The organism is Pseudomonas sp. FW305-3-2-15-C-LB1 (assembly GCF_058787615.1).
The window spans coordinates 1-458,247 of sequence record NZ_JBYSZX010000001.1 but is presented as its reverse complement, the minus strand read 5'-3'; the positions used below and the strand labels follow the sequence as shown (position 1 = coordinate 458,247).

Here is a 458,247-nt window from a genome sequence, read left to right as displayed (position 1 = left end):
CGTCACCAAGAACCTGGTGGTGATCGGCGGCCACGTCACCGACAACGTCTCCACCGACGAGCCCAGCGGCGTGATCCGCGCGTTCGACGTGCACACCGGCAAGCTGGTGTGGAACTGGGACAGTGGCAACCCGGACGACACTACCCCGTTGGCCGAAGGCAAGACCTACACCCGCAACTCGCCGAACATGTGGTCCATGTTCGCCGTGGATGAAAAACTCGGCATGCTGTACCTGCCGATGGGCAACCAGATGCCCGACCAATACGGCGGCGACCGTACCGAAGACTCGGAAAAATACAGCGCCGGCCTGACCGCCCTGGACATCGACAGCGGCCATGTGAAGTGGACCTTCCAGTTCACTCACCATGACCTGTGGGACATGGACGTAGGCGGCCAGCCGTCGCTGATCGACATCAAGACCGAAGCCGGCGTGAAGCAGGCGGTGATGGCGTCGACCAAGCAAGGCAGCATCTACGTGCTGGACCGTGCCACCGGCCAACCCGTGGTGCCGATCCACGAAGTGGCCGTGCCGCAAGGTGCCGTCGCGGGCGACCACACCTCGCCAACCCAGCCGAAGTCGGACCTGAACTTCATGCCGCCGCCGCTCAAAGAGCGTGACATGTGGGGCGTGACACCGTTCGACCAACTGCTGTGCCGCATCGATTTCAAATCCATGCGCTACGACGGTGCGTTCACCCCGCCATCGCTGCAAGGTTCGATCGTGTACCCGGGCAACTTCGGCGTGTTCGACTGGGGTGGCATTTCCGTCGACCCGGTGCGTCAGATTGCCTTCGTCAACCCGAGCTACATGGCGTTCAAGTCCAAGCTGATCCCGGCGGCCGACATCGCCAAGCAAGGCCCGCGCGTCAGCGAAACCGAAGGCGTGCAGCCAAACAAAGGCGCGCCGTACGGCGTGATCCTCGAAGCCCTGCTGTCGCCAATGGGCCTGCCGTGCCAGGCACCGGCATGGGGTTATGTGGCCGCGGTCGACCTGACCACCCACAAAACCATCTGGATGCACAAGAACGGCACCGTGCGTGACAGCTCGCCGGTTCCGGTCCCGCTGACCATGGGCGTGCCCAGCCTGGGTGGCACCTTCACCACCGCCGGTGGCGTCGCGTTCCTCAGCGGCACCCTCGACCAGTACCTGCGTGCCTACGACGTGAAAAACGGCAAGCAACTGTGGGAAGGTCGCCTGCCAGCCGGCGCGCAGACCACCCCGATGACCTACACCGGCAAGGATGGCAAGCAGTACGTGCTGGTCATGGCCGGCGGTCACGGTTCCCTGGGCACCAAGCAGGGTGACTATGTGATGGCGTTCAAACTGCCGGAATAAGCGACACCGGCAACAGAACTGTCACTGTGGGAGGGGGGCAAGCCCCCTCCCGCATTTTTTATCAGTGTTCTATGACTTCACCGCGCATCACCGCCAACCGCGCAATCAAGCGGTTCTGCACCGGCACCGCAATTGCCTCGCTGTCCATCGCCTTGATCAAGTCCTCCACCAACGCATTGAAATCACTGCGGCTCACATTCTGGCCCTTGTGACTCTCGGCCATGCTGTCACCGGTGTAGGTGCACGGCCCACCCGCCTCCACACAGAACTGCTCGATCAGCTTGTTGCGCAGGCGCTGGATATCAATGCGCCGGAAGCGCTCGACGATACGATCATCCCGGGCGATGTTGAGCAACATGCCCTCCACGATCCGCGTGATGCCGGGCATGGCGCCGAGGTCGCGATAGAGGCTGTCGTCCTTGGGCGGTTGCTGCGCGCAGGCGCTGAGCAGCAGGACGAAAACCAGCGGTAGACAGCGCATCAGAAACTCCCCTGCACGGACAAATACGTGCCGTTCTGGTGGTCCAGCGTGGCGATTTCGCCAAGCCGTGCATAAGCCAATACAAACGATACATGCTTGTTGGGGAAGTACCCCACGAACAGATCCGCCCAATCACTTTCGCCGGCAAACGACAGGTTGTCGGGCTTCTCACGGTACTCCACGCCCACCGCCCAACGCGGGTTGAGCAGCAACGCCAGCGAGCCTTCCTTGAGCAGGCTGCGGCTGTCGCGGCGGTCGCCGCCAAAGCCGAGCAAGCCGGTTTCATTGGCCCGACTGTAGCGCAGGCTGCCGTTGACCAGCACGTTGTAGCCAAACGCGGCGCCCATGAACAGGCGGCTGGCGGCCAGGTAGCCTTCGACGTCGCTGTCGCGCCTGGCGCCCACCAGGCTGGGAATATCAAAGTTCGTCTGGTGCTTGTATTCCAGGCCCAGGGAAACCTGGGGCAGCGCGTCGTAGATCACATCACCGAACAGGCGCACCTTGAGGCCGAGCACGTCCTGGCCCAGGTTGTCCTCGGGCAGATTGAGCTTATGCACCAGGCTGCCGAGGTCGAAGCGCTGGCGGGCGAAAGACACCTCGACGCGGTTGTCATAGGCCAGCGCCAGCCCGGCCACGTCCAGCCGATAATCCGGCAGGTTGACCGTGGTCGCGAACGCCGTAGCGCCCCATTCGTGATGTTCGCCGTATCCGGCCAGCACTGCCCAGGGTGTGATCCCTCCGCCCGCCGTGCCTTCGATACTGCTGGCGCCACCGGTAGCGATCAGGCGGCCGTTGTCGGCCAGTGCCGTTTGCAGGGCCAGTGCGCCAAGGCAACCGATCAGGAAAGAAAAACGCACGGTCATGTCACTCAATGAACCAGGGAAGTTTGCGCACTGAGCGGCAAGGCCATCCAGGCTTCGAAGGCGTCGGCACTCAACGGCCGGCTGATCAGGTAACCCTGGGCCGTGTCGCACTGCCAGCGCTCCAGCAGGCGCAGGCTGTGGGCGTATTCGACGCCCTCGGCAACGACCTTGAGGCCCAGGTTGTGGCTCATCTCGATGGTGGAGCGCACGATCACTGCGTCTTCACTGGTTTCATCGAGGTTGCGCACAAAGGATTGGTCGATCTTCAACTCCTGCACCGGCAGGCGCTTGAGGTGCGCCAGTGACGAATAGCCGGTGCCGAAATCGTCCACCGACAGGCCGATACCGCAATCGCGCAGCAAGTTGAGCACCTTGAGGGCTTTTTCCGGCTCACGCATCACCGCGCTTTCGGTGATTTCAAACAGCAGTTGCTCGGCCGGCAAACCATAGCGACACAGCAATGCCGAGACCCGGTGGGCCAGCTCATCGCCGAGCAGATCGTCCGCCGAGATGTTCAGCGACAGTTGCAAGGACAGGCCGCGCCGGTTCCATTCGCACAACTGGCGAATGCCCTGTTCGATCACCCATTGGGTCAGCAACTGGATACTGCCCGAGCGTTCGGCCAGCGGGATGAATTCCCCCGGCGAGACCATGCCGAACTGCGGATGCTGCCAGCGCAACAGCGCTTCGGCCTGACGCACATGGCCCTGGCGGATATCCAGCTTGGGCTGGTAGTGCAGCAACAGTTGACCCTGGTTGGCCGCGTGGCGCAGGTCACGGATCAGGGTGATCTGGCGGCGGTGCGCCAGGTCGCGGCCCTGCTCGTAGATTTGCAGGCGGCCGGGCATTTGCGCGGCGTCCTTCATGGCGATGGCCGCGCGTTCCAGCAAGGTGTGCGGGCTTTCACCATCGACCGGGTACACCGCGATGCCCAGGCGACAATCCAGCGCCAGGTCATGGCCGTTGATGCGCTGGGGACGCAGCAGCAGCTGTTGCAGTTTGTCGGCCATGCCCACCGCTTCGTCGCTGCCTGCCCCTTCGAGCAGCAGCAGGAATTCGTCGGCGATCAGGTGCGCCACGGTATCGCCGGGGCGCAACGCCGCTTGCAGGCGCTGGCTGACCGTGATCAGCAGTTGGTCCACCGCTTCGGGGCCGGCGGTTTCGCTGGCGGCGCGCAGGTTGTCGATGCCCAGGTAGATCAGGGCCACCGGGCGTTGCAGGGCAATCGAACTGCCCAGGCGTTCCATGGCCAGCGCACGGTTCGGCAGGCCGGTGACACGATCATGCAAGGCATTGTGCGCCAGCTGTTGTTCGCGCTCGGCAATGCCGTTCTGCATCGCGTTGACCGCCAGGGCCAGGCGCCCCAGTTCATCACTGCGCGCCAGCACCACCGGGGTCTGATAGTCGCCGCTGCCGATGCGTTCGGCCGCCTGCGCCAAGGCCTGCACCGGACGCGACACCGTGCGCGCCAGCAGCAAGGCACCGATCAATGAAGCGATCAGCGCGACCAGGGCAATCCCGAGAATCTTTTCATCCAACGGCACAAAGGCCTGCATCGCCGCATCCAGCGGGCTTTGCAGCAGGGCCAGGACTTTGCCGTTTTCATCACTGGCCAATACCAGCGATTGACTGAGGAAGCGGTGCTCAAGGTGATCGGTGGTGGACACCCCACGCCGCGTCGAGTCGCCCAGCATCAGCGCGCTGATGCTCTGGCGCAGTGCTTGCGGCTGGGTACTGACCAGCTCGCCGGGGCGGTCATGATCAATCGCCAGGAACGAGACTTCCAGGTTGCTCAACGAACGCAGCTCATCGGCAAATGCCGCGTCCATGCTGAACCCCATTACCACCCGCGCGATAGGCAACGGCGCCAGCACCGAAGCTTCCACCAACAGATGCGGCTCGCCCTGCAACGGCACCATCAGCATCGCCTGACGATTGCGCCGGGCTTCGCGCAGGGCCTGGTCGTAGCGAAAGGTCGAGCCCTCCGGAACGTCCTCCAGGGTGCTGGCCAGGACTTTTCCGTCCATGCCCAGCAGGATCATGTCGCTGGCGTTGATGCGCTTGCCGTGGTTGAGCAGCACCGAGCGCAGGGTTGCCGAATCGCCACTGGCGACCGCATCGCGAAAACCGAAGTCGGCCGCCAACAACTGCACGCCATCGGCCAGGCGCCGACCGCGTGTGTCGAGCAAGCGCTCGAACACCCGCGTGCCCACGTCCAACTGGGCCAGGGCCTGGCCGTGGACCGCCGAGCGGGTGGCGGCCTTGACGCTGAAATACAGCGCGCCGATCACCACCAGTGACAGCACGATCAACACGCAGGCGACCCGCGCCTGGAAGCTACTGCGCAGTTTCATGGGCGGCTCGATTGAAGGCATCGCCAAAGGCGCTGGGCGGCGGCGGCAAATCCGCCGGTGCGGGCTCCAGGCTCAACGTCACACGGTGGCTGAGCCCGGCAGCAGGCATGTGCAAGGTGCCGCCATCCAACGGCTGCATATCTGCCAGTTGCGGATGCCACACGGTGAGGTGGTAGTCACCGGCCGGCAACTGTTCCAGGCGCACACGGCCCTGGGCATCGCTGACGCCGAAACGTGGGTCATCGGTGACATAGATATAGCCGAGCATCCAGTCATGGATATTGCAGCCCAGCACCACCACGCCGGGCCTGTCGAACAGCAGCGGGTCAGTGGGCGTGCCTTCGTAAAGGCGCAGTTCGAAGCGCTTGGCAGCGGAGAACGAATACACCTGATGGCGAATATTGTCGCTGTTGGGGAAGCGCACCTGGGTACCGGTGTGCACTGCCAGTACATGGGGCGCGAAGCGTTGACCGCGCTGGTCCATATCCGCCTTGAGCACGCCTTGCGGCGCCTGCGCAGGGCCGTGCAAGGTGACCACGGCATCGGCAACAGGCTGACCGTCGACCTGCAGGGCCAACACCTCAAGCGTCGCCGCCGATGCGGGGCCGGCCACAGCCAGCAACAGTGCCGTACGAAGTAACGAGTGAAAAATCCAAGCCATGGTCGATCCGCAGGAAATGAGCTGAAAGAGCAGCCTGCCTTGGCACAGAAACATTGAAGTGCATGCATGATGACGCAAACAAGGCCAATTGCCATCATCGGTTTTACAGCAATACATAACCGCCTGTCGGCAAAAAACTATGCATTCGGTCAAGCCTTGTAGAGGTTATCGACGCTGTTTTGAAAATCTGCAGTCGAAGGGAAAGGCTTTTCTAGATCGGCACCCGCTCACGCCGCATCCACATCTCGAACGCCATCGCGTTCAGCGGGCGGCTGATCAGGTAGCCCTGGGCGGTATCGCAATTCCACTGCTTGAGCAGCTTGAGGCTGGGGGCAAACTCCACGCCCTCGGCCACTACCTTGAGTCCGAGGTTGTGGCTCATCTCGATGGTGGAGCGCACGATCACGCCATCGCCGCTGGTGCTGTCGAGGTTGCGCACGAAGGACTGGTCGATCTTCAACTCCTGCACCGGCAAGCGCTGCAATTGCGCGAGGGACGAGTAGCCGGTACCAAAGTCATCCACCGACAGGCTGATACCGCAACCGCGCAGTTGCTCCAGCACGCTGAGGGCCTGTTGCGGGTTGTGCATGATCGCGCTTTCGGTGATCTCGAAGATCAGTTGCCCGGCGTCCACCTGGTACTGCATCAACAGCGCGGTGACGCGAATCGCCAGGTCGTCATCAGCCAGGTCGTCCACCGAAATATTCACCGACAGCTGGATCAGCATGCCGCGGTGCGCCCACTCGGCGATCTGGCGCACCGCTTCTTCGATCACCCACAGCGTCAGGCTGCTCATGCTGCCGGTGCGTTCGGCCAGGGGGATGAACTCGGCGGGAGACACCTGGCCCAGGGTCGGGTGCTGCCAGCGCAACAAGGCTTCGGCCTGACGCACATGGCCGTGCTTGAGGTCGAGTTTGGGCTGGTAGCACAGGAACAACTCGCCCTCGATGGCCGCACGCCGCAGGTCGCGGATCAGGGTGATCTGGCGCTGATGGGCCAGGTCGCGGTCCTGCTGGTAGATCTGCAGATGCCCCGGCAGGCTCGCGGCGTCATGCCGGGCGATGGCGGCGCGGCTGATCAACTCTTCCACTTGCTGGCCGTCGGCGGGGTAAGCCGCGATGCCGATGCTGACTTCGTGGCGCAGTTCGTCATTGCCGATGCGCTGGGGCTCGGTGAGCAGCGCGTAGAGGCGGTCGGCGCGGGCCACGGCGCGGTCGACCTCGGTGTTTTCCAGCAACAGCAAAAACTCACTGCCGGCGATGCGTGCCGCGGTGTCGCTGGCCAACAGGCTCATGGCCAGGCAGCGACTGGCTTCGCGCAGCATTTCCTCGACACCTTCGGGGCCAAAGCCTTCGTTGATCACCCGGTAATTTTCGATCCCCACATACAGCAACACCACCGGCCGGCCTGCGCTGATCGCACTGCCCAGGCGCTCCATCGCCAGGGCGCGATTGGGCAGGCCGGTGAGCGGATCATGCAACGCGTTGTGCGCCAGTTGCCGCTCACGCACAGCGATGCCGCTTTGCATGGCGTTGAACGCACGGGCCAACAGGCCGAACTCATCATGGCTGCGCACCCGCACCGGCGTGCGGTAGTCACCGGCGCCGATGCGTTCGGCCGCCTGCACCAGCGCATTGAGCGGGCGCGACACTCGCCGCGCCAAAAACAACGCGCCGGCCAACGACACCACCAGCACCGCCAGGGCAATCCCGAGGAACTGCCGGTCCAGCGGCGCAAAGGATTCCAGGGCGTGGTCCAGCGGGCTTTGCAACAGCACCCGCACATCATCGCCGTCGCCCGTGTTGGCCAGCGGTAATACCTGGCTGAGCACACGCTGGCCGTAGAACAAATGGATCTGCGGTTCGGGGTCGATATGCCCGTCGCGCAACAGGCTGAGGGTACCGGCCTGGTAGGCGTCCGGTTGCGTGCTGAACAACGGGCCGGGCTTGGCGTCCTGCACGCTGAGGAACGACACCTCCAGGTTGCTCATGGAACGCAGTTCACTGGCGAACAGCTTGTCCATGGGGAACCCCATGACGATGCGTGCGATAGGCAGCGGGTCGAGTACTTCATCCTGCACCAACAAATACGGACGCCCATCCATGGCCACGATCAACATCTGCAGCCCCGTGCGCCGCGCGTGACGCAGGGCATCGTCGTAGGGGAAAAACTGGCCACGGGTGAGGATCGGCAACGTGCTGACCATGACCTTGCCATCCAGGCCCAGCACAAACACCTCGCTGGAGCGGATACCCGTGCCGTGACGGCGCAGCGCAGCAAGGATCGGCACGGTCTTGCCGTCGGCCACGGCTTGCTTGAACGGCAGGTCGGCGGTCAGCCAGTCCAGGCCGTATTGCAGGCGACGCCCGCGCAGATCGAGCAAGCGTTCGAACACCTGGCTGCCGGTTTTCAGTTGGACTTGCGCCTGGTTTTCCACTGCGCGGGCGGTGGCGGTCTTTACCGAGAAATAGGTGGCGGCCACGACTACCAGCAGCAGCAGCGCGAGCACCCCGGCGATGCGGGTCTGGAACGTGTGGCGCCACTTCATCGCAGTGCCCTCTGGCAGCGTTCGCCTCTCTCTGCCACTACGTCCCTTTGTCATGTGCATTCCCTGCGACTGCTGACCTGGCGTCAAAAAAATATCCATTTTGATTGAATATTCGATTTGAGGAGATTAGCTGGGAGTGGGCGTATGTGCACCCAATAAAGACGGGGAACTGGGTGACGGTTTTTTGGCGACAAAGGGTTGGCTGAGGTTTTGAGTTGAGTACATATCCGTTATTTTGATAACGGCGACTTATGGCTCCACTCTTACAGTTGCGAACACTGCAATTGTGGCGAGCGGGCTTGCCCCGCGCTGGGTTGCGAAGCGACCCTGAAGAAGGAATTCGTTGAGTCAGATACTCTTCGGTCGCCGGTTTTGGGGCTGCTTCGCAGTCCAACGCAGGGCAAGCCCGCTCGCCACAGGGTAGTTATCGCCTGCTCTACTTAACGACCTTGATATGAACACAATTACCCACCCCGAGCCCGCATGAAATCCCCCCACCGCCGCACCAGATAATTGTGCTCATCCATCACCGAATTCCACACCGCAATATGCCCCATGCGCTGCTCATACGACCCCCCGTCCCGCACTTCCCCCACATCGATCAACGGCAAACCATCGCTGCCCAACAACTCCTCCCGCGCCGGCAACCCCGCATACCAGTAATCCCATTCGGCACTGCTCAAGTGATCACGACTGCGCGCGGGGTTACCAATGTAGTAACCCTGGCGCGCCATCACCGCCCCGGGCCAGCCGGACAGCCACCAATTCAAGTACGCATACGCCGCATCCAGCACCGGCCCCTTGGCATGCCGCGACAACGACAACCCGCCAAACCACGCGCGATACCCTTCACGCGGCACGGCAAGGCGGTATTTCACCCCTGCGCGATGCAGACGCATCAGGGTCGGCGACCACAGGCTCTGGATATCGATACTCGGGCTGAGCATCAACTGCGCAGCTTCTTCATCGTCGGACCAGAACGCCGCAAAGTGCCCTTCTTTCTGTTTACGCACCAGGATGTCAGCGAGCACGTCGATCTCTTCGATGCTCATATTGCCGATGTCCCTGAAGCTGGCCAGCCCCGCGCCCTGCACCGCCAGTGCGGCATCCAGGGCGCCGATGGCGGCGTCGCTTTGCAGCGCGGTGCGCGCACGCCAAGCCGGGTCCAGCAGCCAGCCCCAGCTCTCGTTACCGTGGCAAAAACCGTCGGGCAAGCGCTCGGGGCGGTAGGCGAAACTGTCGGCGTTGTGGGTCAGCGGCAGCATGCTGATACGCTCGGTGACCGTGCTGCCGAGGCTGCCGTCGTGCTGCACGAACAGCCGCTCACTGGGCACGCTGCCACTGCCCAGGCGGTCGTCGGCCGACAGGCGCCCGCGCTTGGGCAGGTCGTTGATTTCATGCCACAAGGCGATGCGCCGGGTGTCGATAGGCTGGATCGCCTGGGCCGGCCACACAAAGTCGACGTTGTGGAACCACTGGTCGTACAGGTCGTAGCTGTCGGGCTGCATCACCGCAATACGCTGGGCCTGTTCGACATCGTGCACCTGGTACACCAGACGAATGCCCAGCTCTTGTTCGGCACGTACGCGCAGGCATTCAAGCAGGGTCACGGAGGTGCCGAGGACGCGCAGTGTGATCATGTCGCCCACCGCCGCGAAAAGACTTCAAACGAGCGCCTTAACAGCGCAGGGTCTACGCCACGCAGGATAAACACCAGGCGCGATTGGCGATCACTGCCCGGCCACGCCGGCAGATGCACCGGCGCGTGCAGGCAGTGCTGCACGCCATGGATGACGATGGGAGCGTTACTGGCGTTCACGTTAAGCAGCCCTTTGACCCGGAGGATTCGTTCGCCGTGGCATCTTAACAGCATCGACAACCACACCCCGAACCCCACCCAATCCAGAGGCTGGTCGAACGTCAGGCTGCACACTTGCGCGGCGCCGTGAGTGGCAGTGGGGATGCGATGCAACTGCCAGCGACTGACTTCAACGGCGGGCTCGGCGCTGCGCAGGCCTTCGCCGAGCAGCAGCTGGTCACCGCTGTGGATGTCGTGGGTATCGAGGATCGGCGTGCCGGCATTGAGTGCCTGCAAATGGGTACGTAGCGCTGCGCAATCCCCCGCCAGATCGGTCTTGCTCAGCAGCAAGCGATCCGCCGCCGCCACCTGCGCCAGCCATTCCGGGTGCAGGCGTTCTTGCAGGGCTGCGTGGCTGGCGTCGACCAGGGTGATCACCAGGCCGATATGGAAACGCCCGCGCAACTGCACGTCGTTGTTCAGGGTGGCGAGGATCGGTGCCGGATCGGCCAGGCCCGTGGTCTCCAGGATCACCCGTTTGAAGGCCGGGATTTCACCGCGCTCGCGGCGCTGCAGCAGGCCAAGCAGCGCGTCTTTCAGCTCGCCCCGGATCGAGCAGCACACACAGCCGCTGGGTAGCAGCACGGTGTCCGGCGCAACCTCCTCAACCAGCAGATGGTCGATGCCGACGTCGCCGAATTCATTGATCAGCAACGCGGTGTCGCCCAGGCTTTCGCCTTGCAGCAGGCGCTTGAGCAACGTGGTCTTGCCGCTGCCGAGGAAGCCGGTGATGACGTTGAGGGCGATGCTCATACGCAGGCCTCCAGATGATCCAGCAGGCGCGGATCGAGCGGGTCCAACGGACGGCCAAGCAGGGTCTCGGCAGCTTGCCAGAGTTGATCCAGGCCGCTGGCCAATGCCTGTTTACCGGTGGCGCCCAATAGCAGATAGGACGCGCCCTGGAAGTCTTCGACCTTGAGCCGGAACACCGCCAGTACCTGGTTGATCGCCGCAATCCGGCGCAGGCGTTCGCGACGCCGGGGCAATTCATCGCCCAGGGGGTCGCTCCAGTGCAGGTCTTCACCAAGCAATCCACAGAGTCCGCACATGGCTACACCTCACTCATGGCATGACATCGCCGGAGTTCGGGCCCAGGGTCTGGCCAACGAACAGGTTGCCGCCCGGCTCGCTGGCCAGCAGCACCGCGACCGGCGCCACTTCATCCGCCAGGCCGAAACGGCCCAGGGGCAGTTCCCTGGCCTTGGCGCGTTTCCAGTCGTCGCTGATGCCGCCGACCAGGGGCGTCTCGATCGGGCCGGGGGCGATAGCGTTGACCAGCACATTGTCCTTGGCCACTTCCAGCGCCAGGGATTTGGTAAAGCCGATCACCCCCGCCTTGGCCGCTGCGTAATGGGTCAACTCGGCGCCACCCTTGATGCCCAGTTGCGAAGCCACATTGATGATCCGCCCCCAGCGCTGCGCGAGCATGTGCGGCAACGCACGCTGGCTGGCGACGAACACACTGGTAAGGTCGACGCGCAGCATGTCGTTCCACATTTCAAGGGTCAGGTCCACGCAACGCGCCTGGGTGAGCATGCCGGCGTTGTTGACCAGAATGTCGATGCCGCCAAAGTGCTCGACGCAGCGGTCGACACTGGCCTGGGCACCTTCGACGGTACCGACATCGGCCAGGCATTCGAACACCTCGGCGCCGAGGTTGCGGCAGGTGATCGCGGTTTCCGCGAGGCTGGCCGCATTGCGGTCGGCCAGCACCAGGCGGGCACCTTCAGCGGCGTAGGCACGGGCGATGGCGGCACCGATGCCGCTGCCGGCGCCGGTGATCACGGCGCGGCGGTTTGAAAGTTGGGACATGTAAATTCTCCTGAACAAAACACAGGTCCAATGTGGGAGGGGGCTTGCCCCCGATGGCAGTGGTTCAGATAAAACAACGGTGACTGATGCACCGCTATCGGGGGCAAGTCCCCTCCCACACTGGACCCAGTAAACCAGTTAGTCAGTCGGGCCAGCGCACGGTCAGGCCACCGTCGATGACGATGCTTTGCCCGGTCAAATAACTCGACGCCTCACTGGTCAAGAACTGCACCAGCGACGCCACTTCATCCGCCCGCCCTACCCGGCCCAAGGGAATCGCCCGCGCCGCTTTCGCCAAGCCTGCCGGCCCCAGCGAATTCTTCGCATCCAGCGACTGCGGCGTCTCGATCAACCCCGGGATCACCGCATTGCAACGAATCCCCAGCGGCGCCAACTCCACCGCCAGCGACCGGCACAACCCCGGCACACCGGCCTTGGCCGCCGCGTAATGGCTGTGTTCCTGCCAGCCATACACGCCACCGGCAATCGACGAAATCGCCACCAGCGCACCACCTTCAGCCATATGGCGGGTGGCCGCACGGAAGGTGCGCATCACCCCCGTGAGGTCGACATTGAGCATTTCGTCCCACAGCGCGTCGGTCATCTCCAGCAACGGTGCGCGGCGCAGCAGGCCGGCGTTGGCCACGGCGTAGTCCAGCCGGCCGAAATGCGCCACCGCCTGTTCGGCCAGGGCGTCCACCGAGGCGGTATTGCCCACGTCCAAGGGCAGCATCAGGCATTTGCCGCCGGCCTCTTCCACCAGGCCTACGGTGGCCTGCGGGTCATGGGGATCGGCCGGGTAATACCCGCCCACCACCGCCACACCCACGCGGGCATAGGCCACCGCGAGGGCTTGGCCGATGCCGCTGGCGGCACCGGTAATCAAGGCAACTTCAGGGATCATCGATCACTCCTTACTGAACGGTTTCCGGACGCACATGCCGTGCGGCGAACATCAGCGCGCCGGAGAGGAAGCACGGCAGTGCGCCAAACCACAGCGCGGCGGTCTGCCAGTCGCTGCCGGCAGACAACACTTGGGTCGCGCCAAAGCCTGCGACTACAGCGCCGATCGGCCCCATGGCATGGATGATCGCGCCACCGGTGGCGCGGATGCTGGTGGGGAAACTCTCGCTGATAAAGAACAGCGCCGCCGAGTACGGCCCGATCAGGAAAAACAGGCCCAGGCTGTACAGCCCGACCACCATCGGCATATTGCTCGGGCCAAACAGCATCCCGGCAAACGACAGCCCGCCGAGCATCCAGCCCAGGCCGATCACGTTGCGACGGCCGATCTTGTCGCCCATCCAGCCGTGGCTCAGATAGCCGCAATAGCCCACCAGGTTCGACAGCACGAGGATGATCAGCGAGTTCTCGAACGAGATGTGGTGCACGCTGACGATCACCGAAGTGCCCAGCACGCTGAACACCTGGATCGCGGCCCAGTTGAGCAACAGCGCGGCGCCGATCACCAGGGTGGCGCGGCGCGCCGGGCCACGGAAGGCGGCCTTGAGGCCGGCCTTGCTGTGTTCGTCGTAATCCACGCCGTAGGTCACGGCGACGTTCTGCGCTTCTTTCACCGCACCGCTTTTACGCAGCTCGCTGATGCGCTGGTGGATCTGGAACTGCGGGCTCTCCTTGAGCTTGCGCGCCATGATCGCGATGACGATGGCCGGGATCGCGGCAAAGATAAAGCAGCCCTGCCAGCCGATGATCGGCAGCAACAGCGCGGTCAACCCGGCTGCGATCAACGCACCGACCGGCCAGCCGCCTTGCACCAGGCTATAGATAAAGCCACGGCGTTTGGTCAGGCGCGGGTCTTCCGAAGCGCCGTACAGCTCGCTCAGGTAGGTGGCGTTGACGGTCTCCTCGGCATAGCCCAGGCCGCCCAACGAGCGGATCAAAATCAGCGGCGACTTGCCCCACGCACCACCGATAGCGGTCAGCGCCGAACACAGCGCGGAACCCGCCACGGTGAAGATAATGCCTTTGCGCCGGCCCAACTTGTCGACCACCGGCCCAATGGCAAACGCCACCACCGCCGTGCCCACCGCGACCCAGGTCGCGATTTCCGCTTGCTCCACTTCACCCCAGCCGAAGTGCCGGCCAATCTCCGGCAGCAAGGTGCCGAACAGGATGAAGTCATACACCGCAAACACCCAGGCGAAAAACGCGATCCAGGTGGCGAAGCGCACTTCCTGGGACGTCAGTTGCCGGGGTTTCCAGCCAGTCAGGTCAAGCTTGTTGTAGATGGACATGGGTCGCGCCTCAGGGGTGGTTGCAAAGGTTCAGGTACGCGGTTGGCGGCGGATGAAGTCGTCGGCGATTTCGTCGAAGGTGACGAAGCGCACGCCGGCATGGCTCTGGATGTGTTCGATCAGGCGCTCCAGCATCAGCAGCACTTGCGGGCGACCGGACACGTCCGGGTGGATGGTCATGGTGAACACCGCATGTTCGTGTTCGCGGTAGACCCAATCGAACTGGTCGCGCCACATTTCTTCGAGGTGACGCGGGTTGACGAAACCGTGGCTGTTGGGGGCTTTCTTGATGAACATCATCGGCGGCAGGTCGTCGAGGTACCAGTTGGCCGGGATCTCCACCAGGTCGGTTTCTTCGCCGCGCACCAGGGGTTTCATCCAGGTGTCGGGGTGCTGGCTGTAGTCGATCTTGGTCCAGCTGTCGCCCTTGCGTACGTAGTAGGGATGGAAGTCGTTGTGCATCAGGCTGTGGTCGTACTTGATGCCTTTTTTCAGCAGCAGTTCGTTGGTCACCTTGCTGAATTCCCACCACGGCGCGACATAGCCGGTGGGGCGCTTGCCGGTGACCTGGGTGATCAGTTCGATGGATTTATCCAGCACGATTTCTTCCTGCTCGGCCGTCATCGCGATAGGGTTTTCGTGGCTGTAGCCGTGCACGCCGATTTCGTGACCGGCGTCGGCCACGGCCTTCATCTGTTCCGGGAAGGTTTCCATCGAATGGCCGGGGATGAACCAGGTGGTGCGCAGGCCGTAGCGTTCGAACAGCTTGAGCAACCGTGGCGCGCCGACCTCACCGGCGAACAGGCCACGGGAGATGTCGTCCGGCGAGTCTTCGCCGCCGTAGGAACCGAGCCAGCCGGCGACGGCGTCAACGTCGACGCCAAATGCACAGAGGATGTCTTTAGCCATGGTGTGTCTCCTTAAACGTTAAGTACGGTTTCGACGGACAACGCCGCGCGCAACAGGCGAGCGTCTTCTCCGGTGGGGGCGCTGAGCAGCAGCCCGGTGGGCAGGCCCTGGGCATCGCGGCCGCTGGGCAGGTTCACGCAGGCCATGTCGAGCAAACTGCCGGGCATGGTCAGGCGCAGGGTGGCGAAATTGGTTTTGACAAACAGGTCGTCGTCGGCCTCCAGCGGTGCCAGGGCTGGCGCGACATGGGCGACGGTGGGGGTGATCAGGATGGCGCCGTCGAGGTCGTCGATCAGTTGCTGTTGCAGGCGGCGGCGTGCATCGGTCAGGTGGATAAGCTGACTGGCGGGCAGTGCGCGCGCGGCTTCGAGGCGGCGACGTACGCGAGGGTCGAGTTGCTCGGCATCAGGGCCGTCGAGCAGCGCTTCATGCAGGGCAAAGGCTTCGAAGGAACCGAGCCAGCCGTGGTGCTTGATCAGGTCCAGGGTGGCCTGGAAGGTCGCGCATTCACGTTCTTCAACCAGTGCGCCCCGGGCCTTGAGTTGCTCCACGGCGCGCAGCAGATTGTTGCGCACAGCGGGCTCGACGTCCTGTTGCGCCAACACAAAGCGCTGGCCCTTGAGGCTGCGGGCAGTGTGGATCTGGGTACGGCCATGCAGCAGGTCGTCGATGGCCAGTGCATCGCGCACGCTGCGGGTCAGCGGCCCCAGGCTGTCGAGGGTATGGGCCAGGGGGAACACGCCGTCACGGCTGTAGCGTCGGCGGCTGCTGCGGTAGCCCACCAGGCCATTGAACGCCGATGGGATGCGGATCGAGCCCGCAGTGTCGGTGCCCATGGCGATGGGCACGATCCCGGCCGCCACGGCCACCGCCGAGCCGGACGACGAGCCGCCAGGAATGCGCGGCTGGTCGTCGCCATGGGGATTGTGCGGCGTGCCGAAATGCGGGTTCAGACCCAGGCCGGAATAGGCCAGTTCGCTGAGGTTGGTCTTGCCGACACTGACCATTCCGACGCGGCACAACAGGCCGACCACAGGTGCATCGAGCAACGCGGCAGGCGCGTTGCGGCGATAGGCAGCGCCTGCGGTGGTGACGCTGCCGGCCACATCGAACAGGTCCTTCCAGGCCAGCGGCACACCATCGAACACGCTCAATGGCTGCCCGGCGCGCCAACGGGCAGCCGAGGCTTCGGCTTCACGGCGCGCACGCTCGGCAGTCAGGCTGATAAACACGGCCGGGGCCTGGCTGGCCTTATCGAGTGCCTGTTCGAGGGCTTGCACCGGGTCACTGCGACCGCTGGCAAAATCCTCGGCCATGGAAGTGGCGTCTGACATCGGCTTGATCCTCAAAACGTACATATTCATAAAATGTACGTTTTACAAAGGCAGATTCCGTGCCAGTCTGTATCGGCACGTGTGTGCGCGATGAGGGAAGCTTGCCCAGAGCAGCTGGATAGATGCTTTTACACGTCAGGAAAAATCTTGCCAGGACGAGGGAAAACACTTTCAATGAAATAATGTATCTTCTATTAAAAAGTACATTTTGGTGCAGAAAAGTAACATCCTCGCTTTCAAGGCCCCAAAAAAGTGCCACCGACGTGGCGCAGAGTGACAGGCACGACTTATGAGAGAATCCTCGGCCACCTTCCTACAGCCTCCAGAGAAAACGATGAAAGCAGTGTCCGCCTCGGCCTCCCGTTACGCGATGATTCACAAGGTGATGCGTGACGCGATCGTCAACGGCACTGCGCGCCATGGCCTGGTGTTGCTGGAAGCGCCGCTGGCCGAATTGTTCGGCACCAGCCGTGTCCCAGTGCGCAAGGCCCTGGACCTGCTGCATGACGAAGGCCTGATCTGCCGCTTCAACGGCCGGGGTTACCTGATCAATCCCGAAGGCCTGGCCATGGAACCGCTGCGCCTGCCGCTGAGCCATGCACACCTGGGGCTCAACCGTGACGATGAACTGGTGGACACGCGCCCCCTGGGCGAACGCATCGTCGAAGAAATCGGCGCGGCGCTGTCCACCTGCATCGCCTTCGGCCATTACCGCCTCGACGAGCAAGCCGCCGCCGACCACTACGGCGTCAGTCGTGCGGTGGTGCGCGAAGCGCTGATGCGCCTGCGCGACCGTGGCCTGGTGGAAAAGGAGCCCTACTCCCAATGGCTGGCGGGGCCTTTGACGGCGCGGGAAGTCACCGAAGACTACGAACTGCGCGCCTGCCTGGAACCCGAAGCGCTGCGCCAGAGCGCGCCCCACCTCGACCGCGAGTTGCTCGAAGCCATGCTGCAGCGCGTGCTGGCCGCCCAGGACAACCCCCACTGCAGCCTGGAGGCCATCGAACAGATCGAGGACGACTTGCACCAACGCTGCCTCGCCGGCCTGCAGAACCGCAAGATCGCGGCGTTGATCCGCCAGGGCCAGAGCCCCATGATCATCAGCCGGATTTTCTACCGCTTGCTGGGGATCGGCGCGGATCCAGCCATGCTGGCCGAACATCGGTTGATATTGGAGCTGCTACTGCATGGTGCGTTTGATGCGGCGGCGTTGAACCTGCGCGAGCATTTGCAGCGGGCCAGGCAACGTATGTTGCAGCGGTTGAAGGTGCTGTCGGTGTTACCGGAGCAGCCGTTGCCGAGTTATCTGCACAAGATCAGCTGAATTCATGCAATTTGTTGCTAACTCCACCCCGCCATTGAAACCACCACTGCCCCGCCCCATCTAAGCACCATACTTCCTTATGCAGGTGCCCCATGAGCGACCAGCAAGATTTCCCCGATTACGACCTCAACGACTACGCCGACCCCGAAAACGCTGAATCCGCGTCGTCCAATACCGGCCTGGCCCTGCCTGGGCAAAACCTGCCGGACAAGGTCTACATCATCCCGATCCACAATCGGCCGTTCTTCCCGGCGCAAGTGCTGCCGGTGATCGTCAATGAAGAACCGTGGGCCGAAACCCTGGAGCTGGTAAGCAAGTCCGACCATCACTCCCTGGCCCTGTTCTTCATGGACACGCCGCCGGAAGACCCGCGCCACTTCGACACCTCCAGCCTGCCGTTGTACGGCACCCTGGTGAAGGTGCACCACGCCAGCCGCGAGAACGGCAAGCTGCAATTCGTCGCCCAGGGCCTGACCCGCGTACGCATCAAGACCTGGCTCAAGCACCACCGCCCACCGTACCTGGTGGAAGTTGAGTACCCGCACCAGCCCAGCGAGCCGACCGACGAGGTCAAGGCCTATGGCATGGCACTGATCAATGCGATCAAGGAACTGCTGCCGCTCAACCCGCTGTACAGCGAAGAACTGAAGAACTACCTCAACCGTTTCAGCCCCAATGACCCGTCGCCGCTCACCGACTTCGCCGCCGCGCTGACCTCGGCCACCGGTAACGAGTTGCAGGAAGTGCTGGATTGCGTGCCCATGCTCAAGCGCATGGAAAAAGTGCTGCCGATGCTGCGCAAGGAAGTCGAGGTCGCACGCCTGCAAAAAGAACTCTCCGCCGAGGTGAACCGCAAGATCGGCGAGCACCAGCGCGAGTTTTTCCTCAAGGAACAGCTCAAGGTCATCCAGCAGGAGCTGGGCCTGACCAAGGACGACCGCAGCGCGGACGTCGAACAATTCGAGCAACGCCTGGAAGGCAAGGTGCTGCCGGCCCAGGCGAAGAAACGCATTGACGAAGAGTTGAACAAGCTGTCGATCCTCGAGACCGGTTCGCCGGAATACGCGGTGACGCGCAACTACCTGGACTGGGCCACCTCGGTGCCGTGGGGCGTGTACGGCGAGGACAAGCTCGACCTGAAACATGCGCGCAAGGTGCTGGACAAGCACCATGCGGGCCTGGACGACATCAAGAGCCGCATCCTCGAGTTCCTCGCGGTGGGCGCCTATAAAGGCGAAGTCGCCGGCTCCATCGTGCTGCTGGTCGGCCCGCCGGGTGTGGGCAAGACCAGTGTGGGCAAATCCATCGCGGAGTCCCTGGGGCGGCCGTTCTACCGCTTCAGCGTCGGCGGCATGCGCGACGAGGCCGAGATCAAGGGCCATCGCCGTACCTACATCGGCGCGCTGCCCGGCAAGCTGGTGCAGGCGCTCAAGGACGTGGAGGTGATGAACCCGGTGATCATGCTCGACGAGATCGACAAGATGGGCCAGAGCTTCCAGGGCGACCCGGCGTCGGCGCTGCTGGAAACCCTCGACCCGGAGCAGAACGTCGAATTCCTCGATCACTACCTGGACCTGCGACTGGACCTGTCCAAGGTGCTGTTCGTGTGCACCGCCAACACCCTGGACTCCATCCCCGGCCCGCTGCTGGACCGTATGGAAGTGATTCGCCTGTCGGGCTATATCACCGAAGAAAAAGTCGCCATCGCCAAGCGTCACCTGTGGCCCAAGCAGCTGGAAAAAGCCGGTGTGGCGAAAACCAGCCTGACCATCAGCGACGGCGCCCTGCGCGCACTCATCGACGGCTACGCCCGCGAAGCCGGGGTGCGACAGTTGGAGAAACAGCTGGGCAAACTGGTGCGCAAGGCGGTGGTCAAGCTGCTGGATGAGCCGGACTCGGTGATCAAGATCGGCAGCAAGGACCTGGAAAGCTCCCTGGGCATGCCAGTGTTCCGCAATGAGCAAGTGCTGTCCGGCACCGGCGTGATTACAGGCCTGGCCTGGACCAGCATGGGCGGCGCAACCTTGCCGATCGAGGCCACGCGCATCCATACGCTCAACCGCGGCTTCAAGCTCACCGGGCAATTGGGTGAAGTGATGAAGGAATCTGCCGAAATCGCCTACAGCTACATCAGTTCGAACCTGAAGTCATTTGGCGGCGATCCGAAATTCTTCGATGAAGCCTTCGTTCACTTGCATGTGCCGGAAGGCGCCACGCCCAAAGACGGCCCGAGCGCCGGGGTGACCATGGCCAGCGCGTTGTTGTCGCTGGCGCGTAACCAGCCGCCGAAAAAAGGCGTGGCCATGACCGGCGAACTGACGTTGACCGGGCATGTGCTGCCGATTGGCGGGGTGCGTGAGAAGGTCATCGCGGCGCGGCGCCAGAAGATCCATGAACTGATCTTGCCGGAGCCGAATCGCGGGAGTTTTGAAGAGTTGCCGGAGTACCTGAAGGAAGGCATGACGGTGCACTTTGCCAAGCGCTTTGCGGATGTGGCGAAGGTGCTCTTCTGACAGCTATCCAGCGCCTGGTAGGCCCCCTGTGGCGAGCAGGCTTGCCCTGCTCGCCACAACAAGCCCGCTGCCCTGTTGTCACACCTTGTCTCATCTTCGGTTATGCTCGCCCTTCGTCGTGAATGAACGGAGCCCCCATGACCGCTGCCCGCCTGCTTCTCCCCTTGAGCCTTGCCTTACTGGCCGCGTGCGCCAGTGCACCGAAGCAAAACGTCACCGTGGACAACCAGAGCGCCTGTCCGCTTCAGCTTAAAAGCGGGCAAAACCTGACCCTCACCCTCCCGAGCAACCCCACTACCGGTTACCGCTGGGCCATCCAGGATTCCGCCGGCGGCGTACTGCGCGCGTTGAGCCCTGAGGTCTACAGTAGCAGCGAGTCGGGTGTGATCGGCGGCGGCGGCCAATCGACCTGGCGCTTCCAGGCCTTCGCCGCCGGCCAGGGCCGTTTGCGCCTGACCTCCCAGCAACCCTGGGAGCCGGAGGCCGAACCTGTCGAAACCTTTGACTGCGCCATTACGGTGAACTGATATGCCCTGGCTGATTCTTGCGTTGATGGGCGCCGGCACTTTTATCTACGGCCTGAGCACCCATGCCACCTTGCTGTGTCTATTGGTCAAGCCGCTGCCGGTACTTGCGCTGCTGGGCTGGCTGCATGATGCACCGCCCACCGACTATCGACGCTGGATCAGCCTTGGGCTGATTTTTTCCCTGGTGGGCGATGTGCTGCTTGCCTGGCCCGGCGACCTGTTTATCTTTGGCCTGGGGGCGTTCCTGTTTGCGCACCTGGCGTATCTCAAGGCCTATTTCAGTGATTGCCGCCGCCTGGCGCTGCTGCCGCTGGTATTGGCGCTGGGCATGGGGGTTGTGCTACTGAGCATCCTGATCTCGCACGGCCTCGGTGATTTGCTGATCCCCGTGGTGGTTTACGCCGCCGTGATCAGCGCGATGCTCTGGCGAGCGTTGGCACGCCTGGGCAGCGAAGTGCCAAAACGCTCGGCTCTGTTGGCGGCGGCGGGTGCCGTGTCGTTTGTGTTTTCCGACACACTGATTGGCATCAATCGGTTTGTGGTGGCGTTCGATGCGGCCCCGTACTTGCTGATCACTAGCTATTGGCTGGGCCAGTGGGGAATAACAGCAGCGGCATTCTCTCCAAGCGCTACTCAGCCATTCGCGAATGTACCAACGAAAGAACTTATTGATTAGATCAACGCTAATATTTATAGCCAAAACTTCTACAACACTGTCATTACTAACAGTATCCGACCTCTCGAATCAAGAATAGCCTTCCTACTACTCGGCAAGTCAAACCTCATTCACCGAAGATGGGAGTCTTGAATCATGAGCACAGCACAACCTAAAGGACAAAAAGCAACGGGACGCCTTACGGGCACCATTACCAGGAATGATCAACCGACAGCGTTCAATGGTACAGATCACTATATATATAAAGACAACAACGAACTTGAGATTTACTCAGGCGAAGAAACTCCCGGAGGAGCTTGGAAATCAATAAGTTTGAATCTGGACCCAAACATTACAGCAGGCACACATAAGCTAGGTTCTTTTTCAAGTTTTCGGAGCGCCACGGTCGTTCCAGGCAACACTGATGTTCTTCTAAACTACTCGGGCACTCTGGATATAAAACCCGACCATGCAAATCGACATTACACTGGCAGCATTTCTCTCTCTGCAAAAAACAATGGCTCAGATACCTACCAGATAGAGGCAACGTTTGATCTCAAAGAATGAACGTAGCCAACGCCAGCAATCATCCACTTTAAAAACTGTGCTCGCCTCATAAGCGAGTGCAGTTTTTTTCTGAATCGATGATGTCTTTCAGACAAACCGCGCACGCCCCCTTCAACCTGGCTAAAATACTGGCCTTTCCCAGATCAATGCCGGAACAGCCGTGAGCAAAGAACCCGATCGCCTATTCGCCCAGCCCCTGCCCCAGGTGCCGGACTTCGCCTTCAACGAAGACGTGGTGCGGGTGTTCCCGGACATGATCAAGCGCTCGGTGCCCGGTTACCCGACCATCGTCGAGAACCTCGGCGTACTCGCGGCGCAATTTGCCCAGCCCAACAGCGTGCTGTATGACCTGGGCTCGTCCCTCGGCGCCGTCACCCAGGCCCTGCGCCGCCATGTGCGCACCGGCGGTTGCCGGGTGATCGCGGTGGATAACTCGACAGCCATGGTCGAGCGCTGCCGTGAGTACCTCAATGGCCAGGACTCGATGTTCCAGGAGTTGCTGCCGGTCGAGGTGATCGAGGGCGATATCCTCGCGCTGCAATTTGCCCCGGCCTCGGTGGTGGCGCTGAACTTCACCCTGCAATTCATTGCCCCCGATGAGCGCCTGGCGTTGCTCTCGCGCATCCGCCAGTCGCTGTTGCCGGGTGGTGCGTTGATCCTCTCGGAGAAGCTGCGCTTCAACGATGCCGAAGAACACGCGCTGCTCACCGACCTGCACATCGCGTTCAAACGCGCCAACGGCTACAGCGAACTGGAAATCGCCCAGAAGCGCAGCGCCATCGAAAACGTCATGAAGCCCGACAGCCTCGAAGAACACCGCGAACGCCTGCTGGCAGCCGGGTTCTCGAAAGTCGTGCCGTGGTTCCAGTGTCTTAACTTTGCCTCGTTGATTGCCTTGCCATGATTGATCTTTCCCCCCTCGCCCGCCATCTGGTCGGCACTCCCCTGGCCGTGTGGGCCCAGGGCCTGCAAGCGCAGCTCGACAGCAAGATGGAAAAGGGCCATGGCGACCTGGAGCGTTGGCAGAGTGCGTTGGATGCGCTGCCAAAGATCCAGCCCAGTGACGTGGATTTGCTCAACGGCCTGACACTCGATACCGACTGCGACGATGACACCCGCGCGCAGATGCACACTGCATTGATGGGCCTGAGCCCGTGGCGCAAAGGGCCGTTTAACCTGTTCGGCGTGCATGTGGACACCGAATGGCGCTCGGACTGGAAGTGGTCGCGGGTTGCGCCGCACCTGAACTTGAAGGGCAAACGTATCCTCGACGTAGGCTGCGGCAACGGTTACTACATGTGGCGCATGCTTGGCGCCGGCGCTGACAGCGTGATTGGCGTAGACCCGAACTGGTTGTTCTTCTGCCAGTTCCAGGCGGTACAGCGCTACCTGTCCGAGCCCAGGGCCTGGCACCTGCCGTTCCCGTTCGAAGACCTGCCGGCAAACCTGGAAGGCTTCGACACAGTGTTTTCCATGGGCGTGTTCTACCACCGTCGTTCGCCGATCGAACACCTGCTGGCGCTGAAAGACACCCTGGTCAAAGGTGGCGAACTGGTGCTGGAAACATTGGTGGTCGAAGGCGATCAGCAACAAGTGCTGGTGCCGGAAGATCGCTACGCGCAGATGCGTAACGTGTGGTTCCTGCCCTCAGTGCCGGCGCTGATGCTATGGCTGCGCCGTGCAGGCTTCACTGATGTGCGCTGCGTGGATGTGAGCGTGACCACCGTCGAGGAACAGCGCGGGACGGAGTGGATGAAGTACCAGTCGTTGAGTGACTTCCTCGATCCCGAAGATCACAGCAAGACCATCGAAGGGCTGCCGGCGCCGATGCGGGCGGTGATCATCGCCAGGAAATGACGCTGATACCTCACTGATAAAATAGAGTTCCAAATGTGAGAGGGGGCTTGCCCCCGATGGCGGTGCATCAGTCATAAATATGCTTACTGACACACTGCTATCGGGGGCAAGCCCCCTCCCACCTTTTGATTTCCAGCGTCGTTTAGAGAGCAGATTTGGCCCGGCGGGCCTTGAAGAACTCGCTCAAGACCGTCCCGCACTCCTCAGCCAGCACCCCGCCTTCAAACAACACTCGATGATTCAGAAAGCCCTGGGTAAAAAACTGCCCCTGGCTTTGCACGACTCCCGCCTTGGGCTCCAATGCGCCATACACCACCCGCGCAACCCGCGAATGCACGATCAAACCGGCGCACATGCTGCACGGCTCCAGGGTCACATACAGCGTGCTGCCCACCAGGCGGTAATTGCTGATGGCTTGCGCGGCGGCGCGGATGGCGACCATCTCGGCGTGAGCGCTGGGGTCGTTGCCGCTGATCGGGCAGTTGAAGCCTCGGCCGATGATCTCACCGTCCTGCACCAGCACCGCGCCGACGGGCACTTCTCCCAGCGCGGCGCCTTCGGCGGCGAGGGCCAGGGCTTCGCGCATGAAGTCCTGGTCGCGGCTGCGATCAATGATTGCGGTTGGGCGGATCTGGCGCATCACGCCACCTCGATGGCGGCCATCAGGCCGGTTTCCATATGGTCGATCACGTGGCAATGGAACATCCAGACGCCTGGGTTATCCGCCACCAGTGCCACGCGGGCACGCTCGTTCTTGCCCAGCAGGTAGGTGTCGGTGAAATACGGGATCACCTTGTGCCGGTTCGAGGCGATCACCTTGAAGCTCATGCCGTGCAGGTGGATCGGGTGCTGGTACTGGGTCATGTTCTTCAATTCGAAAATGTAGCTCTTGCCCTTCTCCAGCTTGGCAATCGGGCGGTCGGCGCACGTCTTGTCGGTGATGTCCCAGGCCTTGCCGTTGATCTGCCACAGGCTGGGTGGCTTGCCGTTGTCGGTGTTGACCGAGACCGAACCCACCCACTCGAAATTGAAGTTGAGTTTCTCGGCATTGGCCAGGTCCGGTTCGCTGATCGGGTTGGCGGGCAACGCAGGCGGCCATTCGCCGGGCGCATCGGTGTTGGCGACCGAACGGAAGGTGCCGAGGCGTACCGGGCCGTTGCGGATCGACAGTTCCTCACCCACCGGCGGCGCCTTGATCGCCAGGCAGATACGCATGCCCGGGCCCAACCAATATTCCTTGCCCAGGGGGCGTGGCTCGATGGGGTTGCCGTCCAGCGCGTAGATCTGCGCTTCAACATCCGGGATGTTGATGCGATAGGTCAGGGTGTTGTCGAGGTTGAGCAACCGCACGCGGGTGATCTGCCCGGCCGGCAAATCGATCACCGCCTGGGACACGCCGTTGATCGTCGACAAGCGCCCTGCCGTACCGCCCCGGGCCGCCTCACGCGGGATACTGAATGCGACGAAAGCCCCCTCTTCGTCTACATGCCAGCTTTTCAGGCTGAGGGTGCGCTCGTGCTTGAAACCGGTGGGTTCGCGCTCTTCGATGATCAGCGGGCCAACCAGGCCACGGCCAAGTTCTTCGCTGCTGTTCACGTGGGGGTGGTACCAGTAGCTGCCGGCGTCGGGTACGCGGAATTTGTAGTCGAAGTATTCGCCGGGCAGGACCGGCAATTGAGAGACGTAGGGCACGCCATCCATTTCCAGCGGCAGGCGGATGCCGTGCCAGTGAATGGTAGTGGCAACCGGCAGGTGGTTGATAAAGCGTACCCGCAGCCATTCGCCCTGGCGCACCCGCAACTCGGTGCCCGGCGCCGAAGGGCCGAACGCCCAGGCTTCGGTCTTGTGCCCTGGCACCAATTCCACGTCCAGTGGCGCGGCGATCAGCTCGTAGTCGTGCCCCGCCTCGGCTTCGGCAACTTTCCCCAGCCAGTAGCGGTAGCCGCCACCGGCACCGACGCCCACTACGGCCAGGCCTGCAAGACCACCCAGGATTTGTCGACGGGAAAAGGATCGGGACACAACAACCTCACGTATCGGCCGCAGGCCCAAGGCCTGCAAAGGGCAGATACGATACACCTGCAACGGCTAAACAGTAAGGGTTCGCATGTGGGAGGGGGCAATCCCTCCCACATTGCAACTGCATCGTTGTTTAGTGCTTGGCGGCAGCCAGGATCAGGGCTTTCATTTCGGCGACAGCGCCTTTGAAACCGACAAACAGCGCATGGGCCACCAGCGCATGGCCGATGTTCAGCTCGTTGATACCCTTGATCGCGGCCACGGCTTCGACGTTATGGTAATGCAGGCCATGGCCGGCGTTGACGATCAGGCCTTGCTTGAGGCCGCAGCTCACACCGTCGATGATGCGTTGCAGTTCCTCGGCCACTTCGGTGGGCGTGGTGGCGTCGGCGTAGCGGCCGGTGTGCAGTTCGATCGCCGGTGCACCGACACGACGCGAGGCTTCGATCTGGCGCTCGTCGGCGTCGATGAACAGCGAGACTTCACTGCCGATCTTCGACAGGCGCTCCACGGCGGCTTTGATCCGCGCTTCCTGGCCGGCCACGTCGAGGCCGCCTTCGGTGGTCAGCTCCTGGCGGGTTTCCGGCACCAGGCAGATGTGTGCCGGGCGGATGCGCTCGGCGAACTGCATCATTTCTTCGGTAACGCCCATTTCGAAATTCATGCGGGTTTGCAGCACATCCTTGAGCAGCAGCACGTCGCGCTCCTGGATGTGGCGGCGGTCTTCGCGCAGGTGCACGGTGATGCCGTCGGCGCCCGCTTCTTCGGCGTCCAGCGCGGCCTTGACCGGGTCAGGGTAACGGGTGCCCCGGGCCTGGCGCAGGGTGGCGACGTGGTCGATGTTGACGCCAAGAAGAATGCGATTGCTGGTGCTCACGGAAGCGCTCCTGAAAAGGGAAAGAAACGCCGCACAGCATACACGGGGTTGTCAGGGCTTTCGAAACAACTCGCGGCTGACCAGCGGCCGTCCGCCCAGGTGCACGGCCAGGGCCTGGCGCATCAGGCGCTTGGCGGCGGACAAGGCGCCGGGCGCCGTCCAGTCCGCTTCGCTCATGGCCAGCAGCTCGGTGCCCTGGAACAGGCCAGGTTGCAGCAGGTACACGCGCTCCAGGCCGGCGTCCACTTGCAGGCGATACATACCATCGGCGGCGATGGGCTCGCCGTGCAGGTCGTTGGCCAGTTCGAAGCCGTAGCCCAGGTCGTCGAGCAGGCGCCATTCGAACGCACGCAGCAAGGGTTCCAGGGGACGGCCTTCGGCCAGGGCGAGCAAGGTGGCAGCGTAGTGATCGAATACTGCCGGGTGCGGGTCTTCGGCGGGGAGCAGGCGGATCAGCAGTTCATTGAGGTAAAGGCCACTGAACAGTGCATCGCCGTTGAGCCAGGCCGAGGTACCCACGCTTTCCATGCGGCCGACGTTTTTCAGCTCACCCTTGCCGCGAAACTCCACGTCCAAGGCCACGAACGGCCGCGCCAACGTGCCCGCCTTGCCCCGTGCACTGCGCAAGACGGCGCGCAGGCGGCCTTGGGGCGTGAGGAAGTCCACCAGGGCGCTGGTCTCGCGGTAGGCGCGGCTGTGCAGGACGTAGGCAAGTTGGCTTGGGGGTGGGGATTGGGACATGGCTGCTCACTGCTGGAATGCACTTTTGAAAACGACACAAACCTAATGTGGGAGGGGGCTTGCCCCCGATGGCAGTGTGTCAGTCACTTATTTGTCAACTGACCCACCGCTATCGGGGGCAAGCCCCCTCCCACATTTTCAGCCCGCGGTGCATTCAGGACCTTACAGGTCGCCATAGCCCAGGGAACGCAGTGCACGCTCGTCATCGGACCAGCCGCCCTTCACCTTCACCCACAGGTTCAGCATGATCTTGGAATCGAACAGCAATTCCATGTCCTTGCGCGCCTCGGTGCCGATGCGCTTGATACGCTCGCCCTTGTCGCCAATGATGATTTTCTTCTGACCGTCACGCTCGACGAGGATCAGCGCATGGATGTGCAAGGTCTTGCCCTGCTGCTTGAACTCTTCGATTTCCACGGTGATCTGGTACGGCAGCTCCGCGCCCATCTGGCGCATGATTTTCTCGCGCACCAGTTCAGCGGCGAGGAAACGGCTGCTGCGGTCGGTGATCTGGTCTTCCGGGAAGAAGTGCTCGTTCTCCGGCAGGTGCTCGGCGATCACGCGCTCCAAGGCATCGAGGTTGTGGCCATGCTGGGCCGAAATCGGGATGATCTGGGCGTTCGGCAGTTGTTCCTGCAGCCAGCTCAAGTGCGGCATCAGCTCGGCTTTGTCTTCGATACGGTCGGTCTTGTTCAGCGCGACGATCAACGGGCCGGTGACGTACTGCACGCGCTCCAGGACCATCTGGTCTTCGTCGGTCCACTTGGTGCGGTCGACCACGAAGATCACCACGTCGACGTCTTTCAACGCCGCCGAAGCGGTCTTGTTCATGTAGCGGTTCAGGGCTTTCTCGCCACCTTTGTGCATGCCTGGGGTGTCGACGTAGACCGCTTGCACGGTGCCTTCGGTCTTGATGCCCAGCATGTTGTGGCGGGTGGTCTGCGGCTTGCGCGAGGTGATCGCCAGCTTCTGGCCAAGGATGTGGTTGAGCAACGTGGACTTGCCCACGTTCGGGCGGCCGACGATGGCAACATAGCCACAGCGTGTTGCGGTTGAATCAGTCATGGCCATTCTCCACGCCCAGGGCAATCAGTGCTGCGGCGGCCGCTACCTGTTCGGCAATACGGCGGCTCACACCCTGACCTCGGCTTTTTTCGTTCAGTAAGGTGATTTCACATTCCACGAAGAACACGCGGCAATGGGGCTCACCCTGGATATCCACCACTTCGTAGCGTGGCAGTTCGCACCCGCGGGACTGCAAAAATTCCTGCAGGCGGGTCTTGGGATCTTTGTTGGTGTCGACCAGCGTGAGGCTTTCGATCTCGGAAGTCAGCCAGGCAGTGACACGTTCCTTGGCGGCTTCCATGCCGGCATCGAGGTAGATGGCACCGATCAGCGCTTCAAGGGCATCGGCCAGGATCGACTCGCGACGAAAACCGCCACTCTTCAACTCGCCGGACCCCAGGCGCAGGTACTCGCCCAGGCCAAAGCCACGGGCCAGCACGGCCAGGGTCTCGCCCTTCACCAGGCGCGCACGCAGGCGCGACAACTGGCCTTCACGGGCTTGGGGGAAGCGCTCGAACAGCGCCTCACCGGCGACGAAGTTGAGGATGGCATCACCGAGGAATTCCAGGCGCTCGTTGTTACGCCCGGCAAAGCTGCGGTGTGTGAGGGCAAGGACCATCAGTTCCTGGTCCTTGAAGGTGTAGCCGAGCTGGCGCTCGAGACGTGCTAGAGAAACGGTCACGGTTTATCCATATCTAGTTGGTGGCACCGGCGGCCATCGACGATTGACGCAGTGTTCAAATTCAAATCCTGGTTGGTGCCGCATGAGGCAGGACCGATTTGTCCCCACCCCAGAAAAGCATTCGGCGCTGTGATCACAGCGCCGCCTGTATTACTTGATCAGCCCGATCCGCGAGAAGTTCGGCAGGTGGCTGAGTTTGGGTTCCGGCCAGCTCATCCAGACCGCAAAGGCCTTGCCGACGATATTCTGGTCGGGAACCATGCCCAGCAGGTCCTTGGGAATGTTGGGGTCATCCCAGTACCGGCTGTCATTGGAGTTGTCGCGGTTGTCGCCCATCATGAAGTAGTGCCCGGCCGGAACCTTCCACTGCCCATCAGGCTGGGCACGGTAGCGGCTCATTTCCTTGCGGATTTCGTGCTCCACCGCACCGAGTTTTTCCTGGTACAGCTCGGCGCTGCCCAGGCTGTTCGGCTCGGAACCCAGCAGCTTTTCAGCCACCGACTCACCATTGATGAACAGGCGCTTGTCACTGGTGTAGCGAATCACGTCGCCCGGCAGACCAACCACACGCTTGATGTAGTTGACATTCGGGTCGCTCGGGTAGCGGAACACCATCACATCGCCGCGCTGCGGGTCACCGACTTCGATGACCTTCTTGTCGATCACCGGCAGGCGAATGCCGTAGGAAAACTTGTTCACCAGGATGAAGTCGCCCACGTCCAGGGTAGGCTTCATCGACCCCGACGGGATCTGAAACGGCTCCACCAGGAAAGAACGCAGCACCAGCACGATGAACAACACCGGGAAGAACGACTTGCCGTATTCAACCAGCAAAGGCTCTTTGTTCAGCTTCTCGATCACCACGCCATCGGGCTGGCTGACGCTGCCCTGATAGGCCGCGATAGCCGCCCGCCGACGCGGGGCGAAGAACACCAGATCGAGCAACGCCAGGAGACCGCAAACGGCAACGGCGATGACCAGCAACAGCGGGAAATTTAGCGACATAGGACCTAACTATCCAACCTGAGCACCGCAAGGAAGGCTTCTTGTGGAACTTCCACGTTACCTACTTGCTTCATGCGTTTTTTACCGGCCTTTTGCTTCTCAAGCAGCTTGCGCTTACGGCTTACGTCACCGCCGTAGCATTTGGCCAGTACGTTCTTTCTGAGTGCCTTGACGGAGGTCCGCGCAATGATCTGCCCGCCAATGGCGGCCTGGATCGCGACGTCGAACATCTGGCGCGGGATCAGTTCTTTCATCTTCTCGGTCAACTGGCGACCTTTGTAGTGCGCGTTGTCCTTGTGCACGATCAGTGCCAGGGCATCGACCTTGTCGCCGTTGATCAGCACATCCAGTTTCACCAGATTAGCCGATTGGTAACGGTCGAAATGGTAATCCAGCGAAGCATAGCCGCGACTGGTGGATTTGAGACGGTCGAAGAAGTCCAGCACCACCTCGTTCATCGGCATGTCGTAGGTCACTTGGACCTGGGTGCCGAGGAACAGCATGTCGCGCTGTACGCCACGTTTCTCGATGCACAGGGTGATAACGTTGCCCAAGTGTTCCTGCGGCACCAGGATATTGGCGCGCACGATCGGCTCGCGCATGTCTTCGATCGCCGAGAGATCCGGAAGCTTGGACGGGTTGTCGACGTAAATCGTTTCACCGGTTTTCAGCAACAACTCAAAAATAACGGTCGGCGCAGTGGTGATCAGGTCCAGGTCGTATTCGCGCTCGAGGCGCTCCTGGATGATTTCCATGTGCAGCATGCCCAGGAACCCGCAACGGAAGCCGAAGCCCAGGGCGTCGGAGCTTTCCGGGGTGTACTGCAACGACGAGTCGTTGAGGGTCAGCTTCTGCAGGGCTTCGCGGAAGTCTTCGAAATCGTCGGAGCTGACCGGGAACAGGCCGGCGTAGACCTGCGGCTGGATGCGCTTGAAGCCTGGCAGCACGTCGACGTCCGGCGTGGAGCTCAGCGTCAGGGTGTCACCTACCGGTGCGCCGTGAATATCCTTGATACCGGCGATGATGAAGCCCACTTCACCGGCTTTCAGATCAACGGTCGCGGTGTGCTTGGGGTTGAATACCCCGACGCTGTCCACCAGGTGGATCTTGCCGGTGGACTTGACCAGGATCTTGTCGCCCTTCTTCACGCGGCCATGGCGCACGCGCACCAGGGAGACAACGCCCAGGTAGTTGTCGAACCAGGAGTCGATGATCAACGCTTGCAGCGGATCTTCGTAGTTGCCGGTCGGCGCAGGGATGGTGTGCACCAGGCGCTCGAGCACTTCGTCGACACCCAGGCCGGTCTTGGCGCTGCAGGTGACGGCGTCGGTGGCGTCGATGCCGATGATCTTCTCGATCTCTTCCTTGACGCGCTCAGGCTCGGCCTGGGGCAGGTCGATCTTGTTCAGCACGGGCATGACTTCCAGGCCCTGCTCGATCGCGGTGTAGCAGTTGGCAACCGACTGCGCCTCCACGCCCTGGCCGGCGTCCACCACCAGCAGGGCACCTTCACAGGCCGCCAGGGAACGGCTGACTTCGTAGGTGAAGTCGACGTGGCCCGGGGTGTCAATGAAGTTCAGCTGGTAGGTGATACCGTCTTTGGCCTTGTAATACAGAGTAACGCTGTGGGCCTTGATGGTGATGCCGCGCTCGCGTTCGAGGTCCATGGAGTCCAGGACCTGGGCTTCCATTTCGCGCTCGGCAAGGCCACCGCACATTTGGATAAACCGGTCGGCCAGCGTCGACTTGCCATGGTCAATGTGGGCGATGATGGAGAAATTGCGGATATGACTCAAATCACTCACGGATCAACACTCAAAAAGGCTGCAGGCAGATTGCCCGCTGAAAAATAGCCGGGAATTGTACCTGATGCTCAGGCCAGACGTCATCTTTGCTGACCAGAACAAAAATGCCCCGATCTCTCGACCGGGGCATTTTTTGATCATAAGCGCGACATCAGCCAGCTCGACGCAACAGCCAGAACCCGGCCAGGGCGCAGATGCCGGTGGGCACCAGCACCGCAAACAGCGGCGAGAAGCCAAACACCAGGCTCGAAGGGCCAAGCAGGTCCTGGGCGATGCGGAAGGTGAAGCCCACCAGCACACCCGTGAATACACGCTGGCCCAGGGTCACCGAACGCAGCGGGCCGAAAATGAAGGAAATCGCCATCAACACCAGCGCGGCGGTCACCACCGGTTGCAACACCTTGACCCAAAATGCCAGCCAGTAGCGGCCGTTGTTCAGGCCCTGGTCCTTCAGATAGTGGATATAGCCCCACAACCCGGAGATCGGCAGGCTTTCCGGAATCATCACCACGGTATTCAGCAACTCCGGCTTGAGGGCGATATCCCATTCCTGGCTCGGTACGTTGATCACTTCGGTGCTGGCCTTGGTGCCTTGGCCAATATTGCGGAAGTAGGTGGTGGTTACATCGCTGAGTTGCCACTTTTCGCCACCGTACTGCGCACGTTTGGCGAAGCTGGACTCCAGCAGGTGACGCTCCTTGTCGAACGTATAACGGGTCACACCAATCAACAGTCCGCCGGGCTGCACGGCGTTGATGTGGATGAACTCATCGCCCTGGCGGTGCCACAGACCATGCTTGGAGCTTTGCGCATCGCCTGACCCCTGGGCCAGGGCGCGATTGGCCTGGGCAGTGGTTTCGGCTGGTGGCGCGACGTATTCGCCGATCAGCACGCTGCAGGCCATCAGCAGCAGCATGGGCTTCATCACCGCCCAGACGATACGACCAATGGACACGCCGGCAGCGCGCATGATGGTCAGTTCGCTATTACTGGCCAGGCTGCCCAGCCCGATCAGGCAGCCGATCAGCGCGGCCATCGGCATCATGTCATAGAGGCGACGCGGCGCGGTGAGGGCCACGTAGCTCAGCACGTCCCACACGGTGTAGGTGTCGCTGACATTACTCACTTCATCGATGAAGGCGAACAACGACGCCAGCCCGAGGATGATGCCCAGTACCGCCAGGATGGCGATCAGTACGCTGCTACCAATGTAGCGATCGAGCTTAGCCACGAGCCAACTCCTTCTGGCCACGACGGCTCTTCAGTTTCAAACGGATCGGTTCCCAGTAGAGCAGCCCCAGGCCGATCACCAGGAACATCCCGTGCACCACCCACAGGCCCAGGGTCGGCGACAACTTGCCCTTCTCCAGGGAGGTACGGGCGGAAATCAGGATGGTCAGGTAGGCCATGTACAGCAGGATTGCCGGCAACAGCTTGAGGAAGCGGCCCTGGCGCGGGTTGACGCGAGACAGCGGCACAGCCATCAAGGTCACGATGAACACCAGCAGCGGCAGGGAGAGTCGCCATTGCAACTCGGCGATGGAACGCAGTTCCTTGCTGCCCCACAGATCAGTCGTCGGGATGGCATCACGGTCGGTGACTTCGTCGCTGATGTCCGGACGAGCCAGCATCACGCCATAGGTGTCGTACTTGATCGCGCGGTAATCGGCCATGCCCGGGCTGCCGTCATAGCGGTAGCCATTTTCCAGGATCAGGTAGCGGCTGCCATCAGGACGGACTTCCTGGCGCCCCGAATCGGCCACCAGCACGGAAATGCCACGGTCTTTCTTGTCCTGGCCCAGGCGCTTCTCGGAGATGAACACACCGCCCAGGTTGGCGCGGTCGTCGGTCAGGGTTTCGGTGTAGGTCACCCGGGAACCGTCATTGAGCGCCTGGAAGCGACCGGGCTCGAGGGTGTCGAACTCGGTCATCGCGTCCTGCTTGTTCAGCACCAGCTGGAACTGCAGGGCACCCTGGGGCGCCAGACTCAGGCTCAGCCAGGCAACGATCAGCGCGATGCCGGCGGCCGGGATCATGGTCATGCCCAGCAGGCGCTGCTGGCTCATGCCGGTGGCCGAGAGCACGGTCATTTCGCTTTCGAGGTACAGGCGGCCATAGGCCAGCAGTATCCCGAGGAACAGGCCCAACGGCAGGATCAACTGCAGGAAGCCCGGCAGGCGAAAGCCCATGATCAGGAACAGCGAACCCGGGTCGAGGGCGCCGGAGGCAGCCTGGGCCAGGTATTTGACGAAACGACCACTCATGATGATGACCAGCAGCACCGCACTCACGGCACTCAGGGTCAACAGGACTTCGCGGGACAGATAACGGAAGACGATCAAACCAGACACTCCAGGGTTGTCAGGCTAAGGCGGCCAAACAAGCAAGCATACCGAGACAGCCCATTTACACAGGGCCGGCTAAAAAGATGGCGCATTATCCTGTGATTGACCGCGCCTGTCACGGAGCTTGCTCGTGCACACGCACAAAGCGTGCACCAAGGGTTGTCAGGCTCCGTCGGCGAGGTTCAAACTGCGGCCTTTGTCGCCGGCGGCTTACACGGCTGCCTGGTATTAAAGCCGGAGTACAGACTCCTGGCTAACCGACCTTTATAAGGGACCCGAAAATGGAACTGGTTGTAAAAAGCGTTAGCCCCGAAACGTTGAAAACCGCCACCCTCGTGGTCGCCATCGGCGAAGGCCGCAAGCTCGGCGTGGCCGCCAGGCAACTCGACGAACTCAGCGGCGGCGCCATCAGCGCGGTGCTCAAGCGCGGCGACCTGGCCGGCAAAGTCGGCCAGAGCCTGCTGCTGCAAAGCCTGCCCAACCTGAAAGCCGACCGCGTATTGCTGGTGGGCGTGGGCAAGGACGCCGAACTGGGTGACCGTCCGTTCCGCAAGATCATCAGCGGCATCCTCGGCACCCTCAAGGGCCTGGGCGGCAGCGACGCGACGCTGGCCCTCGACGAAGTCGTGGTCAAAGGCCGTGACAGCTACGGCAAGACCCGCCTGCTGGCCGAGAGCCTGGTGGACGGCGGCTATATCTTCGACCAGTTCAAGAGCACCAAGACCGAACCCCGCGCCCTGAAGAAAATCACCCTGCTGACCATCAAGGCCGCCCAGGCTGAAGTCCAGCGCGCCGTGACCCACGCCACGGCCATCGCCAACGGCATGTCGTTCACCCGTGACCTGGGCAACCTGCCGCCGAACATCTGCCACCCGACTTTCCTCGGCGAACAGGCCAAGGCGCTGGGCAAAGAGTTCAAGGGCCTGAAAGTCGAAGTGTTCGACGAGAAGAAGATCAAGGAACTGGGCATGGGCTCGTTCTATGCCGTGGGCCAGGGCAGCGACCAGCCGCCACGCCTGATCGTGATGCAATACAACGGCGGCAAGAAGTCCGAGAAACCTTACGCCCTGGTGGGTAAAGGCATCACCTTCGACACCGGCGGCATCAGCCTCAAGCCGGGCCTGGGCATGGACGAGATGAAGTACGACATGGGCGGCGCCGCCAGCGTGTTCGGCACCCTGCGTGCCGTGCTGGAACTCAAGCTGCCGATCAACCTGGTGTGCATCCTGGCCTGTGCCGAGAACATGCCGAGCGGTGGCGCGACCCGTCCGGGCGACATCGTCACCACCCTGAGCGGCCAGACCGTCGAAATCCTCAACACCGACGCCGAAGGTCGCCTGGTGCTGTGCGATGCCCTGACCTACGCCGAGCGCTTCAAGCCGCAGGCTGTGATCGACATCGCCACCCTGACCGGCGCGTGCATCGTCGCCCTCGGCTCCCACACCTCCGGCCTGCTGGGTAACAGCGACGAGCTGATCGAGCAATTGCTCAGCGCCGGTAAAGCCGCCGACGACCGCGCCTGGCAATTGCCGCTGTTCGATGAGTACCAGGAACAGCTGGACAGCCCGTTCGCCGACATCGCCAACATCGGTGGCCCGAAAGCCGGCACCATCACCGCGGCTTGCTTCCTGTCGCGTTTTGCCAAGAACTTCAACTGGGCGCACCTGGACATCGCCGGCACGGCCTGGACCAGCGGCGGCAAGGACAAGGGCGCCACTGGCCGTCCGGTGCCGCTGCTGACCCAGTACCTGCTGGATCGCGCCAAGGCCTGAAACTGAAGATTCCGGGGCGACGCTTATGTCGCCTCGGTCTCGGGAACCGCAATGACCCAAGTCGACTTCTACATACTGCCCAGCGCCGATCCGCTCGCGCGCCTGGACTTTGCCTGCAAACTCACCGAAAAAGCCTGGCGCATGGGCCACCGCATCTACCTGCATTGCAGCGATGCTGCCCAACGCGATGAGCTGGATGCCCGCCTGTGGCGCTTCAAGGGCGAAAGCTTCGTACCCCACGGCCCCGCCGAGTCTGAACCTGAAGGGCTGGTGGTGCTCGGTTTGGGCGACAGTTGCGGCGATCACCATGACCTGTTGGTCAACCTGGACCTGAAAGTGCCGCCGTTCGCCAAGGCGTTTGCCCGTGTGGCCGAGGTGGTGGTGGAAGATCCGGCTATTCGTCAGGCCGCGCGGGAGAGTTTCCGTTTCTACCGCGAACAGGGCTATCCTCTCCAAGATCACCGGCTACAACGACTTTGAGTAAATGATGGACACGCCAAACTCGCTGAAAAAAGATGACCACCTGCTGGACGACCTGGAGTCGATCCGTCAGTTACTGGGTGATGATGACTTGCAACCGCCGCTGTTGACCGAAACGGTCGAGGGCGAGGTACAGATTCCGCTGCTGTTCGACATGGTCGGCGGCAAACCTGTCGCGCCGGAGCCGGTTGTCGAAGCACCCGCCGTCGCACCTGCCCCCGCTGAAAAAGGGCCCGACGCCCTGCTACTGCACCTGGACAACGAACTGCGCGCCGCCGCACAACTGATCATGCAGGACGTGATCGACGACTTTGCCCCGCACATCGAAACCGAGATCAAGCGGCGACTGGATGCGCGGATGGAGCGGCTGCTCAGCCAGTACCAGTCCTGAGCCTTGCATAATCTCCCTGTGGGAGGGGGCTTGCCCCCGATAGCGATGGGTCAACGACTGCTGCGTTGACTGGCACGCCGCCATCGGGGGCAAGCCCCCTCCCACATTTGATTCGCACAAGTCTTCAACTCGCCCTCAGCTCCCAGCCCCGTTATACTTGCCGGCTTTCCTGAATTAATGCCAACTAGGGTCCCGCCGCGCATGGATAAGACCTACCAGCCGCACGCCATCGAAACTTCCTGGTACAACACCTGGGAATCCGAGAATTATTTCGCCCCGCAAGGCGCGGGCGATTCCTACACCATCATGATTCCGCCACCGAACGTCACTGGCAGCCTGCACATGGGCCATGGCTTCAACAATGCGATCATGGATGCCTTGATCCGTTTCCGCCGCATGCAGGGCCGCAACACCCTGTGGCAACCGGGCACCGACCACGCCGGTATCGCCACCCAGATGCTGGTGGAACGCCAACTCGAAGCCACCGGCCAGAACCGTCATGACCTGGGCCGCGAGAAATTCCTGGAAAAAATCTGGGAATGGAAGGACCAGTCCGGCGGCAATATCAGCCGTCAGATCCGTCGCCTCGGTTCGTCCGTAGACTGGAGCCGCGAACGCTTCACCATGGACGATGGCCTGTCGGAAGCCGTGAAAGAAGCCTTCGTGCGCCTGCATGAAGACGGCTTGATCTACCGCGGCAAGCGCCTAGTCAACTGGGACACCAAGTTGCACACGGCGATTTCCGACCTCGAAGTGGAAAACCACGACGAGAAAGGTTTCCTGTGGAACCTCAAGTATCCGCTGGCCGATGGCGCCAAGACCGCCGAAGGCAACGACTACCTGATCGTCGCCACCACGCGTCCGGAAACCATGCTCGGCGACGCTGCCGTGGCGGTTAACCCGAATGATGAACGCTACCAGGCGCTGATCGGCAAGTTCGTCGAGCTGCCGCTGGTGGGCCGCCGTATCCCGATCATCGCGGACGACTATTGCGACCCAGAGTTCGGCACCGGCTGTGTGAAAATCACCCCGGCCCACGATTTCAACGACTACGAAGTCGGCAAGCGCCACAACCTGCCGCTGCTGAACATCTTCGACAAGAACGCTGCCGTGTTGCCGGCCTGCCAGGTGTTCAATCTGGACGGCACGCTGAACGAAACTGTCGATGGCAAGATCCCGGCTGAATACGCCGGCCTCGACCGGTTCGAAGCACGCAAGCAGATCGTTGCCGCCTTCGACGCCGCGGGTTTGCTGGTGAGCGTTGACGACCACGGCCTGAAAGTGCCGAAGGGCGACCGCTCCGGCACCGTGATCGAGCCGTGGCTGACCGACCAATGGTACGTCTCCACCAAGCCGCTGGCCGAACCGGCCATTGCCGCCGTGGAAGACGGCCGCATCCAGTTCGTACCCAAGCAGTACGAAAACATGTATTTCTCGTGGATGCGCGACATCCAGGATTGGTGCATCAGCCGTCAACTGTGGTGGGGCCACCGCATTCCGGCCTGGTACGACGAGTCGGGCAAGGTCTATGTAGGCCGCGACGAAGCCGAAGTGCGTGCCAAGCACAACCTGGGTGCCGGCGTTGCGCTGCAACAGGACAACGACGTACTGGACACCTGGTTCAGCTCGGGCCTGTGGACCTTCTCCACCCTCGGCTGGCCGCAGCAGACCGAATTCCTGAAGAAATTCCACTCCACCGACGTACTGGTCACTGGCTTCGACATCATTTTCTTCTGGGTTGCCCGGATGATCATGCTGACCATGCACCTGGTGAAAAACGAGGACGGCACGCCGCAGGTACCCTTCAAGACCGTGTACGTGCACGGCCTGGTACGTGATGGCCAAGGCCAGAAGATGTCCAAGTCCAAGGGTAACGTGCTGGACCCGCTGGACATCATCGACGGCATCGACCTGGAAACCCTGGTGCAGAAACGCACCTCGGGCCTGATGCAGCCGAAACTGGCGAAGAAGATCGAGAAGCAGACCCGCGACGAATTCGCCGACGGCATCGCCAGCTACGGCACCGACGCCCTGCGCTTCACCTTCTGCTCGCTGGCATCCACCGGTCGCGACATCAAGTTCGACATGGGCCGTGTCGAAGGCTATCGCAACTTCTGCAACAAGATCTGGAACGCGGCGCGCTACGTGCTGGATAAAGGCGAAGACTGCGGCCAGAACGGCGAAGCCGTCGAACTGAGCCTGGCCGATCGCTGGATCATCTCGCAGCTGCAACGCACCGAAGCCGAAGTGACCCGCCAGCTCGACCAGTTCCGTTTCGACTTGGCCGCACAGGCCCTGTATGAGTTCATCTGGAACCAGTATTGCGACTGGTACCTGGAACTGTCCAAGCCTGTGCTGTGGGACGAGAACGCCCCGATCGAACGCCAGCGCGGCACCCGTCGCACCCTGGTGCGCGTACTCGAAGTCGCGCTGCGCCTGGCGCACCCGTTCATGCCGTTCATCACCGAAGAAATCTGGCAGCGCCTGGCGCCACTGGCGGGTATCGAAGGCAAGACCATCATGCTGCAACCCTGGCCGGTAGCCAACGAAGCGCGCATCGATGAGGCGGCCGAAAGCGATATCGAATGGCTCAAGACCCTGATGATGGGCACGCGTAACATCCGTGCCGAAATGAACATCGGGCCTGGCAAGCCATTGGCGGTGTTCGTGAAGAACGCCAGTGCCGAGGACCTGCGTCGTCTCGCCGAGAACGATGCGCTGCTCAAGAAGCTGGCGAAGCTGGAGTCGATCACCGTATTGGCGGCCGGCGAAGAAGCACCGCTGTCCGCCACCGCACTGGTTGGCGAGATGGAAGTGCTGGTGCCAATGGCCGGCCTGATCGACAAGGGTGCCGAACTGGCCCGCCTCGACAAGGAAATCGCACGCCTGCAAGGCGAAGTGCAGCGGGTGGGTGGCAAGCTGTCCAACGCGGCGTTCGTCGACAAGGCGCCGGCTGAAGTGATCGAGAAGGAACGCGCCAAGCTGGCCGAGGCCGAACAGGCCCTGGGCAAACTGGCGGAGCAACATGCGCGGATTTCCAGCCTGTAAGGATCAAACCGTGTGAAAAAAGAGACCTTCGGGTCTCTTTTTTTATGAAGATCAAATGCAATACGCCTCCTCAGGCCATTAAATTAACTCTCTTCACGTCCCCAAGCGGATCACTGTTCCTAATGACGTCCGCCGACGCTATTAAAGCGATCAACTTAGCACTTGCGAGCATAATGATTATAGAGAGGATAAAGCCACCACTTATAACTTCAAGATATAAGTTTTATAACCGTCGCCACACAACGCATTGCGTAGCCATATTGGAGGCCTGCGTGTCTATAGGAGAAGTAAGTGGGACACTGGCATAAAGAACCTTCATAACTTGGTTCCTTGAAGCAAAAATACTTACAAAAAAATTTGCACTCCATGAAAGATTCTGATCAGGATTCCTCCCTCCAACCTTCCTAAAGTCAAAGGGGCTTTACTTTCCTCGTCCAATACAGGAATCCCCTCATGCCAGTCATCCCGAATAATATTTCATCGTTATCGCCGGCATCTGCAAAAAACACTTACATTGAGCATGATAGTCTCTCGCTTCCCAGCGCCGCAGACAAAAACCCCGCCATTAAAAGCCAAACATTTCGCAGCTGGGAAACAGAGCACACTATTACTCATGACGAAAAAGACCGGTTACATACGCCAGAGGCAAAGGACCCTCGTAACTACCCTAAGACCCATGACAAATATGACCTCGCTTACTTACGAAACTGGAATAAACCCAAAGGCCCTGTTTGCACTGAAAAAGCGGCGAAGAAGTGCAATATCAATCAACTGGCGTTACTCACCCCTCCGAATACCCAGGCGCTCTTCAAGTTATACGACAACAAAGAGGGCTGGGGCGGTGTCCCGGGCTTTATCGATGCATTCTTGCGCGGGGAGCCAGGAGGAAGGACTGAGGGGTTTGGAGCACGGCCCGAACAGTTTTCGACCACGTCCTTTGACCCTCAACTAGGCGGTTTCCTGATATCGCCAAACCCCAGCAACATTCCTGAACGTGGCAAAACGTATACGGATGACGCCACTGCGTTACTTGAAAAGACACGTGGCAAGAATGGCTTCGGGTTGGTTTGCTACTGGATTCCCCCAGGAACCTATGAACGTTACCCTACCTTCCAAAAATTATTTCCACACGTAAAGATTCCAGAATCTTCACCTGCATTCGAAGAACGCGGGCATCTGCCGCCAAACCGACAGGACAGGGATTTCAATACCGAGTCTAATCAACAATACCTCCAGAGAACCGGAAACAGATTTCTATCGGTACCTGTGAACTTGGAGCGCAAACACATCCCCTTGCTTGAAGAGCTGACCAGTACCGTCAATAAGGTTTTGAAGGACGTATATCAAACGGATCCTGAGAAAGAAAAAGTTGAGATATTCACTCACAGTCCTGTATACGATATGGATTCGTGCGGCCTTCATGTACATGTGCGAGTCAATCAAGGGCGCCACCCCCTTGAAGAGGACCTGCGGAATTTGCCTATTGGTCAGTCAAATCCGAATCCGACTGTCATCGCCCCCGACAGTCATTTGAATCATTTCCCCCATAACCGGACTCTGATCGAGCAGTTGGAAAGCAATGGGAGACTCACCGACTTCCCACAAACCAAGAATAAACATTTCATCTCCTATAATATCGCCGCAAAAATGGAAAGAGCCAGAGATAATGGCATTGAGTTTTTAACTGTCCCGAATGTTTTCAAAAATCCAGCCCTCGCTGTCAGCAAGCAAAGCCTTACGCTATCTCCACACCCCTTGATCAATAGAGAAAACGACCCCAACAGTATTCAAATATCAAAAAAATCCGCGGCCAAATATAATTGTCCAGAAATAGGCTTGGTGCCCCCTGAAGGCATGCAAGAACGCATTTCACGTTATGCCAACAATGAAATACTGCCAACGTTCATCTATAACTTCTTTACTAAAGAGGACGACCCGAAGGCAAAGGCATTCCAACAGCACCCAGAACAGTTTCCTGCCACCCACTTTTCCACAGAGGGCGGCATGTTTTTAATGCCCAATACAAAATATGTCCCCGGAAAATCCGAATCCTTTGAGCGTCCGGAGGACATTCTGGCAAGTACCCGCAACACGGGTGGGTTTGCCTTGGTCGGCTATTGGGTCCCGCCTGGTGTTTTTGAAGGCAAAGAACCGTTCAATAAACTCTTTGGCGTAAACACCCAGCGGGCTGAAGGTCCTGAAAGTCGTGAGACCATCGCTGCGTATAACAAACGAACTGACTCATCTTTTATTGTCAACCCGATTGACCTGCAAAAAAAACATATTCCGATGCTCAATGAGTTCAAGGAAATGAGCCTTAAACACTTGCAGGATGTATACGGGGTCCAGCCTGACAAAGAAAAAGTCGATATTTACCTGCACAGCCCGATCTACGGAAACCGGACGGCCGGCCTTCATATTCATGTGCGCATTAACCAGAACCTGCCTGCGGGAGAAATAGATAGTAATCGGCTTGGCTTCGACAAGCTCATGTCCATTTTGAACGATGAAAAAATTTCTGATAGCCACATTCGGGAGCACATTTTGAACAGCGGCCTCAAGACGAACTCTGGAAGCTTTTTGTCATTCAGTTCTGCTTGGGGAAGGCAACAATTCGAAGGTACAGCGACCACCTACGTACCCAACCCATTCCGACGTCCGGACCTCATGACAAGCACATGAAGAGCTAAGTGCATTGGAAGATGAACACCCTCAACCAAAACCGGCAAGCCTCCACCACAGGGGGAGGCTTGCGCATGAGTGCGCCGGTTTGGGTCCACGAGTAACCCTTCCCACTACGACACGCGGTAGCGGTATATGTGTGACAATACCTGCCACTTTTGAAACAGCCTCAGAATCGACGCAGCCAATGACCGCCCCCAGCACGCCAAAACCTCCGCGCAAGAAGCCTAAAACCGCAGCCACGGCCAAACCCGTGGTGCCGCGCAAAGAGGCCACCCTGCATCCGCGCAACCGCCACACAGGCCGCTACGACTTCCCGGCGCTGATCAAGACCACGCCAGAACTGGCGCAATTCGTGATCATCAACCCGTACGGCAAGGAAAGCATCGACTTCGCCAGCCCGGATGCGGTGCGGGTGTTCAACCGGGCGCTGCTGAAGGCGTTCTACGGCATCCAGCATTGGGACATCCCGGCCGACTATCTGTGCCCACCAGTGCCGGGGCGTGCGGACTACGTACACTTCCTCGCCGACCTGCTGGCCAGCACCAATGACGGCAAGATCCCGCGCGGTTCGATCGTCAAGGTGCTGGACATCGGCATGGGCGCCAACTGCGTCTACCCGCTGATTGGCTACATGGAATACCGCTGGAACTTCCTCGGCTCCGAGGTCGACCCTATCGCCGTGGCCGCGGCCAAGGCCATCGTGCAGTCCAACGACCTGAGCAAGGTCATCCAGTTGCGCCAGCAAACCAACCCCAAGCAGATCCTGCTGGGCTTGCTGGAGCCGGGTGAGCGCTTCGACCTGACGATGTGCAACCCGCCGTTCCATGCCTCCATGGACGAAGCCACCAAGGGCAGCGAACGCAAATGGCGCGCCCTGGGCAAGGCCGATCCCAAGCGCAAGTTGCCGGTGCTGAACTTCGGTGGCCAATCGGCTGAACTGTGGTGTGAAGGTGGCGAGGCGCGCTTTGTGACGCAACTGATCGCTGAAAGTGCGCATTTTGCCCACAAGGTGTTGTGGTTCAGTTGCCTGGTGTCAAAAGCGTCGAACTTGCCCGCGATCGAGACGGCGTTGAAAAAAGCCGGCGTGCTGGAAAGCCAGGTGGTGGAGATGTCCCAGGGACAGAAGCAGAGTCGCTTCGTGGCCTGGACCTTCCAGACCAAGAACGAGCAGCAGATCTGGCGCCAGCGCTGGGTGCGCTAGGCACAAATTGCAGGCAACAAAAAACCGTGCCCGGATCGCTCCGGAGCACGGTTTTTTTTGCTGCGGCTTACTTGTTAACAGCGTCGGTCAGGCCTTTGGCCACAACCAGCTTGATAACTTTCTTGGCAGCGATTTCGATGGGGGCGCCAGTCGAAGGGTTACGGCCAGTACGGGCAGGACGCTCGGTCACTTTCAGTTTGCCAATGCCTGGCAGAGTGATTTCGCCGACGGTTTCCAGCTGGTCAGCAACAACTTGGCTCAGTTGGTCCAGCAGAGCGCGCACGGTAGTTTTTGGTGCGTCTACTGCTTCAGCCAGGTCAGCGATCAGTTGGTCTTTAGTAATAGCCATTGTGGTGTTCCTTCCCTATCAAATTCATATGGATTGCAGAGTGCAGTGTCAGCCGTCGAGCCCGACCGTCATGGCCTGGCACCCCAGGCTTATAACCACGGAGATCGCGGTTATAGATGCTTGAAACGGGGATTGGTTCGACCTGACAGATGCTGAATGCACGCTTATCGCCGAGACTTGGCGTAAGACGGGGCAAAACTAGCACAGAGACGGGGAAATATCCGCCTCTACCTACCCATTTGGTCAGCTTTATCGCTCTAAACCGTGAAAAAAAGGCATATGCCCCGTCGGAAGGTGCCCAAAACACCCTTCGAAGCACGTCTTGGCCAATGGTGCGGTACACTTGGCGACTTTTCGGGGAGGCCCACCGCTCCCCTCTCAACCAGCCGAGAAGCCTATGCCGATCCGTCATTGCATCGTCCACCTGATCGACAAAAAACCCGACGGCACACCTGCAGTTCTCCATGCCCGCGACTCCGAGCTTGCCGAGTCGGCCGCCATCGAGAACATGCTTGCCGACCTCAACGAGAGCTACAACGCCAAACAAGGCAAGGCCTGGGGTTTCTTCCATGCCGAGTCGGGCGCGCACCCGTTCAGCGGCTGGTTGAAGGAGTATTTCGACGGTGGGCAGGATTTCACCACCTTCAGCCGCACCGCAGTCGAGCACCTGCAGAAGCTGATGGAAGAATCCAACCTTTCCACCGGCGGCCACGTGCTGTTCGCCCACTACCAACAAGGCATGACCGACTACCTGGCCATCGCCCTGCTGCACCACAGCGAAGGCGTGGCGGTGACCGACGAGCTGGACGTGACCCCGTCCCGTCACCTGGACTTGGGCCAACTGCACCTGGCGGCGCGGATCAACGTGTCCGAATGGCAGAACAACAAGCAGTCCAAGCAGTACATCTCGTTTATCAAGGGCAAGAACGGCAAGAAGGTGTCGGAATACTTCCGCGACTTCATCGGCTGCCAGGAAGGCGTCGACGGCCCAGGAGAGACCCGCACCCTGCTCAAGGCCTTCAGCGACTTCGTTGAAAGCGAAGACCTGCCCGACGAATCCGCCCGCGAAAAGACCAAGACCCTGGTGGACTACGCCAGCAGCCAGGCCAAGCTTGGCGAACCCATGGGCCTGGAAGAACTCTCGGGGTTGATCGATGAAGATCGGCCAAAGGCGTTCTACGACCATATCCGCAACAAGGATTACGGCCTCTCGCCGGAGATTCCGGCGGATAAACGCACCCTCAACCAGTTCCGTCGCTTCACCGGCCGCGCCGAGGGCCTGTCCATCAGCTTTGAAGCACACCTGCTGGGGGACAAGATCGAGTACGACGAAGCCGCCGGCACCTTGATCATCAAGGGCCTGCCGACCCAGCTGACCGACCAGCTCAAGCGCCGTAACTGATGCTGGGCGGGGTCTTCAAGAAAGTCCTGCTGGTATTGCTGGTGGTGGTGGTGATCCAGAACTGGGGCAAGATCGAGCGGGTGTTCAACCCATCGCAGGTAGCCCCTGAACAAGTGCGCGCTTCGGCGCGCGTGGTGCTGTATGCCACCGCGTGGTGCGGGTACTGCAAGCAGATCCGCCGTTTCCTGGACCAGAAAGGCATCCCCTACCAGGCGTTCGATATCGAGAAAGACGCCCAGGCGCGCAAGACGTATGAGGCGTTGGGCGGCGGCGGGATTCCGTTTGTGGACGTGAACGGCACGCTGATTCGCGAATACAGCCCCGAGAAGATCATGGCGGCGCTGAAGTAATCAGCGCACCACGATCATGCGCCCCAGCACCTGGTGCTGTTCAAAACCGAGAACCACCTGCAAGGCATTCAGCACAGCCTGTGGGTCTTTGCTCGGGAAGCTGCCGCTGACACGCCTGGCGCCCATCTCTTCGTTAAGCAACAGGATGCGACCGGGGTAGTAACGGCCCAGGTCCTTCACTACGTCCGCCAAGGGCGCCTTGTAGTAGTTGAGCCAGCCGTCGCGCCAGGCCAGGCGTGATTCGCTGTCGACCCCATGCATTGGTTCGGCAATGCCATCGGCGTAGGCCACTTGCTGGCCGGCGGTAAGAACCTGCTGTTGGCCCTGCTTTGACGGCGTCACGCCAACCCGTCCGGACAACACCGTCACCTGGGCGCCTGCCGGTTGCAGGCGCACTTCGAACTGGGTGCCCAGCACCCGCGCTTCACCGCTGCCCGCCGCCACCACGAAGGATTGCCCGGTGTGGGTCACGCTGAAAAAGCCGGCCCCGCGACGCAATTGGATACGCCGCTCGCCATGGTTGAAATCCACGGCGATGGCGCTGTCAGCGTCCAGGGTGACTTGGGAGTTGTCGGCCAGCGTGACGGTCTTGATTTCCCCGGGTGCCGTCACGTAGTCAGCGCCAAGGTCATCGACCCAGCGCGACGGCTGCCAACCAGCCCCCATGGACACCATCACCACCAGGCAGGCAGCCATGGCCAACGCCCCGGACCAACGCAGCACCCGCGAACGCTTCGGGGTGTTCATCGCATTGAGGTAGCCCTGCAAGGCCATGGCTTCTTCGTCCGCCAGCTTGCGCGCCGGGACTTCGCTCAACTCCCACAGCACCTGGGCCTGGGAATAGGCCTCGACATGTGCAGGGTCGGCCCGCAGCCACTGGCTGAACGTGGCCTGGTCGCCACTGCTGGGCTGGTCGTGCAGCAGGCTCAACCAGGCCAGGGCCGCTTGCTCCTGGGCGGGCGTGGGGATGACGTTCACGGTGCTTTCCCTGGCGTGCGTGGGGATGAGGGGTCGCGAAGGCTGGCTTTGCAGGCTTCGAGGGCACGCATCATATGTTTTTCCACGGCACTTTGGGACAGGCCCATGGCCTTGGCGATTTGCGCGTACTTGCGGCCGTGGATGCGGTTGAGCAGGAAAATCTGCCGCGTGCGCTCGGGCAAACTGCGCAGCGCCGCTTCGACATGGCGCAGATCATTGCCGGCTTCCAGCGCCGCCTGGGGCTCGGAGCCTTGGTTGTCGTGCTGTTCGGGCAGCCAGCCTTCGCTGCTGCGCACCCGCGCGCCTTCGCTGCGCAGGTGATCGATGGCGATATTGCCGGCGCAGCGCAGCAGGTAGGTGCTGAGTTCTTCGACCTGCACCAGCGGCCGGCGCCAGAAGCGCAGGAACAGGTCCTGCACCAGGTCGGCCGCCGTGGCGCGGCACCCCACGCGGCGACTCACCAGGGCCTCCATCTGCGAACGCTGGGACAGGAACACCTGCAGGAAATGCGCACGCCCACCGGCCGCGTCAGCGTGCTGGCTGTCCTGGGGTTCCGGTGGGGTGCTGATCATCATGGACGGGCTCAGAGTGTGGCGAAGGCTGCGACAGGGCTGGCGAGCAGGCCGACACCCGCCAGGATCAGGGCCAGCCTTGGCCGATACGGCAACAGCAGCACCAACAGCAGTGCGCTGAGCATCAACACGGCGCACCACTCCACCAAGCCCTGGCCCCAACCGGCGATGGCCACGGCGGGCCAGATCGACACGGTCAGCAGCAACCACCCGGCCACACGCAAACCCAGGCGCCGGCGAGGCGTGGGTCTACTGTGCAACAGTTCGCCGTGATGACGGTCGGTGGACAAGCACAGCGCAGCAAACCCGGCGTAGCACATCAGCAGTGCAAGCAGCATTCAGTTCGCCTCCTGCTTGAGCGTCAACCCGCGTGTGCGTTCAACCTTGGGCGCAGGCACGGTGCGATGCTGCATCTTCCAGGCGGCCCAGCCGAGGAATATTCCGCTGGCCAGGCTCGTCAGGTCGAAGCCGGCCATGGCCCAGTCTCCGGTGGCCAATGAAACGCCCAGGTGATGCGAGGTGGTCAACGCGTTGAGCAATGGAATGGCGATAAACAGCAATGCGCCGACGCTCAACTGCTCGACCCAACCCTGGCGGCCACGCCGCAGGATGGCGTGCAGCAGGCTCACGCCCCAGGCAATAAAGAAGGTTTGCACTTCCCAGTCGGAACGTTCGGCGAAGGTCACCGGCAGCAGGCGATTGGCCCAGAAAAACGCCGCGATGGCGATCATCAGGCCGGACATGCTGGCGATGTTGAGTACTTCCACAAGACGCAGTTCAAACGGCATCACATTGCTCTTGAGGTGCTTGAGCTGACGCTTGCCAAGCCAGATGACCAGCCCGGTGCCGATCATCGCCGTGCCCGCCAGCCCGCAGATAAAGTACAACCAGCGCAGCACCGGGCCGGCGAAATGGCCCATGTGCAGGCCGTAGAAACTGCCGCCGATGGCCGCCGGCAGCGACTGCCCGCCGCTCACTCGCAACAGTTCGCCGGTGCTGCCATTGAAGGACACGGTACTGCCGAAATCGTGCACTACGCTGTCGGAACCGGCGCGCAATACATTGACCGAGGCGTTCACATCGCCCGGGTTATTCACCGCCACGCGCCCCACATGCCCGCCCGCCCACTGTGCCCGCGCCTGCTCGTACATCGGCACCAGCGGCAGCAATGTGCCTGGCTGGCCCGATGCAGGCGCGTTGTTGGTGTTCGGGAACACCTCGCTGAAAAAAGCGCGGGTGTCGTTGCCATAGGAAGCCAGGATCGGCGCCGGCATCACCATGCTCATGAAGATCACCAGGCTGCTGTAGGTGATCATCAAATGGAAAGGCAGCACCAGCACACCCACCGCGTTGTGCCCGTCGAGCCAGGAACGCTGGCCTTTGCGGGGACGGAAGGTGAAGAAGTCCTTGAAGATTTTCTTGTGGGTGATGATGCCGGTGATCAGCGCGATGAACATCACCATCGCGGCGATGGTCGACAGCCAGCGCCCCCACGGGTGAGGCATTTGCAGTTGGAAGTGGAACCGGTAGAAGAACTCGCCGCCCATGCTTTCACGGGCCTGCACGGCCTGGCCGGTGACGGGGTCGAGGGTTTTCTGGATGAAGTTGCCACGCTTGCCGGGGTCGACCTTGTCCTGCCACATCACCGACAGGCCGGGGTCGCGGCTGTCCGGCAAGGTGATGAACCAGCGCGCGGCGGTGGGTGCGACCTGCTGCAGATAGGTTTGGGCCACGGTGAGGCTGCGCGCATCGTCCAGGGGACGGGCCTGCACTTCGGGCTGCATCCAGTGGCTGATCTCGTCCTTGAAATACGACAGGGTGCCTGTCAGGAAAATCGCAAACAGCAGCCAGCCGAAGATCAACCCGGCCCAGGTGTGCAACCAGGCCATGGCCTGACGGAAACCCTCTTTCATACTCGTGTCATCCACAAGCCCACGCCCGCCAGGGTGGCGAACGCCGCACTTGGCAGCAGCACACCGAACCAGGCGCGTGCGGCACTGCGGCAGGCGAAACACCAGAGCACAGCGAGCAGGTAAAACACGAAGGAACTCATCATTCCGGTGATCACCGCATCGGCGCGAGAGGTAGGCAGCCACAGCGCCAGACAGATGCTGGCCAGGGACGCCATCAGGTAACCGCCCACCACGGCAGCCAGCACACGCGAGGTCACGGCGAGACGATAGGAGACAGGCAGCGAGGTTTTGCTTTTCATGCGGGAGGCGCCAGGTTCATCAGCGCGCAATATTAATGATAAATATTCTCATAAGCAAAACAGAACGGATGAATCACCTGTGCGGATGGATTGCCGAAGCCACTCACGCGCCCTACAATGCGAACAATTCTTGTTCTCTAAAGCATGGCGATGCTTGTGGAGTGTCCCCCGTTGAGCCCGTCCAACACCGTCGAAGTTTTGTACACCGACCATCACCACTGGCTCACCGGCTGGTTGCGACGCAAGCTCGGCTGCCCGGAAAGCGCCGCCGACCTGGCCCAGGACACCTTCATGCGCGTGCTCACCGCGCGGGAAACGCCCACCCTGGTCGAGCCCCGCGCGTTTCTCACCACGGTTGCCAAGCGCGTGCTGTTCAACTTCTACCGCCGCCAGGACCTGGAACGCGCCTACCTCGATGCCCTGGCACACATGCCCGAACACGTGGCGCCATCGGAAGAAGAACGCGCAATCATCCTGCAAACCCTGGTCGAGCTGGACCAACTGCTCGACGGCCTGCCGGTGCAGGTCAAGCGCGCCTTCCTGCTGGCGCAACTGGATGGGCTGACCTACGCGCAAATCGGCGCGGAGCTTGGGATTTCCATCGCCACCGTCAAACGTCACCTGACCAAAGCGGCCATGCGCTGCTATTTCGCCCTATGAACTTCTCCACTCAAGTCGCCGAACAGGCCGTGCATTGGCTGATGGAAATGCAGCAAGGCGGACTCAACCCTCGCCAGCAAGCCGCCTGGCAACACTGGCTGAACGCCCACAGCGAACACCAGCGCGCCTGGGACCATATGCAACGCGTCAACCAGCGCCTGCGCGGCATGCCCTCGCCCCTTGCCCATGCGGCGTTGAACGCGCCAACCTCCACCAGCCGCCGCCAGGCGCTCAAGTTGCTGTTGATCCTCGGCGCCGGTTCGGCCGCCGCCTGGGGCCTGCGCCAGCAACATATCCTGCCGCCGCTGAGCGCCGACTACCGCAGCCCCATCGGCCAACGCCGCAAGGTGCAATTGGCCGATGGCAGCCAGTTGCAACTCAATACCGGCAGCGCGGTGGATGTGCACTTCGATGGCAGGCAACGACTGATCCGCCTGCTTGAAGGCGAAATCCTGCTGACCGGTATCGCCGGCAACACACCGCTTAACGTATTGACCGGCCAGGGTCTACTTACCAGCCAGGCCGCACGCATGAACGTGCGTCAGTTCAACGACCACACCCAGCTGGCGGTATTCGATGGCCGCGTCGAGGTAATGCCCAACACCTACAGCGGCCTGCCGCTGACGGTCGAGGCCGCGCGCCAGGTCAACTTCACCCGCAAAGGCTGGGACACCCCGCGCCCTAGCGACGCCAACAGCGGCGCCTGGGCCGACGGCATGCTGGTCGCAGCCCACATGCGCCTGGAAGATTTCCTCGGCGAACTCGGCCGTTATCGTCGTGGCCAGGTCAATTGCGACCCACAGGTGGCCAACCTGCTGATCTCCGGCAGCTACCCGCTGGACGACAGCGAACGGATTCTGGACCTGCTGGAAGTGAGCCTGCCGGTCAAAGTGCGGCGCTTCACGCGGTATTGGGTGACGGTGCAGGCACGCGCCTGAAATTAATTCAAAACACTGTGAGCCGTTTTCCACACCTCGCGTGACAGAGAAGGAAAGCCCCCTTGATCCTTCCTTCTCAGGACCGCTCTTCATGCCCCAGCAACCCACGCTTCTCGCCCGCACCCTGCGCCAGTTCCTACTTGGCGCCAGCCTGAGTCTTACGGTACTGCCACACGCCATGGCGGCCGATGCCAAGCCGTATCACATCGCGCCGACTTCGCTGGAAGCGGCGTTGAATCAATTCGGACGTGAAGCGGGTGTGCTGATTTCCTTCGGTTCGCAAGTCACCGCGGGCATGCAGAGTCGTGGCTTGTCCGGTAACTATGGCGCCGCCGACGGCCTGCAGAAACTGCTGGAAGGCACCGGCCTGCAAGCCCGCGCCGAAGGCGACAATGCCTACAGCCTGCAACCGGCCAATGCACCGACCACTATTGAGTTGGGCACCTCCAGCGTGGTCGGCGACTGGCTCGGCGACGCAGCGCAAACCAATGTGTTCGAACACCCCGGCGCCCGAGATGTGATCCGCCGCGAAGAGTTCGAACGCCAGGGCGCCACCCAGGCCAGGGACGTGCTCAATCGCATCCCCGGCGTCAACGCCCCGGACAACAACGGCACCGGCAGCCACGACATGGCGCTGAACTTCGGTATTCGCGGCCTCAACCCGCGCCTGGCCTCGCGCTCCACGGTGCTGATGGACGGTATTCCGGTGCCGTTTGCGCCGTACGGCCAACCACAACTGTCGTTTGCGCCGATCAGCATGGGCAACATGGATGCCGTCGACGTGGTGCGTGGCGGCGGCGCCGTGCGCTACGGCCCGCAGAACGTCGGTGGCGTGGTCAACTTCGTGACCCGGGCGATCCCGGATGCGCCCACGGTCAAGGGCGGCCTGCAGACCGAAACCAGCCCGTCCTCCAGCCATGACGGCTTCAAGACCACCAGCAACCTGCTGGCCGGCGGCACGGCCGACAATGGTCTGGGCGGTGCGCTGCTGTACTCCGGCACCCGTGGCGGCGACTGGCGCGAGAACAGCAACACGCGCATCGACGACCTGATCCTCAAGGGTAAATACCAGCTCGACGACGCCAACAGCTTCAACGCCATGGCGCAGTACTACGAAGGCCAGGCCGATATGCCTGGGGGTTTGAACGTTGCGGACTACAAGGCAGATCCGTACCAGTCCACCCGCCCCTACGACAAATTCTGGGGCCGCCGCACGATGTTCAACTTCGGCTACCGCTATGAGCAGGATCGTCGCGAGTTCACCGTGAATAGCTTCTTCACCAAGACCCTGCGCAGTGGTTACCTGGACCAGGGCACCTTCCTCTCGCTGTCCCCGCGCGAGTACTGGGTGCGTGGCATCGAGACCCGCTTCGCCCAAGGCTTTGATGTGGGCCCGACCAGCCACGAAGTAGGCGTCGGCTACCGCTACATCAACGAGGCCGGCCACGAGCTGCGCTATCGCACGCCGATTGCCGCCAACCAGCAGATTCCCACTACCAACAGCCGCAACGACCGCGACACCCGTGGCGGCACCGAAGCCAATGCATTCTTCATCGACGACCGGATCGATATCGGCAAGTGGACCATCACCCCGGGCGTGCGCTACGAGATGATCGAGTCCCAGCAGACCAACAACCTGAGCAACGTCAAATACAAGGGTGACTACAACACCGCGCTGCCGGCACTGAACGTGCTCTACCACCTCACCGACAGCTGGAACCTCTATGCCAACACCGAAGGTTCGTTCGGCAGCGTGCAGTACAGCCAGATGCCCAACCGCGTGACCAGCGGCGAAGTGAAACCGGAAAAAGCCCGCACCTGGGAACTGGGTACCCGTTACGACGACGGCACCTTGCGTGCCGAGATCGGCGCGTTCCTGATCAACTTCGACAACCAGTACGAAAGCAACCAGACCAACGACTCGGTGATTGCCCGTGGCGAAACCCGCCACCAGGGTATCGAGACCAGCGTCAACTACGCGCTCGATGGCTTGAGCCCGGCGCTGGCCGGGTTTGATGTGTACGCCACTTACGCCTACGTCGACGCCACCATCCGCGAGGACGGCCCGAACAAAGGCAACCGCGTGCCCTTCTCGTCCAAGCACAAAGGCACCCTTGGCGTGGGTTACACCGAAGGCCGCTGGAAACTCAACCTGGACAGCAGCTACCAGAGCAGCCAGTTCGCCGACAACGCCAACACCCAGGCCGAAAGTGCCGACGGTGCCAACGGACGTATCCCGGGCTATATGTTGTTCAGCAGCCGTGCCGCCTACGACTTCGGCCCGCAGTTGTCGGATTTGAACGTGGCGGTGGGGGTGAAAAACATCTTCAACAAGCAGTACTACACGCGCTCGTTCGACGATAACAACAAGGGCAAATACGTCGGCGAGCCGCGCACGGTGTACGTACAGACCTCGATTGCGTTCTAACTGCCCGCCAGGCAACTGGGAGTGGCCGCGACCAGGGCGTCGATGGCGCAGCGGGTCTTGGCCGGCATATGCGCGGCGGTCGGCCAGATCACGTGGATCGGCGAGGGTTGCTCACGGTAGGCGGGCAACACCGCTTCCAACTGCCCGCGCAGCACATAGTGTGCAATCAACCAACTGGGCAACCAGGCCAGGCCGACGCCCGCGATAGCAGCGTCCGCCACGGCCTGGAGGTCATCCAGCACCAACGGCGATACGACCCGCGAACGGTGCGGGGTGTTGCTGCGGTAGGCAATGCCGCGGTGGCCGGCAAGGTCATCCGTCGATTCAATCCGTCCCACCCGCTGCAAGTACGCCGGTGAAGCGGCCAGCCCCACGGACTGTTCGCCCAGGCGCCGTGCACTCAAGCGTTCGGTGTCAGGCAAAGCACCGATTCGCACGGCGATATCGAAGCCTTCCTGCACCAGGTCGGTGATACGGTCAGCAAAACACACCTCGATCTCCAGTTGCGGGTAACGGTCCATCAACCCCCATAACGCGGGCGCCGCATAGTGATGCCCGAAGGCCAGCGGCACGCTGGCGCGCAGCCGGCCGCGTGGCAACTGCCGGCCACTCTCCAGCACCGATTCGGCGGCTTCGAGTTCGGCCAGTGCGCGCAGGCAATGCTCGTAGTAAGCCTGCCCGTCTTCCGTCAGACGCTGGCGGCGAGTGGAGCGCTGCAACAGGCAAGTCCCCAGCCGCGCCTCCAGCCGCGCCAGGCCCTTGCCCACCGCCGAGCGCGTCAGGTTCAGGCGTTCGGCGGCTTCCGTCAGGTTGCCGCTTTCGACGATCTGCAGAAAGAGTTCAATGCCATCGAAACGCGCAGTGGCCATGATTTTATTGTCGCCCTTGATTCCCCTGTTGACGGAAAACTTATCACGAATAAAGAAACAGATTCCCCTGAAAATCTAACGACCCCTCGACCTCAGGAGAATCCCATGCCACCCGCCGCCACCTTATCGGCCATCAACCCACCTCGCACCGCCAGAAACGGCCTCGCCCTCACCGCCGTGTGCCTCGTCGCCCTGATGTTCGGCCTGGAGATCTCCAGCGTGCCGGTGATCCTGCCCACGCTGGAGCAGCAATTGGGCACAGGCTTCCAGGATGCCCAATGGATCATGAATGCCTACACCCTGGCCTGCACCAGCGTATTGATGGCAGCCGGCACCCTGGCGGACCGTTTTGGCCGCAAGCGCATACTGGTGCTGTGCCTATGGTTGTTCGGACTGGCTTCGCTGGCGTGTGGGTTGGCGAACGATGCACCGACGCTGATTGCCGCGCGCTTCGTCCAGGGCGTGGGCGCCGGGGCGATGATGATCTGCCAGTTCGCGATTCTGTCGCACCTGTTTCGCGAACCGGCGGCGCGGGCACGGGCGTTCGCAATCTGGGGCGTAATCGCCGGCGTGGGCCTGGGCTTCGGGCCGATGGTGGGGGCGTTGATCCTGGCAGTGGCGGACTGGCGCTGGGTGTTCCTGGTGCATGTACCGCTCACCCTGTTCACCCTGGTGCTGTTGCATGTCAGCGTGCAGGAGTCCCGTGACCCGGCCGGCCATCGCCTGGACATCGCCGGTATGCTCACCTTGACGCTGTCGGTGTTCGCGCTGGTCTATTTCATCACCCAGGGCACCGAGAACGGTTTTGGCACACCGGTCATGCTCGGCTGGGCGGGACTGGCGGTGGCCGGGTTGCTGTTGTTCATCATCGTTGAACGACGCAGCGCCCACCCGATGTTCGACTTCTCGGTATTGCGCATCCAGCGCTTCAATGGCGCCTTGATGGGCTCGATCGGCATGAATTTCAGCTTCTGGCCGTTCATGATCTACCTGCCGTTGTATTTCCAGGCCGGCCTGGGCTACGACACCCTGACCAGCGGCGGCGCCCTGCTCGCCTACACCCTGCCCACACTGCTGGTACCGCCGCTGGCTGAGCGCCTGGCCCTGCGCTATGGCGCCGAGCGCATCATTCCGTTGGGCCTGGGGTTGATGGGTGTCGGCTTCCTGGCCATGGCCGCTGCCAATGGGGTGGCGCAACCCAGTATCCTGCTGATCCTGGGCAGTTGCATCATTGCCGGCACAGGCCTGGCGCTGACCAACTCCCCCACCACCAACACCACGACCGGCTCGGTGTCGACGGACCGCGCCGGCATGGCCTCGGGCATCGACCTCAGCGCACGGCTGATTACCCTGGCGCTCAACATCGCGTTGATGGGGCTGGTGCTGTTGCTGGGGATCAGCGATCAACTGGCCGGTGTGCTGCCCGAAACCACGGCGCTGGATTGGCCGGGCATCAGCCAGAACATTGCGGCCGGCAAGCTCGATGTACCGGCGTTGAACGCCGCGCAGGCCCAGGCCGCACTGCGCCACGGTGCCGGCTGGGCGATGCTGTTTGCAGGATTGGGTGCGTGTGGGCTGGCGCTATCGAGCCGGTACTTTTTCCGACGCGGACAGTAAATGAAAACGGGCCTGCAGTTGCAGGCCCGTTTGTAGGGGGGTGAAAATCGGTCAGCCGTTAATGACAGCGTTTTCGTTTTCCAGGAATTCCTCTTCCAACGCGTCTTCATTCACTTTATTGATTGGCTGGTTTTTCGCGGCAGCGCGTGGCTTGCCTTGCAGTTTGCCAAACAGATGTTCCAACGCATGGTCCAGCTTGGTCGCCGCACCGTCGATGGCCTGTTCCAGCGTATCGGCCTTATGCAGCACCGACAGTGGCTGATGGCCTTTTGGCCGCGCTTCCAGGCGGCAACTCAAATCGTGGGGACCGGGCTTGTCGCCGTTCTCATCCCGCAGGTAGACCTCCACTCGGGTCAGGTCTTCTTCGTAACGTTCGAGCGTGCTCTCAATGGTAGTACGTACCCACTCCTCCAGTCGGATGCTGCTTTCAATATGGTTATCGCTATTGACTTGGATTTGCATAGTTCTTCCCTTATTTCAGCTAGCTCGCGAGAGGTCACAACTGCGACACCGGGGCGGTGAAACCATGACCTCTTGATTACACAATTGAGCAGTCCGCAGAACAATTCAACCCCTTTGCAAAGATAAATCCTACATTACAAATTAAGCCTGACGACGAGCAAAAACGCTGTTAGGGTGGGGAGTTAGTTACATCTTCTTACGTGCAATCAACCTTACAGTTGCCCCTCTCCCAACGGGTGCAATCCGCGAAAGATCTCCGCCTCCTCCACCAGCCAATCATGTACCGCACGCACGCCCGGATGGCTCAGCGCACCCGGCGCATACAGCAGTACGTAGCGTTTATGGTTAGGCACGGCCAGGCCGAAGGGCACGATCAAGGTGCCGCGCTCCAATTCATCGTTGAGCAAGGTGCGGCGTGCGATGGCCACGCCCATGCCGGCGATGGCGGCTTCGATGGTCAGGTGGTTGCGGTTGAAGGTGTGGCCACGGCGCACATCGGCGTCGTGGTAGCCGATGGCATTCAAGTAAAACTCCCACTCCGCATACTCATAACTGCCACGCCAGGCGGTGATGTCATGCAGCAGCGGGAAATGCACCAGGTCGGCCGGCCCATGCAACGGTGGGCGACCGCGTAGCAGGCTCGGCGCGCACACCGGGAAGATCTGCTCGTCGAGCAAGGCGGTGGATAACAGGCCGGGGTAGCTGCCGTCGTTCAAGTCGACGGCCAGGTCGAAGTCGCCCTCATGCAAGGCGATGCTGCTGTCCTCGGCGACCATACGCAATTGGATATCCGGAAAGCGCTGCTGCAAACGCGGTAACCGAGGGGTCAGCCACTTGCCGAGAAACGACGGGATCGAGCGCAGGCGCAAGGTGCCGCTGATCATTCCCGCGTCCAGGCGCTGCAACTCCGCGTCGATGCTGCCATAAGCCTCGCCCACCGTCGCGGCCAAACGTTGCCCCTCGGCACTCAGCTCCACCCCACGGGCGCGTCGATGAAACAGACGAAACCCCAATCGCTCTTCCAACTGGCGGATTTGCTGGCTCACCGCGCCCGGCGTGATGTGCAGTTCTTCGGCACAACGGGTGAACGACAGGTGCCGCGCAGCACAGGAAAAAACGTGCAGCCAGACATACGTCTGGCCATGGAGGGGCCGGATCATAGCGTTTAGTCCTGCTAAAGGGTGTCTTAGGATAATTCGTTGGTCAGTGCCGTGCCAGAGGCTCAGTATCGCGCCAATTGCGCTCGTCCTACAAAACATGGCAGCGATTCCTACTCCATTGCTTGTAAGGGTTTAGCATGGCTATCAGTGTTTTTGATCTATTCAAAGTGGGCATCGGCCCTTCCAGCTCCCATACCGTCGGCCCCATGCGCGCGGCGGCGACCTTTGCCCAAGCCCTGATCGACCAACGATTGTTGAGCGCCACCCGCCGCGTGGAAGTACGCTTGTATGGCTCGCTGTCCGCCACCGGTGTAGGGCATACCACCGACCGCGCCTGTGTGATGGGCCTGATGGGTGAGTGGCCGGACACCGTCGACCCCACCTCGATCAATGCGCGTATCCAGCAACTGCGTGAATCCGGGCGACTGTTACTCGCCGGCCAGCAGGACATTGCCTTCAACTGGCACACCGACCTCCTGCTACTGGACGAAAGCCTGCCCTACCACCCCAACGCCATGTCCCTGCACGCCTACGGTGAAAACGGCCTGCTGAGCGAGCAAACCTATTACTCGGTAGGCGGTGGTTTCATTATCGAAGCCGCCGAAGCCGCCTCCGGCATCGCACCAGCCAGCGATGTGCAATTGCCCTACGACTTCTCCAGCGCTGTCGAACTGCTGGCTTTGTGCAACAAGCACGGCCTGCGGGTTTCCGAACTGATGATGGCCAACGAACGTGCGTGGCGCAGCGACGCCGATATCCGCAGTGGCCTGCTGCATATCTGGTCGGTGATGCGCGAATGCGTGGAGCAAGGCCTGCGCTATGAAGGCATCCTGCCGGGCGGCCTGGATGTGCCACGCCGCGCGGCGAAACTGCACCGCAGCCTGTTGGAAATCGGCAAGCCGAATGTCATCACCTCCACCTTGTCCGCCATGGAATGGGTCAATCTGTTCGCCCTCGCCGTCAACGAAGAAAACGCCGCCGGCGGGCGCATGGTCACCGCGCCGACCAACGGTGCCGCCGGGATCATCCCGGCCGTGCTGCATTACTACATGAAGTTCAACGCCGACGCGTCTGACGACGACGTGGTCAATTTCTTCCTGGCCGCCGCCGCCGTCGGCATCCTCTGCAAGAAAAACGCTTCCATTTCCGGTGCCGAGGTTGGCTGCCAGGGCGAAGTCGGTTCGGCCTGCGCCATGGCAGCCGCCGGCTTGGCCGACGTGCTCGGTGCAACCCCCGAGCAACTGGAAAACGCCGCGGAAATCGGCCTGGAACATAACCTGGGCCTCACCTGCGACCCGGTCGGTGGCCTGGTGCAAGTGCCGTGCATCGAGCGCAACGCCATCGCCGCCGTCAAGGCGATCAACGCCACGCAAATGGCCCTGCGCGGTGACGGCAAGCACTTCATTTCCCTCGACCGGGTGATCCGCACCATGCGCGATACCGGCGCCGATATGCATGACAAATACAAAGAAACTTCACGGGGCGGCCTGGCGGTCAGTTGGGTGGAGTGCTGATTGGCTTGATTGCGCTGTCAGCGATCGTTTTCTCGGGACTGCCCTGAAACAGGTCACCCCACTCAAGCACGACCCAAAACAACGGTGGGAGGGAGATTGCCACCGATAGCGGTCTTCCAGCCAAGTATTCATTGGCTGAAAGTCTGCTATCGAGGGCAAGCCCCCTCCCACATTGGGATACGCGCTCCACACGGCACGGCCTTTGCTGTACAGCTCATGAGGCAAACGGACTTTGTTAAACCTCAACGACGAAGTGGCCGGTGGTCAGGAGACGCGAACTAATCCCGACACCGGTCGTCAATGACTGCATGTTCTTATCAGGCGGTAACACACCATGGACAATCCTTTTCAGATCATCACCGATACCTTCACCCCGCAATACCGCGTCAATCTGAGCATCCAACGCCTGGACGGCAGCATCATGCTGACCCTCTCCAACGAGCAGGGCGTGGTAGCCAAACGCATGATCAGCGCCGAGCAACGCAATGATCCAAAGCGGCTCAAGCGTCTGGTGCAGAGCATCCAGTTCGGCATCGCCATCGAGCAGGGCCACAGCGCCATGGACATCCTCACGGTGATGACGGATGGCGACCACAAAGTGCTACAGCGCCCGCCTGCCCGTACCCTGCCCTTCAGCGTCGGGCTTTAAAGCTCGCCCTTCTCGGTTTCCAGGCTCGCCTCGCCCTTGCGACGCGGGCCTTCGACCTTCACGGAAGGGAATGCCGATGAGGCATAGCGCACCACCAGGATCGAGAACGCCAACAGCAGAATCCCACCGCACAGGTAGATGATGCCTACATCCGGCGGGTTGTGATGGGACACGTTGGAGATCAGCAGACGCGTCAGCGCAGTGATTGCCACGTAGATCAGGAAGCGTACCGGCATGTGGTTGGTCTTGAAGTAAATCCCCACCATCGCGCCCAATTCCAGGTAGATGAACAGCAGCAAGATGTCATCGATCTTGATGTGTCCGTTCTCCAGCATCCCCAGAAACTCCATCACCGCCGCCCAGGCCGTCACCGCACCAATGGCGAACAGCGCCAGGTAGTGGAACGACTCGACGAACAGATTGCCCAGGGACTCGGCCAGACCATGTACTTGCTGGCGCAGCCTTTCGGCCCAGTTGATTTTCACGATGATGCTTCCTTAGGTCGACTCGACCGGATAATGCGGGTTGGACGTGACGGTTGTTCTGCATGCAGAAAAAAGGCCAGGGGCAGGTATAAGATGATGGCGGGGTGATATGAGGCACTCCAATCCCGTATTTCCAGACTACATTAAAAAACTGCTACCCAAACCCCACGGTTTGGCTTACCCTTTTCGCTGTATATAAATACAGTAGTCGCAAAAGACAACTATCGTGAAGGCATGTGAGGTGGTGAATGGCCGTCGAAGTGGTATACCGCAGCAGCCGAGATCTGGAGCGTTTGTTCATGGATAAAGCCGAAGCTGACCGTCATGACAAGATGCTTGAACTCGCCGAGTTGCTCGCAGAAGTGTTGCAAAAAGCCGTGCCGTCCCTGAGCGAGCAGCAGGTGGAAGAAGCCGGGATCTACATGGCGAAGAACCGCGATGTGTTCGCCAAGGCGTTCAAGAGCCAGCCGGACGCGTTGTCCGAGTTGCTGAACGCGGCGGCGGAATAAAGCCCGAATTGAACAGGCCCTGAATCATTGGTTCAGGGCCTTTTTAATACCTGGCTATTGGTAAAGCAGGCGCTCGGCGAGTTCGTCGGCCACGCGGGCGGGTGAGCGTTTTTCGGCCTGGGCGTGGGCGAAGATTTCGGTGAGGCGCGTGCCGATGTTGGACAGGTGCGCGGTGATGGAAGGGAGCTCTGCGCCGCTGTGCCTGAGGGCGACGTAGATCAGCCCTCCCGAGTTGATCACGTAGTCCGGTGCGTAGAGGATGCCACGCGCCTCCAGTTGATCCGCGTTGTCGAGGTGGGTCAGTTGTGCACTGGCGGAACCGGCCACGGCGGCGCAGCGCAGTTGGCCGACGCTCTGGCGGTTGAACACGGCACCGAGGCCGCAGGGGGCGAGGATGTCGCACGGCGTGCTGAGCAAGGCGTCATTGGCGATGGGGTGTGCGCCCAGTTGCTCCATGGCCAGTTGCACCTTGCCGTGGTCGATGTCGCTCACCAGCAGTTCGGCCCCGGCCGCGTGCAGTTGTTCAGCCAGGGCGAAGCCGACGTTGCCCAGGCCCTGGATGGCGACACGCAAGCCTTCGAGGTTGTCGCTGCCCAGGCGTGCCATGGCGGTGGTGCGGATGCCGGCGAACACGCCCATGGCAGCGTGGGGCGAAGGGTCGCCCGCAGCGGTGGTGCTGGTGACGTAGCGGGTGTGCTGGGCGATGCAGTCCATGTCGGCCACCGAAGTACCGCTGTCGATGGCCGTGATATAGCGACCGTCGAGCTGTTCGATGCAACGTCCAAAGGCTTCAAACAAGGCGGCACGGTTTTCCACATGGGCGGGACGCAGGATCACGGCGGTGCCACCGCCCACCGGCAAACCGGCCAGGGCCGCCTTGTAGCTCATGCCTTGGGCCAGGCGCGCGGCATCTGCCACGGCACTTTCGTCGTCGGGATAGGAGAGGTAGCGACAGCCGCCAAGGGCAGGCCCCAGACGGCTGTTATGGATGGCAATGACCGCCTTCAGCCCGGTGACCGGGTCGACGCTCAAGTGCAGCGATTCAAGGCGGGTGCTGTGCATGAGAGCAAACATCGTCAAGCTCCCGAGTCACTTCTGGTAGTGGGCCAAGTATAGGCTTGCGGTAGAAAACTGCCGGAATACGCTGGAATAAGCCGGCCGATTTGGTAGGGCTTGCGACATAAGCGCGCAGGATATTTCCCAAGCCACTGGACGAAAATTCCCAGCAAGGCTAAAACGGGGGCATCCGCCGGAGATTGCAATGAACCCCCGCAAAGCCTTTTTCGCCTGCCTGGAAAGCTCCCCGCCCGCGCTGTTTGAAGCAGCGTTGTGGATTGCGGCCGAGCATGACCCGGCGGTGCAGCCATCCGTGATCCTGCAGGAGCTGACGCTGCTGCAACAACAGGTGAGCATCGGCATGCCCATGCTGCCGGCGGATGAGCTGGGCCAGCCGTTGCTGCGGCGCCTGAATGACCTGGGGTTTGCCCAGGATGAATTCACCCCGCTGCGCCCCGCCGCCGCCTTGCTGGACAAGGTGTTGCAACGCAAGCGCGGACAACCCCTGGCGATGGGGCTGATCGCCATGGAGCTGGCGCGACGGATGGATATCCCCATGGTCGGCGTGAACTTCCCCGGGCATTTCCTGCTGCGCGTACCCGGCGCCGATCACCTCTTGGACCCATGCGGCGGCCGGCGCCTGTATCCCAATGATTGCCGCGACCTGCTGCAACGCCAGTACGGCCCCAACCTCAAGCTGCAGGCCGACCACCTGCACACCGCCGACCCGCGTTCGATCCTGCAGCGACTGTCCCGCAACTTGCGGCAATTGCACCTGTCCAACGACGCCCCGCTCGAGGCCCTGGTCGACGCCGAACGTGTGCTGGAACTAGGCAATGCCAGCGCCGCCGATTACCTGGCACGGGCCAGCCTGTACCAGCGCCTGGACTGCCCCAACGCCGAGCGCTTCGATCTGGAACACGCGCTGATGCTCAGCGAAGACCCGATCCAGCGCCTGCGCCTGACCGAACGCCTGGGGCATTTGCCGCCCAACTCAGTGGTGCACTGAACCCACGACTTGCCACAGCTAGTTCGCTCGCAGTGTCAGTGATTGGCCGGTGCCTTGAGAATATCGCCGGGCATCGCGCTCTTCGGCCCCCCAGCCCCAGGCGAACGCACCTGGATAATCAACAACGCCGCCACTACCGCCGGTATCGCGCAGAAGAAGAAAATCTGCTCCACCGGGATATGCATCGCCAGCAACATGCTGCCAAACAACGGGCCCAGGATTGAACCAAACCGCCCCACCCCCAACGCCCAGCCCGTCCCCGTGGCGCGCACCTGTGCCGGATAAAAATTGCTGGCAAAGGCATTGAGCGTCAGTTGCCCACCGATGATGCAAAACCCGGCTGCAAACACACAGGCCACCAGGTAACGGGGGTTGTCATGGTTCAGGCCGAGCAGGATGGTGCACACCGCCGCTATCGCCAGCACGCCGGACAACAGCCGCACCTTGCTTTTCAAACGGTCGGCGAACCAGGCCATGCCGATGGCGCCCAAGGTCCCGGCAAACAGGAACATCGAGGTCACCAGGTTGGCTTCTTTCAACGCCAGTCCACTTTCCAGCAGCAGCGACGGCAACCAGCTGATCATGAAGTACAACAGGATCAGGCTGACAAAAAAGGTCGCCCAGATCAGCAGCGTCGGTCGTGCATAACCATTGCGGAACAACTCCACCACCGTCAGTTTGCTGCCCTGCTCCTGTTGGTTTTGCGCCTCGGTGGCCAACGGCGGTTGCCAGCCCGGCAACATCCGCGACGTCACGCTTTGCAGCCGCGCATAAGGCGGAGCGTCGCGCAACAGACGTGGCAAGGATTCCGGCAACAGCCACACCAGAAACGGAAACAGCAGCAACGGCGTCACGCCACCGGCGAGAAACACGGCCTGCCAGCCAAACCCTTCGATGAACCCCGCCGCCACAAACCCGCCTGCCGCGCCGCCGAACGAGAAACCACAAGCCGCCAAAGTCACCATCAATGTGCGCAGGCGTGGAGGGGAATAGTCCGACATCAACGCCATCGCACTCGGCATTGCGCCGCCCATGCCGATGCCACAGATGAATCGGGCGGCCATCAACGTGGTCAGCGAGTTGGCGAACACCATCAGCACAGTCAGGGTGGCGTAGATCAGCACACAGCCGAGCAGGATACGGCGTACCCCGAAACGATCCGCCAGCGGGGTGACCAGCAACGAGCCCAAGGTCAGCCCGAGCAGGTTGGCGCTGAACACCGGGCCAAAGGCAGCCTTCTCCAGCCCCCAGTCCTGGGCCAGCGCCGGCACCACATAACCCAGGACCTGGGCGTCGTAGCCATCGGTCACCAGCAGCAGCGCCAGCAACAGGAGAATCAACCACTGGTAGCGCGACACCGGACGGGCGTCGAGTGCCGCGCGAAAGCTGGCAATCTGATTATGCATCGCAAGGTACCTATTATTTTTATAAGGGTGTTGCAGGTCAAAATGTGGAAGGGGCTTGCACCCTTCCACAGTGTGTCCTAAGGCGTGTCAGGTTGATTGGCGGGGTGTGCTTTCACAAACGCCGGATTCTGCGCCGCCAATGCCGCCACCCGCCCGATGCGCGGGTACGCCGCCAATGGCACCTTGAAGCGTTCCGCCGCATACAACTGGGGAATCAGGAACGTATCGGCCAGCCCCGGCTGCTCGCCAAAACAAAACCCCGTGTCGCCGATCAACTGCTCCACCGCGCCCAGGCCCTGGCTGATCCAATGGCCGATCCATTCCAGCACTTGCGCCTCGTCATGCCCCCACTGGCGCAGCAGGTTCTGGGTACTGGAATTGTGCAGCGGATGAATATCGCAGCCGATGATCGAGGCCACCGCACGCTCATGGGCGCGGGTCGCCAGGTCGTTGGAGAGCAGCGGTGCCTGTGGATAACGTTCTTCCAGGTATTCGATGATCGCCGGCGACTGAATCAACAGCTCGCCCTCATCGGTGCGCAACGAAGGCACACGGCCCTGCGGATTGATCGCCAGGTACTCCGGCTGGCGATTGGCACCGCCCGCCGGCACCAGCAGGTTGACCGGTACGGCAGTGAAATCCAGGCCCTTGAGCGCCAGGGCAATGCGCACCCGGTACGACGCAGTGGAACGGTAGTAAGTGTAGAGTTCCATCGCCGGGCCCTCCTAGCGCGCCGCGACCACGGTGCCACGGCATTCGCCGAAGCCGATGGAGGCAAAGCCTTCGCGGCGGCAGCGGGCGCGCAGGATGATTTCGTCGCCATCCTCGAGGAACTTGCGCACCTCGCCGGACGGCAACTCGACCGCCTTTTTGCCACCTTCGGTCATTTCCAACAGGCTGCCGAACTGGCCCGCCTGCGGCCCGGACAAGGTGCCCGAACCAAACAGGTCACCGGCCTGCAACTGGCAGCCATTGACGCTGTGGTGCGCCACCAATTGCGCGACAGTCCAGTACATGTGCAGGCTGTTGCTCAGGGCCAGGCGGAATGCCGGCAGGTTCTGTTCGCGCATCGCGGCGGTGGTCAGCAGCACTTCCAATTCGATATCCAGGGCGCCCGCAGCCTGGTCGCGTTTATCCAGCAAGTACGGCAGCGGTTGCGGGTCGCCTTCGGGGCGCGCCGGTTGCGCTGTGCGGAACGGCTCAAGTGCCTCGACCGTGACCACCCACGGTGAGATGGTGGTGATGAAGCTTTTCGACAGGAACGGCCCCAATGGCTGGTATTCCCAGGCCTGGATATCCCGCGCCGACCAGTCATTGAGCAGGCAGAAACCGGCGATGTGGTCCGCCGCGTCACCAATGGCAATCGAATCGCCCATCTCGTTGCCCTGGCCGATCCAGATACCCAGTTCCAACTCATAGTCCAGGCGTGCACACGGGCCGAAGGTCGGCTCGGTCTGGCCGGCCGGCAGGGTCTGGCCCTTGGGACGACGCACGTCGGCGCCCGAGGCGCGGATGGTCGAGGCGCGGCCGTGGTAACCAATCGGCACGTACTTGTAGTTGGGCAGCAGCGGGTTATCGGGACGGAACAGTTTGCCGACGTTCTGCGCGTGCTCGATGCCCACATAGAAGTCGGTGTAGTCGTTGATCTGTGCCGGTACGTGCATCCGGCAATCGGCGGCACGGTGCAGTACCTGTGCCTCGCGGGTTCGCAATGGGCTGCCTTCGGCCAGCAGTTCCAGCAGACGCTCGCGCAGGGCCACGCGCGGGCCTCGGCCCAGTTCAAAAAATGCGTTCAGTTGACCACCGGCGGTAGCCTCGACGGCGCGGCGGGCATCACCACTGAACTCGTCGATGGCGGCATGCAGATCCAGGATCGAGTCACCAATCGCCACGCCACTGCGTGGCGCACCGCCGTTGATGCTGAACACACCCAGTGGCAGGTTCTGCAAGGGGAAATCGGTGTGACCGTTGGCGGAGGCCACCCAGCTGCGGGTGAGTGTGGGCTGCGTCATGGGTTATCTCCGGTTCGGGTTGAAGGTAGCGGGCAGCGAGGCCCAGCACGCGTCATAAGCAGGTTGCAGTTGCGGGCAGTCCAGGGCGAACTGGGTCGGGCGCAGCACCTGGCTGGTCTCGAACATGAACGCCATGGTGTTATCGATCTTGTGCGGCGCCAGCTCCACGTTGATGGCCTTGGTGCAGGTCTCGCCGTCCGGGCCGTGGGCGCTCATGCAGCTGTGCAGAGATGCGCCCCCCGGCAGGAAGCCTTCGGCCTTGGCGTCGTAGGCACCCTGGATCAGGCCCATGTATTCGTTCATCAGGTTGCGGTGGAACCACGGCGGGCGGAAGGTGTTCTCGGCCACCATCCAGCGCGGCGGGAAGATCACGAAGTCGAGGTTGGCCAGGCCGTGGGTGCTGGTGGGCGAGGTCAATACGGTAAAGATCGACGGGTCCGGGTGATCGAAGCTGACGGTGCCAATCGTGTTGAAACGGCGCAGGTCGTATTTGTACGGCACGTTGTTGCCGTGCCAGGCGACCACGTTGAGTGGGGAATGGTCGAGCTCGCAGGCCCAGAGTTCGCCGAGGAATTTCTGTACCAGCGTCGTCGGTTTCTTCACATCTTCATAGTGCGCAACCGGCGTCAGGAAATCACGCGGATTGGCCAGGCCATTGCTGCCGATGGGGCCCAGGTCCGGCAGGCGCAGGGGGGCGCCATGGTTCTCGGCGACGTAACCGCGCGCTTGCGCGTCCAGCAGCTCGACGCGGAACTTCAGGCCACGAGGCAACACGACGATTTCCAGTGGCCCCACTTCCAACATGCCAAGCTCGGTGGCGATGCGCAGGCGGCCTTGCTCGGGAACGACCAACAACTCGCCGTCGGCGTTGAAGAACACACGCTCCATGGAGCGGTTGGCGCGGTAGTGATGGATGCTGATGCCTGAGGGCTTTTCTGACCCGGAATTAGCCACCATCCCGACCAGCCCGTCGATAAAGTCCGTCGCCTCGCTCGGCATATCCAACGGGTTCCAGCGCAGGCGATTGGGCGTCACCGCGCCCAGCGGACCACCGGCCAACTGTCGTTCAAGCCTGATAAACGCCGGGTGATTGGCCGACGGCTGGATGCGGTACAGCCAGGTACGCCGGGCTTCGCTGCGGGCCATGGTGAACGCGGTGCCGGAGAACAGTTCGGTGTACAAACCGTAGGGCGCTTTTTGCGGGGAGTTCTGGCCGACGGGCAGTGCGCCGGGCAAGGCTTCGCTGGCGAATTCATTGCCGAAGCCCGACAGGTATTCGAGGTTCATGGATCATCCTCTGCACGGAAGTTGTTTTTATCGTAATCCAGTTACGCATAACGTAATTTGATCACCATCGACCGTCAAGCTATAAAGACGCCCATTCATCTCTCGGATTCTCGTCCCTCCATGGAAAAGCCCCGCGACACCGGTAAACAGAAAGTCCGCTCGGCCGAAGTGGGCACCGATATCCTCAAGGCCCTGGCCGAGTTGTCCCCGGCCACATCGCTGTCACGCCTGGCCGAACACGTACAGATGCCGGCCAGCAAGGTGCACCGCTACCTGCAGGCGCTGATCGCCTCGGGTTTCGCCGAACAGAACACCGCCACCAACCACTATGGCCTGGGCCGCGAAGCGTTGCGTGTGGGCCTGGCGGCGCTGGGCAGTATGGATGTGCTGAAAGTCGGCGCACTGCCCCTGGCGGAGTTGCGCGATGAATTGAATGAAACCTGCTTTTTGGCGGTGTGGGGCAACCAGGGCGCGACCGTGGTGCAGATCGAACCGGCGGTGCGCGCGGTGACGGTGGTGACGCAGCTGGGTTCGGTGCTGCCGTTGCTCAGCTCGTCCACCGGGCTGGTGTTCAGCGCCTTCCTGCCGTCGCGGGAAACCGTGGAGCTGCGCGAACGTGAGATCCAGGCCGGCATCGCCCATGCGTTGGCGGACGACCAGGCCTACGCCATCACCTGCGAACAGATCCGCAGCCGTGGCCTGCACTTTGTGCATGGTTTGTTGATGCCCGGCGTCGATGCGCTGTCCGCACCTGTGTTCAACGCCATCGGCCAAGTCGCGGCAGTGATGACCGTGGTCGGCCCCACCTCGTTGTTCCATGCCGATGAAGACGGCCCGGCGGCGCAGCGCTTGCTGGCGGCGACTCGGGCCGTGAGTTGGCGCATGGGTTATCAGCCCTGAACTAATCGTGCCATTGGGTCAGGGCCAACGCCACGCGGTTCTCCAGGGCGCGGATCGGCGCGGCGCTGCTCAGGTAGTTGTTACTGATCATTGAAAACACCAGGCGCCGGCCCTGGGCGTCGCTGATGTAGCCGCTCAGCGACGACACGCCGGCCATGGAGCCGGTCTTGGCGTGCAGGTTGTTTTGCGCAGGCGTCCCACTCAGGCGATAGCGCAGGCTGCCACCGGTCATGCGGTCCGGGTTGCCGGCAATCGGCAAGGCGTTGTACCAGGCGTCGAACCACGGCTGTCTGGCCGTGGCCAGCAGCAGATCGGTGAGGCCTTGGGAAGACACCAGGTTACGCCGCGACAGGCCCGAACCGTCGACCTGGCTGAGAGTCGTCGGGTCCAGGCCCTGGCGCCGCATGAAGTCCGCCACCGCGGCCACCCCCGCCTGCGCCGTGCCCGCATTGGACGTCTTGCGCCCCATGGCCTTGAGCAAGGCTTCGGACATGTTGTTGTTCGAAAGCTTGAGCAGCGGCGTGATCAGCTCCTGCAATGGCGCCGACTGATGTTCCGCCACGACCTTGGCCGTCGCAGGACTGGCACCACCGATCACACGGCGCCCGAGCACTTGGATGCCTTGCTGCGCCAGTGCTTGCTCAAACAGATTCGCCACCAGTTGCGTCGGCTCCCACACGCTCACCCACTGCCGGCTTTGCTTGCCCGGCGCCAACGCGCCGGTGAGTTGCAGCAGGTTGGTGCCGTGCTGGCGGGTGATGCCGTAATTGTTGCCGGGGCCGCTGACAGCACGGTTGTCCAGTTGCACGTAGTCGGTGGACGGACTCACCAACACGCTGACCGGCTGACCCACCACGGCGGGGGCTTTGGCGGTGACCAGCAACGTGCCCGCATCAAAATCAGAATTGGGTGACACGGTCAGCGCCGAAATTTGCGCGCCGTAGTAGGTGCTTTCGTCGTCCTGGGCCCAATCCACGCCCAGGCGTTCGGCGTCGAAAAAGCTATCGTCGAACACCAGGTCGCCCTGGATCTGACGCACGCCCTGGCCGGCAAGCTGTGCCGCCAATGCCTGGTAGTCGGCGAACTGCGTGGTCGGGTCGCCCAGGCCCTTGAGGTACAGGTTGCCGCTGAGACGCTCGCCTTGTTGCGTGCCGTTGCTCAACAGTTGCGTGGAAAAACGATACTGCGGCCCCAGCACATCCATCGCCGCTGCGGTGGTGAGCAGCTTGAGATTGGATGCGGGAATCAGGCGGGTTCGCGGGTTGTGTTGATAGAGGGTGCTGCCGCTGCGGGCATCACGCACCATCAGGGACACAGTGGCGCCGTTGAGGGCCGGGTCGGCCATCAACTGGTCGATGATGGTTGGGGTGGACGTCTGGGAAACACTCGCGCAGCCACCCAGCAATAAGCTCAAGCCCACCAGCATCCCGCTGGTGGATATCCATTTTCCAAAGTACATCAGTAGCGTTTTCCTAAAGCGGTCAGTGGCAGCAACGCTAACAGCTCCCTCCCCCTGTGGCGAGCAGGCTTGCCCTGCGTTGGGCTGCGCAGCAGCCCCCATCAGAACACCGCGCTATACCAGTTATTTCTCACCGACCAGGTTTGGGGCCGCTGCGCGGCCCAACGCGGGGCAAGCCCGCTCGCCACAGAAGCCTGCTCACCACGGAAGCCAGTTCGCCACACAATAGGCGCATCAGAACTCCAGGGTGCTCGACACCGACACCTGACGCGCATCACCCATGGACACAAACAACCGGCTGGCCGCCGAGGTGTAGTAGACGCGGTCGAACAGGTTCTTCACGTTGAGCTGGAACTTGACCTTCTGCCCGTCAATCCTGGTGTCATACGTGGCAAACGCATCCGCCACGGTGTACCCCGGCAGGGTGAAATCGTTGGCGGCATCGCCTGCACGCTCGCCGACATACCGCGCGCCGGTCCCTACCCGCAACTGATCGCCCCCGAACACGTTGCCGAAGTCATAGGCCACCGACAGCGAGCCGGTGTGCTTGGCCACGTTCTGCAGGCGGTTGCCTTCCAGGGTCGGGTCCTTGTCCTTGATGTCTTCGGCGTCGGTGTAGGCGTAGCTGCCGATCAGGCTCCACTTGTCGGTCAGTTGCCCGGTGGCGTCCAGTTCCAGGCCGCGGGAACGCACCTGGCCGGCAATGCTGTAGATAGTGTTCGCGCCGGAACCGACCGATACCAGCACGTTGCGCTTGTCGATGGTGAACAACGCGGCACTGGCCGTGATGCGCCCAGGGATGTCGAGCTTGGCCCCCAGCTCCCAGGACTTGGATTTCTCGGGCGTCAGGTCGCCAGTCAGCGTGCTGCCGTCGGCCAAGGCAGCAATGGTGGAGTTGGGCTTGAACGATTCGGTGTAGCTGCCATAGAACGACAACTCATCGGTGTAGCGGTACACCAGCCCAGCACGCGGCACCCAGGCCTGGCCATTGCCGTTGGTGTTGGCCTTGAACGGTACGCCTTTGCCAGCGTATTGGTCGTACATCTGGTAGCGCGCACCGGCGACAAAAATCCATTGGTCGTTGAGGTGAATCGCATCCTGGAAGAACAGCGAGTCGCTGCGCAGCAGGTCGGTCTGGGCGCTGTCGGCGGGGCTGACGGTGGTGCCCGCCACTTCGTTGCCATACACCGGGTTGTTGTAGTTGAAGGTGCCGCGCGAATTCTGGCGGATCAGGTCAGCGCGGTAGATCTTGCGGTACTCATCATCCAGGCCGAACACCACATCGTTCTGCAGGCCGAACACATTGACCTTGCCTTCCAGGCTTGCAGTGGCGAAACGGTCGGTGGTGATCGCTCCCTTGGTGCCATCCATCTTGCGGGTCAGGGTGCCGTTGGTGTTTACCGCGCTGACGCGCACCTGGCTGGCGTCATAGGTCTCGCGGTTCCAGCTGTAGCCGAAGTGGGCTTTCCAGTCGTCGTTCAGGTCGTGGTCGGCTTCGAAGCGGTAAAGGTCGGAGCGACCTTCCATGTTGTTGAACGGTTCATCCAAACGACGTGTGGCCGGGATGTCCAGCGGGTGGTTGGACTTGTCGATGGCGGTACCACGGTCGAACGGCGTGAGGAACTCGCGGTGCTCATAGGCGAACAGCAGTTGGGTGCTGTCGCCATACCAAGCCAGCGACGGCGCGATCAGGCTCTCGCGGTGGGTGCCGAAGTTGCGCCAGTAATCTTCGTCTTCATGATCGACGATCAGCCGATAGGCCAGGCCGCTGTCGCCAATCGGGCCGGTGGTGTCGAGGCTGCCGCCGCTGCCGTTCTTGCCGTCACCGAAGGTGGAGCCGCGTACGGTCAGGGCGGTGGACTGGACCAGTTCAGGCCTTTTACTGACGATGTTAACCACGCCGCCCGGGTCCTGGATGCCGTACAGCAACGACGCCGGCCCCTTGAGCACTTCGACCCGTTCCGCCGTGGCGTTCAGCGCACGACCCTGCACGATGGGCATGCCGTCACGCATGATCGAGCCGTTACGGTTGTCGCCAAAGCCGCGCAGCATCACCGCGTCCTGGGTGCTGGCCAGAGTGTTGGCCTGGGTGATGCCGCTGATATTGCCCAGGGCGTCATCCAGGTTGCGCGGGGTCTGGTCGCGCAGCACTTGGGCCGGGACCACGTTGACGGTTTGCGGAGTCTCCAGCAGCAGGCCATGGGAGCGCATCACCGAACTGGTGGGTGGTGGCTGGTAGCTGGTGCTGTCCTGGGCCTGGCTGGCACCGCTGATGGTGGTGGCGCCGAGGTTGACCGCGCCTTCGGTGGGCACCGGCTCAAGGGCCAGGGTGCGAGCGTCGATCTGGCGGAAGGTCAGGCCGGAATTGCCCAGCAGGCGCTGCAGGGCCTGGATCGCGCTCATCTGGCCGCTGACCGCCGGGGCTTTGATGCTGTAGGGCGCTTCGTCGGTGTAGATCACGCTGATCCCGGTGACCCGGCTGAAATCGCTCAGGGCCTGGGGCAGCGGCTTGGCTGCCAGGGCAAAGGTGAACTGGGCGCTTTGCTGCTCTTGTGCCTGCGCCATGCTCAAGGGCAGCACCGCCAGCCCCGATACCGCCAATACCGAGGCTCCCAGCCACTGTTTAACCCAACCGCCCGCCGCTGACTTCATGCTGTGAGAACCCGTGTAGAAAACGCTGTTAATGCGAATAGATCGCAGTTTCAAGCACTACACGGTTGCGCGGTGGTTTTACCTCACTTTTATTTGCAAATATTTTTCCCTACTGCGCCTGGATGCGAAAACCGATGCGCGGGAAATGCACATGCACGATGCCCGCGCGCTCGTCGGTGCGGCGCAGGATCAGTTCTTCACGCCCGGCAAACAGCAGTTCGCCGGCGACCGGGTCGGTGCCGTAGTCGGTCGCCGAAATGGTCACCTGCTGGCCTGCCTTGAAGCCGTTCAAGTCTTCAAACAGTTCTTCGGGCAGAGCAGCCGGCGTCGCATTGCGCGACACGTCCAGGGCTTGCTCGGCGCTCATCTGAGTGGAGGTACCGTGGCCGAAACCCAGCACACGATCCAACCAGGCGGCAACGGCGGGATAGGCGTCTACCAAAGGCGACGTCACTGAAGAGCCTTTGAGGAACCACAGGGGATGGGCCAGGGCAAAGTCGGCAATCGACGGCTCGCCGAACAGGAAATCCCCGGCCTGGTGCTGCAGTTGCTGATCGATGCGGCCAACAATCGCCGGCCATTGATGCTTGGCTACATCCAATTGCACCCGAGTCGCCGTGCCGCCGCTGAACAGTTTGCTGCGATCCGCCACCAGCACCTGGAGCATTTCCGGCGGCACCTTGGCGAACTTGACCGCCAGTGATTCCGGCTGGAACACCAGCGCCACCGCATGGGAGAACACCACCGAGTCGGCCCAGGCGGCGAAGCCTTGGGTGACCAGTTCCAGGCCTTGGAGAAACAGGGCCGGAGCGGCTTTTTCCTGTTCCAGACGCCGGGCGATCAGCGCGGTGTCGCAGTAGATATCGGCACCGATTTGCAGCACGGGGGTCTTGCGATAGCCGCCCGTCAGGGCGGTGAGGTCCGGCTTGGGCATCACCGGCGAAATATGCACCGAGCGCCAGGACAACCCCTTGAAGCCCAGCAACAGCCGGGCTTTTTCAGCAAAGGGGGACTGCGGGTAGTGGTGGAGGATCAACTCAGACATGCCAGGCTCCGCGAGAGAAGTGAATCGCTAGCTTAGCCTGCAAACCCTGGCGCGGGCATGATGGGAACTCATCAGTCAAATCAATGAGCCACTTGCCGCCAGGCACTCCTTGGCGCTCTTCTTCAACTTCTTGATCAGCCGTTCCTGACGCAGGGCCTCGCCCTTGCTCGCGCATTGCTCGGTGTACACCAGCGCCACCGCCGGGCTGGACAGGAAAAACCGCGCACCCTTGCCGCTCTGGTGCGAGGCGAACCGGCGCACCGGGTCATTGCTGATGCCGCAGTACAGCGAGCCATTGGCGGCGCGCACCAGGTAGACGAACCAGGGTTTGGCTTCAGGTGTATTCACAGAAAAATTCGGCAATACCAAAGAAGCGACAAGCTTATCAACGACTGGCCTGGAATGCCTTCAAGCCTTTGCGCGCCTGGGCACGCACGGCGTTTTTCACCAGCGGCGTCCACCCCAGCAACAACCCCTTGGCGCCCAAGGCCTGACGCGACCAGCGCCACAGGTCGAAGTGATCGTGGTGTTCGCAGATCCTGCCGTCGCGAAACACAAAGCGCGCCTGGATATCGTTGACCACTGTGTTGCCAGTGGCGCTGAACAGGTAAGTCGCCACCCAGTGAGCGCCACCGCTACGGTCGTCGCTGCGCACATTGTCGAAGGTCAGGGAGAAATCCTTGGCGCGGGTGGTGAGCATGCGCCACATGTCACCGGCATCGCGGCCGCGCAGTTCGCCGAAGGCCGGGTCGCTGAAGACCACATCGTCGGTGTAGCAGGCCGACATGGCCTCGGCGTCCAGGCGCTGGAACGCGCTGTAGAACTCGGTGATCAAGGCGTTGTGGGCATCACTCATGAACAGGCTCCGCAATTATCGGCATAAGGCCAGCACGATAATCCGCGGCGCCTGGAAACACCATGTTCATTCACCCGATGGATAAGCGAGGGTGCGTCAGAGGTAGACGATATCCAGGGTGGCGCTGCCGTCTAACGGGATCTCTTCGGTGATGGCGCCCCGTGGTTTCCGGACCCGAGTCTGGATCGTCAGGTCCATCGCCAGGTTCTGGACCGGCACCGGTATCGCGTCCGCTTCACCAACGGCCCCGACCGACCGCATCCAGCGTGGTTGCCAGGCTTGATCTTCAGTGGCAGGGAACCAGAGTTTCCCGTCCACGGACTCAATCGAAGGGGCCGGGGCGCCATCCACCTGGACGTTCTTCACAAGTAGCCGATACCCGCCCAACCGCCAATTCTCGCCGTGAAAGCCCAAGCCAAATGCCGACTCTGTATCGTACCCATACCAGGCACTGCCGGAGCGATTGTCGGTGGCCTTGACCGCCATCAACGTCGACGCCTCACAGTTGACACTCAACGCCAGCGTGGCCTCAGGCAGGTAAGCGTCGTAAGAAAGATCGCCGATGGAAATCTTGCCATGATCGACCACTCCTGCGCGTGACAGTGCTGGCGTGCAGGCGGAAGGGGTCAATGTACCCACGACGCTCAGGTCTATGGTGGACGCGGCAAACAAGTTCGAACTCGCCGTGATCAGGAGTACGGAGGAAATAAGGGACAGTGAGTATTTCATTGATTCAAGTGCTCGCATTCAAGCCAATACAGATACTTGCATCTTGCCTTATAACAAGACGCTGCTCTGTATTCAGCTCAGTGTTGGACATAGGTATTTTATGTCGCCGATTTATAACTATCGGGCACATGAACACACACTAACCTGCCAACGCTTACCCCCCCATACAACTAATACGAATCACCATCAAGCCTGTAACAAAACTGCAACTTATCCATTATTCACACCAACTAAGGCACCATGCCGCTTTGCCGTGCGTAGGTAAAAAGATCCACATCGGTGGAGATACACAAACGCTGCATGGCCGTGCTTTTCTGCTTGCTGATGGTCGAGATACTGCGGTTGACCCGTGCGGCAATCTGGCTGACGGTCATGCCACTGGCGAGCATTCTGACCACCTCCCGCTCCTTGCCCGACAATTGCGGCTGGGACGGATGCGCCAAGTCGGCTTGCTCCATCTGCAGGCGCAGGCACTCACTGACAAAAGTACGCCCCTCGACCACCGCCCGCAGAGCCAGGGGCAGCTCCCTCGCCGACGCGCTCTTGGCCACGATTGCCCGCGCACCATGGGCAAACGCTTCGCGCAGCGTCACAACGTTGGCGAACATCGTCACCAAAATCACCGGCAATTTGGGGTATTGCCGATGCAACAAGCCCAACAAGCCATACCCATCTGCCTGTTGGTTCCCTGGCATCGCAAAGTCGGTCACGATGATATCGCACGGGATACCGCTCACCAGTGCCAACAACTCATCCGGCCCGTTGGCTTCTCCTACGACTTTGTATTTACCACTTGCCTCGATCACCACTTTTTGCCCAATCCGAACTATAGGGTGATCGTCAGCAATAATTATGCGAATCATCGACACTATCCGTGATGGCAATTTGAATTTACGCAAAATAGCGCGCTCTGCCTCATGTAACAACCTGAAATAACTGGGTGATTGCGCGTTACCCCCCACGTCGCTGGAAGTCGGCATTTAACCCACAAAACAAAAGGAAATTACATACAGATAAATCCTACATATCAGCAAAGAAACTTCTTACAAGCATCTCAGTTTAAAGTTGATGCAACCGCTGCAGATAACACTCGACATCGCGGTGGAATCGCTCCAATGCCTGCCGATTCCTTCCCACCCCATTGGCCTGTACCCGGTCAATCAACACCGCGGCCCGCCGCTCCAAAACCGTCGCTCCCAGAAACGCCACGCTGCCCGCCAGTCGGTGCAAGCGCTGCGAGGTCAGCGTGGCGTCGCCGCTGATACGCGCCTGCACCAGCACTTCTAAGTCGTCGCGGGCCTCTCGCAGCAGGCTTGTCAACATCGCCTCTACCACCGACCAGGAGCCAAAGGTCGCGATGAGGCTGTCACGGGAAGGGAATCGTTCCCGTCGACGACGCGGCGACTGCGGTTGCCGGCCACGGGCGCAGAGCAACGGCGCCGGCGCCAACCACTGCGTCAGTAACTCGTGCAACTGGCCCAGGTTGATGGGTTTGACCAGCCACCCATCCATCCCGGATTCCAGGCAACGGCGAATCTCTTCCGGCCCCAGGCGTCCGGTCATGGCAATGATGGGGATACCAGGCCGGCTCTTGCCGTACTCGCGTCGACGCCATTCACGCGTCATGGCGAAGCCATCCATCACCGGCATTCGGCAGTCGGTAATGACCAAGTCAAAATGCCCCGTCTCCAAGGCGTGCAGCGCCATGCGGCCATCGCCGCAGGCTTCGTGGGCGACCCCCAGCATCTGCAGCAATGACCCGACCAGCAATCGATAGGTTGCATGATCATCGACCACCAGGACCCGGGCCTGCTGCCAGTGGGCGGGAACATCAGCCGGGGGCGAAGCCTTTCGTGAATAACGACGTGGAGCATTGCCCGGCATAACAACCTCATGCAGAGCGATCAGCTCACCAGGCTTACCTGGCGCAAGGAGACGCCTGAAAAGGTTTATGGCCTGTCAGACGATTTCACTCGAACTTTTCGCACAAAGACATTCCGCTTCATTCAAAAGAAGCCGGATCGATTAAAAAAGAGCGCGAAAAATATCCGAACGAATGAGTTTGAGCGATACAACAACTACGACTAAGCCACTTTCCTTACATGTTGATCTGCACATTCCAACAGCAAATCGCAGCGGTATCAGGCAGCGCCATTATCGTAATTGTTGCATTCCAGCCCCCAGGGGAACGGGCGTTAAATATGTCCCGGCTCAAGGCAACAAGAGGCGCGTCGCCGCCTACAACATCCCTCCAATATCGCGACGCCAGCGCCCCGCCCGAGCCACTGACTGCCCTTCGTGCCAACACTTCGCCCAGGAATGCGCTGTTCACATGAAAGCCCAATATGCCCTGCTCTTCACTACCTTGCTGATGACCACTGCAACCCCGTTGCTGGCTGCCAGCAGCACCGACCTGAACGTCTCCGGCCTGATCACGCCAAGCGCTTGTACCCCTTCGCTCAGCGGCGGCGGGGTGGTCGATTTTGGCAAGATATCCGCCGCCGATCTCTACGAACACAGCGCCAAGGCGTTGCCGCCCGCGACGTTGCAATTGGGCGTGGAGTGCGAAGCCGCCACGCTGTATGCCTTCATCGGCCTGGATAACCGCGACGGCAGCTCCATCGGCGGCCCGACCTCCTATGGACTGGGGTTGATCAACCAGACCGAACGGGTAGGTGCCTTTGACCTGGGCCTGAACAACGCCACCGCCGACGGCGTGCAGGTCGCCACCCTCGCATCCAGGGACAACGGTGCCACCTGGCAGCAGAGCAGCGAAAACGCGTTATGGACCCGCGACCGCCTGGCCGGATTCGGCACTGAGGCCGCAGGGACCTGGGCGCCAATCCCGATCCGCGCCTTGAGCAGCGACCTGCGCATCTACGCGGTCATCGCCGCCACCAGCACCCTGACCCTGACCGAGGAACAACCCCTCGACGGCTCCGCCACGTTGGAGTTGCGCTACCTGTAAGCCCCACTGCTTTCCCTTCACACAAGGACCCGTGCCGATGGACAGAAACACCTGCGCCACACTTGCCCTGTTACTGAGTACCTGCGCTCCCGCAGCCTTCGCAGCCAGCACTACCGACCTGAATGTCTCGGGCACCATTACGCCCAGTTCATGCACCCCCAGCCTGTCCAATGAGGGCGTCGTCGATCATGGCAAGTTGACCGGTCGGGACCTGGACATCGATCTGCCGACCCGTTTGCTCCCCGGTGAAATGCAACTGGATGTGCATTGCGAGGGCGCCACGCATTTCACCCTGACCACCGTCGATAACCGTGGCGGAACGTCGGCCATCAATCCGGTGTTCCACGGGCTGGGAGTGGTCAACGATGACCAGATGCTGGGCAGCGTCGCGCTCGGACTGTTCGAACCCGTGGCGGATTCGACACCGGTGCAGGCCATCATGTCGCGGGACGGCGGTGCCAGCTGGGGGCCGTCGTCCTACCTGGGGCACGCCGCACTCACCGCCTTCGCCGCCGCGGGCGCCCCCTATACCCCCATTGCCATCACCGAGCTCAGCGCTCGCCTGCGGGCCTTCACCATCATCGCCCCGGCCCGCGACCTGACCCTGCTGGACGAGCTGCCGATCGATGGCAGTGCCACGTTGCAACTCAAGTACTGGTAACCCTTTTTCCCTTGCCCTTTATATGGAGCCTGACCATGAAACTTTCCTTGAATACCTTGTTCGCCAGCGTACTGCTGGCCGGTAGCGCCAGCGCCTTCGCGGCCTCCAGCGTCGATCTCACCGTCAAGGGCCTGATCACCCCCAGTGCCTGCACTCCAGCCCTGTCCAATAGCGGGTCTGTGGACTACGGCAAGATTTCCGCCAAGGATTTGAATGTCGACCAGGTAACGCCCCTCACCGAGCAAACCGTACAACTGACCGTCACCTGTGATGCGGCTACCCTCATGGCCCTGGACGCCGATGACAACCGTGCCGGCTCGAACTACGGCGGCGACATCACGGAATTCGGCCTGGGCCTGATCAACGGTACGCAGAAGCTCGGGGCCATGGGCCTGAGCCTGAACACGCCGATTGCCGATGGTGTGGAGGGGCGGCCGATCACCTCGGTCGACGGCGGTGTCACCTGGGTCGTTGCGCGCAACTTGACGCCCGACAACCTGATCTCGGTGGCCGACACCGCCGTCGACACGCCCATCCCGGTGCAGGTGCTGACCTCGGACCTGACGGTCAGCCCCAAGATCGCCCCCTCCAGCCAATTGACGCTGACCAACGAGGTGGCCATCGACGGTTCGGTGACCGTGACGGTGCGCTACCTCTAAGCCCACTCGAAACGCACACAGGCAGGTCATGAGACCTGCCTGTGTCCTGCACTGAAACGAAGAACCAGGCAACCGGTGAACCTCCCCATGAAGCACACCTCTTCACGCCTTCTTGCCATGCTTTGCCTGCTCTGTAGCGGGCCCGCAGCGTTGGCGGCCTCCAGTACCGAATTGAATGTGACCGGGATAATCACCCCCAGCGCGTGTACACCGACGCTGTCGGCCAACGGCATCGTCGACCACGGATTGGTGCCGGCACGCAGTCTCAACCAATACGAATTCAGCGTCTTGCCCACCCAGGCCCTGGACCTGAATGTGAGCTGCAACGAGTCAGTGCTGTTTGTATTGGTGGGCTTGGACAATCGCGCCGATTCATCCCTGGGCCCGGGCTTTTACTATGGCCTGGGCCATAACGTCCACGCGCCCACCGAACGACTCGGCACCGTGTCCATTGCCTTTCGCGACGTGATGGGCGACGGCGAGCGCGTACTGGTGCTGGCGTCCAGCAATCAGGGCCTGACCTGGTTCCCGGAAAGCAATGCCTACCCGAACAATTACATGGGGTTCGCTCACCCCGGCACGTTGGTGCCGGAACCCCACCGCCAGATCGCGGCCACGTTGCAAGTCAATACGTCGATCAATGCGGCCGCCTATTTGACCCTCAAGCAGGAAGTCCCTCTGGACGGTTCCATCGTGCTTGACCTGAGGTATCTGTAGCCATGTCCCCCCTGCCCTTTTCAACCCGCGCCTTCACCGCCATTCGCTACGCCGGCCTCTACCTCGGCGCACTGGCCCTGACGTTCGCCGGCCCCTCATGGGTGCTGGCCGACGGCATGGTGCCCGACACCTCGGTGGTCATCGTCAACGAGGCGGACGGCGAAGCCTCGGTGTCCGTGACCAATACCGACGACAAGTTGGCGCTGTTGCACGTGACCCTTGAAGACATCCCCGAGGACAAAGCCTCGCTGTTGTTCGTGACCCCGCCCCTGGCCCGGGTGGAACCGAACAAGAGCCAATTGATCCGTTTCATTCTGCAATCGCCGCAACCGCTGAAAACCCAGCGCCTGAAACGGGTGATATTCGAAGGCATGCCCCAAGGCCGTTCGGCGGCCCAGGCCGGGCACGCACGGGTGGGCGTGACCGTGCGCCAGAACCTGCCGGTGATTCTGCACCCCAAGGGCCTGCCCCCCAACCGCACACCCTGGACCGGACTGGAGTGGCGCCTGCAGAACAACCAATTGAGCGTCAGCAACCCCACGGCCTATGTGGTACGCCTGGCTCAGGAGTTGCGCTTGTTGCCCGGCGACGGTTCGGCCTTGCTGCCGCGTACCTACGTGCTGCCCGGTGAAACCCTGCGCGTGACGGCCACCGGCAGCGGCGCGAGTCGCGTGCAACTGCAACCGGCCACGGTGTATGGCTTTGCCGTGGCGCCCTACGAAGCACCGATCACCCTATAAAAAAGAGTGGCCTGCCAACGCCACCGGAGGGCCTGACTGAACCGCAGAGTCAGCAGGCCACCCCCAGTTGAGAATGACCTTGTGAGCACAGTAATGACTGACCGCCGCGGCCAAGCCGTGCCCGCCGTTTCACCACGCCGCGCGCACACCTTATTGGCAGGGCTGGCGCTGACCCTGGGTGGTTCACTGCCATACGAGGCAGCTTGGGCGAGCGACAACCTGATTGCCGGCGCCTTCGACCCCCAAACCTTGTCCCATCGCGGCATCGATCCGGAGTTGGCCAACCTGCTCCTGCAAACGCCCCGTTTTGCCACGGGCAGGCATGCCGTCAACCTGAGCGTCAACGGCCAACGCCGTGGGCGGGTGGATGTGGAATTCGACCGCCAGGGCAGTCTCTGCTTCAGCCGGGCCCTGCTGGATGCGGCCAACCTGATAGTGCCCGATGAAGTCCAGACCCCAGGCTGCCATCGTTTCCTCGAGCGCTACCGACAAACCGTCATCGAGCAAGACCCGGCCAGCCTGACCCTGGCCCTGGTGGTACCGACCGATGCACTGCGCCCCGCCCGGCAGGATATCTCCGGCTATCAGACCGGTGGTTTTGCCGGCCTGCTCAACTATGACCTCACGGGCCTGCATAACGAGTTCGGTGACGCCACCAGCCGCTTCGGCTCAGCCAACACCGAAGTCGGCTTCAACGCCGGCGACTGGATCGTACGCAGCCGCCAGGTCAAGACCTGGCAAGACAGCCGCTCACGCACCACTCATCTGGATGCCTATGCCCAGCGCACCTTTGCCGAGCAACAGGCAGTGTTCCAGGCCGGCCAGATCAGCCTCTACAACCCGGTGCTGGCGGGCACGCAGATCACCGGCGCCCAAGTGCTGACCGAAACCGCACTGCAAGACCAGAATCAGGGCGCGACGATCAACGGCATCGCCAACAGCCCGGCCCAGGTGGAGGTCCGCCAGAACGGTGCGCTGATTCACTCCACCGTGGTGCCGGCCGGACCGTTCGCGCTGACGGATGTGCGCCGCTTGAACAGCCGCTCCGACGTGGAAGTCACCATCAAGGAAACCACCGGCGAAGAACGCCGCTTTACGGTGCCTGCCGCCATGCTCGGGCTGGGCTTGCCGGCGCCGGGGTATTCCGTGGCGGCGGGCCGCGTGCGGCAGATTGGCGACAGTGACGGCACCGAGCCCTGGGTGGTCAGCGCGGGGTGGAGTGGTGCGATCCATCCGCAAGTCAGCCTCGGCGGCGGTGCACTGATGGCCGATGACTATCGATCGGCGGGCATCAACCTGGGTTGGCTGCCCTGGCAGGACAGCCAATTGCAGGTCTCGGCGCAAGCGGCCCAGGCCAGCCACGAGGGGCGTGAGCGTGGCGTCCAGACGGACGTGTCCTGGTCCCAGCGCTTGAGTGAAAACTGGTCGGTGACCACTGCCGGCTCGTGGCGCTCCCAGGGCTATCGCGACCTCGAGGACTCAACCTTCGTCGGCAACAGTCGCGACCAACAACGTTCGCGCTATCGCGATCAGCAAAGCCTCACCGCGTCCTGGGCGCATCCAGCGCTGGGAGCGTTCAGTGCCGGCGTGTCGCGCACTGCGGCCTATAACGGTGAAAGCAGCAGCCGCGCGTTGGCGTCCTGGGGCACCAGTTTTGGCCGGGTGTCGGTGTCCGCCAGTGCCGAATGGCAGGTGGGCGGCCGCCAGCAAAACGATGACAGCGTTTACCTGAACATCAGCCTGCCGCTGGGTGAAAACCGCCGCGCCCGCACTTGGGCGCGCAGGGCCGGCGGTGAGCATCGCCTGGGCGTGGGGTTGAACGAGCAACTCAACGACCAGTTGAGTTACCGCGTGGGCGTGGAGCATGACAGCCGCGACCGCGAGGTGGAGTCTTCGATCGGTGTCTCGGCCCTGCCGTGGTACAGCCAACTGGACTTCAACTACACCCGCAGCAATGACGAGCACTCCAGTTACCAGGGCGGCGCCCGTGGCGGCGTGGTGGTGCATGGCGACGGCGTGACCTTCTCGCCCTATCCGGTGCGCGACACCTTTGCCGTGATGTCGGTGGGCGAGATGGCGGGGATCAAGGTGGCAACGCCCAGCGGCCCGGTGTGGACCGACTGGCAAGGCCAGGCCGTTGTGCCGCAACTCAACGCCTACGGCCGCAGCCCGGTGGAAGTGCAGACGCGCTCACTGCCGCGCAACGCCGATATCCATAACGGCCTGGCGGTGATTTCCGCCGGGCGCGGCGCGGTGGACAAGGTTGAATTCGGCGTCGCCCTCACCCGGCGCGCGCTATTGAACGTGACCACCGACAACGGTCAGCCGTTGCCGCGCGGCGCGACCGTCAGCACCGCCGACGGTGAATTCATCACTCTGGTGCAGGAGGACAGCAAAGTCTTCCTGCCCGACGTACTCAACCCGCGTCCTCTGTGGATCAAGGCCCCGGGCCAGGCGCCTTGCCGCCTGAGCTACGAATTGGCGGACGACGTCGACCCCGAGGTGTATTACGAAACCGCACCCGCCCGGTGCCACCAACCATGAGGACTGTGACCATGGGCCTGAAACCTGTCTTGTACGTCATGGGCGTGCTGTTCGGCGCCCACGCCCTGGCCGCCGACGAATGCAAACTCAACCTCAGCCAGACGCACATGGACTTTGGTTTGATGAACCGCGCCGTGGCATTGGTGCCCGCCCCCGAGCGCCTGCTGGGAGAGCGACAACTGAGCCTGACGTTGAACTGCCCGCAACCTATCGACATGAGTGTGTTTTATCGTGGGCTGGGCGCGGGCCCTGGGCGCTTTCGCTTCACCGAGCGCGGCAGCTACGGCTTGCAAGTGCGCGATGCAGTGCTCGACGGTCAAACGGTCGAGCTTGGTTTGATTGCAGGCCCGGGGCAGGCGCCATCGGTGGTCGCTGGCCATCTGAATTGGCAGCCCGACCACGGCGTGGTGCCGATGCGTGGTGGCGTCGCGGTGACCGGGCGCAACCTGTCGCTACAGCTGCAGGCCAGTGCCTGGGCCAACGAAGATGCCGCCCGGGTACGCGACGCAGTCACCTGGGACACCTCCGGGCTGTTCGACGCCTTCGCCGCCGGGCGCTCGCGCGAGTTGCACTGGCAGGCACGTTTTGCGCCGGCCGCCTGTACCCCCACCCTGTCCAACGGCGGCCATGTGGAGCTGGGCAAACTTTCGATCGGCGACCTGTCCATCGACAAGGACACCCTTCTGGCGCCACGGCCCCTGTCCCTCAGCGTGACCTGCGATGCACCGACGACCTTCGCCGTACGCATGCAGGACAACCGCCAGGGTTCGGCAACCGGCGCCACGGATGAAACCACCTTTGGCCTGGGCCTGGACGCCAGCCGCCAGAAAATCGGGCGTTATCGCCTGCTGTTCGACCCGTCGCACATCGCTGCCGACAGCTTCGCCCATGTCTTCAACACCTTCTCCAGCACCGGCGGCCTGCCCTGGAGCAGCGCCAGCGCACGCATCACTGCGGTAGGCGCCAATCGCTACCTGGGGTTCAGCAACACCTCCGGCAGTACCGGGGGACCCACTGCCATTCAACACCTCAGCGCCACGTTGAGCCTGGAAGCGACCATTGCGCCCTTGGGCACCCTGGACCTGGGCAACGAGGTACGCCTCGACGGCGCAGGCACCCTCGAAATTCATTACCTATAGGAACGCAACCATGAAAGCGATACTGATCCGACTGACCGCCTGCGTGTGGCTGGCCCACATGCTACAGGCCCAGGCCGCCTCAACCGTCGAGCTGAGTATCAACGGCCTGATCACGCCCAGCGCCTGCGCGCCCGCACTGTCCGAGGGCGGCGTGTATGACTTGGGCAAGATAGCCGCCAAAGACTTGAACAGCGATCGACCCACCCTATTGCCCGCCACCAGCCTGCAACTGGCAATCAACTGTGAAGCCAGGACGCTGCTGGCCCTTGAGCCCCGGGACAATCGCCTCGGCTCGAGTTACAACGATTCACCCAACTCATTCGGCCTGGGGCTGACCGGCAATAACGCCAAGCTCGGCTTCCTGCTGCTGACCCTCGATACCGCGTTGGCCGACGGCGTTGAGATGATACCGATTGGCTCGACGGCGTCCTCGTCCTGGTCCCCCACGAGCATTCTCTCGCACCACTTCCTCACCGCATTTGCCCCAAAAGACGTATTCGCTCCAGTACCTGTGCAGCAACTGACCGCCCAACTGCACGTCGTGCCAGCCCTCGCCCCCGCCAACACCCTGCCACTGAGCGAAGAAGTGCCCTTCGAAGGCTCGGTGACCCTGACCATCAAGTACTTATAGGAGCTGAACCATGAACGCCTCACTGATTCGCGTGGCCGCCCTTGCCTGGCTGGCCAGTATTTCAACCGCCCAGGCCGCGTCCACGGTGGAACTGACCGTGGGTGGCCTGATCACCCCCATGGCCTGCACCCCGGCGTTTTCCGGCGGTGGGTTGATCGACTTCGGCAAGATCTCCCGGCAGGACCTCAACCAGGCCACGGGCACCCGGCTGCCGCTCAAGTCACTGACCCTGACCGTCAGTTGCAACGCCCCCGGTCGCTATGCCCTGCGCATGCACGACAACCGCGACGGCTCGGCTCACGTCAACAGCGAGATTTACTACGGCCTGGGCCTGGACAGCGCGGGTAACAAGATTGGCGTGTACTCGGTGAAATTCGATCCCAAGCAAACGGTGGCCGATGCTTTGCCGGTGACTTATGGCACCGAGTCGACCACGGGTGGGGTGGCGTGGCGTACATCCAACAGCAACCCCATCGATATCGGCTCCAGGAGCCTGCTGGGCTTCACCGATGTGGCCGGCAGCACCGCCGGCCCATCAGCGATCCAGAACCTGACCAGCACCCTGACCCTGGAAGCCGTGATCAACGCCAGGCAAAACCTCGACCTGAGTGTGGAAACGCCGATGGATGGCTCCGCGACGCTGGAAGTGGTGTACCTGTAGGCCGTACGCAGCCCCTGCGTTACCTCGAGGCCGCAGATCAAACCCGCTCGCTGAGCACGCCAACATAGCGTGCTCGGCCGGCGCCGAGCCCTGTGATGATTGCCCCCAGGCCGATCACAGCGAACACCCAGCCGGTGGCGCCCCAGCCGCCGGTCCAGTCATGCAGCACACCCACCGCCAATGGCCCCATGGACGCCAGTGTGTAGCCAAAGCCTTGCGCCATGCTCGACAGGTTGGCCGCCACGTGGGAATCCCGCGAGCGCAACACAATCAAGGTCAGCGCCAGGCTGAAGGTGCCGCCCTGGCCCAGGCCCAGCAGGATCGCCCAGCCCCACAGGCCGTCGAGCGGCGCGTACAGGCAACCGAACAGGCCGCCGAGGGTGAGCAGCATCACCACCACAATCGCCAGCCGTTGATCCTTGCCCCGCGTCGCCAACCACGGTGCCGCCAGTGAGCTGAACAGCTGCACGATGATCGAACCCGAGAGCGCCAACCCGGCCTCAGTGGCGCTCAGGCCACGGCCGATCAGAATCGACGGCAACCAGCCGAACACGATATAGGCCAAGGACGATTGCAGGCCCATGTACAACGTCACCTGCCAGGCCAGCCGGTCGCGCAGCAAGCCCTTCACGCGATAGGCCACGTGGTGCGCACCGTGCTTGTGCCCGACCTGCGGCAACCAGACCAGTGCCGCTACCAACGCCGGCAAGACCCAGAACCCCAGGCCGATGCTCCAGCTGTCGCCGAAGTAATGGCTCAGGGGCACCGAAGCGCCGGCTGCCAATGCCGCCCCCAGGCACAGGGCCATGGTGTAGACGCCGGTCATGGTGCCCGCCTGCCGGGGGAAATCACGCTTGACGATCCCCGGCAACAGTACGCCGATGATGCCGATACTCGCTCCGGCGATCAGGCTGCCGACGAACAGCCCGGCTTCGCCAAATGAACTGCGCAGGATGATGCCGGCAGCCAGGGTCAGGAGGATGCCCAGCACCACCCGTTCGGCGCCGAAGCGGCGCGCCAGCAACGGAGCGGTCGGCGCGAACAGGCCCAGGCACAACACCGGCAACGTGGTCAGCAGACCGGCCCGGGCTGCCGACAGCCCCAGGCTGGCGGAGACGTCGGCCAGCAACGGCGCCATGCTCGACAGTGCCGGGCGCAGGTTCAGTGCCACCAGGACCAGGCCCAGCAGCAACAGCCATGGGCGGCTTACCAACGGTGGCGTGTGCTGCACCACCTCGTCATCGGCTTCGGCGTCGATCAGCAGTTCTTCGAATTCGGTTTTGCGCTGGGTTTCAAGGCTCATTGATCAACTGCCGGCAGAGGGATTTGGCGCGTTCAGGGTTTTGCTGTTCCACGGCGTCGAGCAAGGCGGTGTGCAGGTCGAACACCGCTTGGCGACGCGGTGAAATGTTCAGGGTCTGGCGCAACTGGGCGGCAACGATGCGCGAGAAATACTGGTACAGCTCGCTGAGTGCCGGATTGTGCGCGGCGTCCACCAGATGCTTGTGGAACAACAGGTCAGCGCTGATATAGGCCTCAAGGTCGCCGTGAAACAGCTTGCCACTGGTGTCAAGGGCTTCGCGCAAGGCGATGAGGTCTTGTTCGGTACGACGCATGGCGGCCAACCCGATGGCTTCCACTTCAAGAATCTGCCGCGTCTCCTGCGCCTGCTCCAGGGTGCAGTGGGATAGCGCCCGCATCGTGCCCAGCGGATCGGTCATCGAGCGCAGGTAACTGCCATCGCCCTGGCGGATTTCAATCAAGCCGGAGAACGCCAATACGCGCATGGCCTCGCGCACGGTATTGCGGCTGATACCCAATTCGGCGGACAGCTCGGGCTCGGTGGGCAGGCGTTCACCGATGGCCCACCGGCCTTCGGTGATGCGCAGGCGCAACTGCTCCAGGGCCTGGTCGACCAGGGAGCGTTTGATCAAAGGGGCTATGTCTGTCATGGGCTCCGCGCTTTCGTCCAATCATAGGATGAATTTTCCTACAGCCTATTCGGACTTGCCTACAAAGGCAACGCACTACGGTTCTTAGGCAGGTAAAGGAGCAGTATTTTCGATTGGTAAAATTACCCTTTGAGGGTAATTATGGACTTAGGTGTCTTATGGAAAAGTACACACCTCATTACGATTTGGCGGTGATAAAGGCGGATGTGAGGCGGTTGGGAAGGAAAGCATTCACCCGGACAGCAGAGGAATGTGGCGAGCGTCTTGGATTTGGCATCGAGGAAATGCAGGACGTTATTTATGAGTTGCGAAACTGGATGTTGTACAAGTCGATGACCACTTATGGAGACCATCGAGTATGGCAGGACGTGTACCACACCCACTCGAAAGGTAGGGAGATTTACATCAAGGTCACTTACCGCACAGACGGTAGACCTCCGGTGATCTCCTTCAAGGAGAAAAACCCATGAAAAAGAAAGAGCTGTGCTACATCTGCGGGGCCCCCGATGCATTGAGTTATTACCAGGGCCGCAGCGAAACAATCAGAGTCAAAAATATGGAGCGTCGGATCGACAATCTTTCAGGCTGGGAGTGTGAGGTGTGTGGTGACGGATTCTGGGACCCAGAAAACGACAGTGCAGACCGCTACGGCAAAGCCAAGGAAGAATTGATCCTTGCCTTCCGACAAATCATCGGCGCCGAGATAAAACGCATCCGACGCAAGCTGCATCTTACGCAAAAAGAGGCCGTCGAACTGCTGTCGGGAGGCGGCCACAACGCGTTCTCACGCTACGAACGCGGCGAACTGCTTGCCCCCAAACCCCTGGTATTACTGATGCGCTTGCTGGATCGTCACCCGCATTTGCTGGCTGACGCAAAAACCCTGGCCGAGGGTGCAGACATGCGCGGCGCGTTCACCTACATCAAACACGATAACGCTGAAACGCTCAAAGTGTCCTAGCCCCAAAAATAAACCCGGCGCCAGGCCGGGTTTATCGTTTCAAGCATCGATCAATGCAAGATCTGGCTCAGGAACAACTTGGTCCGATCATTCTGCGGGTTGTCGAAGAAGTCATTCGGCGCCGCCTGTTCCACGATCTCCCCCTTGTCCATGAAGATCACGCGGTTGGCCACGGTGCGCGCAAAGCCCATTTCGTGGGTCACGCACAGCATGGTCATGCCGTCTTCGGCGAGGCCGATCATGGTGTCCAGGACCTCTTTCACCATTTCCGGGTCGAGTGCCGAAGTCGGCTCGTCGAACAGCATGATCTTGGGCTTCATGCACAACGCACGGGCGATCGCCACGCGCTGCTGTTGGCCGCCGGACAGTTGTCCCGGAAACTTGTGCGCCTGCTCCGGGATGCGCACGCGCTCCAGGTAGTGCATGGCGATTTCCTCGGCCTTGCGCTTGGGCATCTTGCGCACCCACATTGGCGCCAGCGTGCAGTTCTGCAGGATGGTCAGGTGCGGGAACAGGTTGAAGTGCTGGAACACCATGCCGACTTCGCGGCGGATCGCTTCGATCTGCTTGAGGTCGTTGGTCAACTCCACGCCATCGACCACGATGCGACCCTGCTGGTGCTCTTCCAGGCGGTTGAGGCAGCGGATGGTGGTGGACTTGCCCGAACCCGACGGGCCGCACAGCACGATACGCTCGCCCTGCTTGACGTTGAGGTTGATGTCTTTCAACACGTGGAACTGGCCGTACCACTTGTTGACGCCCTGCATCTGGATAATGCCTTCAGGGCTCACAGGCTGTTTGATCGCTTCGCTCATAACAACAACTCCTAACGCTTGTGGCCTGTGTCGAGCTTGTGTTCCAAATGAATGGAATAGCGCGACATACCAAAACAGAAAATCCAGAACACCAGGGCCGCGAACACGTAGCCTTCGGTGGCCATGCCCAGCCATTTAGGATCGGCGGCGGCTTGCTTGACGCTGTTGAGCAGGTCGAACAGGCCGATGATGATTACAAGGCTCGTGTCCTTGAACAGCGCGATGAACGTGTTGACTATGCCGGGAATCACCAGCTTCAGGGCTTGCGGCAGAATCACCAGGCCCATGCTGCGCCAGTAACCCAGGCCCATCGCTGCAGCCGCTTCGTACTGACCTTTGGGAATCGCCTGCAAGCCACCGCGCACCACCTCGGCCACGTAGGCCGACTGGAACAGGATCACGCCGATCAACGCCCGCAGCAGCTTGTCGATGCCCATGCCTTCGGGCAGGAACAACGGCAGCATCACCGAGGACATGAACAGCACGGTGATCAACGGCACGCCGCGCCAGAATTCGATGAAGGTCACGCAGACCACCCGAATCGCCGGCATGTTCGAGCGTCGCCCCAACGCCAGCATGATGCCCAGCGGCAAGGCGCCGGCGATGCCGACGGTGGCAATCACCAGGGTCAGCATCAGCCCGCCCCATTGGCTGGTCGCCACGTTGGTCAGGCCGAAGATGCCGCCATGCAACAGGAAGTAGGCGATGATCGGGTACAGCACCAAAAAGCTCAGGCCGTAGATCGCCTTGCGTTGGAAACGCGAGATGAACAGTGGCGCCACGCCAACGATGGCCAGCCACACGGTCAGGTCCACGCGCCAGCGCAGGTCGCCGGGGTAGTAGCCGTACATGAACTGCCCGAAGCGCTGTTGGATAAACACCCAGCAGGCGCCCTCCTTGGTGCAATCGGCCCGCGTGGTGCCGACCCAGTTGGCATCCAGGATCGCCCAATGCAGGATCGGCGGTACCACCAGGTAGATCAGGTAAAACGCCAACAGGGTCAGCAGGGTGTTGAGCCAGCTGGAAAACAGGTTGGCGCGCATCCATGCCATCGGGCCGAACACTTTGTTCGGCGGCGGCATATCCGGTTTGAATGTATGCGTAGTCATGCTGGTTTCCTCACCGCTCGATCAGCGCAATGCGCTTGTTGTACCAGTTCATCAGCAGGGAAATGCTGATGCTGATCGCCAGGTACACGCTCATGGTGATGGCAATGACTTCGATGGCCTGGCCGGTCTGGTTGAGCACCGTGCCGGCAAACAGCGAGACCATTTCCGGGTAACCGATACCGGCGGCCAGGGACGAGTTCTTCGCCAGGTTCAGGTATTGGCTGGTCAGCGGCGGAATGATCACCCGCAGCGCCTGCGGGATGATGACCTTGCGCAGCGTCGGCCCAGGGCGCAGGCCAAGGGAGCGCGCGGCTTCGGTCTGGCCATGGCTGACGGACTTGATGCCCGAACGCACGATCTCGGCGATGAACGCTGCCGTGTAGACGGTCAGCGCCAGGGTCAGTGCCAGCAGTTCAGGGATGAGTACCCAGCCACCGACAAAGTTGAAGCCTTGCAACTTGGGCATTTCCCAATGCAGCGGCGCGCCGAAGATCAAGGCGCACAACGCCGGGATCACGATGAACAGCGCCAGGCCCGCCCAGAACTTGTGGAACGGTACGCCGGTGGCTTCGAAACGTTTGTTGGCCCAACGCGCCATCAGCACGATTGCCACGATGGCGACAACGATGCTGACCACAAACGGCCAGAATCCGTCAGCGGCAATCGCTGCCGGCATGTTCAGGCCACGGCTGCTGACAAAGAAGGTGTCACCGAAGTTATGACTGTTACGCGGCCCCGGCATGGTCAGGAACACCGCGAAGTACCAGAACAGGATTTGCAGCAGCGGCGGAATGTTGCGGAACACTTCCACATACACGGTCGCCAGCTTGTTGATCATCCAGTTCGGTGACAGCCGCGCCACGCCGATGATGAACCCCAGCAAGGTCGCCAGGATCACGCCGATAAAGGTCACCAGCAAGGTGTTGAGCAAGCCGATCACGAAGACCCGGGCATAGCTGTCCGATTCGGTGTAGTCGATCAAATGCTGCGCGATGCCGAAGCCGGCACTGCGTTCAAGAAAGTCGAAACCCGAGGTAATGCCCCGGTGCTGAAGGTTGGTCTGGGTGTTGTTGAAGAGGTACCAGCCCAGCGAGACCACCGCCACTATCGTGATGATCTGGAAGAGCCACGCACGCACTTTAGGGTCGCTGAAGCTGAGCTTCTGCTTGGGTGCGCCGATTTGATTTTGCATGAAGTGCCCCGGAAATAATGGAACAGAACATCACCCGGCGGTTGGCCCACCGGGTGACAGAACCATCAGCGATCAGCGCACAGGTGGTGCGTATTGAATGCCGCCAGCGTTCCACAGCGCGTTCAGGCCACGGTCGATTTCCAGCGGGGTGCTCTTGCCCAGGTTGCGCTCGAACACTTCACCGTAGTTACCGACTTGCTTGACGATCTGTACAACCCAGTCTTTCTTCACTTTCAGGTCTTTGCCGTATTCGCCGTCAGCACCGAGCAGACGCGCAACGTCCGGGTTCTTGGTGGACTTGGCTTCAGCTTCGACGTTTTTGGAGGTGATGCCGGCTTCTTCAGCGTTGAGCATGGCGTAGCCAACCCAGCGCACGATGGCCAGCCACTCGTCGTCGCCATTACGCACGACCGGGCCCAGTGGTTCCTTGGAAATGGTTTCCGGCAGAACGACGTAGTCCTTCGGCGAGGCCAGCTTGCTGCGCTGGGCGAACAGCTGGGACTTGTCGGAGGTCAGTACGTCGCAACGCCCGGATTCCAGCGACTTGGCGCTTTCATCGGAAGTGTCGAAGGTGATCGGTGTGTATTTCAGGCCGTTGCCACGGAAGTAGTCGGAAACGTTCAGCTCGGTGGTGGTACCGGCCTGGATGCAGATAGTTGCACCGTCCAGTTCCTTGGCACTTTTCACGCCCAGCTTGTTGTTTACCAGGAAGCCGATGCCGTCGTAGTAAGTGATGAAGCCTGGGAATTTCAGGCCCATGCCGGCGTCGCGGGAGCTGGTCATGGTGGTGTTACGGGACAGAATGTCGACTTCGCCGGATTGAAGCGCGGTGAAACGCTCCTTGGCATTCAACTGGCTGAATTTGACCTTGGTCGCGTCGCCGAAAACGGCAGCGGCCACAGCGCGGCAAAAGTCGGCGTCAATCCCGAGGATCTTGCCGCTGGCATCCGGTACCGAGAAACCCGGCAGGCCGTCACTCACGCCACACTGCACAAAGCCTTTTTTCTGCACGGCGTCCAGCGTAGCGCCCGCCTGGGCGAAACCACTGACACCCAGTACAGCCGCCGCAGTCACGATGGCCAGGGTGGATTTCAATACCTTCATTCAAACCTCCAGTTTGCTCTTGTTGTGTCGGAGCTCGAACCTCAGCGCACCCTTATGAGGCGATATCGACCCGTGTTGGCTTTTTTTAGGGTCAAGCGGCATGAAGTTGTCGCAGTAATTCCAGTTGCTATCCCACAAGCGGCAGTCACTGATAGTGTTACCGTCCCGGGATAGCGCTGACATCGTTCAACACATAGCAAGCGCCGTACCAGAGTGCCGGCTGAGTCGTTCCAGCCCCCGGTCAAGAGAAAAAGATTCAACCGTGCGACATCTTCTTAACAGATCAACCCATCGCGCACCGTTCCGTCGCACTTAATCGGAGCGCGCGCACATTAATGGAGCAGACATGACCGAACCCTTGATTCTTCAGCCCGCCAAGCCCGCAGACGCCTGCGTTATCTGGTTGCATGGCCTGGGTGCCGATCGCTATGACTTCCTGCCAGTGGCCGAGGCGCTGCAGGAAAGCCTGCTGACCACGCGTTTCGTTTTGCCCCAGGCACCGACCCGGCCGGTGACGATCAATGGTGGCTACGAGATGCCAAGCTGGTACGACATCAAAGCCATGAGCCCGGCCCGTTCCATCAGCCTGGAAGAGCTGGAAGTCTCGGCAAAAATGGTCACGGATTTGATCGAGGCACAGAAGAGAACCGGAATAGACGCTTCGCGGATTTTCCTCGCCGGGTTTTCCCAGGGTGGCGCCGTGGTCTTTCACACCGCATTCCTGAATTGGGAAGGCCCCTTGGGTGGCGTGATTGCCCTCTCCACCTATGCCCCCACGTTCAGCGACGAGCTGGAATTGTCCGCCAGCCAGCAGCGCATTCCCGCCCTGTGCCTGCACGGCCAGTACGACGACGTGGTGCAGAACGCCATGGGCCGCAGCGCCTACGAGCATTTGAAGAGCCGTGGTGTCACCGTGACATGGCAGGAATACCCAATGGGCCACGAAGTGTTACCCGAGGAGATACGCGATATCGGTGCCTGGTTGACCGCTCGCCTGGGCTGAACACCTGCGTTTATGTAGCCGTATGACAGACGCACTACGCCGCGCCCGATTCTTGCATTACACTGGCCGGCGTACATTCCTTAACCAATTAATGAGATCACCGTGCTCAAAGCACTCAAGAAGATGTTCGGCAAAAGCGAGGCTGAGCCGCTCGCGCCTGATTCCAGTGCTCCTGCCCCGACAGCCGGCAGCCGCAATGACGGCAGACAGCCCGACCGGACCGCACCCGCCGCCCAGCCGAAGAAGCCGACGGTGACCCCACCCGAACAGGCCAGACCGGTCGAACCCGTTGCCGCACCGGTGGCACCAAAACCGCGCCGTGAACGTGCGCCAAAACCGCCGGTAATTCCGTGGAAACTCGAAGACTTTGTCGTCGAACCCCAGGAAGGCAAGACCCGCTTCCATGATTTCAAGCTGGCCCCGGAACTGATGCACGCCATCCAGGACCTTGGTTTTCCGTACTGCACGCCGATCCAGGCGCAGGTGCTGGGCTTTACCCTGGCCGGCAAAGACGCCATCGGCCGCGCCCAGACCGGCACCGGCAAGACCGCCGCGTTCCTGATCTCGATCATCACCCAGTTGCTGCAGACGCCACCGCCCAAAGAGCGCTACATGGGTGAACCGCGCGCGCTGATCATCGCCCCGACCCGGGAGCTGGTGGTACAGATCGCCAAGGACGCCGCCGACCTGACCAAGTACACCGGCCTCAACGTCATGACGTTCGTGGGCGGCATGGACTTCGACAAGCAGCTCAAGCACCTCGAAGCCCGTCACTGCGACATCCTGGTGGCTACCCCTGGCCGTCTACTGGACTTCAACCAGCGCGGCGACGTGCACCTGGACATGGTCGAAGTGATGGTGCTGGACGAAGCCGACCGCATGCTCGACATGGGTTTCATCCCACAAGTGCGCCAGATCATTCGCCAGACCCCGCCGAAATCCGAGCGTCAGACCCTGCTGTTCTCCGCGACCTTCACCGAAGACGTGATGAACCTCGCCAAGCAATGGACCACCGACCCGTCCATCGTCGAGATCGAAGCGGAAAACGTCGCCAGCGAAAACGTCGAGCAACACATCTACGCGGTAGCCGGCGCCGATAAGTACAAGCTGCTCTACAACCTGGTCAACGACAACGGCTGGGAACGCGTGATGGTGTTCGCCAACCGCAAGGACGAGGTGCGCCGGATCGAAGAACGCCTGGTGCGTGACGGTGTGAACGCCGCGCAACTGTCGGGCGACGTGCCGCAACACAAGCGCATCAAGACCCTGGAAGGCTTCCGCGAAGGCAAGATCCGTGTGCTGGTGGCCACCGACGTGGCCGGGCGTGGGATTCACATCGACGGCATCAGCCATGTGATCAACTTCACCCTGCCGGAAGTGCCGGATGACTACGTGCACCGCATTGGCCGTACCGGCCGTGCCGGAGCGGCGGGTGTGTCGATCAGCTTTGCCGGGGAAGATGACTCGTATCAGCTGCCGTCGATCGAGGCGTTGCTGGGGCGCAAGATCAGCTGTGAGACGCCGCCGACGCACCTGTTGCGCGCCGTTGAACGCAAGCGTCCGTAAGCTGGAATGCAGTGAAAACTGTGGGAGGGGGCTTGCCCCCGATAGCGATGGCACATCTAACATCTCTGTTGGCTGACCCACTGCAATCGGGGGCAAGCCCCCTCCCACATTTGGTGCTGTGTTTGGCCTAAGACTTCCAGCGATCCGCGGCGGCGTGGTCGCTGTGGCGCCCTTCCACCCAACGCGGCCCCTCGCTGGTATTTTCCTTCTTCCAGAACGGCGCCCGCGTCTTCAGGTAATCCATCACAAACGCGCAGGCATCAAACGCCGCCTGGCGATGGGCACTGGCCGCCCCGACAAACACAATCGGCTCGCCAGGTTCCAGCGCGCCAATGCGGTGCAGCACTTCCAGCTTGAGCAACGGCCAGCGCTGCTCGGCTTCCACAGCGATCTTGGCCAGGGCCTTTTCGGTCATGCCGGGGTAGTGTTCCAGGAACATTCCCGCGACATCCAGACCGTCATTGAAATCGCGTACATAGCCAACAAAACTCACTACCGCACCCACGCCGACATTGGCCGCATGCATCGCGTTGACTTCAGCACCGGGATCAAACGCCTGGACCTGCACACGAATGGCCATGCTCAGCCTCCGGTCACGGGTGGGAAGAATGCTACTTCGTCACCTGCCTGCACCGGCTCATCAAGGCCGCACATCTCTTCGTTGCGCGCACACATCAGGCTGGTTTCGTTGAGCACTGCAAACTCCGGGTCACTGGCCAGCGCCAGACGCACCGCATCGACAGTGGCGAAGTCGCCCTCCATCTCCAACGAATCAAAACCCACCGCTTCGGCGTAACGCGCAAAAAACAATACGTTGATGCTCATGCCTGGTCCGCCTTGAAATGCCCGCTTTTGCCGCCGAGTTTTTCCAGCAGGCGAATGCTTTCGATGGTCATGCCACGGTCCACCGCCTTGCACATGTCGTAGATCGTCAGCGCCGCGACGCTGGCAGCAGTAAGGGCTTCCATCTCCACGCCGGTCTGGCCGGAGAGTTTGCAGCGCGCCACGATACGCACCAAGTCTGCACCCTCGGCGCTCAGTTCGACCTTGACACCCGTCAACATCAACGGATGGCAGAGGGGAATCAGGTCACTGGTTTTTTTCGCGGCCTGGATCCCGGCAATGCGGGCCACGGCAAACACGTCGCCCTTGGGGTGGGCGCCGTCGACAATCATTTGCAGGGTCTCGGGCAGCATGCGCACACGCGCTTCGGCCACCGCCTCACGGAACGTCACGGACTTGTCGGTGACGTCGACCATATGGGCGCGACCTTGGGAATCGAGATGAGTCAGCACAGGGATACTCCTGATCAGGAGCAGCGATTGTAAACCCGTCGGTCAAGATTGCGCACACCTGATTCCCCTTCCCTGAATCACCAGTAGCCAATGCTCGATCAGTGCGACGAATACACCCCATCAGAACAAAGAATTGGCGCCAACAATCCAAGCACCGTAAAACTTGAAAAAAAACGGAATGCCCACTTCATGACCTTACTGTATTTCATCCTGCTCAGTTTATTCGCCGGTTTTGCAGTGCCCTTGCAGGCAGGCACCAACGCAAAACTGGGTAACCTGCTAGGCCATCCTTTATGGGCCACGGCAGTATCTCTATTGGTCAGCCTGGTTGTACTCATTGTTGTCATTATTGCAGTCAAGGCGCCTCGCCCCAATCTTGCCGCCGTGCAAGACGGCCCCTGGTGGATTTGGATGGGCGGTGTTGCCGGCGTTTTTTATATTACCGTAGCCTTATTGATGGCGCCTCGACTCGGCGCCCTCAACTTCATCATGGCGGTATTGATCGGACAACTTATCGTTTCAATTGCGATTGACTATTTTGGCTTATTGGGTTTCCCCAAACAGTCTCTCAACATTAATAAACTGGTCGGCGTACTTGTCGTCATAGGAGGATTCCTTATTACCACTCGCACTTGATTCACGCCTAACAGGGTCACCAAAAACAGAAGACTTCTTCATGTTCCCAGTCAGGGATTGACGACAGCTATTAACTTTAAAAAGGTGAGGCAATGACCACTCAAACTGCAACGGCAACTTACGACGCCATCGGCGAACGCTTCGAAGCTTTCACGGACAGCGCCTCGCAGCGCTCGGTGGAAACCGCAACCTTCTTCAGTATGGTTGGTAATCCCCAGGGCAAATCCGTACTGGACCTGGCCTGCGGTTTCGGTTTCTTCGGACGCGAGCTGTATCGCCAAGGTGCCAGCAAAGTGGTTGGCGTGGACATCTCCGCCTCCATGATTGAACTGGCCCGGGAAGAGTCGGCGCGCAACCAGGAGCCGATCGAGTACCACGTCAGCGATATCTGCGATCTGGGCATTCTCGGCAAGTTCGACCTGATCACCGCCGCCTGGCTGTTCAACTATGCCGATTCGCCAGAAAAACTGGACAAGATGTTCCAGGTCGTCGCCAAGAACCTCGCCCCAGGTGGACGGGTCGTGGCTTACACGGTAGAGCCAACCTTTCAATTGAAACGTGGCAACTTCACCAAATACGGCGTGCACGTACTCACCGAAGAACCCCATGAAGGCGGCTTTCGCCACCACGCCGAATTCGTCACCACACCGCCCAGCGCCTTCACCTTCCATCGCTGGAGCCGCGAACGCTATGAGCTGGCGATCATGAAAGCCGGCTTCTCCCGCCTGCAGTGGCAAAAACCGATTATTTCCGAGGCCGAGCGGGCCAAGCACCCCAAGGGCTACTGGGATGATTTCGAACGCAACTGCCTGCAAACCGGGCTGATCTGCACCCTCTGAAGGCCGGGCACGTACGCCTGGGTGTACGTGCCTTTTCTCCCACGCAGTAGGAAAACGAGCGTTATGACTCCCAAGGGTTTCAACCATTGGCCCGTGTTCGACGGCCCCCTGACCGCCGAAATGACAGACCGTTTCTTGATGGGCCTACCTGAGCATTTCCACGAAGCCGTCAACCTCAAGTTGCCGCTGGCAGCCTGGCGCCTGGTGTCGGAAGAGACCAGCGAACAGTTGGCCGACCGCGTCGAAAACCCTGTCTCGCCGCTGGCCTGGCGCTATGCCGCCGCCCAACTGCTGGCACTGACCCATGACCCCAGGCTCGATGTACTCAACCCCACGATGATTCAAATCAGCGCAGGCACCGTCGAGATCGGTCTGGCCGAATCGGCGGTCGACCAGGTGATGCATGACATGCGCGGCCTGGGCCTGGATCGGGACTGGATCGCCAAGGAAGTCCCTCGTCATCGCGTCCACCTGCGGCCATACGCCATCGGTAAATATCCGGTGACCAACCTCGAATACCGAGCCTTTCTCGAAGCCAACACGCAGGCACGGACTCCCGAAAGCTGGGCCTTCGGACAGTACCCTCACGCACGCGCCAACCATCCGGTCTACGGGATCACTGCCGATGACGCCGACGCCTACGCTGCCTGGCTCAGCGAGGCCAGTGGCCGCAGCTTCCGCCTGCCCACCGAGGCTGAATGGGAATACGCCGCCGCCGGCCCGGAAAACCTCGAATATCCCTGGGGGAATACCTTCCTGCCCGAGCGTGCCAACACCGCCGAACTGGGCCTGTTCGACACCACTCCGGTCGGCTTCCTGGTCGAGGGTGCTTCGCCATTTGGCTGTCTGGACATGGCCGGTAATGTCGAAGAATTCGTCGCTGACGACTACGCCCCCTACCCCGGCGGCACCGCCATCACCGACGACCTCGTCACTGTGGTTGGCACCCACCGCATCGCCCGTGGTGGCAGCTTCACGCGGTTTCGCGACCTGACCCGCAATTGCCGGCGTCACGGCAAGTATCCGCGACAGATTTACGTAATGGGCTTTCGCCTCGCACAAACCCTGTAATCCCTCTTCTGTACCAAAACAATAACGCGTTGATCATTCAAGCACGGAAGGAACCGCCATGAACCGCCTAAGCGTACGCAACCATGTTGATATCCCCCTGGACGACCATTCCAACCCTGGAACTTTCTACACGTTCAGTGGGTTGGACACGGCACACGAACATATCGTGATAAAGCTTGGCCCCGCCAATCCCATCAGCCCGTTGGTGCGTATTCATTCCGAATGCCTGACCGGCGATGTATTCAGTTCACAGCGCTGCGACTGCGGCCCGCAATTAAACGAGTCGATCCTGCGCATGCAGGAAGTGGGTGGCTATCTTATCTACCTGCGCCAAGAAGGCCGCGGCATCGGCTTATATGCAAAGTTGGACGCCTACCGCCTGCAGGATTCTGGCATGGACACGTTCGAAGCCAATACTCATCTGAACTTTCCGGAAGATGATCGCGACTTTTCCATGGCCGCAGGCATGTTGAAAGCGCTGAACATCAAACATTGCCAATTGATCACCAATAACCCGGACAAAGTTCAGGCCCTGGTGGATAACGGCATTGTAGTGGACAACGTTATTCCGACCGGTGTGTTTGTCACCCGACATAACACTCATTACTTGCAAGCGAAAGTCGATAAGAAAAATCACGTGATCAACCTGATGAAACAACCGAAGCGCGCCTGAACACTTTCTTTCGCCCACACTACATTAAGGATGATGACGCATGAGACACTTTGGCCCTATTAGCGGTATCGCAACATTCAACGATACTTACGTTGCAACCGCCGGTTATGACAACCAGGTTATTTTGTGGGATGCAAAAACCAAGACGCCGATCCAGCGCGTGCTCCACGACCACCTGGCCAACCAATGTGCGTTCAACGCCAGCGGCACCCTGCTGGTCAGTGCCAGCAGCGACTACACCGCCCGCGTCTGGGAAATCCCTTCGCTGCGCTTGAAAAGCGTGCTGGTGGGTCACGATGACGACATCGAAATGGCTGCCTTCTCACCGGATGGCCAGACCATCGCCACCTGCTCGCGGGACCACAGCATCCGCCTGTTCGACCTCAGCGGGCGAACCCTGCGGATCCTCAGCGGTCACGATGCCGACGTGATTTCGGTGTGCTGGGCCGCCGATGGCAAGACCCTGGTTTCCAGCAGCGATGACGGTTCGATCCGCCGTTGGGACGCTGCCAGCGGCGAACAACTGGACCTGATCGACCTGGGCGGCGTCGAAACCGACACCGTTGCCCTGTCCCGTGAGGGCATCATTTTCGCCGGTGACGACGAAGGCAAAATCTCCGTGATCAGCAGCAGCGGCACCTACCTGCAAGCTGCCCATGCCGCCGGCATCAAGCGCATCGTATGGAACGACGCGCAGCGCCTGCTGGTCAGCCTCAGCTACGACCGTTGCGTCATGCTGTGGGAGCTGACGCCCGACAACCAACTGGTAAAAACCGCCCAGACTTCACTGCCAAGCATCATCTGGCCACGCAGCTGTGCATTGCTGGGCAACCATCGCATCGCCTTCGTGACCTTCGGTTCCACCTACGCCACCTGGGATTTCATCACTCAGGAATGGGACGTGGGCGGCATCGAGCCGGCCATCAGCTTGAACGCCGTCACGGTGGTCGGCGACGACATCTACAGCATCGGTGATGCCGGCATCCTGCAGATCAATGGCCAGCCCAGCACCAAGGCCGGCAGTCTGTGCAACTTCCTGCTGCCCTTCGGCGACAGCGTGTTGACCGGCGGCCAGATGGGCACGGTGTTCGACGCCAAGACCGGCGACGTCATCTACCAGCACCGCTCACCGCTCAACTGCGGCACCACCTTCGAAAAAGATGGCCAGTTGCACGCCGCAATCGGCACGTACACTGGCGAAGCCTTGATCTTCAATCTGGAACACCAGCAGCCGCGCTTCCTGCGCGAAGTGCGCATGCACGAGAACGCCATCAAGGGCATCGCCGCCGATGAACAGTACCTGTTCAGCGTATGCGCGACAGCGGCCGCAGCGTTCTTCCGGATCGAAGACTTCGAGCTGGAAACCTACCTGGACAAGGCCCACGACCGTATTTCCAACGGCTGCACGCAGATCCAGGGCGGCTTTGCCAGTATCGGTCGCGACCTTAAGCTGCGCCTGTGGCAAGCCGGCAACAGCGAGGTGTATGACACACCTCATAGCCACTCGATCAAGTGCATTGCGATCTCCAAGGACCGCCAGATGATCGCCACCGGCAGCTACGGCGGCACCGTGGCCGTGTTCGACCTGGCCAAGCGCAAATGGGCAAAGGTGGAGAAGATCACCGCCAGCGGTATTTCATGCCTGACCCATGACGCCGAAGGCAGTGGCTTCCTGGCCAGCGCCTACGACGGGCGTATCTACCCGATCACCGCCCACGCTGTTGCAGGGCAACGCCGCCCATGACCCACTTCAGCGAAATCGACTTTCAACATATGCATCATGCATTGTCGTTGGCCGAGCGCGGCAGTCACTCCACCTGGCCCAATCCACGGGTCGGGTGCGTCATCGCCCACGGTGCACACATCGTGGGCGAGGGCTGGCATCGGCGTGCGGGCGGTCCGCACGCCGAGGTCTTCGCCCTGCGCCAGGCGGGTGCCCTGGCCAAGGGCGCCACGGCCTATGTGACGCTGGAACCCTGCAGCCATGTCGGGCGCACCGGTGCCTGTCACCAGGCGCTGATCGAGGCTGGCGTGGCGTGTGTGGTCGTTGCCCATGAAGACCCGTTCGAGCAGGTCGACGGTCGTGGGATCGCCGAACTGCGCGACGCCGGGATCGAGGTTCGCGTGGGCTTGCTCAATGCGGTCGCCCGCGAGTTGAACCGTGGCTTCCTGTCCTCGGTCAAGCGCCAGCGGCCGTGGGTGCAACTGAAGATGGGCATGAGCCTGGATGGCCGCACCGCGCTGAACAACGGGCGCTCGCAATGGATCACCGGCGCCAGGGCGCGCGCCGATGTGCAGTATTGGCGAGCGCGCAGTGCAGCGATCCTCACCGGCAGCGGCACGGTGCTGGCCGACAACCCCTCATTGACCGTACGCGAGATGGCATCCGCCGAAGCCATCGCGCCGCTGCGGGTGATCCTCGACAGCCAGGCGCGGGTGCCGGGTACCGCGAGGGTGTTCGACGACCAGGCGCCAAGCCTGCATGTGGTGCACGAGCAACATCTGCCGCCAGGCGCCAACGCCGAGCGCTTGCTCGGCCTGCCGGGCAACCAGAATGGCCTCGACCTGCATGCCTTGATGGTCCATCTGAGCCAGCGCGGCTTGCATGATGTGATGGTCGAGGCCGGGCCGACCCTGGCCGGCAACCTGCTGCGCGCCGGGCTGGTGGATGAGCTGTTGCTGTACGTCGCGCCGCGCCTGCTCGGCGACCTCGCACGGCCGCTGGTGCATTTGCCGGAGCTGGAAAACCTCACCCACTCCCTGGACTTCACCCTGTACGAAGTGACCCAGTTGGGCCAGGACTTGCGATTACGCCTGCGCCCCGATCAGTCGACCTGCACGGTATGAGCTACCACTTGCTTGACCTGTTCGCGCAACCACGCATGTGCCGGGTCGTCACAGAATCGCTGGTGCCAGATCTGCACAAAGGGAAAGCGCGGAATGCTGAACGGTGGCGGCAATTGCACCAGGTCCGGGTTGAGCAACGTGTCTTCCAGCGTGCGGGTGGCCACGGTAAGGATCAGGTCGGTGTTGTGCAACAGGCTCGGCGCCGTACGCCAGTGCGGCACGCTGACGGCGATGCGACGACGCAAACCTTCGGCACGCAACAGGCTATCGACTTCACCATTGGCACCTCCGTCCATGGACACCTGGATATGCGGGCGCTCCAGGTAGCTCTCCAGATCCAGCATGCCGTCCTTGGACAGGGTCCGCCGGTCGAGCAGGCAGGAAAACGTTTCCTCGAACAACACTTCCATCGACACATCGGGCGTCAGGCTGGGGAACACCCCCAGCGCCAGGTCGATCTTGCCCTGCGCCACTTGCTCGAACATCGCATGCCGGCTGCCCTGGGTCACCACCAGCGTGGTGTTCGGCGCCTCGCTGCGCAGTCGCACCAGCAACTTGGGCAGGATAATCGCCGCGCCGTAGTCCGACATCGCCAATTGAAAGGTGCGTTGGGAACTGGCCGCGTCGAAGTCGATGGATTTGCCGAACAGTGTTTCGATCTGGCTGAGGATGTCGCGCAACGGCACCTGGATATTCTGCGCCAGCGCGCTGAGCACCACTTCGTTACCCTCGCGGATCAGGATCGGATCGTCGAGCAGCACCCGCAACTTACTCAAGGAGTGACTGATGGCCGGCTGGCTCAAATGCAGTCGCGCACCGGTGCGGGTGACGTGTTTTTCAGTCAGCAGTGCATCGAGCACCACCAACAGATTCAAATCGATATTGCGCAGTAGGACCGTGACCATGCTGTGAATTCCATCTCAGGGAGCAACCTTCAACAAGGAGCAAAACCATGCCTCAACTCAAACGAATCATTGAGACCGCGCTGTACGTAGACGACCTCGACCGCGCCAAAGCGTTTTACGCCCGGCACCTGGAGCTTGAGACGATGGTCGAGAGCAACGTACTCGTCGCGTTAAATGTCGGTCAGCAGAATACTCTCTTGCTCTTCAAACGGGGCGCCTCTCTTCAAACCAAATACTTGAGCGGCGGCGAGATCCCTCCCCATGACGCCAACGGGCGCATTCATATCTGCTTTGCCATCGACGCCGACGATCTGCCGACCTGGGAGGCGCGCCTGGACAACGCGAACATTGCCATCGAGGGGCGCACCCACTGGCCCAAAGGTGGATCGAGCATCTATTTCCGCGATCCGGATGAGAACCTCGTCGAACTACTGACGCCGGGCTGCTGGCCCATTTACTGATTGCCGCTCAAGGAATGAAGCTTATGTCACACGTCAGTCGATCCGGACGTGCCGTCTCACGAACCAGCGTGGCGCTGTTGATCGCCGTGGTTGTCCTCATTGCGTTGGCGTGGGCATTGTGGCGCTGGAGCCATCAGGCTGCCGCTGCCTACGCGCCCGCGCCGATCAAAGTCGCGGTGGCGCCGGTCAGCGACGCCCCCTTCACCCGCTACCTGGAAGCCATCGGTGAGCTGGAAGCCGTGCAGCAGGTGAGCGTACCCGCCGAAGTCGGCGGACGTGTGGTGCAGTTGCCAGTGGAATCCGGCCAGCGCGTCGAGCGCGACCAAGTGCTGGTCAGGCTCAACGATGCTCCCCAACGCGGCAACCTGATGCGCCTGCAGGGTGAGTTGGAAAATGCCAAGGTCAAACTGGAACGCTCGCGCACCCTGGTCAAGGTGAACGCCACGTCCCGCGAAGCCTTCGACAATGCCCAGACCGAATACACCACCGCCCAAGGCGCCCTGCAGGAACTGAAGGCGCAGATCGACCAATTGACCATACGCGCACCGTTCGCCGGCACCCTCGGGATCCGCAAGGTTCACCTGGGCCAATTTGTGAACCCCGGCGACAGCCTGATCAACCTGGTCGGCGACAAGGGCCTGTACGTGAACTTCAGCGTGCCGGAGCAAGCCCTGGCCCAACTGAAGGTCGGCAATACCCTGGATGTGCAACTCGATGCCCTGCCGGGGCAACGCTTCAGCGCACGTATCAGCAGTATCGACCCGTTCCTCGACCGCTCGCGCACCCTGAGCGTCCAGGCGCTACTGCAGGCCCCCACCGACGGCGCCCTGCCGCGCATGTTCGCCAAAGTGCGCCTGCCGCAGTCACTGCCCGGCAACACCTTGAGCGTGCCGGAAACCGCCATCACCTATAACGCCTACGGCGAAGATGTCTTCGTGGTGCAGCCATCGACCGATGCCAATACCCCACCCGTCGTCCGCCGCGTATTGGTCAAGACCAGCGAGCGGCGCAATGGCCGCGTAGTGATCGATGCGGGTCTGAATCCGGGTGACCGCGTGGTGATTTCCGGGCAGATCAAACTCAGTGACGGTGCCGCTATCGAGCCCCTCGAACGTACGGTGTTGAACGATGCCAACCCGTCCTCGGGGATGACCATGGCCGGAGAAAACCCGTGAAATTCACCGACCTGTTCGTACGTCGCCCAGTGCTGGCCCTGGTGGTCAGCCTGCTGATCGTACTGGCCGGGCTCAAGGCCTACCTCGACCTGCCTGTGCGCCAATACCCGCTGTTGGAAAGCTCGGTGATCAGCGTGACCACCGATTACCCCGGCGCGCCCGCCGAGCTGATGCAAGGCTTTGTGACCCAACCGATCAACCAGTCGCTGGCCTCGGTGGAAGGCGTGGACTATGTCAGTTCCTCATCGGTGCAGGGCCGCAGCCAGATCACCCTGCGCATGGCACTCAACCAGGACTCGGCCAAGGCGTTGAGCGATGTGATTGCCAAGGTCAACCAGGTCAAATACCGCCTGCCTGAACAGGCCTATGACCCGGTGATCGAACGTTCCGCCGGCGATGCGACAGCGGTGGCATACGTGGGATTTTCCAGTGATTCGCTGTCGGCCTCGGCCTTGAGCGATTACCTGAGCCGCGTGGTACAGCCGTTGTTTTCCACGATCGACGGCGTGGCCAAGGTCGAGACCTTCGGCGGCCAGCGCCTGGCCATGCGCCTGTGGCTCGACCCGCAACGCATGGCAGGCCACGGCATCAGTGCCGCCCAGGTAGAACAGGCGATCCGCGACAACAACTTCCAGGCAGCACCGGGGCAGATCAAAGGCCACTATGTGATCTCCTCGATCCAGGTCAACACCGACCTGAGCAGCCTCGATGAGTTTCGCAACATGGTCATCCGCAACAACGGCGACCACCTGCTGCGCCTGCGCGATATCGCGACCGTCGAGCTGGGTTCGGCTGCCTACGAAACCAGTGCGTTGATGGACGCCAGGCCCGCAGTGCACCTGGGCCTCTATGCGACACCCAAGGGCAACCCACTGTTGATCGTCGCTGACATCAAGCGCCTGTTGCCGAACATCGAGAAAACCCTGCCGCCAGGGGTCAAGGTGGCCCTGGCGTTCGAGACCGCGCACTTTATCGAAGCCTCGATTATCGAAGTCATCGAAACGCTGATCGAGGCCATCCTGATCGTGGTGGTGATCATCTACCTGTGCCTGGGCTCGGTGCGCAGCGTGATCATCCCCATCGTCAGTATTCCATTGTCGATGCTCGGCGCCCTGGGCTTGATGACGTTGTTCGGCTTCAGCATCAACCTGCTGACGCTGCTCGCAATGGTGTTGGCGATCGGCCTGGTGGTGGATGACGCGATTGTGGTGATGGAGAACATCCACCGGCATGTCAAGGAAGGCCGCAGCGCGCTGCAGGCAGCCTTGTTCGGCGCGCGCGAGATCGCTTCGCCGGTGATCGCCATGACCATCACCCTGGCGGCGGTGTACATGCCCATCGGCCTGATGAACGGCCTGACAGGCGCGCTGTTCAAGGAGTTCGCCCTGACCCTGGCCGGCGCCGTGCTGGTCTCCGGGGTGATCGCCCTGACCCTGACCCCGGTCATGTGCGCCAAGCTGCTACCGGGCCAGGAGCATGAAGGCACCATGAGCCGCCTGGCCGAGCGCTTCTTCCACCGCCTGGCACGCCTGTATCAGCGTGCGTTGCTGGGCTCGCTGCGCAAGCGCGGGCTGATCCTGTTGTTCGGCGCCGTGGTGCTGCTCAGCCTGCCCTGGCTGTATGGCCATGCCAGCAAGGAATTGGCGCCCAACGAAGACCAGGGCAACCTGCTGCTGGCGATCAAGTCACCGCAGCACGCCAACCTGGATTATGTAGAGCGCTACGCCTATCAGTTGAGCGGGATTCTCGGCCACTTGCCGGAGACCGTAAGTACCTGGATCATCAACGGCAATGACGGCGTCGCCGCGAGTTTTGCCGGGGTGAACTTCACCGAATGGTCGCAGCGTCAGCGCAGCGCAGCGACAATCCAGGCCGAGCTGCAACAAAGCGTCGATGCCGTGGAAGGCAACTCGATCTTCGTGTTCCAGTTGCCGCCACTGCCCGCCTCCACCGGTGGCTTGCCGGTGCAAATGGTGATGCGCAGCACAGAAGACTACCGCTCGCTGTACCAGGCCATGGAGGCGCTGAAAACCCAGGCGCGGGCCAGCGGGCTGTTTGCGGTGGTCGACAGTGACCTGGCGTTCAATAACCCGGTGACCCAAGTGCGCATCGACCGCAGCAAGGCCAATAGCCTGGGGATTCGCATGCAAGACATCGGCAGCACCCTGGCGGTGTTGATCGGTGAGAACTACACCAACCGGTTCGCCCTGCAAGGCCGCTCCTACGATGTGATCCCCCAGAGCCAGGCCTCGCGGCGCCTCACGCCCCAGGACCTGAATGGCTTCTACGTCGACACCGACACCGGCCAGCAGGTGCCGCTGTCCACCGTGGTGAGCCTGCACAACGTGATCGAGCCGAACAAGCTCAAGCAGTTCAACCAGCAGAACAGCGCGACCTTCCAGGGTATTCCCGCGCCCGGCGTCAGCCTTGGCCAGTCAGTGGCCTTTTTGCAGGAACACAGCCGCCAGTTGCCCGCCAGTTTCAGCCATGACTGGCAGGCCGATTCGCGGCAGTTCATCCACGAGGGCAATGCGCTGATGCTGACCTTCCTGTTCGCGCTGATCGTGATCTACATGGTGCTGGCCGCGCAGTATGAAAGCCTGACCGACCCGCTGATCATCCTGATCACGGTGCCGCTGTCGATCTGCGGCGCGTTGATTCCCCTGGCGCTGGGGCTGGCGACCATCAATATCTACACGCAGATCGGCCTCGTCACCCTGATCGGTCTGATCAGCAAGCACGGGATCCTGATGGTCGAGTTCGCCAACGAGCTGCAGGTGCTGTACCGCTGCACCCCGGCCCAGGCGATCATGCGCGCGGCACGCATTCGGCTGCGGCCGATCCTGATGACCACGGCGGCCATGGTGGTGGGCCTGGTGCCGATGCTGTTCTCGTCAGGTGCCGGCGCCGGCAGCCGCTTCGGGTTGGGGCTGGTGATCGTGATCGGCATGCTGGTGGGCACGCTGTTTACCTTGTTTGTACTGCCGTCGGTGTACACCCTGCTTTCCAGGGCACATAAACCGGCAATCGATTGGGCACAGGTCGAGCAGTCGGCCTGAACACAAAAAACGGGCGTCCCATGGGACGCCCGTTTTAGTCAGTGCCGAGGGTCAGAGATGGGATTCGGCGTATTCGGCCAGGATCGAACGTGGAACACCCTGCAGCGCAATGTGCACGCCGTTCGGGAAATCCTTGAAGCGTTCAGTCAGGTACGTCAGCCCGGAGCTGGTCGCGGACAGGTAAGGGGTGTCGATCTGTGCCAGGTTGCCCAGGCACACCACTTTGGAACCGGCGCCGGCACGGGTGATGATGGTTTTCATCTGGTGCGGCGTGAGGTTCTGGCATTCATCGATCAGGATCAGGCTCTGCTGGAAGCTGCGACCTCGGATGTAGTTGAGGGATTTGAACTGCAACGGCACTTTGCTGAGGATGTAGTCGACACTGCCATGGGTGTTTTCATCATCCATGTGCAAGGCCTCGAGGTTGTCGGTGATCGCCCCCAGCCACGGCTCCATTTTTTCCGCTTCGGTGCCGGGCAGGAAACCGATCTCCTGGTCCAGGCCCTGCACGCTGCGGGTGGCGATGATGCGGCGATAGCGTTTGGTCACCATGGTCTGCTCGATGGCGGCAGCCAGGGCGAGAATGGTTTTCCCCGAGCCTGCGGCGCCGGTCAGGTTGACCAGGTGGATGTCAGGATCGAGCAGCGCGTACAGCGCCAGGCTCTGGTAGATATCACGCGGTTTCAGGCCCCAGGCCTCCTGGTGCAACAGGGGTTCCTGATGCAGGTCGAGGATCAGCAACTTGTCGACCTGGATCTCTTTGATCCAGCCCACGAAGCCCTGTTCGTCGACGATGAACTCATTGATATGTACGGCCGGCAGGTTATCGATCAGCTGCACCTGGTGCCAGGTACGGCCATGGTCCTGACGGGTTTCGACCTTGCTGACGCGGTCCCAGAACGAGCCAGTCATCATGTGATAACCACGGGACAGCATCGACACGTCGTCGACCAGTTGGTCGGTACTGTAGTCCTCGGCCGCGATCCCACACGCTCGGGCCTTGAGGCGCATATTGATGTCTTTGGTCACCAGCACTACGCGCAGGTCCTTGTCACGGGCGTGCAGGTCGATCAATTGGTTGATGATTTTGTTGTCGTTCAGGTTTTCCGGCAGCAGGCTGTTGGGCTCGCTGCGCTTGCTCATCAGAATCGACAGCAAGCCCTTGGGTCCGCTTTTGCCACGCTGGATCGGCACGCCGACTTCGACATCTTCTGGCGAAGCTTCGCCCAATGTCTTGTCGATCAGGCGGATGGCCTGGCGGCATTCGGCGGCCACGCTGTGGTGCCCGCTTTTGAGTTTATCGAGCTCCTCAAGCACGATCATCGGGATGGCGACGTGGTGTTCTTCGAAGTTGAGCAGTGCGTTTGGATCGTGGATCAATACGTTGGTATCAAGCACATAAAGGATTGGCTGGTCGGAAGAAGGGTTACGTCCATGATCATCCATACTCGGTCACCTTTGTGGGAGCCAGTCGACGCAATACCTGGGCGGTGCTGCGCCTCGATTCGACCACCGACTGCACCTGAGTGACGTCAAGCGCAGTGCCCACATGAGGAGTCTTGGAAGACGCCACCTGTGTTGCAGGTTTCGGCGATCTGACTTCGTAATACCGCAAAACGTGTGACAGGAAAAAGCACTTTGACGCTTTTTTGAAGTTTATTTTTCAGGATGACGAATAGCACTAGCCGAGTGCCACTTACCCCGCTAAAGTCGGAAGTCCGCCTGCATCGAAATGTCGCACAAAATTACCCAAAAATCGCCCAAAACCCAACAGTTCCGGGCACTTCAGCGAAACGCCTCCCGGCAGTCCTGCCAACCCAGACCACTCTGCGCCGTCGCCTGCAACAGCATGGGCAAAGCGACCCGTGCCTTGTCCTGGGTGTCGTGGAACACAATCACGCCTTTGCGCCACAACAGCATCAAGGTCAGCACCCGTTGCGCCGACTCGTCGGCCTTGAGCTTGCCCGGTTCATCCTGGGAATCGATGTCCCACAACGCCACCTGCAAGCCTTGCGCCTGGAAGAAGCCTTGGCTGTCCGCGCGGCGCTGGCCATAGGGCGGACGGAACAGCGGCACGTAGTTTTCCGGCATCAGGTTTTGTGCCAGCGAAGCGCTGCGGGTAATCGAGCTCTGCCAGTCCACCCAATGGCTGTGGGAACGGTACTGCCAGCCCTGGGTGCCGACGCACTGGCCCTGGTACAGCGCCTGCACATCGGCAACCGAACTGCGCTCGACACGGGCCTGCAGGCTGCTGCCAAGGGTGAAGAAGGTCGCGCTCATCTTCTGCTTGCGCAAATAGTCGGCGAGCCAGTCGGTATTGCCGCTGACCGGCGCAGGGCCGCCGTCGAACGTCAGCAGGAACAGGCGGTCATTGAACTCGTCGCCATTGCGCTCATGGTCGCCGAAACGTGCGACTTCGCTGCTGATCTGCGGAAACAGCGCGGCCTTGCGCAGCAATTCATCCAGGTAGCGCTCATGGAAGGTATGGCTCGGAGCGGCCCAGCCTATATAGAAGGAGTCTTCGCTCACCTCTAACTTGCCGGCCTGCTCGCGCAGGTCGTCCATGTTCTCCACCAGATAGCAGAACGAGGCGTCTTCCGCGCAGCTCTGCTGGGCGAAGGTGTAGTTCTCCAGCAGGCGCTGCCAGAGCTGGCGGCGCAGGTCGTCGATGGCGGCCAGGTTGATGATCTTCAGGCCCAGGCGCTGCTTGAGCGCGGTTTCGTCCTGGTTCTCGCTGGCCAGCAGGCTGTGGGCGAACATGAGGATTTCGGCACGTGAAGCCACATCGAACAGTGCCGGGCTGCCGAGTTTTTCGGGCCAGGTGCCACGGTCAAGGCTGGCCACATCCACGGGTGCTGCCTGGGCATTCAGGCATAGCAGGCATGCCGACAATAAAAGCGCTATTCGCACACAGGGTCTCCCTCTCCAGAGTCACCGGCCATCATAGCGGATCCCGCCTATCGCCATCATAGGTGGAGTCAAAACGCCCCAGCCCCTAGAATCGCCTCACGTTTAAAGGAGACGACTTCATGCTGATGGTGATTTCCCCCGCCAAGACCCTCGATTTCGAGACCGCGCCGGCGACCCAGCGCTTTACCCAGCCGCAGTACCTGGACCACTCCCAGGAGCTGATCGAGCAACTGCGCACCCTCAGCCCGGCGCAAATCAGCGAATTGATGCACGTATCCGACAAGATCGGCGGCCTCAATGCCGCCCGCTTCGGCAGCTGGACCCCGGCATTCACTCAGGACAATGCCAAGCAGGCGCTGCTGGCCTTCAAGGGCGATGTTTACACCGGCCTGAATGCCGAGACCTTCAGCGATGCCGACTTCAGCTACGCCCAGGACCACCTGCGCATGCTCTCGGGCCTGTATGGCCTGCTGCGCCCCCTGGACCTGATGATGCCGTACCGCCTGGAGATGGGCACCAAGTTGCCCAATGCCCGTGGCAAGGACCTGTACGCCTTCTGGGGCACGCGTATCAGTGAATGGCTCAACCAAGCGTTGGCCGAACAAGGCGACGACGTGTTGCTCAACCTGGCCTCCAACGAATACTTCTCGGCGGTCAAGCGTACGGCCTTGAAGGCGCGGATCATCAACACCGAGTTCAAGGACCTGAAGAACGGCCAGTACAAGATCATCAGCTTCTACGCCAAGAAAGCCCGGGGGATGATGAGCCGCTTTGTGATCGAGGAACGCATCAACGACCCGGCGAAGCTCAAGCAGTTTGATGTGCAGGGCTATCGCTTCAACGCCGAGCAGTCCAAGCCGGATAACCTGGTGTTTTTGCGCGATCACGCACCAGAATAAAGCTCCCGAGAACACTGATGAACAAATGTGGGAGGGGGCTTGCCGCCGATGGCGATGGATCAGCCAGCTTATCTTTAGCTGACCCACCGCCTTCGGGGGCAAGCTCCTCCCACATTTTTAACCGCATTTTAATTCGCGAATCGTCATTTTTTTGACGTCAAAAAATATCCCGACGCATCTCTAACAATTCTTTCACTCGACATTCGTCGATTTTTTTCGTAGTGGCACCACTTTTTTCAAACACTAGTGGCACAAAACTATCCCCGCGCGCCAACTCCCTATAACTACTGGCTCAAATAGCAAGTGCTATCAATATACTACCAGTGCCATCTTTCCTAATATTTCAAGAAATTTCAGGAAACAGGATGAGCGGCCCGGAACTTCGTCTAAACGCACGGCTCATACCACCGGTAACGAAATTCTCTGCTTCTGTAAGAGATGACTTACATGACGACCCAAGGAAGTAGCAAAGTTGCCCCATCAACTTTGACTCACGGGTCATATCATCAACTGATATGAGTTGAGGGCGGCGATAAGGATTAATTGCTATCCCCTATAGGCCAAGGCAGCGCTTACCCAAATGTGTCAGTGACGACACCCAAGATGTTGATAAATAAGGGCCTAAAGCCCCCATCAGGATCTTGTGGCACTGGCGTCGGCACCTTTCCCCAGAAAGGCCGGCTGCATTTCAGGGCAAGCCCCAATAACAAGGCCAAGTTGCGCACAACTTGAGTGCAATTGTTAGTCACTCGCTAATTAACATGCCTGTACGCGGTAAGTTGGCGTCTATTCGCCTAACTTTCGCGGCATCAGTGACGCTTGCAAACATGAACTCCGCCATTAATTGGCATGATTAACACAGTCTTGAAGACAAAGAGGTAAATGCGATGCGCATCAGCATATTTGGTCTCGGTTACGTTGGCGCAGTCTGTGCCGGTTGCCTGTCTGCCCGTGGCCACGAAGTGGTCGGCGTAGACATCTCCAAGGATAAGATTGACCTGATCAATGCAGGCAAATCGCCCATCGTTGAGCCCGGTCTGGGCGAGCTGTTGAGCCAGGGTATCGAAACCGGCCGACTGCGCGGCACGACCAACTTCGCCGACGCCATCCGCGATACCGACCTGTCGATGATTTGTGTCGGCACGCCGAGCAAGAAAAACGGCGACCTGGAGCTCGATTACATCGAAGCCGTGTGCCGCGAGATCGGTTTTGTCCTGCGTGACAAAACCACCCGCCACACCGTGGTCGTGCGCAGCACCGTACTGCCGGGCACCGTGGCCAACGTGGTGATCCCGATCCTCGAAGACTGCTCCGGCAAAAAAGCCGGCGTCGACTTCGGTGTCGCGGTCAACCCGGAATTCCTGCGTGAATCCACCGCCATCGCCGACTACGACCAGCCACCGATGACGGTCATCGGCGAGTTCGACAAAGCCTCCGGCGATGTCCTGCAGTCGCTGTACGAAGAACTCGACGCACCGATCATCCGCAAGGACATCGCCGTTGCCGAAATGATCAAGTACACCTGCAACGTATGGCACGCCACCAAAGTGACGTTCGCCAACGAAATCGGCAACATCGCCAAGGCCGTCGGCGTCGACGGTCGCGAAGTGATGGAAGTGGTATGCCAGGACAAGACCCTCAACCTGTCCCAGTACTACATGCGCCCAGGCTTCGCCTTCGGTGGTTCGTGCCTGCCCAAAGACGTGCGTGCCCTGACCTACCGCGCCAGCTCCCTGGACGTGGAAGCGCCGCTGCTCAACTCGCTGATGCGCAGCAACGAGTCCCAGGTACAGAACGCCTTCGACATCGTCTCCAGCCACGACAAACGCAAAGTCGCCCTGCTGGGCCTGAGCTTCAAGGCCGGCACCGACGACCTGCGCGAAAGCCCGCTGGTTGAACTGGCCGAAATGCTGATCGGCAAGGGCTTCGACCTGAGCATCTACGACAGCAACGTCGAGTACGCCCGTGTCCACGGTGCAAACAAGGACTACATCGAAGGCAAGATCCCGCACGTGTCGTCCCTGCTCAACTCGGACTTCGACGATGTGATCAACAACTCCGACGTGATCATCCTGGGCAACCGTGATGAGAAGTTCCGTGCCCTGGCGCAGAACGCACCACACGGCAAGCAAGTGATCGACCTGGTGGGCTTCATGTCCAAGGCCACCTGTGCCACAGGCCGTACCGAAGGCATTTGCTGGTAACAGCAACGGCAAGTTCCGGGCTGCAAGCGTACCTATCCCCAGCGCTTGCAGCCGGGAGCCTTCTTCACCTTCGGATGACGCTTATGTCCAAGTTAAAACACGTACTGCTCCAATCCGCCGGCTGGCTGTTCTTTTTGAGCCTGCTGATGGGACTCGCCCTGCTCTTGCCGGCGAGTACGTTCGACTCCGAGTCGAAGAATTTTATTTTCCTGATTGGCGCCGTCGGCATCTGGCGCTACTCGATGGGTGCTACGCATTTCTTTCGCGGCATGCTGTTCCTGTACGTGGTCTACCCGCACCTGCGCCGCAAAGTGCGCAAGCTGGGCAAGGCCGCCGACCCGTCCCATGTGTTCCTGATGGTCACCAGTTTCCGTATCGACGCGCTGACCACCGCGCAGGTCTACAGCTCGGTGATCCGTGAAGCCATCGAATGTGGCTTCCCCACCACCGTGGTCTGCTCGCTGGTGGAAATGTCCGATGAGCTGCTGGTGAAGAGCCTGTGGGAACGCATGAATCCACCGGAGCACGTGAAGCTCGACTTCGTGCGCATCGCCGGCACCGGCAAACGCGACGGCCTGGCTTTCGGTTTCCGCGCCATCTCCCGCCACCTGCCGGACGACCGTGCCGTGGTTGCCGTGATCGATGGCGACACCGTGCTCGCCGAAGGCGTGGTTCGCAAGACCGTGCCGTGGTTCCAACTGTTCGGCAACGTCGGCGGCCTGACCACCAACGAGTTCTGCGAAGTGCGCGGCGGCTACATCATGAGCGAGTGGCACAAGCTGCGTTTCGCCCAGCGTCACATCAACATGTGCTCCATGGCCCTGTCCAAGCGCGTGCTGACCATGACCGGCCGCATGTCAGTGTTCCGTGCCAGCGTGGTCACCGACCCGGGCTTTATCGCCGACGTGGAAAGCGACTCGCTGCAACACTGGCGCCTGGGCCGCTTCAAGTTCCTCACCGGCGACGACAAGTCCAGCTGGTTCAGCCTGATGCGCCTGGGCTACGACACCTTCTACGTGCCGGATGCCGCGATCAACACCGTGGAACACCCGCCGGAAAAGAGCTTCATCAAGGCCAGCCGCAAGCTGATGTTCCGCTGGTACGGCAATAACCTGCGCCAGAATTCCCGTGCCCTGGGCCTGGGTGTGCGTCGGCTGGGCCTGTTCACGAGCATCGTGCTGTTCGACCAGCGCGTGTCGATGTGGACGTCCCTGCTCGGCCTGACCGTGGCGATCATCGCCACCTTCAAATACGGCGGCGCCTTCATCCTCGCGTACCTGCTGTGGATCGGCATCACTCGCCTGATTCTCACCCTGCTGCTGTCGTGCTCCGGCCACAAGATCGGCCCTGCGTACCCGGTGATTCTCTATTACAACCAGATCATGGGCGCGCTGGTGAAGATCTACGTGTTCTTCCGCCTCGATCAACAGTCCTGGACCCGCCAGGACACCAAACTGACCCGCGATTTGGCCAGCTTTCAACGTTGGTTCAACACCTGGTCGTCTCGGACCATGACCTTCTCCGCCGGCAGCATCTTCGTTGCCGTGTTGCTGATGATGGTCTGACCCTGCCAAGCCTGAATTAACTCTAGGAAATTGCCCTGATGAACAGCCAAGTAAATGCCAATGTTGTCCACGAATCCGAAGCCCAGCGCCAACATGCCCGCGTAAAAATCCCGGCCAAGCTGCGCTTCTTCAACACCGACCGCACCCAGACCGAAGCACGGGTGATCGACCTGTCCGCCGGCGGCCTGGCGTTCACCGCCACCCAGCCGTTGACCGTCGGCGAAGTGCACAAGGGCCGCCTGCAATTCGTCATCGATAACCTTGGCCTGGCCATGGACGTGGAACTGCAGATCCGCTCCTACGACCGCCAGACCGGCCGCACCGGGTGCCAGTTCCAGAACCTCGACGCCCAGGATATTTCCACCCTGCGCCATCTGATCACCTCGCACCTGTCCGGTGACATCGTGACCATGGGCGACGTGCTGGCGACCCTGCAACGTGACAACTTCACCAAGGCACGCAAGGTCAAGGACAGCGGCAGCAACATGAGCGCCGCCGGCCGCCTGCGCGCCGTGGTGTTCAGCGCGGGTATCTTCATCGTCGGCCTGGCGGCTTTCGGTTTCGTCTTCAAGTCGGTGTACGGCATGTACTTCGTCAGCCATGCCCAGGCCGGCCTGGTGAGCGTACCCGGCATGAACGTGACCATGCCACGCGACGGCACCGTGCAGAGCCTGCTCAAGGGTGACGCGGTCGCCGCCAAAGGGGCGCCACTGGCGACCTTCAGCACCAGCATGCTCGACGTGCTCAAGGGCCACCTGGACGAAGACCAACTGCAACCGGCCAAGGTTGAAGAGCTGTTCGGCAAGCAAATGACCGGCACCCTGACTTCGCCGTGCGATTGCGTGGTGGCGCAGCAACTGGTGGCTGACGGTCAGTACGCCAGCAAGGGCGACGTGATCTTCCAACTGGTCCCACGCGGCAGCCAGGCCAACGTGGAAGCACGCTTCACCTATCGCCAGTTCGCCGATGTGCGCCCAGGTACCCCGGTGAGCTTCCAGGTGGCCGACGAGGAGCAGATCCGCACCGGCACCATCGTCAGCAGCACCAGCCTGAACAGCGCCGACCTGTCCTCCGACATCCGCGTGCAGATCAAGCCGGACGCACCGCTGGACAGCACCTACGCCGGTCGCCCGGTGGAAGTCACCAGCGACCGTGGCCCATCGCTGAACTGGCTGATCGATAAAGCCATGGCTGCGGGTCTTTAATCATGAGCGCCCTTCGAAACCTGCCGGTGCCCCTGGCGCTGGCCATCGCCCTCGCCGGTTGCGCCGGCCTGCCCGACCAACGCCTGGCCAATGAAGCGCTCAAGCGTGGCGACACCGTCACCGCGCAGCAGAATTACCAGCAACTGGCAGACCTGGGCTACAGCGAGGCCCAGGTGGGCCTGGCTGACATCCAGGTAGGCACTCGCGATCCGGCGCAAATCAAACAGGCCGAGGCCACCTACCGTGCGGCAGCGGACACCTCGCCCCGCGCCCAGGCGCGCCTGGGTCGCCTGCTGGTGGCCAAGCCCGGCAGCACCGAAGCCGAACACCATGAAGCCGAAGGCCTGCTGAAAAAAGCCTTTGCCAATGGCGAAGGCAACACCCTGATTCCGCTGGCGATGCTGTACCTGCAATACCCGCACAGCTTCCCGAACGTGAATGCCCAGCGGCAGATCAGCCAATGGCAGGCCGCCGGTTACCCGGAAGCCGGCCTGGCCCAGGTGCTGCTGTATCGCACCCAGGACACCTACGACCAGCACTTGGATGACGTGGAGCGCATCTGCAAAGCCGCGCTGAACACCACCGACATTTGCTACGTCGAACTGGCCACGGTCTACCAGAAAAAAGCCGAGCCGGAAAAACAGGCCGAACTGCTCAAGCAAATGGAAGCCGGTTACAGCCGTGGCACCGTTACCGCACAGCGTGTCGACAGCGTGGCGCGTGTGCTGGGTGACGCCACCCTCGGCCAGCCGGACGAAAAAACCGCCCAGGCCCTGCTGGAAAAAATCGCCCCCGGCTACCCGGCTTCCTGGGTCAGCCTGGCGCAACTGCTCTATGACTTCCCGGAACTCGGTGACGTCGACCAGATGATGAAGTACCTGGACAACGGCCGCGCCGCCGACCAGCCGCGCGCCGAACTGTTGCTGGGCAAGCTCTACTACGAAGGCAAGTGGGTGCCGGCGGATGCCAAGGCAGCCGAAGCGCACTTCGAAAAAGCCGTGGGCAAGGAAGTGGCCGCCGATTACTACCTCGGCCAGATCTATCGCCGTGGCTACCTGGGCAAGGTCTACCCGCAAAAAGCCCTCGACCACTTGCTGACCGCTGCGCGCAACGGCCAGAACAGTGCCGACTTCGCCATCGCCCAGTTGTTTTCCCAAGGCAAGGGCACCAAGCCCGACCCATTGAACGCCTATGTCTTCAGCCAATTGGCCAAAGCCCAGGACACCCCGGAAGCCAATGACCTGGCCGCCCAGCTTGAAGCGCCCTTGACGCCTGAACAACGCGCCCAGGGCCAACGCCTGGTGCAACAGGAACTGGCCGCCCGCGGCACCCTGGCCCAGAGCACGTTGCAACTGCACGCCCTGGATGAAGAAGACGACGGCGAGGAATCCCTATGAAGCTCAACCCATTCGTCAAGGCCGGCATCGGCCTGACCTTCGCCCTGCTGTGGTCGTGCCCGACCCTGGCCGCGCTGACCGAAGCCAAGAACTTCGGCCTGGAAGTCAAAGCCACCGCGCAGTCCGAAGATGACCGCGACCTCGGCACGCAAAAAGGCGGCGACGTCAACGGTATCGGCCTTGACCTGCGCCCGTGGATCTACGGCGAAAGCGGCGCGTGGAGCGCCTATGCCATGGGCCAGGCGGTGGCGTCCAGCGACATCATCGAGACCGACACGCTGCAACAGTCGGCCGATGACGCGAACCAGCAAACCACCAACAACGACCGCAAGGCCAAGAAAAACTACCTGGCCATGCGCGAGTTCTGGGTCGGCTACAGCGGCTTCACGCCCTACCCTGGCGAGATCCTCAAGCTGGGTCGCCAACGCCTGCGCAATGACGACGGCCAATGGCGCGACACCAACATCGAAGCGCTGAACTGGACTTTCGACACGACCCTGCTCAAGGCCAATGTCGGCGTCGCCGAACGTTTCAGCGAATACCGCACCGACCTCAAGGAACTGTCGCCCAAGGACAAGGACCGTCAGCACCTCTACGCCGACGCCGCCTACCAGTGGACGCCCGGTCAGTGGATCGGCCTGCGCGGTCACCACACCCATGACAACGGCAAGCTGGACTACCCGGAACCGGGCGTGCCCACCGACTCGTTGGACAAGCGTGAAAACGGCGACCTGACCTGGCTCGGCATCGAAGCCAACAGCGACGCCTACAACTGGCGCAATACCAACACCGTCAACTACTGGGCCAGCATCACCGGTATGCGCGGCGACCGTGACTCGGTCAATGCCCTGAATGCCGACGGCACCCGCCCGACCAACGCCAAGCGCAGCGACGACGTGAGCGGCTGGGCCACCGACCTCGGTGTGCGCCTGCGCCTTGACCCGCAGTGGCAAGTGGGCGCGGCCTACTCCCGCGCCAGCGCCGAGTACGAGCAGAACGGCCTGCAAAGCAACCGTTCGAACTGGACCGGCACCCAGTCCCGCGTGCACCGCTTCGGTGAAGCCTTCCGTGGCGAAATGAACAACATGCAGGCCATGAGCCTGTTCGGTTCCTGGCAGCTGCGCGAGGACTACGACGCCAGCCTGGTGTACCACAAGTTCTGGCGTGTCGACGGCAACAAGCCGGTGGGCAGCAACGGTATCGATGCGGTGCAGAACAACACCGACGACGTCACCGGCGCGATCCTGTCCAGTACTTCCCTGCCTCTTGAAGATGGCAAGAAAGACCTGGGCCAGGAGATGGACCTGGTGGTCACTAAGTACTTCAAGACCGGCCTGTTGCCGGCTGCGCTCAGCCAGTCGATCGATGAGCCGTCAGCGCTGGTGCGTTTGCGTGCCGGCGTGTTCAAACCGGGCGATGCCTATGGCAGCAACGTCGACTCGTACATGCATCGCGCGTTTGTCGACGTGATCTGGAAATTCTGATGGGAGCCCGCCCAATGAATGCTCAAAGCCTACTCGTCGCGGCAATGCTGTTGGCCAGCGCCACAGCGTTTGCCGATACGGCGGCCAAGGCGCCGACCATCGCCAAGGAACTGCAGCAGGCCAAGACCTACACCATCTCCAGCCCGCCTACCGCGCCGCTGGAAATGGCCAAGCCGGCCCTGCCGGACCTGTCGGGCTACACCGCCGCGGCGATGGAAAAAAAGATCGTAAGAACCAAGCCGGGCAAGATCAGCATCCGCCGCATGATGCAGGAAGACGCGCTCAAGGACTTCATCGGCGGTGACAACAAGATGGCCGAATGGGTGGTGCGCCAGCACGGTATTCCCCAGGCGATCTTTGTCGACGACGGCTACATGAACCTCAAGGACCTGCTGGGCAAGGTGCCCAAGCAGTACCTGAGCGAGACCTCGCCGGGTGTGTTCCTGGCCAAGTTGCCGATCGTGGTCGGGCGCAAGGGCATCCTGGAAATCGACAAGAAGACCCAGGAGCTGCGCCTGTCCCAGGAAGGCGGTTCGTTCCTGATCAACGACGGCCAGCTGTTTGTGCATGACACCAAGGTCACCGGCTGGAGCGAAAAGGCCAACGGCCCGGCGCTGTTCAAGTCGCCCAAGGAATTCCGCCCGTTCCTGCTGGCCTGGGGCGGTACCGAAACCTACATTTCCAACACCAAGATGGCCAGTTTCGGCTACGCCAACAGTAAGTCGTACGGGGTGAGTATTTCCCAGTACACGCCGAACATGGCCAAGGTGCTCAAGCGTCCGGAGCCGACCGGCTGGATCATCGATTCCGAGTTCTCGGACATGTGGTACGGCTTCTACTGCTACGAGACCACGGGCTTCGTGATCAAGGGTAATACCTACAAAGACAACATCGTCTACGGCATTGACCCCCACGACCGTTCCCACGGCCTGATCATCGCGGACAACACCGTCTACGGCACCAAGAAGAAGCACGGCATCATCATTTCCCGTGAAGTGAACGACAGCTTCATCTTCAACAACCGCAGCTACGACAACAAGCTCTCGGGCCTGGTGATCGACCGTAACAGCGTGAACAACCTGATCGCCGACAACGAGATCTACCGCAACCACACCGACGGCATCACCCTCTATGAGAGCGGCGACAACCTGCTGTGGGGCAACAAGGTGATCAGCAACCGCCGCCACGGCATCCGCGTGCGCAACAGTGTGAACATCAAGCTCTACGAAAACACCGCGATGGCCAACGGCCTGACCGGTGTGTACGGCCACATCAAGGATTTGACCGACACCGACCGCGACATCGCCCTCGACCCGTTCGACGCCAAGGTCTCGCTGATCGTGGTGGGCGGTGAACTGGCGGGTAACGGCAGCGGGCCGCTGTCCATCGACTCGCCGTTGAGTATCGAGCTGTACCGCGTATCGATGCTGGCACCGACCAAATCCAGCGGCATCAGCTTCTCCGGCGTGCTTGGCGATCGCCAGGAAGAGATTCTCGACCTGCTGGTGCGCCAGCAGAAAGCCGTGCTGATCGACCCTGTCGAACGCCAGACCGAAATGCAGGACTGAGGATGACCCTTATGCACCCACACATGATCAAACTGCTGAGCCTCTCGGGTCTGACCCTCGGCCTGCTCGCGGCCAGCCAGGGCGTACGCGCCGACGACGTCAAGGCGCCGACCTTCACCGCCGAGCCATGCTGCAGCCTGTGCCCGGCCGCCCACGATGCGCGCAACTACACCACGCGCTATCAGCAGAACTTCACCACCCTGGTGCAAGCCCAGGGCGACTGGTTGTTCCGCACCCAGGAAGACCTGCGTACCGAATTCGACACCACCCCGTCCGGCTACAAGCGCATGCAACAGCTGCACGACGCGTTCAAGGCCAAGGGCGTGGAACTGGTGGTGGTCTACCAGCCGACCCGTGGGCTGGTGAACCGCAACAAGCTCAACCCGGAAGAGAAAGCCAAGTTCGACTTCGACAAGGCCCTGGGCAACTACAAGACCATGCTCGGCCGTTTCGCCAAGATGGGCTACGTGGTGCCGGATCTGTCGCCGCTGACCAACGAGCAACTGCCGGATGAGCTGCCGGCCCACGATTTCTACTTCCGTGGCGACCAGCACTGGACCCCGTACGGCGCCCAGCGCACCGCAAAAATCGTCGGTGCCAAAGTGCGTGCGATGCCCGAGTTCGCGGATATTCCCAAGCGTGAATTCGAAACCAAGCGCTCCGGGCGCATGGGCAAGACCGGCACCCTGCACAACATGGCCGGGCAACTGTGCGGCACCAGCTACGCGATCCAGTACATGGACCAGTTCACCACCGAGCCCAAGGGCGAAGCGGGCGACGGCGATCTGTTCGGCGATTCGGGCAACCCGCAGATCACCCTGGTGGGCACCAGCCACAGCGGCAAGAACTACAACTTCGCCGGCTTCCTGGAACAGGAAATCGGTGCCGACATCCTCAACGTCGCCTTCCCCGGCGGCGGTCTGGAAGGGTCGATGATCCAGTACCTGGGCAGCGATGAATTCCAGAAGACCCCGCCGAAAATCCTCATCTGGGAGTTCTCGCCGCTGTATCGCCTGGACCAGGAGACCATCTACCGCCAGATGATGGCCCTGCTCGACAACGGCTGCGAAGGCAAGACCGCGCAGATGACCGCGAGCACCACCTTGAAACCCGGCAAGAACGAATTGCTGGTGAACAGTTCGAACAAAGACCTGCGTAATGCCAATCACCAGGTCGATATCCGCTTCGCCGATCCGTCGGTGAAAACCCTGCAAGCCACCCTCTGGTACATGAACGGGCGCCACGAGGACATCAAGATCGAGAAACCCGAGACATCCGATACAGACGGGCGTTTCGCCTTTGAACTGCGCACCGATGAAGACTGGGCCTCGCAGAACCTGCTGGCCGTGGAAGTGCAGGGTCCCGAAGCGGGCGCTGCTGCGCAGAAGGTCGAAGCGAAAATTTGCACACGCAACGTATTCCCGGCCGGTGGTCAACAGACCGCTTCAACTGGGAAATGAGGTTACCTATGCAGAAGTTACTGATCCCTACGCTGCTGGGCCTGGCGATGTTCGCAGGCTCCGTCAACGCCGCCGCACCGCTGCGTCCGCCACAAGGCTATTTCGCACCGATTGAAGCGTTCAAGACCGGCGACTTCAAGGAAAACTGCGACACCATGCCGGCGCCCTACACCGGGCCGCTGCAGTTTCGCAGCAAGTACGAAGGCTCGGACAAGGCACGTTCTACCCTGAACGTGCAGTCGGAAAAAGCCTTCCGCGACAGCACCGCCGACATCACCAAGCTGGAAAAAGACACCAGCAAACGCGTGATGCAGTTCATGCGTGATGGCCGCCCCGAGCAGCTCGAATGCACCCTGAACTGGCTGGTGTCGTGGGCCAAGGCCGATGCATTGATGTCCAAGGACTTCAACCATACCGGCAAGTCCATGCGCAAGTGGGCGCTGGGCAGCATGGCCTCGGCCTATGTGCGCCTGAAGTTCTCCGACTCGCACCCGTTGGCCAATCACCAGCAGGAATCGCAACTGATCGAAGCCTGGTTCAACAAGCTCGCCGATCAAGTGGTCAGCGACTGGGACAACCTGCCCCTGGAAAAAACCAACAACCATTCCTACTGGGCCGCCTGGTCGGTGATGGCAACGTCCGTCGCCACCAACCGTCGCGATCTGTTTGATTGGGCGGTGAAGGAATACAAGGTCGGCGTGAACCAGGTCGACGACCAGGGCTTCCTGCCGAACGAATTGAAGCGTCAGCAACGCGCCCTGTCGTACCACAACTACGCTCTGCCGCCGCTGTCGATGATCGCCAGCTTTGCCCTGGTCAATGGCGTGGACCTGCGCCAGGAAAACAACGGCGCGCTCAAGCGCCTGGGCGACAAAGTGCTCGCCGGGGTCAAGGATCCCGAGATCTTCGAACAGAAGAACGGCAAGGAACAGGACATGAAGGACTTGAAGCAGGACATGAAATTCGCCTGGCTCGAACCCTTCTGCACCCTCTACACCTGCGCGCCGGATGTGCTCGAGCGCAAGCATGGGATGCAGCCGTTCAAGACCTTCCGCCTCGGGGGCGACCTGACCAAGGTCTATGACCCGACGCATGAGAAAGGCAACAAAGGTTCCTGACGAAACGCGGTAAAACATGTGGGAGGGGGCTTGCCCCCTCCCACAGTTCGAGTCGGTTTCGTCAGTTGGAATGTTGTACGGCCCGCCCCCGATTTTTCGTGGGGGGGTTTGGGGGGGCTCTGGCCCTTGACTGTTGGTTAAACATGGAGAGATCGGGATGGTTTTCTCGTCCAATGTGTTCCTGTTTCTGTTCTTGCCGATCTTTCTCGGCTTGTACTACTTGAGCGGGCAACGCTATCGCAACCTGCTGCTGCTGATTGCCAGCTACGTGTTCTACGCCTGGTGGCGAGTGGACTTCCTGGCGCTGTTCGCCGCCGTGACGCTGTGGAACTACTGGATCGGCCTGAAAGTCGGTGCCGCCGGTGTGCGCACCAAGCCGGCCCAGCGCTGGCTGCTGCTCGGCGTGGCGGTCGACCTGTGCATCCTCGGCTACTTCAAGTACGCCAACTTCGGCGTCGACAGCATCAACGTGATGATGAAGTCGGCGGGCCTTGAGCCGTTCATCCTGACGCACGTGCTGCTGCCGATCGGTATCTCGTTCTACATCTTCGAGTCGATCAGCTACATCATCGACGTGTACCGTGGCGATACCCCGGCGACCCGCAACCTGATCGACTTTGCGGCGTTCGTGGCGATCTTCCCGCACCTGATTGCCGGCCCGGTACTGCGCTTTCGCGACCTGGCCGACCAGTTCAACAACCGCACCCACACCCTCGACAAATTCTCCGAGGGCTGCACGCGGTTCATGCAGGGCTTCATCAAGAAGGTGTTCATTGCCGACACCCTGGCAGTCGTCGCCGACCACTGCTTCGCCCTGCAGAACCCCACCACCGGCGATGCCTGGCTCGGCGCGCTGGCCTACACCGCGCAGCTGTACTTCGACTTCTCCGGCTACAGCGACATGGCCATCGGCCTGGGCTTGATGATGGGCTTCCGCTTCATGGAAAACTTCAAGCAGCCGTACATCAGCCAGTCGATCACCGAGTTCTGGCGGCGCTGGCACATCAGCCTGTCCACCTGGCTGCGTGACTACCTGTACATCACCCTGGGTGGCAACCGTAAAGGCACGCTGACCACCTACCGCAACCTGTTCCTGACCATGCTGCTCGGTGGCCTGTGGCATGGTGCGAACATCACCTACATCGTATGGGGCGCGTGGCACGGCATGTGGCTGGCGATTGAAAAAGCCATCGGCCTCAACACCGCGCCACGCAGCTTCAACGTCGTGCGCTGGGCCTTCACCTTCCTGCTGGTGGTGATGGGCTGGGTGATCTTCCGCGCCGAAAACCTGCACGTCGCCGGCCGTATGTACGGTGCGATGTTCAGCTTTGGCGAGTGGTCGCTGTCGGAACTCAACCGCGCCAACCTCACCGGCCTGCAAGTGGCAACCCTGGTGGTGGCCTACGCAACCCTGGCGTTCTTCGGCCTGCGCGATTTCTACACCAATCGCCCTGCCGAGAAGACCAAGCCGGCCGACCCGAGCCTGATCAAGGCCGTGCCGGGCGACAACCCCGGCAGCATCCACGAGCCCGGCTTCACCGTGGGCCAGGATGCCGCTGTGCAACCGGCCTACTGGACCGCTGACTGGCCACGCTACGCCATGCGCGCTGCGGTGCTGCTGCTGTTCGTGGCGTCGATTCTCAAACTGTCGGCGCAGAGTTTCTCGCCGTTCCTTTACTTCCAATTCTGAGGGAGCCGACCATGACCCGTTCATTACGCGTCCTCTATATCGGCCTGTTCCTGGTGGTGTTGCTCGCCCTGGGCGCCTGGTCGCTGCGCAGCTTCTTCGGCTTCAGCACCAATGCCGACGCCACCGTGCTCAACGGTCGCTGGACCAAGGCGGTCGAGACCCACTACGACGACCAGTTCCCGATCAAGCGCCTGGGCACCAACCTGTGGGCGGCGCTGGACTACAAGCTGTTCAATGAAGGCCGTCCCGGCGTGGTGCTGGGCCGCGATCACTGGTTGTACAGCGACGAGGAGTTCAACCCCGCCGTCAACGAAGACCAGAACCTGGAAGGTAACTACGCGCTGGTCGAAGGCGTACGCCAGAAGCTCAAGGCCCAGGGCATCCAACTGGTGATGGCGATCGTGCCGGCCAAGGTGCGCCTATACCCGGAACACCTGGGTGAAGTGAAGCCGGCGAGCATCCACGCCAACCTGTACCAGGACTTCCACGCCCGTGTCGCCGCCGACAAGATCATCGCCCCGGACCTGCTCGGCCCGCTGCAACAGGCCAAGCTCGGCGGCAAGCAGGTGTTCCTGCGCACCGACACCCACTGGACCCCGGACGGCGCTGAAATCGCGGCCAAGCAATTGGCCAAGACCATTGCCGCCAAGACCCCACTGAGCGGCGAGCCCCAGCGTTTTGTCACCGAGGCCGAAAGCACCACACCGCACAAAGGCGACCTGCGTCTGTTCCTGCCGCTGGACCCGCTGTTCGAAAACCTGATGCCGCCGCAAGAGCCGCTGCAAAAACGCGTCACGCACCTGGCCGAAACCAAAGGTGACGACGCGCTGTTCAGCGACAGCGAAACCCCGGTGGCGCTGGTGGGCACCAGCTACAGCGCCAACCCCAACTGGAATTTCGTGGGCGCCCTCAAGCAAGCCCTGGGCAGCGACGTGGTCAGCTACGCCGAAGACGGCCACGGCCCGATCCTGCCGATGCTCAGCTACCTGAAAAGCGATGACTTCAAGAACAGCCCGCCCCAGGTGCTGATCTGGGAGTTTCCTGAACGTTATCTGCCCGTGAACAACGAAATCGGTGATGCCGACCCCGCGTGGGTTGCGCAGCTTAAACAAGCCGGTTCGCGCCAACAGAACATGGCCATCAACACTAAATCCGAGACGCCCGACCGGGCGCAAAACTGAAAGAGAGGTAACTCACATGACTTTCACTACAACTCCTCGTCGTCTCGCTAAAACCCTGGCCATCGCAGCCGGTTTGAGCTTCGTATCGATGTCCGCCTTCGCCGGTGGCGACGCTGCCCTGTACGGCCCTACCGCGCCAAAAGGCTCGAGCTTCGTGCGCATCTACAACGCCAGCAACCAGGAAGTCAGCGCTACCGTCGGCGCCACCAACCTGAGCGACGTGGCCCCACTGGCCAGCAGCGACTTCAGCTTCATGCCCGGCGGTGACTACAGCGCCAAGGTCGGCAGCCAGACCGTACCGGTCAAGCTCGCTCCGGACCACTACTACACCCTGGTAAACAGCGGCAGCGGCCAGCCACAACTGATCGAAGAACCGCCGTTCAAGAACAAGCAGAAATCCTTGGTGCGCGTGCAGAACCTCAGCGACAAGGCCCTGACCCTGAAAACCGCGGATGGCAAGACGGATGTGGTCAAGTCAGTGGCAGCCAAGGGCCGTGGCGAGCGTGAGATCAACCCGGTGAAAGTAAGCCTGGCGTTGTATGACGGTGACAAGAAAGTCGGCGATGTGAAGCCGGTTGCCTTGGAACGCGGTGAAGCGGCGGTGCTGTATGTGACGGGCTCCGGTTCGAGCCTCTCGCCAGTCTGGGTCAAGCGCCCAGTGTCGACCCGCTGAAGCATTTTTCCGGGTTGGTTGAGACCAACCCGGACCGAGACAAAAACAAGAGTGAAACGACAAACCTTCGTAGCTCTGACCCATATCGATTCAAGGAGAAACACCCATGATTCCAGTCATCCTTTCCGGTGGTAGCGGCTCACGTCTTTGGCCGCTTTCCCGTAAACAGTTCCCTAAACAGTTCCTGGCCCTGACCGGTGAACACACGCTGTTCCAGCAGACCCTGGAGCGCCTGGTGTTCGAAGGCATGGACACCCCGATCGTGGTCTGCAACAAGGACCACCGCTTTATCGTCAACGAACAACTGGCCGCCCGTAAGTTGGAAAGCCAACGCATCCTGATGGAGCCGTTCGGCCGCAACACCGCGCCGGCCGTGGCCCTCACCGCGATGATGCTGGTCAACGAAGGCCGTGACGAGCTGATGCTGGTGCTGCCCGCCGACCACGTGATCGACGACCAGAAAGCCCTGCAACGCGCCCTGGCCCTGGCCACCGTGGCCGCAGAGCGTGGCGAGATGGTGCTGTTTGGCGTGCCGGCCACCCGCCCGGAAACCGGTTATGGCTACATCAAGTCCACCAACGATTCGCTGCTGCCCGAAGGCGTGAGCCGCGTCGAGCAGTTCGTGGAAAAACCCAATGAAAAACGCGCCGTCGAGTTCGTCAAAAGCGGCGGTTACTTCTGGAACAGCGGCATGTTCCTGTTCCGCGCCAGCCGCTTCCTCGAAGAGCTGAAAAAGCACGACCCGGACATCTACGACACCTGCCTGCTGACCCTGGAACGCAGCGAACAGACCGCCGATACCGTGTCGTTCGACGAAGCCACCTTCGCCTGCTGCCCGGACAATTCCATCGACTACGCCGTGATGGAAAAAACCCAGCGCGCCTGTGTGGTGCCACTGAGTGCCGGTTGGAGCGACGTGGGCTGCTGGGCCTCGCTGTGGGCGGTCAACGACAAAGACGTCCACGGTAACGTCAGCAAAGGCGACGTGGTGATCCAGGACAGCCGCAACTGCATGATCCACGGCAACGGCAAACTGGTGTCGGTGATCGGCCTGGACAACATCGTAGTGGTGGAAACCAAGGACGCGATGATGATTGCCCACAAGGACAAGGTCCAGGGCGTGAAGCAGATGGTCAACACCCTCAACGACCAGGGCCGCAGCGAAACCCAGAACCACTGTGAAGTGTACCGTCCGTGGGGCTCCTACGATTCGGTGGACATGGGCGGCCGCTTCCAGGTCAAGCACATCTCGGTCAAGCCGGGCGCGTGCCTGTCGCTGCAAATGCACCACCATCGCGCCGAACACTGGATCGTGGTCAGCGGTACGGCCGAAGTGACCTGTGACGAGAACGTGTTCCTGCTCACCGAGAACCAGTCCACCTACATCCCGATCGCCTCGGTGCACCGCCTGCGCAACCCGGGCAAGATCCCGTTGGAGATCATCGAAGTGCAATCGGGCAGCTACCTGGGTGAAGACGATATCGAGCGCTTTGAAGATATCTACGGTCGCTCCACACCGGTAGAACGTGGCGTGTCGGTGAAAACTATCGCGCAGTAAAACAGTCGTACAAGAAGCCCTCGCCCAGCCCATTGCGTCCCCTATCCGCAGTGGGTTGGGTGGGGGCTTTTCTCGTTCAAGGGTTCTCTACACCTATCAGCGGACGGCCCCATTGTGTCCCATCGAGTTGACGCCCCAATTTCTTGGGGAAAAGGCGTTGTAATTGCCGCTGGAGTGATCTTTCCCCGCGTTTTTGAATTGATCCTTGCCAAGTTTTTCAGCGGCCTTCCCTCCCCACATAAGCGCCCCACCTGCGGCTTTGGAGGCAAATCCCCCGGAGTTGGACACCGTCTTTCCGAGCACCTTGGCCATTCCCCCGACAACGGTCAGAGCGGCCCCCTGGGCTTTGTCCTTTTTATCGTTGTAGAGCGGTGGAAAGAAGTACGCATTCAGTTTGTCATTGACGCCTTGCAGAACCGTTTGTCGCAGGTTTGTAAGCCCCATGTTTTGCATACGAGGGAATAGGCGCGAGCTGACCTCCTCCCTGGGGGCTTGATCGATTGTTCCCAGCACGACAGGCGCTGGTACGGATGCAGGTACTACAGGAGAAATCTGCGCAGGAGCGAGGATGTTTGGAATGGCCATGGTGGATCTCACTTCGTAAGATGGCAGTAGGGTTACTGAAGGGCTTACAGAGCGTCTGCGTACCCGGTTTTTTGTAAAAAGACTCCACACTGGTTCGTGTCTCGAAGCCAATAAACACCTGGGGTGGTAGGTTTCAGCGGCGTCGGCAGTCCCACTCGGGCGAGCTCCCGAAGGCGATCGTCGGACGTCCTGCAAGATCGAATTTTTCGGCGCCATGCGCTTGGGCAACCTTGCCTCCCACAATCATCACTAGACCCAAGGCTTTGGAGAGAAGGCCACCACTGGCAGCTAACTTTTGCCCAGCCTCCTGCACGGCCATGCCGCCCACGGCAATACCCACACCCTTGGCGCTCATGTCACAGTTACGCGATTGCAGCATGGCTTGCTTCAGGTTTGTCAGCTTCTGAGCCTGCCTACGCGAAAACGGGTGTGATCCTGCCGCATCAATCGTTTGCGTGAGCGATGCAGGGTGGGACTGCTCAGCCACTTTTGAAGATGTGATAAGCGCGGTCGCCACCGACGCTAGGGAAGAGGTAACCTCAGGAGCAAGAAGGGCTGCAATAGTCATCGTTTATCTCACTTGATCAGACTGCGATAAGTACATCCTGGACAATCCGTACTTCCCTGTTATAGCTCTGTGGACAAAATGCGTGGGCCGGTTCCTCGCACAGGAAAACTGATCCTGCGTTAGGCATCCACACCCGCCCGCGAGTAGGATGTTTTATCCGCATATGAGACTGTCATCATGTTTTTTGGCGTTCTACTGATCATCACTTGGCTGGTCCTGCTACTGCGCTACCCGGCCAGAGCCTTGCCGGTGTCGCTGGCCGCCGCCGTGGGCCTGGGTTTCGTGGCGATCTGGGTGGTATGGCTGGACAACCGCGAAGCCTCGCAACTGGCGCGCCTGGAACTGCGCATCAGCTACGCCCCGCAAGAGTGCCCGGCCGACCGCCCGCTAAAGTTGACCCTCAACAACGGCAACGATGTACCGCTGACCGAACTGCGCTGGCGCGTCGCCGCCTATGCACCGGGCGACTCGGTCAACCTGGCCGACAACGTCTACGCCGCCCCCCGCTATCGTGGCCCCGGCGAGTTGCAGGCCAGGGCGACGTGGGACGACTGCCTGCCCACCCCACCCTTGCGCCCTGGCTATCGCCCGCAAACCCTGGAATTTCGTGCCGAGCACCTTCAAGGCCGATTTGCAGACTGAGCCACGGGGACAAGTGAATCAGATTCAGGCCGGATTGATCCGTTTGAGCAACACGCTTTTATGCGGCGAGTCCACAGTTGAGCGCGTGCGAATAACTTTTTGTTCCGCACTCGGCCCTGGATTATTCTTTACCCATTCAAGACGCTCTTTCTCACTGATGAGAGTGGCTTCATACACCTCCAGGATCGCTTCGGGCTCGACGTAGGAGTCAATCAATACCTCCTGCGAGCCTTTAGCAAAATTCATCACCATGTTTAATTCACCTCCAATCGGCTTTGAGCCCGGTGCATCTGCATGCTCCTGCTGCATCGCCGCGCGCCCCTGTTCAGTGGTCAGATCAAAGGTAGTGCTCTCAGCCGGCCTGCGAAACTTCACGACCCTCTTGCTTCCCTCGGCAGCCCATATGCCCGCCACTTTGAGAGAGCGCGTGCCTGAGATCCATCTGGACTTGAGCAGGGCCCTCGTGCCTCTTCGAACATGTTCATACGAACTGGTGAACTTGTCATGCCCGATCGGCGGTCGAAGCCCCCTGAGTTTAAGCCTGGTTTCATCCTTGCGCAGCGCACGATAGAAAATATCCGGATCCTCACTTTCCGATTCTCCTTCCGAATCTGGATGTCGGGCCCTGACTCGGGGTGGGACGCTGGTCACCTGGGACGAAGGCCCTGCCTGGTTGTCCAACCTGGGTCGCTTCGAGGACGAAGCCGAAGATTGTTCGTCCTGGGCTCTTTTCCCTTTCAAGCCATCATCGTCAATAAGATTGACAGGGTTGTTTCCGACCATCCGGTAGAGGTTGGGCCCGTCAATCATCAATTCGGGGTCCGGGCTCAACCATCGCTGTTGCCAAGGTAAGTAATAGCGTCGCTTGAAGTAGTAAAGCCCCGTCGCATCGCACTCCTTGCCCACGTAACCCAGCGTACGATAACTCTCTTCACTGGAATCACCACGCTCCCAAAGAGCTGTAGTGCCAAACGGATGGTAACTTTCGCGACTGACGACCTTCGCCATACCATCCAGCTCTACGGCCCATGATCGCAAATGATCATCCAGGTTGTAGCGGTACTGATCATTTGCCACTCGCTTGGGTCGCGCTGTTTCCCAGTGCAGCACCTGCACTTCACCCACAGTGATCACATGCAACACATTGCCGTGCACATTACGGATCTCCAAATCCGGTAAATAGCGTGTTTCCTGGGTGACAGCACGCGCATTGGTATGGGCAATGCGCACTTTGCGCCGACGCTTACCTTCTGAGTCGTAGACGTAATGCTCACTGTCATTGTCGGTGGATTCGCGCACCACCGGCTCTACGTGGAGCAATTGGTTACGCTGATCCCAATTCAGCGGTCGGCCCTCCAGCCTGAGTAGGTTGCCATTGGGGTCAAACTCGTCGTCGAAATCAGCTTGGGTCAGCGACACACCCTGACTTTCAGGCAAGCAGCGATTGCTGAAGGGAGCCGCCTTCAAAATCCGCCCATGGCTTTGTGGCCCTTGGTGGATCAACTCCAGCAAATTGCCGCCCCTGTCATAGCGGTACGTCTGACAGTATTTGGCTATTGCGAGGGGGTCGGCCACGTGATTCGGCCCTTGGCGAAGACTGCCCGCTTCAAAGCCAGTTGCCCTGACCAATTGACCGATGCTGTCGTGGTGGTAGCAACTGATCGGATCGATACGCTGATTGTTAAAAAACCGCACCGCTAGCGTCGTGTCCTTAATTCTGACAACGTTACCCGCCGGTTCATACTCGTAATGAAGGTCCTGCAAGAGCGCGCCACTGCCGCGATAACTGGACAGCTGGCGTAATCGACCGTCTAGAGGACAGTAATCAAACTGCCTGACCACACCATTGCCCAGGGTTTTGCGTTCTATCTTGCCGTGCGCATCGTAGACAATGGCGCTCACCAGAGTCGTTTGCGCTGACGCCCCCTTGAGCCTGAGCCACGCCTCACGCAATTGGCCGTCGACCGTGTAGCGGAAGCCCTGGTGATTACCTGCCACATCGATCTTTTGCAGCACCCCGCCGAGTGCATCGAGGTAAACCTGAGTGCGCAACCCCTCGCCAGGCTCCAACAAGGCATTGCGCAGGTGCAAGGATTTCGGCCAGTCCGGCATATCCAGGGTCTTCAGGAAATGCTGCACATGATCCAATACGGTACCGCCCATCGCGTACTCGTTGAAATGGCGAGTGCCCGCAGTGTCATCCTGCCGGATGACCTGCCCGCATAGGTTACTGTCGGCATGGACTGGCTCTGCACGCGCATAGGTAAAGCGCTCCGTGCACAAGCCTTGCTCAACCACTGCCAACGGTCGTATCAACTCATCAAATTCGACCTCGCGCTGCGTACCCCGCCCATCCTGCGAATACACGTTTTGCCCGGCTTCACCAAACACGTGGACACGCCACCCAGCGTCGACGCTTTGGGTACTCAGCACCTGGCCGCCCAAGGAGTAAACAGTTGTCAGGTTTGCCGGCACCGTAGGGTCGCCTTCATGCAGTAAATGCAAGCGGGGGTCCCATTGGGCAGTTGCCTGGCCTGCCTTGTTGTAAAGCGTGCGTGTGACTCTCAGGTCTGCCGCCCCCTGCGGATCGCTGCGGCAATAGGCAACTGCGCGGCAGGCCAGGCCGCGCGGTTCAATCGCCGTCAGGTCAGGCGTATGCGTGTGCACCTGGGGATTGAATAATGGCGTGACATCCGCGTACGCCCTGGCTGCTCGGGTTTCTTCATACGTGTCGTTTTCATCCTCCCTGATGGTGTACCAGCAACGGAAAGTCTGACGCCGCAGATGGCCTTCCTTGGCAAGAATAGTATTCGTCGGCCGCCCCAACGGGTCGTAGAGCTGTGTATCGTAGTAGCCGTGCAGGCTGGAGCTGGCGTCGTTGATGCAATGCCAATTCGAGGCAAAGTACGGCCGATACACCCTCACCGCAAGCCCCTTGTTGTTGTACTCGACCCGCTCGCTGACGCGCCAGCGCGGCACATCCGGCAGCGTAATCGGCTTGCCCTCGGAGTCCAGCGCCAGGGTGCCGTCCGACTGCACCTGGTACGCATAGCCATCGTCCACCTTATGCTTGGTTTGCAATGGACGGCCGAATCCATCCCAACAGCGGATCGTCATGCGAATCTGCCGGTCAGGGGCAGTCGGATCATTATCCGCCAGGAGGAGCACACCATGCACCGGTTCGCGCTGCACGTTCACCAGGAGCGCACGCAGGCGCTGGCGTGCAGGCGTCAAGTCTTGCGTCGGTAAAAGCGCATGCGCGCCAGCGCGTATGTGGCCACTGGGCAACAGGTCGCCTTGCTTAACGCACTCGTCAAGCCAGGCCAAGTCCGACCGGTCAACTTCGGGTATGCGGCCCATCCAACTGAACGGGTTTTCGAAATAAGCGGTGGCGGCACCTTGCAGTGCTTGCTCCGGCGCCTCGATCGCGTGGGCGGGGCTGTCGTCCTGTGGCCGTTGATAATTGTCAACGGGGTCGAATCCCACGGCCTCACCGCGCTCCACACCGTAAAAGCTGGTAGCCAGCACCTGTCCGAAAGCGCCATGTAGGACTTCCTGGCTATTTTGATTGGGGTCGAGGATGCGGGCAGGTTGCATCAAGCGGTAATCAATTTTCTCGACCTGAGTCTTACAGCCATCAGGCAAGGTCACCGACGTGTTCAGGCATCGGTGAGGGTCATAGCCCAGTAACGTCACGCCGTGGGCCTGGGTCTGCTGCACCGTCAAGACCTGATGAAAGTCGGACAATGGGGCATAGGTGTAGAAGCCCCGCCTGATCGACCAAAGCGGCTCCGGTTCCAATTGCGGGCCGAGCAGCCAGGGCATGCGGCGGTAGCCGATCTCGGTCAGGCGTGCCGCCAGGTCAAACGGCATATCGCCGTGTTCATTCTTGAGCAGGTCATACGCCTGGAGCGCGGGTTTATCGAGCTCAGCCCTCTCCACATAGTCCGGCAAAGCCTCGAAACCGGCCTGGCCGTCGGGCCATGGCGTGTTACCGGGAAGCTTGCGATAACGCTGCAGCGATTGCCCGACCAGCTGGCGCTGGATGCTGTCATTGAGCGGGTTGTCGGCGCTGGCGGACGTAAAGTATTCGTAGGTAATGTCTTGCGGCATCAGGCCTTTGGGGCCAGCGCCCTTGACCAGCACCATCGCATCGGTGCGTTGCAAATACGGCAGGCCCAAGCGCCAGGCGTCGGGCTCGGTCAGGTTGATGAATCGCGCAAGGGTCTGCGTCAGGTAGTAACGCTGCTGTGCATCATCATGGGTGTCGCACCACCAGCGTTTTTGCGGCGCAAGCGTGTGAGGGTCCAATTGGCACGCCGGATCACTCCGAGCAGTGAGACGCCGGGCGTATTCGACGGTAACGCTGTCGGTCGGATTGCCGACAGCATCCCAGTGCAAATTCAAGGTCTTCTGACACACAGGGTCGGCGCTTTTGCGCTCGTAGCGATAGGTGATGATTTCAACCGGTAATACGTGCAGCACATGATAGGGGGCATGTTTTCCACCGGTGGGACGCTGCAGCCTGCGCAGCAGGTAGCGATGCTGCTCGACGGAATACGGCGTGCCGTCCTCGTCACCAAAGTCAAAGAGTTCACTGCGCAGCACCTGCCCAACCAGTGCATTGCACATTTGTTCCTGTTCCTTGGCATCGGGGACGACCAACTGATCGCAGTCGTCCGCCTCGTGATAATAGCTGTAGAGCGTACCCTTCAAATCGATAGCGTCACTATCCCCGTCGAAGTAGTCCTGGGTGGGTGGGTCCACGGTGTCACCGACGTGATACCAGGTTTTGCGCAACACCGGCGCGCTGTAACCCTCCTCGCGCTGCCCATTTGCCTGCTCTTCGCAGTCGCTCGACAGCTGCAAGGCGAACCCATGAAACTCACGCTCGACGCCTTCGTAGAAGGCCTTTCGATAGCTGAACCGCTGGGTCAATTGGTTGCCGGTGATTTCATCATGCTGTATTTGGACGCTGACCAAGGGCAGCGCAAATGGCAGGTGGCACACCGCTGGTTGTTCGCGGGCCTGGAGGTATTGTTTTTCATCCAACCACTCCTGGGCCGAACTGCGGTACACGACAGTTGCGGCAGCACCGAGGTTATTGTTGGTGCCACACAACAGGTACGGCTTGGCGTGAACCAGGTCATAGCGCCAGTGCCGAGGGCTCATATGGGGCACGGTCAGCACCAGGCTCGAATACCCCTGCCCTTGCAGGTCCGCGGCGCTGACTTGGCAAAATCGGTCATAGTTCACACCGGGTGGCCAAGGCAGGCACAGGGGGACTTCATCAAAACCGTTGCCACCACGGTTCATATAGATCAGCGCACAGTTCGGCCGCAATAACACCAGGTCGACAGCACCAGAGCCGTCGAAATCGGCGAGCAGCACCTGTGACGCGTCGAACTCATCGTAGGTGAAGGGTAACTTGCACCACACAAAACCCTTGCCGAAACGCCCACGCCCCAGGTTAGGCCAGCATTTGAGCTGATCATGGCGCACTTCAACAAGATGCTGCTGGCCGGAACCCAGCACGTCACAGAACGCCACCAGTCGGTCATTCGCGCGACTGAATAGCGGCAGGCAGTCATCGTCGATACTGTGCGCCACTTCCTGGGCGGCTCGATATCCTTCTGCGCGACCGCTCGCATAAAGGCGCACGCTGTGTGGACCGATCATTGCCAGGTCCTGCAGCCCTGCGCCCATCAGGTCCGCCAGTTGCGCCTGAGGATGAAAGAACTCATTGGGCAGTGCCTTCAGCGAGATGAACTGATCCCAGCGGCCATCCGGCCGGTAGGTGAAAAAGCCGCTCCAACCCGGCTTGGCGATGATCCAATCCGGAGTGCCATCACCCGTGATGTCCGCCAGGAATTGCCGCACAGGTTTTGTGCTATCGGCGACGGGAATGCGTTCGAGCTCACGCCACTCGTCATAAACCACCTCATCGGGATGGGTCGGAGCCTCGGCCCGTTTGGGCGAGCGGTAATACCAGCTTTTGTCGCTGCGATAGAGAATGCCTGCCATGCCTTCGCTCAGCAGATCGAACAGATGGTAGCGATCACCATCGTTCAAGCCGGGCATCGCATCGAAAGGTTGGAACCCCGTCACATCTTCAACCGGGGAGAACGCCTGATAAGTAAACTCAATAGGGGGGCGGCTATGAAGCACGCCATTACCGTCACACGCCTGGGAATGGGCTGCGCTCAAGTGGCTGTAGCCCAGGGCGGTAGTGTGGTACTCGAGTAGCAAACGTTGTACCAGGACCGGCTCAGGTCCGAGTTCCGCAAAGCTGTGAAACATCAGGACTTGGTGGCACAAGCGTTGCGTCCACAGTCCGAAGCCATAGCGGTAGTCGGAGTAGGCATCCGTCCGTGCAGTCCAATGTTCTGTTCCAGCATAGGCTGGGACCGCCTCGATCCCACGGGGCCGCTCCCCGTAGTCAAACACCAGATGAAAGTGCCACTGCACATTGGCCCAGCCAGCAACTTTCCAGGCATAAAGGTGCCTATGTCCCTGGGCATTACCGTAATGCACCGCGCTCAAGTAACGCTGGGCACGGCCATCACGGGGCTGGTCGGGGCCTGGCGCGTCGGTGTCACGTTTATATTCATAGGCCACGTGCTCGCCAGCGGGGTTAACTTTTTCATGAATCAACCAAGCGGCTACGTTTGTCTCATCATCAGGACAAGCCAACCGTGAGTCCGCGGTCTTACCGTAAATGTGAAGGCTGCCGTCTGCCGTATGCACCAGCCAGAACATGGTCTGATCGGCGTTTGAGGTCCAGCGCTCAATCAAGGCAAATGCGCCTTCGATGCGGGGCCAGTAACGTGTCACCTGGTGACTGCCGACGTCTAGCCCGCGGTAATGGGTTTCGGTCCTCTGGACTAGTTGTCCATCGCGGTCATCCCGTTCCGGCATCAACACTTCGCCGTCGGGGCCGAGAACCAAGTCCTCATCGGTGTAGGTAGGTACGCCTTGGGATGTGCGCCGACTGATGGCATTAACCGTCTTGCTCCAGCCCATACCGAAGTCGCTGTTGCCCGCATCGCTGCGATAGCTCAACGCAAGGTCCGGCGCAAGGCCGCGTCCAGGGGAAATAGGCAAGGGCAACGCATATGACGCCGTTCCCCTCGCGCCTACGGCACCCAAACCATCCCCAAGACTTCGAATCGCGCCACCGCCCTTCGGCAGGCTGGGTGGAATGATGTTCAGTGAGTCGTCATGGTTCATGAGGGCTACTCCTGGCCGAGTTTAGCGGTGTAACTCAGGTGGAGGATGATGTCTTGCAGCGATTCGATGTGCCGCTCACGTATCTGCGGATTTTGCTCGGTAAATGCCAGGCGCCAACGGGAGACCGAGCCAGTGGGTTCGAAGGGGAGATAGCGCTCGTCATCGCCGGTGAATTGGCCGTCGTCGTTATCCACGTGAGATAAGACAATTTGCAACTGACCTTGCCTTTCCTGGTTTTTTTGAGGCTGCGTCAGTCACCAGGCCTTTTAAAAAACGGGTGTTGAAGACCGGCTTGACTTGCGGTGCTTTCGCGCCGGTCTTGGGTTTGGCTTTCGATTTAGACGTTGTTGGTGGTTTCGCTGTCGTGGATTTCTTATCTTTGGCTTTCACATCCAGTTTGCCCCTGTTGCCCGAGTGAGACTGGATTAAACATAAGCCATTTCACACGATGGTGAACCTGTGAAAGTTGACAGGTTCACGCTCGTTTCCCGCGAAATGTACATGTTTCAATTTGCACCACAGCTACGGTAGGGTGCCTCTCCACAAAGACAGCGACACCGCCAAGGACCGCCCCATGCCCAACGTACTCATCACTGGTTGCTCCAGCGGCATCGGCCGCGCCATGGCTGACGCTTTCAAGGCAGCAGGCTTCGAAGTGCTCGCCAGCGCTCGCCGCGAAGCCGACGTTATCGCCCTCAACAACGCCGGTTTTCACGCCGTGCTGCTGGACGTCAACGACAACGCCGCCCTGCTAACACTGGCCAGCCATGTGGGCGAGCTGGACGTGCTGATCAACAACGCCGGTTACGGCGCCATGGGCCCACTGCTTGATGGCGGCACCCAGGCGCTGCAACGCCAATTCGAAACCAATGTGTTTTCCATCATCGGCGTGACCCAGGCGTTTTTTCCGGCGCTGCGCAAACGCAAAGGCCTGGTGGTGAATATCGGCAGCGTGTCCGGGGTGCTGGTGACGCCGTTTGCGGGCGCCTACTGCGCATCCAAAGCGGCCGTACATGCCCTGAGCGACGCACTGCGCATGGAACTCGCGCCGTTTGGCGTGCGGGTCATGGAAGTGCAGCCCGGTGCGATCAATACCAGCTTCGCAAAAAACGCCGGTGCCCAGGCCGAATTGTTGATCAACGAGCAATCGCCGTGGTGGCCATTGCGCGAAGGTATTCGCGCACGCAGCCAGGCGTCGCAGGACAAGCCGACACCCGCCAATGAGTTTGCGGCGGACGTACTCAAGGCCGTGCAACAGTCGCAACCGCCGCGCCTGCTGCGTTCGGGCAACGGCAGCCGCGCGTTGCCGTTGATGGCGGCGCTGTTGCCCAAGGGGTTGTTGGAGAGGGTGCTGAAGAAGCGTTTTGGTCTGGCGGGCTCACTCTAGCCCTTCATGAAATCAATAAATGCCCGCACCTTGAGCGGCAAATGCCGAGTGTCCGGATACATCGCATAGACCCCTTGCGGAGCGAAGCGATGGTCCGGCAACAGGCGCACCAACCTCCCGCTGTTCAGATCGTCCTGCACCAACCACTGCGGCAACACTGCCACGCCATGCCCGCGCACGGCAAAGGCTTGCAGGACCGCCGCGCTATCGGCCACCAGCGAGGCATTGCCGGGACGGTACTGATGTTGGCCACCTTCGGGGTCGGTCAGGCTTAACTCAGTCAGACGGCCATGTGCCAATTTGGGCAACGGCTCCAATGCCTCCAGCGTGTCAACCCCGGCGAACTCCGGTGCCGCCACGACAAACACCTCGAAGGTGGACAATTGCACCGCGCGGTGATTGGAATCGAGCAGGCGGCCCAGTCGAATCGCCACGTCGAAACGTTCGGAGATCAGGTCGGCATGGGTCGAGGAAGTGGACAAGTGAATGTCCAGGTCCGGATGCAGGCGGCGGAAGGCTTCGACCGCCGGCGCGACCACGGCCAACGCGTATTCGATGGTGGTGGTGATGCGCAACGTGCCTTTGAGTTGGGCATGCTCCGAGCGGGCTTCCTCCACCGCCAATCGAGCTTCTTCGAGCATGCGCGTGCAACGCACGTAGAAGCGTTCGCCGGCATCGGTCAGCGCCAGTTGGCGGGTGTTGCGGGTCAACAGAGTAACGCCCAGTTCCGCCTCCAGGCGCTTGAGGTTGAAGCTGACCACGGCGCGAGTCTGGCCCAACAGGTCAGCGGCAGCGGTGAGAGAGCCGGCCTCGACCACGGCCTTGAAGGTGTCGAATCGGTCCAGGCTGACCATGGGTTGGAGGTCTCTTTGTCAAAATATTTTTGACAAACTAGCAGGCAAACCGGCGTAGCCCAAATGTTGTGTGCGGCCTACCCTGCCCGCTTCATTCGCAGGATTGCGTTCATGACCTACCGCTCGAAAGTCGCCTGGATCTTTTTGCTGGGCTTCGCCCTGGACCTGGTAAACATGTTTGTCGCCACCGTCGCCTACCCGGACATTGCCCGCGAACTGCACGCCTCGGTCACGCAACTGGCCTGGATCAGCAATGCCTATCTGATCGGCCTGACCGTGATCATTCCGCTCAGTGTCTGGTTGGCTGCGGTGATGGGGGAGCGAACGCTGATCGCGGCAAGCCTGTTGCTGTTCGCCGGGGCATCGGTGATGGTGGGCCAGGCGAGTTCGATTGAAACACTGATCGGCTGGCGTGCCCTGCAAGGGCTGGGCGGTGGCTTGCTGATTCCCGTCGGGCAGGCCATGGCTTACCGGCATTTCCCGGCGGCTGAACGCAGCCAACTGACAGCGCGAGTGATGTCGGTGGCATTGCTGGTGCCGGCGCTGTCTCCGGCTCTGGGTGGTTTGATTGTCGACAACGTGTCGTGGCGCTGGATCTTCTACGCCAATCTGCCACTGGCGTTGATGACCCTGCTGCTGACCGTTCTATGGATAAAACCTGACAGGCCGTCGAGCCGTCGTGTGCCACTGGACGTGGGCAGTATTTTCCAACAGATGCGCAGCCCAATGCTGCGCACCGCGATGCTGATCTACCTGTGCATCCCCGGCGTGTTCATCGGTACCAGCCTCATCGCCATACTCTATCTTCGCGGCCTCGGGTACGACGCCACACAGACCGGCGCCTTGATGCTGCCGTGGGCACTGGCGTCGGCACTGGCGATTTTGCTCAGCAAAAAACTGTTCAACCGCTGTGGTCCGAAGCCGTTGTTGTTGGCGGGCATGCTGCTGCAATGCCTGGGCATCCTGTTGCTGAATGGCCCTGCACTGATCATTCCAGCCTATTTGTTGATGGGGTTGGGCGGCAGCCTGTGCAGCAGCACCGCGCAGACCCTGGCCTTTCTCGACATCCCCGCTGAACGCATGGGTCACGCCAGCGCCTTGTGGAATATCAATCGACAAGTCAGCTTCTGCCTGGGCGCCGCTGCACTGAGTGCGCTGTTGTCAGCCTTGGATTCCTTCGCCATAACCTTCACGATGGCGGCAGCCCTGACCCTGCTGCCTCTTTTTGCGGTGCTGCGCCTGGATGCGTCCAGGCTACGTGCACTGCTTCACCCTGCCAGCGAGCCCGACCGATGATTGACTACAGCGATTTTTTTGAAGAAGTGATCCAGACCCACGTCGAGATCGAACAATGGTTTGCCGGTGTCGCACCCGAAGGTACCTTGCAGACGTTGCTCGCCCGCTTTTCGCCGGAGTTCAGCATGATCGCCCCCGCTACCGGCGCACGGGTAAATGCCGCCGGGGTCAATGCACTGTTCACGCGTCTGGGCGGCATGCGCCCGGGGTTGAAGATCACCTTGAGCGAGATGGCCGGGATCGACCGGCATGCTCGTGGGGCGACGGTGACTTACCGCGAACATCAGGTGGATGCCAGCGGCACGCAGACGGATCGCCGCGCTACCGTGGTGTTTGAGAAGCAGGCCAGTGGCGTGCTGTTGTGGCGGCATTTGCACGAGACCTTCATAGCGCAGTGAGATAATTACCAGGCCGCGTCCTACAAAAAACAGCGAACGGCCTGACATCATTACAAGGAAACAATCCCCAGGCTCTTTCACCTCTGTCGACTCACAGGTGAAAGGATGCCCAGGGATTTTCTGCAAAGTGGTGTGCCGCAAGCGCATACCACTACTCGCCAGCGGCTGACCAGTCTGCTGGACCTGCCCAAGCTCTATCGAACCATAGACGCCGACCCGGCCATCGTCGGGGCCGCAGTGGTGCATATCGGCAGTGATTATCAGGTGACGGTACTGCGTGAGTTTGTGCCGCTGTGCAGTATCAGGCCCAAGCGCGTGATGTTGCGGGAAATGACGGGGCCGGTCAGGACGGCAGAAGAATATGCGCAGCTGGCGGCCAGTTCACCGCGTGAGTCGCAGGTGTGGAAAGAAGCATCGGGAGTCGTGAGTTCCTGCGGCGGGGCTGTAATAGGCATCATAATTGCGAAGGCAGGAATCGCGGCGGCACCGTTCAGCGCAGGTACCAGTCTTGCTTTGTCCTACGTTGCTTTGGCCGGCACGGCTGCAAGCGGCGTGCAATGCCTCAACAGTCTATGGCGGACCTACAATGAGTTCGTCAACCCCGCCGAGAACGACTACTACGACTCGTTAGGTTGGTACCAGGCAATGACCGTCGCTCTAGACGGAATCTCACTCGTCGGTGCGGGAAGCACTACGTTTGCCACGGTAAAAACGATTATGGCGATCAAACATTCGACGGGGCGCGAAGTCACTGATGTCTTGAGGCATATGAGTCGTCAGGAACGCGCAAAGCTAACCAGCGAAGTATTACGCCTGAAAAACCCTCATCACCCCAGTGCAATGGTTCGCCTGAAACAGTTGTCTGGGCAGTTGCCCAGACGCTTCAGCAATTCCCAGATACGCCTAAGCATCATGACTCAGATCCAAGACCAAATCGGCGCCACTTTGGCTGTCACGGGCAGCACTCTATCCGGAAACGTCAATCACGTGATCGTTGCACTCTACGAGGAGTTCGACAGCCATGAAATATAGCGTCGACCCCTTCCGGGAGTATTTAATTTGGCGCCGTTATGCGTACCGTTTTTTACCGGTATGGGGTGGCGCCTTACTGCTTTGCTTGAATACGATTGCCGGCAACATGGCGCATAGCCTCTCGTACTACGCAGCGCTCTATCACCTATCGACCGAGTATTCTTTCGGAACCGGCGTAGCACTCTGCTTGATCTTCTACGTGGGCCAAGCGATGTTGTGGGAAGGATCCCGTCATGCATCTCGAGTACTTGTAACTGTGATCATCGCGAATATCTTGCTCTCGATCGCCTATCTGGGCAGCCACGCTGTGACATTGCTCAACCTATTGCCGCTATTCTCGGCTCTGCTTTACATCTTGGTTCTCAACTCAAAAAAACATCGCCGTTTTACCAGCATCTTGAGAGTGAAACGCCGTCGCAAAGTGAGGGCCAACGCACTCCTTCAATAGCCGACCTCAACCACCCGGCAACTTCCGCACAATCACCGTGCAAGTAATCCCCGCCACCTACCCCCGCTTGCGGTAGCCAGCAGCGTTCTATCAGGAAACATCAACCACCTCATCATCACTCTCTATGAGGAGTTCGACAGCCATGAGCACTAAAAACGGCCCGATCCCAGCACCGGGGACATTGCGCAGTGACACCAAGCGTTTCGCTTTCACGGTGGGAACTGCAGTGTCCATGAACTTGGTCAGCAGTTCAGGCAACCTGTCACACAGCCTGTCGTATTACACCCGAATCAACTATCTCCCCAGCGAATACGCGATAGCAGCGAGCCTGATATTGGTGCTGGTAATGTGCATGGGATTAGCCCTGGTGGTACGAGGGTTACGCTCAGGGCCGCCACTACTTGTGTGCACCGCAGCCCTGAATGCATTGCTTGCGGCAGACTACCTGGGGAGCCACCCGGTTTCTATGTTTGCACTGTTTCCCTTGTTTCAATCTCTGGTCTGCCTGCTGATGCTCAATACACGAAATCACCGCCGATACGTCAGCATAATGCGGGTCAGACGGCGACGCGAAGTGCGGGCCAACGCACTCCGCCAATAGCCGACCTCAACCTCCCGACAACTCCCGCACAATCACCGTGCACGTAATCCCCGCCGCCAACAACACCCCCTGCGGCACTTCATCGATATGAATCCGCACCGGCACCCGCTGGGCCAGGCGCACCCAGTTGAAGGTCGGGTTCACATCGGCAATCAACTCGCGGCTCTCGGGATTGTCGCGGTCGTAGATGCCGCGCGAGATGCTTTCTACATGGCCCTTTAAGGTCTCGCCGCTCATCAACTGCATATCGGCTTTGTCGCCGACCTTCACATGGGGCAGTTTGGTTTCTTCGAAGAAGCCGTAGACCCAGAACGAATTCATATCCACCACCGCCATCTTCGCTTCGCCGATGCGTGCGTAGTCGCCTCGGTGCACGTTGAGGTTGGTGACATAGCCGTCCACCGCCGCCAGCACCCGGGTGCGTTTCAGGTTGAGTTCGGCGGCTTCCAGTTGCGCCAACGCATGCTGGTAATCGGCCAAGGCGGAGTCGGCGATGTTGCTGGCGTCGTCACGGTTTTCTTTCGAAATCACCAGCGCATCCAGGTCCGCCCGGCGATGGGCGTTGACCTTGCGCATTTCCCAGGTGGCTTTGCGCGACGCGACCAGCGATTGCGCCTGCTTGACCGCAATGCGGTAGTGCTCGGGATCGATCTGCATCAGCAGGTCGCCTTTTTTGACAAGCTGATTGTCACGCACCGGCACGTCGACCACTTCGCCGGTGACGTCGGCCGCCACGTTGATGATGTCGGCTCGCACACGGCCGTCGCGGGTCCACGGGGTTTCCATGTAATGCACCCACAACGTGCGGCCAATCCAGATCGCCAGGGCCAGTACCAGCAAGGTCGCGAGCAGGCTGAAAAACTTTTTCATCGGGGCATTCTCAACGGTAGACGCTCAGCGCCAGGGCGCCGAACAGGCAGACGAACAGGCTCAGGCGCAGCAACGCCGGGTGCCAGAAAAAACGGTACAGGTCGAACCCGGCCAGGAAGCGATCCACACCCCAGGCCAGCCCCGCCGCGATCAGGAACATCAGGGTCATGGTCGGCATATAGATGCCATGGAAGGCGATTTCACGGGGCATGCGCAGCTCCTTTAAAGGCAGCGAGTGGCGATTGCGGGTCGAGCAATGAAGTGCGGATAAAGTGCAGGTAGCTTTTCACCCGGCGCAGGGCCGACGTGTCGAAGTGCGGGGCGAAGGGTTCGTCGGTAGCCTGTACGCGGCTGATCGCATGGTCGACGGCGATGAGGCCGCGCTCCAGGTTGCTCGCGCTGGGTTGCAGGAACAGCCGCACCAGCGAGCGGCCCATCACGCGGATCGCCTGGCGCCACGGCTGGGACTCGGCGTACGCCGGGTGCACCGGAAGGATCGCCTGTTCCTTGCGCAGCTCAATGATCGCGTGACCGACTTCCAGCACCACGAACATCCAGCGCAGCAGGTCGCGCTGCACTTGCGGCTGGCCGACGGCGAGGCCGTAGGCCTGGTGCAGCAGGTCGCGGGTGCGGCTTTCAAAACTCGAGGCCAGGCCCTTGAGCTTGCCGCTGATCGCATACACCACCTGTTCGCGCAGGTCCTGCTCCAGGCGGCGCCACAACCAGCGGCTGTTGGGCGGCAGGATGATCGCCCCCGCCGCCGCGCACACCAGCATGCCGATGACCATGGCGATGTAGTCGTTGATAAAGGTGTAGGGGTTGTAGACCGTTAGGTTATCCGGCACCGAACCGGTGCTGAAGAAGATCAACAGGCCTACCCCGACACCCGCGTATTGCGGACGTGAAGCGAGAAACGCGCCGAAGATGATCACCGGCGCGAGCATCACGCACAGCAGCGGGAAACCGTCGATCCAGGGGAACACGAAGAACATTTCGACAAAGCCCACCAACGCACCGAGCAACGTGCCGCAGGCCATCTGGAACGCCATGCGCTTCGGGTTCGGCGTGGCGGCGGACAGGCCCACGGTGGCGGCGGCGATCAGGGTCATGGTCGCACCGCTGGGCCAGGCGGTGGCGACCCAGTAACTGCCGAGCACAATCAAGATAAACGACGCGCGAATCCCCGAGGCGACGCAAGCCAACCAGTTGGTCTTCGGGATAAAGGTTTCGTCCCACTGCTCGCGCGCATGGCTGTGATCGGCCAGGGACGCGTGGGTTTGCGCGTAGTTGTGCAGGTCGTCGACGAAACGGTAGAGCAACTCGTAGGCGGTGTGGAAATCCAGCTGCTCGGCTTCGGTGGGATCGCCTTCCTGAAAGGCCGCGCGCAGGCTACGGACCTTGGCGGGCAAGCTGTCCTTGTAGGCACTCAGTTGATTGACCAGGCGCGCCGCGTCAGGGCTGGTGAGCGCACGGCCAGAAAAACCATCGAGCACTTCGGCGAGGTCTTGCAGGCCGGGTTTGATGGCCGCGACAACATGGTCGGCGGCATCGCTGCGCAGGCGCTCGAGCAACTGGTGCAAGGCATTGAAGCGCGTGGTAAGGCTCATGAACTCGCTGTTGAGGCGACTGAGCCGACCATTGCGCCGGCGCATGTGCGGGTCTTCAAACACCGTGACACTGCGCAGCCCTTCCAGGCCCACGGCTTCGGCGATGAAGCGCACGTTGCTGGCCTCGAACCCTTCACGCTGGCTGCGCCCGCGCAGGCCATCGGTGACGAACAGCGCGAACACCCCAAAGCGCTGGTACAAGGCATTGCGCATGGCGGCGCTGGAGGTTTGCGGCAGGATCGCGGCGCTGACCAGCGTGGCGCACAGAATCCCCAGGGAGATTTCCAGCACCCGCCACACCGCTGCCATGAAAGCACCGTCCGGATGCGCCAGCGCAGGCAGGCCGACCATCGCCGCCGTGTAGCCGGCCAGCACGAAACCATAGGCACGAAAGTTACGATTGCGCGTGGCACCAGCGGTGCACATGCCCACCCAGATCGCCAAGGCACCAAGGAACAACTCGGTGTTCTGCGCAAACAAGGCGATCAGCAGCACCATCACCGCCGACCCCGCCAGAGTGCCGAGGAAGCGATAGAAGCTCTTGGCAAATACCTGGCCGCTCTGAGGCTGCATCACGATAAACACGGTGATCATCGCCGTACGCGGTTGCGGCAACTCCAGGCGCATGGCCAACCACAGCGTGAGGAACGCGGCGGCCAGCACCTTGAAGATATACACCCAGGTCACGCCATCGCTGCGTACCCAGTCGAAAAAACCACGGCGCCACTCAAGGGCATGCAGCCAGCGCAGCGGTGCAGGCAAGGGAGTCATCAAATCCTACTCAGTGATCGAACACGGCCAGTGCCGTCGGGGTCTTGCTCGGGAGGGTCTTGGCGTCTTGCGGTACGTCGCTGCCAGCACCGAGGCCGCCGCCCAGGGCGGTGACCAGTTCGGCATGGGCACTCAGGCGGGCGGCCTGCACCTGTTGCTGCACCTGTTGCTGGCGGAACAGCAACGTCTGCGCATTCAGCACATTGAGGTAGTCGGTGAGGCCGCGCTGGTAGGCGATCATCGCGATGTCGTAGGTTTTCTGCGCCGAGGCCACCGACTGCGCGGCGAAGGACGCTTGTTTGTCCATGGACTCGCGACGGATCAACTGGTCGCTGATGCCTTTGAGCGCGTTGACCAGGGTCTGGTTGTACTTGGCGACCGCGATGTCATAACCGGCGCTGGCTTCACCCAATTGCGCACGCAGGCGCCCGCCGTCGAAGATTGGCAAGGTGATCGCCGGACCGACGTTGTAGTTGAATTTCTTGCCCGCCAGGAACTCCAGCATGCCGCCACCGGTGGCCATGTAGCCGAGGCTGCCGACCAGGTCCACGTTGGGATAAAAACCGGCGTGGGCCACGTCGATGCCACGGGCCTGGGCCGCAACTTGCCAGCGGCTGGCGACCACGTCCGGGCGTTGGCCGAGCAATTGCGCAGGCAGTCGCGACGGCAGTTTCAGGGGCGCGGCGAGAGACAGGGTCGGGCGTTGCAATGTCGCGCCCTCCCCCGGCCCCTTGCCCGCCAGCGCTGCGAGTTGGTTGCGGCTCAGGGCGATCTCTTCGTCCAGGGCGTCCAGTTGGCGATGGGTTTCCGGCAACGGCGTTTCGGCCTGGCTGACATCAAAGTGGGTGCCGATCCCGGCGTTCAGGCGTTTGTTGGCCAGGTCGAGAATCTGCTGCTGTTGCGCCAAGGTGGCCGCGACGATATCGCGATTGGCGTACTGCAACGACAGCTGGATATAGGCGCGCACCACGTTGTTCTGCAATTCGAGCTGGGCCTGGCGCGCTTCGGCGGCGCTCATGTGCGCCAGGTCGACGGCACGTTCGCTGGCATTGCTTTCACGGCCCCACAGGTCGAGGGCGTAGCTCAGGCCCAGGGACGCATTGTTATCCCATGTGTTGGCACCGCTCAGCTCGCCCGGCCCGTAGAATTGATCCTTCGGCCAATTGTGACGCTTGAGGGTAGTGTCGCTATTGATCTGCAACGACTCGGCCGACTCGGCAACCCCCGCCATGGCCCGTGCTTCACGCACCCGTGCAACGGCCATGACCATGCTTGGGCTGTTTTCGGTAGCGAGGGCGACCCAGCGGTTCAGTTGGGGATCGCCGTAGGCTTGCCACCAGTGTGCGGTGGGCCAGTGGGCGTCTTGCGCGGCGCTCTGGATGGCGTCGTCGGTAGCCAGGTTATTGGCGTTGAGGGACTGGCCTTGAGGGGCTACTCCTCCGGTTCCGATGCAGCCGCTGATTGCGAACGATAAAGCCCAAACACTGAGAGTCTTGAGCTCTCTGCTGATGCGACGCGGCACTGCTGTGAATTCCTGAGAGGGTGTTGCGGGGAGAGGTGGCGCAATTCTAGGGGGCGGCATGGGGAACGATAAGCTGGCATTCCTGTGAATCTTTGTTACCGTTCAGACGATAATCCGAGCTGGCTCCAAGGATGTAGGGCTATTTATCCCGGCACAGGGACATTCTCCCTACAGCGCGGTGCGCTGCCAGCAAGCACACTAACGAGCATTCCACCCTCTGGAGTGCCCGAATGTTTTCAGTCCTCAACGCACGCCCTTTCGAAGCAGCCATATCCGCCCCTGCACAACAGACCGCTGACGTTCTGCGCAGGCAGCTACACCTCTCGCCAGCACCACTGCAACCCGGCATGCGCCCCCTGGAGCGTGATGTGTGCTGGATTGCGGACAGCGTCCTGGAAAAGCTGATCCCGCTTGCAGACGATCATCGCGATCGAGCGTCAATAGAGGCGCTTCACCACAAGCTGTCCAGCCGAGAGCCGAGCCTTGAGGTGTCGGTAGAGGCATTACCGGACTTTTACGCGTTTTTCAAAAAGGCCGAACACCTGCTTCGCCGGCACCGCACCTCCAGGGACCCGGACATCGAGGCCGACTATGCACTGTGTCGAGCCCTCAAATGGCAGTTCCGGGCAGCCGTCAGTGCTGGCAAACATCTGCGCCTGACGCAAAAGTTATTACCGGCACTCGCCTATGTCCGCAATGGCGGCGAACGCAGCAACCACCGTCATATCGGCTACAACGTTGCATTGGAACCAACGCAACAGACGCGTGCCGGGCCGCAGCTGGCAGCCGACTCCCGCCTGGAGGTCTGCGCCGACCAGCGCATCAGAAGCACGCGCGCCATCAGCCTGCAGGCACAGTTGAAGTCATCGATCGAGAAGCTGTTCCAGACCCACAGCCAACTCGGTATCGGCTATGTTTCGGCTCGCGAATACGAAAACCTGGAACAGTACGCCGATGCGCGCAGCCATTCCGTTCGCACCTCGCTAAGCGAGAGTATCCGTCGCACTGTGAAGAACCTGCCCAGCTTGTTGCGTGATAGCTACAACCTGCAGAAACACCTGGCCTACTCAGCGCTGAGCCAACCCTATGTCAGGGCGGCATTGGCCGACGCAGGCCTGACCGATGTTGAGCTGCCCAGCGTGAGAAACACGTCCCAACCGGTGATCACCGAACGCGGCTTCGCGTTGACGGCCCATAACAAGTCGACGGTGAATGTCTTCAGTGCTCTGCAGGTGAAAACCACGATAAAGCCAACCCTGCAACGCACTCACCGCCACATCACCCTGGATATCCTGAGCCTGTATGAAACGGCGCCGGAGTTGGCGCATCGTCGCCTGGCCTCGCACAAGCACTACAACGACGACCCCCTGGCACTGTTGGCCGACATGAAAAACCACATAGACGCCACCAGCAAACAATTCACCCGGCAGGTCTGCACACCCGTGCCAGCGTCCGAGCTGAACGCCACCCGCCACGCCAGCAACAAACAGGCCCAATCATTGCTGGAGCGCTATGTACTGCTCAAGGCACAGTCGCGCATCGATAGGCCGCTGGAGAATGAAATGTACACGCTGATCCAGCGTCACCCTGCTCAGCTGCGCCCCGATGCGCTGAAAGTCTACAAGCTGACCGCCATCGCCCAGATACAGAGTTTCTCTGCCGGGGTAGCGGCCTCGTCACAGGGCGGGGCGGGCAAAGGCGTGACCATTGAAGTCAGCCAACGCAAGCTCGATGACCCGCACCTGAGCGGTGATTACCTGACAATCGATATTGCCCCTTTAGAATCCCGGCAAGTCGTCAAGGAAATGCTGGACCAAGCACTTGATACCATTGGCGAGCAGACATTCGGCTGGGGACACCTGGTCCGCTCGATCAGCGAATCGCTGCCTGATCCCGCCAGACCGTGGTCCACCCAAGTGCTGGTAAAGATAAAGCACGGCCAACCGGTGATGCTCTATACCCGTCATACGGAGGACAAAGACCGCAATCTGGTACTGCCGCAACAGGTTGAACAGTTCAGCGTCATCGAGGCGCAGTCGTTGCGCACCCGGCAAACCTTGCACAAAGACCGGTTAGGCAGCGACTCACTGGATCATCTGCTGCCAATCGCCCTCCGCTACCTGGAAAACCCCGATGAGAAGCCGGGCTGGGACGATTACGTAGAGCGGCACGCCGATGACTTTCATGCATTGCTCGACACCCTGGGCCGGCAGGCCCACGGTACGTCGCTGACCGCGGAGATTGACGCACTCAAACGCATCAGTCCGGTACTCGCCCGGGCCGCCGAAACCCTGATACAGCGCGCCCACGCCGCCCTCGACGTACCTACCGGTGAAAACCGCGCCCGCGCACAGGCGGCATTCAATCACTTGCTACAGGAATACATGCCGCACTATAGGGCGAAAGTCAGTGAGGCCTGGACGTTGTCCTGACTCTTCGCCACCCACGTCGGGAGGGGACAGCGCCCAGCGGATACACACCTGCGCGCAACTTCATGTCACAATTTGGCATCTCCCTTGAGAACACTCCATGGACACTTTGCAAAACATGCGCGCCTTCAGTTGCGTGGCCGAAGCCGGCAGCTTCACCGCCGCCGCGGTGCAACTGGATACCACCACTGCCAATGTGTCGCGCGCGGTCTCCAACCTTGAGGCCCATCTGCAAACCCGCTTGTTGAACCGCACCACTCGGCGCATTGCACTGACCGAGGCGGGTAAACGTTACCTGTTGCGCTGCGAACAGATCCTGGCCTATGTCGAAGAAGCCGAAGCCGAGGCCAGTGACGCCCATGCGCGCCCCGCCGGGCAATTGAAAGTGCACACCATGACCGGCATCGGCCAGCATTTCGTCATCGACGCCATCGCTCGCTATCGCCGCACCCATCCGGACGTGACCTTCGACCTGACCCTGGCCAACCGTGTGCCGGACCTGCTCGACGAAGGCTATGATGTGTCCATCGTGCTGGCCAGCGAACTGCCGGACTCGGGCTTCGTGTCCCAGCGCCTGGGCATCACCTACAGCATCGCCTGTGCCTCGCCGGATTACGTCAAGGCCAAGGGCTGCGCCCATCGCCCCAATGACCTGCTCAACCATGCCTGCCTGCGCCTGGTCAGCCCGGTGATCCAGCTCGACAAGTGGACCTTCAACGGCCCCGAAGGCCAGGAAAGCGTGGCGATCAATACCTCGCCGTTCCTGGTGAATTCGGCCGACGCGATGAAAACCGCGATCACCAGCGGCATGGGCATTGGCCTGTTGCCGGTGTACGCGGCCATCGAGGGCCTGCGCAACGGCACCCTGGTGCGGGTCATGCCCAACTACCGTTCCCAGGAATTGAACCTGTACGCCATCTATCCCTCGCGCCAATACCTGGATGCGAAAATCAAGACCTGGGTGGAATACCTGCGCGGCTCGCTGCCGGAGATTCTGGCGGCGCACCAGGCGGAACTGGTGGCGTATGAATTGAGTGGCAGCCTCAGCGGTGCGCGCCTGGCGAACTGATCTCTCCCAGGTGATACAGATCAGATGTGGGAGGGAGCTTGCTCCCGATAGCGGTGCGCCAGTCACCAGATGTGTTGACCGGTCCACTGCCATCGGGGGCAAGCCCCTGCCCACTTTAGGTCTGCCGTACCCTGACAACAGTGGCAAGGAATGTTAGCGTGCTTGGCATTCTCCCGTAGTCGATGAGCCCGCCTGCAATGAAAAAGACTGTCCTCGCCTTCAGCCGCGTCACCCCGGCAATGATCGAACGCCTGCAACAGGATTTCGAGGTGATCGCGCCCAACCCCAAGCTGGGTGACATCAACGCTCAATTCAATGAAGCCCTGCCCCACGCCCACGGCCTGATCGGTGTGGGCCGCAAGCTGGGGCGCGAGCAGTTGCAAGGCGCAAGCAAGCTGGAAGTGGTGTCCAGCGTGTCGGTGGGTTACGACAACTACGATGTGGCGTACTTCAACGAGCGCGGAATCATGCTCACCAACACCCCGGATGTGCTCACCGAAAGCACCGCCGACCTGGCCTTCGCCCTGCTGATGAGCAGCGCTCGCCGGGTGGCCGAGCTGGACGCCTGGACCAAGGCCGGCCAGTGGAAAGCCAGTGTCGGCGCGCCGTTGTTCGGTTGTGATGTGCACGGCAAGACCCTGGGCATCGTCGGCATGGGCAATATCGGCGCGGCCGTGGCCCGGCGTGGCCGCCTGGGTTTCAACATGCCGATCCTCTACAGCGGCAACAGCCGCAAGCCGGCGCTGGAGCAGGAGTTGGGCGCACAGTTGCGCAGCCTGGACGCGCTGCTGGCCGAGGCGGATTTCGTGTGCCTGGTGGTGCCGTTGAGCGACAAGACCCGGCACCTGATCAGCACCCGCGAGTTGGGGCTGATGAAGTCCAGCGCGATCCTGATCAATATTTCCCGCGGCCCGGTGGTAGACGAACCGGCGCTGATCGAAGCCCTGCAAAGCCAGCGTATCCGTGGTGCCGGCCTGGATGTGTATGAGCAAGAGCCACTGGCCGAATCGCCGCTGTTCCAACTGAGCAATGCCGTGACCCTGCCGCACATCGGCTCGGCCACCCATGAAACCCGCGAAGCCATGGCCAACCGTGCCCTGGACAACCTGCGCAGCGCCCTGCTGGGCCAGCGTCCGCAGGACCTGGTGAATCCTCAGGTGTGGAAGGAATGATTTTAGCGGCCCATGCCCCTAAAGCATGGGCCGCTCAAGTCGATAACCTTCCATAGATCGTCATCCCTGATCCACAGAAGGTTTTTATGCCCACCACCAAAGCCCGCGCAGACTCACTCTCGCTTCTGCTCTTTACCTTGCGCAGCGGCAAGCTGATGGCTATCAACCTGCTGAAAGTCAGCGAAATCATCCCATGCCCGCCGCTGACCAAGCTGCCGGAGTCCCACCCGCATGTGAAAGGCATCGCCACCCTGCGCGGCAACTCGCTGGCGGTGATCGACCTGAGCCGCGCCCTCGGCGAAATGCCCCTGGCAGACCCGGACGGTGGCTGCCTGATCGTCACCGACGTGAGCCGCTCCAAACAGGGGTTGCATGTGCAGGCGGTGAGCAAGATCGTGCATTGCCTGACCACCGACATCCGTCCGCCGCCCTACGGCTCCGGCGGTAACCGTGCGTTTATCACCGGGGTGACCCAGGTAGAAGGCGGCCTGGTGCAGGTGCTGGATATCGAAAAAGTCATCCATGGCATCGCACCGGCGCCAATCGAAGCGGCGCCCACCGACTTGACCATGGAAGAGGCCGAAGTACTGGGCAATGCGCGCATCCTGGTGGTGGACGACAGCCAGGTCGCGCTGCAGCAATCGGTACACACTCTGCGCAACCTCGGCCTCACTTGCCACACCGCACGCAGCGCCAAGGAAGCCATCGATGTGCTGCTGGAGCTGCAAGGCACAGCCGAGCAGATCAATGTGGTGGTGTCGGACATCGAGATGTCGGAAATGGACGGCTACGCCCTCACCCGCACCCTGCGCGAAACCCCGGACTTCCAGCACCTCTATATCTTGCTGCACACCTCCCTGGACAGCGCGATGAACAGCGAAAAAGCCCGGCTGGCCGGCGCCGATGCGGTGCTCACCAAGTTCTCTTCGCCCGAGTTGACCAAGTGCCTGGTAGTGGCCGCTCAAACCGTGGCGCAAAAAGGCCTGTGAGCGAATACTTCCAACTGCTGCGCCGCGACCTCACCGGCAGCCTGCCTGCCCCGCTGTGGCCCGCGGATACACAGTTGGATCATTATCGTGACGAGCTTGCACCAGCGATTCATGCGGTATTGCGCATGACCCAGGACCAGGGCGGCGGCCGCGTTCCCCACCTGGAAACCTGGCAGCACCAATTCACCACCGACGCCGAGTTCGACCCCACGCTGTGCCTGGTGGCGAGCAACCACGAAGGCATTCTCGCCGTCGCGCAATGCTGGACCAGCGCGTTCATCAAGAACCTCTCCGTTCACCCTTGCGCCCAGGGCCAGGGGCTGGGCCGCGCCTTGTTGCTGCACAGCTTCCAGGTGTTCAAGCAGCGCGGCGAGCCCTATGTGGACCTCAAGGTATTGGAAAGCAACCTGCGCGCTCGGCAGTTGTATGAGAGCGCAGGCATGAGATTTGTCCTACGCGATGTAATGACAGAGGACTGACAGGCACTGGCGTGCAACTTGCTTCCACAGAGACAATACGGTGAACAGAGGTAGAAACCCGTCACCGTTCTTGCGTGCCCTCTGACCTAGCCTGGTGACAGATCCGCCATGAACACTCGATTTTCCTGCGTAGGTTGCGGCAAATGCTGCTCCGATCATCACGTGCCCCTGACCCTCGAAGAAGCCCGCCAGTGGGCGGCAGACGGCGGCAGCGTCATCGTCCTGGTGGAAGGTTTCCTCGGTAATGGCCTGGGCCTGCCCCTGCAACAACGCGAACATGCCGAACGCCGTTCGGTGGTCGTGCCCAGCGGTAACACCGAGGCGTTTGTGGCAATCACCTTTGCCGCCTACAACGCCGGCCCCTGCCGGAATCTTGACGAGGACAACCGCTGCCGTATCTATGAGCGTCGCCCGCTGGTGTGCCGCATCTACCCGATGGAGATCAATCCGCATATCCCGTTGAACCCCGCCGCCAAGGATTGCCCACCGGAGTCATGGGAACAGGGGCCGGAATTGATCGTGGGCGGCCAGCTGATGGACCCTGAACTGGCGCAGTTGATCCAGCGCTCACGTCAGGCCGACCGTGATGATGTGCAGACCAAGGAAGCGGTGTGCGCCTTGCTCGGCATTCGCACTACAGCGCTCAAGGGCGATGGGTTTACCGCTTACCTGCCGGACATGGGCGCGTTTGCCCAAGCGATCGAGTTGGCGGTGGGTCAGCCGTCCGTGGCCAATGAATGGGTGTTCCATGTGTCGGGAATGGACATCGCCGAGCAAGTGCTGGATGCCGGGGCGCAGATTGCCACCGAAGTGCCGGCCAACTATGCGTTTATCTCGTTGCGCGCGGCCTAGACCAGAACTCCCGCGCCAACTGCCGTAGATCCTCCGCCAGTGCGGCCACATCGCTTGAACTGAGCCGGCTCTGCTGCCCAGCACTGACGGTGGCCTCCCCGGCATCACGGATGCCGACGATGTTGCGATTGATGTCCTCGCTCACCGTGCTCTGCTCCTCCACGGCGGTCGCAATCTGCTGGCTCATGGCGGTGATTTGTGTGACGCGCTGGCTGATGCCATCCAGTGCGGCGGCTGCCCGCTGCGCCTGTTTGACGCTGGCGTCGACATGCTCGCCACTGTGCGCCATGGCCTGCACCGCGTCACGTGCGCCGCCTTGCAGGGTGCTGATCATGCGCTGGATTTCATCGGTCGATTGCTGGGTGCGCTGGGCCAGGCCGCGCACTTCATCGGCCACCACCGCAAACCCGCGCCCCTGCTCACCGGCCCGCGCCGCTTCGATAGCCGCGTTCAGGGCCAGCAGGTTGGTCTGCTCGGCAATCGTGCGGATCACTTCCAGCACGCTGCTGATTTCACCGCTGTGGTTTTCCAACTGGTGGATAACCTCCGTGGCCCGCGCCAGCTCCTGGGACAAGCGCAACACCGCATCATGACTTTCATCCACACGCAGGTGACCTTCACGGGTTTCGCTGCCGGCCTGATCGGCCGCCTTGGACGCCTGCTGGGCATGGTTGGCCATTTCGGCCACGCTGGCGGCCATCTGGTGAATGGCTGCCGCCACCTGGTCGGTCCGGGTCTGCTGGCCAAGGCTGCTGGCGTGACTGTTGTCGAGGTGCTGCACCAACCGTGCAGCGTGGCCGGAGAGGCGCTGGGAGGCATCGTCGATACGCCCTACCACTGCGCCGACCTGGGCTTCGAGCATGTGCAGGGCGAACTCGATCTGCCCGCACTCGTCGCGGCGCTCGGTGTAGATCGCCTGGCTCAGCGGGTTGTCGGCCACCCGGCGCGCGCGCTTTTGCAGTTCAGCCAAGGGCCGCAACATCAGCCGCACGCCAGCCGCCCCCACCGCACAGCCCGACACCAACGCCAGTAACTGCCAGACCGGCGCGGAGTCCGTCAGGCCCAAGCCCAAGGCCCAGGTCACCGCGCAAGTGGCGATGACCCATGCCGACAATTTCACACCCATGCCGACGACCGGCCAGGACAGCCGCTTGCCCGCTCGCAAACGCGCATACATCCGCTCCGCCACCGCGATCCTGCGCGCATCCGGCTTGATACGCACCGATTGATACTCCACGGTCGCGCCCTCTCGGGTCACCGGCGTGGCATACGCGCTGACCCAATAGTGGTCACCGTTTTTGCAGCGGTTTTTCACCATGCCCATCCACGACCGGCCGCTCTTGAGGGTTTGCCACATATGGGCGAATGCCTCGGCCGGCATGTCCGGATGCCGCAGGATGTTGTGCGGCGCCCCCAGCAGCTCGTCACAGCTGTAGCCGCTGATATCGATGAAGTCCTGGTTGGCGTAGGTAATCGCGCTGGTCAGGTCGGTGGTCGAAAGGATGTTGGCGTCGGGGGCAAAGTCCACATTCCGACCGGTGACCGGCAGATTGATCTTCATGGAGAAGCGCGCTCGTGATTGTTGGGGGAGTCGGCAGGGCGTCGACTCTAAGCGCACCGAGGGGGCAAATACTGATCCAGCTCATGTTCCGCGCAATTAATTAGCCATCACGGCCGGTCCAGATGATAAGGCGCGACGATCCGCTGGTATTCGCCATTGTGCTTGAGCTGTTCAAGCGCACGATTCAGCTCGACACGCAGCGCCGTGTCGGTATTGCGCAGCGCAATCGCAACACCATTGCCTAACAGCTCAGCACAAACGGCGGGCCCCAGAAAGTCGAAATCCTGGCCGACAGCCGTGTCGAGCAGGGCCTCGCGAATTTCCACAGTGCCCTGCAGGGTCGCATCGATATCGCCTGCCACCAGGCTGCGGACCAGCTCGTCGTTGAGCCAGAAACTCTTGATAATCACGCCTTCGCGCGCCCATTGCGAACGAACAAAGGCTTCGCGATTACTGCCCAGCAATACGCCCACTCGCTTGCCCTTGAGCGACCTTGGTGTCGGCATCAGGCCCGAGCTTCGACGGGCGACAAGACGCGTGGTAAAGGGGTAGAGGTTGTCGGTAAAACTGACCCAACGCCGGCGCAGGGGTGTAGGGGCAATGCCCATGATTGCATCGAATTGCCGCGCTTCAAGACGTCCGAAGTTTTCGACCAGCACCTGGTCGACCCAGGTACAGCGAACATTCAACTGCTGGCAAAGGGCGTTGCCCAACTCGATATTCAAGCCGACCAACTGCCCTTGCGGGTTGCGGCTCTGGAAGGGGGGAAATTGCGCGGCAACGGCGAAGCGGATTTCGCGTCGAGGTTGATCAAGGCCTGCAACGGCATCCACCGCAAGCAACAGGACAAACGCTACACAAAGGTGTATCAGGGCCACAGGAAACGTCCTTTTCCGGAAAGAGCGCCCTCCGCTGCTCCCTGTGGAAAAACCAGGGGTGCAGCGGAAGCTGTGCAAGCTTTCAAGAAATGGTCGCGGGCTTACAAGAAGAAATAGCGACTGGAGCTGTAGGCAACATCCCGCAAATATTACAGTGGATTAATCTTAACGTTTACCCATGGAACGGCGGGTGCCCGGTGGCGCCATGCCCGGGGTCTTGGTGTGGCCATTCCTGGCACCGTTCTTGTACCAGGGCTGGGCGGCATTCTTGGCCCCGGCCAGCTCACCCGGCTTGAAGGGGAATTTGAACGCCGGGATCTCGGCTTTTTCAACGCCTTCGGCGCTGGCCGGATCGACGAGGTCGGCCGCTTCAACAGGGGGTTGTGTCGGGGAAGTCATGGAAGCTCCGGAGCGTGCAAGAAATGACGCGGGGCCGGCTTGCGGGCCACGCTGGCGCGCAGTATACCTGCCCGCCTCGGATCTTTAACCACCACCTGTACGAATGGTCTGCCTTTACTGACAGCGCCGTCAGTTAGCAGTCACCTTGCTGACCGGGTTGGCAGGCTATAAAGGCCTCACACACTTCCAATCCTTTGCCCTGGCGCCTCACCCCATGCACATTCAACGCAAAACCGCCCTGATCGTGGGTGTCCTCGTGGTGTTGGCCGTTGCGGCCTGGGCCTTGACCCGTCCAGCCAAAGCCAGACTGGCGGCGCCCACGGCGATTCCGGTGCGGGTGGTGAGCGTGGTGCAGCAGGATGTTCCGCGCTTTGTCAGCGGGATCGGTTCGGTGCTGTCACTGCACAGCGTGGTGATTCGCCCGCAGGTGGACGGCATCCTCACAAAATTGCTGGTCAAGGAAGGCCAACGGGTCAAGGCCGGCGACCTGCTGGCGACCATCGATGACCGCTCGATCCGCGCCAATCTCGACCAGGCCAAGGCGCAACTGGGCGAAAGCCAGGCGCAGTTGCAGGTGGCGCTGGTCAACCTCAAGCGCTACAAGGCATTGAGCGTCGATGACGGCGTGTCCAAGCAGACCTATGACCAGCAACAAGCGTTGGTCAACCAGCTCAAGGCCACCGCCCAGGGCAACCAGGCCGCCATCGATTCGGCCCAGGTGCAACTTTCCTACACCCAGATTCGCTCACCGGTCAGCGGCCGCGTGGGTATTCGCACCGTGGATGAAGGCAACTTCCTGCGCACAGCCGATACCCAGGGCCTGTTTTCCGTGACCCAGATCGACCCGATTGCCGTCGAGTTCTCCCTGCCGCAACAGATGCTGCCCACCCTGCAAGGCCTGATCGCGGCGCCCACCCCGGCCAGCGTCGACGCCTACCTGGGCGCCGATACCGACGGCCAGACCGGCGATTTGCTCGGCGAAGGCCATTTGAGCCTGATCGACAACCAGATCAGCTCCACCACCGGCACCCTGCGCGCCAAGGCCGAGTTCAACAACGCTTCACAGCGCCTGTGGCCGGGGCAACTGGTGACTATCAAGATCCAGACCGCCCTCGACAAAAACGCCTTGGTCGTTCCACCGACCGTGGTACAGCGCGGCCTGGATTCGCACTTCGTGTACCGGGTCAACGGCGACAAGGTCGAGGTGGTGCCGGTGCAGGTGACGTACCAGGACAGCGACCTCAACATCATCAAGGGCGTGCAGGCCGGGGATGTGCTGGTCAGTGACGGCCAGTCGCGGCTCAAGGCCGGTGCGCAGGTGGAGGTACTCAAGGACCCACCGCAGGTCATCCAGACCGTCGATGCCAAGGTGCAACCATGAGCCGTTCGCCGTCAGCCTGGTGTGTCGACCACCCGGTCGCCACCCTGCTGCTGACCTTCGCCCTGGTGCTGCTCGGGCTGATTGCCTTCCCGCGCCTGGCCATTGCCCCACTGCCTGAAGCGGAGTTTCCGACCATCCAAGTGACCGCCACCCTGCCCGGCGCCAGCCCGGACACCATGGCCTCGTCCGTGGCCACGCCATTGGAGGTGCAATTCAGCGCCATCCCCGGCATGACCCAGATGACCTCCAGCAGTGCCTTGGGCTCCAGCCTGCTGACCCTGCAATTCACCCTGGACAAGAGCATCGACACCGCCGCCCAGGAAGTGCAGGCGGCGATCAACACCGCGTCCGGCAAGCTGCCCAGCGATATGCCGAGCCTGCCGACCTGGAAAAAGGTCAACCCAGCGGACAGCCCGGTACTGATCCTCAGCGTCAGTTCCAACAGCATGCCCAGCACCGAGCTGAGCGACTACGTGGAAACCCTGTTGGCCCGGCAGATCAGCCAGATCGACGGCGTTGGCCAGATCAACATCACCGGCCAGCAACGCCCGGCGATCCGCGTGCAGGCGTCGCCGGACAAACTCGCCGCCATCGGCTTGACCCTCGCCGATATCCGCCTGGCTATCCAGCAATCGAGCCTCAACCTGGCCAAGGGCGCGATCTACGGCGAGAACAGCGTGTCGACCCTGTCGACCAACGACCAGTTGTTCCACCCGGAGGACTACGCGCAGTTGATCGTGTCCTACAAGGACGGCGCACCGGTTCAACTGCGTGATATCGCCAAAGTCATCAATGGCTCGGAAAACGCCTACGTGCAGGCCTGGTCCGGCGACACGCCCGGGGTCAACCTGGTGATCTCACGCCAACCCGGCGCGAACATTGTCGAGACCGTCGACCGTATTCAAGCCGAGTTGCCGCGCCTGCAAGCCATGTTGCCAGCGTCGGTGCAGGTCAGCGTGTTGACCGACCGCACCAAGACCATCCGCGCCTCCTTGCACGAAGTGGAAGTCACCTTGCTGATCGCCATCCTGCTGGTGGTGGCGGTGATGGCGCTGTTCCTGCGCCAGTTGTCGGCGACGCTGATTGTGTCCAGTGTGCTGGGCGTGTCGCTGGTCGCCAGTTTTGCGCTGATGTACCTGATGGGCTTCAGCCTGAACAACCTCACACTGGTGGCAATCGTGATTGCCGTGGGCTTTGTAGTGGACGATGCGATCGTGGTGGTGGAGAACATTCATCGTCATCTGGAGGCGGGCCTCGACAAGCGCGAAGCGGCGATCAAGGGCGCCGGTGAAATCGGCTTTACCGTGGTGTCCATCAGCTTCTCGCTGGTGGCGGCATTCATTCCGCTGCTGTTCATGGGCGGTGTGGTCGGACGGCTGTTCAAGGAATTCGCGCTGACAGCCACCTCGACCATCCTGATTTCGGTGGTGGTATCACTGACCCTGGCGCCGACCCTCGCCGCGCTGTTCATGCGCGCGCCCACCCATCACGTCCACGACAAACCAGGTTTCAGCGAGCGCCTGTTGGCCGGCTATGCGCGCAACCTGCGCCGCGCCCTGGCCCATCAACGCACCATGGCAGCGATCTTTGTGATAACCCTGGCCCTGGCCGTGGTCGGCTATGTGTTTATCCCCAAGGGTTTCTTCCCGGTGCAGGACACCGGCTTTGTACTCGGCACCAGCGAAGCGGCGGCCGACGTGTCGTACCCGGACATGGTCGCCAAGCACAAGGCCCTGGCCGAGATCGTCAAGGCCGACCCGGCGGTGCAAGCGTTCTCGCATTCAGTGGGGGTGACCGGCAGCAACCAGACCATTGCCAACGGGCGTTTCTGGATCGCCTTGAAGGATCGCGGTGATCGCGATGTGTCCGCCAGCCAGTTCATTGATCGCATCCGCCCGAAACTGGCCAAGGTGCCGGGCATTGTGCTGTACCTGCGTGCCGGTCAGGACATCAACTTGAGTTCCGGCCCCAGCCGCGCCCAGTACCAATACGTGCTCAAGAGCAATGACGGCGCGACGCTGAATACCTGGACCCAGCGCCTCACCGAAAAACTGCGCGCCAACCCGGCCTTTCGCGACCTGTCCAACGACCTGCAACTGGGCGGCAGCATCACCCACATCAGCATCGACCGTCAGGCCGCCGCACGCTTTGGCCTGACCGCCACCGATGTGGACCAGGCGCTGTACGACGCCTTCGGCCAACGCCAGATCAACGAGTTCCAGACCGAAATCAACCAGTACCAGGTGGTGCTGGAACTGGACACGCAACAACGCGGCAAGGCCGAAAGCCTGAACTATTTCTACCTGCGCTCGCCGCTGACCAACGAGATGGTGCCGCTGTCGGCGCTGGCCAAAGTCGATCCACCGACGGTGGGGCCGCTTTCCATCAGCCATGACGGCATGTTCCCGGCCGCCAACCTGTCGTTCAACCTGGCGCCGGGCGTGGCGTTGGGCGACGCGGTGCTCATGCTCGATCAAGCCAAGAATGAAATCGGCATGCCAACTACCATCATCGGCAACTTCCAGGGCGCGGCCCAGGCGTTCCAGAGCTCCCTGGCCAGCCAACCGTGGCTGATCCTGGCGGCGCTGGTGGCGGTCTACATCATCCTCGGCGTGTTGTACGAGAGTTTCGTGCACCCGCTGACGATCATCTCGACCTTGCCATCCGCCGGGTTGGGCGCACTGATCATGCTGTCGCTGATGGGCCAGGATTTTTCGATCATGGCCTTGATCGGCCTGGTGCTATTGATCGGTATCGTGAAGAAGAACGGCATCCTGATGATCGACTTCGCCCTTGACGCCCAGCGCGTGCGCGGGCTTGCGCCTGAAGAAGCGATCTACGAAGCCTGCGTCACGCGGTTCCGGCCAATCATCATGACCACCCTCGCCGCCCTGCTTGGCGCGGTGCCGCTGATGCTCGGCGCCGGCCCCGGTGCGGAAATGCGCCAGCCGCTGGGGATCGCGGTGGTCGGCGGCTTGCTGGTGAGCCAGGCGCTGACGTTGTTCACCACGCCGGTCATATACTTGTACCTCGAGAAGTTTTTCCACCGGCCCATACCAACCCCTGCGTTGGCGACCACAGATTGAGGCCCGGCCCTGGAGCAAAAGACTCATGCGCGTCCTGATTATTGAAGATGAAGAGAAAACCGCGGACTACCTGCATCGCGGTCTGACCGAGCAAGGCTATACGGTCGATGTCGCCCGCGAAGGTGTCGAGGGTCTGCACCTGGCGCTGGAGAACGATTATGCGGTGATCGTGCTCGACGTGATGCTGCCCGGCCTCGATGGCTTCGGCGTGTTGCGCGCCTTGCGTGCACGCAAACAGACGCCGGTGATCATGCTGACCGCTCGCGAGCGCGTGGAAGACCGCATTCGCGGCCTGCGCGAAGGCGCCGACGATTACCTGGGCAAGCCGTTTTCCTTCCTGGAACTGGTGGCACGCCTGCAAGCCCTGACCCGCCGTAGCGGCGGGCACGAGCCGGTGCAGGTGACGGTCGCTGACCTGTGGATCGACCTGATCAGCCGCAAGGCCAGCCGCAACGGCGTGCGCCTGGACCTGACCGCCAAGGAGTTCTCGCTGCTCAGCGTATTGGCGCGACGCCAGGGCGAAATCCTTTCCAAGACGGCGATTGCGGAAATGGTCTGGGACATCAATTTCGACAGCGACGCCAATGTGGTGGAAGTCGCGATCAAGCGTCTGCGCGCCAAGCTCGACGGGCCGTTCGACACCAAGCTGCTGCACACCATCCGGGGCATGGGGTATGTGCTGGAGAGTCGCAATGTCGGCTAACTCCATTGCCTTGCGCCTGAGCGGCATGTTCAGCCTGGTGGCGTTGCTGATCTTCCTGTTGATTGGCGGCGCGCTCTATCAACAGGTGGACCGCAGCCTTGGGCTGCTGCCGGGCGCCGAGCTGGATGCGCGCTACAGCGTGCTCGAATCGTCGGTGAACCGCTTCGGTACGCCGGACCATTGGGTGAAGATCAAGGCCAAGCTCAAGCTGCTGGGTGAGGAAGACAAACGCATCCGCTTCTGGGTGGTGAGCAGCGACCCGAACTACGAGTATGGCAACCCCGATGCGCAGATCCGCGCCTTCGCCGAAGGGCGCACAGGCAAGCGCGACTTGCACCTGGCGGGCTACAAGCACCCGTTCAAGGTGTTGGTGAGCCAGTTCCCGGCCAAGGACCAGCGCCCGCCGCTGCGCTTCATGATCGCCATCGACACCGAGAACTTCCGCGCCACCCAGCATCATTTGCTCGTGGCATTGATCAGCCTGGCCCTGGTAGGCGTGGTGCTGGCGTCGTTGCTGGGGTTCTGGGTGGCGCGCATCGGCCTCAAACCGCTGGGCAAACTCTCGGACGAGGCGCAGAAACTCGCGCCACCGAAGCTCTCCGGGCGCCTGCAACTGTCGCCGTTGCCGCCGGAGTTGAGTCAGTTCGTCAACTCGTTCAACTCCACCCTGGACCGCGTCGAGCAAGCCTATTCGCGCCTGGAGTCGTTCAACGCCGATGTGGCCCATGAACTGCGTTCGCCGCTGACCAACCTGATCGGCCAGACCCAGGTGGCGCTGACCCGTGGGCGCTCGGCCGAGCATTATTTCGAAGTGCTGCAATCGAACCTCGAAGAGCTGGAGCGCCTGCGCTCGATCATCAACGACATGCTGTTCCTCGCCAGCGCCGACCAGGGCAGCAAGGCTACCAAGCTGATCGAAAGCTCCCTGGCTGACGAGGTGGCCACCACTCTCGACTACCTGGACTTCATCCTCGAAGACGCCCAGGTCCAGGTGCAGGTCCACGGGGATGCCGTGGTGCAGATCGAGAAGGCCCACCTGCGCCGCGCACTGATCAACCTGCTGAGCAATGCGGTGCAACACACCGCGCCCGGGCAGGTCATCGCAGTGAACATAGAGGTGCAGGAGCATCAGGTCTCGATTGGTGTGACCAACCCCGGCGAAGTGATTGCCAGCGAGCACCTGCCGCGTCTGTTCGAACGCTTTTATCGGGTGGACGCGTCGCGCAGCAACAGCGGGGCCAATCACGGGTTGGGCCTGGCTATCGTCAAGGCGATTGCGTTGATGCATGGCGGCGATGTGTTCGTGCGCAGTGACGGCGGTGGGAATACCTTTGGTATTAGCCTGCCGGTAGCACCATGACTGTTGCGATTTGGGCAACAGTCATTATCTTGTTACACTCTGTATCGCACCGCTCACCTGCGTTAATTTGACGCATCGATGAGCGCGACGGCAAAGACAGCTTTCCCGCTTACCCGCATTTCCCTCGACTTATTTCCAGGGCTCTACACTGGGAATCTGTCTTAAAGCCGCTGACGTTCAGCGGCTTTTTTTTGCCGTCAAAAAAGGCCAGGCACCCCCAACGACACTGGCCGTTTCCGATTGACCAAAGGAGCTCCACCGGTGAAGAACTCGCTGACGTTCACCCCGTTATTCCTCGCAATAGCCGCAACGATTTCCCCCCTTGCCCACGCGGCAGACACTACCCCCGCCGACGGTTTCGTCGAAGGCGCCCACCTCACTATCAACACCCGCAACTACTACATGAACCGCGACCGGCGCGACATTCACACCGATGACAGCAAGGAGTGGGGCCAGGGTTTCATCGGTATCTTCGAATCCGGCTATACCCAGGGCACCGTCGGCTTCGGCCTGGACGCCCATGCCATGCTCGGCCTCAAGCTCGACGGCGGTGGCGGCACCGATGGTTCCAGCATCCTTCCGTATGGTGGTGGCAACGGCAAGGCACCCGGCTCGTTCTCTACCGCGGGTGGCACCTTGAAAATGCGCGCATTCGATACCGAGCTGAAGGCCGGCGACCTGTTCCTCAATAACCCGGTGATCGCCGGCGGCGCGACACGCATGCTGCCGCAGACCTTCCGTGGCGTGAGCCTGACCAACCACAGTCTCGACGGCTGGATGTTCGAAGGCGGCCAGGCCAGTTTCACCAAGCTCTACAACCAGAGCGGCCATCGCCGCATCGGCACCAGCTACGGCGCGCTGCCCAGCACGGCGGACAGCCAGCACCTGAACTGGGCCGGCGTATCGTTCAGCGGCATCGCCGGGCTGACCAGCAACCTCTACGCCGCCGAACTCAAGGACGTGTGGAACCAGTACTACTACGACCTGGACTACACCTACGCGCTGAATGATCTGGTCAGCCTCAACCCGGGCCTGCACTACTACCACACCCAGGACACCGGCCAGTCGCTGCTCGGCGCCATCGACAACAACACCTACAGCCTGCATTTCACCGTGGGCGTGGGCAACCACAGCGTCACCGCCACCTACCAGCGGGTCAACGGCAACACGCCATTCGACTACATCGCCCAGGGCGACAGCATCTACCTGGACAACTCCCAGCAGTACTCCGACTTCAACGGCCCCAACGAACGCTCATGGAAGCTCAAGTACGCCTATGACTTCGTCGGCCTCGGCATGCCGGGCCTGACCTCGGCGGTGTCCTATATCAGCGGCGAGACCGACCTGACCAAAGTTGATCCGCAAAGCCGTGGCTACAGCGCCTGGTACAGCGCCGATGGCAAAGATGCCAAGCACTGGGAACGCGACATCGACGTGAAATATGTGGTGCAGGGCGGCAAGGCCAAGGACCTGGCGGTGCGCCTGCAATGGGCGACCAACCGCGGTGGCAATGGCTACGCGGCGGTGGATCGGGACGTGGACGAGTACCGCGTGATCGTCGACTATCCGATCAACGTGTTCTGAGGGGTGATTTTTTCTTTTTAACCAAGTATTTAATTTTCATCGGGTAGAACTAAACTGCCAGCATCCTCACCGCTGAAGTCTGCCCGATGAGTCCACGCCCTGTTCGTACCTCACCCGCACACCCTGAGTTGTTACTGATCCTGGGCAGCGGGCTCAGCGTCGCCCTGATTGTGATCATTGTCGCGGTGCTGTTGATGCGCGAACACGCCAGCACGCTCGAAGCGGCCAAGCGGTCTACCACCAACATCGCCCAATTGATCAATGCCGACGTGCTGCGTAACGTCGAACTGTATGACATGGCGCTCAACGGTCTGATTGCGGCCACGCAACGCGAAGACTTGTCCCAGGTTGCCGCCAATATCCAGCACCTGGTGCAGTTTGATTTGTCCACGGCGGCGCCTTTCAAAGGCGAGGTCCTGCTGCTGGACACCACCGGTACGGTTATCGCCGACTCCTCCACGCTGCGGCCCACGCCACGTAATTTTGCCAGCCGCGATTATTTCCAGGTGCATGCCAAGGACGCCAACGCCGGCTTGTTTATCAGTCGGCCGTTCAAGGTCCGTTGCGAATGCGACCAGGTCTGGCGCATGGCATTCAGTCGACGTGTGTCAGGCCCCAAGGGAGAGTTTGCCGGCGTGGCGGTTGCGACCATGCGCCTGGCGTATTTCGATCAGCTCTTCAACACCCTGACCATCGGCAACGGCAGCAGCGTCAACCTGCTGAGCAGGAATGGCATTCTCCTGGCCCAGCAGCCGCTGCTCGAACGCGACATGATCGACAAGGACCTCAGTGACCGGCCCAACTTCAAGCGAATACTGCGTGACGGAAGCGGCAGCTTTCAGGCGATCTCTGCCATCAGTGGCAAAGAGCGCCTGTATACCTTTACCAATGTCGGTGAACTGCCACTGATCGTGGTCGTGGCGCTGTCCAGCGAGGACGTATTCGCGCCCTGGAGTCGCGTGGCACTGCTGACCAGTAGTGCCACAGGAGTGCTCTGTGCCGGTTTGTTGTGGCTGACCTGGATGCTACGCCGGGAACTGCGACGGCGGCGGCGCGCTGAACGGGTACTGTCAGAACTGGCAGCCACCGATGCGTTGACGGGCCTGGCCAACCGCCGCGTGCTGGACGAACGCCTGCGCCTGGAGTGGGACCGCGCCCAACGCTCGACCGAGCCGCTCACGGTGCTGATGATCGATGTGGACCACTTCAAGGCGTTCAACGACCGTCATGGTCATCATGGCGGCGATGAGGCACTACGTAACGTGGCCCAAGTGATCGGTACCAACATCCGCCGCCCGGCCGACTTGGCGGCACGCTATGGCGGTGAAGAGTTTGCGGTGGTGTTGCCGTTGACCGATGCCAAGGGTGCCTGGGTGATCGCCGAGCATATCCGCAGCGGCGTCGAGCACTTGCCGCGGGTGGCCGGGGACGAACAGCCGATTACGGTGAGTATTGGCATGAGTACGTGGGACAAGCGCAGTCGCCAGTCGCTGGAGGCATTGCTGTTGAGTGCGGACCAGGCGTTGTATGAGGCCAAGCACAGCGGAAGAAACCGCATTGCCGATTCAGCAACCCTCTGAATAGTGAATCGGATCTAATGTGGGAGGTGGCTTGCCCCCTCCCACACTTGAACAGTGGCAGAGTCAGAAAAAGTGGGTATAAAAAAAGGCCACCCGAAGGCAGCCTTTCAAAACTAAAGAAAGAGAGTTGTTACTTACACCGCCGCAACGGGACGCATGTAAGAGATCGGTGCGGTGCTGGCATCTTCGAAGGTCACGACTTCCCAAGCGTCTGTCTGCTCAATCAACTTGCGCAGCAGCTGGTTGTTAAGGGCGTGGCCCGACTTGAAGCCTTTGAACTCGCCTATCAGGCTATTGCCCAGCAGGTAGAGGTCACCGATTGCATCGAGGATCTTGTGCTTCACGAATTCGTCTTCGTAGCGAAGGCCGTCTTCGTTCAGTACACCATCCGCGTCGACCACAATGGCGTTTTCAACGCTGCCGCCGAGTGCGAGGTTGTGCTTGCGCAGGTACTCGATGTCACTCATGAAACCAAAGGTACGGGCGCGGCTGACTTCTTTTACGAACGAAGTGCTGGAAAAATCCACGCTTGCACTTTGGGTGCGGTCACGGAATACCGGGTGATCGAAATCGATCTCAAAGCTCACTTTAAAGCCTTCGAACGGGACGAAGGTAGCGCGCTTGTCGCCGTCTTCTACTGTCACTTCCCGCAGAATGCGAATGAACTTCTTGGCTGCGTCCTGTTCTTCCAGGCCGGCAGATTGAATCAAGAATACGAAGGGTCCAGCGCTGCCATCCATGATCGGGACTTCGGACGCGGAGAGCTCGACGTAGGCGTTATCGATGCCCAAACCGGCCATGGCCGAGAGCAAGTGCTCCACCGTGTCCACCTTGACGTCACCGTTGACCAATGTGGTCGACATTGTGGTTTCGCCAACGTTTTCCGCGCGAGCAGGAATCTGCACCACAGGGTCCAGGTCGGCACGCACAAACACGATGCCGGTGTCGACAGGTGCAGGCTTGAGGGTCAGGTATACCTTCTCCCCGGAGTGCAGACCTACACCTGTGGCACGAATAATATTCTTCAGGGTGCGTTGTTTAATCATGGCTTGGACCGCTTCAGCGCAAATTGCGAACTGGTATCAACAAAGGCTGGCGATAATAGCAGACCAGACCTTTGCTGAACACCAATCACCTTCATAGCCCTGATACATTCCATCAATCGGCCTGACGACGCAAGAATGCCGGGATGTCCAGGTAGTCCAGATCATCTTGCGGATTCGGGCTACGGGACGCCGCAGCACCGGCCTGAGCCTGGTTGCGCATCACGGTCGGACGGTCCAGGTCACGGTAGTTCACCGACGGCAGTTCCTGGCGCGAAGGCGCTGGAGCAGCAGCCGCCTGGCTGGCGTGGCTGGCTTGGCTGTTGTGCAGGGTGTTGTCGATGACCTTCACAGGCTTCTCGATTTTCGCGCCCAGGCCGGTCGCAACCACGGTCACGTGCAGCTCGTCGCGCATGTCCGGATCGATAACGGTACCGACCTTGACCATGGCGTGCTCGGAAGCGAAGGCTTCGATGATGCTACCCACGTCGGAGTACTCACCCAGGGACAGGTCAGGACCGGCGGTGATGTTCACCAGGATGCCGCGTGCACCTTGCAGGTTCACGTCTTCCAGCAGCGGGTTGCGGATGGCCGCTTCAGTGGCTTCACGTGCACGGTTCGGACCGCTGGCGCAGCCAGTGCCCATCATCGCCATGCCCATTTCGCTCATCACGGTACGGACGTCGGCAAAGTCGACGTTGATCATGCCAGGGCGCTTGATGATGTCGGAGATACCGCGAACGGCACCGGCCAGTACATCGTCAGCCTTGGCGAATGCGGACAGCAGGCTCGCGTCCTTGCCCAGGATGGTCAGCAGCTTCTCGTTGGGGATGGTGATCAACGAGTCGACGCTTTCAGACAGCAAACGGATGCCTTCGTCGGCGATCTGCATGCGCTTGCGACCTTCGAACGGGAACGGACGGGTGACGACAGCCACCGTCAGAATGCCCATTTCCTTGGCCACTTCGGCAATGATCGGCGCAGCACCGGTACCGGTACCGCCGCCCATGCCGGTGGTGATGAACACCATGTTGGTGCCTTGCAGCACTTCAGCGATACGCTCGCGGTCTTCCAGCGCGGCTTGACGGCCGACTTCCGGGTTGGCGCCAGCGCCGAGGCCCTTGGTCACCGCAGTGCCCAATTGCAGGATGGTCCGCGCGCCGATGCTTTTCAGCGCCTGGGCATCAGTGTTGGCGCAGATGAATTCAACGCCTTCAATGTTGCTCTTGACCATATGGTTGACAGCGTTGCCGCCGCCACCGCCGACACCGATCACTTTGATGACCGGGCTTGCGGGGATGTTGTCTACGAGTTCGAACATGTTCCCTCTCCTTTCATTTCTCTAGTTTTTTCGCCTACTGCTTACAACGGTGTTGCGGTGTCGCGGTAAATCGTTAGAAGTTGCCCTTGACCCATGCCTGCAAGCGCTCGAACAACGGCGCCTTGGCCTCGTCGTCGCTGCGGTAGCTGTCACGGTTGCTCGGGCCCGACAGGGAAATGCCGTCGGTCTGCTTTTGCAGCCCGTACAACAGCAAGCCCACGCCGGTGGAATAAATCGGGTTGCGTACCACGTCGCCCAGCCCCTTCACGCCATGGGGCACGCCCAGGCGGACCGGCATGTGGAAAATTTCCTCGGCCAGCTCGACCGCGCCTTCCATCTTCGAGGTACCACCGGTCAGCACGATGCCGGCCGGGATCAAATCTTCGTAGCCGCTGCGGCGCAGTTCAGCCTGGATCAGGGTGAACAGCTCGTCGTAGCGTGGCTCGACCACTTCGGCCAGGGCCTGGCGCGACAGTTCGCGCGGTGGACGATCACCCACGCTCGGCACCTTGATGGTCTCGCCGGCACCGGCCAGCTTGGCCAGGGCGCAGGCGTAGCGGATCTTGATTTCTTCGGCGTACTGGGTCGGTGTACGCAGCGCCATGGCGATGTCGTTGGTCACCTGGTCACCGGCAATCGGGATCACGGCGGTGTGACGGATCGCACCCTCGGTGAAGATCGCGATGTCGGTGGTGCCGCCGCCGATGTCGACCAGGCACACGCCCAGTTCTTTTTCGTCGTCGGTCAGAACCGAGTAGGCCGAAGCCAACTGCTCGAGAATGATGTCGTCGATTTCCAGGCCGCAGCGACGCACGCATTTTTCAATATTCTGTGCGGCGTTGACGGCACAGGTCACCACGTGGACCTTGGCTTCCAGGCGTACGCCCGACATGCCCAGGGGCTCACGTACGCCTTCCTGGTTGTCGATCACGTAGTCCTGCGGCAGGGTGTGCAACACCCGCTGGTCAGCCGGGATCGCCACGGCCTGGGCAGCGTCGAGCACGCGCTCGAGGTCGGCCGAGCTGACTTCGCGGTCGCGGATCGCCACGATGCCGTGGGAGTTCAGGCTGCGGATATGGTTGCCCGCCACGCCGACGAACGCCGAGTGGATCCGGCAACCGGCCATCAGCTGCGCTTCTTCGATGGCGCGCTGGATCGATTGCACGGTGGACTCGATGTTCACCACCACGCCCTTCTTCAGGCCCCGGGACGGATGCGTGCCAATACCGACGATTTCGATGACACCGTCTTCCCCGACCTCGCCCACCAGCGCCACCACCTTGGAGGTGCCGATATCGAGACCGACGATCATTTTGCCGCTTTGCACGTTTGCCATGGGTCCTGCCTCTTCTTAATTCTTCGCGACAGCGGGTTGCGCTGCCGTGGGCGCTGCCGGTTCACGCCAGCCGACGGCAAGGCCGTTGGCGTAACGCAGGTCGACGCTCGCAATGTTCGTAATCTGTTCTTTCAAGGTCTTGTCGTAGATGGCAATGAAGCGGCGCATCTTTTCCACCAAGCGGTCGCGTCCCAGCAACAACTGGATGCCCGGGCCGGAACTGCCTGCCCCGGTCGTCAAAAACCAGCTGCCCCGTTCACGCAGTTCCAGGCGTGCAATGGAGAAGCCCAGTGGCCGCAGCATCTGGCTCAAGGCCTGGTACTGCTGCATCACTTGCTGCTGAGCCCGCTGCGGCCCGAACAGCTGCGGCAGGTGCTCGTAGTTGGCCAGCTCACGCGGGGTGAACGCCTGGCCCTGGTTGTTCAACAGCGCTTCGTCACCCCAACGGGCCACGGGCAGTTGTTCTTCCAGGCGGATCGTCACCTGGTCCGGCCATACGCGGCGGACTTCGGCGTGGGCGATCCACGGCATCTGTTCCAGCTCCGAGCGCATGCCGGCCAGGTCGATGGTAAAGAAGCTCGCCGCCAGGTACGGGCCGATGCGCTGCTGTACCGCTTGCTGGCTGATGTAGCTCAAGTCGCCCTGCACGCTGATCTTGGTGATCGGCCGGTCGGCATACGGCAACAGACGCTGCGCGCCTTCGTAGGTTCCGAAGCCCAGCACCACCAGCAATACCGGCCAGTACAACGCCTTGAGGAAACCAAAGTTGGCTTTCGGCAGGCGCGCCGACATCGGCTCTTTAGCCACCATTCGGCTGGCACCCCGTGGCACCGGCTTGCGGCTCGGTGCTTGAGGGGGCTGATGACGAAGCGATGCGCCTTTCATGTCCTTAGCCTCGTGGCTCAATGCTTGCGGCCAGGATCGCCAGCACCAGTTGCTGGAAATCCAGGCCCGCAGCGCGAGCGGCCATAGGTACCAGGCTGTGGTCGGTCATGCCCGGTGCGGTGTTGACTTCCAGGAACCAGAAATTCCCTTGGTCATCCTGCATCACGTCCGCCCGCGCCCAACCGGCGATACCCAGCGCCTCACAGGCTTTCGCCGTGAGGTCCATCAATTCCTGTTCCTTGGCTGCGTCAAGGCCGCATGGGATCCGGTACTGGGTATCGGAAGCCAGGTACTTGGCGTCGTAGTCGTAAAAGGTGTGGGGCGTGCCCAATGCGATGGGCGGCAATACCTGGCCACGCAGGGTGGCGATGGTGTACTCGGGACCCTGGATCCACTGTTCCACCAACACTTGCGAATCGTAGGTACTTGCCGCTTTCCATGCGTCGATCAATTCGGCAGCCGAGTTCACTTTAGCCATGCCGATACTGGAGCCTTCATGGGCAGGTTTGACGATCAAAGGCAGGCCCAGTTCCTTGGCTGCAGAAATACAATCGTCTTCGCTGCACAGCACACTGTGACGCGGGGTCGGAATGCCCAGGCTGTGCCACACCTGCTTGGTGCGCAACTTGTCCATCGCCAGCGCGGAAGCGAGGATGCCGCTGCCCGTGTAAGGGATGCCGGCACACTCCAGCAGGCCTTGCATGCTGCCGTCTTCACCGCCACGGCCATGCAGGATGATGAAGGCGCGGTCGATCTTCTCGGCCTGCAGGCGGGCGAGGAAGTCATCGCCCACGTCGATACCGAAGGCGTTCACGCCGGCACTTTGCAAGGCTTCGAGCACGGCGTTGCCGGACTTGAGCGACACTTCGCGCTCGGCGCTCTTGCCGCCGAACAATACGGCTACGCGACCGAAGTCGGCAGGCGTGATCGTGGAAAACAGGGAGGCGTAGTCAGTGGTCATTTCGCCGCTCCCTTTTTTGCCGCAAACAGCGGGCTCGCCAGCAATTTCGGCGCAAGGCCACCAATGTCACCGGCGCCCTGGCACAGCAGGATGTCGCCGGCACGCAGCAGCGGCTTGACGATTGGCGCCAGGTCCACGCCACGTTCGATGTAGATGGGGTCCAACTGGCCGCGCTGACGGATGCTGTTGCACAGCTTGCGGCTGTCGGCGCCCGGGATCGGCTCTTCGCCGGCAGGGTAGACTTCCATCAACAGCAGCACGTTGGCATCAGCCAGTACATTGACGAAATCGTCGTACAGGTCGCGGGTACGGCTGTAGCGGTGCGGCTGGTACACCATCACCAGGCGACGCTCCGGCCAGCCACCACGCACGGCCTTGATCACCGCGGCGACTTCAGTCGGGTGGTGCCCGTAGTCGTCCACCAGCATCACGTCACCGCCCTCTACCGGCAACTGGCCGTAGACCTGGAAGCGACGGCCCACGCCGGCAAAGCGCGACAGGCCTTCGACGATGGCTTCATCGCTGACGCCCTCGTCGGTGGCGATGCAGATGGTCGCCAGGGAATTGAGTACGTTGTGGTTGCCCGGCATGTTCACCGAGACATCCAAGGGCTCACGGTCCGGACGCAGCACGGTGAAGAAGGTTTGCATGCCTTCCTGGCGCACATTGATGGCGCGCACGTCGGCGTCTTCGCTGAAGCCGTAGGTCACGGTCGGACGCTTGACCAGCGGCAGGATTTCGCGCACCACCGGATCGTCCAGGCACACCACCGCCAGACCGTAGAACGGCAGGTTGTGCAGGAACTCGACGAAGGTTTTCTTCAGCTTGTTGAAGTCACCGTCGTAGGTCGCCATATGGTCGGCGTCGATGTTGGTGACCACAGCCACCAGCGGTTGCAAATGCAGGAAGCTGGCATCGCTTTCATCGGCTTCGGCGATCAGGTAACGGCTGGTGCCGAGCTGGGCATTGGTGCCGGCGGCATTCAGGCGGCCACCAATGACGAACGTCGGGTCCAGGCCTCCGGCGGCGAACACCGAGGCAATCAGGCTGGTAGTAGTGGTTTTGCCATGGGTGCCGGCGACGGCGATGCCGTGGCGATAGCGCATCAGCTCGGCCAGCATCTCGGCGCGAGGCACCACGGGAATGCGGCGCTCAAGGGCGGTGGCCACTTCCGGGTTGGAGGTGTTCACGGCGCTGGACACCACCAGCACATCGGCCTCGGCGGCGTTCTCGGCACGGTGGCCGATAAAGATCTGCGCGCCGAACGACTTCAGGCGGTCGGTGACCGGCGACTCTTTCAAGTCGGAGCCGGACACCTGGTAGCCCAGGTTCAGCAGTACTTCGGCAATGCCGCACATGCCCACGCCGCCGATACCGACGAAGTGGATGCGACGGATGCGGCGCATTTCCGGTTGCGGCATGGCTTTCTGATTCTCAACCATGGGCCACCTCCAGGCAGATATCGACCACGGTGCGGGTTGCGTCAGGTTTGGCCAGGCGGCTTGCGGTGCTCGCCATGCTGTTGAGTCGTTCCGGTTGCATCAATACCTCGGTCAGGCGTGCGGCCAAGTCGGCGGCGCCAGTCGTTCTTTGCGGCAGCAGGAAGGCAGCGCCCTCCCCGGCCAAATATTCAGCGTTGCGGGTCTGGTGATCGTCGATCGCGTGGGGCAAAGGCACCAGCAACGACGGCAGACCGGCGGCGGCCAGTTCACTGACGGTCAGCGCACCGGAGCGGCAGACCACCAGGTCGGCCCAGCCATAGGCATGGGCCATGTCTTTGATGAAGGGCTGTACGTTCGCCTCCACACCGGCCTCGCGATAGCGCGTGGCGGTGACTTCACCATGATCTTTGCCCGCCTGGTGAAAGACCTCAGGGCGCAACTCCACAGGAAGTTGCGCCAGGGCTTGCGGCAGCAATTTGTTCAAAGGCTCGGAGCCCAGGCTGCCGCCCATGACCAGCAGGTGCGCCTTGCGCCCGGCCAAGGCTTCACGGGCGATGCCCATGAACAGTTCGGTGCGCACCGGGTTGCCAGTGGTGCGCAGCTTGTCCGATGCACCAAAGGTCTTCGGAAAGGCCTCGCACACCCGCGCCGCCAAGGGCACCAGCAGGCGGTTGGCGGTGCCGGCGACGGCGTTCTGTTCGTGCACAATCACCGGCACACCGGCGAGCCTGGCCGCGACGCCACCAGGGCCGGTCACATAGCCACCAAAACCGAGCACACACACCGGCTTCAGTTCACGAATGATCTTGCGCGCCTGCCACACCGCCTTGAGCAACACGAACGGCGCCTTGAGCAGGGACAACTTGCCCTTGCCGCGCAGGCCGGTGACGTTGATCAGGTGCAGCGGCAAGCCGGCATTCGGCACCAATTCGTTTTCGATACCGCGCGGCGTGCCCAACCAGTGCACGGTGTAGCCACGGTTCTGGAATTCCCGCGCGCAGGCCAGGGCCGGGAACACGTGGCCCCCGGTGCCGCCCGCCATGATCAGCACGTTAGCGCCCATGGGTCGGCTCCTCGGCGAAATCGCTTTCGCTGAATTCCATCTCTTCGCTGCCCAGGTGGGTTCGACTCTCCCACTCGATGCGCAGCAACAAGCCCAGGCACGCGCAGCAGATCACCAACGAACTGCCGCCATAACTGAGGAACGGCAAGGTCAGGCCCTTGGTCGGCAACAGGCCGACGTTCACACCGATATTGATCAGGAACTGGCCGATCCACAGGAACGACAAGCCGTACGCCACATAGGCGGCGAAATACTGTTTGGCCTTCTCGGCCCACAGGCCGATGTACATGCCGCGTACACACACGAACACGAACAGCGCGACGGTGCATAGCGAACCCACCACACCGAGCTCTTCGGCCAGTACCGAGAACACGAAGTCGGTGTGCGCTTCCGGCAGGTAGAACTGCTTCTGCACACTGTTGCCCAGGCCCACGCCCAGCCACTCGCCGCGACCGAAGGCGATCAGCGCCTGGGTCAACTGGTAGCCGGAGCCGAACTGGTCGGACCAGGGGTCGGTAAAGGTGATCAGACGCGCCATCCGGTAGGGTTGTGCCTGCACCAGGACCGTCACGGCAGCCACGGCCAGCACCACCATCAGGGTGAAGCGGAACAGCCCCACGCCGCCGAGGAACAGCATCGCCGCAGCAGCGCCCATCATCACGACGGTGGCGCCGAAGTCGGGCTCCATCAGCAGCAGGCCAGCCATGGGCAGCAGCACGATGAACGGCTTGAAGAACCCCATCCAGCTTTCGCGCACTTCTTTCTGGCGACGTACCAGGTAGCCGGCCAGGTAGATCACCACGAACACCTTGGCGATTTCCGACGGCTGCACGTTGAACGCGCCGAAGCCGATCCAGCGCATCGAACCATTCACCTCGCGGCCGATGCCGGGCAGGATCACCATGACCAGCAAGCCGAACGCCCCGATCAGCATCAACCAGCCCAGGCGTTGCCAGGTGGCGATGGGGATCATCATGGTGACGATGCAGGCGCCGAGGCCGATCACCAGGTACACCAGGTGACGGATCATCATGTACAGGGTATTGCCCGACTGCACGGCAGCCACTTCGGACGACGCCGAGGTAATCATCACCAGGCCCAGGCCCAACAAGGCGAGGCAACCGGCGAGCATCGGGAAATCGAGGTCGATACCGCGCCCGGTAATGATCGGCGATGGGTACGGCTTGATGATATTCCGGAAATTCATGCCAAGGCCTCCACGGCGCGGGCGAACAGCTGGCCGCGCTCTTCGTAGTTCTTGAACATGTCGAAACTGGCGCAGGCTGGCGACAACAGCACCGCATCGCCGGACTGGGCCAGGGCCTTGCAACGGGCGATGGCGTCGTCCAGGGACGTGGCGCGCACTTGCGGCACCGCGTCACCGAGAGCGGCGGCGATCAGATCGGAATCGCGGCCCATCAGCACCACGGCGCGGCAATGCTCAGCCACCGGGCCTTTAAGGTCCTTGAAGTCGGCACCCTTGCCGTCGCCACCGGCGATCAACACCAGCTTGCCGTCGATATCGGCGCCAAGGCCTTCGATGGCTGCCAGGGCTGCACCCACGTTGGTGGCCTTGGAATCGTTGTAATAGCTGACGCCATCAAGGTCGCGCACCCACTGGCAGCGATGCTCAAGGCCGCCAAAGCTGCGCAGCGCCGAGAGCATGGCGTCAAACGGCAGGCCGACGGCATGCCCCAGCGCCAACGCCGCCAGGGCATTGGACTGGTTATGGGCGCCACGGATTTTCAGCTCGCGCACCGGCATCAGGTTCTGGAATTCGAAGGCCAGGTATTTCTCGCCGTTCTCTTCGCGGATGCCGAAGGCTTTGAAATCGGGTTTGCCGAGGCCGAAGGTCCAGCAGGGCAGGCCCTCGCCCATCAGCGGACGGCTCAGGGCATCCTGGCGGTTGACCACGACTTGCCGCGCACCACGGAAGATCCGGTGCTTGGCCAGGTGGTAAGCCGGCAGGCCGCTGTAGCGGTCCATGTGGTCCTCGCTCACGTTCAACACGGTCGCCACTTCGGCGCCGAGGTCGTGGGTGGTTTCCAGCTGGAAGCTCGACAGCTCCATCACGTACAACTCGATGTCGTCACTGAGCAGGTCCAGCGCGGGTGTACCGAGGTTGCCGCCCACGGCCACGCGCTTGCCGGCCGCAGTCGCCATCTCGCCGACCAGGGTGGTCACGGTGCTTTTCGCGTTGGAGCCGCTGATGGCCACGATCGGCGCCTTCGCATTACGGGCGAACAGGTCGATATCGCCGGACAGCTTCACGCCACGGGCAGCGGCGGCTTGCAGGGCCGGGGTCGCCAGGGCCAGGCCGGGGCTCACGTAGAGCTCATCGGCACGGCACAGAAACTCGACATCCAGCTCGCCACAACGCACTTCCACGTGCGGGTAGTCACGGCGCAGCGTGACCAGCTCCGGTGGATTTTCCCGCGTATCGGCCACGGCAAACGACGTGCCGCGGTTCGCCAGGAAGCGAACCAGGGACATGCCGCTCTTGCCGAGGCCGACAACGATGCGGAAGTGGTCTGAAGCGATCAGGGACACTCGTTTCTACCTCAGTTTCAGGGTGGCAAGGCCGATCAGCACCAGGATCACCGTGATGATCCAGAAGCGGACGATCACGCGTGGCTCGGGCCAGCCCTTGAGTTCAAAGTGGTGGTGAATCGGCGCCATGCGGAACACACGACGCCCGGTCAATTTGAAGGACGCCACCTGGATGACCACCGACAGGGTTTCCATCACGAACACACCGCCCATGATGAACAGCACGATTTCCTGGCGCACGATCACCGCGATGGTGCCGAGGGCCGCGCCCAGCGCCAGGGCGCCGACGTCGCCCATGAACACTTGCGCCGGGTAGGTGTTGAACCACAGGAAGCCCAGGCCGGCACCGATCAGCGCGCCGCAGAACACAATCAGTTCACCCGCGCCCGGTACATAAGGAATCAGCAGGTATTCAGCGAATTTCACGTTACCCGACAGGTAGCAGAAGATGCCGAGCGCGCCGCCCACCATCACCGTCGGCATGATCGCCAGGCCGTCGAGACCGTCGGTGAGGTTCACTGCGTTGCTGGAGCCGACAATCACGAAGTAGGTCAGCACCACGAAGCCGATACCCAGGGGAATGCTGGCGTCCTTGAGCATCGGGATGATCAGGGTCGTCTCCACCGCGCTTGGCGCAGTGGTGTAGAGGAAGATCGCCGCAGCGAGGCCAAACACCGACTGCCAGAAATACTTCCAGCGGCTTGGCAGCCCCTTGGAGTTTTTCTCGATCACCTTGCGGTAGTCGTCCACCCAACCGATGGCGCCGAACAACAGGGTCACCAAGAGCACCACCCACACATAGCGGTTGTGCAGGTCAGCCCACAGCAAGGTGCTGATGCCGATGGACGACAGGATCAGCGCACCGCCCATGGTCGGGGTGCCGGACTTGGACAGGTGCGACTGCGGGCCGTCATTACGAACCGATTGACCAATTTGCAGGTTCTGCAGGGTGCGGATCATCCACGGCCCCAGGAACAGCGACAAACACAACGCGGTCAGCACACCCAGGATCCCGCGCAGGGTCAGGTACTGGAAGACCGCGAAGCCTTTGTGGAACTGTTGCAGATACTCAGCCAGCAGCAGCAGCATTAATGTTTCTCCGTACTTGAGCCACACAAGGCCGCGACGACGTTTTCCATCACCGCGCTGCGCGATCCCTTGATCAAAATGGTTGTGTGTTTGTCGTGTTCAGCCGCCGCCAGCGCCTGGATCAGCTCGGCCTGGGTCGCGAAATGCAGCGCGCCGGGGCCGAACGCGTTGACAGCGTGAGCCATGTTCGGGCCGACGGCGTACAGCGCGTCGACTTTGCCGGTCGCGTAGGCACCGACTTCACGGTGGGACTGTTCGGCCCAGTCGCCCAGCTCGGCGATGTCGCCCAGCACCAGTACCTTGCGGCCGTCGAAGCCTTTAAGCAGGTCGATGGCGGCGCAGACCGAGGACTGGTTGGCGTTGTAAGTGTCATCGATCACGCGCATGCCATTGGTTGCCAGCTGCGCCACGGTACGGCCCTTGACCGGCTGCACCGCGCCAAGCCCGGTGGCGATACCGAACAGCGACACGCCCAGGGCGTAGGCGGCAGCGGCCGCGGCCAGGGCATTGGCGACGTTATGGTTGCCCAGCAGGTTCAACTGCACGTGCTCATTGCCTTGCGGGGTGTGCAAGGTAAAAGACGGGCAGCCACGGGCATCAACGGTGATGTTGGATGCGTGGAAATCAGCCGCAGCATTGAGCACGGCAAACGTCAGGACCTTGCGACCGGCGGCGCGTACACGCCAGGTCTCGAAGGCCTTGTCATCGAGATTCAAGACAGCGGTGCCGGATGCATCGAGGCCTTCGAGGATTTCACCCTTGGCTTCGACGATCTTTTCCGGGCCGCCGAACTCACCGACGTGGGCGGTTCCGGCATTGTTGATGATCGCCACGTGGGGCTTGGTCAGCGCCACGGTGTAGGCGATTTCGCCGATGCGCGATGCGCCCAGCTCGATCACCGCCGCCGTATGTTCAGGGGCCAGTTCGAGCAGGGTCAACGGTGCGCCGAAATCATTGTTCAGGTTGCCACGGGTGGCAAGCACCGGGCCGCGCGTGCGCAGTACCCCGGCAAGCAACTCCTTGACCGTGGTCTTGCCGCTGGATCCCGTGATGGCCGCAACGGGGTTGGTGAACCCGGCACGGTTCAACGCACCCAATTGACCAAGGGCCAGACGGGTGTCGGCGACCAGCAGTTGCGGCAGTGTGGAATCCGCGACTTCGCGCTGCACCAAGGCACCCACGGCGCCTTTGGCGGCAACTTCATTCAGGTAGTCGTGACCATCGAAACGCGGGCCCGCCAGGGCGACAAACAGTTGCCCCGGCTTGATGTTGCGGCTGTCGATACTCACGCCGTCGAAGCGGCAATCGCTCGACAGCATACGGGCCGACAAGGCCTGGACCAGTTCGCTGAATGTCATCGGTTTAAGCATGGGCAACCTCCCAGGCGGTCAAGGCGTGATCGGCCTCGACCAGATCGGAGAAGGCATGGCGCTCGCCGTTGATTTCCTGATAGTCCTCGTGACCTTTACCGGCCAGCACCACCACGTCGTCAGCACTGGCGCCGGCGATCAATTGGGCAATGGCTGCGCCGCGACCGGCGACGAACGTCGCCTTGGACACGTCTTTGAAGCCGACGCGGATGTCGTCGAAAATCTGGCTCGGGTCTTCACTGCGTGGGTTGTCGTCGGTGACGAGCACGCCATCGGCCAGGCGCTCGACAATCTCGGCCATCAACGGGCGCTTGCCGCGATCACGATCACCGCCGCAACCAAACAGGCACAACAACTTGCCCTTGGCGTGGGGACGCAGGGCCACCAGGACTTTTTCCAGGGCATCCGGCGTGTGGGCGTAATCGACCACCACCAACGGCTGTTTGCCGCCACCCAGGCGCTGCATGCGACCGACCGGGCCTTCCAGCTTCGGCAGCACACGCAGGATTTCGTCGAGGGCGTAATCCAGGCCGAGCAATGCGCCGACGGCCGCCAGGGTGTTGCTCAGGTTGAAACGACCGAGCAAGGTGCTGCGCAAATGATGTTCGCCCTGGGGCGTCACCAGCGTCGCGCGCACGCCTTCGTCATTGAATTGCGCGTCGCGGCAGTACAGGTACGCGCTGGAATCTTCCAGGCTGTAGCTGATCAGGCGCGACTCACGCTCTTCGGCGGCCAGTTGGCGACCGAACTCGTCGTCCAGGTTCACCACGCGGCACTTCAAGTCGTTCCAGGCGAACAGCTTGGCCTTCTCGGCCGCGTAGGCTTCCATGGTGCCGTGGTAGTCGAGGTGATCGCGGGACAGGTTGGTCATCACCGCCACATCGAACGCCAGGGCAGCAACCCGACCCTGGTGCAAACCGTGGGACGACACTTCCATGGCAACCGCCTTGGCGCCGGCCTTTTTCAGGTCGGCCAGGGTCGCTTGCACGGCAATCGGGTTCGGCGTGGTGTGCAGGCCGCTTTGCAGCGCGCCGTAGAAACCAGTGCCCAGCGTGCCGACGATGCCGCAGTGTTGCCCCAGCAGGTCAAGGGCCTGGGCAATCAATTGGGTCACGCTGGTCTTGCCGTTGGTGCCGGTAACGCCAACCAGGTTGAGATGTCGACTTGGCTCGCCATAGAAATGCCCGGCGATGTCCGAGAGCTGTTTGGCCAGCCCCTTGACCGGAATCAGCGGAACATCGGTGATCGGCAACACGGTTGCGCCTTCCACTTCGTAGGCCACGGCAGCCGCGCCACGTTGCAGGGCGTCCGCAATATGTGCACGGCCATCGAACTTGCCCCCCGGCACCGCCAGGAACAGGTCACCGGCGCGCACATTGCGACTGTCCAGACTCAATTCACGGATCAGAAGATCGCGGCCGGCGTGGGCAAAAATCTTGTTCAGGCTAAGAGACATCAGCCGCGCCCTCCATTGGCTTTTACAGCAGCGGCCGGTGGACCGGCGTTCGCTTGTTGGGTCGGCGGCAGGTTGTCCGGCGTGATGTTCATCAGGCGCAGGGTGCCGGACATCACTTTGCTGAACACCGGCGCCGAGACCAGGCCACCGAAGTAACCGGCTTTGCTCGGCTCATCGATCACCACCACGATGGCGTAGCGTGGATCGCTCATCGGGCCGAAACCGGCGAACAACGAACGGTACGAATTTTCCGCGTAGCCCTTGGTACCCACCGACGTTTTACGCGCAGTACCCGACTTGCCGGCTACGTGATACGCCGGCACCTGGGCACGGAATACGCCGCGTGGCGCTTCGATCACTTGTTGCAGCATGCCTTGCATGGTCTTGGCGACGTTTTCCGGTATCACCTGGGTGGCTTTCGGCGCTTCGTCGACATGGATCAGGCTCAGCGGAACCATGCGCCCATTATTTGCCAATACAGAGAAAGCATGGGCCAGTTGGATCGCCGTCACCGACAAGCCGTAGCCGTAGGAAAGCGTGGCGGTCTCGGCCTTTTTCCAGTCGCGGTAGTTCGGCAGGTTGCCAACGCGCTCACCGGGGAAATCCAGGCCGGTGGGCTGGCCCAGACCGATCTTCTGCGCCAGGTGATAAATGGTCTCGCCGCCGATATCGAAGGCGACCTTGCTCATGCCTACGTTACTGGAGTTGATCAGGATACCTGTCAGATCCAGCACCGGGCCTTCGGTACGGGACACGTCACGAATGGTGTACTTGCCCAGCTGCAACGTACCCGGATACACCTCGACCTTGTCGCTGGGTTTCCAGCGTCCGGTTTCGAGGGCGGCACTCATGGAGATGGCTTTCATGGTCGAACCCGGCTCGAACACGTCGATCATGGCTCGGTTGCGCATCATCGCCGGCTGCAGGTTGCGACGGTTGTTGGGGTTGTAGGTCGGCTGGTTGACCATGGCGAGGATCTCGCCGGTCTTGACGTCCATGATCACCAGGCTGCCGGCCTTGGCGCCGTTCTCGATGATCGCGTTACGCAACTCGCGGTTGGCCAGGTATTGCAGGCGCAGGTCAATCGACAACGCCAAGGGCTTACCGGCCTTGGCGTTTTTGGTGACTTGGACATCCTTGATCAGTCTGCCGCGCCGATCCTTGATGACTTGTCGTTTGCCGGGAACCCCGGCGAGCCATTCATCGTAGGCGAGTTCCACACCCTCACGGCCGTGGTCGTCGATGTCGGTAAAGCCGACCATATGCGCGGTGGTTTCACCGGCCGGGTAGAAACGACGGAACTCCTCGATGCCGTAGACACCGGGGACTTTAAGGTCGAGCACCTGCTGGCCTTGTTCGGGGGTTAGGCCGCGGACCAGGTAGATGAATTCTTTATTGGCCTGGGCTTCCAGGCGTTCAGCCAAGGCTTTCGGGTCTTGCCCCAGCGCGGCGGCAAGCGCCGGCCAGCGATCCTTGGCGACCTGCAACTCCTTGGCGTTGGCCCACAGCGTGGTGACCGGCGTACTGACGGCCAGCGGTTCGCCGTTACGGTCGGTGATCAGGCCGCGGTGTGCCGGAATCGGGATGTGACGCAGGCTACGGGCATCGCCCTGGCCGATCAGGAAGTCACGGTCGACCACTTGCAGGTCGATGATCCGCCAGGCGATCGCACCCACCATCAATGCCAGCAAGCCGAGCATCAGGCGGAAGCGCCATGGGTAGAGTGCGCCTTCGAGTTTCATCATGGCGCCACCATGCGGACTTCGGCCGCGCCCGGGATGTGCATTTTCAGTTGTTCAGTCGCCAGCACTTCAATGCGGCTATGGGCTGTCCAGGTGCTTTGCTCCAGGATCAACCGGCCCCATTCCGCCTGGGCTTTGTCGCGCACACTCAATTCCCCGTACAGGGTATTGAGCAACTGGCGGTTGTAGTGGGCGCTGTAGGACACCGCAATCGCGGAAATCAGCACGCCGACAAACAGCAGCAACATAAAGAAGCTGCCGCCCGGGAGGGGCTTGGCGAAAAGCTTGCTCACCGCAACTTCTCCGCGACACGCATGACAGCGCTACGGGAACGTGGGTTGGCCTTGAGCTCAGCTTCGGACGCGAACTGCGCCTTGCCATGGATTTTGATTTTCGGCACAAAGGCTTCGAAACGTACCGGCAGGTTGCGCGGCAGGTTGTCGGACTCACCCTTGACCAGGCGACGCATGAACAACTTGACGATGCGGTCTTCCAGAGAGTGGAAGCTGATCACCACCAGGCGACCGCCCACTTCCAGCGCCTCGAGAGCAGCCTCGAGGCCGGCCTCCAGGTCGCCCAACTCGTTGTTGACGTGAATACGCAGGCCCTGGAACGCACGGGTCGCCGGGTTCTTGCCCTTTTCCCACGCTGGGTTGGCGACTTTCAGTACTTCGGCCAGGTCGGCAGTGCGCTCGAACGGCTGGATTTCACGACGCTCGACCACGGCGCGGGCCATGCGGCCAGCGAAGCGCTCCTCACCGTATTCCTTGAACACACGGGCGATTTCTTCCACTGGCGCGGTGGCGATGAACTGCGCAGCGCTGACGCCACGGGTCGGGTCCATGCGCATGTCGAGCGGACCGTCGTTCATGAAGCTGAAGCCGCGCTCCGGGTCGTCGAGCTGCGGCGAGGACACGCCCAGGTCGAGCAAAACCCCGGCTACCTTGCCCGCCATGCCGCGCTCGGCCACTTCGGCACCCAGCTCGGCAAAGCTGCGCTGCACAACGACAAAGCGGCCGTCTTCGGCCGCTAGCGCTTGCCCGGTGGCAATCGCTTGGGGGTCCTTGTCGAACCCGAGGAGTTTGCCGTCGGGCCCGAGCTGGCTGAGGATCAACCGGCTATGCCCGCCCCTGCCGAACGTGCCGTCCAGATAGCAGCCATCCGCGCGTACGGCGAGAGCCTCAACGGCTTCGTCAAGCAGTACGGTGATGTGGTTAAAGCCGCTATCAATAGTCACAGGATCAAATCACGCAGTTCATCAGGCATGGCGCCCGGTTGTTGAATAGCAGCCAGGTCAGCTGCAGAAACAGCATCCCAGGCATCTTCGTCCCACAATTGGAACTTGTTCAGTTGGCCGACCAGCATTGCGCGCTTGTCGAGCCTGGCGTACTCACGCAAGCGCGGCGGCACCAGGAAACGACCGCTGCCATCGAGCTCGAGGTCGACGGCGTTACCAATCAGCAAACGCTGCAGGCGGCGGTTCTCTTCACGCAATGAAGGCAGGGCGCGCAATTTGGTTTCAATCAACTCCCACTCATCGAGCGGGTAAACACACAAACAAGGGTCAACGGCATCGATAGTGATGATCAACTGCCCGGAACTTCGCGAAATGAGCTCGTCACGATACCGGCTCGGCATGGCGAGACGGCCTTTTGCATCGAGACTGATAGCGTTAGCTCCGCGAAACACAGATGCGTTTCTCCAAATTTTAGCGTTTTACGTTCAAAAAACCCACTTTGTGCCACTTTCCGCCACTTGCGCACACTATAGGAATGCGCCCACCACACCGTCAAGGCGCGGATTCAAGGAAAAGCCTTACAGAACGGAGATTTAGGAGCGTAAAGGGAGGAGAAAACAGAGTTCGGGGATGTTTTTGGCCCAACAAGCGCAAATAGCTCAAAGAGCTATAGGCTAAAGTTAAAGTAATTTATTAAGAGTAAGATTTTTTTGGTATTACGAAGACGCATCTGCCAATGATTCGGCAGGGAGGGATTCTTGCGTTACTACCGGGTTTCTGCTCGAGATTCGGACAGAAGGAAAAAGGTGGAGAGTCGATCTATAAGCCGGGTTCTGTCTTGAACAGTCATTCGTCTACGATGGCCATCACTGGACATCTTTAGCAACCTACCCGGTCCCAGCGCGGGCCACGCCTTGGGACCCTATTTGGTCTTGCTCCAAGTGGGGTTTACCTAGCCACGAACTGTTGCCAGTCGTGCGGTGCGCTCTTACCGCACCTTTTCACCCTTACCGGCACCGAAGTGCTTAGGCGGTTATTTTCTGTGGCACTTTCCGTAGGCTCACGCCTCCCAGGCATTACCTGGCACTTCGCCCTATGGAGCCCGGACTTTCCTCCCCCCCCTAATTTTCATAGAGGGCAGCGACTGTCCAATCGACTCTCCGCCGCGCAGGTTAACGGCACGACGGACTTAGGACAAGTAATAAAAGTTCAGAATTGCCATCACGTTCAGACGGAATACCCCTTTAACCCTGGAACTATTCGCCTTTTTGTTTATCCAGCGCCGCTTGATACAAGAGGTTCTTGCGCACCCCGGTGATTTCCGCCGCCAGGGCGGCCGCACGCTTGAGAGGCATCTCCTTGAGCAGCAGGTCGAGGATGCGCATGGCCTCGCTGCCCACCGCATCTTCGTCCTCAGGCGCGGTCCAGCCTGCGACCAGCACCACACACTCGCCGCGCTGCTGATTGCTGTCACCTTCGACAAACGCACGCAACTCTTCCAGCGGCAGACCCTTGAGGGTTTCGAAGGTCTTGGTCAGCTCACGGGCCAGCAGTGCCAGGCGCGCACCGCCAAATACCAGCTCCATGTCCTGCAGGCATTCGAGGATGCGATGGGGGGCTTCATAGAAGATCAAGGTGCGCGGCTCTTCCTTTAACGCTTGCAGCCGCGCACGTCGCCCAACGGCCTTGGCCGGCAGGAAACCCTCGAAAATAAAACGGTCGGACGGCAGACCCGCCGCCGACAATGCCGCAATCAGCGCGCACGCTCCCGGAACAGGCACTACATTGATACCAGCGGCCCGCGCCTGGCGCACCAGATGGTAGCCAGGGTCGGAGATCAGGGGTGTACCCGCGTCGGAGATCAGCGCCACATCGTCGCCGGCCAGCAGCCGCACGATAAAGCGGCTGCCTTCTTCGCGCTCGTTGTGTTCGTGGCACGCGGCTAATGGCGTGCTGATACCAAAATGCTGCATCAAACGCTGGGAGTGCCGTGTGTCCTCCGCCGCGATCAATTTAACCTCGCGCAACACTTTCAGTGCCCGCGCACTGATGTCGTCCAGGTTGCCAATGGGCGTCGCCACGACAAAAAGCGAGCCTGCAGTGGAATTCAAAGGACCTGGAGCAGTCAAAACGCACACCTCGATGATTGGCAAAAGCGACATTGTAGCGCGTAGGCGCCTTGAAAATATGCCATCACCGCCGATGCCTTTTCAGCCGTTTAACGCCAGTTGCAACATTTGCACGACCTAATTCGACGGTTTCACGCCAGTAACATCGCGCCTGGGCCAGTGCTTGGGTACAATTCCACGCTAATTTGATCGGTATCAGGAACACTTACATGATCGCTTGCCTGCGGCTGCTCTCCGCCCTCTGCCTCGCTGCCTTATTGGCCGCGTGCGCCAGCTCGCCCTCGTCCAGCCTTGGCGACCTTCCACGGACCCCGGACGCCAGTATCGAGCAACTGCTCGAACAGGCCACTACCGCCAAGACGCCAGAAAAGGCCGCGTTGCTGCGCCTGAGTGCGGCAGACATGGCCTACAAGCAGAACAACCCTGGGCGTTCGTCGCAGATTCTTGCGCAAGTGCCCCTGGATGTCCTCAAGCCCGCCGCGCAAGTATTTGCCAGCACCCTGGCTGCCGAACTGGCCATGACGCGCAACCAGCCCAAGGCGGCGCTGACTGCCTTGAGCCACCCGAGCCTGCAAAACCTGAAGGACCTGCCGCCTGAACAGCAGATCCGCACCGCCAGCGTGCACGCCCGCGCTTATGAAGCCGACGGCCAGACCCTGGCTGCCGCCCGGGAACGTGTCGCCATGGCCCCACTGCTCACGGGTGATGCCGCCAACAACAACCACGAAGCCATCTGGGCCTTGATTGCCGCCGTGCCGGCCGAACAGCTGCAAGCCAGCGGCAATCCGGTGCTGGATGGTTGGATCACCCTGGCCCAGTCGGTCAAGGGCGCCGGTACGCTGGAGCAGCAACAGGCGGCCATCGACACCTGGCGCGCACAGAATCCGGGCCACCCGGCTGCCGTGCAATTGCCAACGCCGCTGACCAAGCTCAAGGAACTGGCCAGCCAGCCTCTGAACAAGATCGCCTTGCTGCTGCCACAGGACGGCCCGCTGGCCTCCGTCGGCAAAGCGCTGCGTGAAGGTTTCATGGCGGCGCACTACCAGGCCGAACAAGCCGGGCAGAAGCCGCCGGTCATCGAATTCTATGACAGCTCACGCCTGACCTCCCTCGACGACTTCTACGCCAAGGCCCAGGCCGCCGGTGTGCAATTGGTGGTCGGCCCGCTGGAGAAGCCTTTGGTCAAACAGCTCAGTGCCCGCCCGCAATTGCCGATCACCACCCTGGCGTTGAACTACAGCGAGACTGATCGCAGCCCGGCGCAACTGTTCCAGTTCGGCCTGGCCGCTGAAGACGAAGCCCGCGAAGTGTCGCGCCGCGCCCGTGCCGACGGCCTGCATCGCGCGGCTGCCATGGTTCCGCGTGGCGAATGGGGTGAGCGTGTCTACAAAGCCTTCCGCCAGGACTGGGAAGCCAATGGCGGCCAGGTCATGGGGGTTGAGTATGTCGATCAGCCCGTCGCCCTCGCCCAGCAAATTGCAGATCTGTTCCAGCTGCGCAAAAGCGAAGGCCGCGCCAAGAGCCTGCAAAGCACCGTCGGCACTGATGTCGCCGCGCAGCCGTCGCGTCGCCAGGACATCGAGTTCATCTTCCTGGCCGTGACACCGCAACTGGCCCAGCAGATCAAGCCGACCCTGAACTTCCAATATGCCGGCGACGTGCCGGTATACGCCACGTCCCACGTGTTCAGCGCCAGCGGCGACAAGAACCAGTACCTGGACATGACCAACGTGATGTTTTGCGAAACGCCCTGGTTGCTCAACACTACCGACCCACTGCGCAACCAGGTAGCCGCACAATGGCCACAAGCCAATGGCAGCCTCGGCCGCCTGTACGCGATGGGCGTCGACGCCTACCGCCTGGCGCCGCGCCTGGGGCAACTCAAGGCGCTGCCAGACACCCGTGTCGACGGCCTGTCGGGCAACCTGGGTATCAGCGCCAACCAGCGCGTTGATCGCCAGATGCCTTGGGCCAAGTTTGTCGGTGGCGAGATCCAGCGCCTGCCGGACACTCCGCGCTGATGCCCGAGCGGTCCACTGCACAAAGCGGCAAGGACGCCGAACTGCAAGCCCTGGAGTATTTGCAACAACAAGGTCTGCGCCTGCTGGCGCAGAACTGGTTATGTAAACGCGGTGAGCTTGATCTGGTCATGCTTGACGGCGATACAGTAGTATTCGTCGAAGTCCGCTACAGAAAACACGCACAATGGGGTGGCGCGCTCGCCAGTATCGACGGGCGCAAGCGTCAGAAGCTGATACTCGCGGCGCAGTTTTTCCTGCAAAAAGAGCATCGCTGGGCCGACGCCCCCTGCCGTTTCGATGTGGTTGCCATAGAAAGCACACCGTCTGGTCAGGCTGATCTGAACTGGCTCAAGAATGCCTTCGACAGCTGATTCGCCGGACATCTTCACCACACACTTTTGCTCTTTGCTTTGCGGGCTGCACATTCCTGTGCCAAACAGCCGCGCTACTTAAGGTCACACAGATGGACATGCAATCCCGAATTCGCCAGCTTTTCCAGGCCAGTATCGACACCAAGCAACAGGCGATGGACGTACTTGCACCGCACATCGAGCAAGCCAGTCAGGTCATGGTCAACGCCTTGCTCAACGAGGGCAAAATGCTTTCGTGCGGCAACGGCGGTTCGGCCGGCGATGCCCAGCATTTTTCGTCCGAGCTGCTCAACCGCTTCGAGCGTGAGCGCCCAAGCCTGCCAGCCATTGCCTTAACCACCGACTCGTCGACGATCACCTCGATTGCCAACGACTACAGCTACAACGAAATCTTCTCCAAGCAGATTCGCGCCCTGGGTCAACCGGGAGACGTGTTGCTGGCGATTTCCACCAGCGGCAACTCGGCGAATATTATTCAAGCGATCCAGGCCGCACATGATCGCGAAATGATTGTCGTAGCATTGACCGGGCGCGATGGCGGCGGCATGGCCTCACTGCTGTTGCCTGAAGACGTGGAAATTCGTGTCCCGGCCAATGTCACCGCACGTATCCAGGAAGTCCACCTGCTGGCGATCCATTGCCTGTGCGATCTGATCGACAGCCAACTGTTTGGGAGTGAAGAATGACCGTTAACCGCCTCAGCCTTTTGGCCATCACCCTGTGCCTCGCTATCAGCGGCTGCAGCACGGCCATCACCGCGACTCGTGACACCCCTATTCAGGATGACAAGGGCACCCGCACTTTCGGCAGCAAGATCGATGACTCGCTGATCGAAACCAAGGTCGAGGTCAACGTTGCCAAGGCCGCGCCAGACCTGGGCAATGGCGCTTCGCGCATCGTCGTGACCAGCTTCAACGGCGTCGTACTGCTCGCTGGCCAGACGCCACGCGCCGACCTCAAGGCCCAGGCCGAGCAAGCCGCCGCTGCCGTGCAGCGCGTGAAGAAAGTGCATAACGAATTGCAGGTGATGGACCCGATCACCCTGCTGGCCATCAGCAACGACGCCCTGCTGACCACCAAGATCAAGGCGCAGATGCTCACCGATAACGCGATCCCTGGTTCGCGCATCAAGGTCGTGACCGACAACGGTATCGTCTACCTGATGGGCCTGCTGACCCAGGCCGAAGCCACTCGCGCAGCCAACCTGGTGCAAGGTGTGTCCGGCGTGCAGAAAATCGTGAAGGTGTTCGAATACATCGATTGATGTAATCACGCAGCCACAAAAAAGGGCGCCTTTCACAGGCGCCCTTTTTATTAGCGAATGTTTACTGGTACTGCGAGTACGGGTTGCCCTGGAACTGGTTGTTCTGCTGTGGCGCCTGTTGCTGAGCACCTGGCTGGCCGTACTGCTGGCCCGGGATCGGGCCGAGGTTGACTTCCACACGACGGTTCTGGGCGCGGCCGTTGACGTCGGCGTTGCTGGCAATCGGGTTATCCGGGCCGGCACCGCGTGCGCTCAGGTTGGCACCGTTGACGCCCTGGGACGTCAGGTAGTTGGCTACGCTCTGCGCACGACGCTGGGACAGGTCCATGTTCAACTGACGGCTGCCCGTACTGTCGGTATAACCGACGATCTGGATCGTGTTCTGGTTGAACTGCTTGAGCGAGTTGGCCAGGTTGTTCAACGGCTGGTAGAAGCTGCTGGAGATCGCGTCCGAGTTGGTGGCGAAGGTGATGTTGCCCGGCATGATCAGCTTGATCTGGTCGCCCTGGCGCTGAACTTCAACCCCAGTATTAGCCATGCTCTCGCGCAGTTTCTTTTCCTGCTGATCGGCGTAGTAGCCATAACCTGCTGCGCCGGCACCTGCAACCACGGCACCGATCAGCGCGCCCTTGCCACGGTTGTTATGGTCGATGGCCGCACCCGCCAGTGCACCGGCCAGGGCACCCAAGCCGCCGTACTTGGCGGTCTTGCTCATACCGCCGGATTCATTACTCGCCTGTCCCTGGCTGCTGCCGTCATAAGGATTAGGTGATGCGCAGCCGGACAACAGGGCTACGGCGGTAGCAACAACAAGCAGACGACGCGAAGTGAACATGAAGGAAGCTCCTACTTTTGCATTCTATGGTGCAAAGGACATTGGCAATGGACCTGTGCCGAGTTTGGAACACGACAAACGGCAAAAATTCCGTCGCTACAGCAACCGTAGCAGACGCACGCTGAACACAACCTGAGTTTTTGCTGCAACGCTTGCCTCTGACAGAACAGCCCTACCCGGCAATTAATCTGTCACGCCCGTACAAAAGGGTTCTCACGCATTTCATCACCCAGTCGAGTATCCGGGCCGTGCCCGGTCACCACGGTCGCCCCCTCATCCAGCGTGTATAGCCGCTGCTTGATCGAACGCACGATGGTCGCCTGGTCGCCGCCCCACAAATCCGTACGCCCGATACCACGTCGGAACAGGGTGTCGCCAGCAATCAGCAGCTTGGCATCGGCAAACCAGAAGCTCATCGAGCCCGGCGTATGCCCCGGGGTGTGCAATGCCACGCCACACCCGCAGGCCAACTCTTCATCATGTTCCAGCCAGCGGTCTGGCGAAGGCACCGGGGTGTAGGGCACGCGAAACATCTGGCATTGCATTTCCAGATTGTCCCAAAGGAATTGATCCTCTTTGTGCAAGTACAAGGTGGCACCGGTCTTCTCCTTCAACTGGCCGGACGCCAGGAAGTGATCCAGATGGGCATGGGTATGGATGATACTGACCACCTTGAGGCCCAGGGCATCGAGCCGCGCCAGGATCAGCTCATGGTTGCCGCCCGGGTCGACCACGATGGCCTTTTTGCTGATGGGGTCGCCGATGATGGTGCAGTTGCACTGCAAGGGGCCTACGGGGAAGGTTTCGCGAATCAGCGTGGGAGCCGTGAGCGTCATGGGTGAGCCTCTGAATCGTGATCAATGCAATTAAACTATAGTTCCGAGCCCTGTATCGCCAGAATAATTGCACTTTACAAAGAAATAGAAGTGCTATTATTTTTGCACTTCGCACCAAAAAGTGCAGGAATAATAGCATGGCAAAAAAAGTCGCCCCATTGCTACCCACTACCGAGCACCTGCTTTCGGATTTCGGCGAGCGGATCAAACTTGCGCGCCTGCGCCGAAAAATCACTGCCAAGCAAGCAGCTGAGCGCGCCGGCATGTCCCAGATGACACTTCGAGCCTTGGAGCGCGGCTCTTCAGGAAGCACGATGGGTGCTTACCTGGCGATATTGCAGGTGCTGGGCCTCGAAAAAGACCTTAACGCCGTCGCAGCGGACGATGAACTGGGTCGACATCTGCAGGATTCAACACTGCTAACGGGCAAGGCATCAGCGTCGCGCAGGAATAAGCCGATGGAGACAGAGAAAGTTACAAGAAACAAAGCCACCGCCCGCAAGAAGCCACTACCGTCAAAGCCTACGCCCCCTCCCGACAAGGGCACGATCAGCAGCGACGCACTGGCCGCACTGATCCCACCACGGCAAAGGACAGACACGTAATGACCATGATTGGGGTTTATGCCGACTGGGAAGGTATCGACGGCCCCCGGCGCCTTGGTTGGCTGCACGCAAGAAAAACCCGGCTGACCGAAAAGTTCGAGTACGAAAGCGACCCTCTGGCATTGCAAGACCGGGCGCTGAACGCCGTTCGGATCGACCCGGGCATCGGCCCCTATGCAGGCGCTCAGTTCCCTGTTGAGGGGCGAAACATGTTTGGTGTCTTCAGCGACTCCTGCCCGGATCGCTGGGGGCGATTGCTGATGAAACGACGCCTGGAACGCGACATCCGCGACGGACTATACGACGCGAATACTCGGCTCGGCGAGTCGGACTATCTGCTTGGCGTACACGATCTCTTTCGCGCCGGCGCCCTACGCTACCGGCTGAACGATACCGGCAGTTTTCTCGATGATCAGGACACCATTGCCGCGCCGCCTTTTGTCGAGCTGCATACGCTGGAAAGAGCCAGTCGCGAGCTGGAAAACGACCCGGATAATCGGGCCCCAGAAGGCCGGCAATGGCTACGCATGTTGATTGCACCCGGCGGCTCCCTGGGCGGTGCACGCCCGAAAGCCAGCGTCGCCGACCACGACAACCATCTATGGATCGCCAAATTTCCCTCGACCCGCGACACCTACGATGTGGGCGGCTGGGAGCTGGTCGTCAACGCCCTGGCCAAGGCCTGTGGCCTGAAGGTCGCCTCGGCGATCGGCAAGCGCTATGCCAGCGAGTTTCATTGCTTCATGGTCAAACGTTTCGACCGGACGGCTGCAGGCGGCCGTCTGCACTTTGCATCCGCCATGACGCTCACTGGCCGAGTCGATGGTGACGACGCCAGCTCGGGCGCTAGCTACCTGGAGCTGGCTGAAGTGCTGATGCGCAGCGGCTCGAATACCGACCAGGATCTGCAAGAGCTGTGGACGCGCATCGTGTTCAATATCCTGGTTTCAAACACCGACGACCACTTGCGTAATCATGGCTTTATCCTGGAGCCAGGCAACGGATGGCGCCTTTCGGATGCGTATGACTTGAATCCCACGCCACTGGGAGATGGCCTGAAACTCAATATTACCGAATACGACAATGCGCTGGATCTGGAACTGGCGAGAGAAGTCGCCGGTTTCTTCCGTGTGAACCTCGGGAAGGCGGATGAAATCATCGCTGACTGCATCAACTCAGTCAGCCATTGGAGGACCGTGGCTCAGGCGGTTGGTCTTTCACTGCGAGAACAAGACTACATGGCTGCGGCTTTCGCAAAAGCCCAGGCCTAGCCGATCAACCTCAGCTCCTGCGCCCGTGCCACCGCCTGAGTGCGCCGCTCAACACCCAGCTTGCTGTTGATGTGGCTGGCGTGGGTCTTGACCGTGTGCAGGGAGATAAACAGCCGATTACTGATCTCCTGATTGGAACAGCCCTGAGCGATCAGTTGCAGCACCGCCAGCTCCCGTGCGCTCAAGGCTTCATGGATCGACACTGTCTCCACCACCGAGGCGACGGGCAACAGCGCCAGCAGGCTCTCGTTCAAGAGGCCATGGGGATCTCTGGCGAGTTGCTCGCGCATCCAGTCCGGGTGGTTTTCCAGCAGACGCTGGAAGGGTTGCAACGCGCCACCGGCCCCCGCCTCCAGCGCCTGTGCCAGCAGCGGACGCGCCTTGGCCTCCTGGCCGCTGTCCAACAGTAAATGCGCCTGCTGGGTCAGCGCCATGAGGGCGATCATCTGGCGCCCGCTGTTATGCGCCTGCTGCGCCAGTTCATCAAGGCGTTGCAGCGCCGCAGCGGGCTGGTGGCGCGTGGCGTCCAACGCAGCCTGTTGCAACCCGATATGCTGGGGCAGGTGCGGATGGAATTCTGGCGCGGCGGCGGCGTGTTCGCCGTTGTAGGTCTGCCCCAGGCGGGTCAGCCAGGCGTCGGCCAGGTCGGTGCGGCCCTGGGCCAACCACAGCTCGCACTTGATCAGGGTAATCATCGCCAGGTAGTAGATCGGTGGCACGTCCCAGATATGCATCAGGCGCTCCGCCTCGGCAAGCTCGGCGAACGCCGTGGCGAATTGACCCCGACGCCCTTCGAAACTGGCGATCACGCAATGACCTATCAACACGCTGATATCGCGGCAAGCCCGGGCTTCGGCGAGACCGGCGCGCAAGCGAGCGAGACCGGCTTCAGGCTGGAGGCGCACCAACAGCAAAAAACCTTCGTAGAGCGACAACCGCGCACGCACCGCGTACAAGCGCTGCGGCGCCAGGCCATGCAGGCGCTGCAAACCCTGGCGCACTTCATCCAGGGAACGCAGGATTTCGCCGCGCGCCTGCAACACCCGCGCACGGTCGTAATGGGCCAGGGCCTCGAACAACGGGTTGCCGACCCGCTGCGCCAGTTCCAGGGATTCGCGATTCAAACCACGGGCGCGCCATAGGTCGGCATCGACGATGGCCAGGTTGGAGAGCGTCGACAGGCACATCAGGCGCTGGCCGTAACGCCGTTGCGGCAGGCTTTCCAACGCTTCGCTGCAATAGCGTTGGGTCAACTCACGATCCCCCCTGCCTCGGGCGATGATCCCGCTAAGCGCCAGCCACTGGGCCAGCATCGACTTTTGCGCGGTGGCCGACGGCGCCGGCAGGAAGCGACTGAGGTAACTGGACAATTCTTCCGCCGCGTCCAACTGGCAAGCCAGGCCCAACGCCCAGCTGTACAGCACGATCAAACGTGGCGTGCTGATCAGCAGACTGTCGGGCAGGTCCATTTTCCAGCGCAGCAACATGCCCACGTTTTGCTCGGCCAGCAGTTGTTCTTCGGACAGGTTCTGTACCAGGTTGGCCGCCACATCCAGGTGGCCGGCGCGCAACGCCTGTTCCACCGCCTCATCGATCAAGCCCTGGGCGTTGAACCAGCGGCACGCACGCAGGTGCAGGCTCGCGGCCGGCAGTACATGGCTGCTGGCGCGCCGCGTGCGCAGCAGGTCGGAAAACAGATGGTGATAACGGTACCAGTGGCCCTGCTCGTCCAGCGGCACCAGAAAGACTTGGTGGGCTTGCAGGTAACGCAGGATTTCGGCGCTGTCGTGGGCTTCACGCACAGCATCACAGAGTTCGCTGCAAAAACGATCCTGCGGGGCTGTATCGTACAAAAACGCCTGTACTTCGGCCGGCAGACAGTCGATCACTTCTTCAAGCAGATAGTCGCGGATCAGCCCTTCCCCGCCATTCAGGCTTTGCGGCAAGGTGCCGTCGCTACCGGCCTCGGAGGCGGCCAGCAACCAGAAGCGCAGGCCGGCGACCCAGCCTTCGCTGCGGCGGATCAGGTTGTCGAGGGCTTCGCCGCGCAGGGAGTTGCTGTGGCGATCCAGCACCGCCAGGGATTCGTCGTGCGTCAGGCGCAGGTCCTGTTCATTCAGTTCCAGCAGGTGGCGCGATAGACGCAGCCGCGCCAGATGCCAGTCCGGACGTTGGCGACTGGTCACCATCACCACCAGACCATCGGGCAGATGATTGAGGAAAAACTGCAGGCAGCGGTCAAGCACCGGCCCCTGGGCCAGGTGATAGTCATCCAGTACCAGCAACAGCGGCGCACGGGTGGACAGGTGCACGGCCAGCTCGTCGAGCAGGCCGTCCAGCCATTCTTCAAAGGCAAAGGGTTGATGACGCTGGCGCATTTTCAGCAAGCCCAGGGACTGGGCGCCGAGTTGCGTGAAGAATTGCTGCAAACCATCGAGCAGGCGCTCGAGGAAACGACCGGGGTCGTTGTCCCGCGGACTCAGGCCCAACCACAGGCTTTGCCAATGGGCCGGCAGGCTCTGGCAGAACTCCACCGCCAACGAACTCTTGCCGAACCCGGCCGGCGCGCTGACCAGCAACAGGCGCCCGTCCAGCCCGGCGCTCAGGCGTTCGCACAAGCGCGGTCGCAGCACGTAGCCGTCAGGCAGGGGTGGCCTGTAGAAGCGACCTTCCAGGGTCGGGATTACCGCACTGGCAGGCCCTTGGATTCGGGACAGATCAGTCATCGCCGGGCTCTTGTAGAAGGCTGTGGTCGGCATTGCAGATGTCCGCAGACTAGCGGTAAAAGCGGCGGGTTTGTAGATCTTTGCTACAAATGACTGAAAAAGAACTGCGACAAAAAATGTGGGAGGAAGCTTGCCCCCGATGGCGGCGGATCAGTCAATGCACTGTTTGACTGTCACACCGCTATCGGGGGCAAGTCGAATCGTCGCACCGCCCCTCCCACATTGAGTTACGCGTGCAGCTTAGCGAACACCATCCTGGCGCAGGGCCGCCGGGGTGAAGTCGCTGGTGGTCGCAGTGAAGCCGAAGTCATACGCCTGCTTCTCTTCGTTCTTCATGCCCAGTGCCAGGTAGCGGCCGGACTGCAGATCGTAGAGGGTTTCCAGGGCGTACCACGGCACTTGCTTGTCGTAGTAGTTCTCGGCATGGGCTTCGGCGACACGCCACAGTTGGCCACGGCCGTCGTAGTGGTCAATGACCGCTGCTTGCCAGGTGTCTTCGTCGATGAAGAAGTCACGCTTGGCGTAAATGTGGCGCTGGCCTTCCTTCAAGGTCGCGACCACGTGCCAGACACGGCGCAGCTCGTAGCGAGCCAGGTCCTGGTTGATGTGGCCGGCCTTGATGATGTCGGCGTACTTGAGCTTGGGATCGTCGATCTTGTAGCTGTTGGAGGCGATGTAGATCTCTTTCTTGCCTTCCAGCTTCCAGTCGTAGCGATCCGGCGCACCGTTGTACATGTCGAGGTTGTCGGAGGTACGCAAGCCGTCGGCCGCAGTACCCGGGCCGTCATAGGACACTTGCGGCGCCCGGCGCACACGGCGCTGGCCGGCGTTGTAGACCCACGCCGAACGCGGCTCCTTCACCTGGTCCAGGGTTTCGTGCACTAGCAGCACACCACCGGCCAGACGCGCCGGCGCGGTCACTTGCTGCTTGAAGTAGAACAGCACGTTGCCCGGGTTTTTCGGGTCGAAGTCTTTCATCTTGTCGCGGAACACAAATTGGTCGCGGAAGTACACCAGGCTGTAGGAACCGTTGGTTTGCGGCGTGGCCTGGGTCACCAGGCGGGTCACGCTGCCACCGCGATAGCGGGTGATGTGGTTCCAGATCACCTCGACGCCGCTTTTGGGAATCGGAAACGGCACGGCGGTTTCAAAGTTTTCCAGGCCGTTGCCGCCGGACACCAGGTTGGTGGTGGTGGCGTTCTTCTTGATGGCCGCAAACACATCCGCCGGCACTGTGGCGCCGCGATGGGTCGGGTAGACCGGCATCTTGAAGGTTTCCGGGTAGCGCTTGAACATCGCGTACTGCCCCGGCGCCAGCTTGTCCTTGTATTGCTCGACGTTCGCTGCAGTGATGGTGAATTGCGGTTGCTCACTGGCGTACGGGTTAGCCAGGAACCCACGGGCGTCGACGGCGCCGGCGTTGGTGGGCAGTGGCGACCACTTTGGAATGGTGCCGGCAGCGTTGCCGGCCATTTCGGCGCCCATCGGGGTCAGGGTCGTGCCCAGCTTGGCAGCTTCATCCGCCGAGACTGCCGCCATGACGTTGCTCGCCAGGATCGACAGCCCAAGCACACCCACGTGCAACAGACTTTTGGTTATTTTCATGTTCTGGTCTTCCTGAAATGCAGTGTGCTTAGAAGTTGGCGCCGAAGCTCAAAGCGACAAAGTCGCGGTCATCCACCGTACTGAACTTGCCACCAAAGAAGTTGGTGTAGGCCAGGCTGGCGGTGTAGGTGTTCTGATACTCGGCATCCAGGCCCAGGCTGACCGCCTTGCGACCTTCTTCGAAGTTACCGCCAGGGCCTGGCGAGTAACCTTTGACGTCGTGGGACCACGCCACGTTTGGCTTGAGGTTGACGCCTGCGAACACGTCCGGGTATTCCCAGATGGCGCGGGCGCGGTAGCCCCAGGAGGTGGCGGTGGTGTAACCGTCGTTGTTGCAGTTGGTGTTCAAACCTGCCGCATTGGGAAGACCGGCGCCGGTGGCCGTCGAGTTGTTGAGGGCGTTGCAAAACCCACCTGGCAGACTACCTGGGCCAAACACCGGATCACGACCGTAACGGGCCTCGGACTTGCTTTCCAAGCCGCCCACATGGGTCACACCAATCTCACCGACGGTTGTCAAGCGGCTGGCGCCCATCACCTGATCGAAGAAGTGCGTGAAGGTGGTCTGGAACTGAGTCACTTCCTTGCGGTTATAGCCATGCAAATCCTGGCCAGGCGTCCCTTTCAGCACGGACGCATTGCCAAAGCCCGGAATGGGCGTGACACCGGCATACAGGATATCGGTCGTGCTCAGTTGCACAGGCGCATTCGGCCGGTAGCTCAACTCACCGCTCCAGGCCGTGCCCGTAGGTAGGGTGGTGGAGAAGCTCAGGCCGTAGAGGCGGATATCTTCCGGGTACTCGACGAAGTAGTTCGAGCTACCGGCTACGATCAGCGGACGCAGCGCAGCCAGCGGCCCCAGCGGACGGGTATAAGCGGACGACGGTGCACCTTGAGCACTGAAGATCGGTGCACGGCTGTGATAGTTCATGAAGTAAGCGCCGAACTCGGTATCCAGCGGCTCGAAGTTGTAATGCATGGCCACGCCAAATTGGCCACTGTCCCGCGCATCACGGTCGGGACCACGACGTACCAGTACACCTTCGTTATTGACGTCTACACCCAGGGCATTCAAGGTCGGTAAAGCGGCACCCGGAATGGTCGAGCGCTTGTTGAGCACTCGCAGGTTATCGCTGCAACCGTCAGATATCACGTCAGGCTGCGAGAAGAATGTACCGCAGTTATCGGTAACGGTCTGGTCCCACTCCAACTGATAGAACGCTTCCGCCGACAGGTTATCGGTCAGGGTTTGCGACACGTAGAACATGTTGACCGGAATCAAGCCTTCCTTGATCTCAGCCCCCGGACGACGGAACGCAGACACGTCGATCGGGTTGATGGAGTTGATGCCGCCGCCGATGAAGGTACTTTCACCCCAGCTCACCACCTGCTTGCCGAAGCGCACGTTGCCCGGCAAATCGGCAATGTTGTAGTTGTGGTAGATGAAGGCATCGAGGATCTGCCCGCCAGAGGACTTGGCGCCTTCTTTACGGTTGTTGTCACTGATGTCCTTGAAGGGGCGACTTTCGTCCTTTAGCTCAAAGTCATACCAGTACTTGCCTCGTACAAAAACACCGGTGTCTCCGTACTTCAGTTCCAAATCATGGATGCCCTTGAAGATCTTCGAGAAGGTCTCACCGCGCTTGAAGTTAAGGTGACCATCATCGGAAGTCTGGGACAGGCCACGACCACCGTTGTTCGCACCAATGAGATCTTTGTTGGGCTTGGCCGTCGACCAGCTCGCCCCCACGGAAAGCGACGAGTCAAAGCTCCCTTCGATTTCACCAATGTTGAAACTGACGCCGAATGCGGGCCCGGCGAGCGTAGAAGCGAGACTGACGGCCAGGGGCAGTCTTGCCCGGCGCCAGAACTGGTTTACTGAGGTCATCGACGCTACTCCATGTGCATTTTATTGTTATGGCAGTGAGTTCTTTCTGTGATGCGTGTAACGGCCGGAATACAACGATTCCAATGCCGCTCGGCAGCCGAGCCCCCATGGCCCGAAGCGGAACATCCGTGAAAAACTCTGGAAGGGACTATAGCCAGCAGGGGGTAGTGCTTGATCCCTCTAAAGTGTGATTTGCATCACCGACCCGTCTGCCACGACCCTTTCGCCACGTCGGCGAAGGCCGACGCGGCAAGGATGGCTGAAAATCGGCAAATCACAAGTCAAGGCGCGAGATAGAGCATTGCCGTGCCACAAGGGCGCGGCGAATCAGCTCACAGGGTGGACAGGAACGTGCTGTTGTTGGCCTGCCATTCGATGATGTCGATACGGATACGTTTTTTGTCGAGTTTTCCTACGCTCGTCTTGGGAATTTCAGTAACAACGGCAATCTGGCTCGGAATCGCCCACTTGCTCAAGTGGCCCAGTTCCACGAACGGCTTGAGGTGTTCCTTGAGCTCACGAGCGCCTATCACATGGCCATCACGCACCACCAGCAAGGCAAATGGGCGTTCGCCCCACTGCGGGTCGGCAATGCCCACCACCGCTACTTCGCGTACCGCCGGGTGACGGCTGACCAGGTCTTCGAGGGCCAGGGACGAGATCCATTCGCCGCCGGTCTTGATCACGTCCTTGATGCGGTCGCGGATATCAATCACCCCAAAGGCATCCAGGGTCGCCACGTCGCCGGTGTGCATCCAACCGCCCGCCCACAGCTCGGCGCCCTTTTGCGGCTCGTTGAAATAACCCTCGCTGAGCCACGGTGCGCGCAATACCAGCTCGCCCTGGGACTCGCCATCGGCGGGCAGGAAGTTGCCGTCGCCGTCGATGATCGCCGCTTCTACCAACGGCCCGGGCACGCCGGCCTTGATGCGGTACGTGGTGCGCTCATCCTCGTTGCCCGCCATCAATTCTTCGTTGAGGTGGGCGCAGGACACCAGCGGCCCGGTCTCGGACATCCCATAGGCCGCAGTCAACTGAATGCCACGGGCCTTGGACGCTTCGTACAGCGAACGGTTGAGCGCACTGCCGCCGATGACGATTTTCCAGCCACCGAAATCCACATCCTGGGCGGCCTTGGCGTTGAGCACCATCTGCAGGATGGTCGGCACGCAGTGAGAGAAGGTGACCTTTTCCTTGCGCCACAGCTCCACCAGGTATTCCGGGTCGTAGCGACCGGGGTAGACCTGTTTCAGGCCGAGCATGGTCGCCACATACGGCAGGCCCCAGGCGTGCACGTGGAACATCGGCGTGATTGGCATGTACACATCGTTGGTGCCCAGCAGGCGCACACTGTCGACGCTGCCCATGATGGTCGCCACGCCCATGGTGTGCAGCACCAGTTGGCGATGGGTGAAATACACACCCTTGGGGTTGCCGGTGGTGCCGGTGGTGTAGAAGGTGGTGGCGACGGAATTTTCGTCGAAGTCCTGGAAGTCGTACTTCGGGCTGGCGGCGGCCAGCAGGGTTTCGTACTCGCCCACCAGGTTGGGCAGCTCGGCAGTCTTGGCCTCGCCATCGGTGAGCAGCAGGGTCTTGTCGACGGTGGTGAGCTGCCCGGCAATCGCCTGGTAAAGCCCCACGAACTCGCTGTTGACCAGCACGAAGCGGTCCTCGGCGTGGTTCATGGTGTAGAGGATCTGTTCCGGCGAGAGGCGCACGTTGATGGTGTGGATCACCGCGCCGATCATCGGGATGGCGAACATGCATTCCAGGTAACGGTGGCTGTCCCAGTCCATCACCGCCACGGTATCACCGGCCTTGACCCCGGCTTCAGTCAGCACGTTGGCCAGGCGCGCAACGCGCTCGATCAGGGTCGGGTAGGTGTAACGCAGTCTGTCGCGGTAGATGATCTCCCGGGTCTTTTCATAGCGGGTGCCGGACATCAACAGGCGTTTGATCAACAGCGGGTATTGGTACGCACCTTCGGCGGGCGGGATAACACGGGTCTGCAACATACGAATCCCTTTTCTGACTGCACGGTCTTGGCTTGAAGACCTGCACTTTAGAGACCTTATGTTTCAGCCAAATCAGCCAAAGGAATGATTTGCAGACCCCAGCGAATGCTAGCTTTGCGCCAGTATCCGGCTTATTTCATGCTGGTGAAGGCCAGCTTGACTCCAATCGCAATCAACACCGCGCCCATGGTCCGATCGAACCAATGCCCCATCCGCGCAAACCCCGCACGCACGCGCTGCTGGCTGAACAACATCGCCACCAGGCAGAACCACAGCGCCGTCGCCACCGCCAGGTACACACCGTAACCGGCCTGGATCGCCAGCGGGGTGTGCGGGTTGATCACCACGGTGAACAACGACAGGAAGAACAAGGTGGCCTTGGGGTTCAGGCCATTGGTCACAAAACCAGCAGTGAACGCCCCACGCGGGGTGCGTTCGCCCGCCTCGCGGTGCAACTCACCTTCAACAGGTGGCTTGGCCGGCTGCGCGCGCAGGGCCTTGAAGCCGATGTACAGCAGGTAGGCCGCCGCCGCCCACTTGAGTGCGTTGAACAGCACGATGGACTGGGACACGATCAAGCCGATGCCGAGCAACGAGTAGCCCACGTGCAGGAAAATCGCCGAGCCCACGCCCAGTGCGGTCCAGGTACCGGCGCGGCGGCCGTGGGTCACGCTTTCACGCACCACCACCGCGAAATCCGGGCCGGGGCTGGCCACCGCCAACAAGTGAATCAGAGCTACGGTCAAGAACTCGGCGGCGTACATACTCACTCCATTAAGTAACGGATTATTTCATCTGATAGGCTCGGCAGATTACGCCTTCGAACCCTGTCGCAAAAGGTACAGTTGATGACGAACAATCGCCGCGCCGTCTTCCTTGATCACCCGTCCCTGGACCTGGGGGACCTTGACCTCAGCGAATTGCGCAACAGCTTCAGCGAGTTGCAGTTGTTTACCGACACCACACCGCAGAACGTGGTTGAACGCGTGCAAGGCGCCCACGTGGTGATCAGTAACAAAATCGCCCTCAATACCGCAACCCTGGCGGCCTGCCCGGAGCTCAAGCTGATCCTGGTTTCAGCCACCGGCACCAACAACGTCGACCTCGACGCCGCCCGCGCCCACGGCATCACCGTGAGCAACTGCCAGGGCTACGGCACGCCGTCGGTGGCCCAGCACACGATCATGCTGTTGCTCAACCTGGCGACGCGCTTGAAGGATTACCAAAGAGACGTGAGCGCCGGCAAGTGGCAGGAGGCCAAGCAGTTCTGCCTGCTGGACCACCCGATTGTCGAACTCGAAGGCAAGACCCTCGGCCTGCTCGGCCACGGTGAACTGGGCGGCGCCGTGGCGCGCCTGGCCGAAGCCTTCGGCATGCGTGTGGTGCTGGGTGCGATTCCGGGGCGGCCTGCCCGCGCCGACCGCGTGCCACTGGATGAACTGCTGGCGCAGGTCGACGCGCTCACCCTGCACTGCCCGCTCAACGAACACACCCGCGACTTTATCGGCGCCCGCGAACTGGCGCTGCTCAAGCCCGGCGCGTTTGTGGTCAACACCGCGCGCGGTGGCTTGATCAATGAGCAGGCCCTGGCGGACGCCTTGCGCAGCGGCCATCTGGGCGGCGCGGCCACCGATGTACTGAGCGTGGAGCCGCCGGTGGAGGGCAATCCGCTGTTGGCCGGTGACATCCCTCGGCTGATCGTGACCCCGCACAACGCCTGGGGCAGTCGCGAAGCGCGGCAGCGCATCGTCGGCCAACTGGCGGAAAACGCCCGGAGCTTCTTCAGTGGGGCCCCGCTGCGCGTCGTCAGTTGATAAACTGCGCCCCTTTTCAAGGAGCAGACCATGGATCCGCGCAGTGAAGTACTGCTTCGCCAGGCCGAACTTTTTCAAGGCAACCTGCTGTTGGTGGGCTTGCCCGCCGACGATCTGCTCGGTCGCCTGCCCAACGCCCACGGCTGGAGCTGGCACGCCGGCGACCAGGCGGCACTCGACGCACGTTTCCCTGAGCGCAGCCAGTTTGGCGTGAACGTGCCTGACAGGGCGTTTGATACAGCGGTGATCTTCCTGCCCAAGTCCAAGGACCTGACCGACTATCTGCTCAACGCCGTGGCCGCCCGTTTGCCCGGCGCCGAGCTGTTCCTGGTCGGCGAGAAAAAGGCCGGGATCGAAAGCGCCGCCAAACAGCTAATCCCCTTCGGCAAACCGCGCAAACTCGACAGCGCGCGGCATTGCCAACTGTGGCAGATCACCGTGGTCAACGCCCCCCAAGCGGTCGAGCTGGAGAGCCTGGCGCAGGTCTTCGAAGTGCCATTGACCGAAGGCCCGCTGAAGGTAGTGAGCTTGCCGGGGGTGTTCAGCCACGGCCGTCTGGATCGCGGCACCGAGCTGCTGCTGGAGCACCTGGACAAACTGCCGAGCGGACATCTGCTGGACTTTGGTTGCGGCGCTGGGGTGCTGGGGGCTGCGGTCAAACGGCGCTATCCGCACAACACGGTGACGATGCTCGACGTGGACGCCTTCGCCGCCGCCAGCAGTCGCTTGACCCTGGCCGCAAATGGTCTGGAAGCCGAGGTATTGACCGGCGATGGCATCGACGCGGCACCGATGGGTTTGAACGCGATTCTGAGCAATCCACCGTTCCATGTCGGTGTGCATACCGATTATTTCGCCACCGAGAATCTGCTGCGAAAAGCGGCGAAACACCTGGCAAAGGGCGGCGAACTTCGCCTGGTTGCCAACAGCTTCCTGAAGTACCAGCCTTTGATCGAAGAGCATCTGGGCGTGTGTGCGGTGAAGGCCGAAGGCAACGGTTTTCGCATCTACCGTGCCAAGCGCGGCTGACGGGCGTTTGAAAAAGAAGGCTTGCCGAATGGATTTTGCCTAGGCAGAATCCGCAGCGTCCTAGGGGAGTAGTCTCCCACGAGCGCCACGCTCGTCCGGCATACGTCAACATACTTGGTCAGCAGACCATGGCGTATGCGACCCAGGAGTCCGCACAGACGGACCGGGGTTTGACAAGACCTATGACACGCACACCTTACCCGGGGCGGGAAGGCTGTACGTGTCATAGCCGTGTCGACCCGCCCCTGGAAACCTACCTGATGCTGGATTCATTGCTCGTACCCACCGCAATCGTTGCCTTGGCCGAAATCGGCGACAAGACGCAACTGCTCGCGCTCATCCTTGCCGCACGCTTTCGCAAACCCTGGCCGATCATCGCCGGCATCGTTGCCGCGACCCTGGCCAACCATGCGGCGGCCGGTGCCGTGGGGGCGTGGTTCGGAAGTTTCTTCTCGGATGCGGTGTTGCACTGGATCCTGGCGGCAAGCTTCTGCGCCACGGCGCTGTGGACCCTGGTGCCGGACAAACTCGACGATGACGAAGCCAGCACCACACGCAAATTCGGGCCGTTCCTGACCACGCTGATCGCGTTCTTCCTGGCGGAAATCGGTGACAAGACGCAGATCGCCACGGTGATGCTGGCGGCGCAGTATCCGGAGCTGTGGCTGGTGATCATCGGCACCACCCTGGGCATGCTGATTGCCAACGTGCCGGTGGTTTTGGCGGGGAATTTCGCGGCGGAGAAACTGCCGTTGACGTTGATTCGTCGCTTGGCCGCTACAGCGTTTTTCATCCTGGCCATTGTGGCCGTGTACAAAGCCATGCAAAGCAGCGGGTGGATCTAAGGGTTCCTGTGGGAGGGGGCTTGCCCCCTTCCACATTTAGATCTTCAAAAGGTCAGGATTTCTTGGCCTGCTGGTACAACGGCATCACCTTCGGAATCGCCGCCTGCAACGAGGCGATTCGGCTGTCGGAAGCCGGGTGAGTACTCATGAACTCCGGTGGTGCGCCTTCCGAAGCCTTGGCCATCTTGTTCCACAGCGTAATCGCCGCGTTCGGGTTGTAGCCGGCACGGGCCGCCAGCTCCAGGCCGATCAGGTCCGCTTCGTTTTCATTGCTGCGGCTGTTGGGCAAGGTCATGCCGTAGTTGGCCACGGTATCGGCCAGGGCCAGGCTGTCCTGGCCGAGGCCGAACAACGCACCGGCCCCCTGCTTGGCCATCTCGATCCCGTAGGCCTTGGACATGGCTTCGCGGCCATGCTCACGCAAGGCGTGGGCGATTTCATGGCCCATCACGGCGGCCAGCTCGTCATCGGTGAGCTTAAGGTTGTCGATCAACGCGCTGTACACGAAGATTTTGCCGCCAGGCCCGCAGTTGGCGTTCATCTCATCGCTCTTGATCAGGTTCACTTCCCACTTCCACTGCGCCGCATCCGCACGGAACGTCGGCGCCTGTGCGATCAAGCGGTTGGCGATGGCCTGCACGCGCTTGGCGTTGGCGCTGGTCTTGTCCAGTTGGCCCTTGCTGCTGGCCTCCCCCAGGGTCTGCTGGTAGGACTGGGCATACATCTGGTCGACTTCCTGGCTCGACAGCATGCTGAACATGTACTGCTTGCGCTCTACCCCGACAGCACCGCCGCTGGTGGTATTGACCGACTGACACCCGGCCAGCAGCATCGCCGCGACCAAACCACTTATCACCAATGACTTCTTCATCAACACTCTCCCTGATAGCAAGCCCTTAAACATGGCGCGTATCGTAGGCGCACATTTGTATCGACGCCAGATACACCAGACATGTAACCGCTGATTTTCCGATACATCTCACATGTCAGCGGCGGCGCCGAGCATTCTGTTTGCGACACAGCCCCCTATTTTGCCGGCGCCCTCCTCATGCCCACCTCGCCCTCGGCCGATACACAAGACAGGCCCTCTCCCCTGCGCCCGGAGCTTTCATGAAATTCAAGTCGATTCAATTTTCTGTCGCGGCCCTGGCCGGGGCCATTGTCCTGAGCGTAGTGGCGGTGCTGGTGCTCTACGCCTTGTTTGCCGGCGCGCGCACCCAGGAGATGGTGCAGAAGCGCACCCAGGTGCAGTTCGAACAGATTATCGAACAGCGCCTCACCGCCCTGGCGCAAACCCAGGCCACGCTGATCCAGCGTGAATTGGAAGCGCCGTTGGTAACCGCCAAAAGCCTGGCCACTACCAACGCACTGCTCGGCATGAAAGACGCGAAGGGTGAACCCGCCCTGCAGGTTGGCCGCGAGCAACTGATCAACCTGCTGCACGAAACCGTGGTACGCAATCCAAAAATCCTCGGCGCCTACATCGGCTGGGAGCCCAACGCTATCGATCACAACGACGCGGCCTACGTGAACAGCCCGATTGTCGGCATGGGCGCCGACGGACGTTTCCTGCCGTGGTGGTACCGCAACGCAGATGGCAGCCTGGGCATGGATAAACTGGCCGACGTGGCCGACCAGAAAATCCTCTCCACAGGCGTGCGCGCCAGCGAGTACTACCTGTGCTCCAAGGAAAGCAAAAAGGCCTGTGTCATCGACCCCGCGCCCTACAAGGTGGGCAACGCGATGGTGATGCTGGCCTCGTTTATCGAGCCAATCATGATCGATGGCACGTTCCAGGGGATCGTCGGCGCCGACCTGTCGGTGAACTTCATCCAGGACATGCTGACCGGGGCCGACCAGAAACTCTACAACGGTGCCGGTGAACTGGCGCTGATCTCCAGCAACGGCCGCCTGGTAGCCTACACCCAGGACGCCAGCAAACTCGGCGAAAAGGCCAGCGACCTGCTCGACAGCAATGAACTGGCCAACCTCGGCCAGCTGAAAATCGGCGAAGTGCGCTACGACATCGACAAGGAGCACGGGCATATCGAGTTGTTCCTGCCGTTCAACATCGGCCAGACCGATGCGCGCTGGACCTTGATGATGCAGCTGCCTTTGAGTGCCGTAATGGCCGACTCGCAGAAACTGCAAAGCGACCTGGAAACCCAACGCAGGACCGATATTTTCGGCATGACCATCGCCGGCCTGCTGATCGCCGGTATCGGCCTGCTGGTGATCTGGCTGGTAGGCCACGGCATCGCCCGGCCACTCAAGCAAATGGTCGCGATGCTCAATGACATCGCCCAGGGCGAAGGTGACCTGACGCGGCGCCTGACCAGTGATCGCGCCGACGAACTGGGCGCGATTGCCAACGGTTTCAACACCTTCCTGATCAAGCTGCAAGGCATGATCACCCAGGTGGTGAGTTCGGTGCAGAAGGTCAGCGACTCGTCGGAGCACACCGCTGATATCGCGATCCGTACCAACCAGGGTGTGCATAAACAGATGGTGGAGATCGACCAGGTCGCCACCGCCGTGCATGAGATGACCGCCACTGCGCAAGACGTTGCACGCAATGCCACCCAAGCCGCACAGGCCGCCAGCCATGCCGACCAGGCCGCGAGCCAGGGCATGCGTATTGTGCGTGACACCTCCACCTCCATCGGCACGCTCGCCGAGGAAATCGGCAAGGCCGTCGGTGTGGTGCAAACCCTGGCCAAGGACAGCGAAAACATCAACGCCATCCTCACGGCGATTCGCGGGATTGCCGAGCAGACCAACCTGCTGGCACTCAACGCCGCCATCGAGGCGGCGCGGGCCGGCGAGCAAGGTCGTGGTTTTGCCGTGGTCGCCGACGAAGTGCGCAACCTGGCGCAGAAGACGCAAAAGGCCACTGAAGAAATCCAGACCATGATCCAGCAGTTGCAACAAGGCACGCGGGATGTGGTGCGGGTGATGGAGGACAGCCAGAACCGCACCGATGAAAGCGTGCAACACGCGGCCAAGGCGGCCGAAGCACTGGAGACCATCACCCAGGCGGTGTCGGTGATCAACGACATGAACACCCAGATCGCCAGTGCCGCCGAGGAGCAGAGCGCGGTGGCCGAGGACATCAATCGCAACGTGATCAATATCGGCCAGGTGGCCAATGAAGTGGCGGGCGGCGCGGATGAATCCAGTGCGGCCAGTGCCGACTTGACCAAGTTGGCCGAGCAGCAGCGCCGGCTGATCAATCAGTTCAAGGTTTAAGCCGGGGTCAGGCACTCCGGCCCGTTAAGCTTGGGATCATTGACCATGTTGGCCAGGACCCGCTCGCGCAACGCGCTCGGCTCGCTGGCCAGCAGGCCTTGCAACACATGCAACGGCGTCTCGGGGTCGAGCCAGGCTGCCTGTCCGGCCTCATCCAGAATCAGTGGCCGACGCTGGGCCTGCGCGGCCTGGGTCACTACCGCGGTGCTCAGCCACACCTGTTCCTGCACCGGGTAGGCCTCCCAGATCGCGGCAAAAAACAACGTGGAGCCCTCCCCCGGTGTCAGCCAGTACGGGCGCTTGCGCTGGGTGCCACGCCATTCGTAGAACCCATTGGCCGGTAGCAGGCAGCGACGCTGGCGGAACGCTTCGCGAAACATCGGCTGTTCGGCCAGGGTTTCGGCGCGGGCGTGGGCGGGGGTACGGGAAAGATCGGTCAACCAGGGCGGGGTGAGCCCCCAGCGGGCGCGAGCCAGGGTGCGCTGGCCGTCGGCGGCGCGCTGGATCAGCACAGAATCATTCGGGGAAATGTTCCATTGGGCCTGCTGGTCGGCCGGAAAGCCCGGCAGGGCAGCAAAAGCGGGGGTCCAGCGAAACAGGGCATAACGTCCACACATGGGGTAACACGACTCTTGGGTAAACCGACCGACAGCCTAACAGACCAGCACGTCGGGGAAGCTGTCGGGTTCGTCGCCCGGCAACGGTTGTGCGCCGATATAGGCGGTAATCAACTCGCGGGCGTACAGGGCGCGGTCATTGTCCACCTCCAGGCCCAGCAGGCCGAAGATGGGCAATTCGCCGGTGCCACCGAGCAAATGACGCCCCACCAGGTGCGCCTCGATACCTTCGCTGGCGAGCATCTGTTGCAGCAGCTCGCCCTCCATCAGGTTTTCCGGTTCGTAGATTCGTTGCATCAGCGTCCCCGCTATTCGTTTTCACTACGGGTTTCAAGCATCCATTCTTCGCCATGTACCTGCAGATCGAAAATGATCGGTCGGCAGCACACCTGGCAGTCCTCTATATAAACCTGATCCCCCCCGGACAAATCCACCGTTGTCTCGACCACTTCACCGCAATAAGGACAATCGTACGTCGCGTTTTCCAGCATCGCAGCCTCCAAGGTGACTTGTGCGTATAATCGCCGGTCTATTTACAGGGCTATTTTTGGCCGAGCCCATTACTCGGGCCGCACCCTGGTATTTCCTTTACTTACCCTAGCCGTTTCTAACAAGAGAGCATGATGGGCGAATTCGATACCATCCGACCTTACAACGACAGCGAAGTCCCGGCAGTGCTGGCACGTCTGTTCAGTGACAAGGCCTTTCTGGACATCCTGACCCACTTCCGCTTCCCGCGCTTCGCCGGCGCCCTGGGCTGGCTGCTCAAGCCGATGATCGCCCGCAAACTGCGCCGTGAATTCGCCGGCGTCACCACCGTGGCCACGCTGCAGGACAAAGTCGAGTACTACGTCGACCACACCATTGACCGGGCGACCGACGGCGTGACCTACACCGGGGTCGAGCAGCTCAAGTCCGGCACCGCCTACCTGTTCCTGGCCAACCACCGCGATATCGTGATGGACCCGGCCTTCGTCAACTATGCGGTATACCACGCCGGCCTGCCGACACCTCGCATCGCCATTGGCGACAACCTGCTGCAAAAGCCGTTTGTCAGCGACCTGATGCGCCTGAACAAGAGTTTCATCGTGCACCGCTCGATCACCGGGCGCAAAGAGAAGATGGCGGCGTATCAGCTGCTGTCGGCCTACATCAACCATTCGATCCGCAACGACGGTGCGTCGATCTGGATCGCCCAGGCCGAAGGGCGCGCCAAGGATGGAGATGACCGTACCGAGTCGGCGATCCTCAAGATGTTCCACGTCAGCCGCAAGGACGAGCCGTTTGCCGAGGTGATCCAGTCGCTGAACCTGACGCCGGTGTCCATCAGCTACGAATACGACCCGTGTGATTCAGCCAAGGCCCGCGAGCTGTACATCCGCGCGACCACCGGCACCTACGTCAAGGCGCAGGGCGAAGATGATGTGAGCATTGCCCTGGGCATCACCGGCTACAAGGGTCGCGTGCACATTAACTTCGCGCCGCCGATTACCGAGCGTTTCGAAGACACCAAGTTGCTGGCCGCAGAAATGGACCGGCAGATTCTGGGGGGCTACCGGTTGTTCCCGGTGCATTACCTGGCCTACGCCCAGTGGAGCGACGCCGACCCGCAATTGCAGGTGCCGACGGCGGCCGAAGTGTTCCCGGCTGATGAACTGGCCAAGGCGAAGGCGGAGTGGGAGCGACGTCTGAATGACTGCCCGGCTGAGCACCGGCCGTTCCTGGTGGTGCAATATGCGACGCCGGTGCGCAATCAGTATCGGGTCAAGGCCGGCATTCCTCTGTAAAACACCGCTCCAAATCTGGGAGGGGGCAAGCCCCCTCCCACATGTGCTTTGTGGCGTGTTTAAAGATGGGTGCTGAGCCAGGAGATGGCCAGCGCCACGCCCAGGCAGGCAAACCCGACGCGGTAAGCCAGGCGATGCGCCCGTTCGGTGCGCACATCCAGAAACAACATCGGCTGATCAATTGCGCGATCTTCGCTCTGCGCGGTGAGGTCGGCCATGGCGCGCTGTTCGCGCAGGCGGGTAATGAACAGCAGCGCCGCGCCCGGACAGGCCACGGCCAAAGCAACAACATTGGTCAAAAGTGCGGGCAGCGCCATCGCAAACCTCGGCAAAACAGTGTTTTGGTATCGGTTCAGATACAAACCTGAACGATAGTGGCCTCCGGCGCCTGAAATGCTCCCTCCCCCATTGACGGCTAATGTATCCAGTAATTTACAGCGTCACCTGAACGTCACCTTAACAAGCCACTCTGTTGCCCTTCGACGTTTCAGGAGCTTGTCATGCTGCACGCGCAAAACCAGGATCGGCTGTATCTGATCGCCCCGAGCGATGAGCAGGAAGCGCTGATCGGCGGCCTGGCCTTCAACGTCCAGGACCGCCACTGGCTGGTGTATTGCGCCCTTGGCGGACACCAGCATGCCGACCTGCCGGAGGCCGATCTGTTGACCGGGGTGAGCCTGCTGGATTTCTGTATCGACACGGCTGCATGAAACTGAAGACGAAAAAAAACCGGGCTCAGTGATGAGCCCGGCTTTTTAAGGACCGGTTATTGCGCGCTGAGCAACGAACCGATGCTTGGGTCCTTGAACAGGCGGGTCAAGGCATCGCTCAGCACGTCGCTGACCAATTTGGTGTTGGTTTCCTGGTTCGGTGACATACCGAAACGCTGGTTCAGGGACGCACCGTAGCGGCCGCTGTAGCGACGGGTGCCGGCGGTGACGTCGGACTTGAAGGTGGCGCCGATGGATGCTTCGGTCACGTACAGGCCGTCTTTAGGCGACTGGTACTTCAATTCGGCCAGGGTGATCGTCAACTGCGGAGCACCCGGCGCGTTGGGGCTCGGGGTGAAACCCAGCAGGCGCACGGCAGCTTCGGCCTGGGCCTGCAGCTTGGGCAGTACGTCTTGAGCATTCACCGAGACCAGGGCGGTTTCCGGATACAGGCCGCCGCGCGAACCGAGCGTAGGCGACGGACGACCATCCACCACACGCACCGACACCGGCTGGCCGTGACCCACGGGGGCCAACTGCGTGGTGATTTTTGGTTCCGGGGTCAGTTGTTGCGGGCTGTTGGCGCAGCCAACCAGGGTCAAACTGGTCACAGTGATCAAACCGAACAACAGGCGTTGCAACATGCTCTTCTCTCCAGAAATCGGGTACCGACAGGCGGGCAGTATAGCGGTGCGCCAGTGCCGGGAACTAGCGCCAGTTACAACCTGAGACCTGCACAGACTGTAGCGGTTCGATGTCACTGATATGTCACGGCTGATACACAGAGCCGTCATGCCCGACAGGCAAGCTTGGCCCCAATCCCAAGAGGTCTGTCGCCATGCAATTTATCTGGTCACTGTTCACGCGCAAACCCGCCCTTCGCCAGTTCGCCCTGCTCGATGTGCAAGGCCGTTGCCAGGCCTTCAAAGAGTGCTGCCAGCCTCCTGTAGGCGACGGCTGGGTGGAAATCGATGAAATCCGCCTGAGCTGGATGCACCACCCGCTGCCGGCCAGCGCTCGTGTCAGCCCACGTGCAGCGCAGCCGTCGCGTCACCAACCGTTGGCCGCCTGACCGAACGCCTAATAAAAGTCATAAAACACGCCCATTTCCCTGGCGTTCTTCGCTACAATCTCCCCCCGATTATAAGGACGTCTCCTGATCGGGCCTCGCAGCATCGTTAATGCCTCGGCATTAGCTCCAAGAATCGCCCACAGAGAGCCGCCCACACAGATCGAGTGAAGCTGGCGCGCTTGCTGTTTTCTTTGCAAACCACCCGCCTTTGCCGAATCTGCCAGAGCTGCCATTGCGCTCGGCCACTTGAGTTGTTTGCCCGTTTTGCCGCGTGTCGGCTAGGGGCCAGGTGCCAGGCTGGGGCAGCCCTTTTTTGAGGTTCACGTCTTCAAAAGAGCGTGAAAAAACGGGTTTTCACAACTTCACAAGAGTGTGGCGAGCAAATGAATAGTTTGGCGTTTGTACAAGCACCATCAGCGTCTGGAACAGCCCAACCACACAGGATCGAGTACTCCTCAACAACGGGAGCTTGAGCCTGTCCGCTACGGATTGGTTGCACGAATCGCACGCTTTGACCATAAGTCGAATTGCCACAGGCGCCCATGAATGCGTTCATAGGCAGATTAGCCCGGCAGGAAGCGTGCGCTGAACATGCAAAGAATTGCGAATCGGACATGGCGATCCTGGCCATGGGTAACCTGGGGCAACACGTGAACCGCCCCATCACTCCTGGCAGCCATGCCGTCAATTTGGTGCTGCAGATTTTGGAGACGCGTTAAATGGCGCATAACGAAGCAGTCGACGTAGTACTGGTAGGGGCCGGCATCATGAGCGCCACCCTGGCCGTACTGCTCAAAGAGCTCGACCCCGGCCTGAAGCTGGAAGTCGTTGAGCTGATGGATTCGGGTGCCGCGGAAAGTTCCAACCCGTGGAACAACGCCGGTACCGGCCACGCCGGGCTGTGTGAGCTGAACTACACGCCGCAGGCCGCCGATGGCTCCATCGACATCAAGAAAGCCGTGCACATCAACACCCAATTCGAGGTGTCGAAGCAGTTCTGGGCGTACCTGACCAAAAAGGGCACCTTTGGCTCGTCCAGGTCCTTTATCAGCCCGGTGCCGCACCTGAGCTTCGTGCAGGGCGAAAAAGGCGTGTCCTTCCTCAAGAAGCGCTTTGAAACCCTCAGCCAGCACCACGCGTTTTCGGACATGCACTACACCGAAGACCGTAGCGAGATGGCCGAGTGGATGCCGCTGATGATGCCGGGGCGTCCGCTCGACGAGAAAATCGCAGCCACCCGTGTAATGAACGGCACGGACGTGAATTTCGGCGCGCTGACCAACCAGTTGCTCAGCCACCTGACCAGCTCGGCAGACGCCCAGGTCAAGTACAGCAAGCGCGTCACCGGCCTCAAGCGCAACGGCGCGGGCTGGACCGTAAGCATCAAGGACGTCAACAGCGGCAGCAGCCGCGAAGTCGACGCCAGGTTCGTGTTCCTCGGCGCCGGCGGCGCGGCCCTGCCGCTGCTGCAAGCCTCGGGCATCGAAGAAAGCAAAGGCTTTGGCGGCTTCCCGGTCAGCGGCCAGTGGCTGCGTTGCGACAACCCGGAAGTGGTCAAGCACCACCAGGCCAAGGTCTACAGCCAGGCTGCCGTGGGTTCGCCGCCGATGTCCGTGCCGCACCTGGACACCCGCGTGGTCGATGGCAAGAAGTCCCTGCTGTTCGGGCCTTACGCCGGTTTCACCACCAAGTTCCTCAAGCACGGCTCGTTCCTCGACCTGCCGCTGTCGGTTCGCGCCGGCAACATCGGCCCGATGCTGGCCGTGGCCCGCGACAACATGGACTTGACCAAGTACCTGGTCAGCGAAGTGATGCAGTCCATGGAGCAGCGCCTGGAATCCCTGCGCCGCTTCTACCCCGAGGCGAAAGCCGAAGACTGGCGCCTGGAAGTGGCCGGCCAACGGGTGCAGATCATCAAGAAAGACCCGAAAAAAGGCGGCGTGCTGCAATTCGGCACCGAGCTGGTCGCGGCCAAAGACGGCTCGCTCGCGGCGCTGCTGGGCGCGTCCCCGGGTGCTTCGGTGACCGTTTCGATCATGCTGGAGTTGATCGAGAAGTGCTTCCCGGAAAAAGCCGCCGGTGAGTGGGCTGCCAAACTGCACGAGATCTTCCCGGCCCGTGAAAAGGTCCTGGAAACGGATGCCGAGTTGTATCGCAAGATCAACGCGCAGAACAACATCAGCCTGGAACTGGTTGAGCCTGCCGCCGAGACCGAGAGCTACGCTTGAGGCCTTGAGGCAATAAAAAACGCCCCGTTCTCGGCATGAGAACGGGGCGTTTTTTTTGTGTATCGGATAATCAGCCGCGAGCGTTTTCGATCAGTTCGATGTACTCGTCCGCGTTGCGCTGGTCCTTGATCAGGTCGACGAAGGTCTGGCCATGCGCATCCTTGCCGTCGAGGTCCAGGCCGGCTTCCTTGAAGAAACCCAGGAACCGCTCGAAATCGTCGATACGCAGGCCACGGTAGGCCTTGATCAGCTTGTGCAGGGACGGAGAAGTTGCGTCGACCGGCTCGAAGTCCAGGAACAACTTGATCTGATCGTCGCCGATCTCGTCACCAATCACCTGTTTCTTATCTTTACGCATTACCGACTCCAGCCTGCAGACATTTACACGGGGTTTGAAGTCTACCTGCGGGGCGCGGGCTTGTGTAGGCGGGGCCTACCTGGCTTTAACCGCACCCGTGTGCAAATCCGCCCAGATATGCCCGTTGGCATAACTGAGGAACTGTACATACACCGTGTCATTGCGCAGCAGGTCGACAATCACCCGGTATTGGGCCAAGGGGTAAGACAGCGTCAGGGTTTTGCTGGAGTCGTCATACACCGGCTTTTTCAGGCTTTTGCTTTCGGCGTCGAAATTGAGCACCACCTGGGCGATGGTCGCACCTTTGTTCAGGGACTTGCCCTTGAGACGGATCATCAGCGGCGAGGTCACCGGGATCGGCTGCTGGCTGGACTGGCGCTGGTTGCCCACCACCACCGCGTAGTCGGTGACTTGCAACAGTTGCTGCTGCTCCGGCGCTTCAGCGCGCAGGGTCAGGTCGTCCGAAGGCAGGAATTGGCTGTGCATCGGCGCAGGCGCGGCAGCCAGCGGCAAACTGAGGGTCAGCGCCAGGGCGGCGCAGGTGCGTATCAACAGGCTCATGGGCCGCTCCGGCAAGGTGGGCCCAGCACTGTAGCTCAATCGAACTGGGCAAGCATCCAGCGTTGGTACTCGGCCACACCGGCCTCGCCTTCGCGGGGCGCCCAGTCGGGCTGTTCGCCCTCGCCCACCGGACGATAAGGCCCGGCCTTGCACTCGAACATCACCGTGTCGGGCTCCAGCACCACCAGGCCATGGAACACCCCCGGCGGCAGATCGACACCGGCGCATTCACCGCCAGCCTGCATGACACGCTTGGCAACGACCTCGCCGGTTTCGTTGAAGACCAGCAAGCCCAAGCGGCCCTGCAGCACCAGCAAGGTTTCTGCCTTGTCCGCACTCAGGTGCCGATGCGGCGGTACATAAGTGTCAGGTTGCAGGCCCACCGCCAGGCGATGGCAGGGTTCTTCCATCTGGTGGAAGTTATGGTGGTGCCGGCCACGGGGGTGGATGGCCGCTTTCTCGGCCAGTTCGGCAAACAGCGTCTGATCAAGAAAGCGGGCCATGGCTTACATCCCTTTGACGGCGAAAATGCCATTGGCGTTGCGCCAGTAGCCTTTGTAGTCCATGCCGTAACCGAAGATGTAGCGGTCGATGCACGGCAGGCCGACGTAATCGGCTTTCAGGTCCGGACGCGCCTTGCGGTCGTGGTCCTTGTCGATCAGCACGGCGGTGTGCACTTTGCGCGCGCCGGCATGTTTGCAGAAGTCGATGATCGCGCCCAGGGTATGACCTTCGTCGAGGATGTCGTCGATGATCAGCACGTCGCGGTCGATGAACGAGACTTCCGGCTTGGCCTTCCAGAACAGGTCGCCGCCGCTGGTTTCGTTGCGATAACGGGTGGCGTGCAGATAGGACGCTTCCAGCGGGAATTGCAGGTGGGTCAGCAATTTGCCGGCGAAGATCAGGCCACCGTTCATCACGCAGAAGACCACCGGGTTGGTGTCGGCCATTTCGCGGCTGATGTGTGCGCCGACCTTGGCGATCGCTTCTTCGACTTGCGCTTCGGTGTACAGGCAGTCAGCCTCGCGCATGATTTGACGGATATGCTCGAGATCAGCGGACATGGCGCTCTCCAAGGGGGTGCTGTGGCAAGAAAAGCGGGCGAAGGTACGCTTCTCGTGCGCTCCGAGCAAGCCTTAATGGACTAACGTACTAGATGTCTATAGGACAACACCCTCGGATAGATTAATCTAGGCCGGTTTTTTTGCCCGCCGCCGGAGCCTTTCCCATGCCCACTCGCGAGATCCGCCACCCGCTGATCCGACACAAGCTCGGCCTTATGCGCCGCGCCGACATTAGCACGAAGAACTTCCGTGAGCTTGCTCAGGAAGTCGGAGCGTTGCTCACCTACGAAGCGACCAAGGATTTACCTTTGGAGAGCTACGAAATCCCTGGTTGGGCCGGTCCCGTCCAGGTCGAGAAAATCGCCGGTAAGAAAATCACCGTGGTGCCGATCCTGCGCGCCGGTATCGGCATGCTCGAAGGCGTCCTCAGCCTGATACCGGGCGCCAAGGTCAGCGCCGTGGGCGTGGCCCGCAACGAAGAAACCTTGCAGGCCCACACCTACCTGGAAAAACTCGTCCCGGAAATCAACGAGCGCCTGGCGATGATCATCGACCCGATGCTCGCCACCGGCAGCTCCATGGTTGCCACTATCGATCTGCTGAAAAAAGCCGGCTGCAAGGACATACGCGCCATGGTGCTGGTGGCCGCGCCCGAAGGCATTGCCGCCGTCGAGAAGGCCCACCCGGATGTGCAGATCTACACCGCCTCCATCGACGAGCGCCTGAATGAACACGGCTACATCATCCCAGGCCTGGGCGATGCCGGTGACAAGATCTTCGGCACCAAGCAGAAGGACGCGTGAGCATGCAGGATGAATTCAACGACCCGCTTTGGCGCCAGATCCTGTCTGGCGCACAAATGCTCTTCGTAGCATTTGGTGCGCTGGTGTTGATGCCACTGATCACAGGTCTTGATCCAAACGTCGCACTGTTCACCGCTGGCCTGGGCACGTTGCTGTTCCAGGTGGTGACGGGGCGCCAGGTGCCGGTCTTCCTGGCATCGAGCTTTGCCTTCATTACCCCGATCATTCTCGCCAAGGGCCAGTTCGGCCTCGCGGCGACCATGGGCGGGGTGATGGCGGCGGGTTTCGTGTACACCTTCCTGGGCCTGGCAGTGAAGATCAAAGGCACCGGGTTTATCGACCGGCTGCTGCCGCCCGTGGTGATCGGGCCGGTGATCATCTCCATCGGCCTGGCCATGGCGCCGATTGCCGCGAACATGGCGATGGGTAAAGCCGGTGATGGCGCTGAGCTGATCCATTACCAGACCGCGATGATGATCTCGATGCCTGCGCTGCTGACCACCTTGATCGTGGCGGTGTTCGGCAAAGGCATTTTCCGCCTGGTGCCGATCATCTCCGGCGTGCTGGTGGGCTTCGCCATGTCGTTCTACTTTGGCGTGGTCGACACGGCGAAGATCGCGGCGGCCCCGTGGTTCGCCCTGCCCCACTTCACCGCGCCGGAATTCAACTGGCAGGCGATCCTGTTCATCGTCCCGGTGGCCCTGGCCCCGGCAATCGAACATATCGGCGGCGTGATTGCGGTGGGCAGCGTGACCGGTCGCGACTACTTGAAGAAGCCCGGCCTGCACCGCACCCTGCTGGGTGACGGCATTGCCACCACGGCTGCCGGTCTGTTCGGCGGCCCACCCAACACCACCTACGCCGAAGTGACCGGCGCGGTGATGCTGACCAAGAACTACAACCCGAAGATCATGACCTGGGCAGCGGTGTTTGCCATCAGCCTGGCGTTCATCGGCAAGTTCGGCGCGTTGCTGCAGAGCATTCCGGTGCCGGTGATGGGCGGGATTCTGTGCCTGCTGTTCGGCTCGATTGCCGCGGTAGGGATGAACACGCTGATCCGCCACAAGATCGACCTGGGCGAAGCGCGCAACCTGGTGATTGTATCGGTGACCCTGGTGTTCGGGATTGGCGGTGTGCTGGTCGGCACCGGCACCGGCCCGGATGACTTCGGCCTCAAGGGCATCGCCCTGTGTGCGGTGGTGGCGATTGGCTTGAACCTGCTGCTGCCGGGCAATGATGGTTGGAAGAACAAGAAGTCGGATGAGCCGTTGCTCTAACCAGTACCGCGAAACCCAATGTGGGAGGGGGCTTGCCCCCGATAGCAGTGTGTCAGTCAATGCATTAGCTGACTGATACACCGCAATCGGGGGCAAGCCCCCTCCCACATTTTGCTCTTCAGTGTGGCTTAGAGCTCACCGAGCCCATCGATCAACGCCTGGTTCTGCTCCGGCGTACCGATGCTGATCCGCAGGAACTGGGCAATCCGCTCCTGCTTGAAGTGCCGCACGATCACCCCTTGCTCACGCAACTTGGCCGCCAGGCCCGCAGCGTCGTGCCGTGGGTGACGGGCAAAGATGAAGTTGGCTGCCGAGGGCAGCACTTCAAAGCCTTTCTCTTCCAGTTGCGCGACCAGCTTGTCGCGACTGTCGATCACCAACCGGCACGTCTTCTCGAAATACTCACGGTCCTCGAACGCCGCCGCCGCGCCAACAATCGCCAGGCGGTCCAGTGGATAGGAGTTGAAGCTGTTCTTGACCCGCTCCAGCGCCTCGATCAAGTCCGGGTGGCCCACGGCCAGGCCCACACGCAAACCGGCCAGTGAGCGCGATTTGGACAGGGTCTGGGTGACCAGCAGGTTCGGGTAGCGATCCACCAGGCTGATCGCGGTTTCACCGCCGAAGTCGATATAGGCTTCATCGACCACCACCACCGAATCCGGGCTGGCCTTGAGGATCTGCTCCACCGCGTCCAGCGCCAGCACGCAGCCGGTCGGCGCGTTCGGGTTGGGAAAAATGATCCCGCCGTTGGGCTTGGCGTAATCCGCCACGCGAATCTGGAACTGGTCATCCAGCGGCACCGGGTCGGACTTGATGCCATAAAGGCCGCAGTAAACCGGATAGAAGCTGTAGCTGATATCCGGGAACAGCAGCGGCAGGTCGTGCTGGAACAAACCGTGGAAAATGTGCGCCAGCACTTCGTCGGAACCGTTGCCGAGGAAGACTTTAGCGGCGTCGATCCCGTAATACGTGGCCACCGCCTGTTTGAGCAGGTCGCTGTTGGGGTCCGGGTACAGGCGCAGGTTGTCATTCAACTCGGCCTGCATTGCCGCCAACGCTTTGGGCGACGGACCGTAGGGGTTTTCATTGGTATTGAGCTTGACCAGTTTGGTCAGCTTCGGTTGTTCACCGGGCACGTAAGGCACGAGGTCCTTGACGAAAGGGCTCCAGAATTTGCTCATGTCTCAGTTCCCCTTCTCTTCAAGGATGCGGTATTCGGCGCTGCGGGCGTGCGCGCTGAGGGATTCACCACGGGCCAGCACCGAGGCAGTCTTGCCCAGCTCGGAAGCGCCCTGCGGCGAGCAGAAAATGATCGACGAACGCTTCTGGAAGTCATACACCCCCAGCGGCGACGAGAAACGCGCGGTGCCGGAAGTCGGCAGCACGTGGTTCGGGCCTGCGCAGTAGTCGCCCAGGGCCTCGCTGGTGTGGCGGCCCATGAAGATCGCACCGGCGTGGCGAATCGACGGCAGCCAGGCTTGTGGGTCGGCGACGGACAACTCCAGGTGCTCCGGCGCGATGCGGTTGGCCACGTCGATGGCTTGCTCCATGTCGCGCACCAGGATCAGCGCACCACGGCCATTGATCGATTTCTCGATGATCTCGGCGCGCTCCATGGTCGGCAGCAGCTTATTGATGCTGGCCGCGACCCTGTCGAGGAACTCGGCGTCCGGACTGACCAGGATCGCCTGGGCGTCTTCGTCGTGCTCGGCCTGGGAGAACAGGTCCATGGCGATCCAGTCCGGATCGGTCTGACCGTCGCACACCACGAGGATTTCCGAAGGGCCGGCGATCATGTCGATACCGACCTGGCCGAACACATGGCGCTTGGCAGTGGCAACATAGATGTTGCCGGGGCCGACCACTTTGTCGACCTTCGGTACGCTTTCAGTGCCATAGGCCAGGGCGGCAACGGCTTGGGCACCACCGATGGTGAAAACCCGATCAACACCGGCGATGCAGGCCGCTGCCAGCACCAGCTCGTTGATTTCACCACGCGGCGTCGGCACCACCATGACCACCTCGGTCACGCCCGCCACTTTGGCCGGGATCGCGTTCATCAGCACCGATGAAGGGTACGAAGCCTTGCCACCCGGCACGTACAAACCGGCGCGGTCCAGCGGCGTGACCTTCTGGCCCAGCACAGTACCGTCGGCCTCGGTGTAGCTCCAGGAGTCCTGTTTCTGTTTTTCGTGGTAGCTGCGCACACGCGCCGCCGCCACTTCCAGGGCTTCGCGCTGCGGCGCGGTGATGCGCGTCAGGGCCAGCTCCAGGCGTTCGCGGGGCAGGATCAGGTCAGCCATGGACTTGACGTCAAGACCGTCAAACTGGCGGGTGAAGTCCACCAGCGCCGCATCACCGCGCTCGCGCACGGCCTTGATGATGTCGAGCACCCGCTGGTTGACCGAATCGTCGGACACGCTTTCCCAGCTCAGCAGATGATCCAGATGATGGGCGAAATCCGGGTCGGCAGCGTTGAGTCGGGCAATTGCAGTGGACGTGGTCATAGCGAGGGCCTCATAGGATTGGCAAAAATGCTCAGGCGCCGAAAGTTAGCAGTCGATCCGCTTGGGCACCTGAGAATTCTGGCTATGAGGCGGATAGACGGGCGCGACCCAGGGCCGCGCGGGTAGGTCAACCGCGGTGTCGCGACTCCACTGCCTTGCGCAGCGTGTCGATCAACGCCTGGATACGGGCGTGCTGCATCTTCATCGATGCCTTGTTGACGATCAGACGGGAGCTGATGTCGGCAATGAAGTCCTGCGGCTCAAGACCGTTGGCGCGCAGGGTGTTACCGGTGTCGACCACGTCGATGATCTTGTCAGCCAGGCCGATCAACGGTGCCAGCTCCATCGAGCCGTAAAGCTTGATGATGTCGACCTGGCGGCCTTGCTCGGCGTAGTAGCGCTTGGCGACGTTGACGAACTTGGTCGCCACGCGCAGGCGGCCCTTCGGCTCCACATCACCGACACGGCCGGCGGTCATCAGCTTGCACAGGGCAATACGCAGGTCCAACGGCTCGTACAGGCCCTGGCCACCGTATTCCATCAGCACGTCTTTACCGGCGACGCCGAGGTCGGCCGCGCCATGTTCAACGTAGGTCGGCACGTCGGTAGCGCGCACGATCAACAGGCGCACGTCGTCCTGGGTCGTGGGGATGATCAGCTTGCGGCTCTTGTCCGGATTCTCGGTCGGCACGATGCCCGCTTCAGCCAGAAGCGGCAACGTGTCGTCAAGGATGCGGCCCTTGGACAGTGCGATGGTCAACATGGGAAACGTCAATCCTTTATCAGGCTATTGCGGTCCGGTCGCAAACGGCGCCGGACACAGATCGAGGCCATTACAGCCTCGATTTGAAACAAATCCTGTGGAGAAAGATTACCCTCCCCCACCGTTACAGCTTCCGGGACTAACCCGGTACGCGGCGGATTTTCGCGCCGAGCATCTGCAGTTTTTCTTCAATGCACTCGTAACCACGGTCTATGTGGTAGATGCGGTCGATCAGGGTGTCGCCTTCGGCGATCAGCGCCGAGATCACCAGGCTGGCCGATGCACGCAGGTCGGTGGCCATGACTGGCGCGCCCTTGAGTTTCTCGGTGCCGGTGACGATGGCGGTGTTGCCTTCGACCTGGATCTTCGCGCCCATGCGGTGCAATTCGTACACGTGCATGAAGCGGTTTTCGAAGATGGTCTCGATCACGGCACCGGTGCCTTCGGCAATCGCGTTCAGGGAGATGAACTGCGCTTGCATATCGGTCGGGAACGCCGGGTACGGAGCGGTACGCACGTTGACGGCCTTGGGACGCTTGCCGTGCATGTTCAGCTCGATCCAGTCTTCACCGGTAGTGATTTCCGCACCGGCTTCGCGCAGCTTTTCCAGGACCGCTTCCAGGATAGTCGGATCGGTGTCCTTGACCTTGACGCGGCCACCGGTGACGGCGGCGGCAACCAGGTAGGTACCGGTCTCGATGCGGTCAGGCATTACCTTGTAGGTGGCGGTATGCAGACGCTCTACGCCATCGATGGTGATGGTGTCGGTGCCCGCACCGGAAACCTTCGCGCCCATGGCGTTCAGGAAGTTGGCCAGGTCGACCACTTCCGGCTCGCGCGCGGCGTTTTGCAGGACGCTGCGGCCTTTGGCCAGGGCAGCGGCCATCATGATGTTCTCGGTGCCGGTCACACTGACAGTATCAAAGAAGAAGTTGGCGCCACGCAGGCCGCCTTCCGGCGCCTTGGCCTTGATGTAGCCGCCTTCGACGTCGATAACGGCGCCCATGGCTTCAAGGCCACGGATGTGCAGGTCAACCGGACGCGAGCCAATGGCGCAACCGCCAGGCAGGGCGACTTCGGCTTCGCCGAAACGGGCAACCATCGGGCCAAGCACCAGGATCGACGCACGCATGGTTTTCACCAGTTCGTACGGGGCTATCAGGGTCTTGATGGTGCGTGGGTCGATTTCGACGGCCAGTTTCTCGTCGATCACCGGCTCGATACCCATGCGACCGAACAACTCGATCATGGTGGTGATGTCGTGCAGGTGCGGCAGGTTGGCCACGGTCACCGGGCCATCGCACAGCAGGGTCGCTGCCAGGATCGGCAAGGCGGAGTTTTTTGCACCGGAGATGCGAATCTCGCCATCAAGGCGGGCACCGCCGGTAATAATCAATTTATCCATAAGAATCTCGACGCCTTGGGGGCTCAGGTGCGCTCGGCCCAGGCCGCGCGGCTGAAAAATTTCATAGTGACCGCATGGATGCTGCCATCGGTGATCCACGGGTTCAAATGGGCATAGATCTGCTGCTGACGCTTGACCGGGCTGAGTGCCGCCAGTTCATCGCTAATCACGTTCAGCTGGAAGTTGCAGCCTTCGCCTTCAACTTCAACGGTCGTTTCCGGCAGCTTTCCTTCAAGAAAGCTCTTAACTTCTAGGGCCTGCATGCTCAACCTCTATCGGCGCCCAGTGCGCGCGGGTCGCACATCATACAAAAAAGCCCCGCGCCTGCGAACCCCGCATAGCAGGACTCTGACGGGGGGCCTCTTTAATAATGTGTATTAAGGATGCGCCAGCAGCTCGGTCAGACCGGAAACTTCGGCGATTTCGCGCATGTCTTCGGGCAATGCCCGGATGCTGACCGGCTTCCTGGCCGCCTCAGCATCACGCATGAAGCACAGCAGCAGCGACAAGCCGACGCTGCTGGACTTGGTCACGGCAGAACAATCCAGCACCAACGCGGGCGCAGTGCTGGTTTTGATCAGCGCCTGACCCTGCTTGCGCAGCTCAGGCCCGGTGCGGTAATCCAGCACGCCGCTGAGGAACAACTCACCGGCGTCGCCAAGACGAACAGCCGACTCGGTCATTGCACAGGCTTCCCGGCTTCTTTATCGGATGTTTCCTTGGCTTTGGCGACTTCACCGGCCCAACCGTTGATGGTTTTGTCCAGGTCGTTGCCATTACGCTGCATCGCGTCAGCGAACTGATCACGGAACAGCTTGCCGATGTTGATACCGTTGATGATCACGTTGCGCAGCTTCCACTCGCCGTTGACCTTCTCGAGCGTGTATTGCACAGGGTAGACGGCACCGTTGTTGCCCTTGACGCTCATGTTGACGCTGGTGCGATTACCCGACTCGTCCCCGGCAGGCGCAACGGTAATGCCCTGGTTGTTGTACTCGAGCAGCGCGTTGCCATAGAACTGGAACAGGCCTTTCTTGAAGTTTTCCTGGAAGGTCTGCATCTGCGCAGGCGTCGCCTTGCGCGAATACTTGACCGTCATGATGCTGCGGGAAATGCCTTCGGCATCGACCACCGGGCCGACAATGGCATTGAGCGCATCGTAAAACTTGCTCGGATCTTGCTTGTACTGCTCTTTATTGGCAGTGAGGTCAGCCAGCATTTTGTTGGTCGTGTCCTGCACCAGATCGTGCGCAGAACCTGCCGCGTTAGCTATCAGCGGCAGCGCTGCCAACAGCACCAGCAGGCCACGTCGCAAGGTAGAGATCATGAACAGATTCCTCATTTGGCGTCTTTATTGACCGTATTAAGCAGGAATTTACCGATCAGGTCCTCAAGTACCAGCGACGACTGTGTGTCGTGGATTGTCGAGCCATCCTTGAGCAGGGCTGTTTCCCCACCCACGCTGATACCGATGTATTTCTCGCCCAGCAGACCCGCAGTGAGAATAGATGCAGTGGAGTCAGTCGGCAGATTATCTACCTTCTTGTCCAGTTGCATCGTCACTCGGCCGGTGAAGCTGTCGCGATCCAGATCGATTGCCGTGACCTTGCCGATGGTCACACCGGCCATGGTCACTTTAGCTCTGACAGTCAAACCGGCGATATTGTCGAAGTATGCGTAAAGTTTATAAGTGTCGGCAGTGGGGCTGGCCGACAGGCCGCTGACGCGCAGGGCCAACAAGAGTAAAGCCAGGATGCCAGCCAGCAAGAAAAGGCCGACACCGATTTCCACAGTGCGGTTTTGCATCAGAAATCTCCAAACATCAAGGCGGTCAAAATGAAGTCAAGGCCCAGTACCGCCAGCGAGGCGTACACAACGGTCTTGGTGGTGGCGCGACTGATCCCTTCTGAGGTGGGCTCACAGTCATAGCCTTGGAATACGGCGATCCAGGTGACAACAAAGGCGAACACGATGCTCTTTATGATGCCGTTGAGCACGTCGCCAGTGAACGTCACGCTGTTCTGCATGTTGGCCCAGTAGGAGCCGTCGTAGACGCCCAGCCAGTCCACCGCCACCCACGAACCACCCCAGATCCCGACCACGCTGAAGATCATCGCCAGCAGTGGCAGGGAAATGAAGCCGGCCCACAGGCGTGGGGCAACAATGTACTTGAGCGGGTCCACGCCGATCATTTCCAGGCTGGACAGCTGTTCGGTGGACTTCATGTTGCCGATTTCGGCAGTCAGCGCGGAGCCCGCGCGCCCGGCGAACAGCAGGGCGGTCACCACCGGCCCCAGTTCACGCAACAGCGTCAGGGCGACCATCTGCCCCACCGCCTGCTCCGAACCATAGCTGGACAGGATATTGAAGCCCTGCAACGCCAGCACCATGCCGATGAACACCCCGGAGACCACGATGATCACCAGGGACATCACGCCCACCGAATGCAACTGCTTGACCAGCAGGCCAAAGCCGCCGCCAATGCCGCCACGGCCGAGCAATGCGTGGAACAGGAAAATCGTCGAACGGCCCAGCACTTCGACGATGTCGATGCCCGAGCGACCGAAAAGGCGAACCTTCTCGATAAGAGATGTCTTGCGCATCAGCGCTTCCCCAGAAGATCTGAGCGGTAATCCGCCGCCGGAAAGTGAAAAGGCACCGGGCCATCAGGATCGCCGGTCATGAATTGGCGAATGCGCGGGTTGTCGGCGTTCATCAGCTCTTCGGGCGTGCCCTGCCCCAGCACCTGGCCATCGCCCACTACATAGAGGTAATCGGCAATGCTCGCGGTTTCTGCAAGATCGTGGGAGACCACGATGCTGGTGATGCCCAGTGCATCGTTGAGCAGACGGATCAGACGCACCAGCACGCCCATGGCGATGGGGTCCTGACCGACGAAGGGCTCGTCGTACATGAGAATCTGCGGGTCGAGGGCGATGGCACGCGCCAGCGCCACACGGCGCTTCATCCCACCAGACAATTCATCGGGCATCAGGTCGATGGCGCCGCGAAGGCCTACGGCCTGCAGTTTCAGCAACACAATGTCACGAATCATCTCATCGGACAGCTGGGTATGCACCCGCAGCGGAAAGGCCACGTTCTCGAAAACATCAAGATCAGTGAACAGCGCACCGCTCTGGAACAGCACACCCATGTGCTTGCGTGCATCGAACAGATCGCTGCGCGACAGCGTCGGCAGGTTCTGGCCGTTGACCCACACTTCTCCCGCACTGGGGCGCAATTGCATGCCCATCAGGCGCAGCAGCGTGGTCTTGCCGCAACCGGAAGGCCCCATGATGCCCGTGACCTTGCCGCGCGGAATGCGGATATCGACGTTATTGAAGATGCTGCGCGTCCCGCGCTTGAAGGTCAGTCCCTTCAGCTCGACCGCGTAGGCGTTATCGGCACTCATCTAAACTCCTTGGGATGCAGCCTCTCACTCAGACACCACGCTTGCGACAAACGTTTGCAACCTTTGTGCAATAGTTGGCCACGTGGGCTGGGCGGACCGAACTGGCGGCGAACTATATCACTGCTGGTACAAGGCGCCCAAGGCCGGAACAGTGCTTGTTCAGATTGGGGACAGGGAAAAATCGTTGCTGGGGTTGAATCTCAAGCACATTGCGAACAAACCCTGACGAACTTGCGTGAGGGAATTGATCATTACCGCTATAATCGCCGACTTTTCGTCAGGCTATACGATTTCAGACATGAGCCAATCCAGCGACCTTATTCAATCCGCACAACGCACCATCCGCCTCGAGCTTGAAGCCGTAGAAGGCTTGCTGGCGCATATTGACGCGGATTTCGTACGCGCCTGCGAGATGATTCTGGCCAGCAAGGGCCGCGTCGTGGTGGTCGGCATGGGCAAATCCGGCCACGTCGGCAACAAGATCGCCGCCACCCTGGCCAGCACCGGAACCACCGCGTTTTTCGTGCACCCGGCCGAAGCCAGCCACGGCGACATGGGAATGATCACCAAGGATGACATCATCCTTGCCCTGTCCAACTCCGGCACGACCAACGAAATCGTGACCCTGTTGCCGCTGATCAAACGCCTGGGCATCAAGATGATCAGCATCACCGGCAACCCGGAGTCGACGCTGGCCAAGGCCGCCGAAGTGAACCTGAACGTCCACGTGGACCACGAGGCCTGCCCGCTGAACCTGGCACCCACCTCCTCCACCACCGCGGCACTGGTCATGGGCGATGCCTTGTCCGTAGCACTGCTGGAAGCCCGGGGGTTTACCGCTGAAGACTTCGCGTTTTCCCATCCAGGCGGCGCCCTGGGCCGCCGCCTGCTGCTGAAAGTGGAAAACGTCATGCACTCGGGCGATGAATTGCCTCACGTCCAGCGCGGCACCCTGCTGAAAGACGCGCTGATGGAAATGACCCGCAAGGGCCTGGGCATGACCGTGATCCTCGAGGCCGATGGCCGCCTGGCCGGGGTCTTCACCGACGGCGACCTGCGCCGTACCCTGGACCGCACGATTGATATCCACACCGCCACCATCGACGCGGTAATGACACCCCACGGCAAGACCGCGCGCCCCGAGATGCTGGCAGCCGAAGCCTTGAAGATCATGGAAGACCACAAGATCGGCGCGCTGGTGGTGGTTGATGGCGACGACCGCCCGATTGGCGCCCTGAACATGCACGACTTGCTGCGTGCAGGAGTGATGTAGATGACCAGCGACCTGTTGCAACGCGGCAAAAATATCAAACTCGCGATTTTCGACGTTGACGGTGTGCTGACCGACGGCCGCTTGTACTTTCTCGAAGACGGCAGCGAATTCAAGACATTCAACACGCTGGACGGCCAGGGCATCAAAATGTTGATGGCGGCGGGCGTGCAAACGGCAATTATCAGCGGCCGGAAAACGCCCGTTGTGGAACGGCGTGCACAAAACCTGGGGATTCCTCACCTGTATCAGGGCCGCGAGGATAAACTGGTGGTTCTGGACGAGCTTCTTGGCCAACTCAACCTAAGCTATGAGCAGGTCGCCTACTTGGGTGACGACCTGCCAGACCTGCCGGTGATTCGCCGAGTAGGCCTGGGCATGGCCGTCGCCAATGCGGCGGCGTTTGTTCGCGAACACGCCCATGGCATCACCAGCGCCCGCGGCGGCGAAGGTGCCGCCCGCGAGTTCTGCGAGCTGATCCTGCGTGCCCAGGGCAGCCTTGAAGCGGCCCACGCCGCCTACTTATAGAGCGTTTTATGCCGAGCAAAAAGATTCGCAACTTCCTGTTATTCGGGGTCATCGCCGCGCTGTTCCTGGCGGTGGGCTACTGGAATATCAGCCCGGAGCGCTTTCTCGACCAGCCTGCTGCGCAGGTTGACGAGGGCGCTATCGACTATTACGCCATCAATGCCAAAAGCGTGCAGTTCCTGCCTGACGGCAAGGTGCAATACGAGATGACCTCGGACAAGGTCGAGCATGTGAAGGCCACCGAAGTCACCCTGCTGACCAACCCGGACATGAACATTTACCGCGGTACCGAGTTCCCATGGCACGTCACCAGCAAGCGTGGCGAGGTCAACCCGGACGGTACCGAGGTGGAACTGATCGACTCGGTGCGCATTGCGCGCACTGACGATAAAAGCCGTGAGACCGTGATTACCAGCAGTCGCATGACCGTATTCCCGCAGAAGCAATATGCGCAGACCGAGCAAGACGTTAGAATCGACGGCGCTGGCGGTGTATCGACTGGCAAGGGAATGAAAGCGTATTTGAAAGAAAGCAGGATACACCTGCTATCGAACGTAAGAGGACAGTATGAGGCTCGTTAAAACTCTCCCTATTTTGCTCGGCCTGGGCGCAGCACTGGGAAGCGTGAGCGCCTGGGCTCTGCCGAACGATAGCCAGCAGCCGATCCACATTTCAGCTGACGATGCGCAACTGGATGACAAGCAAGGCGTGGCCACCTACACCGGCGGCGTGATCATCACGCAGGGTTCGATGAAAATCACCGGCAATACCGTGACGCTTACGCGCACCAAGACCGGCGATATCGATGTCGTGACCTCGGTCGGCAACCTGGCTTACTTCGAACAGAAGCAGTCCGCGACCGATACCGGACCGATGAAGGGCTACGGCAAGACCATCCAATACCATGCCCAGCAGAACCGCATCGTCCTGATCGACCAGGCCAAGGTGCTCAGCCCCGATGGCAACTCCACGGAAGGTGAGAAGATCACCTATGACACCGTGAAACAGATTGCAAACGCCGGTCGTGCCAATGGCAACAAGGTCACCGCGCCTCGTCCACGGATCGACATGGTTATCCAGCCGAAGAAGAAGGCCGAGTAATGGCAACCCTGAAAGCCCAGCATCTGGCCAAGGCCTATAAAAGCCGTCAGGTCGTGCGCGACGTCAGCCTGTCGATCGACAGCGGCCAGATCGTCGGCTTGCTCGGCCCCAACGGCGCCGGCAAGACCACTTGCTTCTACATGATCGTCGGCCTGGTCCAGGCGGACCAGGGGCGCGTGCTGATCGATGACCTGGACGTGAGCCACCAGCCAATGCACGGCCGCGCCCGTGCCGGTATCGGCTATCTTCCACAGGAAGCGTCGATCTTCCGCAAACTGTCGGTGTCGGACAATATCATGGCGATCCTCGAGACCCGCAAGGAACTCGACCGTGACGGCCGTCGCAAGGAGCTGGAAAGCCTGCTGCAGGAGTTCCACATCAACCATATCCGCGACAACCTCGGCATGAGCCTGTCCGGTGGTGAGCGTCGCCGCGTGGAAATCGCCCGCGCCCTGGCCACTGCACCCAAGTTCATCCTGCTGGACGAGCCGTTTGCCGGCGTCGACCCGATCTCGGTCGGCGACATCAAGCAGATCATCCATCACCTCAAGGCCAAGGGCATCGGCGTGCTGATCACCGACCACAACGTCCGTGAGACGCTCGACATCTGCGAAACCGCCTATATCGTCAATGACGGCCAGCTGATTGCCGAAGGTGATTCCGCGACAATCCTGGCCAATGAACTGGTCAAGGAAGTGTATCTGGGTCACGAGTTCCGCCTGTAAACACCGTGGTGTCACGGCGTTCGCCAAGGTGCGCGGGAGTCAATGAAAACCTCCGGATTTTTATTGTTACCGCGCTCTAGGCAAAGCACCCGACATCAGGCATATAATTTGCTTATGTTTGGCGCTCACGCGCCCTGTCGTGGATGGCGCATTGCGCCGGCGAATAAGGTGTTAAGCCCCTGCCATGAAACCATCGCTAGTCCTGAGAATGGGCCAGCAGCTGACGATGACACCGCAGCTGCAACAGGCCATCCGCCTGCTCCAATTGTCGACCCTGGACCTGCAACAGGAAATCCAGGAGGCCCTGGAGTCCAATCCGATGCTCGAACGCCAGGAAGAAGGCGACGACTTCGATAATGCAGACCCGCTGGCCGATAACATCGAGCAAAAACCCAATTCCGACGTGCAGGAACCCTCCTACCAGGAAACCGCCCCCACGGTGGACAACCTTGAGGAAGGCGAATGGAACGAACGCATTCCCAACGAGCTTCCGGTCGACACCGCCTGGGAAGATGTCTACCAGACCAGCGCCAGCAGCCTGCCCAGCAACGACGATGACGAGTGGGATTTCACCACCCGCACCTCTGCCGGCGAGAGCCTGCAGAGCCATCTGCTATGGCAACTGAACCTGGCACCGATGTCGGACACCGATCGCCTGATCGCCGTAACCCTGATCGACTGCATCAACAATCAGGGTTATCTAGACGAGACGCTCGAAGAAATTCTTGAAGCCTTCGACCCCGAACTGGATATCGAACTGGACGAGATCGAAGCCGTCCTGCACCGCATCCAGCAGTTCGAGCCTGCCGGTATCGGCGCGCGCACCCTCAGCGAATGCCTGCTGCTGCAATTGCGCCAGCTGCCGGCCAAGACCCCATGGCTCGCCGAGGCCCAGCGCCTGGTCACCGACTACATCGACCTGCTGGGCAGCCGCGACTACAGCCAGTTGATGCGCCGCATGAAGCTCAAGGAAGACGACCTGCGCCAGGTCATCGAGCTGGTACAGAGCCTCAACCCGCGCCCTGGCTCGCAAATCGAGTCCAGCGAAGCCGAGTACGTGGTTCCCGACGTGATCGTGCGCAAGGACAACGAGCGATGGCTGGTGGAACTGAACCAGGAGTCGGTGCCACGCCTGAGGGTCAACCCGCAATATGCCGGTTTCGTCCGCCGCGCCGACACCAGCGCCGATAACACCTTCATGCGCAACCAGTTGCAGGAAGCCCGCTGGTTCATCAAGAGCCTGCAAAGCCGCAACGAAACCCTGATGAAAGTCGCCACCCAGATCGTCGAGCACCAGCGCGGCTTCCTGGAATACGGCGACGAGGCGATGAAGCCGCTGGTACTGCATGACATCGCCGAAGCGGTGGGCATGCATGAGTCGACCATTTCACGCGTGACCACGCAGAAATTCATGCATACCCCACGGGGTATTTATGAACTGAAATACTTTTTCTCCAGCCACGTCAGCACCTCCGAAGGCGGTGAATGCTCGTCCACGGCGATCCGCGCGATCATCAAAAAACTGGTTGCCGCGGAAAATCAGAAAAAGCCATTGAGTGACAGTAAGATCGCTGGTTTACTGGAGGCACAAGGCATTCAGGTCGCCCGTCGAACCGTCGCCAAGTACCGCGAGTCCCTCGGGATCGCGCCTTCCAGCGAGCGTAAGCGTTTGATGTGACGGGCGGGCCACAGCGTTCCAGTGGCAGGCGCCTTTGCCTGCCGCTTTATGCACTGGCAACGAAGGAGAAGCTGTATGCAAGTCAACATCAGTGGACACCATGTAGAAGTCACCCCTCCACTACGCGACTATGTCGAGCAGAAGCTGAGGAAGCTTGAGGGTCATTTCGACAAGATCACCAACGTGCAGGTCATCATGAAGGTCGACAAGCTTCAGCAGAAAATCGAAGCGACTCTTCAGATACCCGGTGGAGAAGTGGTCGCCAATGCCGAACATGATGACATGTATGCAGCAATCGACTTGCTCACCGACAAGCTTGACCGCCAACTCAAAAAGCATAAGGAAAAGAATCTGAGCCTGCTTCAGGGCACAGGTCGTTAACTCTCCCCCCATGATCCGACTTGAAACCATCCTGACCCCCGGCCGTTCCCTCGTGAACGTGCCGGGTGGCAGCAAGAAGAAAGCCCTCGAACAAATTGCCAACCTGATCGCGCGCGAAGTGCAGGATCTGGAGATGCAGGATGTCTTCGACGCGTTGATTGCCCGTGAAAAACTCGGCTCCACCGGTTTTGGCAACGGCATCGCCATTCCTCACTGTCGCCTCAAAGGCTGCGAAACACCTGTCAGTGCCCTGCTGCACCTGGAAGCCCCCATCGATTTCGACGCCATCGACGGTGCGCCGGTAGACCTGCTGTTCGTCCTGCTGGTCCCGCAAGCCGCTACCGATGCGCACCTGGAACTGCTCCGGCAGATCGCCAGCATGCTCGACCGCAAGGAAGTACGCGACAAACTGCGTAGCGCCAGCAGCAATGAGGCGTTGTACCAGGTTGTCCTGGATGAACAGAGCGGGCAGTAACCATGCGCTTGATCATCGTCAGCGGCCGCTCCGGCTCGGGTAAAAGCACCGCCCTCAACGTTCTTGAGGACAACGGGTTCTATTGCATCGACAACCTGCCCGCTGGCCTGCTGCCAGAGTTGGCGGAACGCGCCTTGATCCATACCGAACTGGCCCAACCGCTTGTCGCCGTTTCGATTGATGCCCGTAACCTGCCCAGCCACCTCGAGCGATTCCCGCAATTGCTCGAGGAAGTGCGGGGCAAGCACATTCATTGCGACGTGCTGTACCTGGACGCCGACGAAGAGACCCTGCTCAAACGCTTCTCCGAGACCCGCCGGCGCCACCCCCTCAGCAGCTCCCATCGCTCTCTGGCCGAAGCCATCGAAGACGAAACCAAGCTGCTGGGACCGATCATTGACCTCGCCGACCTCAAGATAAACACCACCAGCCTCAACCTGTACCAGTTGCGCGATGCCATCAAGCTGCGCCTGCTGAACCAGCCGGAGCCGGGCACGGCATTCCTCGTGGAGTCGTTCGGGTTCAAGCGCGGCATGCCGGTCGACGCCGACCTGGTGTTCGATGTGCGCTGCCTGCCTAACCCGTACTGGAAACCGGAGCTGCGTGACCAGTCCGGGCTGGATCAGCCCGTGGCCGATTACCTGGCGGCGCAACCGGATGTGGAGGAGATGTTCCAGGATATTTCCACCTACTTGCTCAAATGGCTGCCACGCTTTGCTGCAAGCAACCGCGCCTATGTCACCATTGCCATTGGCTGCACTGGCGGCCATCACCGCTCCGTCTACCTGACCGAGCGCCTGGGCCAGGTGCTGCAACAAACTCTCAAGAACGTCCAGGTCCGCCACCGCGACCTTAGCTGAAAGGAACACCCCCGCGATGCCCGCTCTGGAAATTGAAATCATCAACAAGCTGGGCTTGCACGCCCGCGCCTCGGCCAAGTTCGTGGGCGTAGCAGGGCAGTTCCCCTGCCAGATCCGCGCCGGGCGTACACCGGAATCCATGGTCGACGGCAAGAGCATCATGGCCATGATGATGCTGGCGGCCGGCAAGGGCACCCGGATTCACTTGAAGACGGAAGGCGAGCAGGAAGACGAAGCAATGGCCGCGCTGGTGGCGCTGATCAACAATTACTTCGACGAAGGTGAATAACCCTCTGTAGAAGCGAGCTTGCTCGCTCCTACAGTAGACTTTACCTACCCCAAAGCGGTGTCCATCACCATCATCAAGCAAAAACCGATGCACAGGCCCAGGCTGGCGAGTTTTTCGTGACCATTGCGTCGCGATTCGGGGATGACTTCGTGGGTCACCACCAACAGCATCGCGCCAGCAGCCAGGGCCAACCCCAAAGGCAACAACACTTCGGCCAGGCTGACCAGCCAGGCGCAGAGCACAGCGAATACGGGCTCCACCAGACCTGATGCAGCGCCGATCAGGAACGCCTTGACCCGCGACATTCCCGCCCCGGCCAACACCAACGCAATCACCAGTCCTTCGGGCACGTCCTGCAACGCGATGCCCATGGCCAGGCTGTCGGCATCCGGCATGCCACCACCGGCGGAAACGCCTACCGCCATGCCTTCGGGGATGTTGTGGGCGATGATGGCGAACACGAACAACCAAATTCGCGGAGGAATTACCGGCTTGTCCGGCGTGCCCACCAGCATTTCCGGACTCGCCCCGGAGACCTTACGGTCAACCAAGTACAACCCGAATGCTCCCAGCATGATGCCAAAGCTGATCAAACCACTGGCACCCCACGGTGAGAGCCCCAGGCTTTCAGCCGCGGCAATGCCCGGGACGATCAGCGAAAACGCCGTCGCCGCCAGCATCACCCCTGCACCAAAACCCAGCAATGTGTCGCTCAGCGCCACCGGCATGCGTCGGATCACCAGTACCGGGACCGCGCCCAGCGCCGTCCCCAGAGCGCAAATGGAGCCGCCTTGCAGGGCGCGCAGGATACGCGGTTCCAGGTTCAGCCAGGCCAGCCCGTGGGCCACCAGCAATGCAGTACCTGCCAATAGCAGCAGCGAGCCAAACGCATAACGAAACATTCGTCCGCTGCTGATCGCCAGTGTGTCAGTCCCCATAGTCGGCCTTAGATCTTGTCGAGGGTGATTTTCAGGCCAAAGCGGCCTGATAGCGGGCGGCAACTTCTGGCCAGTTGATAACACTGTAGAAGGCATTGATGTATTCGGGGCGGCGGTTCTGGTACAGCAGGTAGTAGGCATGCTCCCAGACGTCCAGACCGAGGATCGGTGTATTGCCGTTCATCAATGGACTGTCTTGATTACCACTGCTCTCCACCACCAGAGTCTTTTGCGGGGTGACGCTCAGCCAGGCCCAACCGCTTCCGAAGCGCGTCAACGCGGCTTTGGTGAAGGCTTCCTTGAAACTCTCAAAACCACCCAACTGTTCGTCGAGGGCTTTGCCCAACGCACCTTCGGGCTTGCCACCGCCTTTGGGCGACATCACCGCCCAGAACAACGAGTGGTTGGCATGGCCGCCGCCCTGATTGATCACCGCTGCGCGCAGTTTTTCCGGCAGTTGCTGCACGCTGGACACCAGTTTCTCGACCGGCCAGCCCGCAAACTCGGTGCCTTCGACCGCTGCGTTGAGGTTATTGATGTAAGTCTGGTGGTGCTTGGTGTAGTGAATCTCCATGGTTTGCGCATCGATATGCGGTTCCAGGGCGTCATACGCGTAAGGCAAGGCAGGCAAGGTGTAAGTCATTTCAATGTGCTCCGTAGTGGGGCGTGGCGGGCTGCGCCGCAGTACCGCCCAGCAAGCGATGGGTGCGAGGGTATTCGCCGTGATCGCTGATGAAATTCAACAGTTCGACATAGGTTTTGCTGCTCTGGCGCAGCGCCGCTTCCCGCAACTGCGGGCTCAGGCGCGGGTCCTGCATGGTCTGCAACAGACGCTGGTGGATAGCGCAAAGGTATTCCGCGCTTTCTTCCGGCTGGTTCAGCCGCAGGTGCAGGTCGGCCAGGTTGTGATGGGAAATGACGCAAGCCGCCACTGCTTCGTCGGCATCTGCCCAGCGCTCGAACAGCACTTGGGCCAGGGCCAGGGCTTGCAAGTAAGCCTCGCGAGCGTCAACCAATTCACCCGCCATAAAGCAGCGATTGGCCCGTTCGATCGTGCGTTTCCAGTGCTCCATGGTGAGCCTCCAAAGCAGAGTCGGTGATTACACGCCGCCGGCCGTGAGCTTTTCCGGATCCAGCAGGATTTCCAGTTGGCTGCGCGGCAAGTCGGTGTGCTCAAGGGCGACATCAATCACCGGACGGCCCTGCTGATAGGCCTTCTTGGCGATTTCAGCGGCCTTTTGGTAACCGATGATCGGGTTGAGTGCGGTGACCAGGATCGGGTTGCGCGACAGCGCTTCCTTGAGCTTGGCCTCATTGACCTTGAAGCTGGCAATGGCCTTGTCTGCCAGCAAACGACTGGAGTTGGCCAGCAACTCGAGGCTGCTGAGCAGGTTATTGGCGATGATCGGCAGCATCACGTTCAGTTCGAAGTTGCCCGACTGGCCGGCGACCGTGATGACCGTGTCGTTGCCGATGACTTGTGCGGCCACCATCGCGGTGGCTTCAGGGATCACCGGGTTGACCTTGCCGGGCATGATCGACGAACCAGGCTGCAGGCCTTCCAGCTCGATTTCCCCCAGGCCTGCGAGTGGGCCGGAGTTCATCCAGCGCAGGTCGTTGGCGATTTTCATCAGCGACACGGCGGTGGCTTTCAACTGCCCGGACACAGCGACGGCGGTGTCCTGGGAGCCAATCAGGGCGAAAAGGTTCTTGCCCGGGGTGAATTTCACACCGGTCAGGCTGCTCAATTGCTGACTGAAACGCACCGCGAATTCCGGGTGTGCGTTGATTCCGGTGCCGACCGCAGTACCGCCCTGAGCCAACGCTTGCAAACTCGGCAGAAGGTCCTGCAAATGCCCGATATTGGCCTTGAGCTGCTGCGCCCAACCGTTGAGCACCTGGCTCATGCGCACCGGCATGGCGTCCATCAAGTGAGTGCGGCCAGTCTTGATGAACGGGTGAACCTCTTGCGCCTTCTGCTCGATCACCTGCACCAGATGCAACAGTGCGGGCAGTGTTTGCTCATGCAGCACCAGCGCGGCGCTGACGTGGATCGTGGTCGGAATGATGTCGTTGCTGCTTTGGCCGCAGTTCACGTGGTCATTTGGGTTGACCGGCTCACCCAGCAAGCGGCTGGCAAGGGTTGCAATCACTTCGTTGGCGTTCATGTTGGAGCTGGTGCCGGAGCCGGTCTGGAAGATGTCCACCGGGAAGTGCTGCATGAAGTCGCCTTCCAGCAAGCCTTGGGCGGCATCGACGATGGCCTTGCCCTGCCCTTCGCTGATCTGCTTGAGGTCAACGTTAACCTTGGCAGCAGCTGCCTTTGCCAGGATCAGAGCGCGAATGAATTGCGCGGGCATACGTTGATGACTGATTGGGAAGTTGTTCACCGCGCGCTGGGTTTGTGCGCCATACAAGGCTTCGGCAGGCACCTGCAGTTCGCCCATGCTGTCGCGTTCGATACGGGTGTTACTCATCGTTAGATCCTTGCACCAGGTCAGAAACAGAAATGGAAGGCAGCAATTCGCAGGTCGCCAATTGCCAGGCAAAGGTCTGCCAGCGCTTGAGGCGGCAGGCACAGTGGGAGAGTTTTTCCAGGTCGCGCAGCGGGCGCCAGGCCTGGTCCAGGCACAGGGAACGCCAATGCCACGGCAGTGCAATATCGCTGGCAGTGTCGAGCAACAGGCGGAATGAGGTTTCAGCGATCGTCCACGGATGGGTCGCGGTGCAGCACGCCAGGTATCGACCCTCGTTGAGGTAGTGTTCGATCAGGCGCGGCTCGTTGGGGTCAAGGCCGCAACGAATCTGGCGACTCATCCAGCGCCAGCTCTCCAGGTAAGGATCCTCATGCAGGACAGAACTCATGATCCACGCTCACTCGGTAATGATATTTATTATTAAATGATATTGAGAATCAAAACAATAGTAGCAGGATAATCCTCCTGACACGCAGCCACAAAAAAAGGCGCGCCATCTATAAAGATGGCGCGCCTTCTTGTTGAAGCGCGTCTGAAGGATCAGCTGCCGGCGACGGTCATCCGCTCGATCAACACCGAACCCGTGCGGATATTGCTACGCAACTCCAAGTCGTTTCCGACAGCGACGATCTGCTTGAACATATCGCGCATGTTGCCGGCAATCGTCACCTCTTGAACGGCAAACTGAATCTCGCCGTTTTCCACCCAGAAACCCGCTGCACCACGGGAGTAGTCGCCCGTAACCATATTCAGGCCATGGCCCATCAACTCGGTCACCAGCAGGCCACGCCCCATGCGCCGCAGCAACGCCGCCTGGTCTTCATCACCATGAGTAACGAACAAGTTGTGCACGCCACCGGAGTTTGCTGTGCTTGGCAGGCCCAATTTACGACCGGCGTAAGTACCCAATACGTAGGACACCAATTCCCCGTTCTCGACAAACGGCTTGGCATACGTGGCCAGACCATCACCGTCGAACGCCGAACTGCCCATGGCGCGCATCAGGTGCGGACGCTCATCGATGGTCAGCCATTCGGGGAACAGCTTCTGGCCGATCGCACCTTCAAGGAACGACGACTTGCGGTACAGGTTGCCGCCGGAAATCGCCCCCAGGAAACTGCCGAACAAGCCGCCGGCCAACTCCGCCGAAAACAACACCGGCACCTCGCAGGTTGGCACCGGGCGCGCGCCCAGGCGGCTCGCCGCACGCTGTGCAGCGCGCTGGCCAATGCTGACCGGGTCGGCCAGCAAATCGCCCTGGCGGTTCACGTCATACCAGTAATCGCGCTGCATCTGGCCGTTGGCCTCGGCGATCATCACGCAGCTCAGGCTATGGCGAGTGGACGCATAACCACCGATGAAACCATGGCTGTTGCCATATACACGGCAGCCCTGATGAGTACTCAATGTGGTGCCATCAGCGTTCTTGATGCGGGCATCGGCGTCGAACGCAGCGGCTTCGCAGGTCAGCGCCTGCTCGATGGCCTGCTCCGGCGTGATATCCCAGGCGTGGAACAGATCGAAGTCCTTCAGCTCCTTGGCCATCAGCGCCTTGTCGGCCAGGCCCGAGCTTTCATCCTCGGACGTGTGCTTGGCAATCGCCAGCGCAGCGGCGACTGTCTCGCGAATCGCTTCCGGGCCACTGGCCGAGGTGCTGGCCGAACCTTTGCGCTGCCCCACATACAAGGTGATGCCAAAGCCCTGGTCACGATTGAACTCGACAGTTTCCACTTCCCGCTGGCGCACCGACGTCGACAGCCCCTGCTCCAGCGACACCGACACCTCACAGGCACTGGCCCCCTGGCGCTTGGCCTCGGCAAGGATCTGCTCGACTTGTTCCTGCAGTGCCGGTAACGCTTGCGGACCGACGCTTTGGGCTGCACTCATGGTTTTCTCCACTCAAATTCTGCTTTCGGTTAAGGCCATCGAGCGACCGGGCCGGACAAGCGGCCCCCGACTGGTTATCATGGCGGCGTTTCTTTGCGGACTGCCACCATGGTTGATTCTTACGACGACTCCCTCGATGGGGAGAAAAGCAAAACCCAGGTCAAACGCGAGCTGCATGCGCTGGTTGACCTCGGCGAGCGCCTTACAACGCTCAAAAAAGATTTAATTGCAAAACTGCCACTGACCGACGAAATGCGCCGGGCCCTGGCCGATGCGCCCAAGCACACCGCGAATATCGCGCGCAAACGGCACATCATGTTTATCGGCAAGCTGATGCGCGACCAGGACATCGACGCCATTCTGACTTTGCTCGATCAAACCGATGCCTCCACTCGCCAGTACAACGAACGCTTCCATAACCTGGAACGTTGGCGTGACCGCCTGATCTCGGGCGATGACGCGGTGCTGGAGAAATTCGTGCTGGACTACCCGGACGCGGACCGCCAGCAACTGCGCTCCCTGATCCGTCAGGCCCAGCACGAGCTGGCGCATAACAAGGCGCCGGCCACCAGCCGTAAAATCTTCAAGTACATCCGTGAGCTGGACGAGACTCAACGCGGCCTGCGTTGATGCCCTTCCCCGGGTGGCGGCCTTCGCCACCCGAAGCTCCACCGCTTACGACCCCGTGCCACCCACGGTGATCGCATCAATCTTCAGCGTTGGCTGGCCGACACCCACCGGTACCGACTGCCCATCTTTCCCGCATGTGCCCACGCCGCTGTCCAGCGACAGGTCGTTACCGACCATCGACACCTTGCTCATGGCTTCCGGACCGTTACCGATCAAGGTTGCGCCTTTGACCGGCGCGGTGATCTTGCCGTCTTCGATCAGGTAAGCCTCGCTGGTGGAGAACACGAACTTGCCGCTGGTGATATCCACCTGACCACCCCCGAGGTTGGCGCAGTAGATGCCGCGCTTCACCGAGGCGATGATTTCAGCCGGATCGCTTTCGCCACCCAGCATGTAGGTGTTGGTCATGCGCGGCATCGGCAGGTGCGCATAGGATTCACGACGACCATTACCGGTACGCGCCACGCCCATCAGGCGGGCGTTGAGCTTGTCTTGCATGTAGCCCTTGAGCACACCGTTTTCGATCAGGGTGGTGCACTCGGTCGGCGTGCCTTCGTCGTCGACGCTCAGCGAGCCACGGCGCCCGGCCAGGGTGCCGTCATCCACGATGGTGCAGAGCCTGGACGCAACCATCTCGCCCATGCGCCCGCTGTAGGCCGAACTGCCCTTGCGGTTGAAGTCACCTTCCAGGCCGTGGCCGACTGCTTCGTGCAGCAACACGCCGGACCAACCCGAGCCCAGTACCACCGGCAATGTACCTGCCGGTGCCGGGATGGCTTCCAGGTTGACCAGCGCCTGGCGCAGCGCTTCACGGGCATAGCCCATGGCACGGTCGTCGGTGAGGAAATAACGATAGTCGGTACGCCCGCCGCCGCCATGGCCGCCGCGCTCGCGGCGGCCGTTCTGCTCGACGATCACACTCACGTTGAAGCGCACCAGCGGCCGCACATCCGCCGCCAGGCCGCCATCGGTGGACGCCACCAGGATGCGCTCCCACACGCCGGCCATGCTCACGGTGACCTGCTGGATACGCGGGTCCAATGCACGGGTCGCGGCATCGACACGCTTGAGCAAGTCGACTTTCTCGGCACGGGTCATCACTTCCAACGGGTTTTCCGGCCCGTACAACTGGGTCACATCCTGGGTGCTGAACGCCTGCACCGTGCCGTTTTGCCCGGCACGGGAGATCGAGCGTGCGGCACGTGCGGCCAGGCCCAAAGCCTCGAGGGTGATCGCATTGCTGTAGGCAAAACCGGTTTTCTCACCGGACTGCGCCCGCACGCCCACACCCTGGTCAAGGTTGAAACTGCCTTCCTTGACGATGCCGTCTTCCAACGCCCAGGACTCGGAAATCTGCCCCTGGAAATACAGGTCGGCCGCGTCGATGCCCGGCCCGGCAAGATCGCCCAGCACGGTTTGCAAGCTTTCGATGGTCACGCCACCGGGTGCCAGGAGGTGTTCACTGACTGAGGACAACAACTCGCTCATAGGTATGGCCTTAAATTCATCGTTCCGAAGCAGGTCGCTGTGCGCCCTGCGAGAAAAAGCGCCGATGGCTGACCACCGGCATGCGCGCCCTTATCGACGCCTGTTCACTGCTATCGCGTTCGGCCAGCAACACCGCTTCGCCTTGATCCTGTTGTGTCAGCACGCGCCCCCAGGGGTCGACAATCGCCGCATGACCATAGGTTTCCCGCGGCCCCGGATGCACACCCCCCTGGGCGGCCGCCAGCAGATAGCACTGGGTCTCGATGGCCCGTGCACGAATCAGCACATCCCAGTGCGCAGCGCCGGTCACCGCGGTAAACGCCGATGGCGCGGTAATCAATTCAGCCCCCGCCGCGCGCAATTCGCTGTACAGCTCGGGGAAGCGCAGGTCGTAGCACACGGTCAGGCCCAATCGGCCGACCGGCGTATCCGCCACCACCACATTGCTCCCGAAAGCATAGTCGTCCGATTCGCGATAACGACCACGAGCGTCGGCAACGTCCACATCGAACAGGTGCAGCTTGTCGTAACGGGCAACGATTTCGCCCTGATCATCGATCAACAGCGAGCAGGCGTTGGACTTGGCGTGCGGTTGGTCCTTGGGCGGCAATGGCAAAGTACCGGCCACTATCCATAAGGTGAGGTCGCGAGCAGTCTGTTTCAACCATGGCAGGATCGGGCCTTCGCCCAGCGCCTCGGCGCGGCCGATATCGGCCACGTCACGACGGCCCATGGCGGCGAAGTTTTCCGGCAGTACCGCCAGCTTCGCACCACCAGCCGCCGCGTCTTCCAGCAAGCGACGGGCCTGGGCCAGGTTGGCCAGCACGTCGCTCTGGCTGACCATTTGAATTACCGCAAAGGACATGGGCCGACACTCCATAAAGGGCATGGGGCCATGCTACTCCACAGCCTCTCAGTTTGGCTTTTCAAATGGCTTGTCGAAGGTGATTTTCGGGTCCTTCCACGGGCCTTCGACCTTGTACTGGACACTGGCGAAGCGTGAAACACGGTCGCCGATCAGCTTGTCGATCAGGAACAACGCACCACCAATGGCCGGCGCACCCACGATCAACGCCGCGATCGGCAGGTTGTTGGTCACCGGCAGCGTTACCAGCAGCTTGGCATCGACGCGGTCAGCCACCAGGTCCAGGGTACCGTTGAGCTCGAGGTTGCTCGACGGCCCCGTCATGGTGATCGGTTCGCGGGTCACGAACACGCCATTGCTGGCGGCCAGCAGGCCTTTGACCCGGTCATAGCTCAAACCCTTGCCGAGCAGGTCCGAGAAATCCAGGCGCAACCGCCGCCCGATGGAGTTGAAGTTCAGCAGGCCGAATACCCGCAGGGCCTGGGCTCCGCCTTCCACTTCGACGAACTGGCCGTTGCGGAACGCCGCATCCAGGCTGCCGGAGAAACGCTTGGGCCCTACATAGGCCGGAGAACCAGGCCAACGTCCGTCCACATCCAGATGGAAATCCTGGCTGGTGACGGTCGGCGCATACCCCCACCCCTTGAGTACATCGCCAATATTCTTGCCGTCCAGGCGCCCCTTGTACCAGCTGCTGCTGTCTCCCGCAGCGCCCTCCCAGCCACCCGCACCCTTGAGCTGCATACCCTTGAGGCCCAGGTCCAGGTTGTTGAAGGCCAGGCCCTTGGCGGTCGGGCGGATTTTCAGCGACCAGGCGCCGATCAGGTCCGGGCCCTGGAACAATTGATCAATGGCGATATCCAGCGCCGGAATATCCTTGGGGTCGATGTTCGCCAAGGGGTCCGGCGCGTTTTCATCCGCCTGCACCGAAGGGTCTACCGCCGGCAGCTTCACATACTGCAGGTTGATCGCAATCGGTGCGCCCTTGGCGTCCGGCAGGTTGACCGAGCCCTTGGCCTGCTGGCTGTCGAGCTGCACGCCCCACGCTGCAGGCTTGCGGTCCAGTTGCAAATTGACTCGATCGAACTGCGTGCCGAAACCGGTCAGCTTGCCGATCTTGAAGTCAGCGCCGCTGAGCAATTGCTTGGCACTGCCGCCCGGGTCATTGCCCGCATAACGATCCACCAGTTTCTTCCACGGGTCGATATCCAGCTCCGACAGCACCCCACGAATGCGCAAGCCCTTGGCGCCCGGCAGCACAGCATCGCCATCACCGAGGAACAGCTCGCCGCGCCCGTCATTGAATTTGTCCGGCGGTGCAGCAAAGGTAAAGTTGGCCAGCTCGCCATAATCGAACCAATAGCGGCGCTCGGCGCCCTGCAAGGTCATGCGGAACACACTGTCACGCCCCTGGCTGGCCGGCATGCCGAACGGCGCCGGCAGGTCCACAGCCACGCCCTTGAGGTTGGAGCTGACCATCAGTTGGCTGTCGGCGCCATCCAGGGTCACCTGCAACTGGTACGGAATATCGCCGGATACCGGTAACGGCTGGCTGATTTTCAACCAGTCGGTCAGCCGCTTGACCGTAACCTGACCCTTGGCATTCACACGGGTGCTGATATTGCCCGGCTTGCCGTCGGCAACGATCTGCGCGGTGATCGGCCGATCAAACGCCTGAGCGGTGATGTTCTGGCCACTCAGGCCCTTGGCGCTGTCGAAACGGAACTCGCCCTTGAGCTGGGTCAGGTCCAGGGGCGGCTCGGCCAATTGCAGGCGCGCCTTGTCGGTCTTGAAGTCCACCACGATTTTCGGTTCGGCGCCCTTGGCCAACGGAATATCCAGGTCAAGGCCGCCTTGCAGGTCGCCCTCGCCCTTCCAGCCAGAAAAGGTCGATGCAGTGCCGATCGGCGCTTCCTGAAGGATTTTCAGGCCATCGCCCAAGCCACCGGCAAAACCGCCCGTAAGCAGCAGATGACTGTCCTTGCCCGCAGGTGCATGGGGAATATTGACGTAGATGTCCTTGACCTTGGTATCAAGCAACTGGCCCTTGCTGGCCAGGATGCGCACACCGCTCTCCTCGACAAACACTTCGCCGTTGACCTTGCTCACGTGAGGCCAGCCCGGCTGGAACGCCAGCTCGGCATCATGCACCTTGAAGAACAGGCTGATATTGCGTGAAGCCGGCAGCGCATCGTGGTTCAACGACCCCTGATACTGGAAGAAGCCTTGATCCACCGCGCCCTTGAGAATCGCGGTACGCAGCCATTCATCCAGGGCGGGGCTCAACACCGCCGGCAGGTATTTGGGGGTGAAGCGCCCGTCGCCATCGACCATACCGACCCGCAGGTCCATGTAGTCTTCCTGGTTGTGGTCGAAATGCAGGCGGATCAGGAAGTCGGCGGCGATCTTGCCCTCCTCGCCCAGCACCTTGATGTATGGGGCGATCAGGGTGAAGCCTTCTTTGTCCAGCTTCCACGTCAGGCGTGCATTGGCCTGGAGGTACTGCCAGGGCTTGGCGAAGATCGGGTCGAGGTGCAGGGAAAAGTCCTTGCTGTCCATGCGCAACTCGCCCTGGCCCAGGTCGCCGCTGATGCTGCCGGATACGTTACGCGCAGCCGGTGCGCCGAAGTAGGCATCGAAGCCGATGCGTTCGAGGTTGGCGGCGAAGCTGACCTTCTTATCGGTCGTGTCCTGGGGACGGAAGTCCACCAGCACATTACGCAGCAGACCAGTGGCCTTGAGGTGCTCGACCGTCTTGGCAAAACCTTCCGGCAGCGGCGCCAGCGCGTTGAGCAATGGTGTGATAGGCGTCAGGTCCAGGCGGTCGGCCTGAAGCTTCCAGACTTCCAGGTCCTTGTCGGTGGCCAGGGTCTGCCGCAATTGCAGGCGGGATTCCCAGCGAGTCTCGCCCAGGCTCATCGCCAGCGAGTCGAACAGCACGCTGAGACCGGTGTCACTGCGTTGCAGGTAGGCCGTAAGCGCGAGGTTTTCGATGTGCACCGGCTTGCGCTCGGCGTATTGGCCCTTCACCTGTGGCGAGTTGAGGCGCACTACCGCACTCTGCACGGCACCTTTGGCCCAGGTCAGCCAGAATTCGCCGCCCGCCTTGAACTGCGTGAGCTTCCACTGTTGAGTCAGCTTCGCCGGGATCCACCTGGCCCAGTCACTCTGGGGCAGGCTCAGATAAGCCTGGACTTCGCCGTCCTTCCACTGGCTGGCGCGGATGCGGGTGCGCAGGCTCATGGCGAGGGGCTGGCCATCGGGCAGGGTCAGGCGTGCATCCAGGCGTTGGCGGGTGACGCCGGTGTGCAGGTTCAGACCGACATACGTCAAGGTCACCGGCGCCTGGTCGAACGGTTGCAGTGTCACCTGGCTGTCGAGCAGTGACACGCGCTTGACCTTCTGCATGTTCGTGAGCAACTGCTCAGGGTCCAGCGGCTGATCGTCCTGAACCGGCAGGCCTTGCAAGGCCCACTTGCCGTCCTTGTCTTCCTTGACGCTGAGTTGCAGGCCACTGACTTGCAGGTGGGCAATCCGCACTTCGCGCGCCATCAGGCTGGCCCAGACATCGGGCACCACTTCGACCTGGTCCAGGCGCAAGGCACTGCTGCCCTCGCCCAGCATCACATCATGGGCCAGCAATACCGGCGCGAAGCCGCTCCAGCGGCCTTCGAGGCTGCCGATATGCAAAGGCATGTCCACGGCTGCCTGGGCCTTGGCTTCGACTTCGGCACGGTACTCGGCCACCAGCGGCGTCAATTCACGCCCCAGGCTCACGTACACCGCCGCCAATACCAGCGACAAGGCGCAGAGGCCCAGCCCCCAACGGGTCAAAGCGGCAAAAAAGCGTATCAGACGCTCCATGTCAGGCGACCCTCAAGGCAGTAGTCGGACGGCAGATCAAGGCCTGCCTGTCTCATAAAAGGAAAGCGAATGGGGATCAGAGCAGCACCACGTCGTATTGTTCCTGGGAATACATGGTTTCAACCTGGAAGCGTATCGTGCGCCCGATAAATCCCTCCAGCTCGGCAACGTTGCCGGACTCTTCGTCCAGCAGCCGGTCGACCACTTTCTGGTTGGCAAGCACTCTATAACCTTCGGCCTGGTAGGCACGCGCTTCACGCAGGATCTCGCGAAAAATCTCGTAGCAAACCGTTTCCGGGGTCTTCAACTTACCGCGCCCCTGGCAACTGCTGCACGGCTCGCACAGCACTTGCTCGAGGCTTTCTCGGGTGCGTTTGCGGGTCATCTGCACCAGGCCCAACTCGGTAATGCCGATAATGTTGGTCTTGGCGTGATCACGCTCCAGCTGTTTCTCGAGGGTCCGCAGCACCTGGCGCTGGTGCTCTTCGTCTTCCATGTCGATGAAGTCGATGATGATGATGCCACCCAGGTTGCGCAGACGCAGTTGGCGAGCAATCGCGGTAGCCGCTTCGAGGTTGGTCTTGAAGATGGTTTCTTCGAGGTTGCGATGGCCCACGAACGCACCGGTGTTGACGTCGATGGTGGTCATGGCTTCCGCCGGGTCCACCACCAGGTAGCCGCCAGACTTGAGCGGCACCTTGCGTTCCAGGGCTTTCTGGATTTCGTCTTCGACGCCATACAGGTCGAAGATCGGTCGCTCGCCGGGGTAGTGTTCCAGGCGGTCGGCAATTTCCGGCATCAGTTCGGCGACGAATTGCGTGGTGCGCTGGAAGGTTTCCCGCGAGTCGATGCGAATTTTCTCAATCTTCGGGCTGACCAGGTCGCGCAGTGTGCGCAGGGCCAGGCCCAGGTCTTCATAAATGACGCTGGGCGCACCGATGGTCTTGATCTGGGCGTCGATCTGGTCCCACAGACGCCGCAGGTAGCGGATGTCCATGAGGATTTCATCGGCGCCGGCGCCCTCGGCAGCGGTGCGCAGAATAAAGCCGCCCGCCTCCTTGATGCCTTCGGCGGCTACGCAATCGCTGACCACCTTCTTCAGGCGCTCACGCTCGGCTTCATCTTCGATCTTCAAGGAAATGCCGACATGTGCCGTACGCGGCATGTACACCAGGTAACGCGACGGGATCGACAACTGCGTGGTCAGCCGCGCGCCCTTGGAACCGATGGGGTCCTTGGTGACTTGCACCACCAGGCTCTGCCCTTCGTGCACCAGCGCACTGATGCTTTCCACGGCCGGGCCTTCGCGCAGGGAAATTTCCGAGGCATGGATAAATGCCGCACGGTCCAGGCCGATATCGACGAATGCCGCTTGCATCCCCGGCAGTACACGCACCACCTTGCCTTTGTAGATATTGCCGACGATCCCGCGCTTCTGGGTGCGCTCAACATGGACTTCTTGCAGAACACCGTTCTCTACCACCGCCACGCGCGATTCCATCGGCGTGATATTGATCAGAATCTCTTCACTCATGGCTGGGTCTCGTTCAGGCGTTTTCACAATAGTGACCGATCGCTAAAGGCTGGGCGCTGGAGAACGGCGATCAGCGCGCGGTAAGATTTTGCCAACAGGGTATGCCGAATTGATGGAGCAGTTGTGCGGTTTCGCACACCGGCAGGCCGACGACCGCCGAATAGCTGCCATTGAGCCCGGCTGCAAATACCGAGCCCAGGCCTTGGATAGCATAGCCGCCCGCCTTGTCCTGGGGTTCGCCACTGTGCCAGTAGGTTGTAGCCTCCTCGACAGAAATGTCGCGAAAACGTACACGACTGCTTACACAAATACACTCGCAGCGCTGGCCGTCGGTGAGGGCAATGGCAGTGAGCACCTCGTGCTCACGCCCCGACAAGGCCATCAACATCGCCAAGGCGTCGGCCTGGTCAACGGGCTTACCGAGGATCTGACCATCAACGATCACAGCCGTATCAGCCCCCAGCACACAGGCGCCAGACGTATTTGAGAGCACAGCAAAACCCGCCGCAGCCTTACCGCGCGCCAGGCGCTCGACGTAGGAAACGGCGGATTCATTTGTAAGAGGGGTTTCATCAATAGCGGCGCTGACCACGGTGAAGGGCACACCGATCTGGGTCAACAGTTCACGCCGCCTCGGAGAGCCCGAGGCCAGGTAAAGCGAATTCATTGCAGACTCTCCCTGTAGGGCTCGATAACCAGGCAGAGCCTCGCAATCCATTCAATTGATTTTGTAGCGACGACGCAACCCACGCAGACCGAAGCTGACCCATGGCCACAGCAACGCACTGACCAGGGCCGGCAGCACCAACGCAAGGGTGGGCTGGCGGTTACCGGTCAAGGCACTGAGCCACAGCTGAACCAGTTGTGCCAGGCCGAAGATCACCAGGATCACCAGGCACTGTTGCCACATCGGGAACATGCGCAAACGCTGCTGCAACGACAGCACCAGGAAAGTGATCAACGTCAGGATCAACGCGTTCTGGCCCAGCAAGGTGCCATAGAGCACATCTTCCGCCAAGCCCAGGAACATTGCCGTGACCATGCCGACTTTGTGCGGCAGGTTCAGCGCCCAGAACGCCAGCAGCAACGCCAGCCAGAGCGGGCGCAGGATTTCCATGAACTGTGGCAGCGGCGAAACGCTGAGCAACAGGCCGATGGCAAAGGTCAGCCAGACGATCCAACCGTTACGCGAATGAGTACCGGCCATTATTCTTCCCTCTGCCGCGTGGTGGTCGCAGCGGCCGCTGGAGGCTTGGCTGCAGGCGTGGCGGCCGGTGGCTTGGTCGCCGCCGGTTTGGCCGGGCGAGCGTTGTGGGCGGCCGGCTTGACCGGCGTGGCCACAGGCGCGGCCGGGGCAGCGGCGGGTGCGGGCGGCCCCACGAATGCAGGCTTGGGCACCGTCGCAGGAACGATCGGCGCGATGCCGTTTCGCTTATCTTCTGCTTCCTGGGCCTGGGCGGCGTCGTTGGCGCGCTCTTCCGGGGTGCGGTTGTCGCTGAATACCAGCAGCAGGTAGCGGCTGCGGTTCAGGGCTGCAGTCGGCACGGCACGCACAATGGCAAATGGCTGGCCGGAATCGTGGATCACTTCCTTGACCGTCGCCACCGGGTAGCCGGCCGGGAAACGCTGACCGAGGCCGGAACTGACCAGCAGGTCGCCTTCCTTGATGTCGGCAGTGTCGGCCACATGACGCAACTCCAGGCGCTCGGGGTTGCCGGTACCGCTGGCAATCGCGCGCAGGCCGTTGCGGTTTACCTGCACCGGGATGCTGTGGGTAGTGTCCGTCAGCAACAACACCCGCGAGGTGTAAGGCATCAGCTCGACCACTTGGCCCATCAGGCCACGGGCGTCGAGCACCGGCTGGCCGAGGACCACACCGTCGCGCTCACCCTTGTTGATGATGATGCGATGGGTGAAGGGGTTGGGGTCCATGCCGATCAACTCGGCCACTTCGACCTTTTCATTGACCAGTGCGGAAGAATTGAGCAACTCGCGCAGCCGAACGTTCTGCTCGGTGAGGGCCGCCAGCTTCTGCATGCGCCCCTGCAACAGCAGGTTTTCGGTCTTGAGTTTTTCGTTCTCGGCGACGAGCTCGGTGCGGCTGCCGAACTGGCTGGCCACGCCCTGGAACAGACGTTGCGGCAGGTCGGTGATCCAGTAGGTCTGCATCAACACCAGCGACATCTGGCTGCGCACGGGTTTGAGCAGTGCAAAGCGGGCATCGACCACCATCAGCGCGACCGAAAGCACGACCAGCACCAACAGGCGCACGCCCAATGAGGGGCCTTTGGCGAAAAGCGGTTTAATAAGCCGCTCCTCCCAGGCAAATGTTCTCTTTATTCATACGGCATCTAACCGGCCTGGATGCAGATTGAAGAAGATAAACGCCAACAGGCAGCACTGCAAAGTGCTGCCTGCGGGCGAAACATGGGCTCATCAGCAAAGGCTTATTCGCTGGAAAGCAGGTCCATGGTGTGTTTATCCATCATTTCCAGTGCACGACCACCACCGCGAGCAACACAGGTCAGCGGGTCTTCGGCGACGATCACCGGCAGGCCGGTTTCCTGGGCCAGCAACTTGTCGAGGTCACGCAGCAAGGCGCCACCACCGGTCAGCACCAGGCCACGCTCGGCGATGTCGGAAGCCAGTTCCGGCGGCGATTGCTCCAGGGCACTCTTCACGGCCTGAACGATGGTCGCCAGGGACTCCTGCAGAGCCTCCAGCACTTCATTGGAGTTCAGGGTGAAGGCACGTGGCACGCCTTCGGCCAGGTTGCGACCGCGCACGTCGACTTCGCGTACTTCGCCGCCTGGATAGGCGGTGCCGATTTCCTGCTTGATGCGCTCTGCGGTGGATTCGCCGATCAGGCTGCCGTAGTTACGGCGCACATAAGTGATGATCGCTTCGTCGAAGCGGTCGCCGCCTACACGAACGGACTCGGCATACACCACACCGTTCAGGGAAATCAGGGCGATTTCAGTGGTACCACCACCGATATCCACCACCATCGAACCGCGCGCTTCTTCAACCGGCAGGCCGGCACCGATCGCAGCAGCCATTGGCTCTTCGATCAGGAACACTTCACGGGCACCGGCACCGAGGGCCGATTCACGGATGGCACGACGCTCAACCTGGGTGGACTTGCATGGAACACAGATCAGCACACGAGGGCTGGGCTGCAGGAAACTGTTTTCGTGAACCTTGTTGATGAAGTACTGCAGCATCTTCTCGCAGACACTGAAGTCGGCGATCACGCCGTCTTTCATCGGACGAATGGCAGCAATATTGCCTGGTGTACGGCCGAGCATGCGCTTGGCCTCGGTGCCGACGGCAACGACACTTTTCTGATTACCATGGGTCCGAATGGCCACAACCGATGGCTCATTCAGGACAATACCGCGCTCGCGCACGTAAATAAGGGTGTTGGCAGTGCCCAGGTCAATGGAAAGATCGCTGGAAAACATGCCACGCAGTTTCTTGAACATGGGAAAGGGACCCTAGGCAACGCGTGGGTAAAAAAGTGCGGCAAACTCTAACAACGACAGGGATTTTGGGCAAGGCGCCAATGTGCTAAATTGGCCGACTTTCTGTGCACCTAACCCCACAATCGCGGCCGTAAGACCGTAGAAATGCGGTAGTGTTCCGACAATCTAACACACGGACAGCCTCCGTTCTGTTTTCCACTGGAGATTCCCATGACGCTTGAACGCTCCGACGTGGAAAAAATCGCTCATTTGGCCTGCCTGGGCCTCAATGAAGTCGATCTTCCACAGACCACCGCCGCCCTGAACAGCATTCTCGGGCTGGTCGACCAAATGCAGGCCGTGAATACCGACGGCATCGAGCCCCTGGCTCACCCACTGGAAGCCAGCCAGCGCCTGCGCGCTGACGTCGTGACCGAGAGTAATAATCGCGAGGCCTACCAGTCCATCGCGCCAGCGGTCGAAAACGGCCTGTACCTGGTTCCGAAAGTCATCGACTAAAGGGAAAGAGCCTGCAATGCATCACATGACTCTGGCCGAGATCGCCCGCGGTCTCGCCGACAAAAAGTTTTCTTCCGAAGAGCTGACCAAGACCCTGCTGGCGCGTATCGCCGAGCACGACCCGAAGGTCAACAGCTTCATCAGCCTCACCGAAGAGCTGGCCTTGAGCCAGGCCAAGGCCGCCGACGCACGTCGCGCCAACGGTGAAAACGGCCCACTGCTGGGCGCGCCGATTGCCCACAAAGACCTGTTCTGCACCCAGGGCATTCGCACCAGCTGCGGCTCGAAGATGCTCGACAACTTTAAAGCCCCCTACGACGCCACCGTGGTGTCCAAGCTGGCTGCCGCCGGGGCCGTGACCCTGGGCAAGACCAACATGGACGAATTCGCCATGGGTTCGGCCAACGAGTCGAGCTACTACGGCGCGGTGAAAAACCCGTGGAACCTGGAGCACGTGCCCGGCGGTTCGTCCGGTGGTTCGGCTGCAGCCGTCGCCGCGCGCTTCCTGCCGGCCGCCACGGCCACCGACACCGGTGGTTCGATCCGCCAGCCTGCCGCGTTCACCAACCTCACCGGCCTGAAACCGACCTACGGTCGCGTTTCCCGCTGGGGCATGATCGCCTACGCGTCCAGCCTCGATCAGGGTGGCCCCCTGGCTCGCACCGCCGAAGACTGCGCGATATTGTTACAAGGCATGGCCGGTTTCGATAAACAGGACTCCACCAGCATCGATGAGCCCGTGCCGGACTACAGCGCCAGCCTGAACAACTCGCTCAAGGGCCTGCGCATCGGCGTGCCGAAGGAATACTTCAGCGCCGGCCTCGACCCGCGCATCGCCGAGCTGGTGCACAACAGCGTCAAGACGCTGGAAGGCCTCGGCGCGGTGATCAAGGAGATCAGCCTGCCGAACAACCAGCACGCGATTCCTGCGTACTACGTGATCGCGCCGGCAGAGGCCTCCTCCAACCTGTCGCGTTTCGACGGCGTACGCTTCGGCTACCGCTGCGAAAACCCGAAAGACCTCACCGACCTGTACAAACGTTCCCGTGGCGAAGGCTTCGGCGCCGAAGTGCAGCGCCGCATCATGGTCGGCGCCTACGCCCTGTCGGCCGGTTACTACGACGCGTACTACCTGAAGGCGCAGAAAATCCGTCGCCTGGTGAAGAACGACTTCATGGCCGCCTTTGAACAAGTCGACGTGATCCTCGGCCCAACCACGCCGAACCCGGCCTGGAAACTCGGCGCCAAGAACGGCGACCCGGTGGCTGCGTACCTCGAAGACCTGTACACCATCACCGCCAACCTCGCGGGCCTGCCGGGCTTGTCCATGCCCGCCGGTTTCGTCGATGGCCTGCCGGTCGGTGTGCAATTGCTCGCCCCGTATTTCCAGGAAGGCCGCCTGCTCAATGTGGCGCACCAGTACCAGTTGAACACTGACTGGCACACTCGCACCCCTACCGGCTTCTGAGGAGAACACTATGCAATGGGAAGTCGTGATCGGGCTGGAGATTCATACCCAGCTCGCCACCCAATCGAAGATTTTCTCCGGTAGCGCCACCACGTTCGGCTCCGAGCCCAACACCCAGGCCAGCCTGGTCGACCTGGGCATGCCCGGCGTGCTGCCGGTGTTGAACCAGGAAGCGGTGCGCATGGCGGTGATGTTCGGCCTGGCGATTGACGCCGAAATCGGCCAGCACAACGTGTTCGCGCGCAAGAACTACTTCTACCCGGACCTGCCCAAGGGCTACCAGATCAGCCAGATGGAATTGCCGATCGTCGGCAAGGGCCACCTGGACATCCCGCTGGAAGACGGCACCATCAAGCGCGTCGGCGTGACCCGTGCGCACCTGGAAGAAGACGCCGGCAAGAGCCTGCACGAAGAATTCCCCGGCGCGACCGGTATCGACCTGAACCGTGCCGGTACGCCGCTGCTGGAAATCGTGTCCGAGCCGGACATGCGCAGCGCCAAGGAAGCCGTGGCCTACGTCAAGACCATCCACGCGTTGGTGCGCTACCTGGGCATCTGCGACGGCAACATGGCCGAAGGCTCGCTGCGTTGCGACTGCAACGTGTCGATCCGTCCAAAGGGCCAGGTTGAGTTTGGCACTCGCTGCGAGATCAAGAACGTCAACTCGTTCCGCTTCATCGAGAAAGCGATCAACAGCGAAGTGCGTCGCCAGATCGAGCTGATCGAAGACGGCGGCAAGGTCATCCAGCAAACTCGCCTGTACGACCCGAACAAAGACGAAACCCGCGCCATGCGCAGCAAAGAGGAAGCCAACGACTACCGTTACTTCCCCGATCCGGACCTGTTGCCGGTGGTGCTGGAGGACTCGTTCCTCAACGAGATCCGCGCCACCCTGCCGGAACTGCCGCAGCAGAAACGCGAGCGCTTCCAGGAACAGTTCGGCCTGTCGGTCTACGATGCGAGCGTCCTGGCGTCCAGCCGCGAGCAAGCCAACTACTTCGAAAAAGTCGTGAGCATTGCCGGTGACGCCAAGCTGGCGGCCAACTGGGTGATGGTTGAGCTGGGCAGCCTGTTGAACAAGCAGGGCCTGGAAATCGACGAGGCCCCGGTCAGCGCCGAGCAACTGGGCGGCATGCTGCTGCGCATCAAGGACAACACCATCTCCGGCAAAATCGCCAAGACCGTGTTCGAAGCCATGGCCGGCGGCGAAGGCAGCGCCGACGAGATCATCGAGAAGCGCGGCCTCAAGCAAGTCACCGACAGCGGCGCGATCTCGGCCGTGCTGGATGAAATGCTCGCGGCCAACGCCGAGCAGGTCGAACAATACCGTGCGGCAGACGAAGCCAAGCGCGGCAAGATGTTCGGCTTCTTTGTGGGCCAGGCGATGAAAGCCTCCAAAGGCAAGGCCAACCCGCAACAGGTGAACGAATTGCTGAAAAGCAAACTCGAAGGCTGACAGCGGTGAAGAGACCGAGTGAGACCTCATGCTCAACTCGGCCTACTGTGGGAGGGGGCTTGCCCCCGATGAGGGTGTATCAGCCAGCAATTCTATTGACTGACGCGCCGCTATCGGGGCAAGCCCCCTCCCACATTCAATAGGGGGATAACCTGAAAATGAAGCGTCTACTCGGCCTCCTGGCCCTGTTCTCCCTGTTGGCCGGCTGCGCCAGCGGCCTCATCGACCCCAACGGCTACGACGAAACCGGCACCGCGTCCTACTACGGCGCCAAACACCACGGCAAGAAAACTGCCAGCGGTGAGCCCTTCAACCAGAACGCCCTGACCGCCGCCCACCGGCGCCTGCCCTTCGGCACGCAGGTCAAGGTCACCAATCTCGACAACGACCGATCCGTGGTTGTCCGCATCAATGATCGCGGCCCGCATACACGTGGGCGCTTGATCGATCTTTCACGCAAGGCCGCCCAACAGCTGGGTATGATCGGCAGCGGTACGGCGCGAGTTCGCGTGCAAGCCCTGAGCAATTGAAAACGGAGCCCTGGCCATTTTCGGATTAACCGCCCTCTCGCCCTGGAGCCTGCTGGAATTGGTCAGCGGCCTGGTGCTGCTGATCCTCGGTGCCGAAATCCTGGTGCGTGCCGCCGTGCGCCTGGCCGCTAGCCTCAAGGTGCGGCCACTGATCATCGGCCTGACCATCGTCGCCTTCGGCAGCAGCGCACCGCAAATGACCGTCAGCCTGCAAGCCACCCTGGCCGGCAATACCGATATCGCCGTGGGCAGCGTGATCGGCAGCAGCATCTTCAACATCCTGGTGACCCTGGGCCTGTCGGCGCTGATTATTCCGCTGCGGGTCTCACGCCAGTTGGTGCGCCTGGACATCCCCGTGATGATCCTGGCCGGGCTGCTGGTGTTCACCCTGGCGGCCAACGAAGAACTCACGCCCATCGACGGCCTGGTGCTGCTTGTTGCCCTGCTCGCTTACCTCGGCGTATTGCACTACCAGACGCGCCACTCCCGCCGCCCGCGCACCCTGGACACAGTGGCCAGGGCGCCCTGGCTGAGCAGCGTGCTGCTGATGATCGGTGGTTTTCTGATCCTGGTGCTGGCCGGGCATTTGCTGTTGGGCGCGGCGGTGGATGTGGCGAGCGACCTGGGCCTGTCGGAACGTGTGATCGGGCTGACCCTGATCGGTGTCGGCACCTCCCTGCCCTGCCTGGCGACGTCGCTGATCGCCGCCTTGCGCGGCGAGCGGGACATTGCCGTGGGTAACGTGATCGGCAGCAACCTGTTCAACCTGCTCGGCGTGTTGGGCCTGACTGCCCTGCTCGCCCCGTCTCCGCTGCCGGTGTCGCCCAATGCCCTGGATTTCGACCTGCCGGTGATGCTCGGCGTGGTGGTGCTGTGCCTGCCGGTGTTCTACACCGGTTACCGCGTGACCCGCGCCGAAGGCCTGGTGCTGCTGGGCCTGTATCTGGCGTACGGGCTGCACGTGATGGCGTTCACCACGGGCATGCCCCTGGCCAACAAGCTTGAACAACTGATGCTGTATTACGTCCTGCCAGTGCTGGTGGCTTTCCTGTTGTTCAGCACGCTGCAAGCCTGGCGCCGCCAACACAAGAGGGAACCGCAATGACCGATCAGAAGAAGCCCGGGGTACAAATGCGCCGCCAGGTCATGGGCGATGCGTTCGTCGACCGCGCCCTGGGCAATGCCACCGAGTTCAGCCAGCCGTTGCAGGATTTCGTCAACGAACATGCCTGGGGCAGCGTATGGAACCGCGAAGGGTTGCCGCTGAAGACCCGCAGCCTGATCACCCTCGCCGCCCTGACCGCGCTCAAGTGCCCGCAGGAATTGAAGGGCCACGTGCGCGGCGCACTGAACAACGGTTGTACCGTGGAAGAGATTCGCGAAGCGCTGCTGCATTGTGCGGTGTATGCCGGTGTGCCGGCGGCGATTGATGCGTTCCGTGCCGCCCAGGAAGTGATCGACGCGTATCAGACCGATCAGCAGTGACGGTCAGATAGCTATCGGGGGCAAGCCCCCTCCCACTTTGACTGTGCTCTCCCGTCCAATGTGGGAGGGGGCTTGCCCCCGATTGGCCCTCACAGGCACCCGAGCGTTCAGATCCAACCACCCGCCTGCAACACAAAGATCCCGATATTCGTGGTCACCGCCGCCATCAAGGTGGTGATCACGATAATCGCTGCCGCCAGTTCATGGTTACCCTCCGCCGCCCTGGCCATCACAAAGCTCGCCGCGGCGGTCGGTGCGCCGAAGTACAGGAACAGAATCCCCAACTCCGGCCCGCGAAAGCCCAGCAGCCAGGCGCCCAGGGTGGCGACCACCGGCAGCCAGACCATCTTCATCAGGCTTGCGCTCAATGCCATGTTGCCGCTCTTGCGCAACGCCGCCAGTGACAAGGTGCCGCCGATGCAGATCAATGCCAGCGGCAAGGTAGTGTCCGCCAGGTACTGCATGGATTTTTCCAGCCAACCGGGCAGGCCGATCTGGAAATAGGCGAACGGCGCCGCCGCGATCACGCTGATGATCAACGGATTGGCCAGTACACTCTTGCAGATGCTCCACGGGTCGGACTTGATCACCGGGCTGTACACCGCCAGCACGATGGTCGACAGCGTGTTGTAGAACAGGATCACCAGCGCTGCGAGGATCGCGCCGAGGGAGATGCCGTAGTCACCGTACATGCTGGCGGCCAGCGCCAGGCCAATCACGCCGTTATTACCGCGAAACGCCCCCTGGGTGTAGATGCCCCGGTCTTCACGCGGGCAACGAAAGATCGCCCAGCCCCAGGCCAGGGCAAAGCTGAGCAAGGTGGCGACGGCAAAATAGATCAGCAAGCCCGGCTTGAGTGCCGAATGCAGGTCGGCATGCAGGATGCCGAGGAACAGCAGCGCCGGCATGGTGACGTTGAACACCAGGGACGAGGCCGTGTGGATGAAGTTGTCGTTGATCCAGTTGATGCGCTTGAGCAGCACACCGAGGAACAGCATGGCAAACACCGGCGCGGTGATGGTGAGGGTGGAGAGGAAAATTGCCAGCATGCCGGGGAGAACCTTGGTGAGCGTCGTTAGGTGGCTAATGATAAGCCAGTGTAGGCCGCTTCGTCTGGTCTACCGCTATCGGGGCAAGCCCCCTCCCACCTCTGACGGTGCTCACCGTTCAAAATGTGGGAGGGGGCTTGCCCCCGATGCAGGCGACTCGGTCTCAGGTAATAGGCGCCGGGTTAAACAAGGTGATGTCGTTATGCAGCTTGTGGTGTTCCGCCCATGTCTGCTTCTTGCCGCTGGCCACATCCAGGTAGAAGTGAAACAGCTCCCAGCCCAACTCCTCGATAGTCGCACGCCCGGTGGCAATGCGCCCGGCGTCGATATCGATCAGGTCCGGCCAGCGCTGCGCCAGCTCAGTACGCGTCGACACCTTCACCACCGGCGCCATCGCCAGGCCGTACGGCGTGCCACGCCCGGTGGTGAATACGTGCAGGTTCATCCCCGCCGCCAGTTGCAAGGTGCCACACACAAAGTCACTGGCCGGCGTTGCGCAAAAGATCAGGCCCTTGCCCTTGAAACGCTCACCCGGACCAAGCACACCGTTGATCGCGCTGCTGCCGGACTTGACGATGGAACCCAGGGACTTCTCGACGATGTTCGACAACCCGCCCTTCTTGTTGCCAGGCGTGGTGTTGGCACTGCGATCCGCCTCGCCCTTGGCCAGGTAACGGTCGTACCAATCCATTTCCCGGACCAGCTCCTGGGCAACTTCCTTCGTCTCTGCACGCGAAGTCAGCAAGTAGATGGCATCCCGTACTTCAGTGACCTCGGAAAACATCACCGTCGCCCCGGCCCGCAGCAGCAAGTCCGAGGCATAGCCCAGCGCCGGGTTGGCGGTGATGCCAGAGAACGCATCACTGCCGCCGCACTGCATGCCCAGGATCAGCTCGGACGCCGGCACCGTTTCGCGACGGCGCTGGTCAAGCTTCTTCAAGCGCACCTCCGCCAGCTCCATGATCTGCTCGATCATCTCGGTAAACCCGTGGCTGGAGTCCTGCAGGCGATACAGCCAGGGCTCACTCAGGTCCACCGAGCTGTCGTTGTCGTGCATCACCTGCCCGGCCTGCAATTTCTCGCAGCCCAGGCTGATCACCAGGGCCTCGCCCCCCAGGTTCGGGTTGCGCGCCAGATTGCGCACGGTGCGGATCGGGATGTAGGCGTCCGTCGCGGTAATCGCCACGCCACAGCCGTAGCTGTGGGTCAGCGCCACCACGTCATCGACATGCGGGTACCTGGGCAGCAATTCATCCTTGATTCGCTTGACCGCATGGTCCAGCACGCCCGTGACGCACTGCACCGTGGTGGTGATGCCGAGAATATTGCGCGTACCCACGGTGCCGTCGGCGTTGCGATACCCCTCGAAGGTAAAGCCCTCCAGTGGCGCCTGGGTTTCAGGCACCTCGGTGGACAGCGGCAAGCTGTCCAGCGGCGGCGCGGTGGGCATGCGCAGTTGATCTTCCTGCACCCAACTGCCGCGTGGAATCGGTGCCAGCGCATAACCGATGGTCTGGCCGTAGCGAATGATCTGGCCACCTTCGGGGATATCTTCCAGGGTCACTTTGTGGCTCTGGGGGATGAAATCCACGGTCACCAGGCCGTCCGGGAACTCGGTCCCGGCCGGGACGCCCTGGTCATTGACCACGATCACCACGTTGTCGCGCTCGTGCAAACGAATCGAGCGCGGCGAGTCGGCATGTTCAATCAACTGCATTACATCGCCCCTCAGGAATGCGCTTCGGTTAGGTGGGTCAACTCAGGCCCCTTGGTGGGCGGCTCTTTGAGTACTACACGCTTGATCGGCCCAACGATGACCAGATAGCTGAACACCGCTACCAGTGCGTTGGCGCCGACGAACACCAGGGCCCATTTGAACGAACCGGTGGTGCTGATGATGTAGCCGATGACAATCGGCGTGGTGATCGACGCGAGGTTACCGAAGGTGTTGAACAAGCCGCCACTGAGGCCGGCGATTTGTTTCGGCGAGGTGTCGGACACCACCGCCCAACCCAGTGCGCCAACGCCCTTGCCGAAGAAGGCCAAGGCCATGAAGCCGACCACCATCCATTCGATATCCACGTAGTTGCACGCCACGATGCTGCTGGAGATCAGCAGGCCACCAATGATTGGCGCCTTGCGCGCGAAGGTCAGGGAATGGCCCTTGCGCAGCAGGTAATCGGAAATTACCCCACCGAGCACGCCACCGATAAACCCGCAGATTGCCGGCAACGAGGCGATGAAACCGGCCTTGAGGATGGTCATGCCCCGGTCCTGCACCAGGTACACCGGGAACCAGGTGAGGAAGAAATAGGTGATGCCGTTGATGCAGTACTGGCCCAGGTAGACGCCGAGCATCATGCGGTTGGTCAGCAACTGGCGGATGTAATCCCACTTCGGCCCGTCGGTTTTCTTGCCCTTGCCTTTGTCCTGGTCCATATCGACCATGGCGCCGTTGGCCGCGATATGGTTGAACTCGGCTTCGTTGATCATCGGGTGCTGGCGCGGGCTGTGGATCACTTTCAGCCAGATCAACGAGAAAATGATGCCAATCACGCCCATCACGATAAACACGTGCTGCCAGCCGAAGCGGTAGACAATCCAGCCCATCAGCGGCGCAAACAGCACGGTGGCAAAGTATTGCGCCGAGTTGAAAATCGCCGATGCCGTACCGCGCTCGGCGGTAGGGAACCAGGCGGCCACAATCCGAGCGTTGCCGGGAAAGGACGGCGCTTCGGCCAGGCCCACCATGAAGCGCAGCATGAACAGCGCAACCACGGCGGTGGAGACCCCGAATTCACCGACATAGCCTTGCAGCACGGTGAACAGGGACCAGGTGAAGATGCTCAGGGCATAGACTTTTTTCGAGCCGAACCGGTCCAGCAGCCAGCCACCGGGGATTTGCCCGGCCACGTAGGCCCAACCGAATGCAGAGAAGATATAACCGAGGGTGACCGCGTCGATGCCGAGGTCTTTTTGCAGGCTGGAACCCGCGATGGCGATGGTGGCCCGGTCGGCGTAGTTGATCGTGGTCACCAGGAACAGCATGAGCAGGATCAAATAGCGGACGTGGGTCGGCTTGGTCGCTTGCATGTAGAAGTACTCCCACTAATTATTTTTTTTGCGGGTAATGGTTTTCTGTTTTTAGTGTGGGAGCCGGCAGGCATCCGGCTCCCACAAGGTGATGCGTCTTACGAACCGATGTAACTGGTCTTCACCACGGTGTAGAACTCTTGCGCATAGCGACCTTGCTCACGCGAACCATAGGATGAGCCCTTACGTCCACCGAAAGGAACGTGGTAATCCACACCGGCAGTCGGCAGGTTGACCATCACCATCCCGGCCTGGGAATGGCGCTTGAAGTGGTTGGCGTATTTGAGCGAGGTGGTGGCAATGCCCGCCGACAGCCCGAACTCGGTGTCGTTAGCCATGGCCAGCGCCGCTTCGTAGTCCGCCACGCGCACCACGTTGGCCACCGGGCCGAAGATCTCTTCACGGCTGATACGCATCGCAGCTTCGCTGTCGGCAAACAGCGTCGGTGCCAGGTAGTAGCCTTCGGTGTCGCAGGTCACCAGGCCGCCACCGCTCACCAGCCGCGCACCTTCGCTCTGGCCGATGTCGATGTACTTGAGGTCCTGGTCCAACTGGGCCTGGGACACCACCGGGCCGATGTCCGTGCCGCTCTTGAGTGCATGGCCGACCTTGATCGACTTCATGCGCTCCGCCATGGCCGCGACGAACTGGTCGTGGATGCCGGCGGTCACGATCAGACGGCTGGAAGCGGTGCAACGCTGGCCGGTGGAGTAGAACGCGCTCTGTACCGACAGCTCGACGGCCTGCTTGAGGTCGGCGTCGTCGAGGATGATCTGCGGATTTTTGCCGCCCATCTCCAACTGCACTTTGGCCTGGCGCGAGACGCAACTGACGGCGATCTGGCGCCCAACCCCCACAGAACCGGTGAAACTGATGCCATCGACCTTCGGGCTGTTGACCAGCACATCGCCAACCACGCGACCGCTGCCCATCACCAGGTTGAATACACCGGCGGGGAAACCGGCACGGGAAATGATTTCGGCCAGGGCCCAGGCACAGCCCGGCACCAACTCGGCGGGCTTGATCACCACGCAGTTACCGTAGGCCAGGGCCGGGGCGATCTTCCACGCGGGGATGGCGATCGGGAAGTTCCACGGCGTGATCAGGCCGACCACACCCAGGGCTTCACGGGTGACTTCAACGTTGACGCCTGGGCGTACCGACGGCACGTAGTCGCCGGACAGGCGCAGGCATTCGCCGGCGAAGAATTTGAAGATATTGCCGGCGCGGGTCACTTCGCCGATGGCTTCGGGCAGGGTCTTGCCCTCTTCACGGGCCAGCAGGGTGCCGAGCTCTTCGCGGCGGGCGAGGATCTCGCTGCCGACTTTATCCAAGGCATCGTGACGCGCCTGGATCCCGGACGTAGACCAGGCTGGGAATGCGGCACGGGCGGCATCAATGGCAGTGTTGACCTGAGCGACATCCGCCTTGGCATATTCGCCAATGACATCGGACAACTCCGACGGGTTGAGGTTGACGCAATAGTCGGCACCGGCCACCCACTGGCCATTGATGTAGTTATCGAAACGTTGGGCTTGGGACACAAATCTTCTCCTGACGCAAAAGGCCGCTGATTGCTCAGCGGCCTTGTAGATAGGTTATTGCGCGCCTTGCTTGTCGATCAGCGCGGCCAGGGCTTCGTATTCTTCCGGCAGCAAGTCGGTCAGCGGCGTGCGCACCGGGCCTGCGTCGTAGCCGGCGATTTTTGCACCTGCCTTGACGATGCTTACCGCGTAACCGGCCTTGCGGTTACGGATATCCAGGTACGGCAGGAAGAAGTCGTCGATGATCCTGGCGACGGTGGCGTGATCGTCCTTGGCAATCGCGTGGTAGAAATCCATCGCGGTTTTCGGGATGAAGTTGAACACCGCCGAGGAGTACACCGGCACGCCCAGGGCCTTGTAGGCAGCGGCGTAAACCTCTGCCGTCGGCAGGCCGCCGAGGTAGCTGAAACGGTCACCCAGGCGACGGCGGATCGACACCATCAACTCGATGTCACCCAGGCCATCCTTGTAGCCGATCAGGTTCGGGCAGCGCTCGGCCAGGCGTTCCAGCAGCGGCGCAGTCAGGCGGCACACGTTGCGGTTGTAGACCACCACGCCGATCTTGACCGACTTGCACACCGCTTCAACGTGGGCGGCAACGCCGTCCTGGCTGGCTTCGGTGAGGTAGTGCGGCAGCAGCAGCAGCCCCTTGGCACCGAGGCGTTCGGCTTCCTGGGCGTACTCGATAGCCTGGCGGGTCGAACCGCCGACGCCGGCGAGGATCGGCACGCTGGTGGCGCAGGTATCAACGGCGGTTTTCACCACCTGGGAATATTCGCTGGCGGCGAGGGAGAAAAACTCACCGGTGCCGCCGGCAGCGAACAAGGCAGTGGCGCCGTAAGGGGCGAGCCATTCCAGGCGCTTGATGTAGCCCGCCTGGTGGAAGTCACCCTGGGCGTTGAAATCGGTCACTGGGAAAGACAGCAGACCGTGGGAGAGGATGGACTTCAGTTCTTGTGGATTCATTATTCGAACACCCTGGGCGAAGACTTTCTATCGAAAGGTTGTTGTTGGTTTTGGTGATGTCGTACGTCATCGTACAACTATAAAAAGATTCGTCAACTGCAATTGATCAGACTTCACTCAACGAGGGGTTGAAGAGCGCCGTCTTGACGTAGGAAGCTTTTCCTCTATGCTCAATAAAACTGTATATACATACAGTTATTACGGAAGATTCCTACGACATAGCAAGGAGCTAACATGTCAGGTCTTGATCTCGCAGTATCCGAAAAGAAACCACCTGTCCTGCGTTTCGAAGGGGGTGAACACACCGCCATCGGCGACGACACCTTGCTGCGCTTCGCCAAGGACGCCCCGGCAATTCCCGCCCGCCAAGTCGAGTTGCACCTGCCCAACGTGCTGGCGTTGACTTACGGCCAGGTCATTGCCTTGGGCGGCGACTTTTATGGCATCCCCGGCCAACCCATCAGCGATGGCACCTCCCCGGCCGAACGCGTGCAACGCTTTACCGCTGCTTTCAACACGCTCGCCGTGCTGCCCGCTTCACGGGAAGAAGCGCACAAGATCCTCGCGGTGATGCAAAAGGAGATCAACGCGGTCAAACAGGCGATCAAGGATGGCAAGCAAGCCCATGAAGCCTACGACGCCTTAGGTGATACGTTGTCTGAGGAATGGAACCGCATCACCGGCGGTGGCAGCGCGGTGTCGGCGCTGATTCCACTGGGGCGCTATTTGAAGTTGGCGGCGGACAATGCCGATCACTTCGGCGAATGGGCGCTGTCCGCGTACCTGGCAGGGCATACGGCGGCGTTGCAACAAGCCGTCGTGGCCCATCAGACCGGTACCGACCAGGCACTGGAACTGGCCTATGCGATGAACAGTTTTGCTGATCACTTTTTGACCGACCTGTTTTCTGCCGGCCATTTGCGTGTGCCGCGTAAACAACTCGCCGCCGTGGTGACGCCCGGTGAGTTGGGTTCGCTGATCAGCCGCTTCATGCACGATGAAGACAGCAAATTCGGGCTGAAAGTGCGCAATGCCCTGGGCGATCAATGGCACGCGTATGGGGACAAGCGCTACTTCGATGATATCGATGCGGACAACCGGATGCAGGTCAAACGTGCGGTGCAAGCCTCAGCCGATGAAATCTTCAATACGTTTATCAGTGGTGCCGCACCCTCCCCGGCCAACTTCAAGGCACCGCTGTATGTGCCCGACCTGAATGCGGCACAGAACCCGGCGAACAACTTTTCGCCGCTGTTCAAGATGGAGGGAGACAAGGTGCTGCGCCGCAAGGATGTGAATGACCTGAACGACAAGCGCTGGACGAATGATTGGTGGGGGTGGAGTACGTATTTGTTGCTTAAGGACTATAAGCCCAACACGCCAGCTTGATCACCGCCGCCTGTCGCAACTGTGATTTCTGACAGTTACGCCCAAGTCGGCAAAAACTCATAAATAGCCTCAAGAGCCCCAGGGTGGATTCTTGGGGCTTTTTAATGCAACCCGCTTGCTCGTGCATTTAACGTTTTTATCTCCCTCACGCCATGAGGTTCATATGCGTATCTACTGCCATATCCGATCAACATCCTCAGGTCGCGCCAACAAACCCAATTATTTCGAGCTGGAAAGGGAGGCTCAGGTAGGCGATTTTGTCTATTTCAAGCTGGCGGACTTGTGGGTGGTTATAACAGCCAAATACATTTTCATGGCTGAGGGGGGCGGAGACAGCATTATCGTGCTCGATGCCCTGGCCACTGTTCCGCCAACGACCATTCGCCCACCGGCGGCTTGATCAACCTGCCCGTTCTGCCTCTTCATGGGCATGGCGCAGCCGTTCGCGACTGTTGGTCAGGTGCAAGCGCATCGCCGCCCGCGCCGCATCCGAATCCTGGCGGGCAATCGCCTCATAGATCTCTTCGTGTTCGCGGCTCAAACGGCTCATGTAGTGCTGCTGGTCATCATGGGCCAGGCGCGCCGAATTCAGGCGGGTGCGTGGAATGATGCTGGTGCCCAGGTGCGTCATGATGTCGGTGAAGTAGCGGTTGCCGGTGGACAGCGCGATTTCCAGGTGAAAGGCAAAGTCAGAAGCCACTGCATCGCCGGCGTGGGCCGCGCTTTCATTCAGGGCATCTAACGCCGCACGCATGGCGGCCAGTTGTTCATCGCTGCGGCGCAAGGCGGCCAGGCCGGCGGATTCCACTTCCAGGCTGATCCGCAATTCCAGAATCGCGAGCACGTCACGCAAGGTCACCACGGTCGCCGGGTCGATACGGAAGCCACTCGGGCTCGGCGTGTCCAGCACAAAGGTGCCGATACCATGACGGGTTTCCACCTGCCCCGCCGCCTGCAAGCGTGAGATGGCTTCACGCACCACCGTGCGGCTGACGCCATGGGCCTCCATGATCGCCGACTCGGTGGGCAACTTGTCGCCCCGCTTGAGCTGGCCATCGCGGATCTGCTCGGACAACACCGTGACCAATTCCTGGGCAAGGCTGCGGCGCTTGCGGGGAAGACGAGGGGCGGTGTTGGCGTTTTCCATGATGAATCATCTTTCTCGGTGAACGTGAGCACGCATCATAGCCCATGGTGGTTGTACGATCACCGTCCGGGCGCGACTTTCATCCACATCCTTCACGCAAAAAAATGCCCCGACACAGGTCGAGGCATTTTTTCGACAAACCCCGAGGGGAACGCCGTTTATTTCACCACTTTCAGGCTCGGCCGGCCGCTGGGACGCGGTGGCTCGGAATCCGGTGGCGGTTGATCATCGCCCTGTTCGCTTTCGATCGATTCGTCGTCCTCGAAAGGCGACTCCAGATCGAACACCATGCCTTGACCATTCTCCCGGGCATAGATGCCGAGGATGGCGCCAATCGGCACGTACAGCGTATGCGGCACGCCGCCGAAACGCCCTTCGAAGCTGACCGCTTCGTTGTCCATGTGCAGGTGGCGCACGGCACTGGGTGATACGTTCAGCACAATCTGCCCGTCGCTGGCAAAACCCTGCGGTACCTGAACCGCAGGAAATTCGGAATTGACCAGCATGTGCGGGGTGCAATCGTTGTCCACAATCCACTCATAGAGCGCGCGGACCAGGTAGGGTCGACTGGAGTTCATCAGCGGCTCCTTAAGCCTTAGCGCATATCGCGTTCGACACCAGACAGACTCGCCTGGAAAGCCTCACGCGCAAACTGGCGCTCCATGTAATCAAGCAGCGGCTTGGCTGGCCGCGGCAGTTCAATACCAAGAATCGGCAAACGCCAGAGTATCGGTAATAGGCAGCAATCCACCAAACTTTGTTCCTCACTGAGGAAAAAAGGCTTATCGGCGAACAGCGGCGAAACGCCGGTCAGGCTTTCGCGCAATTCCTTACGCGCCTGTACACGTGCCGCCTCTTTGCTGCGGGTATCCAGAATCAAATCCACCAGCCCGCACCAGTCACGCTGGATCCGGTGGATCAGCAGGCGGCTGTTGGCACGCGCCACCGGGTACACCGGCAGCAAGGGTGGATGCGGGTAACGCTCATCCAGGTATTCCATCACGACGGTCGACTCCCACAACGCCAGGTCACGATCGACCAGGGTGGGCAAGCTGCCGTAGGGGTTCACTTCGATCAGTTTGGGTGGATGACGACCTGCTTCCACACTGATGATCTCGGCGCTGACACCCTTCTCTGCGAGCACGATGCGTACTCGGTGGGAATAGTGGTCGGCGGGGTCGGAGTAACAGGCCAACCGGTTGGTCACGCCCATGGCGGTCCTCCTCGCTTGTTGAAATTATCGAAAGCTCAAAAACGAGCGCGCCCAGAGAGCATCTCTGTAACGCCTGGAACAACCAGACCGCTACGTATTCAGAGATGCCGCTGGGCGCGCAAGATTAACAGCAATTGCTTACGGTTGGATCAATGCACATCCTTCCAGTATTCGCGTTTGAGCAGATAGGCGAATACGAAGAAGAACGCCAGGTACAGCAACACATAGGTACCGATGCGCTGATGCTGCAGTTTGACCGGGTTGGCCGAGTAGGCCAGGAAGGTCACAAGGTTCTTGACCTTCTCGTCGAACTGCTCGTCTGTCAACGAACCTGGGGTTTCTATCTTCAGTTGATCGCACGCTTCATGGGTCAAAGGTGTGCCGGTCAACGGATCGTATTGCTTCTTGCCGTCTTCAACGACCTGAATCTGCTTGCATCCTACCACTTGCTTGCCTTGCAGGCCGACCAGAACGTTAGGCATGCCGACGTTCGGGAACACACGGTTGTTCACGCCATAAGGGCGCGCCGGGTCTTCGTAGAAGGATTTCAGGTAGCCGTAAAGCCAGTCGGTGCCGCGTACACGTGCCACCAGGGTCAGGTCGGGCGGTGCCGCGCCGAACCAGGTCTTGGCGTCGGCGGGCTTCATGCCGATGGTCATGTGGTCGCCGATCTTGGCGCCGGTGAACACCAGTTTCTCCAGCATCATTTCATGGGGGATACCGAGGTCATCGGCCACCCGCTCGTAACGCTGGAACTTGGCGCTGTGGCAGCCCATGCAGTAGTTGGCGAACGTACGCGCGCCGTCTTGCATGGCGGCCTTGTCAGACACGTCGATATCGACTTTTTCCAGCGCCGGGCCACCGTGCTCGGCGGCGAAGGACAGGAGCGGCAGCGCCGCAAGCATCAAAGCAACGAATAACTTTTTCATCAGCCAGTCACCCTTTCCGGAACCGGTTTGGTCTTCTCGAGCCGGGTGTAGAACGGCATCAGAATGAAGTAGGCGAAGTACAGGAAGGTGCAGACCTGCGACAGCAACGTACGCTCAGGGGTTGGCGCCAATACGCCGAGAACACCCAGGATGACGAAGGCAATGCAGAACACCCACAGCCAGATCTTGCTCAGCCAGCCCTTGTAGCGCATGGACTTGACCGGGCTACGGTCGAGCCAAGGCAACACGAACAGCACCGCGATGGCCGCGCCCATGGCGATCACGCCCATGAGTTTGTCGGGGATCGCGCGCAAGATCGCGTAGAACGGCGTGAAGTACCAGACCGGAGCAATGTGCTCGGGCGTCTTGAAGGCGTTGGCCTGTTCGAAGTTAGGCTTCTCCAGGAAATAACCGCCCATCTCCGGGAAAAAGAACACGATCGAGCAGAACACGAACAGGAACACCACCACACCGACAATGTCTTTCACGGTGTAGTAAGGGTGGAACGGAATGCCATCCAGCGGGATGCCGTTTTCGTCCTTGTGCTTCTTGATGTCCACGCCATCCGGGTTGTTGGAGCCGACCTCGTGCAACGCCAGGATGTGCAGCACCACCAGGCCCAGGATCACGATCGGCAGGGCCACAACGTGCAGGGCGAAGAAGCGGTTCAGGGTAATGCCGGAGATCAGGTAATCGCCCCGGATCCACTGGGTCAGGTCGTTGCCGATCACCGGGATCGCACCGAACAGCGAGATGATTACCTGGGCGCCCCAATACGACATCTGGCCCCACGGCAACAGGTAACCCATAAAGGCTTCGGCCATCAACGCGAGGTAGATCAGCATGCCGAACACCCACACCAGCTCACGCGGCTTCTGGTACGAGCCGTAGAGCAGGCCACGGAACATGTGCAGGTAGACGACGATAAAGAATGCCGACGCGCCGGTGGAGTGCAGCAGACGCAGGATCGAGCCGTACTCGACGTCACGCATGATGTACTCGACCGAGGCGAACGCCTCTTCCGCCGACGGCGTGTAGCTCATCGTCAGCCACACACCGGTGACGATCTGGTTGACCAGCACCAGCAGGGCCAGGGAGCCGAAGAAATAGAAGAAGTTGAAGTTTTTCGGCGCGTAATATTTGCTGAGGTGGTCTTCCCACATTTTAGTGGCGGGGAAGCGCGCATCCACCCAATCCATGAACTTGCTCATCACGCGTTCTCCTTATCGAGGCCAATGACAATGAGGTCGTCAGTTTCGTAGGTGTGCGGAGGAACCGGCAGGTTCAGGGGAGCAGGCTGGGATTTGTAGACGCGGCCAGCGAGGTCGTAGTGGGAGCCGTGGCAAGGGCAGAAATAACCGCCGACCCAATCCTTGCCCAGGTCGACAGGGGCCACTTCCGGGCGGAAGGTTGGCGAACAACCCAGATGGGTACACAGACCGACCAGCAGCAGGATCTCTGGCTTGATCGAACGCACTTCGTTTTTGGCGTAGGCGGGCTGGTCGGACTTCTCGGATTTGGGGTCAGACAACTGGCCTTCGATCTTCTTGAGATTCCCCAGGATTTCCTCGGTACGACGAACAATGAACACCGGCTGGCCGCGCCACTCAGCAATCATCTGCTGACCTGGCTCGATCTTGCTGATATTCACCTTCACCGGTGCACCTGCGGCTTTCGCCTTGGCACTGGGAAACCATGACCCCACGAACGGGACCGCAGCCCCCACCGCTCCTGCAGCACCCACCACGGATGTGGCTGCTACCAAGAAGCGACGCCGGCCTGCATTCACGCCGTCATTGCTCATTCAGTCCTCTCCCATCAGCTTTTTGGCCTGTTAAATCAGGCGTCTACTAAGTGTTGAATCTTTACTTATAAAAATTTTGCCGAATGGTAATGAAAAGCCCCACGTCTGACAAGGGAATTGCCCGGGGCTCCGCCTCCAGGCCTTGTAGTATAGGGGGTCTACGGATGTGGCAAGTTGTCACGGCGATTTTTCTGCATAAATCGCAGGCAATAAAAAACGCCCAGCTCCGTGAGGAGGCTGGGCGTTTTTGTGGAACGTAAAGCGAATTAACGCTTCGAGTACTGCGGACGCTTACGCGCTTTACGCAGACCGACTTTCTTACGTTCAACTTCACGAGCATCGCGAGTCACGAAGCCAGCTTTGCGCAGGGCGCTACGCAGGGTTTCGTCGTACTGCATCAGAGCGCGAGTGATACCGTGGCGGATTGCGCCAGCTTGACCACTTACACCGCCACCGATAACGGTGACGTAGATGTCGAACTTTTCAACGGTCTCGGTCAGTTCCAGCGGCTGACGAACTACCATGCGGGCAGTTTCGCGGCCGAAGAAGTTGTCCAGGGAGCGGTTGTTGATCGAGATGTTACCAGTACCCGGACGCAGGAAAACGCGAGCGGTTGCGGTTTTGCGACGGCCAGTGCCGTAATTTTGAGTCGCCGACATAATGAACTATTCCGTTAAAACTTCAGTTCTTGGGGCTGCTGAGCAGCATGAGGGTGTACAGCGCCCGCATAGACTTTCAGCTTGCGAAACATATCGCGACCCAGTGGGCCCTTAGGCAGCATGCCTTTGACCGCGATTTCGATCGGGGCTTCAGGCTTCTTGGCAATCAGGCCTTCGAAGTTGGAAGACTTGATACCGCCTGGGAAACCGGAGTGACGGTAGTACATTTTGTCGCTTGCTTTGTTGCCGGTTACACGAACCTGCTCAGCGTTGATGATCACGATGTAGTCACCGGTGTCAACGTGAGGGGTGTACTCAGGCTTGTGCTTGCCACGCAGACGGCTGGCGACTTCAGTGGCCAGACGACCCAGGGTCTGACCAGCGGCGTCGACGACAAACCAGTCGCGCTGAACTGTTTCCGGTTTTGCAGTAAAAGTTGTCATTCTTTAATAGCCTCAGGGGCCGCCCTGTAAATTAGACGGCGGATCTTACTGAATAGTGCGTACTTTGACAAGTCAAAGGCAGCCGGATACAGACGCTATCGGGGGCTCGGGTCGGCGCGTCCGTTCAACGGCAAGATTCTTCGGCAGGCGGCGCATCACTTCCACTGCAGAAAGAGGTGGGCAATTATGCAGATTGCGAAAAAAAATTCAACCTGCTTTTATGATTGTTTTCCCTGAAGGAGTACCCGATGGATTATCGACAGCTGGGCCGTACGGATCTGAACGTGAGCGCGATAGCCCTGGGCACCATGACCTGGGGCGAGCAGAACAGCGAGGCAGAGGCCTTCGCGCAGATCGAGCGGGCCAAGGGCGCTGGGATCAACTTCCTCGACACCGCTGAAATGTACCCGGTGCCGCCCAAGGCCGACACCTATGCCACCACCGAACGCTACATCGGTAATTACTTCAAGAGCCGTGGCGACCGTGCCGACTGGATCCTCGCCAGCAAGATCGCCGGCCCCGGCAACACCATCGACTACATCCGCGACGGCCACCTGCGCCACAACCGCAAGCACATCGTCGAAGCACTGGACGCCAGCCTCAAGCGCCTGCAGACCGACTGGATCGACCTCTACCAACTGCACTGGCCGGAACGCAGTACCAACTTCTTCGGCCAACTGAGCTACAAGCACAAGGACGAAGACAACCTCACCCCGCTGGAAGAAACCCTCGAAGCGCTGGATGAGCAGGTGAAGGCCGGCAAGATCCGCCACATCGGCCTGTCCAACGAAACGCCGTGGGGCACCATGAAGTTCCTCGCCCTGGCCGAAGCCCGTGGCTGGCCGCGTGCGGTGTCGATCCAGAACCCCTACAACCTGCTCAACCGCAGCTTTGAAGTGGGCCTGGCGGAAGTCGCGATTCGCGAGCAATGCGGCCTGCTGGCGTATTCGCCCCTGGCGTTCGGCATGCTCAGCGGCAAATATGAGAATGGCGCCCGCCCAGCGAAAGCGCGACTGACGGAATACAGCCGCTTCAGCCGTTACTTCAACCCGCAGTCGGAAGCGGCATGCAGCCGCTACGTTGCACTGGCGCGGGAGCATGGGCTGGACCCGGCGCAGATGGCGCTGGCGTTTGTGACGCAGCAACCGTTCGTGACCAGCAACATCATTGGTGCCACGTCGCTGGAGCAACTGGATAGCAACATTGCCAGTGCGGATCTGAAACTGTCGAAAGAGGTATTGGAAGGGATTGAGGCGATTCAGAAGGATCACCCGAACCCAGCGCCTTGATTGATCTTAAGACCGCTATCGGGGGCAAGCCCCCTCCCACATTTTGATCTGTGAATACATTCAAGTGTGGGAGGGGGCTTGCCCCCGATTTGGCCATCAGCAGAACCGCCCAATCAAAGCGCCCGCGCAATGATCTCCTTCATGATCTCATTGGTCCCCGCATAAATCCGCTGCACCCGCGCATCCGCCCACGCCCGGGCAATCGGGTATTCCCACATGAAGCCATAGCCTCCGTGCAACTGCACGCACTCATCGAGCACCTTGCATTGCAGGTCGGTAGCCCAGTACTTGGCCATCGCCGCCGTGGGCACATCCAGCTTGCCTTCCAGGTGCAACGCCATGCACTTGTCGACAAACACACGGCCAATCTGAATCTCGGTGGCCATCTCCGCCAGCTTGAAGCGGGTGTTCTGGAAATCCGCAATCGCCTTGCCGAACGCCTTGCGCTCGCGGGTGTATTCCAGGGTCCACTCCAACGCCGCCTCGGCGGATGACAGCGCGCCAATCGCCACGGTCAACCGTTCCTGAGGCAGCTCCTGCATCAGATAGGCGAAGCCCATGCCGGCCTGACCGAGCAGGTTTTCCTTGGGCACCCGCACATCCTGGAAGAACAGCTCCGAGGTATCCTGGGCCTTCATGCCCACCTTCTCCAGGCGCTTGCCCTTGTCGAAGCCCGGCGTGTCGGCTTCCACCAGGAACAGGCTGGTGCCCTTGGCGCCGGCCTTGGGATCGGTCTTGGCGACCACGATGACCAACTCGGCCAGGTAGCCATTGGTAATGAAGGTCTTGGAGCCGTTGATCACGTATTCATCGCCGTCCAGCACCGCCGTGGTCTTCACGCCTTGCAAGTCGGAACCGGCGCCCGGCTCGGTCATGGCAATCGCCGTGACCAGCTCGCCGGAGATCAACTTGGGCAGGTATTTGTGTTTCAGCGCTTCACTGCCGTAATGCAGGATATAAGGCGCCACAATGTCCGAATGCAGGGAAAAGCCGATGCCGGTCAGGCCCAGCCGGCTGATTTCTTCGATCACCACCGCGCTGTATAAAAAGTCCGCGCCCAGCCCGCCATATTCTTCCGGCAGGTGAGAGCAGAGCATGCCCGACTCCCCCGCCTTGCTCCACAAATTGCGGTCGATGTAGCCCTGTTTCTCCCATTGCCCATGGAACGGCGCGGCGTCCTTTTCGAGGAAGGTGCGCACGCTCTCGCGGAAGAGTTCGTGTTCCGGGCTGAACAAGGTTCTGGGAATCATGGGTCACCTGCATGGATTGTCGGACAAGAGCGAGCCCACAGAGACTATGCCGCGAAGGCAGCACGGGACACTGGACACATGCGACAAAAAATAAGACGATCCAGCCGTCTGGTGACCACTTTCCCCTATAAGAATAAATGAAATTATGTCTAACCAAATCTCCACGCCCTTGCGGCGCGTCAGCATTTTGGCCATTGATCGGGTATTCGCTTCCACCCTCATGCAAGCCAAGGATTTCTTCCACCTCGCCAGCCTGCGTTACGGCAAGCAACAAGGCCTGGGCCTGACGCCAGGGTTTGAAACACGCCTGGTCAGCCCCGATGGGCAATCGGTGTGCAGTTTCAGTGATGTGATCATGCCGGTGGACGGCGGCCTGGAAGACGCCGACATCATCGTGCTGCCGGCCTTCTGGGATGACTTCGACACCTTGTGCGCCCGCTACCCGCAAGTGCTGCCGTGGCTGCGCGAACAGCATGCACGCGGTGCTGTGTTGTGCGGCGAAGCCACCGGGGTATTCTGGCTGGCCGAAGCCGGCCTGCTCGATGGCAAGGAAGCGACCACCTACTGGCGTTTCTTCAATGCGTTCGGCGAACGTTTCCCCAAGGTCCAGCTCAACCAGGACAAGCACCTCACTGACGCCGACAACCTGTATTGCGCCGGCGGCACCACCTCGGCATGCGACCTCTACATCTACCTGATCGAACGCTTCTGTGGCGCCAACATCGCCCAGGCCGTGGCCCGCGATATCCTCTACGAAGTGCAGCGCAGCTATTCGCCAGGACGTATCGGGTTTGGCGGACAGAAGCTGCATCAGGACGTGATCATCCTGCAGATCCAGCACTGGCTCGAAGAACACTTCGCCGACAAATTCCGCTTCGAAGACGTGGCCCGGGAACACGGCATGAGCATCCGCAACTTCATGCGCCGCTTCCAGACCGCCACCGGCGACAAGCCGCTGCACTACCTGCAACGGCTGCGTATCGAGACGGCAAAGGGCCTGCTCTCGGGCAGCCGCAAGAGCATCAAGACCATCAGTTATGAGGTGGGTTACGACGATGCGAGTTTCTTTGCACGGCTGTTCAGGCAGCACACGGAGTTGTCGCCGAACCAGTATCGCCAGCAGTTTCAGCAAGCGGCGTAGGTTCGCCGCTTGACGAAGCAAACGACCCTGTACACCGCAATGGTGCAGGGTCGAATTGAGAACCCTATGCCCGCCTACAAGCCCCTCACCCAATTCCTACTGACGAATAAGATGAAGTCGCTAGGTTGCGCCTTGGGCGCCTGCCATTTTAAACGAGGTCGAAGCCGTTGATTTCTGCCGAGCTACGGTCCGAATGCACAAAGGGCTTTTTCCAAACCGACTTACTTGAAATCAGGACGGAGACTCAATCATGTCATCCATAGGCAGCAACGCTCAATCGTTCAACCCAGCTGTACAACCAAATAAGTTAGACGCAAGTCAATTCAACGAAAATCTGACCGATCAGTTGAATCCACAAATGGATGAGAAAAAGAACAAGGAGGAGAAATATCCGGAGCTGGAGTTAAAAGTAATATTCAAGGGTCCGGACGGCGCGCTCTACGAGTTAAAAAAGGGCGAAATGCTCCTCATAGAACCGGCACCACCCAGCACAGACCAGATCACTTATTAACCAGCGACCAAACTATAAAAGGACCGCAATCGCTGCGGACCTTTTATAGGCGTTACGTCAAGTTACGGCTTGTGCCCACGCGACAGGAACTCATGGGACTGCATTTCCAGCAAGCGGCTCAGGGTGCGCTGAAATTCGAAGTTTAGGCGACCGCCGGTGTACAGGTCCTTCAACTCAACTTCCGCTGAGATGATCAGCTTCACGTTACGGTCGTAGAACTCGTCGACCATGTTGATGAAACGTCGCGCGATGTCGTCGGTGGTAACGCTCATCTGCTCCACGCCGCTCAGGATCACCGCGTGGAAGATCTTGCCCAGTTCGATGTAGTCGTTCTGGCTGCGCGGGCCGTCGCACAGTTGGCGGAACTCGAACCAGGCCACGTCGTCGCAGGTGCGCAGCGCGATGATTTCGCGGTTCTCGATCACCAGCTTGTCGTTTTCCACCGCCTGGGTGCATTCCGGCGTAAGGGCACGGAAGCTCTTTTTCAGGCTTTCGTGGGCCGCCTCATTGAGCGGGAAGTGGAACAGCTCCGCTTGCTCCAGGTGACGCAGACGGTAGTCGACGCCGCTGTCGACATTGACGATCTCGGTATGCTGCTTGATCAACGCAATGGCCGGCAGGAAGCGTGCGCGTTGCAGGCCGTCCTTGTACAAACCGTCGGGCACGATGTTCGAGGTGGCGACCAGGGTCACGCCGTTCTTGAACAGCTCCTCCATCAGGGTGCCGAGGATCATGGCGTCGGTGATGTCGGAGACGAAGAACTCATCGAAGCAGATCACCCGCGCTTCTTCGGAGAAACGCTTGGCGATGATGGTCAGCGGGTTTTTCTCGCCCGGCAGGGTCTTCATCTCTTCGTGCACGCGCTTCATGAAGCGGTGAAAGTGCGTCCGGACCTTTTCCTTGAACGGCAGCGCTTCGAAAAAGGTGTCCACCAGGTAGGTCTTGCCCCGGCCCACGCCCCCCCAGAAGTACAGGCCCTTGACCGGCGTTTGGTCTTTCTTGCCAAACAGCTTGCTGAACATCCCTGGCTTGCTTTGCGAAGCCGCGAGCAGGTCATCGTACAGGCGCTGCAGATGACGCACCGCCGTTTCCTGGGCCGCGTCATGGAAGAATTCAGGGCGTTTCAGATCAGCTTGATATCGTTCTAGGGGCGTCATAATTTCGTTAGCAAGGCAACAAAAACGGGCCGTCACTGTAACGACGGCCCTGGATAATGGCAATCAACCCTTGGTCGGGTTAATCCTCGAGGGGGGTCAACGCGACGCGCAGAGCGGCGATGGCCGCATCGCGGGACGCTTCGTCGGCGAACTCAGCACTGTCCGCCACCGTCACGCCGTCCAACCACACGCTGAAGCCCAGGGCCTCGGTACGCAGGTCCAGCGCGTCGCCGCTTTGCAGTTGCTTGGTCACTGCGCCCGCCGCCTTGCCATCGGCAAAGTTGCGCGACAACAGCAGTTGCTCGCCGTCGGCGGCCAGCAGGCGGAAGCGGAAACTGCCGTCGTCTTCACGGAAGCTCACGAAGCGCGCGGCTTTCGCCGCTTTCTTCTTGGCGGCGACTGGTGCCGCAGCCTGGTTGACAAACGAACGCAGGCCCACCGCTTCACGCAGTTCAGCCAGGAACGGCGCCGCCACGGCACGGGCCTTCTTGGCGCCGATCAGCAGCAGGTCTTCCATGTCAGAAGGGCGCGACATCAGTTGATGGTAACGCTCGCGGGCTTCACCCAACTGGCCGTCCAGCAGGTGGAACAGGCGGTTCTTCGCCTCGCCCCAACCCAGCCCTTGCAGCAGTTCGGCACGGAATTCTTCTTCCTGCGCCTTGGTCGCAAACGCCTGGTACAGGGTGAACAGGTGCGAATTGTCCGGGTCCTTGGCTTCGCCCGGGGCGCGGGAGTCGGTGACGATCCGCGAGATGGCGTCCTTCATGTCCTTGGCGCTGGTGAACAATGGGATGGTGTTGTCGTAGCTTTTCGACATCTTGCGGCCGTCCAGGCCCGGCAAGGTGGCGACGCTTTCTTCGATCAACGCCTCGGGCATGGTGAAGAATTCTTTACCGTTGCCGAACAGGTGGTTGAAGCGCTGGCCGATATCACGGGCCATTTCCACGTGCTGGATCTGGTCGCGACCGACCGGCACCTTGTGCGCGTTGAACATCAGGATGTCCGCCGCCATCAGCACCGGGTAGCTGTACAGGCCCATGCTGATGCCCGCATCCGGGTCTTCGCCGGCTTCCACGTTCTTGTCCACTGAGGCCTTGTACGCGTGGGCGCGGTTGAGCAGGCCCTTGGCGGCCACGCAGGTCAGCAGCCAGGTCAGCTCGGGGATTTCCGGGATGTCCGACTGGCGATAGAACGTCACCCGGTTCACATCCAGGCCACCGGCCAGCCAGGTCGCGGCGATTTCCATGCGCGAGCGCTGGATGCGCTGCGGGTCATCGCATTTGATCAGGGCGTGGTAGTCGGCCAGGAAGTAGAAGGAGTCGGCATTGGCGTCCTGGCTGGCGAGGATCGCCGGGCGGATCGCACCGGCGTAGTTGCCCAGGTGCGGCGTGCCGGTGGTGGTGATGCCGGTGAGGATGCGGGTACGAGTCGTCATGGGTAATCGCTTATCAGACTGCTATCAATTCGAGAGGCGCGGCAGCACCAGATCCTTCAGATCGGTGAGCTTGCCGTGAAAAAAGTGTCCGCATTCTGCCACTTTCAGCAGCTCATGGGGGCGATTCAAGGCGGCGGACCAGTCGTAGACGGTCTGCGGGTCGACCACTTCGTCGGTTTCCGGCTGGATAAGGGTCAGTGGGCAGGCCTGGGGCAGCAGGTCGCTGTCACGCAGGCGCATCACCGCGGCGGCGACCATGAACAGGTGCGAGAGTTTTTCGCCCTTGGCCTCCAGGCGGCCACCCAGGCTGGCGGCCACGTAGCCTCCGAAGGAAAACCCGAGCAAGGTGATCGGCAGGTCGGGGTGTTTTTCCCGCAACCAGGTAGCAGCCGCTTCAGCATCGTCCACTTCACCGGTGCTCATGTCGTGGGTGCCGGCACTCGCGCCGACGCCACGGTAATTGAAACGCAAGGTGATCAAACCGGCATCGCGGGCGGTGCGTTGCAAGGTCGATACAACTTTATTGAGCATGGTCCCGCCCTGCACCGGGTTAGGGTGACAGATCAGCGCCAGGCCACGTGGCTCGGGGTGATCCAGGTACAGGGCTTCCAATTGGCCTACCGGGCCATCGATCAAAACGGGGGTTTCACGCATGAGCAAGGAATGAACTCCGTGACCTCTCAAAGGGTCGACTCGTCTAGCTAAAAGTCTGTGCTTGGCATCATTGCGAGCTTAATCGCGGTATACAGCGCAGGTTTGAGCCGTTAACGTAAAGCAAAGCCGTTTATAGAGGAAGGACTCGTGGAACACTCGCTCTTAGTTTGGTTGTTGCCGACTCTTGCCCTGGTTGCCGGTGTCGCCATTGGTTTCCTGGTTGCTCGCTTGCTGCCGAATGCCGCGCCTAACCGCACGCAGCGTCAGCTGGATGATATCCAGGAACGTTTTGACAGTTATCAGAACGAGGTTGTTACCCACTTCAACAGCACCGCGACCCTGGTCAAGAAGCTCACCCAGAGCTACCAGGAAGTACAGGATCATCTCGCCGATGGCGCCAACCGCCTCGCCCTCGACGACATCACCCGCCAGCGCCTGCTGGCCGCGTTGCATTCCGATGCGCCGCAGCCCCCACGGGAACGCCTGACCCCACCGCGGGAAAACCAGGAGCCGCCACGGGACTATGCGCCAAAAACGCCGAACGCCCCTGGCATGCTGGATGAGCATTACGGTTTGAAGAAGTAAGTCGTCTTCAAGTACAAAAAAAGCCCGGCTGATCAATGATCAGCCGGGCTTTTTTTGGGGCCTACCTGCTCGACTGGAATCGCTGCCGGCCGCTGAAAACGGGGCTTAAATCACAGCCTGGTCAACGCCTCGTGGCTGGACCTATGATTGCAGCCGTCCTGCTTGTTCATCAGATGAATCACCGACGTTGCCAGTCGAGCCAGTGAATTCACGACACTGGCCGCAACCGGCCCGGTACAACCGCTCATGCATCCGCTGTTTTTCTCTTCGGTGGCCATTGCACGGGTAGGCTCAGGCTGGGGAGCGGCTGAAGGTGTGGCACTCTGGGCGGTAGCCGCGTAATAGGAAGGCTGGGTGGTTGAAAAAGCATTCACCGAATTCATAAAAAACCTCTGGATCAGTAGGAAAAATAGGGGATCCCCCCACCCCTTGAGTGAGTGTCCTCCCCAAAACGGTTCCTTTTCTGACCCGGCCTCACATCATACTGGGACTTGTTCCTGCAACTGCCCCCCCTCGATCCGCACATGCCGTCCATGGAAGCGCTTGAGGCTGCTGCGATGGCCGACGCTGACGATGCTCAGCCCCGGCAACTCATCGATCAACGCCTGATACAAGGTCGCCTCATCCTCTTCGTCCATGGCCGACGTCGCTTCGTCCATGTACAGCCATTGCGGCGCGAACAGCAACGCGCGGGCAAAGGCCAGGCGTTGCTGTTCGCCCGGCGAGAGCATGCGTTGCCAGTGGTTGGCTTCCTCCAGTCGGCCGATCAGATGGGGCAGGCGACAGGTTTCCAGGGCCTGTGCATAACGTTCTGCCGGGTAGACGCTGTCGTCCTGTGGATAACTCAACACCGCCTTCAACGTGCCAATCGGCAAGTAGGGTTTCTGCGGCAGGAACAGATAGCGCTCGGCCGGCAGGCGGATATTGCCGTGACCGTTGGGCCACAGGTTGCCCATGGCCCGCAGCAACGTCGACTTGCCGCTGCCGGAACGACCGCTGAGCATCAGGCGCTCGCCCTCGGCAACGGTCAGGTCGGCGCCTTGCAGCAGGTGACGGCCGTCGGCCAGGTCCAGACTCAGGTCCTTGACCTGCAAACCTGCGCCCTGATGCTGCAGGCCAATACCCATGGTGCGCGTTTCGTTGTCTTGCATGGCCTGGCCGAAACTCAGCAGACGATCACAGGTGGCGCGCCAACTGGCCAGCAATGTATAGGCGTCGACAAACCAACTGAGGCTGCCCTGCACGCTGCCGAACGCCTGAGCCACCTGCATCAGCACGCCCAGTTCGATCTTGCCGGCGAAGTAACGCGGCGCCGCCACCACAAAAGGAAAGATGATGGCGATCTGCGAGTAACCGCTGGTGAAGAAACTCAGACGCTTCTTGAGCTGCATGATGCTCCAGAAGTTGCTCCATACCCGTGCGAAACGCGCGCTCAATTGATGGTGTTCGTTAGGCTCACCGTTGAACAGCGCGATGCTTTCCGCGTTCTCCCGCACCCGCACCAGGCTGAAGCGCAGGTCCGCCTCAAAGCGTTGTTGACGGTTGCTCAAGCCGATCAGTTTTCGACCAATCACATGCGTCAGCCAACTGCCGATCACCGCATACACCAGCGCGGCCCAGAACATATAGCCGGGAATCGTGATGCCCCACACTTCGATGCTGCCGGACACGCCCCACAGGATCACCGAGAACGACACCAGGCTCACCAGGTTGCTGATAAAACCCAGCCCCAGGGTCAGGGTGCTGGCGGTAAATGCATTGAGGTCTTCGGAAATACGCTGGTCGGGGTTATCGGTGTAACCGCCGTATTCCAGGTGGTAGTAGTTCTTGTGGCCCAGCCATTGGGCAAAGTAGCGTTCCGTCAGCCAGCGGCGCCAGCGGATGGTGAGCATCTGTTGCAGATAGGACGAGAACACGCCGGTTACAATCGCCACCACCGCAATCACGCTGAAGTACATCAGCAGGTGGGTAAAAGCGTCGTAGTCCTTGTGCTCCAGCGCGTTGTAGAAATCGCGGTTCCAACTGTTGAACCACACCGATACAGCGACGCTGAACAGCGAAAGCCCCAGCACCACCAACAGCAGCAGCCAGGCGATGCCCTTCTCTTCACTGCGCCAGTAGGGCGTAATCAACCCCCACACCCGCCGTAGAAATTGCCCACGCACCGCGTCGTTGACCGCGGAATACTCAGCGTTCTGATTCATTGTTTCGCTCGGCGCAGTAGTGTGAGTGGATCATAAGGTAGGCTTTAGCGCAGCGGGCAATTCGATGTCGCTCATTCAGTCAGCGTTCAGTATTTATTTGACTTACATCGGCTGGCAACCAGTACTCGAAACCGTCCCACTTACTCTCGGCACTTTGGAACACGCTCAGAGAGAAAAATCCTATATGACCCTTCCCACGTCGATACAATTTGTACGCCTGCCCCCACAGACCATACCTACCGTCCAGGAGCAAACCATAGATGACTCCAGACAACTGCCCGCCTCGCCTGGACGGATCACGGAAGTCTATGAAACGGTAGACGCGTCCCACAGTAGCCAAAGCGTTGAACGCCTTATAAAAAATGCCAGCCAAACCATCCTGACGCCGGCACAGGAAACCTCACAAATAATTGCGCAAGCGTTGCGCAAAAAATTCAACCTGCAGCTGAACCCCGACCATACCTATATCGTAACGACCAACTACGACACGACCAAACCGGCACCGTCGGATGGCAAGATACTCAACCAAATTAGCCTGACCGAGGCCGCACTGACCAACGTACGCAGGAAAAACAATGACGATGAATCGCCTACCGGACTGGCGCGGACGCACCCGACAGCCTCAAGACTGTTGAATATTTTTCATTCCTTTCCTCTCGTGTCAGTCATTCAGATGGCCCACGATTTCATGAGCCCGACATACGAGTACGTCGTTCGAGGCACAGGCACCTCAAAGGACTCAGTACCGAATCTGTCGTCAAAGGTCTCGCTTACGCCACAACAATTTCGGGATCTGGTATGGGAAACCGAGCTGATTACGCCTTACAAATCCTACTTGGACACGTTCTGGGCAACCCATGAAAAACCCTACGAGCTACTCACCAAGATAGCCCTCGTTCAAGCTGCCCTTGCACAGCAAAAGGACGGCAGCCTGAGCAATGAAGAAACCCGCCTGGTCCTACGTGCATCGGGCCTTCAACCTGGAAAGCCTTGGTCTGAAACCAGTGTCAAGAACCTGGAAGCCCCGTATGCCAAGGACCCCGACGTCGACGTTGGTCTACTGTCGATCAATGGCGACGTATCTACCGACCTGCTGTACATCATCGACAAAAAGACCCGCCTGGACAGCCACGGCAAACCGATTAAAACCACCCTGCTGCATATTCCGGGCAACTCATCACCGCTGCACAGGTTTGATAACCCCGAAGCCATGAAAACCTGGCTGGCCGACCAGGCGGCTGACCCGATCAAGCGGACGGCGTTGCTTAACCACTTCACCAAGAACGACCAGGACGACAAGTTTTTTTCTGACGGCGTGAAGCAGTCCCTCGTGGGACTGGGGGGCTGGACCGAAGCACAGAAACCCAATGCGCTGGGCTTTACCTCACTCAGTGATTGGGACCCTCAGCGCTATATTACTCTGGAGCCCCTGAACGGCGACCCATTCAAGGCCATGACCCAGCGTCAAAAAGAGCGCGCCTATGCCGACGCCGATCACGACATCACTACCGATGGCGATGTAATCAAGGACGCCGCACTGAAACTGGCAGAGGCCGCTACTGCCACAGCGTTGCTGCTGACCCCGTTGGCGTTTGTCATGCCGGAGGTAGGCCTGGCGCTGGATGCGATCTACACAGGGGCCGGCATTACAGAGGTGGGCGTCGGTATCGATGATCTGGCCCACGGCAAATCCCGCGGGACCGACCGGATCGTGTTTGGCGTGCTCAATGCAGTGCCCGGTATCGCCGGCAGCGCATCCAAGCTCGACAGAGGGACGGCGTCGATTGAATCGGCGGTGGCAGACGAGGCTATCGAAGCACCCAACAACCCTCCAACCGGAGACGTGACAACGCCGGCCCCCACCGAAGCCGCCAATCGCCTGCGCCCCTCTGAATCTAACAACATCAGTGCCCATGCCGTCGAAGACGGCGAAAGGCTTATAGAGCACGCAACGAAGAACGCCAACAACATCTATCACCTCCGTGACGCCGACGGCCTGGACCGGTGGTTCATTCGACACACAGATCATTCGGAGATAGAACGGGTATATGAACTCAAAAGCAATTTTAAACTAACCGATCAGTACGCCGAAATTATTGACCCCACCTCCAGACAATCGATCATGACTGTGCATCTCGACAAGGAGGGCATTTGGGTACAACTGGACAAAGGCGCAGGTATAAATTTCCCATGGAATGCCAGTAACTCCTCTGCCAAAGCTCAACTTGCGCAAGACATCAGCCGGATAGACAAAGACGAAAATGCACTGAGTAGCGCAGAGCGCGAGCGGGTGCTGGACGAGTTGACCCGCTTGACGCAGACGTCCAGGGCTGAAGATTACGAGAGCCTGAATGAGTACACCGAAGCCGGTTCGGGCGAAATCAATGAAATCCTTCGCACGGAGGTCGATCCAAACAAGTACCCACCGAATGTGAGCGAATTCCTGTCCGACCTGGATGAACAAGCCGAATACAGCGGCAAGGCCTATCGCTACGCCTTTGTTACATCAGAGGGCGCTGACAAACTCAAAAACGGTGTCGGGAGAGTATTCAGAGACAGCGGCATCCAATCGGCGTCGACCCAGGCCTTCAACGCCAAGGGCTGGGCAACCTGGGCAAAAGACACGCTGCCCGTAAAAAACCGCCAACCGGTAATTTATATCTTCGATGAGTCGATTGCCAAAAAGAACCTCTCCAGCAGCATCCTCCCCGACCACGTTGCGATCGAACCGCAAGCCTCACTCCAAGTGAGCGCTGCCAAGGTAAAAGACGGTATTTTGTATGTATCCTTCAAAGCCCCGGCCAAGTTGCCGGATCAGCGCTATAACCTGTTCGACGGCAGTGTTGCCTTTCCCTACTGAGTAACCACTCTGGCGAAGAAAAAGCCCGGAAAGTCCGGGCTTTTTTGATCCAGCATTGCTCAACGCCGTACCGGACGCTTCTGCAACTTGCGCTGCAAGGTACGGCGGTGCATGCCCAGGGCGCGAGCGGTGGCGGAGATATTGCCTTCGTGCTCGGTCAGTACGCGCTGGATGTGCTCCCATTGCAGGCGGTCCACCGACATCGGGTTTTCCGGCACCAAGGTGTCGAGGTCGGCGTGTTCGGAGAGCAAGGCGGCCAGCACATCGTCGGCGTCCGCCGGCTTGCACAGGTAGTTGCAGGCACCGCGCTTGATCGCCTCGACGGCGGTGGCAATGCTGGAGTAACCGGTGAGGATCACCACGCGCATTTCCGGGTCGAGTTCCAGCAGCTTGGGCAGCAGCACCAGGCCGGAATCGCCGTCCATCTTCAGGTCGAGCGCGGCGTAGTCCGGCAGGTCGGCCTGGGCGATGGTCAGGCCCTCTTCGGCGGAGCCAGCGGTGCTGACGCGAAAACCGCGGCGGCTCATGGCGCGCGCCATCACGCGGGTAAAGGTGGCGTCGTCATCTACCAGCAACAGGTGCGGCAGTTCTTCGCCTTCGACTTGGATCTCGTCACTCATCGATATCTCCTCGTGCGACACGGGGCAGGCGCAGCTCGGTGAGCGTGCCACCTTCCTCATGACTATAGAGCTTCACTGAGCCGCCCGCGCGGGTCACGCTGGCCTTGCTCAAAAACAGGCCAAGGCCGAAGCCTTTGCCCTTGGTGGTAAAGAAGGGCTTGCCGATCTGCTCGGCAATGGCCAGCGGCACACCTGCGCCGTGGTCGCGAATGCTGATGGTCACGTCTTCGGCATCCCAGTCCAGCTGCACACCCAGGCCTTCAGGGCAGGCGTCGGCGGCATTGTTCAACAGGTTGAGCAGCGCCTGGGTCAGATCCGGTGGTGGCGCCATGCGCGGCACTGTGCCCTGCCCTAATAGATGAAAACGGTAACTGGCTTCGGGGCGCATCAGGTGCCAACGGTTCAGGGCTTCATCGAGCCACTGGGTCACGTCCTGCATCTCCACCGCCAGGCGGCGATTGGCCTCGGCGGCGCGTACCAGTTGCTGCAAGGTCTGCTTGCATTGCTTGACCTGTTCGCGCAGCACGCCGAGGTCTTCCTGCAACGCAGGATCGTGGTGGTCCTGGGTCATTTCGTTGAGCAGCACGCTCATGGTGGCCAACGGTGTACCCAATTCATGGGCAGCGCCGGCGGCCTGGGTGGCGACAGCCAGCAGTTGCTGATCGCGCAGGCCTTCTTCACGGCGAATGGCGCGCAGCTCTTCCTGGCGGCGCAGTTCTTCGGCCATGCGTGCGGCGAAGAAGGTGATGACGGCGGCGGACAGCGCAAAACTCAGCCACATCCCGTAGATCTGCAGGTTTTCCCGGGCGATGGGAAAGGTTTGCAGCGGGTAGAAGCGCGCCAGTAACAGGGTGTAGAGGGTCAGGGCGATGCCCGACAGCACTACCGAATACCGCCACGGCAAGGTCACGGCGGCAATGGTCAAGGGCACCAGGTAATAAGAAACGAATGGATTGGTGGAACCGCCGGAGAAATACAGCAACACACTGTGGATAAACAAGTCGCAAGCCAATTGCAGGGCGTACTCCAACTCGGTCACCGGCCAGGTGGTGCGCAACCGGATGGCGGTGAACACACACAGCACGATGGAGAAACCCAGGGTCACGCCCAGTTGCAGCCACGGCAGCGGCAGCAGGTCGAACCAATAGGCGAGCCCGACGGAGCCGGCCTGTGCGGCCAGCACCAGCGTGCGGATGAACGTCAGGCGCCAGAGGTTCTGGCGGGTGGCGGAAGTCAGTTTTACGGCGGCGAGCATGAGCTCTCCCGGTGAGCGCTGCAGGCGGATCGGCAGGAGTATAAACGAAGCAGACCCACCGGCACGGCGCGTGTGGCTCTTTGCCGCAGGCCGGGCAAATGACCGTTCGTCGGCATCGCTACAACATGTAGGTAATGTGTAAACCCGAAGAACCCGGTGCCACCGTCTACAGTCATACCGAACACGATCACCTCAAGGAGCTTTCATGTCTCGTTTCACTCGCAGTGCAGCTGTTATCACCCTCGGCGTGGCCACCCTGGCCAGCCTTCCGGCCGTGGCCGCCGAAGGACTGAACTACAACCAGATTTCCCTGCGCGCCGAAGTCAGCCAGGAGGTGGCCCGCGACAAGATGATCGTCACGCTGTACACCGAGTCCCAGAACAGCGACCCGGCCAAACTCGCCGCCGAAATCACCACCACCATGAACAAGGCCCTGGGCCAGGCGCGTGAAGTCAAAGGCGTAACCCTGCGCCAGGGCAGCCGCAACAGCTATCCGATCTACGACAACAAGAACCAGAAGATCACCGGCTGGCGCGAGCGCGCCGAGCTGCGCCTGGAAAGTGCGGACTTCCCGGCGCTGTCCAAGCTCACTGGTGAACTGCAGAGCACCCTGAAAATGGAAAACATGGAGTTCTCCATCGCCGACACCACGCGCAAGTCCAGCGAAGATGCGCTGCTCAAAGATGCAGTCGCCGCATTCAAGGCTCGCGCCCAACTGGCCACTGATGCGCTGGGCGGCAAGGGCTACAAGATCGTCAACCTGAACTTCAACACCAATGGCTACCCGATGCCTTACGCCCGTGGCGGGATGATGATGAAGGCCGCGATGGCTGATTCAGCCCCCACACCTGAAGTGGAAGCCGGCACCAGCCAAGTCAACATGAGCGCCGATGGCGTGATTGAAGTGCAGATGCCGTGACCCCTACCTGATAGACCTGAACGGCGTTACCCTCGGTGGCGCCGTTTTCGTTTGGGCAGCTTATATACACCTGCCACTTCAGGGGTCTCCATGGAAAGAATTGCCTTAAAACCGCTCCTCCTCGCCGCCGGCCTGCTGGCCTTCATGCCAGTGGCCCACGCGGCCAGCACCCTGGTCTATTGCTCCGAAGCCAGCCCAGCCGGCTTCGACCCCAGCCAGTACACCAGCGGCACCGATTTCGATGCGTCGGCCGAGACCGTGTTCAACCGCCTCACGCAGTTCAAGCGTGGCGGCACCGAAGTCGAACCTGGCTTGGCGACAAGCTGGGACATCTCCAAAGACGGCCAGACCTACACCTTCCATCTGCGCGATGGCGTCAAGTTCCACACCACCGATTTCTTCACCCCTACCCGCGATTTCAACGCGGATGATGTGCTGTTCACCTTCAATCGCCTGCTGGATGCCGACAGTCCGTTCCGCAAGGCTTACCCCTCCGAGTCGCCGTACTTCACCGACATGGGCTTGAACACCACGATCAAGAGCGTCGAGAAACTTGACGACCATACCGTGCGCTTCAACCTGAACAACGTCGATGCGTCGTTTGTGCAAAACCTGGCCATGAGCTTCGCCTCGGTGCAATCGGCCGAGTACGCCGCGCAACTGCTCAAGCAGGGCAAGGCCGAAGAGATCAACCAGAAACCGGTGGGCACCGGGCCGTTTGTGTTCAAGCGCTACCAGAAGGATTCGCAGATCCGCTACGTGGCCAATAAACAGTACTGGAAACCCGAGGATGTGAAGCTCGACAACCTGGTGTTCGCCATCACCCCGGATGCTGCGTCGCGCTTACAGAAGCTCAAGGCCGGCGAATGCCAGGTCAGCGGCTACCCGCGCCCCGCCGATATCGACGTGATGAAGCAGGACCCGAACTTGCGCGTGCTGCAGCAGGCCGGTTTCAACCTGGGCTTCCTGGCCTACAACGTGACCCACCCGCCGCTGGATCAGCTCAAGGTGCGCCAGGCCCTGGACATGGCCATCGACAAGCCGGCGATTATCAAGGCGGTGTACCAGAGTGCCGGACAATTGGCGCAGAACGCCCTGCCTCCGGCGCAGTGGTCTTATGACCCCACCCTCAAGGACGCGCCCCATGACCCGGTCAAGGCCAAGGCGCTACTAAAAGAAGCAGGGGTTGCACCAGGAACTACCATCAACCTGTGGGCAATGACCGTGCAGCGCGCTTCAAACCCGAACGCGCGCATGTCGGCACAAATGATCCAGCAGGATTGGGAGAAGATCGGCATCAAGGCCAATATCGTCAGCTATGAATGGGGCGAATACATCAAGCGCGCCAAAAATGGCGAGCATGACGCCATGATTTATGGTTGGACGGGCGACAATGGCGACCCGGATAACTGGCTCGGCGTGCTCTACAGTTGTGCTGCGGTGAAGGGCAGCAACTACGCCAAATGGTGTAACCCGGCCTACGACAAATTGGTGCAGCAGGCCAAGGTCAGCAACGACCGCGAACAGCGCATCAAGTGGTATCAACAGGCACAAAAAATCCTTAAGGAACAAGTACCTATAACGCCTATTGCAAACTCGACGGTTTTCCAGCCCCTGCGCAAGGAAGTGCGGGACTTCAAGATCAGCCCCTTTGGCCTGACACCGTTCTACGGCGTGAGTCTAGATAAGTAACAGAAGCGCCCCAACCGAGTGCGCCAGACGCCTCGGCTGGGTCTTTTTGGTGCGACGGATGCACCGAAAAAACCCTCGAAATATACGCAAATATGTCGAAACTTTCATAATTGCGACATTCCTGTACGTTCGTACCACTGTTTCAGCCTCGCAACGGTTCAGCATCTTGCAATGGGTATGGCGCCTGCATAAGTATCCGCAGGCCGACTCACGAGGTCGCCCTCACCACCAAAAATGACAACAAATCATGAGGCCAACATGCTTAAACACGCAGTCATTCCGTTAATTGTTAGCGCTGGCCTTATGGCCGCAGCTCCTTTCGCCCAAGCGGCGACTAACCTGGTGTTCTGCTCCGAAGGGAGCCCGGCCGGTTTCGACCCAGGCCAGTACACCACCGGAACAGACTTCGATGCCTCGGCCGAAACCATGTTCAACCGCCTGACCCAGTTCGAACGCGGCGGCACCGCTGTGATTCCTGGGCTGGCTACCAGCTGGGACGTGTCCCCGGATGGCTTGACCTACACCTTCCACCTGCGTGATGGCGTCAAGTTCCATACCACCCCGTACTTCAAGCCGACCCGTACCTTCAATGCCGATGACGTGCTGTTCACGTTCAACCGCATGATCAACAAGGACGATCCATTCCGTAAGGCCTACCCCACCGAATTCCCGTACTTCACGGACATGGGGATGGACACCAACATCCAGAACATCGAGAAAGTCGATGACCATACTGTCAAGTTCACCCTTGGCACCGTGGACGCCGCCTTCATCCAGAACCTGGCGATGAGCTTTGCCTCGATCCAGTCGGCTGAATACGCCGCCCAACTGTTGAAAGAAGGCAAGGCTGCGGACATCAACCAGAAGCCGGTCGGCACTGGCCCGTTCGTGTTCAAGAGCTACCAGAAAGACTCGAACATCCGCTACACCGGCAACAAGGACTACTGGAAACCTGAAGACGTGAAGATCGACAACCTGATCTTCGCCATCACCACCGACCCGTCGGTGCGCATCCAGAAGCTCAAGAAAAACGAATGCCAGATCACCCTGTTCCCACGTCCGGCCGACCTCAAGGCGCTGGAAGCGGACAAGGACCTGAAACTGCCGAACCAGGCCGGTTTCAACCTGGGCTATATCGCCTACAACGTCATGGACAAGGTCAAGGGCAGCGACCAGCCAAACCCATTGGCTGACCTGCGCGTACGCCAGGCGCTGGACATGTCGGTGAACAAGCAGCAGATCATCGATTCCGTGTACCAGGGCGCCGGCCAACTGGCCGTCAACGCCATGCCGCCGACCCAATGGTCGTATGACACCACCATCAAGGACGCCAAGTACGACCCTGAGAAAGCCAAGTCGCTGCTCAAGGAAGCCGGCGTCAAGGAAGGTACTGAAATCGTTCTGTGGGCCATGCCGGTTCAGCGTCCGTACAACCCGAACGCCAAGCTGATGGCTGAAATGCTGCAAAACGACTGGAAGAAGATCGGTCTCAACGTGAAGATCACCAGCTACGAGTGGGGCGAGTACATCAAGCGCTCCAAAGGTGGCGAGAACCAGGCCATGATCATTGGCTGGAGCGGTGACAATGGTGACCCGGACAACTGGCTGAACGTGCTGTTCGGCTGCGACTCGCTGGCCGGTAACAACTTCTCCAAATGGTGCGACAAGAAATTCGACGGCATCGTCAAAGAAGCCAAGGCCACATCGGATGTCGCCAAACGCACCGAGCTGTACAAGCAGGCGCAACATATCCTCAAAGATGCAGTCCCGATGACACCTATCGCGCACTCGACGGTGTATCAACCCATGCGCAACACCGTACAGGACTTCAAGATCAGCCCGTTTGGCTTGAACTCCTTCTACGGCGTGAGCGTAAGCGGCAAGTAAGAAGCCATGACGGCGACGTTTCATAACGTCGCCGTTATTGCATCCGCCTGGCCCGTAGGAAACAGACCACGCTCGCAATCGTTGCCTCCTACAGCAACGAACTGCGATGCACGGCGCCGTTGCCTACAGGGTCAATCCGATTTGGCGCATTTACTGCGAAGTCCGCGACCCATAACGTCGTAGGACAGCAGAGGCTCCAAACTCGGAAAGGCACTTGCTGCGTGTGGGATCAGTGATGTCCCCCTGGCTGAATGCCGGGGTGATTGCTCGCTGATGACAACTACAAACAAGGATCGGGATCGTCATGCGCCATACCACCGTTCTATCCGCAATTTTTGGTACCAGCCTGCTGGCTGCGGCCACAATGGGCCACGCCGCTGACAAGCGGAGCCTGGTGTTCTGCTCGGAAGGCAGCCCGGCCGGCTTTGACACCGCGCAGTACACCACCGCCACCGATAACGATGCGGCCGAGCCGCTGTACAACCGCCTGGTTGAGTTTGAAAAAGGCGAGACCGGTGTCGTACCCGCGCTGGCAACCAAGTGGGATATTTCGCAGGACGGCCTGACTTACACCTTTCACCTGCGTGAAGGGGTGAAATTCCACAGCAACAAGGAATTCAAGCCGACCCGGGACTTCAACGCCGACGACGTGCTGTTCACCTTCAACCGCATGCTTGACCCCGACCATCCGTTTCGCAAGGCCTACCCCACCGAGTTTCCGTACTTCAACGGGATGAGCCTGAACAAGAACATTGCCAAGGTCGCGAAAACCGACCCGCACACCGTGGTGATTACCCTGAACACGGTCGATGCCGCGTTTATCCAGAACATCGCCATGAGCTTCGCCGCGATCCTGTCGGCCGAATACGCCGAGCAATTGCTCAAGGCCGGCAAGCCCAGCGACATCAACCAGAAGCCCATCGGCACTGGCCCCTTCGTGTTCCAGCGTTACCAGAAAGATTCGCAGATCCGCTATGTGGCCAACAAACAGTACTGGGACCCGAGCAAGGTCAAGCTCGACCAGCTGATTTTCGCCATCAACACCGACGCTTCGGTGCGCGTGCAAAAGCTCAAGGCCGGCGAATGCCAGGTGACCCTGCATCCGCGCCCGGCTGACGTCGACGCACTCAAGGCCGACCCGAACCTGAAACTGCTGACCAAGCCGGGGTTCAACCTCGGCTACATCGCCTACAACGTGCGCCACAAGCCGTTCGACCAGCTTGAAGTGCGCCAGGCGCTGGACATGGCGGTGAACAAGCAGAGCATCCTGAATGCCGTGTACCAGGGCGCCGGGCAATTGGCCGTAAACGCCATGCCGCCGACGCAGTGGTCCTACGACGAGACTATCAAGGACGCCGCCTACAACCCGGAAAAAGCCAAGGAACTGCTCAAGGCTGCCGGCGTGAAGGAAGGCACCGAAATCACCCTGTGGGCGATGCCGGTGCAACGGCCGTACAACCCCAACGCCAAGCTGATGGCCGAGATGCTGCAAAGCGACTGGGCCAGGATCGGCCTCAAGGTCAAGATCGTCAGCTACGAGTGGGGCGAGTACATCAAGCGCACCAAGAACGGTGAGCACGATGTGAGCCTGATCGGCTGGACCGGCGATAACGGTGACCCGGACAACTGGCTGGGCACCCTCTACAGCTGTGACGCCATCGGCGGGAACAACTACTCCATGTGGTGTGACCCGGCGTACGACACGCTGATCAAGCAAGCCAAGGTCGTGACCGACCGCGAACAACGGACTGTTCTGTACAAACAGGCGCAGCAACTGCTTAAACAGCAGGTGCCGATCACGCCAGTCGCCCACTCGACGGTCAACCAGCCGTTAAGCGCCAAAGTCGAAGGGTTCAAGGTCAGCCCCTTCGGCCGCAACGTGTTCTCGGGCGTCAGTATCACCCCATAAGAAAATAACCGGATTGCGCAGGGCGGCCCCCGCCTTGCTGCAAACGCGCGGCCTTTTGTTGGGATTTTTCCTACGCCAAACGTTTGCAATGGCTTGAACGAGTTACACACCCAATAGCCGGATCACCAAAAAAGACCGGCATTAAAAAGAGAACCAAAGGAGCTTCAACCCATGAAACTGAGCAGCAAAGCGCTTCTGGCCCTGGCCATCAGCAGCATCACGGCCACCGCCTACGCGGAACCCGCCAGCCAGGACTTCGTGCCGACCACACTGGCCGGCACCAGCGCGCAAAGCGAGGCCAAGGGCTTCATCGACGGTCAAAGCCTGGGCGGTACCACTCGCAACTGGTATGCGAACGAAATGAAGTTTCGCAACGACCGCTTCAGCTATCGCAAAGACGGCGTGAAGACGCCGATCTCGCGCCGTATCAACTGGGCCCAGGGCACCATCCTCAACTACACCTCGGGCTTCACCCAAGGCACTGTCGGGGTCAGCACTGAAGTCGCTGCCTACAACTTCATCGCCCTCGACCGCGACCGCAAAGATATCGCCGGCGGCTCCAACCGTACCCTGGCGGACTCCGGCGGCGACGCTGTAGGCCAGTGGAGCAAACTGGGCCTGGCCAACGTCAAGTTCCGTGTTTCCAACACCACCTTGACCGCCGGTCGCCAGAACTTCAGCACCGGTATCGTCGACACCATCGGCAACCGTGCGCTGCCTTCGAGCTTTGAAGGTGTGAGCTTCAACAGCGAAGAGTTCAGCAACCTGTCGTTCCAGGGCGGTATCTTCGATCGCGTTTCGCCGCGTACCGAGCAGAGCCTGTCGAAATTCCGTTCCGAATACGGCAATGGCCAGGAAACCGACAAGGTCAAGACCCTGGGCTTCAACTACCAGCCGTTCAAGAGCCTGAAAACCAGCGTGTTCGCCGCCAACGTCGAAGACTTCTGGAACCAGTACTACTTCGGCGCAACCCACGAACTGGGTGATGCTCAGACCCTGGCACTGACCACCGGCCTGAACTACTACAAGACCACCGACACCGGCAGCAAGAAGATGGGCAACATCGACAACGACACCTACTCGTTGTCCCTGGGCTTGACCCACCAGGCCCACAGCCTGACCTTCTCGTACCAGGAAGTGAACGGTGACGAGTACTTCGACTACCTGCACGAAACCAACGGCATCTACCTGGCAAACTCCCTGACTTCGGACTTCAACAGCCCGAACGAGAAGTCTTTCCAGATCGCCTACGCCATCAACATGGCCGAATACGGCGTGCCAGGCCTGAAGTTCAACGTCTACTCGGCGCGCGGTTGGGGCATCGACGGTACTCACTACAACGGCACCGCCTACGGCGAAGCCGGCGCATCGCGTAGCGACCTGCGCCTGATGGACGGCGAGAAACACCAGGAATACGGCGTTGGTACTTCCTACGCAATTCAGAGCGGCCCGCTCAAGGCCACTACGATCCGTGGCACCTACGTGACTCACCGCGCCAGCGCCCAACAAGCTGATGGCAACATCAAAGAGTTCCGCCTGGTCACCACCATCCCGTTCAACATTCTTTAATCAGCGCCAAGTAAGCGGCGGGCTCAGGACGAGCCCGCCGTCTACGTTTGTCTGGTCCCATCGATTGCAGAGGGCTCCGAATGAAATTGCTCCCACTACAAGCCGCCATGGCTGCCGCGCTGTTGAGCGTGGCCATCGGCGTTTCGGCCAAACCACTGGTGGTCTGCACCGAAGCCAGCCCGGAAGGTTTCGACCCGGTCCTGTACACCACGGCCGTGACGGCTGACGCCGCTGCTGAAACCATGTTCAACCGTTTGGTGGACTTCAAGCCAGGCACCACTGAAATTGTTCCCGCGCTCGCCAAGAGCTGGGAAATCAGTGACGACGGCCTGACCTATACGTTCCACCTGCGCGATGACGTCAAGTTCCACACCACCGACTATTTCAAACCCACGCGTAACTTGAATGCCGATGACGTGCTCTGGAGCTTCCAGCGCCAGTTGGACCCGAAACACCCTTGGCATAACAAATCCACCACGGGTTTCCCCTATTTCGAAAGCATGGGCTTCAAGGAACTGCTCAAAAGTGTCGAGAAGACTGATGACCACACGGTGGTCTTCACCCTGACGCGCCCTGAAGCACCGTTCCTGGCCGATGTCGCGATGCCGTTTACCGCCATCCACTCCGCTGAATACGCCGACAAACTGCTCGCCGCCGGTAAGACCGATGAGCTCAATAGCAAGCCGATCGGTACCGGCCCGTTCATCTTCATCCGCTACCAGAAAGATGCCCAGGTGCGCTTCAAGGCCAACCCGGAGTACTTCCGTGGCAAGCCGCCGGCCGATCCGTTGATCCTGGCCATTGCGGTCGACAACAACGTGCGCCTGCAGAAGCTCAAGGCCAACGAATGCCAGGTCGCGCTATATCCCAAGCCCGATGACCTGCCAAGCATCAAGAAAGACCCGAACCTGAAGGTCGATGAACTGGCGGCGATGACCACCGCCTACACCGCACTGAACACCACACACAAGTACATGAGCGACGCGCGGGTGCGTCACGCGATCAACATCGCGTTCGACAAAAAAGGCTACAACGAATCGCTGTACGGCAAAGGCAACGCTGTCGATGCCACCGGCCCGTTTCCCCCCACGCTGCTGGGCTTCAACGACAAGCTGAAAAACCCACCGCGCGACCTCGACAAGGCCCGTGCCCTGCTCAAGGAAGCGGGTGTGCCGGAAGGCACCGAGTTCACCCTGTTCACCCGTAACGGCGGCGGCCCGACCAACCCTAACCCGATGCTCGGCGCCCAGCGCATGCAGGCGGATCTGGCGCAGATTGGCCTGAAGGTGAATATCAAAGTCATGGAATGGGGCGAAATGCTCAAGCGTGCTAAAAACGGTGAACACGACATGGTATCCGCCGGATGGGCGGGGGATAACGGCGACCCGGATAACTTCCTCACGCCGAACCTGAGTTGCGATGCAGCGAAAAACGGCGAAAACTACGCGCGCTGGTGTAACAAAGAGTTTCAAGACTTGATCGACAAGGCGCGCGCTGTGGCTGAACCCGCACAACGGGCTGCACTCTATGAACAAGCCATGGACGTTTTCGACAAGGACCAACCATGGATCCCCATGGCTTACCCGAAAATGTTCACCGCTATGCGCAAGAACGTCGAGGGTTATACCCAAAGCCCTCTGACGAACAATAACTTCGCCACCACCCAGGTGAAGTAAATAAGAAAAACGCTCGGCGCCGTCGACATTGACGGCGCCGGACCTGCCTAACCGGCTGATTGAGGTACACGACAAGATGTTTAGTTTTATTGCCCGCCGACTGGGGTTATTGATCCCCACGTTTTTCGGCATAACGTTGCTCACGTTTGCGTTGATTCGCATGATCCCTGGCGACCCCGTCGAAGTCATGATGGGCGAGCGGCGCGTCGACCCCGAGATGCACGCACAGGCAATGGAACGCCTCGGCCTTAACAAGCCGCTGTATGCGCAATACCTGGATTACGTCGGCAAACTCGCCCAGGGTGACCTTGGCGAATCGCTGCGGACCCGCACCAGCGTGTGGACTGAATTCACCGCCCTGTTCCCCGCGACCCTGGAACTGTCCATGGCCGCCCTGTTGTTCGCCGGTATCCTGGGCCTGTTGGCCGGGGTGATCGCGGCATTGAAGCGAGGATCCCTGTTCGACCACGGGGTGATGGGTATCTCCCTGGCGGGATACTCGATGCCGATCTTCTGGTGGGGCCTGATCCTGATCATGTTCTTCTCGGTGAGCCTGGGCTGGACCCCGGTTTCCGGGCGTATCGACCTGCTCTACGACATCGAGCCGCGCACCGGCTTCATGCTGATCGACACGCTGCTGGCTGACGAGCCGGACGCGTTCTTCGACGCCCTGCACCACCTGATCCTGCCGGCCATCGTGCTCGGCACCATCCCGCTGGCGGTGATCGCGCGGATGACCCGTTCGTCGATGCTCGAAGTGCTGCGCGAAGATTACATCCGCACCGCCAAGGCCAAAGGCCTGTCGCCGACGCGCGTGGTGTTCGTGCACGGCCTGCGTAACGCACTGATCCCGGTGTTGACCGTGGTCGGCCTGCAAGTCGGCACGCTGCTGGCCGGTGCGGTCCTGACCGAGACCATCTTCTCGTGGCCCGGCATCGGCAAATGGCTGATCGAAGCCATTGGCGCGCGGGACTACCCGGTGGTGCAGAACGGCATCCTGCTGATCGCCTGCCTGGTGATCCTGGTGAACTTCGTGGTGGATATCCTCTACGGCTTCGCCAACCCACGCATCCGTCACCAGCGCTGAGATCATGACCATGACCACACCTACTCCAGTGTCAGCAGTCGATCAAAGCCTGCTGTACCCGTCCCCGTACAAAGAATTCTGGCAAGCCTTCTCCAAGAACAAAGGCGCGGTTGCCGGCCTGCTGTTCATGTTGCTGATCGTGTTCTGCGCGATCTTTGCCCCGTGGGTTGCACCGCATAACCCGAGCGAGCAATACCGCGACTTCCTGCTGACCCCGCCAGCCTGGCTGGAGGGTGGGCAGATGCAATTCCTGCTCGGCACCGACGAACTGGGCCGCGACCTGCTTTCACGCCTGATCCAGGGCTCGCGCCTGTCGTTGCTGATCGGCTTGTCGTCGGTGGTGATGTCGCTGATCCCGGGCATTCTGCTGGGTCTGTTCGCCGGGTTCTTCCCGCGCTTGCTCGGCCCGACCATCATGCGTCTGATGGACATCATGCTGGCCCTGCCGTCGCTGCTGCTGGCCGTGGCCATTGTGGCAATCCTCGGCCCTGGCCTGATCAACACCGTGATCGCCATCGCTATCGTGTCGCTGCCGTCCTACGTGCGCCTGACCCGCGCGGCGGTGATGGGCGAACTGAACCGCGACTACGTGACCGCCGCGCGCCTCGCCGGTGCCGGCCTGCCGCGCCTGATGTTCATTACTGTGCTGCCCAACTGCATGGCACCGCTGATCGTCCAGGCCACCCTGAGTTTCTCTTCGGCGATCCTCGATGCAGCGGCCCTTGGCTTCCTCGGCCTTGGCGTACAACCGCCAACCCCGGAGTGGGGCACCATGCTGGCTTCGGCCCGTGACTACATCGAACGCGCCTGGTGGGTGGTAAGCCTGCCGGGTCTGACCATTTTGCTCAGCGTGCTGGCAATCAACTTGATGGGCGACGGCCTGCGCGATGCGCTGGACCCGAAACTCAAGAACGCCGCCTGAGGAGATTCCCATGTCACTGTTAGAAATCAAGAATCTCAACGTGCGCTTCGGCGACAAGACCGCCGTGCCGGTGGTCGATGGCCTCGACATTTCCGTCGACAAAGGCGAAGTACTGGCCATCGTTGGCGAGTCGGGCTCGGGTAAATCCGTGACCATGATGGCGCTGATGGGCCTGATCGAGCACCCCGGCATCGTCACCGCCGACGCCCTGAACTTCGACGGCAAGGACATGCTCAAGTTGAGCAATCGCCAGCGTCGCCAGATCGTCGGCAAAGACCTGGCGATGGTGTTCCAGGACCCGATGACCGCGCTGAACCCCAGCTACACCGTGGGCTTCCAGATCGAAGAAGTGTTGCGCCTGCACCTGAAAATGTCCGGCAAACAAGCGCGCAAACGCGCCATCGAACTGTTGGAAAAGGTTGAAATCCCGGGCGCTGCCAGCCGTATGGATGCCTACCCGCACCAACTGTCCGGCGGTATGAGCCAGCGTGTAGCAATCGCTATGGCGATTGCCGGCGAGCCGAAACTGCTGATCGCGGATGAGCCCACCACCGCACTGGACGTCACCATTCAAGCGCAGATCATGGACCTGCTGCTGGCCCTGCAGAAAGAACAGAACATGGGCCTGGTGCTGATCACCCACGACCTCGCGGTCGTGGCGGAAACCGCCCAGCGCGTGTGCGTGATGTATGCCGGCCAAGCGGTGGAAGTCGGCCAGGTGCCGCAACTGTTCGACATCCCGGCGCACCCGTACAGCGAAGCCCTGCTCAAGGCGATCCCGGAGCACAGCCTGGGCGCCACGCGCCTGGCCACGTTGCCCGGTATCGTACCCGGCCGCTATGACCGTCCGCAGGGCTGCCTGCTGTCGCCGCGATGCCCGTACGTGCAGGAAAACTGCCGGAGCCAGCGCCCCGGCCTTGATCCGAAAACCAACAGCCTTGCGCGCTGCTTCTACCCCTTGAACCAGGAGGTGGCGTAATGGCCGTCGTTCTTACCGCCCGCGACCTGACCCGTCACTACGAAGTGTCCCGTGGCCTGTTCAAGGGCCACGCCACTGTGCGCGCCCTCAATGGCGTGTCCTTTGAGTTGGAAGCCGGCAAGACCCTCGCCGTTGTAGGCGAGTCGGGTTGCGGCAAATCTACCCTGGCCCGTGCGCTCACATTGATCGAAGAGCCGTCTTCCGGTTCCTTGAAAATCGCCGGCCAGGAAGTCGCCGGCGCCGACAAGGCCCAGCGCAAGCAACTGCGCAAAGACGTGCAGATGGTGTTCCAGAGCCCGTACGCGTCGCTCAACCCACGGCAGAAAGTTGGCGATCAACTGGGCGAGCCGTTGTTGATCAACACCAACCTGTCCGCCGCCGAACGCCGCGAAAAAGTGCAGGCGATGATGAAGCAAGTGGGCCTGCGCCCCGAGCATTATCAGCGCTACCCGCACATGTTCTCCGGCGGCCAACGCCAACGCATCGCCCTGGCCCGCGCGATGATGCTGCAACCGAAAGTGCTGGTGGCGGATGAACCGACCTCGGCGCTCGACGTATCGATCCAGGCCCAGGTGCTCAACCTGTTCATGGACCTGCAGCAGGAATTCAACACGGCCTACGTGTTCATCTCCCACAACCTGGCGGTGGTGCAGCATGTCGCCGATGACGTGATGGTGATGTACCTCGGCCGCCCGGTGGAAGTGGGCCCCAAGGAAGACATCTACGCACGCCCGCTGCACCCGTACACCCAGGCGCTGCTGTCGGCCACCCCGACCATCCATCCGGACCCGAACAAGCCGAAGATCAAGATCGTCGGCGAGTTGCCTAACCCGCTGAACCCGCCGCCGGGCTGCGCGTTCCACAAGCGTTGCCCGTATGCGACGGCGCGGTGCAGCAGCGAGGAGCCGCAACTGCGGGCCTTGGATAACCGCCAGGTGGCCTGCCATTATGCGGAGCAGTTCGTCGCGTGATGCTCGGCTGGAGCGGTCTCCCCCACTCCAGCTAGAGGTTGACGCTCCGAGTTCCACAGCCCCTGCCACCAGGTTGCGCATCAGCCTAGCGGCAGGGGCTTTTTATTAATGATTCAAAACACACCACGTGTGTAGTCCATCCTTAAATACTGCTGTTTTCAGTGCAACTTTATTATAGTACGCACGCCTCTATTCCTAAACCTGTAACACCATCTAAGCCTCTATTGTTAATTGCAAAATCAATGATTAGATTCAGTCGCCTCATCATTGAAAATCGATAACGCCATGAAATATCGCCCCGTATCACGTTCTCTTGAGCACTTGCTGAACACCATTTACCAGGACGACGACATCACCATGGGTGAGTTTAAGCGGCTTCAGGCCGAGTCGGATATACGCTGGGAAAACGTAATAAAAGAATTGGGCCACAACAACACTCTGATCTCTTTTCAGAGCGCCATGGATGTAGCCCTGCACCTATTGTATTTGTGTGTCGAACATATCAAGCATCAGGAGCTGAGTGATTTTAACGAGGCCCTTGTGAAAGATGCGGTTCATGCACAAGTTGAGACCGTTCGGGCTGGGGCCAATCTTGCACTGAAACAACTTCAGGTCGGACCAAACACGTTATAAGAGGACGGGAGGTGGCTTGCCACCTTCCATCCTTTAAATCCTCCATAGCCTTGGACACTATGTCTGGCTGTCGCCTTCAGCGTCCGGATCATCGCTGTCCGGCTCGTCGGTGGTGGAGTCATCGTCGTCCTCACTGCCACCCTGGCCCTTGTCGCCAGGCTCCGCCTCGGACTTCGCCAGTTGCAGATCCTGGCAGTGCCCCGAAGCCACAACACCGCTCTGCACCGGGCTATGCGCCCAGGCCGACGACATCCCCAACGACAACAGCACCAGCACTTTTATCAACAGCACAACTCGTTGAAAAATACTCATGGTTGATTCCGTCCAGTCAGTAGGTCAATCCCGCGCGACAGCCGTCTACCGCCGCCAGTATTGACGCTAGCCCCGATGCCGGGTTTACGCCAAGTCTCAGGTCTCACCGTCGTCGAAGGTAGCACTGTCCTCCCCCTCGTTATAGGGATTTTCCGCATCCTCCTTGGGCGCAGGCTGGGCCTGGGGCTGCCAGCTGCCAGAGTTGACCTCCTGCTGCTTTTTCTTGGTGACAGGGCCCGTGTCCTTCCATTGGGGCGTGCCGGCGCCGGCCAGGGCCAATGAGGCGAACAAGCCCAAAGCCCCCAGCAGCACCAGTTGAATGACGCGTTGAGTTATACGCACGGTGGCCTCCTATTCCGTCGATGGGTGAGTGAAATACTTCAAACGCTAGACGGGATGTGGGTTTCTCGCCAATAGCCCTGATCGATGAAGATCAAAATGTGGGAGGGGCGGTGCGACGATTCGATTTGCCCCCGATGGCGGCGTACCAGCCAGCGGATTTATTGATTGACCCACTGCTATCGGGGGCAAGCCCCCTCCCACATTTTTATTTGTGTTTGGCCAATAAAAAGGGCGAAGCCATCACAGCTTCGCCCTGTTCTTTACCGCTCAGACCTTAATGGTGCTCACGGGTCGCGCGGAATTTCACATCCGGCCAGCGTTCTTCCATCAGCGCCAGGTTGACCCGGGTCGGCGCCAGGTAGGTCAGGTGCCCACCGCCGTCCACTGCGAGGTTTTCCACAGCCTTGTTGGAGAACTCTTCCAGCTTCTTCTTATCGCTGCACTCGATCCAGCGCGCGGAGTACACGGTGATCGGCTCATACGAGCACTCCACCTTGTATTCCTCTTTCAAGCGGCTGGCGACCACATCGAACTGCAGCACACCGACGGCGCCGAGGATGATGTCGTTGCTGCGCTCGGGGAAGAACACCTGGGTGGCGCCCTCTTCCGCCAGTTGCTGCAAGCCCTGGCGCAGTTGCTTGGATTTGAGCGGGTCGCGCAGGCGTACACGGCGGAACAGTTCCGGGGCGAAGTGCGGGATACCGGTAAAGCCCAGCGCTTCGCCTTCGGTGAAGGTGTCGCCGATCTGGATGGTGCCGTGGTTGTGCAGGCCGATGATGTCACCGGCGTAGGCTTCTTCGAGCTGTTCACGCTCGGAGGAGAAGAACGTCAGGGCGTCGCCGATGCGCACGTCCTTGCCGGTGCGCACGTGGCGCATCTTCATGCCTTTTTCGTATTTGCCGGAGCAGATGCGCATGAAGGCAATGCGGTCGCGGTGTTTTGGGTCCATGTTCGCTTGGATCTTGAACACGAAGCCGGTGAATTTCTCTTCGACCGGTTCCACGGTGCGCTCGTTGGCAACACGGGCCAGAGGCTTGGGCGCCCAGTCGACAACGGCGTCGAGTACATGGTCGACACCGAAGTTGCCCAGGGCGGTCCCGAAGAACACCGGGGTCAGTTGGCCGTCGAGGAACTCCTGCTGGTTGAACTCGTGGCAGGCGCCCTGCACCAGTTCCAGCTGATCGACAAAGCGGTCGTACTCGTCACCCAGGTGGGCGCGGGCTTCGTCGGAGTCGAGTTTCTCGATGATCTTGGTTTCGGTGCGCTCGTGACCGTGGCCGGCGGTGTAGACAATGATGTAGTCATCGGCCAGGTGGTACACGCCCTTGAAGTCGCGGTAGCAACCGATCGGCCAGGTGATCGGCGCAGCCTTGATCTTCAGGACGGCTTCGATTTCATCCAGCAGCTCGATGGGGTCGCGGATGTCGCGGTCGAGTTTGTTGATGAAGCTGACGATCGGCGTGTCACGCAGACGGCACACGTCCATCAGCGCGATGGTGCGGGGCTCGACGCCTTTACCGCCGTCTAGGACCATCAGCGCCGAGTCCACCGCGGTCAGGGTGCGGTAGGTGTCTTCGGAGAAGTCTTCGTGGCCCGGGGTGTCGAGCAGGTTGACCATATGGTCGCGATACGGGAACTGCATGACCGACGTGGTAATGGAGATACCCCGTTGTTTTTCCATTTCCATCCAGTCGGAGGTGGCATGGCGGTCGGATTTGCGGGATTTCACCGTGCCGGCCACTGCGATTGCCTTGCCCATCAGCAAGAGCTTCTCGGTGATGGTGGTTTTACCGGCATCGGGGTGGGAAATAATGGCGAAAGTGCGGCGTTTCGCGACTTCGGCGGCCTGGTGGGTCATGGGAAATCGCCTGGCAGGTGAGTCAAAAAAGGGCGGCGAGTATAGCGCAAACCCAGGAGGACGGACCACCGTTCAGCCCATTGGGGGTGGCTAAATGCTGCCAAGTGTGGAACCTTTTAAAAGGTAGAGACGTCCACTCCCCTGCTACCGCACTCGGAACAGGGGCTGATAAATCAGCAAGTTAGCCTGACGAGGCTGCGCTCATGGCTCGATCGCATACCGCGTTGCCGGTATCGGCGAGCTGCATTTCGCGACCACATTCAGAGGCAGCCAGGAATGGCATTGCCGCCGGAGAATGTGGGCGCCGACAGAAGAAAAAAGGAGTCCGCCTGTGGCTATTCGCTATGGCAAAGGGCTGATAGGAGGAGCGGTTGTCGTCGCCCTCTTGGCCCTGCTGGTCCACTGGATCGGCATCAACACGATCGAACTGTACCGCGACGATTTGTTGTTTTACCTGCAAGCTCATCTGATCCTCGTTCTTGTCTCCATGCTGGCCGCCCTGATTGTGGGCATCCCCGCCGGTATCCTGCTCAGCCGACCGCACATGGTCGGGCGCGCAGAACGCTTCATGCAGATCTTCAACATCGGCAACACCGTCCCGCCCCTGGCCGTACTGGCCATCGCCCTCGGCGTCCTTGGCATCGGCAGCGGCCCGGCCATCTTCGCGCTGTTCCTCGCCTCCCTCCTGCCTATCGTGCGCAACACCTACGAAGGCCTGAAAAACGTCCAGGGCTCCCTGAAAGAAGCCGCCACCGGCATCGGCATGACGCCGCGCCAAGTGCTGTTTCGCGTGGAATTGCCCAACGCCGTGCCAATCATCGTCGGCGGTGTGCGTGTGGCCCTGGCGATCAATGTCGGTACCGCGCCGCTGGCGTTCCTGATCGGTGCCAACAGCCTGGGCAGCCTGATCTTCCCTGGCATCGCCCTGAACAATCAGCCGCAATTGCTGCTCGGCGCTGCGTGCACCGCGCTGCTGGCGTTGTTGCTCGACGGTCTGGTGACTCTGGCCAGCCGCCTCTGGCTGGAACGCGGGTTGCGTGCGTCTTAAGGAACCGACATGAAAAAACTGACATTGATAATGAGCTGCGTCCTGCTCTTGGTAGGCGTTGCACAAGCCGCCGAAAAACCGGTGATCCGCATCGGCGCCCGGGTGTTCACCGAACAGACCCTGCTCGCCGAAATCACCTCCCAGTACCTGCGCACCAAGGGCTATGACACCCGCGTGACCGGCGGGCTGGGCAGCAACCTGGCGCGCAGTGCCCAGGAAAGCGGGCAACTGGACCTGATCTGGGAATACACCGGCGTGTCGCTGGTGGCCTACAACCATGTCGACGAGAAACTCGACAGTGAACAATCCTACGCTCGGGTGAAAGAACTCGACGCGAAAAAGGGCCTGGTCTGGCTCTCCCCGTCGCGCTTCAGCAACACCTACGCCCTGGCATTGCCGGAGAACGTGGCGAAGGAATTCCCGCAGATCAACAGCATCAGCGACCTGACCCAGGCCCTGGCGGAAAAAACCAAAGGCACACGCCTGGTCGCCCTGGACACCGAGTTCGCCAACCGTTCCGACGGCCTGGCCGGCATGGTCAAGCTGTACGACATGAACCTGACCCGCAAGAACACCCGGCAGATGGACGCTGGCCTGGTCTATACCGCGCTGCGTAATGGGCAGGTGTTCGCCGGTTTGGTCTACACCACCGACGGCCGCCTGAATGCCTTCAAATTGAAGTTGCTGGAAGACGACAAGCATTACTTCCCCGACTACACCGCCGCGCCGGTGGTGCGCCAGGTTTATCTGGATGCGCATCCACAACTGGCCGCCGAGCTCAAGCCGCTGGCCGCGCTGTTCGACGACGAAACCATGCGCCAGCTGAACGCCCGGGTCGACGTCGACCATGAAAGCCCTTCCACTGTTGCCGCCGATTTCCTGCGCCAGCATCCGATCAATCAATAAGAGGAGAAGACATGGAATTCCTGAACGCCTTTTCCCATCTTGATTGGGCCCAAGTCCTGCACCTGACCGGGCAGCACATCACCCTGGTCGGCATTGCCGTGATCCTCGCGATCCTGATCGGCGTGCCCCTGGGCATCCTGATGACGCGCTTCCCGACGCTTGCAGGCCCGCTGCAAGCCAGCGCCACGGTATTGCTGACCGTACCGTCCATCGCCCTGTTCGGCCTGCTGCTGCCGTTCTACTCCAAATTCGGCCAGGGCCTGGGGCCGATGCCGGCGATCACCGCCGTGTTCCTCTACTCCCTGTTGCCGATCATGCGTAACACCTACCTCGCCCTCACTGGCGTGGAGCCTGGCATTCGCGAAGCCGCCAAAGGCATCGGCATGACCTTCGGCCAGCGCCTGCGCATGGTCGAGTTGCCCATCGCTGTGCCGGTGATCCTCGCCGGTGTGCGCACCGCCGTAGTGATGAACATCGGTGTGATGACCATCGCCGCCACCATCGGCGCCGGTGGCCTGGGTGTACTTATTCTGGCTTCCATCAGCCGCAGCGACATGTCGATGCTGATCGTCGGCGCCGTGCTGGTCAGTCTCCTGGCCATCTTCGCCGACCTGCTTCTGCAATGGCTGCAACGCTCGCTGACTCCAAAAGGACTGCTCAAATGATCGAACTTCAAAACCTGTCCAAGACCTTCCAAAGCAACGGCAAGACGGTAACGGCCGTGAACGATGTAAGCCTGACCGTCAACGAAGGCGAGATTTGCGTATTCCTCGGCCCATCGGGTTGCGGCAAGAGCACCACGCTGAAAATGATCAACCGCCTGATCAAGCCCACCTCGGGCAAGATCCTGATCAATGGCGAAGACACCACCGATCTTGACGAAGTGACCCTGCGCCGCAACATCGGTTATGTGATCCAGCAGATCGGCCTGTTCCCGAACATGACCATCGAGGAAAACATCGTGGTGGTGCCCAAGCTGCTCGGCTGGGACAAGCAGAAATGCCACGACCGCGCCCGCGAGTTGATGAGCATGATCAAGCTGGAACCCAAACAGTACCTGCATCGCTACCCGCGTGAGCTGTCCGGTGGCCAGCAACAGCGCATCGGCGTGATCCGCGCACTGGCGGCCGATGCGCCGCTGCTGCTGATGGACGAGCCGTTCGGCGCAGTCGACCCGATCAACCGCGAGATGATCCAGAACGAATTCTTCGAGATGCAGCGCGCGCTGAACAAGACCGTGATCATGGTCAGCCACGACATCGACGAGGCCATCAAGCTGGGTGACAAGATCGCCATCTTCCGTGCCGGCAAATTGCTGCAGATCGACCATCCGGACACGCTGCTGGCGCACCCTGCCGACGAGTTCGTCAGCAACTTCGTGGGCCAGGACAGCACCCTCAAGCGTCTGCTGCTGGTGAAGGCCGAGGATGCTGCGGACAACGCGCCGTCGGTGAGCCCGGAAACTCCAGTGGCCGATGCCCTGGAGCTGATGGACGAAACCGACCGCCGCTATGTGGTCGTCACTTGTGCCGAGAACAAGGCGCTGGGTTATGTACGCCGTCGCGACCTGCACCGTCAGACCGGGACTTGCGGCCAGTATCTGCGCGAGTTCAACGCCACGGCGGCGTACGACGAGCATTTGCGCATCCTGCTGTCACGCATGTACGAGTTCAACCGCTCGTGGTTGCCGGTGATGGATGCGGAACGGGTGTTCCTCGGGGAAGTGACGCAGGAGTCGATTGCCGAGTACCTGAGCTCTGGTAAGTCGCGTGGGGGCAAGACCAGTATCGTGTCGCCAGCTGAAACTGCGTTGGCCTGACACAACACAGGTCAACATGTGGGAGGGGGCAAGCCCCCTCCCACATTTGGCTCTATGGTGGGCCAAGGAAATCCCCCTGATTTGCCCCATTCGGGGAACATCATTCCGTCACACCGGTCGGTTACATAAGTAGCTGCACGCGGCTGTGCGACGAGCGCGTGCAAAAACGCGACATTTTTAGTTGATCTATGGCCCCTCACGTCCTAAAGTTCGCGCCGAACGTCCATGCTGGAAACGATCCATCCGGCTCAAGTACTGACGACGAGACAGCAAGGCCAAGGGAAGCGGTTGATCCCATGGCCTTTTTGCTTTCGGCGACATGCCTTGGGAAGTAGGCGAACCAAAGTGGGGATACGGAGGACGTTCATTTGCACCCATTGACTAAATCAGTTTGCCCTTAGGAGTTCCCAGCATGTCGATCAACGTCGAAGATTATTTCGCGCGCGCCACTTTTGACAAAATGAAGGCGTTCGCCGACAAGCAAGAAACCCCGTTCGTGGTGATCGACACCGCGATGATCAGCCAGGCCTACGATGACCTGCGCGCCGGTTTCGAATTCGCCAAGGTCTATTACGCGGTCAAGGCCAACCCGGCCGTCGAGATCATTGACCTGCTCAAGGACAAAGGCTCGAGCTTCGACATCGCTTCGATCTACGAGCTGGACAAGGTACTGGGCCGCGGCGTCAGCCCTGACCGTATCAGCTACGGCAACACCATCAAGAAGTCCAAGGACATCCGCTACTTCTTTGATAAGGGCGTACGCCTGTTCTCCACCGACTCCGAAGCCGACTTGCGCAACATCGCCAAGGCCGCGCCGGGTTCGAAAGTGTATGTGCGTATCCTCACCGAAGGCTCGACCACGGCTGACTGGCCGCTGTCGCGCAAATTCGGCTGCCAGACCGACATGGCGATGGACCTGCTGATCCTCGCCCGCGACCTGGGCCTGGTGCCGTACGGCATCTCGTTCCATGTCGGTTCGCAGCAGCGCGACATCAGCGTATGGGACGCGGCGATCGCCAAGGTCAAAGTGATCTTCGAGCGCCTGAAAGAAGAAGACGGCATCCACCTCAAGCTGATCAACATGGGCGGCGGCTTCCCGGCCAACTACATTACCCGCACCAACAGCCTGGAAACCTACGCCGAAGAAATCATCCGCTTCCTCAAGGAAGATTTCGGCGACGACCTGCCGGAAATCATTCTGGAGCCGGGCCGTTCGTTGATCGCCAACGCCGGTATCCTGGTCAGTGAAGTGGTATTGGTTGCACGTAAATCCCGTACCGCCGTCGAGCGCTGGGTGTACACGGACGTGGGCAAGTTCTCCGGCCTGATCGAAACCATGGACGAAGCCATCAAGTTCCCGATCTGGACCGAGAAGAAAGGCGAGATGGAAGAAGTGGTCATCGCAGGTCCCACCTGCGACAGCGCCGACATCATGTACGAAAACTACAAGTACGGCCTGCCGCTGAACCTGGCGATTGGTGACCGCTTGTACTGGCTGTCGACCGGTGCGTACACCACCAGCTACAGCGCGGTTGAGTTCAATGGCTTTCCGCCACTGAAATCGTTCTACGTGTAAAACGGCCGCACATAAAAAACCCATGACATGTCATGGGTTTTTTTACACCTCAAGAAAGGCTTACCGCGCGTTGTTGATAGGCACCGGCCATCGCCCGGATCCGCGGATCATTCGCCGCTACCAAGGCCTTGTGCGCCACCCGCAAGAACTTCAGGTTCCCGCCCGCCAACGCCTTGCGCAACCATTCCAGCGCCGCGTCGATCTGACCTCTGTCGGCCAGCACCGCCGCATAGCTGAACTGCCCGCGAAAATCACCGGCCTCGGCTGAGCGTCGATACCAGTCCACAGCGGCGTCCAGGTCCTGTGGGCAGAACCGACCATCTTCCAGGTAACGCCCCAGCAGGTTCATCGACTTGGCATGCCCCTGCTCGGCCGCCCGGCGATAACAGGCCAATGCTTGTCGTTGGTCCTCGGCGACACCGCGCCCCGTGGCCAGCAGATTGGCGTAGTTGTACTGCCCCCAATCCAACCCTGCGTCGGCAGCCGCCCGATATTCCCGCGCCGCCGCCGCCTCATCGACATCACATCCCCAGCCATGCTCGCGGCAACGCCCAACCATGTTGCGGGCCATCAAATGCCCGCTGTGCGCGGCGATCTGGAACCAGCGCAAGGCCAGTGTCTCATCGCGTGCGATGCCGCGCCCTTCGAGCAGGATTTGCCCGAGCAACGCCTGGGCATCGACCACTCCTTCCTTCGCCGCCATCAGGATTGCCTGGGCAGCGCGCACGGGGGAATCGTCGAGCATCGCTTGCAGTTGCTCAACGTTGAGCACCTCTTCCCGACGCAATAAAAAGCCCATGTCAGACCTCGACCCAGCGGCGCAGCAGGTTGTGATACGTACCGGTGAGTTGAATCAGCGCGGGGTGGTCAGGCACATCGGCGGTCAGTTGCTGGATCGCACCGTCCATTTCAAACAGCAGGGTGCGCTGGCTGTCTTCACGTACCAGGCTCTGGGTCCAGAAGAACGAGGCATAGCGTGCGCCACGGGTCACTGCGTTGACTTTGTGCAGGCTGGAGCCGGGGTACAGCACCATGTCGCCGGCCGGCAGCTTCACGCGCTGCAGGCCGAATGTGTCCTGGATTTCCAGTTCGCCGCCGTCGTATTCGTCCGGGTCGCTGAAGAACAGCGTCGATGACAGGTCGGTGCGCACCCGCTCGTGGCTGCCCTTGGGTTGGCGCACGGCGTTGTCGATATGAAAGTCGAAACTGCCGCCCGCCGTGTAGCAATTGAGCAGCGGCGGAAACACCTTGTGCGGTAACGCCGCTGACATAAACAGCGGGTTCTGCCAAAGCCGTTCAAGCATCGCCGCGCCGATTTCCTTGGCCAGCGGGTGGCCCTCGGGCAATTGCAGGTTGTGCTTGGCCTTGGCGGACTGGTGACCGGCGGTGATTTTACCGTCGGCCCACTCGGCGTTTTCCAGGGCCTGGCGGATGCGCTGCACCTCCTCACGAGAGAACAGGCCGGGGATGTGCAGCAGCATGGGGCAGTACCTGAATTCAGAGAGGCGCCAATGGTATTGATTCTTATCCGCCCTGTAAAACGCCAGGACGAACGAGATCGTAAAAACCGTAAGCAAAAAGTGTAAAGAATGTAAATTCAGTGCAATTAGCAATGTATCGCAATTGATAGAAAGTCTTGTTCGCCCTATATTCCGCGACCTCACATCCTTGGGGAAAGGACACGTCATGTCGCGCACCACTACAAAAATACCTGCCGGTTCACCACGCATGCTGGCTTCAGCCATCGGCGTTGCCCTCAGCGCCAGCTCTGTCGCCCATCTGGCACAAGCTGCCGAAGACACTGAACAAAAAGGCCAGCGCAACAGCATTTCCCTGGGCGCCACCAGCATCACCGGGGAAGCGCAGGACAACACCTCCTACCAGGTCGAAAAAGCCTCGTCGCAGAAATACACTGCACCGCTGGTGGATACCCCGCGCTCGGTCACCGTGGTGCCGCAACAAGTCCTCAAGGACACCGCCGCCACCTCGTTGCAGGATGCCTTGCGCACCGTGCCGGGCATCACCTTTGGCGCGGGCGAAGGCGGCAACCCCCAGGGCGACCGCCCGTTCATCCGCGGTTTTGATGCCCAGGGCGACACCTACCTGGACGGCGTACGCGACACCGGTGGCCAGAGCCGTGAGATCTTCGACATCGAGTCGATTGAAGTCAGCAAAGGCCCGAACTCATCGTTCGGCGGTCGCGGTTCAGCCGGCGGCAGCCTCAACCTGGTGAGCAAGACCCCACAAGCGCGGGACTTCACCAATGGCGGCTTCACCTACGGTTCCGACCAGACCCGCCGCTACGTACTCGACGTAAACCGCCAGTTCCTCGATGACAGCGCCGCGTTCCGCCTGAACCTGATGAGCCACGAACAGAACGTGGCTGGCCGCGACGCGGTCAATTACGACCGTTGGGGCGTGGCACCGTCGCTGACCTTTGGCCTGGGCACCCCGACCCGCGTCAACTTCAGCTACTACCACCTGGAAAGCAACGACCTGCCGGATTCGGGGATTCCCTACGGCTATGGTTCGTCGACCGCCACCGCCCATGTGCATGACAAGCCCAACGATGGCGGCGACAGCAATAATTTCTACGGTTTGAAGGACCGCGACTTCCGCAAGACCCGCGCCGATATCAGTACGTTCTCCATCGAGCACGACCTGAACGACACCATGACGCTGAAAAACACCCTGCGCCATGGCAGCACCGGCCAGGACTACATTCTTACCCAGCCGGACGACAGCAAGTTCAACGTCAACCGCTACGGCACCGTGTGGCGTCGCGCCAATAGCCGGGTTTCGACCACGACCACCACCACCAACCAGACCGACCTGTTCGGCAGCTTCCAGGCCCTGGGCTTCAAGCACAGCTACTCCACCGGCCTGGAGTTCACCGGTGAAGAAACCCGCGTCAGCAGCTACACCATCAGCCCCAACGCCAATCCAGTGTGCACCGTGGCCAAAGGCAGCCTGGGCGGCCAGTGCACCTCCCTGAGCAATCCGAACCCGGATGACGCCTGGACCGGCAGCATCGCCCGCAACTACTACGGCACCGCCACCAAGGCCACCAGCCGTGGCGCTTATGTATTCGACACCATCGAGCTGGACCCCAAATGGTTGCTGAACGTCGGCCTGCGCTACGACACCTTCGACACCGTGGCCAACACCGACTCGGCCACCGGCCGCAGCAAAATCAAGGAGGACAGCCAGTTCTTCAACTGGCAGGCCGGCCTGGTCTGGAAGCCAGTGGAAAACGCCAGCATCTATGCGTCCTACGCCACATCGGCGACACCTGCCGGTGGCCTGGTCGGTGAAGGGTCGGACGGCAACCCACTCTCAGCCGGTGCCGCCACCAGCGACCTGCAGCCCGAAGAAACCGTCAACTACGAGTTGGGCACCAAGTGGGACCTGTTCCACGATCGCCTGTCCCTCACCGCTGCGGTGTTCCGCACCGAAAAGAAAAACACGCGCATCCTCGTGGACGCGCTCACCTATCAGAACGCCGGCGAATCCCAGGTCGACGGCCTGGAACTGTCCGCCAGCGGCAAGATCACCGACCAGTGGCAAGTGTTCGCCGGCTACAGCTACCTGGACAGCGAGCTGGTCAAATCCGGCCTCAACGGGCGTAACGGTGTCGTCAGCGCGGGTTCGAACAAAGGCAACCAGATGCCGAATACGCCGAAGAACACCTTCAGCCTTTGGACCACTTACGACGTCACCTCCAAGCTCACCCTCGGTGGCGGTGCGTTCTACGTCGACCAGGTTTATGGCGACGCCGGCAACACCGTCTATGTACCGTCCTACACCCGCTACGATGCCATGGCCAGCTACAAACTGACCAAGAACGTCGACCTGCAACTGAACGTACAAAACCTGACCGACAAGGTTTACTACGACAAGGCCTTCTCGACACACTTCGCCAACCAGGCGGCCGGTCGTACGGCCCTGTTGACCACCAGCTTCCATTTTTAAGCAGCAGCGTCGCGCAGCAGAGGGCCCCACGCATCGGATGCGTGGGGCTTTTGCGTGTAAAACAGAATGTTTCTCGACAAGCCACGGCATAATGCGCGCCGTGCCCTACATATCCGGATAGACGAGGCGGTCAGACGTGTTGAAGAAAACCCTGTTCCAGTTGCACTGGTTCTTCGGCATCACTGCCGGGCTGGTGCTGGCCTTGATGGGGATCAGCGGGGCTGCGGTCTCGTTTCAGGATGAAATACTGCGGGCGCTCAACCCCAGCGTGCTGACCGTGGAAAAACGCGAAGCCGGTGTGCTGCCGCCCGCCGAACTGGTGCGCAAGCTGGAGGCCACCGAAGGCCAGACCGTGGCCATGCTGTTCGTCGAAAGCGAAAGCGGCAACGCCGCCCGCGTGTTCTTCACCGCGCCGCCCGGCGAGCGCCGTGGCCAACTGCGCTATTTCGATCCCTACACCGGCGACTACATGGGCGACGTGCTCGGCCAGGATGTCTTCGGCTTTCTGCTGCAGTTCCACCGTTTCCTGGTGATGGGCGATACCGGGCGCAACATCACCGGCGCGTGCACGCTGATCCTGGTGTTCTTCTGCCTCTCCGGCCTGTACCTGCGCTGGCCGCGCCAGGTGGCGAGCTGGCGGGCCTGGCTGACGCTGGACTGGCGCAAAAAGGGCCGTGCCTTCAACTGGGACCTGCACTCGGTGTTCGGCACCTGGTGCCTGCTGGCTTACCTGCTGTCGGCGTTGACCGGCTTGTATTGGTCCTACGACTGGTACAGCCAGGGCCTGACCAAGCTGTTGTCCGACGCCCCGCAAAACGAACGGGTGCGCAAGCGCGGCCCGGCGCCCGAGGGTGCGGCGCCGGTGGCCAACTACGATGCGATCTGGAGCAGCATCTACAGCAACGCCGGCCCAGGCTTGAGCGCCTATAACATCCGCATGCCAGCGGTCGCCGGGCAACCGGCCATCGTCTACTACCTGTTGAAAAACTCGCCCCATGACCGGGCGCTGAACCAGATCAACCTCGACCCGGCCACCGGCGAGGTCAAGTCCCACGACCAGTACGCCAGCAAAAGCCTCGGTTCCAGACTGCTGACCAGCGTCTATGCGCTGCACACCGGCAGTTACTTCGGCTTGATCGGGCGGATTGTCCTCACGCTCAGCTCGGTGCTGATGCCGCTGTTCTTCATCACCGGCTGGCTGCTGTACCTGGACCGCCGGCGTAAAAAACGCCAGGTGCGAGAGGCGCGCAAAGGCCTCACAAGCAACCCCAGTAACGCCCCGGCCTGGCTGATCGGTTTTGCCAGCCAGAGCGGTTTCGCCGAACAGCTTGCCTGGCAAACGGCCGGGCAATTGCAGGCCGCCGGCCTGCCGGTGAAGGTGCTGCCCCTGGGCAGCGTCAGCCAGGACGACCTGCGCCAGTCGGAAAACGCGCTGTTTGTGGTCAGCACCTTCGGCGACGGCGAAGCGCCTGACAATGCCCGTGGTTTCGAGCGCAGCGTGCTCGCCCAGGACCTGTCCCTCAAGGGCCTGAACTACTCGGTGCTGGCCCTGGGTGATCGCCAGTACGAACATTTCTGCGGCTTTGCCCGCCGCTTGCATTTCTGGCTGACCCATCAGGGCGGCAACCCACTGTTTGCGCCCGTGGAAGTGGACAGCGGCGACACCACCGCCCTGCTCCACTGGCAACAACAACTCGGCCAACTGACCGGCCACGCCCCGGCATCCGCCTGGCCGACGGCCCAGTATGAAAACTGGACGCTCAGCCACCGCTCATTGCTCAACCGCGACAGCAGCGGCTCGGACGTCTACCTGCTGGGCCTCACCTCACCGTCGCCACAAAGCTGGCAAGCCGGCGACCTGGTGGAAGTGCTGCCACGCAATTGCCCGTGGGCCATCGAACACTTCCTCGAAGGCCTGGGCCTGGCCGGCAGTGACAGCGTATTGATCGACGGCATGGCGCATACGCTCGACCAGGCCCTGGCCACCCGCCAGTTGCCGACCCATCGCGCGCACCTGGTCGGCCTGCACGCCCAGGCGCTGGTGGACGCGTTGGTGCCGCTGGGCATGCGCGAATACTCCATCGCCTCGATTGCCAGCGATGGCGTGCTGGAACTGATCGTGCGCCAGGAACGTCACCCCGACGGCAGCCTGGGCCTGGGCTCGGGCTGGCTGACCGAGTACGCCGCCCTCGGTTCGAGCATCAGCCTGCGTCTGCGCCGCAACAGTGCGTTCCACCTGCCACAGGCGCCGGTGCCGCTGATCCTGCTGGGCAACGGCACCGGCCTGGCGGGCCTGCGCAGTCTGCTCAAGGCCCGCATCGCCGACGGCCAGCAGCGCAACTGGCTGCTGTTTGGCGAGCGCAATATCAAGCATGACTTCCTGTGCCAGGACGAACTGCAAGGCTGGTTGGTCAGCGGCGATCTGGCGTTGCTCGACCTGGCGTTTTCCCGCGATCAGCAAGAGAAGATCTACGTGCAGGACCGCCTGCGCGAGTCAGCGGATGTGCTGCGTAAATGGCTGGCCGACGGCGCGGCGATTTATGTGTGCGGAAGCCTGCAGGGAATGGCGACGGGGGTGGACCAGGCGCTGGTGGACATCCTCGGCAGTGAAGCCGTGGCGCGGTTGATCGAGCAGGGGCGTTATCGCCGCGACGTGTACTGACCCCCTGAACGAATAACACTCAACCTGTGGGAGTGGGCTCGCCCCCTCCCACAATTTTTAATGCATTCCAATTCAGGTGGGCTGGAGTTTTTGTTCGAACACCGAGACGCCATCCAGGTCCCGCAGCACCACAGTCAACTCCGCCGTCTGCCCATCAATGTTCACCTCGCCAAAAAACTGAAACCCCGCCAGCGGCGAGGTGTTCTGCGCCGGCGGTGCCTTCTCGAACACCACTTCGGGGCCAAAGGTCTTGTCCAGCGGATTAGGCCCGAAACTCCCGGCGTTCAACGGCCCGGCGACAAACTCCCAGAACGGTTCGAAATCCTGGAACGCCGCACGATCCGGGTGGTAGTGATGCGCGGCGCAGTAGTGCACATCGGCGGTCAGCCACAGGTGGTTGCGCACGTTTTGCGCCCGTAGAAAGCCCAGCAGCTCGGCGATTTCCAATTCGCGGCCTTGCGGCGCACCGGGATCGTTGTTGGCGATGGCTTCCCAGCGCGGCACGCCGGGGCTGACTTCACCGTCGGGCACGCCGAGGCCGATGGGCATGTCGGCGGCGATGACTTTCCACTGCGCCTGGGAGCCCTTGAGTTCCCGCTTGAGCCAGTCCAATTGCGCACGCCCGAGGAAGGGTTTTTCGCCGCCGAGGTTGTCATCGTTGGGCCCGCGATAACTGCGCATATCCAGCACGAATACATCCAGCAGCGGACCGTAGCTGAGCTTGCGATAAATCCGCCCGCCGCCGTCCGCTGCCTGGCGGCGCATCGGTGAGTATTCCAGCCACGCCTGGCGCGCACGGCCGACCAGGGTATTGATGTCCTTGACCCGGTAACGCTCATCCAACTGCTTGCTCGGCGACCAGTTGTTCACCACTTCATGGTCGTCCCACTGCCAGATCTGCGGCACCTCGGCGTTGAAGCGGCGCACGTTTTCATCCATCAGGTTGTAGCGGTAATTGCCGCGATACTCTTCCAGGGTTTCAGCGACTTTACTCTTGGCCTCCGTGGTGATGTTGCGCCAGATGCGCCCGTCTTCGACGGTGAGCTGCGCGGGCACCGGGCCGTCGGCATAGATGGTGTCGCCACTGTGGATAAAAAAGTCCGGCAGACGCAGGCGCATGGCTTCGTAGATACGCATGCCGCCGATGTCCGGGTTGATGCCGAAGCCTTGGCCGACGGTGTCGCCGCTCCACACAAAACGAATGTCACGGCGCTGTTGCGGCACGCTGCGCAGATGGCCGAACCAGGGTTCGCTGGCGATGCCGGTCTGGGCGTCCTCGAAGTGCACGCGGTAGAAGATCGCCTGGTCGACAGGCAGCCCGGTGAGCTCGACGCGGGCGGTGAAGTCGCTGCGCTGGTCGGCCAGCGGCGAAACAAAACGACGAGGGTTGCTGAACACGCTGCGGGTGTCCCACTCCACCACCATCTTGGCCGGGCGGTCGCTGCGGCTCCAGATCATGGCGCGGTCGCCGAGCAGGTCGCCGGACTGCACGCCATCGGTGAGCTGCGGCCGGTCCTTGACCGAAGCGATCACCGCCGGCGCCAGGCCCGGCAACAACAGGCCGGCGCCGACGGCTTGCATCACGCGGCGGCGGCCGAGATCGAAGTGGCTCATGCAGATGCCCTCTTGAGTATCAAAAGGGCCACTAAAGCACGCCCCGATGAAGCAGAGATGACACCTATACAGCGATCAACGGTGGGAGGGGGCTTGCCCCCGATGGCAGAGTGTCAGCCAGCACATTTATGGCTGACCCACCGCTATCGGGGGCAAGCCCCCTCCCACATTTTCAGCACCGCGTCAGACGGTCACAGTCAGTTCTTGCGCTTCGGGGCGTTTGATCAACGCATAGACCAGGCCGGTCAGCAGGCTGCCGGCGACAATCGCCAGCAGATACGGCAATGCATGGTTCATCGCATTCGGGATCACCAGCACAAACAGGCCACCATGGGGCGCCGCCAGTACGCAGCCGAAGTACATGGACAGGGCACCGGTCAATGCACCGCCGGCGATACTGGCCGGAATCACGCGCAACGGGTCCTTCGCGGCAAACGGGATCGCGCCTTCGGAAATGAAGCACAAGCCGAGGATCATCGCCGCCTTGCCCGCTTCGCGTTCGGTCTGGGCGAACTTGCGGCGTGCCAGGAACGTGGCGATGCCCATGCCGATCGGCGGCACCATGCCGGCCGCCATGGTCGCGGCCATCGGCGCGCCGCTGTGGGCCGCCAGCAGGCCGACGGAAAATGCGTAGGCCGCCTTGTTGATCGGCCCGCCCAGGTCGACACACATCATGCCGCCCAGCAGGATGCCCAGCAGTACCGCATTGGTCGTGCCCATGGTGCTGAGAAAATCAGTCAGCCCCACCAGCATGCGCGCGACCGGCGGCCCCACCAGGTAGATCATCGCCAGGCCGGTGAACAGACTCGCCAGCAACGGGATGATCAGGATCGGCTTGAGCGCCTCCAGGCTCTGCGGCAATTTCACTGCGCGGGTGATCAACTTGACGCAATAGCCCGCGAGGAAACCGGCGAAGATGCCACCGATAAATCCTGCACCCAGGGTGCCGGCCAGCAGGCCGCCAATCATGCCCGGCGCGATGCCCGGACGGTCGGCAATCGAGTAGGCGATGTAGCCCGCCAGCAGCGGCACCATCAGCATGAAGGCGCGGTCGCCGACGGTTTTCAGCGCAGCCGCCAGGGTGCCTTCCTGTTCAAAGGCGTGAATGCCGAACACGAACGACAAGGCGATCAACAACCCACCTGCCACCACCATCGGCAACATGAACGACACACCGGTGAGCAGGTGTTTGTACACGCCGGTTTTTTCCGGCTTGGCCACCGCGCCGCTGGCCGCGCTTTCCACCGCACCTTCGGCAAGGGCCTTGTTGAGGGTGGCTTCGGACTGCTTGAGCGCAATACCGGTGCCGCACCGGTAGATCTTCTTGCCGGCGAAGCGCTCGGTGGCGACTTCGATATCGGCAGCCAACAACACCACATCGGCATTGGCGATTGCTTCGGCGCTCAATGGCGTACGGGCACCGACCGAGCCCTGGGTTTCGACCTGCAAGTCATAACCCAGGCGCTTGGCTGTCTGCTGCAAGGCTTCGGCAGCCATGAAGGTATGGGCGACGCCGGTCGGGCAGGCGGTGATCGCAACGATGCGCGGCGCGTTCCTGGCCGGGGCTTCAGCCGCGACATACACCTGCGCCTCTTCGGCGCCACGACGCAATACGGCGTCGACATCCGCCAACGCCTGGGCCGGTGTGCTCTGGAACACGCGCTTGCCGACAAAGCGCTGCATATCCACCGGGGTGCTGCTGACCAGCAACACCCATTCGGCGTCGTCGATGACCGACTGGGACAATTGGCGCTCCGGGCGCTGCACATCCACCACTTCAACGCTGGTACTCCAGCCCTGGCGCTGCGCGGCGGCGTCCAACAAGCGGGCGCACAGCACACTGGTGACCATGCCGTTCGGGCAGGCAGTAACAATGGCTAACTTCATCACAAACCCTCTTATTGTTCTGTCAGCGTGCGCACGTGGACGCCGCTTTCGAGGCGCGCCAACTGCGCGTCATCGCTGATGCCAAAACCGATCTGCGTCACGGCCATGGCGGCAATTGCCGTGGCACGGCGCAAGGTCTGTTCCGGGGTATCGCCGCTGAGCAGGCCGTGCAGCATGCCGGCCAGCAGCGAGTCACCGGCACCGACGGTACTGGCCACCGTCACCTTTGGCGGCGTGGCCTGCAACGCCGCGCCTGGGCGGTACCAAGTGACGCCGGCAGCGCCATCGGAAACCACCACATGTTCCACGCCTTGCCGATGCAGTTGGCTGATTGCATCCGGGGCATGACCCAGGGCATCGGCCAGTTCTTCAGTGTTGGGCTTGACCATCCACGGACCTGCCTTCAAACCGGCGCGCAGTGCTTCGCCGCTGGTGTCCAGGGCGACTTTCAACCCGAGGTTTTTCAGTTGCTCCAACAGCCCCTGGAACCACTGCGGTCTGATGCCACGCGGCAGGCTGCCGGCCACCACCACCGCATCGAATTGCGCACCGATGTCGGCGATGCGCTTGAGCAGCGCGGCTTGCGCCGCGTCACTGACCACCGGCCCCGGCGCATTGATATCGGTGACCCGGCCGTCCTGTTCGGCAATCTTGATATTGCTGCGGGTTTCGCCCGGCACGCGAATGAACGCGTCACCAAACCCACGGCGGGCGATGAGTGCCTCGAAGGCCTGGGGGTTCGCCTCGCCGAGGAAACCGCCCACGCTCACCTGATGGCCCAAATCCGCCAGCACCTGCGCCACATTCACACCCTTGCCGGCGGCATGGGTCAGCAGGGTTTCGCTGCGGTTCACTTCACCCGGTTCCAGGTGCGCCAGGCGCACCGTCAGGTCCAACGCCGGGTTCAGCGTCAGGGTCAGAATCCTTGCCATCTACACGGCCTCCACTAGGGCACGCACTTCGGCGGGCGAGCCCACCGCCAGTGCTTGTTGCGCCAGGCCCCGGGCCTCGCTCAGACTGAATTCACGCACCCGCGCCTTCACTTCCGGAATGCTGCGGGCCGACACGCTCAACTCATCCACACCCAGGCCGATCAGCACCGGCACCGCCAGCGGGTCCGCCGCCAGCTCGCCGCACACTCCGACCCATTTGCCATGGGCATGGGCGGCGCGCACGGTGATGTCGATCAGTTGCAGCACCGCCGGGTGCAGGCCATCGGCCTGGGCGGACAAGGTGGGGTGACCACGGTCGATGGCCAGGGTGTACTGGGTCAGGTCGTTGGTGCCGACGCTGAAGAAATCCACTTCCTTGGCCAACACCGGCGCGAGCAAGGCCGCCGAGGGCACTTCGATCATGATCCCCAGTTGCAGGTCCGCCACCGGGATTTCCAGGCGCAGGCGCTCGGTCATATCACGGGCGGCACGCCATTCGTCGACGCTGCCGACCATGGGGAACATGATGCGCAGCGGGCGGCTATCGGCGGACCGTAACAGCGCGCGCAATTGTGCTTCCATGATCTGCGGGCGTTGCAGGGTGAGACGGATGCCGCGCACGCCAAGGAAGGGGTTTTCTTCCTCGGCAATCGGCCAATACGGCAACGGTTTGTCGCCGCCCACATCGAGAGTACGCACCACCAGCGGGCGACCGCCAAGACCGTCGAGCACGCGGCGGTATTCGGCCTCCTGGGTGGCTTCGTCCGGCGCCTGCGGGTGGGCCATGAAAATCAGTTCGGTGCGCAGCAGGCCGATGCCTTCGGCGCCCTGCTCCACCGCGCCGGCAACCCCAGCGCTTTCGCCGATATTGGCGAACACTTCCACGGCATGGCCGTCGCGGGTCAGCGCCGGTTCATGGCGTTGCGCCGAAGCGGCTTGCAGGCGTTGTTCGCGGGTGTCGCGCTCGACCGTGGCGCGTTGCAGGGTGGCGGCGTCGGGGTCGACATGCAGGCGACCGCGCTGGCCATCCAGCAGCAAGGAGGTGCCGGAGGCCAGCAGCAACACCGCCGGGCCGGCGCCGACCAGCGCCGGGATACCGAGGGCACGGGCGACGATGGCGCTGTGGGCCGTCGCGCCACCTCGGGCGGTGAGGATGCCGGCGACGCGCGCGGGATCAAGACGCGCCACGTCCGACGGACCGACCTCGTCCATCACCAGAATGTAGGGCTCGCTCGGCTCCTGGGCGGTTTCGACGCCGCACAGTTGCGCCAATACACGGCGGCCGATGTCACGCAGGTCGGCGGCGCGCTCGGCGAGCAAGGCGTCCTGCAACGATTCCTGCTGCCGGGCGGCCGCTTCGATCACACTCATCCACGCGGCTTCGGCGCTCTCGCCTTGCTTGAGGCGGGTGTCGACTTCGTCGGTGAGTTCCGGGTCGTCGAGCATTTCCTGGTGGGTGATGAAAATCTCGCGGATCGCCTTGGAAGGGTTGCGTTCGATCAGGCCCTGGATGTCGCGGCGCACTTCGCCCAGGGCGCTGTGCAGGCGCTGGCGCTCAATAGCGGAGGACTCGCCGCGCAGGGGGTAATCGAACGTTTGCTGAACCTGGATATGCGCGGGGCCAATAGCGATGCCCGGTGCGGCGGCAATGGCCTGGACCTGGCTGCCGCTGGTCGGCGCACTGACAACCGGCTCGATATCCAGGGCTGCCGGTTGGGCGCTGACCGTCGGTAGCGGCTCGACCTCTTCACCGAGGCCTTCCTCCACAGCGGCGAGCAACGCGGGCAGCGCATCGCCGGCAATCGTCGGCTCGGCGACAAACTCCAGCACCTGGCCACGCCGTGCGCCGAGGCTCAACAGCTTGCTCAGGCTTTTCACCGACACGGCGCCGACCGGGCCGTCAACGATGCGCACGCGGATGTCGCCGTCAAAACTTTTCGCCAACTGCGCGAGGATCTTCGCCGGGCGTGCATGCAGGCCATGGGCGTTGGCCAGGGTGACGCGGGCGCTGGGCCAGTCCGGAGGCAGTTCGCCGCCAAGCACTTCGAGCACGGCCCGGCTGCTGGTGGCGCGGCCCAGTTCCTGGCCGCGACCTTCGATGAGCAAGGCGCACAGGCGCTCCAACAGCGCTTGGTGGGCTTCACCGAGGCTGGCCAGACAGAACAGGCCATGGAGCGGCTGACCGAGGTAACGCATGGGCTTGTCCGGAGTGACAAACGCCAGGCCCGGGCGCTTGACGGTCTGTTCACTGTGCAACCACCACAGGCCATCGCCCAGGGGCAGCGCGTCAACCTGCTGCAACACGGCGGCGAAACCATTGCTCACACAATCGGCCTGGCGCAACAGGCGTGCGCCGCGCCAGACCAACTCTTCGAAGTCGTCGGCGGACACACCCAGGCTGATCATCTGCGCATCCAGCGCCAGTTCCTGCGGTGCGCCTTGCAGCAGTTTCAGCAGGACTTCGGCGCTTCCGGCACGGCGCAATGCCTGGCCCAGGTCGGTTTCACCAAGGGCACGGGTGAGCAGTTGCAACAGGCGCAGGTGTTCGTCGGATTTGGCGGCAATGCCAATGGCCAGGTACACGATCTGGCCGTCGCCCCAGTCCACCCCTTCGGGGAACTGCAGCAGGCGCACGCCGGTAGAGAACACCTGGTCGCGGGTTTCGGGGGTGCCGTGGGGGATGGCAATACCTTGACCGAGAAAGGTCGAGCCCTGGGCTTCACGGGCCTGCAAGCCACTGAGATAACCCTCGGCGACCAGGCCATCAGCCACCAGTTTGTCAGCGAGCAGGTGCAAGGCAGCAGATTTATCCACAGCCACCTGGCCCATGGAAATCTGCTCTACAGTGAGCTCAAGCATGCCGTTCTCCTAGTTAGTGCGATGACCGCACTAGGTATTGTTTTAAACAAACAGTGTAATGGGTGTGCATCAATAGCTGACTGAGCAGTCAGTTGACAGTAGCTACTCAGTCGCGAACGTCGTAAAAATACGCTGGCTGAAACGTTTAATCTAGAATTTATGGCAGATTACGCGTTAATTGCGCATCCTTGAACAACCACTCGGCACTTGAGCTGAGACATTAGTCGAGTGCTGGAATCGGTTACGATTGGACAAAATGTCGGGGCAAGCTCCAGAAAACAAGGAAATCCCGGTTTGAAACTCAGTGATATCGCCCGTCTGGCCGGTGTGTCCGTGACCACCGCCAGCTACGTCATCAACGGCAAGGCCGAACAGCAACGCATCAGCAACGCCACCGTCGAACGGGTGCGGGCTGTCGTCGAAGCCCATGGCTTTACTCCTAACCCACAGGCCGCCGGGCTGCGCAGTCGGCACACGCGCACGCTGGGTTTCATCCTGCCCGATCTGGAAAACCCCAGTTACGCACGCATCGCCAAGCTCCTGGAGCAAGGCGCACGGGCGCGGGGCTATCAGTTGCTGATCGCCAGCTCCGACGACGACGCCGACAGCGAACGCCAGTTGCTGCAACTGTTCCGCGCGCGGCGTTGTGATGCGCTGTTCGTCGCCAGTTGCCTGCCGGCCAGCGATGACAGTTATCGCGAGCTGCAAGCCAAGGGGTTGCCGGTGATTGCCATCGACCGGGTGATGGGTGCGGATCAGTTCTGTTCGGTGGTCAGCGACGACCGCCAGGCGTGCCAGCAATTGACCAGCAGCCTGCTGCAACCGTTGCCCAAGCAGATCGTGCTGATCGGCGCACGACCCGAGCTGAGCATCAGCCAGGAACGTGCCGCTGGTTTCCGTGAAGCCCTTGCCGGGTTCACCGGCGAGGTGATCGTTGAACACGCAGAAGCCTTCAGTCGCGATTGCGGCCGACAGTTGATGGAGCAACTTCTCCAGCGACTGGGGCATTTGCCTGACGCACTGGTGACCACGTCCTACGTGCTGCTGCAAGGCGTGTTCGACGCACTGCATGACTTCCCGCTCAAGTCGCGCCCGCTGCGCCTGGGAACCTTTGGTGATACCCAGTTGCTGGACTTCCTGCCGCTGCCGGTCAACGCCATGGCCCAGCAGCACCAACTGATCGCCGATACCGCCCTGCGCCTGGCGCTGGCGGCGATCGAAGAAGAACAGTATCAACCCGGCGTGCATGCCATCGGCCGGACGTTCAAGCAGCGTATTCACGAGGCTTGAGCGTGGAGCTGATCGACACCCATACGCACCTGGACTTCCCGGATTTCGACAGCGATCGCCGGGAAGTCCTCGCCCACAGCCGAGCGCTGGGCGTGCGGCGCATGGTGGTGTTGGGGGTGTATCAGCAGAATTGGCAAAGAGTGTGGGACCTGGTGCAAGCGGACGAAGGTTTGTTCGCCGCCTTTGGCCTGCACCCGGTGTACCTCGACGATCATCGCCCAACTGACCTGACGGCGTTGGGCGATTGGTTGATGCGCCTGCACGGCCATCGGCAACTGTGCGCCGTGGGGGAAATAGGCCTGGATTACTTCCTCGAACAACTGGACCGCGAACGCCAGCAAAGCCTGTTTGAAGCCCAACTCAAACTGGCCGTGGACGTCCAACTGCCGGCGTTGCTGCACGTGCGCCGCAGCCACGCCGCCGTGATCGCCACCCTCAAGCGCATCCGCCTGCCCCGCGCAGGCATCATCCATGCGTTTGCCGGCAGCCTCGAAGAGGCTCGCGAGTACATCAAGCTCGGCTTCAAATTGGGGTTGGGCGGCGCCCCCACCTGGCCCCAGGCCTTGCGCATGCACAAGGTGCTGGCGCAACTGCCGCTGGACGCGGTGGTGCTGGAAACCGACTCACCCGATATGGCGCCGGCCATGTTCCCGGGCCAACGCAACAGCCCCGAACACCTGCCGGCCATCTGCACCGCCCTGGCCGAGCGCATGGGCATCAGCCCGCTATCGTTGGCTGAGGCGAGCACACGCAATGCGTGCGAGCTGTTCAATTGGTAAGACTGGCGCGACCACTTGCAGATCCAACGTGATCCGCTGCCGGTAACGGGCATAGCGCAGCGCCAGGAAATGCACCAGCAGCACCAGCAGTGACACGTTGAACTGCCCGACTACCGTGATCAACCCCACCCATTCTGTGACCAGTGCCACGATCAGAACCATGCAGGTGAACACCGCCATGCTCGGCTGCACCAGCGCCCAATGCCCCAACAACTTGAACGCCCGCAATTGCCGAGGGCAACTCAACTGCAAAAACTGCTGGCAATACGGGCAATCGAAGGGCTCTTCGATGGCGATGGCATTCAACTGCCAAGGCTTGAGCTCAAACCTGATATCACAATGGGCGCAATGCCCTTTGATGCCGACCGCAATGGTCATCGCCGTGCTCCCTGAACTTGAATTTGTCTGAAACAAATTCTCACCCATTCACCCAGCCAGAAAAGACACCCACGGAAATCAGGACAAGCGCTACACCGGCAAGCAATACGCCCTACCTACATTTCCTACACTCGAAACGCACCGATCAATTGCTTCAACTCAATCACCTGCATCGACAGCTGCCGGCTCGCCGCTTCGGTCTGGTGTGCGCCCTGGGCCGCATGCTCGCCGGCGCGGTTGATTTCGACGATGTTCTGGTCAATGTCGTGGGCGACGGCGGTCTGTTGCTCCACGGCGGCGGCAATCTGCTGGTTCTGGTCGACGATCATGCCCACGGCGCCAAGAATATTTTCCAGTGCCTGCTGGACCTTTTCCGACTGCCCGACCGTGCCACTGGCCATGGAATGGCTGGTGCCCATGGTTTTCACGGCGGCTGCCACACCGCTGTGCAGGCGGCTGATCATCTGTTCGATTTCTTCAGTGGAATGCTGAGTGCGCCGGGCCAGGGTGCGCACCTCGTCGGCCACCACTGCAAAACCACGCCCCTGTTCACCGGCCCGCGCGGCTTCGATGGCCGCATTGAGTGCCAGCAGGTTGGTTTGCTCGGCAATGCTTTTGATCACCTCTAGTACGCTGCTGATGGACTGGCTGTCAGCGGCCAACTGGTTGATCACCCGTACCGACTCATCGATCTCCGAGGCCAGCCGCGCGATGCTGCCCTGCTGGGATTGCACCAGGCCACGGCCACTGACGGTTTCATCATTGACACTGTGTGCACTACTGACTGCCGCCGCCGCGCTGCGCGCGACTTCCTGGGCAGTGGACGACATCTGGTTCATGGCCGTTGCCACCTGCTCGATCTGGCTACGCTGCCCGGACACCGCCTGGTTGCTCTGAGCCGAGATCGTTTCCACCTGGCCGGCCTGGAGCTCGACCTGGCTGACGGTGTGCCCGACGCGCTCGATCAGGTCATGGATCTTCGCCACGGTGCCGTTGAACACCTGGCCCAGGTCGCCCAACTCATCGCGACTATGCGCAACAAAAGTGACGGTCATGTCGCCGGCCGCCACCTTGTCCATCATCGCCCCCAGGCGCCGCAGCGTGGTGCGGGTGGACGCGTAGAAACCGGCGTACAAATAGAAGATCAGCAAGAACACGGCGCTCAGGGCCGACACGAGCACCACCATGTGCGTGCGGTTTTGCGCCAGGCGTTGCTCCAACTGCTGTCCGAGGAACGCCAGGGTGGCGTCATCCAGCTGATAGGTCTGGGCCATCAACTGGCTGACGCCGTCGTAGAAACCCTGCCAGGGTGCGTCGAGGGTTTCGGCCATCACCACCTGCTCTTCAAACAACTCGCTGCCATGCTTGAGGCTGGCGTTGCTGGCCGTGGCGAGGTTGTCGAGTGCCGCGTGGGCTGCGGTACTGGAGCCCAGGGCATCCTGCAACTTCAGGCCATATTCGGCCTGGAGTTTTTCCAGTTGCTGTAAAAGCTCGTCAAACCGTGTGCTTGACGAAGAATTGAGAAAACCCTGGCCCAGGGAATACGCGCCCATCGCCCGGCCTTCGCCCAGGGCCTGGGTGACTTGCGGGGTGACGCTGGTGATCAGCTCGCCGAGTTGGCGCAGGTCACTCTGGGCGTCTCGGCTGAGCCCGGATTGGCTGGCGACGATCTGGCTGAGCATCTGCGCCTTGTTGAGCAACTTGCCGATCAATGCACTTTTGCTCAGCAGCGACGTTTCCTGTTGCTGGGTCTTGAAGGCCGAAATCAACTCGTCGCGCTTGGCATTGAAAGCCGCAATCTGCTCGGGCTCGGTGGCCATAGCGTTGAGGCCCTGCAGGCGGTTGAGCACGCTTTGTTCCAGGGCGCTGATCTTGCCGTCAAGATCGCCGGCCTTGCCGGACTGGCCGAGGGTGGCGTTGATCTGTACCTGGTTGTTGAGGGTTTCCAGATCGCGGCGCAGGGCCAGGCTGCTGCCAAGTAAATCGAGGCTTTGCAGTTCGACGCGAGTGCCCTGGAATTCACGCCATGAGTCACGCACCAAGTAATAGTTGGTTGCCAGCATCGGCAGCAGGAACAACACGCTGATCAGGCTGAACTTCATGCCGAAGCTCAGGCGATTCATCAAGGCGACGGCGGGATAGAGCAAGCTCTTCACAGGTGAACTCCCTTTCTTTTATTTTTATTGAGGTGCAGGGCGGCAGTTAGCCAGCATCTGTATAGCTCAATTTGAGAGGGAGTTTTGTAACTTAAGGTTAATGGTTGGGGGGCTGCTTCGCAGCCCAACGCGGGGCAAGCCCGCTCGCCACAAGCAAGCCCGCTTGCCACAGGCAAGACTGCTCACTGCGGCGAGCCGGCTTCTACAGGGTCAGGGTAGGACGGTCCAGATGGCGAAGCCGGCGTACCACAGCACCGCTGCGCGTAGCAGCAGTTCCCAGAGTCGGTCCAGGCTGTTGATGCCATCGGGACCGACCGCAGGGGGTGGGATTTCGGCGGCGACCAGGCCGACTTTTTCCACCAGTTGGGCGGCGCTGATGTCCCAGCTCAGCAGTTCATGGAGCATCACACGGCTGACCGCAACGAAATTTCCGACCAGGGCAAAGCTGGCGGCCAGCAGGCGTACCGGCAGCCAATCGAACGCGTGGCGCAGTTGCCCGGCCCGCTCGGCTACCAAAGGGTTTTTGCTGTGTTCACTGGCCAGTGCGAGCAGCCGATAAGCCAGTGCGGCAACCGGGCCCAGCAGGAAGTACCAGAAAATCACCGCGAAAAAACTCTGGTAGGCCTGCCATAACAGATGACCCTGGACGCGTTCGAGCAATTGCTCGCCACTGTCGGCGCTCAGGCTCAGGTCACGTTCGGTCACATGCTCGGCGGCCTGCAGGTCACCCCGTCGCCAGGCATCGCGGAACGGACCAAGCCCGGCAAGCAGGTCACCACGACCCAGGCTGTAGATCACCACCAACAGGTGCACCGGTAGCGCCAGCAGCCCGTACGCCACCGGCTCCAGCACCAGCAGCAACAGCGCCAGCAAGGCCACCGGCAACAACACCAGCAACGCCAGAATCAGCCAGGGCTGCTTGCCCATGCGCGGGCTCGATTCCAGCTTGGCCAGTTCGCGCAACCAACCACCATCTCGCTGCAACCGCTGGCGCAGGGCCGAAAACTTCTCGATCCATACAACCAGCACCAACACCAGAAAACTCATCGTGCGTGTCCTCCATCCTGCAGGGCGCTGCGAAAGCGCGTCCAATCAAAAGCGGGGCCGGGATCGGTCTTGCGCCCCGGAGCGATATCGCTGTGACCACAAATGCGCTCGGGGGTGATGCCTGGGTAAGCCACCAGCAACTGGCGGGTCAGGTCGATCAGTGCGGCATATTGAGCGTCGGTGAACGGCAGATCATCCGTGCCCTCCAGCTCTATCCCCAGGGAAAAATCATTGCAGGTGTCCCGCCCCTCGAAATACGACACCCCGGCGTGCCAGGCACGGTGGATGCAGGATACAAACTGCGTCACAGCGCCATCACGCTCAATCAGAAAATGCGCTGATACCCGTAGGTCGGCAATCCCTTCAAAGTAGGGATGTTCCGTGACATCCAGGCGGTTCTGGAAAAATTCCTGCACTTTGCCGGTGGCGAACTGCGCCGGTGGCAGGCTGATGTTATGCACCACCAACAATGAGATTTCGCCGGCGGGGCGCTCGTTGAAGTTGGGCGACGGGCAATGACGGATGCCCTGGCACCAACCGCTGGTGGGGTCCAACTGCATACAGGTTCCTTGAACGATACAAAGTGTGACCAGTATGCCGCGTTAGACCCTCCGGTTGCGATCACTTGCCGCGATTGAGTTGACGCAGCTTGTCCACCACAGCAGTCAGGGCGCGCTCGAACAGGGGCCCGTCTTCCAGCGTGTGCAGTGCGCCACGCTTGAACGCCATTGCCAGTTGGCCCGCGCTCTTTTCCAACACCTTGAGCCCCGTGCGGCTGATGAACACATAAGTGTTGGCCGGCACCATGATCGCTGTCAGCTTGCAGCGCAGCGTGCTGGCCTGGCCTTCCTGGAAGAGTACCCAGTCGCCCACCTTGAGTTGGAGAGCCTTGTACAGGTCAGGATCGTTACCCGGCAGCTCGGTGACCGGGTCGGGTGACGCCGTACTCAGCACAAATGGCTCACGCACCTCGATCAGCTCATCAACGCCTTCAGGTGCCTGGATATGCAACGCCTGCAAGCGCACAAAGAATTCTCGGGTGCTGAAGGGGTCGAACGCCGCGCTGGTCAAACCGTCGCGCAAGGCCTTGAGCAAACCCGGCAGTTGGTCCAGCAAACGTCGCCCGGCCTCGGTGTCCTGCTGCAGGCCGACGCTCCAGATCAACTCGTCCATGGTGCGCAGCCCAGCTTGCCATTGCACTGACTGCTCGCCGTGCTTGAGGCTCGCCAGCAGCAACACCTGGCTCCAGGCCTGTTGGAGGAACTGCACCACAGGACGCGGCAGGACCTTGCCCAACAGCCGTTTATTCAGCACATCAGCCACACGCTGGCGGGCGGCTTCAGTGCGCACACGCCCGGCTTCGGCATCGCGGGTGTGCTGTTCGAGCAAGTCGCTGCGCCGACGTTCCTCGGCGGCAAACGCGCTGAACTCGGCGAGCAATTGAGAAAAAATCGCCGGATCTTCGACAAATTCGTTGAGCAGGCGCTGCACCACTTGCTCGATGCGCAGGTAGAGAGGGTCGCATGCCTGGCTATCACACGGGCTGCAGCCCATGGCGACGGTCGCGACTTCATTGAGCAGGCGCCGCGCAGGATGGCTGGCGCGACTGAAAAAACTCTTGTCCAGCAACGCCACTTTCAGCAGAGGGATCTGCAAGCGGCCGATCAGGGCCTTGAAGGCATCGGGCACGGTACGATCATTGAGGATGAACTCAAACAGCAGCGCGACCAGATTGATCACGTCTTCGTCCGCGTCCTCCACCACCCGCGACTTACCACTCTTGACGCTGACACGGGTGAGCAATTGTTCAAGCTGGCTGCGCAGGTCGAAATCGTCCTCCGACTCAGGCTCCGGCACGTACTGCTGCAAATGGGAGAGCAGGCGCAGCAGGTCCTGGGTGGAAATGGGCAACGGCTCGGCGCTGGCCTCAAGCGTCGGCGCCACGCTGCCACGCACCGCCGTCAGCAACGGCTGAAGCGCGGCGAAGGCTTCCTGGCCATTTTCGTCACCGGACCGGTCGGCGACTGGCGAAATTGCTTCGCGCGGATGCTCGGGTGCCGCACGCCCATCGATGCGCCGTGACGGTACGGCCTTGAGTTCAGGCAAGACGCCGGTTGCGACCAGCAGTTGATTGGCTTCACCGTATAGCTGGTCGGCGTCACTGAGCACGTATTTTTCAAAGAGCTTGAGCATGACCAGTTTGACGCGGATCTCCACGCCCAGGCTGCGCCCCGCCCGCAGGAAAAACTCACACAGCAGCGCCGGCCCCAGCGGGTTCTCACGATCATCCAGACGGTTGCCCAGTAAAGCGCTCAAGCGTGCCGTAAGTTGTGCAAGAGCCAGGCCGTCACGGTGGCGCACCCGACCCAACATGGCTTCAAGCGCCACGGCTTTTTCCAGGTCGTCCCTGGTCGAACCGGGCACGCCGTCGTAGGAAACCACCGGCACCAGTTGCAGCTCGCCCCGCCCTGCCTGGCCCAGACTGGCAAAAGCGTCGAAAAGACGCTCCATGAACACACGTTCGAAATTCTTGCGCTTGAGGCGCAGATCACGCATGGCTTCAAAGAAAATATGGTGATCGAGGTTGTTGCGCGCCTTGTCGGCCATTTCGAACAGTGTGTCGTCGGCGTTATCGAACAGCTCCTGCAACCCTTGCTGCAACTGTTGCGCCGCTTTGTCGCGAACCTGCAGCAACACCACCGGCAGTCGGGCGAGCGGCGATGGCGTGGCATGCGCCTTCTTGATTGGCACCACCTTTCCGTCATTGTGCATCCTGGCCTCCTGAAACGGCGGTATTGGGCGAGACGTCAAAGCTATGACGCCAATTGCAAGGCGCGAGATTATCTTGCAAACAAGGGGGTTTGCGCCAGCACACTCTGTCATTTGGCGGTAAATGAGCAGGTCGCTGGGTTCAGACGCGCACTGCCCCTATAATCGGGGCACTTTGTCTGTGGAGCCTGTTATGCCGAACCTCCGTCTTGCCGACCTCACCGCCGAAATCGAAGCCAACGTGCGCCGCGCACTGCTGGAAGACATCGGCAGCGGCGACATCACTGCGCAGTTGATCCCGGCCGAACGGCTGGCCACGGCCACCATCATCACCCGCGATGCCGCAGTGATCGCCGGCACCGCCTGGGTGGATGCGGTGTTCCGCCAGCTGGACCCACGGGTAGCCGTGCATTGGCAGGTGGCCGATGGCGAACGCGTCAGCCCCAACCAGGTGCTGTTCCACCTTGAAGGCCCGGCGCGCTCGCTGCTCAGCGGCGAACGCTGCGCACTGAATTTCCTGCAACTGCTGTCCGGCGTCGCCACGCGTGCCCAATTTCTGGCGGACTTTGTTTCCAGCACCCAGGTCAAGCTGCTGGATACCCGCAAAACCCTGCCGGGCCTGCGCCTGGCGCAGAAGTACGCAGTGACCTGCGGCGGCTGCCACAACCACCGCATTGGTTTGTATGACGCTTTTTTGATCAAGGAAAACCATATCGCGGCCAGCGGCGGCATTGCCCAGGCGATTGCGGCCGCACACCGGATCGCACCCGGCAAGCCGGTGGAAATCGAAGTGGAAAGCCTGGATGAACTGCGCGAAGCCCTGGCCGCAGGTGCGGACATCGTCATGCTGGATGAATTGAGCCTGGAAGACATGCGTGAAGCCGTGCGCCTGAACGGCGGCCAGGCCAAGCTGGAAGCCAGCGGCGGGATCAATGAAGACACCCTGTTGCCCATCGCGGAGACAGGGGTGGACTACATCTCGATTGGCGCGATGACCAAGGATGTGAAGGCGGTGGATTTGTCGATGCGCCTGAGTATCTAGACCGTTGCAAGCGGTAGTGAGCGGGGGCAGCCCGCTCACTCACACTTCAGACTACAAGGTCATTCATCTCGCAGTACTCTTCCCATTCGACACCCAGCACTTCGGCCGCCTCTTTGTGCAAGGCCAGTCGTGCCGCTTCGAATTCTTCCGGTGTCGAGGTGTACTTGAGGGTCAGCTCCCAAGGCTGATAGCCCTGGCTCTCGGCTTCATCCTCGAATGCCCACTGGATCTGGTCGCGCTGATCATCGGCGCTCAGGTCCTTGATCTCTTCTTTAAGCTGCGGCGATTCCTCGAGGTATTTTTCGAGGGCTGCTTGATGCCGAACTTCCTGGGTCATTTCAGTCGTGGTCATGTTGTTCTCTTAGATCGAGGAATGGGGATGCATCTGGGTCATCAAGGTTGCGCAGATACAAAAGAGCAGGCTCAAATGCCGGCTCGTCTGGCCTTCAGAACCATTCTGGGATCATCTGAAAACGGTGTTGCCATGGTGCCTTTTTGCCCGAGACAGGAATCGAACCTGCGACCTTCGCGTTACGAGTGCGCTGCTCTACCGACTGAGCTACACGGGCGGTGGGCTAAAGCTAGCACTGCATTGGGAGTCCGGCAACTTGCGGCCTTCAGCGCGCAATCACGCCCTGGGCCCAGAAACGGGGTTGCAGCAGGCCGACATGAGTGTCCAGGTACTGCTGCTGGGCTTGCTTGATGTGAGGCACATCGCGAGCTGCGATAAAAACCAGCAGACCGACGGCCAGCACACTCAGCACTTTCCAGGCTGCCCAGGCCAGTGGCAACGCGGCGGTCCCCGGGGTTTTCCACACATGCAACGCCATCAGCCAGCCCACCACCAGCGCCAGCCAGACCTGGGAATTGGGCATCACTATCACGCCGTCGACCATGGACTGCACCAACGCCCCTACCAAGGCCGCAAACAGGCATAGCCGCAACAGATCAGCACGAGTGTTGGAAAGCGCTCGTTCACGCAATACACCGAACGTCGCCCAGCCGCCTCGCCACGCCAGAGCCACCACGCACAAGGCCGATGGCACCCCCCATTCACTCGCCCATTGCAGGATGGCCTGGTGCGGATGAGCGGCGATTTCATTGGCAATATCGGCAAAATGCATCGGTCCGAAGCCCAACCATGGACACTCCACGATCATATGCCAAGCCTGCCACCAGATCGGACCGCGGCCCGACAGGGAGGTGGTGAGGCGGTCACTGGCGCTCTTGGAGACCTCGACCCCCAGGTAATCCGCCACTACCGTAAACACTAGCCAGTACAGCAGCAGCCCGCCAAACATCGCGGCCAGTTGCCAACCCAGCCATCGTCGCCCCGAGGCGCCAAGTACCGCCAGCACACCCCCGGCCACACACATGCCAAGCCAGGTACCGCGCGTACCACCGGCAATCGCAATCATCCACCACACGCACAGCAACGCGAACACCGCCCCCTTGAGCGGACGCGAGATCACAGGGATCAACAAAGGAAGCACCAACAGCGGCAGCGTGAACGTCTGAAACTGGCCGTAGAAGCGCTTGTTGGAAAAACCGGACAGCAGCAGGTCAGGGTCCAGCGTACGTTCAGCGCTGATAAACACGAGTGTGCCTGCATACAGGTATTGAATCGACTTGATCAAACACAGCAGCAGCACCACCATGACCAAGGCGCGATCCAAAGGCTCACCGCCCTGGCGACGCAGCAAGGCAAACGCCACGGCAATCGACCCGCAACTGACAAACAGCGCCATTTCGGCAAGTGCCCAGAGCGGCTGATGGGCCAGCATGGATGACACCAGGCCAAGCACGATAATCAGTATCAGGCCCAGGGCGGTTGGCCTGTCCAACAATTGGCCGACAGGGACCACGGACACCCCATACAGCACCGCACACGCCCCGATGGCAATCTGCATAGCCCGCTGCAAATCATGCCCACTGAAGGGTGCACATATTCCGGCCACCAGCAGGCACACCACTGTCACCAGGAAAACACTGCCACGCTGCTGTATAGATAAAGCCATCGGCCGCCTCAACTTCCCTGTGGATGGTTCGGCAACTATGCCCCGTCGGCGCCGCAGCCCTTGGCAACATATTTCGCTTCAGCGGTGGTGCTGCATTTCCAACCGGTGGTGGCGTTGCGCGTCAGGCTGATGGTCTTGCCCAACACCGGCGCAGGGGCGTCGAGTATTTCGCAACTGATGGTGCCCGCGCCGGTAGCCACATCCCCTGTCACGTTGATCGTGCAATTGGCGGTGGGGCTAGTGCCGCCGATCAATGCCAAGGTCGGCACTGTGCCCTGGTTGAGGGTGTCTTCATACCCGGGCTTCAACGCGGTGATTTCAGCCAGCCCTGCAGTGAACTTGGCCTTGGCCTGGTGCGTGGTGTACATGGGCAGGCCAATGGTGGCCAAAATGCCGATGATTGCAACGACAATCAGCAGCTCGATCAGGGTAAAACCTTTTTGACGTCTCACATTCACTCTCCAGGATAGAACTCATGACAAGGCGCTTCCTGCGCCCCGTGTTGTGCAGCGGCGCCAGTGTACTCATCCGCAGGCCGTCAATCGCGCACAGGACGCACATTCTGACATTTTATCCGCCACCGCCCGCCTGTCCGAATTCGTCACCTGACTAAGCTATACATCTTCAACGACCTCTGTGCGGAACGGTGACATGGACAACGCTTCAACGATCTACGCTTGGGAAGGCATCAACCGCAAAGGGCGCAGGGTGTCCGGGCACAGCACCGGGCACAACCCTGCCCTGGTCAAGGCTCAGCTACGCCGACAAGGCATCAGCCCAGGGCTTGTACGCAAGCATTCTCCAGTTCTAGCGGGCCTCAAGCCATCTATCAAATCAGCGGATATCACCCTGCTCACGCGCCAATTGGCAACCTTGCTGAAGGCCGGGATTCCACTGCTGCAAGCCCTCGACATCATCAGCGAAGGCTTTGACAACGCTACGCTGCGCGAGCTGCTACAGGGGTTGCAACAGTCAATCGCCGCTGGCACCAGCCTTGCCGACGCGTTGCGCAAGCATCCGCGCTGTTTCGATGAGTTGTATTGCAACCTGGTGGCGGCCGGCGAACAGGCCGGTGCCCTTGAAACCTTGCTGGAGCGCGTAGCGATTCATAGGGAAAAGAGCGAGCAGTTAAAGGCCAGGATCAAAAAAGCCATGACCTATCCGATTACCGTGCTGATAGTCGCCAGCCTGGTCACCGGCGTGCTGCTGGTCCACGTAGTGCCGCAGTTCCAAAGCCTGTTCGCCGGAGTCGACGGCAAACTGCCCGGCTTCACCTTGCAGGTGATCGCTTTGTCCGAGTTCATGCAGCGAGCCTGGTGGGGCGTGGCACTGGGCCTGCTTGCCGCGGGTTTTGGGTTGCGCCACGCCTACCATGCCTTACCGGCTTTCCAGCTGTGGCTGGATGCCGGTTTGTTGAAAGCACCCGTGGCAGGCAAACTGCTGAGAAAATCGGCCGTGGCCCGCTACGCCCGCACGCTGTCCATCACCTTCGCCGCCGGTGTTCCATTGGTGCAGGCGCTGGACTCGGTGGCCGGGGCCGCCGGTTCTGGGCCGTTCAGACAGGCAATCGAGCATATGCGGCACGACGTATCCACTGGCATGCAACTGAATCAATCCATGGCCGTCAGCGGCCTGTTTCCCGGCATGGCCATCCAGATGACGGCCATCGGCGAAGAGTCGGGCACGCTTGACCGCATGCTGGAGAAGGTCGCCAACCATTACGAGGCCGATGTGGAGACCCTGGTCGATCACCTCACTAGCCTGATGGAGCCTCTGATCATGGTGGTACTGGGGGGCATCGTCGGCGCGCTGGTGATTGCCATGTACCTGCCGGTATTCCAACTGGGGAGCGCATTTTGAGCCTGCTGCTGGGCGAGCATCCCTGGGCGTTTGTTGCAATAGCGTCGGTGCTGGGGCTGATCGTCGGCAGTTTTCTCAACGTGCTGGTGTGGCGCCTGCCGAAAATGCTCGAGCGGGAATGGCGCGCCCAGGCCCATGAAGTGCTGGGCTTGCCCGCAGAACCAGCCGGGCCGACCTACAACCTGATGCAGCCCAACTCCTGCTGCCCACACTGCAACCATCCCATACGCCCATGGGAAAATATCCCGCTGCTCAGCTACCTGTTCCTGCGCGGTCGCTGCGCGCATTGCCAAGGGGCGATCAGCATCCGCTACCCCCTCACGGAACTGGTGTGCAGCTTGATCTCGGCCTGGGTGGCCTGGCATTTCGGAGTTGGCTGGCAGGCAGGAATGGTGATGGTGCTGAGTTGGGGGTTGTTGGCGATGAGCCTGATCGACGCCGACCATCAACTGCTGCCGGATGTGCTGGTAATGCCGCTGCTGTGGCTGGGACTGATCGTCAACAGTTTCGGCCTGCTGACAACATTGGCCGACGCCCTGTGGGGCGCCGTGATTGGCTACATGAGCCTGTGGAGCGTGTTCTGGTTGTTCAAGCTGACCACCGGCAAGGACGGCATGGGCCACGGCGACTTCAAGTTGCTGGCGCTGCTCGGCGCCTGGGGTGGCTGGCAGATCCTGCCGATGACGCTGTTGATGGCGTCACTGGTCGGGGTATTTGTCGGCTTGATCCTGATGCGCCTGCGCAACACCCTGGCATCGGCACCGATGCCTTTTGGACCGTATCTGGCGACTGCCGGCTGGATTGCATTGCTCTGGGGTGGTCAAATAAGCGACTTCTATTTGCAGTCTGTCGGTTTCAGATGACCACTCGTGTTGCAACACCCTGGATTCTTGGCCTTACCGGCGGCATCGGCAGCGGCAAAAGCGCGGCGGCTCAACACTTTATCGACCTGGGTATCGACTTGGTGGACGCCGATCACGCCGCCCGCTGGGTAGTAGAGCCTGGTCGGCCGGCATTAGAGCGCATCGCCGAGCACTTTGGTGCTGGCGTACTGCAGCCAGACGGCCAGCTGGACCGCGCCGCATTACGCAAGCTGATCTTTGAAGTACCCGAAGAGCGGCGCTGGCTCGAAGCCTTGCTGCACCCGTTGATTGGCGAGGAGATCCGCAGCCACCTGGCACGCGCAAAATCGCCTTACGCAATACTGGTGTCGCCGCTGCTGATCGAATCCGGCCAGTACAGCATGACCCAGCGCATCCTGGTGATCGACGTGCCGCAATCGCTGCAGATTCAGCGTACCCTGCAGCGCGACGGCATCAACGAGCAACAGGTGCAGGCGATCCTCAAGGCCCAATCCAGCCGCGAAGACCGCCTGAAACATGCCGATGATGTACTGGTCAATGACCAGGACCTTGCCTGGCTGCACAGCGAGGTCGAGCGACTGCACCATTTTTACCTTACTTTGCGTGGAGGCCGATCATGAGCCAACCCTTGACCGTCGACTGCCCGACCTGCGGCGCGCCCGTGGAATGGAAAGCGACCAACCTCAACCGGCCGTTCTGCTCGGACCGCTGCAAACTCATCGACCTGGGCGCCTGGGCCGCTGAAGAACACAAGATTCCCGTAGCCCCGGATGCCGAAGACGAGCTGTTTTCCGAAGACCTGCCGCCGCGCCACTAAGGGCGCATGAAGGCGTATTCCTGCTGGTCGTCGAGGTTCTCTGCAAGGTATTGCAGCTCGTCGGCCAGGTCTTCGAAACTGCGCACCCCCTTGCTCTGCTGCACCACTGCGCTGAGCATGGCGCGCAAGGTCAGGCCTGGGTCAAAACCGATTTCCTGTGCCGCATCCTGGCTTCTGCGCAACTCCTGCCGAGCCCATTCGTACACACTCATGATCCGCGCTCCTGGAAAAATTTCGCAGAGCATGGGCCTGCTCGGCGGCGCGGGATTTGATCCAGGTCAACGCTGCGAATCGTCGTCCTTCCAGGGCGCCGAGAGGTAGCGCGTGCGGTTGAAGGTCTCCAGCCATTCGGGGCAAAACACCACCAGGGCACTGATGACCATGCCGTTGATAAAGGCCTCAGGGAAGATGATCAACCACAGGTAGCCGACGAAATCCTCCAGCCATTCCGGCATGGCGAAACGCCCGTCGAACCACAACAGCCCCAGCCCACACAGCAGGCACAAGAGCGCCGACAGGGCTGCCGCGAAAAAACCGGAACAGAAGATATACACGAAGGGATTGCGCGGTTGGGCACGCTCGACCAGCAGCGCGCAGGTTTCAGTGACCAGCACCGGTAACCCGATAAGCAACAGGCCATTGACGCCCAGGGCAGCGAGATCCTGGCGCCCCAACAGCATCAAGCCCAACTGGGCGGCAAAACCACTGACAATTGCCAGGGGCCAGTCCAGCAACAAGGTCACGGCCGTCATACCGATGAAGTGGTAGGACACGCCGGTATCAAAATCCCGCCGCACCAGCCACAGCATGAACAACGCGAACACCGTGCCGAACAGCAAATGCTGGCGGCGCCGGTCGGCGAACAACTCGACCCACGGCGAACGCAGGATCGCCCACAGTACCACCGGCGCGTACAGGAGCGAGCCGATGCTCATGGTTGTCGGCGCCAACATGGCGGCACTGATCACGGCGTTACTCCCCCGGGTCGAATAGAGTCGGATGATCAGTCTACACCGACGTTTCACAGGGGTACTTCCTGCGGTCATCGTTTGGGCGCTAAGCTGCTAGCTATGGATGACTCAGATTACTTGCGCCTGCTCACCGTAGCGGCCGAACAAGCCAACGCGTTCTTGTCCAATGCCCGCAAATGGGAGCGTGAGCGTTGGGTCTGCCAGCGCCTGCTGCAAGGCTTGAACGTGCCCTACCGTGCCGAAGAATTCCACGCCGCCGGGCAAGAGCCGCCGGACGTGCTGTTTCGCGACGCCAGCTTCGAGGTGTTTTTCGTGCTGGACGAGGGTCGCCGCCTGAATGACGAATGGCGCGATGAACTGCTGCGTCGGCGCAGTGCGTTTTCCCTGAGCCAACTGGTACGGCGCGAAGCCAAGCCGAGGCGCATCCCGGCCCACGAGTTTCTGCTGCGCCTGGCGCCCACGCTGCGCAAGAAGGCGCATAACTATAAAGAGCGCGGAATGGACCTGGGCGAACTGGATATCGTCGCTTTCACCAGCCTCAAGCGCGAAGTGCTCGACCTCAACAGCCATTTTCCGCCGCCCACGGAATACCTGCGCCAGGGCTGGCGCTCGCTGTCGCTGGTGGGGCCGACCTTTGCACGGGTGCTGTTCGCTCACCCCGACGCACCGGATTTCTTGCGCAACAACCTGGGCCGCAGCATAGTGTTCGACGTAGGTATCAGCCTCTGAGCCCACCCGGACTGTAACGTGGCGCCCTTTTGCAACATCTACCTGACGAGGCCTTTATGACCAGCCGCCTGAACCCCGATGACCAACAGCATGTCGAAGAGTACCTGCAACTCTCCCAGAACCGAGTCGAGCGCAAGCCTTTCCGGCCGTGGCTGCTCCTCGGCGTGGTGCTTGCCGTGGTAATCGGCCTCGGCTTGCTGAGTCGCCTTTTGAGTTACCTGACGCTATGAGCTGCCTGGCGCTCGCGGGGGTAACTGCTCCGATTTCTTTTAGCCTTGCGAGATATCCCCATGACCCATCGTATTATTATCGTCGGCGGCGGCGCCGGCGGCCTGGAGTTGGCTACCCGCCTGGGTAAGACCCTGGGCAAGCGCGGCACCGCCAGCATCACGCTGGTGGACGCCAACCTGACCCATATCTGGAAGCCACTGCTGCACGAAGTGGCGGCCGGCTCGCTGAACTCTTCGGAAGACGAACTCAATTATGTTGCCCAGGCCAAATGGAACCACTTCGAGTTCCAACTGGGGCGCATGAGCGGGCTTGATCGTGAACAGAAGAAGATCCAGCTGGCCGCCACCCTCGACGAAGAAGGCCGTGAACTGGTGCCCGCGCGCGTGCTGGGCTATGACAGCCTGGTGATTGCGGTCGGCAGCACCACCAACGACTTCGGCACCGAAGGTGCGGCGCAGCACTGCCTGTTCCTCGACACCCGCAAGCAGGCCGAACGTTTCCACCAGCAGTTGCTCAACCACTACCTGCGCGCCCATGCCGGGCAGACTGACGTAGTGGAAAAAATCAGCGTCGCCATCGTCGGCGCCGGTGCCACCGGGGTCGAGCTGGCCGCCGAACTGCATAACGCCGCCCATGAGCTGGCGGCCTATGGCCTGGACCGTATCAAGCCGGAAAACATGCACATCACCCTGATCGAAGCCGGCCCACGAGTACTGCCGGCCCTGCCGGAGCGTATTGGCGGGCCTGTGCATAAAACCCTGGAAAAGCTTGGGGTGACGGTACTGACCAACTCGGCGGTCAGCGAAGTGACGGCCGATGCGCTGATCACCAGCAGTGGCCAAGTGATCCCGGCCAGCCTCAAGGTATGGGCTGCCGGCATTCGCGCGCCGGGTTTCCTCAAGGACATCGATGGCCTGGAAACCAACCGCATCAATCAATTGCAGGTTTTGCCAACGCTGCAAACCACCCGCGACGAGAACATCTTCGCCTTCGGCGACTGCGCCGCCTGCCCGCAACCGGGCACCGACCGCAACGTGCCGCCACGGGCCCAGGCGGCTCACCAGCAGGCCTCGTTGCTGGCCAGGTCGCTGAAGCTGCGTATCGAGGGCAAGGACCTGCCTTCCTACAAATATACCGACTACGGCTCGTTGATCTCGCTGTCGCGGTTCTCGGCGGTCGGTAACTTGATGGGCAACCTCACCGGCAGCGTGATGCTGGAAGGCTGGCTGGCGCGGATGTTCTATGTGTCGCTGTATCGCATGCACCAGATGGCGCTGTATGGGTTCTTTCGTACGGCAATGCTGATGCTGGGGAGCAAGATTGGGCGTGGCACCGAGCCGCGACTCAAACTTCACTGACAACTCGGCCCCCTCTCACATTTGATTTTCACCGGACTTGAGTTTTGCACGCACAAAAAAAATCCCCGTATCTTTCGATACGAGGATTTTTAATATGGTCGGGGTAAGGGGATTCGAACTCCTGACATCCTGCTCCCAAAGCAGGCGCGCTACCGGACTGCGCTATACCCCGGTAAAAAAAAGGCGACCTCTCAGTCGCCTTCTTCGATCAGTGCTTTTGGCCTCTGATCTTAAGATTCGATTCCAGCGCTAACTGGTCTCAAAAATGGTGGGTCGTGTGGGATTCGAACCTACGACCAATTGGTTAAAAGCCAACTGCTCTACCAACTGAGCTAACGACCCAAATATGGTCGGGGTAGGGGGATTCGAACTCCCGACATCCTGCTCCCAAAGCAGGCGCGCTACCGGACTGCGCTATACCCCGATATTGAAATTGGCTCCGTGACCAGGACTCGAACCTGGGACCCAATGATTAACAGTCATTTGCTCTACCGACTGAGCTATCACGGAACTACATATTTCAAAGTACTACGTTGCTGCTTACTACATTCTCTTCGACTTGCCCGTATCGCTACGTTCATGTCTCTGAGGCGCGCTATTCTACAATCTTAAAAACCCCTGTCAACCCCTTAAATTGCTTTTAAGACAATGATTTGCGCTTGTTTCTGATTTCTTCTTGGGGAGAAGAAACCCGTGGGCCGACGTTGCTGCGGGGCGCACTTTACAAGCCTTTGCCTTACAGTTCAACGCCCTATCGAAAAAAAAGGCCCCGCAATGCGGGGCCTTCCATTTTTGCTTTGCCCTTTGGGCTTAGTGGAAGACGATCTCGTCGTTTTCCACGGTCGCCTCGACGCTGGTGCCCGGCATGAAGCTGCCCGATAGGATCAACTGGGCCAGCGGGTTCTCGATCCAGCGCTGGATCGCACGCTTCAAAGGCCGTGCGCCATACACCGGGTCGTAACCCACCGCGATCAGCTTGTCCAACGCCTCCTGGCTCAGGTCCAGGGACAGCTCGCGCTCTGCCAGACGGCCGCGCAGACGACCCAGCTGGATCTCGGTAATGCCCGCGATCTGATCCCGCGCCAGAGGCTCGAAGATCACCACTTCGTCGACCCGGTTGATGAATTCCGGGCGGAAGTGCGTAGTCAGCGCATCCATCACCGCCGCACGTTGCGCTTCACGATCACCCACCAGCTCCTGGATCTGCGCCGAGCCCAGGTTGGAGGTCATCACGATCACCGTATTACGGAAATCCACGGTACGCCCGTGACTGTCGGTCAGGCGGCCGTCTTCCAGCACTTGCAGCAGGATGTTGAACACATCCGGGTGCGCCTTCTCGACCTCATCCAGCAGGATCACCGAGTAAGGCTTACGCCGCACGGCTTCGGTCAGGTAACCGCCCTCCTCGTAGCCCACGTAGCCTGGTGGCGCACCGATCAAGCGAGCCACCGAGTGTTTCTCCATGAATTCGGACATATCGATCCGCACCATGGCCTCTTCGGTATCAAAGAGGAACTCGGCCAAGGCCTTGCACAGTTCGGTCTTACCCACGCCGGTCGGGCCGAGGAACATGAACGAGCCACTCGGACGGTTCGGGTCGGACAACCCGGCCCGCGAACGCCGTACCGCGTTGGACACCGCCACCACGGCCTCTTCCTGGCCGATCACGCGTTGGTGCAACAGGCTTTCCATCTTCAGCAGCTTGTCGCGCTCGCCTTCGAGCATTTTCGACACGGGAATCCCGGTCCACTTCGAGACGACTTCGGCAATTTCTTCCTCGGTCACCTTGCTGCGCAGCAGTTGGTTCTCAGGCTTGCCGTGCTGGTCGACCATCTGCAGGCTGCGCTCCAGGTCCGGGATCACCCCGTACTGCAACTCGGCCATGCGGTTCAGGTCACCTTTACGGCGTGCCGCTTCCAGTTCCTGGCGCGACTGCTCGATCTTTTGCTGGATCTGCGCAGAGCCCTGCACTTCGGCTTTTTCCGAGGTCCAGATTTCTTCCAGGTCCGAATACTCGCGTTCCAGGCGGACGATTTCTTCCTGGAGTTTTTCCAGGCGCTTCTTCGCCGCGTCGTCTTCTTCTTTCTTCAGGGCCTGGGACTCAACTTTCAGTTGAATCAGGCGTCGATCCAGACGATCGAGCACTTCCGGCTTGGAGTCGATCTCCATGCGGATGCGGCTGGCCGCTTCGTCGATCAGGTCAATGGCCTTGTCGGGCAACTGACGGTCAGTGATATAGCGATGGCTCAACTTGGCCGCCGCAATAATCGCACCGTCGGTGATCGCCACCTTGTGGTGGACCTCATAACGCTCTTTCAGGCCACGCAGGATTGCGATGGTGTCTTCTTCGCTCGGCTCTTCCACCAGTACTTTCTGGAAACGACGCTCAAGGGCCGCGTCCTTTTCTATGTACTGGCGATATTCGTTGAGCGTGGTAGCACCGACGCAGTGCAACTCACCCCGCGCCAGGGCCGGCTTGAGCATGTTGCCGGCATCCATGGAGCCCTCGCCTTTACCGGCGCCGACCATGGTGTGCAGTTCGTCGATAAACAGAATGATCTGCCCTTCCTGCTTCGACAGCTCATTAAGCAGGGATTTCAGGCGCTCCTCGAACTCGCCACGGAACTTGGCACCGGCGATCAAAGACCCCATGTCCAGGGACAGCAGGCGCTTGCCTTTAAGGCCATCCGGCACTTCACCATTGATGATGCGCTGGGCCAAACCTTCGGCAATCGCGGTTTTACCCACGCCGGGCTCACCGATGAGCACCGGGTTGTTCTTGGTGCGACGCTGCAGGACCTGGATGGTACGACGGATTTCATCATCACGGCCGATCACCGGATCAAGCTTGCCCTCTTCGGCGCGCTTGGTCAGGTCGACGGTGTATTTATCCAGGGCCTGGCGCGACTCCTCATGGTTGGGGTCGTTGACCGCATCACCGCCACGCAGGTTGTTGATAGCGTTTTCCAGGGCTTTCTTGCTCACACCCTGGCCCAGCAACAACTTGCCGAGCTTGCTGTTCTCGTCCATGGCGGCGAGCAGCACCAGTTCGCTGGAGATGAACTGGTCACCCTTCTGCTGGGCCAGACGGTCCGCCTGGTTGAGCAGGCGCGCCAGGTCCTGGGACATGTTCACGTCGCCAGTCGGGTTTTGGATTTTCGGCAGTTGGTCGAGCTCTTTGCTCAACTCCTTGCGCAGGCTGTTGACGTCAAAGCCCACCTGCATCAGCAAGGGCTTGATAGAACCACCTTGCTGTTCCAGGAGCGCCTGCATCAAGTGCGCAGGCTCGATGGCCGGGTGGTCGAGGCCCACCGCCAAGGATTGAGAGTCAGACAGTGCCAACTGCAATTTGCTGGTTAAACGATCAATACGCATTAGTCACCTTCCTTTTGAGCAGGCCGGAGCTATAAAACATCCTGAATGAAGAAACCTGCCAGATACCCTTATAGATGGGGTGGATTCTGGAAGATTCAAGCGCGCGACGGCGGATATGGACCGGGTTTGACCCAGATCAAAGGAGTCTAGCGTTCAAGCCAGACAAGGGAGGCAAAACGTCCGGTGCGGGGGCTACGCCGGTAGGAAAAGAAGCGTGGGTCGGTCACGGTGCAGTACCCGCCACCATAGACAGCAGTAACGCCGCGCGCAGCGAGGCGCAGGCGCGCGAGCTTATAGATGTCGGCCATGAACTTGCCTGGGTTGTGGCTGGGCACGAACGCTTCGGCGGTGATCGGCAACGGCTGCATGAAGGCTTGGCGTACTTCCGGGCCGACTTCGAAGGCTTGTGGGCCAATTGCCGGGCCAAGCCACACCAGTACGTCTTCAGGTTCGGCGCCGAGGCTTTCGAAAGCCGCTTCCAATACCCCTGCCGCCAGGCCACGCCAGCCAGCATGGGCCGCAGCCACGCGGGTGCCGGCGCGGTTGCAGAACAATGCGGGCAGACAGTCAGCGGTCATTGAGGTGCAGGCGATGCCAGGGGTGCTGGTCCAGCTGCCATCGGCTTCGGCAATGCGTGACGGGTCAGCCTCGACCACGCTTATCCCGTGGACTTGGCGCAACCAGGCAGGCTGAATATTAAATGCGTCGGTAAGACGGCGGCGGTTTTCGAGGACCGCTTCGAGGTTATCCCCAACATGATCGCCCAAGTTGAGACTGTCGAACGGCGCCAGACTGACGCCGCCCGCTCGAGTGGTGACGCAGGCTTTCACCTGAGCCGGCGCGGGCCAGTCAGGTATCAGCCAGTCACTCATCCGACAAACGCCTCGCGATCCTGCTTGAGCAGCGTCAACAACCAGACCAAATCGTCCGGCAGAGGCGATTCCCAGCTCATCCGCTTACCGCTCGTCGGATGATCCAATTCCAGGAAGCGTGCATGCAACGCCTGGCGCGGGAAGTTTTTCAGCGATTCAACCATGGTCTGGCTCGCCGCCGGTGGAATGCGGAAGCGACCACCGTAGGCCGGATCACCGACCAACGGGAAGTTGATGTGTGCCATGTGCACGCGAATCTGGTGGGTACGGCCGGTTTCCAGCTTGACCCGCACGTGGGTGTGGGAGCGGAAACGTTCGAGTACTCGGTAATGGCTGACGGCCTGCTTGCCACCTTCCATCACCGCCATACGCTGGCGTTGCTGGCCGTGACGACCGATCGGGGCGTTGATCTTGCCGCCGGCTACCACCACACCAATCACAATGCATTCGTAGATCCGGCTGACGCTGCGGCTCTGCAACTGTGTAACCAGCTGCGTCTGCGCCTGAATGGTCTTGGCCACCACCATCAGACCAGTGGTGTCCTTGTCCAGGCGGTGCACGATGCCGCAGCGCGGGACATTGATGATGTCCGGCACATGGTGCAACAAGGCATTGAGCAGAGTGCCATCAGCGTGCCCGGCTGCCGGGTGAACCACCAGGCCTGCGGGTTTGTTGATGACCAGGATGTCGTCGTCTTCGTAGACGATATCCAGCTCGATGTTCTGGGCGACCCATTCTCCCTGGGCTTCCTGCTCGGCAGTCAGCTCAAGAATCGCACCGCCATGGACTATGTCTCGCGGGCGGATAACCGCTCCATCCACAGTCAGGCGGCCGTCTTTGATCCAGGCGGAAAGGCGCGAGCGCGAGTGCTCAGCGAATAATTGTGCGGCGACTTGATCGAGGCGTTGGCCGCCCAATTCGGACGGCACCTCTGCGCGAAGTTCAATTTTATCGGACATGCTCAGACTAGGCGTGGCACAGCCTTTGGTTTCGGCTGCGCGCTTGTGGTTAAATACGGCGTCTTTTGCCCCGAGGCTTTCAACGGGGCGCTCATCATAACAGGACGGCCCCGCCCAAGACAGCGGCCGTCATAGGGACGCAAGCCGCCATGCAAGTGAAACACCTGCTGCTGATCGCCATCCTCGCCATGACTGCTGCTTGCTCGTCAACAAAGGAAGTCGTCGACGAAAACCTGAGCGAAGTCGAGTTGTACCAACTGGCTCAGAAAGACTTGGACAATAATAGCTACACCAGCGCCACAGCGAAGCTGAAGGCCCTGGAGTCGCGCTATCCGTTCGGGCGCTATGCCGACCAGGCCCAGCTCGAGCTGATCTACGCCAACTACAAGAACGCCGAGCCGGAAGCCGCCAAGTCCGCCGCCGAGCGTTTTATCCGTCTGCACCCACAGCACCCGAACGTCGACTACGCCTACTACATGAAGGGCCTGACCTCGTTCGACCAGGACGTTGGCCTGCTGGCGCGCTTCCTGCCGCTGGACATGACCAAGCGTGACCCAGGCGCTGCCCGCGATTCCTACAACGAGTTCGCCCAGCTGACCAGCCGCTACCCCAACAGCCGCTACGCGCCGGACGCCAAGCAACGCATGATCTACCTGCGCAACCTGCTGGCTTCCTACGAGATCCATGTGGCCCACTACTACCTGACCCGTCAGGCATACGTGGCCGCCGCTAACCGTGGCCGCTACGTTGTGGAAAACTTCCAGGAAACCCCTTCCGTAGGTGACGGCCTTGCCGTGATGACCGAGGCTTACCAGCGCCTGCATCTGGACGAACTGGCCAGCACCAGCCTGGAAACCCTGAAGCTCAACTACCCGGACCACCCAAGCCTGAAAGACGGCCAGTTCGTGCCTCAGGTGGCCGAAGCGGACAACCGCTCGTGGCTGAGCAAGTACACCCTGGGCCTGATCGAATCCCGTCCACCGCTGCCGCCGGGCGAAACCCGTGCCAACCAGGACGTGATCAAGCAGTACCAGGACGCCAAGGACGCAATTCCTTCGGAGCTCAAGCCCCACGACGAGAACGGCGACGTGATCGAAGAGGAAGAACCGCAGGCCCTGGGCAATAACCAGGACCGTTCGTGGTTCAGCTACATGACCTTTGGTGTGTTCGACTGATTGCACCCGGCGTCATCAAGAAGGAGCCTTGCGAGGCTCCTTTTTTGTGGGTGGTATTATTGCGCTGTGCGCCTGGCACGTCCTTGGCTAAACTGGCGCATCCCTTGTCGAGAAACTGCCCATCATGCTTCGTCTACTGTTCTGGATTGCCGTCATTGCCGCCGCAGTATGGTTCTGGCGCAAGTTCAAAAGCCCGGCCGCCAGGCAGCAGCGTGCCAGCGAGCCCGACGCGGCCCTGATGGTGCGCTGCGCCCACTGCGGCGTGCATTTGCCGCAGGATCGCGCCTTGAGCTCACGCCAGGAGTGGTATTGCACCCAGGCGCACCTGGAGCAAGGGCCGAAATCTATCCAGCGTTGATCCGACCTTCCGGCGCATAAGGCGCAGGGTCGATGATCGGCGCACGTGCCAGTAGCAGGTCAGCAAACAATTGGCAGGACGCCGGCGCAAGCACCAGGCCGTTGCGGTAATGCCCGCAGTTGAGCCAGAGGCCATTGAAGCCCGGCACCCGGCCTATATAGGGAATGCCTTCCGGCGAACCGGGGCGCAGCCCGGCCCAATGTCCGGCCACCTCGGCGTCCGCCAGGGCGGGGATCAACTCCACCGCTGACGCTTTGAGGCTTTCCAGCGCGGTCAGGGTGGGGGTCTTGTCGAAGCCTTCATGTTCCAGGGTGCTGCCGATCAGAATGTGCCCGTCCCGCCGAGGAATCGCATAGCGGCCTTTGGCCAAGACCATGCTCGACAGGAAGTCCGAGGCACATTTGTACAGAATCATCTGGCCTTTGACCGGTTCGACCGGCAGCGACAGGCCCAACGTGCCGAGCAACTCACCGCTCCAGGCGCCGGCGGCCAATACGACCTGATCGCCGAAGATCGAACCATCAGCTGTGTTCACGCCCACGACATTACCCGCATCCAGGACAAAGCCAGTCACTTCGCACCGTTCATGAATGGTCACGCCAGACAGCGCCAGCAGCGCGGCCTTGAGGGATTTGACCAGGCGCGGGTTGCGTACATTGGCGACATCGGCCATGTAGATCGCCTGGGAGTAGCCGCCACCCAAGACCGGAACGGCGTCATGAGCGGCCGACACGTCCACTTTGCTCAAGGGTCGGCCTTCACGCGCGGCCCAAGCCAGCGCTTCGGCTTCGTCATCCAGGTCCAGCCAGTAGAGCCCAGTGGTGTGAACCTCCGGGTCAACGCCCGTCGCAGCAAACAGACGCTGCGCCAGCTGTGGATAAAAATCCTGGGACCAATGGGCCAGGGCCGTGACCGCCGGGCTGTAGCGCCACGGATACAGGGGCGAGACGATGCCGCCGCCCGCCCAGGAAGACTCCTGGCCCAACCCTGCGCGCTCCAGCAGCACCACCGACTGCCCCTGCGTGGCGAGGTTGAACGCCGTCAACAAGCCGATGACTCCGCCACCGACAATCACTACCTGCTGTTGCTCTGCCATCATTTGATCCAGCCGATAAATAGGAACAAGCGCACCCGGCGCCCAATCGTCGAGCACCCTCATCATTGCCCCCAGCACAGCTTGCGCGACATCTCCGGCGCAGCGCCCGGGTTGGTTCGCGTGCCCGTGCCGGTCAGGCCGAAGTCACCGCAAGGATCGCCAGCCATCACCGAGTCGGTGACCGGTGTGGCCACCAGTTGGAAGTCCTGAGGGTTCAATGCAGCGGTGATTCTATAGTGATCATTGCCTGCACTGACGCCGCCTGCATCAATAAAACTGCCGTTCCTCGCATAAAAACGCTCCAGGTGCTGGGCTTGCTCGGTCAACAGCGCGACGATTTCAGCGCGATAGACTTTTTTCAGATAGCCGGTGTATCCGGGGTAAGCAATCCCGGCCAGAACCGCAATGATCATCACGGCAATCAGTAACTCGATCAGGGTAAAACCCTGGCTGTCCATGCCCATTCCACTACTCCTTATTGAAGTTGTCGCCACGCCACTCGCCGAAACCGCGAGCCACCCTCCTCTTCTACCCGCGCATAGGTACTCTCCAGCACCGTGCGCAATTGCCCGTGCAGCCCGACTGCCGTCACTCGATACACCGCTGCAGGGATTTGCGCTGGCAAATGCGCGAGCCCTACCGCAGGCCCGAGGGATTGAACCCCGTATAAGCCGCCTTTCAGTGCCACCCAACTGATGCCTGAAACAGGGTCCACTCCAGGCCCGACCACCAAAAATGCCGCCTCCGGCGGTGCACAGTCGACGATCGATTGACATAAAGGCAACGCTGCAAATGAACGCTGTATGGCAGATTCCCCGCGCCTCAGGCCACTCTCGGCACTTTGCAGCGACTGATTACGGTGCCAGAAACTACCGGCAATCTTTTGCTGAGTGAGCGCAGCCTGCATCGAGGACAAGCCGATCAGCGATAACAGCAGCAGCAACACCAGGCTGACCAGCAGCACCATGCCTGCCTGTCGTAGACGAAAACCTTCTGCAAGTGTCATGGCAGCCCTACCCCAGCCGGTTCCGCAGCGCCGCCACGACGGCGTAGGTTTGGTCTTTCACCCCGGCAGTCGGGTCTTGCAGCGTCATCACAATGCGCACGCTGCGTATCAAGGATTCGTCGGCCGGGCCGGCGTCGTAGCGCACCACCTCCGTTGACGCAGGCTTGGCCGACACGCCAAAACTGATATCGAACGCCTTCACGTTATCCACCAATACCGCCTTGGCGGGTGATGCAGGTGTACTGAATTTCAACTGCCCTGCTTCGAAGGTGTAGGTAACTTGGCGTAACGCAAAACGGATTTGCCCGGGTGCCGATGCCGGGGCGCTTCCAGCGTAGGCCTGGGCGCTGCCAGTGCAATCGGACAACACAGTCCAGTCAGGCGTGCCGCCCCCAACGGCGACATCCGCGGTCACCAGCGTCAGCGAGGTTGACCCACCTCCGACACGCCAAGCGACAGGCCGGTCAAAAGCGGGCGGGGCGTTGTCGATAAACGCTGTCGCCAGACAGCCGAACATGCCCGCCTGACGGATATCCTGGAGCAGCTTGCCCAGCACAAACCGCGCATCATCCTGCATCAACAAAGCGGCCTGCTGGCTGGCGTTGGTGGCCCTGGTGTTGATTGCCACCTGGCTGGCCCAGAGCACCAGTACCAACCCCATCGCCAAGGCCAGCAGCAACTCCATCAGGCTGAAACCTCGAACAAGACACCTCATTGCGCCACTCCCGGTTCATCGCGGATGCGACTGGTCAGGGTGAAGGTTTCCCGGGCGCCCGGCCTGCCAGTACCTCGACTGTCGTCCCAACTGATGCTGACCGTCACCTCGTCGCCACCGATCGACACCGAGCCTTTGGCGCTCTCCCCGGCAAAACCGCGAATGTTGGCCTCGAAATCATGCAAGTCCAGGTCGCGCACACTGGCGGCAACGTTGCTGGCCAAGGCACGCTCGGTACGCCCCCACGTGTAGTCGGCACCGGAATTGGCACGGATCCGGTCGAGCATATCGTAGGCAATGAAACTGGCCTGGCTGATCATCCTGGAACTGTCGGTGTACTTGAGCGCATTGAGCTGGATCACCGCCGCGCCAAGCAGGCCGATGGTGAGAATCGACACTGCGACCAGCACTTCGATCAGTGTCGTACCGGCTTGGTCGCGGGATAAGGCATTGGGCAAAAAGGGGTTCGTACAGGCAAGCATTACCGTCGTCATCCGTGTCGAGGTCCAAAAAAAGAGCAGTTAAAACCTGCTGTGCGGCCCAAGACTAGCGCCGGTTTTTCACCTGCGCTGCAACCGGAACAAAGGGAAATACTTTGGACATGAAGGCCATCATCCGCCCCCCCAGACGGGACGCTATACCTAGGACTGCACCCAAATCCACGGAGGGATGGCCCATGCAACAACGAGGTTTCACCTTGATCGAACTGCTGCTCGGGCTGATCCTGAGCGGCATCCTGGCCAACATGGCGCTGCCCAGCTTCAAGAGCCTGCTGGAATCACAGCAGCGACAGAGCGCGGCACATGCCTTGGCGCAAGGCCTGCGATATGCACGCACCGAAGCCATCGCACGCAACCGGGCGGTGGTTATTTACGCATTGAAGGACAATTGGGGCCTGGGGTGGCGGGTCATCGTGGACATCAGCGGGCGCGGCCCCCAGGACGATGACAACCCGGTGCTGCTGGAGCGCCAGGCCAGTGGGCAAGTGCTGGTCGTGGGCAATGGGCCGCTCAAGACCCAGGTGCGCTTCAGCGGGCTGGGTGAACCCATCTTTTCAGGAGGAGGCTTCCGTGCCGGCACCGTGCATGTGTGTGCCACGGACCAGGCGCAGAGCCTGCACCAGGTAGTGCTGGCGCCCAGCGGGCGTATCAGCCTGCGCAGCGAGCGTGCCGAGCAGGCATTGTGCCGGAGTTGATCCGGCACACCGGGTCGTCACAGCAGCGAGCGAACCCGCAGCTCCTTGGGCATGGAGAACGTAATGTTTTCTTCGCGGCCAGCCAGTTCATCGGCACCGGTGGCGCCCCAGGCGTGCAACTGCTGGATAACGCCGCGCACCAGCACTTCCGGAGCGGAAGCACCCGCCGTGATGCCAATGCGCTCGACGCCATCGAACCAACTGCGCTGCATATCTTCGGCACCGTCGATCAGGTACGCCGGTGTTGCCATGCGCTCAGCCAACTCACGCAGGCGGTTGGAGTTGGAACTGTTGGGGCTGCCGACGACCAGGACCACATCACATTCGTCTGCCAGTTGCTTGACCGCGTCCTGGCGGTTCTGGGTGGCGTAGCAGATGTCGTCCTTGCGCGGGCCGCCAATGGCCGGGAAGCGACTGCGCAGCGCGTCGATCACGCGACTGGTATCGTCCATGGACAGGGTGGTCTGGGTCACGAATGCCAGGCGCTCGGGGTTCTGTACCTGCAGGTTGGCGACATCCTTTTCGTCTTCCACCAGGTAAATGGAGCCGCCATTGCTGGCATCGTACTGCCCCATGGTGCCTTCGACTTCCGGGTGGCCGGCGTGGCCGATCAGGATGCACTCGCGACCGTCACGGCTGTAGCGCGCGACTTCGATGTGCACCTTGGTGACCAATGGGCAGGTAGCATCGAAGACTTTCAGGCCGCGGCCTGCCGCTTCGGTACGCACCGCCTGGGAAACACCGTGGGCGCTGAAGATGACGATCACATCGTCTGGCACCTGGTCGAGCTCTTCGACAAAGATGGCGCCACGTGCACGCAGGTCTTCGACCACGAATTTGTTGTGGACGACTTCATGACGCACGTAAATCGGCGGCCCGAAGACTTCCAGGGCGCGGTTGACGATTTCGATCGCCCGGTCCACACCGGCGCAGAAGCCACGGGGGTTGGCGAGTTTGATTTGCATGCTGTGCCTCGTGTCTTGCTCGGCAAGAAATTGGATCTTGTGGGAACTGGCTTGCCTGCGATGCAGGCACCTCGGTGTATCAGGTACACCAGGGTGATGCTATCGCAGGCAAGCCAGCTCCCACACAAGCCAGCGCCCGCAGGCGCCGGTTTTGTCAGTTAGATCGCTTTAACGCTGATGATTTCAACGTCGAACGTCAAGGTTTTACCGGCCAACGGATGGTTGAAGTCGATGGTCACTTGCGCGTCATCAAAAGCTTTCACCACACCCGGCAGTTCGGTATTGGCCGCATCGTTGAAAATCACCAGCAGGCCTTCCGACAGGTCCATGTCCTGGAACTGCGAACGCGGGATGATCTGCACGTTTTGCGGGTTGGGCTGGCCAAAGGCGTTTTCCGGCTGGATCTGCAGGGTGCGCTTGTCGCCGGCCTTGAAGCCGAACAGGGCCGCTTCGAAACCCGGCAGCAGGTTGCCGTCGCCGACCTTGAAGGTGGCCGGGGCTTTGTCGAACGTGCTGTCGACCGTGTCGCCATTCTCCAGGCGCAGTGCAAAATGCAAAGTGACTTCCGTGTTCTGGCCGATGCGTTGCTCAGCCAATACCTGATCAGTCATTGACGGTCTCTCCGGTTTTCTTGCTTTTGAACATATCCAGCGCCAGCATGATTGCACCGACGGTGATGGCGCTGTCGGCGAAGTTGAACGCCGGGAAGTAATGGCGGTTCTGCCAATGCACCAGGATGAAGTCGATCACATGGCCCAGGGCAATGCGGTCATACAGGTTGCCGAGCGCGCCGCCCAACACCAGGGCCAGGGCGATGGCCAGCCAGGTGTCATCGCGACCCAGGCGCTTGAGCCACACCACCAGCACCGCACTGACCACCACGGCGATCAGGGCAAACAGCCAGCGCTGCCAGCCACCGCTGTCAGCCAGGAAGCTGAAGGCGGCGCCGGTGTTGTAGGCCAGGGTCCAGCTGAAGTAATCCGGGATCACCACGATTTGCTGGAACATCTGCAGGGAGCCTTCGAAATGAGCCTTGCTGACCTGGTCGATGACCAGGACCAGCACACTCAGTACGAGCCAGCCCAGACGTCCGAAACGACTGGCGTTAGGCATAGTGGCGAACCTCGCCAGCGCCCGAGATGTTGTCGACGCAACGACCGCAGATTTCCGGGTGCTCAGGGTTCACGCCAACATCCTCACGGCAGTGCCAGCAACGGGCGCATTTAGGGAAGGCCGACTTGACCACTTTGAGCTTGAGGCCCGGCACTTCGGTGGCAACCGCGTCCGCCGGGGCCTGGGCGAATGGCGCCAGGCTCGCGGTTGAAGTGATCAGCACGAAGCGCAGTTCGTTGCTCAGCTTGGCCAGGTCGGCGGTGAGGCCGTCTTCGGCAAACAGGGTGACTTCGGCTTGCAGGTTGCCACCGACGGCCTTGGCCGCACGCTGCACTTCCAGCTCCTTGTTCACCGCAACCTTCACGGCCATCACGCCTTCCCAGTACTCGCGGCCCAGTTCGAAGTCAGCCGGCAGTTCGGTCAGGCCTTCGTACCAGGTATTGAGCATCACCGACTCGTTGCGCTCGCCCGGCAGGTATTCCCACAGCTCGTCGGCGGTGAACGCCAGGATCGGCGCGATCCAGCGCACCAGCGCTTCGCTGATGTGATACAGCGCGGTCTGCGCCGAACGGCGCGCCTTGCTGTTGGCGCCGGTGGTGTACTGGCGGTCCTTGATGATGTCGAGGTAGAAACCACCCAACTCCTGCACGCAGAAGTTGTGGATCTTCGAGTAGACGTTCCAGAAACGGTATTCGCCGTAGTTTTCCTGCAACTCGCGCTGCAGCAACAGGGTACGGTCCACCGCCCAACGGTCGAGGGCGAGCATGTCTTCGGCCGCCAGGAGGTCGGTGGCCGGGTTGAACCCGGTCAGGTTCGACAACAGGAAGCGCGCGGTATTACGGATACGACGGTAGGCATCGGCGCTGCGAGCCAGGATCTGGTCCGACACGGCGATCTCGCCCGAATAGTCGGTCGACGCGACCCACAGACGCATGATGTCGGCGCCCAGGGTGTCGTTGATCTTTTTCGGCTCGATCACGTTCTTCAGCGACTTGGACATCTTGCGGCCCGTCTCGTCGACGGTGAAGCCGTGGGTCAGCAGTTCGCGGTACGGCGCATGGTTGTCGATGGCGCAACCGGTCAGCAACGACGAGTGGAACCAGCCGCGGTGTTGGTCCGAACCTTCCAGATACAGGTCGGCACGCGGGCCGGTTTCGTGCCCCATCGGGTGCGAGCCGCGCAGCACATGCCAGTGAGTGGTGCCCGAGTCGAACCACACGTCGAGGGTGTCGCTGATCTTGTCGTACTGCGGCGCTTCATCGCCCAGCAGTTCGGCGGCGTCCAGCTTGAACCAGGCTTCGATACCTTCCTGTTCGACACGCTGGGCCACTTGCTCCATCAACTCGACGGTGCGTGGGTGCAGCTCGCCGCTTTCCTTGTTCAGGAAGAACGGGATCGGCACGCCCCAGTTACGCTGGCGCGATATACACCAGTCAGGGCGGTTGGCGATCATCGAGTGCAGGCGCGCCTGGCCCCAGGCCGGGACGAACTTGGTGTCTTCGATGGCCTTGAGCGAGCGGACACGCAGGGTGTCGCCATTGGTCGGCTCTTTGTCCATGCCGATGAACCACTGCGCGGTGGCGCGGTAGATCAGCGGGGTCTTGTGCCGCCAGCAGTGCATATAGCTGTGCTTGATGGTTTCGGTGTGCAGCAGCGAGCCGACTTCCGACAGTTTTTCGATGATCGAATCGTTGGCCTTGAAGATGAACTGGCCGCCGAAGAACTCCAGCGACGGTGCGTACACGCCGTTGCTCTGCACCGGGTTCAGGATGTCATCGTTGACCATGCCGTAGGCTTTGCAGGTCACGAAGTCGTCCACGCCATAAGCGGGCGCGGAGTGAACGATGCCAGTGCCGGCGCCCAGTTCAACGTAGTCCGCCAGGTAAACTGGAGACAGACGGTCATAGAACGGGTGACGGAAATTGATCAGTTCCAACGCGGAGCCGGTGGTGGTGGCGATGACCGACCCTTGCAGCTCGTAGCGGGCCAGGCAGGCTTCGACCATTTCTTCGGCCAGCACCAGCAGGCGGTCACCGACGTCCACCAGGGCGTAGGTGAATTCCGGGTGCACGTTCAGCGCCTGGTTGGCCGGGATGGTCCACGGGGTGGTGGTCCAGATCACGATGGCGGCCGGCTTGCCCAGGCTTGCCAGGCCGAAGGCCTCGGCCAGCTTGGCGTCGTCGGCGACCGGGAAGGCCACGTCGATGGTCGAGGACTTCTTGTCTTCGTACTCGACTTCCGCTTCAGCCAGGGCCGAACCACAGTCGAAGCACCAGTTCACGGGCTTGAGGCCCTTGAACACGAAACCGCCCTTGACGATTTCGGCCAAGGCGCGGATTTCACCGGCCTCGTTCTTGAAGTTCATGGTCTTGTAGGGGTTATCCCACTCGCCGAGCACGCCCAGGCGGATGAACTCGGACTTCTGTCCTTCGATCTGCTCGGTGGCGTAGGCACGGCACAGTTCGCGGGTCTTATCCGCGCCCAGGTTCTTGCCGTAGGTCACTTCGACTTTGTGTTCGATCGGCAGGCCGTGACAGTCCCAACCCGGGACATAAGGCGCGTCGAAGCCCGACAGGGTTTTCGAGCGCAGGATCATGTCCTTGAGAATCTTGTTCAGCGCATGACCGATGTGAATCGTGCCGTTGGCATAAGGAGGGCCGTCGTGCAGGACGAATTTCGGACGATCCTTGCCAATCTCGCGCAACTTTCCGTACAGGCCAATACTGTCCCAGCGCTGCAGGATCTGCGGTTCGCGCTGTGGCAGGCCGGCCTTCATTGGGAAGGCGGTGTCCGGAAGGTTTAGCGTGGCTTTATAGTCGGTCATTTAAGGCTCTTCGGTTAGCGATGGGCGCTAGGTGCGGCTAGTGCACGGGCGGCGGCGACATCCGCATTGATCGCCGTTTTCAACGCCTCAAGGGAGGCGAAACGCTGCTCTTCACGCAGCTTTTGGTGGAAAACCACCGTCAAACGCCGGTCATACAGATCACCGGCAAAATCCAGCAAATGTACTTCCAGGTGGGCCTTGCCATCACCTGCAACCGTGGGCCTGACGCCTATGTTGGCGACTCCCGGCCACGATTGGCCGTCGATGGCGACGCTTACCAGGTAAACCCCGGTCAGCGGCACACGACGGCGCTTGAGTTGCACGTTGGCGGTTGGCGTGCCCAGTTGGCGCGCCAGCTTCTGGCCGTGCAGGACCCGTCCGGCAATGCGGAACGGGCGACCGAGCAAACGCTCGGCCAAGGCGAAGTCGGCGGCGGCCAGTGCGTTACGCACCTGGGTACTGCTCACGCGCAGGCCGTCCAATTCGACGGTTTGCGCGGCTTCGACGGTAAAACCCTGGTTGACGCCGGCCTGTTGCAGGAAATCGAAATCCCCGACGCGGTCGCAACCGAAACGGAAGTCGTCGCCGACCTCCAGATGCTGTACGCCCAGGCCATCGACCAGGATGCGGTCGACGAACTCGGCCGCACTGAGGCTTTGCAAACGCTGGTTGAAAGCCAGGCAGAGGACGCGGTCCACGCCCTCTTCAGCCAGCAACTGCAGCTTGTCGCGCAGACGGGCCAGGCGTGCCGGCGCAGTCTCGGGCGTAAAGTATTCCCGCGGCTGCGGCTCGAAAATCACCACGCAGCTGGGCACGCCCAACTCGACCGCACGTTCGCGCAGCCGGGCCAGGATAGCCTGGTGGCCACGGTGAACACCGTCAAAGTTGCCAATAGTGGCGACGCAGCCCCGATGCTCGGGGCGCAGGTTGTGGAGACCTCGAACCAGCTGCATAACGCGCTTCTTGCTCATAAAGTGGTCGATTATAACCACACCCGGCCCCGGACGACAGGCAACTGAACAGGCCAAATGGGTCGAATCGATAAAACAACCGTTTTATCGCGGCAAACTCTCTAACCCAGGGACTTGCGATTGAAATCCCGCAATCGGAAGCCTTGCAGCAGCAACATCCCGAAGTACACCACCACACCGGCAACGACCAGCGCACCCAGGCGCAGGAAGCGCTCCAGCATATGGCCCTCATCCCAAGCGGGCATGAAGTGCATCAACCCCAGCAACACGGCCGACATCGCCCCGACCGCCACCAGCAGCTTGAGGGTGAACAGGCCCCAGCCGGCCTGTGGCTGGAACATCTGCTGCTTGCGCAACTGGTAAAACAAAAGCCCTGCGTTGATGCACGCGCCCGCACTGATGGCCAGGGCCAGGCCGGCATGGGCCAGCGGACCGATAAACACCAGGTTGAGCAGTTGCGTGACGATCAGCGTGAAAATCGCGATTTTCACTGGAGTACGGATGTTTTGCTGGGCGTAGAAGCCTGGGGCGAGCACTTTGATCACGATGATGCCGAGCAAGCCGACGGAATAGGCGACCAAGGCATGTTGCGTCATCAGTGCGTCGTGGGCATCGAATTGGCCGTATTGAAACAGTGACACAGTCAGCGGCTCAGCCAGGATCCCCAAGGCCAGTGCGCACGGCAACACCAGCACGAAGCACAGGCGCAGGCCCCAATCGAGGATGCGCGAGTATTCCTGGCGGTCCTTGCTGGCGTAGGTGCGCGACAGGGTCGGTAACAAAATCGTGCCCAGGGCCACGCCGAGCACGCCGGACGGCAGCTCCATCAGGCGGTCGGCGTAGTACATCCACGACACCGAGCCCGATACCAGCAGCGAGGCGAACGCCGTGTTGATGATCAGGGAAATCTGGCTTACGGAAACACCCAGGATCGCCGGCAGCATATTGCGCATCACGCGCCATACGCCAGTGTCCTTGAGGTTCAGGCGTGGCAATACGAGCATGCCGATCTTTTTCAGGTGTGGCAGTTGGTAGAGCAGTTGCGCCAGGCCACCGGCCAATACGGCCCAGCCGAGCGCCATCACTGGCGGGTCGAAGTACGGCGTGAGAAACAGCGCGAAGATGATCATGCTGACGTTCAGCAGGGTCGGCACGAAGGCTGGCACCGAGAAGCGGTTCCAGGTATTGAGGATCGCCCCGGCCAGGGATGACAGGGAGATCAGCAATATATAAGGAAAGGTCACTCGCAGCAGATCAGTGGTGAGCGCGAATTTTTCCGGGGTATTGGCAAAACCGGGGGCCGTGGCCCAGATCACCCAGGGGGCGGCGAGCATGCCAAGGATGGTCACCAGCATCAGCACCAGGGTCAACAGGCCGCAAACGTAGGCGATGAAGGTGCGGGTGGCTTCTTCGCCTTGCTGGGTCTTGTACTCGGCCAGGATCGGCACGAATGCCTGGGAGAACGCACCTTCAGCGAAGATCCGCCGCAGCAGGTTGGGCAATTTAAACGCAATAAAGAAGGCATCCGTGGCCATGCTGGCGCCAAAAATGCGCGCCAGCAGGGTGTCACGCACAAACCCCAGGACCCGGGAGATCATCGTGATAGAGCTGACGGCGGCCAACGATTTGAGCAGATTCATTGAAAGAGTTTGCGCCTTTAGATAAAGAGCAGGCGTACAAAGCGCCCACTTATGCGATACTGCGCGCCTGCAACAGCACAGAGCCAAAGCTCGCGAGTTTACAGGTCAAGCGCCGGAAATAAATCACCCGCCTCTTCAGATCGACCACTCAGCAGTTCGCATCAGCCGCCCTTGACAACCCATCAAGTCATCGGCATGATTCGCGGCCTATTTTGTTTGCTATTTCCTAAAAAGTCTTTCGAGGAGCTCGACGGTGGCCAACACACCTTCCGCCAAAAAACGTGCAAAACAGGCTGAGAAGCGTCGCAGCCACAACGCCAGCCTGCGTTCCATGGTTCGTACCTACATCAAGAATGTAGTTAAAGCCATCGACACCAAAGACGCTGAAAAAGCCCAAGCTGCTTACGTTCTGGCTGTGCCAGTTATCGACCGTATGGCCGATAAAGGCATCATCCACAAGAACAAGGCCGCTCGCCATAAGAGCCGCCTGAATGGCCACATCAAGGCTCTGAGCGTTGCTGCTGCAGCCTAAGTGGTAACAACTGCCACGCAGCCCCGGTTGCGAAACAGTTAAGAAATGCCCCGTACCGAAAGGTCCGGGGCATTTTTGTTGTGGGAGGTGGCAAGCCCCCTCCCACATTTTTTCAAGCGCAAAAAAACGCCCCGAACCAGTCGGGGCGTTTTTGCTACCGATTGATCAAACCACAATCAATGGTGGTGACCGCCTTCACCGTGAACGTGGCCGTGAGCCACTTCTTCCTGGGAAGCGTCGCGGATGGCAACGATCTTCACTTGGAAGTTCAGGCGCTGACCAGCCAGCGGGTGATTGCCGTCGACGGTGACGTCGTCGCCGTCCAGATCACGGATGGTGACGATCTGCATTTGGCCGTCCGGCGCGGAAGCGTGGAACTGCATGCCCACTTCCAGCTCGTCGACACCTTCGAACATGCTGCGGCTCAGGGTGCTGACCAGTTCGGCCGAGTACTCGCCGTAGGCATCTTCAGGTTCTACGGCAACGGTCAGCTCATCACCGACGCTCTTGCCTTCCAGGGCCTTTTCCAGGCCTGGGATGATGTTACCTGCGCCTTGCAGGTAGACCAGCGGCGCGCCGCCGGCTGAGCTGTCGATGACCTCACCAGCGTCGTTGGTCAGGGTATAGTCGATGGAGACAGCCTTGTTAGCGGCGATCGTCATGGGGCGAGACCTTTTGCATAAGAATGAAGAACGGACAAGTCTAAACAAGGATTTGCCCGAAAGCGAACAGAACCCGGACAGACGGGACCGATCAACGGCATCCTTCATCATCGGGTTCCACCAGGACGACGACCAGCACTGGGTTGCCGAGCTGTCCTGCGGCCACACCCAGCACCTGCGCCACCAGCCGCCGTGGCAGTCACGCGCCTGGGTACAGGACCCCGCGCAACGTATTGAAAAAATAGGCCAGCCCTTTGCCTGCGGCTGGTGTGCGCGGGAGCGCGAATAACGATAACCTTGGCGCCTGATTCGCGGTAGACGCTCAGCCATAGAGCGCCACCCAAGCCATGCACCTCCAGAGAATCCGCATGCAGACTTTTTTTATCGCGCCCACCGATTTTGGTGTGGGTCTGACCTCCATCAGCCTTGGGCTGGTGCGTACCCTTGAACGGGCCGGACTGAAAGTCGGTTTTTTCAAGCCGATTGCCCAGCCGCACCCCGGCGACACCGGCCCCGAGCGCTCCACCGAACTGATAGCGCGCACTCACGGCCTCAAGCCGCCGCAGCCGCTGGGCCTTGCCCACGTAGAGCGCATGCTCGGCGACGGCCAGCTCGACGAGTTGCTCGAAGAGATCATCACGCTGTACCAGCAAGCCGCCGTGGGCAAGGACGTATTGATCGTCGAAGGCATGGTACCCACCCGCAGCGCCAGCTATGCGGCGCGGGTCAACCTGCACCTGGCCAAGAGCCTGGATGCGGAAGTGATCCTGGTGTCCGCCCCGGAAAACGAGGTGCTCACCGAACTCTCAGGTCGCGTGGAATTGCAGGCCCAACTGTTCGGCGGCCCGAAAGACCCGAAAGTGCTCGGCGTGATCCTCAACAAAGTGCGCACCGACGAAAGCATGGAAGCCTTCTCGGCGCGCCTGAAAGAACATTCGCCGCTGTTGCGCAGCGGTGATTTCCGCCTGCTCGGCTGCATTCCCTATCAACCGGAACTCAACGCACCGCGTACCCGCGACGTGGCCGACCTGATGGGCGCGCAGATCCTCAACGCCGGCGACTACGAAACCCGGCGCATGACCAAGATCATCATTTGCGCGCGCACCATGCGCAACACCGTGGAGCTGCTCAAGCCCGGCGTGCTGGTGGTGACCCCCGGCGACCGCGACGACATCATCCTCGCCGTCAGCCTGGCCGCGATCAACGGCGTCCCCCTGGCCGGCCTGCTGCTGACCAGCGACACCCTGCCCGACCCACGCATCATGGAGCTGTGCCGTGGCGCGTTCCAGGCCGGGCTACCGGTGCTGTCGGTGAGTACCGGCTCCTACGACACCGCCAACCAGCTCAACAGCCTCAACAAGGAAATCCCGATTGATGACCGCGAGCGCGCGGAAATCATCACGGATTTCGTTGCCAGCCACCTCGATGCGCGCTGGCTGCACCAACGTTGCGGCACACCACGGGAAATGCGCCTGTCGCCGGCGGTGTTCCGCTACCAGCTGATCCAGCGCGCCCAGGCTGCCAACAAACGCATCGTGTTGCCCGAAGGCAGCGAGCCGCTGACCGTGCAAGCCGCCGCGATCTGCCAGGCGCGGGGCATTGCCCGGTGCGTGCTGCTGGCCAAGCCGGCTGATGTGGAAGCGGTTGCCCGCGCCCAGGGCATCGAATTGCCCGAAGGCCTGGAGATTCTCGACCCGGACCTGATCCGCCAACGCTATGTCGAGCCGATGGTGGCGCTGCGCAAGAGCAAAAGCCTCAACGCCCCCATGGCTGAGCAACAGCTGGAAGACACCGTGGTGATCGCCACCATGATGCTCGCACTGGATGAGGTGGACGGCCTGGTGTCTGGCGTCATTCACTCCACCGCCAACACCATCCGCCCTGCCCTGCAGCTGATCAAGACCGCACCGGGCTGCACCCTGGTGTCATCGGTATTCTTCATGCTGTTCCCCGAGCAGGTGCTGGTGTACGGCGACTGCGTGATGAACCCGCACCCGAGCGCCGCCGAACTGGCGGAGATCGCCCTGCAAAGCGCTGACTCGGCGGCTGCGTTCGGCATCACCCCGCGCGTGGCGATGATCAGCTATTCCAGCGGCGATTCGGCCAGCGGCGAGGAAGTGGAAAAAGTCCGCGAAGCTACCCTGCTCGCCCACGAACAGCAAAGCTCGCTGCTGATCGACGGCCCGCTGCAATACGACGCCGCCGCCAACGAAAACGTGGCCCGGCAATTGGCCCCCAACAGCCAGGTCGCCGGCAAGGCCACAGTGTTTGTGTTCCCCGACCTGAACACCGGCAACACCACGCACAAGGCCGTGCAGCGCAGTGCCGATTGCGTGAGCCTGGGGCCGATGCTCCAGGGCCTGCGCAAACCGGTCAACGACCTGCCGCGCGGCGCCCAGGTGGACGACATCGTGTACACCATCGCACTGACTGCGATCCAAGCCGCCAACCGACCTATGGATATCTAAATGCTGGATTTTCTACCTGCCGCCGTGCGCGGGGTGATCGCGTCGCTGTTGTTGGCGCTGAATACGATCCTGTTGTGTTCGTTCCTGTTTATCGTGGCGTTGTTCAAGGCCTTGCCGTTTGCCAAGCGCTTCAGCGAATGGCTGATGAACCACACCCATGAGGCCTGGGTGACCAACAACAAGGGCTGGATGAACCTGGTACGGCGCACCCGCTGGCACATCACCGGGCTGGAAGGGCTGGACTACCAGCACTCGTACCTGGTGACCAGCAACCATCAGAGCTGGGTCGACATCATGGTGCTGCAATACGTGCTGAACCGGCGGATTCGCCCACTGAAGTTCTTCCTCAAGCAGGAGCTGATCTGGGTGCCGGTAATTGGCCTGGCGTGGTGGGCGCTGGGCTTCCCGTTCATGAAGCGCTACACCAAGCCCTACCTGGAAAAACACCCGGAAAAGAAAGGCAAGGACCTGGAAACCACCCGCAAGACCTGTGCGAAGTTTCGCGACAACCCCGTGGGTATTTTCAACTTTGCCGAGGGCACGCGGTTTACTGCCGGTAAACATGCCCAGCAGAAATCGCCGTTCCGCTACCTGCTCAAGCCCAAGGCCGGAGGCATCGCGTTTGTGCTGGATGCCATGGGGGAGCAGTTGAAGTCACTGGTGAACGTGACCATTCACTACCCGGCTGGGCGCCCAGGTTATTGGGATTTGCTGTGCGGGAATGTGCGGGACGTGGTGGTGCACTTTGAGGAAGTGCAGATTCCGGCTGAGTTCATTGGCAAGAATTATGAGCAGGATGGGACGTATCGGTTGGCGTTCCAGGGGTGGATCAATCGGTTGTGGGAAGACAAGGACCAACTGCTGGAAAAGCTGCACAAAGACTTCCCAGGTAAACAGTGATCAAAATGTGGGAGCTGGCTTGCCTGCGAAAGCGGTGGATCTGTTGTAAATATATCAACTGGCAGGCCGCTATCGCAGGCAAGCCAGCTCCCACATTGGCAGTGTGCACATTTGTTAATAGGTAAAAAGCCCGCCACCGATCACTCGGTGGCGGGCTTTTTCGTGGCCGCGAGGGTTAGATCGCGCCGCGCTGACGCAACAGCTCCAGCACTTGCTTGACGCTCTCTTCCAGCGACAGGGCCTGGGTGTCGATCACCAGATCGGCATTCAACGGCACGTCGTACGGGAAGGATTCGCCCGGGATGTTATCCCCACCGGCCGCGTACAGGCCTTGCGGATCACGCTCGGCGCACACCAGTGGCGAGGCCTGCACATAGACGGTCAGCAGGCGATCATCGCCGATCAACGCCTTGGCCTGTTCACGGCCTTCGGCATCCGGCGCAACGAACGCAGCCAGGGTCAGCAGGCCCGCTTCGTTGAACTGACGCGCCACATGCGCGGCACGACGCCAGTTCTCGGTGCGACCGGCACGGTCCTGCGGCAAGCCCCTGTTCAGGTCGTGGCGCAGGTTCTGGCCATCCAGCACAAATACCGCACGCCCCATGTCGAACAGCCTGCGCTCGACCGCATAGGCCAGGGTGCTCTTGCCGGCGCCAGACAGGCCGCTGAACAGTACGGTCGCCGGTTGCTGGCCGAAGCGCAGTGCGCGCTCCTCGGTGGCGACATGCGCAAGGCTGCCGTGTTGCGCAGAGCCGCCATGATTGACCGGCGGCGCGATGATCATGCCCGCAGCCACCGTGCCATTGGTCAGGCGGTCGATAACAATGAACGCGCCAGTGGTGCGGTTGCTGTCGTAGCCGTCCAGGGCGATGGCCGCATCAAGGCTGACCTTGACCCGGCCGATCTCATTCAACTGCAACGAACTCGCCGGGCCTTCAGCCAGGGTGTTCACGTCCACGCGATGCACGATGCTGGTGATGGAACCCGGCACGTAGCTGGTGGCGCGCTTGATGTCGTACTTCTTGCCCGGCAGCATCGGTTCTTCGGCCATCCACACCAGCATGGCGTCGAAGGCGTCGGTCACTTGCGGCACGTTGTCGGCATGTACCAGCAGGTCACCACGGGAGATGTCGATCTCGTCTTCCATGGTCAGCGTCACCGCTTGACCAGGGCCGGCGTGCTCCAGCTCACCTTCGAAGGTGACGATGGATTTGACGCGACTGCTCTTGCCCGACGGCAGCACCACGACTTCATCGCCCTTGTGCACGATGCCGCTGGCCAGGGTGCCGGCGAAACCACGGAAGTTCAGGTTCGGACGGTTGACGTACTGCACCGGGAAACGCAGGTCGGTGTAGTTGCGATCGTTGGCGATCTCGACGGTTTCGAGGATCTCCATCAGCGACTGGCCTGTATACCAGGGCGAACGCTCGCTCTTGTTCACCACGTTGTCGCCCTTGAGCGCCGACATCGGCACGAAGGCCAGGGTGCTCGGCTTGAAGGCGATACCGTCGGCGAACTTCAGGTAGTCGGCCTTGATCTGCTCGAATACGCCTTGGTCGAAGCCATTGATGTCCATCTTGTTGACGGCCACCACGATGTGCTTGATGCCCAGCAACGAGGCGATGAAGCTGTGACGACGGGTCTGGGTCTGCACGCCGTAGCGCGCGTCGATCAGGATGATCGCCAGGTCACAGGTGGAGGCACCGGTGGCCATGTTGCGGGTGTACTGCTCATGGCCGGGGGTGTCGGCGATGATGAATTTGCGCTTGGCGGTGGAGAAGTAGCGGTAGGCGACATCGATGGTGATGCCCTGCTCCCGCTCGGCCTGCAGACCGTCGACCAGCAAGGCCAGGTCGATGTCGTCACCGGTGGTGCCGGATTTCTTCGAATCGCGGGTGATGGCTTCCAGGTGATCTTCGTAGATCATCTTGGAGTCGTGCAGCAGGCGCCCGATCAGGGTGCTCTTGCCGTCGTCGACGTTGCCACAGGTCAGGAAGCGCAACATTTCCTTGCGCTCGTGCTGGCCCAGGTAGGCGAGGATGTCCTCGCTGATCAAATCAGATTGATGCGACATGACAGCCCCTTAGAAATAGCCTTGACGTTTTTTATCTTCCATCGAGCCGGCACCATCGTGGTCGATGACACGGCCCTGGCGCTCGGAAGTTCGCGTCAGGAGCATTTCCTGAATGATGTCCGTCAGCGTCTCGGCTTCGGACTCCACCGCGCCCGTCAACGGGTAGCAGCCAAGGGTACGGAAACGTACTTTCTTTTTGACGATTCGGGCTTTGTCTTCGTCGGACAGGTGCTCGAGGATGCGGTCGTCGTCGATCATGATCAACGTGCCGTTCTTTTCGATCACTTCACGTTCGGCGGCGAAGTACAGCGGCACGATTGGAATGCCTTCCAGGTAGATGTACTGCCAGATGTCCAGCTCGGTCCAGTTGGACAGCGGGAACACGCGGATCGACTCGCCCTTGTTGACGTTGCCGTTGTAGACGTTCCACAGCTCGGGGCGCTGGTTCTTCGGGTCCCAGCGGTGCTTGCTGTCGCGGAACGAGTACACGCGCTCTTTGGCGCGGGATTTCTCTTCATCGCGACGGGCACCGCCAAAGGCTGCGTCGAAACCATGCTTGTCCAGGGCCTGCTTGAGGCCTTCGGTCTTCATGATGTCGGTGTGCTTGGCGCTGCCGTGGGTGAAGGGGTTGATGCCCTGCGCCACGCCGTCCGGGTTGACGTGGGTGATCAGGTCCAGGCCCAGTTCTTCGACCATTTTGTCGCGGAACTTGTACATCTCCTGGAATTTCCAGCGGGTGTCGACGTGCATCACCGGGAACGGCAGCTTGCCCGGGAAGAAGGCTTTGCGCGCCAGGTGCAGCATCACGGCGGAGTCTTTACCGATCGAGTAGAGCATCACCGGGTTGTCGAACTCGGCGGCGACCTCGCGGATGATGTGGATGCTTTCCGCCTCCAGCTGTTTCAGATGCGTCAGTTTGTCGACCATGGTTACTCACGGAAAAACGATCTTATGGACGGCCAGCGGGCCGTGTTCGAGCGGGGCATGCTAGCACAGCACCTGCTTCTATTCAGGCGGCCTACTAGACCGAAACGGTATATGAATATGCCCCCAGGTTTGGCCCTCAAATCGGGTTGGGGCAGTCGATGAACAAATGCTCCAACGCGAAGCGCCGCGCCAGGTAATCGCCCAGCGCCTGTACGCCGTAGCGCTCAGTGGCATGGTGACCGGCGGCGATGAAGCTGATGTCGTTTTCGCGGGCGCTGTGGAAGGTTTGCTCGGAAGCCTCGCCGCTGAGGAACAGGTCGACACCGGCCGCAATCGCGTCGTCGATGTAGCCCTGGCCACCACCGGTGCACCAGCCGACGCGGCGGATCATCTCGCTACCTTCGATCAGCAATGGCTCGCGGCCCATGACGTCCTGCACGCGGCGTGCAAAGTCGCGGGGCGACAGGGGCTCGGCGAGCGAGCCGACCAGCCCGACGATTTTGGGATTGTCCGGGTCCAGCGGGCCCTCGACGGTAATGTCCAACTGACGGGCCAACTGCACGTTGTTGCCGACCTCGGGGTGCAGGTCCAGCGGCAGGTGGTAGGCCAGCAGGCTGATGTCATGCTTGAGCAACGTCTTCAGGCGGCGCTGCTTCATGCCAGTGATGCAAGGGTTTTCGCCTTTCCAGAAGTAACCGTGGTGCACCAGGACCAGGTCAGCCTGGGCTTCGACGGCCGCGTCCAACAGGGCCTGGCTGGCGGTCACGCCGCTGACGATGCGCATGACCTGGGGCCGGCCCTCGACCTGCAGGCCATTGGGGCAGTAGTCGGCAATTTTCGCGCTGCCGAGGTAGCGGTCTGCTTCCTCGACGAGGGTGGTAAGGGGGACGGCCATAAAAGACTCCTAAATATCCGGTTCGCAGGCGTCACAGCCTCGTATAATGCGCGACATTATGGGCGCTCTCCCGCCCCCTGCAACCTGTCAGGACTTACTTGATGCTCAAGGCGCTGCGTTTTTTTGGATGGCCATTGCTGGCTGGCGTGCTGATCGCGATGCTGATTATTCAGCGTTACCCCGAGCTGGTGGGTCTGCCCAGCCTGGATGTGAACCTGCAACAGGCGCCGCAAAGCAACTCGGTGGTGCAAGGCCCGGTGACCTACGCCGATGCCGTGGTGATCGCCGCTCCTGCCGTGGTCAACCTGTACACCACTAAAGTCATCAACAAACCGGCCCATCCACTGTTTGAAGACCCGCAGTTCCGCCGTTACTTCGGTGACAACGGGCCCAAGCAGCGTCGCATGGAATCCAGCCTGGGTTCCGGGGTGATCATGAGCCCCGAAGGTTACATCCTCACCAATAACCACGTGACCACTGGCGCCGACCAGATCGTGGTCGCCCTGCGTGACGGCCGCGAAACCCTGGCCCGCGTAGTGGGCAGCGACCCGGAAACCGACCTCGCGGTACTGAAGATCGACCTGAAGAGCCTGCCGTCGATCACCCTCGGCCGTTCCGACGGTTTGCGCGTGGGTGACGTGGCGCTGGCCATCGGCAACCCGTTCGGCGTAGGCCAGACCGTGACCATGGGCATAATCAGCGCTACCGGGCGCAACCAGTTGGGCCTCAACAGCTACGAAGACTTCATCCAGACCGACGCCGCGATCAACCCAGGTAACTCCGGCGGCGCATTGGTGGACGCCAATGGCAACCTGACGGGCATCAATACGGCAATCTTTTCCAAGTCCGGCGGCTCCCAGGGCATCGGGTTTGCGATCCCGGTGAAGTTGGCGATGGAGGTGATGAAGTCGATCATCGAGCATGGTCAGGTGATTCGCGGCTGGCTGGGGATTGAAGTACAACCATTGACCAAGGAACTGGCCGAGTCGTTTGGCTTGACCGGACGCCCAGGCATCGTGGTCGCCGGGATCTTCCGCGATGGCCCGGCACAGAAAGCCGGCCTGCAACTGGGGGATGTGATCCTCAGCATCAACGGCGAACCGGCCGGTGATGGCCGCAAGTCGATGAACCAGGTGGCACGGATCAAGCCGACCGATAAGGTGGCGATCCAGGTCATGCGCAACGGCAAAGAGATCAAGCTGCTGGCGGAAATCGGGCTGCGTCCGCCACCTGCGCCGGTCAAGGAAGAGCAATAAGCCACCTTGAACAGGTGCCCGCTCTCGGGCACCTGTAAACAGATATTTCAAAGCAATTCATTCTCATTAGGCATGTTATATTGTTTCAATATCGCTATTGGAACGCTCTATCATGCCGTCTCGAAGAATCGCCCCCTTGGCTGGCCTGGCCTTGGGTTTGTTGCTCGACCCCGCCTTCGCCGAAGAAAACACCCTGGAACTCGATACCATCAGCGTCACCACCGATGCCTATGAGTCCACCACCGGCCCGGTCAAAGGCTACCGTGCCACCCGCTCCGCCAGTGCGACAAAAACCGACGCCGCCATTCGCGACATCCCGCAATCCATCAGCGTGATTCCCGCCACTGTGCTCAAGGACCTGGGCAGTACCAGCGTGGAGCGGGCCCTGGAATTTGCCGGCGGCGTGTCCAAGCAGAACAACTTCGGCGGCCTGACCCTCTACGAGTACAGCGTGCGTGGCTTCACCACGTCGGAGTTCTATCAGGACGGCTTCAGCGCCAACCGTGGCTATCCGAGTACACCGGACGCGGCGAACATCGAGCGTATCGAAGTGCTCAAGGGCCCCGCCGCCAGCCTGTATGGGCGCGGCGATCCCGGTGGCACGGTGAATATCGTTACCAAGAAGCCCCAGCCTGAAGCCTTCACAACCTTGCAAACCAGCGCCGGCAGTTGGGACCGCTATCGCACCGCCGTGGACGTGAACACCCCGCTGGACAGCGAAGGCAACGTGCTGTCGCGGGTCAACCTGGCGGTGGAAGACAACCACAGTTTCCGCGATCACGTGCAGAGCAAGCGGGTATTCGTCGCGCCGTCGTTCAGTTGGCAACTGGACCCGGATACCAGTCTGCTCGTCGAGAGTGAATTCGTCCGCCACAGCTCTACCTTCGACCGTGGCATCGTCGACGCCCCAGGCGTATCTCGCTCCACCTTCCTCGGCGAACCCAACGACGGCGATATCGACAACCACAACAACCGTCTCCAGGCCACCCTTGAGCATCACCTCAACGATGCGTGGAAACTGCGCCTGGCCAGCCACTACAAACAAGGCAGCCTGTGGGGTGACGCCTCGGAAAACCGTGCGCTGAACATCGACGGTCATACCGTTAACCGCCGCTACCGCGAACGCTCAACCGGTTGGCACGACAGCATTACCCAACTCGAACTGCGCGGCCTGTTCGACATCGGCAGTTGGCAGCACGAACTGCTGGTCGGCACCGAATACGAGGACTACCGCAAGAAGGAGCGCGTGACCACTATCGCCGGCAGCGCCTACGCCATCGACATCTACAACCCGGTCTACGGCCAACCCAAGCCCAACGGCCTGCGCTCCGGCACCGACTTCTTCGAACAGACCAAGAGCCACGCGCTGAACCTGCAAGACCAGATCGTCTTCACCGATCGCCTGCGCGGCATGGTTGGCGCGCGCTTCGAGCATTTCGAGCAGAGCACCGATGACTTCACGCGCAACCACATCAAGAGCCGGCAAACCCACGACGCCTTGACCCAACGCGCCGGCCTGCTTTACCAGCTCACACCGCAAGTCGGGGTGTTCGCCAATGCCTCCACCTCGTTCAAACCCAACAGCGGCCTGGACGCCAACGGCAAAACCTTCAAACCGGAAGAAGGCGTGGGTTACGAAGTCGGGATCAAAAGCGAACTGTTCGATGATCGCCTCAGCACCACCCTCGCCGCGTTCCATATCGAAAAGGAAAATGTGCTCGCGCTGGACCCGTCCACCAATACCAACCGCGCCATGGGCAAGGCACGTAGCCAGGGCTTCGACCTGCAACTGACGGGGCAAGTGACGGAGGCCGTACGCGTAATAGGTGCCTTTGCGTACATCGACGCCGAAGTCACCAAGGGCGACACGACCATTCCCGCCGGCAGCCGGATTCTCGGCGTGGCCAAGCGCAGCGGCAGCCTGTTGGGGGTGTATGAGTTCCAGGATGGCGCGTTGCGGGGTTCAGACCTGGGGGCGGCGTTCACCTATGTAGGGGATCGCTCCGGCGAGGCTGGCACGGGTTTCGAGCTGCCGGCCTACCACACGGTTGATCTGCTGGCCCATTACAAGGCCACCGACAACATTACCGTGGGCTTGAACCTCAACAACCTGTTTGATGAGAAGTATTACGAGCGGTCGTACAGCAACTACTGGATCAGCCCGGGCGAACCGCGCAATTTCACGGTCAGCCTGACCCTCAACCTGTAACAAAACCAAATGTGGGAGGGGGCAAGCCCCTCCCACACCTTGATCTTCACTTTGTTCGGTTACAGCGCCGTCGGTGCGCGCTCGCAAAGGGTATTGAGCGCCTTCGCCCACTGCGGATCATCATTCAGGCACGGCACCAGCACCAGCTCCTCGCCGCCGGCCTCGCGGAACTGCTCCAGCCCGCGATCGCCGATCTCCTCCAGCGTCTCGATGCAATCGGCGACGAACGCCGGGCACATTACCAGCAGCTTTTTCACGCCCTGCTGGGCCAATGCTTCAAGGCGAGCCTCGGTGTAGGGTTCGATCCACTTGGCGCGGCCCAGGCGCGATTGGAAGGCCACCGACCACTTGTCTTCGGGCAAGCCCAGGCGTGCGGCAAAGTCGCGGGCGACGCTGAAGCACTGCGCGCGATAGCAGGTCTTGAGCACCTCGGCGGACGCATTCTTGCAGCAGTCGGCATCCTTGAAGCAGTGCTGGCCGGTAGGATCGAGCTTGGTCAAGTGGCGCTCAGGCAAGCCGTGGAAACTCAGCAGCAGGTGGTCGTAATCCTGTTCCACGTAGGGCCGCACGCTGGCGACCAGAGCGTCGAGATATTCGGGCTGGTCGTAGAACGGCTGCAGGATCGAGAATTGCACGTCGAGCTTTTTGTCGCGCACCACACGCTTGGCTTCCTCGATCACCGTGGTCACGGTGCTGTCGGCAAATTGCGGGTACAACGGCGCCAGGGTGACCTTGCGGATGCCTTGGGCTGCGAGGCGGGTCAGCATGCTTTCAATCGATGGCTCGCCATAACGCATAGCCAATTCCACCGGGCCTTGGGTCCACTGCGCGGTCATCTGCTGTTGCAGGCGACGACTGAGTACCACCAGCGGCGAACCCTCGTCCCACCAGATGGAGGCGTAGGCATGCGCCGACTGCTCGGGGCGCTTGATCAGGATCAGCGACACCAGCAAGCGCCGCACCGGCCACGGCAGGTCGATCACATAAGGGTCCATCAGGAACTGATTGAGGTAGCTGCGCACATCCGCCACCGAAGTGGACGCCGGCGAGCCCAGGTTGACCAGTAACAACGCGTGATCCGTCATGCAACATCCTATCTTTAGAGGCGGCCGGACAAGTCATCCAAAGCCGCACGCAACTCAGTGAACTGAAAAGTGAAACCGGCAGCCAGCAAGCGCTCGGGCAGCGCCTTCTGCCCGCCCAGCAACAGGCCGGACAACTCACCCAGGCCCACCCGCAATACAAAGGCCGGCAACGGCATGAGCGCCGGGCGGTGCAGCACCTGGCCCAGGGTTTTCGCAAACTCGCGATTGCGCACCGGGTGCGGCGCGCAGGCATTATAGGGACCGCTGGCGTCAGGCTGGTGCAGAAGAAAATCAATCAGGGCGATTTGATCCTTGATATGCACCCACGGCATCCACTGCCGACCACTGCCGATAGGCCCGCCCAGCGCCAGTTTGAACGGCAGCAACAGCCGCGACAAAAAGCCGCCCTGCGCCGCCAGCACCAGGCCGGTACGTACAAGGACCACACGAATCCCCAGGGCTTCGGCGCGCTGGGCGGTTTCTTCCCAGGCGATGCACAACTGACTGGGGAAATCGTCCTGCACCGGGCCGCTGGCTTCGGTCAATTCGCGCTCGCCGCCATCGCCGTACCAGCCCACCGCCGAACCGGAAATCAACACCGCTGGTTTTTGTTCCAGGCCCTCAAGCCACGCCAGCAAGGTCTCGGTAAGGCTGATGCGGCTGCTCCACAACAACGCCTTGCGCTTGTGGGTCCAGGGGCGGTCGGCAATAGGCGCGCCCGCCAGGTTAATGACCGCGTCGACCGGGCCGATAACCTCTTCAAGGCGGCTGACTCCCGACACCTGGGCGCCGCATACCTTCGCGACCTGGTCCGCGTGGCGACTCCACACGGTCAGGCGATGGCCCTGGGTGAGCCAGTGTTGGCAGAGTTGGCGGCCAATCAAGCCAGTACCGCCGGTCAGCAAAATATGCATGGGACGCTCCTCATGTAACGTTCGCCGCCGATCACTGGTCTATTTTATAAACAGGGATCATTTGTTAGCAGGCGTAACGCTGGCTTAAGCCTCAGCTTTAACCATAGGTTACGCCGTTAGAACTGGTACGCCAAAACTTATACCAAAAAACAATATTGTACAGCTATTGGTGTCCGCGTAGTCTGTGCACAACGGTAAAACGAGGCCTCCCATGACTGTTCCCATCGCGATCATCGGCACCGGCATCGCCGGTCTCTCCGCCGCCCGAGCGTTAAGAGACGCGGGGCACGCTGTACAACTCTTCGATAAAAGCCGCGGCAGTGGTGGCCGCATGTCCAGCAAGCGCAGCGATGCCGGCTCCCTGGACATGGGCGCGCAATACTTCACCGCCCGCGACCGGCGCTTCGTCAACGAAGTGCAACGCTGGCAAAGCAACGGCTGGGCCGAGCAATGGAAACCCCAGCTGTACAACTTCAAGTCCGGCCAACTCACCCCGTCTCCCGATGAACAGATCCGCTGGGTCGGCACGCCGCGCATGAGCGCGATCACTCGCGCCCTGCTCGACGACCTGCCAGTGGAGTTCGGTTGCCGCATTACCGAGGTGTTCCAGGGCAAACACCACTGGAACCTGCTGGACGCGGACAGCGAAAACCATGGCCCCTTCAGCCACGTGATCATCGCCACGCCTGCGCCCCAAGCCACCGCCCTGCTGGCCGCCGCGCCCAAGCTGGCGAGTGCCGCCGCCGGGGTGAAAATGGACCCGACCTGGGCCATCGCCCTGGCCTTCGATAAACCCCTGGATACCCCCATGGAGGGCTGCTTCGTGCAAGACAGTCCCCTCGACTGGCTTGCCCGCAACCGCAGCAAACCTGGGCGTGATACCACCCTCGACACCTGGGTGCTGCACGCCACCAGCGCATGGAGCAAGGCCCACCTGGACCTGCCCAAAGAGGCGGTGATCGAGCACCTGCACGGCGCCTTCGCCGAACTGCTGCACAGCGCGATGCCGGCGCCGTCGTTCAGCCTGGCCCACCGCTGGCTCTACGCACGGCCGTCCAGCAGTCACGAATTCGGCGTACTCGCCGATGCCGACCTGGGCCTGTACGTGTGTGGCGACTGGTGCCTGTCGGGCCGCGTGGAAGGGGCCTGGCTCAGCGGCCAGGAAGCCGCGCGACGCTTGATCGAGCACCTGCAATGAACCGCATCAACCCCGCCAAATTGCTGCTGTCGAAATGGACAGCAGCCCACCCTCGCAACAAAGAAAAACACTTTCTGGTCACCGAGCTGTTTCGTGATGAAGAAGGCACGGTGCTCGACATTGAACTGCAAGCCGTGATGACGCACCGCAGCGAACGCCTGCCCTGGCAAACCCTGCAGGATATGGACGCCTGGAAAATCGGCTGGAAATAGATCACCCGCAAAACTTGTACAAATAATTTGACTTGTACAGTATCGAACCTATGATGAGATTTAGTTGTACAGGATTTATATCTTGTACAGGAATCTTGCAGAGGGTTCGTGTATGTCCAGCACCACCAAACCGAAGATCGCCATCAGCGCCTGCCTGCTGGGCGAGAACGTGCGCTTCAACGGCGGCCATAAACAATCCCTGTTGTGCAGCCAGACCCTCGCCGACTATTTCGACTTCGTGCCGCTGTGCCCCGAAGTCGCCATCGGCCTTGGCATTCCACGCGAACCGATCCGTCTGGTGGGCGATCCCGCCCACCCGCAGGCCGTCGGTACCGTGCACCGCGAGCTGAACGTCACCCAACCGTTGGACGAGTACGGCCAGCAGATGGCCGCGGAACATACCGACCTGTGCGGCTATATCTTCATGCAGAAATCGCCGTCGTGCGGCCTGGAGCGGGTCAAGGTCTACCGCGACAACGGCACCCCTGTGGACGGCGGTGGGCGCGGCATCTACGCCCAGGCCTTCTGTGCACGCCATCCCAACCTGCCGGTGGAAGAAGACGGTCGGCTGAACGACCCGGTGCTGCGGGAAAACTTCCTGACCCGGGTATTCGTCTACGCCAGCTGGCAGAAACTGTTGGCCGAAGGCCTGACCCGTCACCGTCTGCTGGCCTTTCATTCGCGCTACAAGTACCTGCTGATGGCCCACAGCCCGGCGCACTACAAGCGCCTTGGCCACCTGCTGGGCAGCATGAGCAAGGATGCCAACCTCGACGAGTTGGCGGCGGGCTACTTCAGCGACCTGATGTCCGGCCTCACCAAGTGCGCCACCCGTGGCACCCACACCAATGTGCTGCAACACATCAGCGGTTACCTCAAACAGGTCATCAGCGCTGATGACAAGCAAGAAATGCAGACCGTCATCGGCCAGTACCGCCACGGCATCGTGCCGCTTGTGGTGCCGCTGACCCTGCTCAAACACCACTTTCGCCAACACCCGGACCGCTACATCGCGCAGCAGGCCTACCTGCAACCGCACCCGGAAAACCTCAGCCTGCGAAATGCGATCTAGACCATGAAAGCTGCCCTGCTAGACGAACCCGGCGACGACATCGCCCAAGCGCTCGAAGACGGCTGGCTGCCGATCCGCGAAGTGGCGCGTCAGACCGGCGTCAACGCCGTGACCCTGCGCGCCTGGGAACGCCGTTACGGCCTGATCGTGCCCCAGCGCACGCCCAAGGGCCATCGGCTGTTCAGCGCCGAGCATGTGCAGCGCATCCATACCATCCTCACCTGGCTCAATCGCGGCGTGCCGGTGAGCCAGGTCAAAGGCCTGATCGACTCGGCCCAGTCTCTTCCCGAGGCGGTGGAAAACGAGTGGCACAGCCTGCGCCAGAACCTGGTGCACGCTATCAGCGAATTGACCGAACGCCGGGTCGATGACGCCTTCAACCAGGCCATGGCGCTGTACCCGCCACGCACGTTGTGCGAGCAACTGATGCTGCCGCTGCTGCGAGCGTTGGAACAGCGTTGGCAAGGCCAGTTCGGCGCGCAGATGGAGCGGGTGTTTTTCCTCTCATGGCTGCGCAGCAAATTCGGCGCACGCATTTACCACAACAATCGCCAGTTGCACGGCGCACCGTTATTGCTGGTCAATCAGTCCGACCTGCCCCTGGAGCCACACCTGTGGCTCAGTGCCTGGCTCGCCAGCAGTGCCGATTGCCCGGTGGAAGTGTTCGACTGGCCGTTGCCCGCCGGCGAACTGGCCCTGGCGGTGGAGCACCTGCAACCGCGGGCCGTGCTGCTGTATTCGAGCAAGGCGCTGCATTTGTCGGGTCTGGAAAAACTTTTGGGCGGCGTCCGTTGCCCAAAATTGATCGTCGGACCAACGGTATGCATCCACCAGGCCGAGTTGGCCGTATTAGCCCAGGACATCCCTGAATTGTTCGTCGCCGAAGAGTTGTTGTCGGCCCACCAGCTACTGATCCAGCGTGGACTCGTTTAAATGCATTTGATCTGGCTGCGCACCGACCTGCGCCTACACGACAACACCGCCCTGACCGCCGCGAGCCAGCGGGGCCCGATCGCCGCCGTGTACCTGATCACGCCCGAACAATGGCTGGCCCATGACGATGCACCGTGCAAGGTGGATTTCTGGCTGCGCAACCTGGATGACCTGAGCAAGACACTCGGCGAACTGAACATTCCCCTGCTGATCCGTACGGCAGCCACCTGGGACCAGGCACCCGACGTGCTGGGCACGCTGTGCCGTGAACTGGCCGTGGAGTCGGTGCACGTCAACGAGGAATACGGCATCCATGAAAGCCGTCGTGATGCGGCCGTGTCCAAGGCATTGGAGTCGGCGGGCATCAGCTTCCACAGCTACCTGGATCAACTGTTCTTCCAGCCCGGCAGCGTGCTGACCAAGACCGGCACTTACTTCCAGGTGTTCAGCCAGTTCCGCAAGGTCTGCTACAGCCGTCTGCACAGCGCCCTGCCCCGGATAGTCCCGGCCCCCAAGGCCCAGGCTGCGCTCAAGCTGAAAAGCGACCCGATCCCAAAGACAGTCGACGGTTTCGAGCCACCCAGCGAGACCCTGCGTGCCCTCTGGCCCGCCGGTGAAGACGAAGCCCGGCGCCGCCTCGACGCTTTCGCCGACCAACAGATCAGCTACTACAAGGACGAACGCGACTTCCCCGCCAAGCCCGGCACCAGCCAGTTGTCGGCGTACCTCGCCGCCGGCGTGGTGTCGCCGCGCCAGTGCCTGCACGCTGCACTGCAGACCAACGGCGGCGAGTTTGAAAGCGGCGACATGGGCGCCATTACCTGGATCAACGAACTGCTGTGGCGTGAGTTCTACAAGCACATCCTGGTGGGTTACCCACGGGTGTCGCGCCACCGGGCGTTCCGCCCCGAGACCGAAGCCGTCGCCTGGCGCAACGCGCCCAAGGACCTGGCCGCCTGGCAGCAAGCGCGCACCGGCCTGCCGATCATCGACGCCGCCATGCGCCAACTGCTTGAAACCGGCTGGATGCACAACCGCCTGCGCATGGTCGTGGCGATGTTCCTGACCAAGAACCTGCTGATCGACTGGCGCGAAGGCGAGCGCTTTTTCATGCGCCATCTGATCGACGGCGACCTGGCGGCCAATAACGGCGGCTGGCAGTGGAGTTCGTCCACCGGCACCGACTCGGCGCCGTACTTCCGGATTTTCAGCCCCTTGAGCCAATCGGAAAAATTCGACAGCGAAGGCGTATTCATCAAGCGCTGGCTGCCGGAACTGGCCGCGCTGAATAAAAAGGAAGTGCACAACCCCGAAGCCGCCGGTGGTTTGTTCGGCGTGGCCGATTACCCGCGTTCGATTGTCGACCTGAAAAAGTCCCGTGAACGCGCCCTGGCCGCCTTCCGCAGCCTGCCCTCGCGACAAGCCGCTGGGGGCGAGTATGAGTGACTTCCTGCGCCGCTTCGCCCAGGCCTTTTCCACGCTGGACAAGCACAACCTGCACCTGCTCGACAGCCTGTACAGCCAGGACATCCGCTTCGCGGATCCACTGCATGAAGTGCAGGGCCTGCCCGCCCTGCACCGCTACTTCGCCGAGCTGTACAGCAACGTCAGCCAGTTACGCTTCGACTTCCACGGTTTCGATCAGGTGACCGAAGGTGAAGGTTACCTGCGCTGGAAAATGAGTTTCTGCCACCCACGCCTGGCCAGCGGCAAGGTGATCCGGGTGGAAGGTTGTTCGCACTTGATGTGGCGTGACAAGGTGTACCGCCACCGCGATTATTTCGATGCCGGCGCCATGCTGTACGAACACGTGCCCGTGCTGGGCAGCGTCGTTGGCTGGCTGAAAAGGAGAATGGGATGAGCGATACATTGCCTCGACGTTATTGGCTGACCGGCGCCAGCAGTGGCATCGGTGCCGCGCTGGCCGTGGAGTTGCTCAACAGCGGCGCCCACGTCGCCTTGAGCTCACGCTCGAAAGGCCCGCTGGAAGCGCTCGCCCACCGTTACCCTGGCCAGGTGCTGGTGGTGGCCGGCGACCTGACCAACAGCCAGACCGTGCGCGAGATTGGTGAGCGCATTGGCGAGGCCTGGGGCGCCCTGGACACGGTCATTCTCAATGCTGGCACCTGTGAATACGTGGATGCCCGACAGTTTGACTCATCGATCATCGAGCACGTGGTGCGTACCAACCTGCTGGCCAGCAGTTATTGCATCGAAGCCGCCCTGCCACTGTTGCGCGCCGGGCGCACCCCGCACCTGGTAGGCGTCGCCAGCGCCGTGACCTACCTGCCGATGCCACGCGCCGAAGCCTATGGCGCGTCCAAGGCGGGTCTGCGCTACCTGTTCGAATCCCTGCGTATCAGCCTGTCGCCGGAAAACATCGACGTCACCGTGATCAGCCCGGGCTTTGTCGACACTCCGCTGACCGAGCGCAATGACTTCCCCATGCCGCTTAGTTGGTCAGCGGATAAAGCCGCACGGCACATTTTCGCCAAGCTGGAAAAGCGCCCTCTGGAAATCGCCTTTCCTGCACTGTTCATCGCCACGTTGTGGCCCCTGTCGAAACTGCCGAACCGTGCGCAACTGATCATCGGCAAGCGCATGTTGCGCAGCCCGCCGCCTAAAAAGGACGACCTGTGAAGATCGCCATTATCGGCAGCGGCATCGCCGGCCTGACCAGCGCCTATCTGCTCAGCCGCCGTCACGACATCACCCTGTTCGAAGCGGGCGACCGCATCGGCGGGCATACCCACACCGTCAATGTCACTGTCGAGGGTAAAAACTACGCGGTCGACACCGGCTTCATCGTGTTCAACGACTGGACCTACCCCAACTTCATCCGCTTGCTGGGGCAGATCGGGGTGGCGTTCAAACCGACCGAGATGAGCTTTTCGGTGTGCGACGAGCACACCCGGTTCGAGTACAACGGCAACAACCTCAACAGTTTGTTTGCCCAGCGTCGCAATATTTTGTCGCCGGGGTTCTGGGGCATGTTGCGCGATATCCTGCGCTTCAATCGCCAGGCGCCGCTGGACCTGCAGCAGCAGCGCATCAGCGCTGACATGACCCTGGGCAGCTACCTCACCGCCGGCGGCTACGGCGAGCGGTTTGTCCGGCACTACATCGTGCCGATGGGCGCGGCGATCTGGTCGATGTCCCTGGCCGATATGCTGAAGTTTCCGTTGCAGTTCTTTGTGCGCTTCTTCAAGAACCACGGGTTGCTCTCTGTGAACAACCGCCCGCAATGGTGCGTGATCGAAGGGGGATCAAGCCGCTACATCGAGCCGTTGACCCGCAGCTTTCGCGAACGGATCCGCCTCAATTGCCCTGTGCATAAAGTGGCACGCACCGACGACGGCGTGGTTATCCACAGCCCGGCCGGCAGTGAGGCATTTGATCGCGTGGTGTTCGCCTGCCACAGCGACCAGGCCCTGGCGTTGCTGGCCGACCCGAGCCAGGCCGAACAGGAGATCCTCGGCGCCATGCCCTACGCCGATAACGACGTGGTATTGCACACCGACACGCGCCTGCTGCCCGACCGCAAACTCGCCTGGGCCAGTTGGAACTACCGGCTGACCGGCAATCGCCAGGCACAGGCGGCGGTGACCTATGACATGAACATCCTGCAAGGCATCGACAGCACCACCACGTTTTGCGTCAGCCTCAACCAGACAACCATGATCAACCCGCTGAAGGTACTGGCCCGTTACACCTACGCCCACCCGCAGTACAGCCTGGCGGCGGTGGCAGCGCAGGCGCGTCGCGAAGAAATATCCGGCGTGAGCAATACCTTCTACTGCGGCGCCTACTGGGCCAACGGCTTTCATGAAGACGGCGTGGTCAGCGCACTGCGCGTGGCCGAAGCCTTTGGGGAAACCCTGTGAACAGCGCCCTGTACAGCGGGTGGATCGCCCATCGGCGGTTTGCGCCCAAGGCCCATGCCTTTCGCTACCGCATCGGCCTGCTGTACCTGGATTTGAGCGAAGAACACCAAGTGCTGGGGCTTTCACCCCTGGCCGGGCGCAGCCGCCTGGCCCCCTTCGGTTTTCGTCAGCAGGACTACCTGCGTGAATGGACGCGCAGCGGCATGAACTTGAGCGATGCCGTGCGCCAGGAAGTCGGCAAGGCACTGGGGCGTACACCCCAGGGCGTTATCTGCCTACTGACCCAGGCCCGCAGTTGGGGCCTGGCTTTTAACCCCGTGAGTTTCTTCTACTGCTTCGAGGCCGACGGACGTCTGGCCGCGATCCTGTGTGAAGTGACCAACACCCCATGGCGCGAACGCTATCACTACGTGTTGCCGGCCCAGGCCCTGGACGCCGATGAACACCAGCATTTCGCCGTGGCCAAGGCCTTCCATGTGTCGCCGTTTCTACCCCGCGACCTGGAATACCGCATGAGCTTCAGCCCTCCCTCCGCCAGGCTGGGCGTGCACATGGCCGATTGGCAGGGCACGCAGAAAATCTTCGACGCCACGTTGAGCCTGGAGAAAGAAACGCTGGATCGCGCCAGCCTGCATCGCTACCTGTGGCGTTTCCCCTGGATGACCGCCAAGACCTGCCTCGCTATTTACTGGCAGGCCCTGCGCCTGTTGCTCAAACGCACGCCGATTTTTTCCCACCGGGCCGCCGATGGCGCCTCTCGCACCGCAGTCGGTTACACCAAGGATCGCCGCCATGAAATCCCCTAGCTTATCGGTCAAGACTCACCGCCTGAACGTCAACGGCATGACCGCCGCGCTGCTGCGCAAGGCGGTGTTGCGCCAACTCAGCCAACTGCGCCATGGCCAACTGGTGGTGATCGAGGACGGCGAGCGCCAAGTGTTCGGCGCACAGGAAGCGCACTTGATGGGGGAAATCCAGATCCTGGACTCTGCCGTGTGGGGCCTGGTGGCGGCCAACGGCTCCATCGGCGCCGGCGAAGCGTTTATCCACGGTTACTGGACCAGCCCGGACCTGACCGCCGTGGTGCGCGTGATGGTCAGCAACCTGGACGTGCTCGATGCAATGGAAGGCGGCCTGGCACGCCTGGCGCGGCCGTTCACCCAGGGCCTGCACTGGCTCAACCGCAACACGCGCAAGGGTTCACAGAAAAACATCGCCGCCCACTACGACCTGGGCAACGACCTGTTCGAAGAATTCCTCGACCCGACCATGATGTACTCCGCGGCGCAGTTTCTGACGCCCGACGACACCCTTGAACAGGCGCAGTTGAACAAGCTGGAGCGCATCTGCCAGAAGCTCGCCCTCAAACGCACCGACCACCTGCTGGAAATCGGCACCGGTTGGGGCAGCATGGCGCTCTATGCGGCGCAGCATTACGGCTGCCAGGTCACCACCACGACCTTGTCCAGGGAACAGTTCGCCTACACCCAACAACGCATCGACGCCCTGGGGTTGCAAGGCCAGGTCACGCTGCTGCTGCAGGATTACCGCGACCTCACCGGCCAATACGACAAGCTGGTGTCCATCGAGATGATCGAGGCGGTGGGCCATCGCTTCCTGCCGACCTACTTCAAACAATGCGCGCGCCTGCTCAAGAACGACGGCCTGATGCTGCTGCAAGCCATCACCATCCGTGAGCAACGCTTTGAACAGGCCAAGCGCAGCGTGGATTTTATCCAGCGCTATATCTTTCCTGGCGGCGCCCTACCCTGTGTGCAGAACATGCTGCACATCGTCAGCCGCGACACCGATATGAACCTGCTGCACATGGAGGATTTCGGCCTGCACTACGCACGAACCCTGCGCCTATGGCATGAGAACTTTCGCCGCGCCCACGGTCGCCTCGCCGAGTTGGGCTACGACCAGTATTTCCTGCGCCTGTGGGAGTTCTACCTGTGCTACTGCGAAGGTGGCTTCATGGAGCGCACCATTGGCACTGCGCAGTTGCTGCTGGCCAAGCCGTCGGCGATCAACCCGCCGCTGCTCGGGCGCTTCAGTGCTTAAGACGCTGGCCAATGCCGTGCTGTTTCAGTGCGGCTGGTTTGCCTGTGTGCTTGGTGGCGACAGCGCGTGGTTAATGGTGGGGCTTGCCGTGCTGGCAGTTCACCTGCTGTGGATAAGTTCGTGGGCTGAAGACGGCAGGTTGATCCTGGCCGTGATGGTTCTGGGCACCCTATTGGACACCACGTTGCGCATGCTGGGGGTGTTTGAGTTCACGGAACCGGGCACGTTGATTCCCTTCTGGTTGATCCTGCTATGGGCATTGCTGGCGACGACGTTGCGCCATTGCCTGGCCTGGAGTGCCCGTCCCTGGTGGCGTGCCGCTGTGCTGGGCGCGCTGGGCGGCCCGCTGTCTTATTACGCCGGTAGCCAACTGGCCGGGGTGCAGTTTGGTTTCGGCTTCGCGCCAACAATGGTTGCGCTGGCGTTGCTCTGGGCGATGGTGTTTGTGGGTTTGCATCGGCTGGCGCGCTGACGTCCGTCAGCCGTATCACACGTGCGTCACCCGCTTGCCTTACACTGCACGCCTATGACCAACATCCCCCACATCCAAATCGCCGAACCCGCCGTCACTTGCTCGACGTGTGCGGCCTGCTGCTGCCAGCTGGAAGTGATGCTGATCACCGACACCGGCGTGCCGGAACGCTATATCGATACCGATGACTGGGGCGGTGAAGTGATGCTGCGCCTGGATGACGGCTGGTGCGCGGCACTGGACCGGGACACGATGATGTGCACGATCTACGAGCGACGACCACTGATTTGCCGGGAATTCGAGATGGGCGCGCCGGAGTGCCTGGAAGAGCGACAGGGTATCGCTACCGCCTACCGCTGATGCTGAATGTGGGAGGGGCTTGCCCACTCCCACATGGGTTTTGCAGTGTTCTGAAGGGTTACAACGGCAAGGTGTAGTGCAACGAGTAGCTCTCTACCCCGTCGTTATTGCTGCTGATACCCGCGTTGGAGTAATGCGTGGCACGAATGCCCACCTCATGCCCACCCGCGAAGCGCAGGCCGAAACCCAGGCGGTCTTCGAACTGAAAGGCCTGGCCGATGTTGTTGTCTTCCAGCTTGGTGCGGGAAAACACCGCCACCCCGATCCCTGCCTCGATATAAGGCTTCACCGATTCCCCGGCAAACTCATACACAAACACCGGCGAGAACGACAGGCTGCTGGCGCTGGCTCGCTTGTCCCCATCCCAATAGGTGTAGGCGCCGCTCCAGTAGCCGGTCAATCGACCGGTATCGCTCTGCCACCAGCTTTTATCCCAGTCAGATGTCAGCCCCAGGCGATAGGTCATGGTCGAATCACTGGTGCTCCCCACCCCGAACTCCAGGCCAGCAGCTTGTGCCGAAACAGAGTGCCCCACTACAGCGGCCGCAATCGCAGCCAAACAGAACAAGCGCTTCATAAGAAACATCCTTTCCGAACGAAGTTATATGGTTGTGTACAGGCTATCTCGCTATAGAAGCTGGCGTGTAGCCAGAAGTTCCAGCTAATAACGCAGGCATTTCACGAAATTTTCACGAGTCGAAGCTTCTCACAACGCCCGGATATTTCCATAGTGTCGGTAGGATATTTCTTAGGTGATACACATCACCGCTGGTCCAGAACTGTGCCGGTGCTGGATTGCCGACGGCCAACAGGTCGCGCTCACCCAGCAAACGCTTGAGTTGACGGGCCACGGCGGCGCCGGTGTCGATGAGGATAATGCTGGGGGGCAGCATCTGCGCCAGGAGCGGCCTGAGGAAGGGATAGTGGGTGCAGCCGAGGATGATGGTGTCGCAACCGGCGCTGAGCAGCGGGTCGATATACCCCTGCAACAACTGGCGCAAGGCCGGGCTGGTCAGGTCACCGCTTTCAATCAGCTCCACCAGGCCCGGGCATGGCTGGGTGATGACCTTCACATCGGTAGCGAAGCGGTCGAGCAACGCGGCGAACTTGGCGCTTTGCAGCGTGCCGGTGGTGGCAAGCACCCCAACCACGCCGCTGCGGGTGGCTGCCGCCGCCGGTTTGACAGCAGGCTCCATGCCCACCAGCGGCCAATCGGGAAAATCCCGACGCAGATCAGCCACGGCGGCAACCGTAGCGGTATTGCAGGCAATCACGAAGGCTTTGGCGCCCTGCGCCTGGAAAAATGCCGCCACCTGCCGGGAGCGCTCAAGGATAAACGCCGGGCTTTTCTCGCCGTAGGGGATGTGCCCGCAATCGGCCACGTACAGCAGTGATTCCTGGGGCAATAGCTGCTGGATTTCATCCAACACGGTCAAGCCGCCGATACCGGAATCGAACACACCGATCGGCGCGCCCTTAACCATGTGGCGCCCCGCACACAGTGCAACCGGGGTCACGCTTGACGCGCAGTTCGCGAAAACGTGTGGCCAAGGCGTCGATCAGCAACAAGCGTCCCACCAACGGCTCACCGAAACCGGCCAGCAGTTTCAAGGCTTCCAGGGCTTGCAGGCTGCCGACCACACCGACCAGTGGGCCGACCACGCCAGCCTCACTGCAGGTGAGTTCGGTATCGCTGCCGTGCCCATACAGGCAGTGATAGCACGGGCTCTCGGCGCGTCGCGGGTCGAACACCGACAGTTGCCCTTCAAGACGGATCGCAGCGCCGCTGACCAAAGGCTTGCCGGCACCGACACAGGCCGCGTTGACGGCTTCGCGGGTGGAGAAGTTATCACTGCAATCGAGCACCACGTCTACCGCTTCGACCGCCGCAGCGAGGGAATCGGCATCCAGCGCACTGCGATGGGCCACCAGTTTGATTTCAGGGTTGAGGGCGTTCAGGCGACGAAGGGACGAGTCGACCTTGGTCTGCCCGACGGCGTCGGTGTCATGGATGATCTGGCGCTGCAGGTTGGTCAGGTCGACCGTGTCGAAGTCCGCCAGATGCAACTCGCCGACGCCGGCGGCAGCGAGGTACAACGCAACGGGCGCGCCCAGGCCACCAAGACCTACGATCAGGGCACGGCCGTTTTTCAGGCGCAATTGGCCGTCTATGTCGACATGCTGCAACAGAATCTGTCGGCTATAGCGCAACAGCTCCTGATCGGTCAGCACGGCCGGCGCCCCAGGGTGATGCGTTCGTGGCCACCGAGGTCGATGCGGCTGTGCACTTCTTCGAAACCTTCACTCAACAGCAGGTCACGCACCGCCGGGGCCTGGTCGTAACCATGTTCCAGCAGCAACCGCCCACCGGCATTCAGGTGGGCCGGGGCCTCCTTGATAATCAGGCGCAGGTCGTCCAAGCCATCATGACCGGCCACCAGTGCGCTGGCTGGTTCGAAACGCACGTCGCCGGCCACCAGGTGCGGATCGTTGGCGGCAATGTACGGCGGGTTACTGATGATCAGGTCATAGCGATGACCTTGCAGCGCGCTGAACCAATGGCTGTTCAGCACCGTAGCGTTAGCGAGGTGCAACCGCTGGCGATTGCGCTCGGCCAGGGCCACGGCTTCCAGCACACGGTCGACGGCGGTGACCTGCCAGGCCGGGCGTTCGCTGGCCAGGGCCAGGGCGATGGCGCCGCTGCCGGTGCCCAGGTCGAGGACCTTGGCGAGGGTGGCGGGCAACAATTCCAGGGCGGTTTCCACCAGCAACTCAGTATCTGGCCGCGGGATCAGCGTGTGAGGCGCGACCTCCAGGTCCAGCTTCCAGAAGCCTTGTTGACCGAGGATATAGGCCACCGGCTCACCGCCACGACGGCGCTGCAGGTAGCCTGCAAAGATCAGCGCATGCTCGCTGCTGACGATTTTCTCGGGCCAGGTGTGCAGGTAGCTGCGGGACTTGCCCAAGGCAGCCGCCAGCAACAATTCGGCATCCAGGCGTGCCGTGGGTGAATCGGGCAGGTCGGCGGCGCGCAGCAGGCTGGCGATGATGGTCATTTATTCACCTATCGCGGCCAGTTGATCGGCCTGGTATTCGGCGAGCAACGGTTCGATCACCGCGTCCACACCACCGGCAAGGATTTCGTCCAGGGAGTAAAGGGTGAGGTTGACCCGGTGGTCGGTGACCCGGCCCTGGGCAAAGTTGTAGGTACGAATGCGCTCGGAGCGGTCGCCCGAACCCACCAGCAACTTGCGCTCGCTGGCAATCGCGTTGGCGGCGGCGCTGGTCTGCTGGTCATTGAGCTTGGCCGACAGCCAGGACATGGCCCGCGCACGGTTCTTGTGCTGGGAGCGCTCTTCCTGGCACTCCACCACGATGCCCGACGGCAAGTGGGTGATGCGGATCGCTGAGTCGGTCTTGTTGACGTGCTGGCCACCGGCGCCCGAGGAGCGGTAGGTGTCGATGCGCAGGTCGGCCGGGTTGATCTCGATGGCCTCCTGTTCGTCCGGCTCGGGCAATACGGCCACCGTGCAGGCGGACGTGTGAATACGACCTTGGGATTCAGTCGCTGGAACCCGCTGCACGCGGTGCGCGCCGGACTCGAATTTGAGCTTGCCGTAGACGTTGTCGCCCTCGACCCGTGCAATCACTTCTTTATAGCCGCCGTGTTCGCCTTCGTTCTCCGACAGGATCTCGACGCGCCACCCACGACGTTCGGCATACCGCGAGTACATACGGAACAGGTCGCCGGAGAAGATCGCCGCCTCGTCGCCGCCGGTGCCGGCACGGATTTCGAGGAACACGTTGCGCCCGTCGTTCGGGTCCTTGGGCAGCAGCATGCGTTGCAGGTCGCCCTCCAGCTCGGCGAGTTTTTCCTTGGCTTCGCGGACTTCTTCCACGGCCATTTCACGCATGTCCGGGTCGCTGTCCTTGAGCAGTGCCTGGGCACCTTCAAGGTCCGCCTGCACTTTCAGCAGGTTTTTATAGGTGGCGACCACGGGCTCAACTTCGGCGTATTCCTTGGAATAGGCACGGAACCTGGCCTGATCGGCGATGATCTCGCCATCGCCGAGCAGGGCGGTCAGTTCTTCGAAACGGTCCTGGAGCACGTCCAGTTTATTGAGCAGTGACGCTTTCATTGCGGTTTTTTATCCGAAGAGCTATCTGACGCGCCCTCACCGAGGGCAAAGAGTTCCTGGGCCATGGCCAGCGCATCGAGGCGGCCTTCGGCGGTAAGCTTTTTCAGTTGCACGCTGGGTGCATGCAGCAATTTGTTGGTGAGGCCACGGGCCAGTTGCATCAGCACTTCTTCGGCGCTGCTGCCATTGGCGAGCAAGCGCTGGGCCTTGATCAATTCCTCGTCGCGCAGGCGTTCGCCTTGCTGACGATAGGCCTTGAGCACGTCCACCGCCGCCAGTTCGCGCAAGCGCACCATGAAGTCTTCGGCGCCGGTGCTGACCATTTCCTCGGCGGCCTGGGCAGCACCCTGGCGGCTCTTGAGGTTTTCGGCGACCACTTCGTGCAGATCGTCGACGCTATAGAGGTAAACGTCGTCCAACTCGCCGACTTCGGGTTCGATATCCCGGGGAACAGCAATATCCACCATGAAGATCGGCTTGTGCTTGCGCAGCTTCAGCGCGCTCTCGACCGCGCCTTTGCCCAGGATCGGCAGTTGGCTGGCGGTGGAGCTGATGACGATATCGCTGCGTACCAGCTCCGCCGGAATGTCCGCCAGTAACACCGCATGGGCGCCGAACTGCTCGGCGAGGATGCTCGCGCGTTCCAACGTACGGTTGGCGACCACGATACGCTTCACGCCCAGGTCATGCAGGTGGCGGGCGACCAGGGTGATGGTCTCGCCGGCGCCGATCAGCAGGGCCTGGCTGCGTTGCAAGTCACTGAAAATCTGTTTGGCCAGGCTGACGGCGGCAAACGCCACGGACACCGGGTTTTCACCGATGGCAGTGTCGGTGCGCACCTGCTTGGCGGAATTGAAGGTGGCCTGGAACAGCCGCCCCAGCAGCGGGCCGACGGTACCAGCCTCGCGCGCCACGGCATAGGCAGACTTCATCTGGCCCAGAATCTGCGGCTCGCCCAACACCAGCGAATCGAGACCGGCCGCCACACGCATCATGTGACGAACTGCCGCATCCTCTTCGTGCACATAAGCGCTGGCGCGAAGGTCATCGAGGTCCAAATGATGGTAATCGGCCAGCCAGCGCAGTACGACATCCGCTGAAAGATGCTCCTGCTCTATATAAAGCTCGCTGCGATTGCAGGTCGAAAGGATCGCAGCTTCGCGACTGTCGGTGAGCCGGCAGAGCTGCTGCAGGGCCTCAACCAACTGCTCCGGCGTAAACGCCACGCGCTCGCGCACGTCTACGGAGGCAGTCTTGTGGTTAATACCGAGTGCGAGGAAGGCCATTCAATATCGCTGATGATGTCGGGAAGCCGACAATTGTCCTACTTCGAAAGATTCAGAACAACCACCGTCGTCTATTGTCCTAATGCCTTGTGTCTATAAAGGCATCAACTGAGACTCGGTTATGTTTGGCCGAAGGCTTGTGTCATGATGATCCGACCGCAGGTTAGTCGTCCTCTTCCTATATGAATAGATCTTCCGCGTTGCTCCTCGCCTTTGTCTTTCTCAGCGGCTGCCAGGCCATGGCTCCCGTGTCGCCGGACGGTACGCCACCGGTGGAAGACAGCGCCCCCGCCCCTGAAAAGCCCAAGGTTTATTCTTCGTTCACCGAAGAAACGGTGTACAGCTTGCTGACTGCGGAACTGGCCGGCCAACGCAATCGCTTCGACATTGCGTTGGACAACTACGTGACCCAGGCCATCAACACCCAGGATCCGGGGATTTCCGAGCGGGCCTTCCGCATCGCCGAGTACCTGGGGGCCGACCAGGCTGCGCTGGACTCCTCGCTGATCTGGGCGAAAAACGCCCCGGACGACCTGGAAGCACAGCGGGCGGCAGCCATTCAACTGGCACGCGCCGGGCGCTATGACGACTCCATGGTCTATATGGAGAAAGTCCTGCAGGGCAAGGGCGACACCCATTTCGACTTCCTCGCGCTGTCGGCTGCCGACACCGACCAGGACACGCGCAATGGCCTGATGAAGAGTTTCGACCGCCTGCTGCAAAAGCACCCGAAGAACAGCCAGCTGATTTTCGGCAAGGCGTTGCTGCTGCAACAGGATGATGAAGCCGACGCCGCACTGAAGCTGCTGGAGCAGAATCCGCCGGAAGAAGGCGAAATCGCCCCGATCCTGCTGCGTGCACGCCTGCTTCAGAACCTCAACCGTGGCAAGGAAGCGATTCCGCTGCTGGAAAAAAGCCTCAAGAAGTATCCGGACGACAAGCGCCTGCGCCTGACTTACGCCCGCATGCTGGTCGAACAGGACCGCATGGAGGACGCCAAAGTGCAGTTCGCCAACCTGGTCCAACAATACCCGGACGATGACGAATTGCGTTATTCCCTGGCACTGGTCTGCCTGGAAGCCAAGGCCTGGGACGAGGCCAAGGGTTACCTGGAAGAGCTGATCCAGCGTGAAAGCCATGTAGATTCGGCACACCTGAACCTCGGGCGCATCGCCGAAGAGCGCAACGATCCGCAAGCCGCCCTGCTCGAGTACGCCCAGGTCGGCCCCGGCAACGACTACCTGCCCGCCCAATTGCGCCAGGCCGATATCCTGATGAGCAACGGCCGCACAGACGAGGCGGAGAAACGCCTGGCCGCCGCGCGGGATGCCGAACCGGATTACGCGATCCAGCTCTACCTGATCCAGGCCGAAACCTTGTCGGCCAACAATCAGGGCGAGCGCGCCTGGAAGTTGCTGCAACAAGCGTTGCTGCAATTCCCGGACGATTTGAACTTGCTATACACCCGCGCCATGCAGGCGGAAAAACGCAATGACCTGGCGCAGATGGAAAAAGACCTGCGCCTGATCATCAAGCGCGATCCGGACAACGCCATGGCCCTCAACGCCCTGGGCTACACCTTGTCCGACCGCACCACGCGCTACGACGAAGCCAAGGTGCTGATCGAGCAAGCCCACAAGCTGAACCCGGAAGACCCGGCCGTGCTCGACAGCCTGGGCTGGGTGAATTACCGCCTGGGCAACCTGGACGAGGCCGAACGCTTGTTGCGCCAGGCACTGGAACGCTTCCCCGACCAGGAAGTCGCCGCGCACCTGGGCGAAGTGCTGTGGGCCAATGGCAAACAGCGTGAAGCACGGCAAATCTGGGAGAAATTCCTCAAGGAACAACCCGAAAGCCCCATCCTGCGCGGCACCATCAAGCGCCTGACCGGATCCGAGACCCTTTAAACCTATGTTTTTGCGCCATGTTGTTATTTTCAGCTTCATCGCCCTGCTCGCCGGTTGTGCGGGCATCGGCAGCCGCGAATCCGTTGAAGGCCAGGGCAACCCGGCGCAATGGAAGCAGCACAAGGACCAGCTCAGCAGCATCGATGGCTGGCAGATCGAAGGCAAAGTGGGGGTTCGCGCGCCGAAAGACTCCGGCAGCGGCACCTTGTTCTGGCTGCAGCGCCAGGACTACTACGATATTCGCCTGTCGGGTCCGCTGGGCCGTGGCGCCGCACGCCTGACCGGCCGGCCAGGGCAAGTCAGCCTTGAAGTGGCCAACCAGGGCCGTTATGAGGCGACCTCGCCGGAAGCGTTGCTGGAAGAACAGATCGGCTGGAAACTGCCGGTGTCTCACCTGGTGTGGTGGGTCCGTGGCCTGCCAGCGCCTGATAGCAAGAGTCGCCTGAGCCTGAACGGCGACAGCCGCCTGGCCAGCCTGGAGCAGGATGGCTGGCAGGTCGAATATTTGAGCTACGTGGAGCAAAGCGGCTATTGGTTGCCCGAGCGCGTCAAGCTGCATGGTCCCGACCTTGATGTCACGCTGGTGATCAAGGACTGGCAACCACGCAAACTGGGGCAATAACGTGTCCGTACAAAAATTGACCCTGCCCTCCCCGGCCAAGCTCAACCTGATGCTGCACATTCTCGGTCGCCGTGAAGATGGCTATCACGAGCTGCAGACGTTGTTTCAATTCCTCGACTATGGCGACGAGCTGACCTTCGCCGTGCGCGACGATGGCGTGATCAGGCTGCATACCGAATTCGAAGGCGTGCCTCACGACAGCAACCTGATCGTGAAGGCCGCAAAAAAACTTCAGGAGCAATCCGGCTGTCCGCTCGGCATCGATATCTGGATCGATAAAATCCTGCCCATGGGTGGCGGCATCGGTGGTGGCAGCTCGAATGCCGCGACAACTCTGCTGGGTCTGAATTACTTGTGGCAACTGGGTTGGGACCATGATCGCCTCGCCGCGCTGGGCCTGACGCTGGGTGCCGACGTCCCGGTTTTCGTGCGTGGGCACGCGGCTTTCGCCGAGGGCGTAGGGGAGAAACTCAGCCCGGAATACCCCGAGGAGCCGTGGTATGTCGTGCTTGTTCCGCAAGTATCTGTAAGTACAGCAGAAATTTTTTCAGATCCGTTGTTGACACGTAACTCTTCTCCCATTAAAGTGCGCCCCGTTCCCAAGGGAAACAGTCGAAATGACTGCTTACCGGTTGTAGCAAGGCGTTATCCAGAGGTACGTAACGCTTTGAATTTGTTAGGTAAATTTACCGAAGCAAAATTAACCGGAACTGGAAGTTGTGTGTTTGGGGGCTTCCCAAGCAAAGCTGAAGCTGATAAAGTCTCGGCCCTTCTTACAGAGACCCTTACAGGGTTTGTAGCAAAGGGAAGCAACGTTTCGATGTTGCATCGCAAGCTGCAAAGTCTGCTCTAAAGGAATCGAGTGTCAGGCACTCGTTGCAACAGATACAGGGGCGTCGCCAAGCGGTAAGGCAGCAGGTTTTGATCCTGCCATGCGTTGGTTCGAATCCAGCCGCCCCTGCCATTTTCCTATACTCATCCAGGTTACCCTCAGCCTCTAGGTACTGCGCGTGTCCAAGATGATGGTCTTTACGGGGAACGCCAACCCCGATCTGGCTCGACGTGTCGTACGTCAGCTGCATATCCCTCTCGGTGACATCTCTGTCGGTAAATTCTCCGACGGCGAAATTACAGCCGAGATCAATGAAAACGTTCGCGGTAAAGACGTCTTCATTATTCAGCCGACTTGCGCTCCGACCAACGATAACCTGATGGAACTCGTCGTGATGGCTGATGCCTTCCGCCGCTCCTCAGCGACTCGAATCACAGCTGTAATCCCTTACTTTGGTTATGCCCGTCAGGATCGCCGTCCGCGTTCCGCACGTGTGGCCATCAGCGCGAAAGTCGTTGCTGACATGCTGACCGTGGTAGGCATCGACCGTGTTCTCACGGTTGACCTGCACGCTGACCAAATCCAGGGGTTCTTCGATATTCCGGTAGATAACATCTACGGCTCCCCCGTATTGGTGGATGACATCGAAGACCAGCGCTTTGAAAACCTGATGATCGTGTCCCCGGACATTGGTGGCGTCGTGCGTGCACGGGCCGTTGCCAAATCCCTGGGCGTGGACCTCGGGATCATCGACAAACGCCGCGAGAAAGCCAATCACTCTGAAGTGATGCATATCATCGGTGATGTCGAAGGGCGTACCTGTATTCTGGTTGATGACATGGTCGACACCGCCGGCACCCTGTGCCACGCGGCGAAAGCCTTGAAAGAGCACGGTGCGGCCAAAGTCTTCGCCTACTGCACACACCCTGTGCTGTCGGGCCGAGCGATCGAGAACATCGAGAATTCCATGCTGGACGAACTGGTGGTGACCAACACCATCCCGCTGTCCGCTGCTGCTCAAGCCTGTTCGCGTATCCGTCAACTGGATATCGCACCGGTTGTTGCCGAAGCGGTTCGCCGCATCAGCAATGAAGAATCGATCAGCGCGATGTTCCGCTAAGGGTCAAACCTTCGGCACATCCCACTGACGAAAAGCGCCCCGCCCCGACATTCTGTTGGGGCGGGGCTTTTTTGCCCATGTCGAGGCCGGCGCTGGTCGCAAACGCCGCTCGATGATGGCTATTTTGGAGATACAAAATGACTGACTTTACTCTGAACGCCCAAGCGCGTACTGACCTGGGGAAAGGTGCGAGCCGCCGCCTGCGTCACGCCGCCAACATCCCAGCCGTTGTATACGGTGGTAACAAGCCTGCTGAATCCGTGACCATCCTGGCCAAGGAAATCGCCAAGCTGTTCGAAAACGAAGCGGCCTACAGCCACGTTATCGAGCTGAACGTCGACGGCGCCAAGCAGAACGTCATCGTTAAAGCGATGCAGCGTCACCCTTCCAAGCAATTCATCATGCACGCTGACTTCGTTCGCGTTGTCGCTGGCCAGAAACTGACCGCTATCGTGCCAGTGCACTTTGTGGGTGAAGAAGCTCCGGTCAAGAAAGGCGGCGAAATCTCGCACGTTGTGAACGAAGTTGAAGTAACTTGCCTGCCGAAAGACCTGCCTGAGTTCATCGAAGTCGACCTGTCGGCCGCTGAAATCGGCACCATCGTTCACCTGTCCGACCTCAAAGCCCCTAAAGGCGTTGAGTTTGTCGCACTGGCTCACGGTGATGACAAAGCAGTTGCCAACGTTCACGCTCCACGCGTTGCTCCAGAAGCTGAAGAAGGCGCTGCAGAGTAATCCACTCTGTATTGCCGGAGCTTGAGGAAACATCGCGGACCGAAACGTAGCGAGAAAGCGGGCGATAACGCGGCGTTTACTCTTGAGTAAATGATGTAGTGTCGTCCACTTTCGCCGCACTCAGGTCTGGCGATGTTATCCACAACTCCAAAGGAAGGGCCCCTGTCGTGACTGCCATTAAACTGATCGTTGGCCTGGGAAATCCAGGCGCCGAATACGAACAGACGCGGCATAACGCGGGGGCCCTTTTTGTTGAGCGCATCGCCCACGCACAAGGTGTAAGCCTTGCGGCCGATCGCAAATATTTCGGCCTGACCGGGCGCTTCTCGCATCAGGGCCAGGATGTTCGTCTACTGATTCCCACCACCTACATGAACCGCAGCGGCCAGGCTGTGGCGGCGCTTGCGGGCTTCTTCCGGATCAAACCCGAAGAAATCCTGGTGGCCCATGACGAACTGGACCTGCCACCCGGCGTTGCCAAGCTCAAGCTCGGCGGCGGGCATGGCGGGCACAACGGCCTGCGCGACATCATCGCGCAGCTGGGTAATCAGAATAATTTCTACCGCCTGCGGCTCGGCATTGGCCACCCAGGCGTCGCCAGTATGGTTTCAAATTTCGTCCTGGGTCGTGCGCCACGCGCCGAACAGGAAAAACTCGATGCCAGCATCGACTTTGCCCTCGGCGTGCTGCCGGATATCTTCGCCGGTGAATGGAACCGCGCGATGAAAAACCTGCACAGCCAGAAGGCCTGACTCTTACCGAGGGGAAACACCATGGGATTCAATTGCGGCATCGTCGGCCTGCCCAACGTCGGCAAATCCACCCTGTTCAACGCCCTGACCAAGTCCGGTATCGCAGCGGAGAACTTCCCCTTCTGCACCATCGAGCCCAACAGCGGTATCGTGCCGATGCCGGATCCACGCCTGGACGCCCTGGCGGCCATCGTCAATCCCAAGCGCATCCTGCCGACCACCATGGAATTCGTCGACATCGCCGGCCTGGTTGCTGGTGCGTCGAAAGGTGAAGGCCTGGGCAATAAGTTCCTCGCCAACATCCGCGAGACTGATGCCATCGCCCACGTGGTCCGCTGTTTTGAAGACGAGAACGTGATCCACGTCTCCAACAGCGTCGACCCGAAACGCGACATCGAGATCATCGACCTGGAACTGATCTTCGCCGACCTCGACAGCTGCGAGAAGCAACTGCAGAAAGTCGCGCGCAACGCCAAGGGCGGCGACAAGGACGCAGTGGTCCAGAAAGGTCTGCTTGAGCAACTGATCGCGCACTTCACCGAAGGCAAGCCGGCACGCAGCCTGATGAAGAACATGGGCGCTGACGAGAAGGCCGTGATCAAGGGCTTCCACCTGTTGACCACTAAGCCTGTGATGTACATCGCCAACGTCGCTGAAGACGGTTTCGAGAACAACCCGTTGCTCGACGTAGTCAAGGCCATCGCCGACGAAGAAGGCGCCATCGTGGTGCCGGTGTGCAACAAGATCGAAGCGGAAATCGCCGAGCTTGATGACGGCGAAGAAAAGGACATGTTCCTCGAGGCCCTGGGCCTGGAAGAACCTGGCCTGAACCGCGTGATCCGCGCCGGTTACGAAATGCTCAACCTGCAGACCTACTTCACCGCCGGTGTCGAAGAAGTCCGCGCGTGGACCGTCAAGGTCGGTGCTACCGCACCACAGGCTGCTGGGGTGATCCACACGGACTTCGAAAAAGGCTTTATCCGCGCCGAAGTGATTGCCTACAACGACTTCATCCAGTTCAAGGGTGAGGCCGGTGCCAAGGAAGCGGGCAAGTGGCGCCTGGAAGGTAAGGAATATATTGTTAAAGATGGCGACGTGATGCACTTCCGTTTCAACGTGTAAGTATTACCTGCCCTCTAAACAGTAAAAAAGCCGATGCTTAGCATCGGCTTTTTTGTGGGCGACTATTTATATATCGCACCGATTAAAAGTTTAAGCCAAACATTCAGAAAGCTTCAGACTTCTCCTATCGCCTCTTTGGCCGTTAGCTAAAACACAAAGCATCAATATTAGAATACAACTTATCTTACGCAGCCTGAGGTACATAAAGACCCAAGGAGCACGTGACAACCGTCTTAAAATTCTATCTACTGAAGCGAGCCTTCGACAGCATTACCTGCAATGACGTAATAGCAATTATGGAGTTATCATTCGATGTCGGCGCTCGACCACATGGAAAATGAGACGGAGTTATACCTGATTGACGACCCCGATATTAGAAGCATGTTGGGTAGCACGGCTACGTTTAACATCGATATCTTATTACTAGGGGAAACCGGCACTGGCAAGGATACATTGGCTCAGCGAATTCATCATCTATCCGGCCGGCGGGGTAACTTCATCGCCGTAAACTGCGCAGCTATCCCTGAAAGTCTCGCCGAAAGCCAATTGTTCGGCGTCAACAGCGGCGCTTATACCGGCGCGATACAATCACGCGCCGGTTATGTCGAGGCCGCCCACCTGGGCACGCTGTACCTGGATGAAATCGACAGCATGCCACTGAGCCTGCAAGCCAAATTGCTGCGCGTACTGGAATCACGCGGCGTGGAGCGCCTGGGTTCGACCCGCTTTATCCCGGTGGACATGCGCGTCATAGCGTCAGCCCAGCATTCGTTGCACGAAATGGTAGAGCAAGCCACCTTTAGGCGCGACCTGTACTTCCGCCTGAACGTAGTCAACATTCAGCTACCTACCTTGCGGGATCGACGCGACTGTATCGTTTCACTGTTTCTGGAGATGATCCAGAAAGAAGCAGAATATTTCAAACTTCCTGCCCCTCCTCCACCCGAGAGCCTGCTGCAGCAGCTGTTCGCTCACTCTTGGCCGGGCAACGTTCGCGAGCTGCGTTCAACGGCGAAGCGATTTGTATTAGGACTGCCAGTGCTCTCAAATTCGCCCACGCCCCACCAGGACAAAAAAACAAGCCTGAAGTCAAGTCTGCAGCAAATAGAGAAAATGCTGATTGAGGCGTCTTTGCGCCGCCATGGATACTGTGTAAATACAGTGGCCACTGAATTAAGTGTTTCCAAGCGTACGCTGTACCACAGGATCAAACATCTGGAAATTTCACTGGCGTGAGGCCAATGTCGTTCGTTTTCTGACTAAAAGGCCACAGTGTTTTAATCATAAACATCCCTGGAATGCCTAGCCTATCAAGGCATTGGCTGCATACATAAATACACTCATTGAAATATACAATTAGAAACATTTAATCCCGGCGCACAGGGAACCCAACCTTCTCGACAGCCACACAGATAACACCCAAGCAATTATATGCTGGGATAACTAAACTCAAATATAGCTAGGAGATCATATGACTAATCCAGTCGGTCAAGGCTACGCTCCCAATTTCCAATACCCTGGTCTAAGTGACGCAGAGGCGGAGAGTAAAATAATAAAGGAGAAGATCCTAAGAGACACCTTAGATAATAACTGGCTAGGCGCCGAGATGAAAAACGTTAACGACATGCTACAAAAAGCCAAAGGTCAGTAAATAATCAGTTGATCTACCGGTTGCCTCTTGTCCCTATGGACAAGAGGTAACCCTGTTGCCAGCCTAAAGGTCACTACATCTGCTCTCATACAAAGTTACTTTACGTAATCAATGAGCCCACATGCCATGCGAATAAAAGAAACTTACTTTTCAGATCAGTCCGATAGCGATGGCGTTACCTACTCAGCATCTGAGCAACCAGTTTCCGGTAGTGATGCTAGTTTTTTTTCATCAATGCTTGAAGGCTCAAGCGATGCGAAGGCAGTGCCCTCAAGGTCGGCTGCCCCGCAGCTTTTTATTGAGGCATCCAATCAGCTCAGCGCCTCAATGAACCGTTTTACCAAACTGGTCCGCGCACCTAAAAAAGAGCTGGATTTTGAAGTCTACAAAACGTTCCCTCGCGACTTCTTCAACGCACAACTTACTCCACATCTATTGACGAAATGCCTCGCCAAGACGACCCAAGGCCTCGACAAAATATGTAACCTGCAGTAATGACAATGAGCCCTTCTCTCCTTGCCGTCATGTTCATTGGTATTGTATCCCTATTAGGCGGATGCAGTGATCGCGTGGAACTTCATCGCCAGCTCTCCGAACAGGAGGCCAATGAAGTCGTTGCCGAATTGGCTGATAAACATATTCGTGCCACCAAATTTCCGGCCAAGGACGGTGTTGTCATCACGGTTAACACCGCTGATATCGGGCGTGCCGTAAGAACGCTGGAAGCCGTAGGACTACCCAGAGTCGCGCGCACCACGCTGGGGGATACATTCCGCAAGGAAGGGGTAATTTCAACGCCGCTGGAGGAACGGGCACGCTACATCTATGCCTTGTCCCAGGAACTTGAGGCCACCTTGTCCAACATTGACGGCGTCATCGTCGCACGCGTGCATGTGGTACTGCCTGAACGCATCGCTCCGGGGGAGCCAGTACAACCGGCATCTGCTTCTGTATTCATCAAGCACGACCCACGGCTGGACCCCGATAATATCAGAGCACGGATCCGCAGATTGGTGGCGAGCAGTATCCCTGGCATGTCTACGGCAGTGGACAACTTGCAGAAACTCTCGGTGATATTCGTGCCTGCGGCGATTTACCAGGAACCTCAACGGCTAGTGTACTTCGGCCCTTTCCTGGTGCCCGGGGATGATCTCGGTTTCTGGCAAACCAGCATGATCGTTTTACTACTCGGCATGGTCTCGCTACCGCTCGCCATATTGTTCCTATACAAACGGCGTCAAAACGGTCTTCATCAGGCGGGCTCAACCGACAAATCAACGGTTTCGACTCATGACGCCTAGTCTCGACCATCAGTTTCATGAACACCTGTCGTGGGCGCGATGGTGGGTGTATCCCTGGCAATCTGCCCACGAAGACTGGAAGGGCGAAGAGTACACTGTGATTGAAACGCTTTTTCGTAGTGGACAGTCAGCACCCGACAACCTCTCAGGTTATGCAGCCTGTTTGCCCGTTGACCCACACCCCACAGTAATCCGCCTGGTTCTGGCCTCGAGGGAACAACTCAACCTAATGTTGGCGTTGGTTCACGACACCTTTAACCCCCAGGACTCAGCCCTCCTGACTAACATTCATCACCAATGGTGCAGGCGTCTTTCCAAGGCGCTGCCCCCCGTGATGCTGCCGCCCGGTTCTGACCCGCTACAACTGCTCTATAGCTGGGTAGAACCCGCGATCTGGCAGCGTCTTAGATTGCGATTCCCCCGTAAATGTGTAATCGAGATTGAGGCAAAACACCCTCTGCACGGAATCACAGGTAACCGACTCGACACACTCTGGCAGGCCGTCGTATGGCGCGCTACTACATCGGAGATGTGATGACATGCCCACCGCAGACACACGTGAGGAGTTCAACAATGTTATGCCGCTCCAACATTGAGTTATCCGGGCGCTCGTCTAGCGTGCCACGCAACATAATCCCTCGGGAAGAGCTAGCAGACTGGAAGCATGCTAATCAGCTGTTGCGTGACACAAGCATTCAAGCTGAGGAGTTGATCAGGTGTGCAGAAAAACAATGTGAGGAGTTGCTGGAAAAGGCCTCGCTTGAAATCTGGCAACGCGCCGACGCTCAGCTCAAGCGGTGGGAACGTAGTAGGCAAACGATGTGCGACAACTTAGAGCATTACGCCACCCAGATCACCAAGCAGGCTATTGGTAGCCTGCTTGACGAGACTGTAGCCTCCCAACGAGTGGCAGCCCTCGTTAAGCAATTGCTGAAAAGCCAAGTCGATGAAATCAGCGCGACACTAATGTGCCACCCACATGACCTTACAGAAGTAACGCACTGTTTAGCCCATCATGGGAGCACGCTCTGGAAGCTTACCGCCGACAATTCAATCCACTCCCAAACACTTGTATTGAAGACAGACGAAGGAGATTTCCGAATCAGCTGGCACGACATGCGCAACGCTCTTTACGAACAAGGCAAAGATCGTTGGATCGATGTCTGACCTCGCGACGCTCCAGTCGTTTATTAATATTCCCTATTTAGCAATGAATTTTCCACTCACTCGACAATCATCAGTCATACAGGTAGATCATGGACTTCTATAGCACCTTCACTTCAGAAGTTACAAGAATCCGGAAGAACGCTGACAAGGAATTCAAGTCTTTTTTCAGTGAAGCGTCACCCGACAATTGGGATGGCGAACTTTTTTTCAGGTTGGCACTTAACAAAGAGATGGCCAATTCGTTTGATCAGGATCACGCAAAACTTGTCAATCAGTCACTCAAAACTACCATTGATTTTTTCACGTAAATGAACCATTCAATTGGCAACTGGCTGTGCAACAAAGAAGAACAAATGACATTATTTGAAGAGGACGGTGACGTCACCTTGACTAATCAGACAAACGTTCTGTTGCTTGGCGCCGAACTGTCTTCAACTCGAACTGACGGCGTCGCTCTACAGTATTGGACGCGCCTGGGTACCGCCAGCCTCGCGCATTTCCAGCGGGCACTGGCTCAGAATCGAAACACGGGTGCGCTATGGCTTACTCAGCGTCTGAAAGGCGAACTGAATGAGGCGCATGTGCTCAACTGTGTGGTCGCCTTGCTCAATCAGCGCGATACATGGCGAGCCATCTTCGCACGTCTTGGGCGCCCCTCCCTGAGCGTCAAGCCCTTCCCACTACGTTCACAGTTGTACTAACCAGAGCACTTTCCATGAATAACAAGACCCGCGAGCGCAGGAGTCTGCGTTTTTATTCGCCCGGCGTTTTATCAAAATGCGCCCTTTGGTGCAGCCTTTGCCTGCTTTGCTCGCTATTGATCCCGCTAAGCAGCACGTTGGCTGCCGTTCCCGCAGAATGGAAAAATACCGCCTACGCCTACGAGGCGGAGCACAAACCCCTACGAGACGTACTCGAGGACTTCGCCCAAACCTTCGGTACTCAATTGCAAATCGAAGGCCTGCTGGAAGGCAACGTCAACGGCAAGATCCGCGCGAATACTCCTCAGTCACTGCTGGACAGACTAGGGATTGAGCATCGCTTTCAGTGGTATCTCTACAACAACACCCTCTACATCAGCACGCTGGACCAACAGGACTCCGCGCGCCTGGAAGTCTCGTCGGAAACGATCAGCGACCTCAAGCAGGCGCTGACTGATATCGGACTGCTCGATAGCCGTTTCGGCTGGGGAGAATTACCGGAAGATGGCGTGGTACTTGTCTCCGGCCCCAAGCGCTACATCGAACAGATCAAGCAGTTCAGCAGTCAACGCCGCTCAGCGGATGAAAAACAGAGCGTACTGAGTTACCCGCTGAAGTTCGCCAACGCAGCTGATCGCCAAGTGGACTATCGCGGCGAAAAACTCAATATCCTCGGCGTCGCCAGCATTTTACGAGGGTTGCTGGAACCACGTTCTGGCTCAGCACTCTCCGCCCTGAGCCAACGCCCCACGCACCAGCCTGCTTTTATCACGCCAAACGTACCTCGGCTGGGCAACCCGCTGCTGGGCCAAATGCTCGGTGCAAACGGCAACACAGGGCAAGTGGACGCAGGGCCGGCGCTGCCCCCACGAGCACCGGTATCCGGCGGCCGAATACGCGTCGAAGCCGATGTGCGCAACAACGCTGTGCTGATTTATGACTTGCCTGAACGCCAGGCCATGTACCGCGAGCTAATCAACCAGCTCGACGTCGCGCGCAAGCTGATCGAAATCGATGCGATCATTCTCGATATCGATCGTACGCAGTTGCGCGAATTCGGGGTGAACTGGGGCTTCCAGAACAGCCGCTTCAAGGTCAACATGGCACCCGGTACCTCATCGCAATTGTCGATTAAGAACCGTGACCGTTTCTACGCCGATATCCGCGCGTTGGAAACAAAGGGACTGGCAACCATGGTCTCGAACCCTTCAGTGCTCACCCTGGAAAACCAACCAGCGGTAATCGACTTCAACCGCACCCAGTACCTCAGTCGTGGCACTGAATACGCAACAATTTTGCCGGTCACCGTGGGCACCAGCTTCCAGGTGGTCCCCAGGGTTACCACCAGTCGCGGCAGTCACCAGATCCATTTGGCAGTGGACATTGAAGATGGCAATTTCGACGAGTCCAACCCTGACCCCAACCACCTTGATGTCCGCCGGGGCAAGGTCAGCACCCAAGCCGTAATGGCGGAAAAGCGCTCGCTGGTGGTTGGCGGTTTCCAGGTCACTGAAAGTGCCGACAAGCAAAGCAAGATTCCCCTCCTGGGCGATATCCCACTGTTGGGCAAAGCGTTGTTCTCCTCGACAGAACGCCAGAACAATCGGCGCGAACGCTTGTTCATCCTCACCCCACGGGTTATCGGCGACCAGGACGATCCGTCGCGTTACTTGCCACAAGCTGACCAAGCCGAGCTGCAAGCCGCCCTCGCACCGCTGGCAAGGCGCTACTCCCCCCATCAACCGGTAGTAAAACGCAGTGACATCATTACTACCCTGGCACATCTGGTCAGTGGGGAAGTGCCCAAACCTTTCAAGGCGGCACCGATGCCCCTGGGACTGAACACTTTATGCAGCACCCGAGATTTGCTCGCGCTGAATACCGGACGCAGCCAATGGTACGCAGGCCCGGAATTCAACGTAGCGGTGGTGGTGTTGCGCAACCAGTTCAAACGTAACGTACGTATCGACGAGAAAGAGTGCAGCACCGCGCAGACCCTGGCGGTCACCGTATGGCCGCGTGCGTGGCTCAAGCCAGGTGAAGAGGCCGAAGTGTTTATCGCCATGCGCACCGTGGTGAAGGATGAACACCTCAGCGTACCCCGCCCTTCCTTGATCACTCCAGCTCAGAAGGCCCAACCATGAAACACAGCCCGTTATGCGTCATCTTGATCGGCCTGGCATTGCTCGTCAGCGGCTGTACGCCCACCTGCAAAGGCGATTCGTGCTCACGCCCGCAATCGACCAAGGACCAGATGGTGATCTGGTGGCCGTCATCCATGCGCGCCGAACCCGGCCCCGCCGGCGAGCGCCCGGACTACCAGACGGTGTCGCTGGAACGATGAGTCGCCAGGAAATGCCTGACGATCAACGCCAGGTGTTTCTGGACAGTCTGGTGAGTGGCTCTGCCACTCACCAGACCCTTGTACCCGGTAGTGTGTGCACTGCGCGCAGGGAACCGCCCCGGCATTGCCTTGCAGGCCGGCCAATTGCAACCCGTGTCGGAGCGACGCTTTGAGCAGGCACTGGCATTCGATGGGTGTTTTGTTTACCTAGACGCCCAGTACACGCTGGTGATCTGGCACGCACTGCCTGCAACCCACAGCACGCTGGACAGAATCCTTAGCCGGATGCTTTAACTGGCCAACCTGCAAGCCTTGGACATTGGCTCAAACCGCTGATCAACGGCGTTCAAGCTCCGGCAGTTCGAGGGTTTCGCGCTTGGCTTCATCATCGAGTTCGCGCAAGGTGCGGTAAATCAGCGCCACCGCCTGCAAGGTCTCGCGAGGGATGCTTGCTCCCAGCTTATTCGTGTAGAGCGTGCGAGCCAGCCATACACATTGGATCACCGGCACATCAGCCGCCTTGGCGCGCTGGATCAGTTGGCGGGCCTCAGCATCCGTGCCTTTGCTGACCAGCAAGGGCAGCGGCGTTTTACCTGGGCGGTAGTACAAGGCGACTGCAAAGTGCGTCGGGTTGACCACCAGCATGTCGGACTCTTCCAGTTTGGGCAGTTTGACCTTGGGTTCTTCCTGAGCCAATTGATACGCCAGTGAACGCCGCTGGCCTTTGACGTGAGGGTCGCCCTCCATCTCCTTGTACTCTTTGACCACCTCGACCTGGGTCATGCGCATGCGCTTGGCGAAGAAGTGCTTCACCATGACGAAGTCGATAAGCGCCAGTACCAGCAGCATGCCAAGGCAGGCATGCAGCAAGTGGCGAAACAGCGCTATCAATGCCAGTAGGTAACTTTGCAGATCACTGGTAGCCAAGTTGATCAGCGTACCCAATGAGGGCCAGATCACCACATACAGAATCAAAGCGATAAGGCAGGCTTTCACGATGCTCATCAGTAGGTTCATCAACTGTTGGGCAGAGAACATTTGCTTGACTTGACTGAGCGGATTGAGGCGGTTGAAATCCAGCTTCAGGGTCTCTGGTGCAAACAGCATCCCGAACTGCATCCAACTGCTGATCAGCTTGGTGGTAATTGCCATTGCGGCCATCAGCAGAGCGAATGAGAAAAACACCACCATCCCTTCAAGCAGCACCTCCTCCAACGCTCGCACAAAAGGCTGAGTCAAACGTGATATCGGCAGCAGCATCAGTTGCTGGAAGCGTTGCAGGCTAGTCTCGGCAGTGAACAGGGCAATCTCGCTGATGGCCGTCAACGCCAGCAGCTTTGACACATCCTGGCTTTGGGCGACCTGGCCTTTCTTACGCTGGTCACGCAGTTTCTTGGCTGACGCCGGGTGCTTTTTTTCGCCGGAATCACTCATGGGATGGCGACCTTGATCAGCAGCCTCAACGAGTGTTTAAGATCGCCCAACAACCCCATGCGCCCGATGATCAGGTCCTGCAACAGCGCAAAGTAGAGCAAGAGGATACCTATTCCCGCCAGGCTCTTGACCGGTGGTGCCAACGTACTCACTTGTAACTGCTGGCTGTAAACCCCAAGTAGCGCGATGCCGAACTCCAGCAACAACAGCACCGCAATAAACGGTGCAGCGTAGAGCATCATGTGCCTAAAGGTGTCGCCCAACAGGTCGATGAATACGCTCATGCCATTTGCTGCCGGCAGCGGGAACCACACCGTGGGTGGCCAGATCAGGTAACTGTCCCAGATCACTTGGGTCAGCGTGCCCAACCCCAGGCTCACCATCAGCAGAAAAATCGCCAACTGCTTGAACAAGTGTCCGATCGGCGTCGCATCCGGCCCCAGCGATGGGTTGAGCTGCCCACCGGCCAAAGCGCCGCGCTGGTTATCGAGCAACGCCCCCACTGACTCAAACATCCAGAACGGCATCGACAGCAGCACACCCATCAGAATCCCCAGGGCCACCTCCTTGAGCACCAGCGCACTCAGCAGCATCGCGGAATAATCCTGACCTGCCAGCGCCGCATGAATACCCGGTGCAGGTATCAATGCCAGGACCATCACGATGGTATGCCGCGGCATGCCCTTTATATGCTGAAAACAGAACGCCGCCACCAGGATGCCACAGGGGTAGATACGCGCCATGCCGACCAAAAGGCTGGGCAAATACTCGAGATACAGCAGCACGGGCAGAGTCTCAGTTCAGGGCCGATCGGCCGATCATGTCAAAGGTCAGGTTGATCAGTTGGATCAGCTCCACGCCAATCCAGCGGCCGGTCATGATCAACGTGATACCCACCGCCACCAGCTTGATGCCGAAGGGTAACGTCTGGTCCTGCACCTGCATCAACGCCTGTACCAGAGACGTCATCACGCCCACCACCACCGCCACGATCAACGGCGGTGCCGATAGAACAACCACCAACAGCATGCCCTGCTTGAACAGCACAATGGGTTCCATAAGCCACTCAGAGATAGGAGAGGAACAGACTGTCAAGCAACCGTGACCAACCGGACACCATCACGAACAACAGTAATTTGAGCGGCAAGGAAATGGTCATCGGCGAGACCATTTGCATGCCCAACGCCAACAGTAGGTTGGAGACAATCAAGTCGATGACAATGAAGGGGATATAGATCAGGAAGCCGATCTCGAACCCCGCCTGCAGTTGCGACAGCACAAACGCCGGGATCAACAGAATCAAGTCTTCGCGTTGCACCTCCCGGGCCAGTTGAGCGGGCCACAGACGTGACGTGTTTTCCAGCAGATGTGTCAGCACATCCGGGTCGACGTTACGCAACATGAAGGCACGCAACGGTTTAATCGCTTCACTTCCCGTCTGCAGAAGCGTCTGCACATTGCTCAGGTCCAGCGGTGCGGCTTTGATGTTCTCAGCTATTTCATACCCCACCGGCGCCATGATAAATAGCGTGGTTGCGAGCGCGATGCCATTGATGGCCATGCCCGGCGGCACCTGCTGCACACCAATGGCGTTACGGGTGATCATCAGCACTATCACGATCTTCAGGAACGCCGTGCAGACGATCAACAGCATGGGCATCAATGACAATGCCGCTAAAAAGACCGCCAGGACTAAGGGGTCCAACCCCTGAAGTATCATCGGCCGAACATCACACGGGATAACTGCAAGCCCAGACGCCCGTCGACTTCAACCAACTGTCCCTGGCCAATCGGTCGATCGCCATAATAGAGGCCAGCCATGCCTGGCGCATAACCGGCGATGCCCAGCACCGCGCCCGGCGCGAGGTTACGCAACTCGCCCAGGGTCAAGTTCAACGTGCCGCAGCGCACGTTCAGCGCCATGCTCAGTTCGTCGAACGGCTCGTGACCGAATACGTCCATCACAGGCTCATCACCCTCATCCCCAGCGTAGTCGGGGGCTAGATATTCTTCGTCCACAGACGTCTCCTCAATTGAAGTAAGGGTCAGGCCTAACGGCCCGCTGTCATCGTCAATGCGCCCATACAGTCGCTGTGTGCCAACCTGTAGGTAGCCGCTGCCCTCGGCCACAAAGAAGCTCTGCTCAAGCACCAGCACATCACCAGTGCGCAGGCTGCGTACCTGGGCGATCGGCAACTGCAGGCGCCCCAGGGTCACTGCAATGGTCAACCGAAACGACGCGGGCATCGGTCGGGCCGTGGCGCGCCATGGGCCGGCGTCGCACAACACCAGAAAACTCTCGGGAGCCAGCCACACATACCCTTCGACCCGGGCGTTACCCAGGGCCACACTGAGCCGGCAGCCAAACGCCTTGGGGAGTTGTTCGGTCTCCAGCAATCGCACATAGCCCAACACGGCTTTCACCTGAGGGCTCAGGTAAAACTGGAACAACGCCCAAAACCAGGAATCCGGATCGTTGCCGGAGGGGGCTAACGTCACGGGGCATTCACCCAGCAGGCTGAGCAACGGCCCAGCTTCAGCGAGAGCCAGCACGCCACACGCGGTTTCGAAGAACATCGCCTGGCCACCGGCGGGAGCACGTCCAGGTTCGAGCAGCATCTGACCTGCCTGCCCGGCCACATGGAACACCAAGCTCATGCCGCGTCCCAGTCGACGTCGCGCAGCAGCTATGTCGCCGTTGATCGAAGGTAATGTCAAAAGCGGCACTATCATGTGCTGCCGATAGTAGGTAGAGACAGGCTGACCGACCGCCCCAGCGTCAGTGCAAACCGATCTTCACACTGTTGCCGTACGCCGCTAAGCCAGCGTGCGGTCGCCTCCTCTTGCGCTTCCAGATCGATACTCCAGCTACTCTGTTCGCGGCGCACACTGGCGTTGATCCGCCCCAGGCGGGGCAAGTACAACACAGCTTGGAGCGGCCACTGCGAAGTGGCCTGCAGACGAGGCACCAGTTGCTCGGTCAGCGCCTCAATCATGGCCGTGCCGCCCGAGGCTTTTGTTCCCCGCAGGGAACCTCGATCGCCTGACCCCTCATCGTCACCGGCCCAGAACTGGGCGAACAACCGCGTCAATTCCGCCGGCACCACGCCCGCAGTTCCCGGCTCTCGTTCCTCTCGTGACTCATTCGAGCGTGGGCGTTCAGCAGGTTTGTCTGATACCTGGTTCATGTTGGCTCCTGTGCCAGTAAAAGAGATAGTTCCTGGAGTTTTTCCACCTGTCGCAGGCAATCGGTCACCTTTTTCTGAGCAGTGCCAACGCGGGCTTGCTTGTCTTCCCGCTGGTCTTGCAATGCCGCCAATTGCCCCATTTCTCTGCGGGTAGTGGCGGACAACGAGCGCTCCTGAGCACTCCAGGATTTCAGGGCCTTAAGGGTCAATACCTGACCCTGATGCTGATCGAGCAATTGAGTACTTCGTCGAGCCTCCTCCTGCCGAGTCTGCTCAAGTGCATCCTCGGCCTGCCGGATATGCGCAAACAGCGCCTGTTGGGCCCGCTTGGCCTCACGCAAGGCACGCTCTGCCCGGTCCGCTCGGTGGCGGCGCAGGCGTCGCAGCGTCTCGACTTCACCGAGCAGCACATCAGAATGGGACATAGGCAGTCAGCTCCTTGAGTTGATCCAGTGTCGCGGTCATCGGCGAAGGCTCACGCAAGTCCTGGCGCAAGAAACCATCGACAGCCTGGCGACTCTCCACGGCAAGGTCGGTCAGGGCATCACTTCCAGACTGGTACTCCCCCAGCTTGAGCATCAGCTCGATCTGCTGATACGCCGACAACAAACGTCGCAACGCAGTACCCGCCTGGATATCCGCAGGCTCGGCGACGTTGCTCAAGATCCGCGACAAGCTCGCCAGCACATCGACCGCAGGATAGTGCCCACGCTCGGCCAACTTACGGGACAGCACGATATGACCATCGAGCAACGAGCGAACTTCATCAGCCACCGGGTCGTTCATGGAGTCCTGCTCGATCAGCACCGTATAGATCGCCGTGATCACGCCCTCATTCGTTAACCCGGCGCGCTCTACCAGCCGCGGCAACAGGCTGTAGACAGAAGGAGGAAGGCCGCCGCGACCAAGGGGTTCGCCAGCCGCCAGGCCGATTTCACGCTGGGCCCTGGCAAAACGGGTCAGGGAATCGATCAGCAGCAACACACGCTTGCCCTTGCGGCGAAAACCTTCAGCCAGCGCGGTCGCCGTAAATGCTGCACGTGCTCGCTCCATGCTGGAACGATCGGACGTGGCACACACCAGCACCGCCTTGGCACGCAGTTGTGCATCGAGCTCATGATCAAGAAACTCGCGCAGTTCGCGACCCCGTTCGCCGATCAGGCCAAACACGATGACGTCGCACTCCACGTTACGGGCGATTTCGGCCAACAGGGTTGTTTTGCCACACCCTGCCCCCGCGAACAGTCCTACACGCTGTCCTTCGCCCAGCGTCAGCAAACCATCGATCGAGCGAACACCGGTTGCCAGTGCACGGTTGATCCGTGGCCGTTCGGTGGGCAATGGCGCCTCACACAGGACTGCGCTGGTATCCGCCAAGTCAGCTTCGACAAACGCGCTGGGCCCATCTCCCGCGATCGCCCGCCCGAAACCGTCCAGCACCTGGCCCAGCAGTGCCTCGCTGACCCGTACCCGATGGGATACCCCTAGGCGCTCGACACCAGCGCCCACCTGTACACCTTCCAGGTTGCCCAAGGCGCTGAGTACGGCATCCTGCTGGTCAAAACCGATGATCTCGGCGAGCATGCAGTCGCCTGGCCTTTTCTCCACCTGGCACAAATCCCCGATACGCGCCTGGGGCAATCGGCACTGCAGCAACATGCCATTGACACGCTGGATCCGCCCACGCATCGACACGGGCGCGAAGGCGGCCAACGACTGGACCTGATGCTGGTGCCAAGCGTCGAGACGCGCCTGTACTTCCGTGCTCACCAGCGCACCTCATAACGCTGCGCGCCGTCGAACACCACTTTGCCATTGTCGATCAGCACCAGGCGCAGGCCATCCACTTCATCACCAACAAACAGCCGGCTACCTTCCTCCAGCACGACGTGACCATTGGCTCCTCCCACAATCTGCACAATCTTGAACGGCAAGGCTCCATCGCGCGCGCGCACACGGCTGATCACCGGTACCGCGCTGTCGTATTGTTCGCCAAAACGGTTGAGCATGCGTGCGACCAGCTCTACATCGTCCTGGGAAACGTCGCCATCGAGCGCGACCTGGCCATTGATCACCTGCAAGTTGACGCGCTGGCTCAACTCGCGTTCGTTGAGCATCTTCAACAGCTGTTGGCGCACGTCGAACGGTGAGGCCAACGCCTGCTTCTGCACCACCGGCGGCCTCAAGGACGCCTTGGCCTCCGGGTCCCCGGTGTAGGCCATGCCCACCACGATGAAGATGACCGTTATCGCCAGCACCAGGCTGACCAGGCGCTTTTGCTGGGAGTGGGAGATGGTAGACAAGTTGAGTTGCCGCGCCGGCTCATTGAGCGCGGGCGGTGCTACCGGTGCAGGAGCGGGTGATTGAGGCCAGGGCTCATCGGCCAGACTGACACACAGACGCACGCCTCCCACTGAAAATACATCGTTGAGCGCCAGACGCGCGATCTGAGCCAGCACCTGACCATCAGCCCCGCGCAACAACCCGGCCTCGGCCTGCACCGACCAGTTCGCATCAATGAGCCTCAGCCTTGCATGCTGCTCGGCGATACCAGGATCGTGCAGTAACAGATCGGCGTCGGTGTGAGCACCGATGCTCCACTGCTCCCCAAACAAAGGCAGCGCTGCCCCCTGGTGCAGTCCATCAAGCACGCGTAACTCAAACATCATCAAGCCCTCATTCCACAGCACCACGCATCAACTCATGCTGACCGAAGTCGAAACGCCCCAGTACTTTGACCTTTGAGGTGCTGCTCAGCTCGGCAAAGGACAACACCGGTACGTAGTTGAACTCTTCCAGCAACAAGGTACGCAGAGGGCTGCGTAAATCCTGCGCGACCAGCATCACGCTCTTGAATTTCGGGCGCACGGAAAAGGCTTGATTGAGCAGGTTGACCAACGCCGCGCTATGCTCTTCGTCGAGTGCGAAGAACACGCCGGTCTGGGTCTGGCGCAATGCCTCACGCAGGATGTTTTCACTCTGCGGCGACAGCAGCCACGCGTGCAGGCCGTCTGCTTCCCTGTACTGATGGTAGATCTGTGCCTTGAGCGCAATGCGCGCGTAGTCGGCCAGCGCCTCCGGTTCACGCTCATGCTGGCCGTACTCGATCAGTGACTCGACAATCAGCCGCACCGCCCGCAACGGCACACCTTCGCTGGCCAAGCGTTGCAACACTGCCGAAAACCGCGACAGCGGCATGATCCGCTGGAGCTCCTGGACCAATTCCGGTTGGTTGTGCTCCAGCCAGCCGAGGATCGACTTACTCTCTTGAATCCCCAGGAACTGTGGCCCGCTGAGCATCATGGCCTGCTTCATGCGTTCTACGATCAGGCTCGCCGCAGTGAAGCGCTCCAACTGCGGATCATCGAGCAACGGATCATCCGGCGGCACCCAGAGCCAATCCTGCTCATCGCGCTCCGCCTGCCCCGCTATGGCGTGCGCAGGCTCAATGGTGAATGCCTTGCGCTCAATTGCAACCAGGCTGACGACCGATGCCCTGACCATTGGCACCTCATGCACACAAAAGCGCATTTCATCGTCGGCCAGCGTGTCATCGAGTTCCACCTCGAACGATGGCAATGTGAGGCCGATATTGGTGACCAGCGCATTTCGCGCCTGGCGAATCGCATAAATAAGATCGGCCACCTCGGGCGTGCCGCGCAGCACCGGAGAGAACTGCAGCAGGTAGGGCCTTGTGGGGTCGAACCCACGCAAATCCTCATGGCCATTCTCTTCGGGGCGCACCGCTTCCTCGGCTCCAGCGTTGGGTTGTTCCTGCCGTTGGCGCTGGCGCATCAAGTAATACCCCAGGCTTCCAGTGACCAACGCTATCAGGATAAACACCACGGTAGGCATGCCAGGCACCGCCGCAAAGGCGAGCATCCCAACCGAAGCGATCACCCAGCTCTTGGGTTCGCTCGTCATCTGCCGGGCGATTTCGGCGCCCATGTTCGTGATGCCTTTGCGACCATCCGGCGCCACACGGGTGATGATCATGCCGGCGGTGAGAGAAATCAGCAGCGCCGGGATCTGCGCAATCAGACCGTCGCCGATGGTCAGCACCGAATACAGGCTGATAGAGTCGGAAGCACTCAAGCCATGCTGGAACATGCCTGTGGCGAAGCCGCCCAACAGGTTGACCACGACAATGATCAGGCCGGCGATAGCGTCGCCCTTGACGAACTTCATCGCACCGTCCATGGCCCCGAACAGTTGGCTCTCGCGAGACAACTGGTCTCGCTTGTCCCTTGCCTGCATGCCGTCGATGAGGCCGGCACGCAGGTCGCTGTCGATGGACATTTGCTTGCCGGGCATGGCATCCAGGCTGAAACGCGCAGCCACCTCGGCCACCCGCTCCGAGCCTTTGGTGATGACCAGAAAGTTGACCAGCGTCAGGATCAGGAAGATCACCATCCCCACCGCCAGGTTGCCGCCGACCACGAAATTGCCGAAGGCCTCGACGATCTCACCGGCGTCCTGCTCCAGCAGGATCAGACGTGTGGTTGCAATCGACAGCGCCAGGCGGAACATAGTGGTCAGCAACAGAATCGACGGAAACGATGAGAACGCTAATGGCCCCGGCAGGTACAGCGCCAATACGATCAACAGGCACGAGATACAGATGTTGAGCGCAATCAGGATGTCCACCAGCCAGGTGGGCAGCGGCACGATGAAAATGAACACGACGGCCATCACCACCACGGCGCCCAGCACTTCGGCGCGCTGCGCGACTTTCAGCAAAAAACGGTTGATGGCCGAAAGCGCAGTCACGCAAGAGTCTCCGGCGTTGCCGTGGCTTGCAGGTACTCACGCTCCATTTTCGTGAGTTCCCCCATTCTTACCAACAGGTTGTGCAGAAGCTGATCACGCGTCCGGTTGTCAAACCACAATGCCAGAGGGAACTTGTTGAATACCGAGTAAATGGCATTGAGGGCTATCAGGGTGCGGCTGAGTTGGCTGCCCGCTTCCAGTTCCTCCAACAGTCGTTGAAGTTCCTGGGAGTCGATGCCTGTAGTGGTGTAACCCAACAAGCGCTGCATCAGCTTCGACGTAACGCGCTCTATCCTCAGACGCTCGATCAATGCCTGGCACAGGACAAATACTCCACTCAACTGCCAACAGCTTTGCAGGCCCAGGAGCAAGGTACGCAAATGCGCCGAGGGCAATGATGACACCTTCGCCGCGATATCGTCCGCCAAGGCTTTTTGCATCACCTTGAGCCCTTTTGAAAACCGTTCGTCACCGTATACATCCAGCAGTGCCTGCAGGATCTTCATCAGGGATTGGCGCGAAACCACGTTGGTGTAATAGAGCATTCGCAGCGCCTGACGCTCTTGCAGGTCGGCACATCCCGCCCGAAGTGCAGCCGCAGTATTCAGACCTGCCTGGATCTCCCCTTTGAAACGCGCCTCAAGCTTGATGATTGCATCGCGTGCCAAGGTTGCTTCGGTGCCCGACTGGGCTTCCACATTCTTGAGCACAATAAAGGTGAGAGCGGGGTCGCCCTCGCAAAGCCCCAGCAACTTTTCAACCCCGACAAGCATTCGCAGCTGCTGCTTGAATTGCAATATGGCCATTGCCAACGTCTTCTTGGCGGGATGACCCCATTGATCATAAAGCTGATTAAGCAACTGAACCGCAGCCACAGGCAGGATGAGCTGCCGCCGATTCAGTGCCCGGCTGCTGGCTCCCACTTCCTCGTTGAACAGAAGAGCCAGGTCATCGGCTACCTGGCTTGCAGTAGGTGTGGAGGTATGACTGACACTTGGCCGATCCTCGTTGCGAATTTTTTGCAGTTCGGAAGGGAAATCAACCATGACTGGACCTGAACAGGAAGAGTATTTCCCTGTGTGGCAAAAGCAGCCAAAGCGGTTCCATCAACAAATGGTCCACTGCACATTTGAAAAAACTTGCACAAGCCTTCAACGCTTTCTGCAAGCACTTGCACAAAAGCGCGCCAACAAAAAATTTTTATGCATATAAATCAATAGATTATGAAATTTTTCCGCCTGGCACAGCCAGTGCAAATGGGGTTCTCGTCGACACCTTTCGACTGCGTCTACTCCAAGGAAAAATCCATGAATATCCCTATTGAAGCTTTAGCGCACCTGGTTGGCAGCTCGCCTCAATTCATGCTTCACCTGACAGACGACCAGCAAAAAAAACTTCGGCGCTTCATTCACAAGCGCGTACTCAACCCCGAAGATGCAGACGACCTGCTGCAATTGACGTACCTGGAAGCCTGGCGTAACCGTGAACGTTTCAGCGGGAATGCCACGCTCAGCACTTGGATGTGCGGTATCGCGCAAAACCTCATACGCAACCACTTCAGGCGCTTGTATGCCAAACCCGTGCATTGCGAATTCGACGAGTCGCTGTGGCACGGCCAGGAAGACAACCACAATCTGGACTGGGAATTTGAAATCAATCGACGCCTGGAGAAAACCTTGAGCGCCATCGACCACCTACCCATAGAGATGCGCAAGACGCTCTACGCCTCACTGGAAACCGACGGTAGCTACCAGGAGACCGCCGACGCACTGGAGATTCCGATCGGCACGGTCCGCTCGCGCCTCTCTCGGGCGCGCGAACAGCTTAAACGCGCCACTCACAACTCGACGCGTTCTTAAAATCAGACGTTGCGCTGGACGGCAGGGATATCTGCCCACCGCGATCAGGCTTTTCTGACTGCGCAGGCGGGCGAATCGCGAACCACTCGTCGCCCGATCCGGCAATTTCGCTTAAACAGTTGAAAGCGTAGATAAAATTCAAAATAAATACTTGACGCATTGCCGTTCTACGCGAATAATGCGCGCCACTTGGCTACATAGCTCAGTTGGTTAGAGCATAGCATTCATAATGCTGGGGTCCGGGGTTCAAGTCCCTGTGTAGCCACCAAGTACTAAAAACGGCTTACCGAAAGGTAGGCCGTTTTTTTATGCCTGGAGAAAAGTGCGGGGCATACTCGAAGCGCTCCTCCCCCTACGGCCCAGAGTTGCGCCCGAAAAAAGGCGCCATCTGTATTTTGACGCTCCCTTGACCCGCTGTTAGTGTCCAGCCTCCCCTCTAAGCACGGAGTGCTCCACGGTGAAACTGGACATCTACCAAGTCGACGCTTTCAGCCAGTCCCCCTTCGGCGGTAACCCCGCGGCAGTCTGCCCGCTCACCGAATGGCTCAGCGATGAGCAACTGCAAGCCATCGCCGCCGAAAACAACCTCTCTGAAACGGCCTACTTTGTACCTCGCGGCGAATTCTACGAATTGCGCTGGTTTACGCCCGAAATAGAAGTGGACCTGTGCGGCCATGCCACGCTTGCGGCGGCGTGGGTGTTGATTCACCAACTGACGGACGCGCCAGAGGTATTGCGCTTTGCCACGCGTAGCGGCGAACTTCGGGTGACGCGCAATGGTGATGAACTGTCGATGGACTTCCCCGCCAAGCAACCACAACCCTGCGAACCGCCCGATGGCATGTTGAGCGCGCTCGGCATTGAACAGGCCGACGTGTTCAGCACTGATGACTACATCGTACTGCTGGAAGACGAAGCGCAAGTCGCCGCACTGACACCAGACTTCGCCCACCTCAAGGGCCTGCCCAAACGCGGCATCGCCGTGACGGCCCAAAGCGCGAGGTTTGATTTTATCTCCCGCTGGTTCGGGCCGAATGTGGGTGTGAATGAAGACCCGGTGACCGGTTCGGCCCACACTTCATTGGCGCCATTCTGGGCTGAGCGCCTGGGCAAGAACCGGTTGACCGCCGAACAGGGCGGCAAGCGCCGTGGCCAACTGCGCTGCGAGCTCAAGGGTGATCGCGTGATCATTTCCGGCCACGGGGTGCTCTACCTGCAAGGCACGATTTACCTGTAAAAAGCACTACCCCAAGGACAACAGATCATTCTCAAAATGAACGGAGTTCAGCGCGTGTTTTCGATTTCCCGCCGTCAACTGTCGGTGATTGCCGCAGCCCTCACCCTGGCTGCCTGCCATACCCCGGTCAACCAACAGCCTCCGGCACCGGAGCTGGGTTCCGGCTATCGCACCGACCTCACGACTCAACACGCCGAGCGCCATATGGCCGCGGCGGCCAACCCGCTGGCAGCCGAAGCCGGACGCGAGATGCTGCGCATGGGCGGTTCGGCAATAGATGCGGCGATTGCAATGCAGGCAGTGTTGACGCTGGTGGAGCCGCAGTCCTCCGGCATCGGCGGCGGCGCGTTCATCATGGTGTGGGACGGGAAAAACGTACACGCGTATGACGGCCGTGAAACCGCGCCGGCCGGGGCCACCGAGCGTTTGTTCCTGAGGGGCGACGGCACACCGATGGCGTTTGCGGAGGCGCAGATTGGGGGACGCTCAGTCGGTACGCCTGGAGTATTGCGCGCGCTCGAAATGGCGCACAAGAAGACTGGCCGGTTGCACTGGGCCACGCTGTTCGAGCCGGCAATCCGCCTGGCGGAACAGGGCTTCGCCATTTCTGCGCGCTTGCATAGCCTGATCGCGGCTGACCATAACATCCCGCAATCACCAGATATGGCGGCGTATTTCCTGAATGCCGATGGCACACCGAAAGCCACCGGCACCGTGTTGAAAAACCCGGCGCTGGCCAATGTGTTCAAACGCATCGCCAAGGAAGGCCCGGACGCGCTGTACCAAGGGCCGATTGCCGATGAGATCGCACGCAAGGTGCAAGGTCATCGCAACGCGGGCAGCCTGTCCCAGGCAGACCTCAAAGGCTATAGAGCCAAGGAGCGCCCCCCACTGTGCACCGATTACAAGCAGTGGAAAGTCTGCGGCATGCCACCGCCGTCGTCGGGCGGGATCGCCGTCGCGCAAATCCTGGGCACCTTGCAGGCCCTGAAAGCCCAGGACATCGCGGCGATGCCTCCGGTAAAAAGCGCATCGCCTGCCGGCCTTGAACCAACGCCCGAAGCCGTGCACCTGCTGGCCGAAGCCGGGCGCCTGGCCTTCGCTGATCGCGGCCTCTACGTCGCGGACGCGGACTTCGTGCCCGTGCCGGTCTCGGGCCTCGTCGCACCGGAGTACCTGGCCAAGCGCGCCGCCTTGATCGGCGAGCGCAGCATGGGCATCGCCAAACCGGGCGTACCAGCGGGTATCCAGGTGGCCTATGCGCCGGACCGCTCGCCGTTGCGCATCTCCACCTCACAAGTGGTGGCGGTGGATGACCAGGGTGGCGCCGTGTCGATGACCACCACGGTGGAAGCGGCGTTCGGCTCTCATCTGATGGTGCAAGGTTTCTTGCTCAACAACCAGATGACCGACTTCTCGTTTATCCCCGAGGAAAACGGCCAGCCGGTGGCCAACCGCATCGAGCCCGGCAAGCGCCCGCGCTCGGCGATGGCGCCGACCCTGGTGTTCGATCGCAACAGCGGCGAGTTACTGGCCACGGTCGGCTCGCCCGGTGGCTCGCAAATCATCGAGTACGTCAGCAAGTCCCTGGTGGCGATGCTTGACTGGAAACTTGACCCGCAAGCGGCCATCAGCCTGCCGAACTTCGGCAGTCGAAATGGTGCCACCGAGCTGGAGACCGGCCTGTTCAGCCCTGCACTGAAACAGGCCCTCAAGGACAGAGGCCATGCCCTGAGCGAGATCGATATGACCAGCGGCATCCAGGCCATCGTTCGCATGCGGGATGCCCAGGGCAAGGTGTCGCTCAGTGGCGGCGCCGACCCTCGGCGTGAAGGCAAAGCGGTCGGCGACTGAACACTTCAAACATCGGAGAAAGCGCTCGTGCAACAGGCAGATAATCTCGGCGCCATCCCTGGCGTCGACCACGGTTTTTGTTCGATCAATGATCCGCTGCGCCCCGATGGGGTGTTCATCTGCAAGCAGGTGCATAGCGCCTCAGTGATCGAGTGGCAAGCCGACCAGGTACCCAATACCGTTGAAGCGGACGGGGTATGCACAGGTGAGCACAAGCCCATCGCGGTGATCACCGCTGACTGCCTGCCCCTTCTGATTGCCGCGCAGAACGGCGAAAAGGTCGCTGCGGTGCATGGAGGATGGAAGGGGCTGCAAAGCGGGATCATCGCCAATGCAATCAAGCGTTTTACCGACGAAGGGATTGCAGTCGACCAGTTGCGCGTGGCGATCGGACCGTCGATCAAACCGTGCTGCTATGAGGTGAGCGAGGGGTTTGTTGCGCAGTTCCAGGCTGACCAGGGGCACCTGTGGGCAACCGGGCGGGCGCCGTGGAGCGCAGCGCAACCCGCACCGTTATTGCCCGCGCAAATTGCACCGCCCCACGCCAGGCAAGCAGCAAGCGCGTGGTTTGACTTGAGCGGGTATGGCGTGATGTTGCTGCAAGCGGCCGGCATCCGGCGTGAACAAATCGAGGTGAGTGAGGTGTGCACTTACTGCACCTCCCCCACCTTTGCCAGCTACCGCCGAAGGACGCATCACCCGGAGGAAATGAAGACGTTGATCTATTCGTGGATTGCTCGTACGCAGCGGTGAGAGGCAGCTTACCAAGCACGGTCCCAGGCCCTACTCATATCGCCGACACGCAAAGTACCATGTCATTTTTTGCGATAAAACGCACCTTGAGCAGTACCCGTTATCCTGCGATTTTCTGGCCCGTCCGTTCTTGCCAGAGGCTACGTCAAAGACGTAGAATTCCGCGTGTTAACGATAATAGAATCGCCTCTGTTCAGCAGGTTATGGCCTGACTATTGGACCGAAGAGGAAAGAGGCATTTTCATGGCTTTTCTAGCCAGTCATCCTGAAGCAGGGAACGTTATACCCGGCTCAGGCGGACGTCGAAAAATACGCTGGAGCCTGGAAGGTCGAGGCAAAAGTGGATCGGTACGAATAATCTACACCACACAATTGGCTTGCGGGGCCTTGGTAGCGCTACTGATATATGGCAAGGGCGCGACCGACAGTATTCCAGCGCACACCCTGTACAAAATCGCGAAGGAAATGAACCATGCCACTCACTGAGAAACAGCTGCAAGAACGGGATGCCAAACGCAACATTGGCGAAGAGCTGCTTGCCACTGTTCAGGATGTTAAAGCAGGACGATACGGCTCGGTGAAACAGGTCGAAATCACTCAAGCCGCCGAAGCAAGAAGCAAGACCGGGTTGTCGCAACCCAAATTTGCTGAGCTTCTGGGCGTTTCGGTAAGAACCCTTCAAGAGTGGGAGCAAGGGCGTCGCTCCCCTTCTGGCGCAGCACGCTCCTTGCTGCATATCGCTGCAATCAGACCGGACGTCTTTCGGGAAGTCCTCAGTAACGCCTGATGGCGTTACTGAGCCACTGATGAACGACTACCGACTGATCTTCAACCCCTTGCGCCCCGCATGCCGCTCCAGCGCCAGCTCGATCAGGCGGCTCAGCAGTTCGCTGTAGCTCATGCCCGCCGCCTGCCACAGCTTGGGGTACATGCTGATGCGGGTGAAGCCGGGCAGTGAGTTGATTTCGTTGATCAACACCTCGCCATCGTCGGTAAGGAACACATCGACCCGTGCCAGGCCGGAACAGCCCAGCACCTCGAAAGCCTCAATGGCCAACCGGCGAATACGCTCGCTGGCGTCATGACTGATATCGGCCGGCACCACCACCTGGGCGGCCTGGTCGTCGATGTACTTGCTGTCGTAGGAATAGAAACCACTGCTCACCACAATCTCGCCGCAACCACTGGCGATGGGGTGATCATTGCCCAGCACGGCGCATTCGATTTCGCGGCCTTTTACCGCCGATTCGAGCAGCACTTTTTCATCGAAGCCCAGGGCCAGTTCAACGGCAGCATGGTACTCGGCTTCGTCGCCGACTTTGCTCACGCCCACCGATGAGCCTTGGTTGGCAGGTTTGACGAACATCGGCAGGCCGATCTTGTTCACTGCGGCCTCAAACGAAGTACGCGCCGCATTGCTGCGGGTCAGGGTGATGAATGGGGTGACGGCAATCCCGGCATCGCGCAGCAAGCGCTTGCTGATGTCCTTGTCCATGCACACCGCCGAACCGAGCACGTCGGAACCCACGAAAGGCAGGTCGGCCATACGTAACAGGCCTTGCAGGCAACCATCTTCGCCGAGGGTGCCGTGGACGATGGGGAAGATCACGTCGACATGTTCCAGCAGACCGCTGCCGGAAGTCTCCACCAATTGCTGGCTGGCCTTGCCGGGCACCACCGCCAGTTCGCGGTTGGACTGGTTGAGGGCGATCAGAGCGGGATTTTCCTGGTTGAGCAGGAAGTTCGAAGTATCGTTGAGGTGCCAATGGCCGGCCTTGTCGATACCGATCAACACCGGCTCGAAGCGCGAGCGGTCGAGCGCATCGACGATATTGCGCGCCGACTGCAACGACACTTCGTGCTCAGCCGAACGGCCACCAAAAATAATACCTACCCGCACCTTGCTCATGACCCGACCTCACTGTTGAACGTAAGGCTTCTTACCACGGGCCGTCAGCGATTCGCTACCAGATGTGCGCCGAACAACACATAGCAGCCACCGGCAAAGCGGTCGAGCCACTTGCGCGACCGGCTGTAGAGCGTGGCCATGCGTTCGCTGGAAAACACCAGTGCCACGCTGGAATACCAACTGAACGACAAGGTGGCCATGGTGATCACCGCCAGGGTCAGCAGCATCGGCGACGGCGAAGGCGGCATGGTTGACGCGAAGATGGTGGCAACAAACAAAGCGGCCTTGGGGTTGGACAGATTACCCAGCAACCCCAGGCGCCACGCGGAAAACAGCGAGCGCCGGGCGTCATCCGGCAGCACGTTCTGGCTCATGTTCGGTGAAGACCGCTTGAACAGTTTCAACCCGAGGTAGATCAGGTAGCAGCCGCCGATGATCTTGAACGCCAGATACAGCATCGGTGCCGCCGTAAACAGCGACTTGATGCCCAGGCCACCCGCCAGGCCCCACATGATCGTACCCGTGGCCACTCCCGCCGATGCCACCACACCATGACGGCGCGAACAGCTGGCGGCCAGTTGCGCCGTGTTGAAAAAGTTGGGGCCAGGCGTGACCACCGCGACGGTCCACAGCAAGGCCAGGGAAACCAGGGGCGTCACATAGGCCGGGTTGAGAAAATCCATGGTGGGCAGCTCCATCAGCGCGAGGCACGAGCGACGATCATAGGCCTCTGCCCTGCCCTGCACAATCGTACAAGACCCCGGCAGACAAGGGATGCAGACTGGGTTAACGTATTTCCCTCTCTTTTTTGTGACCCCTTACCATGGGCAAACCCACCGCCACCCTCGACTGGTTGCACCGCGCGCCCCATGCCAGTGGCCTGGACCGTATCGAGGCATACTTTGCCGGCTTCGCCTTCGACCCGCATCGCCACGACACTTACGCCATCGGGCGTACGTTGACGGGCGTGCAGAGCTTTCACTACCGCGGCGACATGATCCACAGCGTGCCGGGCACAACCATGGTGCTTCACCCCGATGAAACCCACGACGGCCACGCCGGCAGTGAAGAGGGCTTCAAATACCGGATGATTTACGTAGAGCCGTCGCTGATCCAGCAGATTCTCGGCGGCAAACCGTTGCCGTTTATCCCGGGCGGCCTGTCTACCGACCCCAGGCTGTTGCGCGCCAGCGAAGTGCTGCTGCAGAACCTGGACAACCCCATCGACCCATTGCAGGAACAGGACGCCCTGTTCGACCTCGCCCATGCGCTGAACAACGTCTCGGGCGGGATCATCAGCCGCAAGACTTTCGACTACGTGGCCGCCGAGCGCGCCCGGGAGTTCATCCACAGTGCGCTGGGCCGCAGCATCACTCTGGATGAAATGGCCGACCACGCCGGCCGTGACCGCTGGGCCTTGTCGCGGGATTTTCGCCTGCTGTTCGGCACCAGCCCCTATCGCTACCTGACCATGCGCCGCCTGGACCTGGTGCGCAGCCTGCTGGCCCAGGGCCAATCGCTGGTGGACGCGGCGATGACGGCCGGCTTCACCGACCAGAGCCACATGACCCGGCAGTTTCGCAGCACCTACGGCATGCCGCCGTCGCGCTGGGTAAAGATGCTCGGGCGCTGACTAGGCTTAGAGCGCGTGCCCATCAATCGGCTGGCCGATGGTGAGAAAATGCCCGCCCGCCACATGGTGCAAGGTGCGCAGTTCATCATGCCCTTCGAAGTGCCAGCGGCCGTCGCTGAATACGCGTTCGTCGGCATAGGCCGCGACCACTTCACCCAAAAACAGATCATAGGCCTGCTGGTTATGAGGCTCGGGCAGCAGTCGGCATTCCAGCCAGGCCACGCAACCTTCCAGCAGCGGCGCGTCGATGTGTTCACCGCGGAACGTGTGCAAGCCGTAGGCGGCAAACTTATCCGTGTCGGCACCGGTGGTGTTGCCCACGGTTTGCACAAGGTCGGCCTGGCTCGCGCAAGGCACCTGCAACACAAAGGTGCCGGCGCCTTCCAGCAGTTGGCGGGTCCAGGTGGCCTTGTCCAGCACCACCGCTACCTTCGGCGGTTCGAAATCCAGCGGCATGGCCCAGGCCGCGGCCATGATATTGCGCTGGCCGTTGTGGGCAGCGCTCACCAGCACCGTAGGGCCGTGGTTGAGCAAGCGGTAGGCCTTGGACAGCGGGACGGGGCGACGGTGGGTAGGGCTCATGGACAGTCGACTCTTGATACCAGAAAGCCCCTACGATACCTGAAGCCCTACGCTCAACTCGACAGTTGGTTGGCGAACTGGCCCACCGCGCTGACCACCTTCTGCGCCCCGTCCTGGATCTCCACGATCACCGTGCCCGCTTCGGCAGCCAGCGCCAGGCCCTGTTCGGCTTGCAGGCGACCGTCGGTCATCAGGGCGACCGCGTCGCGGGCCATGTCCTGGTTCTGACGGACCACGCCGACAATTTCCTCAGTGGCCTTGCTGGTACGCGAGGCCAACTGCCGAACTTCATCGGCGACTACCGCAAAACCACGACCTTGTTCGCCAGCACGCGCCGCTTCGATGGCGGCGTTGAGCGCCAGCAGGTTGGTCTGCTCGGCAATGCCGCTGATGGTCTTGACGATGGTGCCGATCACTTGGGATTGGGCGTTGAGCGCCTCGATACCGTCACCGGCCTGTTGCATGTGCCTGGCCAGGTCGCGCATCACATCCACCGCCTGGGTCACCACGGTGGTGCCGCGCTGGGCGCTGTTGTCGGTTTGCAACGAGGTGCTGTAGGCAATGTTCGCCGCGTCGGCGACCGCCTGTTCCTGGTTGACCTGGTCGGTGATCACCGTGGCGAACTTGACCACTTTGTACAACCGGTCATTGGCGTCCAGCACCGGGTTGTAGGTCGCTTCCAGCCACACCACGCGGCCATGGCTGTCGACCCGTTTAAAGCGTGCCGCGACGAACTCACCGGCGTTCAAGCGCTTCCAGAAGTCCTGGTACTCGGTGCTGTTGTATTCCTCTGGCTCGCAGAATATCCGGTGATGTTTGCCCTGGATCTGCGCCAGGCTGTAACCCATGCCCCCGAGGAAACGGTCATTGGCGCTCAGCACGTGCCCGCCGAGGTCGAACTCGATCACGGCGGTAGAGCGCACCAGCGCGTTCATGAGGTTTTCATGCTCGCGGGAAGCCTCGATGGTGCGGGTGAGGTCGCTGGAATAAATCGAAAAATGCTTGATGCGCCCCTCGGAGCTGCGCACCGGCTGCAGAATCGAACGCAGCCAGGCTTCCTGGCCATTGCCCCGCATCAGGCGCACGGTGCCGGCGAAATGCTCGCCGCGCACCAGGGCGTTCTTGAAGCGTTGCTGGAACTCATCCCTGCGCACGTGGGCTGGCTCCAGGTCTTCGATCGCACGCCCCAGCAGTTGGCCACTCTGGTAGGCCAGCTCCTGCAGGAAGTTGGCATTGGCCCATTCCACCCGGCCTTCGGCGTCCAGCGTCAGGCACAGCATTTCACTTTCCAGGCTCTCCTTGACCTGATTCAAGCTGGACAACTCTTCGCGAAGAGCCGACAGCTCCTGCTTCAAACGGGTGTTGAACATGGGGCACCGAGGATCAAATGAGGGAGATGAATCCGACCTGCATCGGCGCTGCCGGCATTTTCTTAAGCGAGCTTGAGGCCCTCGCCCAAGTATTTTTTCGGCCACATCAGCTGCCGTTGTTTCGGCACACGCCCATCACTTGATACTCAAGGGTCTTGAGCTTGCCGCTGGAGTCTTCATAGGTCATGCGCGACGGCACCGCGTTGCACGAGCGGATCGGCGGCGTGACGTTGACCACCTTGGCGATGTCCAGCTTCATGCCATAGCGATACGCCTGCACCTCGGGCGCCGGCTTGCCCTTTTTGGCGGCGTACTCGGCCATGGCTTTTTCATTGCGCTCCATCATCAGTGCGAACGTACGGTCCCCCCCACCTTCGGCCAACGCACCGAACGACAGGATGGCGGTTAAAACACCCAGCGCGACTTTATAAAACTTCATGATTAGTTCCTCGACTGAAAGATTCAGTGCGCAGACTAACCAACTGACCCTGACGCAAACTTCACCAGAGCATTACTTATTTGTTAGATAAGTGTGAGTTTCCAGAATTGTAATCTTCGTGCCACTTCTTCGTTATCTGCGGTTTGCAACTATCAGCCCGGGCCAGATCAATAAGAACGCCCGCTCTCATAAGAAGCTGAAACTGCCAAGCACCAGGAGCGAACCATGCGTATCCGTCACTACAGCCTTCCCCTTTCACTGTGCGCCGCTTTCCCGCTGGCTGCCGTGGCCGTGGAGGACCCGCCCGAGGGCTTTATCGAAGGCAGCCGCTTCAATGTGCTGGCGCGTAATTTTTACTTCAACCGCGATGATCGCAAAGGCCAGTCCAGCCCCACCGGCAATGGCTATTCAGAGGCCTGGGCACAAGGTTTGATCGGCCGCTTCGAATCTGGTTTTACCCAAGGCACCGTGGGCTTTGGCGTGGATGCGTTTGCCATGGTCGGCATAAAGCTGGACTCGGGCACCGGCCGCAGCGGCGGCAAAGGCTCGTTCGGCGTGCAGCCGGTGGACAGCGAAAACCACCCCGAGGACACCTACAGTAAAGTCGGCGGCGCCGCGAAACTGCGCATGCTGGATACCGTCATCAAGGCCGGCGACGTATTCCCGCTGACCCCCGTCGTGGCCTACGGCGATTCACGCGTGTTGCCGGAAAGTTTTCGTGGCGTGACCGCACAGAACACCAGCCTCGAGGGCCTGACCCTGCAAGGCGGGCGCTTGAGCGGCATGAGCCAACCGAGCGAGAGCGGCATGAACAAAGGCTTCGCGACCTTTTACGCAGGCCCGGTCGACTCGCCCTGGGTCGGTTATTTCGGCGGTGATTACACCGTCAACCAACACCTCAGCGTCAGCCTTTACGGCAGCCGCTTGAAAGATGCCTGGGACCAGTACTACGTCGGCAGCGCCGTCAGCTATCCGCTGGGTGAAGATGTCTCGCTGTTCGGCGACGTCAACTACTACAAGGCGGTGGACGAGGGCCGGAAAAAGCTCGGTGAATTCGATAATGCCATCTGGAGCGCCCGGCTCGGAGTGAAGGTCGGCGCCCACAGCCTGGCCCTCTCCCACCAGCGCAACAACGGTGATGACGACTTCGACTACCTGCGCCAGTCCGACTCGATCTTCCTCAACAACTCGATCCAGTACAGCGACTTCAACTCGCCCAAGGAACGCTCATGGATGGTGCGCTATGACCTGGACATGCAGGCATTCGGCATCCCCGGCCTGTCGTTCATGACCCGCTACGGCAAAGGCACTGGCGCCGATTACAGCAACGCCAACGCGGTGTACATGCGTCGCGATGCAGCCGGCGCCCCACTGACCGACCAACGCCGCTGGGAGCGGGATATCGAGGCCAAATATGTGGTGCAAAGTGGAAACTTGAAGGATTTATCACTGCGGCTGCGCCAGGCGACCGTGCGCTCAAGTGCATTCGAGTCGGACTTGGAAGAAGTTCGGCTGATTATCGAGTACCCCATTGCGGTGCTTTAAGGTAGGCCAATTACATTCACTTGCCGATGCGCTACATCTCTTCACAGGTTGAAGTCTGTCAGAACTGTAATATTGGTCTCACCTTCTCGTTAAGTTGCACTTTCTACACTGCACACCGAACACCTCTCATCTCTGCGGCTTTCGTGTAGCTCCTTTGGAACAGAGATGAATTTTTGCGCCCCGGTCGGGGCGTTTTTTTTGTGTGCAGGCTCAGTGACGAATCGTCGCACCTGTCTGACATGGCTTGACCCTAAAGCTACTTCACGGTCCAGAGTTTTCCTACAGCCTCCCCCGCCTCGCCATGAGGCCATGCCCTTTTCGTTTTCTTTAAAGGTAACTCCCCATGCGTATCCTTGTGGTTGAGGACGAGCAAAAAACCGCCGACTACCTGCAGCAAGGCCTGACCGAAAGCGGTTATGTCGTCGATTGCGCCGCCAGCGGCATCGATGGCCTGCACCTGGCCCGGCAGCACAGCTACGAATTGGTGATCCTTGATGTGAACCTGCCCAACACCGACGGTTGGGAAGTGCTGGAGCAACTGCGCCGCGACGGCAATCAGCGCGTGATGATGCTGACCGCACGCGGTCGGCTGGCCGACAAGATCAAGGGCCTGGACATGGGTGCCGATGATTACCTGGTCAAACCCTTTGAGTTTCCCGAACTGCTCGCTCGCGTGCGTACGTTGCTACGGCGCAGCGAGCACATCCCGGTGCCGGACGTGCTGCGCGTCTCGGACCTGGAACTGGACCCGCGCCGGCATCGCGCCTACCGCGGCAACCGCCGGATCGACCTGACCACCAAGGAGTTCGCCCTGCTGCATGTGCTGATGCGCCAGTCCGGCGAGGTGATGACCCGCACGCAGATCATCTCGCTGGTGTGGGACATGAACTTTGACTGCGACACCAATGTGGTGGAGGTCTCCATCAGCCGCCTGCGCGCCAAGGTCGATGACCAGAGCGAGGTGAAGTTGATCCACACCATTCGCGGCGTGGGGTATGTGCTGGAGGCGCGGCCATGAAGACCAGCAGCCTGTCGATGCGCCTGGGGTTGACCGTCAGCCTGATGGGCGCCGGGCTGGTTTTGCTGCTGGCAACCCTGGCGTACCTGGCCCTGACCCACGAATTGGACAAGCTCGCGCGCAAGGGCCTGGAAAACAAAATGGAGCAACTGGCCCATACCCTCGGCCAAGGCCTCGATGAACACCGCATCACCAACCGCCCCCATTCACTGCTGGACCTGGTGATGGGCCACGACAATATCTACCTGACCATCATCGGCGCACGGCCCGATGCACCGGTACTCCTCAGCGTCGGCGCCAGGCCCCAGCAACCGCTGTTGCTCGACGTGCCCACCGGCAAGAACCTGGCCTATTTGAACTGGGTCGATGGCCAGGGCAATCGTATTCTCAGTGCGACGCGCCTGATGCCCCTGCAAGGGGGCGAATACGTACGCGTGTTGTTGTCGCTGGACCGTTCCGATGATGAAGCGTTGCTCAGTGCCTACCTGCGCTCCACGGTAATCGCCCTGCCGATGCTGCTGATCCTGATCGGCATGGGCGCCTGGTGGCTGGTGCAACGCGGGCTTGCGCCCTTGCAGCAGTTCAGCCGGGTGGCGGCCAAGGTCAGCACCCAGGACCTGACCCATCGCCTGGCCCTGGACAACCTGCCCAAGGAACTCGGCGAATTGGCCCAGGGCATCAATTTCATGCTGCATCGCCTGGACGCCGGGGTGCAGCAGCTGTCGCAGTTCTCCGACGACCTGGCCCACGAACTGCGCGCCCCGCTGACCAACCTGATGGGCAAGGCCCAGGTGACCCTGTCCCGCGAGCGGCCCTCGGCGGAGTACAAGGCCGGCCTGGAATCCTGTACCGAGGAAATGGAGCGTCTGTCGCGCATCGTCTCCGACATGTTGTTCCTCGCCCAGGTCAGCCACCCGGCGGCACGGGCCGGGTTTGCCCCGGTGTCGCTGGCCGAGGAAGCGCAACGGGTGATGGCACTGTTCGCGCTCAGCGCCGAAGACAAGCACGTGACCCTGAGCCTGCGCGGCGATGCCTGGGTAACGGGCGACCGCTTGATGATCCAGCGCGCCATTTCCAACCTGCTGTCCAATGCCATTCGCCACACCCCCTGCGACTCCAGCGTGTTGCTACTGGTGGAAAGCTACGACCGGAGCGTGGCGCTGTCGGTCGGCAACCCTGGGCGCGGTATCGAGGCCCATCACTTGCCCCACCTGTTCGAACGTTTCTACCGCGCCGACAGCAGCCGTACCCGCGCGGAAGGCGGCACCGGACTCGGCCTGGCGATTGTGCAGTCGATCATGCACCTGCATCAGGGGCACGCCGAGGTCAGCAGCCAGCCGGGCCGGTTCACACGGTTCAGCCTGGTGTTTCCTCTTCCTTGCGATGGGCCCACTGATACAGGGCCGGCAGCACCAGCAGGGTCAGCAATGTTGAGGAAATGATCCCGCCGATCACCACCGTCGCCAAGGGCCGCTGCACTTCGGCACCGGTGCCGGTGGCAAGCGCCATGGGGATAAACCCGAGGGACGCCACCAATGCTGTCATCAACACCGGACGCAGTCGGGTCAGCGCGCCTTCGTTGATCGCCATCGACAACGAGCGCCCTTCCTCACGCAGGTTGCGGATAAAGGCGATCATCACCAGGCCGTTCAGCACCGCCACGCCGGACAAGGCGATAAAGCCCACCCCCGCCGAGATCGACAGCGGAATATCCCGCAGCCACAGCGCCATGATCCCACCGGTCAAGGCGAACGGAATCCCGGTGAACACCAGCAGGCCGTCCTTCAGGTTGTTGAACATCATGAACAACAGGCCGAACACCAGCAGCAATGCCACCGGCACCACGATGCGCAGGCGCTCGGAGGCTTCCTTCAACTGTTCGAACTGGCCGCCCCAGGTGGTCCAGTAGCCCGCCGGTACTTTCACCTGGGCGATCAAGGCAGCCTCGGCCTCCTCGACAAACGAGCCGATATCCCGGCCCCGCACGTTGGCGCTGACGATCACCAGGCGCTTGCCATTCTCGCGGCTGATCTGGTTCGGGCCGAGCACCAGGTCCAGACTGGCGACCTGGGACAAGGCGATAAACCCCAACTGGCCAGCCGCATTACCCGGCACCGGAATCAACAGCCGAGACAGCCCGTCGATATCGGTGCGCAACGCGTCGGACAAACGCACGACCATGTCGAAACGCCGGTCACCTTCATACAACGTACCGGCCTGGCGCCCACCGACAGCGACGGCAATGGTGTCCTGCACATCGCCCACATTCAGGCCAAAGCGCGCAGCCTTGTCGCGGTCGATATTGATGGTCAGCACCGGCAGGCCGGACGTCTGCTCAACCTTCACTTCCGAGGCGCCATCAAGCGTCTGCAAGGTCTCGGCGATTTCCCCGGCGGTGGTGTTGAGCACGCCCATGTCATCGCCGAACACCTTCACCGCCACATCACTGCGCACCCCGGAAATCAGTTCGTTGAAGCGCAGTTGGATCGGCTGCGACAACTCGTATGCACTGCCTGGCACAATCGCACTGGCACGCTGGATATCAGCGATTAACGCTTCCCGGGACTTCTTCGGGTCGGGCCATTGGTCCTTCGGCTTGAGCATCACGTAGCTGTCGGAAATATTTGGCGGCATCGGGTCTGAGGCAATTTCCGCGGTGCCGGTACGTGCAAACACCCGCTGGATTTCCGGCACCTGGGCCATCAAGGTTTTTTCCAGTTGCTGCTGCATCTGCACCGATTGCGTCAGGCTGGTGCCGGGCACGCGCAAGGCCTGCTGGGCGAAGTCGCCCTCACTGAGGCTGGGGATAAACTCGCTGCCCATGCGGCTGGCAAGAACGCCGGAGGCGACGATGGTCAACACGGCCAAGCCGAACACCAGCGGTCGGCGCGCCATCACCCAGTCCAGCACCGGTGCGTAGACCCGGCGCGCGGTGCGCATCACACTATTTTCTTCTTCCTTGACCTTGCCGGTGACGAACAGCGCAATCGCCGCCGGCACGAAGGTCACCGACAGGATCATCGCGCCCAACAGGGCGATCACCACGGTAAACGCCATCGGGTGGAACATCTTCCCGGCCACCCCGGTGAGGGCGAAGATCGGCAGGTACACCACCATGATGATCAGTTGCCCGAAGATCAGCGCCCGCCGCGCTTCCTTCGCCGCCGCAAACACCTCATGCAGGCGTTCGCTGCGGGTCAGCAGGCGGCCGTGACGTTGTTGCGCATGGGCCAGGCGGCGGATGGCGTTCTCGACGATCACCACTGCGCCATCGACGATAATGCCGAAGTCCAGCGCGCCGAGGCTCATCAAGTTGGCACTGACCTTGTTGGTGAACATTCCGGTAAAAGTGAACAGCATCGCCAGGGGAATCACCATGGCAGTGATCAGCGCAGCGCGGATATTGCCGAGGAACAGGAACAGCACCGCGACCACCAGCAACGCACCTTCGAAGAGGTTTTTCTTCACGGTGGCGATGGCTTTTTCGACCAGGTGGGTGCGGTCGTAGACCGTGACCGCCACCACGCCTTCGGGCAGCGAGCGGTTGATCTCTTCGAGTTTTTCCGCCACAGCCTGGGACACGCTGCGGCTGTTTTCACCGATCAACATGAACACCGTGCCGAGCACGACTTCACGGCCGTTTTCGGTGGCGGCGCCGGTGCGCAGTTCGCGGCCGATCTCGACCTGGGCCACATTGCGCACGCGAATCGGTGTGCCGTCCGAGCTGGTGATAACGATATTGGCGATGTCGTCGATGGACGCCAACTGGCCCGGTGCCCGGATCAACAGTTGCTCGCCACTGCGCTCGATATAGCCAGCGCCGACGTTGGCATTGTTGCGCTCCAGCGCCGTGACCAGGTCATTCAGGGTCAGGTTGTAGGCCGCCAGGCGCTTGGGGTCGGGGGCAATCTGGTACTCCTTGGCGAAGCCACCAATGGTGTTGATCTCGGCCACGCCCGGCACGTTGCGCAGTTGTGGCTTGATGATCCAGTCCTGGATGACCCGCAGGTCGGTGGGTGTGTAAGGCGTGCCATCGTCTTTGCGTGCGCCGTCCTCGGCCTCGACGGTCCACAGGAAAATTTCCCCGAGGCCGGTGGAAATCGGCCCCATGGCCGTTTCGATGCCGCTGGGCAATTGCTCGCGGGCCACTTGCAGGCGCTCGTTGACCAGTTGCCGGGCGAAGAACAGGTCGGTGCCGTCCTTGAAGATCACCGTTACCTGAGACAACCCGGAGCGCGACAACGAACGGGTCTGCTGCAATCCGGGCAAACCGGCCATGGCGGTTTCGATGGGGAAGGTGATGCGCTGTTCGGTTTCCAGCGGTGAATACCCGGCCGCCGCCGAGTTGATCTGCACCTGTACGTTGGTGATGTCAGGTACCGCGTCGATGGGCAATTTCTGATAGCTGGTGATGCCGACACCGGCCATCAACAGCACCGCCAGCAGCACGATGATGCGCTGCTCGATGGCAAATTGGATAAGGCGCTCAAACATGGGGAATCACTCGCAGGATCAATGGGCGTGCTCGGCCGAGCCTTTGCCCAGTTCGGACTTGAGGATGAAGCTGCCGACCGTGGCCACCTGCGCCCCGGCATCGAGGCCCTGGCGCACTTCGACGTAGCCGTTTTCGCTCGCACCAAGCTCCAGGTGACGGGTGATGAAGCCCTCCGGGGTACGTACGAATACCGAGGGTTTGTCCTCGACGGTCTGGATCGCGGCCTGCGGGACGGTGACCTTCGCCTGGTAAGAATCCGTCGCCAGTTGCACGCTGACAAACAGCCCAGGGCGCCAGGCGTCATCGGGGTTGGGCACACTGATGCGCACGGTGGCCGTGCGCGTCTGCTCACCGAGCAGGTTGCCGACGTAAGCCACAGTGCCCTGCACTTGGGTGCCCATTTCGGTGGAGCTGACGGTGACCGGTTTGCCCACCCTGACCTTGTTCAAGTCCTTGGGAAACACACCGAAGGTCACCCACACCTGGGACAAGTCCGAGAGGGTGAAAGCGTTGCTGGTTTCGCTGACGACTTCACCGACACCCAGGTGTTTTTCCACCACCACACCGGCGAACGGGGCGCGCAACTCGTAGCGATTGCCGCCAACCAGCACAGCGCTGCCGCTTAATGCGGTCATCTTTTGACGAGCGTTGTTCAGGGCAATCTCAGCTTCCTGCAGGGCCTGGCGCGCCAGCAGGTAATCCTGTTCGGCGGAGATCTTGTCCTGCCACAACTGGCGTTCACGCTGAAAGGTGGTACGCGCCAATTCAACCCGGCGCTCGCTGGCGGCCAGCTCACTGCGCTGGTCGGAGATCTGCTGGCTGGCAATCACCGCCAACAGCTCACCCTTCTTCACCGATTGGCCGAGGTTGGCCTTGACCGACTCCACCACACCCGCCACACGCGGGATGATATGGGAGGTGCGATCTTCGTCGAAACGCACCTCGCCCGGCAGTACCAGCATCGTGCTAAGGGTGCGGGGCTCGGCCTGGGCCAGTTGAATGCCAGCGGCCTGGATCTGCTGCTCGGTGAGTTCGAGTGTGCCTTCTACTTCATCGGCCCAGGCAACGCCGGACAGCATCAGGCCCAGGGCAATGGCAAGTGCCACACCGTGTCGGTTGTTCATAAAGGACTCCAAAGACAATCAAAACCGGGCGAGGTCGCCGTAGATCCGTTCGATACGCACCCAGGCGTCAGTGGCCTGGGCGGTGGCGGTGAGGTACTGGGTGCGCGCAGCGATCAGGGTGCGCTGGGCGTCGAGCACGTCGAGGTAGCTGAACTTGCCCATCTCGAAACAACGGGTGGCGCTGTCCACTGCACTTTGCGCGGCGGGCAGGATCTGCTGGTTGAACGCGCGCACTTCGGTATTAGCGGTTTGCCACAGGTCCAGCGCCTGGCGGGTTTCAGTGCGCAGGCGCAGTTCGGTGGCGTTGCGCAGGTCACGGGCCTGGTCGGCGCGGCGGGTGGCGGCGAGCACGTTGCCCTGATTGCGGTTGAACAGCGGGATCGGCATCGACACGCCCACCAGGTTCACGCGCTCGCGCACGCTGGCGTCGTACTGGCTGCCGATGGACACATCGAGGTCGGGAATGCGTTGGGCTTTTTCCAGGCCGACGCTGGCTTCGTTTTGCAGAATGTTCAGCTCGGCCAGGCGCAGTTCAGTGGTCTGCTCAAGGCGCGTCAACAACTGTGCAAGCGGCGGCAGGGGCGGTGTGGATTGGGACGGTGTAGCGACGGCCTGGAAATCCGCGCCGGCACTGCCGGTGCTGGCGGCCAGGCGGCGAAAGGCGTCGGCGAGGCCGACCTGTGCGCGGTTCAATTCCAGGCGCATTTCCGATAGTTGCACCTGCGCACGGGTTGCCTCTACCGGCGACGCTTTGCCCGCCGTGACGCGACCATTGGCAACGCCCAGGCCGCGCTCGGCCACGGCCATGGAACGCTGCGCCAGGTCGAGGCGTTCCTGGGCACGCAGCGCGCCGTAGTAGTTGTCGATGACGTCGGCGCGCAGTGTGTTGCGGCGCTGTTCCAAGGTCAGGGCGGCGGCGTCCTGGGCACGGCTGGCCACGTCAATGCGTGCACCACGCTTGCCGCCCAACTCCAGGGCCTGGCTGAGCTTGATGGAGGTGGTGCGAGAGTTGCGACGGGTGTCTTCGGCGTCCCAGGAGAGCACCGGGTTGGGGATCAACCCGGCCTGCTGGCGGCCGCCCTGGGCGATGTCGACTTCCCATTGTGCAGCCGCCAGGTCAGGGTTATTGGCGAAGGCGGTCTGCAAGGCTGAATCGAGTGTGAGGGTCTGTGCCTGGGCCGCGCCGGCAACCAGCCACAACACACCCGCCCCCATGAGTTTTCTAACGGAAATTGCCATAACGAGAGTTCCACGCCCATGAAGTACAAGCGCAGGCAATGTAGCGGCCGCGACTTATCAGGGCGGTGGAGCAAAGATTACAAATCCGACAGCAATGGCTCTGCGGCGGGCATTTCGACCGCCCGCCGCTGATCGCACCAAAACGGTACATAAGCACTTGGCCAGCGCGGTATCGGGTATGCTTTTCGGGCAGGAAACAAAAAGAAACAATTTCCCCAACCTGTTCGATAAGGAGTCCCGCCTTGGAGTTATCGACTGCCGCGTGGATGGTTCACGACACTCGCCTTATGTTTTGTGTACTGCTGGCCATCGCCAGCATCATCGTGCTGATCAGCGCGACCAAGTTGCCGCCATTCCTGTCGATCCTGATCGGCACCTTTATCGCCGGTGTCGGCGCCGGCCTGCCGCCGGAAGAAGTGGCCAAGGCCTTCAGCAAAGGCGCCGGGGCGATCCTCGGTGAAGCCGGGATCATCATTGCGCTGGGCTCGATGCTCGGCGCATTGATGGCCGAATCCGGCGCGGCCGACCGCATTGCCACCACCTTGCTCGGGCTGGGCAAGGGCAAGTCATTGCCGTGGGTAATGGCGCTGGTGGCGATGGTGATCGGCCTGCCGTTGTTCTTCGAAGTGGGCCTGGTGATGATGGTGCCGATCATCTTTGTGATGGCCAAGCGTTCGAACCAGCCACTGCTGAAAATCGCCATCCCGGCACTGGCCGGCATGACCACCCTGCACGCTCTGATGCCGCCGCATCCGGGGCCGCTGATTGCGGTAGGCGCCTTGCACGCCGACCTCGGCCTGACCATGTTGCTGGGTTTCTGCCTGGCGGTGCCGGCGGTGATCCTGGCTGGTCCGATCTATGGCAACTGGCTGTCCAAGCGCCTGCAGGTGGATGAACCGGCGGACATCGGCGCACTGTTCAGCGCACCGCCCAAGGCGCCGCGCCAGCCGAGCTTTACCGTGTCGTTGCTGATCATTCTGTTACCGGTGATCCTGATGCTGGGCAGCACGCTGGCCAAGGTCGCGCTACCGGCCGACAGCAGCGTCGGCCTGACCTTGAAGTTCCTCGGTGAACCGCTGATCGCCCTCGGCCTGGCCGTGATCGCCGCCGTGATCTGCCTGGGCTGGGCCGCCGGCATGCCAAGAGCCGACGTGGGCAACACCCTGCGCAAAGCCCTCGCCCCCATCGCCGTCTTGCTGCTCACCATCGGCGCCGGCGGCGGCCTCAAGCAAACCCTGCTGGATGCCGGCGTGAGCCAGACCATCAGCAAGGTCGCCGAAGGTGCGCACATGCCGTACCTGCTGCTGGCGTGGCTGATCGCGGTTGCGCTGCGCCAGGCAACGGGTTCGGCGACAGTCGCCACCACCACGACGGCGGGCATTCTCGCGCCGATGATGGCCGGGTTGGCGGTGACGCAAAGCTCGTTGGTCGCGCTGGCTATCGGCGCCGGCTCGGTGTTCTTCTGCCACGTCAACGACGCCGGGTTCTGGATGGTGCGTGAGTACTTCGGCTTGCAACTGAAGCAAACGATCTGGGTGTGGTCGGTGTTGCAGACGATTGTTTCAGTCGTCGGTCTGGTGGGGACGCTAGTGCTTTGGCATTTCCTGACCTAAAAACGCCGTACTGAGGGGAAGAGCTCTTCCCCTCAATGGTTTTACTGATGCAAAACAAAACGAGCATCGAGCTTGCCAAGCAACTCAAATGTATTCATGTAAGGCACACCGAACAGTGAGCAAACATTGGGTCAAATCGTCATTGCCCCTGGCGAGTTCGTCCCTGACGGGCACGATACTGGCTATCTCCAAAGCCTGGTGCTGCTGAAGAATCCATGCCCAGTAACCTGGGCAAACCGTCATTGCGTAATAGCGGTTCTTGGCCTCGATCAGCGTGTTCGAATCCAATAGATGCTTCATGCCGATAGTTTCATCCCATAAGTCTTCAACTTGGCAGGCTGCACACCCAGCAGTTTCCCCGCTTCTCGCAGCAGAATCCGCCCGCTCTGCGCTTCTGCCAGAACAGCCTTGCTCAAACGGGTGCTGTTTCTGATTGCCGCGGTGCGGTAGTAGTCCCCTCCACTGCCGTCCTTATCTCGATACGCCTGCAAGATACGACGGTAATAGGCGCCATATTCATCACTGCTGATGTAGCCAAGATCACGGGCACGACGGGCAATCACCAAAGTGCTGACGCGAAAGCGTCCGGCCAAGGGAGCCAGGTTTCCTTCCCAGTGAATATTCGAATCCCAGTGCCCCCGAAAAACCAGCTCCGGCGCCAAGAACTCTCCCGCGACAGCATTGCAAAAAGCTTCTTCCTGGCGGGCACTGTGACTGTTGCCATCGGAGACACCCGTGCTGCCAATCCAGATATGCGCCAGCTCATGCATCAATGTAAAAAGCCGCGCCGTGGGTGCGTCCGCACTGTTGATGAACACCACGGGAGCCATCGCGTTGCTGATCGCAAATCCTCGAAACTCACTCACATCAAGTTTTCGGTGGGTGTTTCCCATGGCAACACCGCTGCGCATGACGAGAATGCCAGCGTCCTCGGCGCCACTTACCAAGGCCCTGAAATAGTCCTCATAGCTCATACGGGCAAAGTCATCCGTCACACCGAGGACGCGACGAATATCTGCAACCACGTCCTTGATGGGCGAACGACTGCTGAAACTTCCCACGAAAGGCAGCGGAGAACGCTCGTGGTCCTGCAAGTACTCCAAATACCAGTCTTGTTTACGGAGCACGTCTATCACGGTGTCTATTAGATTCAAGCTGGGTTTGTCAGGAAAAACACCCTCCCCAGTACGCAGATCGGGGATAGAAAGATGATCCTGCGGCGGAACCTTGAGGAAAAGAAAACCAAAAGGGATATGTGCAATAACGGCCCATTTTTGCGCTTGGTTAAACGTAGGAAGGCTCTGACCTACTTCCCACTCCCTGACACGCCCCAGATGCACCGTGAGACTTTTGGCAACCTTTGCCTCAGACAAACCCGCCCGCTGGCGAGACCAGGAAAGGATCGCGGGATTGATAAAAGCCGTCTGGTTCATAAGGTTCTGAATGCTGTTCAGGGGTGGCCAGGACTATAGAAACGGCGGCAAATCCGGTCAATTGATGGCCCTACGTGGCATTTGTAACAGCATCCACAGCGTGCTGTTTTCCAAACAACGCCACACTCCCCACCCCCACCGCCCCCATCACCACGCAATACCCCACGCAGATCCACGGGCTGGTCGGCATCAACGCAATCAGCAGCAGCGGCGTGGTGCTCGCCCACAGCGCGTAGGCAATGTTGTAGGTAAAGGAAATCCCCGACACCCGCACCTGCGCCGGAAACAGGCCGACCATCACCGACGGCACCGCGCCAACTACGCCGCAACTGAGGCCCGCCACGGCATATGCCGCGCCCAGCCAGATCCCGCCGTTGATCAGGCTGGCGTACAGCACCGCAATCCCCACCGGCAGCATCAGGCTGTAGACCAGCACCGCGCGCCAGGCGCCGATGCGGTCCACCAGCAGGCCGGCCAGGACGCAGCCGATGTTCAGGAACACGATGCCCAACGCGCTCAGGGCGAAGGTGTGGCTGGGGCTCATGCCGAAGGTTTTCTGCATCATGGTCGGGGTGATCACTACCAGTACGACTACGGCGGAGGTGAGTACGCAGGTGAGGATCATCGCGGGCAGCAACACCGCGCGATGGTCACGCAGCACGGTACGCAGCGGGAGTTCGGCGGCAGCCTGGCGGCGGGCCTGCATTTCGAGGAACACCGGGGTTTCGCTGAGCCAGCGGCGCAGCCACACGCCGATCACGCCGAACACACCGCCGAGCAGGAATGGGAAGCGCCAGGCGTAGTCGAGGATTTCTGCGGGGGTGAAGACCTGCGCCAACAGCGTGGCGGTGAGGGCGCCGAGCAGGTAGCCGAAGGTCAGGCCGGCTTGCAGGAAGCCCAGGGCATAGCCGCGATGGTGGGGGGGCGCGTGTTCGGCGACGAAGGTCCAGGCGCTGGGCACTTCACCGCCGACCGCCGCACCTTGCAGCACGCGCAGCACCAGCAGGATCAGCGGGGCGAAGTAACCGATTTGCGCGTAGGTCGGCATGATCCCGATCAGCAGGCAGGGCAAGGCCATCATCAGGATGCTCAGGCTGAACACGCGCTTGCGTCCCAGGTGATCGGCGAAGTGCGCCATCAGGATGCCGCCCAGCGGGCGCGCCAGGTAGCCGGTGACAAAGATGCCGAAGCTTTGCAGCAGGCGCAGCCACTCAGGCATTTCCGGCGGGAAGAACAGCTGGCTCAAGGTCAGCGCGAAAAACACGAAGATGATGAAATCGTAGATTTCCAGGGCACCGCCGAGGGCGGCCAGGCCCAGGGTTTTGTAGTCGGAGCGGGAAAAACGCTGCGCCTGCGTAGGAAAGGTGGCAGTCATGTGGAGGCTCGGCAGACAAACAAAATGGCGTGCAGGTTATGAGCTGAGCCCAATGATGGCAATCGCGACAGATATATTTGTTTTCCTCATGGATCGATGAAGATAACTGCATTCCCATATCAATGGCCGTAGCGGAACATGCCGGAAAATCGCCTGCACCCTAATAACTATAAGAGGAAAGACTCATGGCCGATGCTATCGAAGAAAGCCGCTATGCCCGATTTGCCCTGCGTTGTTCCAATTTCGCCGAGCGCTGGTTTCCAGACTCCTGGGTATTCGCCGCCCTTGCGGTGATCATCGTTGCCGTGGCGACCCTGGGTATGGGCGCCGCACCGACCGAGGCCGCCAAGGCCTTTGGTGATGGGTTCTGGAGCCTGATCCCGTTCACCATGCAGATGGCCTTCGTGGTGATCGGCGGTTATGTCGTCGCCAGCTCGCCGCCCGCCGTGAAACTGATCGACCGCCTAGCGCGTATCCCAAAGAATGGCCGCTCGGCCGTGGCCTGGGTGGCGCTGATCTCGATGGTCGCCTCGTTGCTGAACTGGGGCTTGTCCCTGGTGTTTGGCGGTTTGCTGGTGCGGGCGCTGGCGCGTCGCACGGATCTGCGCATGGATTACCGTGCTGCCGGTGCGGCGGCGTATCTGGGGCTCGGCGCCGTGTGGGCGTTGGGGTTGTCGTCATCGGCGGCACAGTTGCAGGCCAACCCGGCCAGCCTGCCGCCGTCGATTCTGTCGATCACGGGAGTAATCCCGTTCACCGACACCATCTTCCTGTGGCAATCCGGCGTGCTGTTGCTGGCATTGATCGTGGTGTCGCTGATCATCGCCTACGCCACCGCACCCGGCCCGAACAGCGCCCGCGATGCCAAGGCCTGTGGGGTCGACCCGGCGTTCAACCTGCCCAAACTGCAAGCCCCCGCCCGCCCGGGTGAGTGGCTCGAGCACAGCCCCTTGCTGACCATTCTGCTGGCATTGCTGGCGGCCGGCTGGCTGTTCCATGAGTTCTCGACCAAACCGGCGATCAGTGCCATTTCAGGGCTGAACACCTATAACTTCCTGTTCATCATGACCGGCGCCCTGCTGCACTGGCGCCCGCGCAGCTTCCTCGATGCGGTGGCGCGTGCGGTGCCGACCACCACCGGCGTGCTGATCCAGTTTCCGCTGTACGGCTCGATCGCCGCGCTGATGACCGTGGTCAAGGGTGGCGACGGCCAGACCCTGGCGCACCATATCTCCACCTTCTTCACCTCCATCGCCTCCCATGACACCTACGCGCTGCTGATGGGCGTGTATTCGGCGGTGCTGGGCTTCTTTATCCCGTCGGGCGGCGGCAAGTGGATCATCGAAGCGCCATACGTGATGCAAGTGGCCAATGACCTGCAATACCACCTGGGTTGGGCGGTGCAGATCTACAACGCCGCCGAGGCGCTGCCAAACCTGATCAACCCGTTCTATATGCTGCCGCTGCTGGGGGTGTTGGGGCTCAAAGCGCGGGACCTGATTGGCTTTTCGTTCGTGCAGTTGCTGGTGCACACGCCGCTGGTGTTGTTCCTGCTGTGGGCGCTGGGGACGACGTTGAAGTATTTGCCGCCGGTAATGCCCTGACCAATGGATGAAGCATCTGTTGCTGCAACAGGTGCTTCATTCAGGCGCAACAGGAAAACATTCCAATAGATCAGGCAGGGCGCTCTGGATCGTGTCCCAAACCACATCAAGGTTGATATCGAAATAACCGTGGGCAATTCGGTTACGCATTCCGCGCATGCTACGCCATGGGACTTGCGGGTGACTTGACGCAAAATCCGGATACTGGTCCATGATTTTCGTCGAAGCTTCACCAATGATGATCAGGCTCATGATCACCGCTTGCTGAGTACGCTTGTCTTCCAGAAAAACCTCTTTACCCAAGCCATCAACAAAGGTGATCGCATCAGTGGCAGCTCTGCGGATGTGACTCAGATAATCCTCAAGACGGTTCGTTGTCATACCGGCCGCGCCTCGGCCAAGACTTTTGCGCGAAACGTCAAAGGCAAATCGGCCGGCGTCAGTAAATCCACATTTACGCCAAGCAGATCCTCAAGTTCTACCTGCAGCCCACCAAGATCAAAAAGAGTGGTTCCCGGCGGAGCATCGACCAGCAAATCCAGATCGCTGCCCTCTTGGTCGGTACCCAGTAATACAGACCCAAATACTCTCGGATTTGAGATGCGAAAACGGCCTACCACTTCTCTGACGGCGGCTCGCTGTAGGTCAAGGGCGGTTGAAGGTTTCACGGTTCACCTCAGTGGTATCCATTGCAGGTCCAGTCTAGCAGCGCTGACCGTCTGTAGACACATGCATACGGCGCTTTGCGGTGTTACCAAGAGACTCGATACTGCCCAAACATTTGATCCTTATAAACACGGCACATGTCTGATCGAACGCGTGGGCTTATCTCACGCGGATGAATGGCAATCTCTGGCTTCACCCACCAATACCTTTGATTAACCTGACTCGGACTCCTACTCACCTAGCAACAAGGAACTCCGATGACGCCCCTATCCAAATCACTGGAAGAGTTGATCACTGATATTTACCAGGACGGCAACGTTTCAGTCGCTGAATACAGGACCTTGCGCGACGACGCAGATCGCCGCATGGACGCGGTGATCAAGGAGTTCGGCCTGCACAACAACGTGACCGCCTTCCAGAAATCGATCGACGTGGCCATGCAGTTGTTGCAGACCACTGTTGTCGATGCAAAGAAGGCCAGGCTGACCGACACAGGCGAGGCCATCGTCAAGGACGCGGTGACGGCGCAGGTGGAGTACTTGCGCGCCGGCAGCGAGTTGGCGCTGCGCCTGCTGTGATCCGCTGATTCAAATCACTGTCTTCGTTCCGTCACATTGCATTGCTACCGTCCTGCGAAATATCTTGCAACACCTCGCCAAGGACTCCCCGCAATGAGCGACGAGCACGAAGACCGCCCTTCCCCCGATTCCGCAGCCCAACCGCCAGTCGACACCAGCCGTCGGCGTTTCCTGGGGGGCGCGGCGGTGCTGGGGGTTGGCGCAACCTTGAGTGCCTGCGGCAATACCAGCGAAGCACCGGGTAAACCAGTGGCGCGGCCGCTGACGCCGCAAGAGTTGGACAAGGCCTTGCGTGAGCAGGTGAAAACCGTGGTGGTGATCTACGCCGAAAACCGCAGTTTCAACAACCTGTTTGCGGACTTCCCGGGTGTTGAGAAACCGCTGTCGGCGCTATCCGCCGCTGACACGCAGCAGCGTGACCGCGATGGCAGCCTGCTGACGACCCTACCTCCAACCTGGGGTGGTGTGCTGCAAGTCGGCCCGCAAACGGTGGACGGGGTGACCTACCCCAGCGAAGTGCAATTCCAGGAAAACCTGCCCAACGCGCCCTTCGCCCTCAAGGGCCCGAACGCCGAAGACCTGCCGCTGAGCCTGGTCACCCGTGACCTGTGGCACGTGTTCTACCAGAACCAGATGCAGATCAACGGCGGCAAGAACGACAACTTCGTCGCCTGGGCCGACTCCGGCGGCCTGGTGATGGGTCATTACGCCCAGAGCCGTTATTCCCTGCGCCTGTGGGACGTGGCCAAGGAGTTTGTGCTCTGCGACAACTTCTTCCAGGGGGCGTTTGGTGGCTCGTTCCTCAACCATCAATACCTGATCAGCGCCACCGCGCCGTTTTACCCGAATGCCGCGCAATCGGTGGCCAAGGCGCAGATCGCCACGCTGCAAAGCGATGACCCCACCGACCCGCGCCTCAAGCCCCTGGACAAGTCCCCCGCCAGCGCGATGACCGGCCCGCCGCAGTTCGGCCCCAGCGCGCTGACCCCGGATGGCTACGGCGTGAACACCCTGGCTCCGCCGTACTGGCCGACCTGGATCCGCGACCCGGAAAACCCGGACTATTCCAAGCCTGACCTGCCCAACGTGCTGGTGCCGCAAACCCACGAACACATCGGCGACAAGCTGTCGAAGAAGAACGTCGACTGGGCGTGGTACGCCGGCGCCTGGCAAGCGACGCTGGACCAGTTCAAGGATTCGGGCGGCATTCCAAAAATCCCGAACTTCCAGTATCACCACCAGCCGTTCAACTACTTCAAGCAGCAGGGCCCCGAGAACCGCGTCGAGCGCGACAAACGCCTGCGCGATGGCGGTTTGGGGGACGAGTCGAGCACCAACAAGTTCTTCGCCGACGCCCAGGCCGGCCAGCTGCCCGCCGTGACCTTCTACAAACCCCAGGGCAACCTGAACATGCACGCGGGCTATGCCGACGTGGCGTCTGGCGACCGCCATATCGCCCGTGCCTTGAAGGTGCTGCAAGAGAGTCCGCAGTGGAAAAACATGGTGGTGGTGGTGACCGTCGACGAAAACGGCGGCTGGTGGGACCACGTGGCACCGCCAAAGGGCGACCGCTGGGGGCCTGGCACGCGGATTCCGGCGCTGGTGGTGTCGCCGTTCGCCCGCAAAGGCACGGTGGACCATACGGTATACGACACCGGGTCGATCCTGCGCTTGATCACACGGGTGTTCCAGCTCGAGACTCTGGACGGCCTCAAGCAGCGCGATGACGCGATGATCGCCCGCGGTCAGAAACCCATGGGCGACTTGAGCAACGCTTTGCAGTTCAGCGTGTAGGTTTTCTTATCCAATAGCGACATGCCCGTTGAATTAGCACGCGGTTTTCCTGGTCAGCCGCTACTGTGTGGAGGTGGGCTTTCACCCCGCGCAGACGGGCTTTCGCTGACAAGGAAATAACAATGTTCAAACCAACCAGGCTGTCCTTCACCCTGGCCGCACTGATGGCGAGTGCGGTCGTACAGGCCGATGTCGATGTACCGCTGGGGAGCACGCAGCGTGTGACCAAGCTGTTCGCTTTCCCCAACAACTGTAACGTAATCTGCTTTCGACCCTGGACGCTGGAACAGACTGCCGAGCATTACCTGAATCAGAGCCTGCAACGGGATGGGTACACCCGGGCGAAAGTCAGCGTCAAAACCCATGACGGGCAGGTTTCGGCGACCTTCAGCGGCGTGCCGGACAATTATGGCCAACCGCTGACCAGCTTGCTCAATACCGCTGACCTGGCCTATCAAGGCGCGAGCAAGCTCAACAGCGATGGCAAGTGGGCCTACAACTGGTACCTGTTCCTGCCGCTGGGCATGGCCCTGGACAATCGAAAGAGCATCGAGCTGCTGCACTTCCCGCCGGAATACTCGCTGACCCGGGCCCAGGACTACCTTGAATCGGCCACCACCGACCGCTGGGCCACCTTGCTCACGGAGAATGGCATCCCGGCCACCGAAACGCCGGCCTACCAGACCATCATCGATATCGCCCCCATCGCCGCGCCGTCCAATGCGGGCAAGGACCTGGAAACCGTCTACAGCTACTTCACCGATTACCAGACGCGCATGGTCCGGGAGTTGAGCCTGTCCGCCAAAGGGGCATTGCCCATGGTGGCGTTCGGCGCGCCGGTGCGCAGCTGGATCAAGCAACAATACGGGCAGACCGTGGCAGTGCTGGGCCTGGCGCAGATCAGCCCCGCCGCAGGCCAAACTGTTTCGGTGTTGGGTGCCAACCACCCCAGTTACATCTGGTATGCGGCGAGCCCCGACACCTACGACGGCAACGAGCAGAAAGCCGACGAAGCCGGTTTGAAGGTGATGGGCCAGGATCTCAGCGCCGCCTGCTGGCAGGCCGGGATGGGCCAGAAACCCGCGAGCGATCCGAACGTACTGCTCAAGGCGTGCACGACTACCTGGCAAGTCACCCGCAAGGAGCAGACGTGCGAACTGTTCTACACCTCGGTGCGCAATCTATCCCCGGAAGATGCGAATGCCAAATGCGCCACGCCAACCATCAAGACCCAATTGAAACAGCTGCGCAATGCAGCACCACTCCCGACGATCAGCGCGCCGGTGCTGTAAATTGCACAAAAAACAGCCGATTTCTACTGTCAACATTGACAGTAGAAATCAGGTCCATGTTCGGCGAGTCTTGAGCCGCGCCCATCCGCTGCAAGACTGGTAGTCAGCCACCACCCGCAGGTCGATGCAGCCTAAACCAGGAGAGTTATGAAAACTCAGGCCATGGATAAGGCTAAAACCGCTATGAGTGACTGCCTTTACCCTTTCAAGTCCACGCTCGGACAAGGCTACCCAACGGACAGGCAATTCGAGGCGGTGCACAACATTCAAGGGGTGGGCGCGGGAGTCAAGGCGCGCGTGGCCTTTGACAGCCGTGTGTGCATCGCCAAGATCTCAGGCCACGCCCTGAGCGAAAGACGCCTGCACACGGTGCAGTTATCTTCGCGTATCCACCTCTACGACTGCTGGTTCAGTGGCCTGCTGTCGCATTCGTGCAAACCGAACGTGTTTCTCGACTTGCACTACCTGGAGGTCTGGACGTTGCACGAAATCCAGGCCGACACCCTGCTGACCGTGGATTACGCCATGACCGAAGACGTGCTGTTCCGGCAGTTCGCCTGCCAATGCGGCGAATTGAACTGCCGGGGCTGGATTACCGGTCGCAATGAACCATTGAACGCCGAGGGGCAGGCGTTCATGGCCCAGTGGCGCGACCGTAAACGCTCTTAGGCTTCGCCCAGCGGACGCAGGCGGTATTGCGGTGGCAGTTGCTCGAAACCACTGATGGTGGTGTTCAAGCTCTTCCAGCGGCCGTCCTTGATGCCGTAGATGCAGCCATGGATCGACAGGCTCTGCCCACGGTGCCACGCGTTTTGCACAATGCTGGTGTGCCCGACGTTGGCCACTTGCTGGATCACGTTCAACTCGCAGAGACGGTCGACGCGCTCTTCCTCAGTGGGCAATTGGGCCAGCAGGTCGCGGTTCTCGTAGTAGAGGTCGCGAATGGTGCGCAGCCAGCCGTCGATCAGGCCGAACTGACGGTCCTGCATCGAGGCGCGCACGCCGCCGCAGCCATAGTGACCGGTGACCAGGATGTGTTTGACCTTGAGCACGTCCACCGCGTACTGGATCACCGACAGGCAATTGAGGTCGGTGTGCAGCACCACATTGGCCACGTTACGGTGCACGAACAGATCACCCGGCAGCATGCCGACGATCTCGTTGGCCGGTACGCGGGCATCGGAACAGCCGATCCACAGGTATTCCGGGGTTTGCTGGCGGGCGAGCTTGGCGAAGAATTCGGGATCTTCCTGTTTGATCGCGTCCGCCCAGCGTTCGTTGTTATCAAGCAGGTCTTGTAGTTCGTTCATCAGGGAAAGCCTCAGGAATGATGCGCAGTTTTGTGACTGACAACCCCACGTCCAGGTCACGCCCTGCCGGCGAATAACAAGCATGAATTAGCTTGAATCTTTAGGCCGCGCAGCCTGTCCACACACTATAAGCCCCACAGTATGAGGATTGGCCATGACTGAATCACGACGTCCCTACGGCGCTGCACAGCCCGAACCGATTGATGACAATGAAGATCGCATGGGCTCGATGCGCGAGCTCGATTTTGACGAAGACGCGCCCACCACGCATATCGGCGACGAACGGGTGCGGGAGGCCGGGCTGACTGGGGCTTCGACCGAAGACCATGAAGCGACGGACGATGACTTGAGCCCTGAAACGCTGATCCATGAAGATGGAGCAAGGGATGCTCAGGAAGCGGGCGAAGGCGAACCGGCGGACTGGGACCTGAGTGTCGTCGATGAGGATGAGATCGGTGGGGGCAATGGCCTGGATGAGGCCGAATTGGCAGATATTGATCCAGTAGACGGTAACCGCTGACAAAACGTGTCCTACAGGTGGGAGGGGGCTTGCCCACGATAGCGGCATGTCAGACTGATAAGGTGCCTGGTACACCGCCATCGGGGGCAAGCCCTCTCCCACAATGGGGCTATGTATTTAGTCGACCAGGGTGCAGGCCATGACAACCGCATCTTCGCGGCCACCGACAGCCGGGTAATAATCCCGGCGACGGCCGATCTCGTTGAAACCATAGCGCTCATACAGGCGAAACGCGCCGGTATTGCTGTCGCGCACCTCCAGGAAGCACTCCCGCGCATTGGCCGCGTAGGCACGTGACATCAAGTGCTCCAGCAGCGCCAGCCCCAGGCCGCGCCCCTGGTTTTCCGGTTTGACGGTAATGTTCAGCAGGTGCGCCTCATCGAGGATGATCTGCACCACGCCGTGCCCCACCTGCTGCTCACCTTCGAACATCAGCCAGATCTGGTACTTGCCCAGCCCATCGAGAAAGATCCCACGGGTCCAGGGGTGGCTGAAAGCCGCGTATTCGACTTTCAGCACGGCGTCGAGGTCGGCCTCGGTCATCGGGCGGAAGGATAAAGCCTCACTCATCGGTTGTTTTCCAGCGCGCCATCAGCCGGCGCATGGCTTGCCAGACATCAGCCTTACGCTGTGGCTCTTCCATTAATAATTCCAGGCCCGGCAGAGCCCACACCAAGCCCAGGCTTTCGACCTGCAGCTCGCGGTACCAGGCTTCGGCATTGGCCTCGCCGGCAAAACGCACAGCGGGCAAGCCGATCAGCCACAGGCACGCGCAGGGTTCGTCTTCCAGGCGCGCCGACACAAAACCTTGCACGAAATCCCGTGCGGCCTCGGGGCCTTGATCCATGTTGCCACGCACCAGCAGCGGCCAGCGCACCGGGTCGCCGACGATTTGCGGGCTGTCGGGCAGGCCGGCGGCGCGCAGCATGTCCTTGAGCAGCATGTAGGCAGGGTCGCGGGTCTGGAAACGTTCGCCGGTGGGTAACTCGACCAGCAGCAGGCAGCGCCCGGCGCGCAGCAATTGCAGGGCAAAGCGCGGTGGCGGCACCACCGGGGCCTTGACCACCGGGGCCGCCTCTTCGACCACCTTGGCGGTCTTGGTCACCGGCACGGGGCGCGGCACTTCGATCTTGGCGCGCTCGACCACCGGTCGCGTCTCCGGCGTGGGCTTGACCACCGCCACCGGCGCAGCCGCCTCCTCGCCCGAAGACTCGAACGCCTCATAGGGCTCAAGCGCCTGCAACAGCTCGGGCCGCGACGGCGCGGCAAACGGCAGTTCGGTGCGGGGCAGCCAGTTGACCACCTGCATGGCGGTCAAGTAAGCGCGACGTCGGGACTCGATAAGCACAGCTCGGCCACTTGTGGATAACTAAAGAGCGGGGATTCTACCGCTGTTCGGCAACAATCGCCCACTGCGTACTGACCGGCTGTGGATAAATCCCGCGTCCGATGCAGTACAATCGCGACTTTTAATCGCCAACCCGCCGGCCATTCCAATGATCGAACCCAAGCGCGTCTTGCGCGCCCTCGCCGAACACTGGGCCCTGCTTGAGCCACTGTGCGAACACTTCGACCAAGGCACCCTGAGCCTGGGCGAACTGCGCGCACAACTGGCCGCCCAACAACTGGACAGCACGCCACAGGACATCACCAGCCTGCTGGACGTGTGGATTCGCCTGGATATCCTGGTGCCTGTTGCCAAGAGCCCGAACCGCTTCGAGCTCAATGCACAGATCCATGACTTCCTGGCCTATCTTCGCAAGGAGCACCGGCTTGGCCTGTGCCTGGAAATCGAAGCCTACCTGCGCCACCTCGAGCGCCTGGCCGGTTACATCCAGGACGCCTTCGATATCCGTGATGGCCACGACCTGGCCCGTCAGTTGCGCCTGCTCGACATGCGCGTGCGCGACGTGCTGAAAAAACTCGCCAACGACGAACAGGCCCTCGCCGCAGTGGCCGATCGCGCCAAGACCAGCGACCGCCAGATTCCGTTGCGCCAGCGTTATGCCGAGGTCCTCGCGACCTGGGACGAATACGTCGAACCGATGATCCAACTGGTGAACGCCGACGGCGCCTTCGAGCAAGGCGTGCGCAAGGTGGAAAATGTGCTGTTGCGCATGCTCACCGAGCAGCAGCGTCTCGGCCATCTGGTGGACGACGACATGCTGCTGCGCACCCACGCGCGCATCCTGGAGATGCAGACCAGCGCCCAGCTGACTCTGCGCCACGCCCGCGAGCTGCTGCTACCGCTGCGCGAAGAAGCGCGTCGGCACAACGCCGTGACCCGTGGTGCGGCGCTGGCGTTGTCGGCCATTCGCCGTAAAGGCCTGGACGCAGTGCCCCAGGCGGCGATGCCGATGTTCACCCGGCCGCAGAGCACCTTCCTCGGCAGTGCCAGCCAGGTGGAAGCCTACGTGTATGCCCTGGCGAATTTCGAGCCGAAACCGGCGCGTTTTCCCAAGGCGCACAAGTCCCACAAGGGCGACGCCCAGCGCGCACCACGCACCGTCAAGGAAATGCTCGAGCGCTGCGAAGACGCGCTGCCGATGCCGGACCTGATGACCTGGCTGCTGGAGCAGGAACCCGACGGCGCCACCGACGAATTGCTGTACTGGTTCTCGCGCCTCTCGCGGGAAAAACGCTTCAAGCGCGAACGCCTTGAACGCCGCGACTACCACACACACGAGCACCAGGTCAGCCTGCGCTCCTTCGCCCTGCTCCCGGCCAGCCCTGATGCAGCCGAGAATTCTGCGAGCACACCTTATGCATCTTGATCTATCCGAACTGTCCCAGCTGGCGCCGATCTTTCGCGAGCTGTTCAAGGGTTACCACGTCAGCCGCCGCGACCCGGAGCTGTACGCACAACTGTCGAACTTCCAGGACCAGTACCGCACGCTGTTCAAGGCCCTGGGCTTTGAGCTGGTGTGCGACACACGGGGCTTCTACTACTTCGTGCCGGACACCGCCGTGGCGGCCGCGCAGGTCAACAAGACCGCCCAGCGCCTGGCGTTGTTCACCTTCATCATCGTCGAGCACCTGGCCGACCAGGGCCGCGACCCGATTGCCGTGCTCGACGGTGGCAGCCTGGGCCGTGATGAGTTGCCGTCGTTGCTGGAGAAGTACCGCGACCTGTTTATCCAGGCCGAAGTGCAGACCCAGGAAGAACTCGAAGAAAAAATCATGCGCCGTATGACCCAGTTGGGTTTTGCCAGCGAAGACAACGGCATCTATCGCTTCCTGCCGCCGATGCACCGCTTCCTGGATGTGTGCCTGTCGGTGCAGCAAGACCGCGACCTGGCAGCCAGCGTGCACAGCGTGTTGCCGCTGCCGGCACCGGTGATCATCGACGAAGACAGCGATGAGAAATTGCTGAAAACCGATGACCCACTCGACTTGAGCGACTTCGCCGATGAAAGCGAAGAAGACGCCCTGGCCCGCGCCATTGCCGAAGAACAGGAGACCGATGCATGAGTAAGGAACGCTACGGCATCCGCCGCTTCGCCCTATTGAACACCGCTGGTTACAGCCTGGGTCTGTTCCCGCTGGAAGAGCCGCTGTCGGTATATGGCGCAAACAACCTGGGTAAATCCGCGTCGATCAACGCCTTGCAGTTCCCGATCCTGGCGCGCATGTCGGACATGAGTTTCGGCAAGTACACCCTGGAACAATCACGGCGCTTCTACTTTGCCACCGACACCAGCTACATCCTCGTGGAAGTCTCGCTGCCCCACGGCCCACACGTGATCGGCGTGGTCGGGCGCGGCCCGGGCGGTGGTTTCGGTCACCAGTTCTTTGCCTATGCCGGCAAGCTGGACCTGGCGCACTACCAGAAGAACGACACCTGCCTGCGTCAGAAGGAGCTGTTCACCAACCTTGAGCGCGAAGGCCTGAAAGCCTACGAACTCAAGCCGGATGAGCTGCGTCGCTTGCTGGTGGGTGGGCATACGTCAATCCCGCTGGACCTGACGTTGATTCCGCTGCGCTCCACCAGCGAGCAGAGCCTGAAGACCTTCCGCGCGCTGTTTATCAACCTGCTGCACATGCGTGAAATCACTGCGGCCAAGCTCAAGCAATTGTTTCTCGATGCCTTCGAACACAGCTTGCGTTCCGGCAGTGTCGATTACATCGCCGCGTGCGAAGAAGCCTTCCGCGATGTAAGGCGCATGGAGCAGGACTACAACTCCCTGGTCGCCGCCGGCCCGCTGGTAGAAGCGCTGTCCAATGGTGTTCGCCAGCGCGACGTGCTGCGTGGCAAATTGCATCGCCTGTCGCCGCTGCTGGATTCGTTGCTGGGCACCTGGTCGGACTACGCCAGTGCACGCAAGGAAGAACTGACGATCCAGGCCGAGCACTACCGCAACGAGCAGGACGCGCTGCAGAACGACCAGCGTGGCGGCACCCAGGAGCTGATGCGCCTGGAGCGGGAAATCAGTGGTATCCAGCGTTGGTTGGGCGAGTTGTCGGTGCTCAGGCATCGATTTGCCCTGGTGGATGACGTCAAGGTGCTGGAACAGCAACTGCTGGCGGCCAAGGATGCCCACGATGAGTTGGCCGGCGCCCTGGCGCAGTCGCGGCAGTTCAGCGCCGAGGATCTGGACGAGCGTTTGCGCGACCTTGAAAAGCGCTTGAAGTCGGTCAAGCAACAGCTCGACCATGCGGACAACAACAGCTACGCCAAACTGCGGGAAGAATTCTCACAGCAAGACGTCGAGCGTCTGATGCGCCTGTTCAACAGTTCGCTGTTCAGCCTGCCGTTGGGCGAGCACGGCATCACGCTTGACGAAGACGGCCAGTGGGTCAAATCCCTGGAGCAGATCCTCGACGGCTTCAAGGGCGAGCGCTTTGAAGTGCCGGGGCTGTCCATCGACATCTCCCATATCGAACCGCCGGCATTGCAGGCCCTGGCAGATCGCGCGGCGTTGCGTGACCAGAAGGAACGCCTGGAAAAAGAACTCAAGCAGTTGAAAACCCAGCAGGCTGTAGCCTCCGACCGTGCCGCGAGCAAGACGCAGACCGAAGCGCTGTACCAGCAGGTGCTCGATGCGCAAAAGGCCCTTGAAGACTTCCGCCGTGCACAAACCCTGAGCGCCGAAGAAGGCGAGAAGCTGGAAAACCTGGCGCAGATGGAAGCGGCGCAGGATGAGTTGAAGCGCTCCAGCGATGCGTTCACCGAGCGCGTTCAGCAGCTGTCGGCCAAGCTGCAACTGGTGGGCCGCCAGATCGGCGATATGGAAGCCAAGCAACGTACGCTGGACGACGCGTTGCGTCGCCGTCAGTTGTTGCCGGCGGATCTGCCGTTCGGCACGCCGTTCATGGACCCGATCGACGATTCCATGGACAACCTGTTGCCGCTGCTCAATGACTATCAGGACAGTTGGCAAGGTTTGCTGCGCGCCGATGGCCAGATCGAAGCGCTGTACGCCCAGGTTCGCCTCAAGGGCGTGGCCAAGTTCGACAGCGAGGATGATGTTGAGCGTCGCCTGCAATTGCTGATCAACGCTTATGCGCACCGCACGGATGAAGCGTTGACACTCGGCAAGGCCCGCCGTGCGGCGGTCACCGATATCGCACGGACCCTGCGCAACATCCGCAGCGACTACGACAGCCTTGAGCATCAATTGGCGTTGTTCAACCGTGAGATCAACAAGCGCCAGGTCTCCAACCTGCAAAGCTTCCGCATCGTACTGGCGCCGAATAAGGAAGCGCTCAAGCATATCGACCAGATCATCCACAGTGCCGGTCAGTATGAAGAAGGCGAAACCCTCTCGGTATTCGACCTGAGCCAGAGCGCCGAGCAGGACAACAAGAACGAAGAAGCCAAGGAGTACCTGGCGCGGCTGGTAGCGGCCAACCACAACCAGCTGGGCCTGAAGGATTTGTTCGAACTGGCGTTCGAGATTACCAAGGTGCATGGCCAACCGGTGATTCATACTGACATCGATGGCGCCGCGTCCAACGGCACCACCATGACCATCAAGGCGCTGACCAACATGTACCTGTTGCTGCACTTGATGGACCGCGACCAGGCCGGGCGTGTGCGTTTGCCGTATTACCTTGACGAGGCAGCGGATATCGACGAGAAGAACCAGGCCGCATTGCTGGAGACCAGCTTGCAGTTGGGCTTTGTGCCAATCCTGGCCAGTGTGAAGCCGCAGGTGTCCGCCCAGGTGGCGATCGACCTGGAAGGCGGCAGCGGGCCGAATGGGATCTACATTGATGAGGCGGACTGGAAGTACATTCGCCGTCATGATGTGGTGAAGGCAACGGTTAATGTACAGGCGGATGAGCCGCAGTTGGATGAAGTCTGACGCCCTGCGCTGAAATGCAAAAAGGCCGCGATCTCATGGATCGCGGCCTTTTTTGTGGCGCTTATTTGCCGAGCGGGATTTTAGGTGCCCAAGTCAGCCACTCATCTTCGAACTTGTCGAACAGCGGGAAGGTTTGCTGTGGCCGGGCGGCATTGCCCATGCGCTCGCCATCGGGTGTGGCGAAGGCGATACCGCCGGCGACCAGGGTCTCCAGGGATTCCGTGCGTACGGTGGCGCCTTTGAACAGGCCGAAGTCGAGGCCAAAGCCACTGGTGTTCCAGAACCGGCTCCCGCCACGGACCAGCGGGGCATATTTGGGCTCGATCAGAATGTGGATCAATACACGGTCGGCAGTTTGCCCCAGCTCGTAGCCGGTGACTTTGCCCACAGTGACTTCGCGGTAGGTGACCGGCACGCCCTCCTTCAGCGAACCACGGCGGGCGGCGCTGAGGGTCAGGCTCAGGCCGGCTTCCTGATGGGCGGCTTCAGGGGGCTGGGCGAGCGCGACAAAACTCTTTTGCGGGCCGGCGTTTTTCGCAGCCGGTTGCACTTCGATGTATTGACCGGTGACCAGGGTTTCCAGGTTGGCGGTTTTCATCAGGCCCAGCTCAGGCTTGACCACCCAGAACTGGCTGCCGACGCGGGCGATGCGGTCAGCCACTTGGGTGATACGCGCACTGAGCAGTACCGATTGCATGTCGGCACTGAGGTCGACACTTTCAATCTTGCCCACGTCCAGGCCTTTGAAACGCACAGGAGTGCCGGGACGCATGCCGTCGGCGCGGTCGACCTTGATGGTCACCAGGGTACCGTGCTGGTTGGCAGCATCGCGGTCGGCAAACAGGCGGAAACGCGGGATGCGTTTTTTCAGCGGAACGTTCTGCTCGGGTGTTTCGAAGGCGATGCCACCCGCCATCAGGCTGGCCAGGGATTCACTCTTCACCTGGATTCCACCAGTGAGACCACCGGTCAGGGTGACACCACTGGCGTTCCAGAAGCGCGTCGAGCCATTGACCAGGTTTTCGTATTCCTTCTCGATGTGGACGCCGATCACCAACTGCTTGTTCTTGCGCGAGAACTGGTAGCTCTGCACCGAGCCCACCTTGACCTGTTTGTAGAGGATCGGACTGCCGACATCCAGGGAACCGAGGTTGTCGGTGAACAGCACCATGTGCAGGCCAGGGGAACGCAGGTCCAACGGTGGCGCCTTGGCCCGTGCGACGTACTCACGCTGTGGAGGCGTCCCTTTGTCCCCCGGGCGAATGGCGATGTAGTTCCCTTTGACCAAGGCTTCGAGCCCTGTGATACCCGCCAGGGAAATAGACGGTTTGACCACCCAGAACTGAGTGTCCTGTACCAGGTAATCTTCAGCCAGGGGATCGAGGGTCAGCTCGGCGTTAGCACTGGAAAGGTCCGGATTGATCTTCAGCGTTTTCAAGCTGCCGACCTGGATACCTTTGTACATCACCGGAGTGCGGCCAGCCTGCAGGCCTTCGAAGTCGGAGAGTGTGACCTTGACCTTGATTCCGGCCGCAGCGGCGTCGAAATCTTCGTACAGGCGGAATGGCAGACTTGGGTCCGTAGGCGGACTGTCCTTGCGGTTCTCCGGCGTGGCGAAGGCGATACCGCCGGCAACGATGCTTGAGAGGGATTCGCTGCGCACTTTCACGCCGGAGAGGTTCGCATCGATGCTGATGCCGCTGGCGTTCCAGAAACGTGTGTGTTTACGCACAAGGCTGGCGTAGGTCGGTTCGATATAGACCTTGATCTCGACGGTGCTCTGGTCTTCGGAGAGCAGGTAGCTTTTGACCTGGCCCACCTGGATCTGCTTGTAGAACACCGGGCTGCCACGGTTCAGCGAACCCAGACGGTCAGCCTTGATGGTCAGGTGCAAGCCGGGCTTGGCGTCGGACAAGGGGGGCTCTTCGGAGAGCGCCTTGAACTTGCGCGTGGGCTCACCGTCACCAGGGCTGGCGGCGATGTAGTTGCCCGACACCAGGGTTTCCAGGCCAGTGATGCCGGCCAGGCTGACACTCGGCTTGACCAGCCAGAAACGCGTGTTGGTCTTCAGGTACTGTTCGACATCCTTGTTCATCTCGATGGTAGCAATCACCCCGCGATTGTTACCTTCGTCATCCAGGGCCAGGGCCTTGACCTTGCCCACCGGCATGCCTTTGTAGACCACTTCCGTTTTGTTGACCTGGATACCTTCGCCACTCTCAAAGCGCACCTGGATATCGATGCCCTGTTGAGAATAGGCACGCCACCCCAGCCAGCCACCGATGATCAGGGCAATCAGAGGTAACACCCAAATGGCCGACCAATTGGAGGCGGGGCGGGTTTTAGCTTTTGGCAAATCACTCATGGTCGTCGTCCGACTCCGTGTTATCCCAAATCAGTCGGGGATCAAAAGTTACTGCGGCAAGCATCGTCAAGATCACCACACTGGCGAACGCCGCAGCGCCGAGATTGGCCTCGACACTGGCAAGTCGCCCAAAATTTACAACCGCCACCAGGATGGCGATCACGAAGATATCCAGCATGGACCAGCGGCCAATGAATTCGATAAAGCGGTACATCACAATGCGTTGTTGCGCGGACAACGGTTGGTGACGCTGCACCGAGAACAGTAGCAGACCTATGCCGACCAGCTTGAACGTCGGCACCAGGATGCTGGCGATGAACACCACGGCAGCGATGGGGTACATACCATGCTGCACCAGCTGGATCACGCCCGCCATGATGGTGCTGGGATCACCCTGACCAAGGCTATTGATGGTCATGATGGGCAACACATTGGCTGGAATATACAAGATGGCCGCCGTGATCAGCAGTGCCCAGGTGCGGGTGAGGCTGTTGGGGCGGCGGGCATGGACCAGCGCACCACAACGCGTGCACAGCTGCTCATCGCTATCAGTGTCCTGTTTGTTCAATTCGTGGCATTCGGTACAAATCAGAATGCCTGCATCAATCGCCCGCATGATCATCCTCTCCTGACAACGCTTGCCAGATCTGGTGGGGCGACATCACCACCTCAAGCAGTACTTGAACCATCAGCAGGCTGATAAAACAGACCAAGCCCAGGCCAATGGTGATGGACGCCATATCGGCGAGTTTTACGATCGCCACCAGCACCCCCATCAAGTAGACCTCCAACATCCCCCAATCCTTCATGTGGTGGTAGATGCGGTACAACAGCAGTCCATAACTGCGGCCGATATTCCAACGGATGCTGAGCAGTACTGCCAACTGGCAAATCAGCTTGAGCAATGGGATGCCCATGCTGCACAGGAACACAACGGCGGCGACGCCTTGCATGCCGGTATCGAACAGACCGACAACGCCGCTCCACACGGTATCCTCGGAGGACTGCCCAAGTAGATTGAGCTGCATGATGGGTAGAAAGTTCGCGGGTATATACAGCAACAGTGCAGCCAGCACCAAGGCGAGACTTCGCTCAACGACATTGTGGCGGTGAGCGTAAAGCTCATAACCGCAACGCGGGCATTGGGCTTTTTCGCCGAGGGAGAGCACCGGTTTGCGCATCAGCAAGTCGCACTCATGGCATGCCACCAGGTCGTCCAGTGGTAAATCCGATAGCTCTAGGGCATCAGCCGGATCAGGCATAGATAGGGCTCTGGCTCTAAAAATGGTTAGGTGCCTATTCTAGTGCTCTGGTTCAGAAATAACTGTGCAAATTTGTCGTGGGGTAGGTAGTGCTTGAGTTTCCGACCGCCCAAAACAAAACCCCTGACTGCGTTAGCAATCAGGGGTTCTGGAATTTAATCTTGACGATGACCTACTCTCACATGGGGAAACCCCACACTACCATCGGCGATGCATCGTTTCACTGCTGAGTTCGGGATGGGATCAGGTGGTTCCAATGCTCTATGGTCGTCAAGAAATTCGGGTACTGAGTCGCGGCCTCGGCCTCGCTTCAGCAAATTGGGTATGTGACAGCTTTCGGTGTTTTGTGAACGTCGAACTTTCGGTTCATTTCGTCTTCACACACCGCAATCTGATGCTCGTTAGAGTAGTCAAATTGCTTGGGTGTTATATGGTCAAGCCTCACG

At 60.7% G+C, this 458,247-nt stretch carries 422 protein-coding genes, 7 tRNA genes, 1 rRNA gene, 1 other RNA gene, 6 pseudogenes and 1 riboswitch (1 of these 438 only partly in view); of the genes and pseudogenes, 206 read left to right on the top strand and 231 right to left on the bottom strand.

From position 1 onward, the window contains the following. On the top strand, nt 1-1,336 hold the 3' portion of the coding sequence (locus tag AC3WP7_RS02185) for a glucose/quinate/shikimate family membrane-bound PQQ-dependent dehydrogenase (RefSeq protein WP_093119528.1). 1,082 nt of this gene lie to the left of the window's left edge; 1,336 of the gene's 2,418 nt are visible here — the last part of the coding sequence; the start codon falls outside the window, past its left edge; the stop codon is at nt 1,334-1,336. A gap of 61 nt (nt 1,337-1,397) precedes the next feature. Here the strand turns inward: AC3WP7_RS02185 and AC3WP7_RS02180 are convergent, their stop codons facing one another. From AC3WP7_RS02180 to AC3WP7_RS02120, 13 genes are all read right to left on the bottom strand, one after another. Then, nucleotides 1,398-1,817, bottom strand: coding sequence for a group I truncated hemoglobin (locus tag AC3WP7_RS02180; RefSeq protein ID WP_093119530.1), 420 nt, complete (start codon nt 1,815-1,817; stop codon nt 1,398-1,400). Then, a complete protein-coding gene (locus AC3WP7_RS02175) occupies nt 1,817-2,680 on the bottom strand; it encodes a DUF3034 family protein (protein ID WP_102591719.1) in 864 nt (287 codons plus the stop codon). Before AC3WP7_RS02175 ends, AC3WP7_RS02180 begins: the two co-directional genes overlap by 1 nt. 5 nt (nt 2,681-2,685) lie before the next feature. Next, on the bottom strand, nt 2,686-5,034 hold the full coding sequence (locus AC3WP7_RS02170; protein ID WP_093119536.1) for a putative bifunctional diguanylate cyclase/phosphodiesterase: 2,349 nt from the start codon (nt 5,032-5,034) through the stop codon (nt 2,686-2,688). Further along, on the bottom strand, nt 5,018-5,695 hold the full coding sequence (locus AC3WP7_RS02165) for a methylamine utilization protein (RefSeq protein WP_092240981.1): 678 nt from the start codon (nt 5,693-5,695) through the stop codon (nt 5,018-5,020). The genes AC3WP7_RS02170 and AC3WP7_RS02165 overlap by 17 nt, the downstream gene beginning before the upstream one ends. Before the next feature lie 211 nt (nt 5,696-5,906). After that, entirely contained in the window at nt 5,907-8,243 is a 2,337-nt protein-coding gene (locus AC3WP7_RS02160) for a putative bifunctional diguanylate cyclase/phosphodiesterase (protein WP_102591720.1), read from the bottom strand. A gap of 464 nt (nt 8,244-8,707) precedes the next feature. Then, nucleotides 8,708-9,883, bottom strand: a complete 1,176-nt coding sequence (locus AC3WP7_RS02155) for an ABC transporter substrate-binding protein (protein ID WP_092240976.1) — start codon at nt 9,881-9,883, stop codon at nt 8,708-8,710. Further along, nucleotides 9,880-10,854, bottom strand: coding sequence for a CobW family GTP-binding protein (locus AC3WP7_RS02150; protein ID WP_102591574.1), 975 nt, complete (start codon nt 10,852-10,854; stop codon nt 9,880-9,882). The genes AC3WP7_RS02155 and AC3WP7_RS02150 overlap by 4 nt, the downstream gene beginning before the upstream one ends. Next, nucleotides 10,851-11,150 (bottom strand): hypothetical protein, encoded by a 300-nt coding sequence (locus tag AC3WP7_RS02145; protein ID WP_071488653.1) that lies wholly within the window; start codon nt 11,148-11,150, stop codon nt 10,851-10,853. Before AC3WP7_RS02145 ends, AC3WP7_RS02150 begins: the two co-directional genes overlap by 4 nt. A gap of 13 nt (nt 11,151-11,163) precedes the next feature. Then, nucleotides 11,164-11,913 (bottom strand): SDR family NAD(P)-dependent oxidoreductase, encoded by a 750-nt coding sequence (locus AC3WP7_RS02140; RefSeq protein WP_071488652.1) that lies wholly within the window; start codon nt 11,911-11,913, stop codon nt 11,164-11,166. Between the two features lie 142 nt (nt 11,914-12,055). Further along, complete coding sequence (locus AC3WP7_RS02135) at nt 12,056-12,817, bottom strand: SDR family NAD(P)-dependent oxidoreductase (RefSeq protein WP_092240970.1); 762 nt, start codon at nt 12,815-12,817, stop codon at nt 12,056-12,058. Between the two features lie 10 nt (nt 12,818-12,827). Next, entirely contained in the window at nt 12,828-14,168 is a 1,341-nt protein-coding gene (locus AC3WP7_RS02130) for an MFS transporter (RefSeq protein ID WP_092240968.1), read from the bottom strand. A 30-nt stretch (nt 14,169-14,198) separates the two neighbouring features. Further along, nucleotides 14,199-15,077 carry a polysaccharide deacetylase family protein gene (locus AC3WP7_RS02125; RefSeq protein ID WP_010212857.1) on the bottom strand — a complete coding sequence of 293 codons (879 nt, stop codon included), beginning with the start codon at nt 15,075-15,077 and terminating at the stop codon, nt 14,199-14,201. Nucleotides 15,078-15,088: 11 nt separating this feature from the next. Beyond that, nucleotides 15,089-16,411: an amidase gene (locus AC3WP7_RS02120; protein ID WP_092240966.1), complete on the bottom strand. Its 1,323-nt coding sequence runs from the start codon at nt 16,409-16,411 to the stop codon at nt 15,089-15,091. 334 nt (nt 16,412-16,745) lie between these two features. On the opposite strand from AC3WP7_RS02120, the gene AC3WP7_RS02115 reads away from it, so the two are divergent. From AC3WP7_RS02115 to cmoB, 7 genes are all read left to right on the top strand, one after another. Beyond that, on the top strand, nt 16,746-17,735 hold the full coding sequence (locus tag AC3WP7_RS02115) for a GntR family transcriptional regulator (protein ID WP_172963315.1): 990 nt from the start codon (nt 16,746-16,748) through the stop codon (nt 17,733-17,735). Nucleotides 17,736-17,827: 92 nt separating this feature from the next. Continuing rightward, on the top strand, nt 17,828-20,248 hold the full coding sequence (lon, locus tag AC3WP7_RS02110; RefSeq protein ID WP_093512337.1) for an endopeptidase La: 2,421 nt from the start codon (nt 17,828-17,830) through the stop codon (nt 20,246-20,248). A gap of 137 nt (nt 20,249-20,385) precedes the next feature. Continuing rightward, on the top strand, nt 20,386-20,775 hold the full coding sequence (locus AC3WP7_RS02105; RefSeq protein ID WP_058425770.1) for a protease inhibitor I42 family protein: 390 nt from the start codon (nt 20,386-20,388) through the stop codon (nt 20,773-20,775). A gap of 1 nt (nt 20,776) precedes the next feature. After that, nucleotides 20,777-21,451: a lysoplasmalogenase gene (locus AC3WP7_RS02100; protein ID WP_102591575.1), complete on the top strand. Its 675-nt coding sequence runs from the start codon at nt 20,777-20,779 to the stop codon at nt 21,449-21,451. Between the two features lie 135 nt (nt 21,452-21,586). Further along, nucleotides 21,587-21,997: a hypothetical protein gene (locus AC3WP7_RS02095; RefSeq protein WP_139212839.1), complete on the top strand. Its 411-nt coding sequence runs from the start codon at nt 21,587-21,589 to the stop codon at nt 21,995-21,997. Nucleotides 21,998-22,157: 160 nt separating this feature from the next. Next, the gene (gene cmoA, locus AC3WP7_RS02090; RefSeq protein WP_092240955.1) at nt 22,158-22,901 is read left to right on the top strand and encodes a carboxy-S-adenosyl-L-methionine synthase CmoA; all 744 of its coding nucleotides are present in this window, start codon (nt 22,158-22,160) and stop codon (nt 22,899-22,901) included. Beyond that, complete coding sequence (gene cmoB / locus AC3WP7_RS02085) at nt 22,898-23,854, top strand: tRNA 5-methoxyuridine(34)/uridine 5-oxyacetic acid(34) synthase CmoB (protein WP_092240953.1); 957 nt, start codon at nt 22,898-22,900, stop codon at nt 23,852-23,854. The genes cmoA and cmoB overlap by 4 nt, the downstream gene beginning before the upstream one ends. Before the next feature lie 142 nt (nt 23,855-23,996). On the opposite strand, the gene tadA is transcribed toward cmoB, so the two are convergent. The 10 genes from tadA to lptF all read right to left on the bottom strand — a co-directional run bounded on the left by tadA (nt 23,997) and on the right by lptF (nt 34,390). Further along, on the bottom strand, nt 23,997-24,494 hold the full coding sequence (gene tadA / locus AC3WP7_RS02080) for a tRNA adenosine(34) deaminase TadA (RefSeq protein WP_092240951.1): 498 nt from the start codon (nt 24,492-24,494) through the stop codon (nt 23,997-23,999). Next, complete coding sequence (locus AC3WP7_RS02075) at nt 24,494-25,876, bottom strand: multicopper oxidase family protein (protein WP_071488641.1); 1,383 nt, start codon at nt 25,874-25,876, stop codon at nt 24,494-24,496. The genes tadA and AC3WP7_RS02075 overlap by 1 nt, the downstream gene beginning before the upstream one ends. A gap of 130 nt (nt 25,877-26,006) precedes the next feature. After that, nucleotides 26,007-26,750, bottom strand: a complete 744-nt coding sequence (gene pdxJ, locus AC3WP7_RS02070; protein ID WP_071488640.1) for a pyridoxine 5'-phosphate synthase — start codon at nt 26,748-26,750, stop codon at nt 26,007-26,009. A gap of 51 nt (nt 26,751-26,801) precedes the next feature. Continuing rightward, complete coding sequence (recO, locus tag AC3WP7_RS02065; protein ID WP_058425777.1) at nt 26,802-27,491, bottom strand: DNA repair protein RecO; 690 nt, start codon at nt 27,489-27,491, stop codon at nt 26,802-26,804. Between the two features lie 162 nt (nt 27,492-27,653). Then, a complete protein-coding gene (era, locus tag AC3WP7_RS02060) occupies nt 27,654-28,556 on the bottom strand; it encodes a GTPase Era (protein WP_033902448.1) in 903 nt (300 codons plus the stop codon). Beyond that, nucleotides 28,549-29,238: a ribonuclease III gene (gene rnc, locus AC3WP7_RS02055; protein WP_012722401.1), complete on the bottom strand. Its 690-nt coding sequence runs from the start codon at nt 29,236-29,238 to the stop codon at nt 28,549-28,551. Before rnc ends, era begins: the two co-directional genes overlap by 8 nt. A 150-nt stretch (nt 29,239-29,388) precedes the next feature. Next, complete coding sequence (gene lepB, locus AC3WP7_RS02050; RefSeq protein WP_071488638.1) at nt 29,389-30,243, bottom strand: signal peptidase I; 855 nt, start codon at nt 30,241-30,243, stop codon at nt 29,389-29,391. Nucleotides 30,244-30,248: 5 nt separating this feature from the next. Continuing rightward, nucleotides 30,249-32,048, bottom strand: a complete 1,800-nt coding sequence (lepA, locus tag AC3WP7_RS02045) for a translation elongation factor 4 (RefSeq protein ID WP_003188853.1) — start codon at nt 32,046-32,048, stop codon at nt 30,249-30,251. A gap of 151 nt (nt 32,049-32,199) precedes the next feature. Beyond that, nucleotides 32,200-33,279 carry an LPS export ABC transporter permease LptG gene (gene lptG / locus AC3WP7_RS02040; protein ID WP_071488637.1) on the bottom strand — a complete coding sequence of 360 codons (1,080 nt, stop codon included), beginning with the start codon at nt 33,277-33,279 and terminating at the stop codon, nt 32,200-32,202. After that, nucleotides 33,272-34,390, bottom strand: a complete 1,119-nt coding sequence (lptF, locus tag AC3WP7_RS02035) for an LPS export ABC transporter permease LptF (RefSeq protein ID WP_092240947.1) — start codon at nt 34,388-34,390, stop codon at nt 33,272-33,274. The genes lptG and lptF overlap by 8 nt, the downstream gene beginning before the upstream one ends. A gap of 284 nt (nt 34,391-34,674) precedes the next feature. Between lptF and AC3WP7_RS02030 the strand changes: the two genes are divergently transcribed. The 6 genes from AC3WP7_RS02030 to rlmF all read left to right on the top strand — a co-directional run bounded on the left by AC3WP7_RS02030 (nt 34,675) and on the right by rlmF (nt 43,970). Next, on the top strand, nt 34,675-36,165 hold the full coding sequence (locus AC3WP7_RS02030) for a leucyl aminopeptidase (RefSeq protein ID WP_092240945.1): 1,491 nt from the start codon (nt 34,675-34,677) through the stop codon (nt 36,163-36,165). Nucleotides 36,166-36,216: 51 nt separating this feature from the next. Further along, a complete protein-coding gene (locus AC3WP7_RS02025) occupies nt 36,217-36,645 on the top strand; it encodes a DNA polymerase III subunit chi (RefSeq protein WP_012722396.1) in 429 nt (142 codons plus the stop codon). Between the two features lie 4 nt (nt 36,646-36,649). Continuing rightward, complete coding sequence (locus AC3WP7_RS02020; RefSeq protein WP_102591576.1) at nt 36,650-37,036, top strand: DNA polymerase III subunit chi; 387 nt, start codon at nt 36,650-36,652, stop codon at nt 37,034-37,036. A 201-nt stretch (nt 37,037-37,237) separates the two neighbouring features. Continuing rightward, complete coding sequence (locus AC3WP7_RS02015) at nt 37,238-40,084, top strand: valine--tRNA ligase (protein ID WP_093119584.1); 2,847 nt, start codon at nt 37,238-37,240, stop codon at nt 40,082-40,084. Between the two features lie 453 nt (nt 40,085-40,537). Further along, nucleotides 40,538-42,766 (top strand): hypothetical protein, encoded by a 2,229-nt coding sequence (locus AC3WP7_RS02010; protein WP_139216840.1) that lies wholly within the window; start codon nt 40,538-40,540, stop codon nt 42,764-42,766. A gap of 187 nt (nt 42,767-42,953) precedes the next feature. Beyond that, the gene (gene rlmF, locus AC3WP7_RS02005; protein ID WP_071488632.1) at nt 42,954-43,970 is read left to right on the top strand and encodes a 23S rRNA (adenine(1618)-N(6))-methyltransferase RlmF; all 1,017 of its coding nucleotides are present in this window, start codon (nt 42,954-42,956) and stop codon (nt 43,968-43,970) included. Between the two features lie 67 nt (nt 43,971-44,037). On the opposite strand, the gene AC3WP7_RS02000 is transcribed toward rlmF, so the two are convergent. Further along, complete coding sequence (locus tag AC3WP7_RS02000; RefSeq protein WP_092240941.1) at nt 44,038-44,319, bottom strand: HU family DNA-binding protein; 282 nt, start codon at nt 44,317-44,319, stop codon at nt 44,038-44,040. Between the two features lie 397 nt (nt 44,320-44,716). Between AC3WP7_RS02000 and yejK the strand changes: the two genes are divergently transcribed. Continuing rightward, on the top strand, nt 44,717-45,721 hold the full coding sequence (yejK, locus tag AC3WP7_RS01995; protein WP_010212893.1) for a nucleoid-associated protein YejK: 1,005 nt from the start codon (nt 44,717-44,719) through the stop codon (nt 45,719-45,721). Further along, nucleotides 45,721-46,071: a glutaredoxin family protein gene (locus AC3WP7_RS01990; protein ID WP_093119592.1), complete on the top strand. Its 351-nt coding sequence runs from the start codon at nt 45,721-45,723 to the stop codon at nt 46,069-46,071. Before yejK ends, AC3WP7_RS01990 begins: the two co-directional genes overlap by 1 nt. Here the strand turns inward: AC3WP7_RS01990 and AC3WP7_RS01985 are convergent, their stop codons facing one another. From AC3WP7_RS01985 to AC3WP7_RS01965, 5 genes are read right to left on the bottom strand one after another with little or no spacing between them, the layout of a single operon-like run. Then, nucleotides 46,072-47,049, bottom strand: a complete 978-nt coding sequence (locus AC3WP7_RS01985; protein ID WP_092240938.1) for a FecR family protein — start codon at nt 47,047-47,049, stop codon at nt 46,072-46,074. Further along, nucleotides 47,046-47,624: an RNA polymerase sigma factor gene (locus tag AC3WP7_RS01980; protein WP_071488629.1), complete on the bottom strand. Its 579-nt coding sequence runs from the start codon at nt 47,622-47,624 to the stop codon at nt 47,046-47,048. Before AC3WP7_RS01980 ends, AC3WP7_RS01985 begins: the two co-directional genes overlap by 4 nt. A gap of 8 nt (nt 47,625-47,632) precedes the next feature. After that, a complete protein-coding gene (locus AC3WP7_RS01975) occupies nt 47,633-47,959 on the bottom strand; it encodes a DUF3325 domain-containing protein (protein ID WP_093512359.1) in 327 nt (108 codons plus the stop codon). Next, complete coding sequence (locus AC3WP7_RS01970; RefSeq protein WP_102591577.1) at nt 47,960-49,534, bottom strand: PepSY-associated TM helix domain-containing protein; 1,575 nt, start codon at nt 49,532-49,534, stop codon at nt 47,960-47,962. Next, entirely contained in the window at nt 49,531-49,833 is a 303-nt protein-coding gene (locus AC3WP7_RS01965) for a DUF3649 domain-containing protein (RefSeq protein WP_071488626.1), read from the bottom strand. Before AC3WP7_RS01965 ends, AC3WP7_RS01970 begins: the two co-directional genes overlap by 4 nt. Nucleotides 49,834-50,004: 171 nt before the next feature. Between AC3WP7_RS01965 and AC3WP7_RS01960 the strand changes: the two genes are divergently transcribed. The 3 genes from AC3WP7_RS01960 (at nt 50,005) to fecA (ending at nt 53,859) form a co-directional block, all read left to right on the top strand. Further along, a complete protein-coding gene (locus AC3WP7_RS01960; protein WP_071488625.1) occupies nt 50,005-50,493 on the top strand; it encodes a sigma-70 family RNA polymerase sigma factor in 489 nt (162 codons plus the stop codon). Beyond that, complete coding sequence (locus AC3WP7_RS01955; protein ID WP_102591578.1) at nt 50,490-51,431, top strand: FecR domain-containing protein; 942 nt, start codon at nt 50,490-50,492, stop codon at nt 51,429-51,431. The genes AC3WP7_RS01960 and AC3WP7_RS01955 overlap by 4 nt, the downstream gene beginning before the upstream one ends. A 91-nt stretch (nt 51,432-51,522) precedes the next feature. Beyond that, nucleotides 51,523-53,859, top strand: coding sequence for a TonB-dependent Fe(3+) dicitrate receptor FecA (gene fecA / locus AC3WP7_RS01950; protein WP_102591579.1), 2,337 nt, complete (start codon nt 51,523-51,525; stop codon nt 53,857-53,859). Here the strand turns inward: fecA and AC3WP7_RS01945 are convergent. After that, a complete protein-coding gene (locus AC3WP7_RS01945) occupies nt 53,856-54,728 on the bottom strand; it encodes a LysR family transcriptional regulator (protein ID WP_093119601.1) in 873 nt (290 codons plus the stop codon). The genes fecA and AC3WP7_RS01945 overlap by 4 nt on opposite strands. 105 nt (nt 54,729-54,833) lie before the next feature. On the opposite strand from AC3WP7_RS01945, the gene AC3WP7_RS01940 reads away from it, so the two are divergent. Then, nucleotides 54,834-56,345 carry an MFS transporter gene (locus AC3WP7_RS01940; protein ID WP_102591580.1) on the top strand — a complete coding sequence of 504 codons (1,512 nt, stop codon included), beginning with the start codon at nt 54,834-54,836 and terminating at the stop codon, nt 56,343-56,345. A gap of 51 nt (nt 56,346-56,396) precedes the next feature. Here AC3WP7_RS01940 and AC3WP7_RS01935 read toward each other — a convergent pair whose 3' ends face one another. Further along, complete coding sequence (locus AC3WP7_RS01935; protein ID WP_092240924.1) at nt 56,397-56,807, bottom strand: HPF/RaiA family ribosome-associated protein; 411 nt, start codon at nt 56,805-56,807, stop codon at nt 56,397-56,399. A gap of 212 nt (nt 56,808-57,019) precedes the next feature. Further along, complete coding sequence (locus tag AC3WP7_RS01930; RefSeq protein ID WP_092240922.1) at nt 57,020-57,967, bottom strand: LysR substrate-binding domain-containing protein; 948 nt, start codon at nt 57,965-57,967, stop codon at nt 57,020-57,022. 137 nt (nt 57,968-58,104) lie between these two features. On the opposite strand from AC3WP7_RS01930, the gene AC3WP7_RS01925 reads away from it, so the two are divergent. Continuing rightward, nucleotides 58,105-59,481 carry an L-serine ammonia-lyase gene (locus AC3WP7_RS01925; protein WP_102591581.1) on the top strand — a complete coding sequence of 459 codons (1,377 nt, stop codon included), beginning with the start codon at nt 58,105-58,107 and terminating at the stop codon, nt 59,479-59,481. A 334-nt stretch (nt 59,482-59,815) separates the two neighbouring features. Further along, the gene (locus AC3WP7_RS01920) at nt 59,816-60,130 is read left to right on the top strand and encodes a DUF3509 domain-containing protein (protein ID WP_092240918.1); all 315 of its coding nucleotides are present in this window, start codon (nt 59,816-59,818) and stop codon (nt 60,128-60,130) included. Here AC3WP7_RS01920 and AC3WP7_RS01915 read toward each other — a convergent pair. Beyond that, entirely contained in the window at nt 60,127-60,615 is a 489-nt protein-coding gene (locus tag AC3WP7_RS01915) for a phosphate-starvation-inducible protein PsiE (protein ID WP_058427808.1), read from the bottom strand. The two genes, AC3WP7_RS01920 and AC3WP7_RS01915, sit on opposite strands and share 4 nt — an antisense overlap. A gap of 248 nt (nt 60,616-60,863) precedes the next feature. Here AC3WP7_RS01915 and AC3WP7_RS01910 point away from each other — a divergent pair, with 248 nt between their 5' ends. After that, nucleotides 60,864-61,124, top strand: coding sequence for a YebG family protein (locus AC3WP7_RS01910; RefSeq protein WP_003171979.1), 261 nt, complete (start codon nt 60,864-60,866; stop codon nt 61,122-61,124). Between the two features lie 54 nt (nt 61,125-61,178). On the opposite strand, the gene AC3WP7_RS01905 is transcribed toward AC3WP7_RS01910, so the two are convergent. Beyond that, nucleotides 61,179-62,198 carry a Glu/Leu/Phe/Val dehydrogenase family protein gene (locus AC3WP7_RS01905; protein WP_071488616.1) on the bottom strand — a complete coding sequence of 340 codons (1,020 nt, stop codon included), beginning with the start codon at nt 62,196-62,198 and terminating at the stop codon, nt 61,179-61,181. A gap of 187 nt (nt 62,199-62,385) precedes the next feature. Between AC3WP7_RS01905 and AC3WP7_RS01900 the strand changes: the two genes are divergently transcribed. Continuing rightward, nucleotides 62,386-63,189 (top strand): SirB1 family protein, encoded by an 804-nt coding sequence (locus AC3WP7_RS01900; protein WP_092240916.1) that lies wholly within the window; start codon nt 62,386-62,388, stop codon nt 63,187-63,189. Nucleotides 63,190-63,224: 35 nt separating this feature from the next. On the opposite strand, the gene AC3WP7_RS01895 is transcribed toward AC3WP7_RS01900, so the two are convergent. The 4 genes from AC3WP7_RS01895 to hmgA all read right to left on the bottom strand — a co-directional run bounded on the left by AC3WP7_RS01895 (nt 63,225) and on the right by hmgA (nt 67,894). Further along, nucleotides 63,225-64,595: an MFS transporter gene (locus tag AC3WP7_RS01895; RefSeq protein ID WP_092240914.1), complete on the bottom strand. Its 1,371-nt coding sequence runs from the start codon at nt 64,593-64,595 to the stop codon at nt 63,225-63,227. A gap of 77 nt (nt 64,596-64,672) precedes the next feature. Continuing rightward, entirely contained in the window at nt 64,673-65,308 is a 636-nt protein-coding gene (gene maiA, locus AC3WP7_RS01890) for a maleylacetoacetate isomerase (protein WP_102591582.1), read from the bottom strand. A 12-nt stretch (nt 65,309-65,320) separates the two neighbouring features. Further along, nucleotides 65,321-66,607, bottom strand: coding sequence for a fumarylacetoacetase (fahA, locus tag AC3WP7_RS01885; protein WP_102591583.1), 1,287 nt, complete (start codon nt 66,605-66,607; stop codon nt 65,321-65,323). A gap of 3 nt (nt 66,608-66,610) precedes the next feature. Next, nucleotides 66,611-67,894 (bottom strand): homogentisate 1,2-dioxygenase, encoded by a 1,284-nt coding sequence (gene hmgA / locus AC3WP7_RS01880; RefSeq protein WP_102591584.1) that lies wholly within the window; start codon nt 67,892-67,894, stop codon nt 66,611-66,613. A gap of 120 nt (nt 67,895-68,014) precedes the next feature. On the opposite strand from hmgA, the gene AC3WP7_RS01875 reads away from it, so the two are divergent. Further along, nucleotides 68,015-68,794 (top strand): IclR family transcriptional regulator, encoded by a 780-nt coding sequence (locus tag AC3WP7_RS01875; RefSeq protein ID WP_071488610.1) that lies wholly within the window; start codon nt 68,015-68,017, stop codon nt 68,792-68,794. Nucleotide 68,795: 1 nt separating this feature from the next. Here AC3WP7_RS01875 and dacB read toward each other — a convergent pair whose 3' ends face one another. The 8 genes from dacB to AC3WP7_RS01835 all read right to left on the bottom strand — a co-directional run bounded on the left by dacB (nt 68,796) and on the right by AC3WP7_RS01835 (nt 77,419). After that, nucleotides 68,796-70,253 carry a D-alanyl-D-alanine carboxypeptidase/D-alanyl-D-alanine endopeptidase gene (gene dacB, locus AC3WP7_RS01870; protein WP_093529085.1) on the bottom strand — a complete coding sequence of 486 codons (1,458 nt, stop codon included), beginning with the start codon at nt 70,251-70,253 and terminating at the stop codon, nt 68,796-68,798. A gap of 234 nt (nt 70,254-70,487) precedes the next feature. Then, nucleotides 70,488-72,905 carry a TonB-dependent siderophore receptor gene (locus AC3WP7_RS01865; RefSeq protein WP_093512379.1) on the bottom strand — a complete coding sequence of 806 codons (2,418 nt, stop codon included), beginning with the start codon at nt 72,903-72,905 and terminating at the stop codon, nt 70,488-70,490. A 109-nt stretch (nt 72,906-73,014) separates the two neighbouring features. Beyond that, a complete protein-coding gene (locus AC3WP7_RS01860; RefSeq protein WP_102591585.1) occupies nt 73,015-73,950 on the bottom strand; it encodes a glutathione S-transferase family protein in 936 nt (311 codons plus the stop codon). A gap of 75 nt (nt 73,951-74,025) precedes the next feature. Continuing rightward, complete coding sequence (locus tag AC3WP7_RS01855) at nt 74,026-74,298, bottom strand: GIY-YIG nuclease family protein (RefSeq protein WP_058422881.1); 273 nt, start codon at nt 74,296-74,298, stop codon at nt 74,026-74,028. Nucleotides 74,299-74,335: 37 nt separating this feature from the next. Continuing rightward, nucleotides 74,336-74,806 (bottom strand): nuclear transport factor 2 family protein, encoded by a 471-nt coding sequence (locus AC3WP7_RS01850; protein WP_093119638.1) that lies wholly within the window; start codon nt 74,804-74,806, stop codon nt 74,336-74,338. A gap of 96 nt (nt 74,807-74,902) precedes the next feature. Beyond that, on the bottom strand, nt 74,903-75,535 hold the full coding sequence (locus tag AC3WP7_RS01845; RefSeq protein WP_102591586.1) for a DUF1120 domain-containing protein: 633 nt from the start codon (nt 75,533-75,535) through the stop codon (nt 74,903-74,905). A gap of 230 nt (nt 75,536-75,765) precedes the next feature. After that, the gene (locus AC3WP7_RS01840; protein ID WP_092240897.1) at nt 75,766-76,398 is read right to left on the bottom strand and encodes a response regulator; all 633 of its coding nucleotides are present in this window, start codon (nt 76,396-76,398) and stop codon (nt 75,766-75,768) included. A 196-nt stretch (nt 76,399-76,594) separates the two neighbouring features. Further along, on the bottom strand, nt 76,595-77,419 hold the full coding sequence (locus AC3WP7_RS01835; RefSeq protein ID WP_092240896.1) for an Hpt domain-containing response regulator: 825 nt from the start codon (nt 77,417-77,419) through the stop codon (nt 76,595-76,597). Between the two features lie 448 nt (nt 77,420-77,867). Here AC3WP7_RS01835 and AC3WP7_RS01830 point away from each other — a divergent pair, with 448 nt between their 5' ends. The 9 genes from AC3WP7_RS01830 to AC3WP7_RS01790 all read left to right on the top strand — a co-directional run bounded on the left by AC3WP7_RS01830 (nt 77,868) and on the right by AC3WP7_RS01790 (nt 86,255). Next, nucleotides 77,868-78,503 (top strand): DUF1120 domain-containing protein, encoded by a 636-nt coding sequence (locus tag AC3WP7_RS01830; protein ID WP_092240893.1) that lies wholly within the window; start codon nt 77,868-77,870, stop codon nt 78,501-78,503. Nucleotides 78,504-78,540: 37 nt separating this feature from the next. Continuing rightward, nucleotides 78,541-79,164 carry a DUF1120 domain-containing protein gene (locus tag AC3WP7_RS01825; protein WP_092240891.1) on the top strand — a complete coding sequence of 208 codons (624 nt, stop codon included), beginning with the start codon at nt 78,541-78,543 and terminating at the stop codon, nt 79,162-79,164. 35 nt (nt 79,165-79,199) lie between these two features. Beyond that, nucleotides 79,200-79,823 (top strand): DUF1120 domain-containing protein, encoded by a 624-nt coding sequence (locus AC3WP7_RS01820; RefSeq protein ID WP_092240889.1) that lies wholly within the window; start codon nt 79,200-79,202, stop codon nt 79,821-79,823. Nucleotides 79,824-79,910: 87 nt separating this feature from the next. Beyond that, on the top strand, nt 79,911-80,540 hold the full coding sequence (locus AC3WP7_RS01815) for a DUF1120 domain-containing protein (RefSeq protein ID WP_071488599.1): 630 nt from the start codon (nt 79,911-79,913) through the stop codon (nt 80,538-80,540). Nucleotides 80,541-80,542: 2 nt separating this feature from the next. Beyond that, complete coding sequence (locus tag AC3WP7_RS01810; protein ID WP_093119657.1) at nt 80,543-81,280, top strand: fimbria/pilus chaperone family protein; 738 nt, start codon at nt 80,543-80,545, stop codon at nt 81,278-81,280. 81 nt (nt 81,281-81,361) lie between these two features. Then, the gene (locus tag AC3WP7_RS01805; protein ID WP_371917383.1) at nt 81,362-83,824 is read left to right on the top strand and encodes a fimbria/pilus outer membrane usher protein; all 2,463 of its coding nucleotides are present in this window, start codon (nt 81,362-81,364) and stop codon (nt 83,822-83,824) included. A gap of 11 nt (nt 83,825-83,835) precedes the next feature. Then, the gene (locus AC3WP7_RS01800; protein ID WP_102591589.1) at nt 83,836-84,963 is read left to right on the top strand and encodes a DUF1120 domain-containing protein; all 1,128 of its coding nucleotides are present in this window, start codon (nt 83,836-83,838) and stop codon (nt 84,961-84,963) included. 10 nt (nt 84,964-84,973) lie between these two features. Further along, entirely contained in the window at nt 84,974-85,594 is a 621-nt protein-coding gene (locus tag AC3WP7_RS01795) for a DUF1120 domain-containing protein (RefSeq protein WP_102591590.1), read from the top strand. Between the two features lie 10 nt (nt 85,595-85,604). Beyond that, nucleotides 85,605-86,255, top strand: a complete 651-nt coding sequence (locus tag AC3WP7_RS01790; protein WP_093529097.1) for a DUF1120 domain-containing protein — start codon at nt 85,605-85,607, stop codon at nt 86,253-86,255. A 37-nt stretch (nt 86,256-86,292) separates the two neighbouring features. Here AC3WP7_RS01790 and AC3WP7_RS01785 read toward each other — a convergent pair whose 3' ends face one another. After that, on the bottom strand, nt 86,293-87,558 hold the full coding sequence (locus tag AC3WP7_RS01785; protein WP_102591591.1) for a CynX/NimT family MFS transporter: 1,266 nt from the start codon (nt 87,556-87,558) through the stop codon (nt 86,293-86,295). Beyond that, nucleotides 87,548-88,207 (bottom strand): FadR/GntR family transcriptional regulator, encoded by a 660-nt coding sequence (locus AC3WP7_RS01780; RefSeq protein ID WP_102591592.1) that lies wholly within the window; start codon nt 88,205-88,207, stop codon nt 87,548-87,550. Before AC3WP7_RS01780 ends, AC3WP7_RS01785 begins: the two co-directional genes overlap by 11 nt. 158 nt (nt 88,208-88,365) lie before the next feature. Between AC3WP7_RS01780 and AC3WP7_RS01775 the strand changes: the two genes are divergently transcribed. Both AC3WP7_RS01775 and AC3WP7_RS01770 read left to right on the top strand, forming a co-directional pair. Then, entirely contained in the window at nt 88,366-88,677 is a 312-nt protein-coding gene (locus AC3WP7_RS01775) for a type II toxin-antitoxin system MqsR family toxin (RefSeq protein ID WP_093512397.1), read from the top strand. After that, nucleotides 88,674-89,168 carry a type II toxin-antitoxin system MqsA family antitoxin gene (locus tag AC3WP7_RS01770; protein WP_093512399.1) on the top strand — a complete coding sequence of 165 codons (495 nt, stop codon included), beginning with the start codon at nt 88,674-88,676 and terminating at the stop codon, nt 89,166-89,168. The genes AC3WP7_RS01775 and AC3WP7_RS01770 overlap by 4 nt, the downstream gene beginning before the upstream one ends. Before the next feature lie 50 nt (nt 89,169-89,218). Here AC3WP7_RS01770 and AC3WP7_RS01765 read toward each other — a convergent pair whose 3' ends face one another. From AC3WP7_RS01765 to AC3WP7_RS01750, 4 genes are all read right to left on the bottom strand, one after another. Next, nucleotides 89,219-89,983, bottom strand: a complete 765-nt coding sequence (locus tag AC3WP7_RS01765) for an amino acid ABC transporter ATP-binding protein (protein ID WP_003171943.1) — start codon at nt 89,981-89,983, stop codon at nt 89,219-89,221. 11 nt (nt 89,984-89,994) lie between these two features. Then, nucleotides 89,995-91,092, bottom strand: a complete 1,098-nt coding sequence (locus AC3WP7_RS01760) for an amino acid ABC transporter permease (RefSeq protein WP_058422897.1) — start codon at nt 91,090-91,092, stop codon at nt 89,995-89,997. 10 nt (nt 91,093-91,102) lie between these two features. Then, on the bottom strand, nt 91,103-92,284 hold the full coding sequence (locus tag AC3WP7_RS01755; RefSeq protein ID WP_058422898.1) for an amino acid ABC transporter permease: 1,182 nt from the start codon (nt 92,282-92,284) through the stop codon (nt 91,103-91,105). Between the two features lie 72 nt (nt 92,285-92,356). Next, entirely contained in the window at nt 92,357-93,388 is a 1,032-nt protein-coding gene (locus AC3WP7_RS01750) for an amino acid ABC transporter substrate-binding protein (RefSeq protein ID WP_071488588.1), read from the bottom strand. A gap of 346 nt (nt 93,389-93,734) precedes the next feature. Between AC3WP7_RS01750 and AC3WP7_RS01745 the strand changes: the two genes are divergently transcribed. Further along, on the top strand, nt 93,735-94,391 hold the full coding sequence (locus tag AC3WP7_RS01745; protein ID WP_092240867.1) for an alpha/beta hydrolase: 657 nt from the start codon (nt 93,735-93,737) through the stop codon (nt 94,389-94,391). Nucleotides 94,392-94,487: 96 nt separating this feature from the next. After that, the gene (gene rhlB / locus AC3WP7_RS01740) at nt 94,488-95,957 is read left to right on the top strand and encodes an ATP-dependent RNA helicase RhlB (RefSeq protein WP_165447910.1); all 1,470 of its coding nucleotides are present in this window, start codon (nt 94,488-94,490) and stop codon (nt 95,955-95,957) included. 127 nt (nt 95,958-96,084) lie between these two features. Here the strand turns inward: rhlB and moaE are convergent, their stop codons facing one another. Genes moaE through moaC form a run of 3 tightly spaced genes read right to left on the bottom strand, consistent with a single transcriptional unit; the run spans nt 96,085 to nt 97,252 of the window. Beyond that, complete coding sequence (gene moaE / locus AC3WP7_RS01735) at nt 96,085-96,537, bottom strand: molybdopterin synthase catalytic subunit MoaE (protein ID WP_092240865.1); 453 nt, start codon at nt 96,535-96,537, stop codon at nt 96,085-96,087. Between the two features lie 2 nt (nt 96,538-96,539). After that, entirely contained in the window at nt 96,540-96,782 is a 243-nt protein-coding gene (gene moaD / locus AC3WP7_RS01730) for a molybdopterin converting factor subunit 1 (RefSeq protein ID WP_071488584.1), read from the bottom strand. Beyond that, on the bottom strand, nt 96,779-97,252 hold the full coding sequence (moaC, locus tag AC3WP7_RS01725; protein WP_071488583.1) for a cyclic pyranopterin monophosphate synthase MoaC: 474 nt from the start codon (nt 97,250-97,252) through the stop codon (nt 96,779-96,781). The genes moaD and moaC overlap by 4 nt, the downstream gene beginning before the upstream one ends. Before the next feature lie 189 nt (nt 97,253-97,441). Here moaC and AC3WP7_RS01720 point away from each other — a divergent pair, with 189 nt between their 5' ends. The 6 genes from AC3WP7_RS01720 to ribD all read left to right on the top strand — a co-directional run bounded on the left by AC3WP7_RS01720 (nt 97,442) and on the right by ribD (nt 103,318). Next, nucleotides 97,442-97,888 (top strand): DMT family transporter, encoded by a 447-nt coding sequence (locus tag AC3WP7_RS01720; protein ID WP_071488582.1) that lies wholly within the window; start codon nt 97,442-97,444, stop codon nt 97,886-97,888. Between the two features lie 92 nt (nt 97,889-97,980). Further along, nucleotides 97,981-98,727 carry a class I SAM-dependent methyltransferase gene (locus AC3WP7_RS01715; RefSeq protein ID WP_102591593.1) on the top strand — a complete coding sequence of 249 codons (747 nt, stop codon included), beginning with the start codon at nt 97,981-97,983 and terminating at the stop codon, nt 98,725-98,727. Between the two features lie 63 nt (nt 98,728-98,790). Further along, nucleotides 98,791-99,798, top strand: a complete 1,008-nt coding sequence (locus tag AC3WP7_RS01710) for a formylglycine-generating enzyme family protein (RefSeq protein ID WP_102591594.1) — start codon at nt 98,791-98,793, stop codon at nt 99,796-99,798. Nucleotides 99,799-99,856: 58 nt separating this feature from the next. After that, nucleotides 99,857-100,471, top strand: coding sequence for a GTP cyclohydrolase II (locus tag AC3WP7_RS01705; RefSeq protein ID WP_071488579.1), 615 nt, complete (start codon nt 99,857-99,859; stop codon nt 100,469-100,471). Nucleotides 100,472-100,511: 40 nt separating this feature from the next. Beyond that, nucleotides 100,512-102,215 (top strand): WD40 repeat domain-containing protein, encoded by a 1,704-nt coding sequence (locus AC3WP7_RS01700; protein WP_093512402.1) that lies wholly within the window; start codon nt 100,512-100,514, stop codon nt 102,213-102,215. Further along, nucleotides 102,212-103,318: a bifunctional diaminohydroxyphosphoribosylaminopyrimidine deaminase/5-amino-6-(5-phosphoribosylamino)uracil reductase RibD gene (ribD, locus tag AC3WP7_RS01695; protein ID WP_092240859.1), complete on the top strand. Its 1,107-nt coding sequence runs from the start codon at nt 102,212-102,214 to the stop codon at nt 103,316-103,318. The genes AC3WP7_RS01700 and ribD overlap by 4 nt, the downstream gene beginning before the upstream one ends. Here ribD and AC3WP7_RS01690 read toward each other — a convergent pair. Beyond that, on the bottom strand, nt 103,297-104,223 hold the full coding sequence (locus AC3WP7_RS01690; RefSeq protein WP_071488576.1) for a LysR family transcriptional regulator: 927 nt from the start codon (nt 104,221-104,223) through the stop codon (nt 103,297-103,299). The genes ribD and AC3WP7_RS01690 overlap by 22 nt on opposite strands. Nucleotides 104,224-104,270: 47 nt before the next feature. Between AC3WP7_RS01690 and AC3WP7_RS01685 the strand changes: the two genes are divergently transcribed. The 3 genes from AC3WP7_RS01685 to AC3WP7_RS01675 are packed head-to-tail and all read left to right on the top strand — an operon-like array spanning nt 104,271 to nt 108,918. Further along, the gene (locus tag AC3WP7_RS01685) at nt 104,271-104,684 is read left to right on the top strand and encodes a VOC family protein (protein WP_058422912.1); all 414 of its coding nucleotides are present in this window, start codon (nt 104,271-104,273) and stop codon (nt 104,682-104,684) included. A 23-nt stretch (nt 104,685-104,707) separates the two neighbouring features. Next, on the top strand, nt 104,708-105,859 hold the full coding sequence (locus tag AC3WP7_RS01680) for an efflux RND transporter periplasmic adaptor subunit (RefSeq protein ID WP_093512404.1): 1,152 nt from the start codon (nt 104,708-104,710) through the stop codon (nt 105,857-105,859). Then, nucleotides 105,856-108,918: a MexW/MexI family multidrug efflux RND transporter permease subunit gene (locus AC3WP7_RS01675; RefSeq protein ID WP_102591595.1), complete on the top strand. Its 3,063-nt coding sequence runs from the start codon at nt 105,856-105,858 to the stop codon at nt 108,916-108,918. The genes AC3WP7_RS01680 and AC3WP7_RS01675 overlap by 4 nt, the downstream gene beginning before the upstream one ends. A gap of 51 nt (nt 108,919-108,969) precedes the next feature. On the opposite strand, the gene AC3WP7_RS01670 is transcribed toward AC3WP7_RS01675, so the two are convergent. After that, a complete protein-coding gene (locus AC3WP7_RS01670) occupies nt 108,970-110,364 on the bottom strand; it encodes a PhoH family protein (protein WP_005785025.1) in 1,395 nt (464 codons plus the stop codon). A 339-nt stretch (nt 110,365-110,703) separates the two neighbouring features. Then, complete coding sequence (locus AC3WP7_RS01665) at nt 110,704-111,828, bottom strand: polysaccharide deacetylase family protein (protein WP_102591596.1); 1,125 nt, start codon at nt 111,826-111,828, stop codon at nt 110,704-110,706. 119 nt (nt 111,829-111,947) lie between these two features. Here AC3WP7_RS01665 and yaaA point away from each other — a divergent pair, with 119 nt between their 5' ends. From yaaA to AC3WP7_RS01600, 13 genes are all read left to right on the top strand, one after another. After that, nucleotides 111,948-112,727 (top strand): peroxide stress protein YaaA, encoded by a 780-nt coding sequence (gene yaaA / locus AC3WP7_RS01660; protein ID WP_071488571.1) that lies wholly within the window; start codon nt 111,948-111,950, stop codon nt 112,725-112,727. Between the two features lie 887 nt (nt 112,728-113,614). Next, the gene (locus tag AC3WP7_RS01655) at nt 113,615-114,931 is read left to right on the top strand and encodes a nucleotide sugar dehydrogenase (protein WP_071488570.1); all 1,317 of its coding nucleotides are present in this window, start codon (nt 113,615-113,617) and stop codon (nt 114,929-114,931) included. A gap of 83 nt (nt 114,932-115,014) precedes the next feature. Then, the gene (gene alg8 / locus AC3WP7_RS01650; RefSeq protein WP_162276396.1) at nt 115,015-116,496 is read left to right on the top strand and encodes a mannuronan synthase; all 1,482 of its coding nucleotides are present in this window, start codon (nt 115,015-115,017) and stop codon (nt 116,494-116,496) included. Between the two features lie 38 nt (nt 116,497-116,534). Further along, nucleotides 116,535-117,701 (top strand): alginate biosynthesis protein Alg44, encoded by a 1,167-nt coding sequence (locus tag AC3WP7_RS01645; protein WP_071488569.1) that lies wholly within the window; start codon nt 116,535-116,537, stop codon nt 117,699-117,701. 2 nt (nt 117,702-117,703) lie between these two features. After that, a complete protein-coding gene (gene algK, locus AC3WP7_RS01640; protein WP_071488568.1) occupies nt 117,704-119,098 on the top strand; it encodes an alginate biosynthesis TPR repeat lipoprotein AlgK in 1,395 nt (464 codons plus the stop codon). Beyond that, nucleotides 119,095-120,582 carry an alginate export family protein gene (locus tag AC3WP7_RS01635; RefSeq protein ID WP_092240847.1) on the top strand — a complete coding sequence of 496 codons (1,488 nt, stop codon included), beginning with the start codon at nt 119,095-119,097 and terminating at the stop codon, nt 120,580-120,582. The genes algK and AC3WP7_RS01635 overlap by 4 nt, the downstream gene beginning before the upstream one ends. Continuing rightward, nucleotides 120,582-122,150, top strand: a complete 1,569-nt coding sequence (gene algG / locus AC3WP7_RS01630) for a mannuronan 5-epimerase AlgG (RefSeq protein WP_071488566.1) — start codon at nt 120,582-120,584, stop codon at nt 122,148-122,150. The genes AC3WP7_RS01635 and algG overlap by 1 nt, the downstream gene beginning before the upstream one ends. A gap of 11 nt (nt 122,151-122,161) precedes the next feature. Further along, nucleotides 122,162-123,610 (top strand): alginate O-acetyltransferase, encoded by a 1,449-nt coding sequence (locus AC3WP7_RS01625; protein ID WP_102591655.1) that lies wholly within the window; start codon nt 122,162-122,164, stop codon nt 123,608-123,610. An 8-nt stretch (nt 123,611-123,618) separates the two neighbouring features. Beyond that, nucleotides 123,619-124,728, top strand: coding sequence for a mannuronate-specific alginate lyase (locus AC3WP7_RS01620; protein ID WP_092240845.1), 1,110 nt, complete (start codon nt 123,619-123,621; stop codon nt 124,726-124,728). A 157-nt stretch (nt 124,729-124,885) separates the two neighbouring features. Continuing rightward, nucleotides 124,886-126,418 carry an MBOAT family O-acyltransferase gene (locus AC3WP7_RS01615; RefSeq protein WP_034118206.1) on the top strand — a complete coding sequence of 511 codons (1,533 nt, stop codon included), beginning with the start codon at nt 124,886-124,888 and terminating at the stop codon, nt 126,416-126,418. Nucleotides 126,419-126,429: 11 nt separating this feature from the next. Continuing rightward, entirely contained in the window at nt 126,430-127,599 is a 1,170-nt protein-coding gene (locus tag AC3WP7_RS01610; protein ID WP_071488564.1) for an alginate O-acetyltransferase, read from the top strand. 16 nt (nt 127,600-127,615) lie between these two features. Beyond that, nucleotides 127,616-128,272 carry an alginate O-acetyltransferase AlgF gene (locus AC3WP7_RS01605; protein WP_058422926.1) on the top strand — a complete coding sequence of 219 codons (657 nt, stop codon included), beginning with the start codon at nt 127,616-127,618 and terminating at the stop codon, nt 128,270-128,272. A 106-nt stretch (nt 128,273-128,378) separates the two neighbouring features. Next, nucleotides 128,379-129,830, top strand: a complete 1,452-nt coding sequence (locus tag AC3WP7_RS01600; protein WP_071488563.1) for a mannose-1-phosphate guanylyltransferase/mannose-6-phosphate isomerase — start codon at nt 128,379-128,381, stop codon at nt 129,828-129,830. 96 nt (nt 129,831-129,926) lie between these two features. Here AC3WP7_RS01600 and AC3WP7_RS01595 read toward each other — a convergent pair whose 3' ends face one another. Both AC3WP7_RS01595 and AC3WP7_RS01590 read right to left on the bottom strand, forming a co-directional pair. Then, nucleotides 129,927-130,415: a hypothetical protein gene (locus tag AC3WP7_RS01595; RefSeq protein ID WP_139217557.1), complete on the bottom strand. Its 489-nt coding sequence runs from the start codon at nt 130,413-130,415 to the stop codon at nt 129,927-129,929. 133 nt (nt 130,416-130,548) lie between these two features. Beyond that, nucleotides 130,549-130,983, bottom strand: coding sequence for a hypothetical protein (locus AC3WP7_RS01590; RefSeq protein ID WP_093119719.1), 435 nt, complete (start codon nt 130,981-130,983; stop codon nt 130,549-130,551). 177 nt (nt 130,984-131,160) lie between these two features. Here AC3WP7_RS01590 and AC3WP7_RS01585 point away from each other — a divergent pair, with 177 nt between their 5' ends. After that, on the top strand, nt 131,161-131,625 hold the full coding sequence (locus tag AC3WP7_RS01585; protein ID WP_092240831.1) for a multidrug transporter: 465 nt from the start codon (nt 131,161-131,163) through the stop codon (nt 131,623-131,625). Between the two features lie 24 nt (nt 131,626-131,649). Here AC3WP7_RS01585 and AC3WP7_RS01580 read toward each other — a convergent pair whose 3' ends face one another. Continuing rightward, nucleotides 131,650-138,855: a SpvB/TcaC N-terminal domain-containing protein gene (locus tag AC3WP7_RS01580; protein WP_102591597.1), complete on the bottom strand. Its 7,206-nt coding sequence runs from the start codon at nt 138,853-138,855 to the stop codon at nt 131,650-131,652. Between the two features lie 5 nt (nt 138,856-138,860). Continuing rightward, complete coding sequence (locus tag AC3WP7_RS01575; RefSeq protein ID WP_256572933.1) at nt 138,861-139,109, bottom strand: Tc toxin subunit A-related protein; 249 nt, start codon at nt 139,107-139,109, stop codon at nt 138,861-138,863. A 320-nt stretch (nt 139,110-139,429) separates the two neighbouring features. Between AC3WP7_RS01575 and AC3WP7_RS01570 the strand changes: the two genes are divergently transcribed. Beyond that, nucleotides 139,430-140,242 (top strand): SDR family oxidoreductase, encoded by an 813-nt coding sequence (locus AC3WP7_RS01570; RefSeq protein WP_092240825.1) that lies wholly within the window; start codon nt 139,430-139,432, stop codon nt 140,240-140,242. Here the strand turns inward: AC3WP7_RS01570 and AC3WP7_RS01565 are convergent. Further along, entirely contained in the window at nt 140,239-141,096 is an 858-nt protein-coding gene (locus AC3WP7_RS01565) for a LysR family transcriptional regulator (RefSeq protein WP_092240823.1), read from the bottom strand. The two genes, AC3WP7_RS01570 and AC3WP7_RS01565, sit on opposite strands and share 4 nt — an antisense overlap. A 111-nt stretch (nt 141,097-141,207) precedes the next feature. Between AC3WP7_RS01565 and AC3WP7_RS01560 the strand changes: the two genes are divergently transcribed. The 5 genes from AC3WP7_RS01560 (at nt 141,208) to AC3WP7_RS01540 (ending at nt 144,871) form a co-directional block, all read left to right on the top strand. Next, nucleotides 141,208-142,392, top strand: coding sequence for an MFS transporter (locus AC3WP7_RS01560; protein ID WP_102591598.1), 1,185 nt, complete (start codon nt 141,208-141,210; stop codon nt 142,390-142,392). Continuing rightward, entirely contained in the window at nt 142,389-142,790 is a 402-nt protein-coding gene (locus tag AC3WP7_RS01555) for a DUF4440 domain-containing protein (protein WP_092240819.1), read from the top strand. Before AC3WP7_RS01560 ends, AC3WP7_RS01555 begins: the two co-directional genes overlap by 4 nt. Before the next feature lie 105 nt (nt 142,791-142,895). Next, nucleotides 142,896-143,822 (top strand): Ssp4 family T6SS effector, encoded by a 927-nt coding sequence (gene ssp4, locus AC3WP7_RS01550; RefSeq protein WP_093512425.1) that lies wholly within the window; start codon nt 142,896-142,898, stop codon nt 143,820-143,822. Then, complete coding sequence (locus tag AC3WP7_RS01545; protein ID WP_093512427.1) at nt 143,812-144,270, top strand: hypothetical protein; 459 nt, start codon at nt 143,812-143,814, stop codon at nt 144,268-144,270. Before ssp4 ends, AC3WP7_RS01545 begins: the two co-directional genes overlap by 11 nt. A gap of 142 nt (nt 144,271-144,412) precedes the next feature. Then, a complete protein-coding gene (locus AC3WP7_RS01540; protein WP_256579909.1) occupies nt 144,413-144,871 on the top strand; it encodes a hypothetical protein in 459 nt (152 codons plus the stop codon). 6 nt (nt 144,872-144,877) lie between these two features. Here AC3WP7_RS01540 and AC3WP7_RS01535 read toward each other — a convergent pair whose 3' ends face one another. The 4 genes from AC3WP7_RS01535 to AC3WP7_RS01520 are packed head-to-tail and all read right to left on the bottom strand — an operon-like array spanning nt 144,878 to nt 149,641. Next, entirely contained in the window at nt 144,878-145,741 is an 864-nt protein-coding gene (locus AC3WP7_RS01535; protein ID WP_071488551.1) for an efflux RND transporter periplasmic adaptor subunit, read from the bottom strand. 10 nt (nt 145,742-145,751) lie between these two features. Further along, nucleotides 145,752-145,952: a DUF1656 domain-containing protein gene (locus tag AC3WP7_RS01530; RefSeq protein WP_071488550.1), complete on the bottom strand. Its 201-nt coding sequence runs from the start codon at nt 145,950-145,952 to the stop codon at nt 145,752-145,754. Further along, nucleotides 145,942-148,119 carry an FUSC family protein gene (locus AC3WP7_RS01525; protein WP_102591599.1) on the bottom strand — a complete coding sequence of 726 codons (2,178 nt, stop codon included), beginning with the start codon at nt 148,117-148,119 and terminating at the stop codon, nt 145,942-145,944. Before AC3WP7_RS01525 ends, AC3WP7_RS01530 begins: the two co-directional genes overlap by 11 nt. A gap of 10 nt (nt 148,120-148,129) precedes the next feature. After that, nucleotides 148,130-149,641, bottom strand: a complete 1,512-nt coding sequence (locus tag AC3WP7_RS01520) for an efflux transporter outer membrane subunit (RefSeq protein ID WP_093512431.1) — start codon at nt 149,639-149,641, stop codon at nt 148,130-148,132. A 230-nt stretch (nt 149,642-149,871) separates the two neighbouring features. Here AC3WP7_RS01520 and AC3WP7_RS01515 point away from each other — a divergent pair, with 230 nt between their 5' ends. From AC3WP7_RS01515 to AC3WP7_RS01490, 6 genes are all read left to right on the top strand, one after another. Beyond that, complete coding sequence (locus tag AC3WP7_RS01515; protein ID WP_146012680.1) at nt 149,872-152,073, top strand: hypothetical protein; 2,202 nt, start codon at nt 149,872-149,874, stop codon at nt 152,071-152,073. Nucleotides 152,074-152,170: 97 nt separating this feature from the next. Beyond that, on the top strand, nt 152,171-153,139 hold the full coding sequence (locus AC3WP7_RS01510; RefSeq protein ID WP_058422937.1) for a LysR family transcriptional regulator: 969 nt from the start codon (nt 152,171-152,173) through the stop codon (nt 153,137-153,139). Nucleotides 153,140-153,336: 197 nt separating this feature from the next. Then, the gene (locus AC3WP7_RS01505) at nt 153,337-154,311 is read left to right on the top strand and encodes a 2-hydroxyacid dehydrogenase (protein ID WP_092240809.1); all 975 of its coding nucleotides are present in this window, start codon (nt 153,337-153,339) and stop codon (nt 154,309-154,311) included. Nucleotides 154,312-154,397: 86 nt separating this feature from the next. Then, entirely contained in the window at nt 154,398-155,300 is a 903-nt protein-coding gene (locus tag AC3WP7_RS01500; RefSeq protein WP_071491200.1) for a chemotaxis protein CheV, read from the top strand. After that, a complete protein-coding gene (locus AC3WP7_RS01495; RefSeq protein ID WP_093529131.1) occupies nt 155,297-155,779 on the top strand; it encodes a GNAT family N-acetyltransferase in 483 nt (160 codons plus the stop codon). The genes AC3WP7_RS01500 and AC3WP7_RS01495 overlap by 4 nt, the downstream gene beginning before the upstream one ends. A 108-nt stretch (nt 155,780-155,887) precedes the next feature. Next, entirely contained in the window at nt 155,888-156,631 is a 744-nt protein-coding gene (locus AC3WP7_RS01490; protein WP_092240805.1) for a YkgJ family cysteine cluster protein, read from the top strand. Here AC3WP7_RS01490 and AC3WP7_RS01485 read toward each other — a convergent pair. The 3 genes from AC3WP7_RS01485 to AC3WP7_RS01475 form a co-directional block, all read right to left on the bottom strand. After that, the gene (locus AC3WP7_RS01485) at nt 156,609-158,192 is read right to left on the bottom strand and encodes a methyl-accepting chemotaxis protein (RefSeq protein ID WP_092240803.1); all 1,584 of its coding nucleotides are present in this window, start codon (nt 158,190-158,192) and stop codon (nt 156,609-156,611) included. The genes AC3WP7_RS01490 and AC3WP7_RS01485 overlap by 23 nt on opposite strands. 107 nt (nt 158,193-158,299) lie before the next feature. Next, nucleotides 158,300-159,070, bottom strand: coding sequence for a transporter substrate-binding domain-containing protein (locus AC3WP7_RS01480; RefSeq protein ID WP_092240801.1), 771 nt, complete (start codon nt 159,068-159,070; stop codon nt 158,300-158,302). Between the two features lie 165 nt (nt 159,071-159,235). After that, nucleotides 159,236-159,469, bottom strand: a complete 234-nt coding sequence (locus tag AC3WP7_RS01475; RefSeq protein WP_092240798.1) for a hypothetical protein — start codon at nt 159,467-159,469, stop codon at nt 159,236-159,238. 214 nt (nt 159,470-159,683) lie between these two features. On the opposite strand from AC3WP7_RS01475, the gene AC3WP7_RS01470 reads away from it, so the two are divergent. The 6 genes from AC3WP7_RS01470 to AC3WP7_RS01445 all read left to right on the top strand — a co-directional run bounded on the left by AC3WP7_RS01470 (nt 159,684) and on the right by AC3WP7_RS01445 (nt 169,163). Further along, nucleotides 159,684-160,850, top strand: coding sequence for an efflux RND transporter periplasmic adaptor subunit (locus tag AC3WP7_RS01470; RefSeq protein WP_102591601.1), 1,167 nt, complete (start codon nt 159,684-159,686; stop codon nt 160,848-160,850). Further along, nucleotides 160,847-163,936, top strand: a complete 3,090-nt coding sequence (locus AC3WP7_RS01465) for a multidrug efflux RND transporter permease subunit (RefSeq protein WP_093512442.1) — start codon at nt 160,847-160,849, stop codon at nt 163,934-163,936. Before AC3WP7_RS01470 ends, AC3WP7_RS01465 begins: the two co-directional genes overlap by 4 nt. 25 nt (nt 163,937-163,961) lie before the next feature. After that, nucleotides 163,962-164,639, top strand: a complete 678-nt coding sequence (locus tag AC3WP7_RS01460; protein ID WP_071491192.1) for a heavy metal response regulator transcription factor — start codon at nt 163,962-163,964, stop codon at nt 164,637-164,639. Next, a complete protein-coding gene (locus AC3WP7_RS01455) occupies nt 164,629-165,999 on the top strand; it encodes a heavy metal sensor histidine kinase (RefSeq protein WP_093119757.1) in 1,371 nt (456 codons plus the stop codon). The genes AC3WP7_RS01460 and AC3WP7_RS01455 overlap by 11 nt, the downstream gene beginning before the upstream one ends. A 261-nt stretch (nt 166,000-166,260) precedes the next feature. After that, on the top strand, nt 166,261-167,583 hold the full coding sequence (locus AC3WP7_RS01450) for an OprD family porin (RefSeq protein ID WP_102591602.1): 1,323 nt from the start codon (nt 166,261-166,263) through the stop codon (nt 167,581-167,583). An 86-nt stretch (nt 167,584-167,669) separates the two neighbouring features. Continuing rightward, nucleotides 167,670-169,163 (top strand): GGDEF domain-containing protein, encoded by a 1,494-nt coding sequence (locus AC3WP7_RS01445; RefSeq protein ID WP_093529143.1) that lies wholly within the window; start codon nt 167,670-167,672, stop codon nt 169,161-169,163. Nucleotides 169,164-169,297: 134 nt separating this feature from the next. On the opposite strand, the gene lpxC is transcribed toward AC3WP7_RS01445, so the two are convergent. The 18 genes from lpxC to rsmI form a co-directional block, all read right to left on the bottom strand. After that, on the bottom strand, nt 169,298-170,209 hold the full coding sequence (gene lpxC, locus AC3WP7_RS01440) for a UDP-3-O-acyl-N-acetylglucosamine deacetylase (protein WP_003171886.1): 912 nt from the start codon (nt 170,207-170,209) through the stop codon (nt 169,298-169,300). A gap of 112 nt (nt 170,210-170,321) precedes the next feature. Further along, on the bottom strand, nt 170,322-171,527 hold the full coding sequence (gene ftsZ / locus AC3WP7_RS01435) for a cell division protein FtsZ (RefSeq protein WP_017526184.1): 1,206 nt from the start codon (nt 171,525-171,527) through the stop codon (nt 170,322-170,324). A gap of 73 nt (nt 171,528-171,600) precedes the next feature. After that, nucleotides 171,601-172,863: a cell division protein FtsA gene (gene ftsA / locus AC3WP7_RS01430; protein WP_010213031.1), complete on the bottom strand. Its 1,263-nt coding sequence runs from the start codon at nt 172,861-172,863 to the stop codon at nt 171,601-171,603. A gap of 15 nt (nt 172,864-172,878) precedes the next feature. Further along, nucleotides 172,879-173,748, bottom strand: a complete 870-nt coding sequence (locus AC3WP7_RS01425; RefSeq protein ID WP_058422950.1) for a cell division protein FtsQ/DivIB — start codon at nt 173,746-173,748, stop codon at nt 172,879-172,881. Between the two features lie 4 nt (nt 173,749-173,752). Continuing rightward, a complete protein-coding gene (locus AC3WP7_RS01420; RefSeq protein ID WP_092240786.1) occupies nt 173,753-174,709 on the bottom strand; it encodes a D-alanine--D-alanine ligase in 957 nt (318 codons plus the stop codon). Further along, the gene (gene murC / locus AC3WP7_RS01415) at nt 174,706-176,151 is read right to left on the bottom strand and encodes a UDP-N-acetylmuramate--L-alanine ligase (protein ID WP_071491186.1); all 1,446 of its coding nucleotides are present in this window, start codon (nt 176,149-176,151) and stop codon (nt 174,706-174,708) included. The genes AC3WP7_RS01420 and murC overlap by 4 nt, the downstream gene beginning before the upstream one ends. Next, a complete protein-coding gene (murG, locus tag AC3WP7_RS01410; RefSeq protein WP_071491185.1) occupies nt 176,144-177,214 on the bottom strand; it encodes an undecaprenyldiphospho-muramoylpentapeptide beta-N-acetylglucosaminyltransferase in 1,071 nt (356 codons plus the stop codon). The genes murC and murG overlap by 8 nt, the downstream gene beginning before the upstream one ends. Next, nucleotides 177,204-178,421, bottom strand: a complete 1,218-nt coding sequence (gene ftsW / locus AC3WP7_RS01405; protein WP_053254470.1) for a putative lipid II flippase FtsW — start codon at nt 178,419-178,421, stop codon at nt 177,204-177,206. The genes murG and ftsW overlap by 11 nt, the downstream gene beginning before the upstream one ends. Further along, the gene (murD, locus tag AC3WP7_RS01400; RefSeq protein ID WP_092240784.1) at nt 178,418-179,764 is read right to left on the bottom strand and encodes a UDP-N-acetylmuramoyl-L-alanine--D-glutamate ligase; all 1,347 of its coding nucleotides are present in this window, start codon (nt 179,762-179,764) and stop codon (nt 178,418-178,420) included. Before murD ends, ftsW begins: the two co-directional genes overlap by 4 nt. Nucleotides 179,765-179,770: 6 nt before the next feature. Continuing rightward, nucleotides 179,771-180,853, bottom strand: coding sequence for a phospho-N-acetylmuramoyl-pentapeptide-transferase (mraY, locus tag AC3WP7_RS01395; protein ID WP_071491183.1), 1,083 nt, complete (start codon nt 180,851-180,853; stop codon nt 179,771-179,773). Further along, nucleotides 180,853-182,223: a UDP-N-acetylmuramoyl-tripeptide--D-alanyl-D-alanine ligase gene (locus tag AC3WP7_RS01390; protein WP_093512455.1), complete on the bottom strand. Its 1,371-nt coding sequence runs from the start codon at nt 182,221-182,223 to the stop codon at nt 180,853-180,855. Before AC3WP7_RS01390 ends, mraY begins: the two co-directional genes overlap by 1 nt. Continuing rightward, entirely contained in the window at nt 182,216-183,679 is a 1,464-nt protein-coding gene (locus tag AC3WP7_RS01385) for a UDP-N-acetylmuramoyl-L-alanyl-D-glutamate--2,6-diaminopimelate ligase (RefSeq protein ID WP_102591603.1), read from the bottom strand. Before AC3WP7_RS01385 ends, AC3WP7_RS01390 begins: the two co-directional genes overlap by 8 nt. Continuing rightward, the gene (locus tag AC3WP7_RS01380) at nt 183,679-185,421 is read right to left on the bottom strand and encodes a peptidoglycan D,D-transpeptidase FtsI family protein (protein WP_165447909.1); all 1,743 of its coding nucleotides are present in this window, start codon (nt 185,419-185,421) and stop codon (nt 183,679-183,681) included. The genes AC3WP7_RS01385 and AC3WP7_RS01380 overlap by 1 nt, the downstream gene beginning before the upstream one ends. Then, on the bottom strand, nt 185,421-185,714 hold the full coding sequence (ftsL, locus tag AC3WP7_RS01375; protein ID WP_010213047.1) for a cell division protein FtsL: 294 nt from the start codon (nt 185,712-185,714) through the stop codon (nt 185,421-185,423). Before ftsL ends, AC3WP7_RS01380 begins: the two co-directional genes overlap by 1 nt. Continuing rightward, nucleotides 185,711-186,658: a 16S rRNA (cytosine(1402)-N(4))-methyltransferase RsmH gene (rsmH, locus tag AC3WP7_RS01370; RefSeq protein WP_010213048.1), complete on the bottom strand. Its 948-nt coding sequence runs from the start codon at nt 186,656-186,658 to the stop codon at nt 185,711-185,713. Before rsmH ends, ftsL begins: the two co-directional genes overlap by 4 nt. After that, a complete protein-coding gene (gene mraZ, locus AC3WP7_RS01365) occupies nt 186,655-187,110 on the bottom strand; it encodes a division/cell wall cluster transcriptional repressor MraZ (protein ID WP_004371993.1) in 456 nt (151 codons plus the stop codon). The genes rsmH and mraZ overlap by 4 nt, the downstream gene beginning before the upstream one ends. 354 nt (nt 187,111-187,464) lie before the next feature. Beyond that, an RNA gene (gene rnpB / locus AC3WP7_RS01360) (RNase P RNA component class A) lies at nt 187,465-187,818 on the bottom strand. Between the two features lie 96 nt (nt 187,819-187,914). Next, nucleotides 187,915-188,820, bottom strand: a complete 906-nt coding sequence (gene rsmI, locus AC3WP7_RS01355; protein WP_172963312.1) for a 16S rRNA (cytidine(1402)-2'-O)-methyltransferase — start codon at nt 188,818-188,820, stop codon at nt 187,915-187,917. Between the two features lie 176 nt (nt 188,821-188,996). On the opposite strand from rsmI, the gene AC3WP7_RS01350 reads away from it, so the two are divergent. The 4 genes from AC3WP7_RS01350 to AC3WP7_RS01335 all read left to right on the top strand — a co-directional run bounded on the left by AC3WP7_RS01350 (nt 188,997) and on the right by AC3WP7_RS01335 (nt 192,443). After that, nucleotides 188,997-190,808, top strand: coding sequence for a penicillin-binding protein activator (locus AC3WP7_RS01350; protein ID WP_071491180.1), 1,812 nt, complete (start codon nt 188,997-188,999; stop codon nt 190,806-190,808). Next, on the top strand, nt 190,808-191,179 hold the full coding sequence (locus AC3WP7_RS01345; RefSeq protein ID WP_093119777.1) for a YraN family protein: 372 nt from the start codon (nt 190,808-190,810) through the stop codon (nt 191,177-191,179). The genes AC3WP7_RS01350 and AC3WP7_RS01345 overlap by 1 nt, the downstream gene beginning before the upstream one ends. 92 nt (nt 191,180-191,271) lie before the next feature. Then, nucleotides 191,272-191,865 (top strand): phosphoheptose isomerase, encoded by a 594-nt coding sequence (locus tag AC3WP7_RS01340; protein ID WP_007904374.1) that lies wholly within the window; start codon nt 191,272-191,274, stop codon nt 191,863-191,865. Next, complete coding sequence (locus tag AC3WP7_RS01335) at nt 191,862-192,443, top strand: BON domain-containing protein (protein ID WP_012722284.1); 582 nt, start codon at nt 191,862-191,864, stop codon at nt 192,441-192,443. Before AC3WP7_RS01340 ends, AC3WP7_RS01335 begins: the two co-directional genes overlap by 4 nt. Before the next feature lie 61 nt (nt 192,444-192,504). On the opposite strand, the gene AC3WP7_RS01330 is transcribed toward AC3WP7_RS01335, so the two are convergent. Both AC3WP7_RS01330 and AC3WP7_RS01325 read right to left on the bottom strand, forming a co-directional pair. Beyond that, nucleotides 192,505-193,278, bottom strand: a complete 774-nt coding sequence (locus tag AC3WP7_RS01330) for a YiaD family glycine zipper/OmpA-like lipoprotein (protein WP_058422961.1) — start codon at nt 193,276-193,278, stop codon at nt 192,505-192,507. A gap of 191 nt (nt 193,279-193,469) precedes the next feature. Next, on the bottom strand, nt 193,470-194,114 hold the full coding sequence (locus AC3WP7_RS01325; protein WP_093119787.1) for an MBL fold metallo-hydrolase: 645 nt from the start codon (nt 194,112-194,114) through the stop codon (nt 193,470-193,472). A 137-nt stretch (nt 194,115-194,251) separates the two neighbouring features. On the opposite strand from AC3WP7_RS01325, the gene AC3WP7_RS01320 reads away from it, so the two are divergent. Next, a complete protein-coding gene (locus AC3WP7_RS01320; protein WP_102591604.1) occupies nt 194,252-194,719 on the top strand; it encodes a helix-turn-helix domain-containing protein in 468 nt (155 codons plus the stop codon). Further along, on the top strand, nt 194,719-195,990 hold the full coding sequence (locus tag AC3WP7_RS01315; protein WP_102591605.1) for a type II toxin-antitoxin system HipA family toxin: 1,272 nt from the start codon (nt 194,719-194,721) through the stop codon (nt 195,988-195,990). The genes AC3WP7_RS01320 and AC3WP7_RS01315 overlap by 1 nt, the downstream gene beginning before the upstream one ends. On the opposite strand, the gene AC3WP7_RS01310 is transcribed toward AC3WP7_RS01315, so the two are convergent. From AC3WP7_RS01310 to AC3WP7_RS01290, 5 genes are all read right to left on the bottom strand, one after another. After that, on the bottom strand, nt 195,987-198,716 hold the full coding sequence (locus AC3WP7_RS01310) for a winged helix-turn-helix domain-containing protein (RefSeq protein ID WP_102591606.1): 2,730 nt from the start codon (nt 198,714-198,716) through the stop codon (nt 195,987-195,989). The two genes, AC3WP7_RS01315 and AC3WP7_RS01310, sit on opposite strands and share 4 nt — an antisense overlap. Before the next feature lie 240 nt (nt 198,717-198,956). Further along, nucleotides 198,957-200,321, bottom strand: a complete 1,365-nt coding sequence (locus AC3WP7_RS01305) for a DUF1329 domain-containing protein (protein ID WP_025855569.1) — start codon at nt 200,319-200,321, stop codon at nt 198,957-198,959. A 28-nt stretch (nt 200,322-200,349) separates the two neighbouring features. Further along, a complete protein-coding gene (locus AC3WP7_RS01300; RefSeq protein WP_093119797.1) occupies nt 200,350-202,209 on the bottom strand; it encodes a DUF1302 domain-containing protein in 1,860 nt (619 codons plus the stop codon). 332 nt (nt 202,210-202,541) lie between these two features. Next, nucleotides 202,542-204,224 (bottom strand): fatty acid--CoA ligase, encoded by a 1,683-nt coding sequence (locus AC3WP7_RS01295; protein ID WP_071491173.1) that lies wholly within the window; start codon nt 204,222-204,224, stop codon nt 202,542-202,544. Between the two features lie 131 nt (nt 204,225-204,355). Continuing rightward, the gene (locus tag AC3WP7_RS01290) at nt 204,356-204,988 is read right to left on the bottom strand and encodes a LysE family translocator (protein WP_058422966.1); all 633 of its coding nucleotides are present in this window, start codon (nt 204,986-204,988) and stop codon (nt 204,356-204,358) included. A gap of 84 nt (nt 204,989-205,072) precedes the next feature. Here AC3WP7_RS01290 and AC3WP7_RS01285 point away from each other — a divergent pair, with 84 nt between their 5' ends. The 3 genes from AC3WP7_RS01285 (at nt 205,073) to AC3WP7_RS01275 (ending at nt 207,912) form a co-directional block, all read left to right on the top strand. Next, nucleotides 205,073-206,038: a 2-hydroxyacid dehydrogenase gene (locus tag AC3WP7_RS01285; RefSeq protein WP_092240768.1), complete on the top strand. Its 966-nt coding sequence runs from the start codon at nt 205,073-205,075 to the stop codon at nt 206,036-206,038. Nucleotides 206,039-206,068: 30 nt separating this feature from the next. Next, the gene (locus AC3WP7_RS01280; RefSeq protein WP_071491171.1) at nt 206,069-207,067 is read left to right on the top strand and encodes a methyltransferase; all 999 of its coding nucleotides are present in this window, start codon (nt 206,069-206,071) and stop codon (nt 207,065-207,067) included. Nucleotides 207,068-207,117: 50 nt separating this feature from the next. Beyond that, nucleotides 207,118-207,239: riboswitch (yybP-ykoY riboswitch) on the top strand. A gap of 88 nt (nt 207,240-207,327) precedes the next feature. Continuing rightward, nucleotides 207,328-207,912 (top strand): TMEM165/GDT1 family protein, encoded by a 585-nt coding sequence (locus AC3WP7_RS01275; protein ID WP_004372026.1) that lies wholly within the window; start codon nt 207,328-207,330, stop codon nt 207,910-207,912. A 52-nt stretch (nt 207,913-207,964) separates the two neighbouring features. On the opposite strand, the gene AC3WP7_RS01270 is transcribed toward AC3WP7_RS01275, so the two are convergent. After that, the gene (locus tag AC3WP7_RS01270) at nt 207,965-208,783 is read right to left on the bottom strand and encodes a M48 family metallopeptidase (RefSeq protein WP_071491170.1); all 819 of its coding nucleotides are present in this window, start codon (nt 208,781-208,783) and stop codon (nt 207,965-207,967) included. Between the two features lie 239 nt (nt 208,784-209,022). On the opposite strand from AC3WP7_RS01270, the pseudogene AC3WP7_RS01265 reads away from it, so the two are divergent. Both AC3WP7_RS01265 and AC3WP7_RS01260 read left to right on the top strand, forming a co-directional pair. Continuing rightward, a pseudogene (locus AC3WP7_RS01265) lies at nt 209,023-210,303 on the top strand (methyl-accepting chemotaxis protein); the annotation flags it as partial. A gap of 15 nt (nt 210,304-210,318) precedes the next feature. Next, nucleotides 210,319-211,161 (top strand): methyl-accepting chemotaxis protein, encoded by an 843-nt coding sequence (locus AC3WP7_RS01260; RefSeq protein WP_371918697.1) that lies wholly within the window; start codon nt 210,319-210,321, stop codon nt 211,159-211,161. Here AC3WP7_RS01260 and AC3WP7_RS01255 read toward each other — a convergent pair. From AC3WP7_RS01255 to AC3WP7_RS01245, 3 genes are read right to left on the bottom strand one after another with little or no spacing between them, the layout of a single operon-like run. Further along, nucleotides 211,158-211,778, bottom strand: a complete 621-nt coding sequence (locus AC3WP7_RS01255) for an SOS response-associated peptidase (protein WP_071491168.1) — start codon at nt 211,776-211,778, stop codon at nt 211,158-211,160. The genes AC3WP7_RS01260 and AC3WP7_RS01255 overlap by 4 nt on opposite strands. Nucleotides 211,779-211,814: 36 nt before the next feature. Then, a complete protein-coding gene (locus AC3WP7_RS01250; RefSeq protein WP_071491167.1) occupies nt 211,815-212,075 on the bottom strand; it encodes a putative signal transducing protein in 261 nt (86 codons plus the stop codon). Between the two features lie 11 nt (nt 212,076-212,086). Further along, nucleotides 212,087-212,269, bottom strand: coding sequence for a CPXCG motif-containing cysteine-rich protein (locus tag AC3WP7_RS01245; protein WP_071491166.1), 183 nt, complete (start codon nt 212,267-212,269; stop codon nt 212,087-212,089). A 132-nt stretch (nt 212,270-212,401) separates the two neighbouring features. Between AC3WP7_RS01245 and AC3WP7_RS01240 the strand changes: the two genes are divergently transcribed. Further along, nucleotides 212,402-213,565, top strand: a complete 1,164-nt coding sequence (locus AC3WP7_RS01240; protein ID WP_170856024.1) for a 1-acyl-sn-glycerol-3-phosphate acyltransferase — start codon at nt 212,402-212,404, stop codon at nt 213,563-213,565. 59 nt (nt 213,566-213,624) lie between these two features. On the opposite strand, the gene AC3WP7_RS01235 is transcribed toward AC3WP7_RS01240, so the two are convergent. Next, nucleotides 213,625-213,882: a hypothetical protein gene (locus AC3WP7_RS01235; protein WP_092240764.1), complete on the bottom strand. Its 258-nt coding sequence runs from the start codon at nt 213,880-213,882 to the stop codon at nt 213,625-213,627. Nucleotides 213,883-214,065: 183 nt separating this feature from the next. Here AC3WP7_RS01235 and AC3WP7_RS01230 point away from each other — a divergent pair, with 183 nt between their 5' ends. Further along, nucleotides 214,066-214,275: a hypothetical protein gene (locus AC3WP7_RS01230; protein WP_092240762.1), complete on the top strand. Its 210-nt coding sequence runs from the start codon at nt 214,066-214,068 to the stop codon at nt 214,273-214,275. Nucleotides 214,276-214,331: 56 nt separating this feature from the next. Here the strand turns inward: AC3WP7_RS01230 and AC3WP7_RS01225 are convergent, their stop codons facing one another. Continuing rightward, complete coding sequence (locus tag AC3WP7_RS01225) at nt 214,332-214,919, bottom strand: YajG family lipoprotein (protein WP_071491162.1); 588 nt, start codon at nt 214,917-214,919, stop codon at nt 214,332-214,334. Between the two features lie 194 nt (nt 214,920-215,113). Between AC3WP7_RS01225 and AC3WP7_RS01220 the strand changes: the two genes are divergently transcribed. Together AC3WP7_RS01220 and mqo are read left to right on the top strand one after the other, a co-directional pair. Then, nucleotides 215,114-215,347 (top strand): hypothetical protein, encoded by a 234-nt coding sequence (locus tag AC3WP7_RS01220; protein ID WP_092240760.1) that lies wholly within the window; start codon nt 215,114-215,116, stop codon nt 215,345-215,347. Nucleotides 215,348-216,066: 719 nt separating this feature from the next. Further along, nucleotides 216,067-217,575 (top strand): malate dehydrogenase (quinone), encoded by a 1,509-nt coding sequence (gene mqo, locus AC3WP7_RS01215; RefSeq protein WP_092240758.1) that lies wholly within the window; start codon nt 216,067-216,069, stop codon nt 217,573-217,575. A gap of 70 nt (nt 217,576-217,645) precedes the next feature. On the opposite strand, the gene AC3WP7_RS01210 is transcribed toward mqo, so the two are convergent. The 4 genes from AC3WP7_RS01210 to AC3WP7_RS01195 form a co-directional block, all read right to left on the bottom strand. Then, nucleotides 217,646-217,933, bottom strand: coding sequence for a PA4642 family protein (locus tag AC3WP7_RS01210; RefSeq protein ID WP_058422979.1), 288 nt, complete (start codon nt 217,931-217,933; stop codon nt 217,646-217,648). 75 nt (nt 217,934-218,008) lie between these two features. After that, nucleotides 218,009-218,494, bottom strand: coding sequence for a hypothetical protein (locus AC3WP7_RS01205; RefSeq protein ID WP_071491159.1), 486 nt, complete (start codon nt 218,492-218,494; stop codon nt 218,009-218,011). Between the two features lie 35 nt (nt 218,495-218,529). Beyond that, complete coding sequence (locus AC3WP7_RS01200) at nt 218,530-218,997, bottom strand: WbuC family cupin fold metalloprotein (protein ID WP_093119817.1); 468 nt, start codon at nt 218,995-218,997, stop codon at nt 218,530-218,532. Nucleotides 218,998-219,000: 3 nt separating this feature from the next. Beyond that, nucleotides 219,001-219,558 carry a hypoxanthine-guanine phosphoribosyltransferase gene (locus AC3WP7_RS01195; RefSeq protein WP_058422982.1) on the bottom strand — a complete coding sequence of 186 codons (558 nt, stop codon included), beginning with the start codon at nt 219,556-219,558 and terminating at the stop codon, nt 219,001-219,003. Between the two features lie 164 nt (nt 219,559-219,722). On the opposite strand from AC3WP7_RS01195, the gene upp reads away from it, so the two are divergent. Further along, the gene (gene upp, locus AC3WP7_RS01190; RefSeq protein ID WP_024073483.1) at nt 219,723-220,361 is read left to right on the top strand and encodes a uracil phosphoribosyltransferase; all 639 of its coding nucleotides are present in this window, start codon (nt 219,723-219,725) and stop codon (nt 220,359-220,361) included. Nucleotides 220,362-220,363: 2 nt separating this feature from the next. Continuing rightward, the gene (locus AC3WP7_RS01185; protein ID WP_092240754.1) at nt 220,364-221,638 is read left to right on the top strand and encodes a uracil-xanthine permease family protein; all 1,275 of its coding nucleotides are present in this window, start codon (nt 220,364-220,366) and stop codon (nt 221,636-221,638) included. Nucleotides 221,639-221,766: 128 nt separating this feature from the next. Here AC3WP7_RS01185 and hisC read toward each other — a convergent pair whose 3' ends face one another. The 10 genes from hisC to AC3WP7_RS01135 all read right to left on the bottom strand — a co-directional run bounded on the left by hisC (nt 221,767) and on the right by AC3WP7_RS01135 (nt 229,725). Further along, nucleotides 221,767-222,819, bottom strand: coding sequence for a histidinol-phosphate transaminase (hisC, locus tag AC3WP7_RS01180; protein WP_102591608.1), 1,053 nt, complete (start codon nt 222,817-222,819; stop codon nt 221,767-221,769). Nucleotides 222,820-222,822: 3 nt separating this feature from the next. Further along, entirely contained in the window at nt 222,823-224,145 is a 1,323-nt protein-coding gene (gene hisD, locus AC3WP7_RS01175) for a histidinol dehydrogenase (RefSeq protein ID WP_092240750.1), read from the bottom strand. A gap of 127 nt (nt 224,146-224,272) precedes the next feature. Further along, nucleotides 224,273-224,908 (bottom strand): ATP phosphoribosyltransferase, encoded by a 636-nt coding sequence (gene hisG / locus AC3WP7_RS01170; protein ID WP_003188599.1) that lies wholly within the window; start codon nt 224,906-224,908, stop codon nt 224,273-224,275. Nucleotides 224,909-225,047: 139 nt separating this feature from the next. Further along, nucleotides 225,048-226,313: a UDP-N-acetylglucosamine 1-carboxyvinyltransferase gene (murA, locus tag AC3WP7_RS01165; RefSeq protein ID WP_010213103.1), complete on the bottom strand. Its 1,266-nt coding sequence runs from the start codon at nt 226,311-226,313 to the stop codon at nt 225,048-225,050. Between the two features lie 23 nt (nt 226,314-226,336). Further along, the gene (locus AC3WP7_RS01160) at nt 226,337-226,576 is read right to left on the bottom strand and encodes a BolA family protein (RefSeq protein WP_003188597.1); all 240 of its coding nucleotides are present in this window, start codon (nt 226,574-226,576) and stop codon (nt 226,337-226,339) included. A gap of 114 nt (nt 226,577-226,690) precedes the next feature. Next, a complete protein-coding gene (locus AC3WP7_RS01155) occupies nt 226,691-226,996 on the bottom strand; it encodes an STAS domain-containing protein (RefSeq protein WP_071491154.1) in 306 nt (101 codons plus the stop codon). Continuing rightward, entirely contained in the window at nt 226,993-227,640 is a 648-nt protein-coding gene (locus AC3WP7_RS01150) for an MlaC/ttg2D family ABC transporter substrate-binding protein (RefSeq protein WP_092240748.1), read from the bottom strand. Before AC3WP7_RS01150 ends, AC3WP7_RS01155 begins: the two co-directional genes overlap by 4 nt. A gap of 11 nt (nt 227,641-227,651) precedes the next feature. Then, on the bottom strand, nt 227,652-228,119 hold the full coding sequence (gene mlaD, locus AC3WP7_RS01145) for an outer membrane lipid asymmetry maintenance protein MlaD (protein ID WP_017845975.1): 468 nt from the start codon (nt 228,117-228,119) through the stop codon (nt 227,652-227,654). Continuing rightward, nucleotides 228,119-228,916: a lipid asymmetry maintenance ABC transporter permease subunit MlaE gene (gene mlaE, locus AC3WP7_RS01140; protein ID WP_003188592.1), complete on the bottom strand. Its 798-nt coding sequence runs from the start codon at nt 228,914-228,916 to the stop codon at nt 228,119-228,121. The genes mlaD and mlaE overlap by 1 nt, the downstream gene beginning before the upstream one ends. Further along, complete coding sequence (locus AC3WP7_RS01135) at nt 228,916-229,725, bottom strand: ATP-binding cassette domain-containing protein (RefSeq protein ID WP_003171811.1); 810 nt, start codon at nt 229,723-229,725, stop codon at nt 228,916-228,918. The genes mlaE and AC3WP7_RS01135 overlap by 1 nt, the downstream gene beginning before the upstream one ends. A gap of 298 nt (nt 229,726-230,023) precedes the next feature. On the opposite strand from AC3WP7_RS01135, the gene AC3WP7_RS01130 reads away from it, so the two are divergent. The 10 genes from AC3WP7_RS01130 to AC3WP7_RS01085 all read left to right on the top strand — a co-directional run bounded on the left by AC3WP7_RS01130 (nt 230,024) and on the right by AC3WP7_RS01085 (nt 237,032). Next, nucleotides 230,024-230,998, top strand: a complete 975-nt coding sequence (locus tag AC3WP7_RS01130) for a KpsF/GutQ family sugar-phosphate isomerase (protein ID WP_071491152.1) — start codon at nt 230,024-230,026, stop codon at nt 230,996-230,998. Further along, the gene (locus AC3WP7_RS01125; RefSeq protein ID WP_058414321.1) at nt 230,999-231,523 is read left to right on the top strand and encodes a KdsC family phosphatase; all 525 of its coding nucleotides are present in this window, start codon (nt 230,999-231,001) and stop codon (nt 231,521-231,523) included. 8 nt (nt 231,524-231,531) lie between these two features. Continuing rightward, nucleotides 231,532-232,104: an LPS export ABC transporter periplasmic protein LptC gene (gene lptC, locus AC3WP7_RS01120; RefSeq protein WP_071491151.1), complete on the top strand. Its 573-nt coding sequence runs from the start codon at nt 231,532-231,534 to the stop codon at nt 232,102-232,104. Further along, a complete protein-coding gene (gene lptA, locus AC3WP7_RS01115) occupies nt 232,091-232,624 on the top strand; it encodes a lipopolysaccharide transport periplasmic protein LptA (RefSeq protein ID WP_032893554.1) in 534 nt (177 codons plus the stop codon). The genes lptC and lptA overlap by 14 nt, the downstream gene beginning before the upstream one ends. Beyond that, complete coding sequence (gene lptB, locus AC3WP7_RS01110; RefSeq protein ID WP_016974288.1) at nt 232,624-233,349, top strand: LPS export ABC transporter ATP-binding protein; 726 nt, start codon at nt 232,624-232,626, stop codon at nt 233,347-233,349. The genes lptA and lptB overlap by 1 nt, the downstream gene beginning before the upstream one ends. 184 nt (nt 233,350-233,533) lie before the next feature. Next, entirely contained in the window at nt 233,534-235,027 is a 1,494-nt protein-coding gene (locus AC3WP7_RS01105; RefSeq protein ID WP_016974289.1) for an RNA polymerase factor sigma-54, read from the top strand. A gap of 75 nt (nt 235,028-235,102) precedes the next feature. Further along, entirely contained in the window at nt 235,103-235,408 is a 306-nt protein-coding gene (hpf, locus tag AC3WP7_RS01100) for a ribosome hibernation-promoting factor, HPF/YfiA family (protein ID WP_092240743.1), read from the top strand. Between the two features lie 10 nt (nt 235,409-235,418). After that, complete coding sequence (ptsN, locus tag AC3WP7_RS01095; RefSeq protein WP_092240741.1) at nt 235,419-235,883, top strand: PTS IIA-like nitrogen regulatory protein PtsN; 465 nt, start codon at nt 235,419-235,421, stop codon at nt 235,881-235,883. Between the two features lie 2 nt (nt 235,884-235,885). Continuing rightward, nucleotides 235,886-236,743 (top strand): RNase adapter RapZ, encoded by an 858-nt coding sequence (gene rapZ, locus AC3WP7_RS01090; RefSeq protein WP_092240739.1) that lies wholly within the window; start codon nt 235,886-235,888, stop codon nt 236,741-236,743. Nucleotides 236,744-236,759: 16 nt separating this feature from the next. Further along, on the top strand, nt 236,760-237,032 hold the full coding sequence (locus AC3WP7_RS01085; RefSeq protein WP_058422993.1) for an HPr family phosphocarrier protein: 273 nt from the start codon (nt 236,760-236,762) through the stop codon (nt 237,030-237,032). Nucleotides 237,033-237,076: 44 nt separating this feature from the next. Here the strand turns inward: AC3WP7_RS01085 and AC3WP7_RS01080 are convergent, their stop codons facing one another. From AC3WP7_RS01080 to pmbA, 6 genes are all read right to left on the bottom strand, one after another. Further along, the gene (locus AC3WP7_RS01080; protein ID WP_071491150.1) at nt 237,077-237,970 is read right to left on the bottom strand and encodes a ZIP family metal transporter; all 894 of its coding nucleotides are present in this window, start codon (nt 237,968-237,970) and stop codon (nt 237,077-237,079) included. Between the two features lie 31 nt (nt 237,971-238,001). Next, complete coding sequence (locus AC3WP7_RS01075) at nt 238,002-238,613, bottom strand: superoxide dismutase (protein ID WP_071491149.1); 612 nt, start codon at nt 238,611-238,613, stop codon at nt 238,002-238,004. Between the two features lies 1 nt (nt 238,614). Continuing rightward, entirely contained in the window at nt 238,615-239,043 is a 429-nt protein-coding gene (locus AC3WP7_RS01070) for a DUF2753 family protein (RefSeq protein WP_092240737.1), read from the bottom strand. 27 nt (nt 239,044-239,070) lie between these two features. Then, the gene (locus AC3WP7_RS01065; RefSeq protein WP_093512480.1) at nt 239,071-240,447 is read right to left on the bottom strand and encodes a class II fumarate hydratase; all 1,377 of its coding nucleotides are present in this window, start codon (nt 240,445-240,447) and stop codon (nt 239,071-239,073) included. Beyond that, nucleotides 240,440-240,835, bottom strand: a complete 396-nt coding sequence (locus tag AC3WP7_RS01060; RefSeq protein ID WP_071491146.1) for a FagA protein — start codon at nt 240,833-240,835, stop codon at nt 240,440-240,442. Before AC3WP7_RS01060 ends, AC3WP7_RS01065 begins: the two co-directional genes overlap by 8 nt. 152 nt (nt 240,836-240,987) lie before the next feature. Then, on the bottom strand, nt 240,988-242,334 hold the full coding sequence (pmbA, locus tag AC3WP7_RS01055; protein WP_092240733.1) for a metalloprotease PmbA: 1,347 nt from the start codon (nt 242,332-242,334) through the stop codon (nt 240,988-240,990). A 108-nt stretch (nt 242,335-242,442) separates the two neighbouring features. On the opposite strand from pmbA, the gene yjgA reads away from it, so the two are divergent. Continuing rightward, entirely contained in the window at nt 242,443-242,964 is a 522-nt protein-coding gene (gene yjgA, locus AC3WP7_RS01050; protein ID WP_058423000.1) for a ribosome biogenesis factor YjgA, read from the top strand. A gap of 45 nt (nt 242,965-243,009) precedes the next feature. Here the strand turns inward: yjgA and tldD are convergent, their stop codons facing one another. The 8 genes from tldD to mreB form a co-directional block, all read right to left on the bottom strand. Next, nucleotides 243,010-244,452 carry a metalloprotease TldD gene (gene tldD / locus AC3WP7_RS01045; protein WP_092240731.1) on the bottom strand — a complete coding sequence of 481 codons (1,443 nt, stop codon included), beginning with the start codon at nt 244,450-244,452 and terminating at the stop codon, nt 243,010-243,012. Nucleotides 244,453-244,468: 16 nt separating this feature from the next. Further along, the gene (locus tag AC3WP7_RS01040; RefSeq protein WP_071491143.1) at nt 244,469-245,317 is read right to left on the bottom strand and encodes a carbon-nitrogen hydrolase family protein; all 849 of its coding nucleotides are present in this window, start codon (nt 245,315-245,317) and stop codon (nt 244,469-244,471) included. 48 nt (nt 245,318-245,365) lie between these two features. Next, on the bottom strand, nt 245,366-249,181 hold the full coding sequence (locus tag AC3WP7_RS01035; RefSeq protein ID WP_093119838.1) for a YhdP family protein: 3,816 nt from the start codon (nt 249,179-249,181) through the stop codon (nt 245,366-245,368). Between the two features lie 76 nt (nt 249,182-249,257). Next, nucleotides 249,258-250,715: a ribonuclease G gene (gene rng, locus AC3WP7_RS01030; protein ID WP_071491141.1), complete on the bottom strand. Its 1,458-nt coding sequence runs from the start codon at nt 250,713-250,715 to the stop codon at nt 249,258-249,260. A gap of 70 nt (nt 250,716-250,785) precedes the next feature. After that, complete coding sequence (locus tag AC3WP7_RS01025) at nt 250,786-251,382, bottom strand: Maf family protein (RefSeq protein WP_071491140.1); 597 nt, start codon at nt 251,380-251,382, stop codon at nt 250,786-250,788. A gap of 51 nt (nt 251,383-251,433) precedes the next feature. Continuing rightward, on the bottom strand, nt 251,434-251,922 hold the full coding sequence (mreD, locus tag AC3WP7_RS01020; protein WP_071491139.1) for a rod shape-determining protein MreD: 489 nt from the start codon (nt 251,920-251,922) through the stop codon (nt 251,434-251,436). After that, nucleotides 251,922-253,022 (bottom strand): rod shape-determining protein MreC, encoded by a 1,101-nt coding sequence (mreC, locus tag AC3WP7_RS01015; RefSeq protein ID WP_083351538.1) that lies wholly within the window; start codon nt 253,020-253,022, stop codon nt 251,922-251,924. Before mreC ends, mreD begins: the two co-directional genes overlap by 1 nt. A gap of 140 nt (nt 253,023-253,162) precedes the next feature. Continuing rightward, the gene (mreB, locus tag AC3WP7_RS01010; protein ID WP_002555108.1) at nt 253,163-254,200 is read right to left on the bottom strand and encodes a rod shape-determining protein MreB; all 1,038 of its coding nucleotides are present in this window, start codon (nt 254,198-254,200) and stop codon (nt 253,163-253,165) included. 210 nt (nt 254,201-254,410) lie between these two features. Here mreB and gatC point away from each other — a divergent pair, with 210 nt between their 5' ends. The 6 genes from gatC (at nt 254,411) to AC3WP7_RS00980 (ending at nt 259,637) form a co-directional block, all read left to right on the top strand. Continuing rightward, a complete protein-coding gene (gene gatC / locus AC3WP7_RS01005; RefSeq protein WP_071491137.1) occupies nt 254,411-254,698 on the top strand; it encodes an Asp-tRNA(Asn)/Glu-tRNA(Gln) amidotransferase subunit GatC in 288 nt (95 codons plus the stop codon). Between the two features lie 16 nt (nt 254,699-254,714). Next, nucleotides 254,715-256,166 carry an Asp-tRNA(Asn)/Glu-tRNA(Gln) amidotransferase subunit GatA gene (gene gatA, locus AC3WP7_RS01000; protein WP_102591609.1) on the top strand — a complete coding sequence of 484 codons (1,452 nt, stop codon included), beginning with the start codon at nt 254,715-254,717 and terminating at the stop codon, nt 256,164-256,166. A 10-nt stretch (nt 256,167-256,176) separates the two neighbouring features. Further along, a complete protein-coding gene (gene gatB, locus AC3WP7_RS00995; protein ID WP_092240726.1) occupies nt 256,177-257,622 on the top strand; it encodes an Asp-tRNA(Asn)/Glu-tRNA(Gln) amidotransferase subunit GatB in 1,446 nt (481 codons plus the stop codon). Nucleotides 257,623-257,780: 158 nt separating this feature from the next. Next, nucleotides 257,781-258,152, top strand: a complete 372-nt coding sequence (locus tag AC3WP7_RS00990) for a septal ring lytic transglycosylase RlpA family protein (protein ID WP_071491134.1) — start codon at nt 257,781-257,783, stop codon at nt 258,150-258,152. A gap of 58 nt (nt 258,153-258,210) precedes the next feature. Continuing rightward, nucleotides 258,211-259,257 (top strand): calcium/sodium antiporter, encoded by a 1,047-nt coding sequence (locus tag AC3WP7_RS00985; RefSeq protein ID WP_102591610.1) that lies wholly within the window; start codon nt 258,211-258,213, stop codon nt 259,255-259,257. Next, on the top strand, nt 259,254-259,637 hold the full coding sequence (locus tag AC3WP7_RS00980; RefSeq protein ID WP_092240723.1) for a carboxymuconolactone decarboxylase family protein: 384 nt from the start codon (nt 259,254-259,256) through the stop codon (nt 259,635-259,637). The genes AC3WP7_RS00985 and AC3WP7_RS00980 overlap by 4 nt, the downstream gene beginning before the upstream one ends. Nucleotides 259,638-259,744: 107 nt before the next feature. Here AC3WP7_RS00980 and AC3WP7_RS00975 read toward each other — a convergent pair whose 3' ends face one another. From AC3WP7_RS00975 to kdgD, 5 genes are all read right to left on the bottom strand, one after another. Then, the gene (locus AC3WP7_RS00975; protein ID WP_092240722.1) at nt 259,745-260,686 is read right to left on the bottom strand and encodes an AEC family transporter; all 942 of its coding nucleotides are present in this window, start codon (nt 260,684-260,686) and stop codon (nt 259,745-259,747) included. A 163-nt stretch (nt 260,687-260,849) separates the two neighbouring features. After that, nucleotides 260,850-262,403 carry a galactarate dehydratase gene (gene garD, locus AC3WP7_RS00970; protein ID WP_093119852.1) on the bottom strand — a complete coding sequence of 518 codons (1,554 nt, stop codon included), beginning with the start codon at nt 262,401-262,403 and terminating at the stop codon, nt 260,850-260,852. Nucleotides 262,404-262,414: 11 nt separating this feature from the next. Then, entirely contained in the window at nt 262,415-263,779 is a 1,365-nt protein-coding gene (locus AC3WP7_RS00965) for an MFS transporter (RefSeq protein WP_071491129.1), read from the bottom strand. Nucleotides 263,780-263,877: 98 nt separating this feature from the next. Beyond that, nucleotides 263,878-265,323: an aldehyde dehydrogenase family protein gene (locus tag AC3WP7_RS00960; protein ID WP_012722211.1), complete on the bottom strand. Its 1,446-nt coding sequence runs from the start codon at nt 265,321-265,323 to the stop codon at nt 263,878-263,880. Nucleotides 265,324-265,377: 54 nt separating this feature from the next. Beyond that, a complete protein-coding gene (kdgD, locus tag AC3WP7_RS00955) occupies nt 265,378-266,289 on the bottom strand; it encodes a 5-dehydro-4-deoxyglucarate dehydratase (protein ID WP_092240718.1) in 912 nt (303 codons plus the stop codon). 234 nt (nt 266,290-266,523) lie between these two features. Here kdgD and AC3WP7_RS00950 point away from each other — a divergent pair, with 234 nt between their 5' ends. Continuing rightward, on the top strand, nt 266,524-267,678 hold the full coding sequence (locus tag AC3WP7_RS00950) for a phospholipase (RefSeq protein WP_102591611.1): 1,155 nt from the start codon (nt 266,524-266,526) through the stop codon (nt 267,676-267,678). 163 nt (nt 267,679-267,841) lie between these two features. Continuing rightward, on the top strand, nt 267,842-268,078 hold the full coding sequence (locus AC3WP7_RS00945) for a hypothetical protein (RefSeq protein ID WP_093119861.1): 237 nt from the start codon (nt 267,842-267,844) through the stop codon (nt 268,076-268,078). Here the strand turns inward: AC3WP7_RS00945 and AC3WP7_RS00940 are convergent, their stop codons facing one another. The 8 genes from AC3WP7_RS00940 to rplM all read right to left on the bottom strand — a co-directional run bounded on the left by AC3WP7_RS00940 (nt 268,079) and on the right by rplM (nt 273,873). Continuing rightward, complete coding sequence (locus AC3WP7_RS00940; protein ID WP_093119864.1) at nt 268,079-268,825, bottom strand: FadR/GntR family transcriptional regulator; 747 nt, start codon at nt 268,823-268,825, stop codon at nt 268,079-268,081. Nucleotides 268,826-268,983: 158 nt separating this feature from the next. Next, nucleotides 268,984-269,403 (bottom strand): ClpXP protease specificity-enhancing factor, encoded by a 420-nt coding sequence (locus tag AC3WP7_RS00935; protein WP_071491124.1) that lies wholly within the window; start codon nt 269,401-269,403, stop codon nt 268,984-268,986. Between the two features lie 17 nt (nt 269,404-269,420). Further along, a complete protein-coding gene (locus tag AC3WP7_RS00930) occupies nt 269,421-270,038 on the bottom strand; it encodes a glutathione S-transferase N-terminal domain-containing protein (RefSeq protein ID WP_049710008.1) in 618 nt (205 codons plus the stop codon). A gap of 149 nt (nt 270,039-270,187) precedes the next feature. Next, nucleotides 270,188-270,967: a cytochrome c1 gene (locus AC3WP7_RS00925; RefSeq protein WP_071491123.1), complete on the bottom strand. Its 780-nt coding sequence runs from the start codon at nt 270,965-270,967 to the stop codon at nt 270,188-270,190. Then, nucleotides 270,967-272,178, bottom strand: a complete 1,212-nt coding sequence (locus AC3WP7_RS00920) for a cytochrome b (protein WP_003171746.1) — start codon at nt 272,176-272,178, stop codon at nt 270,967-270,969. Before AC3WP7_RS00920 ends, AC3WP7_RS00925 begins: the two co-directional genes overlap by 1 nt. Further along, complete coding sequence (gene petA / locus AC3WP7_RS00915; protein ID WP_016976232.1) at nt 272,178-272,771, bottom strand: ubiquinol-cytochrome c reductase iron-sulfur subunit; 594 nt, start codon at nt 272,769-272,771, stop codon at nt 272,178-272,180. Before petA ends, AC3WP7_RS00920 begins: the two co-directional genes overlap by 1 nt. A gap of 266 nt (nt 272,772-273,037) precedes the next feature. Next, the gene (gene rpsI / locus AC3WP7_RS00910; protein ID WP_102591612.1) at nt 273,038-273,430 is read right to left on the bottom strand and encodes a 30S ribosomal protein S9; all 393 of its coding nucleotides are present in this window, start codon (nt 273,428-273,430) and stop codon (nt 273,038-273,040) included. Between the two features lie 14 nt (nt 273,431-273,444). Next, entirely contained in the window at nt 273,445-273,873 is a 429-nt protein-coding gene (gene rplM, locus AC3WP7_RS00905; protein WP_003188508.1) for a 50S ribosomal protein L13, read from the bottom strand. Nucleotides 273,874-274,121: 248 nt separating this feature from the next. On the opposite strand from rplM, the gene AC3WP7_RS00900 reads away from it, so the two are divergent. Beyond that, nucleotides 274,122-275,162, top strand: a complete 1,041-nt coding sequence (locus AC3WP7_RS00900) for an NADP(H)-dependent aldo-keto reductase (RefSeq protein ID WP_058423021.1) — start codon at nt 274,122-274,124, stop codon at nt 275,160-275,162. A gap of 113 nt (nt 275,163-275,275) precedes the next feature. Here the strand turns inward: AC3WP7_RS00900 and AC3WP7_RS00895 are convergent, their stop codons facing one another. Then, nucleotides 275,276-276,412 carry an acyl-CoA dehydrogenase family protein gene (locus AC3WP7_RS00895; protein ID WP_092240712.1) on the bottom strand — a complete coding sequence of 379 codons (1,137 nt, stop codon included), beginning with the start codon at nt 276,410-276,412 and terminating at the stop codon, nt 275,276-275,278. Nucleotides 276,413-276,632: 220 nt separating this feature from the next. Here AC3WP7_RS00895 and AC3WP7_RS00890 point away from each other — a divergent pair, with 220 nt between their 5' ends. Continuing rightward, entirely contained in the window at nt 276,633-277,553 is a 921-nt protein-coding gene (locus AC3WP7_RS00890) for a GlxA family transcriptional regulator (protein WP_170856032.1), read from the top strand. 250 nt (nt 277,554-277,803) lie between these two features. Beyond that, complete coding sequence (locus AC3WP7_RS00885) at nt 277,804-278,064, top strand: hypothetical protein (protein WP_092240710.1); 261 nt, start codon at nt 277,804-277,806, stop codon at nt 278,062-278,064. 62 nt (nt 278,065-278,126) lie between these two features. Here AC3WP7_RS00885 and zapE read toward each other — a convergent pair whose 3' ends face one another. The 3 genes from zapE to AC3WP7_RS00870 all read right to left on the bottom strand — a co-directional run bounded on the left by zapE (nt 278,127) and on the right by AC3WP7_RS00870 (nt 281,310). Further along, complete coding sequence (zapE, locus tag AC3WP7_RS00880) at nt 278,127-279,221, bottom strand: cell division protein ZapE (RefSeq protein WP_092240708.1); 1,095 nt, start codon at nt 279,219-279,221, stop codon at nt 278,127-278,129. 79 nt (nt 279,222-279,300) lie between these two features. After that, nucleotides 279,301-280,656, bottom strand: a complete 1,356-nt coding sequence (locus AC3WP7_RS00875) for a tryptophan--tRNA ligase (protein ID WP_092240706.1) — start codon at nt 280,654-280,656, stop codon at nt 279,301-279,303. A 24-nt stretch (nt 280,657-280,680) separates the two neighbouring features. Further along, complete coding sequence (locus AC3WP7_RS00870; RefSeq protein ID WP_093119873.1) at nt 280,681-281,310, bottom strand: alpha/beta hydrolase; 630 nt, start codon at nt 281,308-281,310, stop codon at nt 280,681-280,683. Nucleotides 281,311-281,457: 147 nt separating this feature from the next. Here AC3WP7_RS00870 and AC3WP7_RS00865 point away from each other — a divergent pair, with 147 nt between their 5' ends. Next, on the top strand, nt 281,458-281,895 hold the full coding sequence (locus AC3WP7_RS00865) for a Z-ring associated ZapG family protein (RefSeq protein ID WP_032893585.1): 438 nt from the start codon (nt 281,458-281,460) through the stop codon (nt 281,893-281,895). A 479-nt stretch (nt 281,896-282,374) separates the two neighbouring features. On the opposite strand, the gene AC3WP7_RS00860 is transcribed toward AC3WP7_RS00865, so the two are convergent. Then, nucleotides 282,375-284,099: an ABC transporter ATP-binding protein/permease gene (locus tag AC3WP7_RS00860; RefSeq protein WP_102630092.1), complete on the bottom strand. Its 1,725-nt coding sequence runs from the start codon at nt 284,097-284,099 to the stop codon at nt 282,375-282,377. 25 nt (nt 284,100-284,124) lie between these two features. Here AC3WP7_RS00860 and AC3WP7_RS00855 point away from each other — a divergent pair, with 25 nt between their 5' ends. Beyond that, nucleotides 284,125-286,959: a dermonecrotic toxin domain-containing protein gene (locus AC3WP7_RS00855; RefSeq protein WP_146012681.1), complete on the top strand. Its 2,835-nt coding sequence runs from the start codon at nt 284,125-284,127 to the stop codon at nt 286,957-286,959. 59 nt (nt 286,960-287,018) lie between these two features. Here AC3WP7_RS00855 and AC3WP7_RS00850 read toward each other — a convergent pair whose 3' ends face one another. Continuing rightward, nucleotides 287,019-287,579 carry a response regulator transcription factor gene (locus tag AC3WP7_RS00850; protein WP_003171731.1) on the bottom strand — a complete coding sequence of 187 codons (561 nt, stop codon included), beginning with the start codon at nt 287,577-287,579 and terminating at the stop codon, nt 287,019-287,021. After that, on the bottom strand, nt 287,572-288,834 hold the full coding sequence (locus AC3WP7_RS00845; protein ID WP_058423028.1) for an ATP-binding protein: 1,263 nt from the start codon (nt 288,832-288,834) through the stop codon (nt 287,572-287,574). Before AC3WP7_RS00845 ends, AC3WP7_RS00850 begins: the two co-directional genes overlap by 8 nt. Nucleotides 288,835-289,039: 205 nt before the next feature. Between AC3WP7_RS00845 and AC3WP7_RS00840 the strand changes: the two genes are divergently transcribed. The 11 genes from AC3WP7_RS00840 (at nt 289,040) to AC3WP7_RS00790 (ending at nt 303,078) form a co-directional block, all read left to right on the top strand. Then, nucleotides 289,040-289,753, top strand: coding sequence for an SIMPL domain-containing protein (locus AC3WP7_RS00840; RefSeq protein ID WP_071491113.1), 714 nt, complete (start codon nt 289,040-289,042; stop codon nt 289,751-289,753). A 90-nt stretch (nt 289,754-289,843) separates the two neighbouring features. Next, on the top strand, nt 289,844-291,445 hold the full coding sequence (locus AC3WP7_RS00835; RefSeq protein ID WP_102591616.1) for an ABC transporter substrate-binding protein: 1,602 nt from the start codon (nt 289,844-289,846) through the stop codon (nt 291,443-291,445). A 258-nt stretch (nt 291,446-291,703) separates the two neighbouring features. Continuing rightward, entirely contained in the window at nt 291,704-293,332 is a 1,629-nt protein-coding gene (locus tag AC3WP7_RS00830; RefSeq protein ID WP_102591617.1) for an ABC transporter substrate-binding protein, read from the top strand. Nucleotides 293,333-293,636: 304 nt separating this feature from the next. After that, nucleotides 293,637-295,241: an ABC transporter substrate-binding protein gene (locus AC3WP7_RS00825; RefSeq protein ID WP_102591618.1), complete on the top strand. Its 1,605-nt coding sequence runs from the start codon at nt 293,637-293,639 to the stop codon at nt 295,239-295,241. 171 nt (nt 295,242-295,412) lie between these two features. After that, on the top strand, nt 295,413-296,810 hold the full coding sequence (locus AC3WP7_RS00820) for an OprD family outer membrane porin (RefSeq protein WP_092240692.1): 1,398 nt from the start codon (nt 295,413-295,415) through the stop codon (nt 296,808-296,810). 80 nt (nt 296,811-296,890) lie between these two features. Then, a complete protein-coding gene (locus AC3WP7_RS00815) occupies nt 296,891-298,486 on the top strand; it encodes an ABC transporter substrate-binding protein (protein WP_093119891.1) in 1,596 nt (531 codons plus the stop codon). 76 nt (nt 298,487-298,562) lie between these two features. Beyond that, the gene (locus tag AC3WP7_RS00810; protein ID WP_025856266.1) at nt 298,563-299,573 is read left to right on the top strand and encodes an ABC transporter permease subunit; all 1,011 of its coding nucleotides are present in this window, start codon (nt 298,563-298,565) and stop codon (nt 299,571-299,573) included. Between the two features lie 10 nt (nt 299,574-299,583). Continuing rightward, nucleotides 299,584-300,495, top strand: a complete 912-nt coding sequence (locus AC3WP7_RS00805) for an ABC transporter permease subunit (protein WP_010213191.1) — start codon at nt 299,584-299,586, stop codon at nt 300,493-300,495. Between the two features lie 10 nt (nt 300,496-300,505). Continuing rightward, nucleotides 300,506-301,474: an ABC transporter ATP-binding protein gene (locus tag AC3WP7_RS00800; protein WP_071491107.1), complete on the top strand. Its 969-nt coding sequence runs from the start codon at nt 300,506-300,508 to the stop codon at nt 301,472-301,474. Beyond that, the gene (locus AC3WP7_RS00795; protein WP_016971590.1) at nt 301,474-302,445 is read left to right on the top strand and encodes a peptide ABC transporter ATP-binding protein; all 972 of its coding nucleotides are present in this window, start codon (nt 301,474-301,476) and stop codon (nt 302,443-302,445) included. Before AC3WP7_RS00800 ends, AC3WP7_RS00795 begins: the two co-directional genes overlap by 1 nt. Before the next feature lie 285 nt (nt 302,446-302,730). Continuing rightward, entirely contained in the window at nt 302,731-303,078 is a 348-nt protein-coding gene (locus tag AC3WP7_RS00790; RefSeq protein ID WP_092240686.1) for a hypothetical protein, read from the top strand. 57 nt (nt 303,079-303,135) lie between these two features. Here AC3WP7_RS00790 and AC3WP7_RS00785 read toward each other — a convergent pair whose 3' ends face one another. The 3 genes from AC3WP7_RS00785 to AC3WP7_RS00775 form a co-directional block, all read right to left on the bottom strand. Continuing rightward, nucleotides 303,136-303,390 (bottom strand): hypothetical protein, encoded by a 255-nt coding sequence (locus AC3WP7_RS00785; RefSeq protein WP_092240684.1) that lies wholly within the window; start codon nt 303,388-303,390, stop codon nt 303,136-303,138. Nucleotides 303,391-303,486: 96 nt separating this feature from the next. Next, on the bottom strand, nt 303,487-303,732 hold the full coding sequence (locus AC3WP7_RS00780) for a hypothetical protein (protein WP_071491105.1): 246 nt from the start codon (nt 303,730-303,732) through the stop codon (nt 303,487-303,489). 274 nt (nt 303,733-304,006) lie between these two features. Continuing rightward, the gene (locus tag AC3WP7_RS00775) at nt 304,007-305,590 is read right to left on the bottom strand and encodes a peptide chain release factor 3 (protein ID WP_078046847.1); all 1,584 of its coding nucleotides are present in this window, start codon (nt 305,588-305,590) and stop codon (nt 304,007-304,009) included. Between the two features lie 295 nt (nt 305,591-305,885). Between AC3WP7_RS00775 and AC3WP7_RS00770 the strand changes: the two genes are divergently transcribed. From AC3WP7_RS00770 to AC3WP7_RS00750, 5 genes are all read left to right on the top strand, one after another. After that, nucleotides 305,886-306,638: an ABC transporter permease gene (locus AC3WP7_RS00770; RefSeq protein WP_258539690.1), complete on the top strand. Its 753-nt coding sequence runs from the start codon at nt 305,886-305,888 to the stop codon at nt 306,636-306,638. 9 nt (nt 306,639-306,647) lie between these two features. Further along, nucleotides 306,648-307,544, top strand: coding sequence for a glycine betaine ABC transporter substrate-binding protein (locus AC3WP7_RS00765; RefSeq protein WP_102591619.1), 897 nt, complete (start codon nt 306,648-306,650; stop codon nt 307,542-307,544). Between the two features lie 11 nt (nt 307,545-307,555). Beyond that, nucleotides 307,556-308,209, top strand: a complete 654-nt coding sequence (locus AC3WP7_RS00760; RefSeq protein ID WP_058423040.1) for an ABC transporter permease — start codon at nt 307,556-307,558, stop codon at nt 308,207-308,209. Further along, on the top strand, nt 308,206-309,363 hold the full coding sequence (locus AC3WP7_RS00755; protein WP_071491102.1) for an osmoprotectant ABC transporter ATP-binding protein OsmV: 1,158 nt from the start codon (nt 308,206-308,208) through the stop codon (nt 309,361-309,363). Before AC3WP7_RS00760 ends, AC3WP7_RS00755 begins: the two co-directional genes overlap by 4 nt. A gap of 412 nt (nt 309,364-309,775) precedes the next feature. Further along, the gene (locus AC3WP7_RS00750) at nt 309,776-310,939 is read left to right on the top strand and encodes a type III PLP-dependent enzyme (RefSeq protein ID WP_071491101.1); all 1,164 of its coding nucleotides are present in this window, start codon (nt 309,776-309,778) and stop codon (nt 310,937-310,939) included. Nucleotides 310,940-310,988: 49 nt separating this feature from the next. Here the strand turns inward: AC3WP7_RS00750 and AC3WP7_RS00745 are convergent, their stop codons facing one another. Next, complete coding sequence (locus tag AC3WP7_RS00745; RefSeq protein ID WP_071491100.1) at nt 310,989-311,738, bottom strand: tetratricopeptide repeat protein; 750 nt, start codon at nt 311,736-311,738, stop codon at nt 310,989-310,991. Between the two features lies 1 nt (nt 311,739). Next, a complete protein-coding gene (locus tag AC3WP7_RS00740) occupies nt 311,740-312,420 on the bottom strand; it encodes a Fe2+-dependent dioxygenase (RefSeq protein WP_071491099.1) in 681 nt (226 codons plus the stop codon). Nucleotides 312,421-312,625: 205 nt separating this feature from the next. Between AC3WP7_RS00740 and AC3WP7_RS00735 the strand changes: the two genes are divergently transcribed. Beyond that, nucleotides 312,626-314,911 (top strand): TonB-dependent receptor, encoded by a 2,286-nt coding sequence (locus tag AC3WP7_RS00735; protein ID WP_092240678.1) that lies wholly within the window; start codon nt 312,626-312,628, stop codon nt 314,909-314,911. Nucleotides 314,912-315,047: 136 nt separating this feature from the next. Beyond that, nucleotides 315,048-317,573, top strand: coding sequence for a sulfite reductase flavoprotein subunit alpha (locus AC3WP7_RS00730; RefSeq protein WP_102591620.1), 2,526 nt, complete (start codon nt 315,048-315,050; stop codon nt 317,571-317,573). A 72-nt stretch (nt 317,574-317,645) separates the two neighbouring features. Here the strand turns inward: AC3WP7_RS00730 and AC3WP7_RS00725 are convergent, their stop codons facing one another. The 4 genes from AC3WP7_RS00725 to ptsP form a co-directional block, all read right to left on the bottom strand. Further along, the gene (locus AC3WP7_RS00725; protein ID WP_093119903.1) at nt 317,646-319,187 is read right to left on the bottom strand and encodes an alkaline phosphatase D family protein; all 1,542 of its coding nucleotides are present in this window, start codon (nt 319,185-319,187) and stop codon (nt 317,646-317,648) included. Nucleotides 319,188-319,370: 183 nt separating this feature from the next. Then, nucleotides 319,371-321,074 (bottom strand): PTS fructose-like transporter subunit IIB, encoded by a 1,704-nt coding sequence (locus tag AC3WP7_RS00720; protein WP_071491095.1) that lies wholly within the window; start codon nt 321,072-321,074, stop codon nt 319,371-319,373. Between the two features lie 11 nt (nt 321,075-321,085). After that, the gene (gene pfkB, locus AC3WP7_RS00715; RefSeq protein ID WP_102591621.1) at nt 321,086-322,006 is read right to left on the bottom strand and encodes a 1-phosphofructokinase; all 921 of its coding nucleotides are present in this window, start codon (nt 322,004-322,006) and stop codon (nt 321,086-321,088) included. Further along, nucleotides 322,007-324,865, bottom strand: a complete 2,859-nt coding sequence (ptsP, locus tag AC3WP7_RS00710; RefSeq protein WP_102591622.1) for a phosphoenolpyruvate--protein phosphotransferase — start codon at nt 324,863-324,865, stop codon at nt 322,007-322,009. It lies immediately after the preceding gene. A 294-nt stretch (nt 324,866-325,159) separates the two neighbouring features. On the opposite strand from ptsP, the gene cra reads away from it, so the two are divergent. Together cra and AC3WP7_RS00700 are read left to right on the top strand one after the other, a co-directional pair. Next, nucleotides 325,160-326,155: a catabolite repressor/activator gene (cra, locus tag AC3WP7_RS00705; protein WP_071491092.1), complete on the top strand. Its 996-nt coding sequence runs from the start codon at nt 325,160-325,162 to the stop codon at nt 326,153-326,155. A gap of 2 nt (nt 326,156-326,157) precedes the next feature. Continuing rightward, nucleotides 326,158-326,934 carry a TatD family hydrolase gene (locus tag AC3WP7_RS00700; protein WP_102591623.1) on the top strand — a complete coding sequence of 259 codons (777 nt, stop codon included), beginning with the start codon at nt 326,158-326,160 and terminating at the stop codon, nt 326,932-326,934. On the opposite strand, the gene AC3WP7_RS00695 is transcribed toward AC3WP7_RS00700, so the two are convergent. The 5 genes from AC3WP7_RS00695 to AC3WP7_RS00675 form a co-directional block, all read right to left on the bottom strand. Further along, nucleotides 326,881-327,312, bottom strand: a complete 432-nt coding sequence (locus AC3WP7_RS00695; protein WP_092240664.1) for a hypothetical protein — start codon at nt 327,310-327,312, stop codon at nt 326,881-326,883. The genes AC3WP7_RS00700 and AC3WP7_RS00695 overlap by 54 nt on opposite strands. Nucleotides 327,313-327,437: 125 nt before the next feature. Next, the gene (locus AC3WP7_RS00690) at nt 327,438-328,142 is read right to left on the bottom strand and encodes a methyl-accepting chemotaxis protein (protein ID WP_371918696.1); all 705 of its coding nucleotides are present in this window, start codon (nt 328,140-328,142) and stop codon (nt 327,438-327,440) included. A 1,536-nt stretch (nt 328,143-329,678) separates the two neighbouring features. Then, complete coding sequence (ampE, locus tag AC3WP7_RS00685) at nt 329,679-330,515, bottom strand: regulatory signaling modulator protein AmpE (protein WP_102591625.1); 837 nt, start codon at nt 330,513-330,515, stop codon at nt 329,679-329,681. Next, nucleotides 330,512-331,075 carry a 1,6-anhydro-N-acetylmuramyl-L-alanine amidase AmpD gene (gene ampD, locus AC3WP7_RS00680; protein ID WP_071491087.1) on the bottom strand — a complete coding sequence of 188 codons (564 nt, stop codon included), beginning with the start codon at nt 331,073-331,075 and terminating at the stop codon, nt 330,512-330,514. Before ampD ends, ampE begins: the two co-directional genes overlap by 4 nt. Nucleotides 331,076-331,136: 61 nt before the next feature. Continuing rightward, entirely contained in the window at nt 331,137-333,287 is a 2,151-nt protein-coding gene (locus tag AC3WP7_RS00675; RefSeq protein ID WP_102591626.1) for a DUF1631 domain-containing protein, read from the bottom strand. 190 nt (nt 333,288-333,477) lie between these two features. Here AC3WP7_RS00675 and nadC point away from each other — a divergent pair, with 190 nt between their 5' ends. Next, the gene (gene nadC / locus AC3WP7_RS00670) at nt 333,478-334,326 is read left to right on the top strand and encodes a carboxylating nicotinate-nucleotide diphosphorylase (protein WP_093119916.1); all 849 of its coding nucleotides are present in this window, start codon (nt 333,478-333,480) and stop codon (nt 334,324-334,326) included. Nucleotides 334,327-334,372: 46 nt separating this feature from the next. Here the strand turns inward: nadC and AC3WP7_RS00665 are convergent, their stop codons facing one another. From AC3WP7_RS00665 to AC3WP7_RS00650, 4 genes are all read right to left on the bottom strand, one after another. Next, entirely contained in the window at nt 334,373-334,678 is a 306-nt protein-coding gene (locus tag AC3WP7_RS00665; RefSeq protein ID WP_033903347.1) for a DUF6388 family protein, read from the bottom strand. 144 nt (nt 334,679-334,822) lie between these two features. Then, a tRNA-Thr gene (locus AC3WP7_RS00660) sits at nt 334,823-334,895 on the bottom strand. A gap of 48 nt (nt 334,896-334,943) precedes the next feature. Next, complete coding sequence (locus AC3WP7_RS00655; protein ID WP_102591627.1) at nt 334,944-336,344, bottom strand: O-antigen ligase family protein; 1,401 nt, start codon at nt 336,342-336,344, stop codon at nt 334,944-334,946. Nucleotides 336,345-336,379: 35 nt separating this feature from the next. Beyond that, nucleotides 336,380-336,802 (bottom strand): pilin, encoded by a 423-nt coding sequence (locus AC3WP7_RS00650; protein WP_092240655.1) that lies wholly within the window; start codon nt 336,800-336,802, stop codon nt 336,380-336,382. A 193-nt stretch (nt 336,803-336,995) separates the two neighbouring features. Between AC3WP7_RS00650 and AC3WP7_RS00645 the strand changes: the two genes are divergently transcribed. The 4 genes from AC3WP7_RS00645 to yacG are packed head-to-tail and all read left to right on the top strand — an operon-like array spanning nt 336,996 to nt 339,884. Then, entirely contained in the window at nt 336,996-338,204 is a 1,209-nt protein-coding gene (locus tag AC3WP7_RS00645) for a type II secretion system F family protein (protein WP_092240653.1), read from the top strand. After that, nucleotides 338,201-339,067, top strand: a complete 867-nt coding sequence (locus AC3WP7_RS00640) for a prepilin peptidase (protein WP_102591628.1) — start codon at nt 338,201-338,203, stop codon at nt 339,065-339,067. Before AC3WP7_RS00645 ends, AC3WP7_RS00640 begins: the two co-directional genes overlap by 4 nt. Next, complete coding sequence (coaE, locus tag AC3WP7_RS00635; protein ID WP_071491080.1) at nt 339,064-339,687, top strand: dephospho-CoA kinase; 624 nt, start codon at nt 339,064-339,066, stop codon at nt 339,685-339,687. Before AC3WP7_RS00640 ends, coaE begins: the two co-directional genes overlap by 4 nt. Next, nucleotides 339,684-339,884, top strand: a complete 201-nt coding sequence (yacG, locus tag AC3WP7_RS00630; RefSeq protein ID WP_003188437.1) for a DNA gyrase inhibitor YacG — start codon at nt 339,684-339,686, stop codon at nt 339,882-339,884. The genes coaE and yacG overlap by 4 nt, the downstream gene beginning before the upstream one ends. On the opposite strand, the gene AC3WP7_RS00625 is transcribed toward yacG, so the two are convergent. Together AC3WP7_RS00625 and AC3WP7_RS00620 are read right to left on the bottom strand one after the other, a co-directional pair. Next, nucleotides 339,881-340,096, bottom strand: a complete 216-nt coding sequence (locus AC3WP7_RS00625) for a hypothetical protein (protein ID WP_003171680.1) — start codon at nt 340,094-340,096, stop codon at nt 339,881-339,883. The two genes, yacG and AC3WP7_RS00625, sit on opposite strands and share 4 nt — an antisense overlap. A gap of 66 nt (nt 340,097-340,162) precedes the next feature. After that, a complete protein-coding gene (locus AC3WP7_RS00620) occupies nt 340,163-340,852 on the bottom strand; it encodes an energy-coupling factor ABC transporter permease (RefSeq protein ID WP_102591629.1) in 690 nt (229 codons plus the stop codon). A gap of 102 nt (nt 340,853-340,954) precedes the next feature. Here AC3WP7_RS00620 and AC3WP7_RS00615 point away from each other — a divergent pair, with 102 nt between their 5' ends. The 3 genes from AC3WP7_RS00615 to AC3WP7_RS00605 are packed head-to-tail and all read left to right on the top strand — an operon-like array spanning nt 340,955 to nt 343,173. Continuing rightward, entirely contained in the window at nt 340,955-341,584 is a 630-nt protein-coding gene (locus AC3WP7_RS00615; RefSeq protein WP_010213242.1) for a DUF1780 domain-containing protein, read from the top strand. Nucleotides 341,585-341,640: 56 nt separating this feature from the next. Then, nucleotides 341,641-341,814, top strand: coding sequence for a DUF3094 family protein (locus tag AC3WP7_RS00610; RefSeq protein ID WP_046034083.1), 174 nt, complete (start codon nt 341,641-341,643; stop codon nt 341,812-341,814). A gap of 60 nt (nt 341,815-341,874) precedes the next feature. Further along, nucleotides 341,875-343,173, top strand: coding sequence for an NAD(P)/FAD-dependent oxidoreductase (locus tag AC3WP7_RS00605; protein ID WP_071491077.1), 1,299 nt, complete (start codon nt 341,875-341,877; stop codon nt 343,171-343,173). A 95-nt stretch (nt 343,174-343,268) separates the two neighbouring features. Here AC3WP7_RS00605 and AC3WP7_RS00600 read toward each other — a convergent pair. The 7 genes from AC3WP7_RS00600 to rluD form a co-directional block, all read right to left on the bottom strand. Further along, nucleotides 343,269-343,345: transfer RNA gene (locus AC3WP7_RS00600), tRNA-Pro, on the bottom strand. Nucleotides 343,346-343,439: 94 nt separating this feature from the next. Continuing rightward, nucleotides 343,440-343,515: transfer RNA gene (locus AC3WP7_RS00595), tRNA-Lys, on the bottom strand. 5 nt (nt 343,516-343,520) lie between these two features. Next, nucleotides 343,521-343,597 (bottom strand) — tRNA-Pro (locus tag AC3WP7_RS00590). Between the two features lie 10 nt (nt 343,598-343,607). Beyond that, a tRNA-Asn gene (locus tag AC3WP7_RS00585) sits at nt 343,608-343,683 on the bottom strand. 300 nt (nt 343,684-343,983) lie between these two features. After that, nucleotides 343,984-346,548 carry an ATP-dependent chaperone ClpB gene (gene clpB, locus AC3WP7_RS00580; RefSeq protein WP_092240645.1) on the bottom strand — a complete coding sequence of 855 codons (2,565 nt, stop codon included), beginning with the start codon at nt 346,546-346,548 and terminating at the stop codon, nt 343,984-343,986. Between the two features lie 146 nt (nt 346,549-346,694). Continuing rightward, on the bottom strand, nt 346,695-347,420 hold the full coding sequence (gene pgeF, locus AC3WP7_RS00575) for a peptidoglycan editing factor PgeF (protein WP_093119931.1): 726 nt from the start codon (nt 347,418-347,420) through the stop codon (nt 346,695-346,697). Further along, on the bottom strand, nt 347,417-348,379 hold the full coding sequence (rluD, locus tag AC3WP7_RS00570) for a 23S rRNA pseudouridine(1911/1915/1917) synthase RluD (RefSeq protein WP_102591630.1): 963 nt from the start codon (nt 348,377-348,379) through the stop codon (nt 347,417-347,419). Before rluD ends, pgeF (AC3WP7_RS00575) begins: the two co-directional genes overlap by 4 nt. A gap of 149 nt (nt 348,380-348,528) precedes the next feature. On the opposite strand from rluD, the gene AC3WP7_RS00565 reads away from it, so the two are divergent. Together AC3WP7_RS00565 and AC3WP7_RS00560 are read left to right on the top strand one after the other, a co-directional pair. Further along, nucleotides 348,529-349,554 carry an outer membrane protein assembly factor BamD gene (locus AC3WP7_RS00565; protein ID WP_058423069.1) on the top strand — a complete coding sequence of 342 codons (1,026 nt, stop codon included), beginning with the start codon at nt 348,529-348,531 and terminating at the stop codon, nt 349,552-349,554. Nucleotides 349,555-349,678: 124 nt separating this feature from the next. Continuing rightward, nucleotides 349,679-349,912: a PP0621 family protein gene (locus tag AC3WP7_RS00560; RefSeq protein WP_092240641.1), complete on the top strand. Its 234-nt coding sequence runs from the start codon at nt 349,679-349,681 to the stop codon at nt 349,910-349,912. Here the strand turns inward: AC3WP7_RS00560 and thiO are convergent. The 5 genes from thiO to pilV all read right to left on the bottom strand — a co-directional run bounded on the left by thiO (nt 349,899) and on the right by pilV (nt 353,211). Continuing rightward, entirely contained in the window at nt 349,899-351,008 is a 1,110-nt protein-coding gene (gene thiO / locus AC3WP7_RS00555; protein ID WP_102591631.1) for a glycine oxidase ThiO, read from the bottom strand. The genes AC3WP7_RS00560 and thiO overlap by 14 nt on opposite strands. A gap of 62 nt (nt 351,009-351,070) precedes the next feature. Beyond that, nucleotides 351,071-351,472, bottom strand: a complete 402-nt coding sequence (locus tag AC3WP7_RS00550) for a type IV pilin protein (RefSeq protein ID WP_071491074.1) — start codon at nt 351,470-351,472, stop codon at nt 351,071-351,073. Nucleotides 351,473-351,483: 11 nt separating this feature from the next. Continuing rightward, a complete protein-coding gene (locus AC3WP7_RS00545) occupies nt 351,484-352,014 on the bottom strand; it encodes a PilX N-terminal domain-containing pilus assembly protein (protein WP_256572930.1) in 531 nt (176 codons plus the stop codon). 7 nt (nt 352,015-352,021) lie between these two features. Then, nucleotides 352,022-352,729, bottom strand: coding sequence for a PilW family protein (locus AC3WP7_RS00540; RefSeq protein WP_092240635.1), 708 nt, complete (start codon nt 352,727-352,729; stop codon nt 352,022-352,024). Continuing rightward, nucleotides 352,726-353,211, bottom strand: coding sequence for a type IV pilus modification protein PilV (gene pilV, locus AC3WP7_RS00535; RefSeq protein WP_092240633.1), 486 nt, complete (start codon nt 353,209-353,211; stop codon nt 352,726-352,728). The genes AC3WP7_RS00540 and pilV overlap by 4 nt, the downstream gene beginning before the upstream one ends. Before the next feature lie 194 nt (nt 353,212-353,405). On the opposite strand from pilV, the pseudogene AC3WP7_RS00530 reads away from it, so the two are divergent. Next, nucleotides 353,406-353,988: pseudogene (locus tag AC3WP7_RS00530) on the top strand (GspH/FimT family pseudopilin). Here the strand turns inward: AC3WP7_RS00530 and ispH are convergent. The 6 genes from ispH to murJ form a co-directional block, all read right to left on the bottom strand. Further along, the gene (ispH, locus tag AC3WP7_RS00525; protein ID WP_071491070.1) at nt 353,942-354,889 is read right to left on the bottom strand and encodes a 4-hydroxy-3-methylbut-2-enyl diphosphate reductase; all 948 of its coding nucleotides are present in this window, start codon (nt 354,887-354,889) and stop codon (nt 353,942-353,944) included. The pseudogene AC3WP7_RS00530 and the gene ispH sit on opposite strands and share 47 nt — an antisense overlap. Before the next feature lie 158 nt (nt 354,890-355,047). After that, nucleotides 355,048-355,485, bottom strand: coding sequence for an FKBP-type peptidyl-prolyl cis-trans isomerase (gene fkpB / locus AC3WP7_RS00520; RefSeq protein ID WP_172963313.1), 438 nt, complete (start codon nt 355,483-355,485; stop codon nt 355,048-355,050). Nucleotides 355,486-355,492: 7 nt separating this feature from the next. Further along, the gene (lspA, locus tag AC3WP7_RS00515) at nt 355,493-356,002 is read right to left on the bottom strand and encodes a signal peptidase II (RefSeq protein ID WP_058423077.1); all 510 of its coding nucleotides are present in this window, start codon (nt 356,000-356,002) and stop codon (nt 355,493-355,495) included. Further along, on the bottom strand, nt 355,995-358,826 hold the full coding sequence (gene ileS / locus AC3WP7_RS00510) for an isoleucine--tRNA ligase (RefSeq protein WP_092240629.1): 2,832 nt from the start codon (nt 358,824-358,826) through the stop codon (nt 355,995-355,997). The genes lspA and ileS overlap by 8 nt, the downstream gene beginning before the upstream one ends. Before the next feature lie 14 nt (nt 358,827-358,840). Further along, nucleotides 358,841-359,779 (bottom strand): bifunctional riboflavin kinase/FAD synthetase, encoded by a 939-nt coding sequence (gene ribF / locus AC3WP7_RS00505; RefSeq protein WP_170856023.1) that lies wholly within the window; start codon nt 359,777-359,779, stop codon nt 358,841-358,843. Nucleotides 359,780-359,898: 119 nt separating this feature from the next. Next, nucleotides 359,899-361,437, bottom strand: a complete 1,539-nt coding sequence (gene murJ, locus AC3WP7_RS00500) for a murein biosynthesis integral membrane protein MurJ (RefSeq protein ID WP_092240625.1) — start codon at nt 361,435-361,437, stop codon at nt 359,899-359,901. Between the two features lie 253 nt (nt 361,438-361,690). On the opposite strand from murJ, the gene rpsT reads away from it, so the two are divergent. Further along, on the top strand, nt 361,691-361,969 hold the full coding sequence (gene rpsT / locus AC3WP7_RS00495; RefSeq protein ID WP_016976313.1) for a 30S ribosomal protein S20: 279 nt from the start codon (nt 361,691-361,693) through the stop codon (nt 361,967-361,969). A gap of 176 nt (nt 361,970-362,145) precedes the next feature. On the opposite strand, the gene AC3WP7_RS00490 is transcribed toward rpsT, so the two are convergent. Next, nucleotides 362,146-362,631, bottom strand: a complete 486-nt coding sequence (locus tag AC3WP7_RS00490; RefSeq protein WP_027606858.1) for an FKBP-type peptidyl-prolyl cis-trans isomerase — start codon at nt 362,629-362,631, stop codon at nt 362,146-362,148. Here AC3WP7_RS00490 and AC3WP7_RS00485 point away from each other — a divergent pair. The 3 genes from AC3WP7_RS00485 to yihG all read left to right on the top strand — a co-directional run bounded on the left by AC3WP7_RS00485 (nt 362,630) and on the right by yihG (nt 365,999). Continuing rightward, nucleotides 362,630-362,920 (top strand): DUF3565 domain-containing protein, encoded by a 291-nt coding sequence (locus tag AC3WP7_RS00485; RefSeq protein ID WP_102591632.1) that lies wholly within the window; start codon nt 362,630-362,632, stop codon nt 362,918-362,920. The two genes, AC3WP7_RS00490 and AC3WP7_RS00485, sit on opposite strands and share 2 nt — an antisense overlap. A 79-nt stretch (nt 362,921-362,999) precedes the next feature. Next, on the top strand, nt 363,000-365,099 hold the full coding sequence (gene pta, locus AC3WP7_RS00480) for a phosphate acetyltransferase (protein WP_058423082.1): 2,100 nt from the start codon (nt 363,000-363,002) through the stop codon (nt 365,097-365,099). Beyond that, on the top strand, nt 365,100-365,999 hold the full coding sequence (yihG, locus tag AC3WP7_RS00475) for a 1-acylglycerol-3-phosphate O-acyltransferase, YihG family (RefSeq protein WP_092240623.1): 900 nt from the start codon (nt 365,100-365,102) through the stop codon (nt 365,997-365,999). 175 nt (nt 366,000-366,174) lie between these two features. On the opposite strand, the gene cysN is transcribed toward yihG, so the two are convergent. From cysN to AC3WP7_RS00460, 3 genes are all read right to left on the bottom strand, one after another. Continuing rightward, complete coding sequence (gene cysN / locus AC3WP7_RS00470; RefSeq protein ID WP_092240621.1) at nt 366,175-368,073, bottom strand: sulfate adenylyltransferase subunit CysN; 1,899 nt, start codon at nt 368,071-368,073, stop codon at nt 366,175-366,177. A 9-nt stretch (nt 368,074-368,082) separates the two neighbouring features. After that, entirely contained in the window at nt 368,083-369,000 is a 918-nt protein-coding gene (gene cysD / locus AC3WP7_RS00465; protein ID WP_005784641.1) for a sulfate adenylyltransferase subunit CysD, read from the bottom strand. 136 nt (nt 369,001-369,136) lie between these two features. Further along, entirely contained in the window at nt 369,137-369,895 is a 759-nt protein-coding gene (locus AC3WP7_RS00460; protein WP_071491061.1) for a Nif3-like dinuclear metal center hexameric protein, read from the bottom strand. A gap of 101 nt (nt 369,896-369,996) precedes the next feature. On the opposite strand from AC3WP7_RS00460, the gene algW reads away from it, so the two are divergent. Together algW and AC3WP7_RS00450 are read left to right on the top strand one after the other, a co-directional pair. After that, entirely contained in the window at nt 369,997-371,151 is a 1,155-nt protein-coding gene (gene algW, locus AC3WP7_RS00455) for a Do family serine endopeptidase AlgW (RefSeq protein WP_092240619.1), read from the top strand. Nucleotides 371,152-371,263: 112 nt separating this feature from the next. Continuing rightward, complete coding sequence (locus AC3WP7_RS00450) at nt 371,264-373,360, top strand: TonB-dependent siderophore receptor (protein WP_093529241.1); 2,097 nt, start codon at nt 371,264-371,266, stop codon at nt 373,358-373,360. Nucleotides 373,361-373,419: 59 nt separating this feature from the next. Here the strand turns inward: AC3WP7_RS00450 and hemH are convergent, their stop codons facing one another. Both hemH and AC3WP7_RS00440 read right to left on the bottom strand, forming a co-directional pair. Further along, on the bottom strand, nt 373,420-374,445 hold the full coding sequence (gene hemH / locus AC3WP7_RS00445) for a ferrochelatase (protein ID WP_102591633.1): 1,026 nt from the start codon (nt 374,443-374,445) through the stop codon (nt 373,420-373,422). Between the two features lie 14 nt (nt 374,446-374,459). After that, nucleotides 374,460-375,359 (bottom strand): TIGR01777 family oxidoreductase, encoded by a 900-nt coding sequence (locus tag AC3WP7_RS00440; protein ID WP_093512553.1) that lies wholly within the window; start codon nt 375,357-375,359, stop codon nt 374,460-374,462. A 211-nt stretch (nt 375,360-375,570) separates the two neighbouring features. Here AC3WP7_RS00440 and AC3WP7_RS00435 point away from each other — a divergent pair, with 211 nt between their 5' ends. The 12 genes from AC3WP7_RS00435 (at nt 375,571) to AC3WP7_RS00380 (ending at nt 385,554) form a co-directional block, all read left to right on the top strand. Then, complete coding sequence (locus AC3WP7_RS00435; protein WP_071491056.1) at nt 375,571-376,557, top strand: NAD(P)/FAD-dependent oxidoreductase; 987 nt, start codon at nt 375,571-375,573, stop codon at nt 376,555-376,557. Beyond that, nucleotides 376,554-376,769: a TIGR02450 family Trp-rich protein gene (locus AC3WP7_RS00430; RefSeq protein WP_102591634.1), complete on the top strand. Its 216-nt coding sequence runs from the start codon at nt 376,554-376,556 to the stop codon at nt 376,767-376,769. Before AC3WP7_RS00435 ends, AC3WP7_RS00430 begins: the two co-directional genes overlap by 4 nt. 112 nt (nt 376,770-376,881) lie before the next feature. Further along, the gene (locus tag AC3WP7_RS00425) at nt 376,882-377,841 is read left to right on the top strand and encodes a YbgA family protein (protein WP_093119954.1); all 960 of its coding nucleotides are present in this window, start codon (nt 376,882-376,884) and stop codon (nt 377,839-377,841) included. Between the two features lie 3 nt (nt 377,842-377,844). Further along, nucleotides 377,845-378,774 (top strand): MerR family transcriptional regulator, encoded by a 930-nt coding sequence (locus tag AC3WP7_RS00420; protein ID WP_102591635.1) that lies wholly within the window; start codon nt 377,845-377,847, stop codon nt 378,772-378,774. Further along, nucleotides 378,775-380,220 (top strand): deoxyribodipyrimidine photo-lyase, encoded by a 1,446-nt coding sequence (phrB, locus tag AC3WP7_RS00415; RefSeq protein WP_093119958.1) that lies wholly within the window; start codon nt 378,775-378,777, stop codon nt 380,218-380,220. Next, nucleotides 380,213-380,635, top strand: a complete 423-nt coding sequence (locus AC3WP7_RS00410) for a nuclear transport factor 2 family protein (RefSeq protein ID WP_092240603.1) — start codon at nt 380,213-380,215, stop codon at nt 380,633-380,635. Before phrB ends, AC3WP7_RS00410 begins: the two co-directional genes overlap by 8 nt. After that, a complete protein-coding gene (locus AC3WP7_RS00405; protein ID WP_092240601.1) occupies nt 380,632-381,414 on the top strand; it encodes an SDR family NAD(P)-dependent oxidoreductase in 783 nt (260 codons plus the stop codon). The genes AC3WP7_RS00410 and AC3WP7_RS00405 overlap by 4 nt, the downstream gene beginning before the upstream one ends. Beyond that, nucleotides 381,411-382,658, top strand: a complete 1,248-nt coding sequence (locus tag AC3WP7_RS00400) for an NAD(P)/FAD-dependent oxidoreductase (protein ID WP_102591636.1) — start codon at nt 381,411-381,413, stop codon at nt 382,656-382,658. Before AC3WP7_RS00405 ends, AC3WP7_RS00400 begins: the two co-directional genes overlap by 4 nt. Then, the gene (locus AC3WP7_RS00395; protein WP_092240597.1) at nt 382,655-383,464 is read left to right on the top strand and encodes a DUF1365 domain-containing protein; all 810 of its coding nucleotides are present in this window, start codon (nt 382,655-382,657) and stop codon (nt 383,462-383,464) included. Before AC3WP7_RS00400 ends, AC3WP7_RS00395 begins: the two co-directional genes overlap by 4 nt. Continuing rightward, entirely contained in the window at nt 383,451-384,722 is a 1,272-nt protein-coding gene (locus tag AC3WP7_RS00390; protein WP_092240595.1) for an SAM-dependent methyltransferase, read from the top strand. Before AC3WP7_RS00395 ends, AC3WP7_RS00390 begins: the two co-directional genes overlap by 14 nt. Then, nucleotides 384,715-385,194, top strand: coding sequence for a DUF2878 domain-containing protein (locus AC3WP7_RS00385; protein WP_102591637.1), 480 nt, complete (start codon nt 384,715-384,717; stop codon nt 385,192-385,194). Before AC3WP7_RS00390 ends, AC3WP7_RS00385 begins: the two co-directional genes overlap by 8 nt. Before the next feature lie 54 nt (nt 385,195-385,248). Next, nucleotides 385,249-385,554 carry a YkgJ family cysteine cluster protein gene (locus AC3WP7_RS00380; RefSeq protein WP_092240591.1) on the top strand — a complete coding sequence of 102 codons (306 nt, stop codon included), beginning with the start codon at nt 385,249-385,251 and terminating at the stop codon, nt 385,552-385,554. A gap of 58 nt (nt 385,555-385,612) precedes the next feature. Here AC3WP7_RS00380 and AC3WP7_RS00375 read toward each other — a convergent pair whose 3' ends face one another. The 6 genes from AC3WP7_RS00375 to hemA form a co-directional block, all read right to left on the bottom strand. Next, nucleotides 385,613-386,131 (bottom strand): acyloxyacyl hydrolase, encoded by a 519-nt coding sequence (locus AC3WP7_RS00375; RefSeq protein WP_071491044.1) that lies wholly within the window; start codon nt 386,129-386,131, stop codon nt 385,613-385,615. Between the two features lie 112 nt (nt 386,132-386,243). Further along, nucleotides 386,244-387,038: a glutamate racemase gene (gene murI / locus AC3WP7_RS00370; RefSeq protein ID WP_071491043.1), complete on the bottom strand. Its 795-nt coding sequence runs from the start codon at nt 387,036-387,038 to the stop codon at nt 386,244-386,246. Beyond that, a complete protein-coding gene (gene moeB / locus AC3WP7_RS00365; protein WP_102591638.1) occupies nt 387,031-387,786 on the bottom strand; it encodes a molybdopterin-synthase adenylyltransferase MoeB in 756 nt (251 codons plus the stop codon). The genes murI and moeB overlap by 8 nt, the downstream gene beginning before the upstream one ends. Beyond that, nucleotides 387,780-388,610: a peptide chain release factor N(5)-glutamine methyltransferase gene (gene prmC, locus AC3WP7_RS00360; RefSeq protein WP_071491041.1), complete on the bottom strand. Its 831-nt coding sequence runs from the start codon at nt 388,608-388,610 to the stop codon at nt 387,780-387,782. Before prmC ends, moeB begins: the two co-directional genes overlap by 7 nt. Beyond that, nucleotides 388,611-389,693, bottom strand: a complete 1,083-nt coding sequence (gene prfA, locus AC3WP7_RS00355; RefSeq protein ID WP_092240587.1) for a peptide chain release factor 1 — start codon at nt 389,691-389,693, stop codon at nt 388,611-388,613. It lies immediately after the preceding gene. Further along, nucleotides 389,690-390,979: a glutamyl-tRNA reductase gene (hemA, locus tag AC3WP7_RS00350; protein ID WP_058423108.1), complete on the bottom strand. Its 1,290-nt coding sequence runs from the start codon at nt 390,977-390,979 to the stop codon at nt 389,690-389,692. The genes prfA and hemA overlap by 4 nt, the downstream gene beginning before the upstream one ends. Nucleotides 390,980-391,161: 182 nt before the next feature. Here hemA and AC3WP7_RS00345 point away from each other — a divergent pair, with 182 nt between their 5' ends. The 17 genes and pseudogenes from AC3WP7_RS00345 (at nt 391,162) to AC3WP7_RS00265 (ending at nt 405,526) form a co-directional block, all read left to right on the top strand. Beyond that, the gene (locus AC3WP7_RS00345) at nt 391,162-392,886 is read left to right on the top strand and encodes a tetratricopeptide repeat protein (protein WP_071491039.1); all 1,725 of its coding nucleotides are present in this window, start codon (nt 391,162-391,164) and stop codon (nt 392,884-392,886) included. 4 nt (nt 392,887-392,890) lie between these two features. After that, on the top strand, nt 392,891-393,508 hold the full coding sequence (gene lolB, locus AC3WP7_RS00340; protein WP_092240584.1) for a lipoprotein insertase outer membrane protein LolB: 618 nt from the start codon (nt 392,891-392,893) through the stop codon (nt 393,506-393,508). 1 nt (nt 393,509) lies between these two features. Then, nucleotides 393,510-394,361 carry a 4-(cytidine 5'-diphospho)-2-C-methyl-D-erythritol kinase gene (gene ispE / locus AC3WP7_RS00335; protein ID WP_071491037.1) on the top strand — a complete coding sequence of 284 codons (852 nt, stop codon included), beginning with the start codon at nt 393,510-393,512 and terminating at the stop codon, nt 394,359-394,361. Nucleotides 394,362-394,397: 36 nt separating this feature from the next. After that, nucleotides 394,398-394,472: transfer RNA gene (locus tag AC3WP7_RS00330), tRNA-Gln, on the top strand. 46 nt (nt 394,473-394,518) lie between these two features. Further along, complete coding sequence (locus AC3WP7_RS00325) at nt 394,519-395,460, top strand: ribose-phosphate pyrophosphokinase (protein ID WP_003208392.1); 942 nt, start codon at nt 394,519-394,521, stop codon at nt 395,458-395,460. Nucleotides 395,461-395,597: 137 nt separating this feature from the next. After that, complete coding sequence (locus AC3WP7_RS00320; protein ID WP_092240582.1) at nt 395,598-396,194, top strand: 50S ribosomal protein L25/general stress protein Ctc; 597 nt, start codon at nt 395,598-395,600, stop codon at nt 396,192-396,194. A gap of 167 nt (nt 396,195-396,361) precedes the next feature. After that, entirely contained in the window at nt 396,362-396,946 is a 585-nt protein-coding gene (gene pth / locus AC3WP7_RS00315) for an aminoacyl-tRNA hydrolase (RefSeq protein ID WP_071491035.1), read from the top strand. 21 nt (nt 396,947-396,967) lie between these two features. Beyond that, a complete protein-coding gene (gene ychF, locus AC3WP7_RS00310) occupies nt 396,968-398,068 on the top strand; it encodes a redox-regulated ATPase YchF (RefSeq protein ID WP_003171595.1) in 1,101 nt (366 codons plus the stop codon). A 312-nt stretch (nt 398,069-398,380) separates the two neighbouring features. Beyond that, nucleotides 398,381-399,304 (top strand): sigma 54-interacting transcriptional regulator, encoded by a 924-nt coding sequence (locus AC3WP7_RS00305; RefSeq protein WP_092240579.1) that lies wholly within the window; start codon nt 398,381-398,383, stop codon nt 399,302-399,304. Nucleotides 399,305-399,539: 235 nt separating this feature from the next. Then, nucleotides 399,540-399,719: a hypothetical protein gene (locus AC3WP7_RS00300; RefSeq protein ID WP_092240577.1), complete on the top strand. Its 180-nt coding sequence runs from the start codon at nt 399,540-399,542 to the stop codon at nt 399,717-399,719. A 126-nt stretch (nt 399,720-399,845) separates the two neighbouring features. Next, entirely contained in the window at nt 399,846-400,214 is a 369-nt protein-coding gene (locus tag AC3WP7_RS00295) for a hypothetical protein (protein WP_092240575.1), read from the top strand. 5 nt (nt 400,215-400,219) lie between these two features. Beyond that, nucleotides 400,220-401,020, top strand: coding sequence for a type III secretion system inner membrane ring lipoprotein SctJ (gene sctJ, locus AC3WP7_RS00290; protein ID WP_092241378.1), 801 nt, complete (start codon nt 400,220-400,222; stop codon nt 401,018-401,020). Nucleotides 401,021-401,593: 573 nt separating this feature from the next. Continuing rightward, nucleotides 401,594-402,187, top strand: coding sequence for a type III secretion system stator protein SctL (gene sctL, locus AC3WP7_RS00285; protein ID WP_092240573.1), 594 nt, complete (start codon nt 401,594-401,596; stop codon nt 402,185-402,187). Nucleotides 402,188-402,495: 308 nt separating this feature from the next. Continuing rightward, complete coding sequence (locus AC3WP7_RS00280; protein ID WP_102591639.1) at nt 402,496-402,888, top strand: type III secretion protein; 393 nt, start codon at nt 402,496-402,498, stop codon at nt 402,886-402,888. A 14-nt stretch (nt 402,889-402,902) separates the two neighbouring features. Then, nucleotides 402,903-405,032 carry a type III secretion system outer membrane ring subunit SctC gene (gene sctC / locus AC3WP7_RS00275; RefSeq protein ID WP_102591640.1) on the top strand — a complete coding sequence of 710 codons (2,130 nt, stop codon included), beginning with the start codon at nt 402,903-402,905 and terminating at the stop codon, nt 405,030-405,032. Continuing rightward, nucleotides 405,029-405,232 (top strand): HrpT family type III secretion system protein, encoded by a 204-nt coding sequence (gene hrpT, locus AC3WP7_RS00270; RefSeq protein ID WP_092240568.1) that lies wholly within the window; start codon nt 405,029-405,031, stop codon nt 405,230-405,232. The genes sctC and hrpT overlap by 4 nt, the downstream gene beginning before the upstream one ends. 11 nt (nt 405,233-405,243) lie before the next feature. After that, nucleotides 405,244-405,526 (top strand): annotated as a pseudogene (locus AC3WP7_RS00265) (transcriptional regulator). Nucleotides 405,527-405,568: 42 nt separating this feature from the next. Here the strand turns inward: AC3WP7_RS00265 and sctU are convergent. Genes sctU through sctW form a run of 11 tightly spaced genes read right to left on the bottom strand, consistent with a single transcriptional unit; the run spans nt 405,569 to nt 415,670 of the window. After that, nucleotides 405,569-406,666, bottom strand: a complete 1,098-nt coding sequence (gene sctU / locus AC3WP7_RS00260) for a type III secretion system export apparatus subunit SctU (RefSeq protein ID WP_092240566.1) — start codon at nt 406,664-406,666, stop codon at nt 405,569-405,571. Next, nucleotides 406,663-407,451 (bottom strand): type III secretion system export apparatus subunit SctT, encoded by a 789-nt coding sequence (gene sctT, locus AC3WP7_RS00255; RefSeq protein WP_092240564.1) that lies wholly within the window; start codon nt 407,449-407,451, stop codon nt 406,663-406,665. The genes sctU and sctT overlap by 4 nt, the downstream gene beginning before the upstream one ends. Nucleotides 407,452-407,461: 10 nt before the next feature. Further along, a complete protein-coding gene (gene sctS / locus AC3WP7_RS00250) occupies nt 407,462-407,725 on the bottom strand; it encodes a type III secretion system export apparatus subunit SctS (RefSeq protein ID WP_065888055.1) in 264 nt (87 codons plus the stop codon). Nucleotides 407,726-407,732: 7 nt separating this feature from the next. Continuing rightward, entirely contained in the window at nt 407,733-408,386 is a 654-nt protein-coding gene (gene sctR, locus AC3WP7_RS00245) for a type III secretion system export apparatus subunit SctR (RefSeq protein ID WP_092240562.1), read from the bottom strand. Next, the gene (locus tag AC3WP7_RS00240) at nt 408,383-409,399 is read right to left on the bottom strand and encodes a FliM/FliN family flagellar motor switch protein (RefSeq protein WP_102591641.1); all 1,017 of its coding nucleotides are present in this window, start codon (nt 409,397-409,399) and stop codon (nt 408,383-408,385) included. The genes sctR and AC3WP7_RS00240 overlap by 4 nt, the downstream gene beginning before the upstream one ends. Then, a complete protein-coding gene (locus AC3WP7_RS00235) occupies nt 409,396-409,854 on the bottom strand; it encodes a type III secretion system HrpP C-terminal domain-containing protein (protein ID WP_102591642.1) in 459 nt (152 codons plus the stop codon). The genes AC3WP7_RS00240 and AC3WP7_RS00235 overlap by 4 nt, the downstream gene beginning before the upstream one ends. After that, a complete protein-coding gene (gene sctO, locus AC3WP7_RS00230) occupies nt 409,851-410,279 on the bottom strand; it encodes a type III secretion system stalk subunit SctO (protein WP_092240557.1) in 429 nt (142 codons plus the stop codon). The genes AC3WP7_RS00235 and sctO overlap by 4 nt, the downstream gene beginning before the upstream one ends. After that, nucleotides 410,266-411,624, bottom strand: coding sequence for a FliI/YscN family ATPase (locus AC3WP7_RS00225; protein ID WP_092240555.1), 1,359 nt, complete (start codon nt 411,622-411,624; stop codon nt 410,266-410,268). Before AC3WP7_RS00225 ends, sctO begins: the two co-directional genes overlap by 14 nt. Then, on the bottom strand, nt 411,621-412,520 hold the full coding sequence (locus AC3WP7_RS00220) for an FHA domain-containing protein (protein WP_170856030.1): 900 nt from the start codon (nt 412,518-412,520) through the stop codon (nt 411,621-411,623). The genes AC3WP7_RS00225 and AC3WP7_RS00220 overlap by 4 nt, the downstream gene beginning before the upstream one ends. Before the next feature lie 10 nt (nt 412,521-412,530). After that, nucleotides 412,531-414,624 carry a type III secretion system export apparatus subunit SctV gene (sctV, locus tag AC3WP7_RS00215; RefSeq protein ID WP_092240553.1) on the bottom strand — a complete coding sequence of 698 codons (2,094 nt, stop codon included), beginning with the start codon at nt 414,622-414,624 and terminating at the stop codon, nt 412,531-412,533. Continuing rightward, entirely contained in the window at nt 414,621-415,670 is a 1,050-nt protein-coding gene (sctW, locus tag AC3WP7_RS00210) for a type III secretion system gatekeeper subunit SctW (protein ID WP_092240551.1), read from the bottom strand. Before sctW ends, sctV begins: the two co-directional genes overlap by 4 nt. Before the next feature lie 261 nt (nt 415,671-415,931). Here sctW and AC3WP7_RS00205 point away from each other — a divergent pair, with 261 nt between their 5' ends. The 6 genes from AC3WP7_RS00205 to AC3WP7_RS00180 all read left to right on the top strand — a co-directional run bounded on the left by AC3WP7_RS00205 (nt 415,932) and on the right by AC3WP7_RS00180 (nt 421,114). Then, complete coding sequence (locus AC3WP7_RS00205; protein ID WP_092240549.1) at nt 415,932-416,483, top strand: RNA polymerase sigma factor; 552 nt, start codon at nt 415,932-415,934, stop codon at nt 416,481-416,483. A 191-nt stretch (nt 416,484-416,674) separates the two neighbouring features. Next, nucleotides 416,675-416,751: transfer RNA gene (locus tag AC3WP7_RS00200), tRNA-Met, on the top strand. Nucleotides 416,752-416,940: 189 nt separating this feature from the next. Further along, the gene (locus AC3WP7_RS00195; protein WP_093119987.1) at nt 416,941-417,720 is read left to right on the top strand and encodes a PhzF family phenazine biosynthesis protein; all 780 of its coding nucleotides are present in this window, start codon (nt 416,941-416,943) and stop codon (nt 417,718-417,720) included. A 36-nt stretch (nt 417,721-417,756) separates the two neighbouring features. Then, nucleotides 417,757-419,574 (top strand): gamma-glutamyltransferase, encoded by a 1,818-nt coding sequence (gene ggt, locus AC3WP7_RS00190; RefSeq protein ID WP_102591643.1) that lies wholly within the window; start codon nt 417,757-417,759, stop codon nt 419,572-419,574. Between the two features lie 27 nt (nt 419,575-419,601). Continuing rightward, entirely contained in the window at nt 419,602-420,327 is a 726-nt protein-coding gene (pgeF, locus tag AC3WP7_RS00185; protein WP_093529263.1) for a peptidoglycan editing factor PgeF, read from the top strand. A gap of 472 nt (nt 420,328-420,799) precedes the next feature. Continuing rightward, entirely contained in the window at nt 420,800-421,114 is a 315-nt protein-coding gene (locus tag AC3WP7_RS00180; RefSeq protein WP_093119998.1) for a helix-turn-helix domain-containing protein, read from the top strand. 27 nt (nt 421,115-421,141) lie between these two features. Here the strand turns inward: AC3WP7_RS00180 and ddlA are convergent, their stop codons facing one another. After that, entirely contained in the window at nt 421,142-422,236 is a 1,095-nt protein-coding gene (gene ddlA, locus AC3WP7_RS00175) for a D-alanine--D-alanine ligase (protein ID WP_102591645.1), read from the bottom strand. A 44-nt stretch (nt 422,237-422,280) separates the two neighbouring features. After that, on the bottom strand, nt 422,281-422,919 hold the full coding sequence (locus AC3WP7_RS00170; RefSeq protein ID WP_092240541.1) for a LysE family translocator: 639 nt from the start codon (nt 422,917-422,919) through the stop codon (nt 422,281-422,283). Nucleotides 422,920-423,059: 140 nt separating this feature from the next. On the opposite strand from AC3WP7_RS00170, the gene AC3WP7_RS00165 reads away from it, so the two are divergent. Further along, nucleotides 423,060-423,869, top strand: coding sequence for an AraC family transcriptional regulator (locus tag AC3WP7_RS00165; RefSeq protein ID WP_092240539.1), 810 nt, complete (start codon nt 423,060-423,062; stop codon nt 423,867-423,869). A 6-nt stretch (nt 423,870-423,875) separates the two neighbouring features. Here AC3WP7_RS00165 and AC3WP7_RS00160 read toward each other — a convergent pair whose 3' ends face one another. From AC3WP7_RS00160 to AC3WP7_RS00145, 4 genes and pseudogenes are all read right to left on the bottom strand, one after another. After that, on the bottom strand, nt 423,876-424,451 hold the full coding sequence (locus AC3WP7_RS00160) for a flavin reductase family protein (protein WP_092240537.1): 576 nt from the start codon (nt 424,449-424,451) through the stop codon (nt 423,876-423,878). 53 nt (nt 424,452-424,504) lie between these two features. Further along, a pseudogene (locus AC3WP7_RS00155) lies at nt 424,505-424,936 on the bottom strand (methyl-accepting chemotaxis protein); the annotation flags it as partial. 108 nt (nt 424,937-425,044) lie between these two features. Further along, nucleotides 425,045-425,731, bottom strand: a pseudogene (locus tag AC3WP7_RS00150) (PAS domain-containing protein); the annotation flags it as partial. 196 nt (nt 425,732-425,927) lie between these two features. Further along, nucleotides 425,928-426,260 (bottom strand): DUF2790 domain-containing protein, encoded by a 333-nt coding sequence (locus AC3WP7_RS00145; protein WP_092240533.1) that lies wholly within the window; start codon nt 426,258-426,260, stop codon nt 425,928-425,930. A 225-nt stretch (nt 426,261-426,485) separates the two neighbouring features. Between AC3WP7_RS00145 and AC3WP7_RS00140 the strand changes: the two genes are divergently transcribed. The 3 genes from AC3WP7_RS00140 to AC3WP7_RS00130 all read left to right on the top strand — a co-directional run bounded on the left by AC3WP7_RS00140 (nt 426,486) and on the right by AC3WP7_RS00130 (nt 430,265). Further along, nucleotides 426,486-427,805, top strand: a complete 1,320-nt coding sequence (locus AC3WP7_RS00140; RefSeq protein ID WP_102591646.1) for an OprD family porin — start codon at nt 426,486-426,488, stop codon at nt 427,803-427,805. Nucleotides 427,806-428,148: 343 nt separating this feature from the next. Further along, nucleotides 428,149-428,823: a heavy metal response regulator transcription factor gene (locus AC3WP7_RS00135; protein ID WP_071490997.1), complete on the top strand. Its 675-nt coding sequence runs from the start codon at nt 428,149-428,151 to the stop codon at nt 428,821-428,823. After that, nucleotides 428,820-430,265, top strand: a complete 1,446-nt coding sequence (locus tag AC3WP7_RS00130) for a heavy metal sensor histidine kinase (protein WP_092240528.1) — start codon at nt 428,820-428,822, stop codon at nt 430,263-430,265. The genes AC3WP7_RS00135 and AC3WP7_RS00130 overlap by 4 nt, the downstream gene beginning before the upstream one ends. On the opposite strand, the gene AC3WP7_RS00125 is transcribed toward AC3WP7_RS00130, so the two are convergent. The 3 genes from AC3WP7_RS00125 to AC3WP7_RS00115 are packed head-to-tail and all read right to left on the bottom strand — an operon-like array spanning nt 430,180 to nt 435,681. Next, complete coding sequence (locus AC3WP7_RS00125; RefSeq protein ID WP_102591647.1) at nt 430,180-433,317, bottom strand: CusA/CzcA family heavy metal efflux RND transporter; 3,138 nt, start codon at nt 433,315-433,317, stop codon at nt 430,180-430,182. The two genes, AC3WP7_RS00130 and AC3WP7_RS00125, sit on opposite strands and share 86 nt — an antisense overlap. Nucleotides 433,318-433,335: 18 nt before the next feature. Beyond that, nucleotides 433,336-434,442: an efflux RND transporter periplasmic adaptor subunit gene (locus AC3WP7_RS00120; RefSeq protein WP_093529278.1), complete on the bottom strand. Its 1,107-nt coding sequence runs from the start codon at nt 434,440-434,442 to the stop codon at nt 433,336-433,338. Between the two features lie 18 nt (nt 434,443-434,460). After that, nucleotides 434,461-435,681, bottom strand: a complete 1,221-nt coding sequence (locus AC3WP7_RS00115; protein ID WP_102591648.1) for a TolC family protein — start codon at nt 435,679-435,681, stop codon at nt 434,461-434,463. 242 nt (nt 435,682-435,923) lie between these two features. Between AC3WP7_RS00115 and AC3WP7_RS00110 the strand changes: the two genes are divergently transcribed. Further along, nucleotides 435,924-437,294, top strand: coding sequence for a GntT/GntP/DsdX family permease (locus AC3WP7_RS00110; protein ID WP_102591649.1), 1,371 nt, complete (start codon nt 435,924-435,926; stop codon nt 437,292-437,294). 132 nt (nt 437,295-437,426) lie between these two features. On the opposite strand, the pseudogene AC3WP7_RS00105 reads toward AC3WP7_RS00110, so the two are convergent. The 3 genes and pseudogenes from AC3WP7_RS00105 to AC3WP7_RS00095 all read right to left on the bottom strand — a co-directional run. Then, a pseudogene (locus AC3WP7_RS00105) lies at nt 437,427-437,594 on the bottom strand (DUF4411 family protein); the annotation flags it as partial. Continuing rightward, on the bottom strand, nt 437,591-438,727 hold the full coding sequence (locus tag AC3WP7_RS00100; RefSeq protein WP_092240518.1) for an ImmA/IrrE family metallo-endopeptidase: 1,137 nt from the start codon (nt 438,725-438,727) through the stop codon (nt 437,591-437,593). The pseudogene AC3WP7_RS00105 and the gene AC3WP7_RS00100, both read right to left, overlap by 4 nt. A gap of 70 nt (nt 438,728-438,797) precedes the next feature. Then, nucleotides 438,798-440,102, bottom strand: coding sequence for an MFS transporter (locus AC3WP7_RS00095; protein ID WP_093512582.1), 1,305 nt, complete (start codon nt 440,100-440,102; stop codon nt 438,798-438,800). A 185-nt stretch (nt 440,103-440,287) separates the two neighbouring features. On the opposite strand from AC3WP7_RS00095, the gene AC3WP7_RS00090 reads away from it, so the two are divergent. Continuing rightward, nucleotides 440,288-441,706: a short-chain fatty acid transporter gene (locus AC3WP7_RS00090; protein ID WP_092240514.1), complete on the top strand. Its 1,419-nt coding sequence runs from the start codon at nt 440,288-440,290 to the stop codon at nt 441,704-441,706. A 36-nt stretch (nt 441,707-441,742) separates the two neighbouring features. On the opposite strand, the gene AC3WP7_RS00085 is transcribed toward AC3WP7_RS00090, so the two are convergent. After that, nucleotides 441,743-442,087, bottom strand: a complete 345-nt coding sequence (locus AC3WP7_RS00085) for a HepT-like ribonuclease domain-containing protein (RefSeq protein WP_093529290.1) — start codon at nt 442,085-442,087, stop codon at nt 441,743-441,745. Then, nucleotides 442,084-442,374 (bottom strand): nucleotidyltransferase family protein, encoded by a 291-nt coding sequence (locus AC3WP7_RS00080; RefSeq protein ID WP_076955290.1) that lies wholly within the window; start codon nt 442,372-442,374, stop codon nt 442,084-442,086. The genes AC3WP7_RS00085 and AC3WP7_RS00080 overlap by 4 nt, the downstream gene beginning before the upstream one ends. Before the next feature lie 255 nt (nt 442,375-442,629). Here AC3WP7_RS00080 and AC3WP7_RS00075 point away from each other — a divergent pair, with 255 nt between their 5' ends. The 4 genes from AC3WP7_RS00075 to AC3WP7_RS00060 all read left to right on the top strand — a co-directional run bounded on the left by AC3WP7_RS00075 (nt 442,630) and on the right by AC3WP7_RS00060 (nt 446,705). Then, complete coding sequence (locus AC3WP7_RS00075; protein ID WP_092240512.1) at nt 442,630-442,950, top strand: hypothetical protein; 321 nt, start codon at nt 442,630-442,632, stop codon at nt 442,948-442,950. A gap of 93 nt (nt 442,951-443,043) precedes the next feature. Then, nucleotides 443,044-444,744: an acid phosphatase gene (locus tag AC3WP7_RS00070; protein WP_102591650.1), complete on the top strand. Its 1,701-nt coding sequence runs from the start codon at nt 443,044-443,046 to the stop codon at nt 444,742-444,744. 122 nt (nt 444,745-444,866) lie between these two features. Beyond that, nucleotides 444,867-446,036, top strand: a complete 1,170-nt coding sequence (locus AC3WP7_RS00065) for a hypothetical protein (protein WP_102591651.1) — start codon at nt 444,867-444,869, stop codon at nt 446,034-446,036. Between the two features lie 147 nt (nt 446,037-446,183). Beyond that, nucleotides 446,184-446,705 carry an SET domain-containing protein gene (locus AC3WP7_RS00060; RefSeq protein WP_102591652.1) on the top strand — a complete coding sequence of 174 codons (522 nt, stop codon included), beginning with the start codon at nt 446,184-446,186 and terminating at the stop codon, nt 446,703-446,705. On the opposite strand, the gene can is transcribed toward AC3WP7_RS00060, so the two are convergent. After that, a complete protein-coding gene (can, locus tag AC3WP7_RS00055) occupies nt 446,702-447,346 on the bottom strand; it encodes a carbonate dehydratase (protein ID WP_010213394.1) in 645 nt (214 codons plus the stop codon). The genes AC3WP7_RS00060 and can overlap by 4 nt on opposite strands. A 154-nt stretch (nt 447,347-447,500) precedes the next feature. Here can and AC3WP7_RS00050 point away from each other — a divergent pair, with 154 nt between their 5' ends. Next, complete coding sequence (locus AC3WP7_RS00050; protein ID WP_102591653.1) at nt 447,501-447,866, top strand: serine kinase/phosphatase; 366 nt, start codon at nt 447,501-447,503, stop codon at nt 447,864-447,866. A 117-nt stretch (nt 447,867-447,983) separates the two neighbouring features. On the opposite strand, the gene rimI is transcribed toward AC3WP7_RS00050, so the two are convergent. Together rimI and AC3WP7_RS00040 are read right to left on the bottom strand one after the other, a co-directional pair. Beyond that, nucleotides 447,984-448,436, bottom strand: a complete 453-nt coding sequence (rimI, locus tag AC3WP7_RS00045) for a ribosomal protein S18-alanine N-acetyltransferase (protein WP_093512588.1) — start codon at nt 448,434-448,436, stop codon at nt 447,984-447,986. Then, complete coding sequence (locus AC3WP7_RS00040; protein WP_093512590.1) at nt 448,429-449,175, bottom strand: energy transducer TonB; 747 nt, start codon at nt 449,173-449,175, stop codon at nt 448,429-448,431. The genes rimI and AC3WP7_RS00040 overlap by 8 nt, the downstream gene beginning before the upstream one ends. 187 nt (nt 449,176-449,362) lie before the next feature. On the opposite strand from AC3WP7_RS00040, the gene mksB reads away from it, so the two are divergent. From mksB to mksF, 3 genes are read left to right on the top strand one after another with little or no spacing between them, the layout of a single operon-like run. Further along, a complete protein-coding gene (mksB, locus tag AC3WP7_RS00035; protein WP_071490983.1) occupies nt 449,363-450,640 on the top strand; it encodes an Mks condensin complex protein MksB in 1,278 nt (425 codons plus the stop codon). Then, nucleotides 450,630-451,337 (top strand): Mks condensin complex protein MksE, encoded by a 708-nt coding sequence (mksE, locus tag AC3WP7_RS00030; RefSeq protein WP_016974932.1) that lies wholly within the window; start codon nt 450,630-450,632, stop codon nt 451,335-451,337. The genes mksB and mksE overlap by 11 nt, the downstream gene beginning before the upstream one ends. Continuing rightward, a complete protein-coding gene (gene mksF / locus AC3WP7_RS00025) occupies nt 451,334-454,174 on the top strand; it encodes an Mks condensin complex protein MksF (protein ID WP_102591654.1) in 2,841 nt (946 codons plus the stop codon). The genes mksE and mksF overlap by 4 nt, the downstream gene beginning before the upstream one ends. A 61-nt stretch (nt 454,175-454,235) precedes the next feature. Here the strand turns inward: mksF and AC3WP7_RS00020 are convergent, their stop codons facing one another. From AC3WP7_RS00020 to rrf, 4 genes are all read right to left on the bottom strand, one after another. Further along, nucleotides 454,236-456,539, bottom strand: a complete 2,304-nt coding sequence (locus AC3WP7_RS00020; protein ID WP_092240494.1) for a PqiB family protein — start codon at nt 456,537-456,539, stop codon at nt 454,236-454,238. Then, nucleotides 456,532-457,155 carry a paraquat-inducible protein A gene (locus AC3WP7_RS00015; protein WP_071490979.1) on the bottom strand — a complete coding sequence of 208 codons (624 nt, stop codon included), beginning with the start codon at nt 457,153-457,155 and terminating at the stop codon, nt 456,532-456,534. The genes AC3WP7_RS00020 and AC3WP7_RS00015 overlap by 8 nt, the downstream gene beginning before the upstream one ends. Next, a complete protein-coding gene (locus tag AC3WP7_RS00010; RefSeq protein ID WP_092240492.1) occupies nt 457,142-457,801 on the bottom strand; it encodes a paraquat-inducible protein A in 660 nt (219 codons plus the stop codon). The genes AC3WP7_RS00015 and AC3WP7_RS00010 overlap by 14 nt, the downstream gene beginning before the upstream one ends. Before the next feature lie 159 nt (nt 457,802-457,960). Further along, nucleotides 457,961-458,076, bottom strand: a 5S ribosomal RNA gene (gene rrf / locus AC3WP7_RS00005). Nucleotides 458,077-458,247: the final 171 nt, after the last annotated feature.

Coding starts and splice junctions, on each gene's coding strand:
- ggt (WP_102591643.1), top strand. CDS start 417,757: ATGAACGGAGTTCAGCGCGTGTTTTCGATTTCCCGCCGTCAACTGTCG.
- AC3WP7_RS00610 (WP_046034083.1), top strand. CDS start 341,641: ATGACCAGCCGCCTGAACCCCGATGACCAACAGCATGTCGAAGAGTAC.
- AC3WP7_RS00375 (WP_071491044.1), bottom strand. CDS start 386,131: ATGAAGCGCTTGTTCTGTTTGGCTGCGATTGCGGCCGCTGTAGTGGGG.
- AC3WP7_RS01470 (WP_102591601.1), top strand. CDS start 159,684: ATGCACATTCAACGCAAAACCGCCCTGATCGTGGGTGTCCTCGTGGTG.
- AC3WP7_RS01185 (WP_092240754.1), top strand. CDS start 220,364: ATGCAGGATGAATTCAACGACCCGCTTTGGCGCCAGATCCTGTCTGGC.
- maiA (WP_102591582.1), bottom strand. CDS start 65,308: ATGGAACTCTACACTTACTACCGTTCCACTGCGTCGTACCGGGTGCGC.
- AC3WP7_RS01510 (WP_058422937.1), top strand. CDS start 152,171: ATGGACACTTTGCAAAACATGCGCGCCTTCAGTTGCGTGGCCGAAGCC.
- lptB (WP_016974288.1), top strand. CDS start 232,624: ATGGCAACCCTGAAAGCCCAGCATCTGGCCAAGGCCTATAAAAGCCGT.
- AC3WP7_RS00410 (WP_092240603.1), top strand. CDS start 380,213: ATGAGTGACTTCCTGCGCCGCTTCGCCCAGGCCTTTTCCACGCTGGAC.
- AC3WP7_RS00565 (WP_058423069.1), top strand. CDS start 348,529: ATGCAAGTGAAACACCTGCTGCTGATCGCCATCCTCGCCATGACTGCT.
- AC3WP7_RS00095 (WP_093512582.1), bottom strand. CDS start 440,102: ATGACTGCCACCTTTCCTACGCAGGCGCAGCGTTTTTCCCGCTCCGAC.
- zapE (WP_092240708.1), bottom strand. CDS start 279,221: ATGACGCCCCTAGAACGATATCAAGCTGATCTGAAACGCCCTGAATTC.
- AC3WP7_RS02135 (WP_092240970.1), bottom strand. CDS start 12,817: ATGATCCCTGAAGTTGCCTTGATTACCGGTGCCGCCAGCGGCATCGGC.
- AC3WP7_RS01475 (WP_092240798.1), bottom strand. CDS start 159,469: ATGACTTCCCCGACACAACCCCCTGTTGAAGCGGCCGACCTCGTCGAT.
- AC3WP7_RS00020 (WP_092240494.1), bottom strand. CDS start 456,539: ATGAGTGATTTGCCAAAAGCTAAAACCCGCCCCGCCTCCAATTGGTCG.
- AC3WP7_RS01830 (WP_092240893.1), top strand. CDS start 77,868: ATGAAAGCCCAATATGCCCTGCTCTTCACTACCTTGCTGATGACCACT.
- AC3WP7_RS00140 (WP_102591646.1), top strand. CDS start 426,486: ATGCGTATCCGTCACTACAGCCTTCCCCTTTCACTGTGCGCCGCTTTC.
- AC3WP7_RS01195 (WP_058422982.1), bottom strand. CDS start 219,558: ATGTCCGCTGATCTCGAGCATATCCGTCAAATCATGCGCGAGGCTGAC.
- AC3WP7_RS01875 (WP_071488610.1), top strand. CDS start 68,015: ATGGAAAAGCCCCGCGACACCGGTAAACAGAAAGTCCGCTCGGCCGAA.
- AC3WP7_RS02175 (WP_102591719.1), bottom strand. CDS start 2,680: ATGACCGTGCGTTTTTCTTTCCTGATCGGTTGCCTTGGCGCACTGGCC.
- pta (WP_058423082.1), top strand. CDS start 363,000: ATGCAGACTTTTTTTATCGCGCCCACCGATTTTGGTGTGGGTCTGACC.
- ddlA (WP_102591645.1), bottom strand. CDS start 422,236: ATGAGCAAGGTGCGGGTAGGTATTATTTTTGGTGGCCGTTCGGCTGAG.
- hisD (WP_092240750.1), bottom strand. CDS start 224,145: ATGACCACGTCCACTGCAATTGCCCGACTCAACGCTGCCGACCCGGAT.
- AC3WP7_RS01860 (WP_102591585.1), bottom strand. CDS start 73,950: ATGTCTGAGTTGATCCTCCACCACTACCCGCAGTCCCCCTTTGCTGAA.
- AC3WP7_RS01635 (WP_092240847.1), top strand. CDS start 119,095: ATGAAGCTCAACCCATTCGTCAAGGCCGGCATCGGCCTGACCTTCGCC.
- AC3WP7_RS00835 (WP_102591616.1), top strand. CDS start 289,844: ATGGAAAGAATTGCCTTAAAACCGCTCCTCCTCGCCGCCGGCCTGCTG.
- AC3WP7_RS00950 (WP_102591611.1), top strand. CDS start 266,524: ATGTCAGGTCTTGATCTCGCAGTATCCGAAAAGAAACCACCTGTCCTG.
- pmbA (WP_092240733.1), bottom strand. CDS start 242,334: ATGAGTGCAGCCCAAAGCGTCGGTCCGCAAGCGTTACCGGCACTGCAG.
- AC3WP7_RS00750 (WP_071491101.1), top strand. CDS start 309,776: ATGTCGATCAACGTCGAAGATTATTTCGCGCGCGCCACTTTTGACAAA.
- pfkB (WP_102591621.1), bottom strand. CDS start 322,006: ATGGCAAGGATTCTGACCCTGACGCTGAACCCGGCGTTGGACCTGACG.
- AC3WP7_RS01705 (WP_071488579.1), top strand. CDS start 99,857: ATGAACCGCCTAAGCGTACGCAACCATGTTGATATCCCCCTGGACGAC.
- AC3WP7_RS01300 (WP_093119797.1), bottom strand. CDS start 202,209: ATGACCTCAGTAAACCAGTTCTGGCGCCGGGCAAGACTGCCCCTGGCC.
- AC3WP7_RS01590 (WP_093119719.1), bottom strand. CDS start 130,983: ATGACTATTGCAGCCCTTCTTGCTCCTGAGGTTACCTCTTCCCTAGCG.
- AC3WP7_RS00845 (WP_058423028.1), bottom strand. CDS start 288,834: ATGCTCGCCGCCGTAAAACTGACTTCCGCCACCCGCCAGAACCTCTGG.
- AC3WP7_RS01535 (WP_071488551.1), bottom strand. CDS start 145,741: ATGAAAAAGTTTTTCAGCCTGCTCGCGACCTTGCTGGTACTGGCCCTG.
- AC3WP7_RS01970 (WP_102591577.1), bottom strand. CDS start 49,534: ATGAAAGAGGGTTTCCGTCAGGCCATGGCCTGGTTGCACACCTGGGCC.
- AC3WP7_RS01685 (WP_058422912.1), top strand. CDS start 104,271: ATGCCTCAACTCAAACGAATCATTGAGACCGCGCTGTACGTAGACGAC.
- AC3WP7_RS01810 (WP_093119657.1), top strand. CDS start 80,543: ATGTCCCCCCTGCCCTTTTCAACCCGCGCCTTCACCGCCATTCGCTAC.
- AC3WP7_RS01935 (WP_092240924.1), bottom strand. CDS start 56,807: ATGCAAATCCAAGTCAATAGCGATAACCATATTGAAAGCAGCATCCGA.
- ftsA (WP_010213031.1), bottom strand. CDS start 172,863: ATGGCAAACGTGCAAAGCGGCAAAATGATCGTCGGTCTCGATATCGGC.
- AC3WP7_RS00160 (WP_092240537.1), bottom strand. CDS start 424,451: ATGAGCCCTACCCACCGTCGCCCCGTCCCGCTGTCCAAGGCCTACCGC.
- sctU (WP_092240566.1), bottom strand. CDS start 406,666: ATGAGTGATTCCGGCGAAAAAAAGCACCCGGCGTCAGCCAAGAAACTG.
- AC3WP7_RS01460 (WP_071491192.1), top strand. CDS start 163,962: ATGCGCGTCCTGATTATTGAAGATGAAGAGAAAACCGCGGACTACCTG.
- AC3WP7_RS00920 (WP_003171746.1), bottom strand. CDS start 272,178: ATGAGCAAGTTCATGGATTGGGTGGATGCGCGCTTCCCCGCCACTAAA.
- murC (WP_071491186.1), bottom strand. CDS start 176,151: ATGGTTGAGAATCAGAAAGCCATGCCGCAACCGGAAATGCGCCGCATC.
- AC3WP7_RS01615 (WP_034118206.1), top strand. CDS start 124,886: ATGGTTTTCTCGTCCAATGTGTTCCTGTTTCTGTTCTTGCCGATCTTT.
- AC3WP7_RS01775 (WP_093512397.1), top strand. CDS start 88,366: ATGGAAAAGTACACACCTCATTACGATTTGGCGGTGATAAAGGCGGAT.
- gatA (WP_102591609.1), top strand. CDS start 254,715: ATGCATCACATGACTCTGGCCGAGATCGCCCGCGGTCTCGCCGACAAA.
- AC3WP7_RS01540 (WP_256579909.1), top strand. CDS start 144,413: ATGAGCACTAAAAACGGCCCGATCCCAGCACCGGGGACATTGCGCAGT.
- yjgA (WP_058423000.1), top strand. CDS start 242,443: ATGGTTGATTCTTACGACGACTCCCTCGATGGGGAGAAAAGCAAAACC.
- AC3WP7_RS01530 (WP_071488550.1), bottom strand. CDS start 145,952: ATGCCCCGTGAAATCGCCTTCCATGGCATCTATATGCCGACCATGACC.
- AC3WP7_RS00765 (WP_102591619.1), top strand. CDS start 306,648: ATGAAAAAACTGACATTGATAATGAGCTGCGTCCTGCTCTTGGTAGGC.
- hisC (WP_102591608.1), bottom strand. CDS start 222,819: ATGAGCAAATTCTGGAGCCCTTTCGTCAAGGACCTCGTGCCTTACGTG.
- AC3WP7_RS01150 (WP_092240748.1), bottom strand. CDS start 227,640: ATGATCTCTACCTTGCGACGTGGCCTGCTGGTGCTGTTGGCAGCGCTG.
- sctR (WP_092240562.1), bottom strand. CDS start 408,386: ATGATACTTCAGGGGTTGGACCCCTTAGTCCTGGCGGTCTTTTTAGCG.
- hmgA (WP_102591584.1), bottom strand. CDS start 67,894: ATGAACCTCGAATACCTGTCGGGCTTCGGCAATGAATTCGCCAGCGAA.
- cysN (WP_092240621.1), bottom strand. CDS start 368,073: ATGTCGCATCAATCTGATTTGATCAGCGAGGACATCCTCGCCTACCTG.
- AC3WP7_RS02160 (WP_102591720.1), bottom strand. CDS start 8,243: ATGAAGTGGCGCCACACGTTCCAGACCCGCATCGCCGGGGTGCTCGCG.
- AC3WP7_RS00560 (WP_092240641.1), top strand. CDS start 349,679: ATGCTTCGTCTACTGTTCTGGATTGCCGTCATTGCCGCCGCAGTATGG.
- rimI (WP_093512588.1), bottom strand. CDS start 448,436: ATGAGTGAGGCTTTATCCTTCCGCCCGATGACCGAGGCCGACCTCGAC.
- AC3WP7_RS00725 (WP_093119903.1), bottom strand. CDS start 319,187: ATGAGCCACTTCGATCTCGGCCGCCGCCGCGTGATGCAAGCCGTCGGC.
- AC3WP7_RS01710 (WP_102591594.1), top strand. CDS start 98,791: ATGACTCCCAAGGGTTTCAACCATTGGCCCGTGTTCGACGGCCCCCTG.
- AC3WP7_RS01060 (WP_071491146.1), bottom strand. CDS start 240,835: ATGAGTTCTGTCCTGCATGAGGATCCTTACCTGGAGAGCTGGCGCTGG.
- AC3WP7_RS01920 (WP_092240918.1), top strand. CDS start 59,816: ATGGACAATCCTTTTCAGATCATCACCGATACCTTCACCCCGCAATAC.
- AC3WP7_RS00775 (WP_078046847.1), bottom strand. CDS start 305,590: ATGACCCACCAGGCCGCCGAAGTCGCGAAACGCCGCACTTTCGCCATT.
- AC3WP7_RS01980 (WP_071488629.1), bottom strand. CDS start 47,624: ATGATGATCAGCACCCCACCGGAACCCCAGGACAGCCAGCACGCTGAC.
- AC3WP7_RS01125 (WP_058414321.1), top strand. CDS start 230,999: ATGACCAGCGACCTGTTGCAACGCGGCAAAAATATCAAACTCGCGATT.
- recO (WP_058425777.1), bottom strand. CDS start 27,491: ATGTCCCAATCCCCACCCCCAAGCCAACTTGCCTACGTCCTGCACAGC.
- AC3WP7_RS00615 (WP_010213242.1), top strand. CDS start 340,955: ATGGATGACTCAGATTACTTGCGCCTGCTCACCGTAGCGGCCGAACAA.
- AC3WP7_RS01955 (WP_102591578.1), top strand. CDS start 50,490: ATGAACTTCTCCACTCAAGTCGCCGAACAGGCCGTGCATTGGCTGATG.
- AC3WP7_RS00720 (WP_071491095.1), bottom strand. CDS start 321,074: ATGAAGTTAGCCATTGTTACTGCCTGCCCGAACGGCATGGTCACCAGT.
- AC3WP7_RS01555 (WP_092240819.1), top strand. CDS start 142,389: ATGATTGACTACAGCGATTTTTTTGAAGAAGTGATCCAGACCCACGTC.
- AC3WP7_RS00795 (WP_016971590.1), top strand. CDS start 301,474: ATGGCCGTCGTTCTTACCGCCCGCGACCTGACCCGTCACTACGAAGTG.
- AC3WP7_RS02020 (WP_102591576.1), top strand. CDS start 36,650: ATGATGGACACGCCAAACTCGCTGAAAAAAGATGACCACCTGCTGGAC.
- AC3WP7_RS00435 (WP_071491056.1), top strand. CDS start 375,571: ATGACTGTTCCCATCGCGATCATCGGCACCGGCATCGCCGGTCTCTCC.
- AC3WP7_RS01795 (WP_102591590.1), top strand. CDS start 84,974: ATGAAAGCGATACTGATCCGACTGACCGCCTGCGTGTGGCTGGCCCAC.
- AC3WP7_RS01420 (WP_092240786.1), bottom strand. CDS start 174,709: ATGACCACTGACTACGCCTCCCTGTTTTCCACGATCACGCCTGCCGAC.
- AC3WP7_RS01285 (WP_092240768.1), top strand. CDS start 205,073: ATGACGAACAATCGCCGCGCCGTCTTCCTTGATCACCCGTCCCTGGAC.
- AC3WP7_RS00040 (WP_093512590.1), bottom strand. CDS start 449,175: ATGCAGGTGGTCAACTGGCTGCCCCGCACCGAACTGCCGTTTGCCGCG.
- AC3WP7_RS00405 (WP_092240601.1), top strand. CDS start 380,632: ATGAGCGATACATTGCCTCGACGTTATTGGCTGACCGGCGCCAGCAGT.
- AC3WP7_RS00885 (WP_092240710.1), top strand. CDS start 277,804: ATGTCATCCATAGGCAGCAACGCTCAATCGTTCAACCCAGCTGTACAA.
- cysD (WP_005784641.1), bottom strand. CDS start 369,000: ATGGTCGACAAACTGACGCATCTGAAACAGCTGGAGGCGGAAAGCATC.
- AC3WP7_RS01220 (WP_092240760.1), top strand. CDS start 215,114: ATGCAATTTATCTGGTCACTGTTCACGCGCAAACCCGCCCTTCGCCAG.
- AC3WP7_RS01780 (WP_102591592.1), bottom strand. CDS start 88,207: ATGACAGACATAGCCCCTTTGATCAAACGCTCCCTGGTCGACCAGGCC.
- AC3WP7_RS00345 (WP_071491039.1), top strand. CDS start 391,162: ATGAATAGATCTTCCGCGTTGCTCCTCGCCTTTGTCTTTCTCAGCGGC.
- AC3WP7_RS00050 (WP_102591653.1), top strand. CDS start 447,501: ATGACTGAATCACGACGTCCCTACGGCGCTGCACAGCCCGAACCGATT.
- AC3WP7_RS01465 (WP_093512442.1), top strand. CDS start 160,847: ATGAGCCGTTCGCCGTCAGCCTGGTGTGTCGACCACCCGGTCGCCACC.
- AC3WP7_RS01680 (WP_093512404.1), top strand. CDS start 104,708: ATGTCACACGTCAGTCGATCCGGACGTGCCGTCTCACGAACCAGCGTG.
- AC3WP7_RS00945 (WP_093119861.1), top strand. CDS start 267,842: ATGCGTATCTACTGCCATATCCGATCAACATCCTCAGGTCGCGCCAAC.
- AC3WP7_RS01905 (WP_071488616.1), bottom strand. CDS start 62,198: ATGTTTGCTCTCATGCACAGCACCCGCCTTGAATCGCTGCACTTGAGC.
- phrB (WP_093119958.1), top strand. CDS start 378,775: ATGCATTTGATCTGGCTGCGCACCGACCTGCGCCTACACGACAACACC.
- AC3WP7_RS01260 (WP_371918697.1), top strand. CDS start 210,319: ATGATCACCCAGGTGGTGAGTTCGGTGCAGAAGGTCAGCGACTCGTCG.
- AC3WP7_RS00785 (WP_092240684.1), bottom strand. CDS start 303,390: ATGAGTATTTTTCAACGAGTTGTGCTGTTGATAAAAGTGCTGGTGCTG.
- mksE (WP_016974932.1), top strand. CDS start 450,630: ATGCATCTTGATCTATCCGAACTGTCCCAGCTGGCGCCGATCTTTCGC.
- murG (WP_071491185.1), bottom strand. CDS start 177,214: ATGGGCGCTAACGTGCTGATCATGGCGGGCGGCACCGGGGGCCACGTG.
- rng (WP_071491141.1), bottom strand. CDS start 250,715: ATGAGTGAAGAGATTCTGATCAATATCACGCCGATGGAATCGCGCGTG.
- AC3WP7_RS02030 (WP_092240945.1), top strand. CDS start 34,675: ATGGAACTGGTTGTAAAAAGCGTTAGCCCCGAAACGTTGAAAACCGCC.
- AC3WP7_RS00850 (WP_003171731.1), bottom strand. CDS start 287,579: ATGAGTGACGAGATCCAAGTCGAAGGCGAAGAACTGCCGCACCTGTTG.
- AC3WP7_RS01965 (WP_071488626.1), bottom strand. CDS start 49,833: ATGAAAAGCAAAACCTCGCTGCCTGTCTCCTATCGTCTCGCCGTGACC.
- AC3WP7_RS01335 (WP_012722284.1), top strand. CDS start 191,862: ATGACCGTTAACCGCCTCAGCCTTTTGGCCATCACCCTGTGCCTCGCT.
- AC3WP7_RS00940 (WP_093119864.1), bottom strand. CDS start 268,825: ATGGAAAACGCCAACACCGCCCCTCGTCTTCCCCGCAAGCGCCGCAGC.
- AC3WP7_RS00925 (WP_071491123.1), bottom strand. CDS start 270,967: ATGAAAAAGTTATTCGTTGCTTTGATGCTTGCGGCGCTGCCGCTCCTG.
- AC3WP7_RS02015 (WP_093119584.1), top strand. CDS start 37,238: ATGGATAAGACCTACCAGCCGCACGCCATCGAAACTTCCTGGTACAAC.
- petA (WP_016976232.1), bottom strand. CDS start 272,771: ATGAGCAATGACGGCGTGAATGCAGGCCGGCGTCGCTTCTTGGTAGCA.
- prmC (WP_071491041.1), bottom strand. CDS start 388,610: ATGACCATCATCGCCAGCCTGCTGCGCGCCGCCGACCTGCCCGATTCA.
- coaE (WP_071491080.1), top strand. CDS start 339,064: ATGACCACTCGTGTTGCAACACCCTGGATTCTTGGCCTTACCGGCGGC.
- AC3WP7_RS01040 (WP_071491143.1), bottom strand. CDS start 245,317: ATGTCCTTTGCGGTAATTCAAATGGTCAGCCAGAGCGACGTGCTGGCC.
- AC3WP7_RS01560 (WP_102591598.1), top strand. CDS start 141,208: ATGACCTACCGCTCGAAAGTCGCCTGGATCTTTTTGCTGGGCTTCGCC.
- AC3WP7_RS01655 (WP_071488570.1), top strand. CDS start 113,615: ATGCGCATCAGCATATTTGGTCTCGGTTACGTTGGCGCAGTCTGTGCC.
- AC3WP7_RS01645 (WP_071488569.1), top strand. CDS start 116,535: ATGAACAGCCAAGTAAATGCCAATGTTGTCCACGAATCCGAAGCCCAG.
- AC3WP7_RS00545 (WP_256572930.1), bottom strand. CDS start 352,014: ATGACACTTGCAGAAGGTTTTCGTCTACGACAGGCAGGCATGGTGCTG.
- AC3WP7_RS00145 (WP_092240533.1), bottom strand. CDS start 426,260: ATGAAGTTTTATAAAGTCGCGCTGGGTGTTTTAACCGCCATCCTGTCG.
- AC3WP7_RS01345 (WP_093119777.1), top strand. CDS start 190,808: ATGCCCGAGCGGTCCACTGCACAAAGCGGCAAGGACGCCGAACTGCAA.
- algW (WP_092240619.1), top strand. CDS start 369,997: ATGCTCAAGGCGCTGCGTTTTTTTGGATGGCCATTGCTGGCTGGCGTG.
- hisG (WP_003188599.1), bottom strand. CDS start 224,908: ATGTTGACCATCGCACTGTCCAAGGGCCGCATCCTTGACGACACGTTG.
- AC3WP7_RS00240 (WP_102591641.1), bottom strand. CDS start 409,399: ATGATAGTGCCGCTTTTGACATTACCTTCGATCAACGGCGACATAGCT.
- ribF (WP_170856023.1), bottom strand. CDS start 359,779: ATGCAGCTGGTTCGAGGTCTCCACAACCTGCGCCCCGAGCATCGGGGC.
- AC3WP7_RS01815 (WP_071488599.1), top strand. CDS start 79,911: ATGAAGCACACCTCTTCACGCCTTCTTGCCATGCTTTGCCTGCTCTGT.
- AC3WP7_RS00810 (WP_025856266.1), top strand. CDS start 298,563: ATGTTTAGTTTTATTGCCCGCCGACTGGGGTTATTGATCCCCACGTTT.
- AC3WP7_RS01670 (WP_005785025.1), bottom strand. CDS start 110,364: ATGGATGATCATGGACGTAACCCTTCTTCCGACCAGCCAATCCTTTAT.
- pgeF (WP_093119931.1), bottom strand. CDS start 347,420: ATGAGTGACTGGCTGATACCTGACTGGCCCGCGCCGGCTCAGGTGAAA.
- AC3WP7_RS01250 (WP_071491167.1), bottom strand. CDS start 212,075: ATGCAACGAATCTACGAACCGGAAAACCTGATGGAGGGCGAGCTGCTG.
- AC3WP7_RS00170 (WP_092240541.1), bottom strand. CDS start 422,919: ATGGATTTTCTCAACCCGGCCTATGTGACGCCCCTGGTTTCCCTGGCC.
- AC3WP7_RS01690 (WP_071488576.1), bottom strand. CDS start 104,223: ATGGTCACGGTCCTACTGCGCAATATCGATTTGAATCTGTTGGTGGTG.
- AC3WP7_RS00890 (WP_170856032.1), top strand. CDS start 276,633: ATGCAAGCCAAGGATTTCTTCCACCTCGCCAGCCTGCGTTACGGCAAG.
- mksB (WP_071490983.1), top strand. CDS start 449,363: ATGATCGAACCCAAGCGCGTCTTGCGCGCCCTCGCCGAACACTGGGCC.
- ftsW (WP_053254470.1), bottom strand. CDS start 178,421: ATGAATTTCCGGAATATCATCAAGCCGTACCCATCGCCGATCATTACC.
- sctC (WP_102591640.1), top strand. CDS start 402,903: ATGAATAACAAGACCCGCGAGCGCAGGAGTCTGCGTTTTTATTCGCCC.
- AC3WP7_RS01770 (WP_093512399.1), top strand. CDS start 88,674: ATGAAAAAGAAAGAGCTGTGCTACATCTGCGGGGCCCCCGATGCATTG.
- AC3WP7_RS01850 (WP_093119638.1), bottom strand. CDS start 74,806: ATGAGTGATGCCCACAACGCCTTGATCACCGAGTTCTACAGCGCGTTC.
- murA (WP_010213103.1), bottom strand. CDS start 226,313: ATGGATAAATTGATTATTACCGGCGGTGCCCGCCTTGATGGCGAGATT.
- AC3WP7_RS01900 (WP_092240916.1), top strand. CDS start 62,386: ATGAACCCCCGCAAAGCCTTTTTCGCCTGCCTGGAAAGCTCCCCGCCC.
- hemA (WP_058423108.1), bottom strand. CDS start 390,979: ATGGCCTTCCTCGCACTCGGTATTAACCACAAGACTGCCTCCGTAGAC.
- murJ (WP_092240625.1), bottom strand. CDS start 361,437: ATGAATCTGCTCAAATCGTTGGCCGCCGTCAGCTCTATCACGATGATC.
- rluD (WP_102591630.1), bottom strand. CDS start 348,379: ATGTCCGATAAAATTGAACTTCGCGCAGAGGTGCCGTCCGAATTGGGC.
- sctS (WP_065888055.1), bottom strand. CDS start 407,725: ATGGAACCCATTGTGCTGTTCAAGCAGGGCATGCTGTTGGTGGTTGTT.
- rplM (WP_003188508.1), bottom strand. CDS start 273,873: ATGACAACTTTTACTGCAAAACCGGAAACAGTTCAGCGCGACTGGTTT.
- AC3WP7_RS02130 (WP_092240968.1), bottom strand. CDS start 14,168: ATGTCCATCTACAACAAGCTTGACCTGACTGGCTGGAAACCCCGGCAA.
- AC3WP7_RS01605 (WP_058422926.1), top strand. CDS start 127,616: ATGACTTTCACTACAACTCCTCGTCGTCTCGCTAAAACCCTGGCCATC.
- AC3WP7_RS00815 (WP_093119891.1), top strand. CDS start 296,891: ATGAAATTGCTCCCACTACAAGCCGCCATGGCTGCCGCGCTGTTGAGC.
- ileS (WP_092240629.1), bottom strand. CDS start 358,826: ATGACCGACTATAAAGCCACGCTAAACCTTCCGGACACCGCCTTCCCA.
- AC3WP7_RS01745 (WP_092240867.1), top strand. CDS start 93,735: ATGACCGAACCCTTGATTCTTCAGCCCGCCAAGCCCGCAGACGCCTGC.
- AC3WP7_RS01075 (WP_071491149.1), bottom strand. CDS start 238,613: ATGACTTACACCTTGCCTGCCTTGCCTTACGCGTATGACGCCCTGGAA.
- AC3WP7_RS02120 (WP_092240966.1), bottom strand. CDS start 16,411: ATGTCAGACGCCACTTCCATGGCCGAGGATTTTGCCAGCGGTCGCAGT.
- AC3WP7_RS00665 (WP_033903347.1), bottom strand. CDS start 334,678: ATGACCACGACTGAAATGACCCAGGAAGTTCGGCATCAAGCAGCCCTC.
- prfA (WP_092240587.1), bottom strand. CDS start 389,693: ATGAAAGCGTCACTGCTCAATAAACTGGACGTGCTCCAGGACCGTTTC.
- AC3WP7_RS01245 (WP_071491166.1), bottom strand. CDS start 212,269: ATGCTGGAAAACGCGACGTACGATTGTCCTTATTGCGGTGAAGTGGTC.
- AC3WP7_RS01325 (WP_093119787.1), bottom strand. CDS start 194,114: ATGACGCTCACGGCTCCCACGCTGATTCGCGAAACCTTCCCCGTAGGC.
- hpf (WP_092240743.1), top strand. CDS start 235,103: ATGCAAGTCAACATCAGTGGACACCATGTAGAAGTCACCCCTCCACTA.
- AC3WP7_RS00300 (WP_092240577.1), top strand. CDS start 399,540: ATGACTAATCCAGTCGGTCAAGGCTACGCTCCCAATTTCCAATACCCT.
- nadC (WP_093119916.1), top strand. CDS start 333,478: ATGCCGAACCTCCGTCTTGCCGACCTCACCGCCGAAATCGAAGCCAAC.
- AC3WP7_RS01500 (WP_071491200.1), top strand. CDS start 154,398: ATGCCCACCACCAAAGCCCGCGCAGACTCACTCTCGCTTCTGCTCTTT.
- ssp4 (WP_093512425.1), top strand. CDS start 142,896: ATGCCCAGGGATTTTCTGCAAAGTGGTGTGCCGCAAGCGCATACCACT.
- alg8 (WP_162276396.1), top strand. CDS start 115,015: ATGTCCAAGTTAAAACACGTACTGCTCCAATCCGCCGGCTGGCTGTTC.
- AC3WP7_RS00740 (WP_071491099.1), bottom strand. CDS start 312,420: ATGCTGCTGCACATCCCCGGCCTGTTCTCTCGTGAGGAGGTGCAGCGC.
- mksF (WP_102591654.1), top strand. CDS start 451,334: ATGAGTAAGGAACGCTACGGCATCCGCCGCTTCGCCCTATTGAACACC.
- AC3WP7_RS01155 (WP_071491154.1), bottom strand. CDS start 226,996: ATGACCGAGTCGGCTGTTCGTCTTGGCGACGCCGGTGAGTTGTTCCTC.
- fahA (WP_102591583.1), bottom strand. CDS start 66,607: ATGACGCAGCCCACACTCACCCGCAGCTGGGTGGCCTCCGCCAACGGT.
- AC3WP7_RS01205 (WP_071491159.1), bottom strand. CDS start 218,494: ATGAGCCTGTTGATACGCACCTGCGCCGCCCTGGCGCTGACCCTCAGT.
- AC3WP7_RS00165 (WP_092240539.1), top strand. CDS start 423,060: ATGGGCAAACCCACCGCCACCCTCGACTGGTTGCACCGCGCGCCCCAT.
- hemH (WP_102591633.1), bottom strand. CDS start 374,445: ATGACGGATCACGCGTTGTTACTGGTCAACCTGGGCTCGCCGGCGTCC.
- rsmI (WP_172963312.1), bottom strand. CDS start 188,820: ATGTCGCTTTTGCCAATCATCGAGGTGTGCGTTTTGACTGCTCCAGGT.
- AC3WP7_RS01130 (WP_071491152.1), top strand. CDS start 230,024: ATGAGCCAATCCAGCGACCTTATTCAATCCGCACAACGCACCATCCGC.
- AC3WP7_RS01485 (WP_092240803.1), bottom strand. CDS start 158,192: ATGAAGATCAATCTGCCGGTCACCGGTCGGAATGTGGACTTTGCCCCC.
- ftsZ (WP_017526184.1), bottom strand. CDS start 171,527: ATGTTCGAACTCGTAGACAACATCCCCGCAAGCCCGGTCATCAAAGTG.
- AC3WP7_RS00895 (WP_092240712.1), bottom strand. CDS start 276,412: ATGATTCCCAGAACCTTGTTCAGCCCGGAACACGAACTCTTCCGCGAG.
- moaE (WP_092240865.1), bottom strand. CDS start 96,537: ATGGCCATTCGTGTGCAGGTCCAGGCGTTTGATCCCGGTGCTGAAGTC.
- yacG (WP_003188437.1), top strand. CDS start 339,684: ATGAGCCAACCCTTGACCGTCGACTGCCCGACCTGCGGCGCGCCCGTG.
- gatC (WP_071491137.1), top strand. CDS start 254,411: ATGACGCTTGAACGCTCCGACGTGGAAAAAATCGCTCATTTGGCCTGC.
- AC3WP7_RS00840 (WP_071491113.1), top strand. CDS start 289,040: ATGTCTCGTTTCACTCGCAGTGCAGCTGTTATCACCCTCGGCGTGGCC.
- AC3WP7_RS01390 (WP_093512455.1), bottom strand. CDS start 182,223: ATGCTTAAACCGATGACATTCAGCGAACTGGTCCAGGCCTTGTCGGCC.
- AC3WP7_RS00760 (WP_058423040.1), top strand. CDS start 307,556: ATGGAATTCCTGAACGCCTTTTCCCATCTTGATTGGGCCCAAGTCCTG.
- AC3WP7_RS00390 (WP_092240595.1), top strand. CDS start 383,451: ATGAAATCCCCTAGCTTATCGGTCAAGACTCACCGCCTGAACGTCAAC.
- AC3WP7_RS01910 (WP_003171979.1), top strand. CDS start 60,864: ATGGCCGTCGAAGTGGTATACCGCAGCAGCCGAGATCTGGAGCGTTTG.
- AC3WP7_RS01210 (WP_058422979.1), bottom strand. CDS start 217,933: ATGCGTAAAGATAAGAAACAGGTGATTGGTGACGAGATCGGCGACGAT.
- AC3WP7_RS00125 (WP_102591647.1), bottom strand. CDS start 433,317: ATGTTTGAGCGCCTTATCCAATTTGCCATCGAGCAGCGCATCATCGTG.
- AC3WP7_RS01720 (WP_071488582.1), top strand. CDS start 97,442: ATGACCTTACTGTATTTCATCCTGCTCAGTTTATTCGCCGGTTTTGCA.
- AC3WP7_RS00655 (WP_102591627.1), bottom strand. CDS start 336,344: ATGGCTTTATCTATACAGCAGCGTGGCAGTGTTTTCCTGGTGACAGTG.
- AC3WP7_RS00935 (WP_071491124.1), bottom strand. CDS start 269,403: ATGAACTCCAGTCGACCCTACCTGGTCCGCGCGCTCTATGAGTGGATT.
- mlaD (WP_017845975.1), bottom strand. CDS start 228,119: ATGCAAAACCGCACTGTGGAAATCGGTGTCGGCCTTTTCTTGCTGGCT.
- AC3WP7_RS00975 (WP_092240722.1), bottom strand. CDS start 260,686: ATGCTGGCAATTTTCCTCTCCACCCTCACCATCACCGCGCCGGTGTTT.
- AC3WP7_RS01320 (WP_102591604.1), top strand. CDS start 194,252: ATGGCAAAAAAAGTCGCCCCATTGCTACCCACTACCGAGCACCTGCTT.
- mqo (WP_092240758.1), top strand. CDS start 216,067: ATGGCGCATAACGAAGCAGTCGACGTAGTACTGGTAGGGGCCGGCATC.
- AC3WP7_RS01570 (WP_092240825.1), top strand. CDS start 139,430: ATGCCCAACGTACTCATCACTGGTTGCTCCAGCGGCATCGGCCGCGCC.
- AC3WP7_RS01255 (WP_071491168.1), bottom strand. CDS start 211,778: ATGTGTGGACGTTATGCCCTGTTTCGCTGGACCCCCGCTTTTGCTGCC.
- dacB (WP_093529085.1), bottom strand. CDS start 70,253: ATGTACTTTGGAAAATGGATATCCACCAGCGGGATGCTGGTGGGCTTG.
- AC3WP7_RS01105 (WP_016974289.1), top strand. CDS start 233,534: ATGAAACCATCGCTAGTCCTGAGAATGGGCCAGCAGCTGACGATGACA.
- AC3WP7_RS02145 (WP_071488653.1), bottom strand. CDS start 11,150: ATGTGCGGACTCTGTGGATTGCTTGGTGAAGACCTGCACTGGAGCGAC.
- AC3WP7_RS02140 (WP_071488652.1), bottom strand. CDS start 11,913: ATGTCCCAACTTTCAAACCGCCGCGCCGTGATCACCGGCGCCGGCAGC.
- AC3WP7_RS02125 (WP_010212857.1), bottom strand. CDS start 15,077: ATGGCTAAAGACATCCTCTGTGCATTTGGCGTCGACGTTGACGCCGTC.
- AC3WP7_RS01385 (WP_102591603.1), bottom strand. CDS start 183,679: ATGTCTCTTAGCCTGAACAAGATTTTTGCCCACGCCGGCCGCGATCTT.
- AC3WP7_RS02155 (WP_092240976.1), bottom strand. CDS start 9,883: ATGATCACACTGCGCGTCCTCGGCACCTCCGTGACCCTGCTTGAATGC.
- AC3WP7_RS01580 (WP_102591597.1), bottom strand. CDS start 138,855: ATGAACCATGACGACTCACTGAACATCATTCCACCCAGCCTGCCGAAG.
- sctW (WP_092240551.1), bottom strand. CDS start 415,670: ATGGTTGATTTCCCTTCCGAACTGCAAAAAATTCGCAACGAGGATCGG.
- AC3WP7_RS01025 (WP_071491140.1), bottom strand. CDS start 251,382: ATGAATTCGCTTTACCTGGCCTCGGGCTCTCCGAGGCGGCGTGAACTG.
- rpsI (WP_102591612.1), bottom strand. CDS start 273,430: ATGTCGGCGACTCAAAATTACGGCACTGGCCGTCGCAAAACCGCAACC.
- AC3WP7_RS00790 (WP_092240686.1), top strand. CDS start 302,731: ATGAAATATCGCCCCGTATCACGTTCTCTTGAGCACTTGCTGAACACC.
- algG (WP_071488566.1), top strand. CDS start 120,582: ATGGGAGCCCGCCCAATGAATGCTCAAAGCCTACTCGTCGCGGCAATG.
- ychF (WP_003171595.1), top strand. CDS start 396,968: ATGGGATTCAATTGCGGCATCGTCGGCCTGCCCAACGTCGGCAAATCC.
- lolB (WP_092240584.1), top strand. CDS start 392,891: ATGTTTTTGCGCCATGTTGTTATTTTCAGCTTCATCGCCCTGCTCGCC.
- AC3WP7_RS02165 (WP_092240981.1), bottom strand. CDS start 5,695: ATGGCTTGGATTTTTCACTCGTTACTTCGTACGGCACTGTTGCTGGCT.
- AC3WP7_RS01200 (WP_093119817.1), bottom strand. CDS start 218,997: ATGGCCCGCTTTCTTGATCAGACGCTGTTTGCCGAACTGGCCGAGAAA.
- AC3WP7_RS00645 (WP_092240653.1), top strand. CDS start 336,996: ATGGACAACGCTTCAACGATCTACGCTTGGGAAGGCATCAACCGCAAA.
- AC3WP7_RS01990 (WP_093119592.1), top strand. CDS start 45,721: ATGCTGGGCGGGGTCTTCAAGAAAGTCCTGCTGGTATTGCTGGTGGTG.
- AC3WP7_RS00540 (WP_092240635.1), bottom strand. CDS start 352,729: ATGAGGTGTCTTGTTCGAGGTTTCAGCCTGATGGAGTTGCTGCTGGCC.
- AC3WP7_RS00870 (WP_093119873.1), bottom strand. CDS start 281,310: ATGCGTGAAACCCCCGTTTTGATCGATGGCCCGGTAGGCCAATTGGAA.
- AC3WP7_RS00090 (WP_092240514.1), top strand. CDS start 440,288: ATGGCCGATGCTATCGAAGAAAGCCGCTATGCCCGATTTGCCCTGCGT.
- AC3WP7_RS01715 (WP_102591593.1), top strand. CDS start 97,981: ATGACCACTCAAACTGCAACGGCAACTTACGACGCCATCGGCGAACGC.
- AC3WP7_RS00295 (WP_092240575.1), top strand. CDS start 399,846: ATGCGAATAAAAGAAACTTACTTTTCAGATCAGTCCGATAGCGATGGC.
- AC3WP7_RS01930 (WP_092240922.1), bottom strand. CDS start 57,967: ATGATCCGGCCCCTCCATGGCCAGACGTATGTCTGGCTGCACGTTTTT.
- AC3WP7_RS00320 (WP_092240582.1), top strand. CDS start 395,598: ATGACTGACTTTACTCTGAACGCCCAAGCGCGTACTGACCTGGGGAAA.
- AC3WP7_RS01305 (WP_025855569.1), bottom strand. CDS start 200,321: ATGAAAATAACCAAAAGTCTGTTGCACGTGGGTGTGCTTGGGCTGTCG.
- AC3WP7_RS01820 (WP_092240889.1), top strand. CDS start 79,200: ATGAAACTTTCCTTGAATACCTTGTTCGCCAGCGTACTGCTGGCCGGT.
- fecA (WP_102591579.1), top strand. CDS start 51,523: ATGCCCCAGCAACCCACGCTTCTCGCCCGCACCCTGCGCCAGTTCCTA.
- AC3WP7_RS00130 (WP_092240528.1), top strand. CDS start 428,820: ATGAAGACCAGCAGCCTGTCGATGCGCCTGGGGTTGACCGTCAGCCTG.
- AC3WP7_RS01790 (WP_093529097.1), top strand. CDS start 85,605: ATGAACGCCTCACTGATTCGCGTGGCCGCCCTTGCCTGGCTGGCCAGT.
- AC3WP7_RS01895 (WP_092240914.1), bottom strand. CDS start 64,595: ATGCATAATCAGATTGCCAGCTTTCGCGCGGCACTCGACGCCCGTCCG.
- AC3WP7_RS02100 (WP_102591575.1), top strand. CDS start 20,777: ATGCCCTGGCTGATTCTTGCGTTGATGGGCGCCGGCACTTTTATCTAC.
- AC3WP7_RS00980 (WP_092240723.1), top strand. CDS start 259,254: ATGACCGATCAGAAGAAGCCCGGGGTACAAATGCGCCGCCAGGTCATG.
- AC3WP7_RS01700 (WP_093512402.1), top strand. CDS start 100,512: ATGAGACACTTTGGCCCTATTAGCGGTATCGCAACATTCAACGATACT.
- AC3WP7_RS01925 (WP_102591581.1), top strand. CDS start 58,105: ATGGCTATCAGTGTTTTTGATCTATTCAAAGTGGGCATCGGCCCTTCC.
- AC3WP7_RS00770 (WP_258539690.1), top strand. CDS start 305,886: ATGTGGGCGCCGACAGAAGAAAAAAGGAGTCCGCCTGTGGCTATTCGC.
- AC3WP7_RS01455 (WP_093119757.1), top strand. CDS start 164,629: ATGTCGGCTAACTCCATTGCCTTGCGCCTGAGCGGCATGTTCAGCCTG.
- pilV (WP_092240633.1), bottom strand. CDS start 353,211: ATGCTTGCCTGTACGAACCCCTTTTTGCCCAATGCCTTATCCCGCGAC.
- AC3WP7_RS02095 (WP_139212839.1), top strand. CDS start 21,587: ATGAGCACAGCACAACCTAAAGGACAAAAAGCAACGGGACGCCTTACG.
- AC3WP7_RS01600 (WP_071488563.1), top strand. CDS start 128,379: ATGATTCCAGTCATCCTTTCCGGTGGTAGCGGCTCACGTCTTTGGCCG.
- AC3WP7_RS01065 (WP_093512480.1), bottom strand. CDS start 240,447: ATGAGTAACACCCGTATCGAACGCGACAGCATGGGCGAACTGCAGGTG.
- AC3WP7_RS00735 (WP_092240678.1), top strand. CDS start 312,626: ATGTCGCGCACCACTACAAAAATACCTGCCGGTTCACCACGCATGCTG.
- AC3WP7_RS01755 (WP_058422898.1), bottom strand. CDS start 92,284: ATGCAAAATCAAATCGGCGCACCCAAGCAGAAGCTCAGCTTCAGCGAC.
- AC3WP7_RS00485 (WP_102591632.1), top strand. CDS start 362,630: ATGGGGCGAGACCTTTTGCATAAGAATGAAGAACGGACAAGTCTAAAC.
- AC3WP7_RS01135 (WP_003171811.1), bottom strand. CDS start 229,725: ATGAGTGCCGATAACGCCTACGCGGTCGAGCTGAAGGGACTGACCTTC.
- AC3WP7_RS01230 (WP_092240762.1), top strand. CDS start 214,066: ATGCTGCACGCGCAAAACCAGGATCGGCTGTATCTGATCGCCCCGAGC.
- can (WP_010213394.1), bottom strand. CDS start 447,346: ATGAACGAACTACAAGACCTGCTTGATAACAACGAACGCTGGGCGGAC.
- AC3WP7_RS01330 (WP_058422961.1), bottom strand. CDS start 193,278: ATGTTCACTTCGCGTCGTCTGCTTGTTGTTGCTACCGCCGTAGCCCTG.
- mreB (WP_002555108.1), bottom strand. CDS start 254,200: ATGTTCAAGAAACTGCGTGGCATGTTTTCCAGCGATCTTTCCATTGAC.
- AC3WP7_RS01940 (WP_102591580.1), top strand. CDS start 54,834: ATGCCACCCGCCGCCACCTTATCGGCCATCAACCCACCTCGCACCGCC.
- AC3WP7_RS00440 (WP_093512553.1), bottom strand. CDS start 375,359: ATGCATATTTTGCTGACCGGCGGTACTGGCTTGATTGGCCGCCAACTC.
- lptA (WP_032893554.1), top strand. CDS start 232,091: ATGAGGCTCGTTAAAACTCTCCCTATTTTGCTCGGCCTGGGCGCAGCA.
- ribD (WP_092240859.1), top strand. CDS start 102,212: ATGACCCACTTCAGCGAAATCGACTTTCAACATATGCATCATGCATTG.
- AC3WP7_RS00745 (WP_071491100.1), bottom strand. CDS start 311,738: ATGGGCTTTTTATTGCGTCGGGAAGAGGTGCTCAACGTTGAGCAACTG.
- cmoB (WP_092240953.1), top strand. CDS start 22,898: ATGATTGATCTTTCCCCCCTCGCCCGCCATCTGGTCGGCACTCCCCTG.
- AC3WP7_RS00875 (WP_092240706.1), bottom strand. CDS start 280,656: ATGACGACTCGTACCCGCATCCTCACCGGCATCACCACCACCGGCACG.
- lon (WP_093512337.1), top strand. CDS start 17,828: ATGAGCGACCAGCAAGATTTCCCCGATTACGACCTCAACGACTACGCC.
- AC3WP7_RS00690 (WP_371918696.1), bottom strand. CDS start 328,142: ATGTCGTCCACTGCCCAGGAAGTCGCGCGCAGCGCGGCGGCGGCAGTC.
- AC3WP7_RS00100 (WP_092240518.1), bottom strand. CDS start 438,727: ATGAACCAGACGGCTTTTATCAATCCCGCGATCCTTTCCTGGTCTCGC.
- moaD (WP_071488584.1), bottom strand. CDS start 96,782: ATGAGCATCAACGTATTGTTTTTTGCGCGTTACGCCGAAGCGGTGGGT.
- AC3WP7_RS00820 (WP_092240692.1), top strand. CDS start 295,413: ATGAAACTGAGCAGCAAAGCGCTTCTGGCCCTGGCCATCAGCAGCATC.
- AC3WP7_RS02105 (WP_058425770.1), top strand. CDS start 20,386: ATGACCGCTGCCCGCCTGCTTCTCCCCTTGAGCCTTGCCTTACTGGCC.
- AC3WP7_RS00825 (WP_102591618.1), top strand. CDS start 293,637: ATGCGCCATACCACCGTTCTATCCGCAATTTTTGGTACCAGCCTGCTG.
- ispH (WP_071491070.1), bottom strand. CDS start 354,889: ATGCAAATCAAACTCGCCAACCCCCGTGGCTTCTGCGCCGGTGTGGAC.
- AC3WP7_RS02010 (WP_139216840.1), top strand. CDS start 40,538: ATGCCAGTCATCCCGAATAATATTTCATCGTTATCGCCGGCATCTGCA.
- AC3WP7_RS00075 (WP_092240512.1), top strand. CDS start 442,630: ATGACGCCCCTATCCAAATCACTGGAAGAGTTGATCACTGATATTTAC.
- AC3WP7_RS00070 (WP_102591650.1), top strand. CDS start 443,044: ATGAGCGACGAGCACGAAGACCGCCCTTCCCCCGATTCCGCAGCCCAA.
- AC3WP7_RS01270 (WP_071491170.1), bottom strand. CDS start 208,783: ATGAAGAAGTCATTGGTGATAAGTGGTTTGGTCGCGGCGATGCTGCTG.
- AC3WP7_RS01835 (WP_092240896.1), bottom strand. CDS start 77,419: ATGCCGGGCAATGCTCCACGTCGTTATTCACGAAAGGCTTCGCCCCCG.
- AC3WP7_RS00305 (WP_092240579.1), top strand. CDS start 398,381: ATGTCGGCGCTCGACCACATGGAAAATGAGACGGAGTTATACCTGATT.
- clpB (WP_092240645.1), bottom strand. CDS start 346,548: ATGCGTATTGATCGTTTAACCAGCAAATTGCAGTTGGCACTGTCTGAC.
- AC3WP7_RS01085 (WP_058422993.1), top strand. CDS start 236,760: ATGCCCGCTCTGGAAATTGAAATCATCAACAAGCTGGGCTTGCACGCC.
- thiO (WP_102591631.1), bottom strand. CDS start 351,008: ATGGCAGAGCAACAGCAGGTAGTGATTGTCGGTGGCGGAGTCATCGGC.
- AC3WP7_RS00695 (WP_092240664.1), bottom strand. CDS start 327,312: ATGACCATTGCGGTCGGCATCAAAGGGCATTGCGCCCATTGTGATATC.
- sctL (WP_092240573.1), top strand. CDS start 401,594: ATGTTATGCCGCTCCAACATTGAGTTATCCGGGCGCTCGTCTAGCGTG.
- yejK (WP_010212893.1), top strand. CDS start 44,717: ATGCCGATCCGTCATTGCATCGTCCACCTGATCGACAAAAAACCCGAC.
- AC3WP7_RS01350 (WP_071491180.1), top strand. CDS start 188,997: ATGATCGCTTGCCTGCGGCTGCTCTCCGCCCTCTGCCTCGCTGCCTTA.
- AC3WP7_RS00900 (WP_058423021.1), top strand. CDS start 274,122: ATGGATTATCGACAGCTGGGCCGTACGGATCTGAACGTGAGCGCGATA.
- AC3WP7_RS00625 (WP_003171680.1), bottom strand. CDS start 340,096: ATGAGTGTGTACGAATGGGCTCGGCAGGAGTTGCGCAGAAGCCAGGAT.
- AC3WP7_RS00420 (WP_102591635.1), top strand. CDS start 377,845: ATGAAAGCTGCCCTGCTAGACGAACCCGGCGACGACATCGCCCAAGCG.
- hrpT (WP_092240568.1), top strand. CDS start 405,029: ATGAAACACAGCCCGTTATGCGTCATCTTGATCGGCCTGGCATTGCTC.
- AC3WP7_RS00490 (WP_027606858.1), bottom strand. CDS start 362,631: ATGACGATCGCCGCTAACAAGGCTGTCTCCATCGACTATACCCTGACC.
- lspA (WP_058423077.1), bottom strand. CDS start 356,002: ATGCCTAACGCCAGTCGTTTCGGACGTCTGGGCTGGCTCGTACTGAGT.
- lpxC (WP_003171886.1), bottom strand. CDS start 170,209: ATGATTAAACAACGCACCCTGAAGAATATTATTCGTGCCACAGGTGTA.
- AC3WP7_RS00805 (WP_010213191.1), top strand. CDS start 299,584: ATGACCACACCTACTCCAGTGTCAGCAGTCGATCAAAGCCTGCTGTAC.
- ampE (WP_102591625.1), bottom strand. CDS start 330,515: ATGAGTTTTCTGGTGTTGGTGCTGGTTGTATGGATCGAGAAGTTTTCG.
- mreD (WP_071491139.1), bottom strand. CDS start 251,922: ATGGCCGGTACTCATTCGCGTAACGGTTGGATCGTCTGGCTGACCTTT.
- AC3WP7_RS01070 (WP_092240737.1), bottom strand. CDS start 239,043: ATGGAGCACTGGAAACGCACGATCGAACGGGCCAATCGCTGCTTTATG.
- AC3WP7_RS01035 (WP_093119838.1), bottom strand. CDS start 249,181: ATGGAGCGTCTGATACGCTTTTTTGCCGCTTTGACCCGTTGGGGGCTG.
- AC3WP7_RS01610 (WP_071488564.1), top strand. CDS start 126,430: ATGACCCGTTCATTACGCGTCCTCTATATCGGCCTGTTCCTGGTGGTG.
- AC3WP7_RS01425 (WP_058422950.1), bottom strand. CDS start 173,748: ATGAAAGGCGCATCGCTTCGTCATCAGCCCCCTCAAGCACCGAGCCGC.
- era (WP_033902448.1), bottom strand. CDS start 28,556: ATGACTGATTCAACCGCAACACGCTGTGGCTATGTTGCCATCGTCGGC.
- AC3WP7_RS02170 (WP_093119536.1), bottom strand. CDS start 5,034: ATGAAACTGCGCAGTAGCTTCCAGGCGCGGGTCGCCTGCGTGTTGATC.
- rapZ (WP_092240739.1), top strand. CDS start 235,886: ATGCGCTTGATCATCGTCAGCGGCCGCTCCGGCTCGGGTAAAAGCACC.
- mraY (WP_071491183.1), bottom strand. CDS start 180,853: ATGCTGCTGCTGCTGGCTGAGTATCTGCAACAGTTCCACAAAGGCTTC.
- sctJ (WP_092241378.1), top strand. CDS start 400,220: ATGAGCCCTTCTCTCCTTGCCGTCATGTTCATTGGTATTGTATCCCTA.
- AC3WP7_RS01760 (WP_058422897.1), bottom strand. CDS start 91,092: ATGACTACGCATACATTCAAACCGGATATGCCGCCGCCGAACAAAGTG.
- AC3WP7_RS00015 (WP_071490979.1), bottom strand. CDS start 457,155: ATGCGGGCGATTGATGCAGGCATTCTGATTTGTACCGAATGCCACGAA.
- ampD (WP_071491087.1), bottom strand. CDS start 331,075: ATGCAGTTGGACCCCACCAGCGGTTGGTGCCAGGGCATCCGTCATTGC.
- AC3WP7_RS02000 (WP_092240941.1), bottom strand. CDS start 44,319: ATGGCTATTACTAAAGACCAACTGATCGCTGACCTGGCTGAAGCAGTA.
- AC3WP7_RS00120 (WP_093529278.1), bottom strand. CDS start 434,442: ATGAACAACCGACACGGTGTGGCACTTGCCATTGCCCTGGGCCTGATG.
- tldD (WP_092240731.1), bottom strand. CDS start 244,452: ATGAGCGAGTTGTTGTCCTCAGTCAGTGAACACCTCCTGGCACCCGGT.
- AC3WP7_RS01845 (WP_102591586.1), bottom strand. CDS start 75,535: ATGAAATACTCACTGTCCCTTATTTCCTCCGTACTCCTGATCACGGCG.
- AC3WP7_RS00085 (WP_093529290.1), bottom strand. CDS start 442,087: ATGACAACGAACCGTCTTGAGGATTATCTGAGTCACATCCGCAGAGCT.
- lepB (WP_071488638.1), bottom strand. CDS start 30,243: ATGTCGCTAAATTTCCCGCTGTTGCTGGTCATCGCCGTTGCCGTTTGC.
- AC3WP7_RS01750 (WP_071488588.1), bottom strand. CDS start 93,388: ATGAAGGTATTGAAATCCACCCTGGCCATCGTGACTGCGGCGGCTGTA.
- AC3WP7_RS00990 (WP_071491134.1), top strand. CDS start 257,781: ATGAAGCGTCTACTCGGCCTCCTGGCCCTGTTCTCCCTGTTGGCCGGC.
- AC3WP7_RS00800 (WP_071491107.1), top strand. CDS start 300,506: ATGTCACTGTTAGAAATCAAGAATCTCAACGTGCGCTTCGGCGACAAG.
- AC3WP7_RS00235 (WP_102591642.1), bottom strand. CDS start 409,854: ATGAACCAGGTATCAGACAAACCTGCTGAACGCCCACGCTCGAATGAG.
- AC3WP7_RS01945 (WP_093119601.1), bottom strand. CDS start 54,728: ATGGCCACTGCGCGTTTCGATGGCATTGAACTCTTTCTGCAGATCGTC.
- AC3WP7_RS00280 (WP_102591639.1), top strand. CDS start 402,496: ATGAACCATTCAATTGGCAACTGGCTGTGCAACAAAGAAGAACAAATG.
- AC3WP7_RS00425 (WP_093119954.1), top strand. CDS start 376,882: ATGTCCAGCACCACCAAACCGAAGATCGCCATCAGCGCCTGCCTGCTG.
- AC3WP7_RS01080 (WP_071491150.1), bottom strand. CDS start 237,970: ATGGGGACTGACACACTGGCGATCAGCAGCGGACGAATGTTTCGTTAT.
- AC3WP7_RS01765 (WP_003171943.1), bottom strand. CDS start 89,983: ATGAGCGAAGCGATCAAACAGCCTGTGAGCCCTGAAGGCATTATCCAG.
- yaaA (WP_071488571.1), top strand. CDS start 111,948: ATGCTGATGGTGATTTCCCCCGCCAAGACCCTCGATTTCGAGACCGCG.
- AC3WP7_RS01445 (WP_093529143.1), top strand. CDS start 167,670: ATGAGTCCACGCCCTGTTCGTACCTCACCCGCACACCCTGAGTTGTTA.
- AC3WP7_RS00830 (WP_102591617.1), top strand. CDS start 291,704: ATGCTTAAACACGCAGTCATTCCGTTAATTGTTAGCGCTGGCCTTATG.
- AC3WP7_RS00965 (WP_071491129.1), bottom strand. CDS start 263,779: ATGCAAGCGACCAAGCCGACCCACGTCCGCTATTTGATCCTGCTCATG.
- AC3WP7_RS02150 (WP_102591574.1), bottom strand. CDS start 10,854: ATGAGCATCGCCCTCAACGTCATCACCGGCTTCCTCGGCAGCGGCAAG.
- AC3WP7_RS02115 (WP_172963315.1), top strand. CDS start 16,746: ATGAAAGCAGTGTCCGCCTCGGCCTCCCGTTACGCGATGATTCACAAG.
- AC3WP7_RS00010 (WP_092240492.1), bottom strand. CDS start 457,801: ATGCCTGATCCGGCTGATGCCCTAGAGCTATCGGATTTACCACTGGAC.
- rlmF (WP_071488632.1), top strand. CDS start 42,954: ATGACCGCCCCCAGCACGCCAAAACCTCCGCGCAAGAAGCCTAAAACC.
- AC3WP7_RS01490 (WP_092240805.1), top strand. CDS start 155,888: ATGAACACTCGATTTTCCTGCGTAGGTTGCGGCAAATGCTGCTCCGAT.
- AC3WP7_RS01800 (WP_102591589.1), top strand. CDS start 83,836: ATGGGCCTGAAACCTGTCTTGTACGTCATGGGCGTGCTGTTCGGCGCC.
- tadA (WP_092240951.1), bottom strand. CDS start 24,494: ATGCGCCAGATCCGCCCAACCGCAATCATTGATCGCAGCCGCGACCAG.
- AC3WP7_RS01505 (WP_092240809.1), top strand. CDS start 153,337: ATGAAAAAGACTGTCCTCGCCTTCAGCCGCGTCACCCCGGCAATGATC.
- AC3WP7_RS01290 (WP_058422966.1), bottom strand. CDS start 204,988: ATGTACGCCGCCGAGTTCTTGACCGTAGCTCTGATTCACTTGTTGGCG.
- AC3WP7_RS00860 (WP_102630092.1), bottom strand. CDS start 284,099: ATGAATCAGAACGCTGAGTATTCCGCGGTCAACGACGCGGTGCGTGGG.
- lptC (WP_071491151.1), top strand. CDS start 231,532: ATGCCGAGCAAAAAGATTCGCAACTTCCTGTTATTCGGGGTCATCGCC.
- AC3WP7_RS01525 (WP_102591599.1), bottom strand. CDS start 148,119: ATGACTCCCTTGCCTGCACCGCTGCGCTGGCTGCATGCCCTTGAGTGG.
- AC3WP7_RS01625 (WP_102591655.1), top strand. CDS start 122,162: ATGCACCCACACATGATCAAACTGCTGAGCCTCTCGGGTCTGACCCTC.
- kdgD (WP_092240718.1), bottom strand. CDS start 266,289: ATGAATCCACAAGAACTGAAGTCCATCCTCTCCCACGGTCTGCTGTCT.
- AC3WP7_RS00460 (WP_071491061.1), bottom strand. CDS start 369,895: ATGGCCGTCCCCCTTACCACCCTCGTCGAGGAAGCAGACCGCTACCTC.
- AC3WP7_RS00135 (WP_071490997.1), top strand. CDS start 428,149: ATGCGTATCCTTGTGGTTGAGGACGAGCAAAAAACCGCCGACTACCTG.
- algK (WP_071488568.1), top strand. CDS start 117,704: ATGAGCGCCCTTCGAAACCTGCCGGTGCCCCTGGCGCTGGCCATCGCC.
- gatB (WP_092240726.1), top strand. CDS start 256,177: ATGCAATGGGAAGTCGTGATCGGGCTGGAGATTCATACCCAGCTCGCC.
- AC3WP7_RS00065 (WP_102591651.1), top strand. CDS start 444,867: ATGTTCAAACCAACCAGGCTGTCCTTCACCCTGGCCGCACTGATGGCG.
- AC3WP7_RS00755 (WP_071491102.1), top strand. CDS start 308,206: ATGATCGAACTTCAAAACCTGTCCAAGACCTTCCAAAGCAACGGCAAG.
- AC3WP7_RS00930 (WP_049710008.1), bottom strand. CDS start 270,038: ATGGGCGTGACCAACCGGTTGGCCTGTTACTCCGACCCCGCCGACCAC.
- AC3WP7_RS00205 (WP_092240549.1), top strand. CDS start 415,932: ATGAATATCCCTATTGAAGCTTTAGCGCACCTGGTTGGCAGCTCGCCT.
- AC3WP7_RS01585 (WP_092240831.1), top strand. CDS start 131,161: ATGTTTTTTGGCGTTCTACTGATCATCACTTGGCTGGTCCTGCTACTG.
- AC3WP7_RS01160 (WP_003188597.1), bottom strand. CDS start 226,576: ATGCAGGCCCTAGAAGTTAAGAGCTTTCTTGAAGGAAAGCTGCCGGAA.
- AC3WP7_RS01515 (WP_146012680.1), top strand. CDS start 149,872: ATGTTTTCAGTCCTCAACGCACGCCCTTTCGAAGCAGCCATATCCGCC.
- AC3WP7_RS01840 (WP_092240897.1), bottom strand. CDS start 76,398: ATGATTCGCATAATTATTGCTGACGATCACCCTATAGTTCGGATTGGG.
- AC3WP7_RS00180 (WP_093119998.1), top strand. CDS start 420,800: ATGCCACTCACTGAGAAACAGCTGCAAGAACGGGATGCCAAACGCAAC.
- AC3WP7_RS00380 (WP_092240591.1), top strand. CDS start 385,249: ATGACCAACATCCCCCACATCCAAATCGCCGAACCCGCCGTCACTTGC.
- AC3WP7_RS01565 (WP_092240823.1), bottom strand. CDS start 141,096: ATGGTCAGCCTGGACCGATTCGACACCTTCAAGGCCGTGGTCGAGGCC.
- AC3WP7_RS01865 (WP_093512379.1), bottom strand. CDS start 72,905: ATGAAGTCAGCGGCGGGCGGTTGGGTTAAACAGTGGCTGGGAGCCTCG.
- AC3WP7_RS01620 (WP_092240845.1), top strand. CDS start 123,619: ATGCAGAAGTTACTGATCCCTACGCTGCTGGGCCTGGCGATGTTCGCA.
- AC3WP7_RS01240 (WP_170856024.1), top strand. CDS start 212,402: ATGGGCGAATTCGATACCATCCGACCTTACAACGACAGCGAAGTCCCG.
- AC3WP7_RS00450 (WP_093529241.1), top strand. CDS start 371,264: ATGCCGTCTCGAAGAATCGCCCCCTTGGCTGGCCTGGCCTTGGGTTTG.
- AC3WP7_RS01275 (WP_004372026.1), top strand. CDS start 207,328: ATGCTGGATTCATTGCTCGTACCCACCGCAATCGTTGCCTTGGCCGAA.
- AC3WP7_RS02025 (WP_012722396.1), top strand. CDS start 36,217: ATGACCCAAGTCGACTTCTACATACTGCCCAGCGCCGATCCGCTCGCG.
- AC3WP7_RS00060 (WP_102591652.1), top strand. CDS start 446,184: ATGAAAACTCAGGCCATGGATAAGGCTAAAACCGCTATGAGTGACTGC.
- AC3WP7_RS01595 (WP_139217557.1), bottom strand. CDS start 130,415: ATGGCCATTCCAAACATCCTCGCTCCTGCGCAGATTTCTCCTGTAGTA.
- AC3WP7_RS01380 (WP_165447909.1), bottom strand. CDS start 185,421: ATGAAACTCGAAGGCGCACTCTACCCATGGCGCTTCCGCCTGATGCTC.
- AC3WP7_RS00220 (WP_170856030.1), bottom strand. CDS start 412,520: ATGTTTGAGTTACGCGTGCTTGATGGACTGCACCAGGGGGCAGCGCTG.
- AC3WP7_RS01280 (WP_071491171.1), top strand. CDS start 206,069: ATGGATCCGCGCAGTGAAGTACTGCTTCGCCAGGCCGAACTTTTTCAA.
- AC3WP7_RS00675 (WP_102591626.1), bottom strand. CDS start 333,287: ATGCACAATGACGGAAAGGTGGTGCCAATCAAGAAGGCGCATGCCACG.
- garD (WP_093119852.1), bottom strand. CDS start 262,403: ATGCAGTTGATTGAACATGCCGACTCGCCGCGCTCGATTCGTTTGCAC.
- AC3WP7_RS01315 (WP_102591605.1), top strand. CDS start 194,719: ATGACCATGATTGGGGTTTATGCCGACTGGGAAGGTATCGACGGCCCC.
- ptsP (WP_102591622.1), bottom strand. CDS start 324,865: ATGCTTGAGCTCACTGTAGAGCAGATTTCCATGGGCCAGGTGGCTGTG.
- AC3WP7_RS00605 (WP_071491077.1), top strand. CDS start 341,875: ATGACCCATCGTATTATTATCGTCGGCGGCGGCGCCGGCGGCCTGGAG.
- murI (WP_071491043.1), bottom strand. CDS start 387,038: ATGGTTAAGGGCGCGCCGATCGGTGTGTTCGATTCCGGTATCGGCGGC.
- upp (WP_024073483.1), top strand. CDS start 219,723: ATGCCCACTCGCGAGATCCGCCACCCGCTGATCCGACACAAGCTCGGC.
- AC3WP7_RS01295 (WP_071491173.1), bottom strand. CDS start 204,224: ATGTTGCAGACCCGTGTTATCCCGCCCGCCGAAGGTGCGTACCAATAC.
- AC3WP7_RS01310 (WP_102591606.1), bottom strand. CDS start 198,716: ATGACTGATCTGTCCCGAATCCAAGGGCCTGCCAGTGCGGTAATCCCG.
- yihG (WP_092240623.1), top strand. CDS start 365,100: ATGCTGGATTTTCTACCTGCCGCCGTGCGCGGGGTGATCGCGTCGCTG.
- AC3WP7_RS01235 (WP_092240764.1), bottom strand. CDS start 213,882: ATGGCGCTGCCCGCACTTTTGACCAATGTTGTTGCTTTGGCCGTGGCC.
- AC3WP7_RS01340 (WP_007904374.1), top strand. CDS start 191,272: ATGGACATGCAATCCCGAATTCGCCAGCTTTTCCAGGCCAGTATCGAC.
- ptsN (WP_092240741.1), top strand. CDS start 235,419: ATGATCCGACTTGAAACCATCCTGACCCCCGGCCGTTCCCTCGTGAAC.
- AC3WP7_RS01225 (WP_071491162.1), bottom strand. CDS start 214,919: ATGTTGCAACGCCTGTTGTTCGGTTTGATCACTGTGACCAGTTTGACC.
- AC3WP7_RS00430 (WP_102591634.1), top strand. CDS start 376,554: ATGAACCGCATCAACCCCGCCAAATTGCTGCTGTCGAAATGGACAGCA.
- mlaE (WP_003188592.1), bottom strand. CDS start 228,916: ATGCGCAAGACATCTCTTATCGAGAAGGTTCGCCTTTTCGGTCGCTCG.
- AC3WP7_RS01975 (WP_093512359.1), bottom strand. CDS start 47,959: ATGCTGCTTGCACTGCTGATGTGCTACGCCGGGTTTGCTGCGCTGTGC.
- AC3WP7_RS01825 (WP_092240891.1), top strand. CDS start 78,541: ATGGACAGAAACACCTGCGCCACACTTGCCCTGTTACTGAGTACCTGC.
- sctO (WP_092240557.1), bottom strand. CDS start 410,279: ATGTCCCATTCTGATGTGCTGCTCGGTGAAGTCGAGACGCTGCGACGC.
- AC3WP7_RS00550 (WP_071491074.1), bottom strand. CDS start 351,472: ATGGGCATGGACAGCCAGGGTTTTACCCTGATCGAGTTACTGATTGCC.
- AC3WP7_RS01785 (WP_102591591.1), bottom strand. CDS start 87,558: ATGAGCCTTGAAACCCAGCGCAAAACCGAATTCGAAGAACTGCTGATC.
- AC3WP7_RS01545 (WP_093512427.1), top strand. CDS start 143,812: ATGAAATATAGCGTCGACCCCTTCCGGGAGTATTTAATTTGGCGCCGT.
- AC3WP7_RS00115 (WP_102591648.1), bottom strand. CDS start 435,681: ATGGCAATTTCCGTTAGAAAACTCATGGGGGCGGGTGTGTTGTGGCTG.
- AC3WP7_RS02180 (WP_093119530.1), bottom strand. CDS start 1,817: ATGCGCTGTCTACCGCTGGTTTTCGTCCTGCTGCTCAGCGCCTGCGCG.